This is a genomic window from Terriglobus saanensis SP1PR4 (assembly GCF_000179915.2).
GTDB classification, from domain to species: Bacteria; Acidobacteriota; Terriglobia; order Terriglobales; family Acidobacteriaceae; genus Terriglobus; species Terriglobus saanensis.
In genome coordinates, this window is the sequence record NC_014963.1 from 2,528,769 (window position 1) to 2,990,141 (window position 461,373).

337 protein-coding genes, 3 tRNA genes, 5 pseudogenes and 1 riboswitch (2 of these 346 running past the window's edge) are annotated in these 461,373 nt (G+C 55.7%); of the genes and pseudogenes, 159 read left to right on the forward strand and 186 right to left on the reverse strand.

The genetic code is table 11. The annotated features are described in order from the left end of the window. The 5 genes from ACIPR4_RS10470 to ACIPR4_RS10490 form a co-directional block, all read right to left on the reverse strand. On the reverse strand, positions 1 to 3,720 hold the 5' portion of the coding sequence (locus ACIPR4_RS10470) for a malectin domain-containing carbohydrate-binding protein (protein WP_013568637.1). Its footprint begins 2,088 nt before the window's first position; 3,720 of the gene's 5,808 nt are visible here — the first part of the coding sequence; its start codon is at positions 3,718 to 3,720; the stop codon falls past the left edge of the window. Between the two features lie 423 nt (positions 3,721 to 4,143). Beyond that, complete coding sequence (locus tag ACIPR4_RS10475) at positions 4,144 to 4,617, reverse strand: hypothetical protein (RefSeq protein WP_187290283.1); 474 nt, start codon at positions 4,615 to 4,617, stop codon at positions 4,144 to 4,146. 242 nt (positions 4,618 to 4,859) lie between these two features. Further along, positions 4,860 to 6,374 carry a hypothetical protein gene (locus ACIPR4_RS10480; protein ID WP_013568639.1) on the reverse strand — a complete coding sequence of 505 codons (1,515 nt, stop codon included), beginning with the start codon at positions 6,372 to 6,374 and terminating at the stop codon, positions 4,860 to 4,862. Continuing rightward, positions 6,371 to 7,912, reverse strand: a complete 1,542-nt coding sequence (locus ACIPR4_RS10485; protein WP_342612440.1) for an ATP-binding protein — start codon at positions 7,910 to 7,912, stop codon at positions 6,371 to 6,373. The genes ACIPR4_RS10480 and ACIPR4_RS10485 overlap by 4 nt, the downstream gene beginning before the upstream one ends. A gap of 269 nt (positions 7,913 to 8,181) precedes the next feature. Then, the gene (locus ACIPR4_RS10490) at positions 8,182 to 8,889 is read right to left on the reverse strand and encodes a response regulator transcription factor (protein ID WP_013568641.1); all 708 of its coding nucleotides are present in this window, start codon (positions 8,887 to 8,889) and stop codon (positions 8,182 to 8,184) included. A 651-nt stretch (positions 8,890 to 9,540) separates the two neighbouring features. On the opposite strand from ACIPR4_RS10490, the gene ACIPR4_RS10495 reads away from it, so the two are divergent. Together ACIPR4_RS10495 and ACIPR4_RS10500 are read left to right on the forward strand one after the other, a co-directional pair. Next, positions 9,541 to 14,970 (forward strand): Ig-like domain repeat protein, encoded by a 5,430-nt coding sequence (locus ACIPR4_RS10495; RefSeq protein ID WP_041586038.1) that lies wholly within the window; start codon positions 9,541 to 9,543, stop codon positions 14,968 to 14,970. Between the two features lie 23 nt (positions 14,971 to 14,993). Further along, the gene (locus ACIPR4_RS10500) at positions 14,994 to 15,545 is read left to right on the forward strand and encodes an outer membrane beta-barrel protein (protein WP_013568643.1); all 552 of its coding nucleotides are present in this window, start codon (positions 14,994 to 14,996) and stop codon (positions 15,543 to 15,545) included. 13 nt (positions 15,546 to 15,558) lie between these two features. Here ACIPR4_RS10500 and ACIPR4_RS10505 read toward each other — a convergent pair whose 3' ends face one another. Next, positions 15,559 to 17,190 (reverse strand): oleate hydratase, encoded by a 1,632-nt coding sequence (locus ACIPR4_RS10505; RefSeq protein ID WP_013568644.1) that lies wholly within the window; start codon positions 17,188 to 17,190, stop codon positions 15,559 to 15,561. 231 nt (positions 17,191 to 17,421) lie between these two features. Between ACIPR4_RS10505 and ACIPR4_RS10510 the strand changes: the two genes are divergently transcribed. The 4 genes from ACIPR4_RS10510 (at position 17,422) to ACIPR4_RS10525 (ending at position 21,711) form a co-directional block, all read left to right on the forward strand. Further along, a complete protein-coding gene (locus tag ACIPR4_RS10510) occupies positions 17,422 to 17,853 on the forward strand; it encodes a MarR family winged helix-turn-helix transcriptional regulator (RefSeq protein ID WP_013568645.1) in 432 nt (143 codons plus the stop codon). 31 nt (positions 17,854 to 17,884) lie between these two features. After that, on the forward strand, positions 17,885 to 19,126 hold the full coding sequence (gene fabF, locus ACIPR4_RS10515; RefSeq protein ID WP_013568646.1) for a beta-ketoacyl-ACP synthase II: 1,242 nt from the start codon (positions 17,885 to 17,887) through the stop codon (positions 19,124 to 19,126). Positions 19,127 to 19,301: 175 nt separating this feature from the next. Then, a complete protein-coding gene (locus ACIPR4_RS10520) occupies positions 19,302 to 20,657 on the forward strand; it encodes a Gfo/Idh/MocA family protein (RefSeq protein WP_013568647.1) in 1,356 nt (451 codons plus the stop codon). Then, entirely contained in the window at positions 20,650 to 21,711 is a 1,062-nt protein-coding gene (locus ACIPR4_RS10525; RefSeq protein WP_013568648.1) for a DUF6807 domain-containing protein, read from the forward strand. Before ACIPR4_RS10520 ends, ACIPR4_RS10525 begins: the two co-directional genes overlap by 8 nt. Before the next feature lie 58 nt (positions 21,712 to 21,769). Here ACIPR4_RS10525 and ACIPR4_RS10530 read toward each other — a convergent pair whose 3' ends face one another. The 3 genes from ACIPR4_RS10530 to ACIPR4_RS10540 form a co-directional block, all read right to left on the reverse strand. Next, positions 21,770 to 25,135: a TonB-dependent receptor gene (locus tag ACIPR4_RS10530; protein ID WP_245536304.1), complete on the reverse strand. Its 3,366-nt coding sequence runs from the start codon at positions 25,133 to 25,135 to the stop codon at positions 21,770 to 21,772. Positions 25,136 to 25,459: 324 nt separating this feature from the next. Further along, positions 25,460 to 27,184: a carboxypeptidase-like regulatory domain-containing protein gene (locus tag ACIPR4_RS10535; protein WP_187290158.1), complete on the reverse strand. Its 1,725-nt coding sequence runs from the start codon at positions 27,182 to 27,184 to the stop codon at positions 25,460 to 25,462. A gap of 188 nt (positions 27,185 to 27,372) precedes the next feature. Continuing rightward, a complete protein-coding gene (locus ACIPR4_RS10540) occupies positions 27,373 to 29,103 on the reverse strand; it encodes a GWxTD domain-containing protein (protein WP_013568651.1) in 1,731 nt (576 codons plus the stop codon). A 272-nt stretch (positions 29,104 to 29,375) separates the two neighbouring features. On the opposite strand from ACIPR4_RS10540, the gene ACIPR4_RS10545 reads away from it, so the two are divergent. From ACIPR4_RS10545 to ACIPR4_RS10555, 3 genes are read left to right on the forward strand one after another with little or no spacing between them, the layout of a single operon-like run. Next, positions 29,376 to 30,773 (forward strand): efflux RND transporter periplasmic adaptor subunit, encoded by a 1,398-nt coding sequence (locus ACIPR4_RS10545; protein WP_013568652.1) that lies wholly within the window; start codon positions 29,376 to 29,378, stop codon positions 30,771 to 30,773. Between the two features lie 54 nt (positions 30,774 to 30,827). Continuing rightward, a complete protein-coding gene (locus tag ACIPR4_RS10550; protein ID WP_013568653.1) occupies positions 30,828 to 31,589 on the forward strand; it encodes an ABC transporter ATP-binding protein in 762 nt (253 codons plus the stop codon). A 52-nt stretch (positions 31,590 to 31,641) separates the two neighbouring features. Further along, complete coding sequence (locus tag ACIPR4_RS10555; protein ID WP_013568654.1) at positions 31,642 to 32,445, forward strand: ZIP family metal transporter; 804 nt, start codon at positions 31,642 to 31,644, stop codon at positions 32,443 to 32,445. Positions 32,446 to 32,500: 55 nt separating this feature from the next. Here the strand turns inward: ACIPR4_RS10555 and ACIPR4_RS10560 are convergent, their stop codons facing one another. The 5 genes from ACIPR4_RS10560 to ACIPR4_RS10580 are packed head-to-tail and all read right to left on the reverse strand — an operon-like array spanning position 32,501 to position 36,666. Further along, positions 32,501 to 32,893 (reverse strand): Fur family transcriptional regulator, encoded by a 393-nt coding sequence (locus tag ACIPR4_RS10560; protein WP_013568655.1) that lies wholly within the window; start codon positions 32,891 to 32,893, stop codon positions 32,501 to 32,503. Between the two features lie 29 nt (positions 32,894 to 32,922). Next, positions 32,923 to 33,378, reverse strand: a complete 456-nt coding sequence (locus tag ACIPR4_RS10565; protein ID WP_013568656.1) for an Lrp/AsnC family transcriptional regulator — start codon at positions 33,376 to 33,378, stop codon at positions 32,923 to 32,925. A gap of 2 nt (positions 33,379 to 33,380) precedes the next feature. Then, positions 33,381 to 34,226 carry a fumarylacetoacetate hydrolase family protein gene (locus ACIPR4_RS10570; RefSeq protein ID WP_013568657.1) on the reverse strand — a complete coding sequence of 282 codons (846 nt, stop codon included), beginning with the start codon at positions 34,224 to 34,226 and terminating at the stop codon, positions 33,381 to 33,383. After that, a complete protein-coding gene (locus ACIPR4_RS10575; protein ID WP_013568658.1) occupies positions 34,223 to 35,527 on the reverse strand; it encodes an L-fuconate dehydratase in 1,305 nt (434 codons plus the stop codon). The genes ACIPR4_RS10570 and ACIPR4_RS10575 overlap by 4 nt, the downstream gene beginning before the upstream one ends. A gap of 8 nt (positions 35,528 to 35,535) precedes the next feature. After that, a complete protein-coding gene (locus ACIPR4_RS10580; RefSeq protein ID WP_013568659.1) occupies positions 35,536 to 36,666 on the reverse strand; it encodes an SIS domain-containing protein in 1,131 nt (376 codons plus the stop codon). Positions 36,667 to 36,806: 140 nt separating this feature from the next. On the opposite strand from ACIPR4_RS10580, the gene ACIPR4_RS21615 reads away from it, so the two are divergent. Then, positions 36,807 to 37,658 carry a hypothetical protein gene (locus ACIPR4_RS21615; RefSeq protein ID WP_013568660.1) on the forward strand — a complete coding sequence of 284 codons (852 nt, stop codon included), beginning with the start codon at positions 36,807 to 36,809 and terminating at the stop codon, positions 37,656 to 37,658. A 61-nt stretch (positions 37,659 to 37,719) separates the two neighbouring features. Here the strand turns inward: ACIPR4_RS21615 and ACIPR4_RS10590 are convergent, their stop codons facing one another. From ACIPR4_RS10590 to ACIPR4_RS10610, 5 genes are all read right to left on the reverse strand, one after another. Further along, positions 37,720 to 38,769 carry an aminopeptidase gene (locus ACIPR4_RS10590; protein WP_013568661.1) on the reverse strand — a complete coding sequence of 350 codons (1,050 nt, stop codon included), beginning with the start codon at positions 38,767 to 38,769 and terminating at the stop codon, positions 37,720 to 37,722. A 100-nt stretch (positions 38,770 to 38,869) separates the two neighbouring features. Beyond that, entirely contained in the window at positions 38,870 to 40,132 is a 1,263-nt protein-coding gene (locus ACIPR4_RS10595) for a pyridoxal phosphate-dependent aminotransferase (RefSeq protein WP_013568662.1), read from the reverse strand. Positions 40,133 to 40,813: 681 nt separating this feature from the next. Continuing rightward, positions 40,814 to 43,966 (reverse strand): efflux RND transporter permease subunit, encoded by a 3,153-nt coding sequence (locus ACIPR4_RS10600; RefSeq protein WP_013568663.1) that lies wholly within the window; start codon positions 43,964 to 43,966, stop codon positions 40,814 to 40,816. Beyond that, positions 43,967 to 45,136 carry an efflux RND transporter periplasmic adaptor subunit gene (locus ACIPR4_RS10605; protein ID WP_013568664.1) on the reverse strand — a complete coding sequence of 390 codons (1,170 nt, stop codon included), beginning with the start codon at positions 45,134 to 45,136 and terminating at the stop codon, positions 43,967 to 43,969. Next, positions 45,136 to 46,422: a TolC family protein gene (locus ACIPR4_RS10610; RefSeq protein WP_245536305.1), complete on the reverse strand. Its 1,287-nt coding sequence runs from the start codon at positions 46,420 to 46,422 to the stop codon at positions 45,136 to 45,138. The genes ACIPR4_RS10605 and ACIPR4_RS10610 overlap by 1 nt, the downstream gene beginning before the upstream one ends. 290 nt (positions 46,423 to 46,712) lie before the next feature. Here ACIPR4_RS10610 and ACIPR4_RS10615 point away from each other — a divergent pair, with 290 nt between their 5' ends. From ACIPR4_RS10615 to ACIPR4_RS10640, 6 genes are all read left to right on the forward strand, one after another. After that, positions 46,713 to 47,876 carry a two-component system sensor histidine kinase NtrB gene (locus ACIPR4_RS10615; protein WP_013568666.1) on the forward strand — a complete coding sequence of 388 codons (1,164 nt, stop codon included), beginning with the start codon at positions 46,713 to 46,715 and terminating at the stop codon, positions 47,874 to 47,876. Further along, positions 47,873 to 49,279 carry a sigma-54-dependent transcriptional regulator gene (locus ACIPR4_RS10620; protein ID WP_013568667.1) on the forward strand — a complete coding sequence of 469 codons (1,407 nt, stop codon included), beginning with the start codon at positions 47,873 to 47,875 and terminating at the stop codon, positions 49,277 to 49,279. Before ACIPR4_RS10615 ends, ACIPR4_RS10620 begins: the two co-directional genes overlap by 4 nt. 54 nt (positions 49,280 to 49,333) lie before the next feature. After that, the gene (locus ACIPR4_RS10625) at positions 49,334 to 49,921 is read left to right on the forward strand and encodes a histidine phosphatase family protein (RefSeq protein WP_013568668.1); all 588 of its coding nucleotides are present in this window, start codon (positions 49,334 to 49,336) and stop codon (positions 49,919 to 49,921) included. A 169-nt stretch (positions 49,922 to 50,090) separates the two neighbouring features. Then, positions 50,091 to 51,305 (forward strand): hypothetical protein, encoded by a 1,215-nt coding sequence (locus ACIPR4_RS10630; protein WP_013568669.1) that lies wholly within the window; start codon positions 50,091 to 50,093, stop codon positions 51,303 to 51,305. Beyond that, positions 51,302 to 52,795 (forward strand): hypothetical protein, encoded by a 1,494-nt coding sequence (locus ACIPR4_RS10635; protein WP_013568670.1) that lies wholly within the window; start codon positions 51,302 to 51,304, stop codon positions 52,793 to 52,795. Before ACIPR4_RS10630 ends, ACIPR4_RS10635 begins: the two co-directional genes overlap by 4 nt. 51 nt (positions 52,796 to 52,846) lie before the next feature. After that, complete coding sequence (locus ACIPR4_RS10640; protein WP_013568671.1) at positions 52,847 to 53,455, forward strand: DUF1643 domain-containing protein; 609 nt, start codon at positions 52,847 to 52,849, stop codon at positions 53,453 to 53,455. A 46-nt stretch (positions 53,456 to 53,501) separates the two neighbouring features. Here the strand turns inward: ACIPR4_RS10640 and ACIPR4_RS10645 are convergent, their stop codons facing one another. Together ACIPR4_RS10645 and htpG are read right to left on the reverse strand one after the other, a co-directional pair. Next, a complete protein-coding gene (locus ACIPR4_RS10645) occupies positions 53,502 to 54,557 on the reverse strand; it encodes a class I SAM-dependent methyltransferase (protein WP_013568672.1) in 1,056 nt (351 codons plus the stop codon). 316 nt (positions 54,558 to 54,873) lie between these two features. Beyond that, the gene (gene htpG, locus ACIPR4_RS10650) at positions 54,874 to 56,745 is read right to left on the reverse strand and encodes a molecular chaperone HtpG (protein ID WP_013568673.1); all 1,872 of its coding nucleotides are present in this window, start codon (positions 56,743 to 56,745) and stop codon (positions 54,874 to 54,876) included. 68 nt (positions 56,746 to 56,813) lie between these two features. On the opposite strand from htpG, the gene hrpB reads away from it, so the two are divergent. Next, positions 56,814 to 59,174: an ATP-dependent helicase HrpB gene (hrpB, locus tag ACIPR4_RS10655; protein ID WP_245536306.1), complete on the forward strand. Its 2,361-nt coding sequence runs from the start codon at positions 56,814 to 56,816 to the stop codon at positions 59,172 to 59,174. Positions 59,175 to 59,246: 72 nt separating this feature from the next. Continuing rightward, a complete protein-coding gene (locus ACIPR4_RS10660) occupies positions 59,247 to 59,570 on the forward strand; it encodes a hypothetical protein (protein ID WP_013568675.1) in 324 nt (107 codons plus the stop codon). A 154-nt stretch (positions 59,571 to 59,724) separates the two neighbouring features. On the opposite strand, the gene ACIPR4_RS10665 is transcribed toward ACIPR4_RS10660, so the two are convergent. From ACIPR4_RS10665 to ACIPR4_RS10675, 3 genes are read right to left on the reverse strand one after another with little or no spacing between them, the layout of a single operon-like run. Beyond that, positions 59,725 to 60,138: a hypothetical protein gene (locus ACIPR4_RS10665; protein WP_187290159.1), complete on the reverse strand. Its 414-nt coding sequence runs from the start codon at positions 60,136 to 60,138 to the stop codon at positions 59,725 to 59,727. Between the two features lie 17 nt (positions 60,139 to 60,155). Further along, on the reverse strand, positions 60,156 to 61,280 hold the full coding sequence (locus ACIPR4_RS10670; RefSeq protein WP_013568677.1) for an ATP-grasp domain-containing protein: 1,125 nt from the start codon (positions 61,278 to 61,280) through the stop codon (positions 60,156 to 60,158). Between the two features lie 56 nt (positions 61,281 to 61,336). Continuing rightward, positions 61,337 to 62,050, reverse strand: coding sequence for an esterase family protein (locus tag ACIPR4_RS10675; RefSeq protein ID WP_013568678.1), 714 nt, complete (start codon positions 62,048 to 62,050; stop codon positions 61,337 to 61,339). Between the two features lie 66 nt (positions 62,051 to 62,116). Here ACIPR4_RS10675 and ACIPR4_RS10680 point away from each other — a divergent pair, with 66 nt between their 5' ends. The 4 genes from ACIPR4_RS10680 to rimM all read left to right on the forward strand — a co-directional run bounded on the left by ACIPR4_RS10680 (position 62,117) and on the right by rimM (position 64,569). Then, entirely contained in the window at positions 62,117 to 62,974 is an 858-nt protein-coding gene (locus ACIPR4_RS10680) for an alpha/beta hydrolase (RefSeq protein WP_013568679.1), read from the forward strand. 186 nt (positions 62,975 to 63,160) lie between these two features. Beyond that, positions 63,161 to 63,421 carry a 30S ribosomal protein S16 gene (gene rpsP, locus ACIPR4_RS10685; protein WP_013568680.1) on the forward strand — a complete coding sequence of 87 codons (261 nt, stop codon included), beginning with the start codon at positions 63,161 to 63,163 and terminating at the stop codon, positions 63,419 to 63,421. 253 nt (positions 63,422 to 63,674) lie between these two features. Then, complete coding sequence (locus ACIPR4_RS10690) at positions 63,675 to 63,941, forward strand: KH domain-containing protein (protein WP_013568681.1); 267 nt, start codon at positions 63,675 to 63,677, stop codon at positions 63,939 to 63,941. A gap of 61 nt (positions 63,942 to 64,002) precedes the next feature. Then, positions 64,003 to 64,569 (forward strand): ribosome maturation factor RimM, encoded by a 567-nt coding sequence (rimM, locus tag ACIPR4_RS10695; protein ID WP_013568682.1) that lies wholly within the window; start codon positions 64,003 to 64,005, stop codon positions 64,567 to 64,569. 4 nt (positions 64,570 to 64,573) lie between these two features. On the opposite strand, the gene ACIPR4_RS10700 is transcribed toward rimM, so the two are convergent. Continuing rightward, positions 64,574 to 65,425, reverse strand: a complete 852-nt coding sequence (locus tag ACIPR4_RS10700) for a hypothetical protein (RefSeq protein WP_013568683.1) — start codon at positions 65,423 to 65,425, stop codon at positions 64,574 to 64,576. A 123-nt stretch (positions 65,426 to 65,548) separates the two neighbouring features. On the opposite strand from ACIPR4_RS10700, the gene trmD reads away from it, so the two are divergent. The 3 genes from trmD to rplS all read left to right on the forward strand — a co-directional run bounded on the left by trmD (position 65,549) and on the right by rplS (position 67,822). After that, positions 65,549 to 66,355, forward strand: a complete 807-nt coding sequence (gene trmD, locus ACIPR4_RS10705) for a tRNA (guanosine(37)-N1)-methyltransferase TrmD (RefSeq protein WP_013568684.1) — start codon at positions 65,549 to 65,551, stop codon at positions 66,353 to 66,355. A gap of 77 nt (positions 66,356 to 66,432) precedes the next feature. Next, a complete protein-coding gene (locus tag ACIPR4_RS10710) occupies positions 66,433 to 67,380 on the forward strand; it encodes an NADP-dependent oxidoreductase (protein WP_013568685.1) in 948 nt (315 codons plus the stop codon). A gap of 85 nt (positions 67,381 to 67,465) precedes the next feature. After that, complete coding sequence (rplS, locus tag ACIPR4_RS10715; protein WP_013568686.1) at positions 67,466 to 67,822, forward strand: 50S ribosomal protein L19; 357 nt, start codon at positions 67,466 to 67,468, stop codon at positions 67,820 to 67,822. A 67-nt stretch (positions 67,823 to 67,889) separates the two neighbouring features. On the opposite strand, the gene ACIPR4_RS10720 is transcribed toward rplS, so the two are convergent. Beyond that, the gene (locus ACIPR4_RS10720) at positions 67,890 to 68,918 is read right to left on the reverse strand and encodes a hypothetical protein (RefSeq protein WP_013568687.1); all 1,029 of its coding nucleotides are present in this window, start codon (positions 68,916 to 68,918) and stop codon (positions 67,890 to 67,892) included. Positions 68,919 to 69,060: 142 nt separating this feature from the next. Here ACIPR4_RS10720 and ACIPR4_RS10725 point away from each other — a divergent pair, with 142 nt between their 5' ends. Both ACIPR4_RS10725 and ACIPR4_RS10730 read left to right on the forward strand, forming a co-directional pair. Then, positions 69,061 to 69,807: a ribonuclease HII gene (locus ACIPR4_RS10725; protein WP_013568688.1), complete on the forward strand. Its 747-nt coding sequence runs from the start codon at positions 69,061 to 69,063 to the stop codon at positions 69,805 to 69,807. Then, complete coding sequence (locus ACIPR4_RS10730) at positions 69,804 to 70,535, forward strand: PIG-L deacetylase family protein (protein WP_144312393.1); 732 nt, start codon at positions 69,804 to 69,806, stop codon at positions 70,533 to 70,535. The genes ACIPR4_RS10725 and ACIPR4_RS10730 overlap by 4 nt, the downstream gene beginning before the upstream one ends. Here the strand turns inward: ACIPR4_RS10730 and ACIPR4_RS10735 are convergent. Beyond that, positions 70,532 to 72,625, reverse strand: coding sequence for a DUF5054 domain-containing protein (locus ACIPR4_RS10735; RefSeq protein ID WP_013568690.1), 2,094 nt, complete (start codon positions 72,623 to 72,625; stop codon positions 70,532 to 70,534). The two genes, ACIPR4_RS10730 and ACIPR4_RS10735, sit on opposite strands and share 4 nt — an antisense overlap. Positions 72,626 to 72,835: 210 nt before the next feature. On the opposite strand from ACIPR4_RS10735, the gene ACIPR4_RS10740 reads away from it, so the two are divergent. From ACIPR4_RS10740 to ACIPR4_RS10750, 3 genes are all read left to right on the forward strand, one after another. Continuing rightward, the gene (locus ACIPR4_RS10740) at positions 72,836 to 73,696 is read left to right on the forward strand and encodes an IclR family transcriptional regulator domain-containing protein (protein WP_013568691.1); all 861 of its coding nucleotides are present in this window, start codon (positions 72,836 to 72,838) and stop codon (positions 73,694 to 73,696) included. 143 nt (positions 73,697 to 73,839) lie between these two features. After that, positions 73,840 to 74,922: a hypothetical protein gene (locus ACIPR4_RS10745; RefSeq protein WP_013568692.1), complete on the forward strand. Its 1,083-nt coding sequence runs from the start codon at positions 73,840 to 73,842 to the stop codon at positions 74,920 to 74,922. A 12-nt stretch (positions 74,923 to 74,934) separates the two neighbouring features. Further along, positions 74,935 to 76,434, forward strand: coding sequence for an MBOAT family O-acyltransferase (locus ACIPR4_RS10750; protein WP_013568693.1), 1,500 nt, complete (start codon positions 74,935 to 74,937; stop codon positions 76,432 to 76,434). Positions 76,435 to 76,443: 9 nt separating this feature from the next. Here the strand turns inward: ACIPR4_RS10750 and ACIPR4_RS10755 are convergent, their stop codons facing one another. Then, complete coding sequence (locus ACIPR4_RS10755) at positions 76,444 to 77,415, reverse strand: type I phosphomannose isomerase catalytic subunit (protein ID WP_013568694.1); 972 nt, start codon at positions 77,413 to 77,415, stop codon at positions 76,444 to 76,446. A gap of 201 nt (positions 77,416 to 77,616) precedes the next feature. On the opposite strand from ACIPR4_RS10755, the gene ACIPR4_RS10760 reads away from it, so the two are divergent. The 6 genes from ACIPR4_RS10760 (at position 77,617) to ACIPR4_RS10785 (ending at position 85,198) form a co-directional block, all read left to right on the forward strand. Further along, positions 77,617 to 78,609 (forward strand): acyl-CoA desaturase, encoded by a 993-nt coding sequence (locus ACIPR4_RS10760; protein WP_049780841.1) that lies wholly within the window; start codon positions 77,617 to 77,619, stop codon positions 78,607 to 78,609. Between the two features lie 99 nt (positions 78,610 to 78,708). Continuing rightward, complete coding sequence (locus ACIPR4_RS10765; protein WP_013568696.1) at positions 78,709 to 79,632, forward strand: sensor histidine kinase; 924 nt, start codon at positions 78,709 to 78,711, stop codon at positions 79,630 to 79,632. Beyond that, positions 79,629 to 80,378 carry a response regulator transcription factor gene (locus ACIPR4_RS10770; RefSeq protein ID WP_013568697.1) on the forward strand — a complete coding sequence of 250 codons (750 nt, stop codon included), beginning with the start codon at positions 79,629 to 79,631 and terminating at the stop codon, positions 80,376 to 80,378. Before ACIPR4_RS10765 ends, ACIPR4_RS10770 begins: the two co-directional genes overlap by 4 nt. A gap of 63 nt (positions 80,379 to 80,441) precedes the next feature. Next, positions 80,442 to 82,790, forward strand: coding sequence for an LPS export ABC transporter permease LptF (gene lptF, locus ACIPR4_RS10775; protein WP_013568698.1), 2,349 nt, complete (start codon positions 80,442 to 80,444; stop codon positions 82,788 to 82,790). Positions 82,791 to 82,820: 30 nt separating this feature from the next. Next, entirely contained in the window at positions 82,821 to 83,441 is a 621-nt protein-coding gene (locus ACIPR4_RS10780; protein WP_013568699.1) for an FKBP-type peptidyl-prolyl cis-trans isomerase, read from the forward strand. 8 nt (positions 83,442 to 83,449) lie between these two features. Next, positions 83,450 to 85,198 (forward strand): ABC transporter ATP-binding protein, encoded by a 1,749-nt coding sequence (locus ACIPR4_RS10785; RefSeq protein ID WP_013568700.1) that lies wholly within the window; start codon positions 83,450 to 83,452, stop codon positions 85,196 to 85,198. Here ACIPR4_RS10785 and ACIPR4_RS10790 read toward each other — a convergent pair. From ACIPR4_RS10790 to ACIPR4_RS10800, 3 genes are all read right to left on the reverse strand, one after another. Beyond that, entirely contained in the window at positions 85,195 to 86,169 is a 975-nt protein-coding gene (locus tag ACIPR4_RS10790) for a VTT domain-containing protein (RefSeq protein ID WP_013568701.1), read from the reverse strand. The genes ACIPR4_RS10785 and ACIPR4_RS10790 overlap by 4 nt on opposite strands. Before the next feature lie 101 nt (positions 86,170 to 86,270). Then, positions 86,271 to 87,530, reverse strand: a complete 1,260-nt coding sequence (locus tag ACIPR4_RS10795; protein WP_013568702.1) for an HlyD family secretion protein — start codon at positions 87,528 to 87,530, stop codon at positions 86,271 to 86,273. Between the two features lie 2 nt (positions 87,531 to 87,532). After that, complete coding sequence (locus ACIPR4_RS10800; RefSeq protein ID WP_013568703.1) at positions 87,533 to 88,975, reverse strand: TolC family protein; 1,443 nt, start codon at positions 88,973 to 88,975, stop codon at positions 87,533 to 87,535. Positions 88,976 to 89,206: 231 nt separating this feature from the next. On the opposite strand from ACIPR4_RS10800, the gene ACIPR4_RS10805 reads away from it, so the two are divergent. From ACIPR4_RS10805 to ACIPR4_RS10830, 6 genes are all read left to right on the forward strand, one after another. Further along, complete coding sequence (locus ACIPR4_RS10805; protein WP_013568704.1) at positions 89,207 to 90,298, forward strand: Gfo/Idh/MocA family oxidoreductase; 1,092 nt, start codon at positions 89,207 to 89,209, stop codon at positions 90,296 to 90,298. Next, on the forward strand, positions 90,292 to 91,407 hold the full coding sequence (locus ACIPR4_RS10810) for a Gfo/Idh/MocA family oxidoreductase (protein ID WP_013568705.1): 1,116 nt from the start codon (positions 90,292 to 90,294) through the stop codon (positions 91,405 to 91,407). The genes ACIPR4_RS10805 and ACIPR4_RS10810 overlap by 7 nt, the downstream gene beginning before the upstream one ends. Further along, complete coding sequence (gene argJ, locus ACIPR4_RS10815) at positions 91,408 to 92,631, forward strand: bifunctional glutamate N-acetyltransferase/amino-acid acetyltransferase ArgJ (protein ID WP_013568706.1); 1,224 nt, start codon at positions 91,408 to 91,410, stop codon at positions 92,629 to 92,631. It begins immediately after the preceding gene. A gap of 107 nt (positions 92,632 to 92,738) precedes the next feature. Further along, positions 92,739 to 95,411 carry a pyruvate dehydrogenase (acetyl-transferring), homodimeric type gene (gene aceE / locus ACIPR4_RS10820; RefSeq protein WP_013568707.1) on the forward strand — a complete coding sequence of 891 codons (2,673 nt, stop codon included), beginning with the start codon at positions 92,739 to 92,741 and terminating at the stop codon, positions 95,409 to 95,411. A gap of 71 nt (positions 95,412 to 95,482) precedes the next feature. Continuing rightward, positions 95,483 to 96,301, forward strand: a complete 819-nt coding sequence (locus ACIPR4_RS10825) for a thiamine pyrophosphate-dependent enzyme (protein WP_013568708.1) — start codon at positions 95,483 to 95,485, stop codon at positions 96,299 to 96,301. A 71-nt stretch (positions 96,302 to 96,372) separates the two neighbouring features. Then, a complete protein-coding gene (locus ACIPR4_RS10830) occupies positions 96,373 to 98,193 on the forward strand; it encodes a capsule assembly Wzi family protein (protein ID WP_013568709.1) in 1,821 nt (606 codons plus the stop codon). Here the strand turns inward: ACIPR4_RS10830 and ACIPR4_RS10835 are convergent. Together ACIPR4_RS10835 and ACIPR4_RS10840 are read right to left on the reverse strand one after the other, a co-directional pair. Beyond that, positions 98,190 to 99,128 carry a UDP-glucuronic acid decarboxylase family protein gene (locus ACIPR4_RS10835; RefSeq protein WP_013568710.1) on the reverse strand — a complete coding sequence of 313 codons (939 nt, stop codon included), beginning with the start codon at positions 99,126 to 99,128 and terminating at the stop codon, positions 98,190 to 98,192. The two genes, ACIPR4_RS10830 and ACIPR4_RS10835, sit on opposite strands and share 4 nt — an antisense overlap. 43 nt (positions 99,129 to 99,171) lie before the next feature. After that, positions 99,172 to 100,596 carry a UDP-glucose dehydrogenase family protein gene (locus ACIPR4_RS10840; RefSeq protein ID WP_013568711.1) on the reverse strand — a complete coding sequence of 475 codons (1,425 nt, stop codon included), beginning with the start codon at positions 100,594 to 100,596 and terminating at the stop codon, positions 99,172 to 99,174. Between the two features lie 858 nt (positions 100,597 to 101,454). Between ACIPR4_RS10840 and ACIPR4_RS10845 the strand changes: the two genes are divergently transcribed. Further along, complete coding sequence (locus tag ACIPR4_RS10845; protein ID WP_013568712.1) at positions 101,455 to 102,606, forward strand: glycosyltransferase; 1,152 nt, start codon at positions 101,455 to 101,457, stop codon at positions 102,604 to 102,606. Between the two features lie 28 nt (positions 102,607 to 102,634). Then, a complete protein-coding gene (locus tag ACIPR4_RS10850; RefSeq protein ID WP_013568713.1) occupies positions 102,635 to 103,267 on the forward strand; it encodes an LbetaH domain-containing protein in 633 nt (210 codons plus the stop codon). A 109-nt stretch (positions 103,268 to 103,376) separates the two neighbouring features. Here ACIPR4_RS10850 and ACIPR4_RS10855 read toward each other — a convergent pair whose 3' ends face one another. Next, entirely contained in the window at positions 103,377 to 103,757 is a 381-nt protein-coding gene (locus tag ACIPR4_RS10855; RefSeq protein ID WP_013568714.1) for a response regulator, read from the reverse strand. Positions 103,758 to 103,935: 178 nt separating this feature from the next. On the opposite strand from ACIPR4_RS10855, the gene ACIPR4_RS10860 reads away from it, so the two are divergent. Together ACIPR4_RS10860 and ACIPR4_RS10865 are read left to right on the forward strand one after the other, a co-directional pair. Next, entirely contained in the window at positions 103,936 to 105,279 is a 1,344-nt protein-coding gene (locus ACIPR4_RS10860; RefSeq protein WP_013568715.1) for an ABC transporter ATP-binding protein, read from the forward strand. Continuing rightward, a complete protein-coding gene (locus ACIPR4_RS10865) occupies positions 105,276 to 107,045 on the forward strand; it encodes an ABC transporter permease (protein ID WP_013568716.1) in 1,770 nt (589 codons plus the stop codon). Before ACIPR4_RS10860 ends, ACIPR4_RS10865 begins: the two co-directional genes overlap by 4 nt. 11 nt (positions 107,046 to 107,056) lie before the next feature. Here ACIPR4_RS10865 and ACIPR4_RS10870 read toward each other — a convergent pair whose 3' ends face one another. Next, a complete protein-coding gene (locus ACIPR4_RS10870) occupies positions 107,057 to 107,545 on the reverse strand; it encodes an AI-2E family transporter (RefSeq protein ID WP_013568717.1) in 489 nt (162 codons plus the stop codon). A gap of 78 nt (positions 107,546 to 107,623) precedes the next feature. On the opposite strand from ACIPR4_RS10870, the gene ACIPR4_RS10875 reads away from it, so the two are divergent. Then, positions 107,624 to 108,955: an alpha-amylase domain-containing protein gene (locus ACIPR4_RS10875; RefSeq protein ID WP_013568718.1), complete on the forward strand. Its 1,332-nt coding sequence runs from the start codon at positions 107,624 to 107,626 to the stop codon at positions 108,953 to 108,955. Between the two features lie 139 nt (positions 108,956 to 109,094). On the opposite strand, the gene ACIPR4_RS21620 is transcribed toward ACIPR4_RS10875, so the two are convergent. From ACIPR4_RS21620 to ACIPR4_RS22935, 6 genes are all read right to left on the reverse strand, one after another. Then, a complete protein-coding gene (locus ACIPR4_RS21620; RefSeq protein ID WP_013568719.1) occupies positions 109,095 to 110,321 on the reverse strand; it encodes a sensor domain-containing diguanylate cyclase in 1,227 nt (408 codons plus the stop codon). A gap of 12 nt (positions 110,322 to 110,333) precedes the next feature. Next, positions 110,334 to 110,576 (reverse strand): hypothetical protein, encoded by a 243-nt coding sequence (locus ACIPR4_RS10885; protein ID WP_013568720.1) that lies wholly within the window; start codon positions 110,574 to 110,576, stop codon positions 110,334 to 110,336. Positions 110,577 to 110,772: 196 nt separating this feature from the next. Further along, positions 110,773 to 113,418 (reverse strand): ABC transporter permease, encoded by a 2,646-nt coding sequence (locus ACIPR4_RS10890; protein WP_013568721.1) that lies wholly within the window; start codon positions 113,416 to 113,418, stop codon positions 110,773 to 110,775. Positions 113,419 to 113,436: 18 nt separating this feature from the next. Continuing rightward, a complete protein-coding gene (locus tag ACIPR4_RS10895) occupies positions 113,437 to 116,280 on the reverse strand; it encodes an ABC transporter permease (RefSeq protein WP_013568722.1) in 2,844 nt (947 codons plus the stop codon). A gap of 8 nt (positions 116,281 to 116,288) precedes the next feature. Continuing rightward, positions 116,289 to 116,618, reverse strand: a complete 330-nt coding sequence (locus ACIPR4_RS10900) for a PadR family transcriptional regulator (RefSeq protein WP_222829221.1) — start codon at positions 116,616 to 116,618, stop codon at positions 116,289 to 116,291. A 244-nt stretch (positions 116,619 to 116,862) separates the two neighbouring features. Then, the gene (locus ACIPR4_RS22935; protein WP_245536307.1) at positions 116,863 to 117,462 is read right to left on the reverse strand and encodes a hypothetical protein; all 600 of its coding nucleotides are present in this window, start codon (positions 117,460 to 117,462) and stop codon (positions 116,863 to 116,865) included. A gap of 138 nt (positions 117,463 to 117,600) precedes the next feature. Here ACIPR4_RS22935 and purQ point away from each other — a divergent pair, with 138 nt between their 5' ends. Further along, complete coding sequence (purQ, locus tag ACIPR4_RS10910) at positions 117,601 to 118,296, forward strand: phosphoribosylformylglycinamidine synthase subunit PurQ (protein WP_013568725.1); 696 nt, start codon at positions 117,601 to 117,603, stop codon at positions 118,294 to 118,296. 5 nt (positions 118,297 to 118,301) lie between these two features. Beyond that, the gene (locus ACIPR4_RS10915; protein WP_013568726.1) at positions 118,302 to 119,102 is read left to right on the forward strand and encodes a tyrosine-protein phosphatase; all 801 of its coding nucleotides are present in this window, start codon (positions 118,302 to 118,304) and stop codon (positions 119,100 to 119,102) included. Here the strand turns inward: ACIPR4_RS10915 and ACIPR4_RS10920 are convergent. Then, on the reverse strand, positions 119,099 to 119,833 hold the full coding sequence (locus ACIPR4_RS10920) for an SDR family NAD(P)-dependent oxidoreductase (protein ID WP_013568727.1): 735 nt from the start codon (positions 119,831 to 119,833) through the stop codon (positions 119,099 to 119,101). The genes ACIPR4_RS10915 and ACIPR4_RS10920 overlap by 4 nt on opposite strands. 5 nt (positions 119,834 to 119,838) lie before the next feature. Next, positions 119,839 to 120,345, reverse strand: coding sequence for a carboxypeptidase-like regulatory domain-containing protein (locus ACIPR4_RS10925; RefSeq protein ID WP_187290160.1), 507 nt, complete (start codon positions 120,343 to 120,345; stop codon positions 119,839 to 119,841). A 236-nt stretch (positions 120,346 to 120,581) separates the two neighbouring features. Here ACIPR4_RS10925 and ACIPR4_RS10930 point away from each other — a divergent pair, with 236 nt between their 5' ends. The 6 genes from ACIPR4_RS10930 to ACIPR4_RS10955 all read left to right on the forward strand — a co-directional run bounded on the left by ACIPR4_RS10930 (position 120,582) and on the right by ACIPR4_RS10955 (position 125,682). Continuing rightward, positions 120,582 to 120,878 (forward strand): co-chaperone GroES, encoded by a 297-nt coding sequence (locus ACIPR4_RS10930; protein ID WP_013568729.1) that lies wholly within the window; start codon positions 120,582 to 120,584, stop codon positions 120,876 to 120,878. Between the two features lie 60 nt (positions 120,879 to 120,938). Continuing rightward, the gene (groL, locus tag ACIPR4_RS10935) at positions 120,939 to 122,612 is read left to right on the forward strand and encodes a chaperonin GroEL (protein WP_013568730.1); all 1,674 of its coding nucleotides are present in this window, start codon (positions 120,939 to 120,941) and stop codon (positions 122,610 to 122,612) included. Between the two features lie 111 nt (positions 122,613 to 122,723). After that, entirely contained in the window at positions 122,724 to 123,971 is a 1,248-nt protein-coding gene (locus tag ACIPR4_RS10940) for a ComEC/Rec2 family competence protein (protein WP_013568731.1), read from the forward strand. Positions 123,972 to 124,078: 107 nt separating this feature from the next. Further along, positions 124,079 to 124,615 carry a DinB family protein gene (locus ACIPR4_RS10945; RefSeq protein ID WP_013568732.1) on the forward strand — a complete coding sequence of 179 codons (537 nt, stop codon included), beginning with the start codon at positions 124,079 to 124,081 and terminating at the stop codon, positions 124,613 to 124,615. A 262-nt stretch (positions 124,616 to 124,877) separates the two neighbouring features. Next, positions 124,878 to 125,387, forward strand: coding sequence for a DUF4142 domain-containing protein (locus ACIPR4_RS10950; RefSeq protein WP_041586044.1), 510 nt, complete (start codon positions 124,878 to 124,880; stop codon positions 125,385 to 125,387). Between the two features lie 94 nt (positions 125,388 to 125,481). Beyond that, positions 125,482 to 125,682 (forward strand): hypothetical protein, encoded by a 201-nt coding sequence (locus ACIPR4_RS10955; RefSeq protein WP_013568734.1) that lies wholly within the window; start codon positions 125,482 to 125,484, stop codon positions 125,680 to 125,682. A 3-nt stretch (positions 125,683 to 125,685) separates the two neighbouring features. Here ACIPR4_RS10955 and ACIPR4_RS10960 read toward each other — a convergent pair whose 3' ends face one another. The 5 genes from ACIPR4_RS10960 to hemW all read right to left on the reverse strand — a co-directional run bounded on the left by ACIPR4_RS10960 (position 125,686) and on the right by hemW (position 132,220). Then, positions 125,686 to 126,603 (reverse strand): hypothetical protein, encoded by a 918-nt coding sequence (locus ACIPR4_RS10960; RefSeq protein WP_013568735.1) that lies wholly within the window; start codon positions 126,601 to 126,603, stop codon positions 125,686 to 125,688. A 48-nt stretch (positions 126,604 to 126,651) separates the two neighbouring features. Further along, complete coding sequence (locus ACIPR4_RS10965) at positions 126,652 to 127,116, reverse strand: low affinity iron permease family protein (protein ID WP_013568736.1); 465 nt, start codon at positions 127,114 to 127,116, stop codon at positions 126,652 to 126,654. Positions 127,117 to 127,245: 129 nt separating this feature from the next. Then, positions 127,246 to 129,714 (reverse strand): TonB-dependent receptor, encoded by a 2,469-nt coding sequence (locus ACIPR4_RS10970; protein ID WP_013568737.1) that lies wholly within the window; start codon positions 129,712 to 129,714, stop codon positions 127,246 to 127,248. A gap of 37 nt (positions 129,715 to 129,751) precedes the next feature. Continuing rightward, positions 129,752 to 129,975, reverse strand: a riboswitch (cobalamin riboswitch). Positions 129,976 to 130,037: 62 nt separating this feature from the next. Continuing rightward, a complete protein-coding gene (locus tag ACIPR4_RS10975) occupies positions 130,038 to 131,063 on the reverse strand; it encodes a threonine aldolase family protein (RefSeq protein ID WP_041586045.1) in 1,026 nt (341 codons plus the stop codon). Between the two features lie 5 nt (positions 131,064 to 131,068). Further along, entirely contained in the window at positions 131,069 to 132,220 is a 1,152-nt protein-coding gene (hemW, locus tag ACIPR4_RS10980) for a radical SAM family heme chaperone HemW (protein WP_013568739.1), read from the reverse strand. A 37-nt stretch (positions 132,221 to 132,257) separates the two neighbouring features. Between hemW and ACIPR4_RS10985 the strand changes: the two genes are divergently transcribed. The 5 genes from ACIPR4_RS10985 to ACIPR4_RS11005 all read left to right on the forward strand — a co-directional run bounded on the left by ACIPR4_RS10985 (position 132,258) and on the right by ACIPR4_RS11005 (position 139,533). Next, a complete protein-coding gene (locus ACIPR4_RS10985) occupies positions 132,258 to 134,228 on the forward strand; it encodes an ABC transporter ATP-binding protein (protein WP_013568740.1) in 1,971 nt (656 codons plus the stop codon). A 123-nt stretch (positions 134,229 to 134,351) separates the two neighbouring features. Continuing rightward, positions 134,352 to 134,975, forward strand: coding sequence for a DUF47 domain-containing protein (locus tag ACIPR4_RS10990; RefSeq protein ID WP_041586046.1), 624 nt, complete (start codon positions 134,352 to 134,354; stop codon positions 134,973 to 134,975). Between the two features lie 15 nt (positions 134,976 to 134,990). After that, positions 134,991 to 136,058: an inorganic phosphate transporter gene (locus ACIPR4_RS10995; protein WP_013568742.1), complete on the forward strand. Its 1,068-nt coding sequence runs from the start codon at positions 134,991 to 134,993 to the stop codon at positions 136,056 to 136,058. Between the two features lie 62 nt (positions 136,059 to 136,120). Beyond that, positions 136,121 to 137,302 (forward strand): lipid-A-disaccharide synthase, encoded by a 1,182-nt coding sequence (lpxB, locus tag ACIPR4_RS11000; RefSeq protein WP_245536519.1) that lies wholly within the window; start codon positions 136,121 to 136,123, stop codon positions 137,300 to 137,302. 98 nt (positions 137,303 to 137,400) lie between these two features. Beyond that, positions 137,401 to 139,533 carry a M1 family aminopeptidase gene (locus ACIPR4_RS11005; RefSeq protein ID WP_013568744.1) on the forward strand — a complete coding sequence of 711 codons (2,133 nt, stop codon included), beginning with the start codon at positions 137,401 to 137,403 and terminating at the stop codon, positions 139,531 to 139,533. Between the two features lie 15 nt (positions 139,534 to 139,548). Here the strand turns inward: ACIPR4_RS11005 and ACIPR4_RS11010 are convergent, their stop codons facing one another. The 7 genes from ACIPR4_RS11010 to ACIPR4_RS11040 form a co-directional block, all read right to left on the reverse strand. Next, positions 139,549 to 140,043, reverse strand: a complete 495-nt coding sequence (locus tag ACIPR4_RS11010) for a 3-hydroxyacyl-CoA dehydrogenase NAD-binding domain-containing protein (protein ID WP_013568745.1) — start codon at positions 140,041 to 140,043, stop codon at positions 139,549 to 139,551. Positions 140,044 to 140,049: 6 nt separating this feature from the next. Further along, positions 140,050 to 140,232: a hypothetical protein gene (locus tag ACIPR4_RS11015; RefSeq protein WP_013568746.1), complete on the reverse strand. Its 183-nt coding sequence runs from the start codon at positions 140,230 to 140,232 to the stop codon at positions 140,050 to 140,052. Between the two features lie 40 nt (positions 140,233 to 140,272). Beyond that, on the reverse strand, positions 140,273 to 141,868 hold the full coding sequence (malQ, locus tag ACIPR4_RS11020) for a 4-alpha-glucanotransferase (protein WP_013568747.1): 1,596 nt from the start codon (positions 141,866 to 141,868) through the stop codon (positions 140,273 to 140,275). Positions 141,869 to 141,986: 118 nt separating this feature from the next. Further along, positions 141,987 to 143,972, reverse strand: coding sequence for a peptidylprolyl isomerase (locus ACIPR4_RS11025; protein ID WP_013568749.1), 1,986 nt, complete (start codon positions 143,970 to 143,972; stop codon positions 141,987 to 141,989). A gap of 193 nt (positions 143,973 to 144,165) precedes the next feature. Beyond that, complete coding sequence (locus ACIPR4_RS11030; RefSeq protein ID WP_041586047.1) at positions 144,166 to 145,551, reverse strand: BON domain-containing protein; 1,386 nt, start codon at positions 145,549 to 145,551, stop codon at positions 144,166 to 144,168. A 398-nt stretch (positions 145,552 to 145,949) separates the two neighbouring features. Beyond that, positions 145,950 to 146,026, reverse strand: a tRNA-Met gene (locus ACIPR4_RS11035). 144 nt (positions 146,027 to 146,170) lie between these two features. Next, entirely contained in the window at positions 146,171 to 149,968 is a 3,798-nt protein-coding gene (locus ACIPR4_RS11040) for an alpha-amylase family glycosyl hydrolase (RefSeq protein WP_013568751.1), read from the reverse strand. 540 nt (positions 149,969 to 150,508) lie between these two features. Here ACIPR4_RS11040 and ACIPR4_RS11045 point away from each other — a divergent pair. The 3 genes from ACIPR4_RS11045 (at position 150,509) to ACIPR4_RS11055 (ending at position 155,203) form a co-directional block, all read left to right on the forward strand. After that, a complete protein-coding gene (locus ACIPR4_RS11045) occupies positions 150,509 to 151,687 on the forward strand; it encodes a PepSY-associated TM helix domain-containing protein (RefSeq protein WP_013568752.1) in 1,179 nt (392 codons plus the stop codon). 87 nt (positions 151,688 to 151,774) lie between these two features. After that, complete coding sequence (locus ACIPR4_RS11050) at positions 151,775 to 154,162, forward strand: TonB-dependent receptor (protein WP_013568753.1); 2,388 nt, start codon at positions 151,775 to 151,777, stop codon at positions 154,160 to 154,162. 12 nt (positions 154,163 to 154,174) lie between these two features. Continuing rightward, the gene (locus tag ACIPR4_RS11055) at positions 154,175 to 155,203 is read left to right on the forward strand and encodes a PstS family phosphate ABC transporter substrate-binding protein (RefSeq protein WP_013568754.1); all 1,029 of its coding nucleotides are present in this window, start codon (positions 154,175 to 154,177) and stop codon (positions 155,201 to 155,203) included. A gap of 60 nt (positions 155,204 to 155,263) precedes the next feature. Here the strand turns inward: ACIPR4_RS11055 and ACIPR4_RS11060 are convergent, their stop codons facing one another. Next, positions 155,264 to 156,901, reverse strand: coding sequence for a rhamnogalacturonidase (locus ACIPR4_RS11060; protein ID WP_013568755.1), 1,638 nt, complete (start codon positions 156,899 to 156,901; stop codon positions 155,264 to 155,266). Positions 156,902 to 157,119: 218 nt separating this feature from the next. On the opposite strand from ACIPR4_RS11060, the gene ACIPR4_RS11065 reads away from it, so the two are divergent. Both ACIPR4_RS11065 and ACIPR4_RS11070 read left to right on the forward strand, forming a co-directional pair. Further along, on the forward strand, positions 157,120 to 157,836 hold the full coding sequence (locus ACIPR4_RS11065) for a winged helix-turn-helix domain-containing protein (RefSeq protein WP_013568756.1): 717 nt from the start codon (positions 157,120 to 157,122) through the stop codon (positions 157,834 to 157,836). A 37-nt stretch (positions 157,837 to 157,873) separates the two neighbouring features. Further along, complete coding sequence (locus ACIPR4_RS11070) at positions 157,874 to 159,220, forward strand: ATP-binding protein (RefSeq protein ID WP_013568757.1); 1,347 nt, start codon at positions 157,874 to 157,876, stop codon at positions 159,218 to 159,220. A gap of 18 nt (positions 159,221 to 159,238) precedes the next feature. Here ACIPR4_RS11070 and ACIPR4_RS11075 read toward each other — a convergent pair whose 3' ends face one another. After that, positions 159,239 to 160,705 (reverse strand): sensor histidine kinase, encoded by a 1,467-nt coding sequence (locus ACIPR4_RS11075; protein ID WP_013568758.1) that lies wholly within the window; start codon positions 160,703 to 160,705, stop codon positions 159,239 to 159,241. Continuing rightward, complete coding sequence (locus tag ACIPR4_RS11080; protein ID WP_013568759.1) at positions 160,702 to 161,376, reverse strand: response regulator transcription factor; 675 nt, start codon at positions 161,374 to 161,376, stop codon at positions 160,702 to 160,704. Before ACIPR4_RS11080 ends, ACIPR4_RS11075 begins: the two co-directional genes overlap by 4 nt. A gap of 167 nt (positions 161,377 to 161,543) precedes the next feature. On the opposite strand from ACIPR4_RS11080, the gene ACIPR4_RS11085 reads away from it, so the two are divergent. The 5 genes from ACIPR4_RS11085 to ACIPR4_RS11105 all read left to right on the forward strand — a co-directional run bounded on the left by ACIPR4_RS11085 (position 161,544) and on the right by ACIPR4_RS11105 (position 168,401). Next, a complete protein-coding gene (locus tag ACIPR4_RS11085) occupies positions 161,544 to 162,602 on the forward strand; it encodes a YncE family protein (RefSeq protein WP_013568760.1) in 1,059 nt (352 codons plus the stop codon). A gap of 61 nt (positions 162,603 to 162,663) precedes the next feature. Beyond that, the gene (locus ACIPR4_RS11090) at positions 162,664 to 163,167 is read left to right on the forward strand and encodes a hypothetical protein (RefSeq protein WP_013568761.1); all 504 of its coding nucleotides are present in this window, start codon (positions 162,664 to 162,666) and stop codon (positions 163,165 to 163,167) included. 27 nt (positions 163,168 to 163,194) lie between these two features. Then, positions 163,195 to 166,164, forward strand: a complete 2,970-nt coding sequence (locus ACIPR4_RS11095; protein WP_013568762.1) for a TonB-dependent receptor — start codon at positions 163,195 to 163,197, stop codon at positions 166,162 to 166,164. 94 nt (positions 166,165 to 166,258) lie between these two features. After that, positions 166,259 to 167,263 (forward strand): hypothetical protein, encoded by a 1,005-nt coding sequence (locus tag ACIPR4_RS11100; protein WP_013568763.1) that lies wholly within the window; start codon positions 166,259 to 166,261, stop codon positions 167,261 to 167,263. A gap of 103 nt (positions 167,264 to 167,366) precedes the next feature. Continuing rightward, entirely contained in the window at positions 167,367 to 168,401 is a 1,035-nt protein-coding gene (locus ACIPR4_RS11105; protein WP_013568764.1) for a metallophosphoesterase, read from the forward strand. A gap of 67 nt (positions 168,402 to 168,468) precedes the next feature. Here ACIPR4_RS11105 and ACIPR4_RS11110 read toward each other — a convergent pair whose 3' ends face one another. The 4 genes from ACIPR4_RS11110 to ACIPR4_RS11125 all read right to left on the reverse strand — a co-directional run bounded on the left by ACIPR4_RS11110 (position 168,469) and on the right by ACIPR4_RS11125 (position 176,062). Continuing rightward, complete coding sequence (locus tag ACIPR4_RS11110; protein ID WP_013568765.1) at positions 168,469 to 170,121, reverse strand: alkaline phosphatase family protein; 1,653 nt, start codon at positions 170,119 to 170,121, stop codon at positions 168,469 to 168,471. A 246-nt stretch (positions 170,122 to 170,367) separates the two neighbouring features. After that, a complete protein-coding gene (locus tag ACIPR4_RS11115) occupies positions 170,368 to 174,171 on the reverse strand; it encodes a glycosyl hydrolase (RefSeq protein WP_013568766.1) in 3,804 nt (1,267 codons plus the stop codon). A gap of 14 nt (positions 174,172 to 174,185) precedes the next feature. Then, positions 174,186 to 175,043 (reverse strand): hypothetical protein, encoded by an 858-nt coding sequence (locus ACIPR4_RS11120; protein ID WP_144312397.1) that lies wholly within the window; start codon positions 175,041 to 175,043, stop codon positions 174,186 to 174,188. A gap of 98 nt (positions 175,044 to 175,141) precedes the next feature. Further along, the gene (locus ACIPR4_RS11125; RefSeq protein WP_013568768.1) at positions 175,142 to 176,062 is read right to left on the reverse strand and encodes a phytanoyl-CoA dioxygenase family protein; all 921 of its coding nucleotides are present in this window, start codon (positions 176,060 to 176,062) and stop codon (positions 175,142 to 175,144) included. Positions 176,063 to 176,184: 122 nt separating this feature from the next. On the opposite strand from ACIPR4_RS11125, the gene ACIPR4_RS11130 reads away from it, so the two are divergent. Further along, complete coding sequence (locus tag ACIPR4_RS11130; RefSeq protein ID WP_013568769.1) at positions 176,185 to 177,048, forward strand: helix-turn-helix domain-containing protein; 864 nt, start codon at positions 176,185 to 176,187, stop codon at positions 177,046 to 177,048. Between the two features lie 107 nt (positions 177,049 to 177,155). On the opposite strand, the gene ACIPR4_RS11135 is transcribed toward ACIPR4_RS11130, so the two are convergent. Beyond that, positions 177,156 to 180,539 carry a TonB-dependent receptor gene (locus tag ACIPR4_RS11135; protein WP_013568770.1) on the reverse strand — a complete coding sequence of 1,128 codons (3,384 nt, stop codon included), beginning with the start codon at positions 180,537 to 180,539 and terminating at the stop codon, positions 177,156 to 177,158. A gap of 714 nt (positions 180,540 to 181,253) precedes the next feature. On the opposite strand from ACIPR4_RS11135, the gene ACIPR4_RS11140 reads away from it, so the two are divergent. The 3 genes from ACIPR4_RS11140 (at position 181,254) to ACIPR4_RS11150 (ending at position 186,360) form a co-directional block, all read left to right on the forward strand. Continuing rightward, positions 181,254 to 184,661 (forward strand): glycosyl hydrolase, encoded by a 3,408-nt coding sequence (locus ACIPR4_RS11140; protein WP_013568771.1) that lies wholly within the window; start codon positions 181,254 to 181,256, stop codon positions 184,659 to 184,661. 85 nt (positions 184,662 to 184,746) lie between these two features. Further along, entirely contained in the window at positions 184,747 to 185,703 is a 957-nt protein-coding gene (locus ACIPR4_RS11145) for an amidohydrolase family protein (protein ID WP_013568772.1), read from the forward strand. 219 nt (positions 185,704 to 185,922) lie between these two features. After that, positions 185,923 to 186,360, forward strand: coding sequence for a hypothetical protein (locus ACIPR4_RS11150; RefSeq protein ID WP_013568773.1), 438 nt, complete (start codon positions 185,923 to 185,925; stop codon positions 186,358 to 186,360). Between the two features lie 6 nt (positions 186,361 to 186,366). On the opposite strand, the gene ACIPR4_RS11155 is transcribed toward ACIPR4_RS11150, so the two are convergent. The 3 genes from ACIPR4_RS11155 to ACIPR4_RS11165 are packed head-to-tail and all read right to left on the reverse strand — an operon-like array spanning position 186,367 to position 187,708. Further along, a complete protein-coding gene (locus ACIPR4_RS11155; RefSeq protein WP_013568774.1) occupies positions 186,367 to 186,624 on the reverse strand; it encodes an anti-sigma factor family protein in 258 nt (85 codons plus the stop codon). Next, a complete protein-coding gene (locus ACIPR4_RS11160) occupies positions 186,615 to 187,226 on the reverse strand; it encodes a sigma-70 family RNA polymerase sigma factor (protein WP_245536309.1) in 612 nt (203 codons plus the stop codon). Before ACIPR4_RS11160 ends, ACIPR4_RS11155 begins: the two co-directional genes overlap by 10 nt. 11 nt (positions 187,227 to 187,237) lie before the next feature. Continuing rightward, positions 187,238 to 187,708, reverse strand: a complete 471-nt coding sequence (locus ACIPR4_RS11165) for a DoxX family protein (protein ID WP_013568776.1) — start codon at positions 187,706 to 187,708, stop codon at positions 187,238 to 187,240. 175 nt (positions 187,709 to 187,883) lie between these two features. On the opposite strand from ACIPR4_RS11165, the gene ACIPR4_RS11170 reads away from it, so the two are divergent. From ACIPR4_RS11170 to ACIPR4_RS11200, 7 genes are all read left to right on the forward strand, one after another. Continuing rightward, positions 187,884 to 188,660, forward strand: a complete 777-nt coding sequence (locus ACIPR4_RS11170; protein WP_144312398.1) for a DUF1223 domain-containing protein — start codon at positions 187,884 to 187,886, stop codon at positions 188,658 to 188,660. Positions 188,661 to 188,704: 44 nt separating this feature from the next. After that, positions 188,705 to 189,667 (forward strand): hypothetical protein, encoded by a 963-nt coding sequence (locus tag ACIPR4_RS11175; protein WP_013568778.1) that lies wholly within the window; start codon positions 188,705 to 188,707, stop codon positions 189,665 to 189,667. A 244-nt stretch (positions 189,668 to 189,911) separates the two neighbouring features. Next, positions 189,912 to 190,193, forward strand: coding sequence for a hypothetical protein (locus ACIPR4_RS11180; RefSeq protein WP_041586049.1), 282 nt, complete (start codon positions 189,912 to 189,914; stop codon positions 190,191 to 190,193). Positions 190,194 to 190,270: 77 nt separating this feature from the next. Next, on the forward strand, positions 190,271 to 191,152 hold the full coding sequence (bufB, locus tag ACIPR4_RS11185) for an MNIO family bufferin maturase (RefSeq protein ID WP_013568780.1): 882 nt from the start codon (positions 190,271 to 190,273) through the stop codon (positions 191,150 to 191,152). Further along, positions 191,149 to 192,048 carry an HvfC/BufC N-terminal domain-containing protein gene (locus ACIPR4_RS11190; RefSeq protein ID WP_013568781.1) on the forward strand — a complete coding sequence of 300 codons (900 nt, stop codon included), beginning with the start codon at positions 191,149 to 191,151 and terminating at the stop codon, positions 192,046 to 192,048. Before bufB ends, ACIPR4_RS11190 begins: the two co-directional genes overlap by 4 nt. A gap of 84 nt (positions 192,049 to 192,132) precedes the next feature. Next, on the forward strand, positions 192,133 to 194,388 hold the full coding sequence (locus ACIPR4_RS11195; RefSeq protein WP_013568782.1) for a WD40/YVTN/BNR-like repeat-containing protein: 2,256 nt from the start codon (positions 192,133 to 192,135) through the stop codon (positions 194,386 to 194,388). A gap of 103 nt (positions 194,389 to 194,491) precedes the next feature. Next, a complete protein-coding gene (locus ACIPR4_RS11200) occupies positions 194,492 to 195,913 on the forward strand; it encodes a DUF4832 domain-containing protein (protein ID WP_013568783.1) in 1,422 nt (473 codons plus the stop codon). Positions 195,914 to 195,932: 19 nt separating this feature from the next. Here ACIPR4_RS11200 and ACIPR4_RS11205 read toward each other — a convergent pair whose 3' ends face one another. Further along, entirely contained in the window at positions 195,933 to 199,580 is a 3,648-nt protein-coding gene (locus ACIPR4_RS11205; RefSeq protein WP_013568784.1) for a TonB-dependent receptor, read from the reverse strand. 1,242 nt (positions 199,581 to 200,822) lie between these two features. On the opposite strand from ACIPR4_RS11205, the gene ACIPR4_RS11215 reads away from it, so the two are divergent. Next, entirely contained in the window at positions 200,823 to 202,418 is a 1,596-nt protein-coding gene (locus ACIPR4_RS11215; RefSeq protein ID WP_144312399.1) for a VWA domain-containing protein, read from the forward strand. A gap of 17 nt (positions 202,419 to 202,435) precedes the next feature. On the opposite strand, the gene ACIPR4_RS11220 is transcribed toward ACIPR4_RS11215, so the two are convergent. The 6 genes from ACIPR4_RS11220 to ACIPR4_RS11245 all read right to left on the reverse strand — a co-directional run bounded on the left by ACIPR4_RS11220 (position 202,436) and on the right by ACIPR4_RS11245 (position 215,960). Next, a complete protein-coding gene (locus ACIPR4_RS11220; protein ID WP_013568787.1) occupies positions 202,436 to 204,475 on the reverse strand; it encodes a S9 family peptidase in 2,040 nt (679 codons plus the stop codon). 37 nt (positions 204,476 to 204,512) lie between these two features. Next, on the reverse strand, positions 204,513 to 207,410 hold the full coding sequence (locus ACIPR4_RS11225) for a TonB-dependent receptor (RefSeq protein WP_041586050.1): 2,898 nt from the start codon (positions 207,408 to 207,410) through the stop codon (positions 204,513 to 204,515). A 217-nt stretch (positions 207,411 to 207,627) separates the two neighbouring features. After that, positions 207,628 to 210,285, reverse strand: coding sequence for a M14 family metallopeptidase (locus tag ACIPR4_RS11230; RefSeq protein ID WP_013568789.1), 2,658 nt, complete (start codon positions 210,283 to 210,285; stop codon positions 207,628 to 207,630). Positions 210,286 to 210,716: 431 nt separating this feature from the next. Then, the gene (gene rbsK / locus ACIPR4_RS11235; RefSeq protein ID WP_013568790.1) at positions 210,717 to 211,637 is read right to left on the reverse strand and encodes a ribokinase; all 921 of its coding nucleotides are present in this window, start codon (positions 211,635 to 211,637) and stop codon (positions 210,717 to 210,719) included. Positions 211,638 to 211,668: 31 nt separating this feature from the next. Next, positions 211,669 to 212,661, reverse strand: coding sequence for a membrane protein (locus tag ACIPR4_RS11240; protein ID WP_013568791.1), 993 nt, complete (start codon positions 212,659 to 212,661; stop codon positions 211,669 to 211,671). Positions 212,662 to 212,768: 107 nt separating this feature from the next. Further along, positions 212,769 to 215,960, reverse strand: coding sequence for a TonB-dependent receptor (locus tag ACIPR4_RS11245; RefSeq protein WP_041586051.1), 3,192 nt, complete (start codon positions 215,958 to 215,960; stop codon positions 212,769 to 212,771). A gap of 420 nt (positions 215,961 to 216,380) precedes the next feature. Between ACIPR4_RS11245 and ACIPR4_RS11250 the strand changes: the two genes are divergently transcribed. The 4 genes from ACIPR4_RS11250 to ACIPR4_RS11265 all read left to right on the forward strand — a co-directional run bounded on the left by ACIPR4_RS11250 (position 216,381) and on the right by ACIPR4_RS11265 (position 222,707). Beyond that, the gene (locus ACIPR4_RS11250) at positions 216,381 to 218,552 is read left to right on the forward strand and encodes a formylglycine-generating enzyme family protein (protein WP_013568793.1); all 2,172 of its coding nucleotides are present in this window, start codon (positions 216,381 to 216,383) and stop codon (positions 218,550 to 218,552) included. 9 nt (positions 218,553 to 218,561) lie between these two features. After that, positions 218,562 to 219,587, forward strand: a complete 1,026-nt coding sequence (locus ACIPR4_RS11255; protein WP_144312400.1) for a LacI family DNA-binding transcriptional regulator — start codon at positions 218,562 to 218,564, stop codon at positions 219,585 to 219,587. Positions 219,588 to 219,661: 74 nt separating this feature from the next. Next, positions 219,662 to 220,006 carry a PadR family transcriptional regulator gene (locus tag ACIPR4_RS11260; RefSeq protein WP_013568795.1) on the forward strand — a complete coding sequence of 115 codons (345 nt, stop codon included), beginning with the start codon at positions 219,662 to 219,664 and terminating at the stop codon, positions 220,004 to 220,006. A 10-nt stretch (positions 220,007 to 220,016) separates the two neighbouring features. Further along, positions 220,017 to 222,707: an ABC transporter permease gene (locus ACIPR4_RS11265; RefSeq protein ID WP_013568796.1), complete on the forward strand. Its 2,691-nt coding sequence runs from the start codon at positions 220,017 to 220,019 to the stop codon at positions 222,705 to 222,707. 755 nt (positions 222,708 to 223,462) lie between these two features. Here the strand turns inward: ACIPR4_RS11265 and ACIPR4_RS11275 are convergent. The 3 genes and pseudogenes from ACIPR4_RS11275 to ACIPR4_RS23500 form a co-directional block, all read right to left on the reverse strand. After that, a complete protein-coding gene (locus ACIPR4_RS11275; protein WP_013568798.1) occupies positions 223,463 to 224,158 on the reverse strand; it encodes a response regulator transcription factor in 696 nt (231 codons plus the stop codon). Continuing rightward, the gene (locus ACIPR4_RS11280; RefSeq protein WP_245536310.1) at positions 224,155 to 225,255 is read right to left on the reverse strand and encodes a sensor histidine kinase; all 1,101 of its coding nucleotides are present in this window, start codon (positions 225,253 to 225,255) and stop codon (positions 224,155 to 224,157) included. Before ACIPR4_RS11280 ends, ACIPR4_RS11275 begins: the two co-directional genes overlap by 4 nt. A gap of 3 nt (positions 225,256 to 225,258) precedes the next feature. Next, positions 225,259 to 225,594: pseudogene (locus tag ACIPR4_RS23500) on the reverse strand (DUF4118 domain-containing protein); the annotation flags it as partial. Between the two features lie 126 nt (positions 225,595 to 225,720). Between ACIPR4_RS23500 and ACIPR4_RS11285 the strand changes: the two are divergent. After that, on the forward strand, positions 225,721 to 229,224 hold the full coding sequence (locus tag ACIPR4_RS11285) for an outer membrane beta-barrel protein (protein WP_013568800.1): 3,504 nt from the start codon (positions 225,721 to 225,723) through the stop codon (positions 229,222 to 229,224). A 96-nt stretch (positions 229,225 to 229,320) separates the two neighbouring features. Here ACIPR4_RS11285 and ACIPR4_RS11290 read toward each other — a convergent pair whose 3' ends face one another. The 5 genes from ACIPR4_RS11290 to ACIPR4_RS11310 all read right to left on the reverse strand — a co-directional run bounded on the left by ACIPR4_RS11290 (position 229,321) and on the right by ACIPR4_RS11310 (position 241,521). Continuing rightward, positions 229,321 to 230,916, reverse strand: a complete 1,596-nt coding sequence (locus ACIPR4_RS11290) for a WD40 repeat domain-containing protein (protein ID WP_187290161.1) — start codon at positions 230,914 to 230,916, stop codon at positions 229,321 to 229,323. Between the two features lie 293 nt (positions 230,917 to 231,209). Further along, positions 231,210 to 236,198 carry a malectin domain-containing carbohydrate-binding protein gene (locus ACIPR4_RS11295; RefSeq protein ID WP_187290162.1) on the reverse strand — a complete coding sequence of 1,663 codons (4,989 nt, stop codon included), beginning with the start codon at positions 236,196 to 236,198 and terminating at the stop codon, positions 231,210 to 231,212. A gap of 1,449 nt (positions 236,199 to 237,647) precedes the next feature. Beyond that, positions 237,648 to 238,598, reverse strand: a complete 951-nt coding sequence (locus ACIPR4_RS11300) for a PLP-dependent cysteine synthase family protein (protein ID WP_013568804.1) — start codon at positions 238,596 to 238,598, stop codon at positions 237,648 to 237,650. A gap of 15 nt (positions 238,599 to 238,613) precedes the next feature. After that, entirely contained in the window at positions 238,614 to 239,324 is a 711-nt protein-coding gene (locus ACIPR4_RS11305; RefSeq protein WP_013568805.1) for an alpha/beta fold hydrolase, read from the reverse strand. Between the two features lie 79 nt (positions 239,325 to 239,403). Next, entirely contained in the window at positions 239,404 to 241,521 is a 2,118-nt protein-coding gene (locus ACIPR4_RS11310; RefSeq protein ID WP_013568806.1) for a M13 family metallopeptidase, read from the reverse strand. Positions 241,522 to 242,538: 1,017 nt separating this feature from the next. On the opposite strand from ACIPR4_RS11310, the gene ACIPR4_RS21625 reads away from it, so the two are divergent. The 4 genes from ACIPR4_RS21625 (at position 242,539) to ACIPR4_RS11335 (ending at position 246,268) form a co-directional block, all read left to right on the forward strand. Then, positions 242,539 to 243,426 carry an AraC family transcriptional regulator gene (locus tag ACIPR4_RS21625; RefSeq protein ID WP_013568807.1) on the forward strand — a complete coding sequence of 296 codons (888 nt, stop codon included), beginning with the start codon at positions 242,539 to 242,541 and terminating at the stop codon, positions 243,424 to 243,426. Between the two features lie 681 nt (positions 243,427 to 244,107). After that, entirely contained in the window at positions 244,108 to 244,389 is a 282-nt protein-coding gene (locus ACIPR4_RS23505; RefSeq protein ID WP_425358319.1) for a helix-turn-helix domain-containing protein, read from the forward strand. Positions 244,390 to 244,546: 157 nt separating this feature from the next. Further along, a complete protein-coding gene (locus tag ACIPR4_RS11330; RefSeq protein WP_013568809.1) occupies positions 244,547 to 245,467 on the forward strand; it encodes an alpha/beta fold hydrolase in 921 nt (306 codons plus the stop codon). 201 nt (positions 245,468 to 245,668) lie between these two features. After that, complete coding sequence (locus ACIPR4_RS11335) at positions 245,669 to 246,268, forward strand: hypothetical protein (protein ID WP_013568810.1); 600 nt, start codon at positions 245,669 to 245,671, stop codon at positions 246,266 to 246,268. A gap of 164 nt (positions 246,269 to 246,432) precedes the next feature. On the opposite strand, the gene ACIPR4_RS11340 is transcribed toward ACIPR4_RS11335, so the two are convergent. After that, positions 246,433 to 247,755 (reverse strand): glycosyltransferase, encoded by a 1,323-nt coding sequence (locus ACIPR4_RS11340; RefSeq protein WP_013568811.1) that lies wholly within the window; start codon positions 247,753 to 247,755, stop codon positions 246,433 to 246,435. 1,110 nt (positions 247,756 to 248,865) lie between these two features. Then, positions 248,866 to 249,528, reverse strand: a complete 663-nt coding sequence (locus tag ACIPR4_RS11350) for a DUF6629 family protein (protein ID WP_013568813.1) — start codon at positions 249,526 to 249,528, stop codon at positions 248,866 to 248,868. Positions 249,529 to 249,571: 43 nt separating this feature from the next. Here ACIPR4_RS11350 and ACIPR4_RS23315 point away from each other — a divergent pair, with 43 nt between their 5' ends. Then, on the forward strand, positions 249,572 to 249,751 hold the full coding sequence (locus ACIPR4_RS23315) for a sigma 54-interacting transcriptional regulator (protein ID WP_041586054.1): 180 nt from the start codon (positions 249,572 to 249,574) through the stop codon (positions 249,749 to 249,751). Between the two features lie 325 nt (positions 249,752 to 250,076). Here the strand turns inward: ACIPR4_RS23315 and ACIPR4_RS22510 are convergent, their stop codons facing one another. The 3 genes from ACIPR4_RS22510 to ACIPR4_RS11370 form a co-directional block, all read right to left on the reverse strand. Then, positions 250,077 to 250,796, reverse strand: coding sequence for a DUF6294 family protein (locus ACIPR4_RS22510; RefSeq protein ID WP_144312404.1), 720 nt, complete (start codon positions 250,794 to 250,796; stop codon positions 250,077 to 250,079). Positions 250,797 to 251,131: 335 nt separating this feature from the next. After that, complete coding sequence (locus ACIPR4_RS11365; RefSeq protein WP_083811916.1) at positions 251,132 to 251,491, reverse strand: chromate transporter; 360 nt, start codon at positions 251,489 to 251,491, stop codon at positions 251,132 to 251,134. Further along, positions 251,488 to 253,809, reverse strand: coding sequence for an NHL repeat-containing protein (locus ACIPR4_RS11370; RefSeq protein ID WP_013568815.1), 2,322 nt, complete (start codon positions 253,807 to 253,809; stop codon positions 251,488 to 251,490). Before ACIPR4_RS11370 ends, ACIPR4_RS11365 begins: the two co-directional genes overlap by 4 nt. Before the next feature lie 1,212 nt (positions 253,810 to 255,021). Here ACIPR4_RS11370 and ACIPR4_RS11385 point away from each other — a divergent pair. The 4 genes from ACIPR4_RS11385 (at position 255,022) to ACIPR4_RS11400 (ending at position 261,796) form a co-directional block, all read left to right on the forward strand. After that, a complete protein-coding gene (locus ACIPR4_RS11385; protein WP_013568816.1) occupies positions 255,022 to 255,693 on the forward strand; it encodes a TetR/AcrR family transcriptional regulator in 672 nt (223 codons plus the stop codon). 108 nt (positions 255,694 to 255,801) lie between these two features. Next, positions 255,802 to 258,996 carry an efflux RND transporter permease subunit gene (locus ACIPR4_RS11390; protein ID WP_013568817.1) on the forward strand — a complete coding sequence of 1,065 codons (3,195 nt, stop codon included), beginning with the start codon at positions 255,802 to 255,804 and terminating at the stop codon, positions 258,994 to 258,996. A gap of 185 nt (positions 258,997 to 259,181) precedes the next feature. Continuing rightward, complete coding sequence (locus tag ACIPR4_RS11395) at positions 259,182 to 260,360, forward strand: efflux RND transporter periplasmic adaptor subunit (RefSeq protein ID WP_245536311.1); 1,179 nt, start codon at positions 259,182 to 259,184, stop codon at positions 260,358 to 260,360. Beyond that, positions 260,357 to 261,796, forward strand: a complete 1,440-nt coding sequence (locus ACIPR4_RS11400; RefSeq protein ID WP_013568819.1) for an efflux transporter outer membrane subunit — start codon at positions 260,357 to 260,359, stop codon at positions 261,794 to 261,796. Before ACIPR4_RS11395 ends, ACIPR4_RS11400 begins: the two co-directional genes overlap by 4 nt. 584 nt (positions 261,797 to 262,380) lie before the next feature. Here the strand turns inward: ACIPR4_RS11400 and ACIPR4_RS11405 are convergent. Further along, positions 262,381 to 263,061 (reverse strand): TetR/AcrR family transcriptional regulator, encoded by a 681-nt coding sequence (locus tag ACIPR4_RS11405; protein WP_222829222.1) that lies wholly within the window; start codon positions 263,059 to 263,061, stop codon positions 262,381 to 262,383. A 48-nt stretch (positions 263,062 to 263,109) separates the two neighbouring features. Here ACIPR4_RS11405 and ACIPR4_RS11410 point away from each other — a divergent pair, with 48 nt between their 5' ends. The 3 genes from ACIPR4_RS11410 (at position 263,110) to ACIPR4_RS11420 (ending at position 265,034) form a co-directional block, all read left to right on the forward strand. Then, complete coding sequence (locus ACIPR4_RS11410) at positions 263,110 to 263,862, forward strand: SDR family NAD(P)-dependent oxidoreductase (RefSeq protein ID WP_013568821.1); 753 nt, start codon at positions 263,110 to 263,112, stop codon at positions 263,860 to 263,862. Further along, positions 263,840 to 264,559: an NADPH-dependent F420 reductase gene (locus ACIPR4_RS11415; protein WP_144312656.1), complete on the forward strand. Its 720-nt coding sequence runs from the start codon at positions 263,840 to 263,842 to the stop codon at positions 264,557 to 264,559. Before ACIPR4_RS11410 ends, ACIPR4_RS11415 begins: the two co-directional genes overlap by 23 nt. Before the next feature lie 73 nt (positions 264,560 to 264,632). Further along, positions 264,633 to 265,034, forward strand: a complete 402-nt coding sequence (locus ACIPR4_RS11420; protein WP_013568823.1) for a nuclear transport factor 2 family protein — start codon at positions 264,633 to 264,635, stop codon at positions 265,032 to 265,034. A 33-nt stretch (positions 265,035 to 265,067) separates the two neighbouring features. On the opposite strand, the gene ACIPR4_RS11425 is transcribed toward ACIPR4_RS11420, so the two are convergent. Next, on the reverse strand, positions 265,068 to 266,045 hold the full coding sequence (locus tag ACIPR4_RS11425) for an AraC family transcriptional regulator (RefSeq protein ID WP_013568824.1): 978 nt from the start codon (positions 266,043 to 266,045) through the stop codon (positions 265,068 to 265,070). 286 nt (positions 266,046 to 266,331) lie between these two features. Between ACIPR4_RS11425 and ACIPR4_RS11435 the strand changes: the two genes are divergently transcribed. Beyond that, positions 266,332 to 267,066, forward strand: coding sequence for an SDR family NAD(P)-dependent oxidoreductase (locus ACIPR4_RS11435; protein WP_013568825.1), 735 nt, complete (start codon positions 266,332 to 266,334; stop codon positions 267,064 to 267,066). Positions 267,067 to 267,222: 156 nt separating this feature from the next. Further along, the gene (locus ACIPR4_RS11440; RefSeq protein WP_049780856.1) at positions 267,223 to 267,489 is read left to right on the forward strand and encodes an NAD(P)-binding domain-containing protein; all 267 of its coding nucleotides are present in this window, start codon (positions 267,223 to 267,225) and stop codon (positions 267,487 to 267,489) included. A gap of 492 nt (positions 267,490 to 267,981) precedes the next feature. Here ACIPR4_RS11440 and ACIPR4_RS21630 read toward each other — a convergent pair whose 3' ends face one another. The 5 genes from ACIPR4_RS21630 to ACIPR4_RS11465 all read right to left on the reverse strand — a co-directional run bounded on the left by ACIPR4_RS21630 (position 267,982) and on the right by ACIPR4_RS11465 (position 274,472). Next, positions 267,982 to 269,511, reverse strand: coding sequence for a glycoside hydrolase family 32 protein (locus ACIPR4_RS21630; RefSeq protein WP_013568826.1), 1,530 nt, complete (start codon positions 269,509 to 269,511; stop codon positions 267,982 to 267,984). Continuing rightward, a complete protein-coding gene (locus ACIPR4_RS11450) occupies positions 269,508 to 270,545 on the reverse strand; it encodes a carbohydrate kinase family protein (RefSeq protein WP_187290163.1) in 1,038 nt (345 codons plus the stop codon). Before ACIPR4_RS11450 ends, ACIPR4_RS21630 begins: the two co-directional genes overlap by 4 nt. 60 nt (positions 270,546 to 270,605) lie before the next feature. Next, positions 270,606 to 271,901 (reverse strand): SGNH/GDSL hydrolase family protein, encoded by a 1,296-nt coding sequence (locus tag ACIPR4_RS11455; protein ID WP_013568828.1) that lies wholly within the window; start codon positions 271,899 to 271,901, stop codon positions 270,606 to 270,608. Positions 271,902 to 271,915: 14 nt separating this feature from the next. Then, entirely contained in the window at positions 271,916 to 273,013 is a 1,098-nt protein-coding gene (locus tag ACIPR4_RS11460; protein ID WP_013568829.1) for an alpha/beta hydrolase, read from the reverse strand. Positions 273,014 to 273,086: 73 nt separating this feature from the next. After that, positions 273,087 to 274,472 (reverse strand): neutral/alkaline non-lysosomal ceramidase N-terminal domain-containing protein, encoded by a 1,386-nt coding sequence (locus ACIPR4_RS11465; RefSeq protein WP_013568830.1) that lies wholly within the window; start codon positions 274,470 to 274,472, stop codon positions 273,087 to 273,089. Between the two features lie 597 nt (positions 274,473 to 275,069). Between ACIPR4_RS11465 and ACIPR4_RS11470 the strand changes: the two genes are divergently transcribed. Further along, positions 275,070 to 276,353: an SGNH/GDSL hydrolase family protein gene (locus ACIPR4_RS11470; protein ID WP_013568831.1), complete on the forward strand. Its 1,284-nt coding sequence runs from the start codon at positions 275,070 to 275,072 to the stop codon at positions 276,351 to 276,353. A gap of 18 nt (positions 276,354 to 276,371) precedes the next feature. Here ACIPR4_RS11470 and ACIPR4_RS11475 read toward each other — a convergent pair whose 3' ends face one another. From ACIPR4_RS11475 to ACIPR4_RS11490, 4 genes are all read right to left on the reverse strand, one after another. After that, positions 276,372 to 277,229, reverse strand: a complete 858-nt coding sequence (locus tag ACIPR4_RS11475) for a sugar phosphate isomerase/epimerase family protein (RefSeq protein WP_013568832.1) — start codon at positions 277,227 to 277,229, stop codon at positions 276,372 to 276,374. 216 nt (positions 277,230 to 277,445) lie between these two features. Further along, positions 277,446 to 278,528, reverse strand: coding sequence for an alpha/beta hydrolase (locus ACIPR4_RS11480; protein WP_041586682.1), 1,083 nt, complete (start codon positions 278,526 to 278,528; stop codon positions 277,446 to 277,448). 120 nt (positions 278,529 to 278,648) lie between these two features. After that, on the reverse strand, positions 278,649 to 282,215 hold the full coding sequence (locus tag ACIPR4_RS11485; RefSeq protein WP_013568834.1) for a TonB-dependent receptor: 3,567 nt from the start codon (positions 282,213 to 282,215) through the stop codon (positions 278,649 to 278,651). Positions 282,216 to 282,618: 403 nt separating this feature from the next. Then, positions 282,619 to 283,716 carry a GntR family transcriptional regulator gene (locus tag ACIPR4_RS11490; RefSeq protein ID WP_013568835.1) on the reverse strand — a complete coding sequence of 366 codons (1,098 nt, stop codon included), beginning with the start codon at positions 283,714 to 283,716 and terminating at the stop codon, positions 282,619 to 282,621. Between the two features lie 240 nt (positions 283,717 to 283,956). On the opposite strand from ACIPR4_RS11490, the gene ACIPR4_RS23320 reads away from it, so the two are divergent. From ACIPR4_RS23320 to ACIPR4_RS23510, 3 genes are all read left to right on the forward strand, one after another. Further along, positions 283,957 to 284,088: a hypothetical protein gene (locus ACIPR4_RS23320; RefSeq protein WP_013568836.1), complete on the forward strand. Its 132-nt coding sequence runs from the start codon at positions 283,957 to 283,959 to the stop codon at positions 284,086 to 284,088. Next, positions 284,085 to 284,297 (forward strand): helix-turn-helix domain-containing protein, encoded by a 213-nt coding sequence (locus tag ACIPR4_RS11500; RefSeq protein WP_013568837.1) that lies wholly within the window; start codon positions 284,085 to 284,087, stop codon positions 284,295 to 284,297. The genes ACIPR4_RS23320 and ACIPR4_RS11500 overlap by 4 nt, the downstream gene beginning before the upstream one ends. A gap of 550 nt (positions 284,298 to 284,847) precedes the next feature. After that, a complete protein-coding gene (locus ACIPR4_RS23510; protein ID WP_144312409.1) occupies positions 284,848 to 284,964 on the forward strand; it encodes a DUF1016 N-terminal domain-containing protein in 117 nt (38 codons plus the stop codon). A 249-nt stretch (positions 284,965 to 285,213) separates the two neighbouring features. Here the strand turns inward: ACIPR4_RS23510 and ACIPR4_RS23515 are convergent, their stop codons facing one another. Together ACIPR4_RS23515 and ACIPR4_RS11510 are read right to left on the reverse strand one after the other, a co-directional pair. Continuing rightward, positions 285,214 to 285,996 carry a copper chaperone gene (locus tag ACIPR4_RS23515; RefSeq protein ID WP_013568838.1) on the reverse strand — a complete coding sequence of 261 codons (783 nt, stop codon included), beginning with the start codon at positions 285,994 to 285,996 and terminating at the stop codon, positions 285,214 to 285,216. 3 nt (positions 285,997 to 285,999) lie between these two features. Then, positions 286,000 to 287,622 (reverse strand): tyrosinase family protein, encoded by a 1,623-nt coding sequence (locus ACIPR4_RS11510; protein WP_013568839.1) that lies wholly within the window; start codon positions 287,620 to 287,622, stop codon positions 286,000 to 286,002. A gap of 516 nt (positions 287,623 to 288,138) precedes the next feature. Here ACIPR4_RS11510 and ACIPR4_RS11515 point away from each other — a divergent pair. Continuing rightward, a complete protein-coding gene (locus ACIPR4_RS11515; RefSeq protein WP_013568840.1) occupies positions 288,139 to 288,921 on the forward strand; it encodes a sulfite exporter TauE/SafE family protein in 783 nt (260 codons plus the stop codon). Positions 288,922 to 289,014: 93 nt separating this feature from the next. On the opposite strand, the gene ACIPR4_RS11520 is transcribed toward ACIPR4_RS11515, so the two are convergent. Further along, positions 289,015 to 289,365: a DMT family protein gene (locus ACIPR4_RS11520; protein WP_013568841.1), complete on the reverse strand. Its 351-nt coding sequence runs from the start codon at positions 289,363 to 289,365 to the stop codon at positions 289,015 to 289,017. Between the two features lie 565 nt (positions 289,366 to 289,930). Between ACIPR4_RS11520 and ACIPR4_RS11525 the strand changes: the two genes are divergently transcribed. The 9 genes from ACIPR4_RS11525 to ACIPR4_RS11560 all read left to right on the forward strand — a co-directional run bounded on the left by ACIPR4_RS11525 (position 289,931) and on the right by ACIPR4_RS11560 (position 298,868). Next, positions 289,931 to 290,236: a cupredoxin domain-containing protein gene (locus ACIPR4_RS11525; RefSeq protein ID WP_013568842.1), complete on the forward strand. Its 306-nt coding sequence runs from the start codon at positions 289,931 to 289,933 to the stop codon at positions 290,234 to 290,236. Positions 290,237 to 290,274: 38 nt separating this feature from the next. Then, the gene (locus tag ACIPR4_RS11530; protein ID WP_013568843.1) at positions 290,275 to 292,860 is read left to right on the forward strand and encodes a multicopper oxidase domain-containing protein; all 2,586 of its coding nucleotides are present in this window, start codon (positions 290,275 to 290,277) and stop codon (positions 292,858 to 292,860) included. 139 nt (positions 292,861 to 292,999) lie between these two features. After that, positions 293,000 to 293,779 carry a class I SAM-dependent methyltransferase gene (locus tag ACIPR4_RS11535; RefSeq protein WP_013568844.1) on the forward strand — a complete coding sequence of 260 codons (780 nt, stop codon included), beginning with the start codon at positions 293,000 to 293,002 and terminating at the stop codon, positions 293,777 to 293,779. A gap of 12 nt (positions 293,780 to 293,791) precedes the next feature. Continuing rightward, positions 293,792 to 294,643: an amino acid kinase family protein gene (locus tag ACIPR4_RS11540; protein ID WP_013568845.1), complete on the forward strand. Its 852-nt coding sequence runs from the start codon at positions 293,792 to 293,794 to the stop codon at positions 294,641 to 294,643. 31 nt (positions 294,644 to 294,674) lie between these two features. Further along, a complete protein-coding gene (locus tag ACIPR4_RS11545) occupies positions 294,675 to 295,448 on the forward strand; it encodes an amino acid kinase family protein (RefSeq protein WP_187290165.1) in 774 nt (257 codons plus the stop codon). Positions 295,449 to 295,668: 220 nt separating this feature from the next. Beyond that, the gene (locus ACIPR4_RS22730; protein WP_187290166.1) at positions 295,669 to 295,842 is read left to right on the forward strand and encodes a hypothetical protein; all 174 of its coding nucleotides are present in this window, start codon (positions 295,669 to 295,671) and stop codon (positions 295,840 to 295,842) included. A 14-nt stretch (positions 295,843 to 295,856) separates the two neighbouring features. Continuing rightward, on the forward strand, positions 295,857 to 296,321 hold the full coding sequence (locus ACIPR4_RS11550; RefSeq protein ID WP_013568847.1) for a (2Fe-2S)-binding protein: 465 nt from the start codon (positions 295,857 to 295,859) through the stop codon (positions 296,319 to 296,321). A gap of 139 nt (positions 296,322 to 296,460) precedes the next feature. Next, on the forward strand, positions 296,461 to 298,533 hold the full coding sequence (locus ACIPR4_RS11555; protein WP_049780863.1) for a xanthine dehydrogenase family protein molybdopterin-binding subunit: 2,073 nt from the start codon (positions 296,461 to 296,463) through the stop codon (positions 298,531 to 298,533). Further along, entirely contained in the window at positions 298,530 to 298,868 is a 339-nt protein-coding gene (locus ACIPR4_RS11560) for a c-type cytochrome (RefSeq protein ID WP_013568849.1), read from the forward strand. Before ACIPR4_RS11555 ends, ACIPR4_RS11560 begins: the two co-directional genes overlap by 4 nt. A 267-nt stretch (positions 298,869 to 299,135) precedes the next feature. Here the strand turns inward: ACIPR4_RS11560 and ACIPR4_RS23085 are convergent, their stop codons facing one another. After that, entirely contained in the window at positions 299,136 to 299,288 is a 153-nt protein-coding gene (locus ACIPR4_RS23085) for a low molecular weight phosphatase family protein (protein ID WP_245536312.1), read from the reverse strand. A 1,287-nt stretch (positions 299,289 to 300,575) separates the two neighbouring features. Between ACIPR4_RS23085 and ACIPR4_RS23090 the strand changes: the two are divergent. The 3 genes and pseudogenes from ACIPR4_RS23090 to ACIPR4_RS11580 all read left to right on the forward strand — a co-directional run. After that, positions 300,576 to 301,598 (forward strand): annotated as a pseudogene (locus ACIPR4_RS23090) (Ig-like domain-containing domain); the annotation flags it as partial. Then, entirely contained in the window at positions 301,599 to 303,422 is a 1,824-nt protein-coding gene (locus ACIPR4_RS11575; RefSeq protein ID WP_245536522.1) for an Ig-like domain-containing protein, read from the forward strand. Positions 303,423 to 303,517: 95 nt separating this feature from the next. After that, a complete protein-coding gene (locus ACIPR4_RS11580; protein WP_013568852.1) occupies positions 303,518 to 305,134 on the forward strand; it encodes an outer membrane protein in 1,617 nt (538 codons plus the stop codon). A 356-nt stretch (positions 305,135 to 305,490) separates the two neighbouring features. Here the strand turns inward: ACIPR4_RS11580 and ACIPR4_RS11585 are convergent. After that, positions 305,491 to 305,964: pseudogene (locus tag ACIPR4_RS11585) on the reverse strand (outer membrane beta-barrel protein); the annotation flags it as partial. A 499-nt stretch (positions 305,965 to 306,463) separates the two neighbouring features. After that, positions 306,464 to 311,926, reverse strand: a complete 5,463-nt coding sequence (locus ACIPR4_RS22145; RefSeq protein ID WP_013568853.1) for an Ig-like domain-containing protein — start codon at positions 311,924 to 311,926, stop codon at positions 306,464 to 306,466. Between the two features lie 103 nt (positions 311,927 to 312,029). Between ACIPR4_RS22145 and ACIPR4_RS22520 the strand changes: the two genes are divergently transcribed. The 4 genes from ACIPR4_RS22520 (at position 312,030) to ACIPR4_RS11615 (ending at position 323,673) form a co-directional block, all read left to right on the forward strand. Beyond that, positions 312,030 to 312,383 (forward strand): hypothetical protein, encoded by a 354-nt coding sequence (locus ACIPR4_RS22520; RefSeq protein ID WP_013568854.1) that lies wholly within the window; start codon positions 312,030 to 312,032, stop codon positions 312,381 to 312,383. 1,299 nt (positions 312,384 to 313,682) lie between these two features. Further along, positions 313,683 to 315,917, forward strand: a complete 2,235-nt coding sequence (locus tag ACIPR4_RS11605; RefSeq protein ID WP_245536313.1) for a winged helix-turn-helix domain-containing protein — start codon at positions 313,683 to 313,685, stop codon at positions 315,915 to 315,917. Positions 315,918 to 316,473: 556 nt separating this feature from the next. Further along, positions 316,474 to 319,995, forward strand: a complete 3,522-nt coding sequence (locus ACIPR4_RS11610; protein WP_245536314.1) for a beta strand repeat-containing protein — start codon at positions 316,474 to 316,476, stop codon at positions 319,993 to 319,995. An 87-nt stretch (positions 319,996 to 320,082) separates the two neighbouring features. Then, positions 320,083 to 323,673: an Ig-like domain repeat protein gene (locus tag ACIPR4_RS11615; RefSeq protein ID WP_013568858.1), complete on the forward strand. Its 3,591-nt coding sequence runs from the start codon at positions 320,083 to 320,085 to the stop codon at positions 323,671 to 323,673. 145 nt (positions 323,674 to 323,818) lie between these two features. On the opposite strand, the pseudogene tnpC reads toward ACIPR4_RS11615, so the two are convergent. From tnpC to ACIPR4_RS23105, 3 genes and pseudogenes are all read right to left on the reverse strand, one after another. Next, positions 323,819 to 324,453: pseudogene (gene tnpC / locus ACIPR4_RS23095) on the reverse strand (IS66 family transposase); the annotation flags it as partial. An 85-nt stretch (positions 324,454 to 324,538) separates the two neighbouring features. Further along, entirely contained in the window at positions 324,539 to 324,883 is a 345-nt protein-coding gene (locus ACIPR4_RS23100; protein WP_049780868.1) for a transposase, read from the reverse strand. Between the two features lie 208 nt (positions 324,884 to 325,091). Next, a complete protein-coding gene (locus ACIPR4_RS23105; RefSeq protein WP_245536315.1) occupies positions 325,092 to 326,117 on the reverse strand; it encodes an ISL3 family transposase in 1,026 nt (341 codons plus the stop codon). A 337-nt stretch (positions 326,118 to 326,454) separates the two neighbouring features. Between ACIPR4_RS23105 and ACIPR4_RS11630 the strand changes: the two genes are divergently transcribed. From ACIPR4_RS11630 to ACIPR4_RS23115, 7 genes and pseudogenes are all read left to right on the forward strand, one after another. Continuing rightward, positions 326,455 to 326,832 carry a DUF418 domain-containing protein gene (locus ACIPR4_RS11630; protein ID WP_041586062.1) on the forward strand — a complete coding sequence of 126 codons (378 nt, stop codon included), beginning with the start codon at positions 326,455 to 326,457 and terminating at the stop codon, positions 326,830 to 326,832. 74 nt (positions 326,833 to 326,906) lie between these two features. Further along, positions 326,907 to 327,680 carry a tyrosine-type recombinase/integrase gene (locus ACIPR4_RS11635; RefSeq protein WP_049780872.1) on the forward strand — a complete coding sequence of 258 codons (774 nt, stop codon included), beginning with the start codon at positions 326,907 to 326,909 and terminating at the stop codon, positions 327,678 to 327,680. A 514-nt stretch (positions 327,681 to 328,194) separates the two neighbouring features. Continuing rightward, the gene (locus ACIPR4_RS11640; RefSeq protein WP_013568860.1) at positions 328,195 to 328,509 is read left to right on the forward strand and encodes a helix-turn-helix domain-containing protein; all 315 of its coding nucleotides are present in this window, start codon (positions 328,195 to 328,197) and stop codon (positions 328,507 to 328,509) included. Then, positions 328,490 to 329,737: a type II toxin-antitoxin system HipA family toxin gene (locus ACIPR4_RS11645; protein WP_013568861.1), complete on the forward strand. Its 1,248-nt coding sequence runs from the start codon at positions 328,490 to 328,492 to the stop codon at positions 329,735 to 329,737. The genes ACIPR4_RS11640 and ACIPR4_RS11645 overlap by 20 nt, the downstream gene beginning before the upstream one ends. 267 nt (positions 329,738 to 330,004) lie before the next feature. Further along, positions 330,005 to 330,271: pseudogene (locus ACIPR4_RS23110) on the forward strand (hypothetical protein); the annotation flags it as partial. Between the two features lie 61 nt (positions 330,272 to 330,332). Beyond that, a complete protein-coding gene (locus ACIPR4_RS11650; protein WP_245536551.1) occupies positions 330,333 to 331,316 on the forward strand; it encodes a ParB/RepB/Spo0J family partition protein in 984 nt (327 codons plus the stop codon). 40 nt (positions 331,317 to 331,356) lie between these two features. Then, a complete protein-coding gene (locus ACIPR4_RS23115; protein WP_245536316.1) occupies positions 331,357 to 331,581 on the forward strand; it encodes a hypothetical protein in 225 nt (74 codons plus the stop codon). A 904-nt stretch (positions 331,582 to 332,485) separates the two neighbouring features. Here ACIPR4_RS23115 and ACIPR4_RS11655 read toward each other — a convergent pair. Then, positions 332,486 to 333,073, reverse strand: a complete 588-nt coding sequence (locus ACIPR4_RS11655; protein ID WP_013568862.1) for a TetR/AcrR family transcriptional regulator — start codon at positions 333,071 to 333,073, stop codon at positions 332,486 to 332,488. A gap of 118 nt (positions 333,074 to 333,191) precedes the next feature. Between ACIPR4_RS11655 and ACIPR4_RS11660 the strand changes: the two genes are divergently transcribed. From ACIPR4_RS11660 to trxB, 3 genes are all read left to right on the forward strand, one after another. Further along, positions 333,192 to 333,857, forward strand: coding sequence for a peroxiredoxin-like family protein (locus ACIPR4_RS11660; protein WP_013568863.1), 666 nt, complete (start codon positions 333,192 to 333,194; stop codon positions 333,855 to 333,857). Between the two features lie 149 nt (positions 333,858 to 334,006). Beyond that, positions 334,007 to 335,239: an MFS transporter gene (locus ACIPR4_RS11665; protein WP_013568864.1), complete on the forward strand. Its 1,233-nt coding sequence runs from the start codon at positions 334,007 to 334,009 to the stop codon at positions 335,237 to 335,239. A 107-nt stretch (positions 335,240 to 335,346) separates the two neighbouring features. Beyond that, positions 335,347 to 336,315 (forward strand): thioredoxin-disulfide reductase, encoded by a 969-nt coding sequence (gene trxB / locus ACIPR4_RS11670; protein WP_013568865.1) that lies wholly within the window; start codon positions 335,347 to 335,349, stop codon positions 336,313 to 336,315. Here trxB and ACIPR4_RS11675 read toward each other — a convergent pair whose 3' ends face one another. The 7 genes from ACIPR4_RS11675 to ACIPR4_RS11700 form a co-directional block, all read right to left on the reverse strand. Beyond that, positions 336,316 to 336,912 (reverse strand): hypothetical protein, encoded by a 597-nt coding sequence (locus ACIPR4_RS11675; protein ID WP_013568866.1) that lies wholly within the window; start codon positions 336,910 to 336,912, stop codon positions 336,316 to 336,318. A gap of 57 nt (positions 336,913 to 336,969) precedes the next feature. Next, positions 336,970 to 337,383 (reverse strand): DoxX family protein, encoded by a 414-nt coding sequence (locus tag ACIPR4_RS11680; protein ID WP_013568867.1) that lies wholly within the window; start codon positions 337,381 to 337,383, stop codon positions 336,970 to 336,972. Between the two features lie 70 nt (positions 337,384 to 337,453). Further along, positions 337,454 to 338,314: an MBL fold metallo-hydrolase gene (locus ACIPR4_RS11685; protein ID WP_083811920.1), complete on the reverse strand. Its 861-nt coding sequence runs from the start codon at positions 338,312 to 338,314 to the stop codon at positions 337,454 to 337,456. Next, on the reverse strand, positions 338,229 to 338,441 hold the full coding sequence (locus tag ACIPR4_RS22735; RefSeq protein WP_187290167.1) for a hypothetical protein: 213 nt from the start codon (positions 338,439 to 338,441) through the stop codon (positions 338,229 to 338,231). The genes ACIPR4_RS11685 and ACIPR4_RS22735 overlap by 86 nt, the downstream gene beginning before the upstream one ends. A gap of 123 nt (positions 338,442 to 338,564) precedes the next feature. Next, positions 338,565 to 339,305, reverse strand: coding sequence for a hypothetical protein (locus tag ACIPR4_RS11695; protein WP_013568868.1), 741 nt, complete (start codon positions 339,303 to 339,305; stop codon positions 338,565 to 338,567). A gap of 11 nt (positions 339,306 to 339,316) precedes the next feature. After that, positions 339,317 to 339,481, reverse strand: a complete 165-nt coding sequence (locus ACIPR4_RS22740) for a hypothetical protein (protein WP_013568869.1) — start codon at positions 339,479 to 339,481, stop codon at positions 339,317 to 339,319. A gap of 691 nt (positions 339,482 to 340,172) precedes the next feature. Beyond that, complete coding sequence (locus tag ACIPR4_RS11700) at positions 340,173 to 341,111, reverse strand: LysR family transcriptional regulator (RefSeq protein ID WP_013568871.1); 939 nt, start codon at positions 341,109 to 341,111, stop codon at positions 340,173 to 340,175. A 270-nt stretch (positions 341,112 to 341,381) separates the two neighbouring features. Between ACIPR4_RS11700 and ACIPR4_RS23520 the strand changes: the two genes are divergently transcribed. Further along, positions 341,382 to 341,600 carry a helix-turn-helix domain-containing protein gene (locus ACIPR4_RS23520; protein ID WP_144312410.1) on the forward strand — a complete coding sequence of 73 codons (219 nt, stop codon included), beginning with the start codon at positions 341,382 to 341,384 and terminating at the stop codon, positions 341,598 to 341,600. A gap of 34 nt (positions 341,601 to 341,634) precedes the next feature. Further along, positions 341,635 to 342,894: a tyrosine-type recombinase/integrase gene (locus tag ACIPR4_RS11705; protein WP_013568872.1), complete on the forward strand. Its 1,260-nt coding sequence runs from the start codon at positions 341,635 to 341,637 to the stop codon at positions 342,892 to 342,894. A gap of 22 nt (positions 342,895 to 342,916) precedes the next feature. On the opposite strand, the gene ACIPR4_RS11710 is transcribed toward ACIPR4_RS11705, so the two are convergent. Both ACIPR4_RS11710 and ACIPR4_RS21655 read right to left on the reverse strand, forming a co-directional pair. Further along, positions 342,917 to 342,993: transfer RNA gene (locus tag ACIPR4_RS11710), tRNA-Asp, on the reverse strand. Positions 342,994 to 343,318: 325 nt separating this feature from the next. After that, the gene (locus ACIPR4_RS21655) at positions 343,319 to 343,597 is read right to left on the reverse strand and encodes a helix-turn-helix domain-containing protein (protein ID WP_281046748.1); all 279 of its coding nucleotides are present in this window, start codon (positions 343,595 to 343,597) and stop codon (positions 343,319 to 343,321) included. A gap of 298 nt (positions 343,598 to 343,895) precedes the next feature. On the opposite strand from ACIPR4_RS21655, the gene ACIPR4_RS11720 reads away from it, so the two are divergent. After that, the gene (locus tag ACIPR4_RS11720; RefSeq protein WP_041586065.1) at positions 343,896 to 344,165 is read left to right on the forward strand and encodes a hypothetical protein; all 270 of its coding nucleotides are present in this window, start codon (positions 343,896 to 343,898) and stop codon (positions 344,163 to 344,165) included. 72 nt (positions 344,166 to 344,237) lie between these two features. Here the strand turns inward: ACIPR4_RS11720 and ACIPR4_RS11725 are convergent, their stop codons facing one another. From ACIPR4_RS11725 to ACIPR4_RS11735, 3 genes are all read right to left on the reverse strand, one after another. Further along, a complete protein-coding gene (locus tag ACIPR4_RS11725; RefSeq protein WP_013568875.1) occupies positions 344,238 to 344,492 on the reverse strand; it encodes a LysR family transcriptional regulator in 255 nt (84 codons plus the stop codon). 151 nt (positions 344,493 to 344,643) lie between these two features. Then, the gene (locus ACIPR4_RS11730) at positions 344,644 to 345,429 is read right to left on the reverse strand and encodes a glucose 1-dehydrogenase (protein ID WP_013568876.1); all 786 of its coding nucleotides are present in this window, start codon (positions 345,427 to 345,429) and stop codon (positions 344,644 to 344,646) included. A 57-nt stretch (positions 345,430 to 345,486) separates the two neighbouring features. Next, positions 345,487 to 346,485, reverse strand: a complete 999-nt coding sequence (locus tag ACIPR4_RS11735; protein ID WP_425358320.1) for a quinone oxidoreductase family protein — start codon at positions 346,483 to 346,485, stop codon at positions 345,487 to 345,489. Positions 346,486 to 346,640: 155 nt separating this feature from the next. On the opposite strand from ACIPR4_RS11735, the gene ACIPR4_RS11740 reads away from it, so the two are divergent. Then, positions 346,641 to 347,321: a dihydrofolate reductase family protein gene (locus ACIPR4_RS11740; RefSeq protein ID WP_013568878.1), complete on the forward strand. Its 681-nt coding sequence runs from the start codon at positions 346,641 to 346,643 to the stop codon at positions 347,319 to 347,321. A gap of 143 nt (positions 347,322 to 347,464) precedes the next feature. After that, positions 347,465 to 348,388, forward strand: a complete 924-nt coding sequence (locus ACIPR4_RS11745) for an AraC family transcriptional regulator (RefSeq protein ID WP_013568879.1) — start codon at positions 347,465 to 347,467, stop codon at positions 348,386 to 348,388. A 66-nt stretch (positions 348,389 to 348,454) separates the two neighbouring features. Here ACIPR4_RS11745 and ACIPR4_RS11750 read toward each other — a convergent pair whose 3' ends face one another. The 8 genes from ACIPR4_RS11750 to ACIPR4_RS11785 form a co-directional block, all read right to left on the reverse strand. Next, a complete protein-coding gene (locus ACIPR4_RS11750; protein ID WP_013568880.1) occupies positions 348,455 to 349,909 on the reverse strand; it encodes an efflux transporter outer membrane subunit in 1,455 nt (484 codons plus the stop codon). 16 nt (positions 349,910 to 349,925) lie between these two features. After that, positions 349,926 to 351,185, reverse strand: a complete 1,260-nt coding sequence (locus tag ACIPR4_RS11755) for an efflux RND transporter periplasmic adaptor subunit (protein WP_013568881.1) — start codon at positions 351,183 to 351,185, stop codon at positions 349,926 to 349,928. Continuing rightward, positions 351,182 to 354,349 (reverse strand): efflux RND transporter permease subunit, encoded by a 3,168-nt coding sequence (locus ACIPR4_RS11760; protein ID WP_013568882.1) that lies wholly within the window; start codon positions 354,347 to 354,349, stop codon positions 351,182 to 351,184. The genes ACIPR4_RS11755 and ACIPR4_RS11760 overlap by 4 nt, the downstream gene beginning before the upstream one ends. A 298-nt stretch (positions 354,350 to 354,647) precedes the next feature. Then, a complete protein-coding gene (locus ACIPR4_RS11765) occupies positions 354,648 to 355,640 on the reverse strand; it encodes an aldo/keto reductase (protein ID WP_013568883.1) in 993 nt (330 codons plus the stop codon). A gap of 212 nt (positions 355,641 to 355,852) precedes the next feature. Beyond that, positions 355,853 to 356,353: a (R)-mandelonitrile lyase gene (locus ACIPR4_RS11770; protein WP_041586696.1), complete on the reverse strand. Its 501-nt coding sequence runs from the start codon at positions 356,351 to 356,353 to the stop codon at positions 355,853 to 355,855. Positions 356,354 to 356,388: 35 nt separating this feature from the next. Further along, a complete protein-coding gene (locus tag ACIPR4_RS11775; protein ID WP_013568885.1) occupies positions 356,389 to 357,588 on the reverse strand; it encodes an NAD(P)-dependent alcohol dehydrogenase in 1,200 nt (399 codons plus the stop codon). A 29-nt stretch (positions 357,589 to 357,617) separates the two neighbouring features. Continuing rightward, positions 357,618 to 358,502, reverse strand: a complete 885-nt coding sequence (locus ACIPR4_RS11780) for a carboxymuconolactone decarboxylase family protein (RefSeq protein WP_013568886.1) — start codon at positions 358,500 to 358,502, stop codon at positions 357,618 to 357,620. A gap of 13 nt (positions 358,503 to 358,515) precedes the next feature. Further along, a complete protein-coding gene (locus tag ACIPR4_RS11785) occupies positions 358,516 to 359,283 on the reverse strand; it encodes a glucose 1-dehydrogenase (RefSeq protein WP_013568887.1) in 768 nt (255 codons plus the stop codon). Between the two features lie 195 nt (positions 359,284 to 359,478). Here ACIPR4_RS11785 and ACIPR4_RS11790 point away from each other — a divergent pair, with 195 nt between their 5' ends. Beyond that, the gene (locus ACIPR4_RS11790; protein WP_245536318.1) at positions 359,479 to 360,420 is read left to right on the forward strand and encodes an AraC family transcriptional regulator; all 942 of its coding nucleotides are present in this window, start codon (positions 359,479 to 359,481) and stop codon (positions 360,418 to 360,420) included. A gap of 517 nt (positions 360,421 to 360,937) precedes the next feature. Here ACIPR4_RS11790 and ACIPR4_RS11795 read toward each other — a convergent pair. The 3 genes from ACIPR4_RS11795 to ACIPR4_RS11805 form a co-directional block, all read right to left on the reverse strand. Next, positions 360,938 to 362,527 (reverse strand): ParB/RepB/Spo0J family partition protein, encoded by a 1,590-nt coding sequence (locus ACIPR4_RS11795; protein ID WP_013568889.1) that lies wholly within the window; start codon positions 362,525 to 362,527, stop codon positions 360,938 to 360,940. A gap of 88 nt (positions 362,528 to 362,615) precedes the next feature. Next, positions 362,616 to 363,032 (reverse strand): DUF6908 domain-containing protein, encoded by a 417-nt coding sequence (locus ACIPR4_RS11800; RefSeq protein WP_013568890.1) that lies wholly within the window; start codon positions 363,030 to 363,032, stop codon positions 362,616 to 362,618. Next, positions 363,032 to 363,925, reverse strand: a complete 894-nt coding sequence (locus ACIPR4_RS11805) for an ArdC family protein (RefSeq protein WP_013568891.1) — start codon at positions 363,923 to 363,925, stop codon at positions 363,032 to 363,034. Before ACIPR4_RS11805 ends, ACIPR4_RS11800 begins: the two co-directional genes overlap by 1 nt. Before the next feature lie 507 nt (positions 363,926 to 364,432). On the opposite strand from ACIPR4_RS11805, the gene ACIPR4_RS11815 reads away from it, so the two are divergent. Continuing rightward, a complete protein-coding gene (locus tag ACIPR4_RS11815) occupies positions 364,433 to 367,402 on the forward strand; it encodes a TrlF family AAA-like ATPase (RefSeq protein WP_013568892.1) in 2,970 nt (989 codons plus the stop codon). A 54-nt stretch (positions 367,403 to 367,456) separates the two neighbouring features. On the opposite strand, the gene ACIPR4_RS11820 is transcribed toward ACIPR4_RS11815, so the two are convergent. The 13 genes from ACIPR4_RS11820 to ACIPR4_RS11880 form a co-directional block, all read right to left on the reverse strand. Beyond that, on the reverse strand, positions 367,457 to 368,317 hold the full coding sequence (locus tag ACIPR4_RS11820) for a nucleoside triphosphate pyrophosphohydrolase family protein (RefSeq protein WP_187290168.1): 861 nt from the start codon (positions 368,315 to 368,317) through the stop codon (positions 367,457 to 367,459). A gap of 19 nt (positions 368,318 to 368,336) precedes the next feature. Then, a complete protein-coding gene (locus tag ACIPR4_RS11825; RefSeq protein ID WP_013568894.1) occupies positions 368,337 to 369,071 on the reverse strand; it encodes a thymidylate synthase family protein in 735 nt (244 codons plus the stop codon). Next, entirely contained in the window at positions 369,064 to 369,903 is an 840-nt protein-coding gene (locus tag ACIPR4_RS11830) for an ImmA/IrrE family metallo-endopeptidase (RefSeq protein WP_013568895.1), read from the reverse strand. The genes ACIPR4_RS11825 and ACIPR4_RS11830 overlap by 8 nt, the downstream gene beginning before the upstream one ends. 6 nt (positions 369,904 to 369,909) lie before the next feature. Further along, positions 369,910 to 370,233: a helix-turn-helix domain-containing protein gene (locus ACIPR4_RS11835; RefSeq protein ID WP_013568896.1), complete on the reverse strand. Its 324-nt coding sequence runs from the start codon at positions 370,231 to 370,233 to the stop codon at positions 369,910 to 369,912. Beyond that, positions 370,226 to 370,528 (reverse strand): phosphopantetheine-binding protein, encoded by a 303-nt coding sequence (locus tag ACIPR4_RS11840; RefSeq protein ID WP_013568897.1) that lies wholly within the window; start codon positions 370,526 to 370,528, stop codon positions 370,226 to 370,228. The genes ACIPR4_RS11835 and ACIPR4_RS11840 overlap by 8 nt, the downstream gene beginning before the upstream one ends. 95 nt (positions 370,529 to 370,623) lie before the next feature. After that, on the reverse strand, positions 370,624 to 371,184 hold the full coding sequence (locus tag ACIPR4_RS11845; RefSeq protein WP_013568898.1) for a DUF1643 domain-containing protein: 561 nt from the start codon (positions 371,182 to 371,184) through the stop codon (positions 370,624 to 370,626). A 112-nt stretch (positions 371,185 to 371,296) separates the two neighbouring features. Beyond that, positions 371,297 to 374,083, reverse strand: coding sequence for a MobF family relaxase (mobF, locus tag ACIPR4_RS11850; protein WP_013568899.1), 2,787 nt, complete (start codon positions 374,081 to 374,083; stop codon positions 371,297 to 371,299). A gap of 9 nt (positions 374,084 to 374,092) precedes the next feature. Next, complete coding sequence (locus ACIPR4_RS11855; protein WP_013568900.1) at positions 374,093 to 376,087, reverse strand: type IV secretion system DNA-binding domain-containing protein; 1,995 nt, start codon at positions 376,085 to 376,087, stop codon at positions 374,093 to 374,095. Positions 376,088 to 376,091: 4 nt separating this feature from the next. Further along, complete coding sequence (locus ACIPR4_RS22745) at positions 376,092 to 376,469, reverse strand: hypothetical protein (protein WP_013568901.1); 378 nt, start codon at positions 376,467 to 376,469, stop codon at positions 376,092 to 376,094. Positions 376,470 to 376,668: 199 nt separating this feature from the next. Then, positions 376,669 to 376,995 carry a hypothetical protein gene (locus ACIPR4_RS11865; RefSeq protein ID WP_013568902.1) on the reverse strand — a complete coding sequence of 109 codons (327 nt, stop codon included), beginning with the start codon at positions 376,993 to 376,995 and terminating at the stop codon, positions 376,669 to 376,671. A gap of 23 nt (positions 376,996 to 377,018) precedes the next feature. Beyond that, complete coding sequence (locus ACIPR4_RS11870) at positions 377,019 to 377,969, reverse strand: RepB family DNA primase (protein WP_013568903.1); 951 nt, start codon at positions 377,967 to 377,969, stop codon at positions 377,019 to 377,021. 88 nt (positions 377,970 to 378,057) lie between these two features. After that, positions 378,058 to 378,429 (reverse strand): single-stranded DNA-binding protein, encoded by a 372-nt coding sequence (locus ACIPR4_RS11875; RefSeq protein WP_013568904.1) that lies wholly within the window; start codon positions 378,427 to 378,429, stop codon positions 378,058 to 378,060. 454 nt (positions 378,430 to 378,883) lie between these two features. Further along, positions 378,884 to 379,864, reverse strand: coding sequence for a TadA family conjugal transfer-associated ATPase (locus ACIPR4_RS11880; RefSeq protein ID WP_013568905.1), 981 nt, complete (start codon positions 379,862 to 379,864; stop codon positions 378,884 to 378,886). Between the two features lie 83 nt (positions 379,865 to 379,947). Here ACIPR4_RS11880 and ACIPR4_RS11885 point away from each other — a divergent pair, with 83 nt between their 5' ends. Together ACIPR4_RS11885 and ACIPR4_RS11890 are read left to right on the forward strand one after the other, a co-directional pair. Beyond that, complete coding sequence (locus tag ACIPR4_RS11885; protein ID WP_013568906.1) at positions 379,948 to 380,298, forward strand: type II toxin-antitoxin system RelE/ParE family toxin; 351 nt, start codon at positions 379,948 to 379,950, stop codon at positions 380,296 to 380,298. Positions 380,299 to 380,340: 42 nt separating this feature from the next. Then, positions 380,341 to 380,655 carry a helix-turn-helix domain-containing protein gene (locus ACIPR4_RS11890; RefSeq protein WP_013568907.1) on the forward strand — a complete coding sequence of 105 codons (315 nt, stop codon included), beginning with the start codon at positions 380,341 to 380,343 and terminating at the stop codon, positions 380,653 to 380,655. A 116-nt stretch (positions 380,656 to 380,771) separates the two neighbouring features. Here ACIPR4_RS11890 and ACIPR4_RS11895 read toward each other — a convergent pair whose 3' ends face one another. From ACIPR4_RS11895 to ACIPR4_RS11955, 11 genes are all read right to left on the reverse strand, one after another. After that, on the reverse strand, positions 380,772 to 381,557 hold the full coding sequence (locus tag ACIPR4_RS11895) for a VirB8/TrbF family protein (protein WP_013568908.1): 786 nt from the start codon (positions 381,555 to 381,557) through the stop codon (positions 380,772 to 380,774). Positions 381,558 to 381,722: 165 nt separating this feature from the next. Then, positions 381,723 to 382,640: a type IV secretion system protein gene (locus ACIPR4_RS11905; protein WP_013568910.1), complete on the reverse strand. Its 918-nt coding sequence runs from the start codon at positions 382,638 to 382,640 to the stop codon at positions 381,723 to 381,725. A 24-nt stretch (positions 382,641 to 382,664) separates the two neighbouring features. Further along, positions 382,665 to 382,934 carry a hypothetical protein gene (locus ACIPR4_RS11910; protein WP_013568911.1) on the reverse strand — a complete coding sequence of 90 codons (270 nt, stop codon included), beginning with the start codon at positions 382,932 to 382,934 and terminating at the stop codon, positions 382,665 to 382,667. 12 nt (positions 382,935 to 382,946) lie between these two features. Continuing rightward, positions 382,947 to 383,735, reverse strand: coding sequence for a hypothetical protein (locus ACIPR4_RS11915; RefSeq protein ID WP_013568912.1), 789 nt, complete (start codon positions 383,733 to 383,735; stop codon positions 382,947 to 382,949). Positions 383,736 to 383,971: 236 nt separating this feature from the next. Next, complete coding sequence (locus ACIPR4_RS11925) at positions 383,972 to 384,205, reverse strand: hypothetical protein (protein ID WP_013568914.1); 234 nt, start codon at positions 384,203 to 384,205, stop codon at positions 383,972 to 383,974. Between the two features lie 14 nt (positions 384,206 to 384,219). Beyond that, positions 384,220 to 385,476: a TrbI/VirB10 family protein gene (locus ACIPR4_RS11930; RefSeq protein ID WP_013568915.1), complete on the reverse strand. Its 1,257-nt coding sequence runs from the start codon at positions 385,474 to 385,476 to the stop codon at positions 384,220 to 384,222. Between the two features lie 2 nt (positions 385,477 to 385,478). After that, entirely contained in the window at positions 385,479 to 386,321 is an 843-nt protein-coding gene (locus ACIPR4_RS11935) for a TrbG/VirB9 family P-type conjugative transfer protein (protein ID WP_013568916.1), read from the reverse strand. An 18-nt stretch (positions 386,322 to 386,339) separates the two neighbouring features. Beyond that, entirely contained in the window at positions 386,340 to 388,709 is a 2,370-nt protein-coding gene (locus ACIPR4_RS11940; protein WP_013568917.1) for a VirB4 family type IV secretion system protein, read from the reverse strand. After that, a complete protein-coding gene (locus ACIPR4_RS11945) occupies positions 388,690 to 388,953 on the reverse strand; it encodes a VirB3 family type IV secretion system protein (protein WP_013568918.1) in 264 nt (87 codons plus the stop codon). Before ACIPR4_RS11945 ends, ACIPR4_RS11940 begins: the two co-directional genes overlap by 20 nt. Before the next feature lie 12 nt (positions 388,954 to 388,965). After that, positions 388,966 to 389,367 (reverse strand): hypothetical protein, encoded by a 402-nt coding sequence (locus ACIPR4_RS11950; protein ID WP_013568919.1) that lies wholly within the window; start codon positions 389,365 to 389,367, stop codon positions 388,966 to 388,968. Positions 389,368 to 389,480: 113 nt separating this feature from the next. Continuing rightward, a complete protein-coding gene (locus ACIPR4_RS11955) occupies positions 389,481 to 390,497 on the reverse strand; it encodes a LysR family transcriptional regulator (RefSeq protein WP_013568920.1) in 1,017 nt (338 codons plus the stop codon). A 230-nt stretch (positions 390,498 to 390,727) separates the two neighbouring features. On the opposite strand from ACIPR4_RS11955, the gene ACIPR4_RS11960 reads away from it, so the two are divergent. After that, positions 390,728 to 390,994, forward strand: a complete 267-nt coding sequence (locus ACIPR4_RS11960) for a helix-turn-helix domain-containing protein (protein ID WP_013568921.1) — start codon at positions 390,728 to 390,730, stop codon at positions 390,992 to 390,994. Between the two features lie 168 nt (positions 390,995 to 391,162). Here the strand turns inward: ACIPR4_RS11960 and ACIPR4_RS23395 are convergent, their stop codons facing one another. After that, positions 391,163 to 392,422 (reverse strand): tyrosine-type recombinase/integrase, encoded by a 1,260-nt coding sequence (locus ACIPR4_RS23395; protein ID WP_013568922.1) that lies wholly within the window; start codon positions 392,420 to 392,422, stop codon positions 391,163 to 391,165. 470 nt (positions 392,423 to 392,892) lie between these two features. On the opposite strand from ACIPR4_RS23395, the gene ACIPR4_RS11970 reads away from it, so the two are divergent. Continuing rightward, positions 392,893 to 393,771, forward strand: coding sequence for an acyl-CoA desaturase (locus ACIPR4_RS11970; RefSeq protein WP_013568923.1), 879 nt, complete (start codon positions 392,893 to 392,895; stop codon positions 393,769 to 393,771). A gap of 36 nt (positions 393,772 to 393,807) precedes the next feature. Here ACIPR4_RS11970 and ACIPR4_RS11975 read toward each other — a convergent pair whose 3' ends face one another. Both ACIPR4_RS11975 and ACIPR4_RS11980 read right to left on the reverse strand, forming a co-directional pair. Next, complete coding sequence (locus ACIPR4_RS11975; protein ID WP_144312412.1) at positions 393,808 to 394,767, reverse strand: ATP-binding protein; 960 nt, start codon at positions 394,765 to 394,767, stop codon at positions 393,808 to 393,810. 386 nt (positions 394,768 to 395,153) lie between these two features. Further along, complete coding sequence (locus ACIPR4_RS11980) at positions 395,154 to 395,885, reverse strand: response regulator transcription factor (RefSeq protein WP_013568925.1); 732 nt, start codon at positions 395,883 to 395,885, stop codon at positions 395,154 to 395,156. Between ACIPR4_RS11980 and ACIPR4_RS22750 the strand changes: the two genes are divergently transcribed. Continuing rightward, positions 395,820 to 397,208, forward strand: a complete 1,389-nt coding sequence (locus ACIPR4_RS22750; protein WP_187290308.1) for a hypothetical protein — start codon at positions 395,820 to 395,822, stop codon at positions 397,206 to 397,208. The genes ACIPR4_RS11980 and ACIPR4_RS22750 overlap by 66 nt on opposite strands. 56 nt (positions 397,209 to 397,264) lie before the next feature. Here the strand turns inward: ACIPR4_RS22750 and ACIPR4_RS11990 are convergent, their stop codons facing one another. Continuing rightward, the gene (locus ACIPR4_RS11990; RefSeq protein ID WP_144312413.1) at positions 397,265 to 397,525 is read right to left on the reverse strand and encodes a hypothetical protein; all 261 of its coding nucleotides are present in this window, start codon (positions 397,523 to 397,525) and stop codon (positions 397,265 to 397,267) included. A 218-nt stretch (positions 397,526 to 397,743) separates the two neighbouring features. After that, entirely contained in the window at positions 397,744 to 399,009 is a 1,266-nt protein-coding gene (locus tag ACIPR4_RS11995; RefSeq protein ID WP_013568928.1) for a hypothetical protein, read from the reverse strand. 238 nt (positions 399,010 to 399,247) lie between these two features. On the opposite strand from ACIPR4_RS11995, the gene ACIPR4_RS12000 reads away from it, so the two are divergent. After that, positions 399,248 to 400,708: an NCS1 family nucleobase:cation symporter-1 gene (locus tag ACIPR4_RS12000; protein WP_013568929.1), complete on the forward strand. Its 1,461-nt coding sequence runs from the start codon at positions 399,248 to 399,250 to the stop codon at positions 400,706 to 400,708. Between the two features lie 5 nt (positions 400,709 to 400,713). On the opposite strand, the gene ACIPR4_RS12005 is transcribed toward ACIPR4_RS12000, so the two are convergent. From ACIPR4_RS12005 to ACIPR4_RS12030, 6 genes are all read right to left on the reverse strand, one after another. After that, on the reverse strand, positions 400,714 to 401,742 hold the full coding sequence (locus ACIPR4_RS12005) for a LacI family DNA-binding transcriptional regulator (protein ID WP_013568930.1): 1,029 nt from the start codon (positions 401,740 to 401,742) through the stop codon (positions 400,714 to 400,716). Between the two features lie 124 nt (positions 401,743 to 401,866). Then, entirely contained in the window at positions 401,867 to 403,222 is a 1,356-nt protein-coding gene (locus ACIPR4_RS12010; protein ID WP_013568931.1) for a diguanylate cyclase domain-containing protein, read from the reverse strand. Between the two features lie 106 nt (positions 403,223 to 403,328). Beyond that, entirely contained in the window at positions 403,329 to 404,267 is a 939-nt protein-coding gene (locus ACIPR4_RS12015) for an RraA family protein (RefSeq protein ID WP_013568932.1), read from the reverse strand. A gap of 40 nt (positions 404,268 to 404,307) precedes the next feature. Next, entirely contained in the window at positions 404,308 to 405,249 is a 942-nt protein-coding gene (locus ACIPR4_RS12020) for an alpha/beta hydrolase (RefSeq protein WP_013568933.1), read from the reverse strand. Between the two features lie 29 nt (positions 405,250 to 405,278). Then, positions 405,279 to 406,913, reverse strand: a complete 1,635-nt coding sequence (locus ACIPR4_RS12025) for a DUF5597 domain-containing protein (RefSeq protein ID WP_013568934.1) — start codon at positions 406,911 to 406,913, stop codon at positions 405,279 to 405,281. Positions 406,914 to 406,966: 53 nt separating this feature from the next. Next, entirely contained in the window at positions 406,967 to 408,349 is a 1,383-nt protein-coding gene (locus ACIPR4_RS12030) for a hypothetical protein (RefSeq protein ID WP_013568935.1), read from the reverse strand. Between the two features lie 213 nt (positions 408,350 to 408,562). Here ACIPR4_RS12030 and ACIPR4_RS12035 point away from each other — a divergent pair, with 213 nt between their 5' ends. Together ACIPR4_RS12035 and ACIPR4_RS12040 are read left to right on the forward strand one after the other, a co-directional pair. After that, positions 408,563 to 410,941, forward strand: a complete 2,379-nt coding sequence (locus ACIPR4_RS12035; RefSeq protein ID WP_013568936.1) for a glycoside hydrolase family 31 protein — start codon at positions 408,563 to 408,565, stop codon at positions 410,939 to 410,941. A gap of 167 nt (positions 410,942 to 411,108) precedes the next feature. Beyond that, positions 411,109 to 414,732, forward strand: coding sequence for an outer membrane beta-barrel protein (locus tag ACIPR4_RS12040; protein ID WP_013568937.1), 3,624 nt, complete (start codon positions 411,109 to 411,111; stop codon positions 414,730 to 414,732). A 67-nt stretch (positions 414,733 to 414,799) separates the two neighbouring features. Here the strand turns inward: ACIPR4_RS12040 and ACIPR4_RS12045 are convergent, their stop codons facing one another. Further along, complete coding sequence (locus tag ACIPR4_RS12045; protein WP_013568938.1) at positions 414,800 to 415,561, reverse strand: bestrophin-like domain; 762 nt, start codon at positions 415,559 to 415,561, stop codon at positions 414,800 to 414,802. 200 nt (positions 415,562 to 415,761) lie between these two features. On the opposite strand from ACIPR4_RS12045, the gene ACIPR4_RS12050 reads away from it, so the two are divergent. Together ACIPR4_RS12050 and ACIPR4_RS21665 are read left to right on the forward strand one after the other, a co-directional pair. Beyond that, a complete protein-coding gene (locus ACIPR4_RS12050) occupies positions 415,762 to 417,147 on the forward strand; it encodes an O-antigen ligase family protein (RefSeq protein WP_013568939.1) in 1,386 nt (461 codons plus the stop codon). Positions 417,148 to 417,443: 296 nt separating this feature from the next. Then, positions 417,444 to 423,455 (forward strand): Ig-like domain-containing protein, encoded by a 6,012-nt coding sequence (locus ACIPR4_RS21665; RefSeq protein ID WP_013568940.1) that lies wholly within the window; start codon positions 417,444 to 417,446, stop codon positions 423,453 to 423,455. Between the two features lie 59 nt (positions 423,456 to 423,514). Here ACIPR4_RS21665 and rocD read toward each other — a convergent pair whose 3' ends face one another. After that, positions 423,515 to 424,720 (reverse strand): ornithine--oxo-acid transaminase, encoded by a 1,206-nt coding sequence (gene rocD / locus ACIPR4_RS12065; RefSeq protein ID WP_013568941.1) that lies wholly within the window; start codon positions 424,718 to 424,720, stop codon positions 423,515 to 423,517. Positions 424,721 to 424,989: 269 nt separating this feature from the next. Between rocD and ACIPR4_RS12070 the strand changes: the two genes are divergently transcribed. Further along, positions 424,990 to 427,404, forward strand: coding sequence for a FlgD immunoglobulin-like domain containing protein (locus ACIPR4_RS12070; RefSeq protein WP_013568942.1), 2,415 nt, complete (start codon positions 424,990 to 424,992; stop codon positions 427,402 to 427,404). Here the strand turns inward: ACIPR4_RS12070 and ACIPR4_RS12075 are convergent. Further along, positions 427,396 to 429,963 carry a hypothetical protein gene (locus tag ACIPR4_RS12075; protein ID WP_144312415.1) on the reverse strand — a complete coding sequence of 856 codons (2,568 nt, stop codon included), beginning with the start codon at positions 429,961 to 429,963 and terminating at the stop codon, positions 427,396 to 427,398. The two genes, ACIPR4_RS12070 and ACIPR4_RS12075, sit on opposite strands and share 9 nt — an antisense overlap. 589 nt (positions 429,964 to 430,552) lie before the next feature. Between ACIPR4_RS12075 and ACIPR4_RS12080 the strand changes: the two genes are divergently transcribed. Continuing rightward, positions 430,553 to 431,644 carry a glycosyltransferase family 2 protein gene (locus ACIPR4_RS12080; protein WP_222829225.1) on the forward strand — a complete coding sequence of 364 codons (1,092 nt, stop codon included), beginning with the start codon at positions 430,553 to 430,555 and terminating at the stop codon, positions 431,642 to 431,644. 27 nt (positions 431,645 to 431,671) lie between these two features. On the opposite strand, the gene ACIPR4_RS12085 is transcribed toward ACIPR4_RS12080, so the two are convergent. The 3 genes from ACIPR4_RS12085 to ACIPR4_RS12095 form a co-directional block, all read right to left on the reverse strand. Then, on the reverse strand, positions 431,672 to 432,745 hold the full coding sequence (locus ACIPR4_RS12085) for an acyltransferase family protein (RefSeq protein WP_013568945.1): 1,074 nt from the start codon (positions 432,743 to 432,745) through the stop codon (positions 431,672 to 431,674). A gap of 224 nt (positions 432,746 to 432,969) precedes the next feature. Beyond that, positions 432,970 to 433,854 (reverse strand): glycosyltransferase family 2 protein, encoded by an 885-nt coding sequence (locus ACIPR4_RS12090; RefSeq protein ID WP_342612193.1) that lies wholly within the window; start codon positions 433,852 to 433,854, stop codon positions 432,970 to 432,972. Positions 433,855 to 433,878: 24 nt separating this feature from the next. Next, a complete protein-coding gene (locus ACIPR4_RS12095; RefSeq protein WP_013568947.1) occupies positions 433,879 to 434,859 on the reverse strand; it encodes a glycosyltransferase family 4 protein in 981 nt (326 codons plus the stop codon). A gap of 188 nt (positions 434,860 to 435,047) precedes the next feature. Between ACIPR4_RS12095 and ACIPR4_RS12100 the strand changes: the two genes are divergently transcribed. Genes ACIPR4_RS12100 through ACIPR4_RS12110 form a run of 3 tightly spaced genes read left to right on the forward strand, consistent with a single transcriptional unit; the run spans position 435,048 to position 437,738 of the window. Beyond that, on the forward strand, positions 435,048 to 436,136 hold the full coding sequence (locus tag ACIPR4_RS12100) for a glycosyltransferase (protein ID WP_013568948.1): 1,089 nt from the start codon (positions 435,048 to 435,050) through the stop codon (positions 436,134 to 436,136). A gap of 42 nt (positions 436,137 to 436,178) precedes the next feature. After that, positions 436,179 to 437,066 (forward strand): glycosyltransferase family 2 protein, encoded by an 888-nt coding sequence (locus ACIPR4_RS12105; RefSeq protein ID WP_013568949.1) that lies wholly within the window; start codon positions 436,179 to 436,181, stop codon positions 437,064 to 437,066. A 6-nt stretch (positions 437,067 to 437,072) separates the two neighbouring features. Then, positions 437,073 to 437,738: a cupin domain-containing protein gene (locus ACIPR4_RS12110; RefSeq protein WP_144312416.1), complete on the forward strand. Its 666-nt coding sequence runs from the start codon at positions 437,073 to 437,075 to the stop codon at positions 437,736 to 437,738. A 44-nt stretch (positions 437,739 to 437,782) separates the two neighbouring features. On the opposite strand, the gene ACIPR4_RS12115 is transcribed toward ACIPR4_RS12110, so the two are convergent. The 5 genes from ACIPR4_RS12115 to ACIPR4_RS12135 all read right to left on the reverse strand — a co-directional run bounded on the left by ACIPR4_RS12115 (position 437,783) and on the right by ACIPR4_RS12135 (position 444,573). Further along, positions 437,783 to 438,880: an acyltransferase family protein gene (locus ACIPR4_RS12115; RefSeq protein ID WP_013568951.1), complete on the reverse strand. Its 1,098-nt coding sequence runs from the start codon at positions 438,878 to 438,880 to the stop codon at positions 437,783 to 437,785. Further along, the gene (locus ACIPR4_RS12120) at positions 438,873 to 440,219 is read right to left on the reverse strand and encodes a hypothetical protein (protein ID WP_013568952.1); all 1,347 of its coding nucleotides are present in this window, start codon (positions 440,217 to 440,219) and stop codon (positions 438,873 to 438,875) included. The genes ACIPR4_RS12115 and ACIPR4_RS12120 overlap by 8 nt, the downstream gene beginning before the upstream one ends. Positions 440,220 to 440,280: 61 nt before the next feature. Then, positions 440,281 to 441,294: a polysaccharide biosynthesis/export family protein gene (locus ACIPR4_RS12125; protein ID WP_013568953.1), complete on the reverse strand. Its 1,014-nt coding sequence runs from the start codon at positions 441,292 to 441,294 to the stop codon at positions 440,281 to 440,283. Beyond that, a complete protein-coding gene (locus ACIPR4_RS12130; protein WP_013568954.1) occupies positions 441,287 to 443,485 on the reverse strand; it encodes a GumC family protein in 2,199 nt (732 codons plus the stop codon). Before ACIPR4_RS12130 ends, ACIPR4_RS12125 begins: the two co-directional genes overlap by 8 nt. A 104-nt stretch (positions 443,486 to 443,589) precedes the next feature. Further along, the gene (locus ACIPR4_RS12135; protein WP_187290170.1) at positions 443,590 to 444,573 is read right to left on the reverse strand and encodes a glycosyltransferase family 4 protein; all 984 of its coding nucleotides are present in this window, start codon (positions 444,571 to 444,573) and stop codon (positions 443,590 to 443,592) included. Between the two features lie 617 nt (positions 444,574 to 445,190). Between ACIPR4_RS12135 and ACIPR4_RS12140 the strand changes: the two genes are divergently transcribed. Together ACIPR4_RS12140 and ACIPR4_RS12145 are read left to right on the forward strand one after the other, a co-directional pair. Then, the gene (locus ACIPR4_RS12140; protein ID WP_013568956.1) at positions 445,191 to 446,345 is read left to right on the forward strand and encodes a glycosyltransferase family 4 protein; all 1,155 of its coding nucleotides are present in this window, start codon (positions 445,191 to 445,193) and stop codon (positions 446,343 to 446,345) included. A gap of 66 nt (positions 446,346 to 446,411) precedes the next feature. Further along, positions 446,412 to 447,548 (forward strand): acyltransferase family protein, encoded by a 1,137-nt coding sequence (locus ACIPR4_RS12145; protein WP_013568957.1) that lies wholly within the window; start codon positions 446,412 to 446,414, stop codon positions 447,546 to 447,548. A gap of 154 nt (positions 447,549 to 447,702) precedes the next feature. Here ACIPR4_RS12145 and ACIPR4_RS12150 read toward each other — a convergent pair whose 3' ends face one another. The 3 genes from ACIPR4_RS12150 to ACIPR4_RS12160 all read right to left on the reverse strand — a co-directional run bounded on the left by ACIPR4_RS12150 (position 447,703) and on the right by ACIPR4_RS12160 (position 450,654). Further along, positions 447,703 to 449,253 carry an FAD-binding oxidoreductase gene (locus ACIPR4_RS12150; protein WP_041586074.1) on the reverse strand — a complete coding sequence of 517 codons (1,551 nt, stop codon included), beginning with the start codon at positions 449,251 to 449,253 and terminating at the stop codon, positions 447,703 to 447,705. 63 nt (positions 449,254 to 449,316) lie between these two features. Then, the gene (locus ACIPR4_RS12155) at positions 449,317 to 450,507 is read right to left on the reverse strand and encodes a trans-sulfuration enzyme family protein (protein WP_013568959.1); all 1,191 of its coding nucleotides are present in this window, start codon (positions 450,505 to 450,507) and stop codon (positions 449,317 to 449,319) included. 70 nt (positions 450,508 to 450,577) lie between these two features. Further along, positions 450,578 to 450,654: transfer RNA gene (locus ACIPR4_RS12160), tRNA-Val, on the reverse strand. Between the two features lie 28 nt (positions 450,655 to 450,682). Between ACIPR4_RS12160 and ACIPR4_RS12165 the strand changes: the two genes are divergently transcribed. Then, positions 450,683 to 451,528, forward strand: coding sequence for a ChbG/HpnK family deacetylase (locus ACIPR4_RS12165; RefSeq protein ID WP_013568960.1), 846 nt, complete (start codon positions 450,683 to 450,685; stop codon positions 451,526 to 451,528). A gap of 160 nt (positions 451,529 to 451,688) precedes the next feature. On the opposite strand, the gene ACIPR4_RS12170 is transcribed toward ACIPR4_RS12165, so the two are convergent. Beyond that, the gene (locus ACIPR4_RS12170; protein ID WP_013568961.1) at positions 451,689 to 453,014 is read right to left on the reverse strand and encodes a sensor histidine kinase; all 1,326 of its coding nucleotides are present in this window, start codon (positions 453,012 to 453,014) and stop codon (positions 451,689 to 451,691) included. A 58-nt stretch (positions 453,015 to 453,072) separates the two neighbouring features. Between ACIPR4_RS12170 and ribA the strand changes: the two genes are divergently transcribed. Further along, positions 453,073 to 453,720 (forward strand): GTP cyclohydrolase II, encoded by a 648-nt coding sequence (ribA, locus tag ACIPR4_RS12175; protein ID WP_013568962.1) that lies wholly within the window; start codon positions 453,073 to 453,075, stop codon positions 453,718 to 453,720. A 27-nt stretch (positions 453,721 to 453,747) separates the two neighbouring features. Here the strand turns inward: ribA and ACIPR4_RS12180 are convergent, their stop codons facing one another. Beyond that, a complete protein-coding gene (locus tag ACIPR4_RS12180) occupies positions 453,748 to 454,299 on the reverse strand; it encodes a cupin domain-containing protein (RefSeq protein WP_013568963.1) in 552 nt (183 codons plus the stop codon). A 192-nt stretch (positions 454,300 to 454,491) separates the two neighbouring features. Further along, entirely contained in the window at positions 454,492 to 455,241 is a 750-nt protein-coding gene (locus tag ACIPR4_RS12185) for an OmpA family protein (RefSeq protein ID WP_013568964.1), read from the reverse strand. Positions 455,242 to 455,458: 217 nt separating this feature from the next. Between ACIPR4_RS12185 and uvrC the strand changes: the two genes are divergently transcribed. Next, entirely contained in the window at positions 455,459 to 457,456 is a 1,998-nt protein-coding gene (uvrC, locus tag ACIPR4_RS12190) for an excinuclease ABC subunit UvrC (RefSeq protein ID WP_013568965.1), read from the forward strand. A 7-nt stretch (positions 457,457 to 457,463) separates the two neighbouring features. On the opposite strand, the gene ACIPR4_RS12195 is transcribed toward uvrC, so the two are convergent. From ACIPR4_RS12195 to ypfJ, 4 genes are all read right to left on the reverse strand, one after another. After that, positions 457,464 to 457,892: a type II toxin-antitoxin system VapC family toxin gene (locus tag ACIPR4_RS12195; protein ID WP_013568966.1), complete on the reverse strand. Its 429-nt coding sequence runs from the start codon at positions 457,890 to 457,892 to the stop codon at positions 457,464 to 457,466. Beyond that, positions 457,889 to 458,338 (reverse strand): hypothetical protein, encoded by a 450-nt coding sequence (locus tag ACIPR4_RS12200; RefSeq protein ID WP_013568967.1) that lies wholly within the window; start codon positions 458,336 to 458,338, stop codon positions 457,889 to 457,891. Before ACIPR4_RS12200 ends, ACIPR4_RS12195 begins: the two co-directional genes overlap by 4 nt. A gap of 214 nt (positions 458,339 to 458,552) precedes the next feature. Further along, positions 458,553 to 460,595: a TonB-dependent receptor gene (locus tag ACIPR4_RS21670; RefSeq protein WP_013568968.1), complete on the reverse strand. Its 2,043-nt coding sequence runs from the start codon at positions 460,593 to 460,595 to the stop codon at positions 458,553 to 458,555. Positions 460,596 to 460,606: 11 nt separating this feature from the next. Next, positions 460,607 to 461,373, reverse strand: the 3' portion of a protein-coding gene (ypfJ, locus tag ACIPR4_RS12215; RefSeq protein ID WP_041586714.1) for a KPN_02809 family neutral zinc metallopeptidase. It continues 124 nt past the right edge of the window; 767 of the gene's 891 nt are visible here — the last part of the coding sequence; the start codon falls outside the window, past its right edge; the stop codon is at positions 460,607 to 460,609.

A 461,373-nucleotide genomic window follows, 5' to 3' on the forward strand; every position in this document is an offset into this window, starting at 1 on the left:
CTCATCGATGGAATAGCCGAAGGCCGTGTTGCGTACAGTGCCTGTCATGCGAACGAAGCGACCGATGGCTGGGGCGGTCTGCGGGTGGGAGATGACGTCTCCTCCGCCAGTAGGGTTATTAGTAATGGTCGCGAATGGCAGCCAGTTCGCCGGTGTGGCCGTCTGGTCATTGCTGTACTCGAGGACATAGTTTTTGGCCGACGCGTTCTGCCAATCGATATCGACAGAGTCGATCTGGGCCGATGCGCCGAGGTCGATGTAAAGCCACTCAGGATCCACTTTCTGGGTGCTCTCCCATCGGCTGTTGTCGTTCGCAATGCCGTCCACGGCGTTCGCAGGAACATTGCCTGCGTTCGTGCTGAGGGCAACCGTTGTCTTGAAGAGAGCCAGGTTGACGTCAGTCTGTACATTGAGACTCTTGCCCAACTGTCCCTGGATGATTGCCAAATCCTGAGCATTGATGAGGCCATCGCAGTTGACATCCATCACTGCGTTGGTCTGCGTCACGGGAATGCCGCTGACCTGAGACGTGACAGCGTTGAGATCGGTTTGATCGACTCTTCGATCTCCTGAAACATCGCCCTGGAGCACGTTGAAGGGAATATCGGCAGTACCGGGAATGGTGACGGCAACACCGGTCTCTTTGCCGGGCACATCATTCACAGCGTAGAAGTTTGCGAGATGGAGGTTGAGGGCCTGGACGTTTTGTACTCCGGTCAAAGCCACGGTTGCGACCGTCTGCGTCGAGTCGTAGGTCACAGAGCTGACCTGCCCCACTGCAGTTTGAGTTGCGCCCTGCTGCACACCGAGCGTGGCGGTGATACCAGTAACTGGCACGGGGAAATGCAGAGCAACGGTATAACTACCCGGAACCGATCCGACGCGCGACTCAACTTGCGCTGCGCTGCCGGGATACAAGGTAACACCAAAGGTGCCAGCTGTTCCCTGTGCTTGCAAAGAGGCGGCCTCCAATACAGGAGGCGCCAGGAGGCTGGTTACGGTAGCTGGAGGAAGTGCAATGTTGTAGAGGCGAGCGTCGTCGATCTCGCCCTGAAAGCCGGACACAACATTGTTGATGGTCTCTTCGCCCATGATGAGAGTACCCGGGCTGTCCGCTTCTTGAGCTGCGGCCGTCTGTGACTGCTGCACACCATTGACATAGATAAAACGCTTTGCCTGCAATGCATCCTGCACCAAAGCAAGATTGGTCCAGACACCGAGGGTTACGGGAGGTCCGACCAGATCTCCGTTCGCTCCACGGAAGACCCACCGATTCGCAGCATTGACCAAGAGCCCATATGGGAAAGAGGTACCAGCAGACTTGATGAGAACAGGCTGCTCCGCACCGGTAAGATTGTCTACTTTGACCCAGGCCGAAAGCGTGAAGCTCTGGCTGGCGGTAAATTGAAGAGCCGGGCTGTCCGCAACGATTAGTTCGTCCGTCGACTGCGTCCCATGGAAGGCCCACGCTCCACCGATATAACCCTCCGGGGAAAAGAGAGCTTCATCGCGGGCCGGTATTGTGGCTGTGTGTCCGTTGCCCGTGACGTCTACGACGCTGGTCGCGTTTGGCCCATCGTCCATAGGCCAATAAGCCACCAGACCGGAGGGCTGGAAGAGTGGGAAGGTCGTTCCCGAAGCCACATTCGTGCTGAGAGAATTGCCGTTGCTGTTGGTAGAAACCACCTTGTAGAAGAACGTTGTTCCCGCAGCAAGACCTGTGTCCGTAAAACTCGTCGAGTTCGAGGCAGAAGTCCCAACCGTCGAAAAATTAGCAGTCGAAGAAGTCGCCCGCATAATAGTGAACCCTGCGAACGCTGTCCCCGAGGGAACGTTGTTGGTCCAGGAGAGAGTGATCTGACTGGAAGAGATTCCCTGTGCGGTGAGATTCGTGGGCGCCGCAGGAGTTCCTGGAGCCGCAGGAAAGAGACCGTAAGCAAAGAGGTAGCCTTGATTCGTGGTGCCGTTGAAGCAAGTGAGATAAGCTTTCCCGTTGGTCACCGTCGGGGTTGTGAACTTTGCGGTCGTGCAACCGGAGTTCGCCACACCAGGAACGTTCGTACGAGAGGAAAAGATGTGATTGCTGAGATTGGTCGCGTCATACGCTTCGAGAGAGGACTTAACCGCCCAGACGATTCCATTGGTCGTTCCGTTGGATGAGATGAAGACCGTAGCGCCTTTATTGGCGAAGGTATCGTTTGTGCCTGTGGTCTGGGGAGGATCCGAAAACTTTACGACGCTATTGATTTCATCGAGTTGGAGTGTTCGCCGCTCTACGGGATTGCCGCCTGGAGCATAGTAGATGCTCCCATTGAAAAAGGCCGGTGTATTAAAGATGGAATTAGTATTTGGTTCGACGATCTCCTGAATGGCACTGCCGTCATTTGCGTTAATACCGCCCAGGTTATCGCGATCCAGCAGATAGAGCGTACCCGCCTTGCCACCGCCCACCATCAAGTGAGTATGGTTTCCAGGTTGATCCGGCAGAAGCAACAAGCCGCCACCTCCTAGGTCTCGATCACCGCCGGGGAGACCCGTCATCCCAAAGCCGTCATTGAGCAACTGCCAGTCATGAGGGGTGAAATAGTCCATAGTGTCCTGCTGGGATATCTGGATGGGACCGGAAAGGCTGACCGGGAGCTTAAGAACACTTTCGCCCCAATCGGCTGTCGGGCCGTTTTGATCCCAGGCACCGTTACCGGTTATGAAATATAAATTGCCTGCATCGTCGATCGCTGGCGAAGCGCCACCTTGCCAAATTCCTGCCTCCCCGGCGGCATGATCAGTCTTATTGGGTGGTTGCGTCGGATCTCCATTCACGGTTCCACTATTCGGAGTTGCGATAAAAGTCTTCACAAGCTTCAAGGTGCTGGCGTCAAAAGCCAGAATTTCGCCGTAATACGGCTGGGTATCGCTATGCGACGCATAGGTTAGATAAAGAATGCCCTGAGAGAGAACCATCGCTGAGCGGAGATGTTCGTGGAGTGCCGAAAAGGGAATTTTCCCCGTTGGAGCCGTAACAGGATCGAGATCGTTTTGCTTCTGAAACGGCGTTCCATCGAAAGAGATCGTCGTCGAATCCAGAACAACCGGACTGCCGGGCTTGTCCAGGCCAGTCTTCACATCGAGCGCGTGAAGAAATTGCTTGTAGGGAGTTGGGGTAAACGCAGGATTTTTGACCTTGGCCACAACGTAAATAGTTCCGGACACGGGGTCAATCACAGGGGTCGTCGTAATACCAAGCTCTATTAGAATATCGCTCGAGCTTACATCGGTCTGGGGAACGGTTGTTGCACCAGCAGGGGTAAGATTCGCCTTCCACAAGGGAGAAGAGTTCGTCCCGTTGGGATTCGCCCCTTGGAGATCCGCGTCCGCATCGAAAGCATAGATGGAGTTATGCTCAGTGGCAACATAGACCACATTGTGAGATTTTGCATCGCTGAAACTGCCGGGCAGTTTGGCTAACGTGGCCGCGCTCAAGAAAAGCGGCTGGCCATAGGTTTGTCCGTCTAGTACCTGCGTAAAGAGAAGACCGAAGTTTCCGGTGGTCCCTACGTTTGCGGGAGTGAGGATTGTTTCGCTTGCGTTATTGCCGGTATGCTGCGGGTTTACCTGCCATGTAGTGATGTCCGGACCGGCGGTCTGCGCCATCAGGGCAGACGCCAGCACAAAGGTAGCGACGAAGGCTACAAAAAATCCGGGAATCGATTGGGGTCTCATGAGTTCTCCAAAGCCAAGCATTGAGGGTTGGACAACAGACAGCTCAAGCGCGCCGGCGGAGAAATCCGCTGGAAGCTGAGAGCAGGAGGGTGCAAAGGAAAGATACGGGGCCCTTTTCTTAGTTCTGCTTCGACACACTTTTACTATTGAGAAGAGAGTTGCAAAGTAAAAACACCAAGGCGCCTTTTTTATTCCGCTTCGAAATACTTTTTTTTATATTTATTTAAGGGAAGGCATGCGAACTCCACATCCGTGCGCTCGCGCTATGCCACGGACAAGTGCAGACAGCGATGCAGCAAGGTCGCCGCGCGGAGGGATGGGATCTCCACTGAAGTTGAAACGTTTCCTGGCTCATTCAAGAACTCACAGAGTGATTTCCAACTCAGCCCAGGGAAAGAAAATAATCAAGAATCAGCGGGATCCCTAGTAAACCGGCTTACTCTCCGGCTCGTAGGGACGGCCAAATTTATTTAGATGATGCTGCTCTTTTTGTGCTCCTAAACGAATCTCCCCAAGGTCGGTCGATTCGTTTGTGATGCGAACTCGGCGCGTCAGGTCGTTCAATGCACTCTGCTGTCCGCCTTCCACCCAAACGTGGAGTTCATATTCTCCGCTTGGAACAGAGCCTATCTGAAAGTTTCCGAACGCATCCGCAACGCTGTAAAATGGTGTCGCCAACGAGAGCACAACGGCACTCATTTCTGGGTGGATGTTGCAGAAAATATAGGAAACTCCCTCGCGCGAGAAGAGCACAGTACGCATGGAACCGGCTTCATATAACCCCAGATCAAAGCGCTTCCCATCGAAGAGGGAGAAGACGTTGTGAAAGAAAGGATCTGCATTGGGAAAAGATACATTGCTTCCCACGGGCACCACAAGCAAGTGAGGGGAAAACATCTTGTTCTTCTGCAGCAGACTATATTTTCCAGGCGCAAGCAAAAAAACGGTATCGGGACGAGTTGGCTTCAGCCAAAGGACCGACGGTGGGAAATTCTTCGACTTCGTGGCTATCTGGTCCTTATTTACAAGTACGAGCCGTGCCCGGACCGTCGCCGCTTGAAGCGTTCCAGACCAGCAGACCAGTGGAAGAATTCCCCTTATCAGCCACACTCCGGAGATTCGCCTGGTCTTTACGCACATCAAAATTTGTACCCCACTCCGATACCGATGACGTCGCTGGACTGCGGAAACTGGCTCGCATAACTGGTCCGTAGCTTACGGTATTCAATGGAGAAGAGCAGATAACTGCTTGGACCGTAGATCACATTTCCGAAGATCGAACGATTTTTCGCCAGCCCAGCATAACCGGATGCGGCTGTCGCACTGGCGGCGGCTTCGCGTACGGCCTCCGCGAAGGGATTGTCTATTCCGAAACCTGCATTGAACTGCAACCTCTCGTTAACTTTCCCCTTCAACTGAACCCAGCCACCTACATCATCCAGCGCATGCGCGCTTTGCACTCCTCCAACACTTTGGTAGTAGTAATAATCGACATATCCACCACCACCCAGTCCACCCAGCGCCTGACCCCGATAAGCATTCCCCGTCGCTTCGAAATGCCGACCGATCGGCAAACGCAGATCCACCGTCCCCGCCCACGCATCAAAGCGAGAGCTATTATTGGTCATATGCGGGCTGAAATAGCCACCGATTCCGATCTCAGGCCCAACGCCACGCTCGCCCGAGGCATAGGCTATGCGTGCCTCTGTACCGGGCCAGCGGCTTCTTTCAGCACGCGACACATTGACTGTCGGAGTTGTACCAGGGAGTAAAGGATCTGCTGGTTCGATCAGTGCCGCCTGAACGTCGATTCGCTTGCTGTCACCCAGACCGATTCGATGGGTCAGTCCAATCTGCGGTACCCACATCCATAAATCACCGCTCCAGGCCAGATTGGGCTGGGAGGCCGCCACCAGCGAAGTCGGGATATTCGGGGCGATTAAGGCACGATCCAGTGCGACAAACGCCTCCGTATTCTGCCACTTCAATCCGGCGTGCGCTGTTCTAAGCCGTAAAAGGCCCGTGGCCGCGTAGCTTGCCTGTGAACCACTATTGCCGAAGAAGTCCACACGCAAATCCGCATAACTTGTGGCACCGTAAAGGCGAGGTCCGCGGGCATCAAATCCAAGAATCGTCTGCCTCAGCGATAATCCGGTGGTTCCACTGCCGCCAAGCGCATAGGTTGGGTTGGCTGGCACATCGACCCCGCGTGTATTGATGTAACTATTAAAGAGCAGAAGGCCAGTGATCTTGAGCGGATACTTAGAAGCAGTCTCCACCTTGGATTGCTCATGCGTAGCAATCTGCGATTCGTCGATCGCCTGTCGCTCATTGATCTCTTCGATAGAAGTCGAGGATCCACCAACGTCCGGACGCTTCGTTGCAACGGTAGGTACCGTCGTCGTCGTGGCTCCGCTCTCTTTAGCCATCTGCTCGCGAAGCAATTCCAACTGGGTCTGCAAGTCTTGCAGTTGAGTCTTGTAGGCCTCCATCTGGGCCTGTACCTGCGATACCGCAGTGCTGAGCCGCTGCACCTTTTCCTGCGTGGTCTCGGAGGGTGCAGCCTGTGTGGAAGTCTGCTGCCCATGAGAAGAACGAGCGGACAAAACCATCAACGCAAGTGCTGGAAAGAGTCGGTTGCTGATCCTCTTCATAAAACCACCGCAGAGGGAGGATGAGAGACGGGCACTATCTTGATCTCATCGGGCAAGGAACGCAAGACGGTAAGCCGAAATACCGTTGCGCCTGCCTCGCTGCTTACCAGCTCTACCTCTCCACCATGTTCGCGAGCTACGCTGCTCGCAAGCGTCAGTCCCAGGCCGGTTCCTTTTTGCTTTCCCTGGCTCACAAACGGATCGAAGAGGCTTTCGCGAATCCCCTCCGCAACGCCGGAACCCGTGTCCGTGATGCTTACACTCACGGTCGATTCGTCTGAGCTCACCCGAACGCTCACTTCTCGCAGACCTTCACTTTCGCGCGCGGACTGGCAGGCATTGAGCAATAAGTTATAAACCGCACGCTCCACCTGCCTGGCATCCAGCGCAGCCGCCGTATCTCCCTCTGTTTCTTCAATACGAATCAGAACGAGGTCCGCATCTGGATGCGTTCGAACCCGCGCAACCGTCCGCTCCACAAGAGCATTCATGGGAGTAGTCACGCGCTGTAAAGCGGCACCTGTACTGCCAAAGATCAAGAGCGAATCCAACATGTCCGTCGTCCCGTATACGGCCATTCTGATCTCTTCAAAGAGTTCCAGACGTTCGTCGAGAGAAACATCTGGGGAGGCGAGAAACTCGGCGTTGGCATAGACCGCGGCCAGATAATGTCTCAGATCGTGCGAAACCGAGCTAGCCATGCGTCCAATCGTTGCCAGACGTTCAGATTCTAGCAGTGCCCTGTTTTTTTTCTGAATCTCGTCACGCATTTCTGCAAAGACGCGGCTCAGATAGCGCACTTCCTGCGTGCCACCTGCTGGAAGATCATAGCTCAGATTTCCTTCCCCAAATGCCTTAACACCCGCAGCTAAAGATTCCAGGGGGCGCGTCACCATACTGGCAAGGAACAACATCAGAGAAACACCGGGAATGATCGCCAACAGGCCTGCGAGCAAGATGAGTCGATTAATCTCCTGCTCTGCGTTCTCGGCTTGGTTAAACGATTTCATGACGACAAGTCGAAGTGGAACGCTCCCGCTATCGATCAGATCCGTTCCAATGGTCAGATAGCGCTCACGCCCCATTGCCATATTCAACTCGCCGTCCACCTGGAGGGAGGCCAGATGGCGCTCAAGTTCGCTCTGTTGCTCTTTGGAGAGAGTACTCACCGCGATCATGTTCCTCGTGAGGAACATCGCCTCCGCTCCCGCACCACGACCAACGTCCAGCAGAAAGTGGTGATCTACCGCATATCCACTGATGACATAACCCAGGATGGTCCCGCTTCCCTCGCTTCCAAAATAGATCGGGCGCTCCGAGTACTCGTAGAGTTTTCCATCGCTGAAAAGATAGTGTGCGGAATGATCCGCAAGAATAGTCTGCAGATCACGTTTCAAATCGTCGGTATCCTGCGTTCCCAGAGCGTCCGCCGTGATCACGCGACCTTCTGAATCGGCAAGCGCAAAGAGATCGTTGCCGCTCGTCTTCCAAAAGTCTATGGCGCCATCCGCGATCGTGCGTTGATCATGCGTGGTCATCAGAGCTTTCAAAGTTGGCAGGAGAGACAGAAGTGTATTTTCACGTTCCAACGCGAAGCGTCGGCGTGCTGTCATTCCTTGGAAGGCCTCAAGAGAGTGTCTCAAGTCTGCTTCCAGCGTATTTTGCACACGCTGGCGCAACTTGAAACGGACCACGTACAAACTGGACACCATCGTGCCCGCAATAATCAGGGACAACGAAGTTAACAGTAGGACGCGTGTCCGTATCCCCGGGCCGTGCTTTTCAACGGACACAGTATCCTTTCTCATCAGGGAACGAACTTATACCCCGCACCGTAGACCGTTCGCAGATAGCGTGGCTCCGCAGACTCTGGCTCCAGCTTCTGTCTCAACTTCAGGATCTGGTTATCGACCGTTCGCGTGGTGGGGTAGGAGTTATAGCCCCAAACCTCGTTCAACAGGACGTCCCTGCTCAAAACCCTCTCTGCATGCTCCACAAAGTACTTCAGCAACTTGAACTCGTGGGCTGTCAGCGTAATGGAAACCCCTCCCCGGCGCGCTGTCATCTTGGAGAAATCGATCTCGCAATCTCCGAAGCTATAAGTAGTGATCGCGGACGTTTTTTGCCGACGTCGCATAGCAGCCTGCACACGTGCCATCAGCTCCCTCGGGCTGAACGGCTTCGTCACGTAGTCATCCGCTCCCAACTCCAACAGAAGAACCTTGTCCGCAACGTCGGTGATGGCGCTCACGACAATCACTGGCATATCTTCCTGCTCGGACTTGATCGTCTTGCAGACGTCGCGACCAAAGATATTGGGCAGGACCAGATCCAGAACGACTGCGGAGTATCTCCCTGCGCGAAACGCATCCAGACCGGATTGACCATCGCCACAGACTGTGACGTGATAACCCTGCTCACGAAAAACGCGTTGGAGAATTTTCTGCATGCGCGGATCGTCTTCAACGACAAGAATCTGCGTACGGGAATCTGTTTGTAACTCCGTTACATCCATGTCAATTATCAAGCTCCTGCAGATAAAAGTGTCTGCATATCATTCTCTCCTTTAGAGAAGCGACCACAAAGGCAAGCGAGCTGAAATGACAATTTGGTGACAATCGTCAGGCAAATGTCACCGAATTCCCTTACGGAATCTCTCTCCAATCGTTGAATCAAAAAAATATTTCTTCCTACAAGCTCAAAATTAGGGAATATTTTGCCGACTGCGGGTACGTCATTCCTAATCGTCTGCGTTTGCCTTCAGGCCATGATCACAGACAAAGTCCTCTACCGCAAGATCTCGTAGTCTAGCCGTATTGTTTGTCCGTGACATGAAGAGCTCCCATTTGTGTGCTGCATCGTGCACATTTGTCTCCAGATCGAGTTACCCGGAAGCAAAGCCATGAGCGATGTCGGACGACGAATCGAAAGACTTCATCAGATGGTTGATAAACCGATCTGCACTCTTAAGTGCAGAAGTAATGCTATGTCCTCATTTGGTTGCCTCAAAAGTGTTCCCTGAAAGTTGTAATGCTCTTCACAAAAGTTCCCCCCAGGGGAACGAGGGGGGATTCTTTTCCAACCTTAAGTAATCGATTATGACCAAAGAAATAACTTCCGGGGTGTCGCAGTGCTTGGTCTGAAAAATCGGTTTAATCTTTCCTCTTTGTATCGGTTTTCGCCCTTTGGCCATAAGTTTCAGCGGCTTGCACTCTTCGCTTTGGCTGGCGCACTAAGCGCGACCGGATATGGACAGACCGTAACTGACTTTGGCGCAGCCATTCCAGTTTCCACGGGAACCACCACGCTGACCGTTCAGGTTCCCTTTCAGACGGGCGGGCAGGCTTCATCCATTCGAGTCGTTACAGCGGGTCTCGCAGACAAAGACTTCACAACAAGTGACGAGGGAACTTGCGCTACGGGAACCTTCCTTGCGGGACAGAGTTGCTCCATCTCAGTCACCTTCTCTCCCAAGGCTCCCGGCGAACGCGTTGGCGCGGTCGTTCTTATGAACGGCGGTACGGTTCTCGGAACCCAGTTGCTGCACGGAAGCGGCAAAGGTTCGGTTGGAGTTTTTCTTCCTGGCACTGTTTCAACGGTGGCCGGTAACTCCAGTTTTAACTATGCTGGCGACGGCGGCGACGCGCGCTCGTCTCCTATCTTCATTCCAAGTGGCGTAGTTGTCGATCCCGCCGGAAACATATATCTCAGCGATACCAACAACAACCGCGTCCGCAGGGTGGACGCGGTAACCCATGTCATCACCACAGTCGCTGGAGATGGCACCACTGGAGTGACCGGAGACGGTGGCCCGGCAGTGAGCGCCCCGGTGAATTACCCCACCGCCCTCGTACTGAACGGAGCAGGCGATCTCTATATCGCAGACACAAGGAATAATGCGATCCGCAAATTGACCCTGGCCACGGGTATTCTCAGCACCATTGCCGGTCGGCTGGGCGTCCCAGGATCTTCGGGTGATGGAGGCTCCGCCACCTTGGCTACGTTGAACGCTCCCGGTGGACTTGCGATGGATGCAGCTGGCTTTCTTTACATTGCGGACACTGGTAATGACACGATTCGCAGGATAGACCCTTCGACCGGCATGATTACTCTTTTTGCTGGCATACCGACGGTTGCCGACTTCGCGGGCGATGGTGGTCCCGCCTCGGCAGGTCGATTCAATAACCCCCTGGGTCTCGCCATCGACTCCGGTGGCAGTCTCTATATTGCAGACCAGGCGAATCATCGCATCCGCATGATAACCGCAGGCGGCAGCCTGTCCACAGTAGCCGGTACAGGGGTGCCCAGGTACAATGGCGATGGTGGCCTGGCAGTCGCGGCACAACTCCAGCAGCCAGCAGCCGTCGCAGTGGACGTAGCAAGAAACCTTTATATCGCCGACTCCAACAACCACCTCGTACGCAAAGTGAGCTCGACCACCGGTCTGATCTCGAGCATCGTCGGCATCCCCGGGGCCGCAGCCTACAGTGGGGACAACGGACCGGCGAACGTGGCCAAGATCAATGGACCATATGCCCTTGCACTCGATTCTGCGGGCGATCTCTACTTTGCCGACCTTCTCAATAACCGCATCCGGAAAGTCAGCAATTCCTATGCGACGCTGCAATATACTCCCATCCGTGTTGGACGCACTTCGGCACCTCAAAGCCAAACCTTTGAGAATGATGGAAATGACTCGCTCATCTTCACCGCGATTGCTCCGGATGCTGACTCTGCAACAGACCCGGGCACAACCTCCTGCGCGATCGTTACTCCGCTCGACAAGAATGACACCTGCGTCGTGGGGGCCGAATTCAAGCCCCAGACCGTTGGCGCCGTCGTAACCGCAGAGATTCAGCTCCAATCGAACGCTTCAAACTCCCCTGGGATCATTCACCTTTCAGGTGAGGCGGACGCTCTTGAACCTACGACGGTCGCCCTCCAGACGAGCGGCTCTCCTTCGGCCTTGGGTGCCGCTATCACCTTTACAGCGACTGTCAAGATTACGAGTGGTGTAGGTACGTCTCCTGTGGGAACCGTAACTTTCCTGGATGGCACTACACAGATCGGCACCGGAACTTTAAACGGTACCGGAGTCACGACCTTCACCACCTCAGCGCTCGCCCTCGGAAGCCACGACATTACGGCCCACTACGGTGGCGATACCCAGAACGCGCCGAGCACCTCGGCTGTTCTCACCCAGATAGTCAAGCAAGGACCCAGCGTCGTTCTTACCGCGAGTCCGAATCCTTCGCTGGTAGGAGACAGCGTCCTGTTTTCAGCAAAGGTCACGACCTCCACCATCCAGCCTTCAGGACTCGTCGCCTTCAAGGATGGCGCCACATCCATCGGCAGTGGAAGCCTGAATGGAAGTGGTGTTGCTACCTTTGCGACGACAGCCCTCGTGGCCGGATCGCACTCGATTACTGCGTCCTATGTCGGCGATGCGAATACTCTCTCCGGAACTTCCGTCGCCGTCACGCAAGTGGTCAATAAATGGACGACAACGACGACGCTCACTTCATCCGCAACGCCTTCAGATATAGGAACGCCGGTGACCTTCACCATTACGGTGACGCCGACCAGCACCACAACCCCCACCGGTTCCGTGACGCTGCAAGACGGGGCGGCCACAATAGCCACCCAGCCTCTTGTAAACGGAGTTGCAACATTCACCACCAGCACGCTCACGGTGGGCTCCCATCTCCTGGTCGCCCGCTTTCCCGGAGACGCAACGAACGACGTCAGTGGTTCAAGCACGTTCACTCAGGTGGTTCGTCAGATTGCGACCGGCACCGCTCTGACCTCGTCTCCTAATCCCTCCGCAGGCGGCGCGACCGTTCGATTCACGGCCACGGTGACTGCGGCGACCAACGCCATTGCTGGCGCGATCAACGGCACAGTAACGTTCAAGGAGGGCCCAACAGTCCTCGGAACCGGCACTCTCTCGACGGGCGGCATCGTTACACTGGACGTCAGCACCCTCACCGTAGGCACACATCAGGTGATTGCGACGTATTCGGGAAACACGAATTACGCGACCAGCAGTTCTTCTACCTTGAACCAAGTGGTTCAACTTGCAACGACCACCGTTGCCTTGACTTCCAGCGTGAATCCGTCGATCGCTGGGAGCAGCATTACGCTCACGGCGGTTGCTTCGGGAACGGGTGGTATTCCTACCGGAGCGATTACCTTCTTCGATGGAACTCTTAATCTCGGCACGATCAACCTCAATGCTTCGGGCCAGGCAAACCTTACCCTCTCGAACCTCTCCACAGGCTCACATTCCATTACCGCCTCTTACGCTGGGGATACGAAGGACAACCCCAGTATTTCGTCTCCCCTTATCCAGGTTGTCAAGCAGGCCACCACTGCGCTCACGTTGACCACCAGCGGAAGCCCCGCCTTCCTCGGCACTCAGGTCACCTTCATCGCTACATTGAGCAGTAATGGAACCATTCCCGCCGGCCAGATCGTGCTCACGGAAGGTGCAACCGTTCTCGGAACAACCACCATGAGCGCAACCGGCGTCGCACGCTTCATGCTGAATACGCTGACTGCGGGATCGCACAACCTAGTGGCTTCATACGCAGGGGACGTCGATCACACCGCGAGCAACTCGGCAGTTCTGATCCAGGTCATGCAGGCTGCCACCTCCTCCGCTGCAATCTCCTCCAGCCAGAACCCGTCTACCTTTGGTGATTCGATCTCCTTTACTGCGATCATTAGCGGCACAGGAACACAGACCACAGGCAATGCCGTCTTCCTCGATGGTGGCGCAACGATAGCAACTGTTCCACTCAATGGATCTGGTATCGCGGTCTTCACCACCTCGACGCTCGCCATCGGTTCGCACACGATCTCGGTCAACTACGCAGGCGATGCGACGCATTCGGGAGCAGCGCCCGCGTCCTTGATTCAACATGTCCTCCAGGCAACGAGCACTGCGGTTGTTTCCAGTCAGAATCCGGCTCTTGTGGGAGCAACGGTACGCTTCACCGCAACGGTGACCGGCGTGAGCGGAACGGTGCCGACGGGGACAGTAACGTTCACAGATGGTGCAACGACTCTTGGCAGCGCAGCTCTGAATGCTGCGGGTATCACCGTCCTGGATGTCTCTACCCTGGGTGCCGGGACGCATCTCATCGCGGCGACTTATTCTGGCGACGCGAATGACAAGGTCAGCACCTCTCCCGCACTTTCGCAGGCCATCAACACCGCCGACACCACCGTAACCATCAGTTCGAGCGCGAATCCATCCGTCGTCGGCACACCCGTAACCTTCACCGCTCTGATCGTAAGTACCGGTAAGTCTGCGAACGGCCCCGTAAGCTTCCTCGACGGCTCGACTGTTCTCGGCAACGTGACCGCCGTGAATGGAAAAGCTACCTTCACAACGAGCGCGCTTATCGCCGGTCAGCACGCCATCATCGCCCGCTACGGCGGAGATAGCGGAACCCAGGTAAGCACCTCCAACGTGTTGCTGCAGGTCGAACAACAGACCACCACCGCCTCGCTCAGTTCCGATACAAACCCGGCACTTACCCTGCAGGCCATCACTCTGACTGCCACCGTGGCTGGCGGAGCGAATGCTACCGGTGTCATCACCTTCAGAGACGGTACGGCGATCATCGGCAGTGTTGCACTGAATAACGCAGGAACTGCATCTCTCGTCCTTCCCTCTTTGAGCGCGGGCACACACAGTCTCTCCGCGAGCTACGGTGGAGACAACTACAACCTGCCCTCAACAACGAATGGCGTCTCTGAAGTCGTGCAGCTGCGCTCCACGACGATTTCCACGACCGCATCGTCCAGTAGTTATCTCGCAGGCCAGCAGGTAACGCTCGTCGGTGTTGTCCACTGGACCGGACCTGTTACACCAACCGGCACGGTCACCTTTACCTCTGGCGGCGCAACGCTTGGCACAGTGCAGGTTTCGACCGCTGGAGCAGCAACGCTGATCTTCTTCCCTCAGAATGGTTCCTACAACATTGTGGCGACCTACAACGGTGATTCGGTCTACTCACCCTCCACCGCGGCGTCCTACACGATCACCGCTGGCGCTTCTACTACCTTCAGCATCACGGCGAATCCTACAACGATCTCTGTTACGAGCGGAGATCACGTTGGAGTCGACGTCACGATTGTGGCTTCGAAGAGCTTTACGGACACACTCGCTTTCGGTTGCCTGGACATGCCGCTCGATGCGACCTGCACCTTCGACAAAACCAGCATGGATGTCACAGGCGGAGGGACAAATACGATTCACCTCGTATTTGACACCGGCAACCCACTCGGTGCCGGGGCAACGGCGAAGTTGACTCAAAGACACGTATCGCGTGTCGCGGAAGCCGGTATGCTTCTTCCCTTCGCTGCACTTCTGGGGTTCCTTCTCTTCACTTCGCGCAGACGTCGTAGCTTACCGGCTCTTCTCTCTCTCGCCGTTCTCATCCTCGCAGGACTTGGTGTAACGGGATGCGCCAACAAACTGCAGATGAGCACCACACCCGCAGGAACATATACGGTTCGTATCATGGCCTCAGGTCTCCATACCACTGCCAGCCAGATCGCCGATCTGTCCGTAACGGTGCGCTAAACGTGCAAGATCAAGGAACAAACTTGAAGACCCTTCTCTGCAATCTCTTACTTCTACTCTGCGGAAGCCGCCTGTTCGCTCAGGCGGCTCCCGCAGGCGTAGGACCCGGCACTTCTGTCAGCATCGGTGGAGGCGTCGCCCTGTACAAGCTGCAGTATGGCGAACGATGGCTCGGGGGAGCCCAGGGATGGGTAGATGCAAACCCCTATTGGTGGCTTGGCGTTGAAGGTGAGGCCCGTTGGCTGCGCTATCACCAGGACGAAAATACGCACGCGACAACGTATTTGATTGGTCCCCGCGTATCGCTTCGCCCCGGCAATCTTGAGCCGTACGTCAAGCTTCTCGCGGGCGCTGGACAGTTCAACTTCCCTTTCAACTACGCGAAGGGTACCTATCTGGTCGTCGCCGGCGGCGCTGGTGTTGACCTGCACCTCGGCGACCGGTGGAAAGTTCGGGCCATCGACATCGAATACCAGACTTGGCCGCAGTTTACCTTTGGCACGATGAAATCCTACGGCGCATCGGTCGGCATCAGCTACAACATCCTGGGACGTACGACAAAGCTCAGTCGCTAGAGATTTCGCTCGCTCAATCGAGATCGTGCAGCCCTTTGATGGCCTTATATAAAACGCGTGGATCGTATTGCCCCTTGTAGACCGCGGGCGGTTTGCGGTCGATATCAAGAAGACCGTACGCGGCACTCGCAGCGCTGCGTACGGAATACTCCACCGTAAACACTACGTCGTCAGGTTGTTCGCAAAACTGACCGGTAAAGGCAAGGTTCTTCCATCCCTTGGGAAGCACCTCGGGTCGGTCACCCTTTTCGCGCCGCAGGAACTGGCTGGTTATGAAGGGCATCATGCAAGGAATGGTCCTCGAATTCGCAAGAATACTCTTCTGCTGTTCTTCTGAAATGTGCAGGTGACCGAGGATCTCGGTAAAGATCTCCGCCCCCGAACAATCCTGCATAGGCTTAGGAACGAAGTTGCCGGGCTTATCGACATAGAGACCATAACCCCAGAAGACCTGTACATCTTCTGGCTGACCGATGAAGTGGGGTTGTGCAGGAATCACGATCGAGCAGAGCCAGTTGGAATCTGCGAAGGTAACAAGTCCGCCTTCGCCGGGGACATTTCCTGTCATGCTGCGAACCAATTCTAAAAAATCTGGGTCGTAGAGCGTCGTCGTAATCGAGATCCACTTTGATTCGTCAATGTGATCGGTAAATACTGCAGGCTTGCCGAACTCAGGTCTGCTGGCCGCAATCTTCTCCCACAGAGTCCAAGACCCTCCGTCTTTCTTGCTTTTCACTACGGCCGCTGTGCCATTTGATCCCAAGGCTGAAGCCTCCGTCATCGATCCAAGCGTGACGATAACGAGGTCGTGCGAACGTACCTCGACGGTCTCCAGCTTACCTTCCGCTGTATAAATAATTTTCTCCACGAAGCCTTCTGCATCGATGTCTTTACGCAGCACCAGTTCCTCGACTTTCGATTTCAGAAGAAACTTCACATTCCGCTCAATCAGAAACCGTTCCAACGGCCGCACTAAAGAATCGTACTGATTGAAGACTGTTCGCATGATCCCGTGTAGCTGGTTGAAGCCCTGGACCATGTGTGTGAAGCGCACGAGGTAGCGCTTGAACTCTACCGCGCTGTGCCAGGGCTGGAAAGCGAAGGTCGTACACCACATCAGCCAGAAGTTGGTTTGGAGGAACTCTTCGCCCATCTGGTCGGCAATGCTGGTCCTTCCAAGCAGCCCCTCGGGCTCTGCAATAAGCCACTCGATCTTCAGAATGTTCTTTTCGCTCAGACCGAACTCGGGAGCGTTGATGGGCTGTCCATCCCGCACCAGACGCGCATGGGAGTGAGTCTTGATGACCTCGTTCCACTCGAAGATCTCCTGCGTCACCGTCTTGCTACGATCCAGTGTCGGCACGGCGGAAAATAGATCATAGGTGCAAAGGTACTTCGACTCCATCATGCGCCCGCCCCGAAGAACGTATCCTTCCTCCGGCGATCCTGCACCATCGAGGCTTCCGCCGAGCCGATCGAGTTCTTCATAAATCGTGATGTTCTTGCCCAGCACACCTCCGTCGCGAATTAAGAAAGCTGCGGCAGCCAGCGATGCGATGCCACCGCCCACAAGATAGACTTTCGTGTCGGAACGATCTGTGTTGCGCGCGCGCTCCCGCTTCTGTATATCGTTCATCTCGGACATGCGGTGCCCTCCCTGGTGTACTTTCAATCTCACAAATGATGGCATCTTACAGCGAAAAGCAAATTCAACGTATAGCGTTAACTATACGTTCAAGCATGAACATATGGCTTCAGACGCGCTTGTGCCTGAATAGAGGACCAACCACCATCATCTCGACTGGCTAGACTTGAAGCTTTCCGTGTAATTACACTGATATAAGACTATCGATCTGCCTTGGAGTCAGTAACTACGATGAAGCCCAACCCCGGTGATCCTGGTTGTACCTGCTACCGCTTACGGCAGTCTGCACGTATCGTGTCCAGGACCTATGACACGTTTCTTGCGCCTTGCGGCATCAGCATCGGTCAGTTTGGATTGCTTATCACGCTTTCTGCCATGAAGGGAGAGTCCATCTCGTCGTTGGCAGAGGTTTTGCAGATGGATCGGACCACCCTGACGCGCAACCTAATTCCGTTGCAAAAACTTGGATATATCTCCGTGGAACAAGCATCAGACAAACGGGCACGATCACTCAGCCTGACAGTAACCGGACAAAAAACCTTGACTGTAGCCAGGCCGAAGTGGAAGGCTGCTCAGCGCAGTCTAGAAAAAAAAGTTGGAAAAGCAGAGGTCAATCTGCTCAACGTGACACTAGAAAATACGCTTCTTCACTTACAGAAGTGACTGATGTGCGCTCGCAGGAAAGGAACACTGTATGAAAGAACAGCGTCGTGTTGTTGTAACCGGAGTCGGACTCGTCAGTCCGGTGGGCATTGGCACAGAAGAAACCTGGAGCGCCCTACTTCGTGGTGAATCGGGTGTCGCTCCTATCCAGCTCTTTGACGCGTCACGTTTCAGCTGCCGCTTTGCTGGCGAAGTAAAGGACTTCTCACCGGAGAAGTATATCGACCGCAAAGACATCAAGAAGATGGGCCGTTTTATCCAGTTTGCTATGGCTGCGGCAGAGTTCGCCATGAAGCAATCGGGTCTGCAGGTGACGGAAGAAAACGCTGAGCGCGTAGGCGTCTATGTTGGAAGCGGGATTGGCGCCTTTGAGGTGATCGAGCGAGAGCATTCCAAGCTCCTCGCCGGTGGACCCGATCGCGTCTCGCCGTTCTTCATCAACGCAACAATCGCCAATCTGGCCTCTGGACAGATATCTATTAAGTACGGCGCTGCCGGCCCGAACCTTACGTGCTCCACAGCCTGTACAACAGGCGCACACGGTATAGGAGAAGCCTGGCACATCATCCGTCGCGGGGATGCGGACGTGATGATCTGCGGAGGCAGTGAGGCCGCCGTTACTCCCCTCTCCGTTGCAGGCTTCGCCGCAATGCGTGCGCTTTCCACGTGCAACGAAAGTCCTCAGACTGCATCGCGTCCCTGGGACACGCAGCGTGACGGCTTTGTTGTCGGCGAAGGTGCTGGAGTGTTGGTTCTTGAGGAGTTGAGCCATGCACAGGCCAGAGGAGCTACCATCCTTGCGGAGCTTGTAGGTTATGCTGCGAACTCAGATGCCTTTCACACCAACGCGCCGCCGGAAGACGGCCGCGGTGTAAGACGCGTCATGCAACTCGCCCTGGCAAGCGCTGGGCTTGAACCTTCTGCGATTGGATACCTCAACGCCCATGCCACATCCACGCCTCTCGGAGACCGCGCAGAGGCCCAGGCCATCGCCGATACCTTCGGAGAACACGCAAAGACGCTCTTGGTCAGTTCGACGAAATCTATGACCGGCCATCTCCTCGGAGGCGCTGGTAGTCTGGAAGCCGGGATCACAGTGCTAGCACTCCGTGATCAGATGGCTCCTCCGACAACGAATCTGGAAGAACTGGACGAGCGTTGCCAACTGAACCTGGTGCGCGACAAAGGTATGCCCGTACCCATGCAATTCGCCATGACAAACTCCTTCGGCTTTGGTGGAACGAACGCCTCACTGATCTTCCGAAAGTGGTAATGCAGATAGCTCTCAGCAAAAGATCGAGAAGCAAAGGTAGCGCAAACCTTATTTTGCGCATGCCAATCGCTGCGTCGCGAGCGTAGGATTTCGGAGCGCAACTTTCAATCGAACAAGACAACGTGAACTCGTTCGAGGAGAATTGCTCAGCCCAAAATCTACCTCGGAGAAGCATATGGAACATCACGGCACCAATCGTAGAGACTTCCTCAAGCTTGGAAGCGCAGCAACGGCTGTCACTGCCATCTCGTGGAATGCAAGTAGCTATGCCGCTATTCCTGGAGCGAATGACCGCGTTCGAGTGGGAATCGTCGGTTGTGGAGACAGGATGAAGCAGGCCCTGATTCCCTCCTTCCAGCAACACGCCAAAGACAAAAACTTCGAGTTTGCGGCGGTCTCCGATATCTGGAATCGCCGCCGCGACGAAGGTGTTGCTTACGTGCAAAAAATCTGCGGAAACACCATCGCCACCGCCCGCAATAACGAAGAGCTCTACGACCGCAAAGATATCGATGCCGTCCTGATCGCCACCGCCGACTTTCAGCACGCGCAGCATGGGGTACAAGCCGTACGTGCTGGGCGGGACGCTTACTGTGAAAAGCCTCTCGCCGATACCATCGAAGACGCACACGCGATTCGAGAGGCCGTAAAGCAGACGGGCAAGGTCTTTCAAGTAGGCACACAGCGTCGCAGCACCCCCAGTTATCAGAAGGCATACGAATACATCCGTTCAGGCCAGTTCGGCGACATCAATATGGTGGAAATGACCTGGAATGTGAACCAGCCCGGACGCTGGCGTCGCCCCGATGTAGTTCCCTTATTGAAGGAGCAGGACACGGACTGGAAACGCTACCTTCTCAACAAGCCCTACCAGGCCTTCGATGCACGCAAGTATCTTGAGTTCCGTCTCTTCTCGCCTTTCTCCTCCGGCATTCCGGACCAGTGGCTAGTCCACCAGATTGATACTGTTCATTGGTTCAGTGGATATCCTCATCCTCGCAGCGTCGTGGCCAACGGAGGCATCTACCAGTGGCATGACGGTCGCACAAACTGGGACACACTAACTGCGGTCTTCGACTACGGCCCTCTGGACGATCTGACGAAAGGCTTCCAGGTGGTCTACTCTTCGCGTCAGACGAACTCCGCCGGTGGCATCAAGGAGCTCTACTACTCCAATGCCGGCATGTTGGATATGGACAAGCAACGCGTCAGTCCCGAAGGCGGCCTTACGGCCAGATCTGCTGCGGAGATGAAGATGCAGCCCAACCAACTCAAGAGCTTTGCTCTGAGCGAAAATGTCGCCGCAGCAGAGACCTCTGCGAACACCGGGGCCGATCCTATGACCTCCGCCAACATGCTCAATTGGATGGAGTGCGTTCGCTCTCGCAAAACACCAAACGCCAGCATCGACGCGGGCTACAGCCACTCACTTGCTCTCTGCATGACGGTCGCTGCCATGAAGACCGGACAGCGCGTCACCTTCGACGACAAGACACAGCAACTCGTCATTGGAGGGAAAAAAGGTGCATAGAAAAGTGCATAGATGGATCGTCTTTACCCTTCTTACCTTAGGCCCAGTCTCGCTCTTTGCCGCTGACAAGAAAGCTTCGTTGGGTGTCCAGGTGACGCCCAATGAAGCGCAACGGCGCGTGGATGTCACGATCGACGGCAAGCCCTTCACTTCCTATGTATGGCCAACCTCGCTCAAGAAGCCAGTACTTTACCCGCTCATCGCGGAGGGTGACATTGAAGTAACCCGCGGCTATCCACTCGCTCCGCGCGAGGGCGAACGCCAGGACCATCCCCACCACGCAGGCATGTGGTTCAACTACGGCAACGTGAACGGATTTGATTTCTGGAACAACTCCAACGCGATTCCAGCAGAAAATCGCACGAAGATGGGTACTATCGAACAGAAACAGATCGTCTCCACAAAGAGCGGAAGCGACCGTGGCGATCTCATCGTCGAAAGCACATGGATTACAGGCAAGGGTGAATCCATTCTGCAACAGACGACACACTACATCTTCATGCGGCATGGCGATGCACGCATGATCGACGAAACCGTCACCTTGCACGCTCTGAACAAGGCAGTCTTTCACGATGACAAGGAGGGTCTCCTTGGTATACGCGTCGCTCGCTGGCTCGAGTCCGCTGACGAGAAGGGCGGCATTTTCACCGACGCCAACGGAAAACAGACGAAGGTGGAAGGCTATACCGGCGCTGGCGCTACAGGCGTTTACACAACGAGCGAAGGAAAGACCGGAGACGCAGCCTGGGCAACGCGTGGCCGTTGGTGCATGCTCGTCGGACACAACGCTACTGGCCAGAACATCACCGTGGCCATTCTCGACCATCCTTCAAATCCTAACGCTCCTACCTTCTGGCACGCGCGCGGTTACGGTCTCTTCGCAGCGAATCCACTGGGGCGGCATATCTTCGATCCCAAAGCTGCTCCGCTTGATTTCACGATTGAGAAGGGCCAGTCGGCCGTCTACCGCCACCGTGTACTTCTTCTTACCCACGCCGCAACCGCCACAGAGATGAACAAATCAGCCGATAACTTCGCACAAATTCAGAAGTAACTTGAGCAAGAAACGGCCCACTTATCCGGTGGGCCGTTTTTGTTTGGAAGACTGGAGCTTAGAACGTAAACTTCGCAGCAATCTGGAAGATGCGCGGGTCCTGTGCCGAGGTCGCGTAGCCGAAGGTGCTGGAGTTCAGTGCCGTGGTGTAACCGTTGAAGTTCGGATGATTGAGTACATTGAAGGCCTCAATTCGAATGTTCAGGCCCAGTTGTTCGTGGATCGGGAAGCGACGACTGATTGCCATATCGACGTCGTAGTAATTAGGCTGCCGAAGCGCGTTGCGTCCCAGGTTGCCGAAGGTTCCAGCAGCGTTCTGAGCGAAGGCCGTCTTGTTGAGATAGAAGCGGTTTCCATTGGTAGCACTCTGCGTTACCTTCGTTCCGGTATAGATGGCGCTCCCACTGATCAGGTTTGGACGATCGAGGCCGATGCCGTTCAGGGAGTTATCCACGCCGGAGGTGAGGTTCAACACCGCGCCGCTGAGGATACGAACCAGTGGAGCGATCTGCCAGTCGTTGACTAACGCCCCGGTGATCCCATGGAGACTCTTGAAATGACTGCTCGCCACCAAAGTTGTGTTGAAGATATGGCGCACGTCATAGCCGCAGTTAGCACGATCCAGACGAGGGTTTGATGGATTTTCGAAGACCGGTGCAGCGATGTCTCCCGGCGCATCTCCTACGCTGATGCAATGCGACCAGGTGTAATTCGCCAGAAAACTGAAGTCATGCGACATGCGATGCTGCACCGCCGCGATGATGCCGTGATAGCTCGAGTTATTGCCATCGCTAATCTGGGTCATCGTCGCACTGTAGAACTGGCCTTGCACTGAGTTTGCTAGGGAGAGCGGAGTCCGAAGGTTGGTGTTCGCTGTAGAAGAGCAAGCTCCGCCAATCGCAGGGAATCCGTTGACGCCTGGCGTGCCAACCATAGCTCCGCACGACCCAGCTCCGGTGTAAGTGCCAGGAATGTAGACCGCGGCATTCGGCCCCTGTCCTAACCACAGGTGGGAATTTTTATTGCCCAAGTAATTGATGGACATGTTCCATCCCATGCCTAAATCCTGTTGTACGCTCGCAGTCCATTGGTTGACCGCAGGTGTCTGGATATGGCGAGGAATCAAGACGTACAAGGTATTGGTAGGAAACACAGCCGAAGCATTCGGAGGAAATGTTCCTGGGAAGGGATCTCCACCTGGATATCCCGTCCAAGGACTGGAGAGCGGGATCTGTCCATTGAGATCGATCTCATTGGTATAAGGGGGATTCGAGGTCAAACGCTGCGAGGCGTACAGCGGCGGGCTGTCATACATGATGGCCCCGCCAAACCGGAAGACCGTCTTGCCTGAACCGAAGGGATCATAAGTCAGGCCTACGCGCGGTGACAGGTTGGACAGACGGTTGTCGGTAAACGATTTTGGAACGCCCGGATCTCCGTAGAACGTCGATCCCGCTGGCGCAAGAGGATAGACGGAACTGTGGAGATTGGCATCGAAGGCCGCACGGCTGAACGAACTGCCACGACCGAACTTGTCCGTCTGGTAAAGGTTAGGTTCCCACCGCAGACCGATGTTCATCGTCAGATGCGGAGTCGCATGGTAGGTGTCCTGCGCATAGATGCTGAAGATGGTCTGCCGGAAAGTGGTCTGCTGCGCACGGCTCTGACTAAATGCGTTCATTTGTCCCGTCAGAAAATCGATCATCGGCTCGCCTACATTTTTGTTTTTTGCTCCACTTAGTTGGCCACCGAAGTTGTAATTGCCGTTGTAGAGATAGCCGGTCTGCGTGTTGTCGCCCGTGCGAATAATCTCACCACCGAAGGCTAACTGGTGCTTTCCGCGAACATAGTCGACGTCATCCGCAAAAGCCTCGGTATTTACGTTGAAATACCCTGGTGCGCAAGTGCCGCAGCCTACGGCAAAGTTATTAGCCACCGTAAGACGTAGATCCACGGACGTGTAGACAAAGAGATTTGCGCCGAGGGTCGTTGCGTTAATTCCGCCAGCCGTAGGTCCACGCGTGTCGCGACGGCGGGTATAGGTGCCATGGAACGTATTCACCAGACGCGGGCTGAGAATGTAGGTATCGCCTAGGGTAAAGGCCTGGCCCCGCTCATCATTCCCTGCTGTGGTGGTCAAGAGAAGATTGGTCGGTGAATAGTAGTTGGGCTGCTGGTACTGTGCGATGAAGTAACGCCCAAAGAGAGAGTGCTTGTCGTTGAACGTGTAGTCGATACGGCCGATGTATTGATCTTCCGAGCTATTCGCAGGAAGAGCGACGTTGATACGGCCAAATTTATCTGCTTGACCTATCGGAAGATATTTAATGAGGTTGAGAGCAACCTGGTTAAAACTACTTTGCGGAACTTTTCTTGTAGCGGAAATATCAGCTCCCGTAACTGGATCGACCAGGATAGGTGCGGGTGTAGGCTGTCCCTGCGCATTCGTCCCAGCAACACCCCAGTTGGCAACAAGCGGACAATTTCCTCCTTGCTGGTTAAAATCTCCTGTTAGCTCCGCAGCACTAGGAATGCAGGAACTGGTGGCGTTGCCCACCTGCCGGTTCCTCGTGCCTTGATATCCCACGAAGAAGAACATCTTGTCCGTCAGAATCTTGCCTCCAAGAGTCCCACCGAACTGGTTCCTCTTCAGCGTGTCCTTAGCTGTCGAAAAGAAGTTATTTGAATTGATGATGTTATTGCGTAGGAACTCAAACACCGTTCCGTGCCATCTGTTCGTTCCGGAGTTCGTCACTACGTTGACCAGTGCCCCCGGATGCAGTCCATTGCGTGCGGGCAGCGAATTCGACTCCACAGAAAACTCTCGCAGCGCATCGGGAAACGGATAGGGCAGGTTCACATTGGTGAAGCTGTCCACATGATTGCCGCCATCAAGAACGTAGTTGTTGTAGTTGCCCTGTCCACCGGCGACTGCAATGACCGTCGAGCTGAAATAGTTTTTGCTTCCGATGATATCGCCCGTTGGCGCGGTCACTGCACCACCAGAGATGAGGATGAGTTGTGTCGCCTGGCGACCGTTCAGGGGAAGCTCGGTGATACGCGCCTGATCTATAACCTGCTTGAACGAACTCGTCTCTGTCTCCAGAGCAACGCCCTGCGCCTGTACATCCACGTGATCCGACGATTTGCCTACGGTCAGCGCAGCGTTTACCTGCAGATTGTTCCCTACCTCCAGAACACCCCTCTGCGTGTAACCCTGAAATCCAGTAGCCGCCACCGACAAACTATAGGGGCCTACCGGCACATTCGGCAGACTGAAAATTCCTGAACTATCGCTTACCGTGCTTCTCGAGGTGCCCGTCTCTGTAAGTGTCAAAGTAATGGCAGCGTTGCCAATTACAGCGCCAGTAGGGTCAGAAATCGTACCTTGGACGCTTGCCGTGCCCGCAGTTTGCGCGAACAAAGGCGCACACATCCCTACACAAAGGAGCACTAGCGTCAGCGCTCCAAACCATCTCGATCTTATTAGCGCACAGGCCAAAAGGTTATTCATTCGTCCCTTTCGCGGTAATTGCAAGCCTGATCGATCTTCCGCTCGCAACCGTCCGCCATCATGTTTGATTTCGGACGGGACTATAACCCCGACTGGAGACGTCCGTCAACGAGGAATTATTTCTCTTTTGGTAAGGGCAACGTTGCCTGAACAGGCATATCTCGACCGTACAAATCACGCGAGAGATCGCACAAAGGCAATATGTGGGGGATCGGGAAACACCCACCGAATCAGTTAGAAGGTAAAGGAGAGTCCTGCCTGTAAAACCTTCGGCGCCTGGGCAAAGTAGAGGGTACGCCCGTCACTCGACACGAAGGGGCGGTACCCCTGTGCCAGAAGGTTTGTTACATCCACAACAGCTTCGAATCCATGCGGAAGCATCCCGTTGATGTGGAGAGGCTGCCTGAGATGTAAACCAAAATAGGCTGCGTCACCATAGGAATGGTAAGCGTCCACGGCCGTCAGGGTAGACTCCGGTTGCCAACGATAGGCCGCGCGAAACCGCGTTCCTGTGCGCAACAACCGACCGTTTAAAGACACCGTGGCAGCATACGTTTTCATCGCTCGTAGAGAACCAAGCACGCCCTGCACACTGGCATCTGTGCTTCCATCCGCGATCAGAGCGCTTCCCGTTTCGTACTGGCCCGTTAGCGAGATGGCTTTGGTCAACTCTTCTTTCAAAAGGACCCGATACCCCGAACTCTCATATTCCCCGCTGAGAGCACGGAAGCTCTGCGTTGTAGGATCGGCCACAACACCGCCAGCGGCGATCTCGGTACTGGTTAGGACGCCGGTGCCTGCAATCGGGGCCGCGTCGATCTTGTCGCGATAGATCGCTATCTCCATCACACTGCGTCCGGCACGTCCGGACAATCCTAGCGTCTGGTGTTCCCCACGCTGCGTGCGAAGATGCCCATTCATCGCCACCGCTACGGGCATTTCGACCTCGACACGATCCAGATCATCGAGGCTCTGGAGTTCGCCGCTGGTCGCATAGCCGTAAGTCAAAATGACATGCTCGGCGGGCTTCACAGAGACGCGCACAAAGGGGAGCATCGACACCGCATTGCCTGCCATGTTAACCTCGCGGAGCATCGACCCTGCGTCGATCATGACGGTGTCACCCAATTCCACGCGCTGTGCGGACCGAATCGTGGCCGCCTGCATTCCATTGGAACTGCCGCGTCCCACCAACTCCGGGTGCAAATGGTAGGTCAGCAGCGTCCGTTGGTATCCACTCCAGACAGTTCCCCGCTCAAAGCCGACGACCACATCCGCTGAGGGGGCTACAGGATACGGCGTCCGTGCACCAGAGAGGTCGGCTCGAAGAATACTTCCAACGCCATCCGGGTGAACCCGTTCCATCGTCAGGGATTGATGCACTCCGCCGTGAGCAAAGCCGCTGTCATCGCTGATTAAGGCAAGGCGATTCTCCGACATCGTCTTGTGGCTGAGTTCTGTGGCGCTAGAGGAATATTCGACCGAGCTTACCGCGCCCGTACCATCATCCACCCATCGCAGGATCGGTCGGCTGGCCGAAGACCGCAGGGTCCACATCCAATCGTCACCGGATTCTTCCGGTTCACGACGCTGAGCCGGGAGCCATTGCGAGGGCGTAAATAAAGTCGCCAGCGTGAGATCTACCACCGCACGCGATCCACTCACAAGCTTCAGATTGTCTCGCTGCGCAGGAAGATAGAGCGCCTGTGTTGCCCGCACAAGGTAGCTTCCCGCAGGCAGATTCACCAGGCGATAACGCCCCTTCATATCGGTTACGGCGGTTCCCACCAACCGAGCGTTGGGTGCCAGTACCTGTACCAACGCACCAATCTGGGGAACGCCTGTTGCATCGCGGACCCATCCGCTCACGCTCGCCGAAGTACCCGCCCTATTCCACGTCTGCCCGGTCACAGGCGACACCGCCGCCAGACCAAACAAAACTGCGGCCAGAGGGACCACAAAACCTCGAGTTCGAACGAGTCGCAACACCGGAAGATATCACTCCATACTTGCCAATTGAACGCGTCGTACAAGGCGCTCTAGTACAGTCACGCTTGGCCAATTAAGTGTCTTCAGGCTGTTCTCTCTGAAGAAGGCCGGCCGTCGCATCCATATCCCGCGACCGTACCTGAAATCATACTTCCTGTTTACTCCACCGTGAAGGGAGCCGACTCCGCAATCTGCTGCTTAGAGACGCCATCGTTCACCTTAATGGTGACCTGATAGTTTCCAGGCTGCAGACTTGCCAACGGCATGCTCTTCTCCAGGGTTACCTGATCGGAATTCGGGCTCAGCTTTTGGCTCGTCTCCGAAGTCGTCAAGATCGTCTTGTTTGTGGCCAGGTCCTTAACTTCGTACTCGATCTGAGCGTCATTCTTTTTGCTCTTTTCATCGATTCCAAGGTTATACACCTGCATCCAGAAACTCAGATCCTGATTTCTCTTGAAATTTACCGGAGTCTTAGGTCCTGCAGAGACGCGGGGACGAATCCAGGTGTTTCCAATGACAAAATTGCCCGAACCGATCTCCTTGGTAGGAACGCGGTGCATGGAATCGGACAAGATCAAGGACGAAGCCGCCAGCTTGTCGTCATCGTACTTCGGCACACTGATACTGCGCTTCCAGGTACCAATATGATCCGGATTATTGACATCCTTAATGACGATGTCCACCTTATACAGACCTGGACGAAGAGGGAGCGACTTCCAGTAGACCGACTGCCGGTTTTGTGCCGCAGCTAGAAGTTCGGACGGCTCACTGATCTGCACCGTATCTTCAAACGTCTGGATAGCGCGATGGTTCAGATTCGATACGCGTCCAAGAATGTTGACCGTTCCCGTCGCTACGCCGTCTTTGTTATTGAACGTGATGTCGCGATTCCGGAGCTGCAAGGTCAGTGGCACCAGGATCGTCTCGTTCGTCACCTTCACATAGTCCGTGCGCACATCGAAGAGGAACGGAGGTCCCTTCAGAATCTGGGCCGATCCGATGTACTGCTCCAGGTCCTTGAACTTGATCGGAGGGGGAGCCATGATCTTCGCCATCAGCGAAAGACGGTCGAACTGCTTCGCCTGCTGTTGTGACTGCATGGGTCCCTTGCCAAGCTGCTCCAGGCCGCCGCCGGAAAAACGGTCCGTTTTGGATGACTGCCCCATCTCTTCCGCCTGCGTCAGACCCGCACCCGGAACGTGCTTCAGAGCGTCCTTCTCAGAGCGATCAATCGTCAGATGGTAGTCGCCGCACATGCAGCCGTCGACAAACTCAAGATCGATGTTGTCGCCGATGCCTTCGAGATAACGGTAGTGCCACGTCTCGAACGGGAAGGTCGACGTGCTACCGCCGCCCTCTTCCATCGGACGCTCGTATTGACCACCGCTGGGGTGCGATTCGATGTTGTCCGGCTTGCCATACGCAATATAGATATGGCCGCGATCAGTCTTCCAACCGGGCTTACCCGCCGCGAAATGCTCATTGGCATAGGCGATGCGCTGATAGTGCTGCTCTTTAAACTCATTGTCCGGAGAGTCGGGATTCGGGTTCCGGCGTAGCCAGAAATTTTCGATGAACGCATCGCGCTCTTCATCGTTGGCAAGATGTTTGAACGCCTGTGCTTCTTCGTCGGTGATGATCCACAGGACATCTTCGTTGAGCCACTTTTTGTATGGCCCTTCCTTGATTTCCGCCCTAAGCTCTTTCTGCTGATGGAACTTCTCGCGATCGGAAAGACGGCGCTTCGTCGGATCGGGCTTCTCCGCAACGGACGGCGTCTTCGTCACGGACGAATCGCCCACCGGCGCTTCCTGCGCAACGGCACCCGCTGTCAATACAACACTACCCAGAAATAATCCGCCCCACACCAATGCCTTGAATCTGCTCATCGCGCTCCAGTACCCCAAAACTACAACTTTCGCTTATACGAAATATTCTAGGCTTCCACAGACAACCCTACAAGTTGGACGGACGACCGGCCCAAGAGATATCCCCTCGGCAAAAATCCCTGTGCTTCGGCGCAACGCTGCTATCATTCTTCTCGTCTCCGAACGCGCCATTTTGTCTGCCACGGAACCACCTCCGCGCTCTGTGCGTAAGTGTGTCCGTTAGTACTTCAAATGCACTCTCGGACGTTTTACGAAAAGAGAAAACCGCACCTATGAGCAAACGGAAAATTCTGATCCTTGTCGCAATTGTGGTCGTCCTTGCTGCGGTTATCGTCGGCAGCGTCATGCACAGCCGCTCAAACGTTACGAAGGTCACGACCACCAAGATCTCGCGTCAGGATCTCGTTTCTGTGGTCAGCGGAACAGGCCAGATCAAGCCCAAGACCTACGTGAATGTAGGTGCTACCGCCTTTGGAAGGATCACGCATCTCTATGTAAAAGAAGGAGATCACGTGGCTGCCGGGCAGGTTCTCGCTACGCTGGAAAGCGTCCAACCTCAGGCTACCGTTGCCGCGCAGAACGCGACGATCTCTTCCCAGAAGACCGACGTCAACTCGTACCTCGCCGCCGAAAAAACCGCAGAAGCCAACGTCACCCAGGCGGTCGCCGACCTTCAACAGAAGCGTTTCGACATCGAGCGTTACGAGAAGCTCTACGACCAGAAGCTTGTCTCGAAGCAGGACTACGATTCGCGCAAGGCGGCCTATGACGTCTCCGCTGCCACCCTGCAGCAGCGTCAGGCCGCCGTGGCGCAGTCCAAGGCGCAGACCGCCTCCGCCCTCGGCCATGTCGACCAGGCTGTCGCCTCCCAGCGCGCCAACTTCGACGCCCTCGACAAAACCATCTCCCGTGCGCCGTTTAACGGCCTTGTCACCAACGTTCCCGTCCGCGAGGGCGAAACCATGGTGACCGGCATCCAGAATGCGCAGGGTTCTACCCTTATGACCCTCGCAGACATGTCCGTCATCACCGCAGAGGTCAAGGTCGACGAGACGGACGTCGTCAACGTCAAGCTCAACCAGCAGGTTGAAGTAACCGTCGATGCCCTCCCCGGCAAGTCCTTCAAGGGACACGTCACGGAGGTAGGCGACCAGGCGCTCCTGCGCACGACGGGTATCGCCACTTCACAATCCACCACTGGTACGGAAGAAGCCAAGGATTTCAAAGTAGTCGTTACTTTGGACGAAGACGCACCCGCCCTCCGTCCTGGTCTCTCCGCTACAGCCAAGATCACCACGGCCCGCGTTCCAAACGCTCTCACACTCCCCATCCAGGCCCTTGTGCAACGCGACCAGGCCCTGGAGGATACTTATATGAAGAACAGCGGGAAGCTTCCCTCTTCCAACGGCCCATCCGCCGCAAAAGGAAAATCCAAGACCATACAGGGAGTCTACGTCCTGACGGCTCAGAAGAACGATCTGCGAGTCCACTTCGTCCCCGTCACCACGGGTATCACTGGTGCAACCGAGATCGAAGTTACCAGCGGCCTCAACTCGGGTGATGAAGTAATCACCGGCCGTTTCAAGATTCTTCGCACCTTGCACAGTGGAACGCGAGTCAAACGAGATAATAGTATCGAATCCGCGACAGCTGCCGAATCAGAATCCTAGCCTGCGGGAACATCTCCCGCTTGCATCACGTACCACTTTGCAATGAGACCGCCCATGACCGATGAAACCACACGTATTGAATCCCTGAAGTCCAACTGTGTGGAGCCTGGTGAAGTCATTGCCACCACCAACCTCTGGAAGACTTATGTCATGGGCGACCAGGAGGTTCATGCCCTTCGCGGCGTGAACCTCCGCATCAAGCACAACGAATACGTCGCCATCATGGGCCCTTCCGGTTCCGGTAAGTCCACGCTGATGAATCTCATCGGCTGCCTCGACTCGCCCACCAGAGGCACCTATTGCCTCAACGGCTTCGACGTCTCCAAACTCTCCGATGATGAGCTTGCTCGTATCCGCAACAAGGAGATCGGCTTCGTCTTCCAGACCTTTAACCTGCTCGCCCGCGCCTCTGCGCTGCACAATGTTGAGCTACCCTTGATCTACAACGGCACCTCTGCCACCGCTCGTATCGAGCGCGCCAAGGAAGTCCTCACCTCAGTTGGTCTTGGCTCCCGTATGGATCATAAGCCGAACGAGATGTCCGGCGGTCAGCGCCAGCGCGTCGCTATCGCCCGTGCTCTGGTCAACTCTCCTTCGATCATCCTTGCCGATGAACCCACAGGAAACCTCGATTCCAAAACTGGCGATGAGATCATGGCTCTCTTTGACGAACTCCACGCGCGTGGAAACACCATCATTCTCGTCACGCATGAGCCGGACATCGCCGAATACGCCCACCGCATCGTTACCATCCGTGACGGCGTGATCGCGAACGACCATCTCAGCTCTCGCATCCGCACGCCTGAGACGGTTTAGGGCGGGACCTCTTTTTTGAGAATCGTGTCGCAATATGATATAAAGACAGGTCATGCAAATTCTGGCCCTCAGTACATTTCCCAAGGCCATTCTTGCCACAACGCTGGTTCAGGTGATCGCGCTCGGTGCCGTATGGGCGCTCAAAGGGCGTGACTTTCTTCTGAGGAAGTACCTCGGAAGTCTTGTCTCGCTTGCGGTAGGTGTCCTACTAGCGACCGCACTGCTCCACCTCCTGCCGGAGGCCATTGCTCAGTTGGGAAACACGCCAATGCTTTGGTTTGTCCTCACGGCCACACTGCTTGGCCTCTTCGCAACGGAGCGTGTCTTTTCCGCGCTGACCGGAGGGGCTGCCGAACCTGCGGGCGCAAATACTTTGACCACACGCGAGCATCATCATGGGCACCACACCTCGCGTCCCATCAATCTCGTCTTTGGTGGGATGCTGCACAGCTTTGTCGATGGGGTCAGCGTCGCTGCGGCGTTCACCGTGAATACGCGGGTAGGTCTTGTCACCGCACTGGCGATCACGTTGCACGAGGTGCCGCACCGCCTCGGCGATTTCGCGCTCTTCGTGCATCTGCATGTCTCGACGCGGCGCGCGATGCAGTTGGCTGTTCTTGTCGGTTTGCCCTCGTTGCTGGGTGTGGCGCTTGTCACCGTCATCGGCGCAGGCGCGTCGGGAGCCACGGCCTGGCTTCTTCCCATCAGCGCAGGCAGCTTTCTCTACATTGCGATGGCCAATCTTATGCCGGAGCTGCAGCATGAATGCAAACTACGCCGTGTCTTTACGCAGATATTCTGTGTTCTGGCGGGAGCAGCACTGGTTCTGCTGATCGCTCGCCTACCGGGGGCGTAGCAAAACCGATGGTTTAGATTTTCAAGTCAAATATATGAAAATAAAAGGTATTCATTCAGCTACAAGATTCGCAGCTTCCAAAGAGGAAGAACTCATGTCCCGTCACATGAAAGCCTTTTGGGACATTGCGCGAGATCTGGACCGTGCAGCCTTCCAGTTCGAAGACCTTGCCGCAAACAGTACAGCGGAAATGGTGATGGTGCTCTTTTCCAGCCACTTCATAGCGCGTTGCAGCGCCGGGCATCTCCACCGCTGTCAGCCAGCCGTCTTCCATCAGTGAAGCGATATTGCGGTAGATCGTGGCGAGACTCACGCCGTCCACGTGAGCCTTCGCGAGGGCTAAGGCCTCTTCCGGCGACAACGGGCGATCCGCAGCCATGAAGGCACCTCGAATCGCGTCTTTTTGTTTGGTATTCCGTGTCTGCGTCGTCAACGATCTGAGCCCCACCCATGATTGTAAAACGTACGGACCGATTCTTAGCGAAGGACTGGCGCCACGGGAATAACCGGATTCCACTCAATTGCGCTAGCCAGGACCAGGGAAGTCTGCGTGGCCACATAGGGAGCGAGCGCGTCGATCACCTTTTCCAGGTGGGCGATGTCCCGCACCGCAACCTGCACGATGTAGCTCTCCGCGCCGGTCACGCGGTGCGCCTCACGCACCTCCGGCACCCGCCGAACCACGGTGGCAAACTTCTCCAGCTTGTCGCCTGCAATGGTTACCTTGATAAAGGCACGCATGGGCAGACCGACGTTCTCCGGTGCCACCTGGGCGTGGTAGCCGCGAATCACCTCGGCGTCTTCCATTTTGCGCACGCGCTCGATGACGGACGGCGTGGAAAGACCCACACGTCGGCCCAATTCGGCGTAGGGAGTGCGCGCGTCCTTTTGCAGATGCTCCAGGAGCGCGCAGTCGATACGGTCGAGTTCCATTGCTATTCCGCCACAGTTTTGTTACGGAGAGAACCGATCTTCTCCACCGTCACAACCATCTCTTCTTCCGGCTTCAACCAGCGCTGCGGTGTGCGGCCCAGACCGACGCCTGGAGGCGTACCCGTGCTGATGATATCTCCGGCCAGAAGCGGCGTAATGCTGGAGATATACTCGATTAACTGCGGCACACGAAAGATCAGCAGGCTGGTATTGGAATCCTGTAGCCGCTCTCCGCTCACGTCGCATGTGATGTCCAAATCATGCGCATCGCCCACTTCATCCTTCGAAACGATGCACGGACCAATGGGCGTGAAGGTCGGAAAACTCTTCCCCATGCTCCACTGCGTTGTCGCGAGTTGAACATCGCGTGCGCTGACATCGTTGCAGATGGTGTAGCCGAAGATATACTCGTCCGCATCTGCGGCGGAGATGCGATAGCCAGCCTTGCCGATCACAACGGCCATCTCGGCCTCGTAGTCTACCTGTGTGCTGCTCTTCGGAAGGATCACATCGACGTCCGGGCCTACAACAGTCTCAGATAACTTTAAGAAAACAGTCGGCACGGCCTGCACATCAAACTTGCTCTCGATCGCATGCACCTGATAGTTCAGACCAATGGCAAAGACACGCGGCGGCTTTGGGATTGGAGCAAGCAGCTTCAGCGAAGCCAATGGTGTGCGCTTCGCGTTCTTGTCCGCGATCAGCTTTTCTGCGGCGGCGATTCCCTTCTGCCCTGCCTCCAGAAACTCCAGAACGGTGGCGTAACCTTCGAGCGCGATGACCTCTTCGCCGATCTGCAAACCTGCAACCGCAGCGCCCTTGTCCCCTACGTACGTAACCAGCTTCATTGCTCTTCCTTCCAAACTTCCCCATCGGGGAAACTGTACTTCGTAATCGTGGACGGGAAGACCGCAATCGAATATCCCGGATTTTCAGGGGCCAAGTAGTGCCCGCGCCGTATCCTTACCGGATCGACGAAATGTTCATGGAGATGGTCGACAAACTCGATGACGCGGTCTTTCATCGTAGTCGAGACACAAAGGTAATCGAACATCGAGAGATGCTGAACGTACTCGCAAAGTCCCACACCGCCGGCGTGGGGGCAGACTCGAACGCCAAACTTCGCGGCGAGCAAAATGATGGCGAGATTTTCGTTCACCCCCGCGACCCGGCAGCTATCGATCTGGCAGACGTCGATCGCCTCCGCCTGCATCAACTGCTTGAACATCACGCGATTCTGGCAGTGCTCTCCAGTGGCGATGGGTACCGGTGCAGCCTCGCGGCGAATGCGCGCATGCCCGAGGATGTCGTCGGGGTTGGTCGGCTCTTCCATCCACCACGGTTGCAATTCGGCAAGCTGCTTTGTGCGCTCAATGGCCTCCAGCACGCCCCACTTTTGGTTCGCGTCGACCATTAGTTTGTTGGTCCAGCCGATCTCTTCGCGTACAAGACGCCCGCGTCGCAGATCGTCAACAGCATCGCCGCCGACTTTTAGTTTGAAGTGTGTCCAGCCGTCAGCGAGCGCTTCGCGACAGAGCCGCCGCACCTTCTCATCTGAGAAACCGAACCAGCCGACGGAGGTGGTATACGCCGGATAGCCGTGCTCCAGCAGTTGCTCCATGCGCTCGGCTTTGCCCTCGCGACCGCGTTGCAGGATCGCCAGCGCCTCGTCATAGGTCAACGCATCGTCGATGTAGCGGAACTCCACAGCCTTGAGCAGTTGCTCCGGTTCCATCTCGGCAAGGAGACGCCAGAGTGGTTTGCCTTCAACCTTGGCATACAGGTCCCAGACTGCATTGATCAGAGCGCCCGTCGCCAGATGGATGACGCCCTTCTCCGGGCCGAGCCAGCGGAACTGGCTTTCGTCCGTCAACTCGCGTGAGAACTTGGCAAAGTTCTCCGTGATGGAATCGAGCGTACGTCCCACAGCAAACTTCGAAAGATACTCGAGCGCCTGCACTACGAGATCTGTTCCGCGTCCCAGAGTGAATGTAAGGCCGTGACCTTCAACCTCGGAGTTCGTTTCCAGAATGCAGTAAGCCGCCGAATAGTCTGGGTCTTTATTGACCGCGTCAGAGCCAATGCTCTCGCGGGAAGTCGGAAAACGAAGGTCCACCACGCGGACCCTTTCAATCACAATCGACTGCATGGATCTCCTTAGTCCGCTAGTACGGCTTTGGTCAGGTTGCGCGGACGATCGACGTCCACACCGTTGCGCACGGCGATGAAGTAAGCCAGCAACTGGAACGGAATCACCTCAATAATCGGCAAGAGGTATTCGTTGGCTGGCCGAACTTCGATGGCATGCGTAACCAAGCCGCGAACACGCACGTCGCCCGCGTTGATGACCGCCAGTACCGTTGCTCCCTGTGCCTTCATATCCGCCAGAAGCTGAACCGTTTTCTCGTAGCGCAGAACGCTCTCCGCATCGTCTGCGTCATAGGTCGCAAGGACGATGAGCGGAACTTCTGGAGAGACCAGCGCATTGGGCCCATGCTTCAATTCGCCAGCGGGATAGCCCTCGGCATGCAGATACGAGCTCTCCTTGAGCTTGAGCGCGCCCTCGCGAGCAATGGCGTAGTGGATGCCTCGCCCAAGGAAGAGAAAGGTCTTAGCGCCCGCGTAGAAAGGAGCGAGCGCCTCGATCTGCTTCTCCCACTCTGTAAGCTGAGCCGCGACTGCCTGCGGCAGCTCGCGCACCAGGGCAAGCCTGCGAGTCACTTCCGCCGCATCCAGCGCCTTGCGCTCCTGCGCGGCGTAGAGTGCCAGCAGATGCAGGACCAGTAGCTGGGCAGTGAAGCTTTTGGTTGCGGGAATCGCCTTCTCCACCCCAGCCTCAGTTGGTAAACTCGCATCGGCCTCGCGCGCCATGGTCGATCCTGCCACATTGGTCACGGCAGAGGTACGGTGGCCGCGTTTTTTTGCCTCGCGCAGGGCAGCCAACGTATCCGCCGTTTCGCCCGACTGCGAGATAACAATCACCGCAGGATCACGCTTGGTGTTTGTGGACCGTAGGCAGTATTCACTGGCAAACTCTACGTCAACGGCCAGGCGTGCCAGATCCTCCATGACGATTTCGGCGGTCAAACCGGCGTGGCGGCTGGAACCGCTGGCGGCGATGACGACATCGTTGTGATCGCGAAGGGCAATCTGCGCCTCGGCAAACCGCTTCGCGCGAAACGTCGTTCCGTCCGTGTAGTAGTCCAGCGTGCGTTCCAGAGCAGAGGGCTGCTCCCAGATCTCACGCAGCATTGCATGAGGAAAACTACGTTCGGCGTTCGCGTCCATCTTTACCACCTCAAAATATTTTTGTTTCCAAGGAATTGATTTTACCGTGCGAGCATCACAAGATAAGGGCACGCACCTTCGCGGACAGATTTTCTGCGCGGAATGACGATCCGAAGCACGAACCAGGAGAGCTTATTAACATGCGATTCCATTTGAGAGCAGCAGTCTTTTCCCTTTGCCTGGCGTCCGCGCTGGCAGTCACGGGATGCAAGAAGAACCCGCCCGTCGCCGTCCCCGCAGGCAGCACCGTCTCCACGGTGCCCGCAGGAACCCCCGTCATCAATCCCGACGGAACCACAACCAACGCTCCCGTAGGCGGACAGCAGGTACTCCTCTATCCCGACGGCACGGCTCACGCCATGGCGCCCGGTACTCCTGTACCGACTCCCGCCCCGGCACCGGCACCCGCCATGCAGGCAATGACGCCAGCTCCTACCGATGGCGCGCCCGCTCCCGTGACTGCAATGACTTCCTCCAATTCAGCACCTGCTCCCACCGGCGTCACGGTTCCTAACCACACCCGTGTGGCTGTCCGCGTCACCGAGACTCTCTCGGGCAAGACTTCTGCGGTAGGACAGGGCTTCACCGGCGTTCTTGCAGGTCCTATCGTGGTACACGGCGTGACCGCCTTCCGTAGCGGCACGAACGTGCGTGGTGAAGTCGTCTCCGCACGCGGACAGGGCCACTTCAAGGGTGAAGGCGTCATTGGCATTCAGCTCACCAACATCGGTGGCTATCGTGTCAGCAGCACCGAATATACGTCCATTGTCAAGGGCAAGGGCAAGCGGACAGCAGGTTTCATCGGCGGCGGAGCGGGTGTTGGTGCTCTGATCGGTGGTCTGGCTGGCGGAGGTAAAGGTGCTCTGATCGGTGGCTTGGCTGGTGCGGGCGGTGGTACGGCGGCCGGAGCCATGACTGGCAATAAGGACGCCGTTATTCCCTCAGAAACCGTCGTTCGGTTCACGTTGACGGATTCCATCAGCGTTCACTAACTGATCCAAAAGAAGGGGCGGAGACGATAGGCATCGTCTCCGCCCTTTCTTCTTGTTTTCTTTAGATGACAAAGACGCCATCGCGCATAATCTGCTTTTCCCCGTCCGCATTCCCCAGCCAGATATTGAAGCCGAGACCCACCACGTCGATATGTGTGGACGACTTCCAGGGTGCGCCGGTGTGCGCTCCATAGGGATCTCCAAAGGCGATATGGATTCCGGGGAACTTCTCGTCCTGCAAAATGTTTCCGATCACCCTCTCTACGCCGATGTTGGTTCCAATCGCAAACTCGCCAACGCGATCTGAGTTCACATCCGTATGGGTATAGGCCCAGAACGCGGCTTCCAACTCCTTGTTATCGCATGCAATGCGCTTGATGCGGTTCCCCTCAATCCAGATGGTCAACGGAGTGGCGCGCAGAATTCCAAAGCGTGCGCAAAGATAATCCCCCACCACACCATCTACCACGAAGACACCGTTCACTTCTTCGGGAGCAGTAAAACACTCTCCGCCGGGCAGGTTTCCCCACTTCTCCGTGCTGATGATGCCTGAGGTCTTGAACCACTTATAGTCCGGCGAAAGCTGCGCATGGATGTCGGTCCCGGCGGCGGTCGTGGCGCGCACGTAGGTCGCCTGGCGCACGAGGTCAAGCACACGCTGGCTCAACTCGTCCACTAAATTGAAGTCGGCACGCATGCCCTGCACCATGATCTCGGGCGTGATGTTGACCATGTGCGCGTGACGCATTCGGCGACGATTGACGACGTCGGTCATCTGCATGCGGCTGCGCAATTCGTTGGGCTGGACCTCGACGGCAAAGATACTCACATCGGAGGTTTCCATATCTTCGAGGACGATTGCGGGCATCTCCTTCAGAGGCCGTTGGGCTTCCTCCTCCAGGATGAAGCCGTTCCATCGACAACCAGAATTCTGCAGTTCAGCGGCGAGGGAGGCCGCGATCTCCAGGCATTTCTCGTCTGCAATCAGCGTGACCTTTTCTGAAGGCTGAACCCGCAGACAGGTTTGAACGGCGTTCGTGGCGCCAGCGGCAAACTCCATGGGGAACGGTACGCCAAGCAGGCGAGGTAGAGCCTCAATAAGGTTCGACATAAAGTTAAGGATAATCCAAACGTTTGCGGGAAGGACGACAGAAGCCAAAAGGCCCCGGCGAAAGTAATCGCCGGGGCCCTTTGCGAAGTACTTTAGAGCCTTATACGTAGTGACGATCGATTTCGGACGGGATGTAGAGTTCCGCCTTCAACTGGGCGTTTACTGTGGTAGAGGGCTTGTCCATGCACTTGACGAAAGCAGTCTGGAACTTCAGCATCTCGTCCTTGGTGCCGACGGTAACGCGAACGTAGGTCGGCATGATGGGCCACGAACGGCCGATCGCCACTTTCTCCGTCAGCATCTGCTTCGTGAAGTCGCTACCGGGACGCTTTACGTCCACCATGAACATGTTCGCCTGCGATCCAGGGATCGTCTTGTATCCGTGCTTGTCCAGGAACTCCATGCTCATGTCCAGGTTGTCGCGGTTCAGCTTGCGACGCAGGGGTACGAGGTCGGCATCCTTCAGGCTGGCTACGGCCATCGCCGCGGACATCATCGAAGCACTGGCCACGTTCTGAATGTGGAGGTAGGGCGAGACGGTGTTGAACTTCGCGAGGAGATCAGGACGTGCAATCGCAAAACCTGCGCGAATGCCAGCCATACCGTAGATCTTCGAGAAGGTTCGCATCACGATGACATCCTTATCGGCGGCAACCTGATCGATGACCGACTCGTGCGTCGAGAAGTGATGGTAGGCCTCATCCACAATGACGACCGAACCAGCCGGCTTGTTCTGAATGAGCCAAAGAATGTCTTCCTTCGGCGTCATGGTGCCGGTAGGGTTATTCGGATTCACGATGTAGAAAGCGCCCGCGTTCGGGTTGGCAGCAAGCATCGCCTTCACGTCGTGCGCATAGGTGGCAGTGAGAGGAACCATCTTCAGCGGAGCCTTCATGGTCTTGGCAGCGCGAGGTCCCTGCTCATAGGAAGGATCGGCGCAGACGAGGCCCTTGTCCGGACCGATGTTCGACATCAACGCCATATCCAGAGGTCCACCCGAACCCGGATAGAACTCAACGTAGCCTGGCTTCAGGCCGAACTGCTCGCTCAGAGTCTTGACGACATCCTGGCCAACCCCAACACGGTCATAACGTCCGCCCATCGGGGCGATCTTCATCATGTATTCCATCGCGGAATGCGCAGGTCCGAGAGGATTTTCGTTGGTCGAAATGATCACGGCATCGGGCGGAAGCTGGGGGCGCTCCATACGTTTGGTGCGCGGTGTGAAGGGGCTGGGCTCAGCGGCTTGGGCACGCAGTTCCGGGGTAAGACCCGAGATTGCGGCAGCGGCGGCGGCTCCTGCGCCAAAGAGGCGCACGAAGTTGCGGCGTGAAACTGAAGGGTTACAAGATCCGGTGCTCATAGTGACTCCTCTAAAAAGCGGTTTGGGAAAACAGATACACGACTGCTTGCGACAAGGCCTTTACGGATGCACAGCTGCGAACTCTTCGCTTCACTGCCAAGACTTGAACAAAACTTAAGGGTAAAGATGTGAAAGTGTTGTGTTCACTCTATTACCAAAATTCACTGAAATATCAGTAGCCCCTAACTTTATTTTTAGAGGCCAGCTCTAGTTTCCTGCACCATGTAGTCGACGATTGCCTCAGATCACCGGTTTCTGCCAAACCTTCAGTTGCCGGTCTGCGCCTCACCCTGTTTGCAAAATGTCCCGGATCGTATCCATATCCCTTTCAAGTCCTAGTTCCTGCAGACTGCTGCGTCGTTGAAAGCGAAGCCCTTGAGTCTCGACGGAATAGCTGGAGAAGCTGTCCGGTACTAAGCCAGAATGTGTGGAAGAAAGTACCGCGGCGAATTCACGATCCGAATTGCGGCCTCTCAAACTTCAATACCAACATGCACATGAGACCAAAGATAGGTTTGCCCGCACCACCTGCTGCAGGTCTTCGACGACAAGGGCCTAGCACTCGTCCGGGTAAATCTCTTACGTCCGCCAGACGAATCATGTTCCGCCGCAGGTCGTAGAGGTGTCTCGTCACGGGATCAATGGTCTGAGACTCCTCTTCGATATCAAGCAGGAGAAGGGTTATACCAGGATCTCGGCAGACTCCTCTGTCTCTTCGACATAGCTTCCTTCAAAGAAGGCGTAGACGACTGGCAGCAAGAGAAGAGTCAGCGCTGTGGAGCTGACCAGGCCGCCGATGACAACGATGGCCAGCGGGCGTTGAATTTCAGAGCCCGGACCGGTAGCGAAGAGAAATGGAACGAGGCCAAGAGCGGCCACCGTTGCGGTCATCATGACCGGCCGGAAGCGCATGCGCGTTCCTTCGCGAACGGCGTCTTCTGGCGAATGACCTTCCTGCCGCAGCTTGCGGATGTAAGAGACGAGCACCACACCGTTGAGCACTGCCATTCCCCAGAGAGCGATGAAGCCCACAGACGCTGGCACGGAAAGATATTCACCTGAGATAAAAAGGCCGAGGATGCCGCCAATGGAGGCGAGCGGAAGCACCGTGATGATGAGCGCGGCGAATCGTACGGATTTGAAGAGCACGAAGAGCAGAAAAAAGATCGCCGCGATGGTGATGGGGACAATGATCATCAAGTGATGCAAAGCGCGTTCCATGTTGTGGAACTGCCCACCCCACTCGATGAAATAGCCAGAGGGAAGTTTGACCTGTTGATCTACTTTTCCTTGCAGTTCTTTGACATAGCCGCCGAGATCGCGGTTCTGCACGTTGACGCCCACCACAATACGGCGCTTGCCCATGCTGCGATTGATGAGCGCCGGGCCTTCGACGACCTTGATCGTGGCGAGATCCTTCAGCGAGATACGCGGGCCAGACGGAGCGCTGATTTGTAGTTCGCGGATATCTTCGACGCTATCGCGCAGGCTCTGCGGCAAACGCACCACAGCAGCAAAGCGGCGTTCCCCTTCGTAGATGTCCGTTGCGGATTTTCCTGCGATGGCCATTTCGATCACGTCATTCACATCCGCGGCGTTCAGACCGTAGCGGGCGATTGCGCTGCGGTCGATGTCAATGGTTAGGTATTGCTGTCCTCCGACGCGGTCCACGCGAGTGTCCTGTGTGCCCTGGATGCCCGTGGCGACTTTAGCAATCTCGCTTGCTTTGGCTACGAGTACGTCGAGGTCATCTCCATAGAGCATGACGGCAACGTCGGCACGAACACCAGAGACCATCTCATCGACGCGATCGCTGATGGGCTGTGACATGACCAGATTAATGCCCGGAAGCGATGTCAGTCGGGTACGAATCTGCTCTGCGATTCCGTCCTGCGTCATGCCGCGTGGCCGTTCGTCAAAGGGCGTCAATGAAGCGAGTACATCGGCTTCGTTGGGACCAGCGGGATCTGCTGGCGATTCGCCACGTCCTACGCGTGAGACGACACTCTGCACGCCGGGCACCTGCAGCATAAGCCGCTGCATCTCGCGCTCCATTTTGAGCGACTCTTCTAGTGAGATGTTCGGCACACGATCTGCATTGGGAGAAAGTGTGCCTTCCTGCATCTCCGGAATAAACGACGTTCCGAGGAAAGGAAAGATCAGAAGTGCACCGACGAAGAGCGCTACGACGGTCAGCACGGTCGTCTTGCGATGATGGAGTGCCCATCCCAGCAGACGACTATAAGGTTTGCGCAATGTTCTTACGAGCCATGTATCGTCTTCCGAACCGCCCTTCAAGAGATACGAAGACAGTACGGGCGAGAGTGTAAGTGAGAGCACCAGCGAAATCGCAATCGCAATGGCGATGGTGTACGCGAGAGGCGCGAACATCTTGCCCTCCATACCTTCGAGCGTCATGAGCGGAAGGAAGACCAGGATGATGATGGTGACGCCTACGACTGTTGGCGTGGCGACTTCCTGTACCGCATTGAGGACGACCTGGAGTTTGCTCCATCTACCCAGATCGCCGTGTCCTGCGTGCCTTGCATGACTGAGTTTGCCGAAGACGTTTTCGACCACGACGACGGATCCATCCACCATGAGGCCAATCGCGATGGCGAGACCTCCAAGAGACATGAGGTTTGCGGACAGACCAATCTGATTCATTACGAGGAAGGTCAGCAGAGGAGTCAGGAGAAGATTCGCGCTGACGATCAGGCTCGAACGCAGGTCTCCAAGGAAGAGAAACAGAATTACTACGACGAGGACAACACCTTCGCCGAGAACTTCAGTGACGGTGTGGATCGCGGCATCTACGAGTTGTGAACGGTCGTAATACGGCACAATCTGGAGGCCGTCGGGGATCATGTGCTTGCTGTTGATCTGGGCTACGCGCTCCTTCACGCGGCCTACGATCTCCTTGGCGTTGCCACCGCTCGTCATGAGGACAACGCCGCCCACGGCTTCTGTCGCGCCGTTCTTGATCATTGCGCCCGCACGCACTTCAGTTCCAATGCGGACGTCGGCAACGTCGCGCATGTAGACCGGCGTACCACCACTCTCTTTCAGGACGATGTTGCGCAGATCATCCAGACCGCGCACAAGGCCTACGCTGCGGATCAGATACTGTTCTGCGTGCTGCGGCAGGACCCCTCCCCCCGCGTTGGCATTGTTGCGGGAAAGTGCCTGGCGTACATCGTTGATGGTGAGGTTGTAGTAATGCAGCTTCTGCGGATCGACGAGGGTCTCGTACTGCTTCACAAATCCGCCGGTGGAGTTGATCTCCGCAACACCCGAGATGGAGCGCAACAGAGGACGGACGACCCAGTCCTGCAAGGTACGCCGCTCGATTAACTCTTCGCGCGAAAGAGCGCGCTTCGTTTCGGCTTCACCGGGCAATTCGAGAGTGTATTGGTAGACCTCGCCCAAGGCGTTTGTGATGGGACCGAGTACGGGTGTAACGCCTTCCGGCATGCGCTCGCGCAATTCGGCGAGGCGCTCGCTGACCATCTGGCGTTCGCGGTAGAGATCGCTCTCGTCCGTGAAGACCAGTGTTATGAGCGAGAGCCCTGGCTTGTTCAGAGAGCGCATGTCCGTCATACCCGGCAGGCCGGTCATCGCGATCTCAATGGGGATAGTGACAAATCGTTCTACTTCTTCCGGAGACTTCCCTGCTGCTTCCGTTGCGATCTGCACCTGCACATTGGCGACATCGGGAAATGCATCGACCGAGAGCTGCTTTGCAGCGTTTACGCCAAAACCTGCAAGCACTACAGCTATGACCACAAGGATCAGGCGTTGCCGCAGCGCGACCGCCACGATGGACTGCAGCATCTACTGGCCTCCCTTGATCGCGTTCTGCTTTCGCTGATTATTGAGGTGGAAGGCTCCATCCGTCACGATGCGCTCGTCGGCACGAACGCCGCCAAGCACAACGCGTCGATCATCTTGCTCCTCCCCCAACTGCACCTCACGCAGCAAATACTTCTGCGGCGCAATCTGTACAAAGACGTGATCACGATTGTCTTCGCGGACCGTGGCTGTGTTCGGTATGGTCAACTTTCTGTCCGCATGACCGGTGAAGATCATGCTGGCGAGTTCATCCGGCTTCAGACGTCCTTCCGTGTTCTTCATTTCCATACGGACCGCCACTGTTCGAGTGGCTGGATCGACAATGGGTGAAACGAAGGACAGACGTCCTGTGATTTCTTCCTGCGGCAGGGCAGGAATTTTTACGGTCACTTCCATGCCCTTGCGGAGCGTGCCTGCATCTTCCTCAGGCACGTTCGCTACGATCCAGACGCTGGAGAGATCCGCGATGGTGAACGCAGGGTCGGATGGTTGCACCACTTGTCCGATGGTAATCTCGCGCTTCAATACCGTTCCACCTTTTGGCGTGACGATGGGATAGTCCGCGCTCAGCTTACGGTTGGTCTCCAACTGATGAATCTGATTCTCCGTCATGCCCAGGCCGCGTAACTGGGTGCGATAGGAGGAGACCTCTGTACTGGCCTGCAACTGTTCCGCACGCCGTCGTTCCAGCTCTGCGCGTCCGATGACGTCCGCTTCCACAAGCTGCTCCGCACGCTTGACGGATGCTGCTGCAAGTCCTTGTTGCGAGCCTGATTTGATCAGAGCTACCTGCGCATCGGAGAGGTCCGTGCTGTGCAGCATCGCCAGCGCCGTTCCGGCTTTTACATTCTGCCCTTCAAAGACCAGCAGTCGCAGGATGCGGCCGGAGACGGGTGACCCCACGCGCGCAATGCGGCTGGCATCTGTCTCCACGTGCGCGGCCACCTGCATCAGGCCCGTCACGTTGCGCATCTCGGGCGAACCGAACTTCAGGTTTCCAGCGAGCGCAGGAGGAATGGTGACTTCATTGGGACCTACGTTCTGAGCAACGGCGGATTCTTCCGGCTTCGCCTTGCATCCCTGCGCCACAAGAAGCGGCAGTACAAAAAGTATGACAGCGCATGCGCGTAAAACTTGATTTCGTATCGTCATTAGGGCCTCGTTCCGGGCGCAACCGCACCAAGTTCTTCCAGATCCACCAGTGCAGACTGGCGCGCATATTGCGCGGCCAGCAGGTCACCGCGCACGCTTTGCAAAACGCGTTGCGCGTCCAGTACTTCCACGATGCCGCGCTCGCCGAAGCGGTACGCCGCCTTGGCGCCTTCTACCGCACTCTCCGCTGCGCGCAGTTCGCCACTCTCCAACGAGGTCGCCTGCTGATCTGCGAGTTGGTACTGCTCATACGCACGCTCGAGCGCAGAGATCAGCTCCAGTCGTCGCTGTGCCAACAGAGCATTGGAGCGTGAGACGGCCGCCTGCGCTTCTCCAATCTGGCCACGTCGACGATCCCAGAGCGGAATCGGTACGGTGACACCGGCCCGCCAGAAACGCAGATCCGGCTGATTTTCATATTCGGCAAAGGCCGTCGGTTGCGGAATGCGCAGGGCCTTTTCCCGGTCGAGCGATGCCTTCGAGGTCTGGATGTCAGCCTGCGACTGTCTTACCGCCGGGTGCATCTGCAGAACCGTCTCGCGCACCTGCGCAACGGGAACCAGAGTGATGCGTGGTTCCAGTTCGCCCTGCGGACTCAGCTGCGCATCCGCCGGTGCGGCGATTGCGACGCGCAGGAGTGCGATCGCATTGGCATATTCCAGCTGCGCGCTGCGCACGGCGAAGCCCGCACGGGCCAGTTCGGCCTCTGCACGCGTCAGTTCGAGACGCCCTTTTTCACCGACTCGAACTTCGAGTTCCACACGTCTTCGTAGGTCTTCGACCAGTTGCAGATTCTCCTGCGCATGTCCTATTTCCTCACGCCGTCGCAGCGCAGCGTAAAACGCATGCTTGACGTCCGCCACGACAGAAAGCGTCACACCCTGCTGGGCGAATTTGCTGCTGGAGATTCCGCCCACAGCAACGCGCTGACGCGCCGCACGCTCCGAAGGAACCTCGATGGCCTGATAAGCAGCGTAGTGCTGGAGTAGGCCGGGGACGCCGGGCGTTGAAATGGGTCGCGCATACTGGCGACCTTGAAACACTTCGAGGCTTGGATTGGTATAGGCACGAGCAGTCTTTGCCGCAGCAGCCGAGCGGTCTGCATTGGCTGCGGCCTCTTGCAGGCGCGGGTTTCCGCGTTCCGCCATGGCAATGGCATCGACCAACGACAAAGGGATGGACGACTCAGAAACAGGAGCCACGGGCAAAGAAGCTACCGTGGTCTGCGCAAGCGCAGGCTGAACCGACAGGATTAAAGAGAAGAAGGCAAATTTACAAAGCGTCACGTAAGGTCTAAGGCAATCAGCAAGCCAAAAGACATAAGCAGGAAACACGCACTTCTAGCGGCTTTCTATGAGAGTCGATACACGGCAGCTGTCCCATATGGAGCAGCGGTGTTCTGAATGGTTCACTCGATTGGGAGTGTCTGAAGAAAATTGCGCCGATTTCTGTGCGTTGCACTTGGCGTTCAAATTGCTTCCTCCCCTACAGGATGTCTTTCAGCCCCATCGTCGATTCACCGCCTCCCTTTCGTGTTGGAGAGACTGCTCCTTGGCCTCCGTGGGATGATGAAGACATGCCACTTCTCTCGGTGGGCCTACAATCCGCATTCCGCTCCGAGCGAGTTTCGCCCCTGCTCTCCCGGCGTCTCAAGATTGCGACGGTGGTCCTGCTCGTCATCACGCTCGCGTTTTTTACCTGGGTGACGCCACCGCATGCAGAAGTCCTGCATAACATCCTGCATCACCTCAACATCCTGCCCTTCATGCTCGCCGGCCTGTTCTTTGGCTGGCGCGGCGCGTTGAAGACAATCCTTCTTGCTCTTGCACTGCAAGCACCCTCCATTCACCGCCACTGGCATCGAGCCCCTTTGGATGCGCAGGACCAGATCGTGGAACTGAGCACCTTTGGCGCGGCTGGCATCATCGCCGGAGCGCTCGCGGACCGCGAACGGATGCAGCGCAAGAAAGTCGAAGCGACGAAGCGTGAACTGGAGAATGTGTACACCGAACTGCACCAGAACATCGAGCGCCTGAAGAAAACGGAGCGCCTCACCGCCGCGGGCCAACTCTCCGCCTCGCTCGCTCACGAAATTCGCAATCCTCTCGCGAGTATCAGCGGTGCCGCCGGAATTCTTACCCGTGGCCAGGCCTCTCCTGAGAGCCAGGCGGAGTGCCTCGACATCCTAACCAAGGAGTCGCAGCGGCTCAACAAACTTCTGACCAACTTCCTCACCTTTGCACGACCTCGTCTGCCGCGCTTCCAGGCTACTTTGCCCAGTGAGATGATTTACTCCGTCGCCGCTCTGGCGCAGCATGTTGCGGGTGAAAAGGGAGTGGCGCTCGAAGTGGAGACGTCATCCGACGCGCGAGAGATCGATTGCGATCCGGAGCAGATCAAGCAGCTGCTCTTGAATCTTCTACTCAATGCCATCCAGGCTACGCCGAACGAGGGCACTGTCTTGATCCGCACGCACTTTATCGTCAAAGCACTTCAGGTTGAAGTTTGTGACGAAGGCAGTGGGATTGCGCCAGAGGAGCGTGACCGCATCTTCGAGCCCTTCTTTACGACGAAAGAGAACGGCACTGGCCTGGGTCTTGCGATTGCCGCGAACATCGCTTCACAACATGGCGGAACGCTTACTTGTCGTGCCAACATTGGCGGCGGCGCGATCTTCCGCATGGAACTTCCATGCAGCGAAGCAAAACCTCTCCCGAAACAAAACCTGGTGCAGGCATGAAGCAAAAGCACATCCTCGTCGTAGATGACGACAGCAGCCTGCGGCGTGTGATGAAGATGCAGCTGGAAGAGGCAGGCTACGAAGTCTCACTTGCCTCCGATGGTGAAGAAGCCTGGATCAAGCTGCAGGAGACGGAGCCTTACCTCGTCATTACGGACCTCCGCATGCCGACCACAGGGCTTGAGCTTCTACGCTGTATTACGAAGGAAGGCCTGCAGACCACAGTGATTGTGATCACAGCGTTCGGGACTGTAGAGACAGCCGTGGAAGCCATGAAGCTGGGTGCATACGACTACGTTACGAAGCCTGTGGACTTCGATGCCCTTCTGGTGGTCGTACATCGGGCCATGGAGAGGCAGAACCTGCTGGAAGAAGTGCGCAACCTGCGTTCCGCGCTCGATGCGCGTTATGGCTTCGAAGGCATCGTTGGTCAATCCAAGAGCTTTCTCCGCGTCCTCGATCAGGCGGCCCGCGTCTCGCAGCGAGACACTACGGTGCTGATTGAAGGAGAGACGGGGACGGGCAAAGAGTTGGTCGCACGCGCCATCCATCACAACAGTCAGCGACGAAATCGTCCTTTCATCGCGATCAACTGCGGTGCCATTCCACATGAACTCGTGGAGTCGGAACTCTTCGGCTATACACGCGGCGCTTTCACAGGAGCGGTGGCCCACAAACAGGGCCGCTTCGAAGCGGCAGATGGGGGCACCGTTTTCCTTGATGAAGTCGGCGAGCTGCCGCTTGAGGCACAGGTAAAACTACTGCGTGTACTTCAAGGCGGTGAAGTTCCTAAAATTGGTGCGAATACGCCGATAAAGGTCGACGTACGCGTGATCACGGCAACCCATCGCAACCTTGCAGCGATGGTGGAGGACGGCACGTTTCGCGAGGATCTTTATTACCGCCTGGCCGTGGTGCCGCTGCGGATACCGCCGCTTCGCGAACGCAGGGAGGACATTCCCGGCCTCATTGAAGCATTGTTCCTGCGAGCGAAGAAGCTGCATCATCTGGAGCAGGTAACGCTTTCATCGGGCGTCCGCCGCCGCATGACGGCCTATAGCTGGCCCGGCAATGTGCGGCAGATGGAAAACGTCATTGAGCGCTTGCTCGTCCTCTCCGCATCCGATCTCATCACCGAAGAAGATCTGCCGGAAGAGTTGACGAGTGCTTCTGCAAACAACGTGAGCACGGCAGATTTTTGGCGCGATCTGCCGGAGCAAGGCATCAGTCTTGAAGCAGTGGAACGCAACCTGATCTGCCGAGCGCTGGAGCGCTGCGGGGGAAACCAGACCCATGCCGCGCGTTTCCTCGACATAAGCCGTCGCACGCTCATCTATCGCATGGAGAAGCACGGCCTCGCTTCCGCAGAAGCGACGACGGCAGACAATCCTTCCCAGGGATAAGGCTGGTACGGTCTAAACTAAAGGCGTTCTGGCGGAAAAATCGAGGAGAGCAGCATGAAAGTTTTGAGCGAAATCTGGCTGGTACGGCATGGAGAGACAGAATGGAGCCTCTCCGGAGCACACACCAGCAGAACCGACATCCCTCTTACCGAGCAAGGGAAAGAGAGAGCCGTGACACTCAAGCCGTACCTGGCACGACAGGATTTTTCGCTCGTCCTGACGAGCCCACGGCAGCGCGCTCAGGAGACCTGCAAGCTCGCGGGGATGGGCGATCAGGCAGAGGTCGATGCCAATCTCGCCGAGTGGGATTACGGGATCTACGAAGGACGCACGACGCCTGAGATTCGCAAAGAACATCCCGGATGGTCTGTTTGGAACGACCCGATTCCTGAAGGCGAGAGCCTTCCTCAGGTGGCTGCGCGCGCCGAAAAAGTGATTTCAAAAGCGAAGGCGGCGGGCGGAAAGGTGTTGATCTTCTCGCACGCGCACTTCCTGCGTATCCTCACGGCGTGCTGGATGGAATTGCCCCCGTCGAACGGAAAATCGCTGGCGCTAACGACTGGTTCCCTCAGCATTCTTGGCTACGAACGAGAAACGCCCGTTCTTCGCCTCTGGAATCGGTCCTTCGAGACTTCACTCTAAATTTGTTGAATTTGGAAAGGAGATCTGGTAACGAAACTATTTTTTTGATATTTCTTATCCGACCGAGGAATAAACCTGATGATTCAGGTTTATGTCAGCACCATGAGGTGTTGGTCACGCTAGGATAGATGCCCTCCTCAAAATTTCTTTCGAGCGAAGGAAGGGTTCATTGGCTACTCATATCGGTGTGCAGGCGATAAGTTCTTTAGACACTTACCCAACAAGTACAGAGTCCAGCCAACAAATTGCGTCCACCACACGGATGCCCTGGTACCTCTGGTGCATTGCCTTGGCAGCCACCTGCAATACGGTAGGCATCCCCTGGGACATCTCCTGGCACCGCACCATTGGTCGGGATAGTTTCTGGAACCCTGCGCATGTAACGATCTATCTTTCCGCCGTTTTTGCGATCTTAGCGTGCTCCTATCTCATTCTTCCGACGACCTTTCGCAGGAACTCTCCATTCCGTCCCTTCTCTGTTCGCGTACTTGGCCTCCGCGGCCCACTCGGTGCTTTTGTCGCGGCCTGGGGCGGCATTGCTATGCTGACCTCTGCTCCCTTCGATGACTGGTGGCACAATGCCTACGGTCTCGATGTAAGACTCGTCAGCCCGCCGCACACGCTCCTGTTCTTTGGTCTGCGAGGGATCAGCATCGGTTCGATCCTTCTGGTTGCGACCTACGTGAATCGCGCCGCGTCGCATGGAGATGAAGCTGCCTACCGTGCGGGGCAGCGGATGCTGCTCTATCTCGGCACTCTTCTCGTGATCGATATCTCGATCTTCCTTATCGATTTCGATTCGTTTATCAAGTGGCACTCGCGGAGTCCTTACACGACGATCGCTCTTACGATCTTTCCCGTACTCGCGATGATGGCGGGAAGTTTACGGCATCGTTGGACGGCAACGATTCTGACCGGCGGGTATATGCTCTTCAACATCGCCGAGATTCTCTTCCTTCCACTTTTTCCAGCCCAGCCGAGGCTGGGCCCGGTCTACAATCCCGTGACCCATATGATTCCTATGGAGTTTCCGATCCTGCTGATCGTCGTGGGAGTAGCGATTGACCTTGTGCGGCAACGCTTTGCAGGATGGCCCTCGCTCACCGACACGTTCATCGCCAGCACGCTTTCGATTGCATCTCTGGCGGCAGTCAGTTGGCCTTTTGCGAACTTCCTCATGAGTCCCGCCGCACGCAACCGTTTCTTCGGAACGATGTATCAGTCTTACTTTGCTCGGCCTGAACGCATTCTCCACCCGCGTTTTGATCTGCCCGAGCACGGCCTGCAGTTTTTCGTGAGTCTCTTGATTGCGGTTTTGTTCGGCACGGCCACTTTATGGATAGGGGCCCGCCTCGGTCGCTGGGTCCAAGGGCTTCAAAGATGAGCACGCGCAACCTTCCCACTTGCCTTCTCTTACTTCTCCTCACACTCTGCACTCTTCCCGCGTACGCCCACGTCGGCAGCAAAGATATCTTTGAAGAAGTCTCGAAAGGCCCCTACAAACTCTACGTCACGATTCGTACGCCTACAGTGATTCCAGGGGTGGCCACCGTGGAGATACGATCCAGTGGCACTCTTCCAGACAGGATCGAGGCTACGGCGACGCCCATGACTGGTCCCGCCGCAGAACACCCTCCTGCGCCAGATATTCTGCAGTCGTCAAAGGAGGATCCCCATTTTTACACGGGCACTCTCTGGATCATGGCGTCCGGCTCATGGGAGGTCCGATTTTCGATCCACGGCGCATCCGGTAGTCAAACGGTGGCGATCCCGGTTCCAGCTTCCGCGCTCTCTACTCTGGCGATGAAACGCGGCGTCGCCGTCTCGCTTGTTCTCCTGGGAACCTTTCTCGTCCTGGGCATGGCAGGCATCTTCGGCGCCGCTGTCCGCGAAAGCAGCCTGGTGCCGGATGCGACACCCAGTCCTGCCGGACGGCGGAAGGCGCTTCTGGTCACTGTCGTCACTTTCGCGGTGATCTGCGCGCTCTTATGGAAGGCCAACAAGTGGTGGAATGTCGAAGCCGCTCTGGCTTCGATGAAGATCTACCGTCCTCTCTCGATGACGCCCGAGCTGCGGGGCGATTCGCTAAGCCTCATCCTCGGCAACCCCGGCGCAGAGCAGAAGGAACAAACGCAGCAGCGCTCGAACCATGACTTCATCCCTGACCATGGCAAAATGATGCATCTGTATGTCATCCGTCAGCCCGACTTGGACGTTGCTTTTCATCTTCATCCCACACTCCACGGCTCTGAGTTCGATCTCGATCTGCCGCAGATGCCGCCCGGTCACTACTCCTTGTATGGCGATGTGGTGCATGCCAATGGCTTTCCGGAAACTCTGGTAAGTTCGATCGACATCCCCACAACGCAACACGGCGTTGCGCTTGCTGCAGACGATGCTGGAGGATCCCCTGCCCCCTTGAGCGCAGGCATGCTTGGGCCACGATATCCCCTGCCCGACGGTTACACCATGGTGTGGTCCCAGCCCGCATCCCTCACGGCGAACACCGGGTACTCTCTGCACTTCCGCCTGCTCGATCCGTCGGGCGCAGACGTCAAGGATATGCAGCCCTATCTTGGTATGGCGGGACACGCTGCTTTCGTCAAGACGGACGGCACCGTCTTTGCGCACGTCCATCCCGAGGGCTCAGCCGCCATGGCCGCCATGATGCTTGCCAATAACGGTGGCAGCAACTCGGAGATGCCCGAGGGTCAAAGCATGTCGGAAATGCCGGGCATGTCTACAGGGCCTGCAGTGACCAATGCCGTAGAGTTTCCCTACGGCTTCCCCAGTGCCGGTCGATACCGCATCTTTGTGCAGATGAAGCACGGCAACACTGTGGAGACAGGCGCCTTCGACGCGATGGTCCATTAGGATTCGCTGCCTCATTTGAGACATGCCGCCGAGTAAGATCATAGAAACAAGATGATGAACGCTCTGCGCAAACCCATAGAAGTCTCTGCGAAAAGTAAGGTCACCCCTCCGCACGACCCGGGCGGTAAATCAAAACCACGATGGCCGGCGGATTCGAACATCAGTGCGCACTTCTCTCCCTGCAAGCGCTATCGCTATACGCTCACAGAGATTTGGGATTCGCAGCTTTCACCCATTATGTGGCTGCTGATGAATCCCTCCGTGGCCAGTGTCGAACACGCAGATCCAACGCTCATTCGGACCGGGCGGTACGCTCGCCTTTGGGGATACGGCGGCCAGTTGGTCGGGAATGTCCACGCCTACCGCACGACCGACAAGCACAAGCTTCTTGATGTGGATGACCCGGAAGGCCCGGAGAATGTTAATGCCCTTGTTCACATGGCAAAGCAAGCGGGAAGGGTGATCCTTGCCTATGGGCAGCCGCCGAAGGTGCTCCGTCCCAGATCGGCCGAAGTAGTTCAACTGCTGCGAGAGACAGGCGCTACGCTTCACCATCTGCGTCTCTCGAAAGATGGCTCGCCGTCTCATCCACTTTATCTCCCTGCAACGCTGGGTCCCACTCCCCCTCTACCAAAGACAAGTGTTCTTGCGGCCGGTTGAGAGGCTCATGATTTGAGCCTCTCAACGCCTGCTTCAGTTCAGTAGATTACGGGCGCGCCTCATAGACCAGATTGAAGGGTGTTTCTGTGGCGCGGCGAAAGCGTGTAAACCCGCCCTGCATGACTGCTTCGCGAATGCGCTTCTCACCTGCCTGCGCTCCGAGGCACATTGCGCCATCCTGCGAACGCGAAGCTGGCGTGCAGATGAACGAAGACGCCGAGTAGAAGATGCGTCCGACGGGATTGAGATTTTCTTCGAGCCGATCGTTCGCGAACGGCTCAACCACCATCCAGGTCCCATCTGGCCCCAGGCTTTTCAGAACATGGCTAGACGCACCGATCGGATTGCCCATGTCATGCAGGCAATCAAAAAATGTGACCAAGTCATAATTCTTGCCGGGATAGGCCGTGGAACTCGCTACCTCAAAGTGCACGCGATCGGCAACACCCGCGCGGGCTGCAGCGTCGTTCGCGTAGCGGATCGACGGTTCGTGATAGTCGAAGCCAGCGAACGTCGCATTGGGATAGGCCTGCGCCATGATGATGGTGGAAGCTCCGTGTCCACAGCCAACATCGGCGACCTGGGCGCCAGCTTTGAGCTTGTGCTCCACTCCTTCAAGAGACGGAATCCAGCTTTTGACCAGATTAGCCGCGTAACCTGGGCGGAAGAAGCGCTCGGTGCCACGGAACAACGCCGCATCGTGCTGATGCCAGCCAAACCCCTCTCCGGTCTGAAAGACCGCGATCATCTTTGGGATGGCGCTAAAGTGCGCAGTCGCAAATTCAAATGCACCTGGAATAAACGCTGGTCCGTCTTCTACGGTAAGAGCGAACGCCTGTTCTTCAGTGAGGCTGAAGTTGTCCGTTGCGGGATCGTACTGTACATATCCACTCGCAGCTTGTGCGGAGAGCCATTCGCGCACATACCGCGCATCTGTTCCCGTCTTCTTCGCTAATCCATCGGCTGAAAGTGGTCCATCGGTCAACGCCTTATACAGACCGAGTTTATCGCCGACCACCACGGTTGCGGCGTGCATCACAGCACCGAAATCATGGACGAAGTTGCCCATGAACGCTTCTAATTTGACTTGGTCGATTGCCATGAAATCTCCTTGGCTGGGGAGTTTCTTCGATTGCAGATCGCACAAGAATTTTCCAAAGGAAGAGGGAGAGTAAACAAAACCTCTCGACACTTCCTATCGGTCTACCTCAAAGTGATTCCCAGCTCATAGAAAACAACACCGAAGGCGGAAGATTATTCGCAAAGCACCGGAAGTGGCAAGATTAATGTGCCATTTAAACCCGTCTGGCGATCCATTGCCTGCTGCCATTCCACGGTTGTCCTTGCAACCTCGTTCCCACGATCATGCTGTGAGAACGAGGTTGTCTAGAGTTAGCCACCCCAGAATTCAGCAGACTTTAGATCGACAGGCTCAAAATGCGATTGAGACGCTGCACGAAGATGGCGGGGTCTTGCAGCGGCACGCCTTCCATAAGGAGCGCCTGGTCAAAGAGCATCCATGCGGCATCTTCGGTGACGGCGCCATCGGAGTGCGCAAGCAGCTTCTTCACGATCTCGTGATCGGGGTTGATCTCGAGCGTAGGTTTGGTGGCGGGGAACTCCTTCTGTCCCATCGCACGCATCATCTGCTGCATCTGCATGGAGGGCTCCTCTTCGTCGGAGACGATGCAGGAAGGGCTATCTGCAAGCCGCACAGAGACCCGAACATCCTTGACACGGTCTCCCAGGGTGGTTTTCAGTTTGTCGAGTAAAGGCTTCAGTGCTTCGACATTCGTTGTCTCTGCCTCGGCATCGTCCTTCAAATCTTCACTCGTCGAAGCCTTGTTGACCGCCTTAATATCGAGGTCGCCGTACTTGTCGACCCCGGAGAAGACGATCTCATCGATCTCATCATCGAGAATCAGGACCTCGAAATCCTTCTTCCTGTAGATCTCCAGAAGAGGCGATTTGCTCAACAGAGATTCAGCGCCGCCCGTGATGTAGTAGATGGCCTTCTGGCCCTCCTTCATGCGTGACTTCACTTCGGCGAGACTCGTAAGACCATCTGCCTTGGTGGACTTAAAGCGCACCAGGTCTAGGAGCGTTTCGCGATTGGCGTAGTCGCCATACAGACCTTCTTTGAGGGGACGGTTGTACTCCTTGATAAAGGCCAGATACTTCTCAGGATCGTTTGCTGCGATGCTCTTCAGTTCGGAAAGAATCTTTTTGACGCTTGCAGTGCGAATACTCGTAAGGACACGATTTTGTTGCAGAATCTCCCGGCTGACGTTGAGCGGAAGGTCTTCGCTGTCGATAATGCCACGCACGAAGCGCAGGTATTGCGGCAGCAGCTCTTTGGCGTCGTCCATGATGAAGACACGCTTGACGTACAGCTTGACGCCTACCTTGTACTCCGCCTGATAGAGGTCCAGAGGGGCCTTTGAAGGAATGTAAAACAGCGTGGTGTAGTCGAGGGTCCCTTCCGCCCTGGTGTGAAACCAGAAGAGCGGATCCTGCGAATCACCGGAGATGGATTTGTACAGTTCCTTGTAATCCTCTTCCGTGAGTTCATTCTTGGGGCGACGCCAGAGAGCGCTGGCCACGTTGACCTGCTCGGTCGTGCGCGTCTTTTCCGACTTCTTCTCTGGTTCGTTCCATGAACTCTTGTCGTAAGTGAGGAAGATTGGGAAGGCAATGTGGTTGGAGTACTTCTTCACCACCTCCTGCAAGCGCCAGCTGTTCGCGTACTGTTTGCCCTCTTCATTGAAGTGAAGAAGGATCGTGGTTCCGGCTACGGCACGCTCCGCAGGCTCAATCTCAAAGCCAGTCTTGCCATCGCTTACCCAGCGCCACGCCTGCTCTTCGCCTGCCTTGCGGGAGACGACCTCGATCTTATCGGCAACCATGAAGGCGCTATAGAAGCCGACGCCAAACTGGCCGATAAGATTCGAATCCTTCTTCGCATCTCCGGAGAGCTGCGCAAGGAAATTCTTCGTCCCGGAACGGGCGATGGTACCCAGATGAGAGACCAGGTCCTCTTCGTTCATGCCGATGCCTGTGTCGGAGATCGTAAGGGTGCCGTTCTCTTCATCGAGTTCCAGGTCAATCCGCGGGTTGAAAAGAAGCGCTTTATAGACGTCATCTGTCAGCGTGAGATGGCGCAGCTTATCGAGCGCATCGGAAGAGTTCGAGATCAATTCGCGCAGGAAGATCTCAGGGTGCGAATAGAGAGAGTGGATGATCAGTTGGAGCAGTTGACTGACTTCGGTCTGGAATTCACGTTTCGACATAACCCATTATAAAAACAGAATGGGGCGCCGCGTTGACTGCGACGAAGTGCCGTGTTCCGATTGTCCTAGTGAGTCGAAAGCCCATTCTTCCGGTGGATGCGATTCTGCCGGAGATTTCTGCCTCCTTGCAGCGGACGCCCAACCTTGTCCTCGAAGCTCCCCCGGGAGCCGGAAAGACCACCCGCGTTCCACCGGCCCTCCTCGATCTCGTCTCCGGCGAAGTCCTCGTGCTCGAACCCAGACGGATCGCCGCTCGTCTGGCGGCACGAAGAGTTGCATGGGAACTAGGTGAAGAAGTTGGCGGCTTAGTCGGCTACCAGGTGCGTTTTGAAGAAAAGATCGGGCCGCGCACACGTCTGCGGTTTATGACGGAAGGCATTCTGACGCGGCGGCTCCTGAGCGATCCCACGCTGAAGGGGGTGGATGCGGTCGTTCTCGACGAATTTCACGAACGCCACCTGGATAGCGATCTGGCGCTGGCGCTTTTGAAGCATCTCCAGCGTGCACGACCGGAAATTCGCATCGTCGTAATGTCAGCTACGCTCGATGCGGCGCCGATTGCTCGATACCTGGGAGACTGCCCTGTTCTTCGGTCCGAAGGAAGGCTCTTTGCACTGTCAATCAGAAATATGCCGTACTCGTCCGATTCCCTTTCGATTCAGGTAAGACGCGCGCTCGAATTGCTGAACAAAGAGCACCACACCGGCAACATTCTCGCCTTCCTGCCTGGATCCGCCGAGATCCGGCGGACCATGCGCGAATGCGAAGGCGTTGTGCGCCAGACCGGTTTACTCGTCCTTCCGCTGCATGGAGACCTGTCGCCTGCAGAGCAGGATCGCGCGGTGTTGCCTACGACTGAAAGAAAGCTGATCGTAGCCACGAACGTTGCGGAAAGCTCCGTCACTGTTGAAGGTGTGACGGCCGTCATCGACAGCGGTCTGGCTCGCTTCGCGATGTACTCCCCTTGGACCGGCATGCCTACGCTGCAGATCGGGCGCGTCAGCAAAGCCTCCGCAACACAAAGAGCCGGACGAGCCGGACGCACCGGTCCCGGTCAGGTCCTCCGGCTTTATCCCGAAGAAGACTATTTTCTGCGACCCGAACACGACGCCCCCGAGATTGCGCGCGCCGATCTTTCGCAGCTCTTGCTCAACCTCCGCGCCATGAAGATCGCCCATATCGGCGACCTCGATTGGCTGGATGCGCCACCTGCGGATGCGGTGCAGAGTGCTGAACTCCTACTCGATCGAATCGGTGCGACAGGCGGTGTGGAGCAACGCATGGTGCGATATCCCCTGCCTCCTCGCCTGGCGCGCATCCTCGTGGAAGCTTTGAACCGCGGCGTTGGAGAAGATGGATGCCGTGCCGCGGCGTTGCTTGGCCTGGGAGAACGCAGCACCAAGAACGATCTGCTGGAAACAATGGACCTGCCACAGGAGCATCGCGCCCGGCAGCATACGGAACAGCTCCTCAGGATGGCGCGCCCCCCGAAACAAATTGGCGAAGATGACGAGGCGCTTCTGCTCAGCGTTCTGTCTGGCTTTCCGGATCGCGTCGCCCGTCGGCGGACGGGCAATCAGATTATGCTTTCCACGGGGGTCTCCGCCGAGGTGGCGGGCGAGCGTCCGCACTCTGAGTTCATGGTCGCGCTCGACGCGGAGAATCGCAAAGAGAACCCTCTGCCACTCGTCCGAATGACGGCGCGGATCGAGCCGGAGTGGCTACTTGACCTCTTCCCCGATCGCGTCGAAGAGAGGTCAAGCGTGGTCTGGAATCGAACAGGAGAGCGCGTCGAAAGAGTCAGCGCCCTGCTTTACGACAAGCTTGTGATTCAGGAGTCCCGAGGCGCTGCCTCCGAGATCGAAGCTGCCAACTTGCTCGCAGAAAAGGCGCTGGAGGTTGGGATCGATCGTTTCGTAGAGAAAGAGATTCTGGAGTCTTTCCTCTCGCGGCTGGCCTTCGCAGGAATCGCATCACCGGATATTCCGCAGGCGCTGCGTGAGCTCTGCCTGGGTCTTCAGAGTTTTGGCGAACTTAGAGAAGCGGCAAAAAATCTCATGCCCCTTCTTCAGCAGAAGTTAGACGGCAGACTTCTCGACGAGATCGCTCCTCTGAGCATTCGTCTCAAGACAGGAAAACCGACGAAGGTGCATTATGAACAGGGAAAATCGCCCTGGATCTCGTCGCGTCTCCAGGATTTTTTCGGCATGCGGGACACCCCGCGGATCGGGCCGGACCAAACACCACTTGTCGTCCATCTGCTGGCGCCAAACAATCGAGCGGTGCAAACAACCGCGGATCTTGCGGGTTTTTGGGAACGCCTTTATCCCAAAGTACGACGGGAATTAATGCAACGCTATCCAAAGCATGCATGGCCGGAGAGTCCCGGGCCGAAGAAAGATAAAATTCGGACGAACGTAGAATTATAAGCAGTTTGATCGGGAATAGACGTACGCCCCCAGGTGTTATGTATGCGGTTGCATAACCGAGGAGCCGTTTCCATGAACACCGACACCAAACCCAAAATCCATCTGGTTCAGGCAAGGCCATCTGAGCCATTACGCGGCAGAAAGTCTCTCGAGCCAACAGGACGGAACAAAGCACTCGAGTTGGTACTGAGCGCAGCCAGCACCGGGACACTGCTCTTCCTGGCTTTAACCTTTCTGACGCTTCTGTTTTCACTGCTTCCTCATAGCGTGTTCAGCGCGACGATCCAGCAGGAGCAGCGCTTCGCGACGAGAGTCATCGAACGTAACCGCACCTCCAATGCTCACTTCGGCTATGTGGAAGTTCCAATCAGGACCGAGAGGTCGAGAAATAATTAGGGCGATCAGGCGTGTGAAGTGCAGCTCAATCGGAGATGATCCGCTAAATGCCATAGCCGCTCCTGCGCGGTTGGATATTCCCTCGGCGCATGGAATGCTAATAAGATCCGACGCCTCAGGCACTTTTATTTAGAGATTCAGAACAGCGATAGACCTACTTATTGACCCCGTCATACCACCGCCGTCCACGGACAAATAAAACCAACTCCCCGGATCGTCGACGAACCAACGGAGCGCCACACCCGTTCTCCGCAGAGATCCCAATATCCATCATTGTCCGCAAGCTATACGCCAAGGGAGGCGTCACCGGCTTGCGGCAATCGATGGACTCCAGTGGAACAACAAAGATGCGGACCGCCGGAGACAACGGAGGCGGAAGGACCGCGACTCCGTTGTCATCCGTACGCAGCACGATCGGACGTCCGTCCATCTCGTCGTACCAGAGGTTTACATCTTCGTGCACCACCGCACTTCCATTGCGCCCATCCACAACACGAAGCACGAGAGGCTTCGGTGCGTCCTGCGCCAATGCGATGCACGCCGTCAAAGAAAAAGAGACGACTGCCATGCAAATCGTGCGAAGCATTACGACCCCGACCGCGGAGGTGTTGGCTTCGCAACTCGTGTTGGAGCTTTTTTACCGGGCACCCTTGCGGCACTCTTCTTCCCTGTTGTCTTTGCAGCCACCGTCTTTGTAGCGGCCTTCACGGCTGCCTTGGCAACCGCCTTCTTGGCTGGCGGCTTTGGAACCGGTGTAACGGTTACAGACAGAGCACTCTGCCCACTCAGAAAAGCCGACCATCGCATCTCTGGCAGCGCACGCCCGGGAGTTTGGGCTTTTTCTATCGCAAGCTTCGCCACGGCATTCACGATCCAGTCAAAGCTTTCGCGGCCGATCGAATGCAGATCAGCATCCGGAGCGGGGTTCATGAAGTCGATCGCATACGGCACACCGTCCTGCACAGCAAACTCCACCGTGTTCAGGTCATACCCTAACGCCTGGCAGAGCGTGAGCGCGTCACGTTCAATGCGCACAAGGAGTTCAGGATCGTATGTGTGCAGCTCCATGACGTATCGTTCCGCCTCTGGACGCTTCGGATCGTAAGGCATGATCCTGACTTCCCTCTGCCCCACGACATAACAGCGGAAGTACTCCTTGAAGTTCACCTCTGCCTGCAATGTCATGCAGAGATCGCGCGATCGGTCATAAGCCGCAAAGAACTCTTCGCGGTTATGAACATGCGAAACATCGCGCCAGCCGCCACCGTTGTGCGGTTTTAGAAACGCTGGGAATCCGACGTACTCAAAGCTCTTCTCCCAGTCGTAGGGATAAGCCACATTGCGGAAGCTGCGGTCATTCGTATCCGGCGGCATCACTTTGCTGGGCAGGATCACCGTGCGGGGGACGGCAACACCCAGCTTCGTCGCCAAAGCGTAGTTGAAGAACTTGTCGTCCGCGCTCCACCAGAAAGGATTATTGATAATCTGCGTCCCGCTAAGGGCCGCATTCTTGAGATAGGAACGGTAGAACGGAATGTCATGCGAGATGCGATCGACGATTACGTCATACCCACTCGGCTCTGCCATCTTCACGACATCGATCGTTACAAACTCTGCGGAGATCCCGTCGTATCCGAAGGAGTTGATCTTCTCCACGAGAGCTCCGGGAAAGGTGTTCTCCATACCAAACATCACGCCAATCTTCTTCATTGATTCTCCCAATTGCGAGGGACCGCACGAAGCACCACACTTGGCGCGGTCAGTTTCTAAAGATAGGCCGCGAGCATCTTCTGCCACCACGGCCAGTCATGGCCAGCACCGTCCTGCCACACATCCAGTTGCACGGGAATCCCTTTTCGTCTCAGAAGGGCCGCGAATTTTTCATTCTCGTCCCAACACATATCCTGTACACCCGTCGCCAGAATGTAGCTGTTGTGCCTGTACTTATCGAGATACCACGGGTCGCTCATGTTCGGCAGAAAGTGCGTCGGCAGATTCAGATAACAATCTTCGTCATAGTACCCACGCAAAAACCGGCCAATGTCGAACGCTCCCCCCATGCTCAACATCGCCGTAAAGGTCTCCGGATGCCTCAACGCAATGTTCGCCGCGTGATACCCGCCAAAGCTGCATCCCGCTGCAGCAAGATGAGGACTGAGGTTCTTCGACCGGATGACCGGCAGCACTTCGTCGAGAATGTACCGCTCAAATTGAAGTTGGCGTGCGATACGCCAGCGGCCAGGAACGTCTTCCGGCGCATACCAGCTCTCGCTGTCTACAGAGTCCACGCAAAAGAGCTGCGCCTGTCCGCGCTTGATCTGAGCGGAGACCGCATGCACCATCCCCCGGTCTTCAAACTCATAAAAACGCCCGCAGGAGGTAGGAAAGACCACGACCGGAACTCCGGCGTGCCCGAAGACCAGCATCTCCATCTCCCGGTCCAGCGCACCGGATTTCCACTTATGATATTCCCGGTTCATCGTGGCTTCACCTCCGGAGCTGACCTTTGCGGTCTGGTACGCTTGGATGCAATCCTACCGCAGAGGATGAACGCGAATCCGATTTTGACCCAGCCACGCGAACTCGATCTCACGCAAAGAAACGACCTGGACCATAATTCGCGTTATCGCATCCATCATGACTGGTCTTCGCCCTACCTGGAACATGCGCGCGACGTAACCGTTTATCTCCCAGAGATCTACGATGCCGAACCTGAGCGCAGCTTCCCCGTTCTCTACATGCACGATGGGCAAAATCTCTTCGACGGCCGCCTTTCCTACGTACCGGGATCTACCTGGCGCGCGGGAGCGACCCTTGATACCTGTATTGCCGAAGGTCTCGTGGAGCCGCTGATTCTAGTGGGCATCGCGAACGCCGGAAGCGCCCGCATGTCCGAGTACACCCCCGTCCCGGATCCGAAACTCGGCGGCGGTGGTGGTCCGCTTTATGCCAAAGCCATCGTCGAAGACCTGATTCCGTGGATGGGCAGTGAGTACCGCCTCGCAAACGAGCGGGAAGAAACCGGTATTGCGGGATCGTCCCTGGGAGGCCTGATCTCACTCTGGATGGGATTCGAATATCCCGAGATCTTCGGCAAGGTCGGCGCTCTGTCACCCTCTCTCTGGTGGAACGGTCGCAGCCTGCTCTCCGACGCAGGCAAGCTGGCCCTGACCTCCAGGCCAAGGATATGGCTCGACATGGGTCTTGAGGAGGGCGCGTTGCATCTTCGAAATACCGATCTGCTGGCGCGGACGCTGACCCAAAGGGGCTGGGTTTCGGGTAGAGACCTTCACTATCAGCGGGTCTGGCAGGGAACCCATAGCGAAGCCTCCTGGGCGAGCCGGTTTGCAGAGGTCCTTAGTTTCCTTCATCCCGCCCCCAAACCCTCTAGAAATAGCCGCTAAAGCTGGCAGTTTCGGTAGAACTTGGGTGGAAAATAGCCCTTTTTGTTGCACTTTGACCGGATTTGGGCGATACTTGAACGGTTAGGGATGAGATGTAGTTTGTGCCGCGCCAGAACAGCCGGTGTGTGCTTCCTCTCCCCAAATTTACCCAAGATTTCGATTTCGAGAGGAACTGACCCTGTGTTAATGATTCGCCTCGCGCGCTTTGGAGCCCGCAAGCAGCCCTACTACCGCATTGTTGTGATCGAGAAGGATCGCGCCCGCAACGGACGCTCCATCGAAGTGGTTGGAACCTACAATCCCCGCACCGAGCCCGCCACCGTCGGTCTGAAGCACGACCGCATCGAGTACTGGGTCGCTAACGGCGCACAGCTCTCCGATATCGTCGCGAAGCTCGTGAAAGCAACACCGAAAACGGAAGCGGTAACTGAAACCGCCGCAGCCTAAGCTCTTCTGTAAATCTTTAAGGTCACCCTAAAAAGGTTACCAAGCCACGCGGTCGATACCCTCTTGGGTTACTTCGGTCGCGTGGTTTTCCGTTTAACCTGCCTCTCTTTTGGTTTCTTTTCGGATAGACTTCTGCTTAGGTTCATGCATTTCCGCGCTAAAAAAGAACAAAATGGCCGGAGACTTGTGCCCATGATCGATTCTCTTTCTCCCAGAGGTAAATCTTTTGACTGCCGAATCAACACAGGAAAATATGGGCTCAGTATCCGGTCTTCAGGCGCTCATCACCGAAATCGCACGCGCACTGGTCGATAAGGCGGATGCGGTAGAAGTGCGCGCCATCGAAGAAAACGGAAGCGTCGTTTTCAGGCTTTCCGTAGCTCCGGAAGACATCGGTAAAGTCATCGGTAAACAAGGACGAACCGCGCGCTCTTTGCGCACCATCCTTGGAGCCGCCAGCATGAAGTCCCACTCCAGAGTGACGCTGGATATTGTGGAGGACTCCTCTTCCGCCTCGTAGCGACAAAGGAGTTTGTCCCTTTGCGAGACAGCAACGGCCCTACTCCTTTAACCTTACGGCTATGAGCGAAGAGCAGAACTGGATTGTGATCGCGCACCTTCTCCGTCCCCAGGGACGCAAGGGAGAAGTGCTTGCAGAACTGTTGACCGATTTCCCGGACCGGTTTACCGAACGACGGTCTGTCTTCCTTCTCAAGGAAGGGTCCTCGCCCAGGGCCGCCACCGTGGTGGACCACTGGATGCCCATGGGAAAGAATGCGGGACGCGTCGTGCTTCATTTTGAAGGATCGAACTCCATCGATGATGCAGAGAAGCTGGCTGGATTTGAAGTAGGAATTCCCGAGGCCGACCGTGTCCCTCTCGAAGAGGGCGACTTTTACGTAAGCGATCTGGTCGGTTGCGAAATTATTGAACAAGAACACGTCATTGGCATCGTGCGCGACGTTCACTTCCCCGCGGATGCCAACGGGGTACGCCATCCGGAGGCTGTTCCCATTCTGGTGGTAGAGCGCCCCGATGGAGACGAACTTCTGATCCCCCTGGCCAAAGCTTTTCTCACGAAGCCCGACGTCGCAAACAAGCGGATCGAGATGACTTTGCCCGACGGACTATTGGAAATCAACGGCTAGACATTTAACGCGAAGGAATGCCCATACCTCCGAATCGATAGGCGAAGCCGATGGAGACAACGGGAATGATGGGAACCTTGTCGAGGTTGTCCTGCCAGGTAGCACGTTCCTGGTTAATGTTGGTCTGTGCATCGGCTTCTGTCTCCAGATTGCCGCAGATATTGTGTTCATCGCAGGCATAACCGCTGAAGTTGAGAACGAACTTCGGCTTTCCGGTAAAGACCGCACCAAATTCGAGCGGGATTGCGAAGCGCGAGGAGTGAAGCAGATTGCTCCAACCCATCGTCAACATGGGAGAGAAGTTGCTTCCGAAGTGAAAGCTGGCGTCGCCCGTAATTGGTGCGGTTACGCTGCTGGTGTAGGTGTCGTTGCCCAGGTCAATCTTCTGTCCTGGAGCGATGAAAGCACGTGCGCTCGCGTGGATGCCGTTGTAGACCATGACGCCGGGACTAATACGAAAGCGTCCGCCAAAGGGAGATACATCGACCTGAAACGTAGCCGACGTTTCATCAAGCCGTGCCGTAAAAGGGACATCATTCGAGGTGAAGTTGCCGCTGAATGCGATGCCATGCGCCCCTGCCCTTATCCCGACGTAGCGTCCGATGGGGGTAGAGATCTCAAGCCCGGCACCAAGCGTGCCAGCAGTCAGGGCAATGGCGCTATGAGGAGCGTTGACCATAGGGCGCGTCGGCTGGATCGTCGCGCTGTAAACACTCGAGGAGCCGGAGGAACTTTCGGTCTCAGGAGTGGAAGAACTTGAAGTGTTGGCTAACGATCTAGCAGGCGCGGTCTGAGCCGCCGCCGCAGCTGAGATTCCCAGAACAATCAGAGAACAAATGAGAAAACGATGCTTCACGTGGTCGTCCCCTATCGCTTACATCTCTGAAGGTAAGGAGAAGTCCGTTACCGAGGAATACCACGTTCGCGCCACGGGACTGACCCTCCTCGATTCTGGGCCTATGATCTGCGACCATAGGCCATGCTTCGTTTTGACATGATTACGATCTTCCCGAGCTTCTTCGACTCAATACATGCGGTCGGCGTTGTGGGGCGAGGCTTGTCGGCGGGCGTTGCAGAGGTGCAGAGCCACGACCTCAGACAGTGGACCAGCGACCGCCACCGCACCGTAGATGACCGCCCCTTCGGTGGTGGTGAAGGCATGGTGATGAAGCCTGAACCAATCTTTGCAGCAGTGGAGTCGCTGGGCGTTGCGGAGAAGTCTGTTCGCGATCCCGCCAAAGAGACCGTCATCCTTCTTTCGGCGCAGGGAACGCCGTTCACGCAAGAGGTAGCGCGGGAGCTCGCCACCTTGGAGCGCATTGTCTTCATCTGCGGTCGCTATGAGGGAGTCGACGAGCGCGTTTCGCAGATGCTGTGCGATCGGGAGCTCTCGATCGGCGACTATGTTTTAAGTGGGGGAGAACTGGGTGCTGCCGTGATTCTCGATGCCGTCGTGCGGCTGCTCCCAGGTGTGCTCGGGAATTCAGATTCGGCGCGATTTGAGAGCTTTGGTCGTGAAGACCATGCTCTTCCGCTCGCCAATGCAGATGCTCCCAAGGCTGTTCACGGAAGTGGAGGCCTGCTCGACTATCCGCACTACACACGGCCCGTCGAATTTCGCGGAAACACGGTGCCTGAGGTGCTTGCCGGCGGAGATCACGCGGCCATCCGGCGCTGGAGGCGTCAACAGGCCCTTCTGAAGACGAAGCAAAACCGGCCTGAGCTTCTGGAAAAAGCAGAACTGGGCGCGGAAGATCTTCGTCTGCTGCACGACGATTCTGAGTAAAATTTCTGCTGGCTTCAGCTAGACTGCATCCCATATTCCCTTCCGGGCTCATCTGAAACTGGAGTCACAAGTTCGTCATGAAAGCAATGCAGGTCAACAGCCCAGCCTCTGATCCAACGCTCTTCCCTGTTGAAGTGCCTCAACCCATCCCCGGTGACGGTGAAGTTCTGATTCGCGTTTACGCTGCGGGTGTGACACCGACGGAGCTTCTCTGGTATCCAACGTCGCACACACGCACCGGAGAACCACGGGTCGGTGCCATACCGGGACATGAATTTTCTGGCGCAATTTCCGCTTTTGGGAAGGACGTTCAAGCGTTCCACGTGGAACAACCAGTCTTTGGCATGAACGACTGGTTCTCCGAGGGAGCGACAGCGGAATTCTGCCTTACCCGGCCGGAGAACATCACGGCAAAACCGGCAAGTCTCACACATGAATCCGCGGCGACCGTTCCTATCGGAGCCCTGACGGCGTGGCAGGGATTGTTTGAGCGTGCCAAACTGCAACCGGGAGAGCGAGTTCTGGTTCAGGGCGGAGCAGGAGCCGTAGGTCTGTTCGTGGTTCAGCTTGCACATCTTCACGGTGCTTACGTGATTGCGACGGCGTCTCAGCACAGCATCGAATTCCTACAGCAGCTCGGCGCAGACGAGGTCTTCGACTATCAAGGTGCGCCGTTCGAAGACAAACTGGAGAAGGTCGATGTCGTCTTCGACTGCGTCGGTGGAGAGACCCTCGAACGGTCCTGGGGCGTCCTCAAACCCAGCGGACGCCTGGTCACGATTGCCGCCCAGAGCGAGGGGAGAGAGGACCAACGCGTCAAAGATGCTTTCTTTATCGTTGAGCCCAATAGCAAGCAGTTAGCCATGATCGCAGAGTGGATTGAGGAGAAGAAACTCGAGACCTTCGTCGGCGCGATCGTGCCACTAAAGCTGGCCTCAGACGCCTATCGCGGCGCGATCAAGAGCAACGGCGGTCATGGAAAGATCGTCGTTTCCGTTATCCCGGTGAGTGGCACCACAAACTGAACCAGAAATGATGCAGGTTCTGATGCGCTACCAGTCTTTTTTGTGTAAACTAGGAATTCGAGTTCACGAAGGAAAAGTGCGTCTTATGTCGATTCATCCGATCATGCAGAAACTTGCTGCCAAGTTGCAGCGTACCGATCTTCCCGATTTCAAAGCAGGCGATACGATTCGCGTGCAGGTGAAGATCAAGGAAGGCGAGAAGGAGCGCTTGCAGGCGTTTGAGGGGATGGTCATTGCCCTCTCTCACGGACCCCAGGCCAGCTTCACCGTTCGCAAGATGAGCTTCGGCCAGGGTGTCGAGCGCATCTTCCCATTCAATTCCAAAGTGGTCGACAAGATTGAGAAGGTTCGGTCGTACGAAGTACGACGCTCCAAGCTCTTCTACCTCCGTGGTCTGCGCGGCAAAGCCGCCCGTCTGCGCGAAGTTGCTCGCTCGGTTTAGTCCCCTTCTCTCTCCACAAAATAAAAACGCCAGCGCAAGCCGGCGTTTTCGCGTTCACCTCCAGGATCTATTTTGGTGAGGGCACAAGTGCCGCCGGCTGGACGGGCGTTGGTACAGCGTCAGAGGCCGACATTGGACAAGCGGGGGGCGTCATCATCACATCGTTGATCTTGACGGGGATCGTATGCTGACCGGAAAGCACCTTCTGGCACGGAAGCACGATCTGTTTTGCTTCAAGTCCCGGCGGCAGAGCGGGAGCCTTCGCAGCAAGCTTCTGCTGTTGCTCTGACATGGGCCGAGCCCCAGGCCAGTTGTAGGGGGCGTGCGCGATTGAGCCGTAACCAAGCGTAGGATATTTTGCTGGATACACATAAGCTGGATCCGAAGCTACCCAAACTGATTGCGACTTCTTGTCCACCAGTGGCTTCTCACTGGCAATCTGGATCGTATGGCCATCGGACGTGGTGACAGTAAGCGTACTGCCGCTCAGCGCATTCTTTTCTTCAACGGAACCGGGGAAGATCTGGTTGGAGATGATGACCGTTCCCAGGCCGGGCGTCGAAACATAGAGATACTTCATCTCCGTGATGTCGTAGTTCAGGCGGGCTTTGCCCGTCCATCCATCCACGGTAAGCGTCCCGTTTTCAATCTTCATCCCCACCTTCTTACGGTTGAGAATGGCCTTCCGCTTCTTGATGCAGGCCTTGTCCTTCTTGGAGCATGGCTGGAGTTTGATGGGATTGCCATCGGCGTCGAGCGTCGGAGCGACAATATCCTCCCCTTGCAGCTTCAGGTATGTCTTGTCGGCCTCGGCATCCTTCCGGTCTCTTTCGGCCTGCTTTTCCTTTTTGCGACGTTCCTTCTCTTCTGATTTGGTCAGGAGCTTGAGCGCAGGCTTTACCGGTGTCTCTTCCGTGGCTGGGAGTGGATTAGCCTGGGTGGGAGCAGTAGGATCGGGCGTGGCAGCAGGAGCTGCAGTCGTGCTTGCTGGGAATTCGGGGATCGCGGCCTTTGGAGGAGCTGCCTCCTGGGCGATCAGCAGCGTGGAAGCAGTGAAGATCGAAATTGCAACCAGACGATAGAGCGGTATAGGCATAAACGTTCTCCAGAGACCGCAAAACGAACTTAGTGAGGGACGACTCAGGATAAGGGACGCAGCGGTTATAAACTGTTGGGAAGTGACAAAGTTACGCAAAAAGGTAACGTTCCGGATTCCCGCGCAGCCAACGGCAACGTCTATGCCGAAGGCAAAGCAGCTCTACGGCGACGGAACGACCAAGAGTCAGATGCTGCGCACGCTTGTCTGCAGCGACGCTCCTGAACAGGCGTTACGGCATCTTGGCTATCTGGTCATTGCAGGCGTGGATGAGGTAGGGCGAGGCGCTCTCTGTGGGCCGGTTGTAGCTGCCGCCGTGATTCTGCCCGAGGAGATGGGCTGGCTGGCGACGAAGGGTCTCCGCGACTCCAAGCAGCTTACGCGTGAGCAGCGGGAAGAGCTTGATGCGGAGATTCGATCCGTTGCCCTGGCCGCAAGTATTGCGGCCGTCGACGCCGAGACCATCGACCGTGTGAACATCTACCAGGCTTCGCGCATGGCGATGCAGATGGCGGTAGACGCGCTGACCGTTCGGCCCGACCATCTGCTGATCGATGCCATGCGGATCAGCGATCCCTGCGCGCAGACAAGGCTGATCTATGGTGATTCGCTGAGTCTGTCGATCGCCGCCGCAAGCGTCGTGGCCAAGGTGTATCGCGATGCCATGATGCGCAAATTTGCCGAGGAGCATCCCCAATATGGGATGGAGTCTCATAAGGGATATGGCACGCCGGAGCATCGCAGAGCGTTGAAAGAGCACGGCCCCACTCCCCTGCATCGCAGAAGCTTTGCGCCCGTGGCCGAGGTGGATCCAGAGGCGGCGCTGGAGATGCGCATGGCCACAAGTGAAATCCTATCTGAAGAAATCTACGAGGAAAACGAACTTTGAGTAAGCGATTGATGTGCGTCATTGCCCATCCGGACGATGAGTGTTTTGCATTTGGCGGTGCGCTGGCCCTGGCCGCCCGTGAAGGCGTTGAAATCTACGTGGTCTGCCTTACGGATGGACAAGCCGCGACCAATCGCGGTACCGCCACCACCTCAGAAGAGCTTGGAAAGATCCGCCGTGTGGAGTTTGCAGCAAGCTGCGATGTATTGGGTGTTACGAAGCATGAACTGCTGGATTATCAGGATGGACAGCTTGAGTTTGCTTCCTTCTCGGAAACCGCGGGCAAGCTGGTCCAGAGGATCCGCTCATGGAAGCCGCAGGTCGTCCTAACGTTTGGCCTGGACGGCGCGATCAACACGCATGCGGACCACACCATGGTTTCGTGCTTTACCAGCGCGGCCTTCCACTGGTCGGCCCGGTCGAAACGATACGTTGGCGACGAAGAACCGTTTGCACCGCAGAAGCTCTATCACCAGAGCACGAGCTTTATTTTGCCCGATCGCGATCCGCTGATGCCCGCGCCCTGGACGCTGAGCCTCGATATTCGCGAGGTGCAGGACGTCAAGGTCAAAGCCTTTCATCAGCACGTTTCCCAGCTTCCCGTCTTCGACAAGGTGAAGCCGTTCTGGGACGAGCATGGTGGCGAAGAGTACTACCTTCTTGCCGCTGCCGCGCGACCACAGGTGGCCGCGCGCGAACAGAGCATGTTCGATCACGTCATTCTCTAAGCGCTGAGGTTGAAGCGGAAGACCCAGTCTCCGCCGCACCACTGCGGATAGTTGGTACCCCACGCGTTGTTGTACAGGTTCACGTGGAAGCCCGCGTTCATCGGCGGCAGATCTTTGGAGAAATTGAGCGGCGATCTCTTGCCAACCGCGATGAGTGGAGCATCCAGTGTGCTCAGGTTGAAGGTGCCATCCGCACCGTCGTAGCGAATGCCTGTGGTCACCGCATGCATGGCGCGGTTACCGCCACGGATCACTTCATCCGGCTTCACGGTCTGATTTACCTTGTCCATGCTCCATCCCTGCGCGCCCGCTGGAACGATAGGGTTGAAGCTGAACCACATCGCCTCAGGCATGCGATTGGCCTGCTTGCTGAGGCTCGTGAGCGTGATCTGGATCGTCGGTTCGGCATCGGGCAGGAGAAGTTCCAGGAAGAGCTGTCGGGGTGGGGCGATGTTTTCGAGCAGAACCGTTCCGGCGGCGATGGTGGGCTGCTGCGGAATGACCAGCTCCGCCAAAATGCGACGCGCGGTGGGAAGCTTGTTCGTCCACAGGCCACGAAGGCGCGGGTGCCACTCGGCGGTCTGTGCTCCAAAGTGGTCGATGTTGGGTTTGCCGAAGTCCTTGTAAGCCCAGTCTGCAGTGGAGTGGATATAGAGCGCAATGAAGTCTGTGAACTCCTGCAAAGAGAGGGTCTGATAGGTGAAGACCGCAAGGGGATGCGCGGGCGAGGCCCACTCTTTCTGCGACCCGCGGTTCTGCAGACGCGTGATGGCTCCGGTCGCATCGAAGGTGAGCAGGAAGTTAGGACACTCGATGACTTCGCCGATGCGCACCGGATGCATACCGTCGGAAGACGGCTCGATGGGATCAAGCTTCTGCAAAGAAGCCGTGACCTGGGCCTGGAGCACGGACGGTAAAGTGCTGATGGCTTCAGTGAGATCGTCGCGCTTCTCTTTCCAACTTGTCTCCATGCGCGCGTAACCGGCAAGCCCTTGTTGGTCCGCCGCAACGATCGCCGTGGGACGGTAGTGGTCGTTATCGAGGTAGCTCTTGGTATCCGTGCCCCAGGTATGCTCGACCGCGAGCAGGAAGCGACGCAGGAAGCGGCGATCGGTCGCATCACCGATGGTGAACCGGCCATCCTGGATCCACTGCTGGCGAAGCCGCGCCAGAGCGCGATACTCTGCGAGCTTCGGTGGGTCGCTGGCGATGCCGTGGATCCACGTATCCCCAATCTCCTGCTTGACGACAGGCAGGTTGCTTTTGAACGGCGCGACGGCGTTGGCCACATCGGTGAGGGACGTGGCTTTGATCTCCGCGTTCGGAAACTGCTTCCGAAGATCAGCGTAGATCGCAGCGATCTCCTCGGGCGTATGCGGACCGCTGTTGTCATTCCGGACCTGCATGGAGTACGCGAGTGTAGATCCAGGGACGAGGATGGTGCCGCCGTAGTCCATGCGGTGATAGGCGAGGACGATCTGCGCGCCGGTTGGGTCCTGCCAGAGCGAAAGGTCTGCAATATCGGGAGGCGTACTGGCGGCGTTCACGCCGATATCCAGGAAGGTCACGCCGTGCGCAGCCAAGGGAGAGATCAGGCCGCGCGAGTGGCCGGGAACATCCGTCATCTTGGAGCCAGTCGTCTTTGTTCCGAAGCGGCGGTCTAGTTCTTCGGAAAAGCTCAGGCCACCTTCGATAAGCGTGCGATCCATCGTCTCCGTCTCCCAGGAAAATGGAAGGGCATGCCATGCGAGGTCGCGGCTTGCGATGGCTGCTTCCACCGCCTTCCGCTGCGCAGGAGAGGAGCGTTCAAGATACTCATAGAGCAGCCAGGAGCCTGTCGTCCAGGTGTAAGGATCTTTCCCTTGTTCGCGCTGAGCCGCGCCCAGAGCAATGGCCTGGGGAAAATAAACCTCAAAATATTTCCGCATGACATTGGCCTGCGTATCGCTAAAGCCTACGTCGAGGTGGCATTTGAAGACGACTAAAACTTGCTTGATCTCAGAGGAAGCAGGCGTCTGCGCGAAGAAGTTGCGGGCTGGGAGTGTGGCGGCAGAAAGGGCAGCGGTGCGCAGGAGTTCGCGGCGGTTCATGGGGTGATAGTCCTTGATTGTTCAGGTGAATAGCAAGCGTTCATTGCAACAAAAAGCCCACGCCGGGGAAATCGGTGTGGGCTTTCTTATTGAGTGTCATATCGAGTCTGATTCTAGCAAGGCCCCATACGCCTCCATTTGCGTACAGACCTCTCGTGCGTTTATCGTTATAGAAGTCCGACTATCGCACGAAGCCGGACAGGAGCAACGATGCCAACGGAAACGAAGCCTGCCGAAACCGCCACGCCTTTGTCCACTGCGACCGTTGATCCGGCAAAACGGATCACACCGGCCCAGTCTCTAGAGCAATACACGGGCGATCCGAACTTCATGACCTCTCTTGCACGCGGCCTCGCTGTCATCCAGGCCTTCTCGCAGCAGACCCGCCAGATGACCATCTCTCAATTGAGTGTCAAAACGGGTCTTTCGCGGGCGGCCGTTCGCCGCTGCCTCTATACCCTAACGAAGCTCGGCTTCGCGGGCGCGGAAGATGGGCAACGCTACTCTCTGCGGCCGAAGATGCTGACCCTGAGCCATACCTATACTTCGAGCAACAATCTTTCGAGTGCGGCGCAGCCTATCCTTGAGCGCATGAGCGCGCAGCTGCGCGAAAGCTTTTCCGTGGCTACGCTGGATGGTGACGACATCGTCTACATCGCCAGAACGACCGTGAATCGCATGATGAGCGTCGATCTGCACATTGGTTCGCGTCTTCCAGCGTACTGCACCTCCATGGGACGGGTGCTGATGGCCTTTCAGGCCCCCGAAGATGTGGAGCGGTATCTCTCGCGCGTGATCCTGACGCCGCTGACTCCCCGGACGGTCAGCTCCACAGAAAAGCTACGGATGCTCCTGCGTAATGTGCGGCGGAACGGATACGCTGTCTGCGACCAGGAGTTCGAGGTCGGACTTCGATCGCTCGCCGTGCCGGTTTTTTCACCTGCTGGAAAGGTTGTTGCCACGGTGAACCTGAGTGGTAACGCTCCACGCATGCCTGTAATGGACATGCAGACCCGTTACCTACCCTATCTGCGCGCGGCAGCCAATGAGTTAAGCGTCTTTTTGCGTTAGTTCCAGGCGCCTGTGTCACCCGTTGCACAAGATCGTCGTCTTAGAAGGTGCACCATGGACAGATGTTGCACAAAATATAGGGCGACTTTCGTCTGAGTTTTAGGTTTAGACTCAGGCATTGCCCGCACCTTGAACGGATGATGATGGCAACTGACGCGGTAGGGCACCTTGAACTATCTCAGCAACTGAGAGAAAAGCTCGAATCAGACAATCAAGCGGCACAGACAGGTCGGCGGGCGCTTCGTTATAGCGCTCTCGTGGTCCTTCTCCCGTTGCTGGCCATACCAACGTTTATAGGTCTCGGACGATCTGACTTCTTTCTGCACCACGGTGCGAGCGTCTGGGTTCAATCCAATGATGCGATCTTTCAGATGCGCGGACGCAACTGTGAGGTTCTAGTTTTTGGTGACTCTACAGCGATGACTGGAATCGACCCCGCGCTGGTGGAAAAAGATACCGGCTATAAGACCTGCAACATTGCCGTCACCAATGCCGTCCTGAGCGTCACGGACAACATGACTCTCGATCACTATCTGGCCCAGAACGCCCGTCCGAAGGTGCTCATCGTGCAGTTGAGCCCGGACAGCTTCCAACGCGAAAACCGGCAGTGGGAGCGGTCGATCTATGCCGAAGGCATGTTGGAACTGATGCGGCACGGCAACCCTGCTGAGGTTCGCCATATGTTTCTTTCGCATCCACGCGAAGCCGTGGCATTCGCAGGCTATGCTGCCGGATTTACTGCTTACTATGGATTGAAAAAAGCCTTCTATGGCGCGACCCAGATGCGTCCAGAGGAAGATCGGGTCACGGTTCGGAACGGATTCTTCACGCCGCCCACTCCCGCGCGAACCCAGTGCGAATCCACCCATGCCGCCCGCGCCACAGTCGTCAGCGACTTTCCACGCAATCTCGCAGAGGAGTATCGCTCGAACTATGCGCGGCATTCCGGTACGGTTCTCGTCGACGTGGCACCCATTCCAGCATGCGATGAAGATCTGCTTCGATACGAAGCCGAATTGGATGGCGTAACGAACAACAAACTTACACCGCTTCCGATCGGTTACTTCAACGATGGTCGTCATTACACGGCCAGTGGCAGCGAAGTCGTATCGAGACTTGTCTCTGACGAAGTCAATGCCGCAACCGGCCAGAGCTTTGAAGAGGCTCAGCTACGGCATGGAGCGCACTCGTACGCCGCAGTACAGCGATCTCCGCTGCCTCGATAGGCAGCGACTGCCATGCTCTTTAACTCTTACGGATTTCTTTTCGTCTTCCTTCCCGTTACGCTCCTCGGGTTCCATCTTCTGGGGCGCTTTGGACGGCGGCCCGTCATTCTATGGCTGACGCTCATGTCGGTCGTCTTCTATAGCGCCTGGAACAGAGTTTTTGTTCTGTTTCTTTTGGGTTCCATAGCAACCAACTTTGCGCTGTCGCGCTGGATAGCAGATGCGCCGGAGAATAGCCACAGGCGTAAAGCACTGCTCTGGTGCAGCGTAGGCGCAAACTTACTTGCGCTCTTTTACTTCAAGTACCTCTTCACGCTTCTGACCCACCTTGCCGGGCATCACTGGATCGGTAAGCCCCATCCCATTCTTCTCCCGCTGGGCATCTCCTTCTTCACCTTTACCCAGATCAGCTATCTCATCGATCTGGCGCAGGGGCAGGCGGAAGAGAAAGACTTTCTCAGCTACCTTTTGTTCGTAACATTCTTCCCGCATCTCATTGCGGGCCCCATCCTTCATCACAAAGAGATGATGCCGCAGTTCGCAGAGGGACGCCGCTTTCAGGTCACAGCGGAGAACTTCTCGCTTGGCTTCACCTGGTTCGTGTTCGGACTGGCAAAAAAAGTTTTGATCGCGGACCATCTCGCGGCGAAATCAGACTTTACTTTTTCCCATGCCGGAGCGCTGGGGCTTTTACCCGCGTGGACAGGCCTGGTGGTCTACTCCATGCAGTTATACTTCGATTTCTCGGGGTACTCGGATATGGCCATCGGTTTGGCTCGTATGTTTGGCATCGAGTTTCCGATGAACTTCAACTCGCCGTGGAAGGCAACCAGCGTCACGGAGTACTGGCAGCGCTGGCACATAACGCTGACGCGCTACATCACGCTCTATCTCTATAACCCGCTGCTTCTTGGAGTGCAGCGACGACGCATGGATGCGGGCAAGAAGGTCTCGCGAAAGTCGCTGGCGACCCTTGGGGGATTCACCGCGATGGTGGCCTATCCGACCATGCTGACAATGCTCCTGACGGGAATGTGGCATGGCGCTGGACTTCAATTTCTTCTCTTCGGCGTGCTGCATGGTATCTATCTGACGGCAGCCCAAGCATGGCGACACTTCCGCCCCAACGCCAACGTGAGCACGAAGTGGCCCGTGCTGGGCATGCGCGTCGGAGTCTATCTGCAGGTGGCGTTTGCCTTGGTCTTCTTCCGTTCAGCGTCCCTGGGAAAAGCGTTCGCGATGATTGCCGATATGGCAGGACGGCATGGCCTTGGTCAGCTGGATACCGAGATCCCCGTGTTGCTCGCATTCGCCCTCTTTCCTGTCGTCTGGTATCTGCCCAATACCCAGGAGATTTTGGGACAGCAGGCAACGACCGAAGTGGGGCTTCCTCTGCTCGAACGGATACGATGGCGGCCGAACATGCCATGGGCATGCGCTACGGCCGCCGTCTTCTTTGCTGTCCTCGTCCTGATGAACGAAGTTTCGACCTTCCTCTACTTCCAGTTCTAAAGACTCGCTCTACGGCATGGACCGAACGCACGCAAAGCCTTTTGCTCCAGCGGAGAGAGTGTACTTCGTAATCGAAGCGGGGATGACAGTCGCGGTTCCGAGAAGAAGCTCCACCTCACTGCCATCCGAGGCCTTGAGAGTCGCACTACCTTCAAGCGCAACGATGCAATGCGGCTTTCCCGCTGCGTCTGCGAGATCCAGTGTGCCGTTGGCGGGAAGGTCGAAGCGGTCGACGGTGAAGTAATGCTGCTGGATAAGGCGGGTCCCACGAACATCGGGCGCAGCGTTCAGAGACAGTGCCTCCGGTTTCACAGGACCGGCAGCGGTCTTTGCCTTAGCTATAGCAATTCCCTGTTCCAGATGCAGCTCGCGCGGGCGACCATAGTCATACATGCGATAGGTAATATCAGAGGTCTGTTGCGTTTCAAGCAGCGTGAGTCCAGGCCCAATGGCGTGCACTGTTCCTGCATCGACGAAGATCATGTCGCCAACATGCAGCACGATCTGGTTGAGAAGCTCTTCCATGCTGTTGTCTGCTACCGAAGCGCGCACCTGGTCCGGCGTCACACCGGGCTTCAGACCACAGGCGACGGCCGCTCCTGGCTCTGCCGCGAGGGTGTACCAGCACTCCGTTTTGCCTCGTCGCTGGCCCATGGCCTGCGCCTGCTCGTCGTTGGGATGCACCTGCACCGACAGCTTATCGTCCGGGAAGAGCAGCTTGAGCAGAAGCGGAAACTCGCCTTCGCCCTCCCATGCTCCAAGTAACGGTACGGCATGCATCTTCGCAATTTCAGCGAGTGTTATGCCAGAGAGTTCACCTGTCTCTACTACCGCCTGCGGCCCGGTAAGCCAGGATTCGCCGATAGGCTCCGCTCCTTGTTCTTTGGGATCGAGCGTGTACCAGGGCTTGAGATCACGACGTCCCCATGGGCGTGGGCTGAAGGTCGGGCGAAGGCGAAAGGGGGCGAGAGCATTTGTCATAGTTATGTAAGCCTTGGTCGAGAGCAGATGAAATAGAACGTTTTCATGGGATATTTCCAGCTTTTGCGAGCGTTTCGCTTTATGAAACACGATCGTAATTGCGCTTACAAAAGTGTTACACAAGCAAGGGCATAAAGGCTGTTACGTTGACCATACGAGCTTGAGTAACGGCTCTACATGAAGCTGAGGTTTGAAGACATTATGTCCCCAGTTGTAACAGAAGTTCCAGACGTGAATGCAGTGATCGTACCGACAAGCGGCGTGTCTGCCGCGGCAGCTACCCGCGAAAAGGTCAAGCAGGACCTTCGCATGGGCCGCGACCATCAGCAAGGCCGTATCAATTGGATCACCTCCATCGCAATGGGTGCTTTCCACGTAGGCGCGCTCGCCGCGCTTCTCCCCGTGTTCTGGTCCTGGAAGAACGTCGCCGCAGGCGTCATCATGTATTTCCTCGCAATCAACGTCGGCATCGGCATGACGTACCACCGGCTTCTCACGCATCGAGGCTATCGCGTTCCCCGCTGGCTGGAGATCTTCCAGACTGCCTGCGGCACGCTCGCCCTCGAAGGCGGACCGATCTTCTGGGTGGCCACGCATCGCGTGCATCACCAGTACAGCGACCACGATGGCGATCCCCACACGCCGCATGACGGCACCTGGTGGGCGCATGCCGGCTGGATCCTCTCAGGCCGCGCGCTTCACTCTGAGACAGCATTGCTTGGACGCTACGCTCCCGACCTTACCCGCGACCGCGCTCACGTTTGGCTGAGCAAGTGGCATTGGCTACCTCTCACGCTCGCTGGCTTCGCGCAGATGGGCATCGGCGCAGCGCTCGCATCTCCCGGCCATCGCATCATGGGCGCTCTCGGCATGGTGCTCTGGGGGACCTTCCTCCGTGTCTCGCTTGGCCTGCACGCCACCTGGCTAGTAAACTCCGCAACTCACCTCTTCGGTTCGCGCCGCTTCGAGACCAAGGATGACTCCCGCAATAGCTGGTGGGTTGCCCTGCTGACCGGCGGCGAAGGCTGGCACAACAATCACCACGCGCATCCGGTATCGGTCCGTCACGGCCTGACCTGGTATGAATTCGATCCGAACTACTACGGCATCTGGCTGTTGCAGAAGGTCGGTCTGGCCAAGAAGGTCCAGGTTGCCGTATATGACCGCAATAACCCCAAGCCCGCAGGCGTCTAACCTGTCCGCAAGACAGAACCCAAGCCCCGGTGGATACTATCTATCACTGGGGCTTTTCTGCGTTTGCGCGCAGTGGGGCACGGCGAGGATGCATTGAGCATGAACAGTACACGGCGGCGGGGAGCCATTGCATTCTTTCTTACACTGGGCGTCTGCCTGGTGGCCACGGCCGTGGTGCTTCAGTTTGGATGGATCATCGTCAACGGGAAGCGCTTCCCAGTGCTGCTTGTCCTGGGCATCGTCCTTTTCATCCTGATGATCGCGGGCATGATCATCAACACAATCTTTCTCGTTCGTGAGATCCGGCGGAACGAGCGGCAGGACAGCTTTCTGAACTCCGTCACTCACGAGCTGAAGACGCCCATTGCCTCCATCCAGCTCTCACTAGAGACGCTGCAGCAGCGACCGATGTCTGAAGACCAGCGCCAGGGCTTCTACGGCATGATGATGGAAGATAATGCGCGTCTACTCGCTACCGTAGAGCAAATTTTGCGCGCCGGCGATGCCAGTCATCGCAAGTCGGCACGGCATCGACTCCCGGTCGACCTGCGCGCTCTTACCCTTGAGTGCCTGAACGACATAGCCCGCAGACACCAGCTCAGGCCAGAAGCGGTCCGGATGGAAGATCGAGCGCAAGGTGCAGCCGTTATCGTTGCGGGAGATGTGGAAGACCTTCGCTCTGCCCTGATGAACGTCCTGGAAAATGCTGTGAAATATTCGCCCGTAGGCGTCCGTATCATCGCCGAACTGGATCTTGCGCGCGACGGTCGTGTTTCGCTGAAGATCAACGATAGTGGAGTGGGCATCCCGGCCGCGATGCTGAAGCGTGTCTTTCACCGCTTCTATCGCGTCACGGGACGCGACTCAGTCAACGTAAAAGGAACAGGATTGGGGCTCTTTATCGTGCGGAGCGTAATGCGACAGCATGGCGGCGACGCAACGGCGCAGAGCTTTGGTCCCGGCAAAGGGACGACGATTAGCCTCTGGCTACCGTCGACCGGCCAGCATGGAGAAAAAGCTTGAGCGAAAAGACACTCATTGTTCTGGTGGAGGACGAAGATCATCTGGCGAAGGGACTCATCTTCAATCTGGAGGCCGAGGGCTTTCGTGTGCACCATGAAGCCGATGGAAGCAGCGCTCTGAACTATCTTCTGGACACGCCCGAAAAGATCGGCGCAGTCCTGCTCGACGTCATGCTGCCGGGCCTGGACGGGTTTGAGATCGTGCGCGCCCTCAGGGATGCCCAGAACTACGTGCCGGTCCTGATGCTGACCGCGCGGAGCCGTCCGGAAGATGTTCTCGAAGGCTTCTCCGCCGGTGCCGACGATTACCTGAACAAGCCATTTCAACTCGCCATTCTGATGGCAAGACTCACCGGGCTTTTGCGCCGCATGCGTTGGCAACAGGCAGTGACCAACGCCCCCGACGAAGAGATTCAGGACATTTACACCTTTGGCACCGGCAAGGTGATTCGTTTCGACGCGTTGGAGCTTGAAGTGAACGGCAAGGTGACCCGGCTGACCCTTATGGAAGCGGAGCTGATGCGTTATCTCGTGGAACGCGAGGGCAAGATCGTCTCCCGTAAAGAGATCCTCGAAGAGGTCTGGCGTGTACGCGAGGATACGGACACGCGGGCGATCGACAACTTTATCGTCCGCCTGCGGCGCTATCTGGAAGACGACCCGGCCCGGCCGACGCATCTGCTCACGGCGCGCGGTGTGGGATACAGATTTGTTGGCAACGCGGATTCCGTGCCTGTCCAGCAGTAGACTGGAAGAGATGGGTGAACTGGCAGGATCCGACATAACAACAGAGCATCTGGCGGGAGCACCGTGCGGATACTGACGCGATATATCCTACGCGAAGTCGTCTCGCACGCCATGCTGGGTGGAGCGCTGTTTACTTTCGTGCTCTTCATGCAGCGCGACCTCGGCCACATTCTGGAACTCGCCGTGCGCGGTTCTGCGACCCCAAATGACGTCGGCCGCATCCTTCTCTATTCGCTTCCAGCCACTCTGACCTTCACCATTCCGATGACGGTTCTCGTGGGAATCCTTCTGGGGCTCGGTCGCCTTTCTGCGGACAGTGAAGTGACGGCCATGCGCGCCAGCGGATTCGGTGTGATGCAGTTCGTGCGCGTCGTCTCGATGTCAACGGTCGTTGCGCTTCTTGTCGGCCTGGTGAACTCGCTCTACATCGCTCCCAAAAGCACGGCGTCTCTCCTCCGTCTGGAAAACGATCTGAAGTCTTCGCAGGCTTCCTTCGAGGTGCAGCCTCGCGTCTTCTATGAAGACTTCAAAAATTACGTGCTCTATGTACAGGACACGCAGCCTTCACAGGGCGCCACGATCTGGAAGCATGTCTTTCTTGCCGACCTGACGCAGCCCGCAACGCCCTACATCACCACCGCGAACCAGGCCGTCGTGGCTGTTGGAAAACAACAAACGCTTCGCCTGCACTTCATGGATGGATCGACGCACCAGATCTCGCCGACCGATCCGAACCAGTACAACATCTCCACCTTCGCCGAAAACGATGTCCCCATGCAGGCGGGCCAGCAGGAAGATATCAAGCTGACGCGGAGCGATGCGCCCATGGCCGCCATGACCGCAGGACAGCTGTGGCAGGCGCAGCCCGGGCCGCAAAGACGGGCCGCGATGATCGAGTTGAACCGTCGCCTGAGCTATCCCATCGCCTGCGTGGTACTGATGCTCGTTGGTGTTCCGTTGGGGCTCTCCTCACGCCGTGGTGGCAAAAGCACAGGATTCGTTCTCACCATCGTCCTGGTGTTCCTCTACTACTTCCTCTCCTCGGTAGGCGTGGCGCTGGCAAAGCAAGGCAAGCTGCATCCTGTCATCGGGGTCTGGGCCGCCAATGTTCTGTTTGGCTTTGCAGGCGTTCTTCTTCTGCGCCAGATGACGATTGGAACCGTGGCCCTGGGACGCATCGCAAGTGTAGGCGTCTGGCTGCAGAGGGTGACGGCGAGCTTCCTGCGGAGCAGAAAAAAGGGAGAAGGCATCAAGCACGCGCTCGAAGGCGCTGCGCACAGAGGACGCAGGCTGTTGCATAGCCGCTTCCCTCTGCTTCTGGATGACTACGTGATGCGCGAGTTTCTTACCAGCCTGGCGCTAGTGCTCTCGTCTTTCCTTGTCCTGAGCGTGGTCTTCAGCTTCTTCGAACTCATTGGCGATATCATTCGCAACCGCACCCCTCTCGTGACCGTGGGCGGATACCTGCTGAACCTCATTCCCTACATGATTTACAGCCTGACGCCACTCTGCGCCTTGATCGCCGTGCTGGTGACGGTGGGCGGCCTGAACCGATCGAGCGAACTTACCGCCATGAAAGCGAGCGGCATGAGCCTCTACCGCATCGTCGCTCCGATCTTCGTTCTGGCAGCGGTGCTTGCGGTGGGACTCTTCGCCTTTGACGACTTATACCTGCCGCAGGCGAATCGCAGGCAGGAGGCCCTGCGCAGCGAGATCAAGGGAAAGCCCGCGCAGACCTTTCTCCGGCCCGACCGTAAATGGATCAGCGGACAGGAAGCCAATGGCTCGCCGACGCGGATCTTTTACTACCAGTTTTTCGACTCCGACAAAGACGTCTTCGCCAATCTGACGGTCTTCGAGTTTCAACCCGGCAGCTTCCTTCTGCAGCGTCGTATCTTTGCCACCAGCGCACGATGGAACCCACAGGTGCAACAGTGGGAGATGGAAAACGGATGGCAGCGCACCTTCAATCACGAGAGCATTGCCACCTACCAGCCCTTTGCAACCAGTACCTTTCCGGAGATCCATGAGCTTCCGGCCTACTTCAAGAAAGAGAGCCGTCCCTCGCAGGAGATGAGCTACGGCGATCTGAGCGCGTATATTCACGACCTGAAACAGAGCGGTTTTGACACCATGCGGCTCCGTGTTCAGTTGAATCACAAGATCGCCTATCCGCTGATGACGCTGGTGATGGCTATTTTCGCCGTGCCCTTCGCCATGATGATGGGCAAACGGGGCTCGCTGGCCGGATACGCCACCGCAATTGGCATGGCGATCGCGTACCAACTCATCGCGAGTGTCTTTGAATCCATGGGCAATGTGAACGCCCTTCCACCGATGCTCGCGGCGTGGAGCGTTGACCTTCTGTTTGCTCTTGGCGGAACGTATCTGCTGCTGCGAACCCCCACCTAATCGCAATACAATAGAGGCAGGAGAGACATTTTGCGCAATCTGAGTGTGATGTTCGTGATGGCAACCTGCATCACTTCCGCGTCCTTTCAAGGACAAACGACAAGTACGCCTGCAACGACCAAGCCAGCAAAAAGCAAAACAACTACGACGAAGACCGGAACCGCTGCCTCCCGTGCGCGCGCCCGCACACACACTACGGTACCGGCGCCGCCGCCGGTAGAAGGATTGGCTGCTGTGGGAGAAATGCCCGCTGTTACAGGTGTACCTCAGACTGCATATGCCCTGAAGTACGTGGAGATCACCATCGGCACCGGAGAACTCGCCCTGCCACACAAGTACTACACCGTTCACTACACCGGTTGGACGACCGATGGGAAGAAGTTCGACTCCTCCCACGATCATCCTGGTGGCGAGCCTTTTGTCTTTGCTGCAGGGGCGAAGCGCGTCATCACCGGTTGGGATACGGGCTTTGAAGGCATGCATGTTGGAGGAAAGCGGCGTCTGCTGGTTCCCTATCAACTGGCCTACGGCGAGTTTGGTCATCCTCCTGTGATCCCTGCAAAAGCGCAGCTGATCTTTGACATCGAATTTCTCGGTCAATCCGATACTCCCTCGGATCAGACCGCACCCCCTGCACCGGCACAGAAGTAGGACTATCGATGCTTGACCGTCTCAAACCGCTGCGTCCTTACCTCAAGCGCTATCGTGCGTCGCTGGCTTGGGGCGGTCTTTCCGTCGTGCTCTACAATTGCTCCAAGATCGTGATGCCGCTGCTGATTGGCCGCGCGATCGACCATATCTCGCGGCATGTGGGCGAACGGGATGTCGCACACGATGCGGTGTGGCTTCTCGTTGTGGCCGTCGCCGCAGCCATCTTCCTTTACCTGACACGGTGGATCATCATCGGCGCTTCGCGCGAGATCGAGTTCGATCTGCGCAACGACCTCTTCGCAAATCTCGAACGCCAACCGCCCGCTTTTTATCATGAACACCGTACGGGCGACATCATGGCCCGCACGACGAACGACTTGAATGCCGTCCGTCAGCTTCTTGGCCCGGCCATCATGTACTCGGCGAACACCGTGGTCTTCACACTCGCTGCGCTGCCGTTCATGATCCGCATGAGCCCGAGGCTCACGATCTTTGCGTTCCTTCCACTTCCCGCGGCGTCGCTGCTCGTGCAGACCATGGGACGTCGCATCCATCGGCGCTTCGAACGCATCCAGGCGATGTTTTCCGACATCTCGGCGCAGGCGCAGGAAAACTTTTCCGGTGCACGGCTCGTTCGCGCCTTCGCTCAGGAAGAAGCCGAGGTCGCCCGCTTCGAGACCGCGAACCAGGAGTACATCCGTCGCTCGCTCATGCTCGTGCGCCTGATGGCGATGCTCTGGCCCACGCTGGAGTTCGTCCTCGGCATCTCGTTGGTGGCGACGCTCTTCTTCGGCGGCCGCGAGGTCGTACAGCATCGCCTGTCCGTAGGCCAATTCACGGCTTACATGGTCTACATGGTGCAGCTTATCTGGCCTATGATCGCCCTCGGATGGGTAGTCAATCTCTTTCAGCGCGGAACCGCATCCGTAGAACGCATTGACCAACTCCTACGGCAGAAGCCCGCCATCTGGGATGAGCCAGCAGTAGAGAACACAGTCCTGCCGGAGATACGGGGCGACATCGAGTTCCGTGGCCTGACCTTCCGTTATGGTGCCGCCGAGATCCTGCGCGATATCGACCTCACGATTCCGGCGGGAACCAGTCTCGCCATCGTTGGGCCTACCGGCTCGGGCAAATCGACGCTCGTAAATCTTGTCCCCCGTCTTCTGGATGCCGAAGCAGGCATGGTCTTGATCGATGGACGCCCCATTCGCGAGTGGTCTCTGGCGCAGTTGCGCGAAGGCATCGGGTTTGTGCCGCAGGAGACGTTTCTCTTCTCCACCAGCATTCGCGACAACATCTCCTTTGGCGTGCGCGAAGCAACACCGGCCCAGGTACGAGAGGCCGCCGTCTCCGCACACATCGCCACAGAGATCGAGGAATTCCCTGCTGGCTTCGATACGCTGGTTGGAGAACGCGGCATCACCCTTTCGGGCGGCCAAAAGCAGCGCACCTCTATCGCCCGCGCACTTCTGCGCAATCCGCGGATTTTGATTCTGGATGATGCCTTGGCCAGCGTGGACACTTACACGGAAGAACGCATCCTTCTGGCTCTGCGCGAACAGATGAAGGGGCGTACCACAATCTTCATCTCGCACCGCGTCTCCACGGCGCAGAGCGCGGACCGCATCGCTGTTCTGGTGGATGGTCGCATCGTGGAAACCGGAACGCACGAAGAGCTGCTCTCCGCGGGAGGATACTACCGTGGGCTTTATCAGAAGCAGCAGTTGGAAGAAGAGATCGCCGTCGTAGCTTAGGCGATACGCGGAAGAACCGGCTCAGTGTAGTCCATGAGCGGATATCCCGCATCGCGCCAGCCTTCGAATCCGCCCTTCAGCGGACGCACACGGTGAATCCCCAGCTTGTGCAGGCGTAGAGCCAACGCCGCCGAGGTCTCCTCCGATGGGCAAGTGCAGTACAGCACAATGTCGCGATCACGCGGCAAAAGCGCGGCCTGTTTCTCCAACTCCTTCGGTCCGATTCGATAGGCGCCCGGTAAGACACGCGGATCGGGCAGATAGTCGAGCGGGTGGCGGAGATCGACGATGACCGGCGGTTCGCCGCCAAGATTTTCCGCAGTCTCGATCATGGACTTCAGCTCATCCGGCCCAAGGCGCAACTCACGCACAGAGAGCAGAAACGACCTCTGGCGGTAGAGCCGGTAGCCGATGATGCTGAGCAGCAAAACAGCGAAGATGACCACGCCATAACGGCCGAGGGCATGAAAGAGCATCGTGCTGCGCTCCGCGAGGCGTCCAAAGAAGCTGCCACCGAAGACAAAAGCTCCGCCCCATAGCGTGGAACCTATCAAGTCCAGCGCAAGAAAACGTGCAAAGGGCATGCCCGCCTGTCCGGCGATGGGCGGTGCGAGAGCAGAAAGTCCGGGAACGAATTTTGCAAAAACCAGCGTAATTGCGCCGCGACGCTCGAAGTAGCCCTCCGTCTTTTTCACGCAGGCGGAAGCTTCCAGCGAAAGACGGCAGACGAGCCGCACGACGCGGCCTCCGTAACGGACACCCGCAAAATACCAGAGCGAATCTGCGATGGCGCAGGCCGCCAGGACCGCGAGCATCACTGGAAACGCGTGGATCTTGTGCGTTGCCGAGAGGGTTCCCGCCGTCAGCAGCATGGGAGCAGAAGGGATGGGGAGGCCCAGCTGCTCGATCAGCACCCAAAGAAACACGATGCCGTAGGCATAGTGGACAAAGAATTGGAGTGCGATTGGCATATATCTGTAGATGATAGCGATTCTTGATCGGGTGCGAAAATCTTTCGGACAAGCAAAAACGCCCGGCTCCGCAAAAGCGGAGCCGGGCGTCAAGCGGTTAATTACTTGATTGCGACGTCGGGATCCACAGAGAACCCTGGGCGCAACAGGTGATCGTTGTTCTGGTTCGGCTCAAGATCGATCCGGACCGGAATACGCTGGACCACCTTCACATAGTTTCCCGTCGCATTTTCCGGGGGAAAGAGCGAAAGACGCGATCCGGTAGCGCCACCGATCTGGGTGACATGGCCTTCGTACTTGCGACCGCCGAGTGCATCCACCTTGATCTCAACCTTCTGGCCGGGCTTCATTTTCTGAAGCTGTGTTTCCTTGAAGTTGGCCGTAATCCAGAGATTGTCGAGCGGGATGATCGTCAGCATGTTCTGCCCTATGCTGATGTTTTGTCCCACGGCGACATTCTTTTTGTTGATGACGCCTGCCGTCGGAGCAGTGATGTGGGTATAGCTGAGGTTCAGGCGGGCCTGATCGACCTTTGCCTGGGCCTGTTGTATGTCAGCCGTTGCGCCCTGTGCCTTCGCCTGCTGCACAGCTACCTGCTTCGGTCCGTTGATATTGGCCTGCGAAGCCTGCGAGCGAGCCTGAGCCAGCTTCGACTGCATCTGACGCACATTCTCCTGCTGCGCGATCACATTCGACTGCGCCTCAAGCAATGCTGCCTGGGTTCCAGCAGCGGTCGCGACAGCCTGGTCGAACTGCTGTTTGGAGATGACGTCCTTCTCGACGAGTGGCGTGTAACGCTCTACGTCCAGCGCAGCCTTGGTGGCATTCGCCTGGGCCTGCGCAACGCGCGCCTGGGCTGCAGCTACCTGCTTCAGGGCCTGTGCAACCCCTGCCTGAGCGGAAGCGACGTCGGATCCTGTTGTGGCCGACTCCGTCTGTGTCTGGGTCGCTGTGATCGGCACGTTTGAGCTTGCCTGCACATAGCTTGCCTTCGCATTCGCCAACTCGGCCTCGGCCTGCTCCAAAGCCACCTGATAGTCGCGGGGGTCGATTTCGGCGATCACATCGCCAGCTTTGACCTCCTGGTTATCCGTGACGTTGACCTTGATGACCTGCCCGCCCACACGTGCGGAAACGGCATAGAGATCGCCGTCCACCTGGGCATCGTCCGTGTTCTCCGTAAAGGTCGACCTCCAGTAAAAGAAGAGGGCGATAAGGACGAGCAACAAAACCACGCCGAAGATGATGAACTTGCGGCGCGCCTTCTTCTCGGGCGTCTCAGGAGGTGGCGGCGGCGCACTGTTTCCGGCCTGTTTATCGTCGGTTGCCGGTTGTTGATTCTGCTGATCGGGCTCTGCCACGGTCATTTTCCTCCCAGATAGGTCTTGTAGCTGCTGTCGGCGATGCCCAACGCACGCGCGAGTGAAAGCTTCGCGATGTTGTGTTGGTACAGCGCGCTAATATATTGGTCGTTTGCCTGCGAAGTCTGAGCCTGTGCCTGCGACACGGCCAGGTTGTCCGAAACGCCCGAGCGGAAGCGGTCCTGCGACTCCAGCAACGCCTCATTCGCAAGGTCGACATTGGACTTCGTCGCCTCGACGAGTTTCGCAGCGGCTTCGATATCCAGGATGGCGTCGCGCACGTCCGCATTCACCTGCTGCGCACGATCGGAAAGCCGTGATTTTGCCTGCTCCTGCGCGGCTTCGGCCACAAGAATATCGCCGCGCGTCTTGGCGATCTGCAGAATGGGCGCGGTAATCTCGCCAGTCGCCGTGTAGGTGCCGTGTGAGTGGCCCACAGTAGCACCGATATCGCCAAAATCACCAGAGAAGTGTGCCTCGGGAAGCTGCTCTGCCCACGCCGCAGTCTTCTGCGAGTTCGCCGACTTCACCTGTTCCGCCGATGCCTTCAGATCTTTACGAGCAGCCAGAGCCTGAGTGTAAGCCGTATTCGGATCCACATGATCCAGAGCTACGTAAGGAACCAGATCCGTCGTACGAAACTCCTGATCGAGCGGCAAACCAATCACGCGAGCCAAAGCCAGTTTGTCTTTCGACAGATTGTTCTGTGCGGAGATCAACTGCTGCTGCTGGTTCTGATAATCCACCTGGGCGCGAAGCACATCGAGCTTTGGACTTGTGCCCGCGTTATGCGCCGCAGTCGCCTGATCCAGAGAGACCTTGGAGCTATTCAACTCGCCCTGCACTGCCTCGATGCGCGACACATCCGCGATGCAGAGGAGATAAGCATTACCCACCGTCAGGACCACTAGACTGCGCGCATCCTCGGCGGTCAGCTTTGCTGCCTGAAAGTTGTGTTTCGAAGCAACGTAACGTTCGATCGAAGGAACGTTGACTAGCGATTGTGAAAGCGATGCGCGAAAATCGAAGACCTGGAACGGGCCAACGATGGGATTGAAACCAGGAAAATTAAGGCCATACGCCGCAAGATTGATCTGCTGCACGGTATAACTTGCGGTTCCTGTCACTGTAGGCAGAAGGGACTGGAGGCTCTGCAACCGTTGACCAGCCGCCGTTTTCTCCGCAGTGCCCTGCAGGATAAGGCCGAGATTCGTTCGCAGGCCGCGTGCCATGGCGTCATCCAGCGACAGGTCGAGGACTGTCCCGGTGGACTTCCCCTCAATGAGAGACCCGCGATAATCGCCCTGGCCAGCCTGCTGAGGCGTAGTGGACGAAGACTGCGTATTTACTGTGGAAAGAGTCTGTTGAGCAGCTGCAACGGTCGCAGGTCCGGTCGCCTCATTGGACGACGTTCCCTTCGATCCGCCCAGTTGGGCCACAGCCATGGATGTTCCCAAACATGCCAATCCAACCAGAGTCAGCCTTCGCAAGCCAATGGTTTCTACTTTTCCCTTAGTGTTCAATCGTAGTCCCGCCACCCTGTCGTTTGTTATGAGATGCAGAGATGTTGTGTCCGCGATGCAGAATATTTTCACAATCGTCTCATAGCGATGCCTCGGTCTGCATAGTGTTCGACCGTAGAATCAAAGAGATAAAAGTTCTTGTGGAGAAACCAAGTGAGTCAAGACATCAAAGTTGGAGTCGCCGGTTTTGGTCTGGCAGGCAGAGTTTTTCATGCGCCGTTCGTTTCAGCCGTGCCGGGGCTGGAGCTCTCCGTCCTCTTTCAACGTTCGGGAGATACAGCGCAGGCTGCTTATCCCTCAACCCGGATCGTCCGTTCGCTCGAAGATCTGCTCGCTAGCGACATTGGCCTCGTGGTCGTAGCCACCCCGAATGCAACCCACTTTGAATTTGCCAAAGCCGCGCTTCAGGCAGGTAAGCATGTGGTTGTGGACAAACCGGTCACTGCCACCAGCGACGAAGCTGCCGAGTTGACGGCTCTCGCTCTTTCCAAGGAACTCGTCTTCGCCCCCTTCCACAATCGCCGCTGGGATGGCGACTTCCTTACAGTGAAAAAGCTCATCGCCGAAGGCACTTTGGGCCGGGTTTCCAGTTTTGAGTCTCACTTCGACCGATTTCGTCCCGTGCAGCGCCAAGGCACATGGAAAGAACAGGCAGGAGACATGCATAGCCTGCTGATGGATCTTGGCCCTCACCTCATCGATCAGGCCCTCGCTCTCTTTGGCAAACCCGACTCCGTATGGGGCTCCTCGCGTTCGGACCGTGATGTGACGGCAATCCAGGACGCCTTCGATATCTCCCTGCGATATACCGTAGAGAGTAAGCCTCTAACGGTCTGGCTACGCTCCACCATGCTGGCTGCTGATCCTTCGCCCCGCTTGCTTGTCCACGGAACAAAAGGCAGCTTCAAGAAGCTCGGTGTAGATCCACAGGAGCCCGCGATTGTTGCGGGAGCGAAGGTTCCTCCCATGGAAGACCCGAGCTGGCTGCAGGAGGCAGAAAGCGCGTGGGGCACACTCACCCTCGCACCGAATCCAGCGGAACCGGCGAAGCTTGAGCGTACACAGGTGAAAACAGAACGTGGAGACTATCGGGGCTTCTACGCCAACGTTCGCGACGCCGTTCTGGGCGCGGCTTCTCTGGCGGTTACGGGTCAGGACGCTGTACGTGCCCTGCGCATCATCGAGATGGTGTTGGAAAGCAGCCGCACAGGGGCAAGCATCAAGCCAGAGGCGGCCACATGGTAAAGCCGGTCCAAGGTGAGATTAAGGTTGGCGTCGTCGGATATGGTCTCGCGGGACGCGTCTTCCATACGCCCTTCGTTTCGGCGGTTCCTGGGCTCGTTCTGAGCGGAATCGTCCAACGCTCCGGCGATTCGGCGGCCCGCGCCTGGCCTGACGCCACAATCTTTCGCGGCTTTGAGGACCTTCTCGCGAGCGACGTCGATCTGATCGTCATCGCAACTCCCAACGCAACCCATGCGCCCATGGCAATGCAGGCCCTTCGACGCGGCAAGCACGTCGTCGTAGACAAGCCGATGGCGGGAACATGGAGCGATGCCCTGGCCATGGAGAAGCTCGCTAAAGAGCTTGGCCTGCTCCTCGCGCCCTTCCACTGCTCGCGCTGGCACGGGGATTTCGTCACGCTGCAATCCCTGATCGAAGCACGCACCCTCGGTCGCCTGGTCACGGTCGAAGCCAAGATGGACCGCTTTCGTCCCATCCTTCGCCAGGGTACGTGGAAGGAAGAAGAGAGCGAAGAAAACGGAATTCTCCTCGACCTGGGACCACACATGGTGGATCAGATGATCGCTCTGCTTGGAAGACCCGTCTCTGTCACCGCAGACGTACGGAGAGACCGCGCGGGGTCGAAGATCGCCGACGCCTTCGATCTGGGTCTGGAGTTTGAACGCGAGGGCGCACCAGTCCACGTACGACTGCAGGCCACGCTGATCGGTGCGGCTCCGGGACCGCGTTTTGTCGCGCACGGAACCCACGGCAGCTTTGTAAAAAACGGGATCGACCAGCAGCAAAATCTCGTCGACAGCGGCGGCCGTGTTCCCAGGCTCGATGAAGCGACCGAGTGGTGGCGCGAGGAAGAACAGTTCTGGGGAGAACTCACCACCGCCGCGGATCCTGCCGTTCCCGCAGCGCTCGAAAAACGCCGCGTTCCCACGATTCCCAGCGATTATCGCGGCTATTACGCCAACATACGCGATGTGCTCCGCGGAGAAGCAGAACTGGCCGTCACACCACAAGACGGCGCTCGCACGATTCGTCTGCTGGAACTTGCCATGCAGAGCAGCGCCACACGCACAACCGTCGCCGTGAGCGACACCGATTGGGAGAAGGAATAGATGGCTTCAGTACGCAAAGAGCTGCCGAAGGGATTTCGCTGGGCGGCAGTCAAGGCAGGCATTAAAGCAAGTGGACGGCCCGATCTCGCCGTCGCGGTCGCAGATACAGCAGCTACAGCGGCCGTAATGTTTACGAAAAATCAGGTCGTCGCCGCGCCCATCATCGTAGGCAGAGAGTTCATGACCGCGACCGGTGGCCGCGTGCGCGCCGTAGTGGTCAACGCGGGCAACGCAAACTGTGCGACGGGAAAAGCCGGTCTTGATGCAGCCTACGCCACCTGCAAAAGCGCAGCCGAGATCTTCGAATGTCCGCAAAACGAAGTCTTCCCTTCTTCCACCGGCATCATCGGCGTTCCTCTGCCCGTAGAAAAGCTTCTTGCGGGCTTGCCGATTGCTGCCGCAGGTCTGGGCTCACGCCCTGCGGACGCGGAGGCTTTCGCGAAAGCCATCATGACCACCGACACGAAGCTCAAGGTCTCGCAGGGCTGCGTAGAGGACGGCGCAAACAGCGTCCATATCTTTGGCACCTGCAAGGGCGCAGGCATGATTGGCCCGCAGCTCGGTCCGCCGCACGCGACCATGCTCGTCTATCTCTTCACCGATCTAGCCATCGGCGCGGAAGATCTCCGCGGTCTGCTGGGACCTGCCGTCGAAAGCAGCTTTAACTCCATCTCGGTCGATGGCGATACCTCCACCAACGACACCGTTCTTCTTTTAGCAAGCGGAGCAAGCAGTGTGAACTGGGACGCAGCAAGCACCGCCGTCCGGTCTTCTTTCACCAAGGAATTGCAGCGGGTCTGCGATGAACTTGCACACGCCGTCATCGACGATGGCGAAGGCGCCACGCACGTCGTCACCCTCGACATCACCAGCGCCCGCTCCAACACGGAAGCCAAGACAATTGCAAAGTCCATCGCGCACTCGCCCCTCTGCAAAACAGCGTGGTCCAGCGCCGATCCTAACTGGGGTCGCCTCCTGGCCGCAGCAGGTTACAGTGGTGTTGAATTCGATTTAGAAAAAGTTCGGATCACCATTGAGGGCCTTCCTGTCTTCGAAAACGGTGTGAGAGCAGAGGCCTTTGACGAGGCCGCCACCCACGCCGTCATGCGGGAGCGGGAATACACCATTTCCATCGATATGGGACAGGGTGACGGGAGCTGTCGCTTTTTAACCTGCGATTTAACCGTGGAATATGTCCACATCAACGCGGACTACTCCACCTAAAGTGGTTTCGCTTATGACCAGTGCCGGTCGCACTTATAATAAATTTCGAGTCTGTGTGCGCCGGCGGGTGAGCTGGCAGTCTGCCGCAGATGACAGGATTGCTTCTCATGGCCACGAAGACCACCGTCCCGGTAGTAAACGACAAGCAAGCTGAGATCGCCGAGTGGATTGAAGCCTTCGACGAGATGATCGTGGCCGAAGGCCCGCAGCAGGGCGAAGACCTGATGGAAGCCCTGCGTGCCCGCGCTCGCGAAGCCGGTCTCTCCGCACAGAACGACGTCACCACGCCCTACAAAAATACCATCCCTAAGCACGATGAAGTGCCCTATCCCGGAGACCGTGACCTTGAGCGTCGCATCGAGGCCCTCCTTCGCTGGAATGCCATGGCGATGGTCCACGGCCAGAACAAGAAAGACGCCGGTATTGGCGGCCATATCTCCACCTACTCCTCTTTGGCGACCCTTCTCGAAGTTGGCTTCAACCACTTCTTCCGTGCCAAGTACGGCGAACAGCCCGGCGACTTCGTTTACTTCCAGGGCCATGCTTCTCCCGGCGTCTACGCCCGCGCCTTTCTTGAAGGCCGCCTGAGCGAACAACATCTCGCAAACTTCCGCCACGAACTCCGCGACACTCCCGGCCTCTCCTCTTATCCGCATCCATGGCTGATGCCGGACTTCTGGCGCTTTCCTACCGTCTCTATGGGAATCGGACCTCTGAACGCGATCTACCAGGCACGCTTCATGCGCTACCTTGAGAACCGCAGCATCATCGAGAGGACCGACCGCAAAGTCTGGGCCTTTGTCGGTGACGGCGAGACGGACGAAGTAGATACTCTTGGCGCAATCGGCCTTGCCACACGTGAGAAGCTCGACAACCTGATCTTCGTCGTCAACTGCAATCTGCAGCGCCTCGACGGCCCTGTCCGCGGCAACAAACGCATTATCGATGAACTCGAAGGTGTCTTCCGCGGCGCGGGATGGAACGTCATCAAGGTTATCTGGGGTTCGGACTGGGATGCTCTCTTCGAGCGCGACCACACCGGCCTTCTACTCAAGCGTATGGAAGAGTGCGTCGACGGCGACTTCCAGGCGTACAAAGCCAAGGGCGGCGCGTATCTCCGCCAGCACTTCTTCGGCAAGTACCCTGAACTGCTTACCCTGGTCGAAGACAAGACCGACGAAGAGCTCTCGCGCCTGCATCGCGGTGGCCATGACTCGTTGAAGATCTACAACGCCTACAAGCGTGCCGTAGAGCATAAGGGCGGCCCAACGGTCATCCTTGCCAAGACGGTCAAGGGCTACGGCCTCGGAACCACGGAAGCCCGCAACGCTTCGCATCAGGAGAAAAAGCTCACCGATGAGGGCGTCGTCGCCTTCGTAAAGCGCTTCGACATTCCTGTCCCCGAAGAACAGGCAAAGAACGGAAAGCCATGGAAGCCTGCGGACGATGCTCCGGAGATCCAGTACCTGCAGGCACGCCGCGCTGAACTTGGCGGCTATCTGCCTCAGCGCACGGTCAAGCCCTTCGACTTCACAGCGCCCACACTCGAATTCTTCAAGGAGTGGATGGCCGGTTCCAAGGGCCGCGAAGTCTCCACCACCATGGGCTTCGTCGCCATGCTGCGTAACCTGCTCAAGGATCCGAAGATCGGCAAGTTGATTGTCCCCATCGTTCCCGACGAGGGTCGTACCTTCGGCCTCGAATCCGTTATCAAGCAGGTCGGTATCTACGCCTCAGAAGGCCAGAAGTACATTCCGCATGACTCCGACATGCTCCTCAGCTATCGCGAGGAGAAAGATGGTCAGGTTCTCGAAGAAGGCATTACGGAAGCCGGTTCGATGGCCAGTTTCACCGCTGCTGGAACGGGATACGCGAACTACAACGTCCCTACGATTCCCTTCTACATGTACTACTCCATGTTCGGCTTCCAACGCATCGGAGACATGGTCTGGGCCTTCGCGGACTCACGCGGCAAGGGCTTCCTGATGGGCGGTACTGCCGGTCGTACCACGATGCTGGGAGAAGGCCTTCAACATCAGGACGGCCACTCGCACGTTCTCGCTTCCACAGTGCCCACCTGCCTCAGCTACGACCCGGCGTATGTCTATGAACTCGTCGTCGTCGTGCAGGACGGCCTTCGCCGCATGTACCAGGAGAACGAGCAGGTCTTCTACTACATCACCATGTACAACGAGGACTACGTCATGCCCGAGGCTCCGGCGAACCTCGACACAGCAGGCATCCTTCGCGGCATCTACAAGTTCAAGCCTGCAGCCAAAGGCGCAGGCACGGTGCAGCTCTTCGGCTCCGGTCCTATCCTCAACGAAGTCGTCAAAGCACAAGCCATTCTCTCCGAGAAGTACAACATCGAGGCCGATGTGTGGAGCGTCACCAGCTACACCGAGCTCCGTCGCAACGCGCTGGAGACGGAGCGCTGGAACCGCCTGCATCCCGCGCAGCCGGAGAAGAAGTCCACCGTCGTCGAAGCTCTTGGCAACGCGCAGGGCCCAATCATCGCCGCCAGCGATTACATGAAGGTCATGCCGGACTCGCTCGCTCCCTGGCTTGGCGGTCGTCTGGTTGCTCTCGGAACGGACGGCTTTGGACGCTCAGACAATCGCGAAAACCTGCGCCGTCACTTCGAGGTGGATGCCAACGCGATCGTCGCCGCAACGCTATCGCGCCTTGTGCGTGAAGGCAAGGTCAAGGCCAAGGTCGCAGAGAAGGCCTTTGCCGACCTCGGCATCCAGACAGAGCTTGGCGATCCAGCAAAGCGGTAATAAGGTAATTTCGGGCGCTGGCGGCACTGCCGTCAGCGCCCTTTGTTTGAAGTCTTGAGGGGTGATCTGTCGTGGCCGAAAAGGTATTCAAACCATTAATCAGCAATGAGAAGCTGTGGCACATCTATGAAGCCATGCTGCGTGTGCGCCTCTTTGAGGATCGCTTTGCTGCACACAGCCGCACACCTAAACGGAATCGCCGGGAAGAAGCGATGCTCGCGGCGCTGCTCGATGGTCTGGGAAAACGCGACGTACTGATCGCACGCAAAGAAAATCTGGGCGCTGCACTTCTGCGTGGCCAGTCGATTCCCTCCGTGCTCGGACAGGCGCTCTCCGACGACCGCAACGCAACGCGCCCGATCTTCGCTCCGGCCACCGATTCCAATATCTTTACCGGCTCCGTCGCCGAGATGGGCACCTTCGCCGCAGGCGTTGCAATGGGCCTGCAGATCCAGAAGGGAGCCAACCCTCTGCGCAGTGTGACGCTCGTTCTGCTGGGGGAGGTCAAGGACGGATTAAAGCTCGATGCGGCGCTCCGTGTTGCGGCCCAATCCAGCCTTCCTTTGATCCTCGTCTGCCGTACGAACAATGCGCAAAAGCTGACACTTACGAGCAAGGAACTCCATAGCGTTCCGCATATGCCCGTCGACGGTCAGGATGCGGTCGCCATGTGCCGCGTTGCACAGGAGGCCCTGGGCCGCACCCGTGCAGGTATTGGCAGCGTACTTGTGGAATGCCGCTTCTTCTCGCATCAACAGGACCCGATCGAAGCAATGAAGGACCGACTGCAGGCCAAGAAAATCTTCAACCAGCGTCGCCATGACCTTCTCATTGAGCGCTTTTCTGCCACACTGGAAGACAGCTTCGGCACGCTCGGTTCAAAGCGATAAAGACTGCGATAAAACGGTAGACTGGAGAGCGTCCCTTCAGGCAGTTGCAGAGTGTGGGCGTGAGGTGAGTTTTGCGGAAGTTTCTGTTGCTGGCTACGTTTCTGTTTTTATTCTCTTCCGCCTTCAGCGTAGCCGAAGAAATACGTCCTGAAGCCACTGCCGTCCCCGCTTCCGCTGTTGCAGCAGTTGATTCCCCAGGGACGCCGCAGACATCGTCGCGCCCCATCCCGCAACAGAGCGAGGTCATCGGCTCGCGCGATGCCTATGGCGAGATCACCTATGCCGATGGCAAGCTCGGCTCCACGTATATTCCCATCGATAGCTGGATCTATCCGGCCCTACTCCGTCTGCACGCGATGGGATACCTCGATACAGCCTTCATCAACATGCGTCCCTGGACGCGACGCAGCGCTCTGCACATGCTGCAGCGGAGCGAAATCGACATCAATGGCGACGGAAACGAACAGGCGATGGATATCCTTGCCACCACGCTGCGCGCTCTTCAAGGCGAGATCCCTGAGAAAGGCAAGCCGCGGGGCTACGTCTACGGTATAGAGAACGGATACGCGCGCGCCATGGTCAATGGCGGCACGGTGTTGCGCGACAGCTATCACGTCGGCCAAAGCTACATCAATGACTATGGTCGGCCCTACGGCGAAGGGTTCAACACCTACAACGGCGTTTCAACTCTGGCCGAATTCGGTCGCTTCTCCCTCCACGTGCGCGGTGAATATCAGCACGCCGCCTCCGCCGGAGGGTATACGCTCGCAGAGAATCAGGCCCTCGTTGCGCCCGATTTCTATACCTTTAACGATCAGCTCCTGACGGTTCCGGGCCTCCATGTCGGCACGCGGGATTACTTCCGCCTCATCGACGCTTCGCTTTCCTTCCATATTCTGGGGCACGAGATCTCCGGCGGTAAAACAGACAACTGGCTCAGTCCGGCACGCGGCGGCTCTATGGCCCTGTCCAACAATGCGGAGAGCATGTATGCCCTCCGTATTAATCGAGTCGAACCGCTCCATATCCCGCTGCTTTCGCGTCTGATCGGTCCGCTCCGTTATGACATCTCGGTTGGGAGCCTCAAAGGACACCAGTTTCCCAACAGCCCATGGATGCATACGGAAAAGTTCTCGTTCGCTCCCACCAGCAATTTTCAGTTCGGTTTGACCCGCAGCGTAATCTGGGGCGGAAAGGGCCATGAACCCATTACCTTTCACACCTTCCTAAAAAGCTTCTTCAGTTTCGACGACGTTACGCCTGCGCAAAAAGCCACCGCAGAAGACCCAGGCGCTCGCTACAGCTTCTTCGACTTCTCCTGGCGACTCCCTTTCTTGACCCACTGGGCGACACTCTACGCGGACACAATGGCGCATGACGATGTAACACCGCCCAGCGCGCCGCGCCGCGCCGCCTACCGCACCGGAGTCTATCTCTCGCACTTGCCGAAGCTCCCGAAGATGGACCTTCGCGTGGAAGCGGTCTCGACCGATCCAAATACCTCGCGCAGCGTGCAAGGCCGCTTCAACTACTTCGAGATTATTCAGCTTGAGGGGTATACCAATAAGGGCTTCATCATGGGCGACTGGATCGGCCGCGAGGCCAAGGGAGGTCAGCTATGGCTGACATACCATCTTTCCCCGAATGAATCGATTGAGTTCGAGTACCGAAACAAGAAGAATCCTAAGGACTTCATCCAGCTCGGCACGACTCAGAATACCTTCTCGGTCACGGCCATCAAGCGTTTCTATCGAGATTTAGAGGTGACCGCCGCAGTCTCCTATGAGCCATGGAAGGCGCCCTTCGTTGCAGACGGAGAACAGCATCTCACCACGGGAAATATTCAGGTGAAATGGTATCCCCGCCTGCACTCAGGCGCTCAGCTTCCCTAAAGTTCAATCTGCTGGAAGTATGGAATGGTCAGGCCAAGCCCCTCGCGGAGGGCGACCTTTGGCTTCCATCCAAAGAGACGTCCAGCCTTGGAGATATCGGGCTGGCGCTGCTTGGGATCGTCCTCAGGAAGAGGCGCGAAACCAATCTTCGACTTCGAACCTGTTAGCTCCTTCACAATCTCAGCAGCGGACAGGATCGTGAACTCGTCAGGATTGCCGATGTTTACTGGCGTAGCCTCTGAGGTTTCGGCCAGCGCGAGAATGCCCGCAATCAGATCGGAGACGTAGCAGAAAGATCGCGTCTGCGAACCATCTCCGTAGATGGTCAGATCTTCACCCGCCAAGGCCTGCATGATCAGGTTCGAGATCACGCGGCCATCCTTCGGATCGAGTCTCGGCCCATAGGTATTGAATATGCGCACCAGGTGGGTATTCACCTTGTAATAACGGTGATACGCCATCACCATGGCTTCGGAGAACCGCTTGGCTTCGTCGTAAACCGAACGCGGTCCAATCGGGTTGACGTTACCCCAATACTCTTCCGTCTGGGGATGCTCCTTCGGATCGCCGTAGCACTCCGAAGTCGAGGCGTGGAGATAGCCAGCCTGGTAACGGCGAGCTATCTGGAGCGTCTGCTCCGTGCCCACCGATCCCACGCGAAGTGTCTCCACTCCCAGTTTCATATATCCCGGGGGGCTCGCAGGCGATGCCATGTTGAAGACGAAATCCACCGCGCCATAGTCGAACGGCTCGCAGATATCGTGCTCTTCAAACGAAAACATCGACTCTTTCGACAGGTGGGCTATGTTCTTCAGCCTACCTGTCGAAAGATTGTCTACTGCGATAACACGAGATCCACGCTGCAGAAGAGCGTCGCATAAATGAGATCCCAGAAAACCAGCTCCGCCTGTTACAAGTACAGTCTTCCAATGCATTCTCTGCGCCCCTGAATATTCGTTCGTAAATCGTTTGAGGCTTTTAGACAGTTTGCAATTTTTGCACTGAAGCCTTTGGGGTACGCACTGGACGAGCAACAGAACGGCCTACGCTGAAGTAAGAGAATCCGTGCTTCGTCACCTTCGAGGGCTTATAGAGATTGCGGCCGTCGATCAGAATCGGGAACTGCAGAAGCAATCTCATCCGATCCAGGTCCAGGTCGGCAAACTCTTTCCAATCCGTGAGGATCAGTAGAGCGTCCGCGCCTTCCGCAGCGTCATAGGCGTCCGAAGCATAACGGAGCTTGTCCGAAGCCGGAAGAATTTCCTTCGTGCGATCGATTGCCGCTGGATCATAGGCCGTAATGCTGCAACCCTCGGCAAGAAACAGACGAATCAGATCAATCGCTGGAGACTCGCGAATGTCATCCGTGTCGCCTTTGAAGGACAGACCGAGAACAGCCAGTTTCTTCCCACGCAAAGTCCAAAGCGCAGAACGAACCTTTTCGAAAAAGCGTTTCTGCTGTCCGCGGTTGATCTTCTCCACTTCGCTGAGCAGGCCGAAGTCCAGACCGAACTGCTCGGCTACCGAACGAAACGCGGCAACGTCCTTAGGGAAGCACGATCCGCCATATCCGATGCCAGGACTCAGGAATCGATTGCCGATGCGCTCATCCAGACCCATACCCTGTGCCACCTGGACCACATCTGCTTCTGCCGCCTCACAGAGGTTTGCAACCGCATTGATGAACGAAATTTTCAGCGCCAGAAACGCATTGGAAGCATGCTTGATGATCTCGGCGCTTTTGGTCGAAGTGTGGAGAAGCGGGGGAAGGTTCTCGGCATTGAAGCGGCCTGGAAGCGCGTCCGCACGCTTGTAGTAATCGCCTTTGGTGAGGGGCGCATAGATCGCGTCTAGCAACTCGGCCGCGCGCTCATGATCGGAACCGACAACAATGCGGTCTGGGTGAAGAAAGTCGGAAATTGCCGTGCCTTCACGCAGGAACTCGGGGTTGGAGACGACGTCGAAGGTATCGTGCTCCACGCCATGACGCTCCATGGTCCGTCGGATCCACTCGTTCGTGTACACAGGAACGGTGCTCTTCTCAACCAGCACCTTGTATCCATTGATCGAACGTGCGACCTCGGAAGCAACGGCTTCGATGTACGAGAGATCCGCGTGGCCCGTATCGCTCTGCGGTGTACCTACTGCGATAAAAATTACTTCGCTGGCCTGCACCGCCGCGGCGAGATCCGTCGTGAAGCTGATCTTATGGCCGTTGTGCTTTGCGAGCAGCTCGGGGAGATGCTCTTCATGAATAATGGAGATGCCGTTGCTCAGAGCTTCTGTCTTCCGAGAGTCATTATCGATGCAGATAACTTCGTGTCCGATCTCGGCAAAACAAACCGCGGCTACGAGACCTACGTAACCGGAGCCAACCACTGCAATCTTTACGCTACGCGCCATGTATTCACTTCCTCCTCGGGACTTGCAAATGATGTCCGTCAATAGAATTGTAGCCGAGTCAAAAGCCATTGATTGCGACAATGAGCGCTAACGGCCTACATTTCCTCGTAGTATACTTCCGCTCGCCTACGCAAAATAAAATCGCGTTTACATGGAATAAAACACTTGCAGCGGCCTCTGCAAAGATCAGTGCACTCACGGCAATACAGCAGTCATCCCGAGCGATAAGCAGAAGAAAAAATAGATATCGGACAGGCCGCGTGGTGACAAAGGTTTTTTCTTCACGGCCGTATCGCTCACGCTTTGCGTTTGTATCTTCCTCTCGCTCGTCCCAGAACGTGTCGACAAAACGCTGCGTACAGTCACAGAAATTATGTGCACCACTACACTAAGTTGCTTTGGAATAATTCCGAAGATACAACTGGGTTGGCCTAATACTCATCTCAGGCCCTCGCAAGGTACGCCCTCAGTTCTCTGGCACTTCCCCACTTCGCTCCATGCCGTTATCAAAAATCATCCAGATCATCAGCGCAACCTTCCTCCGCAGGCGAGACCACAATCGCATGCAACTTGGTTTCCGCCTTGCGGAGAACAAGTCTTCTCCTTTGTTCCGATGCTCTCATTATGGTCTTTGTGCTCACCACAATCCCGACGCGCAGCAGTAAAGATCACTCCTAAGTAACGCTCCGCAGCACTTCTCTGAAAGGGCATGCGCTTGCGCGGGATATCCTATCCCAACGACTGCCATAACGTGTCGGCTTCACCGCCAGGCTGTCACCCGAACTTGGGACCTTGCAGAGGAGATTGCGGTTTGCTTACACAGAAGACTTCCAGAACCACCGGGCCAGGGACCGAAGAATGAGGATTCTCCACATCATCGCCACGCTGGATCCTGCAGCGGGTGGCCCTGTGCAATCCGTTCGCACCCTGATGAGCTATACCTCGATCGGCTATATCGGAGAAGTCGTCACGTTCGATCGTCCTGATTCCCCCTTTCTCAAAGATCTGAAGTTCCCGGTGCATCCTCTTGGCGCGGAGGGAGCGACGTATGGCTATACCCCGAAGCTCATTCCCTGGCTCAAAGCCAACCAGCGGCGCTTTGATGGAATCGTTGTCAATGGTCTGTGGCAGTTCTGTGGCTTGGGTGCCAGGCTCTCTGCCAAAGGCATAAAGCCTTATCTCGTTTTCAGTCACGGCATGCTCGACCCATACTTCAAAAAGACCTTCCCACTCAAGCATTTCAAGAAGGCCATTTACTGGTACCTCGCGGAATATTGGGTACTTAAGGGCGCATACCGCGTCCTGTTTACCACCGCTCAGGAGGAGAAGCTGGCCCGGCAGAGCTTTGCGCTCAACGACTGGACTTCGCAGGTGGTTCCCTATGGTTCAGGCGGACCTCCCTGCACAGCGGAAGAATGCCTCCCCAGCTTCTTTGAACAAATGCCTGCCATGCAGGGCAAACGCTTCCTGGTCTATCTCGGTCGCATTCATCGAAAGAAGGGTGTCGATCTTCTCGTCGAAGCCTTTGCGCGGAAGGCGCATCTCGATCCCGCTCTGGAACTTGTGATCGGCGGCCCCGATCAGCAGGGATGGGCGACAGATCTACAAAAGATAGCTGAAACAGCGGGTGTCTCCGATCGTATCCATTGGCCCGGCATGCTGGAGGGCCGCTCTAAATGGGGCGCACTTTATGCAGCTGAAGCCTTCATTCTTCCCTCACATCAGGAAAACTTCGGCATAGCCGTTGCCGAGGCCCTCTCCTGCAGTCTTCCAGTTCTGGTCTCAGATCAGGTCAACATCGCGCCCGAAGTCGTCTCAGATGGCATCGGCTTGATGGAGCCGGACACGCTCGAAGGCACCGAAGACCTCATTGAGCGTTGGATCAAGGTCTCTCCGGAAGAGCGTAAGGGGATGCGGACACGCGCCCTGCAGTCCTTTCATACACGGTACGATTCGCAGGAAACTGCCAAGACCGTCATAGCCCTTTTTGAACAAGCGCAGCAACGCTAGACCAAGACTCCACCGAAGGGACAGATTGATGGCGAAGACCCCGCAATATCATGCAGCAAACCATATCGACACGGCCTCTGATGCTGACCCTTACCTCAGTCCGGCGTTCACACTGCAGAATCGCATCGGTCGTGTCCTGTGGGCCGCGTGCTGGCTTCTGCTTTATCGGCCTTCTCCCCGGCCTCTGCACGCATGGCGCAGCCTTCTGCTTCGGATCTTTGGAGCCACCATGGGTCCGAACTGCCACTTCTATCCCGGTTCGCGCGTCTGGGCGCCCTGGAATCTCATCTGCGCCGATCAGGTGACCGCTGCCAACGGCGCTGAGATCTACAACCCCGTCCCCATGCACTTCGGGTCACACGCCATCCTCTCTCAGGATGCGTACCTTTGCGGTGCGACGCACGACTATGATGATCCCGCCTTCCCGCTGATCGCCTTCTCCATGACCGTCGGAGCCTACGCCTGGATCTGCGCGCGTGCCTCCGTAGGCCCCGGTGTCCAGGTAGGAGAAGGTGCCGTACTTGGGTTGGGAGCCGTCGCCACGCGCAGCTTAGATCCCTGGACCATATATGGCGGTTCGCCCGCCGCGCGGATCAAGCAGCGCGTTCAGACTCATCCCAGCGAAACCTCCAGCAACATCGCCGACGCACCGGAGGCGTAAGTACTTCTTCACACTGTGGAAAGACCACCAAAATCTTCGTGCTTACGGCACGAAGATTCGCGCCGGAGCTAAAGAGCTTCCGGCGCGATTCAGATTTCCTAAAAAGCTATTAGCTGCGAAGTTTGGCGAGCAAATCGGTCGGATGTACCGGCTTGGCCAGGATCTCGAACTCGTGGCCCTGCGCGCGCGCCTTCTCCAGAAGGTCAGCGGTTGCGGCCTGTCCGGAAAACAGAAGGATCTTGCACTTCGGGAGACGGTTGCGAATCTCGATCGCCGCTTCAATCCCTGTCATACCCGTCATGATGACGTCGGAGATGAGCATATTTGGCTGAAATGATTCAACCGTTTCAATGGCGCTTTCGCCTGAGTACACGGCCCGCGCGTCAAAACCGGCCTGGTTCAAAATGATCGCGAGTGTATTCGCAATTACCTGTTCGTCATCGGCGACCAGGACTCGCGGTTTGGAGGAATTCGTTTCGATATCTGACATATTTCTTTGACCCACTCCAACTATATATGACAAAGCAGTTTACAGTCTCTGGACAACCGGTCTCTGCGGACCCTTGGGAGATGATACGCTGGGCGCAGTCTATCAGTAACCGGGCCCACTTTTGGATTCTGCCTTAGTCTCTTCAGGCATCACCACACGTTAAAGAAACATCGACCTTATGAAGCCAGCGATCATTCGAGCCGAGCGCGTGGAAAAGTACTACGCGCAGCCCAGCGAGAACCGAATTCAGGTAATTTCGCCCACCGATCTGTCCATTGCAGAAGGCGAAATCGTCGCGCTTCTCGGCCCATCCGGCTCGGGCAAATCTACTCTTCTGCGCATGCTCACCGGTCTTTCGGTTCCCTCCGCAGGAAAGGTCTTCTGGCACGAAAAGCCCATCGCTGAGACAGAGATCAATGTCTCCATCGTGTTTCAGAACTTTGCTCTCTTTCCCTGGCTCACTGTTCTTGAGAACGTGGAAGCTCCGCTGAAGGCACGTGGCCTGGATCCGATCGAACGTCGCCGACGCTCCAAGCACATGCTCGACGCCGTCGGTCTCGATGGATTTCAAGCTGCATATCCAAAGGAACTTTCCGGTGGCATGCGCCAGCGTGTGGGCTTTGCCCGCGCCCTGGTCGTAGAGCCGGAAGTACTCTTCATGGACGAACCCTTCTCCGCTCTTGACGTGCTCACTGCGGAGAATCTGCGCTCGGAGCTTCTCGAACTCTGGCACAAGAAGACGATCCCCACGAAGTCCATCTTCCTCGTCACGCACAACATCGAAGAGGCCGTGCAGCTCGCAGACCGCATCATCGTCCTTGGCCGCAATCCTGGTCATGTCCGCACAGACTTCCGAGTCAATCTGCAGCATCCTCGCGATCGCAAGGCCCACGCCTTCCTCGACCTGGTCGATTACATCTACAAGGTACTCACACAGCCTGAGACGCAGCCGCCCGCCCTTCCGCGCACAGCCGACGGCAAACGCGTGCGCGATCAGCGCCTTATGAGCTACCAGATGTTGCCGCACGCACGTCCCGGCGGCATCGCTGGTTTGCTGGAACTTCTGCTCGACCATAATGGCAAGGACGACATCTATCGTCTCGCCGACGATCTGGCCTTCGAGATCGACGATCTGCTGCCGATTGTCGACGCCGCGTCTCTCCTCGGCTTCCTCACCGTCAACGAAGGCGACGCAGCCCTTACCCCGATCGGCATTGAATACGCCAACGCCGAAATCCTTCGTCAGAAAGACATCTTCCGCGAAGTCGCCGTCGAAAACGTACTTCTCCTTCGTCAGATTGTCCGCGCGATCGACGCCAAGAGCGACCATACTGTTCCCGAGGAGTTCTTCCACGACATGCTCGATGAGCAGTTCAGCGAAGAGGAGACCCAACGCCAGCTCGAAACCGCCATCAATTGGGGTCGCTTCGCTGAGCTCTTCGACTTCGACGCCTCACGTCGCCGCTTTACCCATCCCGAAGCCCTGCAGATGCCGCCGGATGAAGATGAGGTCGTTGCATGATTCAGCTGCCGGGTAACTTCAGCTACATGCGCACGCGCGAAACGCTTGCACGCGCTCATGTGCTGCGACGCACCTGGCCCGTCATGCTGGATCTGCTCGTCGCCGCCATCGGACTCGCCTGCTTTTACGGTGTCGTGCGTATCGCCACGATGTGGATGGCCCACGCCCAGCCAGACGTCATCATCTCTCTGGCTCCAAGCGCTCTTCCTCGCTATGCCTTTTTCTCCATGGTGCGGATGGCGCTCGCCTACTTCCTTTCGCTGGCCTTCGCCATCGGATACGGCTACGTAGCCGCGTATAGTCGCCGTTTGGAAGCCTTGATGATTGCGGGGCTTGATATTCTGCAGTCCATCCCCGTCCTCAGTTTTCTTCCTGGTGTCATGCTTGCCATGGTGGCGCTCTTTCCTTCGCGCCAGATCGGCGTCGAGCTCGGTGCGATCATCCTCATCTTCACCGGGCAGGCGTGGAATATCGCCTTCAGCTTTTATGCCTCCCTCAAGAGCATTCCCAAGGAGCTGGACGAAGCCGCGACGCTCTACGGCTTTTCGCGCTGGCAGCGCCTGTGGCAGCTCGAACTTCCCTATGCTGCCATAGGCCTTATCTGGAACTCGATGGTCTCCGTCGCCGGTGGATGGTTCTTTCTGATGGCCTGCGAGATGTTTGTCCTCGGCCCGCGTGACTTCCGTCTTCCCGGACTCGGGAGCTACCTGCAAACCGCGGCCAGCCGCGGCAACTTCCCCGCCATGCTCTGGGGTATCGCAACGATGATCGGCATCGTGGTGCTTACCGATCAACTCGTTTGGCGGCCACTGATCGCATGGAGCGACCGCTTCAAGTTCGAACAGGTGGAGAGCAAATCCCACGTGCGCTCTCCCCTTCTGCACGCGCTGCAGCACTCGACCGCGTTTCGCTCCGTCAGCAAAAAAATCATTCGCCCACTCAACGAAAAGATCTACCGTCACTTCGCCGCGACGCGCACCACGCACATCGAATACGACGCCGTGAAGCGAGGCGCACCCTCCCGTGTTCTTCGTGCCATCGTCTTCATAGCCTTGCTCTGCGGCGTAGGCTACAGCGCGGTACATGCCATTGACCTGCTGCGTTCCGTCGAGTTGCAGCAGTTCCTCACCATACTGCGCGGAGCAGCAGCGACTTTCCTTCGTGTCAATATTGCGCTTGTACTGGCTTCTCTTTGGACTATCCCCGTCGGTGTCGCCATCGGCTTCAATCCGCGACTCGCACGCATCGCACAACCCGTCGCACAGATCGCCGCCTCCGTTCCGGCCACAGCGCTCTTTCCTATCCTTCTTCTTGCCCTCGTCCGCTTTCGGGGAGGCATGGGTCTCGCGGCGATCCTGCTGATGTTGCTAGGAACACAGTGGTACATCCTCTTCAACGTGATCGCAGGGGCGATGGCCATTCCCACAGACCTTCTGGAAGTCGCCACCCTCTTCCGCTTCAGCCGCATCCAGAAATGGAAGACTGTCATCCTACCCGGCATCTTCCCTTACCTGATCACAGGCCTTCTGACCGCATCAGGCGGTGCATGGAATGCGAGCATCGTCGCGGAGTACTTCCGCCTCCATGACCAGACGCTGAAGACCTTCGGTCTGGGAGAGCAGATCTCCTCCGCTACCGACAGCGGCCAATTTCAGCTTCTCCTGCTCGCCACCATCGTCATGGCGCTCATGGTCGTTACCATGAACCGCCTTGTCTGGCGACCGCTCTTCCGTCTCTCAGAGACTAAGTACAAACTCAGCGCTTAGCTTTCGTCGCCCTAAGATTTGGGCTTGCGAAACGCATAGACCACAGCCAATACCGGCGGAGCCAACAGCGCCCCCCACGGCGGCAACAAAATTCCACCCACAATCGGTCCCAACAACGCGGCCCACCACGGCACACGCGTCGTCCGCTTCAGAAGCATCGGTTGAATCACAAGCCCATCTACAATCACGATGAACGCATACAGCCCAAGCACCCACCAGAGCTTGTCGAAGTCGGTATCGCTTGAGGCAAAGGCCGCAGAAATCGCTGGTCCGCACACCGAAAGCGAAGTTCCAATCCCCGGGACGAACTGGCAGAACGCGGCAATCATCGCCCACATCGGCGCCAGCGGTACATGAATCAGCAACAACCCGACCAGCCACATCGCACCAACGATCAGCGCGTCCAGCGTCGTCGCTCTCCACCAACCCAGCAGTGCAGCTCCTGCGCGCCGTGCGGGATGAACCTCTCCGCTGGATCCGATCAAATGGTCCTCCTGCATCGTCGCCTCCCAATAAAACGCCTACCCCATGAGATGCATCACACGTGAGGTACCGAAACTTCAAAGGATACAGAAACCATGGCAGTGATGATGCAGGCGTTCTACTGGGATGCTCCCCAAAAGGAAAACAAGCGCGGCGAGTGGTGGAATTACCTCAACTCCAAAATCCCCGAACTGTCAGCCGCAGGCATCGACACCATGTGGCTTCCCCCGATCTCTAAAGCCGCCAGTCCCGACTCCCCTGGATACGATCCCTACGATTACTTCGACCTCGGCGACTTCGACCAGAAGGGCGCGATCAAGACCCTTTATGGCAACTCAGCCGAACTAAAACAGCTCCTTGCCAGCATGCGTGAAAAGCATATCGGCGCGATTGCCGACATGGTCATCAACCACAACTCCGGTGCGGATGAAGAAGAGGTCAATCCTCTCGATGGACAGAAGCGTTGGACCAAGTTCAATCCCAAGAGTGGCCGTTTCCCTCGTGACTGGAACTGTTTCCACCCGTCCCGCTACGAAGAAGCCATCATCGAAGGCGAAGAGTTTGCCGGGTTTCCTCACCTCTGCCACCGCAATCCATCGGTCTACAAACACATGTTTGATTACGCCCGCATGATCATCGAAGAACTTGGCTTTGACGGCTTCCGCTTCGACTTCGTGAAGGGCTTCGGCGCATGGATGATCGGCATTCTCGCCAAGTATAAGTACGAACGTAACGGCGAGGAGGTTCGTCCCTTTGTTGTCGGCGAATATTGGTCCGGCCCCGAAGACATCGACAACTGGCTCGAACGTGTACGCGCCGTCACCGAGGGCCAAATCGCCGCCTTTGACTTTCCCCTTCGTTACAAGCTGAAGGACATGTGTGATACCCCCAACTACGATCTCCGCAACCTCACAGACGATGGTTCCGTCGTCTCCAAGCGCCCGTTCAATGCCGTAACCTTTGTCGAAAACCACGACATGGGTGGCAATGAGATCGTGAATGACAAGATTCTGGCGTACTCTTTCATTCTCGTGAACGAGGGCTACCCCTGCATCTTCTGGTACGACTATTACAATCTCGAACTTGCCCGCCCGCTTACACCCAACGGCATCGACGCGCTCATTGACGCCCACCATCGCTACGCCGGTGGAGAAGCCTGCATCCTCCACGCAGATCCAGATCTCTACATCATGCAGCGCGGCGGCACAGAAGGTCAGCCCGGCCTCATCTACGTTCTGAACAACCTCGGCGACCAGTGGTCAGGTACGTCGATCAAAACCAAGTGGCATAACCAGAAGTTCAAGCCGCTCGCTTGGTCTGGCCACGACGAAGCGCATCCTGACGAACGCACCACCAACGAAAACGGAGAGGCTGAGTTCCCTGCTCCACCGCGTGGCTACTGCATCTACGTCCCCATCTTCGAATAGCAAATACTTCTCTGGTACCCCATTCTTTCGCAGCTTCATCGCGAAAGAATGGGGCACGTAGGGCGCACAAACATGATCACTGTAGAAACCCAAAGCTTTGTCATAGCGTAGCGAAGGGAGATCTGGTTCTCGCTACCCCTCACTTCCCCACCTCAGCCAACACCGGCTCTGCCAGCTCCACCCTATTGCGGCCATTCTCCTTGGCCCGATAAAGCGCCCGGTCCGATGCCTCGATCAGCATCTTTGAAAACAACCCCGGCCCAGGCACCATCGCGGCACAGCCGATCGAAACGGTCACCTTTCGTTTCAAAAGGCTGCCCTCCTGTTCATACAAGGCTTCCACTCCGGCGCGGATAGCTTCCGCGATCACCGCCGCGCTCGCCAAAGTATTAATCGGTAAAAGAAAGATGAACTCTTCGCCTCCGTATCGGGCAAGCACGTCGGTGGAACGGCGCTTCATCGGAAGCGTGACCTCCGCGATGGCGGTCAGGCAATCATCCCCAGCGAGATGGCCAAAGGAATCGTTGTATAACTTGAAATCGTCAGTATCGATCATCAGCATGGCAACGGAACTGCCCATACGATAGGCACGCGCCCACTCCACCTCGAGAAATTCTTCAAATCGTCTTCGATTGGTCAACCCTGTCAACGGATCGGTCGTAGCGAGATACTCCATCTGTTCGTAGGCCGCCTTCAGCTTGTCCTGAAAGCTTTTGCGCTCAAGCTGAATGACGGAGATGGAAAAGATGGCAAGCATGCTCAGTGTCAGAAACGACTGCAGAAGAATGATGCGTGAAGACAGGACAGCTCCTCCTCCAAGAACGAAGGGACCATGGCCAGACATAGTAGCGACTGTGGCAATCACTGAGATGACGTTGACTGCGATCACCGCGGCGCTAAAGCCGAGACGCAAAGTCACCAGGAGCGTGACCGATGCCAGGACAAACGACAGGGCGAAGGACGATTGATCAAAAACCGCAATCGCGATCACCGCCACAAGGACCAAAAGCAGGATCGTTCTAGAAAGGGTGCGCAGCCTCGCGACGGAACGAAGTTGGATCGAGCAAAGAACCAACACTAGCGGTGTGAATAAGGCATACCCGAGCATGTCAGCAATCCCACGGCGCTCCATGACCGTCCAAAAGCTAAATCCCTGAAGTAGAAAGTGGCGATACGCTCCCAGGATCGAACCGGAGACCAGAGGCGCCAGGAATAGAGAAAATATTACGAAACGGGAGACCAGATGCGGCTTCTGCAACCAGTCATCCAGCTTTTCGAAACGCGGCAACGTCCACGCACCCAGAAGTGGTCCTACCGCGTTCGCGGTCATATTCGCGAAATCTGTCAGCAGAGGGTAGCCATGCACCAGCTGCCCAATTCAGGAACCAAACAGGACTCCGACGATGATCCGTGGCCATTTCGAGCGACCCGTCTGCAAGAGTACAGCGAGTGCGAAGCCATTCGTCGGCCACCACACGGCCTGACCTCCATTGAAGAAACCGAAATGCCGTATCAGCTCTTCCAGAAGGGCCACGAAACAGACGATTCCCAGAAACTCTCCGGTAATCCGGAGAGCCTTTCTGGAGGTGACCTGCCCGAAACTCAATTGTTGATAGCCCAAGGTCTTCCTCAGTTCTCATACGTCAGGCAGGCAGTAGGATGCTGTATCCAACTTCTGCTCAGAACCGAGAGTCTGACAGTATCAATAAAAGGGCGTACCTCACAATAGCTTGTGAGGGTAAGATGGCCTTCGCTATAGCCAGATCGTGCGAGAGATCTTCACCGTAATCCAAAGGGTATTTGGTACGGCGAACAAGTTACTCAGCGCGGAGTGCTTCTACCGGGTTTACGGAGGCAGCGCGCCGTGCTGGCAAATAGCTTGCCACCATGGCGGAAACTCCGAGCGCAACCGCTACCGCAAGCAGCGTCGCAACATCCCACGCCTGCACACCGAACAACAGCTTTCGCATCAATCTCGCCACAGCAATGGAAGACGCCAGGCCACCCGCGATCCCAATGACAGTCAGCATGCCCGCTTCGCCCAGGATCATTCGATAGACAGACCCGCGCGGCGCGCCTAGGGCAATGCGCACACCGATCTCCCGCGTCCTCTGACTTACGGAATACGCAATCACTCCGTACAGCCCCACCACTCCCATCAGCAGAGCGAGCGAGGCAAACGCTCCCACCATCCACGCTGATGACCGGTGTAGGTAGGCCGTTTGAGAATCTCCGATACGCTGGGACATCGTGGTTCCATTGATCACGGCAAGGTTTGGGTCAATCTCACGAATGGCCGCCACCATCTCCGGAAGCAACGCGCTGGGATCCTGCGCCGTCCTCGCCACCAAGCTGAAGTCTGTGTCTGGTTCCTGTTTGAACGGAATGTAGATCGCCGGGCGGATCTCCTGCTCCAGCGTTCCCTCGCGAATGTCGTCCACTACACCGACGATCTTCCTCATCGACTTCGGAGCGAGGTCCGTATTCCCGATCATCTTGTCGATGGGGTCTTCACCGGGAAAGAACTGCTTCGCCAGCGTCTGGTTGATCACCATCACCTGCGGCTTTGACGCATCATCTGTCTCCGTGAAAAATCGTCCACGCATCAGCCTCGCCTGGATCGTCTTGAAGTACTCCGTCGTCACTCCTCTCTCCGGGGCATCATTGTGCTCTCCATGAAACGGATGGCCTAGCACACGAAACCAGGTTGTATTGCAGTTGCAGCTCACTGGCAGAAGATTGGTATGGCCCACTGAGATCACACCCGGCAGTCTCGCAATTCTCCCCACCACACGATCGGACAATGTAATCATCTGCTCGTCTTTTCCATAATTCGCATTGGGAGCCGCAACCGAAAGTGTTGCGAGGTGGTCAGGCTGAAAGTTCATCTCCACATGCAAAAGCCTGTAAAAACTCTTGCTGAGCAGCCCAGCCCCTACTAACAGCACCACAGCAATGGCCAGTTCTACAGCGACAAGATTCGATCCAAACCGCTTCCACATTGTGCCCGCTGCGCCGCGTCCGCCTTCGCCAAGGTCTCCTCGCAAATCACTCAAAGACAACCGTATCAATGGTGTCACCGAAAAAATCGTCGCTGCGATGACCGCAATCAGCGCGGCAAACATCAGTACATGCGGGCCGATGCCCGCTCCTTGCAGGTAAGGCATTCCGCCTAGCATCTCGGCAGGAATTAGCTTCAACAGCAATCTTGAAAGGCCGTAGGCGCTCACCACACCGAGCGTCATCGACGCCGTCACAAGCACCAATCCCTCCGTAACGAATTGCCGCACCAGCCTCCCCGGGGAGGCACCCAGCGCTCCACGAACGGCCATCTCTCGCCTGCGATTTTCCGCTCGTACCAGCAGCAAGCTCGCAACATTCACGCACGCGATCAGCAGCAGCAGCCCCGCTCCACCCAGCAGCACCAGCAGGATGGGGCGCACATCTCCCACGATCGCGTCGCTCAATGCGATCACCGCCGCGCCTTGCCCGAGGTTGGAGTCTGGATACTGCCGCTCCAGCTGCCCCGCAATCGTCTGCATCTCCGCCAGCGCCGTCGCTACGGAAACACCCTCTTTCAATCGGCCCGCAGCAAACAGGTTGTGGCACGATCTCCGTTTCTCACATCCCGTGGGATGATGCAGCGGAGTCCAGAAACTCGCATTGCCACGCGGAGCAAAGTGAAACTCCCGCGGCAGTACACCGATCACGCTATAGGCCGTATCATCCAGCGTTACCGTCTGACCCAGGACCTCGCGCCTCCCGCCGAATCTCCTCTGCCACGTGTCATAACTCAGCAATACCGTGCGCGAAGCAGCGGGTGTGTCATCAGCCTCCGTAAAGTCACGCCCTAACGCGGGACTTACTCCAAGCGTGTGGAAGAACCCACTGGCCACGCGCGCGCCTTGCATCGATTCCACTCCCGTCGAACTCTTCCATAAATAACGACTGTAGGCCCAGGCATCCAGCGCGCTGAAGACCTTGTTCTGTTTTTTGAAATCCAGATAATCCGGATAAGAAATATTGCACAACGGACAAAAGCTCGCCTTCTCATACACAGCTACGAGTCGCGAAGAGTCTTTGTAAGGCAATGGCTTCATCAGGGCTGCATCCACGAACGAGAAGATCGTTACGCTCGCCGCCACGCCCAGCGTCAGCACCCCTATCGCCGTACACGCAAATCCGGGGCTCCGCCGCAACTGCCGCAGGGCGAAACGAAGATCGTGCAGCACACTTTCCATACGGAACCCCATCACCTCGTGGCTCTGTTCCCTCAATCGTGTTTCGTTCCCAAAAACCCGTTTCGCGGCATAGTGCGCTTCTCCGGAACCCGCACCATGCCCAACCAGATCTTCCTCTGCCATCTCGCGATGGAACGCCATCTCTTCTTCCAGGTCACGATGAAACTTGTCGCGACGTACGAAGACCAAAACCTTCTTGAAGAACTGCGAGATCTTTCCCATCACTTCCTCCATACGTCTTTACTCAAACCGAAGAGCCACCATCGGATCGACCTTGCTTGCGCGACGCGCTGGCAACCAGGCCGCAAACAACGTCATTCCGCCCACTACGGCAATCGCAACCGCAAACGTCGCTCGATCCACCGGCCCTACACCGAAGAGTTGTTGTCTCACAAACGAGCTTGCAGCGAAGGCCAGTGGCATTCCCAGACAGACACCCAGCGCAAGCAGAAGCAGAGCTTCGCGCAGAATCATCCACCGCACCACCGGCGTCTGCGCGCCCAGCGCCAGACGAATCCCGATCTCGTTCGTCCTCCGCACAACGTTGTAGCTCATCACGCCATACAACCCGATCGCGGCGAGCAACAGCGCAAGCAACGAAAACACTCCGGTCAACGTCGAGATCAATTCATCATGCGTAATCAATCCGGAGATCTGCCCCTCCATCGTCGTCACCCTGAGCAGAGGCAGGTTCGGATCCACCGCCGACACAGCGGCGCGAAGGTCCGCAATCGTCTTCGCAGGATCACCTGTCGTCCGGACCAAAAGCGTGTTGGCAAATCGATTCTGGTTCGGCTCCGGGGGTGTATCCGCCCGAGCACCAGGATCAGCCGGGATAGTTGGCTCGATCTGCTCCAGAGGGATATATGTCATGCGGATCGCATCCACAGTGCGTGGGTGTCTGGATCGTGTATCTCGTACCACTCCGACGATCTGCCACGGCCCTTTCTCCGAACCCATATCGATCCCGAGCGATCGGCCTATCGCATCGCCCTTAGGGAAAAATCGCTTGGCAAGCGCCTCGTTCACTACCGCGACTTTCATACTCGTGGCGGAGTCTTCTGATGTAATGCCGCGTCCAGCCACTACTGCGATTCCAGCCGTCTCAAAGTATCTTCCAGACACCCGATTCAAAACTGAACCCATATTCTCCTTCGGCGCTGGAGAATAGCCGGAAATCGTAATGGAAGAACTCCACTCGCTCCGGCTGATCGGAGGCGTTGCAGCAAGCGCAGCGGACCGCACACCCGGAAGCGCACTCACACGCTCCAGCAACCGCTGATGCAGAGCCGACGTTTGACTCGGCTGATACCCGGCAAGCTTGGCATTGAAATCAGCCACAAGCAGATGGTCTCGCTCAAATCCATAATCCTGGTGTTGCAGATTCCTCAAAGTGCGTAGAAATAAGCCAGCGCCCACCAGCAGCACGAGAGACAACATCACCTGCACAGTCACCAGTACCCTGGGCCACAGACGCGCGGAACGTCCTTCGCTTCCCTGCGCCGTTCGTGTATTGCTGTTCAGCGCGCTACTCGTGCCACCGCGTGCCGACGCAAGTGCTGGCGCAAGTCCAAAGAGCAGAGCCGTCACAATCGAAACGGCAAACGTAAAGAACAGCACCGGAGCATCCGGAACAGGACTCAGCACCAGCGTCGTCTCACCTCGCCCGACAAACGCAATCAAAGACCGCGTGATGGCAAAGGCGAGACCAATGCCCAAAGCTCCTCCAGCGAATGAGAGCAGAAGCGTCTCAATCAGGCTCTGCCGCACAATGCGCCCACGGCTGGACCCCAGGGCAAGTCGCGTGGCGATCTCGCGCTGTCGGGCTGCGCCACGCGCCAACAAGAAGTTGGCTAGATTCGCGCACGCGATTAACAACACCAGCCCAACCACAGCCATCAGGATCTGAAGCGACTGACCATACTCGCTGCGAACGGAAGAGACACCGTGCATTGCGGTCAGCAACGGGACCGATTCGTGATTGATCTCCTGCTCCCGTTCCGTAGTCAGCTTCGTCCCTTCACTCGTCCGCACTGCCGCGTGGATCTGCTGGTCCAGCCACAGTTGGCTTTGTGCAAGCGCACCTTTATCCCTTGCAGCTTGCGCACTCAACCGTCCGAACACATGCAAAAAGTAGAGACCAGACTGTAGCGTCAGCAAAGAAGGTTCCCGCAAAACCACGGGTTGCATCGTGACCGGAATCCAGAAGGCCGTCGGTTCCAGCTCCAACTTGATTCCTTGAAACGACTTCGGCATCACACCGATCACGGTCAGCGGAGTTCCATTCACGCGAAGTGACTTACCGATTACGTCCGTATCTCCAGAGAGCGAATCCTCCCAGAAGTGATAACTCAAAACGACCACCGCCCCACTTCCAGAAGTGGCTGCATCCGCAGACGTAATCGTGCGGCCCAGTAGTGGTCGCGCTCCGATTACATTGAAGTAATTCCCTGAGACGAGGTTTGTCGGGACCAGAAGCGCGGAAGAGTTTTCATCTAAGTGTCCATTCGCGCTCGACGGCCTCTGCACACTTACCTTGTCGGTGAAGCTTCTGAAAGAAGCGATCCCCTGAAAAGGTCCCGGATTCACTTCCAACTGCCGCGCGAAATACCACGGAAACAATCCAAACTGGCCTAGATCGATCCCACCCGCTACGCCCCCGTTCTCCGCATTGCCAAAGCTAACCAGCTGTTGCGGGTCGCGCACTGGAAGCCTCTGTAGGAGCAACTGATCGATCAGAGAAAAGATCGCTGTGTTCGCTCCAATCCCCAGCGCAAGTGAGATTACGGCTACAGCTGTGAACCCTGGACTCTTCGCAAGGGCACGAAGTCCGAAACGAACATCACGCAGAACGCTCTCCAGGCGAAATCCCATCACTTCATGGCTCTGCTCACGAAGCCGTGTCTCATTCCCAAAGCTTCGCTTCGCCGCATATCGCGCCTGACTTGGCGGAACACCACGGCCCACCATCTCTTCTTCCGCCAACTCGCGATGGAACGCCATCTCTTCTTCCAGCTCTCTGTGGAAGCGTTCACGCCCGATGAGAGTCCTTATCTTTTTGAAGAATCGCGAAAGTAGAGCCATCTCGCCTCCTAAGCGTCCTGCAACACTCGGCCAATCGCTGCGATCATCTGTTGAAATTGGGAAAGCTCAACGCCAAGCTGCTTCGCCCCCGTCGGCGTAAGCGTGTAGTAGCGTGCACGACGATTCGTCTCCGTCATCTTCCACTCAGCCTTCACCCATCCCTGCAGCAAAAGACGCTGCAGTGCGGGATAAAGCGATCCCTCTTCCACAGTCAGCACATCGTCGGTAATCCGCTTGATCGACAGCGCAATGCCGTAGCCGTGCATCGGCTCGCGGCTCAGCGTTTTGAGAATGAGCAGATGCAATGTTCCCGGCAATAATTCTTGTTTCTTCGCCATGCCCGCAACCATAGATAAACTATGGGTAGGATGTCAATGGAAAAGATGGGACGGCTTTGCCCCATTCTTTCGCGGCTTTTTGCGAAAGGGTGAGGTCGCGCGGAGCGCACAACCAATCTCAGAAGACTTCCAAATACATCTTCCGAAACACCGCGAACACGCTCCACAAACAAAACGGGACGAACTCATCTGAGTTCGTCCCGTTCCGTTATTCCTTCCATATAGAGCTGGAATTCAGCCCACGTTAGCGATGTCCTCCACCGCCGCCGTGCGATTGCCCACCACCGCCACCACCGTGAGATTGGCCGCCGCCTCCTCCACCGTGTTGCTGTCCTCCACCGCCGCCGCCATGGAACTGACCACCACCGCCGCCCTGAGGACGTCCGCCGCCACCGCCACCATGAAAGGCCTGAGCATTACCCCGGCCACCCTGCGAACCACCGAAGCCACCACGAGCAGCATGGCCGACGCCGTCCCGCATCTGGTTTCCACGGAATCCGTGAATGTCACCACCATGGTAATAACCCGCTGCTCCGCGACCAGGAAATCCGCCGCGATATCCAAAGCGCGGATCATAGCTGCGGTTCACATGGCCATAGAAGCCACGCGGTCCGCGAAACCAGGGGCCCGCTCCGAAAAAGATCCCATTGTTGAACCATTCCGGGCCATAGTAGCCATAGGGAGAGCATTGATAGGGCGCATAGTCGTAATACCCGTAAGGGCAAGCCGGCGCGATTCCACCACCACCAAGATTGATGCCCACGGAAACTTGCGCCTCACTCTTTGGCGCAGTCAGCAATGCCAGCATCACACCGGCAAAAAGTGTCAGAAGTACTTTGCTCAATCCACGATTCCACTTCATTTCACGTACCTCACAGTTGAGTAAGAGGTACATGAGGCGTTTTAGGTCGCCTGCGCCACGCCATAAAGACACATCGGTTTGAAAAGTAATCGATTTCTGTTGATCTGCTAACCTTAAGGTATGAAGTTTGGCGTATTAGTCTTCCCCGGTTCCAATTGCGATCACGACACCTTCAATGTCATCGAGAGTCTCCTTGAGCAGCCCGTGACCTTTCTCTGGCATGCCTCCGAAGATCTCCAGAATGTGGACGCTATCCTCGTCCCCGGGGGTTTCGCCTACGGCGACTACCTCCGCACCGGCGCACTTGCACGCTTTGCACCCATCATGGGCTCCGTAAAAAAATTCGCGGATGCTGGCGGCCCCGTCCTTGGTATCTGCAATGGCTTCCAGATTCTTTGCGAAAGCGGTCTGCTCCCCGGCGCTCTCATGCGCAACGCGGGGCAGCACTACATCTGCAAACAGGTCCACCTGCGCACTGAGACCAACAATTCCCTCTTTACGCATCCACTGAAAGAACACGAAGTGCTGCAGATGCCAATCGGTCACATGGAGGGCAACTACTTCTGTGACGAGGCCACGCTCGCTCAGCTCAAGAGTCAGGACCGCATCGCCTTCCGTTACAGCACACCCGCAGGTGAAATCATCGCACCAGCAAATCCGAATGGATCGCTCGAAAACATTGCAGGCATTCTCTCCGAAGGCCGCAACGTGCTTGGCATGATGCCCCATCCCGATCGCTCCAGCGAGTCGATCCTTGGCTCCGCCGACGGTCTTAAACTCTTCCAGGCGCTGCTCTCTTCCAGCGTTCTCCGGTAGGTTCAATGGTCGATATTCACCATCATCTACTGCCTGGGGTCGATGACGGACCAGTCGACATCGAACTCTCCGTCGCCATGGTGGAGATGGCAGTAGAAGATGGTGTCACCCACATCGTCGCCACCCCTCACGCGAACAATGCCTACGAATACCATCGTCCCTCGCACGAACTTCTGCTTCAGCAGGTTCGCGAAGCTCTACCAGATCGCGTGCGAGAAAAAATCACGCTTGGCCTCGGCTCCGACTTTCATCTCCTCTTTGAAAACATCGAAGAGGCCAAGGCAGACCCGGCAAAGTTTTCCATCAACGGCAAGGGTTACCTCATGCTCGAACTGCCGGATCACGGGATTCCTCGCAACCTTGAAGAGGTCCTCTACAGCCTCCGTGTTGCCGGACTGACTCCCGTGCTCACACACCCGGAGCGCAACGCGACGCTGCAAAGCAGCCTGGAGCCACTGAAGAGCTGGCTGCAGGGCGGTCTGCTTCTGCAGGTCACGGCAAACTCCGTCACAGGCGACTTCGGCAAAGTCGCGCATCGTATCTCTAATCTTCTGCTGGATAACAATTGGGTTCATTTCGTCGCCAGCGATGCACACAGCGTCGGACGTCGTAATCCGCGTCTCAGCCCCGCCTACGCCACCGTTGCAAAGCGCCGGGGAGAAGAGACTGCCCGCCGTCTCTTCCTCGAGAATCCGCTCGCCGCATTCGAAGGCCAGCCTCTAGGTGAACAGCCGGAGGCCCTGCATCTTCATGAAGACCTCGAGCCAAAATCCTGGTGGAGGCGGATCTTCGGCAGCGACTCTTAGAGCCCTAAACCACCGTCCACTGCCAGCAACTGCCCCGTGATGAAGTGCGGCCCCGTGGCAAAAAACAGCAACGCTTCCACCACATCCTCTGCCGTACCGTTCCTCTGCATCGGCGTCTTGTCTGCGAAACGCTGATAGGCGGGATCTGGAGCATCGCCCTTCACAATCATCCCCGGAGCGATGCAGTTCACACTGATCTCCGGAGCCCACGCCTTCGCCATCGTCTGGCTCAACATGTGGAGCGCCGCCTTGCTAGTGCAGTAATGCGCATGCGTCGCCCACGGATGAATCCCTCCAAGGGAGCCGATATTCACGATGCGCCCGTGCGAAGCCTTCAGGTATGGATAAGCTGCTTTCGCAACCAGGAACGGAGCACGTGTATTGGTCTCGAAGACCGCATCCCACTGCTCTGTCGTGATCTCTTCCAGAGCCGAGGTCTCGAACATCCCGGCGTTATTTACGAGCAGGTCGAGCCCACCCAGATCGGTCGCGATCTCCTCCACCGCAGCGGAGACTGCCTCAGGATCGCGCAGATCGCAACGCACCCCAACATTCACCGCACCCGCATCGGCAAGCTCGGCCAGCGTGCGGTCTGCGTCTTCAGGAGAGCTTCGATACGTGATGCCTACCGAGTAACCCGCATACGCCAGGGCCACCGCGAACGTGCGCCCCAGACCCCGAGCGCCTCCCGTGACCAGGGCGCGCTTCCCTGCAAACGATTCCAGGGCCATGCGTCCTACTGCTTCGGCGCAGGAGGCGTCGCGCTGTCGTCTGCAGACTTGCTCGGAAGCTGAATCACCGGATCGGTCGGTGCCAGAACCTTGGGAGCCGTCGCATTGGGATGCTTTACAGGCTCCTGAACGCCCGCAGCGCGATTTTCTCCGCTTCCGTCTGTCTCGTAGGTCGAAACCTGCGCCTTGGGACGCAGCATACGGACGGTCACGTTACGCGTCGTCGATGCCACGTCAAACTGTCCGCCATGCGTAGAAAATCCGGTCGCGATGACCTGAATCCCCACCACCGAACCCGTCGGGATGATGTCGATGGAAGCCTTGCCATCCGGCCCGGTCTTCAGCTCCATGCTGCCGATTTCGCGCCCATCTTTGGACGGACGCAGGATCACCGCAGCATTCGGAATCGGCTTTCCGGAGGCATCGCGCAACACTGTAACTTCAATATGAGAGGTCTCCGGCGGCGCCTTGTACTTTCTTCCACGGTTCTTCGTATCGTCCTGCGAAGACATGGCCAACGTGAAAAAAACGAGCGAAAGTGACGCAAAAAAAACCCTGAATCTGTGCGAAAGCATGTCAAAAGTCTACTCTTTCAGACCCCTCAGGCGCTAGACGACAAACCTGAGCCAAATTCACTCAGATTTCACCTGGGAGCCTTGACACGCTTCCGGCTGTGGTCTAACTTAGCAATCGGAAGGCAGGAGTGCTAACTCTCGCCCCAAACGATCTACCAAGGAGAACCAAAGCAATGGCATCCACATTTACACCGCTGCACGACCGCATCCTGGTCCGTCGCGTCGAAGAGGGCGAGACGCTGCGTGGCGGCATCATCATCCCCGACTCCGCTAAAGAGAAGCCCCAGCAGGGCACTGTAATCTCCGTCGGCAAGGGCAAGTCCAACGACGAAGGCAAGACCTTCCCCCTCGATGTCAAGGCGGGCGATACCATCCTCTTCGGCAAATACTCCGGCACCGAGATCAAGCTTGACGGCGAAGAACTCCTCATCATGCGCGAGGAAGAAGTCCTCGGAATCCTCAAGGCTTAATTTCGCCACCTGCACCACATTCAGATTTCGCTCTCACGATAGAGCAATGGAGATAGCATCATGGCAAAAACTATTCTGCACGGCGAAGACTCTCGCCAGGCAATTCTGCGCGGCGTCAACAAGCTCGCCGACGCCGTAAAGGTGACTCTCGGACCCAAGGGCCGCAACGTCGTCATCGAGAAGAAGTTCGGTTCTCCGACGATCACCAAGGACGGCGTAACTGTCGCCAAGGAAGTAGAACTCGCGGATCCTCTCGAAAACATGGGCGCACAGATGGTCAAGGAAGTCGCTTCCAAGACCTCTGACGTTGCTGGCGACGGTACCACCACCGCCACCGTACTCGCACAGGCCATCTTCCGCGAGGGCGTGAAGACCGTTGCAGCGGGTGCAAACCCAATGCAGCTCAAGCGCGGCATCGACAAGGCTGTAGAAGCCATCATCGGCAAGCGCGATGAGAACGGCATCGTCACCGGCGGCGCTCTCTCCAAGTTCTCCAAGCCCGTCTCCGGCGATATGATCGCCCAGGTCGGAACCATCTCGGCAAACTCGGACGCGCAGATCGGCACCATCATCGCGGAAGCGATGAAGAAGGTCGGCAAGGACGGCGTCATCACCGTGGAAGAAGCAAAGACCATGGAGACGCAGCTCGACGTCGTCGAAGGCATGCAGTTCGATCGCGGCTACCTCTCGCCCTACTTCGTCACCGATGCAGAGCGTATGGAAGCAGCCCTCGAAGATCCCTACATCCTCATTTACGAGAAGAAGATCTCGTCCATGAAGGACCTGCTTCCCTTGCTCGAGCAGATCGCTCGCACCGGCAAGCCCCTCGTGATCATTGCTGAAGATGTCGATGGCGAAGCTCTCGCCACCCTCGTCGTCAACAAGCTGCGCGGCACGCTGAACGTAGCGGCAGTCAAGGCTCCTGGCTTTGGCGACCGTCGCAAGGCAATGCTCGGCGATATCGCGATTCTCACCGGCGGCAAGGCCATCACCGAAGACCTCGGTATCAAGCTGGAGTCCGTCAAGATCGAGGACCTCGGCACCGCCAAGCGCGTCACCATCGACAAGGACAACACCACCATCATCGACGGTGCTGGTAAGGACTCCGAAATCGAAGGCCGCGTGCGCGAAATCCGTTCGCAGGTTGAGAAGACCTCGTCCGACTACGATCGTGAGAAGCTCCAGGAGCGTCTCGCCAAGCTCGTCGGCGGCGTTGCCGTCATCAAGGTCGGTGCAGCTACCGAAACCGAGATGAAGGAAAAGAAGGCTCGCGTCGAAGATGCCATGCACGCAACCCGTGCGGCTGTTGAAGAAGGTATCGTACCCGGAGGAGGCGTAGCCCTTATCCGCGCTGCTGCCGACGTCGACGCTCTCATCAAGACCCTCGAAGGCGACGAGAAGATCGGCGCCAGCATCATCCGCCGCGCTATCGAAGAGCCCCTTCGCATGATCGTGCACAACGCCGGAGAAGAAGGCGCTGTCGTGATCGGCAAGATCCTCGAGAGCAAGGACACGAACTTCGGCTACAACGCCGGCAGCGGCAAGTACGAAGACCTCGTAGCGGCCGGTGTCATCGATCCGACGAAGGTAACGCGCACTGCTCTGCAGAACGCGGCTTCCATCGCAGGCCTGATGCTCACCACCGAAGCCATGATCTCCGAGATCCCGGAGAAGGCCCCTGCAGGCGGCGGCGGTCACCAGCATGGTGGCGGCGGCATGGACGGCATGTACTAACTCCTCCGCGGAGGGCGATACGCGCTTCGCGCAAAGGCAACAACTGAAAGCCCCGGAGAAATCCGGGGCTTTCCTGGTTTATGAATCCGCAAACGAGTGGTAAAAGTGCACATGATCTCCAGACGCCGCTTTATCGCCACATCCCTGGTCTCCTCAATCGCTGTCACCAGCAAGCAACACCTCTTGTTCGGACAGTCGACCTTGGCAACACCTCTGCCCCGCTGGACGCCGGGCGTTTTGGAAATCCATCACATCGCTACCCAGCGGGGAAACTCTGCACTCTTTATCCTGCCGGACGGCTCCACCATGATGGTGGATGCAGGCGCTATCTATGGAGAAACTCCTTATCTCAGTGAAACGCGTCCATCCTCCGCGCACCGTCCGGGAGAGTGGCTTGGCCGATATGCGAAGCGCCGACTGGACGCAGCGGGACTGAAAGGAATCGACACCTTTCTTGCAACCCATCTCCACGGAGATCACATCGGGTACCTTTCTCCTCAGTGCCCTCCCTCCAGTCAAGGAACTCACCACCTCACCGGCGTCAGCGATGTGGCTGCAATCCTACCCATTGCCCGGTATGTGGATCGTGCCTTGCCTGACTTCTCTTATCCAATTCCGGCGGAGCAAGATTTCCAAAAGAACTACCGCGCCTTTCTGAACTCCGAAGTACAAGCCGGAAGAAAAGTCGAGCGTTTCCGGGTGGGTGCGAACGACCAATTTAGCCTGCTGGATCCTGGAAAGCATCCCGATTTCGAAGTGCGAAATCTGGCAGCGAACGGTGAAGTCTGGACGGGAAAAGGTGAAGCAACGCAAAAGCTCTTCCCCGAACTTACACGATTGAAAACAGAAGAATTCCCGTCAGAGAACGCATGCTCGTGCGCCATACGAATGCGCTATGGCAAGTTCAGCTACTACACTGGAGGCGACCTGACTTCGGAGACAAACTTCGGACGCGATCCCTGGCGGGATGTCGAATCTCCTGCGGCAGAAGTCTGTGGACCTGTAAGCGTAGCGGTCGCCAATCACCATGGATATTTCAATGCGAATGGTGAAAGATTTGTCCATGCGCTTCAACCGAAAGTCTTTGTCATTGAGAGTTGGGATTCGGCACATCCGACGGTAAATGTTCTGAACAATCTCTTTTCCAAAACGCTCTATCCAGGCAAACGGGATGTCTTCGCGACGACGGTGAAGGCTGAGAATCGGATCGCAAATAAACGGACGGACAATCTCGCTTCACGAGAAGGTCACATCGTTCTCCGCGTGGAACCGGGTGGCCTCAACTTCACGGTTCATATACTTGCGAATACCGACGAGAGCGATACGGTAACCGCGTCGTTCCGCCCGTATATCTCGTAATTCTGAATCGGGTACCCAATGCGCAGCTTCATCGCCCATGCTTGGGTCTCGACCAAATGGATTTAAGTACAGAGCTATACTCTATTTCCTACGGAGACACATAAAGCATGCCCCAAAATCTCCACCAAACCATCGCTCTTTTAACCAACACCCCCGCCGCCCTATCCACCCTCCTCCACGACCTCCCCGAAGCGTGGACCCACCGCAACGAGGGCGAAGGCACATGGACGGTAGCCGAAGTCATCGGCCATCTCGTCCACGGCGAGCAGACCGACTGGCTCGCCCGCGCGAAGATCATCCTCGAACACGGGGAGAGCCTTCCCTTCCCAGCCTTCAACCGTGCGGCACACCTCAACGCCCCTCAGAAATCATTGGACGATCTCCTTGAAGAATTTGCAGACCTCCGCGCAGCGAACCTTGCCGAACTTCGCTCCTGGGATCTGCAACCCGAAGACCTCGAACGCCGCGGAACCCATCCCGCCTTTGGCTCGGTCACACTCTCCCAGCTTCTCGCCACATGGGTCACCCATGACATGACTCATCTTCACCAGATCTCCAGAACCCTTGCCTACCAACACCGTGATGCCGTTGGGCCATGGAGCGCCTACCTCGGTGTTCTCAAGTGCAGCCCCACTGATCGCTGAGCCATCGATAGGTGCCCATATGAGTAGCTTCATCGTGCATGTGGGTATTGGCGCAAAGCGACCCCTCTTAGACTTCCGTTCCATCCCAATCCCAGACGGGACGAGCATCCCTCCCGCACATCAAAAAGCGCGATGTACGGGGCACCCGGATTTCACCGTTGCACTCCAGACAGCTATATCGCGAAATGGCGTTGCAACTCTCGTCTTCTCCTCCGCCTCCAACCACACGAAACAGAAACACATGCGCCACTTGGAGGACGACATGAAGACGATCAACAAACTGATGTGTTGCGCAGCAATCGCTGGCACCGTTGCCTTGGTTCCCACCAAAGCTTTTGCCGCTACCGAAGATGACAAGAAGTTTTTGGCCATGGCTGCTCAGTCGGACAAGAACGAGATCACGCTCAGCGAACTCGCAGAACAAAAGGCCACTAATCCTGCTGTCAAAACCTTCGCCCAGCACATGGTGATGGAGCACACCAAGATGTCTGAGAGCATGGCGCCCTTCGCGACCTCCTGGGGATTGAATCCTCCCGTGGAAGCGGACTCCGACCACCAGAAGGAGCTTAACAAGCTGAGTAAGCTCTCCGGCAACGACTTCGACAAGGAATACATGGACCAGATGGTTTCGGATCATTCCAAGGCTCTCAGCGCCTTCACCAGCGAAGCCAAGGACACGAAAGACGTCAAATTTCGCACTGCGGTTTTGAAAGGTAAGACGATCGTGGCTGCGCACAAGAATATGGCCTACGACTTGAAGAAGAAGCTCTAACGCAACGGTCTTTTGCAGCAAGAGAACGGGGCAGCTTGACGCTGCCCCGTTCATATTTCACCAGATGAAATCCTATCCGCTACCATAGACAGGTATGCCTTTTCCGATCAAAGTTTGCGCCGTCTGCTCCGAAGAGTTTGAACTGAAGCCCGATAAGCCCGGTTTCGCCAACCGCTGCCCCGAGTGCAGCGCCCCGGAAGCCCCGGAGGCCGCCGCCAAAGACAAGGTGGACAAGGAAGCAAACCAGGCCCGCCGCGAGGCGATGCGCAATCTTCTCTACCGCAAAGACAGTTAGCCACTACTGCGCTGCGTTCCCTGCACGGATCGCCTTGGGAGCGCTGACCTTGGTTCCGTGGACCTTCGCAGTGACCTTCAGGTCCAGAAGCCGCTTGTTTGCAGGAGCGTCAAAGCTGATCAGGAAGCTCTCTCCCAGATCGGCCATGAACTTGTCGAGCATGGGCCGGATCGAGGGCGGATTGATCGTTCCCTGTCCCAGCAACTCGCCGCCTGTGCTCGTGACGACATCGCTGAGATAGTTCTGTCCGCTGAACGAGCCGAGACCCAAACCGCCGAAGTCGCGGTTATTCCACGGAATGGCATAGACGGTCAGGCCGTGCTCCTGCGCATCATGGATGGCGGTGTCGACATAGGGGCTGTTCTGGTTCATCGGGCTCACAGAACCGTTATAGGGATCAATGCCGTTGGTGATCATCACCACGACGCGCGGCGCTCCAGTGTTCGTGGGCCAGCTTTTTGCCAGGTCGGAGAGGCAGAAGTACGGACTGCCGCTAATGCCGGCCTGTCCAAAGGGAAGGCGAATCGCCTTGACCGCCTCCTCGTGCTCCACGGAAAAACCGTGCGAGAAGATAACGCGTCCGTTCTGCATGTAGCCGACGCCGATCGCTACATTGGGTGGAAGCGACAGAACAAATCTTTGAACTTCGCTCAGATTGTTCGCGAAGTTCCCGCGCAGACCATCGTCGATCAGGAGCGCGATCTCTACGTGCCCATTTGCACCCAGAACGGGCCGCACACGCGTTACGGGAACGCCATGCCCGTTTACCTTGATCTGAAGGTCGTCTTTACTGACGGGGCTACTTCCACCCACCACACGAACAATGGCCTGCGTGGGCTGCAGACCTTCTTCCTGCGCAACGGCACTTGCCGCACACAAAAGAGAAATACCAAATCCAAGAGTACGCAGTATACGAACCATGAAAAAACCTCTATCTCATTAGACGCTTCCCACGGTCTATCGAATCTACTACTTGGCGGTTCGAGAGATTTTCTCTTCTACGTCCTCATCCACCTCGTCGACCGCCTTGTTTCCAAGCCGCTTCATAGCCTGGGAACGTACCTGCTCGTAGCGATTGGTCAGATCGTCCAGTTCGCTGTCCGAAAGGTGCTCGATATTGATCATCTGGTTCTTCGCCGCGTCGATCGAGCAGATCAACTCATCCAGCTTTAGGTTCATGGCGCGCGCGTCGCGGTTCTGCGTGTTCTGGATCAGGAACACCATCAGGAACGTCACAATAGTCGTTCCGGTATTGATGATGAGCTGCCACGTATCGGAGTAATGGTAGACAGGTCCAGTCGCGGCCCATAAGACGATGACACCAATCGCGCCAGCAAACGCCCATCTGGATCCCAGGTACGTTGCCGTGACTGCGGCAAAGTGGCCGAAGTGGTCTGTATTGCCCTTCAATGCTTCTTTGCGCTTCGGTTCCATGGTTTCCCTCGGGGACAAAAGATGAGACGCCCCCTGCAGTCTCGCAGTTGTGTCTGCGGCGTATGCACTCCTGCAGGCACAAAACAGCCCGGCAAAATGCCAGGCTGTTGTCGTCAGAGAATGCTCATCCTATCCACCGCCGAGCCTGACCTTCAGGCCTGTGCGGAAGTTGAACGGCAGGGAGGGATAACCGATCGGGCCCATATGCTGCTGTCCCAGCAGGTTATTCATCTGCGTAAACACGGAGAACTTCGACGTGATCTGGTAGGTCACATTAGCGTCGATGTTCTGATAGCCGAAGTCCAGATTGCGGTTCGGAAGCAGCAGCGTATTGCCTCCGTTGAAGTCGGAGAAAGACAGGAACGTCGAATCATCCGACCGCGAAGAAAACGCGCTTTTGACCGCGGCAGTGAACTTGGTCGCGGTGTACTGCACCACAAAGTATCCCGTCTGCGGCGCACGTCGAAAGGGCCTCTGCCCAACGAGCGGCGAACTGCTGCCGATGGCGATCCCGGGATAGTTTGGGTTGGTTGTCGGAAATCCACCAAGCTCCGCTGTTACGTCGCTGGAAAAGCTTTTCTGCACGTTCGAGTCGAGGTAGGTGTAACCGCCGCGTGCAAAAAAGTGCCGACTGGCGCGCCATTCCAGCTCCGTCTCGATACCCTGCGCGCTGAAGTCGAGCGAGTTGAGATAAGCGCCAAAGTAATTGGCAACGCCAGAAGGTACAGAGATACCGAAGTACTGCTGGATATCCGAAGAGCCCACAAATTCAATCTGTCTGCCGAACTCGTTATGAAAGTAGTTGAACTTCAACATCAACTTACTTCCATAGATGCTCTGGTCCACTCCTCCCTCGTAGGTGCGGAGCCGTTGCGCACCGATGGGACTGACGCCCGGAATGGTAAGGCCAGCCTGCTGAAGTAGTACATACAATGAGGAGAGTTGCGTGGAGAGGTTTGGCTCCTGCACACCCTTCGAGAAGTTGAAACGCAGCTTCGTTCCATGGAACCATCCAGACCCCGGACGTACAGGGTAGCCAGCAAGACCGAAGCGCGGCGTCGCTTCTGTGCCGTAGAGGTAGTTCTTCTGGATCGCTCCGCCCAGAGTGAAAAACACACGGTTCAAAACATCGCCCTGTAACTGCACGTTGTAGTCGTAGTTACGGCGGCGTGCACTCTGGTCCAGGAAATTGGCGGGATTGTGATACGTCCCACGCTCGTCCTCGTAGCGGAAGCTTCCGTAAGCCGAAAGATGTGGAGTGAAGTGATAATCCGTCTGGTACTGCATCCCGTCGCGATTGTTCGCTGAATCTGATGGCTGGGGATACGTCCCGCCAAAAGCAATCGCCGCACGTCCCGTTCCGCTTGTTCCGTTGGCGCCACGAATCGTTACGGTGTTGCCGTAATACGTATCTCCAAAAGCGCCACTAACAGCCTCACCCACCGGGAAAAAGTTTGTAGCCTGTTCATCTTTGCGCGATCCAAAATATCGCAGCACATTGTGCCAGTTGCCGCGATAGATGTTGTCGATCGTTCCGCCAAAGAAGGTCTGCTCGTCGGCCTGTTTCCCCGCCGCCACGATCCCTGCAAAATCAAACGCTCCGGGGAGACCCGATGCGGATACACCGCGCCGCACTGTGCCGCGAAGCTGTGTGGAACCATTCAGGCTGTATCCAAGATTCGCCGCAGCAGTCGTCACGTGAAAGCGATCCATCGGCAGAGCGTTCGAGCTGTCGAAGCGCGAAAACGCCGTGTAGTAATCGATCTTGCGATACGCCCCACTCAACTCGGCTTCATTGCGATAGGTATGAAAGTTGCCCGCGTCTCCTGTGTAGTTCAACACTGGCGCCGGAGTGACACCGTGCGGGATATTGAAGCTCACAACGGACGAGATCGCGTCCGATCCGTAGAGAACACTGTCCGGTCCTCGGTGGATCTCCAGGCCGTTCACTGCGGTCGAAGACAGGATGCCGAAATCGAACCGTCCACCCACATCATCCGCCGGTATGCCATCAACCATCACCTTGTTGCCGTCGGACGTTCCACCGCGTACAAAGAGCGAGGTCTGACCGCCATTCTGGCCTGTTTGGACGACGCTCACCCCAGGCTGCAACCGCAGCTCGTTCACCACGCCTTCGCGCGTTGCCAGGTCCGCAGACGAGATCAGATTTACGCTCGCGCTGGATTGCTCCATCGGCGTAGGCAAACCTGTCGCAGTGACGGTTACCTGCTCCTCAACCGCACGGAAGCCCAGCGTCAGGTGGTTGGTGACGACATCCAGATCGCCTCCGTAGAAAGGCTGCGCCACATTGGTGGCATATCCTGCGGCACCGGTCAGCAGGACAAACCGTCCCGAACCCGCGCTGCGAATCTCATAACTGCCGTCCTCGTTAGAGGTCCCTGAAGCAACTACCAAGTGTCCCTGTAGCAACTGGATCTTCGCCAACCCTATCGGTCGTCCCAGCGGATCGCGCACGTCGCCGCGCACTACGACAGCATTAAGGCTGGACGTGAAAAGAATTGCTGCAAAACCGCCCAACGCGCACGTTCGAACTTGCGTACGGATACCGGCAAAAATCTGGCCTGAATCATAGAACATATCTGCTCCTCCACTCCCCCTCGGGAGTGTGGCTGGTGTCAGCAGTGGAATCGGTCTCCTGACTTACGCGCCCGGCTGCAACGATATCTGGACCGCTTCCCTTCCCGCGGCCCTGAGCCACAGTGCGAAGCTTCCTCGATTGCGAAAACCGTTCCGGCCCATGGGACCATGGTGCGCTTACAGTTGCGGGGCAGTGGCGGATTCTCACCGCGCTTCCCAATGCATTCCTCTGCAGTAACAAATGAAAAAGCACGTAGTGATCCTCACTGCGCGGAAGTACGTCTACCAATGCAAACGATAGCCTATTGTAAGCCGACAGCCTGCTAGTCAAGCAGCTCCATCATCACCTTGGCCGCATACACGCAGTCCGCCCGCGAAACATCATAGTGAGTGACCAGCCTGACGGAGTCGGCCCCGATAGCACTCGCGAGCACGCCGCGCTCCTTCATCCCTGCCACCAGCTCCGCCGCTTTACCGGTTTTAATGGTGATGAAGACAATGTTCGTCTGCACATCCTCAAGACCCACCTTGCAATGCGGATGATGCGCAATCGTCTCTGCCAGCAGACGTGCATGGGCATGATCCTCGCTCAGACGAGTGGGCATCTCTTCCAAAGCGATCAACCCTGCCGCTGCGAGGATGCCCGTCTGGCGCATGCCACCGCCCAGCGCCTTGCGCACAACCCGCGCGCGATCCGTCAGCTCACGCGACCCCACCAGCATCGATCCCACAGGAGCTCCGAGTCCCTTGGAGAGACAGAACATCACGGTATCGAAGCCCTTGGTCAAAACCGCAACGTCTTCGCCCAACGCAGCCGCCGCGTTAAAGACACGCGCGCCGTCGAGATGCGTCTTCAGGCCCGCCTTCTGCGCGCCGTACCAAACCTCTTCCATCACCGCCAGCGGCGTCACCGTACCGCCCGCCATGTTGTGCGTGTTCTCCAGCCAGATCAGCGAGGTCTGTGCTTTGTAATAAATCTTCGGCGAGATCTTCGGCGCGATGTCACCCCACGTCAGAATGCCGCGCTCCGCAGGTACCGCGCGCAACTGGCAACCTGAAAATGCAGCCGCCGTTCCCATCTCCCAATCCAGAACATGCGCGCGAGCCTCGCAGATCGTTTCAGTTCCAGGCTGCGTATGCAGACGCATAGCGATCTGGTTTCCCATCGATCCGGTGGGCACAAAGATTGCAGCTTCGCGGCCAAAGACCTCTGCCGCCCGCGCTTCCAAACGGTTCACCGTCGGGTCTTCTCCGTAGACGTCGTCCCCAACTTCGGCTGAAGCCATCGCCGCACGCATCTTCTCTGTCGGCTTCGTCACCGTATCGCTCCGCAGGTCAATCACTCGCATCTCCTTCAAGCCGGCACCGCCAAAAGTTCACCAAAGACGCTGGAACTCACCACGCGTCCACGCGCAGTCAGCCCAAAACGCCCGTTTGCAGACCACATCAGCCCACCCTGCACCATCTCATCCACCGCACCATGCACATCCGCAAGGAGCGCAGCCTCGACACCCTCGTTCAAACGCAGCCCGAGAAAGACCTTCTCTTCAAAAGCCTCAGCATCTTCAACACGTTCCACGGACACAGGATCCGCCTCACTGAGATACGCGTCCAGTTCATCGCCATTCGAAAAACGGGCCGCTCTGCCCTGCTCATCCGGCAACATAGAATGCGCATCCAGGCCAAAACCCAGATAAGGAGCGCGCTCCCAGTACTTCCGGTTGTGTCTCGACTGGTGGTCTTCGCGGGCAAAGTTTGAGATCTCGTACTGTGCCAGTCCGCCCTCAGCCAGCACATCGCAGGCTTCGAGATACATTTCCGCCACCGCGCCGTCGTCGGGAACCATACCCGCGCCATAACGCACACCCGGCCCGATCAGTTCACGCCCCAGGCGAGAGTCTTCATCGACCTCCAGCATGTAGACGCTCACATGATGCGCGCCCGTGGCGACAGCCCTTCGCAGCGATTCGCGCCAGCTTTCGCACGTCTGGTGCGGCAGACCGCAGATCAGGTCGAACCCGACATCCAGACCCAGCGACCTCAGCCGGGCAATCTCGTTCTCGCACTGAATCCCGGTATGCAGCCGACCTACTGCTGCCGACTCCCGATCCACAAAACTCTGTACGCCCAGCGAAACGCGAGAAACTCCCAGCCGCATCGCCGCCTGCAAACTTGTCTCGGCGATCTGTCCGGGGGCGCACTCCATCGTTATCTCGGCATTTGTGACGACATCAAACTCGCCGCGCAATGCTGCAAATATCTCCTCGAATTTGTCCACACCAAGAAGGCTTGGCGTTCCGCCGCCGAAGTAAACGGAATCCACAGTCTGCGGGACGACTACGCCTCGTTCCGCAGCGATCTGCCGTGCGGAGCGGATCTCTGCACACAGCCGGGCGACGTATCCGTCCATCCGTTCCGGCGCAAACGCGTCCGAGGCAAAGTTGCAGAAACTGCACTTTGCCTTGCAAAACGGCACTGAAAGATACACACCGAGCGAATCCCGCACCCTCCTATTCTCCCACGCATCTAAAATCAACTGATACATGCCAGAAAAGCCGCAGGATACAAAAAAGAAGAAGAAAGTCGCCACGCCGGAGGATGACGTCCTCGGTAAGGCCTACGACGGTCGCCTCATGCGCCGCCTGCTTACCTACCTGCGTCCTTATAAGGCAGCGACTGCTCTTTCCGCTGTCGCTATTCTGCTCAAAGCCTGCTCCGACGTAATGGGCCCCTTTCTCATTAAAGTCGCTGTGGACAACTACATGTCCGCGCAGCGCCCGGCAAATCCATCTTGGCTGGCCCGCCATCTTTCCACGACGCCGCTCACCGGCGTGGCCGAGTGCGCCGCCCTTTTCCTCGGCTCCCTCTCTCTCTCTTACGGTCTGGAGTTTGTGCAAACCTACCTGATGCAGTGGACCGGCCAGCGCATTATGTTCGACCTGCGCAAGCAGATCTTCCGTCATCTGCAGCGCATGGATGTCGCCTTCTTCGACCACAATCCCGTAGGCCGCCTCGTTACCCGCGTCACATCCGATGTGGACGCGCTTAACGAGATGTTCACCTCTGGCGTACTCGCCATCTTTGAAGATGTCTTCGTCCTGCTCTTCATTGTGATCATCATGCTGAAGATGAGCTGGCCTCTCGCGATCCTCACGCTCTCGGTCCTGCCGCTCATCATGTACGCCACGCGCCTCTTCCGCATCTCGGTGCGCGAAAGCTACCGCCGCATCCGCACAGCCATCGCACAGATCAACTCCTTCACGCAGGAGCATGTCTCCGGCATGTCTGTCGTGCAACTCTTCAATCGCGAGCAGCGTGCCTATAACGACTTCAAGGACATTAACGCCGCCCACCGCGATGCCTTCGTCGACCAGGTGCAGGCCTACTCTCTCTATTACCCGGCGGTCGAACTTCTCAGCTCCATCGCGATTGCGCTCGTCGTCTGGCGCGGTGGACATGCCATCTTCCACGAGACCCAGATCCTCGGCGGCACCGTTACCCTCGGCGTACTGATCGCCTTCATGCAGTATGCGCAGCGCTTCTTCCGTCCCATTCAGGACCTCAGCGAAAAGTACAACATCCTGCAAGCAGCGATGGCTGCTTCAGAGCGGGTCTTCAAGCTCATCGATACGCCCGCGCAGATTACGTCTCCCGCTCTTCCCGTTGCAGGCGACCTCTCCGGCAGTATTGAGTTCCGCAACGTCTGGTTTACCTATCAGAGGCTGGATGAAGCCACAGCCGCTCGCCTCGCATCCGCAACGGAATCCGAACTCGCGCACGAGCACGGCATTGAGTGGATTCTCCGCAATGTCTCCTTCACCGTGGCTCCCGACCAGACGGCAGCCATCGTAGGCCACACCGGCGCGGGTAAAACCACGATTACCGGGCTCATGATGCGCTTCTACGATATCCAGCACGGCAGCATCCTCATCGACGGCGTAGACGTTCGTCAGCAGGACCTCAATAAGCTGCGCAAGCGCTTTGGCGTGGTTCTGCAGGACTCGACCCTTTTTACCGGCACGGTCGCCGACAACATCCGCCTCGGCACCACCTCCATTACCGACGAAGAGGTGGAGCACGCAGCGGACGAGGTCAACATCGGCGACTTCATCCGCACGCTTCCCTTGCAGTTCGCCGAACCAATGCACGAACGCGGCGCAACCCTCTCCACCGGCCAAAAGCAGCTCATCAGCTTTGCCCGCGCACTTGCGCACCGGCCCGCCGTGCTCATTCTCGACGAAGCCACCTCTTCGGTCGACACCGAGACCGAGCTTCGCGTCCGTCTGGCGCTGGACCGCATGATTACCGGCCGCACGTCCATCGTCATCGCGCATCGCCTCTCTACCATCCAACGTGCGGACACGATCCTCGTCATGCACAAGGGCCAGCTCCGCGAGTCCGGCACCCACAACCAGCTTCTTGCCGCACGCGGCCTCTACTGGAAGCTGTATCAACTGCAGTACCAGGAGCAGGAAGCCGAACCAACCGAGCCGATAACCGCGCAAATCGCGTAAGAATTACTTTTCTGTAACTTATTTACTGCATTGGTTGATTTCGACACGTAAATCCGCAACGGGGTACGCTATCCTTGCACCGGAAGCAGAGATATCTGTAATACCGAAAGAGAGATATTCCTCGTGTTCAACCGCATGCCGAAGGACAAAAGCTTCTTCGACGATTTCGAACAATTGGGTCAGTGCCTTACCAGCGTTACTGCTTCTCTTTCCTCCTGCATGGACCAGTGGCCCGGAATGAATGGCTGCGTGCAAAGCATGGAAGAGAACCGCCACATCGCGCACCAGGTCCAGCGCGTCTGCCTTCTGCATCTCGACACGGCGTTCATTACGCCCTTCGATCGCGAAGACATTCTGCAGCTCGCCACCGAGCTTTACAAGACCATCGCTGCCGTTGCGACTGCTGGGCGTCGGCTGGAGCTGTACAAACTGGAAGATATGCATCCTTCCCTGCGTTGGCACGTCTCTGCGCTCGATAGTATGGCCCGCGAGATCTCGGCGACCATCAATCTCCTGCGTTCCGCCCCCAAGCTTTCCGCCCTTCGTGCCAACCTGGACGAGATCGGTCGTCTCGAAGAGACAGCGCGGCAGCATCGTGACCAGTTTCTGACCGAGGTGTACATCGACCAGGCAGATCCGATCGCCGTGATGCAGAAGCGTGAAGTTCACGATCTCATGATGGATGGCATCGACCGTTGTGACCGTCTCGGCCGCACCGTGGAACGCATTCTCCTGAAAAACGACTAGGACAAACGAGCAATCATGCACGCCGCGCCTTTAGCCCTCGTCGTCATTACAGTGGTCATCGCCCTCGGCTTTGACTTTCTCAACGGTGTCCATGATGCCGCCAACTCCATTGCAACGATCGTCACCACACGTGTGCTCACGCCCACGAAGGCCGTGATCTGGGCAGCGAGCTTCAACTTCATCGCCGCCTTCCTCTTCGGCACCGGTGTGGCGCATACGATCAGTTCCACCATCATCGATCCCCGCATCATGAACCTCTATATTGTGCTGGGTGGCCTGCTGGGTGCGATCACGTGGAACCTCATCACTTGGTATCTTGCCCTTCCCACCTCCAGCTCGCATGCGATTATCTCTGCGCTTGCCGGAGCGGCCATCGCCAAAGCCGGCTGGCACGCCATCCTGATCAAGGGATGGATCCCGATCCTCGCGTTCCTGCTCCTTTCGCCGCTCATTGGCATGGTGCTTGGCTACATCCTCATGCATATCGTGGCGTGGAGCAGCTTCCGGATGCACCGGGACAAGGCATCCAAACTCTTCCGCCGCCTGCAGCTCGTCTCTGCGGGCGCCTATTCTCTGGGACACGGGACGAACGACGCGCAGAAGACCATGGGCATTATCGTGGCCCTGCTGGTATCCACCGGCTACGGCAACTACGCCCTCGGTCATACCCGTCTCTTTGGCCGCACGCATGAGATCTCCATCTGGATCATCCTCTCCTGCCACGCCTGCATCGCCGCCGGAACGATGATCGGCGGATGGAAGATCGTGCGCACGATGGGATCGCGCATCACGCCACATCTCCGCCCCATCGATGGCTTCGCCTCGGAACTCTCCGCTGCGGTCACCATTGCCCTGGCCACCTTTGCGAAGGTGCCGATTTCCACGACGCACGCCATCGGCGGAGCCATCTCCGGCGTCGGCGCGACGCGCGGTCTGCATGCCGTCCGCTGGATCTGGGCCCGCCGCATCATCTACGGTTGGATTCTCACTTTCCCGGGCGCAGGCCTTGTAGGCGCTTTCTTCTACGCAGTCGTTCACTTGGGCATCGAACGCTTCATTGGTGGCGGCGCACCGATACACTAGAGTTAGCCTTCGTTCAGACGACCAGCTAAACTACGCACATCGCTACGAAGCCCAAACCGACGATCTTCCTCTCCGCAGGCGAAGCCTCCGGAGACCACTACGGCGCTCAACTCATCACCGCGCTCAAGGACGCTCTCCCCGAGGCCGGCTACACAGGCCTCGGCGGCACGGAGATGGAGCAGACGGGTCAGCAGCGCACCATACGGGCGGAAGATGTTGCCGTCATGGGCATCACCGAGATCCTCCGCCACATCCCCCACATCTATCGCTCGTACCGCCGCCTTGTCGCCGAGATCAAAATCAACAAGCCAGACGTAGCCGTCCTCATCGACTTCCCCGACGTCAACTTCCGTCTCGCCAAACACCTTCATCGCGCTGGCGTTCCGGTCCTCTGGTTTGTCTCCCCACAACTGTGGGCCTGGAAACGCTCCCGCCTGAGGTGGGTTCAGCAGCGGGTCTCTAAAATGTTCGTAATCTTCCCTTTTGAGCAGGAGTTCTATCGCAATCGAGGCGTCGATGCGACCTTCACAGGCCATCCTTTGGCGGATCTGCCGCTGCCCACGGTTACGCGGGAAGAATATGCGGAACGGAACAGTCTCGATCCAGCAAAGCAGTGGGTGGCGCTTCTCCCCGGATCCCGCTGGAAAGAAGTTCGGGCAAACCTTCCGGCGATGGTCGAAGCGGCTCAGCAGTATCCGCCGAATGTCGAATTCATTCTCCCCATCGCGGCCACCCTTCAACGATCCGAGTTTGCCGCATACCTTGAATCACTCAGGACACCTCAAGGTAAAACAAGCTTCACCCTGGTTCATGATGCCCGAGCCGCCTTGCACCATGCCCGCGCTTCGGTTGTGGCCTCAGGAACAGCGACGGTCCAGGCCGCACTCATCGGCAATCCATTCCTCGTCGTCTACCGCGTCAGCGATCTTACCTTCCGGGTAGCCAAGCGCCTCATCCGATATCCTGCTGAGATCCCGGCCCCAAAAGACCAGTACGGCAATCTTCCCATCGCGATGCCAAACCTCATCGCCGGCAAACGCATTGTCCCTGAACTCCTTCAGAATCATTCTGATGCTATCGAAATCAAAAAAATACTTAATCTATTACTTGAAGATTCCCCGGAACGCGCAGCGCAGATAGCTGACCTTGCTTCTCTCCGCAAATTAATGAAACCTGCCAACAACACCACGGCCATTGGTCAACTCAAAGACGCCGTCCTCCAGGCGCTCGGAATCCGCTCATGAATCGCCTCGAAGCCACCCCAACTTCCTCACCCGCAACGCCGTCTTCTGCGTCTAACTCACTGAGACAGATACAGCTCCCGCCAGAGGACCGCATCCGTATGTCACGTCACCGCCTTTTGAAGACCAGTATCGCCGTTGTCGCTCTAATCTTTTGCAGCTTTGCCGGACGCGCCGCTCCTCCGTCACGCCCGCTGCTCCAAGTCACGGCGTACACGATCAACGCGGATATCGACCCCGCCGTGGCTCGCCTGACCGCAACGGTTCAGGTCACCTTCACTGCGCTCGAAGACGTCTCCACCGCAACCTTCGAACTGAACAACGGCCTCAGGGTCACCAAAATCACCGACGCAACTGGCGCGACTCTGCAATCCGATCGCAACCCCACGACATCCACGATCAACGTAGCGATGACCGCTCCCATTGCCAAGGGCACCAGCACGACGCTCAGTTTTGAATACACCGGCACCCTCAACGGCGCGGACACCTCTCCCGTTGAAGGCATTAAACTCGCTGCCATCGCCGATCCCATTACCATGCTGCTTTACCCCGGCCGGTGGTTTCCGGTCTCTGGGCTCTATACCCAGCGTTTCACTGCGGAGATGCACATCCGTGTCCCCAAGGGCGAAACAGTCATCGCAAGCGGAGCGACGAATCATCCTGCCGCACCGGCATCGACTGTTCCCACCCTCCACGCGACAGCGCACATGACTCCTCGCCGCGCAGGCGGAGGAGTAGGCACCCGCACTACTGCCAAACCGACGACAACGGCTAAAGCGGACACTCCTCCAGCAGCTCCGGCTGCTGCGCCTACTTCTTCGGCAAACATGGAGGAGTTCGATTTCTCCTGGCAGAAGCCCGGGTTCCCCGGCACCGTGATTGCGGGCAAATTCCTTCCTGCCATCCGCTCCTCGGGCGCGCGCAACGTCAGCATCTATGTGACTGAAAAACATAAGACCGGCGCCGCCGAGTACGCCGCCATTGCTGCACGTCAGCAGGAGTTCTTCACAACAACCTTCGGTGAACCGCAGTCCTCCACGCTCAACATCGTGGAGATGCCTGAGGATGCCGTCGCCGCCTCCTGGGCCCCGGAGATCGCCGCCATTGCGGGTAATCGCATCGGCAACGCCAATAGCTCTCGGCTTCTTTCCAACACCATTGCCCACCAGTGGTGGGGCAGCGAAGTCTCTCCCTACACACTCAACGATGCCTGGATCACAAACGGCATGAGCCGTTATGCCGAACTGATGTTTCTCGAAGACGCCAGCGGAAAGACCGCCTTTCAGAATGCAGTGACGGACGTCTCCGCCGGTGCACTCGCTTACGATACTGCACCCCTCGCTACCCTTGGTCGCGTCGATCCCTACTCGCCCCAGTTCCAATCCGAGACTCTCGAGAAGGGAGCCATGGTCTTCCATATGCTTCGCTACCAGATGGGTGATGAGAAGTTCCCCGTCTTCCTTCGTGGCCTGCTCTCGCAGTTTGCTGGAAAGGGCGTCCGCTCCTCCGACGTGGAAACGGTGGCCGCAGCGCAGTCCGGTCTCAACCTCACACCCTTCTTTGCGCAGTGGATCGATGGGACGGGCGCTCCTGCCTTTACGAGCAAGTTCACCGTCTATCGTCTGGGTGGCAACAAGGGTTTCCGCACCATCGGAGCGATCTCGCAGGACCTCGATCTCTTCCGTATGCCCGTCGATCTTAGGATCGAAACCGAAGGCAAGACGGAGAATAAGCGGATCGATGTCTCCGGGACTGACTCGCACTACACCATCGAGACCTTTGGACGTCCCCGGCGGATTGTGATCGATCCGGAACATTGGGTGCTCAAATCCACCCCCGACTTGGCCGTCCGTGTTGCCGTGCTCAAGGGTCAGCAGTTGGTCGCGCAGGGTGACCTGATCGGCGCGCTCGCCGAGTATCAGCATGCGCTTGATGCCAACAAGAACTCATCGCTCGCGACCTATCGCATCGCCGAGGTCTTCTTCACGCAGCGCAACTACCAGTCCGCCGCCAACAGCTATCGCGACTCGCTTCGCGGCGATAACGATCCCAAGTGGACGGAAGTCTGGAGCCATATTGGTCTGGGCCGCGTCTTCGATCTCACCGGCCAGCGCGACCGCGCGGTCAATGAGTACCGGCTTGCGGTACAGACAAACGACAACACGCAGGGCGCGATCAACGAGGCCCGCGCTCTTCTGCAGAAGCCCTACACGCGCGAACGCAGTCCCGACTAGGATTGCGCAGCAAAACTACATCACAACGACACGGTCATCCAGGGAAATAGCTGCCCACCCGAGTGCAGCAAACAGACCCGCCACTTCATCCACTGAGGTCTCAGCCGTGCGCACCCCACGCACCAGCGAAACCTCACCCTCGCCCAGACGCACGCCGACGCACTTCTCCGCACGGTAGGTGCAAGCAGCGAGATCGCTCACGCTGAGCGCGGTCGTCTGCACCATCACAAAGGTCTTTGGGGGGGCCATGCGGTCGATCATGCAGACCAGTTCCAGCTTGCTCTCCAGTTCATCCGGAACGAAGTCGATGGCAAAGTCCGCCTCACGCACGGCGTCTTCTACCGTCGTAGCAAACTCCAGCACTCCATCCTGTCCGGAGAAATCCACGGAGGCGTCGCGTAACTTGGAAGGCATAACGTCTTCCAGAATCACGCGGTATCCGGCGCGCGCGCAGGCCATGGCAAACGCGCGCCCCTTCAATCCCGCACCGATCACTGCAACGGTTTGCATCGCAGCTTACTTCTTTTCGAGAGAGGCCACCACGGAGGCGTAGCTCGGCTCGCTGGTACGGATATGCTCCGCCACGCGTGCGCGCTCTTCCTCAGTCAGTGTGGGAAGGACTGCCATAATTCTGCGCAGCGTTCCAGACATATCATCCACAAAGTTCATCGTACGGATCGCTTCACCAGACAGCGGCATGTGCAGAGTCTCCTAATCGTTTCGTTCCAGAACCAGTGTACTAGCTGTGCTGCTCTTCGACCGCCTGCTCCACCGGAGCCTGGCTCTCCAGGGCTTCCACCACATGCGGCTCCACTAGAACCTCCTCGGGCTCTACATAGCCATCGCGGTCCGTGATTTCTGTAATCGCCAGCAGTTTTTGTGCAAGGTCGGGATGTAGAGCCTCAGGAACATAGCGCCACGACCAGTTCCCTGCAGGATTTGCAGGGGTGTTCATTCGTCCGTCACTTCCAAGATGCAGGAGGTCCTGCAGAGGCAAAATGCAAAGCGCGGCCACGCTGCGTTCCGCAGCGCGGATCATTGCCCAGACCACATCGTTCGGATGCTGCAGAGGTCCGAGATACTCCACTACGTTGGCGCGGTCCGCCTCATTCAACTGCTCATACCACCAGCCCAGCGTTGTATTGTTGTCGTGCGTTCCCGTATAGACGACCATGTTCGGAACAAATCTGTGAGGCAGATGCAGGTGCGCGCCGCGATCGGAGAATCCGAACTGCAGGACGCGCATGCCGGGCATACCAAACTCTTCGCGAAGTTCATCCACCTGCGCCGTGATCAGGCCGAGGTCTTCTGCAACAAACGGAAGTTCGCCGAGTTCCTTCTTCAGCTGCTTGAACAGCTTCTGTCCGGGAGCCTCAACCCACTTTCCATCGATGGCTGTCTCCGCAGCCGCATCGATCTCCCAATACGCTTCAAATCCGCGGAAGTGATCGAGCCGGAGCACGTCGTAAAGCTCCATCTGCCGACGAACACGGCCCACCCACCAGGTGAACTTCGTCTTTTCCAGCAGCTTCCAGTCATAGAGTGGATTGCCCCAGCGCTGTCCCGTCACCGAGAAGTAGTCCGGAGGAACGCCGCTAACGACCGTCGGCTTGAACTCTTTGTCGAGCCGGAAAACTTCTTTATTCGTCCACACATCGGCAGAGTCGTAGTTCACAAAGATGGCCATGTCGCCCATCACGGCGATATCCCGAGAGGTGCAAAAAGTCTTCAGGGCGCACCACTGCTCGGTGAACAGAAACTGCACCGCTCGTTCTATATCCAACTCCTGGCATCGCTCATCATCGAACTTCGCAAGGGCCTTGGGGTCACGTGCGGCGAACTCAGGAGCCCAATCACACCAGCAGGCATAATCATGCATCCGACGCAGAACAACATAACGGACATAGTCCGTCAGCCACGCAGCATGAGCGTCGCAGAAACGAGCGAATTTATCCTGCAGGATAGTGTTATCGCATTCCAGGAACCGCTTGGCGGCACGCTCGATGAGGGGCTGCTTCTCGCGTCCCGCACGGTCGAAGTCGGTCGGATCGCCATGCCCGGCGAGTCCTTCGATCTCTCCCTGGTACAGCCATCCGTCCCGCACCAGCCGCTCCAGCGAGATGAGCAGAGGATTTCCTGCAAAGGCGCTGATCGCAGCATAGGGAGAGTTGCCATACCCCGTGGGATTCAGCGGTAATACCTGCCATAGCCTCTGTTTCGCGGAGGCGAGGAACTCGACAAATTCATACGCCGCAGGCCCCATGTCGCCGATGCCACCATACGAAGGCAGCGAAGTCACATGGAGCAACACACCCGATTTACGTTCCGTGATCATTTACTTCATCTGATGCGGAATCTTTGTATGCGGCAACTAATTTCTCCACCGGACGAAACTGCATGCAAAACAAAGAGCCGGGCATAAGCGCCCGGCTCCTTCTGTCCAGCGAGTTTCGTTACAGGCCGAGTGGGTTGGCCGCCTGGTTCGCCTTGCTCTTCGGAGACAAATGGATGCCACCCTTGGCCTTGTACTGGTCCATCAGCGTTCCCATGTAAAGTGCGAAGACCTCGTTCCGCTTGCTCTCCAACAGATCATTTTTGGTCTTGTCGAAGTTCTTTGCGATGTCTTCCGTCGTAGGCTCTTGTTTGTCTACGACCTGAAGGACAGCGCCGCTTCGGCTGGCGTCGATGGGTGCGGAGACCGCACCCTTTGCAAGTGTGAATGCGACACTCGCGCCGCCGCTCATCGCACCGAGCTCAGGTACGTTGCCGTCGCGACCAACGAGGTCAGAGGTCTTCACGGGGATGTTCATCTCCACAGCGGCCTTCTTCAGATCGTTGAGCTGCTTGGCGCGCTCAGAAAGCTTGGTGAGCTTCGCCTGCATCATCGTGGGAACCTGCTCGGCGGCGTAATCGTCCGCAACGTGGCTCTTCCACAGGTCAAACGTGGGAGCATGTGCGGGCTGAATATCCACCACCTGGAAGATCGCCATACCCTCGCCCGTCGCAACGGCCTTGGGAGCATCGCCCTTCTTTGCGGCGAACGCGGCCTGCAATAGCTGCGAGCTGTCGGCTACGCCATTGACTACGCCATCCTGCGCGATATAGTCCGTCGTCTGTGCAGTCAAATGATGCGCCGCAGCAGCCTTATCCAAACCCTGTTTCGCAGCCTCGTTGGAAAGGGCCGTCACAAAGCTCTGCTCTGCCGCTGCAGCCTTCTGCTGTTCCAGCATGGGACGGATCTGGCTTGCGACTTCAGTCAACGGCTTCACATGCGCATCCTGCCGCTCTGTGGCCTGGATGATGTGATATCCGAACTGGGTCTTTACCAAGTCAGAGGTCTGTCCAGCCTTAAGCGCCATGGCTGCGGTCTGGAAGGCGGGGACCATCTGTCCGTTCGACTTTACCCAGCCAAGCTCGCCGCCAGTACCCTTCGATCCAGGATCATCGGAGTTTGCCTTAGCCAAGTCGGCGAAGTTACCGCCAGCACGGATCTTCGTGAGGAGATCCTGTGCCTTGGTCTTCGCAGCTGCGTCGACCTTGGCATCCGCACCCGGAGGAACCGAGATCAGGATGTGACGAACCCTCACCTGCTCTTCGACTTTGTATTGGTCCGCGTGCTGGCTGTAGTAGCTCTGTACCTCGGCATCTGATACCTGAGGCTTACCACCCGGAAGGCTATCTGCGGCCACGGCAACATAGGTTACCTTGCGGGCTTCAGCAACAGCCTTCGCATAGCGCGCCTTGTTGTCGTTGAAGTACTTCTGGAGCTCGCTGTCCGTCGACGTGACATTCTTCTTCACGTCTTCCGGGCTGATCATCGCGTAGTCGAACTTCACCTTGGTGCCGGAGAGGAGGTACGCGCTGCGCACTGCGTTGTCATTCACGTTCACACCGGCGGTGACAAACTGCCGCAAACGGCGACGTTCCATGTCTTCCTTAATCTCTTTTTCAAAGTCAGCCGTCGTCGGCACGCCAGCGGCGTTCTGCACGAACTGCTTGTACTGGTCCTGTCCGATGAACTTGCCGCCCGGGAAGAGAATTTGGCCAAGTTGCCCCTGGTGCAGCTCCGCGCTGACGTCCTCATCGCTAACCAGCAGGCCCAGACGCGACGCTTCCTGATCTTCAATAGCCCACGCGATCTTCATCTGCTGCGCCTGGCGCTCCAGAAGGGGAAGATAAAAAGCGGGATAGCCGCTGCGTTGCTGCAGGCTCTGAGCCAGCCGCGAAACTTCCTGCGTCGTGATCTGTTCCGTATCGCCAAAGATCCGGCCCATCAAGCCAGGCTCATGAACGGACGCGTACACACCGTCCCCGTTGTTCGTTACGCCCTCATAAAGACCGGGAACAAGGTACACAATCATGGAGAGAATGGCGGCGCCGATAATGACGGCAAACAGAACTTTGACGGCGCGATTGTCCTTTTGCAGCAAGCGAATCATAAATGTGCTCGGAGACCTTCATAAGACAGCCCTTGGTTTTGCTTCGCGCCACACTCCACCGCAAAAACGGCAGATGGGCATCTGGCAGGACAGGCTTCAAGTATAAATCACCCACGCAAGGAGTTTTCCGCCCAAAACGGAAGGGGCTGCGGCAAATGCCGCAGCCCCTTCCCGCTATAGGAAAAACAACGACCTAGTAGCGCCGACCATAGTAGCCACGATAGTAGGGTCTCCGGTAATACCCACCGTAGTAGGGGTAGCCTATCCCGATGCCGATCCCAACTGCCGGATAGCCATAAGGATATCCACCGTAGGGTCCCGCATAGCCATAGGCTGGACCAGGCCCGCGCGGATAGTCTGTCGCTGGTCCTGCATACCCACCCAGGCGCTGCATCTCCCCTTCGCTCACCGTGACCACCTGAGAGGGGGCCGTCAACCGGAAGTTGACGATCGCTTCTCCTGGAATGACTGCCTGTCCACCACCTGCAATCGCCGAGGTTCCCAGACCAGCAACGCCACCGATGGCTGCGCCCGCTCCAGCACCGGCCCCGCCGCCCACAGCGCCACCGATCAGAGCTCCAAAGATCGCTCCAAATGCCGTGCTGCCAACCGTCTGGCCCGTCTTGTCGCGGCCGTCGATCGTCCACGGCTCACTCTGGAGCGGATAGGTCTTGCCTGCGAGCTGCACAGTCTGCAGTTGCAGCGTGATGGAACCCTTACCCTTGAGAGCACCCGCCTGCTGTACGTCCAGAACAGTTCCCTGCACTGTGGCGCCCCGCGGTAGGGCAATCTCATTGCCCGCAACCACATCGTTTGCGATGAACCCATCGAATCCGGTTCCCGCCTGCACGTGGTCACTCGTCAACCAGCGATTCAGACGAACATTGACCATCGTGCCGGCCGGAATCTGGACGCTGACGCCGCCAGGGCGTCCACCCTGCTGCGGTTGTCCGTATCCTTGCTGCAGCTGTCCATATGCCTGTTGCTGTTGCGGATAGCCCTGCGGCTGTCCATAACCCTGCGGAACCTGGCCTTGGGGATCCTGGCCGTTTTGCTGCTGCTGCGCCATCTGTCGCTCATAATCCCGGCGATAGAGACGACGCGGCTGAGTTGGATCCTGCTGCTGTTGGGGATAGCCCTGCTGATTTTGCCCGTCCAGCGCTGCCTGCCCATCCTGCTCCATCTGAGCGGTCTGGTTCGGTGCATTCTGGTTCATCGGAGCGTTCTGATCCATGCCCTGCTGCTGGTCCTGCCCGGGCTGCTGTCCCTGAGGCGGTTGCTGCTGTGCCGCAACGACAGCATCTTGCCCAACCTGCAACTGGTCGATCACCTTCTTCACACCGTCTGTGTGCGACACCACCTTCTCCGCCAAATCACGCGAGGAGTTGTCCGCTACTGCTCCCGTCAGAGTGACGGTTCCAAAGACGGTCGAGGTCGTAATCGCCTGGTTGGAGAGCTTTCCTTCCCCAGCCAGAGCGCGCAACACATTGGCCTGCACCTGCGCATCGCTCACAGCAACTTTTTGAGCAATTGCGTTATCCGAAGACAGAATTGCTCCAGCCAGAACGGCAGGCATCATAAGAGCTCTCAACCAATTCGAATTCATCTCGAAGTCCCTCTTCCACGGCGGCTCCCAAAGAGTCTGCCCACTCTTTAGGACGCAATTTCCAGAGAATAGTTCCGCTCGCTTCGCAATCCAAATGCGCCAAACCAAAACGGCCGTCGGATGATCGGTTCTCCCAACCAGGAAAACGAGAATTTCTACTTTCAAAGAGGCAACTCTGGCACACATCGTCCGGAAAATGCATCACCGATGCATACAGGTCGGAAATGGCCGCAATTGCGGGAAAAATCACCGCAAACCGTAACACCGAACCGGACCATGTAAGTTATAAAAAGAATTCGCAAGTTGCCATAAGCTATTGAATGGCGAATATTGCTAGAGGTGGGAAAGAACTTTGGGGAAACTATGTTCTTTGGTTGCGGGGGTAGGATTTGAACCTACGACCTTTGGGTTATGAGCCCAACGAGCTACCGGGCTGCTCCACCCCGCACTCTTAGATTACTAACACTTAGCCCATAGGTCAACCCTAAGAAGTTCACTTATCAGAGCGGACCCAAGGAATTCGGCCTAATCCATGATTAGGCCGATGTTATGGGTCTACGGTTTATCTAAGTACTTTCTTTGCTTTTTCGGGCTATGGTTTTGGATCCTCTCCGGATAAAGGTTTTTTCGGCGTCGTTCCCGGCTTCGCTAACTTTCTGGCTACGCTCTTCTTCGGGGCAGGCTTCGGATCGAGCAGTTGAGCCTCAAGCGACGATGCTTTCGACAGAGGCGACTGAGAGCCGGGAAGTTTCTTGACTACAACTTTCTTCGCTACAGCCTTCTTTTTTCCCGCTTCGGGCTTTGCGGAAGCCTTGGCAGGCGTTTTCTTCGCGGCGATTGAAGGTATTTTCGCGGCCTTCTTCGTCTCGGTTACAGGCTTCGCCGTCAACAACTTGACCATTGCGTCGTAGCGATAACCCGTTGCCTGTGCAGCCGCAAGAACTTCCGCAACCGGCACTGGCTTAGCTATGGTTCCTGTCGGTTGCACCTGGGCTACCAAGGTCAGCCACTGCAATAACTGCTGCAACGCCTCGTAATTCACGTAGCGGACACCCTCGTGCTCGTTCACTGCGGCCAACCACTGCACATCACCCTCGGCCCAGAATGCAGTGGAGCGCAGGTCAGGATTCGAGAGCGCAAGATGTACGCGGGCCACCATGCGCCAAGCGTCTTCGCTTTGCATACCGATCTCCGAGAAGATTTCCGCCAGCGACGGGCGCAGTTGCAGTCGGTCGACGACACTGCCTTGCCGCTCTGGCAAGCTGCGCAGAAGCACCACAGAAAGCAGCGGTGACCACATCGTTTCGAGAGGCGGATGCGCGGACAGAATGGGAGCAGCCTTTGCAGCCGCCATCGCCTTGACGACCAGAAGAGCGAGCGCGGAAGCAGCGGACACATAAGCGTCCGACGTTACGACCGAATCCTGCCCTTCCAGCTCAGACCAGCGATCGAACACCGCTCTTGCACGAGATCCCCATACCTGGACGGCGTCCGCCTCCGAGGCTGAGCTCTCCTCTTCCGGAGCCAGTAAGTGAATCGAGTCCCAGGCAACTGCCTGGCGAATCGCACTGTTCAACGGCTGCAACCGGAGCCGTGCCAACGCTTCGTCGAGGCTGTGGACGCCCGCACCATTGAGTCCGTCGCAGAGCCGGTCCCACGGCTGCTCAGCCGTGGCCCGCAGTTCGCGCCAGTGCAGCAGCACAGCGTACTGGTAACCACGCAGATTGAGCGTGAGTCCGTGGTCCCTCAAGGAGTCCGAACGCCGCAAGTATTCCAGCCCCGTCGCTGTGTCTCGATAGGCGAGGAAGAAACCATCGCCCTCCGGCAGGGCCAGCGCGTCCTTCAAAGACCGCTGCCACAGGTCGCCGGTCCACTTGTTCATCGAAGCTACCGACACGTGGACATTGCCGCGTGTACTGCTATAGCCATTGTTGTAGAGGATCAGTGCGCGTTCTCGTCCCAGGCGATTGGTGTAGGCGAAGACGTTTTCATCCACCGCACCGTGCTCGGTCCAGAAGTCGAAGAAGACGAAGTTCTCGCTCTCCGCAAACAGTGCGCGGTTCTTCAGAAGCGGCGCAATCTCTTTCTTGTGGCGGGCCACGAGATCGTCGTTCGGCCACTCATCCATCTTGGCCTGCTTGTACTCCATGCCGTACTTTTCGGTGTAGCCTTCGATCTGCCCGTGCCCGAACATCGGCAGACCGGGGATCGTGGCCATCATGGTCGCCACGCCGAAGTACTTATCGCCAGAGCCGAACTGATCGATCGCCGTGCGCTCATCGGGGTTGGACATGAAGTTGACGTAGCGCTTCATAATGTCCGGATCGAACTCAATCGTCTTCTTCAGATAGCTGCGATAGGCCGCGTTGTCCTCATCGCGCAGCATCACCATGAACGCAGAGTTGTATACGCGATGCATCCCCAGCGTGCGAACGAAGTAGCCCTCCAGAAGCCAAAACGCCTCTGCAAGCAGCAGCGTTCCCGGTACCTCCGCCTGGACACGATCCACCACTTCGCGCCAGAACTCATTCGGCATAATACGGTCGAACTCTTCCTGCGTCATCGCATCTTCCGCACGCGACGGGATCGATCCGCCAACGCCGGGCAGAGGAAACCAAAGCCGCTGTACATGCCGCTTGGCCAGCACCATGGCTGCATCGAAACGGATGATTGGGAAGCGCCGCGCAACGTCCAGAATTACTTGGATCACATGCTCTCGCACGGCCGCCTGCGAATAGTCGAGCTGCGCCGTATCGTTCCATGCGAAGGTAGTGCCATCGTTGCCGTGATAGACGAACTCCGTGCGTCCATTGCCGTCGCGATAACGCATGCGATAGACCACTGCCGCATCGGTACGGTCGTAGTAGTGGTCTTCAATCTTGATCTCGACACGCGGGTCCGCCGAAACATCCGGCCCCTCGAAGCTGTATACAGGATAAGGGCTCTCGTTACGGCGTAGAAACCACTCCGGATGCTCGATGACCCAGGTCGAATCAAGCCCCATGTGATTGGGCACCATATCGCTTGCGAGCCGCAGACCAACACTCTGCGCAGCAGCATGCAGGCGCGCATAAGATGCCTCCCCGCCCAGATCCTCGGCAATTCGATAGTCCATCAGCGAGTAAGCCGATGCGACCGCGTCGTCCTGCCCAAATAGCCGCTTGATCGTCTGCGATGCCTTGCTGCGTTCCCATAGACCAATCAGCCAAAGGCCCGTCATACCGCGGTCGCGCAGCAGCTGCAACTCTTCCAACGGAATCTGGTCCAGCCGATAGATATGGCGTCCGTATTTCTTGGAAAGCTGCTCCAGCCAGACATACGTGCTCTTCGCCATCAACACCACGGTGGGCATCCATGCATCATCGGAAGAGAAGGCTTCATATTCATTCAGTGGAGCCTGGTAGTCGTGCGCGTACTGCCCGTCCACAAGTCCGCCCTGGCGGGTCCGGAGCCGCTTCCGACGTACTATCGTTCCGTCATCACGGACGGTCTCTTCCCAGTACTCTTCATAGCCGATGTACTCGTTGCCCGCGAAGCCTTCTTTGCCACCGAACTCCACCGGCTTGTGCTGCCGCACATTCCGATCTGGCGGATTGAATTGCATCCAGATCGCGATCTCTTCTCCGCGCAAAACGTCCACGGCAAGCAGTGTGCGCTTGAGCACACTACCAAGGTTCGGTCCCAGCAAACTAATCCACTTTTCACGGATGAAATCGAGCTGGCCGCTCAGCGAATCGGGCGAAGCCTCCATCGGCGCACGGAGCGCCTTCAGCAGCGTCTTCGTTTCCGGGCTGAACTCGATACGGGTTTCAAAGTAGGCATCGATGTCCGCGGCGAACTTGTGGTATACCGGTACCCCAGTCTGCAGGCTGTTGTCGTCAAATAGCGCTTTGAACGGCCTGAACGCAGGATTCTGATTCGCCAGCCAGAGCAACAAAAGCTCTTCAAGTGCAGCCTCGCGGTTGGGTACACCGTCGGTGGACGACGCGAGCCATTCCTTCTCTGTGATTTTGCCGGTATAAATCGCTACGTTCGGAAAGCTTTCCGTGAACGAGAGCAGAAGTGCGTCCAGTTCTTTCGTAGAAGTACGTTCTCCGAACCACTTGAGGGCATCCGCAAGAACGCCAGGATCCTGCTCTTTGCGATAGCGCTCAATGATGACGTGGCACAACTCATCGATCAACCCCATAGCAAAGAGTTGTCCGGCGTGCACGACAGCGGATGGACTCTGTCCCGCGGTCGCGTCACTTACGGCACGCGCCTCGTTCATCTGCTGAGCCAGGCGGCGACTCGCCGACACATTGCCAAAGATTACGTTGCCCGTATACGAGAAAAGCAGGTCACTGAGTTCGTACTTATCCCGCAAAGAGCGCGCAATATGAAATTCCATGTTCCTAGACACCCCGCAAATGTGGGCAACAGATTGCCCGCTCGTCTCTACTCTAAAGGCTCCCGCCCTTTCCGAGGGCTTTATGGAAAACACTGCGAAAAAACCACATTGCGGCACGTTTTGCCGGTTTCACTGTCTGCATCTATGCCTCGTAAAGATGCATCAAAGAATTTTCTTGATGCCATGTGATACGACCCGTTTAAAAGTTCCAGCAGATATCCAGGCCATTTCGAATCGGTGGACGCTCCCGTTTAGGCATCAGTCAGAAAGTCGGTATCGTTCCAAGAGCTGATTATCGAACCGATTATGCTTGGCGTCCTTGAACTCGGACTAATTATGTCGTAGTTTAGGTAGGGAAGAAGGCCCCCTCCGATTGTCTTTTTGGCGAAGCACCGAAGGAGGCCCGAGATCGACAACCCATCAAGGCTGACGACCCTATCACTATAGAGTAGAGGGACAGTTTTGGCTGAACGGAAGCTAAAAAGTGCGTAAGACTGCGACTCAACAAACTCCACACCGCTGCCCTGAATCGGGGAGCAAATGACCCCGAGGCGTCTTTTATTCTGGTGCCATCTCACGGTAGGCATCGTCGTGAGCCTGGTCATCGGCTTTCTAGCTGTAACCGGCTGCCTGATGGCATTTCAGCAGCAGATCATTTCTTTTTCAGAGCGCAAGATACATGCTGCCGAGCGACGCGAAGCGGGAAGCCCCTGTCTCGACCCTTCTCAGATACTCACCACAGCGGCGACCCAACAGGCCGCCGATCCTATCTCCTGGACCTCCTTTGCGAATCGGACGAAGGCGACTGAGATCGCGTTCCCTGCAGGTAAGCTTCTTCTCGTAGACCCATGTGACGGCCATGTCCTCAGCGCAAACTCGGGGAAGCTTCGCAACTTCTTCCTGCAAGTGCGTGACCTACATCGCTATGTAGCCTGGGGTGGCGTGCGGCACGAGAATCTACGCGCGGTCAAGAACGCGGTCAATCTCGGCTTTTTCTTCCTTCTCCTCAGTGGGCTCATCCTCTGGTTCCCACGGAAGCTGACGTGGCGTCACGCCAAGGTTGGATTCGTTCCGCGTTGGACCGGAGTGGGACGAGCGTCTGAATGGAGCCTTCACACGGTCGTTGGGTTCTGGCTTTCTCTTCCGCTGGCGTGCATTGTGCTGAGTGGTGCCGTGATGGGATATGCCTGGGCCAACGCCCTGCTTTATCGCGTCGCAGGAGATCCTCCACCGGCGGTCAGGGCTGAGCGTGAGACCAACGCTGGGGCACTCCCCATAGCGCGCTACGGACAACTCGATGTCTTGATTGCAAGGGCGATGCAGCAGGACCCGAAGTGGAATAACCTTTTGCTCCGGATTCCGTCGCAAAAAGGGAAAGACATCACCATTGCGATGGACGAAGGGGATGGTCGCGATCCTCGTACCAAGTCACAACTTGTTCTAAACCGAAAGACAGCGGACGTTGTTCGCTGGGATCGCTTTCAGGACAATCCGCGTGGACGTCAGTGGCGTCTCTATGCTCGCTTTATTCACACCGGTGAACTCTTCGGCCTGATCGGACAGATACTCGCTTTCGTGAGTGCCCTGGGCGCACTGCTATTGGTGTACACCGGTCTCTCTCTTTCACTGAGACGCTTCTTTTCGTGGCGAACTCGGCGCGAACGTACAAACCACAAAGCCGTGCGGAACCAGGTTCAGGAACTCATCACCTCAAAGTAACTTCACGTCCATCCTCCGGAGTCTTTTGGCGAAGCGCCGGAAACATGGCAGAGATCGATACCGTCTCGAACGGGTCAAGGAGACGACATGGCAGCACCGCGAACGTGCGCTTTCTATCTGTATGGTTTGATTTTGTTGGCTCTATCTTCGGTGTCGCAGGCACAACAAGTCGCAGGCCCTTCTGTGGAGAGCGTCTGCAGTGGCGAGAAGATCACGGTCGATCTCAGCATCGCCGATGCACAGAGCGCGAGCATCCCCGGCGCGCAAGTCACCCTCACATGCGGTGAGACCTCGGTATCCGGTACTACCGATGGAAGTGGCACTGCACACTTCAACGTTCCTTCCGGAAGCTATGTGCTGCGTACGCAGGCATCCGGTTTTGACGTGAAAGAGACGAAGGTGCAGATCGCTGCTTCGGCTGGGTCGGAGCACTTCGATGTGACGATGAATGTGCAGGGGCATAAAGAAGACGTCACCGTCTCTGCGACGAACGGCAGCCTGGTCTCTGCAACTGACATCGGAACGCGCACCGAGACTGCTTTGCGTGACGTTCCGCAGTCGCTCCAGATCGTCTCCCGACAGGTGCTCGACCAGCAGCAGGCACGCAGCATGAATGACGTGTTGAGAAATGTCGCCGGCGTAACGATTCCATGGACGTCGGGCGGACGCTACGAGAGCATCACAATCCGTGGCTTCACGACGATGAACCAGTTCAAGGATGGTTTCCGCAATGACCCCAGTTCTAACCGCGCTCCGATTGAGTTGAGCAATGTGGAACGTGTGGAAGTACTTAAAGGTCCCTCTTCGATGGTCTTTGGACGCCTTGATCCTTCCGGCGTGGTGAACGTCGTGACGCGCGCGCCTACGTCCAACCGGACCTTCAACGCGAACTACCAGGGCGGCAGCTTCGGTTATCGTCAACTGAATCTCGATTGGACCGGGCCACTCAATCAGTCAAAGAGCGTGCTCTATCGCTTGACGCTCTCGGGCCTCGATACCAAGAGCTTCCGGAACTACGCCTTTACGCAGAAGCTCTTTGTCGCACCGGCCGTCACCTGGATCCTCAACCCAACGCTCACGGTGCGCTTCTATAGCGAGTTTCTTATCCAGAACTCCGTCAACGATCAGGGTCTCGTAGCGGTCGGCACGCGTCCTGCCAACATTCCTATCAATAGGTATCTCGGCGATCCCAAGCTGATCGCTCCGGATCGTCAGGGCAAGGTAGGCGTCAGTGTCGACAAGGCAATCGGGAGTCATTGGGTCCTTCGCAGCTATGAGCGCAGTTCTGTCGGCATCTCCATCTACAACTCGCGAACGGCACAATCGCTGGCAGCCGACAACCGGACACTTACGCTAAACGATTCGTACTCCGAGCAAAATTTCCAGACGCATTACTGGATCAACGAAGCCGTAGGCCGTGTAAAGACAGGTCCTATCAACCATACGATCCTCGGTGGCTTTCAGCTGGATCGCGAAATCAATCCAAACAATGCGAAGGCGGGCGTCGCAACTCCCAAGATCGATATCTACACTCCCAACTATGCCGCCCTTCCGGTTCGCGTTCTCGCGACGAGTTTATCCAACAATGCGGATGGTTCTTATGGCGGCTTCTACGCGCAGGACCAGATCGAACTATTACGAAATCTGAAGCTGACGCTGGGCACACGATACGACATCGCAAAGAACATTACCGATACGTATTCCAGTGCAAGAGGCACCTTTGTACCGCACGTCTCCGGACGCAATACGGCATGGTCTCCCCGAACCGGACTGGTCTATCAGCCGCGAGAGAATATCTCTCTGTATGCGACCTACGCCAAGTCTTTCTTGCCGCAGATTGGCACAGACTTCTTCAGCACACCTTTTGCACCGACGCGGGGAGAATTGAAGGAAACGGGCATCCGGTTCTCTTCCCCCTCGCAGCGATATGTCGCTACAGTCGCTGCCTTCAACATCAAGCAGACGAATGTACTGACGACCGATCCGGCGCACACCAGCTACTCCGTCACCGTTGGACAACAGCGCAGCAAAGGCATTGAGACGGACACGACCTTCCAGCTGACACCCGAATGGAACATCATCGCAGGCTATGCCTATGACATTCCCCAGGTCACCAAAGACAACACTTACGCCGTGGGTGCCTTTCTTGCCGGCGCTCCGCGACATGCTGGGAACTTCTGGACGCACTACACCCTGTCCCACGGTGATCTGAAGGGACTGGGAGTCGGCGCGGGAATCTTTGGTTCTGGAAAGCGGTACGGCGATCTTGCCAACACGTATCTCACCCCCGGATACGCACGCGTCGATATGAACGCTTCCTACGCACGCACGGTTCGCGATACGAGCAGACTTTCCATCAACTTCAACGTGCAGAACATGGGCGATCGCCGCTACTTCGAAGGCGGCAGCACGCGCCTTCGCGTCGCTCCGGGAGCGCCACGCACGTACATCGGCTCCATCACCTGGACACGGTAACTAAGGAGAGATATGTTTTATAAGTTTTCCGCAGCATTTGCCCTCGTCTGCACAAGCGTCTTCGCACAAGCCCAGAGCGGCGTCCCAGCCTATCAACCCTCTCCTGTTACGGTTCCGGACTCGGCCAGTTATCTCACGCGCGACGGCAAGGTGCAGATCGTCGGCAATGATGGTTGGGAAGAGATGATGACGAAGTTCGATGAATTCTTCCTCAAGACGCATCCTGGATTTAAGCGCCAGTTTCACACCGTGATGAAAGGCAGTTCTGTTGCGATTCCGGCGCTGCAGACGGGCGTGTCGGCGCTTTCGCCGATGGCTCGCGCGATGTGGGAAGACGATCGCTTTTCGTTTCATCGCCTTCACGGTTACGACCCTCTGGACATTCATATCGGCTATGCCGCCTTTGGACCACGCGCCGGGAAGAAGAGTCCTCCGTGGATCTATATCAATGCGAAAAATCCCCTCGCCGGATTGACCGTCGAGCAGATTCGGCAAATCTTCACCGATGGAGCGAAGGGCGGGACGATTACCCGCTGGTCTCAACTGGGAGTCAAAGGACCATGGGCAAACCGCACTATTCACGTCTATGGCCTGGACCAGGGCAGCGGCGGCACGCTGGCGTTTCGCGCGCAGTTTTTGGAAGACCGGACATTCACTCGTAGCTATGAGGCGCTTCCCAAGGCAGCCGATCTCGGACAGGCCATCGCGGACGATCCCTACGGCATCGCGCTGCTCGGCTTTTTCGACGCTACCGCAAACCCGAATATTAAGCCGCTCCCAGTCTCAGAAGGTCGTGATGCGGCCTTCCTTTTGCCCACCTACGAGAATGTTGCTGCAGAGCGGACACCATTTCCCGCATACCTTCACATCTACGTGAATCGCGAACCCGGAAAGCCGATGGATCCTTTTGTGAAGGAATACGTGAAAATGCTGCTCTCGGAGCAGGGGCAGGCGATCATTGCGACGCAAAAAGATACGGACGAGGGATATGTCCCCCTTAAACCTGACAAGATCGCTGACGAATTGAGGAAGCTGGACTGATTCTTAACGTCGATCTATTGTTGCGGAACGCTACATACAGATTCCAAAAGAGATGCAGCACTACAAGGAACGGCTATCGGCGGACATCAGGGTCGTATCTGCGGCGGCTCGACTGGAGACTACGCGGAAGTCGGAGACTTGTTCCAGTTGAAACGCCGGTTGCCCCTTCGGCGACGTGACCGCAAGGAAATCGGCCCGGTCGACATGGTCGAGGAAGAAGACAGGGCGAGGATCGTTCGCGAAGGGTTCGACGTCTACGTGGCTCATCTCGAGATGCTTTGTATGTCGGATGTAAAAGCCCTGCGCTGGCATGGCGCCGAACATTCCCGGTTCCGGGTAGTTGTTTTCGAGCTCCGGCGGGCGGATCGCGAGGCTTTCCGTCGATGCGCCTCCAACATGCTGCACGTACATATTTGAGATCTTGATGTCTTCGATCTGGTAACCCGGGATGCCGGAGAGGATCGAACTCAAGCGCGAGGCAGTGTTATAGCTGACGAGATTGTTTACTAACACGCGGCGTAGCGTGCCCACCTTGGTCGTTTCCTTCGGTCCGCGCAAACGCGCTCCAAGACGGAAGAACAGAGGACAGGTGGTCACATCGCGCATCGTGATGTTCGAGATGCTAATGTCTTCCAACAGTGCGCCATCGACGGTTTCGAGCGCTAATCCCTGGCAGCATTCAAAAACGCAGTTCGAGATCGTGATATTGCGGAACCCGCCGTTCGACTCGGTTCCACACTTGATGCGACCGGTGTAATTGGAGCTCACATCGGAGTTGCCATCGGAAAACTTTTTGAATGTTCCATCCAGGACGGTACCCAACTGGTAGGTCCCCGTGACATAGCAGTTGGTGATCGTCACGTTTTCGGTGGGTCGAGCGTACCCGAGAGCGAAACTCGATTTCGGACAGATGCCGTCGTCCCAGGGTGAGTTGACGACACAGTTCGACACGCGCACGTTACGGCAGCAGTCGATGTCCATTCCGTCGCGGTCGGTGTCGATGGTCAGGTTGTCGATGGTGAGATTGTCCACGCCGGTCAGTAGCAGACCGAAGTGTCCACCCTTCAGAATGGAAAAATCTCTCAGGATGACGTTGCGGCAGTTCTTTAGCGCAATGGCCTTGTTCCCTACACCGGCCTGTTCGGCGACAAATCGATAGCCGAGCGTATGCCGGCCCCGGCCATGGGATAAGCCGCGACCCCAGATTAACCCCGATCCTACAATGGAACAATTCTCCAGCTCTTCGCCCCAGATGAGCGAGTTATGCCAGTGGTTGTGGCCGAAGTCCTGATACGCGTCCCACGCTGTTTTCGCTTCCGCTGCATCGTAGCTTCCGCCGTGATATCCAGTCGACTGCTCAGGAAGAGGCGAGTCAGCGGCAAGAATCACCGCACCGGCATGGAGTTGGAGTTGAATATGGCTGCGCAAACGAATCGAGAAGCTCAGGTACACTCCGGCCGGGAAGGCGACCGTGCCTCCACCCACCGCAGACGCAGCTTCAATCGCTCGATTAATGGCCGGGGTATCGACGGTTTTGCCGTCGCCGATTGCGCCATAGGCGCGAACATCGAACACACCCGCAACGGACCGATCTTGCGGTAGCGACTGCCCAAACGCTTCCGGCGCAGACGCTGCGACCACGGAGGCGAGGCCGAAGCTGGAAAACTTTATGGCAGAGCGGCGACTCAGATCCGACATGATGGTATCCCTTCAATTCACGATCAGTGTACGGTCCCTGTTCTCTATAAGAATTTTCTGCACTTCATGTCACCTCTCCGGTTCCGAGAGACGCATCTGGACGTGACCGGGCACCGAGGATACTCTGGAGACGACACAATAGAAGATTTAGTTCACAAGGAAGCTCGCGAGCTTGGACATAAGCTAGCCTTGAACTGTACCGCACCACAGGAGTTCCAGTGATTCAGACGGTGTTTGTTCTTGAAGACGATTTAGATATCAGCAGGCTAGTGCAACATCATTTGGAAGGTGCGGGTTTTCAGGTACGAAGCTACCTGACATTTGGTTCCATCGTTGAAGACGCAGAAAAGTCACGGCCCGCCCTCTTTCTCTTGGATGTAATGGTGCCCGGCGGCGATGGTATGGAGCTATGCCGTCGTCTGCAACGGAATCCGCTCCTCAGCGGTGTTCCCATCATTTTTCTCACCGCCAGAGCGACCGAAAGCGACCGCGTGCTTGGGCTCGATCTGGGTGCAGACGACTACATTACCAAACCGTTCGGAACACGGGAACTGGTGGCGCGGGTCAAAGCGGTCTTGCGCCGGTTCGAGCAGACGGAAGATGCTGCTCCTTCTTCCACTCTCACAATTGATCACCTGGAAATCGATAGCGCGGCCATGCAACTGCGCGTCAATCGGGTGCTTGTGCCGATGACGGCGACAGAGTTTCGGCTGTTGGACTACCTGGCGCGGCATCCTGGCCGACTGTTCAGTCGGGACTTTCTTTTGGAGGCGGTCTGGGGCGAGGCCAGATTTGTTACACAACGCAGCGTTGATGTCTACGTGAGAAGGATTCGGGAAAAGATTGAGTTAGATCCTGAAACGCCGCGCTATCTCAAGACAATGCGCGGAGCCGGATACCGTTTCGACATTCCTCGCAAAAAAACGGACGATTGAGGTTGGAGATGAAACACCAAAGCCTGGCAGGCCGCAGATGAAGCGGAGCCTCTTTATCGCATTGTGGGCGTCAGCAATTCTTGCCTTCGCCGTCGATGGGCTGTCGTGGGTCATATTTCCGGAGTGGTGGGTCAGGATTCTGGTGGCCCTTATGGCCGCAGGGGGAATGGCCTGGTGGTGTACCCGCGTTGTAAGGCGCACTCTGGACACCTTGCAGGACATAGCCTTGTCCAAAGTTCCCGAATCGTCCGAGATGCATCCCGCTTTTCGCGTGTTCGAACCTCTCGCTGAAACCATCACCCGCTTGTCTTCTGAAGCGGCAGAAAGGTTAGAGGAAGGGATTCAGATCCGGCTGAAGATGGAATCTGTCTTCGATGCAATGAAAGACCCTATCGTTGCGATCGACTCCTTTGAACGCATTCTTTGGACCAACCATCGGATGCGCCGGCTGATGGCGCGATCCTTGAGCAGCCTGAAGATTGGGCGTGCCCTGGTAGAAACGATTCGCGATCCGGAGGCACTTGCCTGTGTGCGCCGCGCAATGGAAACCGGAAACCCTGCCAAAGCAACGAAAGTGCTGTTATTGCCTGGGAAGACTTTTACCGTCAACGCGATGCCTATGATGGACGGTGGGGTAGTGGTGGTGTTGCGCGATCTGACGCGAATCGAACAGGTCGAACGCACGCAGAGGGAGTTCGTCGCCAATGTGTCTCACGAACTACGAACGCCACTGACCTCTATCGCCGGTTACGTAGAAACGCTCCTTGAGGATCCTCGTTTAGGGGTACCCAATAAAGGCTCAGCCAGAGATTTTCTCGGATCCATTGCCCGCAATGCAGCACGTATGACCCGTTTGACAGAAGATCTTCTCGCGCTGGCCCGCATTGAGTCGAAAGAACACCAGGTGAAGCCAGCTCCGGTGGACACCAATACGCTGATCCACGATGCGCTGGATGCGACTTCCGGTTTCATTCGAGAGAAAGAAGCGGTTATGGATTTCGGAACGTTGACCTCTGAGATGATTTACGCCGATGCTGGCGCCATTGTACAGGTGCTCAGTAACCTGATTGAGAATGCCGTCAATTACGGGTCGAGTGCGAACGGCGCGCGCATTGTGATTGCTGTGGATGCGTCCAGAGATACTCCAGGCATGATGCAGTTCAGCATTACAGACAACGGACCGGGAATCGCTTCCGAACACCTTGAACGCGTCTTCGAGCGCTTCTACCGCGTGGATCAGGCTCGCGCTATCGGCACGCATGGGACCGGGTTGGGCCTGGCGATTGCAAGAAACATTGTGGAACAACACGGCGGAACGATCTGGGTAGAAAGCAGACTTGGAAAAGGTAGTCGCTTCAGCTTCACTTTGCCACTGGCAAGCTAGGAGATGCGGCAATCAAACTTATGAGAGTGAACCGACGGTAGAGCCTTCCAGACGTATTCCATCCACAAGCTTTGCGAAGGGGACCGGAGGCTCGTCGAGGACATCGAAAGACAGAGAAAAAGTGCTTCCGCGACCGAGGTTTGAAGAGACGGTGATCTCCGCATGGTGTGCCTGCAGGATCCATTTTGCAATCGCAAGTCCTAAGCCACTGCCGCCCTGGTCGCGGTTGCGCGAAGTATCCGCTCGATAAAAACGGTCAAAGATATACGGCAGTTCCTCTTCTGGAATGCCGATGCCAGTATCTCGAACCTCCAGACACAAACGTTGCGCGACCCGCCCCAGCGACACCGTAACGACTCCGCCTTCCGGCGTGTATTTGAGAGCATTGTCCAACAAGATATTTACGAGTCGACGAAGCAGAGACAGATCGCCATAGATGCTCGCGGTCTGGTCAAGTTCTATTTCCAGATGTTGTCGTTTCATTTCGGCGCGTGCTCGAACATGATCGCAGCTCTCTGCCACCAGAGCGGCGAAGTCGATCGCTTCCCTTTCCACCCTTTGTTCTGCCATATCAGAGCGAGAGGCTGCCAGTAAGTCGTCCAGCAATGCCGCCGTCGACTGGCATTCCAGCATGATCGTTTCCAGAGAGGTGCGGTATTGCTCTTTCGTACGTTCATGACGCAAAGCCAATTGACTTGTGGTTAACATCACAGTGATCGTAGTCCGGAGATCGTGGGAGACGTCGCCAGTGAATTGAGTCAGTCTTTTCACGGCCCCTTCAAGCCGTTCCAAAATCTGATTCCATGTCTCCGCGAAACGCTGCAACTCGTCCCCCGTATCCGGGACAGGAAGGCGATGGCTCAGATCGCGAATGCTGATGAGGTGCGCGGACCGCGTGATGCGGTCCACTGGCTCCAGGGCGCGGTGGCTCAACATGAAACCACCAGCGACCGAGACGACGAGCATAAGCGGGAGAAAGATAAGATAGGACGTCTCAACCATGTTGAGAATGTCGTAGTGCTCATCGATCATCCCCGCCATGGTGATTCGATACAATTGCCCGCGGATGCTGACCACCTGCTGCAGTGCTCGGAAGCGATGTTGCCCCATCGGCAACACCTTAAAGCAGGGATGAACGCATGCATCGCTACTCCACGCGATGGCTGCGGTACCTGCGGTTACCGGAAAGATTGTCTTGCCCGCAAGGTCGGAGACCTCAAGAATATCCGTATCCGGACTAGCCAGCATAAAGTGGTGGAGCTGGTCCGCAAGCTGAACATGAGGATCAAGGACTGGTTCGTCTTGCACGAAGCGCAAGAGGCGCAATTCGCGGCGTTCCATCGTCCGCTCCCTGGAACTGGCGAGCGCATGCAGTAGATAGAAGTAAGAAAATGTGCCGAGCGCCGTCATAGAGACCATGCTGAGAAGCACATACCAGAGGCAGAGCCTGACGCGCAGCGAACGAAGATTGAGAAGCTCTTTCATGATGCGGCGCTGAGCGCGTATCCCTGCGCGCGCACGGTGCGGATCATGCTGGGCTGGCCGTCCACATTGATCTTCGAACGGAGACTGTGGATGTAGAAGTCGACGCTATTGTCGCTCACTTCGGCATCATATCCCCAGCCTACTTCGATCAACTCATTCCGTGAGATTACCTGTTGCGGTCTACGCATCAGGAGTTCCAGCAGAACAAATTCCTTGCGGGTCAACGGAATCTCCAGATCCCCCCGGAGAAGGAGTTTCTGACTTCGATCGAGGATGAGATCGCCCACGCGCAGCTGATCCAGAAGCGGCACCTGACCGCGGCGGCCCATCGCGCGGACACGCGCCAAAAGAATCTCAAGCTGGAACGGCTTGGTGAGATAGTCGTCTGCCCCCAGATCGAGGCCTCGAACGATATCGGCCATGCCGTCCCTGGCCGTGAGAATCAGGATAGGCATTGCATATCGAGCGTGACGCGCCTGCTTGAGAATGCTGAAGCCGTCGCGGCCGGGCAGCATAATGTCCAGCACGACCATGTCGAAGTATTGGCTTTGGATCAGTTCAAGACCATCGTCGCCGCGATGGGAGACAAAGACGCTGTGACCATCTTCGGAGAGTCCCTGCTGGAGCAGGTTCGCGATACGTCGATCGTCTTCGATGATCAAAAGTTTCATTTCTCTCTCATGATCGAAGGCTTATGTGAATGGACGAAGAATGGTCTGTGAACAAACAGTTACAGGGCAGGATTCCTCATGTTGCTCTAAGGAATGGAGGCTTGAATCGAGTCAATCCCACACGGAACCACCGTGAATCCGATGTAACCGAGAGAACTGAGGAAAGAATGCAATCCAAGATGAAGTACATGCTGCGAACGGTACAGATGGCGCTCACGGCAACATCCCTGGCACTCAGCGCCACGGCCGCCTTCGGCCAGCAGGCGCCGGTCACCCTGGTACAAAACGTCACCATTCCAGAGATTGCTGGAGACTTTGACTTTCTGACCATCGATCTGAAGCGTGGACACCTCTTCGCCGCCGCCGAGGAAAACCACACCATCGAGATGTTCGATGCGAGCACCGGCAAGCATCTTCAAAGCATTCCAGGAGTGAAGACGCCCCATGCGCTCGCCTATGTTGCTGAGCGCGACGAGTTGTTCATCGCCGATGGAGGCGACTCTTCCTGCATCATCCTTTCCGGCACGGACTTTCACCAGATCGATCGTATTGCGCTAATCGATGGCTCGAAGACAGGCAAGACGGACTCGCCTGATGCGGGCTTCTACGACGTGAAGCGGAAGAGCTTCTTTGTCGGCAACGGCGGCAAGTCGGCGAACCTACCCTACTCCGAGATCACTGAGATCTCGGTTGATACGCATAAGATCGTCAACCGCATTCGTGTGGAAGCGAACAATGTAGAAGCCATGATGGCCGACGATGCGCATGGCCGTCTGTATGCCAATCTACGCGACCAGAAGAAAATTGCCGTGATCGACCTAAAGACAATGCAGGTCGTGGATACATGGACGACTCCGGACCTGAACCTGAATACCGCGCTTTCTTTCGATGCTGTGACGCAGCGCCTCTTCATCGTTGGACGTAAGCCTGGACTTTTCTATGCGTTCGACACAGCGACCGGTAAGGTTGTCGATCAGCAGCCGGTTGCCAACATCTCGGATGGCATGGCCTGGGATCCGCAGAGCAAGAGCATCTTCATTATGGCCTCGCAGGCACTGACCGTGTTGCATCAGGACAGCAAAGACCACTACACGAAGCTGGCGCAGATTCCAACCAATGGCGGCAAGACAGGCCTCTACGTGCCGGAGCTCAAGCAGCTCTATGTGATCCACCCCAAGACCTCGATCGACGACGCTGGTCTTTTGGTCTATCGCGTCAATCGTTAGCCCACGCTTACGCAAAGCTCCATCCATCCACGACTCACTCACGCAGGAACAAGGAGATACCATGCTTTCGATCAATCGCTTCAAGTTGTTTTCAGCAGTCCTCGTCTATGTCTTCGTCCCGGCAGTATCGCATGCTCAGACCACATTGCCTGCAGGCTTCATTCATGTGGATGCACCAACGGCACAGCGGCTGGTCCTTGCCGAAAAGAACCAGCATCCTGAGATCGTAAAGATCGGTCTTCACGCGGTCCCGCCAGATGCGACTGCGAATGCCATCATTGCCTGCGACATTGCCAGCAAGATCGGGAAGAAGTCTTCGGATAATGACATGCAGAATCTGGCGCTGGGCAAAGCGCTTTCCAAACGGATCGAGAAGGACAAGATTTTCGACCTCATGTTGCCCATCACGGATGCGCACGGTGGCGATCTGCAGGGTGGCTTCGTCGTGATGGAAGTACCTTTCGACAAGGCCGCGAACGAGGAAGAAGCCCTCAAGATTGGGATCGCCATTCGTGACGAACTGCAGAACAAGATCCACAGTAAAGCCGCTCTTTACAAGCGCTAAATAACCGTTTGAACCAAGGACAATGACATGAAAAAGCTATTGCTATTGCTTCTGCTTGCGTCCATGCCGCTGTTCGGGCAGACGGATCGCGCCACCATCACGGGAACGGTCACCGACACCACTGGAGGCCGCGTCCCCTCTGTCGAAATCACCCTCGTCTCCAAGGCAACGGGCATCTCACGGCTTGCAAAGACCAACAGCGAGGGAGTTTTCACCATCAGCTCCCTCGCTGTTGGTACGTATAAGGCTACCTTCCGCGCTGACAATTTCGCCACTCAAGAAGTCGAAGAGATCCGGCTCGATGTAGGACAGACCTATACCCTGCCGGTCAAGCTGGGTGTCACCAAGGTAGAAACTGCGATCGATGTCAGCGCAGGAGTCACGGGGCTCGATCAATCGTCAGCGGAGATCGGCGGGGTTGTGCACGGTTCGCAGGCGCAGGACCTTCCGCTGAATGGGCGCAATTACGTCAGCCTGGTAGCGCTTGTACCGGGCGCCATCGACTCCGGCACCGGCACACAGGACCAGGTGCGCTTCGCTGGACTCTCGGCGGAAGACAATAGCTGGCATCTCGATGGCATCGACAATTCGGGCATCAACCACCAGTACCAGAAGGTTGCAATTCGTCTCCAGCCTTCCACCGAAGCGATCGCCGAATTCCGTGCCAACAGTGCTGTTTACAGCGCCGATCAGGGCGGCACGCCGGGCGGACAGATCGAACTTGTCTCACGCAGTGGTTCGAATGGATTCCATGCTTCGGCGTGGGAGTTCCTGCGCAACACCTACTTCGATGCGACTCCCTGGGGCACGGTCGGTACTTTTCCGACACTTCATCTGAACAACTTTGGAGCCAACCTCGGCGGCCCCGTTCTCAAAGACAAGCTCTTCTTCTTCGTCAACTGGGAGTCTCTTCGCCAGGTGCAGAACCTGTCTCTCACCGGCACAGTCCCAAGCGCGAGCTTCCGTGCAGCTGTGCTGGCCAAATCGCCTGCGCTGGCGCCGATTTTGAATGCGTACCCCGTAGGCACAGTTACCATTGCAGGCAATGCGAACGCGGTCAGCTGGTATGGCAGTGGACCCTCCACAGATCGCGAAGACTCCGGACTGGCACGTGTCGATTACCACGTCAACAACCGCACGGATGCTTTTGTTCGCTACAGCACGGACCACTACGCAGTTCAGACACCGGCGGATCTCACCGGACAGGGCTTCACAACCCTGACCACACCCAACATCGTGATTGGAGCTCAGACCGCTTTTAGCTCTACCTTCATGAATAACGTCAGGTTCGGCTTCAATCGCGCCGAGTTCACGCAGGGCGAAACCAACACGCTGCCTTACTCTGTCGTCGTCACGGGTGCGTTCACTAAACTCGATGATGCTACTGGATCGGTGCGCTATGACAACTCCTTCACCTTCGTCGACGATGCGACACTTGTCAGAGGACGTAGCACCATCAAGGCTGGTGTGACGGTACGTCGCATTCAGGAAAACAAATCCTCGCCCAGCGTACCGGACGAGATCTACACCTTTGCCAGCACAACCAACTTTCAGAACAACCTGATGGATTCAGATTCTTACGCCGGCACCGTTCCCCTGACCGGACAGCGCATGACGGAGTCCTTTGGTTATATTCAGGATCAGTTCCAGCTCTCTCCACAACTGACGATCAATGCCGGCATGCGCTATGAATACTTCGGTGTGGATCATGAGGTGCAGGGACGCGGCATCATCGTCGATCCGCTGAACTGCTCTGCCGTTGTATGCCCGGCCGGATCAGAGTGGTATCACCCCAACCTGCTCGACTTTTCTCCACGTCTCAGCGTTGCCTATTCGCCTGCAGCTCTCAGAGGTAAGTCGGTGCTGCGGGCAGGCTATGGCATCTACTATGGCGATGGTCAGTTTGGAAATCTAGGTACCCCCGTCGGGAACCTTGCCACCAAATACTCCATCACACAGCAGCAGGCGCCGGGCCTGAGCTTTCCTGTAACGCCTTATCTGGGCGCGGCGGCCAATAGCTTTGCTCCCTCAGGCTCACCCATCAACCGCAAAGACACAGCGGTCGAAGAATGGACGCTTTCGTTCCAGAGTGAGGTCGCTAAGCAGACGGTTGCTCAGATTGCCTACTTCGGAACGCATGCCTCGCACGTCTTCTCCGATGTCACTCTCAACGGTATCGACCCGACAACCGGAAAGCGTCCATTCGCCGGTTATTCCACGATCGACTATCGCGGTTCCTCCAACGATGCCAACACGCAGGCCTTCCAGGCTGGACTGCGTCGCGACTTCGCCAGCGGCCTGCTGATCTCGGCCAACTACGAACTCTCGCACTCACTGGATAACGGTGGCATCGGCGGCGGCGAAGCCGATATCCCGCAGGACTACAACTGTCACCGCTGCGAGTATTCGTCCAGCGATCAGGACATGCGGCATTACTTCAGTGCGAGCACAATCTGGAAGCTGCCGGTCGGACGCGGTCATACCTTCCTGGGCAACGCCTCGCATCTGGAGGAGTTTTTCCTGGGCGGCTGGCAGGCAAGCGGCATCGGCACCGCACGCAGCGGATTACCGATCAATGTCACCATTAGCCGCAGTACCAGCGCGCTTCCTGACCAACTCAACAAAAACCAGCGACCGAACCTCGTGCCTGGCGTATCTGTTTACGCTGCACATAAGACACCGACGAGCTGGCTTAACCCTGCCGCATTTTCTGCTCCGCTGGCTGGTGTCCACGGCAATGCTGGCCGCAACATCGCCCGTGCTCCAGGCCTCTGGCAGTTTGATACTTCGTTACAAAAACGTTTTCCAGTCACCGAACGGGTTGGCGTCAGCTTTCGCGCCGAAGCGTTCAATCTCTTCAACGTCGCGCACTACGGAACGCCAGCGAGTGTCTTTGCCGGCAGTAACTTCGGCGTGGTTACTACTCCCTTCAGCACGAATGCGGTTGGGACCGGCACACCACGAGAGCTGCAGTTCATGCTCCGTGCCGACTTCTAGCCCTTCATACAACGCTCAAGACCGAGGACGGTGAAGACTATACGCTTCACCGTCCTTTCCATATTCCCGGAACAAAGTACGAAGGAGAGAAGACATGATGTCCAGGTTCTTTACAGCAACCACACTGCTGATCTGCACTTCCGCAATCCTCTTAGCCGCCCCGAAGACGACAGTTACCCCTGGTGCAAGGACCGTCGTCCTAGCGCATAACGCCTATCCCGACCATGGCAAGTATGCCGATCGCATCGACCGCGCCATCGCTTCAGGTACGCCGGTCATGATTGAAGAAGATCTGGCCTGGATCAACGGACACTCGTACATCGTCCACGGTGCGAAAAATGCGTCGCCCGATGATCCAACCCTTGAGACGTACTTCTTCCCGAAAATCAAGCCTGTCATGGAACAGGCTCTACGGGATGGGAACAAGGGGAACTGGCCGATCGTAACTTTGTATCTCGATATCAAGAACGATCCGCCTGAGCATCTCCAATACATCAACCACCTGCTGGACCAATACAACGCATGGCTTACCACTGCACCTAAGACCGGCGATCCTGGCCAGCAATCCCCGTTGAAATTTGGTCCCATGATGATCCTGGTAGAAGACAAGCAAAACGACATTAAGCAAAGGTTCTTCTATGATGACGTGCCTGCGGGCGGGAGCATTCGGGTCTTTGGCTCCTATACCAAGCCGGTCGAGAATCCGGCTCATCTTCCCAAGCTCGACTTCATCAACAGCCTCGTCGCTGTCCCCATGAGTCAAATCACGACGCAAAAAGCAGACAACTATCACCGCTGGTGGGGCGTCGATTGGGCCTACGTTGAAAAGGGAGGCGAAGAACACCATGGCGTCTGGGGCAAGGAGCAGGTAGCTCGTCTGAACGAGATTGTCCGCTACGGTCACGGTCTAGGCTACCTGATGGGCTTTTACTGTCTCGATGATTTCACTGCAGCAGAGAACCAGGGCTGGGAGGACGAGTATAACTTCGGCTCCATTTCAGATGTCGTGCCCCGTTGGACTGCCGCCATTCATGCCCATGCGGACATTCTCTCCACAGACCAATACGAAGTCCTTGCGAAGCAGATCCGCGCTCGCTAATCGCTCTTGCCCGACATGGACCTTTCTCTGCAGCCGTCGCCTGAGGAGAAAGGTCTCTTTCTATTCCGAATGGCTCTTCCATCCAACCATGAAAGGCTTCCACATGGCTCCTGATCCGCTTGCACCCGGAACTCTCAATCGCCGCCGTTTTCTGCGCCAAAGCTTCGCCTTCAGCGCGGCTGCTCTTACTTCTTCTTCTCTTTTAGCCCTGCCGTCTCGGCATCCCGCAAAGCAAGACGCGGCCCATCTCCTCATGCTTGGTGATTGGGGAAGAGAGACCAAGGATCGCGCCCAGCACGTTGTGGCGCAGGGCATGATCGATTACACCCAGCAACATGCCCTGTCCCCAGAAGCTCTGCTCATGCTCGGAGATAACTGGTACGACGAACTGCCGGGGGGCGTCACCTCTCCGCGATGGCAGAGCGGCTTCGAGCAGATGTACCCTCAGTCAGTATTCAACTGCCCCGCGTATGCCATCCCCGGCAATCACGACTATCAACGCATGCCCGAAAGCAAGGTCACCGCGGAACTCGCCTACGCCCGCCAACCCCATACCCGTTGGACGATGCCCTCGCTCTGGTACCGCTTCGGCTTTCCGAATAAGAGCCCGCTCATTACCTTCATCGCTCTGGATAGTAATGTCTTTCACGAAAACGGTAAGCCTGAGAAGAACGACTATAACTTCACCCTGACACCAGAGCAACAGGCAGAACAACTCTTATGGTTAAAAGCAGAGCTCGAGAAGCCTTTAACCACGCCTTTTTGGGTCATGATGGCGCATCATCCCGTTTTCTCGAACGGCCCTCATGGCGATCACAAGGTACTGATCCGCGACTGGGATCCGTTGCTACGCGAGCACAACGTTCATCTCTATCTTGCTGGGCACGACCACGATCTACAGCACCTCGAGTTCGAGGGACATCCGACCTCCTTCTTTCTTTCGGGCGGTGGGGGTGCCGATTTATACAATCTTCGCGGCGAAGAAGCTGCACGTGGACCGTATGCGCAGAAGGTCCACGGCTTCAGCCACCTAGAAGTTACCTCGAAGCTAATGACATTGCGTCATTTGAATGCCGATGGCTCAGTCCTTCACACCTTTACCAAAACACCCGAAGGCAAAGTCTCCATCCACTCTTGAATCTGTGCGTAGAGGCGAATGGTTTCAACAAGAGGGAAGGGCCGCGGCCCTTCCCTCTTGTTGAAACCTACTGCAATCTTGCTTGCTGTTTGGATCGATGACTGGACGAGATAGAACGATGCTGTTGCTTGAGGAAAGAATCTACAACCTCGTTCAGGATGTGGCCCACGCTGCCACTGGGTGTTTCCACCTCAAGAACGGCCGCAAGCGTTGGAGCTACATCGCTGATGCCGACGCGTTCGGTATAAGTACCCGCATGAACTCCACCACCCCAAAAAATAAGCGGAACGTGGCTGTCATAGTCATAGGGTGAGCCATGTGAAGTGCCAGACTTGCCGAAGAGGTAGTATGGCTTGATGATAACGATCACATCGGGCCCGCGCTCCGGGAAGAACGACCGAGCGACATAGTCGTCGATTCTGGATTGCATGGCGTCGCGCGGTAACAATTGCGTCCGTGTGTAAGTGCGCGCGACAAATGGCATCTTCATCGCGGCCGTGGCGGCCTCATCTTCTACGGCGCTATGCTTCAGCTTCTTCTTTTCAATCAAGTCATCGTTGAGATAGAAACCGGACTCCTGCGTTCCAATCATCCACTTGCCTACACCGAACTTTTCTTCGAGCGCGGCTTCCACCTTTGCAAGATAATCGGCCTTGTCCAGGCGACCGCCCGGCATCTTGCGCTGCTGGTTTACCTCGGGCACAGGAGCTACGCCGTGGTCTGCCGTAAGCACCACGAGGAGGTTCTCGCGTCCTCCAGCCTGCTTGATCGCAGCCGCAAGTAGTTTTCCAATTACGAGATCCGTGCGTACCGACATATCTTCAACTTCGGGAGCGTCGGGCCCAACCGCATGGCCAAGATGGTCGTTAGCCGAAAAGCTCACCGTGAGCACATCGGTTCCGTCCTGCTGTCCCAGATGCTCATTGTGCATCACGCGCTCAGCAAACTCTTCCAGCATGTCGTTTGCGTAGGGCGTCTCTTCCCACTGCGACAGATATGCTTTGCCCGGCTCGCTTGGCAAGGTCATTAGGGGCTTACCTGATTTCTCCTGGCCAAGTGCATACCAGGACGAGCCCAGGTGCTGGAAAGCTGGCTTTCCAGCATTGAACTCTCGCACCCATGTTGGCAGCTGTTGCTGGTACCAGGTGCTGCTGATCACCACACCTGATTCGTTATCGAACCAGTAGGCAGCGTCGGCCATGCGTCCAGAAGGAAGAATGGCGGCACGATCTTTCATGGAGATACCGATCACTTTGGACTTACCGCTATGAGACATCTTGATTTCATCGCCGAGAGTACTCACGATCAGGTTATGCGGCGAGGAGCCCACTTTCTGCCCGTCAACGCCGATAAGAGTGGTTGCTGCATCCTCAACCGAAGTAATGGTCTTACCCAGCTTTCGGTCGTACCATTCATTGCCAATGATGCCGCTGGTCGCGGGTACCGACCCCGTGAGGAAAGTAGCGTGTCCGGTCGCGGTCACCGTTGGAAAGTGATCCTGATGCGCGTCGATGAAGACCGCTCCTTCAGAGAGCATCGTTGCCAGACCGCTGGTGTACCGTCCGCGAAAACGAGTAGTGTAATCGTAGCGAAACTGGTCGACAGCGATAGCGAGGATCAATTTTGGTTTGTGAACAGGCGCCGCTGTTGGAGGTGCCGCGAATGTTGAAACATGGGGGAGCAGCGTGGCGAATAGAAGTACGACGTTCGGTCTTTTCATGTCACGATCTCCTGCTCACCTGCTTGACCTCGGTTCTTAATGAGGTGTAGCCCCTGGAGCCTTTCGGCAGAGGTTACTCGTCAAACGGTGGCCTGGATCGATTAAAGACGTCCCGCCTTAGAAACATCTGAGAAGGTTGTGCAAGTCACGAAACATTAACATTCACCACTTCTCTCGCTGGATCGACAGGTAGCGCTTCGCATTGACTTTAAACCTCGCCCGAACGATGAAACCCCCTTTTCTTTTTCAGGAAGTCAGATGGAGCTCACGGTCCGCAAAAGGGACAAGCCGGGCAGGACCATGCCATCCACTTATGTCGATGTTATCGAGGTGCCTGCGTGATGCCCCCACCGCACGTGCATTTCCTTCAGTATTTGCGACCTTCACCTTGAATTGATTCACTCCCGCACGCGCACGGCGAGATAGATTGAAGACAAAGGGCGCCCAGGATCTTGACCCCAAGTATTCTCCGTTCAGCCACGCCTCCGCAACGACACCCACTTCTCCGCAATCCAGAAGGAGTCCTTCTTTCAGAAGATCGGCCGAGATTTGCACGTTCTTCTCGTAGGTCATCTCCCCAGAAAAGTTACGTAGACCGGGCCGCATCCAAGAGCCCAAGGGGATTTCGCTCGCAACAGTAGTAAATGTGAAGGGGACGTCGAGAATCTCCCTCGAATCGATGCGCAGTGTTACCTGTTTTGCTTCTGCCGAGAGAGGAATCTTTTGCGTTGCCTCCGCGGACTTCCCATCGATATAGGCCTGATAAGATTGTTTAAATGGTGGCAGGTTGAGAGCTGATACAAGAGGTGGAACCTCAAATCGCAACCACAAGTAGCTCTCCGATAACCATTTCGACTCTGGTTGATAGGTTCGGGTTGAGCATCGTTGCCCTGGGATCACCCGGCCTTCTTCCGTTTCGACGCGGCAAAAGAAGCGGCCACCCACCTCGTTTGCGGGATTGTGCAAGAGCTTTACGAGGATGCTGTTCCAACCTTCTTTCAAGTCAACGTCCACCTTTGCTGCGAATGCGTCGTCGAGCGAGTTGTAGAGCGGACGCAGCCAGCGCGAATAAACCTGATGGCCATTGACGAAGACCGCACGTGGAGAACCAGTGGCGAGCAAAAGTCGGCACTTCGTTGTTTGCGGCAGATAGACAAAGGTCTGAGCATAGAACGTGCCATCGAGTGGGGAGATGCCAAGTGGAGCAGCGTAGTCGACGATGTAACTGTCGTTGCCATTGGGACCGCCTGTGAGCTTGATCAACCCGATCTCGCCGAACCCTGAAACTTGCTCGACACTGTAACGTTCTGCATGTGCCTGAAGCCACTTCAAGCGCACCCCATGATCTCCGATATAGCTTTTGTCAAAGTCAATTTCGTGTTCTGGAGGATAGCTTTGATCCAGAGCAAGATCGTCCGGATTAGGAAAAGGGCCAATTACATTCCACGACTGCAGTGAGTAACGCATAGGCGATAGCCAAAGTTCACGCCAGTCAAGTTCTACTCTTGTCTTTGCATACCACGCCGCATCGCTTCCCAAGTTGTTCGGGTCTTCGACAGACAAAGCATATGGAGCTTCGATTACAGGCGCGCCAACCGTGACTTCCCACGAACCCTCAATTGCCTGGAAAGCAGTGGAAGGTGAAGGCAAGGATCCATGGTAGCGTTTTTCATCTTTAGTAAGTGCCAGTCTTCCACCCGTCGCAGGAAGAAGGGATGTTACGCGCACAGTAACACCACTCGAATCCTCCTTCACGATATGGAAGTCATCCAGGTTAGTCGTTTCCAGCCGAAGTGTCTGGGACGCGCCTGCTAAATCAAACACAATGTATGCCGCATCCCAGGCATCGAGCTTAAGACGAATGATGGTGCCGTCAGGAGTGGACTCATAAAATAGCGGCACACGGAGACCGGTCTCTGCGTCCCAACGTTCTGGTCGGCCATGCGCGGGAAGTTTGAGCAGATTGACACGCGGCATCGGAGAATCATTGACCAGCCAAAAAAACTCAGAGCCATCCTTCTTCTTGCGTAGTGTAAAAAGGCTTTCGACAGGGCCATCCACAATCAAGGCATCGGGACGCACATGGTGCTTAAGGAAATCGAGAAGATCGGTTTCGGATCCGTCTACCACGTAAGCGCGTCCTGAAGTTTGAGGCTTTGGCTGAAGTCCTCCACTGAGTGTGTCGAATCGTGACTTCCAAAGGTCGAGAAGAGCGGGATCGTTCCTGCCGGATTCGACCGAGATGTAGGGCAGATATCCAAGCGCAAACACTATGCCGCCAGCGTCGATGAACCTGGCGATCTGTTGCGCTGTGGAACGGCGAATCGTCGACATAGGTGGCAGCACAATGACCTTGAAGTGAGAGTCTGCGATCGTAAGGCTTGCGCCGTCGATCTTGCCTTTGACGAGATATTCGTCATCCGCAACCTGATAAGCCAGCCGTTCCCGCGATAACAGCAGCTTTAGTTCGGCATACCGATCATTCGTCTCCCTGGCGTCGGTGCTCCAGTTTGCATCGTGAAGTATGTAACTGAATTTATCGCTTTTGAAGGAGGTAGACGATTGTCCCCACACCGAGACCTGGGGATACAGCAGCACGATCTCAGCAAGTTCGTGACTATTGCGATTCATGAAGCTGACACGCCGCATCTGGTCGGCATACGACTTGAACCAGCGGAGATAGGGTTCGCTACGGAACCAGTCGGGCGGGTAGTTTGTCTTTGCAAGATCGTAGTCGAACGCGTGTGGAATAAACTCGCTCACATTCCAGGCAGCCAAGCCATTTGAGACTCGGCGCATGCGTTCGGGACTCAGATACGATCCCTCGCCTTGAACCCCCTGGTTCTCACAAACGACGCGCTTGCGCTCAAAGTCTGCGACCGACGCATTTTCTTTGAGCCAGATGGACTGCCTTCCCCACTCGTCGAGCGTGTCACAACCAGGGTTCGTCATGGAGCGAAGGATACGGAAGAAGTCACCCTGATAAGCCGGGCCGAAGAACAGCGACTCCTCCCAGACATGACCGGTGTGCTCAAGTTTGTGCTGTTCGCACCAGTCTGTTATTTGCTGCCAGAAGTTTGAGCTATAAAGTTCACTCACTGTATCCAGCAGGTCGCATCGAACCTTCTCCGTCTGCAAACCGATGTCGTAAGTAAGCGCAGGAAGTAGCGGAACAAGTTCATAACCAACTTTTGCTTTGAAACTCTCGAATAGCCTGGGCGTCCATGGGAGGCGCCCTCCATAGGTGCCTTCATGATCCGCAAATGTAACTGGCAAAGCTTTACCGAAGTGCTTTCCGTGCCGTTTGTAAAATTCTTCGTAATAAATCTTGATGTACTCCGCGACAGCTTCACGGCTCATAATGTCCACGCTGCCGTGATCCGGGCCGATCGTATCTTCAAGCACATAACTAAAGACGATCCAGTCACCTTCAGGAACTTCCCATGTGAGCTCTTTGGCATCTGTCTTAATCTCGATTACTTTCAGGGTAGCTGCATCAAGCTGCCCTGGTCCGAACGACTTTGCAATGACAATATGAGCAGTATTTTGTGCAAGAGTCAGATGTGCGGTTTGTGGGCCACGCAAGGTAGTCTCAACCTGCCGAAGCCGTTTCATATGGAACGCCGGGTTTGCCTGAACCACGCGGCTCTTTTGCGGCCCGGGCAGCCAATAGTCGCGAGCCTCACCACTTGGCCATTCAAACTCATTGACCATGCAGAGCGAAAAGCCTAGTTCTTGCGCAGCATCCAGGGCTTCTCCTACAACCTTCCACCAAGTCTCAGAGAGATAGGGTGTTTCCAGACCATCACGGTTATGGGCGTAAGCTCCGTAGACACCGTGATCGATCATCTGCTTCATCTGACGCCGGAGCTCACCGACTTCGAGCGCTCCATTCCAGAACCAGAATGGGCGAATGCTGAACTGACGGTCGGGATCGAGGAATGCGGAATAGAGAGCATCGTTCGACGACGGTGATGATGTGGGTGTTATCTGTAGCGCCCAGCCTCGCGATGTTAGCAGACCTCCTATGCCCATAGCGGACAAACCCAAGAAATCTCTCCGTCTCAGCTTTTGCACGATGTATTCCCTTTCTGATTTATCTTGTGTTCGTTGTCCACCACTTTGTCCGTGATAGAGCAAGTAGGTGTCGAAAATCTATCGCCACCCTTCAGTGACGAACAGGCATCCTTGAAGCAATCCTGCGCAATCGCGACGAGTAATTGTGCTTCCTGCCAGCGATCTGTCTCCTCTTGAAGCTCGCCTGCATCGTCGTGAAACTGACGCGCATAATTGTAAGTTGGACCAAGCAGTTCGGGACAGAACCAAAGCTCCATGTCTGCCTCATGCGAAGATAGAAGAAGGTGCCGCATGACCTGTGTCCATGCACGGCGAAAAATAGACAGCCCAACCTCCGATACTTCGGCAAGCGGAACTTGCATACAGCAACGATCGCCGATTCGCCCGTGAAGAAACAAAGTCTGTTCAAAGATGGGTTTAAGAAAAGAAAGCCGGGCGCTAAGATCGCCATACAACATTTCCTGGCCGGTGTACCAATGTGAGAGATCGAGATTGAAACGCAGTTGCGGAAAGCGACGTGAGAGTTGCACGGTCCGCCACGCATCCTGCGTTATGGAAGCACGATGCGTTTCGAGCATGAGCGGTATCTGATGGTCAACGGCAGCTTTACAGATTGCAGCAGCATAGACATCCATCTCTGTGTCAGATTCCATCCCGAAGCCCGCAATGCACGTCACTGCCACAGCATCTCGCGCTTTCCATGACGCCGCGAGTTCGTCCGCATCTGCAGGCTGCACAAGCAGACCCGACCCGAGCAATGCAAGACCAAATTTTGAACATAGGCCCGGATGGCCTCCCTGCAATCCTTCGTAACCTGCCTGTGCGATCTCGCGATGAAGCTGCACGTCACTTCCTTGAGGTCCGGTGGAAAAGGCAGGAAGATCGGAGACGTTTCCGTAGGTCATGCCGATCCGCAACCTTCTTTGCTTAGTAGAGGCTCCGCTCAACAGATGCGACCTCGCTTCCCTGCACTGCCATGTCCCGGAGGATTTTCGCCAACCCACCGCTCGTCGATCGGCTCGCTGGCAAGTTGATACCTGGAATCTGACGAAAGGCGAAGATGATTCGAGCGATTATCCATGCCGCCGTGAACAAGGTCGACCGAAAAGATCACAACGTCCCCCGCCTCATACTCCGAGACAAGCCAGCGTCCGCCAAGTTGTCTCCGAATTTCAGTAGGACTCTCTGACAGCCAGCCGTTGTAGCCGTTTGCCATTCGAGCTCCATCGCTTGGATCGTTTTCGCAGTAGCTATCTACATCTTTAGCTCCGTAGCTCTTCTGTAGCTCTTGATTCTTGTGACTGTTTTCAAGCACCATGAGGCCACCGGCCTCAAAGTCAACCTTACCGAGCGGCACCCATGCCGTATAGAGTTTCCGCGTTCCCCTGCCCATAAAGACAACGTCGCAATGACTCGGCGTGCCACGGCCAGGAGAGATGCAACGCAGCCAGGTGAAATCGAAGTGGCGCGTCGGGCCACCCAGGAAGTGGCGAAAGAAGCTCATCAACTCTCCCTCTTCGGCGTAAAGCAGCTTCTGCAATGGCCGGTTGTTTTTTTGGGCCAATTCGGGTTGGAAGAATAGAGACGTCCCAGGCTTCTGGATACCGTCCATGAGAGGCGCATCGGGATCAAGCTGTCCTTGATCTGCAAGTTGTTCGAGTGTGTCTCTGCGTGCCGCGAGAACCTGATCTCGATTTAGAAGGCCGCGAAGAAGGAGATAGCCATCCTCGGCCATCCGCTGCCGCAGCAAGTCTGCGTTTCCAAGAAGCTCGTTCGCTTCGCGAAGGTAGCCTAGCCTGTTGGCTGACGAGTCGAGCCGTTCCCCACAAGAATAGATGTCAAGAGCGGTCTCTGCGACTAACATAGGTTTTCCTCACCGTCGCAGCCCCTGCAAGAAGGCTCCGACTTAGTTCCCATACGGTAGTCTCTTGCCGCAAGATGTAACCATTCAGTCCTCAGCCGTTCTTATATAATTTTCGCTCACAGATGATGTCACAGTTCAGCAAGTATTTCGCGATCAGCGCCCGTGATAAGACATGGGGTCTCTACGTAACTGGAGTAGGACACGCAGAGCTTGCCTCGGATTCCGAATACCCACCTTCCATTCATCCCGATGCGTATCTCTTTCAGTGGGAGCGTGGCCGCGTTCTGGATGAATGCGTACTCTTGCATATCAAAAAGGGTGGTGGTGTATTCAGCAGCAACGAAACAGGAGAGATAAAACTGCGCATGGGCGATGTGCTCGTGATCGCCCCCCGCCAGTGGCATCGCTATCGGCCTGACCCAGCTACGGGGTGGGAAGAGTTCTGGGTAACTTTCGAGGGCCCGCTTGCAGACTCCTGGCGTTCAGAGGGTTTCTTCGACAAGAACAAGCCTGTGATTGCAACGAATTTACATTTCGATCTTGAAGAGACTTTCGAGCGAATGATCCATGTCGCGAAGCGCGAGCTGCATGCTCCTTATTTGATGGCAGGTCTTTGCCACAGTATCGTGGGCGCTGCTCTTTCGTTATCAAGCAGACTGGCCATGGACCCAAGCGAACGTCAACTTCTAGCCGCAGCAGAGTACCTGCGAAATCATTCGACGGTAGTCGATCTCGAGTGGCTTGCACGACAGAGCCGGATGAGCCCGAGCACGTTCCGCCGCCGCTTTCATGATTATTTCGATTGCAGCCCAAGCACCTACCTCGCGGTTCAGAGGATCGGAGCAGCAAAGCGCTATCTGGCTGAAACGGACTTGCCGCTGAAGAGAATTGCCGATCTGCTGGGATACTCTACCGAGTTTTATTTCATGCGTGTATTCAAGCAACACACTGGACTAACACCTTCTACATGGAGGCGTAGAGCTTGAAGAAAAGCGTTGAGAGTAGCCAATCGCTCCGCGAGTATTCGGCACATCACGAAAAGAGCGCCGTCAGGGTATTTCCTGGCGGCGCTTCGAGTTTGCGGTACAGGTGGTTAGAACGATATGCGAGCCGAGAGCTCGAGCTCTCTTGGATCGAGCGCAGAGGTGACCCTTCCATACGTTGCTGAACCGACGCTGGTATCGACATTGCTGAAGTTTGGATGGTTAAGAAAATTGAAGGCTTCTGCTCTGAATTGGACATTCACTCTATCGTGGATAGGAAAGGTCTTATAGGTCGCGACATTGAAGGAGATCTCGCGCGGGCCGCGGATGCTGGCAGGACTTGCATTGCCATAAAAGCCGAACTCAGGTGCCGCGAAGGCAGTCGTATCGAACCACTCCGCCTTGGTCTTGAGCAGCCTGATAGGAGCAACCTGGTTCGGCCGGATCGCCAATCCGTTGGTGCCTGTAGAGATGCCGGGGGTCAACGCAAAACCGCTTTCAATCACTCCAAGGGTGGCAAGACTCCAGCCACCCAGGATCTGACGCTCCAGTAAGTTACCGCTGTGCTTAAAGACTTGGAAGTCATAGATACCGGAGATCGAGAGGACGTGAGGACGATTGAAGTTGGTCGGAGCGTATTCAGCCGCGAGGTTGCGCCAGTCCTGGATGCCTTGCCCTCCGTTTGTTCCGATGCTTCCACCGCCGGTATTACTGGTGTGTCCGAACTGGGCGAGCGATTTGCTGTACGAATAAGCCCCCGTGGCCTGCACGGAGTTCTTGCGATATACAAAACCAGTCTGTAGAGCGTTGTAGTTGCCGGAACCGATTCCGGCCTCTGCATAAATGTTCTGGTACCCCTTGTACGGTCGCGTGAAGTTTGGGCTGCTGGTATTGGTATTGATGCAGGGATCGAAGTTGTAAGAGCTCGCTGGAGCCTGTCCTGTAATGCAGCCAGCAGATTGGGTAGGAGCCGCGACCGCAAGCGGCTGGTTGAGGTCGTAACTAACCGTCTCCTGGTGGCGGAAGAGAGAGCCTGCGTAAGCGACACTAAGTACGGCGCTGGGAACGATCTGACGCTCTACCGTAGCGCTGAAGCTTTGCACCTGAGCTGGAGTGAACTTCGGTCCAACAGCGTCCAGTGTTTGCGGCGACGCACCGGATGCAAGACCTGAAGCAGGGTTTTCCAGAGTACCGCTCAGGATATTTGCACTCTGATTGAATGGTGGATTTTGGCCGAAGGCTCCGTAGATGGCCTCAACGGCAAGCCGTGAATAGCCAATACCATAACCTGCGCGAAGTGAGGTTTTGCCATCGCCAGTGAGATCGTAGGCGAACCCGACCCTAGGTGCAAAATTAGTGTACTTGGGGGTAAAGAAACCGCTTGGAACACCGTTCACACCAGCCTGTACAAGGCCCGTAGAGAGATTGGCGGCGGTACCCGTTGCGGTGAGAGGAACTCCGTTGGGGTTCGTAACAAATCCTCCGCCCGCCGTTACAACAGGCGCTACGGTTGGATCGTATGCCGATGGAAAGAATGAGGAAACCTGATTGCCTGAACTGGTGTTCGGCGAGAAGTACACCCAGCGAAGACCAGCATTCACGGTGAGGCGACGTGTGGCGCGCCAATCATCCTGCGCATAAGCCTCCCCTTGGCGGTAATGAAAGGAGCCGCTGCGCTGGCCGCTATCTTGATGATATGTTGCGGGAAGCCCGAGAAGATAGTCCGCGACAGGATCACCTGTACGCGTTCCGTTGAAGGTGAACTGTCCTCCCGGATAGGTGAAAACATTTTGGTTCTTGACTCCTGCAATGTATAAAGCTCCGAACTGAAAGACGTGTGAGCCTTTTGTCCAACTAAGGTCGTCCTGAAGAATTCCCTCTCCATCCGATGCATGGATAGGAGGGGTGCCTGCTCCAAAGCCTGTATAACCACCACTGAAATTTATCTGTGGAGCTTTATTGAGAACGTTTGCGGTCGGAAAGGCTTGATTGATTGTAACTCCCGCTGGGGTCAGGAAGCCGGTCGTGTTAATGCGGGGTTTGTCATAGGTTTCGGCTATGGTTGCGGTATTTATCACGCTGGGAGTGATGGTGGAGCTGAGTCGAATCATCATATTCAAACCGGTGGTGTAGTACGTAGTCGGAGTCACAGGAAAGATACCGGTTCCGAAGGAGTTATAGGGAATGCCATTTTTAACCTGTTCGTAAGAGCATCGCCCCGTCAACACTTCGTTCCCGGTGACATAGTGGTCGACCCGGTAGTTATAACTGTCCTGCGACAAGGTCTGTGGCTCTTGATTGATATAGTTCAAGGAGCTGCCCGGGTTGTTTGGGAGCGATGCCAGCGAGTTGAGGAGCGCGATTGCTGTGGGATCGATGCAAGCCGGGTTTAATGTGCCATTGACGATACAGTTGTTCGCGCCTCGTGTGGCAAGCTGCCCCTGCGCAAGATTATCCTTGAAGGCCAGATTCGTGTCTGAGAGTGTTCCAGCGCGTTGCGCCTGGGTGAAGACAAGTCCCTGCGCGGTCGAACCATTCACAATACGACGCCACTCGTTTGAGGCGAAGAAGAAGGTTTTACGCTTGCGATTCGCGTTATAAAGATGCGGAATAAATATCGGCCCCCCGAAAGAGTATCCGAAGATATTCTGGCGTAGCTTCGTCTTCTGCGTTCCGAAATAGTTATTCGCATCAAGACCATCGTTTCGGAAGTAATCCCATGCGCTGCCATGGAAGGTATCCGAGCCTGACTTCGTCTGCACGATCACCTGTCCAGAGCCTGCCAGACCATAGCGAGCGCTGTAGTTATCCTTGAGGATGCGGAACTCGTCGATGGAGTCTACGATCGGGAGAATGTTGATATTGCCGAGATTGCCCGTATTCATGTTGTAAACGCCATCCAGCGTGTATACGGAGTACTCAATGGAAGCGCCGTTGACGATGAGCGTTGTTCCTCCGGTAAGGCCGCCTGCCGACTGTTGGTTGTTGCCAGCGGTGCTCGATACGCCTGGGATCAACTGGCCCATAGACTGAAAGTTGCGTCCGTTGAGCATGAGATTTTCGACTTGCTTCGAGGTGATGGTTCCTCCGGAACCGGAGTCTTGTGTCTCGACAGCGAGCGCGTCCGCTGTGACGTTGATGGTTTCCCCTACGCTGCCTACTTTGAGCGACAGACTCGTCTCGCGTGTCTGGCCAGGATCGACTTGTACATGCTGCACAAAAACCGTATTGAAGCCTTGCACCGATGCCCTAACGGTATACAGCCCCGGAGTAAGAGCGTCTACAGAGTAGAAACCCGAGGTAGCAGTTGTAATCGACTTCGTAACATTTGTAGCCTCGCTTGTTACCTCGACGGTTACTCCTGCAACAGCAGCACCGGTCATGTCTAGGATCGTTCCACGGATTGAGCCTGAGTTTCCCTGCCCCAATGCAGCGGCCACAAAAAAGACGAAAGAAAATAAGCTGACGATCCGTACATGCTGTGAACGTTTCATTTTTTAGCTACCCCGTTTGGATTCCGCCATACAAATGCAGGTAGAGACTCTTGATGTACCCGTAAAAGAAGGCCTCGACTCAGCACGAAACACTAGTCCCCAAAGACGAGAAGCCGCCATTCAGTTTGCGGTCGTTCTTATATACTTTTCGCTCACAGATGCCCCGAGCCATACCTGTATACAGCAGATGAAGGCGCAGACCTTTAGAAGAAGCATGTTGCTCATACCGCTTAAACAGGGGCCAAACCTTCATTCACATAAGCAATTCCATCTTCGAAGTATGGGCTTCTCCACCACCGTTTTCGGCGGAGTTCATACTAGAAATAATTTCCGGAAGAAACATTATGTCTCCTGACGGGCATTGTCAATACAAGTGATGAACAGAGAAATACGTAAAGAGCCTGCGCCTTGTGTTCGGCTGAATTCGCGGAAGATTCAATAGAGGGAATATTTTCCTTTCGCATTTCGCTTCATGTAGGATGGGTGCGCTTTCAGGCATGCGCTCCATTGTGAGGCGAAGATGGGTTCCAACTGCTTATTAGCGTTACGCATCGAAGGGTCACTTGTTACATGCAGCATGACCGGATCAACTCTGGTAGCCGCATATGGCAACGATTTCAGGGGCGGCTGATAGACATAACACTCTCCAAAGCACCCCCTGCGAATTTGCGCAACCGCGGTACATCATTTTTCTCAAACAAGGAGCCGAACAACATGCACGCACATGCTCTTAAAGAGACACCCGGAAGGTTCTCGCAGTCGCGCATTGCCACCATCCTCTGCATCTGTTTTGTTATCTCTCAGGGCGCGACGGCGCAATCCGACAAAGACACCGTGGCGAAGGGGTTTGAAACTCCTCCGTCTTCTGCACAGCCTCGCGTCTGGTGGCACTGGATGAACGGCAACATTAGCAAGGAAGGGATCAAGCTGGATCTTGAGTGGATGCATCGCTCTGGCATTGCTGGCTTCCAGAACTTCGATGCTGCTTTGGAGACGCCGCAAGTCGTCGACAAGCGCCTGGTTTACATGACGCCTGAGTGGAAGGATGCGTTCAAATACGCAACCACCCTCGCAGACAGCCTGGGCATGGAAGAGGCCATTGCTGGCTCCCCTGGATGGAGCGAGACTGGCGGCCCCTGGGTGCCTCCATCCGAAGGGATGAAGAAGTACGTCTGGTCCGAGACGTCCGTTGAAGGCGGCAGGCCCTTCAACGGCAAACTCGCTCATCCGCCATCGAACACAGGGGCTTTTCAAAACATCGGAGTCCGCGATGTTATGGACGCTGGCATTGCCCCACCACAGTTCTACGCAGACTCCGCGGTGATCGCATACCGCAGACCGAAGGGTGATGTTTCTCTCGATTCTCTTCACGCGAAGATGACCGCCAGTTCGGGCTCTCCTGATCTAAACCTTCTCAGCGATGGCGATCTTTCCAAGATGATGAAGCTTCCCATTCCGGAGGCCGGCGACGCCTGGGTTCAGTGGGAGTTCCCCACCGCGCAACGTGTTCGCTCTCTGACCATCGTTGCAGCGAACATACCCGAGATCGTCGGAGCCCTGACTGGCATTGGTGATCCGAAGAAGTCGGTTCAAGTGAGCAACGATGGCACAGCCTTCCGCGAGATCGCAATCGTTCCCGACCATGGCGCTCCAGAGCATACCATCACGCTGCCTGACGTGAATGCCCGGTTCATTCGCGTCGTCTTCGAGCGAGGTGCTTCGCCTCATATGCCTTCCTGGGCTGAGGGCATCGATCCCGCATCGCTAGGCTTCAAAGTTCCGCCGAAACCGACGGGCTATGAGGTCGCGGAACTATCACTGCATGTGGGCGCTCGCGTGAACCGCTTCGAAGAGAAGGCTGCGTTCACCACAATGGATGACATCTATGGATTCGCAACACCCACTGTCGACAAAGACGACAGCATCTCAAAGGCCGACGTGATCGACCTTACCGGCAAGATGCAGCCGGACGGCACTCTGGACTGGACGCCACCGGTTGGCGACTGGGTCGTCCTGCGCTTTGGGTACTCCCTGCTGGGCATCACAAATCATCCCGCGACGAAGGAGGCCACCGGACTCGAAGTCGATAAGCTAAACCACGCTTATGTGAAGAAGTACATGAATGGATACCTAGACAGTTATAAGGAGACTGTCGGCGCGGATTGGATGGGCAAGCGCGGCATTCGCTACGTCATCACCGACAGCTGGGAGGCAGGTTCCCAGAACTGGACCGACAACATGATCGACCAGTTCAAGAAACGTCGCGGCTACGACCCGCTCCCCTGGATGCCGGTGCTCACAGGCCATGTTGTCGAAAGCGCTCCCGCCAGCGATCAGTTTCTATGGGACTTCCGCAAAACCATCGCCGACCTGATTGCAGATGAGCACTATGGGCAAGTACAGGCCTCTCTCAAAGCGAGGAACATAGGCCACTATGGAGAGTCTCATGAATCCGGACGCGCCTTCGTCGCCGATGGCATGGAGGTCAAGAAGCTCGATGATATTCCAATGGCCGCCATGTGGACCCAGACACCAGGCGTAAACCATGAGCAGTTTGCCTTCAACGCAGACGATCGCGAGTCCGCTTCGGTCGCACACATCTACGGCCAGAACCTTGTGGCGGCAGAGTCCATGACAGCCGGTGCGGCGCCGTGGGCATGGTCGCCTTCCACGCTGAAACCCACAGCCGATCAGGAGTTTCTAAATGGCATCAACCGCTTCGTCATCCATGAGTCCGCGCATCAACCGCTGATCGGTAAAGCTCCTGGTCTCACGCTCGGGCCCTTCGGACAGTGGTTCAATCGCAACGAAACATGGGCCGAGCAGGCACGTCCATGGATCGACTACCTGGCTCGCACCAGCTACCTCCTACAGCAAGGACACTTCGGAGCCGACGTCGTTTACTTCTATGGCGAGGATTCAAACCTCACCGCTATCTTCAAAGACAAAGCCCCGAACATTCCCGCTGGCTATGGCTTCGATTACATCAACGCCGATGGCCTGATCCACGAGTTGAAAGCCTCGAACGGCCGAATCACCACTGCAAGCGGAATGAGCTATCGCGTACTTGGTCTCGATCCGTACAGCAAACAGATGTCCCTGCCAGTCCTGCGTGCTATTCACAAACTTGTGGAAGAAGGCGCAACGCTCGCAGGTCCCGGGCCCGAGAAAGATCCCAGCCTCGCCGACGACCATGCAGAGTTCGCCAGGCTCAGCCGCGATCTCTTTGGTGATGGCACAGGCATCCACAAAGTGGGCAAGGGTATCGTCTATGCGGGTCAGAGCCTTGACGATGTCTTCCATGCTCTCAACCTCAAACCTGACTTCGACTACACCAAACCGGGAGCCGACACGCGCCTCCTCTTCGTCCACCGCAGGCTGGCAGATGGAGACGTGTACTTCGTAGACAATCGCAGCGATCACCCCGCAAGTGTCGATGCAAGTTTTCGCGTGGCTGGCAAAGTGCCTCAGCTCTGGCATGCCGAAACCGGCAAGTCCGAACCCGTCTCATACGCTATCGCCGACGGACACACGACCGTTCCCCTGAAACTCGAGCCCTGGGGAACAGTTTTTGTGGTCTTCCGTGAGAAATCGAAAGCTATGTCGTACACCGTTCCTGCTACTCACGAGACAGAGCTGGCCATCCTCGATGGGCATTGGGATCTGAGTTTCCAACCGGACCGTGGTGCTCCCGCGACAGCCTCCTTCGAGAGCCTTATCTCATGGCCTGATAGCTCCGACGCTGGAATCAAGTACTTCTCGGGGACGGGCACATACAGCAAAACCATCAACGCCTCCGCGGACTGGTTAAGGAAGAACACCCAAATTTGGCTCGACCTGGGCGACGTCAAAAATATCGCTGAGGTCACTCTCAACGGCAAATCGCTTGGTCAAGTCTGGCATGCTCCTTACCGAGTCAACCTTACAAGCGCTCTCAAGCCCGGAAAAAATGAGCTCTCGGTCAAGGTCACCAACGCATGGGTCAACCGGCTCATCGGCGACCAACAGTCAGACGCAAAGGTAAAGTACACCTTCGCCGACGTGAAGCCCTACAAGGCCAACTCGCCGCTATTGCCGTCCGGTCTGCTCGGTCCCGTAAAAATCTATGGGGTGTCTCATTAAATAGCGAATAGTCCGGCAAGCATCGAGGCTTACTCTTCTTGTTCGCCGGACCTCGTTCTCTCAATCATTCAGAGGCATCCAAAAGATGGATCGCAGAACACTCCTCAAGTCCGGTCTGTATATGGCTGGCGCTCTGACTACCGGAGATGCCTTCGCGTCACAACGCATCCCTGTCATCGACACACACGTCCATCTCTTCGATCCTAACCGCCCTGGCGGGGTTCCGTGGCCCGAACCCTCCGACCTTGTCCTTTACAAACCTGCCCTGCCCGACCGCTACGAGCGGCTCGCTCACAACTTCGGTGTCGTCGGCGCTATCGCTATCGAGGCCAGCCCTCTGTCCAGCGATAACGACTGGCTGCTCACCATCGCGAAAAAGTATCCCCTGATCGTCGGCATCATCGGAGACCTCATCCCTGGCTCATCTGAGTTCGCAGGCGAGCTTGAGCGCCTGCATAAGGATCCCCTCTACCTCGGCCTTCGCTACGGCAATCTCTGGGGACGCAATCTCGTTGAAGATGTACATCGTGCCGGTTTTCTGGACGGATTGAAGCTCCTCTCACAGGCCCATCTCGTCTTCGAGAGCGCCAATCTCAACCCCGCCCTGATCCGCACGATCGCAACCATCGCCGAGCGCATCCCCGATCTCACCATCGTCCTCGATCACCTTCCCCACGCCGACCAACCCAAAGCTCCAGCCGAGATCATCGAATACAGGCACTCCCTCCGGACCTTGGGCGGCGCTCCCCGAGTCTTTATCAAACTCTCAGAGATTCCTCTCGAAAAAAACGGCAAGGTATCGACTGACGTCAGCTCCTATCGGGGAAACCTGGATGAGCTATGGAATATCTTCGGCGAGGATAAGACCCTCTTCGGCAGCGATTGGCCCAATAGCGACCATATACTGCCATATATCGAGACGGTCAGCATCTTGAAACAATACGCTGCAAACAAGAGCCGCACAGCCCAGGAAAAACTCTTCTGGAAGAACTCGATCCTTGCCTATAGATGGCACCCGCGCCTTCCAAACCAGCCGAGCTAGTTAAATAACTGGTGCTAGTCAGCCTTGCAGTCACGACAGGAAAAAGCTGCTGGTTGAATGATTCGCAATGGCCTTTCCATTTTTATGAAGTAAATCAAATCGCAAGCCACAAATGTCAAAAGGCTACGAATCGGAAGAATTAGCAACTCTTTACCGGTTGGTGATATTTGGTACAAGCAGAGCTATTACCATGGCGTAGGTATGAGGTGAGAGAACCCCATGAATTTGACTAATGTGAAGCAACAAGACGAGTACAGACCCACCGTTCGCAAGTCGTGGCTGGTTGGCATGGCGAGTCTGGCGTTTATTCTGCTCCAAAGCGCATGCACGGCGGTCATGGCAATCAGCGGCGTCCGTGTCCTGATCGGACTTAGCGCACTGGCAGCGGCTGCGGGATTAAACCGCCCTTCCAGCGGCTTCCATGCGGACAAGATTCGCATTCCTATGATGGTGATTGCAGTAGCAGGTTCCATCCTGAACCTCTACGTCATCTGGCGCATACGCTCGCTGCGCGCACGGCCCGCATCGCAGTGGAGAGTGGAACCGGTCACTCCGGCAAAACGCAGGGCAGAAAACTGGCAGATCGCTCTTGCAGTCGTCACACTTCTTCTAGTCGTGGTCGAGGAAGCGACTCATCTTATCGTTCATAATGCCTGACGCATTCTAAGCAGGCCTTAGTGGCGGATCTTTCGTAAACTCTTGCTCCAGGCGCGAGTGAAGACGCTCGCTGAAACCAAGAGGCAACTCGAACACGCGGTCGTCCGCCGTGAGCACGAGAATGTTGCGCGTAGAATCCAAGATCGCTGAACAGATCTCACAGTGCTCCAGGTGGCGTTGCACCGTGTCGCGCGTGGCAGCGTCCAGCGTTCTATCCAGATATTCAGAGATGTAATTCCATACATGTTTGCACTCTATGACCATTGGAACCACCTCCTCTTTGGATTCAGTCGCTTTAGTTGTGGCGCGAGACTCTTTTGCAACATTAGTCGCGCGCGATGCAATCGAACTTTGATCGCTCCGATGCTTACCTGCAGTATTTCGGCAGCTTCGACGATGCTCAACTCTTCCACATCGCGCAGCACAAAGACTTCACGATAAATTTCAGGAAGCGAAGTAACAGCCTCCTGGAGCAGTAGCTTGATCTCCTGTCGCTCAAGCGCTTCGGACGGAATTTCTCGCCAATCCCGCAGCAGCGCCGGAGATACATGCCCTGGCTCATCCGGGTCTTCGTTGAGCGACTCTATCCTCACGGCACTTTTCCGCCGCAACCGGCTTCGCGCCTCATTCAGCACGATGCTTACGAGCCATGTCCCGAATTTTGACTCGCCGCGAAAGCTGGCAAGGTTGTGGAAAGCCTTCAAAAAAGCTTCCTGCGCAGCATCCTCGGCGTCCGCCTCATTGCGCAGAAACGAGAATGCCATCGCATACACACTACGTTCGTAGGGCCGGATCAGTTCATGAAACAGTCGTGCATCGCCCGCGAGAATCGCTGCGATCATTTGCTGTTCATCGCGCTGTTCCATTTCAGACATCTCTACGCAACCTTGCCCTTGACGTACTTTTTCTCCAGGAGATAGTCGACTGAGAAGATCCCCGCCCCAAAAATCATCACCATCAATGAAGCGAAGAGAAACGTATAGGGATCAGCGACATAAAACTTGCCAGGATCGGAGAAGATCGAGGTCAACGCTTCATGATCCGCCGTCCAGTAGGCTACCAGCATATTGCCAGCTAGAAGTAGCCCGACGAATCGTGTAGCCAATCCAAGAACCAACAGAATCCCTCCCAAAAACTCCAGCCCAGATACAAAATGAGCACTCAAGGCGGGTAATGGAATATTCAAACTTGCGAAGAAATCAGTAATCTTCGCCAGACCATGCAGTTTGCCCCAGCCGTTTGTCATAAACTGCCAACCCCAGTAGAGCCGCACAGCCAACAGCATCGGCGATTGCAAGTGCGAGGTTGCCGCAGTAAAGCGCGTGTACCAGTTGATTAAATGTTTCATCGTTCCTCATTTCTCGCGGGACTGAAACGTCGCGCATTTCCTCGAGTGACACCTGAATTAGAGCCTTCGATCTCCTGAAGGTTACAACCTCAAATTCTTGTAACCCCTAGCCCCCAACACAGTCCTATTCTCAGCTCATCTGAGGGAGCCAATGATGTACAAACGAAAGAGAAATATGTTAGTTGGGTTGGCAGCAATTTTCACGGGAACGATTCTGCTCCTCTCTCCCTCATCAAAATCGGTCGCTTTTCAGACCGAGCGTGCCGCGAAACCCAAAGCCATACTTGTTGAACTTTTCACTTCCGAGGGTTGCTCCAGCTGCCCGCCTGCAGACGCTCTCCTGCGCGAGATCAATGGCAGCTCTACCCGCAATGGCCAGTTAATTGTCGGCATCAGTGAGCACGTCACCTACTGGAACCAGCTCGGCTGGGCCGATCCCTATTCAGCCCCCACCTACACCGACCGCCAGAATGCCTACGCCAATCGCTTTCACCTTGACAGCGTCTACACCCCCCAGATGGTTGTTAACGGCACCGACCAATTTGTTGGAAGTGACCATGCCAGCCTGCAGCGAGCCCTTCAGCATCAGCAGGACAAGCCCGAAACCGTCGCCATCCAGATTCTCTCCGCCAATATCGATGGCCGTGTGCTCGCGCTTCGCTTCTCCGCCAAGCCAGGCGACTCCCGCAAAGCCGTCGACCTCTTCGCCGTCATAGCCGACGATGCCGACCGAACCAGCGTCTACCGCGGCGAAAACACCGGTCGCATCCTTTCTCACGTCTTCGTAGCCCGCATCTTCATCCGTATCGCCAAACTAAAGCCGACACCCGGCCAAACCATTCAGCTTCCACTTCCAGGATCCTTCGTTGCGTCGCAACCACACCACCTCATTCTCTTTGCGCAGGCTACTGACAGCGGTGATGTTCTTGGAGTAGACACAAGGCCTTTTTAGCTGCAACCCTTGCCGCAGCCATCTGCCGAGAGGAAGTGCTGACGATGGAATGCAATCTCCGCCAAACTCTCTGCGTCCTCACGCTGTTTGTCGCATCTGCGTTCAGCGCCGGACCAAATACCCACTATGAGCCGCACATCGCGTTCACCCAAACCTTCGGCATCGATACCTCTACGCTGCAAGTTGATTTCGCTGACGGCCCACTTGACCTCCCCCGTACCGCCATCACTGAACGCATCCAATGGGCTGCTCACGCTGTGGCCCTTTACTACGGACATTTCCCTGTTCCCAGGGCCCGCATCCTTATCCTCCCCGTCGCCAACGGCGACCGCGTTTTGCAAGGCACGACCTGGGGCGCTCGAGATGGCTTCCCAGCCTTTCTCCGCCTTCGCATCGGGCAGTCCATCACGCGCGAAGGATTGACCACCGACTGGATCATTACCCATGAACTCGTCCACACCGCCCTGCCTTCGCTGCCGGACGATCAGCATTGGCTTGAAGAAGGCCTCGCCAGCTACGTCGAACCAATCGCCCGCGTTCAGGCAGGCGAGATGTCCCCGGAAAGTATCTGGGCCGACATGCTCCGAGGCATGATCCATGGCGAACCTGAGCAAGGCGATCGCGGCCTCAACAACACCCACACATGGGGACGCACCTACTGGGGTGGAGCGCTCTTCTGCCTCGTCGCCGACATCGAAATCCATCGTCAGACCCACAACCGTCTTGGTCTGCAAGACGCTCTCCGCGCCATCGTTCGTTCGGGCGGCACAATCGACAAAGAGTGGCCTACCGCCCGCGTTCTCAAGACAGGAGACACAGCGACCGGCACCCACGTCCTTGAGCAAATGTACGCTCGCTGGTCAAGCGCTCCAGTACCTGTCGACCTGCCAAAGCTCTGGCGACAACTCGGCGTACGTAGTGCGAACGGCATCATCAGCTTCGACTCCTCCGCTCCGGACGCCGCCATCCGTACGGCCATTACCCAGCCCAGGACCGCTACGCCATAGCTATATGGTGAATAGCGATAAACACCGGTTGGACAAATTTATTCCCCAGAAAATTAATTTAAATTCTTCTGTAACCTATTCCAATTTTGCCGCTCAAAGGTGCAGTATGGGAAACGCTTCGTCCAGTGAATCTAGATTCAGATGGCTTGTGCGTTCGTTTCACTGTACGGAGAATGAGCAATCAAACTTCAACCCTAACGGCCTGCGCGCCTGCGCGGCCCTAACCATAGAAAGGTTCATCCTCATGAACAATTCAACAAAGTCTTTCGCTTTGGCCGCGGCATTCGCAGGTCTTCTTGGTGGCACCGCGGTCCGCATGAATGCTCAGCCAACCAACAACGCCCCAACGACCGCCACCGCTGGCGTCATGATCGCTCAGGACAAACAGGATGTACCCAAACACTCCTGTAAGGGCAAGAACGATTGCAAGGGTCAGGGCGGTGGCGACAAGAAGCATGCCGGCAAGAACTCCTGCAAGGGTCAGGGTGCTTGCGCAACGGACGGATCCAAGCCAAAGGCCTCGTAATCTCGCGGTAGCATGGAGGCCTGGCACTTTCAGGCCTCCATGTCTATCTCTGCACAACGTAACCCTCGGAGCCAGCTATGCCAGCAAATCGTTTTAACGGATTCACAGACTACGGGGTAGGCATCGGTTTGCGCGTTCCGCACTACGAGCACATCTTCACAGAAAAACCGGTTGTCGATTGGTTTGAGATCATCTCCGAAAACTATATGGTGGACGGCGGCCGACCGCTCCATGTTCTCGACCAGATCCTCGATCAGTACCGGGTCGTCCAACACGGCGTCTCCATGTATTTTGGTTCCGCGCAGCCGCTTGATCGAGAACACCTCAAGCGTCTTAAGACACTCACCAAACGTACCAAGACCCCTTGGCTCTCCGACCATCTTTGCTGGGGCTCGGTCGACGGCACCTACACACATGACCTCCTGCCGCTTCCCTATACATTCGAGGCAGCACGCATCACCGCGCAGCGCATTCGCGAAGTCCAGGACTTCCTCGAGATCCCCATTGCAGTAGAAAACGTCAGTAGCTATGCAGAGTTCCACGAATCTGAAATGACGGAATGGGAGTTTCTCAACGAAGTCGTCCATGCAGCAGACTGCGGAATCCTCCTGGACGTCAACAACATCTACGTCTCCTCCCAGAACCATAACTTTGATCCCATGGTCTACGTCGACGCCGTTCCAGCCGACCGCGTTGCTCAGGTCCACATCGCAGGCCATTCCAAGTTTGAGAAGTATACCCTCGATACGCACGATCACCCAGTCCTTGATCCGGTCTGGAAGATGTACGCCCGCGCCATTGAACGCGTCGGCGTTACCGCCACTCTCCTGGAATGGGATGACAACATTCCGACCTTCGATGAGGTCCACAACGAAGCCCTCAAGGCCAACCGCTACCTTAATGCCACACCTACCAGCACCGCGTTGCCGAAAGCCATCACGCAAGAGGCCCGTGTATGACGCTCCTTGAACTCCAGCGCCAGATGGCGAACGACGTCCGCCGACCTCTCACGCCAGACTTTGAGATGCAGCAACAAACGGAAGACGGTCGCTCCATGGAAGACATCGCCTCCGGCTATATCAAGCCGAACGACCGTCTCACTTCCTTCGACCGCCTCGAAATCTATAACCGTCAGTATTGGTTCCGCGTCATCTCTGCCGTTTCCGAGGACTTCCCCGCTCTCGCCGCCGTCCTTGGCTCCAAACGTTTTGACGCCCTTGTTCTCGCCTATCTCAAAGAGAATCCCAGCACCTCGTTCACGCTCCGCAACCTCGGCGCACGACTTCCTGTATGGCTAAACGGTCATCCTGAATTCTCTCCTAAAGCAAAGCATGCCCTCATCCTCGACGTCGCCGGACTTGAATGGGCTTATGTCGAATCGTTCGACCGTGCCAGGATCAGATCCCTGACGCTCGAAGACCTGGCTGGCCTTGACGGCGACTCCAAACTTTCGCTGCAGCCGCACCTGCAACTCCTTGCTCTCAACTATCCCGTCGACGAACTCGTGCTCGCCGTGCGCAAGCAGACCCCTGAGTACGACATGATGAGCAACGCCGTATCGGAACTCACCGTCCATACCCGCCCTAAGCTTCCCAGCATGAGACGTGCTCGCGTCTTCCTTGCAGTGCATCGGTTTGATAATTCCGTTTACTACCGCCGCATCGACCATGAAGCCTACCTTCTCTTCGTCTCCTTGCAGCAGCGTCGTACCCTGGGTGAATCTCTCGAAGTTTCCTTTGCAGCAAGCAAACTGACTCCCCAACAGCAAGCCGCGAAGATCCAACAATACTTTGCCCACGCGGCAGAACTCGGCTGGTTTTGCGACCTCCCCGTAGACGTGATTGGCGTGCAATAGTTACGTCGGTTTCCGTCCTTGACAAGTGCAACGGAAAGATGGAGAGTGCAACTTACTGGTATCGAAAGATAAGGAAGAATCGAGATGAGCCGATTGCGCCGTGTGCTGGCCCTCTTCCTCGTGGTTTCGGCCTTCGCGCTCTCGCAAAGGCCAGGTGATTTTCACGTGGTTGGACCAGGTGGCGGCGGAGCCATGTTTCATCCTTTGATCAGTCCGCACGATCCTTCCACTGTAGTTGTGGCCTGCGACATGAGCGGCTCCTACATCACGCATGATGGTGGCGCATCCTGGCGGATGTTTAATCTGCGGGGCCCGGTACACTTCTTCCTCTTCGATCCGAAGCTTCCCAAGGTCATCTACGCTCAGAACAATGCACTGTGGCGTAGCCGGGATGACGGCGAGACATGGAAGCTCATCTCTCCCACCCCAAGGACTATCAAGGACATCTCGATGGCATCGGATCACGCCGATGAGAGCATCCTGCCGAGTGCTACTCCATCTGAACCTATCTCAGCGCTTGCAATCGACCCAACTGATTCCAACCACCTGTATGCTTCGGCAGGATCGACACGGCCCGCACTTTTTACCTCCAGAGATGCTGGCACTCACTGGACCTTTGCTGCTCCCCTGCCCGAAGCTGCCAGCAAAATCGGGATCGCTCCTGAGAGTGCAGATACTCTGTTGATCGTTGGACAACATTTTGTCGTAACAAGGCGAGGCAATTTTACCCAGCAGTTTCCCACGCCCTCATCGCTCCTCGACTCCTCTGCTGCACCCACCGGATCAGGTTCCTGGATCATCTATGCCGCAACCAAGAACGGTATCTTTATTTCGACGGACCGTGGCGCCTCATGGACATCCTCATCTCTTCCCGGCGTAGGCGCGAACGTCCGCGCAATTGCAACCAGCTTTCGACATCCGCAGACCGCATATGCCTCTTATAGCGGCCTGCATATGGACGGCGTTCTTTGGCACCGGGCCGCATGGCACGGAGTCGCCCGTACTCAGGATGCAGGGCACACGTGGGAGCTCCTATGGAAGGAGTCAACGACACAGGCAGCAAATGTTCAGGATGCGTGGATCACAGACCGATTTGGCACAGGATGGGGAGAAAACCCGCTCAACCTCACGGTTGCAGACCAGAATCCCGGTCTCGTTTATGCCACCGACTTCGGTCGCACGCTCATCTCCACGGATGCTGGCAAGCAGTGGCAAGCAGCTTATTCGCACCGTACGCCAGGCGGAGATTGGGCGAGCACCGGGCTCGATGTCACCACGGCCTACGGCATTCACTTCGACCCATTCGATCATCATCGACAATTCATTACCTACACCGATATATCTCTCTTTCGCAGTGAAACGGCAGGAAAGTCGTGGACAAGCTCCAGCGCCGGAATCCCCGAGAAGTGGATCAACACCGCATACTGGATGGTCTTCGATCCTCAGGTGAAAGGCCGGGCGTGGACCGTGAACAGCGGCACTCACGACCTCCCCCGCCCCAAGATGTGGCGACACACTTCCAGCGACACGTTTCAAGGCGGAGTGTGCCGCAGCGACGATGGAGGACGCACATGGACTCCCTCCGGCAAAGGTATGGCCGACACAGCGCCGACGGACATTGTGATCGATCCTTTCAGCCCTGCCAACGCTCGTACCTTATATGTGGCGGCGTTCGGACGAGGTGTCTACAAGAGCATCGATGATGGCCGAAGCTGGTCGCTGAAGAACTCAGGGATCCGGCAGCCTTCGCCGTTTGCATGGAGACTTACACTCGCCCCCGACCACTCGCTCTATCTCGTCGTTGCACGACGTTCGGAGGACGGCAGCATTGGGAATGGCGGCGATGGTGCGCTTTACCGTTCCACCGACGGCGCGGAGACCTGGCACTCTGTTTCGCTTCCAAAGGGAGTCAACGGACCGAATGGATTGGAGGCAGACCCATCCCATCCCGCGCGTCTGTTTCTGGCCGCCTGGGCGCGATCCGTGGGGGCACACGGTAAGGGCGGCGGCGTCTTCCGCTCTGAAGATTCCGGCCAGCATTGGACCAGCGCTCTGAGCCGCGACCAGCACATCTACTCCGTAACGATCGACCCACGTCTTCCCGGTACCGTCTACGCGGCGGGTTTCGAATCTTCGGCATGGGTCTCACGTGATGGGGGCACACACTGGAGCCGCATCTCCGGCTACAACTTCAAGTGGGGACACCGCGTCATTCTTGACCCCGACGACTCTCAGCAGGTCTACATCAGCACCTTTGGCGGAGGCGTTTGGCACGGTACGGTCACCACTACACCCGCAGTTCTTGACATTGCTACACCAGAGATGGAACCCCTTCGGTGAAGAATATCTGCGGAGTTTCACCGTGCCAAAATCCGTCTTCTCTCTCATCACCTACTTATTTCCCCGCCAGTTACCATGTTCTGCAAAGAAGAAGAGGTAATGCATGAAGTCCACTCTTTGTCTGGCGCTCTTAATAAGCGCAGTTGCTCTCGGCTCCGCCACCGCGCAAAAGAAGACAACGGTTGTGCGACCGAGAGAGATCTCGGATGTACTCTTCAATCCGGGCATGGGCATCACCACCTTCCAGCGCTTTAACGGCCAGGAGCCCAACCCACCCTTGAAATGGTCGGAGATGGGTCCAGTGACCAAATTGCCGCCCGCAAAGACGAAGCCCGATTTTCCAGACACCACCATCTCCTACTGCAGATGGTACTGGGACACGATCGAGCCCGAGCATGGGAAGTTTCGCTGGGACATCATCGATCTCGCACTTTCGGAGGCGCGAGCTCACGGACAACGTCTTGCTATCCGCTTGATGCCCTATGACGAGGACGGTCTTGCTCCGTTGCCAAAGTGGTACCGTGAGTCAGGGGCCAAGCGCGCGAACAAGACGGACGACAAAGATGGCAAGACCTGGCAGCCGGACTTCAACGATTCGCTTTACCTCAAGTACTGGGGTGAGTTGGTCGCGGAAGCAGGCAAACGTTACAACGGCAATCCGGCGTTGGATACTGTAGACATCTCTTCCGTCGGATACTGGGGAGAAGGTTGGAGTCCATACATGGCTTCCCTCTCAAGCCAGAAAGCACTGATCGATATCTGGATCGACGCATTCCCAGATACGTTATTGCTGATGAACTTCGATGAGCCGCAAGCGCTGGCCTACGGAACCCAAAAAGGTGCAGGCTGGAGGCTCGACTGCCTCGGCGACATGAGGCTTTCGTCTCAATCCCCCGACTTCCAGCCTGAGATGCTCGACGTCTATCCACAGCAGATCGTTCGCACGGGCATTCAGGAGGTCTGGCGTCATCGCCCGATCTCGCTGGAGACCTGTTGGACACCATCAGGTTGGAAGGCGGAAGGCTTCGATGTGTCTTATATCCTGGATCAGGCGCTTCGCTGGCACATCACCTCGCTGAACGTGAAGTCCTCACCCATCCCTTCGGCATGGAAGACCCAGTTCGATGCATTCCAAAAGAAGATGGGGTATCGATTCGTCCTTCGCCGTCTGGAATATCCCACCGCAGTCAATGCAGGATCAATGATGCCCGTGCACATGTGGTGGCTCAACGCAGGGGTCGCACCGATTTACCGTGATTACAAGCTCGCACTGCATCTGCAATCCAGCGCGGGGAACGCCATCCTTCAAGTCCCCGCTACACTGACGGAATGGCTTCCAGGTGATGCGGTCGTCGATCAATCGCTCTATATCCCTGAGGATCTCCCGCCCGGGACCTACAAAGTCCGCGTTGGCATTCTGGATCCACAATCCGGCAAACCCGCCATCCGGCTTGGAATAGAAGGAAGGCAGGAGGACGGATGGTATGACCTGGGTACCGTGGTGGTTATAGGCAACGCGAATTGATAAGTGAAAGAACCCAGCCTCAAAATGTAATGCGGCCTCGTAAACGAATCGAACGGCGACTGTCCACGCCTTCCTGCGTCACACTCTGATACTTCAGCCCAAAGTCGGGATTGGAGTTGTACTCCGTCGTCAGCGGCAAGATAGCTCCCGTCGCCGGGTCCAGATGAACGGTGAAAGTGCCAACGTTCGAGAAATCATCCCTGGTAGTGTTATCCGGAGAAAGCAAAGGATGGTTGAAGACGTTATCCGCGTCGGCACCGATCTGCAGCACAACCCTCTCGGTAAGGTGGAATGATTTATGAAGACCGAGGTTGACTCCCCACGTTCCGGGCCCGGTCAAAGAGTTACGAATCGCGTTGGTCGGATCGCTGAAGAGTGTAGACCCAGTGGGGGGTAGAGCAAAAGCGGCGGCGTTCCACTGGAGATTCCTTCCTGTAACAGCCTTTACGTCTCCTATGATCCTTGCGCGAAATCCACCGCTGAAGTCGCCCACCGCGTCGATGGCCCCGGATGCGATGTTTCCCGGAAACACCGGATCGCAGTCGTTGCAAAGGTAGAACGGCGTAAATCCCGTGCCCGTCTTCGCAAACATATTGAAGGAAGTCTGCCAACCGCCGATCAAAGCATCTGCAAATCGAGATATTTGACCACCATACCGCAGTCCACGACCAACCGGTAGATCGATGACACCATAAGCGACAACGCGGTGGTGGGAGACGTACGAATCCGTGCCGTAGTCGCTTCCCGGATCGAGTTGGTTATAGGCATCCCCACCCAGACTGTCATTATCCGTATCCAGACCTGTCGATTTCTGATCCAGATAAGTGTAGGCAATGCTGAGCGTGAGGCCCTTCGCCTGCCGCTGCACTTGTGCCTGAAAGGAAGTGGTAAGGCCGTGTCCGTTGTTTCCAAACTGTGTCACGAAATCGCCGAGGGCAGGAAAGCGAATACGTGCTAAATCCGCAGGCGAAGATGCGCAGTCGCCGAGATTCGCAGGATCACAGATCGTAACGCCGTCGCCGGTAGTCACGCCATACAGGTTATCGCTCGGAGCGATCATATTCAGATCACGGCCTGTCGTCTCGCCAGTGATGTAGGCACCGATATACGAGAAGCGGATCGACGACTGAAAGCGCAGCTGTTGTTCAAAGGTTGCATTCCATTGCTGCAGCCGAGGATTTTTGAGATCGACCGGAACGCAGTTTGCGGTGGGTGTGTTGCCAAAACCCGATGCGATACCGCCCGCATTCGGTGAGGTCGCGACTGTTTCGCCCGGCGTTGGCCACCCTTGGAGCGGCGGACTTCCTGCAACAGAACGCTTCGAGTACGTCTGGTTGAAAGTGTTGGTCGCCAGAGGATCACGAATGATGTGCGCTGTGGATGTGGGCGTGAAGAAACCATATCCACCACGCAGCACTGAACTGTTCGTCAGGCGAAACGCCGCGCCGATGCGCGGATTGAGATCCGTTCTGTCTGTCCGAATAAGGCTGCGGCCAACGCCAAGACCGGATTGATCCGCAAATACATAGCCGAAGTTAGTTACGGCGGGATCGATGTACTCCAATGTCTTCGTAGACGGCATGATGTAGGCACCATTCAAACCAGTTACTGGATTTTTCAGGTCCGGACTAAAGTTGACCATCAGATCATTCGTCTCGGTGAAGGGCGAAAACAGGTCGTATCGCAAACCGAGATTCACAGTTAAACGACTACTGATACGAAAATCGTCCTGTACAAAATATCCCGACTCCCAGTTATAGACATCCATAGCCGGTCGCCCTTTGGGGGTGAAGCTTGCGGAATCGGGTGGATTTCCAAGGAGAAGATCGCCCAGGCCGGTGGTCCCGCTGCCTGTGTAGCTGATGAGGCCGCGTGGGTTCCCCCTCCCCGAGGTAAAGCCGTCGAGGGCCGCGTTGCGGACGACATCGGCACCGAGACGGATCGTATGACGACCCAGAGACCAGGTGAGCGTATCGCCGAACGTGATGAGATTTTGACTCAGGGGACGATTAGTATTACGCCCGCCAGTTCCTACTCCGGCAAAGTTGCTCACGTTGATCGCTGCCTGCCCATTGGTATCCAGTTCGCCCGCGCCAACAACACTGCCATAGGAAGTGATGTCATCTGCGGAAAAACCGATGCTCTGCAGGTAGCCTCGCAAGGTCGTGTTGCTGTGGGTGAACAGGTACTGTCGATTGAAGCCACCACGCGCTTCATTCACGATGTGATCGTTGAAGACGTGGGTGTAAGACAGGGAAACCGTGTTATTCAGTCGATCCGTCTTGCTGAGACCGAGCCCTGTGATAGGTGCCGCTACTTCGACAAGAGCATCGTTCTCGGATCCTCCGTGGTAGACGCCGTAAAGGCGATTCTTATCCGAAAAATCATGATCGATGCGCAGATCGCCAAGATTTTGCCCTGAAGCACCGGGGACAGAAGTCTGGTAACCCACCACACGGCCAAGTGAATCCATCGGCGCTGAAAGGCCGACAGGAGGGTAATAGATGCTAAACAGCTTTTGGACGACTGGATTGAGAAGCCGGCTTGGAATGCGTATGAATTGCGTGCCCAAACCGCCCACAGTGTCCGTCGCAATCTCCGCCGCCGAAAGAGAAGTCCCGGCCGGCACATGAGGCTTTGAAGCGTTGGCTACCCCCGAAAAATCTCCCGCGATCAAGGCTGGATGAGGCAATGTATTGATTCGACCAGTGGAGGAAGGAATAACGGTCCAGTTATGCTCGTATGCTGCAAAGAAAAATGTCTTCTTCATACGCGGAATGGGACCACCTACGGAGCCACCCGCGTCGGTAATATTGAAATAAGGATTGGGATAATGCGCCTGAAAAGCGGACGGAGCGAACGATACTGCGGCAGATTTATCTGCGCTCGTCCAGGCGGCAAGTGCGGAGTTTTTGTTGTTGTAGAAAAGTGAACCATGTATGGCCGAGCCGCCACGCTTCGTAGTAATGCGAACGTTAGCGACGCCCGCGTATTCCGCACTGAAGCCGTTGGAGAGGACATTGAAGTCACCTACGGACTCAAGAGATGGCTTGCTCTGCGTCTGCTTACCGAAGACGCCGCCATTCGCACGTTGACCATCCACGGAGAAAGCCGCCCCATAGCTCTGGGCCCCGAGGAATTTGAAGTCACCGGAAACTCCGCTCTGAGTAACGTTCGGATTGATATACATGAACGAATAGATATCGCGCGAGTCGCGCGGCAACTCGATGATGGCAGTCGGCGTGAGGTTTTGACTCAGTGTCGAATCTTCAGTGTTGATGGTGGGGGCCTCCGAGGTTACCTGAACAGAGGCATCCGCTGCGGGACGCAGAGTTACGTCTGCATTGGCAGCATCCGATCCGGTCAACACTACATTTTCCACAACAGATGTGCCGAAACCAGGTGCCGCCGCGCTGACCCGATAGGTTCCGGAACGCAGTGCCGCCGCTCCAAAGTCTCCGTGGGCATCGCTTTTCAGCGAGCGTGTGATCTGGGTAGACAGATCCGTGACGTCCACGCGCGCATTCGCAATGCGCGCGCCACTCGAATCAGTGACGGTTCCACGGATCGTACCAAGATCGGTTCCCTGAGCACGTAGATGAGCGGAAGACAAGCCAGACCCGAGAATGAGAGCCGAGAGAAATGGAAAAAATCGACGTAGGATCATGAGACCCCTCACTGGCTGATTGGCGGAGAGGCGAAACCAAAACAGACCGAGAGACAAACGAACAAGGTCGGACCGCACCTGTCTTTCCTAACTAGCCGCGAACACAGCCATTCAGGCTCATATCGCCTCGTTAGACACGCGTAATTTCCTATACCTGCCTCGCAAATAGTATGCACCTCACTTATCTGAAAGATCGGAATCAATGTTCATGGGATGAACTTCCCGGCAGGGATCATGAGAGACAAGTTTCTTCGCTTGAACTTACTCGAAAGTATGTCTGCACAAATCTCCTCAGTACTTTTCTCACCAAGGCTGCACAATAACAGTAAGCCAACGATAAATACCTTCTAATAGGTAAGCTGGAGAGGTCGATGCTGGACACTAAGAATATTCGCTTTGCGAACTTAAACGCGGCGCGCACGATCTCGGCAACACGACGCGACTTCCTTCGAGGGGCCATCGGAGCCTTGTCGGCAATGTCGATAACGCGCGCAGCGATGAGTGCGCGTATAGGTACGGCTTTGCCGCCAGCGCAAAAGACAATTTTGGTAACCTTTGGGGGTGGAACGCGCGACGCAGAGACCTTTGCAGAGGAGGGCCAGGAGAACATTCCGAATCTCCTTCGCACATTGCTGCCGCAGGGTACATTCTTCACACGGGTTGTGAACGCCGGGATTCTTGGCCACTATGTGGCAACTGCGAGCGTTGTGACTGGGAGTTACGAGCGATTCGACAACTTTGTGGCGCCGCCGCCGCCGAACCCGACGCTGTTTGAGGCTTACCGCAAAGGGTTACGGCGACCGGTGACGGATGCTTGGGTAATTGCGCCAAGCAATGGATTTCAGAGGATAGGAAGCAGTAGTCACGCGGCATTCGGACCAGGATTCGAGAGTTCGACCACATATCGAACAACGACAAATCGCCCCCGGCCTTCGATCGAAGACAGATCAGCTTCACTTCAACATGGTTTGGGAGTAGCGTCCTTTTGCCATTAAGAACCTCCACAGCTGCTCCTTCTTAACGGGACCCAGAACTTAACGGGACCCAGAAGCGCAGAAAAAATTACCGAATATACCGAAGAAGCATTCTTTGCCGTAGATCTTTTGTGATTATTTGTCTTAGGCTCTCAACATGTATGAGTTCGCGGCATTGTCTGCGGAGGCCGTGGGCTGCCTTCGCGTCGTTCCTCGGAGCAGTCTTACCCGCGCGAACAAAATCCTTAAGTCTTCCGCACGAGGTGCAATGAAACTCTCCCCCGCTATGCTTGCTCTTCTTGCCACAAGCTTTGGCCTTTCGGCCCAACAGCCTGTCCCTCCGGTAAGTACACCTTCTTCGGCCACTCCCGCTATAACTCCGGCGCAATTGCGCCCTCCCGCTCAGGGCACAACTCTGCAACCAGACGCATCCGGGCTCTATACGATCCGGCGCTATGCTTCTCTGGTCGTGCTCGATGTAGTCGTACAGGACGCCAAGGGCAACATCGTCACGGACCTGAAGCGAAATGACTTCCATGTCACCGAGGCCAAGGAAGATCAGACCATCCTCAACTTCGAGGAGACAGGTTCGCACCTTCCCGATGTCTCTGCTGCGGCCATCAATTCGACGCAGGATCTGGATAAGACCGCTCCGCGAGCGCCGGTGAATATCATTCTGCTCGACGAGTTCAATACGCGCTTTGAGGACATGGCCTTCGCGCGGTACTCGCTCAAGAAATTTCTGGAGAAGCAGCCGGACAAGCTGACCACGCCGACGATGCTTCTTTCTGTGAGCTTGGAAAAATTCACCGTACTCCACGACTACACGCAGAACAAGCAGGATCTGATCGACTCGCTCGACCATCATTTCGTGGCATATCCATGGCAGACGCACCAGTTCGCGTGGATTGCTGAGCGCTACGGTACGGCCTTCAGCACGTTGATGCGTGTGGCCGAGGCGACGCAGGGTCACCCCGGTCACAAAAACATGATTTGGATCGGCCGCGGGTTTCCGCCGTTCAATTTTCAAAACGTGCCGATTGATGCGCAGAACCGCGTGAACTCCTTGGTGCAGCAGTGTGTGAACATGTTGCGAGATGCGCGGATCACGCTGTATACAATCGACCCTGCTGGCCTGCAGGTGAACAACACCTACGGTTCAGCCGCTGAGTTCAACGATCCCTTCGGTGGCAACTACCAGTTTGCAAAGCTGGCGACCGCGACAGGCGGTAAGGCTCTCTACGGACGCAACGACGTGGACGCGGAGATCGGCACAACAGTGCGTGACGGCGCAAGCTTCTACACATTGACCTATCGGCCTGGAAACACTTCCCTGGATCCGCAGAAGTTTCGCAAGATCAGGATCACACTGGACCGCCCGGGGCTGGTGGCGACTACACGGGAGGGTTACTACCTGCAGGGTGGGCCCGCTCCGGTAAATCCACAGAACCCGTCCCGACGTCTGGCCTTCGACCTGATCTCAGCAGCCGATAGCACCATGGTCTACGACGCCGTACCGATCAGCGTGTTGCCTTCGCCGACCGATCCCGACAGCTTTACCGTGCGCATCGATGCGAAAGGTCTCGTATGGACCTTTGCAACCGACATAGAGAAGCGTCACGCCGACCTGGTGATGATGGTCACGACCTTCGACAAAAAGGGCAAGGAGCTTAAGCGCTCGGCGCATTCGATGAAAATTACCGCGCCAGACGGGGTTCCTCCTACCGGTCGAATTGAGATCGGAACGCAGCTTCCGGCGAAGATCGAGCATGACACGAAGGCGGTGCGGGTGCGATTCGTGGTTCGCGTGAGCCAGACCGGCCGTATAGGAACGGCTGACCTGACTCTGCCGGGCAAGCCTTAGGCCAAATTCACTAAAATTCATTTTTCGCTGTGTGCGTTTGCTTGTTTATCGCCTGAAGGAAACGTAACCTCATCCGTCGATGTCGTCGTCGTTCCAAACCTGGGGTTCAGGTAATGTTCGAGAAAGGCTAACTCTTTCTGCCATGCATCCAGCCGATGCGCTGGCTGAGAAAATCCATGCATCTCACCGGGATAGGTAAAGTAGAAGTAGGTCTTGTGGTGTCCGGCGAGGGCCTTGGCAAACTCTGCCGATTCCGCAGGTGGAACCTGTGGATCATTCTCTCCATGCAGAATCAACAAGGGAGTCTTGATTTTATCGATGGAGAGCAGTACGTTGGCACGGCGATAGACTTCGGGCTTCTCTGTAGGGCTGCCTCCCATCTTCATCTGCCAGCGAATCGACGATGAGGGATTAGTACGGTAGACGAAGAGTTCACGGTCGACTACTCCATACATCTCGATTGCTGCGGCAAAGAGTTCGGGATAACGAGAAACAGCATAGGCGACCATTGTTCCACCGTGGCTACCGCCAGCGATGGCGACACGCGCTGGATCGACGAGACCACGATCGATCAGGTAGTGAACGCCAGCTGCAACGTCATCCACTTCGCCGCCATTTGAGTCTTCTACGTTGAGATTGCGGAAGACTTCGCCGTAACCTGTGCTTCCACGGTAGTTCGGTTCGAGAACAGCATAGCCTGCCTGGGAGAGATACTGTGCCCATTCGTCAAGCCGGAAGACGTCCTGCCCTTCCGGGCCACCGTGGATCAGCAGAACTGCAGGCAGCTTCGTTCCAGGCTTCGTTTGGCGAGGCGTATACAGAAGACCGACGATTTCCTTGCCGTCCTTGCTCTTCCACGTTACGCGTTCCGGAATCTGTGTGGCAGCGGAGAAGTTCTTTGGCGTTGTATGCGTCAGGTACTTCGGGGCCGATTGCGAACCAATCTGTTGCACGAGCAGGTCCGATGTTTCCTGCGGCGACTGATGGTGAAAATAAATACTGCTGCTATCGGGAGACCACTGCGGCTGAGAGCTGATTCCAGGGACGTCGAACTTCACGACTTGCTGAGCATCGCCGCCATTCGCTGGAATGGTCCACAGATTCGTTGCTTCAAGCAGGCCGCGGTTCGAGAGGAAGGCAAGACTCTTTCCGTCGGGAGAGTACGCGGGATCTTCGTCTTCGAATTTTCCATCGGTAATCTGTTTAGGCTGGCCGCCCGCAGCAGGGATGAGATAAATGTGGTTCCAGCCGGAGTTTTGCAGCACGGTAGCGAGAGTCTTACCGTCCGGAGACCAGATAGCACCGCGAATAGACCATCCGCCTCCGCGATCGACAGGAGCGGTGTAGAGCACAGTGGGTTCGCCAGCTGGCAGGCCAGAATGCGCGTCAAGTTTAAGCACGTTGAGACGACCGCTGAAGTATTCCTTTTTGCGAGAGACGTAGACGATGGAGCTGCCGTCGGGAGACCAACGGCCATCTCCAGCCTCATCATGCGGACCGGTGAGGAAACTCGTGGTTGCACCGTCGGCGCTGACAACGAGCAAACTGTTTATGCCACGACGACCGCTCTGGAAGAGTATCCAGTGCGCATCCGGCGACCAACGCGGACTGCGATCAGCCGCCTGGCGAGGATCGCCACCGCCAGCAGGCGAGTTCGTGAGACGCCGCGGCGAACCGCCCGACGTAGAGACGACCCAGATGCTGCCCTGACTGGCGAAGGCGATTTGCTTACTGTCCGGCGACCAGGCCAAGCCGGATTTGCCACCAAGCGAACTGGTCAACGGAATTGGCCAGCCGCCTTCCGCTGGCAGGAGAACGATCTGGCCTGAACGTGTCAGGGCCACAGTCTTGCCGTCGGGTGAGAGAGCGGATTCACCGATGGGTTCAGGCGAGAGCAAGTCTTGCAGGGTTAAGTGTTCACTATCTTGCGCATGCATGGTGGTCATCGCATCCGTTGATAGAAACAAAAGTGCAAGGGCAAGAACGCGAATGCTTCGATTCAACGTGTACATGAAATCTTCCTTGAGATCAGAGATCGGAGGCTGTTCGCTCTGCATGAGCAGGGATCTCCCTTCATGCAGAGATAGGTGTGGATTAGAAGTGATAGCGCAGGCTGATCTGCGCCGAGCGCGGCTGTTGAATGTTCTGTAGTGAACCGAACGTGGCAGAGGAAGCATTATTGCCATTTACAAACTGCTGTCCGGACCCATTATTCGTAACGTTATAAAGATTAAAATCGGCTTCCACTTTCTGACTGTCCGTAATTCTGAACTCACGGCCTGCCAGAACATTCCACTGGATAAGCCAGGGGCACCAGATCTGTCCAACACCGCGGTTCGTATACTTGAACCGGTACGGTGTCGCCAGCGGATTCGAGACTGTACGACCATTAATGGTGAGTGTCGATGGACCGTACTGATTTACATAAGGAGTGCCAAGGGCTGTCAATGTTGTAATGACAGGTCCACCTGGTGTACCTGACTGCGCCGTCACAGTACTTGATAGTCGAACTCCCCACGGGGCACGGTAGGTCAAACCGGTGCGCGATTGATTGCGCTGCCACATGCGGTTGCGTGTATCGCCGGTCCAGTCGTTGGTCACATTGCCGCGGACGGAACCGAGTCCGGCATTGTTTGCGAACTTTGTCGGCTCAATAATTGCACTAGGATCGTTGGGCTGCCATGTGCCGCCAAAGTGATCGGGAGAATAAGTATAGGTGCTGAAGAGCTGTAGCTTCTTTGTCTGCTTGCTCACAGTGACCTCGACTCCCTGGTAGACGAACCAGTTCCATTTGTTATTTGTGACGTAGTACGTATTGTTGAGCGCGGGATTGACGAGACCGCTCCAGACTGTCCCGCTCGCGGTCGTAGTGTAGACCTGGTTTGTATCGATCTGGACAGGACGATCTCTGTACTCTCTATCAATGTAGCTCGCGTCAATGACGACCCCACCCGGCAACTGCGTCCTGTAACCAATCAGCCACTCGCGCACGTAACCTTGATGGCGGTTCGGATCGAAGGTTTTTCCGAGTGAACTCGAGGTGCTGGCTGGCGTGACGATTGTGTCGTAGACTGTTCCGTTCGAGTTGTAGTAGGTATCCGTTGTAGCTACCGTGCTTGTTGCGGCGGTCCCCAAGTAGCTGGCATTGGTGATGTCCGTGATCTTAGTCCAGCTCGCACGAACTACGTTCTTCTGATTCTTTGTAAGAACATAGGCGACTCCTACACGCGGAGCGTAATTCCAGGAGTGCTGGGTTGTGACCTTGAACTGCTCATCGCGTCCGGATATCCAGTCAGGACGAAGCCCTGCCGTGATCGAGAGCCGCGCGATGGGATGCCAACGGTCCTGAATGTACCATGCGTAGTCATTGGCGCCAATGTAGCTGCTGAGGAAACTCGTCGTACCGCCAACCGACTGTGTGTGGAAGATTGTGTAGCCCTGCGTAGGATCGTTGGGATTGTTGAGAGCGGCATCCTGCTGAATAATGCCGCCGTTATTGGCATAGTAGGTCGTGACTTTACTTAGCTCATGCGGTTCCAAATAAAAGCCTGCACCGAGTTCATGGGTCCCCCACGCCTTGGGAACATAGTAGGTGACGTCGCCTGTCAGAGTCGGCTTGTCGGCCGGATTCACCGACACCGAAGATAGATTATTCAGCGTGGCGAGCGAAGCGCCCTGACCCGTATATTTTCCACCTCCGGAGGTATAAGTGAGATAGATATCCTCCTGGGGCTTGCTGCCTACACCGCCGATGGCGCCGAGGCTGCTGTTCACACTCTTATTGTTGTAAGAAACGAGGAAACGAGTCGTCAGACGTGACGTCCATTGCGAGATGAGACGAAGCCCGTAGGCACCCCCACCGTATTGGCTGTGAGCGATGTTTGCGGTGTACCACTGATAGTTCGCATCCTGCTTGCGGCTATCGTACTGAACAAGCGCAGTCAGCCTGTGCCGAGTGCCGAGTTGCACTGAACTGTTGCCGAGGAACACAAATCCACGAGACTCATTTGGGAACGTACCGAAGCTGGAAGAGATCTCTCGGAGATACGCGTCCTGCGCAGCTGTCTGACTGATCCCGTCGTTGCGATGAATGTACCGTCCAGAAGCAAAGAACCACGCGCGCTGCTTGACGATGGGACCGCCAAATGAGAAGTCGGGCTGTTCCGAAGCAGAAGCGGCTGCATTGCCGCCGGCTACGTTGTTTCCATTGAATGACGCCGGGCCTATGAGATAGAGAAGAGAGCCATGATACTGGTCCGCACCGACAGGGCTCGCCAGATTGATGACCATGCCCATCGCGGCTGGCGACGAAGCATCGTTGCCGCCTGTCTTGATCTGGATGTCGCCGAGAGATTCGTTGGCGATGCTGATGGTATTGGATGGCCAGTTCTGCACGAAGCTCCCGATGTCCATGCCATCGACGAGTGTGGCATGGTTTTCGTTCTCGGAGCCGCGGAGAAAATAAGTCTGGCCGCCTTGCGCGTCGCTCGAAGCACTGACGATGCCCGGTGTAATCTGCAGGGAGTCCGACCAGTCGTGACGGCCCGTGACCGGGATGTTGCGCAACAGTTCTCCACTAAGATTGACCGCCTGCTCAGCGCTTTGCGTATCTATCAAAGGCGCATCACCCGAGACTTCAACGGACTGCTGCTCGGAGCCGACTTTCAAAGGAACGTCGACCGCAACATTCAAACCCGCGCGGACGATCAAGCCCAGACGGATGAACTTCTCGAAGCCCGGAGCCTCGGCTTCGACCGTGTAATCCGTGCCCTGCGGCAGATCGGTCAGGCGGTAATTACCCTCCTGGTCGCTGACAGCTTTGAATGTTCCACCAACGGCTGGGCTATGCGCCGTAATGCTAACCCCGGCGAGCACCGCACCCGAACCGTCGATGACACGACCATGGATTGTGCCATCGGCGGATGTTTGTGCACAAAGTGGCGTTGCAGTTCCCGAGACAACGAGCAGAAGAAGCGAGAGAGCTATGAACATGATGCTTCGCACAAGCGAAGGGGTGAGTTGGCATTTTGCTAAATCAACTTGCTGTCGGGCAAACATAGAACTCTCCGGATTTTTCGTAAAGCGTGAAATACAGAAACAGACGCACGCATGCGAGCCTTTGACGGCGCCAATGACAGCGTGCTTTTCAAATTGTGCGTAGGTGCTTAGTGTTGGCTACAACAGCGAAAGTGCAGTTGACGGAACGTCACTAGTCACCTCCTTTGCGACCTGCGACTTCTGCAAGCGAGACACTCTTCGAACTGGAGTAGAGCAAGGAGTTGAAGAGGAACTTGTAAGTGACCTCAGACTGCGCGCGGTACTGTGGACGAAATCCGAAGAGCACGATACGGCCTTTGCCAACAGGCTCTTCCGCAATGGCTGCGGTGCCCTTGAGATATTTTCCGCCGAGGACCCAGCCACTGAGTAGTGGGTTGTCGCGCGTGTATGTGGCTACAGGGCGTGCGTCATTCGTAAGATTGAAACTAGGGCTGAGCTCGAAGAAGACTGGCACCGTTGGCGTAGAGCCGAAGGCGATCGGGTTGGAAGGGTCGACGGTTACTTCAAGAATAGAGCCCGGGATATAGAAGTCTTTGTTCGTAATGCCTTCAAGAGCATTAGTGACCGCACCGGGATTTTTTGTAGCATAGACCTGTGATGCGCGGTTCAATGTCACAATGGTGCCGCCCGCTTCGGCAAATGCTTTAAGACCGGCTATGCCTGCTTCGCCAAGCCCGCCACGGAACTCCGGAGGTATCTGCGGACCGCGCTCGGTCTCAGACGTCGCGGTACTTTGTAGGTTGCCGTTGCGCCTTGCTGCTCGCGCCGCTTGAGGCTCAGGGGCAGCGCCTTCTCCGCCGCCAAACCGACCAGTAGTGATAGCTCTGGGGGCGTTATCGGGAAGCACGATGACATCGAAGCGCTTATCGAGATCTCCCTTGCGGATGTCGGCGTCGACGACACGGGTGTAGGGGATGTTGTTCTGATCGAAGATCCAACGGGTCCAGCCTTCATCCATGGATGCAACCCAGCTCTGATAAAGCGCAATGCGCGGCAGCCTAACCGATAAGGCAGTGCCTGTAGGCGCGCTGGTTGCAGGACGGATCTTTATAGGAAACTTTTCAGCGAGTGCGGCCAAACGCTCATCGAGTCCTTTTTGACGAGGAATGTAGATGGTCCCTGGGCTTGTGCCTGGGCCGGTAAGGCGATAGGCACGCACGCCATCCTTGAGCAAGACGAAAAGCGCGTAGAGGCTACTGTTTGTCTCATCGTCGATGAGATAGCCCTTTGCGTTCGCTGTTTTTTCAAAGCGGCCGGGTGTAACCGTAGCCACCTCGACTTTGCGCGATGGAACGGAGAACTCTTTCTCGACGGGGGTTGCAGTTACGCCGAATAAGAGCGGCAGTGTCTGTGCGGTCACGTCGTACGGACGCTGGAGTGGGCCACCGGGGTATTCGGGAATATTGGGATACTTCTGAATCTCGAGGACGGTCTTGGCAAAGGCCCCATATGGTTGGGCAAGGTGAACGATATAGCTGCCGCTGGTGTAGTGCTTTCCATCCACGTCGAAGTCGGCAGTTGCTTGCTCGACTTCGTTATCGGCGATGCGAAGCGTGTTGATGAGGCGCGTGGTTGTGGCGGAATCGGTTTGCTCCGCAGGGATGATGTAGGCATAGGGGCCGGACTTGGAATGAACGGCGTGTTCGCCGATCTTGTAGTAGTTGCTGAGATAGCGCTCGCGATAAGTCGCGGCGTTGCTGGCGATCGAGAAGAAAGCGTCTATCTGGTATGCGACGATGTCGCCAAGTGTCCAGTGCCCGCCCTTCCAAGGGTCCGGGAAGTTCCAGGCCGCGACCTTTGCGTCATAGCCGATACCGCGGTCAAGTCGCTCGAAGGGGATATCGATCGGCGACGCGATGTTTACGCTCGCGGACTCGGTGAGCACTCGCAAGCCGTTATGCAGAGCGATGTAGTCGCGCAGCGGCGACCAGAAGTCGTAGACGCCATGAACTAGGACACCCTGCTTACCGGTGGCGGCAATGTCCAACGCTGTATTAGTTCCGAGAGCGTTCATGGAAGAGACGAGCAACGGGTCGACGTTTGGATCTATGGGATCGACCCACGGCGGTAAATAGATGCGCGGACCGTTCGAGCCCATCTGGTGGATATCGTAAAGAATCTGCGGATGCCAGGGATTAATGACCTTTTCAACGGCTAACCGCGTTTCGATCTGCGTGAAAGAACTCCAGTCGCGGTTGTCGTCGTGGCCCGTATAGTGCGCCCACAATACAACAGGGTTCGTTCCTTCATAGGGCGTACCGAGGTACTTCTTATACCAGTCGACCACTAGTTGCTGCCCATCGGGGTTGAGGGACGGAACAAGCACAATGATGACGTTGTTAAGGATCGACTGAATCTCCAGCGTGTTTCCGGTGGCGAGCCGGTAGGCGAACTCGGTTGCGCTTTGCGAGCTGGCAATCTCGGTAGAGTGGATGTTGCATGTAACCACTAGCACCGTCTTGCCCTGCGTGATGAGCTCCTTTGCCTGCTCCTCCGTCGTGATGCGGGGGTCGGCGAGTCGAGCCTGAATCTGCTTGTACTTGTCAAGATGGGCGATGTTATCCGCCGAGGAGATGGTAACTGCGATGAAGGGGCGACCCTCGGTAGTCTTGCCTATCTCCTCGGAGCGAATCCGGTCGGACTCTGTGCTGAGCTTCTTGAAGTATGCAGTCAGCTCCTTCCAGTCCGCGAGTTTGCGGTCTGTACCTGGCTTGAATCCAAAAGCAGCTTCCGGAGAAGTGACGGTTTGCTGGGCCGCGCTAGACCCTAAGCCGATCAGAAGAATAAGAAGGGATACAGCTCGTTTCATAAACTCCTCAAACACAATCAATCAGTTGGAAAACGGATCGACAGCTCTCTTCTTCCACAACACACAATAGGGTGCGGCATAAGATGAGCCCGAGCAATCAGTCTGAATAATGAGAAATTAGTCTTGGGGGGATGACACTAGGAGCGAACGGGCATGAAGCAACAACAGAGCGCGAGGCAATGGCGACGGTCTGCGAAATGGATGGTGTTCCTCATGCGTAGCCTCATAATACACAAGGAATAACCTAAGTGAATAAATCGCCTGCAAAAAATTGCGCCCCGTGAACCAGACGGCTCCGGACAAGTCGCGAGACTTGAAGCCGAATCCGCCCTATGTGTCCAAGGGCAGGCACATGAATCGGCTTTGCGCAGTTCGATCTAAATAGAGAAGGCGCCAAAGCGCTTCTTATCCCGCCTAACTCGACCTACGTTTTATCCCACCAGCATTCTGTTGACATCTGCGAGCTTAGGCATTGAAGGCTGTGCTCCTGTCTTTGAAACTGAAACTGCAGCTACTGCATTCGCGAATCGTGCCGCTTCGATCGGTTCCATGCCGTCACTTAGACCATAGGCAAAACCACCATTAAAGGCGTCCCCTGCGGCCGTGGTATCCACCACCTCGACAGGAAATGCTGGGAGGTACGTCGTTTCCATCGCCTCTCCAGCTAGAAAAACGCCTCTAGATCCCATTTTCAAGATGACGTTCCGAACGCCGGTATCTAAAAGGTGTTGTGCGGCAACTGCTGGCTCAAAATTTGGATTCCCACGTAATCCCTGAAGCAGAATCTGTGTCTCACTCTCATTCGGTGTAAGCCAAGTCACGTTGCGCAACAGTGTCGGCGGCAATTCGCGCGCTGGAGCAGGATCGAGCATGAACGGAACGCCAAACTCCCTGGCCAATTCGGCGAGTCGTTCCACCGTAGGGAGCGGTATCTCCAGTTGCGACAGGATGAGAGAAGCGCTCCGAAGCTCATCAAGGTAGAGATCCAGATCGGCTGGTTGCAGTGAATCATTCGCACCAGGAATGACCACGATCGAGTTGTCCCCAGCAGGGGTGACCATGACTACAGCGGAGCCAGAGGGACCAGGTACGCTCTCAACACAGTGCCTTGAAACACCGGCAGAGCTCAACTCATCGAGAAGTTGCGTTGCAAAGAGATCTTCTCCAACACGGCCTATCATCACCACATTGCCACCAAGCCTGGCGGCGCCGACAGCCTGATTCGCTCCTTTACCGCCAGGATATGTGGCAAAACTTTGTCCCGTGATGGTCTCTCCCGAAACAGGCATCCGCGGCACGAAGGCCACGAGATCGAGATTGATACTGCCAACGACAACAATTTTCTTCTTCATGCAGCCGATTCTCCATGTGCTCTATCTAGAGCTAGCGGGGGATGAGAGGAGCAACGGCAATTGCGCCGAGTCCCGTTAGAAAGAAGAAAAACATCCAGGGAATAAGTCGCTTTGAAGTGGCAGGAGCCGAGGCAAACTCTTTCCAGATCACAACACCCCAAAAGGCAGAGATCATCGTTGCGCCCTGTCCGATAGCGTAAGAAACGGCTGGTCCAACGGCACCCGCGCGTGCTGCTACAAAGCTGGCCACTGCGCCGGTGCACCATACCAAACCGCCAACCATTCCCCAGAAGTGCCACGACTTGCACGCAACTCGATATTCGGAAAATGCAACAGCACTCTCCCCTGTGAGCGAGTGCTTCATGAGCCACGCATTGAGTGGCAGAGAACAGAGAGCAACACCGACGGCGAAAACAAATGCGACCGCATAGGGCCCAAGAGAGCCTGTCCCGATGCTCGAGCGTGCCACGAAGGGATAGAAGCTTCCCATCAATACGCCACTCACCACACTCAAAACCACGCCTCGCTTACTAATTGCCTTGCCCGCTTCACGCCTTTTATAGGCGAGAGCATCCAGCACAATTGCAACCGCAACCAAAGCAACTCCGCCAAAGATCAGAAGCGGATTGCTTGTAGGTTGAATGAGGTAATTCAACACAACACCCACAATGAGTGCGAGGCCGATACCAACCGGAAACGCGACGGCCATTCCTGCGATGTCAATGGCGGCTACTAAGAGGAGGTTCGCGATGTTGAAAATCACTCCACCTAGAATTGCGAACAGAACGTGAGAATGGTCGGCTGAGCGCAGGTTCTGCAGGAACGACGCCGGCCCACCGTATATGCTGCCGAGTGTGAAGCCCCAGACAAGGCTACCGAGTACGATGCCAATCACGTAATCCCAATAGAAAAGCGAGAACGCATAGCCCATGGTGAGCTTGCGCGTATTTGCCCAGGATCCCCAGCACAGCATGCTGGCAATCATGAGCAGTAGAGCGATCCAATACGCTTCTGGTTGATACAACAGACACCTCTTGGCATGAATACATACTTGCACTTGAACGAAAAGATAGTGGATGCGCAATCCTCCAAGAGAGGCCACCGCATCAGGCAGCCTCTCCTCGAAGATTGTCAGAATCGGATGTGTCCTACAAGCTGAATCTGACGTGGCATATACTGGCCTGTTGACTGGCCAAAGGTTGAGTTTGTGAGATCTCCGGTAGGCTGTGAGAGATTGACTCGATTGAAGGCATTCAGGAACTCTCCACGCAACTCCAATTTACCTGCGTCCCCCAGGAACCTGAGGTTAAAGGCACGCTGTATGGCCACGTTCACACTTACGAAACCCGGTCCGTTATACACATTGCGCCCGAGGTTCCCTTCCCGACCAGCCGCGGGCTTGCCGAAGTCGGATGCTTTGAATACGCCCTTCAGGAAAGCCGATCGATCTGCATTGAGGGACCGGCCGAAAGTTGGGGCATTCGGCACGTCATATCCGTAGCCGTCCGCGTTATAGTCGCCGCCACTTGCATAGGTTGCAGACGTATAGACGTTGAACGGTCTGCCAGATTGCAGAATCACAATCGGAGAGAGAGTGAAGCCGCTCGTTACCGTGTGAAGCAATCCATTGCCCGCACTTGGAATGTTCCACACGGCGTCTGCGGAAAGCCGATGACGCGTGTCGTAATCGGATCGGGCATACTGCCGCTCTGGATGCTGGGCATCGAAGATGGCTTGGCCTCCGCCCACTCCATTGTCGTTGCTGCTGGTGTAGTCAAGGGATTTTCCGTACGTATAGGTCGTATGCATCGTCCATCCCCGCGAGAAGCTTCGCGAAACGCCAAATGCACCAAGGTTAGAGTTTGCAATTCCTGCGTTGTTTCCATACGTCACAGCATTGAAGCTGGTGTTGAGTCGCGTCGAGCTACCTGCATGCGCAATGTAGTCTCCTGCATATCGATTTACATCAGTTTGCAGGTAGAGATCGGTACTCGACGTGCCAAGATAATCGGCTTCAAAGACAAAGCCTTTGATCGCACGCTGCACGCCAAGTGCCCAACTATGCACCAGCGGAGGACGCAGGTTCGGATCGATACCACCGACAGCAGTGCGCGTTCCTACCAGGCCGCCATGGGCGTCGGCGGTATAGCTGATTCCGGGTGGCGGAGCGAAGCCCTGCGCGCCTGAGTTGCTTGTGCCATAAGAGAAGTTTGCGAGCGTGACCCCGGCATTAAAGATGCTCAGAGCCGGATTTGCATACCCAGGAGGGTTAGTGCGCATGTTATTCACATAGGCATACTCGCCCACTTTATTGCTGAAAAGACCATAGCCACCATGGGCAGAGGTCTTTCCATCTCCGAAGACGTCCCATGCGAATCCGATCCTGGGTGCGAATCGGTATTGTGCATTGATCGTTGCTGCGCCGCTAGCGTTACGCGTCTGCATGCTTCCGTTCGCGATCTGGTCGGCGACGGTAGCTCCGGCTCCAGGCGTAAAGAAGGCGACGTTGTTCCTTCCATTCTGCACGGTCGACAAACGACCAAAATAGTCCATGCGCACTCCCAGATTCAGAGTGAAACGAGAGGTGATCTTCCAGTCTTCTTGAACGTAGGGCGCAAGATAAAGCATCATCACACGTTGGTAAAGGTTATGCGCCGTCGTATGTGTCGCCAGATCGACAACGGGGCCACCTTGATAAAAAGGATGATCCGCCGCAAAATCCAGAACATTCAGAAAATAGAAGAAGGGTCGAACAAGTCCATTGGTAAAGTCATCCAGATCCTGCTGCCGGTCCACATCGATGCCAAAGTGCAGGCTATGCTTTCCGCGCGTGTAGGAGATGTTGTCCTGGTAGATAAAGTTGTTCTGTGTCCAGCTTGATGGGCCCCACTGTGAAAAGGTGTCCGTAATGCCGCCAATGTAATAAATGTTTGGAAGCGATGGGATCTTATCTGGTTGATTTCCTGTGTTGCGGGTAAGGCTGACACCGATTTCATTCACAAGCCGCGATGAGAATGTGTGCAGGTAATCGAACTTCGCATAGAGAGTCGCATTGGGATTGATGTAGGAATAAACGGGACGGCCATCCGCGGACTCTCCTTCCGTTGTATTGCGAAACATGCTGAAGAAGACCTTGTCATTGCCCTGGCGCATGTTGTGGTCGAGTCGAAGATGACCCTGAAAGCCATTGCTGATCGGAGAAACATTGATCGTCGCAGTGCCCATAGCAACAAGATCGTTCGGGATCGCCGGTGCCGCGTAGCTGCTTCCATAGGCGGTCTTTACCTGGCCAACGGTGAGGAAGTTCGAGGTTGGCGCATTCTTAGGAGGCGCTTTACTCAAAAACTGCGCACCGAGTGTCGTAGGAAAATTAGTAGTCACGTAATTAGTGAACGCTGGCGTCTCTACGTTCACAATGCGCGTGCTGCCTAAAATCGAACGAAGCCAAAAGAGCGATCCAAAGAAGAACGTCTTGTCCTTCCAGACAGGTCCGCCAACCGTGCCACCGAAATCATTTCGATTGTACTTCGGAACGTCTTTCTGAAATTCAGTTCGAGAGGTCAGCGTCTTGTCCGTGTGGAACTCTGAAATCATGCCGTGAAAGCGGTTCGTTCCAGGCTTGGTAAAAAGCTCGATGAGCGCGCCACTCTGGCGCCCCTTCTCCGCAGAGAAGGTAGAAGCCGTCACCTTCATCTCCTGGATTGTCTCGGGTTCTGGAGTGATGTTGACTACGCCATCCCGCGAATTGCCATTCACAACCGTACCATCCACCTGGTATTCGTTCGTTTCCTGGCGCTGTCCGGCCGCATTGATCTGGAAACCAGATTCCGCGCTGAAGCTATTCGTACCAACCGAGCCCGCGGCAGATATATTTCCGGAGGCGTCTCCAAGTCCCGTTACGCCGGGCGCCAGTGTGGCGACAGAAGCATAAACGTTCTGCCCCACCATGGCCGACTCTTTCATCGTCTCGGTTTCAAGCGTGCGGCCGATGTTGCCCTTTGTTGTCTCGACCATTTCAGCCTGTGCAGTCACATCGACCGTCATGCTCTGCTCGCCGATCGCCAGTTTCGGATAGATCGTACGTACGTCGTGGCCTTCAATGGAAACGTCTTTCTGCTGCCAGGTTTTGAAGCCGCTTGCGTGAACCTCCGCACGATACTTGCCGGGGCCGAGTTGGAGGATGTGGACGTAGCCTTGTCCATCGGCAGTTGCCCTTTGGGCGACTTGCGTTCCCTGGTTGACGAAGATCAACTCCGCTCCTGGAACAGCCGCACCCGTGGAATCGACGACAGTGGCTTCCACGCCACTGGCGAACTGTGCCAAAGCCCTGGAAGGAAAGCACGTGCTTAAGATGACCAAAAGGGAGAGCAGGTAGAACCTAATTCTGTTTATGTTGGACACTGAAAACCTCCCCAATAAAGGGAACTGAGATGTCAGCCGACCTAAGGCTTGGCTGTTTGAATCGTTTCAATTTACGAGCGCGGCCATAGTAGAAATTCTCTTTCTCGCTTGTCAAGATAAAAAATGAGAAATTGATTTCTCGGGTAAAAAGAACTCCTTTTGCAGATCGGAAGACTGCTATACATGCTTTATTTATTGGATATTCATCCATCCTCTGGTTCTAAAAAAGAGTAACGAACGTCATTGCGGGCGCCCTAAATGCAGACCGATATCTCAGAGTGCTGCTTGCGTCCTCTCTCTGAAAGCTTTTATATTGGCTCCCTAATCCAATCGAGGTGTGCAATGGGATTTCGCTGTCTTCTTCAACTCGTGGCGCTTGCCTCAGCCTCCGTTTCCGTGTCGGCATTCGCGCAGGACGCCAATGTCCAGATGCAGGGTGAGCAGATCGCCGGGCCAACATGCGCGGGCCTTCCCCAATGGTTTATGCACTCTGCACCTCGGCCCTGTACTACGGAAGAAGTGCGCACGTGGATCAAGGACGTTCGTCACTGGCGCATAGAACGAAAGATCCGTGTCGGCATGGACGACACCGAGTACAAGCGCCCCGACCTGCTGTGGACACAGTCCAGCTTTGTGCAGCCGCAGATGATGGTGCACGATCGCTTTTTCTACGATCCAAAGACCCGTCATTACTCGGTAGACCGTTACCTCGAAGATGCGAATGCGCGCTATGGAGGCATCGATAGCGTTCTGGTGTGGCCGACGTATCCAAACATCGGCGTCGATGATCGCAACCAGTACGATCTCGTTCGCGATATGCCCGGCGGGTTGGAAGGCGTCAAGAGTTTTGTGGATGCCTTTCACCAGAAGGGCGTGCGCGTTCTCTTTCCGACCATGTTGTGGGACCAGGGAACGCACGTTGAGGGAACAGCCGATGCGGAAGCTCTTTCCAAGGAACTGGTGTCAGTCGGGGCTGATGGTATCAACGGAGACACCCTGCAGGGCGTGCCGCGTTCGTTTCGCGATGCCTCCGATTCACTTCATCATCCACTCGCACTCGAACCGGAGCTTGGCCCAGGTTCGGATGAGATGTTGAACTACAACAACATGACCTGGGGTTACTGGAAGTACGAATTTGTGCCGTCAGTCAGCCGGTACAAATGGCTCGAACCTCGTCATTTGGTGCATATCTCGAACCGCTGGGCACACAATCATGTGGACGATCTGCAATCCGCTTTCTTCAACGGAACTGGCTTCGAATCGTGGGAAAACGTCTGGGGCATCTGGAACCAGATGACGCCGCGCGACGCAGAGGCCTTGCGTCGCATCTCCATCATCGAGCACGCCTACAGCAAGCTACTCGTATCGCAGGATTGGGAACCGCACACGCCGACACAGCAGTACGGAGTCTTTGCCAGCAAATGGCCGAGCGACACTGCAACGTTATGGACCATCGTCAATCGGAACATGTATCCCGTAGGCGGATCAGAACTGACGCTTCCCTTCCGTGAAAACACGCGTTACTACGATCTTTGGAACGGCGTGGAGTTAACGCCGCAGAAGAACGGCGAAAAGATAACACTGGCCTTCTCCATCGAAGCGAATGGCTATGGTGTAATTCTGGCGACCAGCGAACATGCAGAGGATCTGACATCGCTCTTGAAAAAGATGCAGACGCTCAGTCGCAAACCTTTGAGCTCCTACTCCGATCAATGGACGACCCTCCCCCAGCAGATGATTGCGATTGCAAAAACCAAAACGGTCTCACAAAAGCCTGACAGAATGTCGCACATTCCAGCGACCGACTTTCTCTTCCGCGTCAACGGCATCGAGATTGAAGGAACCAACGACGAAGGAGTGGACGTGCAATATGCAGGCGAAACTTCAGCACGGCGCTACCACGAGAACCAGGTTAAAATCGCTTCTTTCTGGATCGATACCTATCCCGTCACCAATGCTGAGTTCAAAAAATTCGTCGACGCAACAAAGTATCGCCCCGCAGACGACCACAATTTTCTCAAGGACTGGACACACAACTCCTTCCCTCCAGGGTGGGAGAACAAGCCGGTCACCTGGGTTTCGATCGAAGATGCACGCGCTTATGCCAGCTGGGCTGGCAAACGCCTTCCACATGAGTGGGAATGGCAGTATGCAGCGCAGGGGAACGACGGAAGAACGTATCCCTGGGGGAATGATTGGATCCGCGACAATATGCCTGCAACAGATAACGGTCGCACGTTGCTGCCCCCAAGCGATGTGGGCGCCCATCCACAGGCAGCGAGCCCATTCGGAGTGCAAGACCTCATTGGGAATGTATGGCAGTGGACCGACGAGTACGTAGACACACACACACGCGCGGCCATTTTGCGAGGCGGAAGCCACTATCAGCCGCAGGGTTCCCGGTGGTATTTCCCGCAGGCGTATAAGCTGTCAGAACACGGCAAATATCTGCTGATGGCGCCGAGCTTGGACAGGTCTGGCACGATTGGCTTCCGCTGTGTGCTGGATGAATAAGACGCACGCATGAAACCTCAAAATAAGAAAAATCCGCCACTCGAACGAGCAACGATGCATGACATCGCCTCACGGGCAGACGTCTCGCTCGGTACGGTTTCGCATGTCATCAATGGGACCGCACCGGTGCGCGATGTCCTCAAGAAGCGTGTACTGCAGGCAATCGACGATCTTGGTTATCAGCCCAATCACCTCTCCCGAGGCCTGCGTCGCAACCAAACCAACCTGATCGGCATGATCATCCCGGACATTATGAATCCGTTCTTTCCTTCGGTAGTTCGGGGGGTCGAAGACATGGCATACAAGGCGTCATATCGCCTTTTGCTATGCAACGCCGACAACGACGTTCAGAAGGAGACGGCCTATCTGAATGATCTCCGATCGTTTCTCCCCGCGGGCATTATCCTCATTCCTTCGCTCGATCATAAGATCGCTTCCCAGGGAGCAGGGCCGCCGGTTGTATGTATGGATCGCGTGCCCAAAGGATGGAAGGGCGACAGCGTAACCGTAGCCAACGAGGCAGGCGGTCACGCGGCAGCGGAACACTTGATAGAGATGGGGCACAAGATCATCGGTATTGTGCGTGGCCCATCGAATGTTGTTACGGCCGAAGAGCGCGTGACCGGATTCGTGAAAGCGATGAAGGCAGCCAGGCTTTCGATTTCGCCTGAATACATTCAGGAAGGCCAGTTTGATCGCGAGAGCGGATACACCTGCACGCTCCGTCTTTTGAATATGCTGCCTCGCCCCACAGCCATCTTCACTGCAAGCGATCTAATGGCGACCGGGGCGCTCGCGGCGATCAAGGCAAGCAAACTGAAGTGTCCCGACGATATTTCAATTGTAAGTTTCGACGGCCTGGCCTTCACCGAACTCACCGAACCAGCATTGACAAGCATCTTCCAGCCCAGCTACCAGCTTGGTTATACGGCCGCTCGTCTCCTGCTGGACAGAATCAATGGCGAGGACTTCCCTCCTCAGAACGTGATGCTTGATACAGAACTTAAGATCAGAGACTCTGTTCGGCGAATTTAGAAATTGCTCAGACTATCGAGAGCCACCGGAATACCTATTGCCAAAATAGGTATTCCGGCCATACACTCTCCAGCATGGCTAAGAATTCCGAACATCGCGATCTCTTCCCCGGCGCTCTGGAGATGATGATTCTCCAATCCCTTCGGCTGAAGCCCATGCATGGCTATGCGCTGGTGAAACACATCAAGCAGGTCTCCGACGATCTGCTTCAAATAGAAGAGGGCTCACTCTATCCGGCGTTGCAGCGGATGTTAAAGGCTGGCTGGCTGGAAGCTGAGGCGGGAACCTCGGCCAAGGGCAGACCAACGAGGATCTATAAGCTCACGACCGCAGGCATGCGCCATCTCGAAAAAGAAGTGGTCAGTTTCGAGAGAATGTTTGCAGGCTTTAGCCGTGTGCTCGCCGCAGCCAAAGCATAGGAGATAGAGCATGTCACGATTCCGTCGCTTCTTTAGCAGAGATCGCCGCTATGACGACCTCTCTGTCTCCATTCAGGAACACCTCGACGAGCGTATCGAGGAACTGATAGAGGAGGGCATGTCGCGCGAAAAGGCTGAACGAACGGCACGTCGCGATTTCGGCAATGTGACAATCCTCCAGGAGCGGAGCCGTGAAGTCTGGCAGTGGCAAAGACTCGAATCGTTGCTAGTGGACCTGAAGCATGTGTGCCGTCGGCTAGGGCGATCGCCGGGCTTCGCGATCACGGTGGTGCTCACGCTGGCCATTGGCATCGGAGCGAATACGGCGATCTTCAGCGTACTCAACAGCGTGCTGATACGGCCGTTGCCCTATCCGGAGCCGGAACAGCTGGTTTCGCTTCATCTCAACGCGCCGGGTGCGCCCGGTCTCGCTGAGTTTCGCAATGAGCTGCGCCTGTCGCCGTCGATGTATCTCACCTTCGCTGGCCAGAACCGTGCCTTTCAGTCAATGGGAGTGTGGGGGCCAGGAACGGCAAGCATCACCGGCATCGCCCAACCAGAGCAGGTCAACACAGCGCTTCTTTCGAGCGGCATTCTTGAAACGCTGCATGTCCCGGCACTCATCGGGCAATGGCTTACGGCCGCCGATCAGGACTCCCATGGCCTGGGACGTGTGATGTTGAGTTATGGCTATTGGCAGCGCCGCTTCAGCGGTGACCCCGCCGTTGTAGGACGCACCATCAGCGTCAATTCTCAGCCGCGTGTGATCGCCGGGGTGATGCCGCGCGGATTCAAGGTCGTCAATTACGACTTCGACCTCCTGGTTCCGCTGGCCCTCGATCCGGTCAAAGAGCAGTTGGCTGGCTTTGCATATCGCGGCATCGCGCGGCTTCGGCCTGGAGTTGCCATCCCGCAGGCAAATGCCGATCTGGCGCGCCTGCTCAACGTATGGATGGACTCGTGGTCCAACGGTCCGGGCACCAACTCCCACTTCTATCTGACCTGGAGAATCACCCCCGCGCTAGAGCCGCTGAAGGAGACTGTGGTGGGCAGCATCCACACGGTTCTCTGGGTGATTATGGGAACAATCGGCGTTGTCATGCTGATCGCCTGCACCAACGTGGCCAACCTGCTATTGGTTCGAGCGGATGCGCGCCAGCAAGAACTTGCAGTCCGCTCAGCGCTTGGCGCAGGACGATGGAGGATTGCGCGTGAGCTCTTGCTGGAGAGCGTGACGCTGGGTCTGTTGGGAGGAGCCGCCGGTGTGGCCGTAGCCTATGGCGGACTCCACCTGTTGTCGGCGATCGGGCCGATGGAACTCCCGCGCTTGAGCGAGATCTCGCTCGACGGTCGCTCCATTACCTTCACACTCATCCTCTCCGTACTCTCCGGTCTCTTCTTCGGTGCCATCCCGGTACTGCGCTATGCCCCTTCGCAGCAGCGCCCGACCTTGCTTGGAGCGATGCGGACGTCGAGCGGAAACCGTGAGAGCCAACGCGGCCGCAACCTACTCGTGATGGCGCAAGTTGCCATGGCGCTCGTGCTGCTCATCAGCGCAGTCCTGATGATCCGCACCTTCCGGGCGATGCGCAATGTCGATCCCGGTTTCTCCAATCCTGCGTCCCTTCAGGTCATGCGCCTCTCCATTCCGGAGACGCTGGTCAGCGATGCCACAACAACCGTGCACCTGCAGAACAATATCCTCGACAAACTGGCTGCGATCCCGGGCGTCTCTTCTGCCGGCTTCGCAGCTTCTGTTCCCATGAGCGGAGCCGAACCGAGCTGGGATCAGATTCTCATCGAAGGGAAAGACTACTCAGCCGAAAATCCCCCGATGCGCCTTTACAACTACGTCTCGCCCGGCTACTTCCACACCGCTGGCACACGTCTCGTAGCCGGGCGCGACTTTACGTGGGCGGAGGTCTACAACGTGAGGCCGATCGGAATCCTATCCGAGAGCCTTGCCCACGAGCTTTGGGGATCGCCGGGTATAGCCATCGGTAAACGGTTTCGAGAGTTCCCAGGCATGCCCTGGCATGAAGTAGTGGGCGTGGTGCAGGATGTACGTGAAAACGGCGTGGATCAGGTCTCGCCCGCAACGGTCTACTGGCCTTCGTTGCTGGGTGATTCCCCCGCTCCGGAGAAGCTGGGAGCCTGGCGCAGGGTCTACTTCGCGATACGCAGCGATCGCGCCGGGACGCAGACCTTTATTAACGAGATGCAACAGGCCGTCTCGTCAGTAAATGCGAATCTGCCGGTCGCAGCCATCAGCACCATGCAGGATATCTATAGCGAATCCATGGCGCGCACTTCGTTCACACTCGTTATGCTTGCGATGGCCGGTGCGATGGCGCTCGCTCTTGGCATCCTTGGCATCTACGGGGTGATCTCGTATGCCGTCTCGCAGCGAACGCGAGAGATTGGCATACGCATCGCGCTGGGCGCGAAGAAGGGTGAACTGGTTTGGATGTTCGTTCGCTCAGCCCTGACGCTTACCGGAGTGGGTACGATCATTGGCCTCGCGGCCGCGGCCGCACTCATGCGCCTGATGCAAACGCTCTTCTTTGGTGTCAGTCCCTTCGATCCCATCACCTTCATGGCTGTACCGGTTGCTCTGATTGCTGCAGCGGCGCTGGCAAGCTATCTGCCAGCGCGCCGTTCTGCTGCTGTCGATCCCGTGGAAGCGCTTCGCGCCGAATGAATCATTTCGAAGGCGATGCAGGCTAGTTGAGCTAGGTCGGGCCTGTCGGCTACATCAGACGGAGGCGTAAGTTCGGTGAGTATCGCGTCGACCACCCGCTACAAAGCGACCCGAAAGCTGGGTGGCGCTACGGGAGCCCGCCTTTGTGAAAGTCAAAGTCCAAAGCGAACACTGCTTGCAGTGAGGTTGTGAGAAGACAAGGCAAAAAGATAAGCGGGATTCGTGCGTGAAGGATCATCATCGTTTCTAATTGCTCGGATTAACACGATAAACAAGTAGAGCGGCAATATCTACGTCGGTTTTGGGGTGGATCACGAAGAACCGATGAAGCTGGAGGAGATAGAACGATGTCTTGCCCCCGTTCGTTGGAATGTTGGCGAGCAGCTTGTAGATGTTCGGATCTTACTGATGGAAGATCGAGATTCCTTGGGTTCCGCTGCCGTAGACTCGCTTCATGACGGGATCATGTCGTCATTTATATTTACAAGCTTCTATGACAGATCGTGTTTAAAGAAACCAAAAAGCGTTGCCAAGATGGCGACTGCGGCGAACAGGAACAGAATCGAGAGTACCAATTTTGACCATGGATTTTCCTTCTCCTGGACCTCACTGCTTCCTTCCGTATGCTTCGTGAACATCAAAAAAAGACGCCTGCCCCGTCCGGATTTAATCGTGTTCAGCATGAGACCCCAGTTGTTCTTCACTCTTTGCAACTCCAATGCTGCACCGGCAGACATAAGGAATGCATAAAGACGCTACAAAAGATCTTGGAATCGATAGCCGATATAGTTTTCCGTAAGTAGATACCTTGGATTGGAAGGGTCATCCTCAATCTTTCTCCGAAGTTGGCTGATATACGTGCGAAGATATTCGCGCTCATTTCCGTATTCATCCCCCCATACCTCGGACAGAAGTTTGTGATGTGTGATTGGCGTTCCCGCGTGCCGCATCAGAACATGCGTCAGTTCGAACTCTTTGGGCGTTAGATGAAGCTCAGCGCCATTCTTTGTTAGGCGACGCGCCAAAGGATCGATTTTCAACTCCCCAATCTCAATCGGGCCAAGTTCGCTTCCTTCGGGCTGGCGCACCCGTCTCACGCCAGCCCGCATGCGCGCGGCCAATTCAGGAAGTCCGAAGGGCTTGGTAACATAATCATCCGCACCGGCATCCAAAGCAGCAATCTTATCCTCGTCCCGGTTACGCACAGTGAGTACGATGATGGACAAACAGGGATGTGCGGCACGAATTTTCTCGCACGCAGACATGCCGCCCATACCTGGCATATTGAGATCCAGTAACACCACCTCGAATTTATGATTTCGAAGTTCCACCAGAGCGGTCTCTCCGTTTGGTGCCTCCATGATTTCAAAGCCCAGCGCGCTCAAAGTTGCTGACAGTGTGTGTCGCAGCGCAACATCATCTTCAACAATCAAAACCGTTCCGTGACTCATCTCCGAACTCCCTCGAGTGGAATGGAAACGTGAAACGTAGTTCCCTTTTCAGGGTCACTTTCGATCCAAATCCGTCCGTTATGGGCTTCCACTGCTCGCCTCGCGACCGAAAGGCCGATGCCAGTGCCTGGTGCACCGTGTTCGACTGAGGGGCTTCGGAAATATCGCTCAAACACAAGTTCTCTCTCTTCCGCAGGGATGTAGGAACCCTCGTTGTGAATCGCAATTTCTATCTCTTCCAAGAACACCCTCACGGACATCAGCACCTTTGAACCACCCAGACTGTATTTCAACGCGTTCTCTAACAACTGGACGAGCGCCATCCGCACTAGATCCTGATCCATGTCGCACTCGATCCTGCTCTCTGGAAAGCAGGGGACGATGCGACTGATATCGAACTCGATCCGCAACTCTTCCACGGCTGATTCAAAAATGTCACGGAGACTAGTCTTATGCTTCTGAACGAAGAGCTCGCGAGACTCCAGCTTCGAAGTGCGCAGCAACTTATCAGTCAGTGTCGCAAGGTAAGAGGCTTGATTTTCGATGACTTCGGCCAACTCTATTTGCAACGGGGACAGGTTTCCCAATTCCTTTAATCCCGAACTGGAAACCAGAATGGTAGTCAGAGGCGTTTTGACTGCATGGGCAAGACCGTCGAGCACCGCGGTCCTTAGCTGTTCTGAGACCATCTGCGAAGCTGCCGTCACTTCTGCCTTGAGAGCCCTGATTCTTTCCAAATGAGTTGCAAGCAGAGTCGCAACCGTATCCGCCATGAGCAGTTCCAGCTCACCGTGAAAATAGATCGTACCAACGGTACGCACCCCGAAACGAAGAAGACGTATTCGTTGGTCTTTTGATGGCAGATTGAAATCCTTCATAGCTCGGAAGGAAGCCTGTAAAGAATCGAATGAGTCGGATGCATCTCCGGAGTAGCTAAACGATCTCTCGCGATCGTCCCAAATCCCCACACCGTAAAGCCGAAGTTTCTCCTGTATCAAAGCGCAAAACTGCTCGCCCCCCGAGCTATTCCAATCGATGAGCAACGTACTTCGTGAGATCTCATAGAGCGCGCGTTGCTGCTGTTCCGCTTCTTTCAACCGCTCGGAATGATTCCGAATGCGATTTGACAGATGACTTACGAGCAGCGAAACTCCCGCAAACGATGCCAGCGAAAAAACATCCTGCGGAGAAGCTACACGCAGATTGAATCGCGGTTCAGTGAAGAGGAAATCGAGACCGAGGGTTGCGCAAATCGCAACCGGAATAGAAGCCCGAAAGCCGCCTCTCCACGCCACGATCAAAGTAAGAAAAATGTAGAGCGGTACGGAAGCTGCCGCACCACGTTCGTAGCGAAACGTCAGTGCGCCCAGAGCCAGGATGCCGACACATCCGCCGCATCCCCAGAGAAACGGCCGGATTCGAAAAGCTCTCTTCATTTGTCCTGCATCGAGACTAGGCAGAAAGCCATAAGAAAGTTGTAAAGATCACAGATCTTTATGCCTTCCTGATTGGTAACGAGATGGAATGAGTATGGCCGGCACGCACCGGCAGGAGATAGAAACATGATGCACAGCACTTTTGGAGGATTCTTCGACCACACCACGGATCTCACGGAACGGGAAAAATTGGCGTTGCGTTTGAGACAACGAGTTCATGAAAAATTAGGCCACAACGAAATGCTATCCACGAAGAGACCGATTGCGGCACGAGAGATCTTGATGCTGGCTGCGCTGCTGCTCCTCTTTTCTGGCATGTGCTTCGGACAATCTACTTTCGGCACCATACGTGGCACGGTGCAGGATACAAGCAATTCCATGATCCCGGAAGCCACCGTTACGTTGCATTCCGTTGCTGAGAATACAGAGCGGGTCACGACAACAGACGGCAGCGGCGAATTCAACTTTGAGAATGTCAAGCCTGGATCTTATCGTGTGACCGTACATCATAATGGGTTCAATGATTCGGCTCTACTCGCGATATCGCTTGCCGCTCGGCAGGAGCTGCGCATTCCTTTCAAGATGGCGATTGCATCGCAGGACACCGTTGTTGACGTCCAAGCCGACGCGGGCGGTGTCAATACCGAAAACGCGATCATCTCGGACGAGAAGGACAACATCCAGATCACGCAGCTTCCGCTAAATAACCGCGCCACCACAACGAGCCCACTAGGCGCTCTCGCGCTGTCTTCCAATGTGCAGCAGGATAGCCAAGGCAACATGACTGTCGGCGGTGCGAGTTCTTCGATGGTTAACTTTTCGGTCGATGGTATCTCGACCGCGAACGTCCGTCAGAACGGCCCGCTCCAGGATGCTTATCCTTCTCAGGAAGGTATCTCCGCGGTCAAAGTGACGGCCTTCAATAACAGTGCTGAGTTCTCTCAGGTGGGTGACGTCACGTTCGTGACAAAGAGCGGCTCAAATGCCGTGCACGGAAGCCTTTTTGAATATCTGCAGAACGATTCCCTGGATGCTTCGCCCTACGGCTTCAACGGCAAAGCGCCAAAGAAGTTCAACACCTTTGGCGGATCGCTTGGTGGGCCACTTCAGATCCCGCACCTCTATAACGGTCATAACCGTACGTTCTTCTTCTTTACCTATGAAGGCAATCGTCGTCACACAGCAACCGCACAACAATTTCTCGTTCCCACCGCTGCAGAACGCAATGGCGATCTCTCTGATATGCAGACTTGCGACAGTAACAACAGCTGCGTTGCCGGTCCAGTCATCGCTCCTGGTTCCATCAGTCCGACGGCAATCGCACTGTTGAAGTACTACCCTTTGCCGAACGTCGCGGGACAGTCCAACTTCAACTACGAAAACTTTCAGAGCACGCCGGCGTCAACAGACGGCGCAGACATCCGTATGGATCAAACGATCAATCCAAGACAGTCGGTCTATGCACGTTTCAGCCGAAAGAACATTACTTCCAACTTTGCCAACGCACTCCTGCCGAACGACGTCGATAGCGTCCACAACCGAAGCTTCCTGCTGTCCCACACCTACACCATTACGCCGCGGCTTCTGAACGAGTTTCGCTTCGGTTTCACAAATGTCATTACCAATGTGAACTTCGCGATTCGAGGGGCCGACGCTCTCCAGCAACTCGGTTTACAGGGAGTCGATATCAGCCAGCATCCTGAGAGCCATGCCTTCCCTACGTTCAACTTTAGCAACGGGACGGGCTTTACACCCATCGGACGAGATAAAACCGGTGCGACGCAGTCGAAGACACTCCAGTTCACCGACAACGTTACCTACACCTTCGGAAAACATACCCTCAAAGGTGGGCTCGATGCCCGCCGCGTTCGCTACTTTGACATTGAAACATTCGTGGCATCGGATGACTTCGGTCAGTTCACCTTTCAACCCACGTTCACAGGAAACTCCTTCGGAGACTTACTGATCGGGGCACCGACAACCTTGTTCTTTGCCGTCTCAAGCCCGGATGTGGCTGGTACGGCTTGGCAGTACAGCCTGTTTGCTCAGGACGAATTTCAGGTCAACTCCCGGCTGACCTTAAGTTACGGTCTCCGCTGGACGGTGCTTCCGGCATTCAAAGGGGACGGTGGCAACTTCGCAAACTTCGATCAAAATACGAACTCCATCGTTGTGCCCGATCAGCTGTCCTCGTATTTGACGCAGAACAATCTGGTGAGCTCGAACCTGGCTTTCCAGCAATCATTCAACGCCTGCAATCTGAACCATACTGGCCTTCCCTGCACGAAGTACTTGACCGCAAGCCAGGACAGACTGCCTCAGAGTCTGCGCTCTACCTACTATGGCAATGTGCAACCCCGCTTTTCCTTGGCTTACCGCCCCTTTAACGACACAAAAACTGCGGTGCGTGCGGGCTTCGGAATTTTCACGATGACGAATCTCGGTCCGCTCTCGTTCAACAACAGCGGTAATCCTACTTCCAACCTGCACACTTATTCTAATTCTTCCGTGACGGACGCAAGTGGCACACATCCTCTCATCCAGTTTCCCAACACCGCGCCTGTCAGCACTGGCATCCAGTATGGTGGCGGAGGTCTGGATCAGGGGGTTGATCCAAACTATCGTGATCCGCAGGCGAATCAGTGGAACCTGACTGTCGAAAGACAGCTTTCAAAGACCGATACACTCCGCATGAGCTACGCCGGGATGCATACCTACCGTCTCAGCATCACGGAAGATCTGAACCAGATACCAGCGAGCACAACTCCTTTTCAAACAACGGCCGCGAGTCCCTATGTAGATCCTCGTTCTCCATATCCCAACTGGTTCGAAATTTTCAGCACCTTCAATGCGGGTAAGCAGAATTATCATGCCCTTGAAGCAGAGATAACGCACGCCATGTCGCGCGGCCTCTATTTCAATGCCAGCTATACCCTCGCCAAAAACCTCGCCAACAATCAGGGTGACACTCCTACCGGATTTGCGGGGGAAGTAAACTACGGTCTCCCCATAACGGATCGCTTCAATCCTGGACGAAATTATGGCAACGTGGAAGGCACCCGACGCCATCGCGCCCTCTTTACGGGCGCTTACCAACTTCCCTTCGGTCCCGGACGAAGCCATATTACAAACGGATGGATGAGTCAGGTTATCGGTGGATGGGAAGTCAATACGGTCACGCTTCTGGAGACAGGACCTTGGCTTACTCCCAGCATCAGTTCAAGCAGCGATCAGTCCAACACAAACGTTACGAATCGTGGAGCGACATTGCGACCGGATGTTGTCTCAAAGAACTTCTACCAAGGACAATCTCGTTCACACTTTTTCGATGCATCAGCCTTTTCTGCAACACCTGTCGGAGCGGGACGATTCGGTAACGCGGGTGTAGGCATCTTGCAGGGTCCAGGGACTGCTGCTGTCAGCCTCGGTATGGCAAAGGTCTTCGATCTCCATGAACGTGCCAAACTGAGGTTCGAGTCGAGCTTCACGAATGTACTCAACCACACGAACTTCGCTCCTCCTGCTACACAGATCGACAACCCTGCCACGTTTGGTGTGCTGAGCGCTCCTCAAACAGCCGAGAATGCCGGGAACAGAACCGGACAAGTAGCACTGCGCATCGATTTCTAAACTAAGCCGGAACAATGAAGGCGGGGCCAAAAGCCCCGCTCTTTCATTGACAGTGTAGAGCCATAAACGGAACCCAATAGATAGGATGATCGGCTTTCACCGAACAGCCTCTCTTTTCGTCTGCTGCTGAGGTATCCCGGAGGAAAGAGCCTTTTGTGCAGCGTCGATCTTTAGCGCCCATGCCGGATGCTCGAAAGTAATCTGTCGCGCGTAGATTAGGGATTCCTTCGTATTCAAAGCGATAAGCTGATCGACGTATTGCTGCAGTGAGAGTTTGCTCCAAGGCGATACTGTACGCTGATCCGGTGTGGAGAAATACCACTTACCGAATCGTGTCCACGGATCGTCCCTTTGTGACGCAAGCAAATCGTCGCGCATTTTTTCTATCTTGGAAAGATCGGGTGTGGCGGACTGAGAAAAGCGCGAACGGCTGGCTGTAAACTCAGCTAAATCGGCAAGCCACACCGGCGCGGGATCGCTCGGAGGCATGTCTAGAATTTCGGCCGTATTGCCGTCGGTGACCAGCAACGAGGAATCCGTGGGGCTAAACTCGGCTCCATTCTTATTGCTGTTGTAGTGAATGGGTAACATTGTGGCTTCCCCCGTTACGGCACTCCATATCCGCATCGACTGGTCTCGTCCACGAGTAAAAACGAGCGACGCATCACCACTGAAGCCGCCGTCTATAAGCGGCGCATTGTGTTGTAGTAAAGGTGTAAGAGCGCTGCCCGTGCGCGCATCCCACACGCGAGCTGTGTGATCGTGCGAGATGGTCAAAATATGTGTGGCATCCGGGCTGAACTCTGCGTCGCTAATGGGACCAGTCTGCGTGAAGTCTCTTCCCTGCTGCGCACCAGTATTGGCATCCCAGATCTTCGCAGTGTGATCTCCCGAACTGGTCAGCACAAACCGACTGTCGGGGCTAAATGTCGCGCTGAAGATTGCATTACCATGCACCATACGATGCAGGCGTTTGCCGGTCATTGGATCCAGAAGCTCGGCAAAGTCATCATCCGTTCCAATCAGCGCGTGCTTTCCGTCATTGCTCAAAGCAACAACATTTACGTCGTCGTGATATGTGAGCTTCGGCGAGAGAACTTCGCCAGTCACAGCATCCAACAGATAGACTTCTCCCCCCGCGCTGCCTAACACTCGCTTGCCATCCGGGCTGAGCGCAATATGTGAGAGAGGCTTCACCGTGTGGAATGGAAGATGCAGGGGCTGACCGCTGCTTGCACCCCATAGATGAACCGTCCCATCGTTCAAGCTGGCAACAACACGATGCCCGTCGGCACTCCACGCAACGGCAACGACCTCATTATCGTGATGCATCAGCCCAGCCGTTTGCTCGCCTGTATGCGCATCCCAGACGCTCAACGTATTGTCATCAAGTACGGTCAGGATCCGAGCGCCATCTGCGCTGAATTTGGCTCCAATGAAGTTCGCAGTGACACAACACAGTCTGATGTGGATGTTCTGACGTTGCTCGGCGATGAGTTGAAACGCGAGGGATGCCGCGGGATTACCCTCACGCTGCGCACGAAGACTTGCCGCAGCCTCCCTAAGTGCCTCGTGTTTGATTCCATCTGTTGCAAACCTAAGGGCCAGCAGATAATGGATGTATGCGGCCTGTGACTGACCTGGGCCGTCGGCGGAAGAGGCCGCTTTAGCCGCAGTCGAAGTGAGGGGCATGAAGGTGCCTCTCGCATGTTCTTGAGGCATCGCTTGAGACACGGCAACCCCGAAGGCAATGAGGCATGCGGTCGCGATGAGAGTACGGCGGTGTGGTCTCTCGTGGGAGGCTGACAGAAAGTTTTTTTTCATGAATGTCCTTGAATCTTCTTATAGACGGCTTAGCTTGAGTGGCGCTATGCGCGCACCCTTCAAGGTGATGCATGACCTCGAAGAAAATGCAGAGAACGTCCGCAAGCATCGCGGGCGTTCTCTGCAGAAGCTATCGGCTGGAGCAGCGCTCCAGCCAGAGGTTAGCGATAGAGTTCAAGTGCGGAGATCTTCGGCTGATCCGCAATCGCCCCCGAAAGGGTGACTGTAATGTTGCCGTTCGGATCCGGTTGAACGGTGAACTCCTCCACTATGGCAGTCCCCGGAGCTCCGGCGGCTGCGATGATATCGAAGTTCGGCAAGACTGTATCGCCGTTCACGATGACATTGAAGACGCGTTGACCGGGCTGCTTCCAGTAAAACTCGTTGAAATGAAGGCGCAGCTTATAGTTCGTTCCAACAAGGAGGTTCGGAAGCGTGTAGGTAATAGTTCCTCCAGCCCGCTCCTGTTGATAGACCTGTTCCGGAGCAGGATTGACCACTGCGGACAGATCCGGGTTACCGGCACCAGTGGCAGTTCCGCCGCCAGCGAAAAATGCGTCCGCCTGAAAAGGTACGATCGGCGTGACACTTCCAGCGGCAATTCGGTAAACAGGCGCACCAGTCAGGGACGATCCAGGGGTGGCGCTTACTTCACTCGAAGCAAACGATGCTACCGTGGCGTTGGCGTTTTGAACCGTATAAAAGAACGGCTGTCCGTTTGGCAGATTCGCGTCGATAAACGATGTGCCAGTAAGTCCGGAAGCGATCGGAGTCGTTGCCTCCGATCCCGCTGCATTGCCCCGGAAGACACTGTACGTTCCGCTCGCAGCTGAAGCCCAGGTAAGTGCAACCCGACCGACACCAGCCGCGGCATGCAGAGACGTCGGCGCATTCGGTCGTGGCATCATGCTTCCATCGCCGATGACCTCAATGCCGCTCACCAGTGCATTGTCTTTTACAGTCTGATACTGCACCGTAATCTGGCCGTTCTGTGCTGTCGCGGGCAGGTCCAGGGTCGTCGCAATATCCTTGCCACCGGCCGTTGCAAAGATATCGTAATTAGACTGCGCAACCTGGTCGTTGATGAGGATATTGAAGAGACGTGCGCCTGGTGCGTTCCAGTACGTCTCTGCAAAGTGTGAGCGGATGATGTAGGGACTGCCGGTTTTCAGTCCAGTGAATGTGTACGTTGAGGTACCAAAGCGGTTGCTCTGGTAGACAGCGGCGGGGGCTGCATTTTTCACCCCCGTCGTCGTGATGGTGTCATTGGTCTGGGAAGTGTTTCCTCCCGAGAAGGAGCTATCTGCGAAAAAAACACCCGCTGAGACTGCGCTGCCCGAATCAACTTGATAGACCAGCGAAGTCGAGGGAGCCTGCGTCGCAGTGTTGAGCAATTCCAGACCACTGACCAGTGCGTTGTCTTTCACAGTTTGGAAGGTAATCGCGACCTGACCATTCTGCGCTGTTACGGGATAATCAACAGAGATAGCAACATCTTTACCGCCTGCTGCCGCGACAATGTCGAAGTTGGATTGGACAGTCTGCCCGTTCACAAGGATGTCGAACAAACGTGAACCTGGATCGGTCCAGAACGTCTCCGCGAAGTGAAGCCGCAGAATGTAAGACGTACCCGAAGTGAGATTCGGAATGGTATAGGTGAAAGTGCCGAACCGGTTGGTTTGGTAAACCTCCATGGGTGCAAGGTTTTGCCCCCTTGAAGTATCGATTGGCACTCCAACGTTCCCCGTTGTGTTGCCACCGCTGACGAACTCGTCCGCAACAAAGGTACCCACGGCTGTCGTGCTGCCAGAATCAATCTGTATAACCGCGCTAACGGCTGTCTGGTTGTTACCTGGCAGAACTGCCTGTGCCTCATTTGAGAAAGAGGATGGTCCTGCGCCGTTCACAGCCTCCACTTTGTAGAAGTAGGTCGTACCGGGGATCACGTTGTTATCCGTGAATTGAGTACCGGTCAGGTTCTGCATCAGTTGGAATTCATTGCCCGAAGAAGTGCCTCGGAACAAGGTATAGGAGATAGCGTTGTTGCTTGGACTCCAGCTCAGACCGACGCTTGATGTACCCACGGTTGCGGTGAGGTTCGCGGGCGCTGCAGGGGGAGTTTGGCCGCCCGGAGTCTGACCCAAAAGCAGGCTCACGTCAGCACTGTTAAGCAAACCGTCACCATTGATATCGAACGCGGCGTTGGTCGGCAGAACTGAAGCGTTAGTGATGCTGGCATTTTCCAATGAAACGTCATTGTTGTCGACGACACCATCACCATTCACGTCACCCGCAAGCACCTGGAACGTAATGTCTGCGGTTCCCGGAACAACAGATTTTTGATCGGCCGCCAAAATTCCCGACAGATGCAGATTCAATTGCTGGCTATTGGCAACGCCGGTCAACGGAATTGAAACACTCGTCTGGGTGGAATCATAAATGGGTGTGCCTACGACTCCTTGAGCCTGTGCGCCACCATTCTTCTGTGTCAGTGTGGGGGAAATTCCTGTCACTGCCTTCGCAAAGTGCGCAACCACGGTGTAACTTCCTGCGGTTTTGCTGATGCGAGCCTCGCTCACAGGGGCCTTGATCGGAAACAAGGTTGTACCAAGTTGATCGGTAGTGTCCGGCGAAGGCATAGAACTGGCATCCAGCAGTGTTACTGGAAGCAGGTCTGCGATCTCCGACGCGGAGAGTGCGCGGTTATATAGCCTCGTTTCGTCGATCACACCCTGGAAGCCAAACTGTACGTGATCGCTTCCTGAAGGCAGATCTTCTTCGCCCCACTCCAGCGCTCCTGGTCCATTCGCATCCTGTGCCACACCGTTGGCCACGGCTTGGCCGTTCACGTAGAGCGTACGCGTATTGGCCGTTCCGTCCTGCACCATAGCTACATGCGCCCATACCCCCTTTGTCGCTGCTACAGTGCCAGCAACATCGCCTGCTGGTCCGCGCATCACAAATTGGTTATTTCCATTGAAAAGTAAGCCGTATACGTTGCCATTGTTTGCCGATTTAAGAACGATCGGCTGCTCCACTCCGGTGATAGCGTCCAATCGAACCCAGGTCGCTAACGTGAAGCTCTGGGATGCGGTGAAATCCAGATCAGAGCTGTCCGGAACCGTGATGTTGTCAGCAATCGTGGTGCCATGGAAGGCCACGCCATCGTTGATGTAGCCGTCTGAGGTAAACAACGACTCTCCTCCGTTAGGCAGAGAACCGCTATGGCCGTTACCACTTGCATCGCTAACGGTGTTCCCCGTGCCATCTTCCATGGGCCAGAATCCCACCAGACCGGGCTGCGTGTAACTTGGAAACGTTGTGGCCGAAGCAGTATTACTCGGAGAGGAGTCCGCGCTATTGAACGCTGACACCTGGTAGAAGTATTGCGTGTTCGGCGAGAGGGTCGAGTCGGCAAATGTTGTGCCCTGAGCAGATACGTTCAACACCGTAAATGGTCCATTGGCACTGGTCGCGCGCGACACATGGAAACCCGCCAACGAGGGATCGTTGGCGGCATTGTTCGTCCAACTCAGGTTGATTGCTGTAGAAGATACAGCCGTTGCGGAGAGGGCAGTCGGCGCTGCAGGTGGTACCGCCGCCGCCGCTTTCAGACCGGCCACGAAGAGGAAGCCCTGGCTCGTACCGGAGAAGCAGGTGTAATAGGCATGTCCGTTCGCTACGGCCAAACTATTGTTGAATTTGGTGGTTTGGCATCGTCCAGAACCGTCCGGAGCAGAGATATCTCCGTTGAAGCCGGTGGAAATAAGTTGCAGAGTATTTGCATCATAGGCTTTCAGATTTCCGTCAATGGCCCATGCGATGCCATTCAAGGTACCGTTCGAAGTAATAAACGGTGACGCGCCCTTATTGTTGATGTTACCGCCTGTTCCGAGCGTGGGTGCTGTTTCCAGCTTCGTCACGTTATCTACCGCGTCAAAGACCAGCTTGAGCCTCTCCATCGGATGTCCGCCGGAGGCGTAGTACACGGCCCCGTTGAAGTAACTTGGCGTAAGTGTGAGCTGTGGAAAGTCTGGCTCAGGAACCAATTGAATGGGCTGCTTGCTATTGGGATCATCAATCGATACACCGCCAAGAATATCCCGGTCGATCAGGTACCAGGTACCTTCTTTGCCACCGAACAGCATCATGTGCGGATGCTCACCCTGCTGCGTAGGCAACAATAGAGGCCCGCCCGCGCCGAGGTCCGAATCGCCATTGATGGAATGACCATTCACTGTACCGCCCTGGTTCAGGAGCGCCCAGTTGAACGGGGTGAAAAAAGAGTTTGTATCCGTAATCGCCAGTTGGAATTGCTGTTGGCCATCCATCGCTGCCGGCAACTTGAGCGCGCTCTCGCCCCAATCCACCAATCCAGTGCTGGGATCCTGATCAAATTGACCATTTCCTGTCACGAAGACGATGTTCTGGTTCTCGTCCAGGGCTACCGAAGCTCCTCCTTGCCAAATGCCTCCCGTCCCACTGCCGTTTGGAGTCGTCACAAAACTATGGATGAGCTTAAGCGTAGAGCTATCGAATCCGAGCACCAAACCGTAATAGCGCATTTCGTCGCTATGCGAAGCATAGGCCAGGTAGACGATGTGGTTCTTCGAATCGAAGGCCATGGCGGCCCGCAAGTGCTCATGCAAAGGTGAAAACGGGATCTGACCTATAGGCGCAGTGACTGGATCCTGATCGCTGTCATGCGTACCCGTATTCGCAGTTCCCTGAAACGTCAGATTTGCGTCGAGTACGAACGGCGTAACCTTGTCCAGCCCGGTCTTTAGATCGAGGGCGTGAAGTTCCTGCCGATAGAGGTTGTTCAGCGACTGTCCTGGAAACTTGAGCAGCGAAACCACGTAGAGCGTGCCAGATACGGGATCAATCACCGGAGTCGTACTGATGCCAAATTCAGGGGTGATATCGTTTCCATTGGCATCTGTAGATGGTACCGACGTGGGTGTACCTAATTGGGAATTGGGTACCAAAAAACTGGTATGCCACAGAGGTGCGGAATCGTTCGGACCGATATTCTGAGCGTCGCCATCAAAGGCGTACACGCTGTCATGCTGCGTGACCACATAGACAACATTGTGCGACTTGCCATCTCGAAAAGTTCCAGGCAATTTATTTAAGGTTGCGGCGCTCATAAAAAGTGGAGCACCATATACCTGTCCATCCAATTTCTGAGCGAACAAAGGTGCGAATTTTGTCGCGTCTCCAACGAGGGCCGGGGTCAGGATTGTTTCCTGGGAATTCAGACCCGTATGTTGTGGATCGACCTTCCACATCGTAACGTCCTGCGCAAGTGCAGGTACCGCAAGCAGGCAAGATAGAAGAATAGAAAACCTGAAATTGCCAAACTGAACTTTCAAGAGAAGCTTCCTTTCGTTTGGTGAAGTGGAGTCAAGTGTTTAAGCTGCAGTTTTTCGCAGCTTCGGAGCGTCGATCTGAACCTCAGATAACGGAGTACCTGGATAGAAAAAACATAATTCCTGTCATCTGACAGCAGCTTCCGCCTCTTCTGCGATATATAAAATTCCCGAAGCCGTCAGCTCGGCACTCACCAGGAGAGATCTTTCGAGTGCAGGTAGACACTACACTCCCCAAGGATGTGACTCTGAAATTCATCTGTTGCCTCTGTAACAGTGAAGACTGTTACTCAGCTAGATTTATTCCCTACAGACGAAGATCTTTATAAAAAACGTATGAATACCGAAATGGGAGGAGCTCGACGGCCGTTCATTTGAATATTTGGAGATCGGCCGGGTAATCTGTCGTCCTGACGCCAGTCGCAGCCACCCAAGCTTGACCCAAAACGGGAAGACAGCCTCCGAACGCGGCTTCCCTTGGGAGTTCCGGCTTTTGCCCTGTTTGCTGACAGCAGCGTGCTGATCCTATCTAACGGAGCAAACACGCGCAGGTAGGCCCATATCACGCCAGGGCTCCCACTGAGCGCTACCAAAATTCTGGGCAGTCAGTCACACGTTGCCGTTCAATCCTTCGAGCCTGTTTTAGGTAGGTTTACGCCGCCGCCTACAGATAAACTCCATTTCTGAGAATTTCTTCAGGATGGTCGAATTTTGACGGAGGCAATAGTCCTGGGAGATGTGAACAAGAGGCTCGCATGGTGTGGACTCGGGTCTCTAACCTTCGAGGCTCGGCCATCGTTTCGCATTCGAGTGCCCGCTTCAAGCCAGGATGGTAACTTTGTGTCCAGCTGACTCCAATGCGCAACGGATGCCTCATCGCACCAGTCGAGGAGGTATGGCATCACAGCTTTATGTGACCCGGTTGTTATGTATTGCCGCATACTTTCAACGCTGTCCCAAGCCGTGAGGGTCCAGAAGGTCAAGCGCCGGTCAGAAAGTAACGCGCCTTTCTGAAACCCGGGAGACCGTTTTATTTGTCTTACGGTCAGAAACAGATGAAAAAGGAAGCTCGGAAGCAACCGAACAGATCGAAGTCTCAGACGAGTAAGGCTAACAAATATCATTTCTCTCTCTTATACCGAGGCTTTCGCACAGAAAATGGAGGGGTTTTCAGGTATCGAAGAAGCCAATTCCGTGCTAGGGACCACCGAGTAGGAGTGCGTTCTGTCAGTCGTAGAAGAGATCGCCAGCAAGATATTTTAGTCCACTATCTGCCGCGACGGTGACGACAGTATCTTGCGCGCTCATCTTTGCCGCCAATCTTGCGGCAGCAACGACGTTCAAGCCTGTCGAAATACCGGCAAAGACACCTTCTTGTCGTGCCAGTAGTCGCGCCATCTGCCTCGCTTCTTTCTCCTCGATTTCGATGACCTCATCGTAGTTCTCGCGAGTGAGAAGCGCAGGCACATATCCCACACCTATGCCTTCCACGCGGTGATTCCCTTTGAGGCTTCGACTTAGCATAGGAGATGAGGCAGGCTCGAGCGCAACGATATGGATCCTCGGATTCTGCGCTTTAAGCACCCGCGAAACACCCATTAGCATGCCAGCTGTTCCAACTGCCGCAGCGAACACATCAATCCTCGATGTCTGTAGAAGCAACTCTCGCCCTAGCTGCTCATATCCAGTAAACGCATCGGTGTTGTGGAATTGGTCGACAAAGAAGGTGCCGGGTTCAGCCGCGAGCCTCTGAGTTTCCTCTTCCATCCGCGTGAACAACCCAGGCGTAATGAGCCCCTCGTCGCTGGGCACGAGGTGAAGATCCCCTCCAAATGCGCGAATAGTCTGGAGTTTTTCCTTTGCAAATGCATCGGAAGAGACGGCAATGAACTTGTAACCCTTCACAGCACATACCATAGCGAGCGACGAACCGGTGCTGCCACCGGTGTACTCGAGCACTCTCATACCGGGCCCGAGAGTGCCTTTTCGCTCTGCTCCCTCAATCACGGAAAGCGCCATGCGATCTTTATAAGAAGCGGTCGGATTCTGGTACTCAAGCTTCAGGAACAACTTTGCCCCAGTCGGCGGCACGATCTTCCGAAGTTGTATGAGTTGGGTATTCCCAACGGCAGATAGTGCAGAGACGCGTTGGCCGTTCAAATTAGGGATGACACTCATGGACAACCTCAATTATCACGCCGATTCGAGCAACGTTTTCACTGTCAGCTCGGGATCGGTGAGCATACACAGGTGATTGACCGGAAGGTAGACAACCCGAACGCGGGGATCTTGCCCAATTCTTTCTGCCGCCTCTTGAAATGGAGTGTAACCATTTTTTTCGCATCGTATGTAGCTTGTCGGTTTAGGGGCAGACTTGGAAGCAAGTTGAACTTTCTCAAAGAACGTGCGCCACGGCTGAGGCGCAATCCTTGGGGACACGAATTCAAGAAGAATTGGTGCAGAGACTTCGAAGTATTCCGGCGGAAGAGGTTGAATTGGAGAGTTCTCTGTCCTTGCCGTTTCCAGTGAGTCGCGAATCTCTTCAGGGACATAGTCAACAACTGACTTCCCATTCTCTGGAACGAACGCATCTAGATAGATAATCGATCTGATTCGTTCCCCACATCGTGCGACGACACTCTGGAGAATCATTCCCCCGTAGCTCCATCCCACGAGAGTTAATCCACGAAGATCTTCCATCTCAATGTGATTGACGACATCTTCAATATGCGTTGAAAGGTTTACCGCATCATTGGCCAAATGTTTTCGCTCTCCAAGTCCCGTGAATGTCGGAGAGCTGACGCAATGTCCCTGAGCTCTTAGCAATGGCGCAACATCGCGCCAAACCCAGCCTCCGTACCAGGCACCCGGTACCAAAACAAATATGTATTTCTCATTGGCCATGATATTACCCCTATTTTTTAGCGCATATTAGATTGCTTTCCGCAGTGCGCAGTTTGCTGCCTCGTCTGATCGAATAGCTCTACCAGACCCGGCAGCTATTGACGGGCGCCATGGGCGATCCCTTCTTGCATGCGAAGGCATCTGCAAAGCCCGGTTGGTTGACAATTGTCCCATTCACCCGGTATTGATCCGGCGTGTGGGCGTTCGTAAGTAAATGCTGACGAGCATCTTCCGGTCTCGCGTTCTCGCACCAGTCCTGGGCAAATCCGAGATAGAAGCGTTGTTTTGGCGTGTATCCGTCTTTTTTGATTTGCAGATCCAGACCGCTTAGCTTCGCCCGGTCCAAAAAGGCCAAATACGTGATCACCAAACCACTGTTGTCCGCCGTATTCTCACCCAATGTCAATTTTCCGTTCACTTTGAGATCGTCCACAACGGTGAAAGCGCTGTATTCTTTGACCAGGCAGTCGGTACGCTCTTCGAACTGCTTCTCATCCGCTGGTGTCCACCAATTGCTCAGGTTTCCCTTGCCATCAAATTTCCGACCTTTATCGTCAAATCCGTGCGAGAGGTCATGTCCGAACGCAGCGCCGATATGTCCATAGTTCACCGCGTCGTCCTGCTTTGGATCAAAGAAGGGCGGCAGTAAAACCCCTGCGGGGAACCCCACATCATTCAAGGTCGCTTCGTAGTATGCATTCACCGTTGGAGGCGTCATCCACCACTCGTCTCGATTGACGGGCTTACCGATCTTGCCTAGCTTTCGGTCATTCTCAAATGCAGCCGCCCGCTCCAAGTTGCCGAGCGCATCGTCCGCCACCACGACCAACGAGCTATAGTCGCGCCACTTCTCCGGGTATCCCACCTTATTCACAACCAGGTGAAGCTTCTCTTTCGCACGCGCTTTTGTGACCGTGCTCATCCATTCCAGGGTGTCGATATCGCGGTCCATTGCGCTCTCCACATCCAGAATCATTTGCAGCGCTTTGGCTTTGCTGTCAGCAGAGAAATATTGCTCAACAAATGCTTTACCCAGTGCTTCGCCAATTCCCTTGTCGACAGCGCTAGTGCACAGCTTCGACCTCGGCTCTTTCTCCTGTACACCCAAAATCTGACGAGAATAGAAGGCAAAGTTTTCATCATCGAATGCCTTTGGCAACTGTGTCGCAAAGGCATGCAAGAGGTGATATCGCATGTACGCCTTCAACACCTGGATATCGGTGTCGCGCACAACGGCCACAAGCGCCGGGATAAAGTTGGGCGTTTTATTGTTGATCTCAGTGATCGTTGGCGAGTGGATCGCCTGTTTGAGTTGTCCAAAGTTCATCCCCGCCAGCTTGCTTTCAAAAACAGCGATCGGCTGCAGGTGGTAGACATTCTCCGGTTCGCGCATCTCGGCCACACTCAGGCTAGCCTTTGCCAATGCAGTCTCCATGGCCATGATGCCGCTGGCATCCTTCGCTGCCCGCTCCGGAGAACTACCTCCTAGGATTAACATCCTTCCGACATGCGCTACATACTGTCTGCGCAGTTCCACATCTTTAGCTCCAGTGCGCAGGTAATAGTCCTTTTCTGGCATGCCCAGACCGCCTTGTGCGATGACCGCGATCTGTCTTTCTGCATGCTTGCTATCCTGGTCCTCGCCATAGACAAAAAACACATCTACGCCAACCCTCTGCAGACTACCGACCACCGTCATCAAGTCGCGCTTGCTCCTCAGACGATCAATCTGCGTCATTAGAGGCTCCAAGGGAGTCAGCCCCTTCTTGGCAATAGTGTTCTCGTCCATGCATGCGCGATAGTAATCCCCGATCTTCTGCTCATCCGCGCTTCGGCCTGGACCACCTGACGCTGCTTTCTCCAGGATCTTCCGGAGCGCCTGATTATTTGCGTCTCGGAGGATGGTAAATGTGCTGACGGTCCGATCGTCTGGCGGAATCGGGTGATTGGCCGCATATCTTCCACATGCAAATTTATAAAAATCACTACATGGATCCACAGTGTTGTCGATCGAGCTCAAATCCAACGACGGGGTTGGCTTATACACCTTCGACCCCAGATCGGTCGGTCCCATAATTTGCTGAGCCTTTAATACCGTCGGAGCTGCCAGCGACAGCCCTGCCATCAACGCGATCCATGCTGGTACGGTTCGTGGTCTGGCGGAAAATCCTGCCCTGTACATCGACTGCAACTGCATTCTGCCTCCTGGCACTCTCTCTCTGAATATTGCGTCCAGACGCGCAAACGGCTTCAATCGCTATGCGTGAAACCCGAAAACATCCACCGCATAAAACACTAGGCTCGTCAGGCTACTACCAGCCAGATAAACCTAATTTTCAGCGATCCATTACGTCCAAGTTGATTTCATTTTTAGCAGAAGGCTGAGTTCCTTTCTGATAGCAAAACGTGGTTTTAGCAGCAAACGTCGCTTTATGAAAGAGACTTTGGAAACGAGTCACCCCTCATTAGCAGATTGATGAATATCAATACATCCTCTTGACCTGTCCCTTTTGAAGCGATTCAAACCCGCCTCATGAGGAGATATCTCTCTCATGGAGATGGGAGGCAAAGGACTTGCTCGGAACTTTAGGGGCGGTCTAACAAAATCCCGCGTTTATCGAGAATAATAGACGGAGATTTGGCCCCCACTTTGCAGAAGCAATCTCAACTGACTTGCCCCTATTGCTTAATCTTGACGGGGCTTATGTCCTCTATGACACGAGTGTGACAATTCCGCCTCCTCATTGAGCAATAATGTGCGAAGTCATTTCCGACAGACAATTAAGCAGGAGAGACTTGTAAGCGTGATCCAGAGGTCCACCGTGAGAGATTTAGACAGAGTCGTCCTCTGTGCCGAGGAGCGCAAACGTGACCTGTCTGGATATCAGGGGCTCCAGGTAAAGGAGGCTGATTGTCCGTTGGTCCTGCTTGGCCTTCATATCGAGTCGCGCACGAGCACCGTGGCGAAGGCTTGGCGGAGCGGCGGGTCTCTTCCGGGAAGCACCGAACATATGTTGGGTGAGTCCTACCGGAATGCCAAGACAGACTGCCTGAACCTTGATCGGCACAAGCGAGCAAAGGTATACACGACAAGCCGCCGCTCTGTCATCACTGCTTACGCATCTACTCGCTTCCATACACGTTCAACTGGGACAAACAGATCACTTCTTGCCAGCCTTGACAAACACTGTCATCTCGAGTTGACAGCTTGAAAATGGTCGGTTCCATATCGGATTCAGAGAGCAAGACGTTCGATTCCTTCTTGCTAGGGCCGTCGGTGCGAACGCTATGGAATTGTGAGTTCCCAGAGAAGGGTTTCTCTATCGGAAAGTACAGTACTGTCGCCGGGGAGCAACAGCAGGCGATTACAGAACAACATAGACTCGCGATCTGGCGTGGTACGGGCGCGGTCGAGTTTCGGAATGCGCTTGGTGAATACATCCCACAGATGAAGCGTCACGGACCAATGAATTTCTTTCCGGCGGGCATCGTTCCGGCCATGCGCCGCAAACGACAAAGTGATTTCATCTTGTTCACGCTAGAACCGTGGTTTGTGAAAAACGTAAGCGAACAAATGGAACAAAGGCCCACCGAAGATCTGCAACTGAATGAGGGCTTTCGTCACCAGCCACTCCATCAATTGACAACACTCCTCTCGATCGAAGCGGCTCAAGGAGGAATGCATGGAAGCCCGTATACCGACCACCTCATGCAGGCGCTCACCATGGAACTCCTTCTTCTGGTGGCAACAGAGCGGAAGCCAACTCGCTTTGAAAAATCAGGTCTCTCTCAGCCCATTCTGCGACGGGTTGTCGAACGCATGCAGGATCTCAGTGCTGACCTGGATCTGAAAACCCTGGCCTCAGAGATTGGATACAGCCAAAGCCACTTTCTGCGCATATTCCAAGCGGCTACGGGCCAAACGCCCTACCAGTACTTGCTAGATCTACGCTTAGCGCGTGCCCAGGATCTGATCCGAAGCCGGCGTGTGTCAATGATCGATATCGCTTCGACATGTGGCTTTTCAAGCCATTCTCATATGTCCAGAATTTTTCGCCAGATCAAGGGGTTCACTCCGAGCGAATACCGTCGCAATTTATAAGCGAGACCGTATTGATATAGGGCAGTTAACAACCTTCACAGCAAAGCGAGACAGTTATAGGTCCGGGCAAAAAATATGAAATTTGTCGGTGTGGAAGAGAGTAAAGAGTTTCGCGCATTCTTACGAGGCCCCTCTCGGATAGGAATTTCGAGCAGCAAGCTTAACTGGAAGGGTGTTGTGGTCGAGGAACACAGCGCGGAATCGGGCGAACGTTCCGCGGCGATCGCGGATCGCCACATTCTCGGACTAGTATGCGGGCGGCCTTGGACTGGTGAGCATCCGGACGGCCGGGGTGGCTTTATCTCTAACCCAAATCTCCCTGGCATGATCACTTTTATTAAAGACGGAAGCACCGTTCCGGCGATTTCGACACGGGACGTTTGTGAACACGTACTATGTTCCCTGGAATCGAGCTTTCTGAATAGCGTGCTCGATGAACTCGAGAAAAGACCCGCCGAGGAGCTTCACTCTCGATTGGGCTTCTACGACCCGCCGGCGCGCCAAATCATTCGATTGCTCATAGCCGAAGCGGGAATGGGGGGGCCGCTCGGACGGCTTTACGCCGACCATTTGGGCCACGCTCTTGCTACGCGCCTGCTGCTCATGGGAGCGCCAGAGAGGCGCCCACGCAGGAGCCCGTCACCGCTTCCGCGTCACCTTTTGCAGCGGACCTTGGAACAAATGAGTGACCTACACGCGGAGCTGGATCTTAAGACGCTGGCAGCCGAAAGTGGATATAGCCGTGGGCAATTTCTACGCATGTTCAATGCGGCGATGGGTTGCACACCACACCAACACATCCTGCAGGTCCGGGTAATGCGCGCTCAGGAACTCATGAGGCAGAAAGCTTTTCCGCTTTCAGATGTAGCCGCCGCCTGCGGTTTTTCAAGCCACGCCCATATGTCCAGAGTATTTCATCAGGTGTTAGGTGTGACTCCGAGCACATATCGAAGAAGTATCTAGGTTACTGGTGATGACTCCCGATAGCCTCCTGCCCGGGCGACGCATAACAAGCTTAATAACTCAACTTCCGGCAAGAAGAGCAGTTTTATATCAGCACCCACCGAGGAGCTGCATGCAAAGTGGTATCCGCTGGCACTTTTCATTCATGTGAGGAAGTATGTACAGATATTTACTGTTGACACTGGGATTCTTTCCTGGGATCAAAGCAGCACAGCCGCAAGAGATTAAGCATGGTATCGTCCACACTGCTGACGTCGATTTATCGTACGAGATTTATGGACTGCCTAGCCCTGCATCGCCGCTCATCGTCATCCATGGCGGACCGGGAATCCCGCACGACTATTTTCTACTCACGAATGCTTGGAGCACACTTGCTCAGAGACGCCAAATCGTCTTTTACGATCAACGAGGTGTCGGAGCATCGAAGCTACTTCGCGCCGACGCGTCACAAGACATGGATGCTCAAGCCTCTGATCTTGATGCACTTCGGGCGGGACTTGGGTTTAGTAAATTTACTCCCGTAGGACACTCTTGGGGCGGCGTGGTGGCGATGGGTTACGCTTCACGCCATCCCGAACACGTAAAGAACATCATCCTTGTCGATTCAGGATCTCCGAGCATCTCCGATACTCCCGTCCTTTTCAGCAAAGTATTTCCAGATCTGAGCGATAAAGATAACAAGCAGATGAACGTTGGGGAAGCTGAATTTGGACCTCTCTTCCGCTACTTAAGCATGCTTTTCTACGACCCCGAGCATCGCGATACCTTTATCGCCAGCATGAAGGGCGCTCACTTATCCACCGAAGTCAATGAGGCAGCAGGTGCTGCAACGAAACGCTTGGATCTTACCGGCGTTCTCTCTAAATTTTCTTTTCCCGCATTGGTGATCCACGGCAGGTTCGACATGAATGTCGCCTTACTCTCAAGCTGGAAGATATATAAAACAATCCCACATGCACAGTTTTCTGTTTTCGAAAAAAGTGGACATATGCCCTTCTATGAAGAGCCTAGCAAGTTCGTCCAGGTGTTGAACCAATTCCTTTTCGAACATGAGCAGGAGGACCAGACGGAGAGATAGATCTCAGAGGGAATATATTGACGCTACTTTATCTCGCCATCGTCGCTCTGTAGCCTCCGTAACTGCTTGCACACGATTCCATCAAGGAATAGACCCGCCAATTGGAACTTCTATAATCCCAACGGGAAGGCTGCAGCGACAGCAGCACCGAATGTTTCTAAAGCCGAAAGTCATTAATGAAAGAAGGATGGCCAAAACACTATGCACTCTAAATTCTTACTCGCTTGCTTCATTCTGTTCACCGGCATATTTCAATCCTCTGGGCAGGAAAAATCTTCGGACAGTAAGTTACTTGCACCTCCTGGATGGAGGTCGGAGAGATTTAGTCTTCCTCCTGCCTTTGCAAAGAGTATCCCCTTTGCGGGAAAGGAAGATATTAGGTTCTCTCCCAACTGGGCAAAGAAGAACACAGAAGGATACTGGACCTACTGCTTTTTATGGGCGATCGATGACAGTCCTTCTTTTGCCGCCAAAGATATCGGTATCTATTTGAAGGACTACTTCACAGGCCTTATCAAGGCCAACCTTGCTGCATCTAAAACTGATGTCTCCAAAGCTATTCCAGTTGAGATATCCCTGAGAGAAGCAGAGGAAAAGAATACTGCGGACAAGGTCTACGAAGGAGATATCAGGATGCTCGACTATAAGGAACAAGCTCCCATTACTTTACATCTGCGTATCTTTGTCAGAGACCAAAAGAAAGTCAATTCCGGCCTGATCGTTTTCGTTGAAGCGTCTCCCCAACCTTATAACGACAAGGTTTGGAGATACTTTGATTCGATCTACAAGAGCATCAACTAGGAATGCGCCACTATACTGAAGACGCAAATTGTGGAACGACGCAGCAAAACTTCCGTGAAGCTCAGCAATATTCGTTCAAATCGCTGTGGTTGCCAGTTAGCCTTAGATTTTAATGCAAGAGCACACGAAGTGAAAGATCGCGAACAACGTTGGATTCGTCGTAATTAGCAAAACCGAATTGGGCGCCCTGAATTCCTTGATGAGATGCGAAGCGCGGAATCTGCAGTTATGACCCTCGCTATGAGTCGCTCAATAAATTCCGCCGCCTCCAGCGCCTTATTCTCCTTTGTGATCAGAACGCCCATCTTCTGTGCGTTGCGTTTGTATTCTGGGTTTGAGAGCAACTGGTCTATTAGCCTCCTTAGCTTGGGTACGGTAAGTTCAAGTAGCGGTACGAAGAGTCCTGTTTCGCTGTGGGCGATCCGAGCCGCCACTCCAGGCTGGTCATTTGTCACGGGAATAGCCACCAGTGGAACTCCATGCGCTAACGATTCCAACGTTGTATTCAATCCAGCATGGGTTATGCACAAATGAGCCCGCTTGAGGAGTTCAAGTTGAGGGGCATACCGCACCATTACGGCATTAGGTGGAAGAGGCGCTATTTTTCCGAGATCGATTTCAGGTCCCACGGACAAAACCAACTGGAATCCGGGACGAGCTCCAACTGCTTCCACAATAGTACTGAAAACAGATTCGAGACCATTTTGCAGAGTTCCCATGGAGGCGTAGATAAGAGGCTCTCCCGTCAAAAGGTGCCAAGGAAAGTTAGATTCAATTCGTCCTTCGGCATGTTGTAGTGGGCCTATATGATGGAACTGGCGAGGCATCCCAACGGATGGAAAATCAAATGCAGCCGGGATCTGCGTAATCCAAGCCAGTTCGGAGAGCGTTGCAAATAGATTTGACCAGTCGATATCCGCTCCAATCTCCCGCGAATAAGACCTTGCGACTGATATAACTGGCTCATAAGCTTGCATAAAGCCCTGCAATCCGGCCTTGTTGCGTGCCAGTCCCTGCTCTGAAGGATCATGAGGCCAATCGAACACGCAAAGCGGAGTGCTTCCAGAATAGTCGAGGTGAATGGCACTCGACACATGGATATAGGGAATTCCCATGTGTCGCGGCACTAGACCTAAGCCTGTCTTCAATTCGTCCAAGACAATTGCATCGAAGTTGGCGCTTTTGAGGACGCCAGGCAAATGGCGAAAGGAAGCTGCTAAATCATCAGCTATCAGCCGGATGGAAAACTCTAACGCCTCTTGCCCTTGCAGTCTACCCAACTGCCTGAAAATCTCTCGCGTCGAACCAAGTGGATATTCCCCTTCGCAAAATGGGAGGAAAGGGATACCTGCAGCCCGGGCAAATGGCTCTCCATCCAGCGTGCCAATAAAGCACACGTCGTGTCCACGTTCCTTGAGCTGTTGTGCTAATGCGATCATCGTCTGCATGTGACCATGATTGCTGTATGTCAAAAAAGCGATTTTCATTTGCAACCCTCTAAAACAAATCGTTGAAACTCTATAAGCACAGAATGGTCTACCCCAAGGACTTCCTCGTCTGTATCGCGGCAACCCATGACCCAGCCAACTCCACCTTCATCGGGATAAGGCTGTATCTAGGAACAGCTCACCCGTGCCTCACAAATTCAAAAGGTCTCGATACAGATTCTTCACTGAGACTTGAGATGCTGCTGGCAGGAAAGTGCTTTTATGTGCGTAAACTGCTACAAGCTGTTCGGTACCCGGTGCAGGGTGTCGCTTATCTAAAATTAAGCGTGGGTCTAGCTCACTTTGGTGAACTGGATATGTCGTTTTTCATTTACCTGTAGAAGAATTGCGCATGCATTTTTCATGGCAAAACCGCCGGTGAAGCCGGCCGGGGATACTGCGAGCGAGTCGACTGGCAGATTGCAAGCCAACGCGAGGGCGCGCTGAAGATGCCGCCGAGGTTACGGTAGACCTCCGGCTCAGTTCCGCCATGGTGTATGGGCTGCTGGCCGTATATCGTCGAAATCCATCGATCAGTTCCCTTCTACCCAATCGGGGCGACCGTGTCTCGGGAACAAGGCTGCTCAGCGCAGAGGTCGAGACCGTCATCCAAACGTTGATCTCCGGTACTACTTGAAGAGACAGCAGCCGCGTGTTACAGATCTCCACCGGCAGATGATTCTAGAATGCCGAAGGGCCAAACTTGCACCCCCTTCGTACAAAGCAGGGAGCAAAAGTGGACCGGACGTATGGGTGTTCCGCTGGTTGAAGGCTCCCGAACGAAAGACTGGCAGGCTATCCGATGGCTCTGCAGGGCGCTCGCGCCACCGACCTCGCCGGAGCTTAAGGAGCGAAATAGCTACAGTCTAGTAATGCGTCTTTCGCAGTTGCATGGGATACGAGCAGTTCGCGAATCCTGTTGTACCCATTAAAGGCAATCTAATGAATAAGCTTCCGCATCGCGAAGGGGCTCTGCCTAGAGCGATGGAAGGAGTCACAATGAGGTTCCACAGTGAAGGTGGCTTTGTCACCCCAACAAGAGCCCGGAGATGAGGGTGAAGTGACTGACCCTCGTTGCGCTTCTCAAGGACTATTCGAGCGCGATGCTGATCAAATAGTCTCGATATATTTGAACGGTCGGTTTCCCGCGCTTTTCCAGAAGTAGACGAGAATGATCACGCTGGCCAGCGCGGCGTATCCACACCAGACCGATGTGCCTGCGTATCGTTTTACGGCGATGACTACCAGCAGGATGATTAAATTTTCCACTCCAAAAGCCACCATTATCAAAACCCTAGAGAAGAACAGCGACCCGCAGGTTGCGATAATGTAGAGCACCGCAACCCAAGTCATGTTGGTTGCGTCGTTTACATAGACGATACTGTTACGCTCCACCGAGACTCTTAGCGGATACGCCGTTAGCCCCCAGAGCATGTAAAGCGTCAGCAGACCTCCGAGCACGACAAATGGCATCATCACCCGTCGTCGAGCTCGCGTCTGCTCAAATAGCATGACACTCAGTGGCATCAGGAACGGCAACAGGCCCTGGGCATATAGCACAAAAGCCGCCCCCATATTATGGGCCACCTTCGCCGACAGCACTCCGTCAAGTCCCAGCCATACGAAACCTTCGATGAACTGATGCAATGCAAAAAGAGTGGGCAGCGATGCAAACAGCAGTTCGCGCCTGTGCTTGACCTTTGTCAGCGTCACGATTCCCACGGCCCCAAGCACACCGCTGCCGACAAAGTTTGCCGTCGCCGAAAAACACATATTGGTTCACCTGTCAGCAGTAGACCAGATATGCACCGAGGCAATGGCACAAAAACGCGGGAAGTCTGAAGCCGCCGACGGAGGCACGATCTTCCTCGATGCGATCGGCCAATTACCACTGGCACTCGAACCCAAAGTCCCGCGTCCTGTAAGAACGCACCTTCGAGCGGATCGGCATACGGCTTCGCTTCATGTCGATGTCACGTTGCCCACAACCCTTTAACCCGACCAACACAGTTTGTGGATTGTCGTAAGGCAGCAATTGTAAAGAAGCTTCAGGATGCTGGCGGAATCGTTGCCATGGCAGGCGATGGTGTTAACGATGCTCCCGCTCTGGTGCAAGCTCATGTTGGGATTGCGACGGGGCCTGGGACTGACGTCGCGAACCGCTTAGCTTTGAGCGAAGACGCCAACAGTGGCAACAGACAACAGCGCAAGGATAGAGGCAAACCGAAGCAATCTCATACTCACCTCACGACTAAGGATCGTGGATCTTAGGCACTTGGAATAATGGCTAATGCGGATCTCGTTACATAGCAGTAGTTGCTTCAGCATTGGGAAGTTTGTGTAACCTTTGCAATCCTCTTGAACAAAGACTTGTCGAAGTTTTCTTGAAAATTCCATTTGTAGCGAGGAACAGTCCCCCCGTTGCCGTCACCCATACGTGGACTGTCGTGAGTAGCGCTATTGAAAAGCGGGACGCCATCGGAGTCAAAGAAGTGGAACGTGGCGTGCCAGATATCACCAGACGAAGTGTGGTTTGTGTAGGTGACACCTTCATAGTCGATCTCGCCGGTATTCTTGATTGTGATCACCCCCGACTGAAGGACACAGTCTCCAGCCCGAATCGGCTTCCCATTATTGGTATCGTCACCCCAATGAAATTGCCATGCCGGCACAAAACCAGGAAATGGGTCAGTCCCAATTCCCTGAGCGTCGCAGGATTCTATCGTAGGAGTTCTGTCGCCGCCACCGTGGCTCAAGCCTAAAGACCGATCCGAATAACAGGAAGCCTTTCTGGCACAGAACAACTGACCAGCAGGACTTCCAGCCGAGCCGCAAGCACTGTTCAACGCGTTTGAATAAGTCAGACAAGCAGAAGCAACGCCAGCCTTGCACTGATTGAGATCTGTCGGATTTGGAGTGGCCGTCGCCGTTACAGGTGCTTGCGGCGTTGGTTTCGGCTGACACTGCACGCTGAATGGGAGAAGAAGGCTAATCAAAGCTACGGAATATAGCCAGGAGCGCTTGTTGCTCAGGAAGGACATCCGAATTCTCCCTTTCGATCTCGAAGAATGTGCCCGGCTCGAAAGTTCAAATCTCGCATCCGTCAGGAGCCGAAAGTCCGAAACGTCAGAAGTATATCGAAGCCGCGAAAATTGAACAATCATAATTCGCAGAAGCAATATAGACATCCACCAACGCGCAACGAAGGCGTCCTCTTCCATCGTGCAATCGGCGATCTCCTATCCGATGCTTAGCATAACCTCAGCCGGCTCACTTGGCGTCAAATCGCCAATGCACTCATCGAGCCAAGGACTACTTCGGGTAAACAGACTTTGCCGTTTTGACGCACCGAAACTTCGCTCACGGACGGAGAGTGCTATTGAAAGCTAAAGTACCATCGAGCTATTCCAAAGAGCAGGCTCACGACAATCGTCGTCCCGGAATTCATCTTGAATACACGGAGCAAGACGAACGAGATTACGGTCCACTCTAACGCCAGCGAGTCAAGCTCCCAAAGACCGACTCGGCCTTGCGGAAAGAGTATTCCGGGGGCCAGAAAGATGGTGAGATCCAGCATCGCCGCCACGACCAACGCGGTAATGAGATTCAAAGCCATTGCGATTGCCGGCTTCTCATGGGTCTTCTCCACAAATGGTGCGCCAGCAAAAACAAACAGAAAACAGGGTAGAAACGTGTAGAACGTAGTCAGATAACTAACGAGGACCCGAGGAGTTATTGCAACGCCGCCTGCTGGTGTGTGCTTACACCCGTTCCGGTTAGATGGATGGCATTCAAGACAAAAGCATCGCCGTCGTTCTGGTCTAGAATTTGCACCTCAAAAGGTCCGTAGCGACCTGCCGCGGAGGGCGAAAAACTCAGGTTTATTTCGGTCAGAGCTGTAGCGAAGATAGTGTCGTTGGGAGTGAAGTTAGGATCTGGGGTGCCGTAGAAAGTCGCGCTTCCCGCCGGGCCTCTTGTACCGGCGTTCGCTCCAACGGACACGGCGCTTAACGTGATGGAGCGGCTGCCACCTACCGCGACCTTGCCGAAGTCATAGTTGAAAACGTCCTGGAAGAGCAATGTGATGGGAGACACGGTGAATTGCCCGCCCGGAATTGCAGCGTCTTCTCCGCTGATCGCGCCGCCCTCCGCGCAGTGCAGATTGATCGGACTGGTGAGGGCAAACCCGATATACTTTTCCAGCTTATTGCCCGGAACTACTGCGAGCGTCCCGCGTTCCGCATCTGCAAAGAAGAGAGCGCCGCAAGGATAGACGGCAAGGCCAGTCGGCTTTTTCGTATCGGTCGGAACCAGACTGTGCGCGCCTGCAGCAGAGAACTTCAAGATGGCCCCATGGGTGGCATTGGGGCTCGTGGCATAGCCAGCATAGACGTTGTAGAACAGGTCGACAGCAATCGAGAGCGGCGCAGCATAGCCGCCATTGGTGGCGGGAGTAGCGAACACAACTTCGCTGCCGTCGGGAGCTACCCTGACAATGTTGTCTCCGTCCAGCACGAAGAGATTGCCCAGGCCATCCATTGCCGAGCCGTTCGGATAGGCGATGTCCGTGGCAATGCGCGAAGACGAGCCATCCGCAGCCACGCGCAGAACCCCCGTGACGCCCTGTTGCGTTACATAGAGATTCCCCTTTCCGTCCACATCCGCTCCGCGGACGTTCAAGAGGCCAGATACGATCTGCTGTCCGTCGCGCGTGATGACGCCCGTCTCACGATCGAGAGCGAACGTTCCACAGGAGCAGCGCGAGAGTACTGTCGGTACGACGGCCGGTGTGGTTGAATTTGCTGTCACGGGCTGAAAGTTCGGGTGCGCCTTCAGATTGGGTGCCGGCAGGTAATAGGCCTCATATCCTCCGTCTATGGCAGTCGCGACCAGAGGGATGCTGAGCGTTGTTACGTTGTTCAGATCCGTAATGTTGACGATGCCCGTGGTGGACCCCGAAGTTCGAGGGTCGGGGAAGAAGTAGAAGTAGAGCTGAGATTGGTCGACCAGTGGACCACTGCCGGAGGACAGATCTCCCTCCAGGAACTGCCCACCTGTCGGTTCATCCGAGATAACCCAGTGCACGTTGGGTGTACGGCCGAAGTTGAGCGTTATTTCAGTTTCAGGGAATACGGATCCGGATCCGTCCCTTGAATATTGGGAGTCGAAGTTCACGGCGCCGAGCTGGATCTTAATCAGGTTTGGGCCATTGACGTAGTAAAGATTTCCGATGGCGTCCTCAGCCATGGGCACAGTGGGTATGCTGGCGGTGACAAGGGCTTGCTTGTATCCACTGGTTGAGCTGATCACGATCTTTCCATGCCCGGCGACGTTGGCTTCAGTAAGTATGTCGCCCTGCGGGTCCACGAAGATGCCTTCAAGAGGTGCGCCTGCCAGATTCGGAAGGAAATTCTTCAGTGGACCGGAAAACTTACCGATCCCGCCGCTATAGCTGTAGGTGTAGAGTTCCGTCGAATACCCCCCGCTTTGCGCACTGACGATGTATAAGTGTCCGTTCGTGTCGGCTCCCGGCCCCATGCCCAGCAGGCTTGCGCCGGGAAGGGTGCTGATTGGCACAGGGCTCCCGTTCACAGGGATTTCGACGAGCTGATCTCCGCTGAGCAGGAACAGATTGCTTCCATTGTCCAGTGCAAGCGCATGCACTTTGGTCACCGACGCCAATACGCTCGTCGTGCGGGTAGGCAATGCGGCTATCTTGAGAACGCGGCCCGTTCCGGTATCCGCAACAAACACGTCACCGAGGAAATCGACCGTGATGATTGGCTGGCTCAGGCCGGTGGCGATCGTCGTACTCGTTCCGGATGGCGCGACTTCGATCACGCGACCGGCGACAACATCGGCATAATAATGGTTTCCAACGGCATCGACGCCTAGGCTGCCGATATTCCCCATGGGAACGGGTGCTTTGCCGACAGTTACAGGGTTTGTTCCAAGAAAGACCGGACCAGCCGGGTGCGCGATAGCCGGTGCCATGAGAAGACTCGTGAGAAGGAGAAACAATCCGGACTGAAGCCCGGGCTTTGGTGAGAGCATGACAGCCTCCTTGCGTTGTGTAACGTCCTCTTTTGATCAGCCCCGTCGTCAGAGTTCAGGCTGTGAGGCCAGGGCTAGACCTTGCTGAAGGAATGCAAACTCAATGCAAGGTCGCCGGACAGCCGACGGCATAATAACGCTGTTCTGTTTCCCTTGTCGTTAATTGCGAGGTAGATTTCCAGAGACGGATGTAACTCCTTCAGCGTCAAGGTGACTCGCTACATCCAGGTGCCCGTCGACGTGCAGTGATGCTCTCATTGCACAGACAAGGTCCGGTTCCGAGAAAAGTCGATTCGCCACCGCGCCATTCTCCATCTTGTCGCGGATCGTCGGATCGTCTGGCTGCTCCTCTTCGTCGACTTGGGGCGCGGGGGACAGCATCGGAAGTTGGGATATTCGCTCATGTCCCACTGCGTCTGCACAGGTCACCGACAACCTCAAGGGGAGCTTTAGCACCGCCCGGGCGTAAGCGACGGTACTCTGCTACGAAGAGCCGTAATGTCGACTACGTCTCGTGGCCATCTGATAACCGCTATGAAGCGGCGCTTTGTCCTTTAGACATCATAGTCACTCCCTCATTACCTTTCTGCTTGTGCTAGACGATGATCCCCCGACTCTCCACCAATTGTTCATAACACCAGCTTTACGCACCCATATGGCCCGGGCCTCGTTTCCCATCCCCGGAGCGAGGCGTGAAAGCCTGCTCCAACAGATCGGCCGCTTTATCCAGCCCTCTGGTCTCGACAATGCTCTTCTTCATTTGGGTCGCATTTTGCCGGTACTCCGGATTGCCAAGCACTTCCCAAATAGCGGCTGAGAGCCGCTCGGTGGACAACTGTTCTATTGGCAAAACGGCCCCGTCTTGGTGTAGGCAATTCGTGCGGTGTTTCCGGGTTTTCGGCGCCGCCAGATTGCGAGCTTTTCCCGCAGGGGGTAGCTTCATTTATCCAACCCTAGCAAGAAAGTATTGGAGTCTCAAGCTGATTTGATCTTGGCTCGAAGCGAACTCATCACAATTGAGTGCGTTCAAGTGATTTCCCCTCGGCGTAAACTTGCAAGCGCTGGATTTCGTCACATAATCAGTTGTACGGAGTCTGCATTTAAGAATCACAAATCTTTTCATCGTCAGAAACAGGCAATGCAGAGCATGCCATATACGCAGCCTGTCGGCAAAGCTGGATCGATTCGATCCGCCGCTTGAAGGAGTTGGACTTGAAAAAAAGATCGGGATCTTTGCCTGTACAGGAGAATAAGTCTCGCGGACGACAGAGAAGTCTTGAGGCAGAAGCATCCATCCTCAAAGCGACGCTCTACTTGTTGGAACGTAAATCGCTACGGGAAATTACGACGGATGCGATTGCACGTAGTGCTGGCGTCAGCAAGGCGACGATCTATAAGTGGTGGCCCAATAAAAGTTTAGTTGCCCTGGATGCCTATCTCGGCAGCATGGCAGAACGCGTCGTCATGCCTGATACGGGCTCCGCATTCAAGGATTTTACCCTTCAGTTACAGTCGGTTATGTCTTTTTACAAGTCGCCTTCTGGCCGGCTCTTCTGCCAGTTTATTGCGGAAGGCCAAAGCGATCCCGCATTTCTCACTTTATTTCGAGAACGTTTCCTTTATGCACGACGAGACGCTGTGCGTGTGATGTGGCAAAGAGGCGTAATGCGTGGAGAGATTCGAAAAGAGGTCGATTCCGAAATTGCTCTTGACCTCATATACGGCCCAATGATCTTTCGTTTGTTGGCAGGTCACGGATCTTTGAACCAGCATGATTCGGACGCCATGGTGGAGGCCGTATTCGGGGGCATTCAGGTGTCTGCAAATAATAAATATAAGACATCTAAAAACTTGTCGAATAGAACCATCGCGAAAAATACCTGATATATCGTTGAGTCCCTTCCACGGTGAGGTTCGTCTATTTACTGAACGGATAGTCTAGTATCTCGTTCGGCTCGGTATCTAGAGCTCTCCCGCATTAAAGGAGCCTCGATGTGGATTGTCCGTTTAGCGCTTAGGCGACCTTATACTTTCGTCGTCTTCTCGCTATTGCTCTTTATTGTTGGCCCCGTGGCGATGCTGCGCACGCCGGTCGATATTTTCCCGAATATCAACATCCCCGTGGTCTCGGTTGTCTGGAGTTACGCGGGACTTTCGCCGGGGGAGTTGAGCGATCGCATCGTTCTGCCGTTTGAGCGCAATCTAACCACAACGGTAAATGATATTGAGCACACTGAGTCGCAGACGTTGACCGGGGTCTCGGTTACAAAGATCTTCTTTCGTCCTTCAGTGAATATCTCGCAGGCCGTGGCGCAAGTGACGGCAATTGCTCAAACCCAGCTGCGACAGTATCCGCCGGGCACAACACCTCCCCTAGTGATTCAGTACAGCGCGTCCAGTGTTCCGGTTTTGCAGCTCGGGCTTTCGGGTGCAGGTCTCAGCGAACAGCAGTTGTACGACTTCGGAACGAATTTCATTAGGACCCAGCTTGCAACGGTCCAGGGCGCCTCTATGCCTTTCCCCTATGGAGGAAAGCAGAGACAGGTCCAGGTCGACATCAACACTGCGAAACTTCAAGCGTATGGACTTTCTCCTTCAGATGTTGTGAACGCGGTAAACGCACAGAACATCATCTTGCCAGCGGGAGATGTGAAGATAGGGTCGACCGATTACCAGGTAGAGACTAACAGTGCCCCCAACTCCATTGCGGCTCTGAATGCTCTTCCAATCAAGACGGTCAACGGTGCCACGATCTATATACGTGATGTCGGCAATGTACGAGATGGCTTTCCACCACAGACCAACGTGGTGCGTGTGGATGGACAACGTGCAGCTTTAATGACCGTTCAGAAAACCGGCGACTCTTCTACGCTGGACATCATTGCGAATGTGCGGGCGCAGTTGCCAGCCATTGCCGCGCAGTTGCCAGCCGCTCTCAAGATCAAGCCGATTTCAGATCAATCTGTATTTGTAAGGGCCGCCATTAGCGGTGTGGTCCGCGAGGCTCTAATTGCTGCTTGTTTGACTGCGGCGATGATTCTCATATTCCTTGGGAGTTGGAGATCGACCGTTATCATCGCGGTTTCGATTCCGCTTTCGGTCATTTGTTCGCTGCTGATGCTGTCAGCGCTGGGCGAAACGATCAACATCATGACGCTGGGCGGTCTTGCGTTGGCAGTGGGTATTCTCGTCGACGACGCCACGGTAGAGATCGAAAATATCAATCGAAATCTGGAAGAAGGTAAAGAAGTAGAGCAAGCGATTCTGGACGGAGCGGCACAGATCGCGGTTCCTGCCTTTGTGTCGACAATCTCGATCTGCATCGTGTTCGTACCAATGTTCTTTCTCGGTGGTGTAGCGCGGTATCTGTTTGTACCCCTGGCAGAAGCTGTTGTCTTCGCGATGCTTGCGTCCTACTTTCTCTCACGCACAATCGTGCCCACGATGGCGAAATACCTTCTAAAAGGGCATGAACATGATCGCGCGGAGTCAGTCGGAAAGAGTCGCAATCCCTTTATCCGATTTCAGATCATGTTTGAGCATAGCTTCGAGAAGCTGAGGAACTGGTACCACGGTGTACTGAGCCTGTGCCTTGAGTACCGTCTCACCTTTCTTTTCGCGATCGCGGCCTTCTGGGTCGGATCCATTGTGTTGCTCTATCCATGGCTTGGTCAGGATTTCTTCCCGTCGGTGGACGGCGGACAGTTCAAGCTACATGTGAGAGCACATACCGGGACGCGGATTGAAGATACTGCTCGCCTTTGCGATCAGATCGAAGACACGATCCGCAAGACCATCCCTGCCGATGAGCTTGGTACGGTTATCGATAACATTGGAATCCCGTACTCCGGACTGAATCTGTCGTATTCAAACTCGGCCACTGTGGGAACGGGAGACGCGGATATTCTGGTCACGCTCGCAGAAAAACATCGGCCAACAGGTGAGTACACGCATACTCTGCGGAACAGGCTGACGCAACAGTTTCCGGGGACGGTATTCTATTACCTTCCAACGGACATGGTGAGCCAAATTCTTAACTTTGGCTTGCCTGCACAGATCGATCTTCAAGTCGTCGGACAACAGCTCACACAGAATCGGGCTCTTGCCAAAGAGATGATGCAGAAGATCAGCAGGATTCCGGGCACAACCGACTTGCGAATCCAGCAACCGTTCAACCTGCCCAAGTGGACCGTCAATGTAGACAGGACACGGGCGCAACAGGTCGGATATAGCCAAAGGGATGTCGCCACAGATGTGTTGATCGGTCTAAGCGGAAGCTTTCAGACGCAGCCGACGTTCTATCTGAATCCGCAGAATCATGTCAGCTATAACATTGCTGTGCAGACGCCGCAATACGATGTACAGAGCCTTTCCCAACTCGAGAACTTCCCTATTGCGACCAATGGATCGAACCAGCAACCCCAGATTTTACGCAATCTGGCATCCATTGAACGCGGGATGGAACAAGGTACAGTCAGTCACTACAACGCCCGATCGGTGATCGATATTTATGGTTCAGTGGAGGGCACTGACCTGGCAACCGTGGCAACACGGATTGATGCGTTGGTGAAGGACACCAACGCACATCTGCCGCGAGGCACAGAGATCATCGTGCGCGGTCAGATACAAACGATGCGCACATCGTTTGTCGGACTTATCGTTGGCCTACTCTTTTCCATTGTTCTGGTCTATGCCTTGATCGTAGTGAACTTCCAGAGCTGGCTTGATCCGTTCATCATCATTACGGCTCTGCCGGGTGCTCTGGCCGGTATCGTGTGGCTGCTTTTCCTCACCGGGACGCATATCAGCGTCCCTGCACTCACGGGCGCCATTATGTGTGTGGGTGTTGCTACGGCTAATTCCATCCTTGTGGTGAGTTTCGCAAAAGAGCAGATGGAGCTTGGATTAAATTCCCTGGACGCAGCGCTCTCGGCGGGCTATACGCGTTTTCGCCCGGTCATTATGACGGCACTCGCGATGATGATCGGAATGGTGCCCATGGCGCTCGGTCTCGGAGATGGAGGTGAGCAAAACGCACCGCTGGGACGCGCCGTGATCGGTGGCTTGCTGCTGGCGACTTTTGGCACCCTGACGTTCGTACCGGTCTTCTTTTCCTTCATGCACCGCAACGATCCAGGCATTACTTCACCGTCCACAGACGAACAGCTCCCAGAGGCAAACGCATGAGCGATCAACGAAGACCGGAAGATATGGAAACTGGCGCAAATGAGCGGCAAGAGGAACGAGCGATGAGCGTCGAAAGACAAAGAACGCAACAAGCACACGCGAAGCCTGAAGGAGGATCGAGGTATAGCGAGGTGCACAGCTATGAGCAGTTACGAGAAGAGAGGCCGAGGACTTCCCGCAGAGGCTTGGGCGTACTCGTGCTTCTTGTGTTGATCGCGGCGGTTGGCCTTGGCGCGCTCGGCGTATTGAAACGGAAACATTCAGCCTCGAATTTGAAGACGTATACCGATGCAATGGCTGCGCCGACAGTGGAGTTGCAGCAACCAGTGATGCAATCGACCGCCCAGGAGATCGTGCTTCCTGGCAATATGCAGGCCTACACGTTAGCGCCGATCTACGCGCGAACGACCGGCTATGTAAAAGCCTGGTATCACGACATCGGCAGTCGTGTAAGTAAGGGAGAGCTTCTAGCTGTGATCGAAACGCCAGAGCTTGACCAACAGCTAATGCAGGCCCGGGCTGACTTGGCTACTGCACAAAGCAATGCCGCGCTGGCGAAGACAACCTCAGACCGCTTTGGAGATCTGATCGGGAAAAATGCAGTTTCGCAGCAGGACACGGACAATGCGAAGAGCCAGTATGATGCCCGCGTCACGCAGGTAAACTCGGCCGAAGCGAATGTGAAACGTCTCGAGGAACTGCAATCCTTCGAAAAGATTACAGCTCCCTTCGATGGTGTGGTCACGGCCCGAAATATCGACACTGGGCAGCTCATCTCGAGCACTGGAAGTACAACCACTGCCGGCGCTGGAACGATCACCGGAAACAAAGAGATCTTCGATATTTCGGCAAACCAGGTGTTGCGCGTTTTTGTAAACGTACCCCAGATCAATTCACCCGATGCAAAGAGCGGCGTCATCGCAACATTGACGCTACCTCAATACCCCGGCCGTAGCTTCCCAGGACGACTCGTGCGAACCTCCGATGCGGTAGACCCGGCGAGCAGAACACTGCTTGCTGAAGTGGATGTTGAAAATAAGACGGGAGAACTGCTCCCAGGAAGCTACACCGAAGTTCACCTGCATGTATCGCATGCGGCTCCAGCGCTGATCGTTCCCGCCAATGCGCTTCTTCTGGAGCAGGACGGTATGCGGATTGCCACAGTCGACGCGAATCATCATGTGCACCTGGTTCGAGTCACTCCAGGTCGCGACTTTGGTACGACCGTCGAGGTATTGAGTGGATTGCAGCCCGGACAAGCAATCGTGGGCAATCCTTCAGATTCGCTTTCGGAGGGCGAAGAGGTTCGCGTGGTGAATCCAAACGCGTCCAAGCCTCCAATGATGGCGGAGAACAAACGATGAGTGCCCGGGGTATATCGAGCATGGCTGCGCTGTTAGGGTTGCTGGTAATCGCCGGATGCAAGGTCGGCCCAAACTATAAGGCTCCCGCCATGCCGGCCCCTCCTGCGTATTCCGATAACGGGCACAACGGAAACTGGACAGAAGCAGAGCCTGCGGACGGTGCCGATCGTGGCTCATGGTGGGCTATCTACAAAGATGAAAAGCTGAATTCCCTCGAACAACAGTGCGCCACCGCCAACCAGAATATTGCTGCGGCATTGCATGCTTATGAACAAGCGCACGACCTGGTTCGAGAGAACAAGGCTTCCCTTTATCCAACCGTGTCCCTGAGTGGTTTCGCGAGTCGAAACCGAATCTCAAATACACGTCCCCTGCTACCGGCAAATGCTCAGCATGATTATTGGGATTTTTTGATTCCTCTCAATATCTCATGGGAGCCGGATCTCTGGGGCCGCATTCGGAGACAGATTGAGTCAAGTGCAGCGAATGCACAGGCAAGCGCAGCCAATCTTGCAAGTACGCGGCTCAGCCTTCAAGGAATGCTGGCGGTCACCTATCTGCAGATACGAGGGATTGATCTACAGTCGCAGTTATTGCGGTCGACGATCGATGCTTTTTCTGAGTCATTGAAGCTAACACAGGATCGGCTGACGGGTGGCCTCGCGTCCGAAAGCGATGTCGAGCAGGCAAAGGCGCAGCTTGAAGAAGCGCGTGCGCAGTTGATCGACCTCGGCGTACAACGCGCACAATTTGAAGATGCGATCGCCGTGCTGGTAGGCATACCAGCCACCGGCTTTCATATTGCGGAGCTGCCGCTTGTTGGCGATCCTCCGAGTATCCCTACAGGGCTTCCCTCCGAACTACTGCAACGTCGGCCGGACATTGCAACTTCGGAACGCCTGATCTCATCGTCGAACGCGCTCATCGGCGTAGCAAAATCTGCCTACTATCCCAGTGTCGTACTGGGCGCTAACGGTGGCATTGAAAGCTCGCAGGTCAGCGATGTATTCAACGCCGGTAGCGCCTTATGGAGCGCTGGTCCAAGCGTGAATGAAGTGCTTATCGACGGAGGTCGTCGAAGAGCCCAGGTAGATTTTGCGATCGCTCAACGCGAACAAGCAGCCGCGCTCTACAGACAGCAGGTCCTCTCTGCATTCCGCGATGTAGAAGATCAACTTGCAGCACTCCGCGTATTGGCAGACGAGGCCACTGTACAAGATCGAGCGGTGGCAGCGGCGAAGAGAAGCACGGACCTCTCCATGATGCGGTATAAGCGAGGCCTCGCTCAGTATCTTGAAGTGCTAACGAACCAAACGATTGAGCTGAATGATGAGCGTGCTGCGGCAGCATTGACCGCTCGGAGAATCGTTGCAAGCGCACAGTTGCAAATCGCGCTGGGAGGCGGATGGGATAGTGCCCTCCTGCCTAAGAACTAGGGCCTGTCATGAACTTTGCACCGGAGTAGATTCTTTTGCAGCCTGTTTGATATTGAGAACGCTATAGATCCCGCAGAAAGGATGCCCTCGAGCAACGGCATGGTGAAAGGGCACATTCACCGACTGTATCCACCGTTTGGAGCAAAACCTGTTCGTGTTGGCCGGCGCGCTTCATTTTGGGGCAGCAGTCCCTTATAAAGAATGGCCCTGAAGGTTCGGGGACGTTGCTACAGGGAGCGGGGAGGCGCGGAAGAGTACAAGTTGCCCATTGCTGGTGTGATCCACGTATTGCCGTCCAGCACTGTACGGAGGTATGGTGTTATTTCTTACGCAGATGGTCTGTATCGCTGAATATCCTGTGTCATAGACGTCGTAGTTCAGAGTTGAAGACGCCGATCCCAAGGCCTGACCACTCCTGGAATCATCCTTGGGCTGGCGCTGGCTTTAAGCCTGGGCCGTTTTGTACAAACCCTGCTCTATGGTGCGCATCCAGCCGACCCGCTCATCCTTGCCAGCGTCAGTCTGTTCATGTTTATCGTGTCCCTGCTTGCCTCGTATGCGCCAGCGCGGCGATAAAGCCGGCTTCACAAGGTTAAGCCGGAGTCCGTCGCCAAGGTTATCTCGAGCGATCCGCTAGTCAGGATGGCATTCGCGATGATGTGAAAGAGATGATCGGCCCGCGGCGCAAATGAGGGTTGGTCGACCGCCCAGCCAAGCGCAGCCATCAAGGCGAACAGATCGTCCCCATTCATATCAGCGTGCGCCGTTCCTTCGGCCTGAGCGCGGAGCAGTAGTCGCGCGCTTGCTGAGTGGATCGCTGCGCATGAAGCATAAAGAGCGGAGTCCGGGTTCGTGTGGGCGGCCGCCATCAGGGTGACAACGCCCTTATAGCTTTGGGTGAATTCCACCCATTCGCGAAACCAGGACAAGAGCGCTTCGTCAGGTGAATTCGCCGTTTCAAGTTCGCCTGCCTTCTGCGTCAGTGCGTCCAGATTGGTGCAAAGCAACGCTTCGTATAGGGCTTCTCGCGTCGGGAAGTGACGAAGCAGCGTGGCTAATCCGACGCCGGCGCGACGGGCGATATCGCGCATGGACGCATTGACACCGTGCTCGGCGATGACGTCGCGCGCCACTGCAAGTACGTGGCTGTAATTCTTTCTGGCATCAGCTCTCATGGACTCCTTGACAAATGGATCACCGATCCACATACTGAAGATAAGCAAATGGATCGCTGCTCCAGATGCTTCCTGAATGATACAGCTCATGCATGCATTCAGGAAACACAAGAAGAACAGCGATCAAGGGAAGTCATTATGGGAAAGCTTGAAGGTAAGGTTGCGGTAATCACAGGCGGAAGCAGCGGGATTGGCTTGGCCACGGCCAAGCGCTTCGTAGAACAAGGCGCCCACGTAGTGATCACTGGGCGACGTGAGAAGGAGCTGAAGGAAGCAGTCACCCTCATCGGGAAAAACGTTACAACGGTTACAGGCGACGTTTCGCGCCTGGAAGATCTGGACCGCCTCTATGCCATTGTGAAAGAGAAGCACGGTCACATCGACATACTCTTTGCGAACGCGGGCGCGGGTACGATCGCACCGCTCGCGACGGCGACAGAGCAGCATTTCGACCAGACCTTCGACGTGAACGTAAAGGGAATGTTCTTCACGGTGCAGAAGGCCCTTCCCCTCTTCAAAGACGGCGGCTCGATTATCCTCAACTCTTCTGTCTCAAACGTGAAGGGTCTCGCAGGCTTTACCGCCTACGCCGCGAGCAAGGCGGCTGTGCGCAACTTCGCGCGCGGTTGGACGATGGAGCTGAAGGACCGCAACATCCGCGTGAATTGCATGAGCCCGGGAGCAATCGAAACCCCGGCCCTAGCGACGACGACGGGCCTCACCGCTGAACAGGCTGAGCAAGCAGTCGCCCAGTTCACCTCGCAGATTCCAATGGGTCGCAGAGGCAAGCCCGAGGAAATCGCCGCCGCTGTGGTGTTTCTCGCTTCCGATGAAAGCTCCTATATCACCGGCGCGGATCTCGCTGTCGATGGAGGCATGGCGCAGGTCTAATCTCGGCGCGGTTCCGGGGCTGGCACTCCATCTCCGCCAGTCCTGGGATCACGCTTCTCAAACCTTTAGTTTAAACCCCAGATCGGAGAACAGAATGAGCTATGCAATCGTAGGTTTCGGAAAGATCGGTCAGGCTCTCGCTCACGCCTTCGCTCGTAAAAACATAAACGTGACCGTTGCAAGCCGCAGGTCGCCCGAAGAATTGGCACCACAGGCCCGGGAGATTGGGCACACCGTCGTCGCCAAGTCGCTGCAGGACGCGCTTCAGGCCGACACGATCATCCTGGCGATACCGTTCGGGGAGCATCGCGAGATGGCGAAAGCCCTGCCAAGTTGGAACGGCAAGACCATCATCGATGCGATGAACTCGTTTCCAACCCCACCGGAGGAGTTGGACGGTCTCACTTCCTCCGCCTTCGTGGCGAAGTCGTTTACCGGCGCCAACTTGGTGAAGGGCTTCAATCACCTGGGTGCGGCCAAACTGGCTACCGACCCGATCGTAGAGGGTGGGCATCGCGTCGTCTTTCTTTCGAGCGACGGCGAAGACGCATTCGCTCCCGTGGTGGATCTGGCGAAACAACTCGGCTTCGCTCCCGTCAAGCTGGGAAAGCTCAACGAGGGCGGCGCGTTGGTGAGCGCACGCGGCCAGGTCTGGGGTCCGCTTATCTTCCAGGATCTGTTCAAGAAGCAGCCGTAATCAATTGGTCACGCGAGCTATTTCCAAGACGTTCGATCAGATCGGACGCCTGATGTAGAAAGGGGAGATTCCGATGAGTCTCGAGAAGAATGTCCAGATTGTGAAAGATTTTCTTGCGGCCCTTGAGGGCCGCGATAAAGACGCTTTGCTGGCATTAGCTGACGAAGATATCGAGTGGATCATTCCGGGCAAGAACTGGCCGCTTGCCGGCACGCACCGGGGGCATGCTGGACTGGAGAATCTACTTCAACAAGCTAACGACACCGTGGAAACTTCATTTCCAGAGCCGCCCGAGTTCATAGCACAGGGAGACCGGGTCCTTGTAGTCGGCTTGGCGACGGGAAGAATCAAAGCCACGAACAAGAAGTGGGAAGACCATTGGGTCTTCGACATCTTCGTTCAAAATGGCAAATTGACGAAGGTCCGAGAGTACGTCGACACCCAAGCACTGGCGCGGGCTTCCGAGACCTCATGAACCTGCCGCCTATGATCAGAGTCCTTCCGCGATTCATGCATGACCGTTGTCTTCAAAACCACGTCTGAGGTATTCCCCAGGGTTGGCTCCGACAACTCGCTTGAACGCCTTACTGAATGCAGCGTCGGACTCATAACCGACCGACCGAGCAACATCGATGAGCTTTTTGTCGCGCTGTTCGAGTAACTGCATCGCCTTCTGCATCCGCCACTCGGTTACGTATTCCAGCGGTGTTTGTCCGAGTAGCTCTTTGAAACGTGCTGCGAATGCGGAGCGAGACATGCCCGCCGCTTCGGCCAGGGATTCGACCGTCCAAGGCGTATTCACTCTGCCGTGAATGGCACTTAGGGCAGTGCCCATTTGCGGATCGAAAACAGCACGAAGCCATCCTTTGTTGCGTTCCGGTCTCGACGCGATATGCGCCCGGAGTACATGGATAAACAGAATCTCGGCTAGCCGAGTCGCGACGACTTCAGATCCCGGTGCCTGGTCTGCCATTTCTGATGCCAGCGCCTGCATTGTCATGTGAAGAGCAAGCGTGCGTGCCTGATCGGCCTTCATCAGAATGAAGCTCGGCAATAACTTCGTAACCGGCTTCAGGCTGGCGCGATCGAAACTGAAGGCCCCACAGACGATCGTCGTTAGTGCGCCACCCCCACCATGATGAATGACATGGTTGTCAGCTTTGACCCCCATCTCGCGGAAACTCAAGCTCGGCCGTGTTCGCGGACTGTCGCGCAAAACAATCGAAGTCCCCTTAGCCAGTAAAAAGCAATCGCCACCGGTGAGCGGAATCGGGTCTGGAATCCCTTCGACGCTCAGCCAACAGTTGCCGCGCGACAGCATGGCGAAGTGCACCAAATCGGTGGGAGTCATCTTCTTGTCGGCAGGTGTGACATTTTCTTCGGTCTGCTGTTCCTGTTTTATTCCCCACGGGGCTGTGGCTTCCAGCCTGTGCAGACCGACTGCGGTTACGTGCATCGTTCTGAAGATGTCTGTTATCGGGTCCAACTTAGACTCCATCTGCTTTGAAAGCCATCGTGTTCTGTGAGAACTGCATGAAACTGCACAGCTTTGCTAGTCGGACAAGCGCGGCATCATGGAGCGGAAGCGTCACAACTTCTACACTGCTTTTCATCGAGCCGCGCAGCTCAACTAAAAGATGCAAGACAGCTCGGTTCTGCCCTCTTTTTTGGACGAACAGACAAAATATCTGGACTCCCGAGCAGTTCTCGTCCACCGCCAAAGCACTCTACTCAAGTGTACCGAACGCTAGACATCAATCAAAGGAGTACTTATGGGAAAGCTTGAAGGTAAGGTTGCAGTCATTACGGGTGGATCCGACGGCATGGCGTTGGCGAGCGCCAAACTGTTTGTTGAAGAGGGTGCCTACGTTTTCATCACGGGCCGGAAGCAAGAGACGCTCGATAAGGCCGTGAAGGCAATCGGTCGGAATGTAACCGGCGTACAAGGTGACGCGGCCAATCTCGACGACCTCGACCGCCTCTTCGAGACGGTCAAGCGGGAGAAGGGCAAGATCGACGTTCTGTTCGTGAGCGCTGGCATCGGCGAGCCTGTCCCGCTGGGCCAGATCACCGAGGAGCACTTCGATAAGACCTTCGACCTGAACGTGCGCGGGACCCTCTTCACGGTGCAGAAAGCGTTGCCGCTATTCAACGATGGTGGATCAATCTTCATGACCGGGTCCAATGCTGCGGCGAAAGGTTTCCCTGGTTTTGGAGTGTATGCGGCGAGCAAGTTAGCACTGCGCTCCTTTGCGCGCACTTGGCTCAACGAACTCAAGGAGAGAAAGATCAGGGTGAACCTGCTGGTTCCCGGTGCTATTGCCACAACGATGCAGGAAGCAGTTCTTACCCCGGAAGCGAAGGTGTATTTCGAATCCCTAATCCCGCGGGGAAAGATGGGACAACCTGAGGAAGTCGCGACGGTCGCGCTGTTCCTTGCTTCGAACGACTCCAGCTTCGTGAACGGACAGGAGCTGTTCGTCGACGGCGGCATGACGGCCATCTAACGTCTGCACACCTCGGCTAGTGGCTGGCCTTCCGGCCGCCCGCAAAGTGGTTTACCGCGGGACGTTTACGGAAGGTCACCACCGAACGGAACTTAAGTTCACGGCGGTTGAAGGCCGTGGAGTCAATAGCAACATCACATGTATCGGAGAAACATCATGAGCTACGCGATTGTAGGATTCGGGAAGATAGGCCAGGCCCTCGCCCACGCCTTCGCCCGTAACAACATCGACGTGACCGTCGCGAGCCGCCGCCCGCCTGAGGAGTTGGACGGCCTCCCGTCCTCCGCCTTCGTCGAGAAGGCGTTCACTGGCGCCAAGCTCGTGAAAGGTTTTAATCACCTGATTGCGGCCACCCTGGCTACCAATCCGGTCGTCGAGGGCGGACATCGAGTTGTCTTTCGAATGCGTTTCCTTCCGTATTGAAGTTGTGAACCGCGGCGCGTTTCTTGCGCCATATCTCGACGCCGTGCTGACGCACGCTCGAAGCCTTGAAGGAGTAGTCCCTATGAAGATTGTTTCGACGATTGCGTGTATTTGCTTGGCATGTTGTTCACGGTCTTTGGCTTGAACGGATTCTTAAATTTCATTCACCAGCCGCCACCCACAAATCCGTTAGCCATTCAGTTCTTCGTGGCCATCAGCGCATCACACTTCGTTGAATGATTGATTGCCAGCGATCACGGGGGAGCAAGAAGAACCCGTGTTCCCCGTCTCCTTGGGACACCGATGTATCAGACTCGGCCTATCGGATATGCATAACGAAGAAGAATGTTCGCCTGACTCGGGAATCTTCAGTCAGACGAACACGAGCAGTAGCGCCCTAGTAGCTGAGCTTCAAGGCAAATTGAAAGGCACGAGGATCAGAGCCAGGGAGTGTGTCGCTGATAGTCCCATAACCCACAGAGGTCGAGTGATTTAGGTGAGAGCGGTATCGGTCGAAAGTCGGTCATCTGAAATCGGCGAGATCTTCCAACCGTTCAAAGTGTGAACTGCGCCGCTTACTTGAATTGTAATGTCGGGAGCGGTGACGCTCGGATAGTAGAACCGTTTGGTATATCCAACGCGCTCGCTGAGGATCACCTCTATGACGGAGCCGTCGACGAAACCATGCAGGCTCGGGGTATCCGAAGGCTGGAGAACAATGCTTTTTCCTTCCACTAACCAAGCGTGCCGTTTGGAAGAATATTCCATCTCAACCAATGCGACAGATCCGGACATTACGGAAAGCCTCATATCCGTGTCTCGTTTCCCGGTGCACAAGAATTCACCCGTTGCATCAGCGAGGACGACCGAAAGACTTGGTTCTGTTTGCTTCCTTGGGATCGATTCGTCTCGCAGATTTATTGCATCTGGCAGCACTTCCATTCGAAGCGTGCCATCACGATCAAGGCTCAGCACCCGCGGCAAACTCATCATGCCCGACCAACCAGCTTCGATCATCTCTGCCTGTGAGCGGCGTTCGGGAATCCATCCCCATAAGATGCGACGCCCGTGGGCATCAAGCTGCGTCTTCGGCGCATAGAAAGCATCGAGATCGAGTAATCCGCTCTTCTTTGGCTCGAACCTCATGGTTGTCTGGTTAAGCACGCCAGATTGCCAAATGACTTTGCCCATTGAGGAGTAGATCAAAACGTGTCCCCCGTCCAGAGGAAAGAAGTCTGGGCATTCCCACATCTCTCCATCTCCAACCGGATTTCGTGTGTAGGCACCATTCCACACACCACTGACGAGCGGATGAAGATATTTCCAGTTCAGCAGGTCCTTCGATCGATAGAGCAGAACGCAGCCGCCGACCTTCTCCATCCCGGAACCTACCATCAGGAAATAGTCATCTCCCTGTTTCCAGATCGACGGATCCCGAAATCCAGTAATAGCCAGCCCATCCGGTGGGTGCGGTATCACCGGCTTCGACACTTTGGTCCACTGCATCAACATCGGATCTTCGGACCATGCGAGACATTGCGACTCACGCAGCCCCTCGTTCCGAACCGTCTCGTGGTCTTTGTCTTTGACCACACCTGTATAGATTGCGCATACCCGTGGTTTCCCCTCATGATCGGCAAGAATCGCCGATCCGGAGAAGCACCCCGCAGCGTCCGCGCCTCCCGGAGTCATCGTGAAGGCCACAGGATAGTTCTTCCAATGGAGCATATCGTCCGAGATTGCGTGGTTCCAGCTCATATTGCCCCAGATTGCTGCTTCCGGGTTGTACTGAAAGAAGATGTGGTACTTCCCAGCAAAGTAGATTGGGCCGTTTGGGTCATTCATCCAGTTATGCGTCGGCAATAGATGAAATTGAGGCCGACGTGGATCCTTGGAGAGTCGGGAAGCTGTCGGGAACTCCGGCGGAGCGCCGGACACAAGGGCGGCCAGAGGACTTGCAGCCGGTAGACATGCAATGGTAACGGTCCTAAGAAACTCGCGGCGAGTGACATTGGTTTTCATATTTCGATCTCTCGGTTATCTTGATCGGATCTCGGGCCCAAATCCTTCGGAGTCACGAGCGTTCTCGCTGTCCCGGGCGCATGTCCCAAGATTTGTTGGAGATATGCAGGGTCAAGCCGTGGAGTTGCTCCAACCTGTGTCGTAACCCAAGATGCGAACCGATTCGCCGCCTCGCTAACCTCTCCGAGCGCACAACCACGAACGAAGTAATGGGCCAAACACGCGGTAAAGGCGTCACCAGCTCCTACGGTGTCCACAACATCTACAGCGAAGCCACCATGTTCCACCGCTTCCCTTTCGGAGACCAACAGACTTCCATGGGCGCCGCGGGTGATGCAGACCAGTCGCAATGCGAACCGCCGCAGCAGGCGTCTTGCCAATACGACTTCGTCGGCCTCATGAAACGCAAAGAGCGATGAAACCCGCAAAAGCTCTTCGTTGGTAAGTTTCGCAATATCTGCGTGGTGAAAAGACCTTTCCAGGGTTTCTACACTGAAGAACGATTGACGCAGATTTACATCGTAGATCTGGAGTGTTGTTTCCCTCGTCTCGCTGAGGAATTGGTCGATCGTAGTCGAGGAAATCGGCGACCGTTGGGCGAGGGTCCCAAAGCAAATGACATCAGCCTGTTCTGCCAGTTCTTTCCATATGAGGGACTGTTCAAGAAAGTCCCACGCAACTGCCTCCTTGATCGTAAATGTCGGCAAACCTTCCAGATCGAGTGAGACTCTTGCGCTTCCGGTTTCATGAGCGTCATCGTGCTGGATATAACTGGTCGTCAAGCCAAGCTTCGCCAGGACCTCGCACGCTTCACGTCCAAAGGCGTCCCTGCCAACGCGACTCGCCACGACACCACGATCACCAAGCACGCTTGCCATATATGCAAAATTCGCAGGGGCGCCACCCATTACTCGACCTGACGGCAAGAGGTCCCACAGCAGTTCTCCCAAACCGACCATTAGGACTGGCTTACTCATGAAAAACCCTCGGAGTGAAATCCGTTGGAAACGGGCCTGCACCAGCCAATCGACCATGGCACGTGCTGTCTTCAAGAACTATCGGAAAGTGTTGACGTTGCAGCGTCATATTCCTCTCTACTTCTTTGAAGTCTTGGCAACAGGCACTTGATGCGGCTCTGTCCGCAGTGCTTCGATGTCGATCGCAGCGGCCATAGCCCTGTAGCCTGCGGCGCTTGGGTGAAGATAGTCGCCGGATTGATATTCTTCGCGGAATCGAGATGGATGCCTCGGGTCACGAACTGCCGCATCGAAATCCATGACGTCATCAAACGCCCCACTTGAGCGGATCCATTGATTCACCTCCTGCCGCACAGTCTCCCCATCCTGACTGAAATAGCCCGCCCCTTCATAAGGCGTCAGGGTTGCGCCGAAGACCCGGATTCCATGTTGGTGGGCGCGATCGATCAGCTGACGCAGCCCAACAATGAGATCTTTCGAGGTCACGGTCTCGCCGGCGAAGGGAGACGTTTGTAGTGGTGCGCCATTCTTGGGCGCGGGCGGCTTCATGTGCGGCCACCCGATATCATTGATGCCTTCGAGAACAATCATGCTCGTGATACTAGGCTGTGCAAGTACATCCCGGTCGAAACGCGCCAGCGCACTCACTCCCGCGCCGTCATGAAGAATGCGATTTCCTCCAATCCCCTCGTTGAGAACGGCGATACCTGACAGACGTTTGGCAAGTTGATCGGGCCAATCTTCATATTGACCCTGCTTGGCTCCAACTCCGTCCGTAATCGAATCGCCAAACGTCACAACTGCCGCAAACGAGCTGGCAGCCGGGACTTCAACAGAAGCCAACCAGTACCAGGCCGTTGTAACGGAAGCATTTTGTATTTCGGCGCTGCCAGTGAAGTCACCCGGGCCTGAGACGTAAGTCTCATGCTGTGCCCAGAAATGGGTAGTAGTTGCCGACATCGGATGGGGAAGAAAGATCGTGATTGCGAGCTCCGTGAATGGAGAAATCTTCAAATCGACGGGGTCGGTCAGTATGGGTGCCCCCGGTGGAACCTTGACCGATGCCGATCCGCCAAACGTCAAGACACGATCCGTCGCAGGAATGATCGCCGAACCGTGTTCCACAACAGCGATATGTGCTGCTCCGATCTCCAGGACAGACGCTCCATATGCATTCGAAAACCGGATGCGTACACGCCCGCTCCCGATTGCTGGCCGCACGATCATTCTGATCGTTTGATTGTCGAAAACTGGAGTAGGTGGGAGCCCGGGAAAGGCCAACGGTTCATGAACCGCCGTGCTCCAGGCACTCACCCAATCCTCCTGTATCTTCTTCTCCGCAGCCCATACGTTGATCCCGAGGAGTCCAACGGTAGAAACAAGAATGACCAGTCTTAATATAGGTGTCCGCATATTCCTCTCTAACGTCACTTCGAAAGATGCGAATCGAAGAATCGAGCGATCACATCGTATACTTCCCTCGACTCGGGAAGACTCGAGTTGTACCAGAACGCATGGGGCAATCCATCCCACACATGTAGCTCGGTCTCGATTCCCTGCCGCACAAGAGCGTTGTCCGCTTCAAGTACTGATGAAAATTCAAATCCTCGAGTGCTCGTTACAAAGAGCGTCGGCGGAAACCTAGCCAGGAGCAGAGTTGAGTTCAGTGGATAGACAAGAGGATCTTTGGAATTCGCGTTACTCAGATAGGCGAGAGTAGGCCGCGGCCCGCCTGTTTTGTTAGCCGATGCCCCAGGCGTCGACATCCCATTCAAAGGGCCCGCGAGTCGTGGAGCGTCGCCGACAAACATCTCACCCAGTCCGGCACATAGAACGCCTACAGCGGCTGGATTGGGTAAATGGTGCGCATGAAACCAAGCAATCGACATCCCCGTCAGCATGCCACCAGCGGAGCAGCCGTAGAGGCCAATATGCTGCGGCGAGTATTCCTTGAGAATTTCAGCGTAAACAGCAGCAACATCCTCGCTAGCGGCAGGAAACTTAAATTCAGGGCCCATCCGATAGTTGATCGTAACAACCTTGATCTTTTCAATTGCTGCGATCGGAACAGACTCCACGAGGCCGGCAGTTCGCGCCCCTGTAATGAATCCGCCGCCATGGACATTCAGCAGCACCTTGTCTTTGTTCTTAGGTGCTATTCCATCGCTCGGCGTAACTATATCTGTGTAGACACCTGCAACGGTCTTGTGTTCAATGTCGACCTGATACCTCGAACGTATCGGCTGCAGAAATCCGTTCATGATTTTGTCTTGGAAGGCGCGCAGTGCCTTGATGTCGGATTCGCTCGGTCCTTCAGAGAAGGGCTTATCCACGAGCAGATGGAGCATGTAAGCGTGAGCCTCCGGACTCAACGAACTGGAGATAGGGACCGGAAGGTCGTTAATAACCACGGTTCCATCGGGTCGAACGCTGCCCGCAGTGCTCTGCGCCGGCGCGAAGATGCTGGCTGCCGCCACGAGCGATACGTAGACACCCACACCTAAAGCTCGACTCAACTTTCCCATGGAAAGCATCCTTTCAGCAGCTCTTTGGTACACGTTCTGTTGCGGCGAAGCACCCGAAATCGCAATCGAGCGATCAATATTCAATCCTCGGCATCATCTGGATGATGCCATCCACTATCGCAGTCTCCGCGCATCCAGCCTTCAGCCGTGATGAGAGCACTTCAAAGGTGTAGTGCCCATACGAAGCGTCGTCGGGGATATATCCGGAAGGAGCCATTCCATTTGTGAGAGTTGCCATCATTGTCTTTGTATAAGGGGACTCTGCCTTCAATCGCTGCGCTATCGTGTTGTAGACCTCCGCGTCGACGGTGCCGATCGCAATGTCATCGATCATCAAAAGGCCGAGCTTGATATCGATTGGAGGCCCGTCCTTATAGGTCCCCTCGATCCCGCCGCGGCCCTCGCCCGTTCGCTCCCGTCCCGGGCACTTTACAGTCTGTATCTTGCCCAGCAATCGGCCATCGGCGTGAGACCGCTTCGACTCGCGCATCACCCGAAGCACCTCCTCCCCGAGCATCTGGCCCATCGAACCAATCATTTGCTTCTGCTCGTCCATCAGACGCTGTACCTCTGGGTCGTTTCGGTCCAGGCCTTGTCCACCGGGAGGCATCGAGTTGCTGATATCTATTCCGCGTTTTGCAAATTCTTTAATCCGAATCGCCCTCAGATCATATGTCTGCTGGAAATAGATAGGGTTCTGATCGCCGGACGCTCCCTCAGACCACAGAGCCACGACCTTATCGCCAAAATGGCCCTCAAGGTAGCGAGATGTTGCTCCAGGTATGTCACCGCTGACCATGTCGAGTGTGCCGGTAATGACTGCGTGGACGGCATAGTTGTAGTAGACGGCAATCGGCTGCCCATCCAACGTCTCGAATTTGATGACTGCAACGGTTTTATCCGAAATTCCTCCGTAATTAGCGCCCTCCCACCAACCGTGCGTAGCCCGATCAATGATGTCGCGTTGAACATTGATGAACGACAGGCCTGTGCCAAAGCTGATTTGCGCCGGCTGTAGCTTCTCTTTCGCCACCTTCACCGATTCGACAATTTGATCTTCAAAGACGGCTAAAGACCTGTTGTTCTCTTCGACTCCGGGTCTTGCAAATCCCAGTGGCACGCTATGGCTGTGGGTTGCGGTGATCAAAACACTCACTGCCGAGATTCCCAGATTCTTCTGGATGCGGTCACTGACGTTCTTCCAGAGTCCATTCGGCACCGCCCCGGCGTCGAGGCTAACGAGTGCCACGCTGGTACGGCCGTTATCAATCACGATTGCCCGCGAATAGACGTGGTCCAGAACTCCCAAATAATCCTTGGGAAGGCGGTCCGGAGTAGGAGTCGTGTCGACTTTTGCAGCTCCCACTCTGAAAGGCCCAGTGCCCGTGCTCTGAGCGCGCGCGTGCAGATCGGCGGTCAGTAGTAACGCAGTAATCGCGATGATGATACGGAGCCGCATTCTTTCCTCCAACGACCAAGTTATGAAGTACTGCGGGGCACCGGCTTATAGAGTCTGTTGCCGAGGCTCGATTCGCTGAGTCACAGCGTTCCAGCCCGGGCCTTTCCATGCTTTTGATCTGCAACGAACGATCGCTATGCACCTTAATCGATCTCGGGAAGAATAGTAAAGCTTAATCGACCATATTCTTCTATAAGTTGTCTAGCCAACGCGATTGAAGACGGAAAACGCGAAGGCTTCCGGACGATCACTTTCGAAGCACTTGCGGATCCAGCCTCATTGAAACGATGACAACATCATTGCATCGCGATAGGCTCCCCGCCTGTTGCAATAGCCCTGCATTTAGAGATCAAATGTAACGCTATACCCGGAATTTCCTCTTGAATCGCCGACCACTGTCGGAAGAAGATGCGAAACTTGTACCAGCGGCGCAGCCACCGCAATCAAGTTGAGCAATTGTCTATACAACAATTTTGACTCATCGATTGACGGACAGTGTAATTGGGCATAACAATCAACGAGTCGCGAACCTAGTCGAAGTCCGCGTGCGTACGCCGTCTACGATCATTCCCGCTTTGGATAGGAAGAGAGACTCTCATGCTGAGACCAGCAGGTGCGGCAATTGTTACTGTCATTTTGTGGCTTGCCGGCAGCACTCTTTCGAGCTCCGCGGAACCAAAGGCGAACGGGCATTGGGTGAGTGTCTGGGGAGCTTCCCAATATGCTCCATTCAAATTCATTCCCGCCGCCGCGGAAGCCCCCATCGCAGGAACCCTCCGAATGGTGGTTCGACCGTCGATTGGAGGAGAAAGGCTACGCATCCGCCTCTCCAACACGTATGGTGCGTCCGCTTTGTACATTGGAGCTGTGCATGTTGCACTAACCGATACGGGATCGAAGATCGTGCCCGGTACAGACCGCGTCGTAACATTCGGCGGCAGTTCGGAGATCCGCATCCCAGCCGCCTCTCCGGCGATCAGCGATTCCATCGATCTGCCTGTGAAAGCTCTCTCCGAAGTTTCCATCAGCCTCTACCTGCCCTCCAGCGTCGATATCTCGACCTGGCATCGAGGCCCTCAACACGACTCGTATCTTGCGGGTCCCGGAAATATGACCTCGAGCCTCGAGCTTCCGAAGGCGGAGATCAAACCCGCGTGGTTCTTTCTTTCGGCGCTAGAAATGTGGGAGCCCATGACGACGACGACCACGGTTGCCTTCGGCGACTCCATCACGGAAGGTTCAAACAACCTCCCGGCGCAATACGCCGACTATCCAGACCAACTCGCAAGGCGTTTGGTTGAGGCAAACGGGGGTAGGGCGACCGCATTGATCAATGAAGGCATCGGTGGCAACCGCATCTTGCACGATGATGCCGGCGCCAGTGCCCTCTCCCGTTTCGACCAGGATGTGCTCTCCAATCCCGGGATCGCCAATCTGATTGTTCTCGAGGGAATCAACGACATTGGCTTTCCGCGAGTCAGGATGGCAGAGTTGAAGATCCCAAACGCAAACCTCCGAGAGAATATCTTCGCCTCTCAAAAGGTCTCGGCAGATGAGATCGTTCAGGGGCTGCAACAGATAGCGGTGCGGGCACACGACCACGGCATCCGCGTCTTTTGCGGAACCCTCATGCCTTTCGAGGGAACTAATTCGTACGATGTAGAAGGGGAGGCAATACGAGTGAAGGTAAACTCCTGGATTCGCGCATCGAAAGTCTTCGAGGGAGTTCTGGACTTTGATGTGCTGGTTCGAGATCCGGACCGACCCACCAAGTTGCGGCTCGCTTTCGACTCCGGTGATCACATCCATCCAAACCCAGCCGGTTATAAAGCGATGGCGGACTTGATCAACCTATCCGAGCTGGCGGCGGCAAAGCATTGACCTGCCGGGTCAAGCCCTTTAGCCGAGGGCGTGATTCTTCGGTGCGATTCCCTTCAAGAACTGGACACTCTCTGAGACAAAGGCCTCGGGCGACACATTTGGATATGCCCACAGATATCCTGGGGCACTCTTTTCCTGCAGGCTGTACCCGAAGCCTTCAATCATTACGAATCCGTCGAATTGGAGCTCTTCAAGCGTGTTGACGATCTCGACAAAGGGAACGTGCCCGCGACCTAACGGTCCACGATCATTCTCGCTCGCATGGATGTGCTTTAAATGGCTACCCAGACTACGAATTGCCTCGGCTATACTACGTTCTTCAATATTTGCGTGGAACGTATCGATCGTGACGCCGATTCGAGGATTGCCGATCAGCTCACAGAGGCGACTCGCCTCTTCGGCCGTCCGCAAGAAGAATGTCTCCGAACGGTTCACCGGCTCGATCGATAGCGTCAGGTCATAGGCATTTAAATCATCGCCCAAAGTCTGAAATACTTCCGTGGCCCATAACCATTCATCTTTGGTCGGTCGATGCTCTGGCAGGTAGCCAATAGGAGCGAACAGCGGACCGCCCAGGAGCTTGGCCCCCATAGCAGCAGTTGCTCCGATGCATTTTTTTAGATGCTGGATAGCGCTGAGTCTTACTTCTCGCTCTGGACTGATTGGGTTATATTGCTTCGGGAGAATAGCGCAGACCGTAGGCATCAAACCGTTTCGTTCACAGGCGCCTCGAATACTATCAACCTGCAATACACCTGGATCGAACATGGGAACTTCTACGCCCTGGAGACCCAGATTCCTTATCATCGGCAGCAGTTCAAGGTGCGAGGCACCAAAAGCCGAGGTCCATGCAAACGCGCTGATGCCAACCTTCATTTGACTCCTCCCGATCGAACGCTAGTCACAGCAGCGATGAGCCAGAATACTAAATCATGCGTGTTAGAGTCCGCGTCGTCAGCACCTACCGCGCCACAACCTTCACCACGATTGTCGGAGGTTCCAAGGTTTCTTCTTACGAGACCGTGGACGGCATGACGGCTACCTGAGACGAATAGTTCCAGAACAGTATCAACACTTTCATGTTCAACTGAGCTATTTCGTCCCAAGGTTGCGGTCGAAGAAGCTGATCATTACGTTGAAGGCTTCCTGCGACTCAGGCACATCCGCGTTATAAAAGAACCCGTGAAACAGCCCGTCCCACACATGAAGCTCCGTCTTGACACCCCTCTTTGTCAGCTCTGTATCCGTGTGAATCGTTCCACTCATCGCAAAGTCCCTGGTGCCTGTAATCAGCAAAGTCGGCGGAAACTTCGCCACGATCTCGGGTGAATTCAGTGGTGAGACGAGGCGATCGTTTATATCCGTCCCGCTGAAATACCCAAGTTGTGATTGGCCGGGAGGGCGTGTGGGAGGCATTTGCCCCTCTCCGAAGGGAAAGGCTATATATGTCGCATCTCCGCCAAACGCGCCTGCGGAGGCACAGTAAATGCCAACGGCTCCGGGCGTGGGCAGTCCATGCGTTTGAAACCACGCCAGAGACATGGCAGTTAACATGCCACCCGCTGAGCATCCGTAGATGCCGATATTCCGCGGCTTGTAAACCTTCAGTAACTCACGGTAGACGCTCGCCACATCTTCGCTGGCGGCAGGAAACTTATTATCCGGACCCTCGCGGTAATCGACTGTGACCACTTTGATCTTCATGAGCCCGGAGAGCGGTATCGACTCGAGTTCCGCACAGCCGGGCCAACAACCGGAGAATCCGCCGCCGTGCAGGTTAATCAAGACCCTTGCTCTATTCTTGTCGGATATACTGGACCGCGGCGTGTAGGTATAAGTATGAACACCCCCCACAGAAGTTTCCTTGCGTTCGACTGCAAAGAGCTTCGCATCTCGCTCCAGGTACGACTTCATGAAACGAGGCACACCCTGATCCTGCTTCAGAAGCTCAGGATTCTGCATATCTCTCAAATGTTCCGCAATATAGGCTTTGGCTTTAGGGCTCAAAAAGCTGGAAGGCGGCACAGTGTAACTGGGAATCTGCACCGCGCCGTCGGGGGCAACGATAACATTTGAGGCCGACGAAGGAGCGGCTTGTGCGGACAGTTTTGTAGAGACTGTAAACAAGGTGCAAGGAAGGATGATGGCAAGAGCCAGTGCTGTTCGAAGAGTCATCAGAATTCTCATCATTCTCTGTCGAAGATCCCACTGTTTGAGGACCTCCGCGGTGTAGTAGTGCGGCGCACCTGGATTTATGGTGCGCCGCATGGGTGGCGTTGCGCTTGCTGGATGGCCTTAGTAGTTGAATCGCAAAGCAAGCTGAACCGTGCGGGGGATGCTGCTTTGATGGTTCACTACACCGAAGGTGGGCCCCAGCCCTGTACCGGGCGCAGCGAATTGAGGATGATTGAATAAATCGAATATTTCAGCGCTAAACTTCAGCTTGGCCTGCTCCGTTATGTTGAAGTATTTATTGGCCGAAAAATCGAAGTTCACCACTCCGGCAGCCCTAATTCCTGTATCGACTCTGGATTCATTTCCATACGAGAAAGGGCCAGGCTCCGAGAAACAGCTTGTGTTGAACCACTGTAAAGCCCTGACCGAGCGGTTGCCCGATACGCTCTTGTTACATCCTGGAGTGTAGTTTGGCCGAATGATGCCGCTACCCACTCCGAAGCCCGGAGTGCCGCCTCCAAAGTTTTGTGCCAACGTATTTGGGGTCGCCGTAAGTGCAACTGGAACGCCACTCCTGAGAGTTGTAATTCCGTTGACACGCCAACCGCCGATGACGGCGTTCGTCACTGGATTGATGTGCGAGAGGAAGATCTGATTATGCCCAAAGGGCAGATCAAGCCCATAGTTCGCCACAAAGTTGTGTCTGGTGTCCTGCTGGCTCACCGACTTCTCAGCTCGAAGGTTGTACAGATCCTGAACGAGTCCTGTACCTCCTTGACCGTCGAGGAAAGAGCTTGTGTTATCTGTATCGCTGATCAGCTTCGCCCACGTGTATGCAACCTGAACTATGCCAGCATGGCTAAAACGCTTGGTGAAATATGTCTGGAGTGCATGGTAATTAGAAGAGGCAATGCGAGCACTTTGCTGCAAAACGCCGAGTGGATATTGAGGATAGGGCATCAAAAGTCTGCCCTTGAGAATAGTGGGACCGCCGGCCACGGATCCCGCAGGCAAGATCCCGTAGAATGGGTTCGCGACCGGGGTCAGAAGATCATTCCCCATAGATAGATACTGGTCAGGAATCTGATTAAGTTGCAGGCCGGAACCTGTGTAAGGCGACGCAATAATCAGATGCGTTCCTTTGGATCCAGCATAAGCAAGACTTGCCGTGGTGCTGCTTCCTATTGAGCGCTCGATTGCCAGATTCCATTGTTGCGAATAGCCAAGCGGCTGGTCAGGGACGCGCGCCCATACACCGCTTCCAAGGAGGTTATCCACGCCTTGTTGGGAATGGCCAAGGGCCGGCGAGATCCCATTAGGAAATGGATTCGCTACGGTGGCGCCGATTGCCTCGTTCACCGTATTCACGTTGTTTGTCGCTGACCGGGTGAGCGAACTTAGCTGAGGACCAGTTTGATCCATAACTGCCGGGAAGAAGGAAATGCCGTAGCCCGCCCGGATCACACTCTTCATGTCAAAGCGATAGGCTAATCCGACACGCGGGGAAAATGTCTTCCAGTGGAGTGACTCTTCCCTTCGAGAAGGATAGAGCGGCGAAGCCACCAATGCGGCTACCCCCTTGAGTGGCACAGAAGAGCCAAGCGGATTGGTATAAGAACTGATGCCGCCGATGCTCAGAGACGCATTAGGCAGAAAAACCGCGTCGATGTTGTGTTCTTCCGAAAATGCACCCGGTTGTTCCCAGCGAAGACCGGCAGTGACTGTCAATTTAGGCGTCGCCTGATAGGTATCCTCCACGAACAGGCCGTAATTGTGGAGGAACGCGTAGGTGGGAGTTGTTACTGTCACACTCGTCTGCGAAGGAATGCCAAGTAGAAATGAGGCGAGAGCATTGCCCGTTCCGGGTATATTCGCGTTGGCGGTGAAGCCAGGGATCGCGGTCAAATTGACTCCTCCGCTGCCCGCGTATGCTTCCCATAGGACCTGTCTCCAATTGCCTCCGGACTTAATGCTGTGCCTGCCAACAATCTTGGTGAAGCTTCCGTTGATCGCCCAGATGTTATTGTTCCAGTGCAACTGTGAAAGGTTTGGCCCTACGCTATACCCCTGGATTGCGAGCGCAGGAAGAGAGTAATTGCTGAGCCCGGAAACTCCTGGGATCGCCCCCCAATTACTGTTGATAGACGACATGTTGAAGCCATTGCTCAGCGGGTCTTGGAAGTTATAGTTCTCCAGATAGGAGAGGCGCACTTCCGCGATCGATGTGGGAGAAAACACATGGTTGTCTCCCAGAACTGCTTCCTGAGTGAAGTTGCCTGTAGGCCCCGCTCCCGTCTTATTGCCGAAAGGGTCGACGGACACATTATGCGGGTTCCAGAACGTGTAGCGTGTGAAGATCGTATCCTTGCCCAGGTTGGCGTCGACGCGCGCGTTGTACTGCGTTTGAACTCCCACCGCGGGTACTGACACGAACGTATTGTTGACGTAGGGGGTCTGCTTCACCATCGATTGATTCGGCGTCTCAAGCTGAAGAATCTTCAGAGCTGCGGGATCGATCCTGCCAGCGATGCTATTGCCCGGGAATGGTTTTCCGGTTGTCGGATCGTAGATAACCTGCGGGTCTGCAGAAAAATCTCCGTTCAACTCCGCCGTCGTCGGCATAACGTAACTGGCCGGGGTGGCGGAACTCAAGGATTCGTGTTCCCAGCTAAAGAAAAAGAAGAGCTTATTCCTCAACACGGGCCCGCCCAGGTTGGCGCCGTACTGATTTTGATGGAGCGGCACCTTGCCGAGACCCGCGTTGTTAGAGAACCAGTCGTTTGCATTAAGCGCCGTATTGCGGAAATACTCGTACGCGGTTCCATGAAATTGATTCGTACCACTTTTAGTGGAGATCTGAACTACGCCACCCCCGTATCCACCAAATTCCGCACTAACGTTATTGGTCGAAACCCGGAACTCCTGGACTACATCTTGTGTTGGGACCAGTGTGTTGACATTGTTTTCTGCGATATTAGATCCAACGCCATCGATGAAGAAAAGGCTTTGCCCGCTGAATGCGCCGCCGATCTGATAGTTTCCGTATGAGATCGCCTGGGTATTTGCGCTCACCTGACCGGTTCCGCCGTTCGCCACAGTGCTGCCTGAAGTCCCGCCGCCCGGCACCACCCCCGGTACAAAATCGAGAAGGTTGTTCACATTACGACCGTTCAGTGGAGCCTCCAAGACCTGTCGACCCTCGATCACGCCGCCCAACGATGCGTTATCGGTCTGGAGGCCAGTTGTGGTACCCGTTACAGTGATGGACTCGGTCACCTCTCCCGCCTGCAAAGCCAAATCGGCGCGAGTTATTCCGCCGATCTGGACTTCCACCTGATCGTTCGTTGAAGCTTTAAATCCCGCGTGCGACACGGTCACGCTGTAAGGGCCCGGATTGAGGTTGATGAACGTGTATGTGCCCGCAGAACTGGTCACCGCTTTCTGCCCTGCGTTCGTTCCCTTGTTTGTCAATTGGACCTGCGCCCCTGCAACGAGTGCGCCTCCAGAATCCGTTACGGTCCCGACGACGCTCCCGTAGCTCGTTTGCGCGTTCACAAAATTTGGATTCACGACGCCAAAGATCGCAAAGAGCGCAATCCAAATGCAGTTCCATACGGATTTATTCCAAGCACACTTCCCTGGTTTTACCGTCATCTGACTCTCCGGCGAACAAACAATCTCATACATACAGCCTCCTGGAAGTTTTCACTCGTGGCTCGTGCTCTTACGATTCCGACGCGTCTTGATTTCTCAGCATTTGGTCAGAGATAGTGAGAGCCGATTGGAAATCGCAGAGCGTCAAACTTGCTTTCAATTCCCGAAGGCAACTTTTATGCGTCTTGAGGAATAGTTGTCAACACATAATGCAGGGCATTCAATAAAAGTGACCTATACAACTTTGCCGACACAAAGATATTCGAGACCGAACGCTCTCCGGGGAGAATGCCCTCGGAAAACTTGCACTTCAATTTTTATGTTTGATTGAAGCGGCGTCAGATCGCGGAGTCATGAACTGCTGCACGAGCGCAATGGTCGCCTGACTGAGAGCGGTTCTATGTCGCGCTCGTCTGTCTGCACGCGGCGGTTCGTTTTACTGCTCCCTGGATTTGGCTCCGCAGGATTGTCGAACGACCATCTGGCATCCGAGCAGAACATCCCTCGCAGGAAGATCGGGGTTACCGATTCGATCGAGCATCACCGCGAGAGCGATTCTGCCGATATCCCTGCAGGGTTGGCGCTGTGTGGTGAGCGGTACAGGAAGGAGACCCGCATACTTCACATCGTCGACCCCAACAATCCTTATATCTTCAGGGATTCGTTCTCCAATCGACAGGAGAGTCTGCATCAGCAAGCCTGCGGTAAAGTCATTGGCGCAGAGAAATGCATCGGGGCTGTCCTTCTTCAAAATAGCTTTTACGAATTTCTGGTCCGACGCGTCCCCAAGGTTCACCGAATCGCGAATTGGAGTTGGTGCAAGAGCCTGAATTGCTTCCCTAAATCCAGCGATGCGAGCATCCACGGTAGGTGCCGAATTCGGCCTCGCGATGAACGCAATGCGCTTTGCGCCAGCCGCAATCAGATGTTCCGTGGCCTGGTATGCCGTTCGCCGATTATCGATTCCGACAAGGTCGTATCTGCTTCGACGTGGATACGTCTCAAGACATCGGTCGAGAAGCACGATTGGGATCCGAGCCTCGTCCAGCGCTTCCGCAATTCTGTGATTTGCACGAAACCGTCCAGTCGAGAACTCCACCGGAGCAAAGAATACACCTGAAACTTTTTGAGAAATGAAGTGCTGGCAAAGCTGCTCTGCCACTTTTTCTTTCTCGTTCTCTTTGGACGTGGAGTTCCCCCAGAGCAGCGAATGCCGAACGGCGTCTTGAGACTCCATCATCCCCTTGCAGATCACCTCAAAGATCTCCGTCTGTCCGAGTTCAGGAATCAGCAAACCAAAGACATGGCTCTTTGAGTTGGAAGTTTGGGCAACGAATGTTCCCGAGCCGACGCGGCGCACGACGAGCCCCATCGTTTGCAATTCATGCATCGCTCTGAAAACGGTCATTCTCGAGGCCCCATACCGCCTGACCAGTTCGGTCTCGCTGGGTAATCTTTGTCCGGGAGTGTAACGGCCCGATTGGAGGTCCTCTTGAATCTTTTCCAGGATCTCTCTGTATTTGTGAGTCGCCATCGGCTTATCTCCAATGCCCGAGCATATGGGCTCTCAAGCCAGCCCCTTGGTCAATAGCTCGAAAGTAATCCTATATATTACCCTAGCCACCTGTATAGGGTAATCTTGCCCTGTGCCAGCGTCGATCAACAACCCTATCGCGCTGACAGTTTCGGCGGTTAGCGCAGCTTCCCTGAAGCTCTCCAGGCCCGCTTTCGATTGATCGACGCCGGCATGAGAATGCAACTAGGACGAGCCCTCATGGCACGGAAGATTTCACCCGTGAGCGGATACATGCGTCCTGTGGATGTCCGCGACTTGATGCCGCAACCCGCATCACCGGTGGCACTCCTCATCCCAAGCGGCTATCTCCGTGAGGAGGTGGCAGCATGAGCCCTCTTGGAGAGACGCCAGCAAAGTTTCTGACAGCAGAGGAGGCCGCCGTTCATCTCGGTTGCCTCAACAGCCGAACGGTGAGCCGCTGGGCCAGGGAGGGATACTTACCCGCCTATGCGCTGGGCGAGGGCAAGAGGAGGCTCTGGAGGTTCCTGTTGACTGACTTGGATGCTTGGATGAGAGCACGACGGACGGTGACAGCATGACGCTGATAGATCCCGGCGTTGGGCTGGAAAAGACTACACTGCAGGCAGCCACCGGTGCCCCGACCAGAGGACTCATCCAATGATCGAAAGCCACCTTTCCAAAAAGGAAGCCTTCTCCTCACGAAGAACAAAACCATGGAATTCTCGGCGGCGAACCCCGCCTGAATCGTGTGCTTGCCCTTATGCAGAGCCGCCGCTAACTAGTTATGACTTATCGCGCGTCGGTTAATGGTCTTGCAGATCGGAGTCGACCCATTACAACCCTTCGGTTAACAGGGCACGTGTAGCGTTCGGAGCACGTTTGTTTTCTTTAGGATAAGTCGGAGTCGAAAGGCGTTTTTGGAGCCCTTTCGGCACGCAATTTGACGGAGTTTCGAACGGAGATAACCCTTCGGAAATTGCCCGAATGCTCTTCCCCCAACCGTTCTCTGGAAACCTGGTCGTGGACAGAACGAACCCTTGAGATCTCACTTCGATCGGGCCGCATGCGCCACTTCCCCGCTCTTGCACCACCGTGCGACGCCAGCCGGCAAGTTGGCTGTCGAAATACATGCGCCGATTTGCCGGCGAATGGCCGGACGAATCAATTGTGCAGCAGCTTGCCGCACAATTGCCGTGGGGCCACCACATGGTCCTTCTCGACCGGATTAAAGACCACCAGACTTGAGAAGCTGCAACCTGAGATGAGTGAATTGCAACCGGACCGGCGCTCAGAAGATTCAAACTCACGGAAGCTTTCGGGCAAGCCGGTTCGAAGAAGATAGTGGTCTCTGCCATGCAAACTGACATCTTAGGGGAGAGATGCTTCAACTCAGACAAGTTTTTCACCATCAACCTGACTTCTTGCTCATCCGTAGCGAACCCAGTGAGATGTAAAACTTTCGAGATGGGGACTGCATGGCTGGCTGATGCTTAGTTACTGAGGCTGACTAGAGGTTGCTTCATTCAGACGAAGGTGAATACGGGTCTTTACCGTTACAATTCGTGCTGCCTTGCCCACTCCTCGTACACGCCACGACGGGAGTGTCGGTTGTTCCAAGCGCTCGCAGAATAGCAAGATGCCAATCGCAGCCATAGCGATCAAGTGTCCATGCGGCAGCAGCATCGGACATAACATCCACGCCCAACACGAGCCGATGCACCAAATTGCATGGGTTACACCATACCGCAACGCATCCATATCTGCTGCAAGTCCGAACGTGTCGAGCCTGCTGTAACGATGACACCCGTTCAGACAACATTGCTTCACCGGCGAGAATTGCCATATGAGGGCGATGGCCAAAATGATGCCAATCGGAAGATAGGATCTCGCTCTCAGGGTTGTTATCACCGCCGCCATGGTAAGCATCCAACACCCCAACACCAGCCAGGTGATCGTATAAGCAACTACGAAAAGGCCCACGCTGCGCACCCGACGACACTTAAGACTTCGCAGACGTATGTGGCAGATAGGGGCAATCAACATCGGAGACATCATCGCAACGAACATCACAACCCAGCCCACAATGAGCTTTTGGCCTGGGAATGACGCCATGAATAAGTGGGCGGGCATGGTCCTCAACATGGATGAATGTTGGCCAGTATGTTGATGGGGAACGAGTGCGTCTCCGCCTGGGCCAAGCAGACAGATCCAGGCGGCCACACTGATCATCCCTACCATAGTTGCAACCCGTGCGAATTCACGCGCCTCGTAGGTCATAGGTCAGAGTCCCTTTCGGAAGATGCTGACTTTCCCAATCGTGATCTGGTCCTCATCTGCGATGGTCTTATTGGGCACAATCGTGACGCCCAGAGAATCGCTATCAAGAGCGCTCCCTAAGTGAAGCTTGTCCACCACTTTGGATATGTCTAAAGCAAAATTGAGGCCCTCACCACCGTGATCTCCCAACTCGAAGCTGGCGTCGGTAATGCCAAACAACCCCACGCTTCCTGCTAAAAGTTCAGGATGTTCCGCTGGCTTGGCATTTGGTGGCAAGTTGATGAAGACATTCAGGATTTGTGTGTCTCGCGTACCACGGACATTTTCTAAATTGAGAATGACCCTGTCCGGTGGAGACGAGACCGCGGCCTTTTCGAGGCTCGCTGTCAACTGACGGCGAACCTCAGGCTGGAGCCTCACAAGAGTATGCGCTCCTTCCCCCTCGACTCTCAATGGAGATAAGCTCGCGCCCACCAATTCAATGTTCTTGCCTTCCGGAACAGATGCGCTCATCTTGGATCCCTCGACTTTAATGGCCGCCCCCAGATTCACCAGTCTTTCCGCGATCACATTGACGGCTCCGCCGGGTCTGGTTAGGTCATCATAGGTATAGTCCAATTGGTTGAAATTCCCCATGTCTCGCGGGGTATAAATCCATTTGCCAATGCCCGGCCAAGGCATGACAAATTCTTGGTTCCCTCCCGCAGCGGGGCCGTTGAGCCATGTGGGGTCTGTCGGGTTTGGATTCCCGAGAGTGACGTTCCAACTCGCCCACAAACGATCGATATTGGCGTGATGCAGGTAGAAGATCGGATCAAGTCCCGCCAGAGCAGGCACACTCATGAGACCGGGAACGCTACCATCGGGAGAAGTGCCTCCGACATACACATGGACAAGATCGTGCGGATTTGCCTCCAGGTCGCCGTGTGTGCCTGAGGAATGATTAAATCCCGTTTGCGGTCCTCCAAACTCTGGCACCCGGTTATCGCCCGCGAAGATGGGTTGATTCATGGAATCTAGAGTCACGGGACCGTAGAAAAGGTCGGTCGGAATCGGCGGGTGATTTTGAATCCCAGCTTCTGTCGCAACCCAGATATTCGCTTGGTCGGCACTATTCATCGGGCCATATCGAGCAATGGGTAAGAGCGGGTTCGGGCTCCCGTTCGGCAGCGTGGGCGCCGTGAAGGCAGGTGGAATATCGTACTCCTGAGCGGGTCCAAAATAGTTCCAATAAGGCAGAGCCCACGTGGAGGGCCCACCGAGCGTTTTTATCTCCTCTCTTATCTGTGCTTCGAGCGCCAGCAGATAACCACGGTGCCATGGCAGGAAATACCAGCTTCCGTGCTGGCATTGATTCCAAAATGTTATATAGGTGGCTTTGGCCGGAAGAGGCACAATTGGAACGGCAGGCGCCCCGGGTATCTCGCTCCATGGAAAGGCTCGTGGATTCTTCAAGCTCTCCGGCGTTACATATTCGCCATGGATGGCCGCAAAAAACCACCAACTCGCGGTGTTGTCCAAGGACCGGGCCATCATTGCCTGGACTCCGATTGCGTACCAGTAAAGATCTTTGTTGTCGAAGGTTCCGCCATTCTTCCAGGCGTTACTGCGCGTAAAATCGGCCATTTTGCTCCTCCTAATTCTTCGCGGTTTGGTCTGTGTTACGACTCGGATGGCGCAGTCGGCGCGGGCTTTACCAGAGGTCGGGCAGTCCAGCAGCTATGGTCTGCGCCCGTCAACCGGTGGCTCAGAAAATACTGCGCAAGCACCTGCAAAGCAGGCTTCATCTAACAGAAGTTCGACCGATATACAGCTTCAAAGTTCGTCCAGCATTGGACCAGCAAGGGATGGGTACGGGGCCATCAAGCAAAGCAAGAAGCATGTCTTACTTCCCAGTGAAGGTCAGCAAAATACGAAATGAGAACGTCGCAAATATAGGCCCCTCCCTGTCGCGAATGCAAATTGTTTTTGCGAGCTAGCCACGATGCGGTTTCACACTCACGCACAAGACGAGGGTTAGCGCCTAAAGAACTCAGAACACGTACCAATCCGCCCAACTTGGTCGGGTCCAGAGCAGTAAAATGCGATAGGCCCACCGAACTTGACCGTGCTGAACAGGGCGAAACCTTGAGCAGCCTTCAGTTGATCTACCTCATCGCGATTTTTTTTGCGACCAGCGCCATCAGTGTGGTGACAGGAAGCACCTCCCTGATCACTGTTCCGGCAATGCTTCAGTTTCATATCGAGCCCCGAACCGCTCTGGCCACCAATATGTTTGCGCTTACTTTTCTAAGCATCGGGGCTTCGCTGCCGCTCAGTAGAGCGAAATCCGTCGATCACCAACCTATCGGTGTGCTGATGCTTTTGACGTTTGTTGGCTCAGTGATCGGAGCCATTCTTCTGCTGTTTGTTCCCGTCACCTCCCTCTCTGTGATTGTTCCCAGCGCAATGATCGGCGTGGCGCTTTTTTCCGCTTTCTATCGAAAGGCCGGCAGCGACAAGGTGGTGATTCACTCTGCCAGCAGGAAAACAATCGGCTATCTCCCCACCTTCATTCTGGGGATGTATGGGGGATTTTTCAGCGGCGGTTATGTGACGATCTTGACGGCAGTGTTCGTGACGGCGTTCGGCACCTCATTCCGAGAGGCAATTGCCACGACCAAACTGCTGAACATCTGTTCGTCGGCGATTGCAACGGCAATCTGCATGTGGCGCGGTCTCATTGATTACAGACTTGGCATCGTTCTCGGGATAACGATGTTCTTCGGAGCTACATTGGGCGCAAGATTTGTGGTGCGTCTTGCCGAGAAATGGCTGCGGAGAATCTTTCTCGGGGCTGTTTGGATACTTGGCGTAAAGGCGCTGATTTTCGATCTCCCCGGCAAACTTCATGGCCATGGCGAACCGGTGAGCACCGAACACTAGATCGCCGCGACCCGCTCTTTTGCTGGAACAGCTTGATTGACCCTAGCAAAGTAGAGTCGCGATACGGCAAGGCCACAGAATCGGAAGGATCCCTTATCCCATGGAGGGTCGGTACATGATGAGGACCATTGCAACCGCAAGAAGTACAAAGCCGAAAAGCTGAATTGCTCCCAGACGCTCCCCGAGTAAATAGTGGGAGATGAGCGCTACGCAAATAACGCCACCCGCTAAGTGAAACGAGGCCATCTGCGCGCCGCTGTAAGTGCCATAACCAAATCGCGTCGCACCCACATTGAGCACGTACTCCGGCAGCACGAGCAGCCAACTGGCACCCAACGCCATCCAGAATCCGATACTGTTTCGAAATCGTAAGTGACCAAGCCACGCCGTCGCCATCAAGGTGCTCGATGCCAACATTAAAATCGGTACGAAGATTCTCTTCACCTGATCACTTCCTCCTTACAGACGGTCTTGCCGTTTATGGAACCGTAACACGGCTTCTGACGGCCCAATAAGCTTGTGGCGTGTCAGTTCTCGGACCGTGAGCCTCGAAGGCGATGACACTCGGCAATCTGCGCAGTTTGAAGTTCGTTCCCAAAAGGGGACGGATCCGGCGATGGCGCTCCCGCCGATCGAGAATCCGTTGAGTGAATTGAAAACTCAGGTCAACGTCTCATCAATATCATCCCCACTGTTGCTCATAGGCCATGTGCTGATTCGCCATATTTGAAAAAGACTTATTCGATCTTGACTTACAAACCGAAAATCTGTAAACAGTTGCGAAGCATATAAGTAGCATTATCAGGCACACGAAAAGCATTCAGGTTAGACCTTCGCTACTTTGTTCTATTTCTTCCCACCCGGCCCACATCGATTCGATACACTTCGCCCGTTTGACGAGGATTGAGGTGCGCAATGATGACCATGGTCGCTCTGTCGAGCGCCGGTGGAAGACGCGCGCATCGTGAGTGCTTCGTCCGTTCTTCGCACTTCGATAGGAGGCACTCAGATGCCCTTCAATTGGACCATTGACATCGATTCCAATAAGCCGCAGCCACCGCTCGTCAAGTTTCATCCGAATCCTCTGACCCAGGTAGCGCCCGGCGATCAAGTCGTCTGGGCAAACAACGACGGTGTCCCGCATTGGCCCGGCCTCCTGAATTCCGACGGTTCCATTAACGAGACATACTTTATGCCTAATCAGATTGCGCCACAGTCGACGTCGGACGCGTTTTCGCCCGCGGCGGACGGGACATTGCAATACGCATGCTCTCTTCATCCGGGAGAAAAAGGAACGATCCAAGTGCAGGGATAAGACGATATTCAGGCAGGACCGCCGAGAAAGGATGACGTATGACTGGCCTCCGCTTTGTAACAGCGCAATGGAATCGATGGCCGCAGTGCAATGGGGCGGAGGTGACACCCTCTCCCAGGTCTCGCGGCATCCGCACGGTCGGTTTCGTGTGGTTTCTCTTGCTGGTCATTGTCCCTCTGGCTTACGCCCAGAATCCACAAATCGTGCCGTGCCCAACACCCGGCTCTCAGAACCTGCTTCCCATACCAGAAGTCGCGAGAACATCCGACGGCGTGTTGCGCGCGACCATTAAAAATGTCGATGGTCTGCGGACTGGGTGGGGAGCCGTTGGCGTTCCTGGCCAGTCAACAACGGACGCTCGCTGTGCAAGCCAATATATGCGCTACTACGTCGGCGAAGACACGAAGCATCCCCAACCCTGGCCTACAACCCCCGATCCTCTTCCCGGCCCCACGTTGCGCGCACGCGTGGGCGACCTGGTGGAAATCACATTCCAGAACGTGGTCAACTCCCAGCATTTTGCGAACACTCTCGATCGGGGCGAAGAGGGCTTAGGAAACACAGACGGCTGCGACGTAGTCACTGCGAACACGAATCGCCCCGATTGGATTGCGAGTAAACCTTATAGGTCGGGTGCGACCATCAAGCCTCTCAGCAACAATGCTGCGGGCTATGTTTACACCTCTACCAAAGCCGGAACCAGCGGTGCTACGGCCCCGATCTTTCCCCAAACACCAGGACAGACCGTGACGGACGGCACGGTCATCTGGACCAATCAGAACGCCCCAATCTATCCCACGGGTGGCGACTATATGCCCGATTGCCTGCATGGATCGAGCACCTCCAATCTCCATTTTCACGGCACACATACAACGCCCAGCACCACCGGAGACAACGTGTTGTTGTTCGTTCACCCAGCTCTGCGTGGCGCTAAGGGTCTCGAACCCAGTGATGCGGAAGTAAAGACCAACTTCGCGAAGATCTTCGGCGCATGCGAGAAGGATGGTTCCCCGGCAAAGTGGGAGCAAATCCCGCTTGAGTGGCGAAAGATTCAAGAAACTCTCTTGAAGAAATACGATGCTACCGCCCCGTATAAGGGACAACCGGGAAAACTGCCTCACATGATGCAGCTATGGCCTCCGAACGCGGAAGAACTTGCACAGGGACTCTGGCCGCAATTCAATATCGGTGCTTTTCCGTACTGTTTCCGACTGCCTATCTACAACCAGTCCCCATCCCCGGGCGCTCCTCCGACCCTTATGGGGCAAGCGCCGGGGACTCAGTGGTACCACGCGCACAAACACGGCTCCACCGCATTGAACGTGGCGAACGGGATGACCGGCGCGTTCATCATTGAAGGTCAGTACGATGACGACCTGCAAAAGTTTTACGGCGGCAAGTTGCATCAGGAGGTTTTGGTTTTGCAGCAACTTTCGTCGACGCCGTTCCCGGTGCTCAACGCCTCATACAGCGGAGGACCAGGGGCAGCCAGGCCACCGATCTCAGTGAACGGGAGGCGGCAACCGATCATAACGATGCAGCCCGGCGAAGTGCAGATGTGGCGCATTGTGAACGGCGATTTCCGCGACTCCGTACAGTTGGTGAGTTTCACCGCGCAAGGGTCGACACAGCCCTGCAACCAGTCGGGCGCTTCGGCGGTCATGACGCCATGCGTAAGCTGGCGACAAATCGCGCAGGATGGTGTGCAGTTCAACTTTGCAAACTACCAGAAACAAGGATCGCCCTATAACCCGTTGAATCTGTCGCCGGCCAATCGCGCCGATCTTCTAGTCAAGGCGCCCACGCAGCCCGGTACTTATATTCTTCAAGCCTCTGCGAATACTGGTTTTCCCCTACAGACCTGCGGTTCGTCGGCCCCAGCCGGATGCCAGGCGGCTCCGGATGCGGCTTACCCCTTCCCGTTGCTTACCGTAAACGTCACGGGCAATCCAATCACTCCCGCAATGGATTTCATCCAGAACCAGAGTGATTTTCCGCAACTTCCTACGTTCCTGAAAGACATTCCTGAGAACACGATCTTCACGAAGCGGACCCTGGTATTCGGCGCGGGGAATACGACTATCGATGGACAACGATTCGACCCCAACAAGGTGAACCAAGCGATGCTGCTCAACACGGCAGAAGAGTGGACGGTCATGAATCAGGCCAACGACAAGGCTCATCCGTTCCACATCCACATCAATCCCTTCCAGATCACCGAAGTTTTCGAACCCAACAGCCAAGCGGCAACCACGAAGGGGAATCCATGCTATGTGGACCCGAACGACCCATCGACCTTCAAGCCATGCCCGTCACAACAGCCCCAGGCTCCGTTCGTGTGGTGGGATACCTTCGGCATACCCACGGGCGCGCAGTTTGACATCACCACCCAATGCTCGAATTCAAATGACGTGAATACCTGTCCACAAAAGCTTCAACCCTATGCGGCCTGCGCGCAGGGGACCTGCACGGAGACAATTCCTGGCTGGTTCAGGATGCGTTCCCGCTTTGTCGACTTCACAGGTCAGTACGTGATCCATTGCCACATCCTCATTCATGAGGATCGAGGCATGATGCAACTGGTTGAGGTCGTGACTGACAAGACCCTGTACACGCACCATTGAGCGACATAAGGACGAGTTTCTTCTTGCCGAGCTTCATCTCCATGCTCGCGCGAAGCGGGCACTGTACCTGTTCTGAACAACGCTGTAGACAAATTGTAGGAGCGTTTGTAAGTCACTTCCAAGTTCAGATAAGGAACGGATGCCCGATCAAACGATGAGCTCCACTTTCGACTCCGCAGCGTCTACCTTCGAGCATCAACGTTCGCTTCCCAGGGAGGTGCCGGAAGCGATTCGTGCGGCCATATGGTCCATCACCGGCCTCTCTGGGCCAGCCCGGGTGCTCGACATCGGTGCCGGAACAGGACGAATCGGAAGAGCATTTGTCGCCGCAGGCGATTCCTACTTCGGCGTGGATACTTCCCTCGCAATGCTGCAGGAGTTTTCCATAGACGCCGTGAATTGCACTCTCACTCAGGCTGATGGAAACCATCTACCCTTCTCCGATCGCTCTTTTGACGTCGTGTTGTTGATGCAAGTCCTCAGTGGCGTGGACGACTGGACAGGGATACTCGACGAAGCCCGGCGCGTCGTGCGCGTGGGTGGGTGCGTGGTGGTCGGCCGTTCCTCCAATCCGGAGTGGGGAGTCGATACGCAGCTTAAGAAACAACTCAAACACATTCTGGAAGACATCCATCTTGCTCCTTTCCCCACGGAGCAGTCGCGACGACAGGCAATGGCCTTGTTGGAGTCTTTGGCCGCGCGGCATACCCATGCCGTGGCCGCCTCTTGGCACGTTCTCGCTACGCCGAATGCGTTTTTGCTGCGACATCGCACAGGCGCCCGGTTCGTCGCCCTTCCCCCCAATATCCAGAAACAGGCGCTTGAAAAGCTGGGCGCGTGGGCCGAGTCCACCTTTGGCTCTCTTGACGCCGAATTCGCCGAAACACGCAGCTTTGAAATAGATGTTTATGAGTTCTGAGGATGAGCATTGATGACAAACCAAACACAAAACGGTAACTCGTCCCTACACAAGCCCGGCAAACAACTCTTTGATTCGCTTTCTGATGCGCATTTGGCAAAAGTCTCGGAGCATTCATCTGACTTCACCATCCTGCCTTGGGTCAATGTGGTTAAGATTGGAGGCCAAAGCATTATGGATCGCGGTCGAGCGGCCGTATATCCGCTGGTCAGCGAGATTGTGGCGAACCTAAGCAAATACAAGATGATCCTTGGAACCGGAGCCGGTACCCGCGCGCGTCACATCTATAGCGTCGCGATTGATCTTGGCCTGCCCACTGGAGTCCTGACCGTTCTCGCGACCGCCGTTGCCTGGCAGAATGCGCAGATGCTGCACTACCTGCTTGCCCAGTATGGAATACCCTTCGTTGAGCCAGAAGGCTTCAGCACGCTGCCGCATTATCTGATGGAGCGGAATGCCGTCGTCTGCCAAGGCATGCCTCCGTACAAGCTATGGGAGCCGAATCCGGCCACAGGCCGCATTCCGCCGCAACGCACCGATACCGGATGCTTCCTCACCGCCGAAGTCTTCGCGGCACGGAAGATGATTTACGTGAAAGACGAGGACGGCCTTTATACAGCCGATCCAAAGAAAGACCGCTCTGCCAAATATATTTCACGAATCTCGGTCGAAGAGTTGCTCGCTCTTGACCTCGACGATCTGATTGTGGAGCGTGCCGTTCTTGAGTTCCTTGCCCGGTCGCGCAACATCCACGAGATTCAGTTCGTGAACGGGCTGATACCTGGCCAACTGACCGCCGCACTGAATGGCGAACCCGTAGGAACCATCATCTACAAGAATGGACATTCGAATGACCATGCATAGTTCTGGTGCTCTCCATGTGAAATCTAAATTGATGCGGGAATCCCTCGTCGATAAGCACGTCATCAGCGGCACCGACGGCCATGTATTTTCTATCCTCCCGGATGTGAATGTGATTCAGATCGGTGGACGTTCGATCATGGACCGTGGCCGGTCCGCATTGATGCCCCTCTTGGAAGAAATTGTCGCCAATCAACCCCAACATCGAATGATCATCGGAGTTGGGGCCGGTATTCGTTCTCGTCACATCTTTTCCATCGGACTGGATCTGGGACTGCCCACAGGCGCGCTGGCGACGTTGAGCGCGAAAGACGCGGCGCAAAATGCCTACATGGTTTCGTGCCTGCTGGCCCAATACGGGTTCGTGTATCTTGAGGCGCCGTTCGTCGTTCAACTCCTTCCAGCAATGCTCGCTGCCGCACGTGGTGCGGTCTTCAATGGAATCCCACCCTATGCCCTGTGGGAGCACCCTCCAGCCGTTGGCAAACTACCGCCGCACGGAAGCGATGCTGGATCCTATCTGGTGGGCGAAGTGTACGGAGCACGCAGCGTTATCTTCGTCAAAGATGTGGACGGTCTCTATGCGGATGACCCAGTGGCGAACGGCAAAGCTGAATTCATTCCGGACATCCGTGCACAAGAACTCATCGATAGAAATCTGGCTACGCTTCCCGTTGAGACGTCGGTACTGGACCTTCTACTGAAAGCCAAACTCATGAAGCAAATCCGGATCGTGAATGGCTTGAAGCCCGGCAACCTCACGCTTGCCCTCGCGGGAGAATCGGTCGGTTCGGTTATCCGACAATGATTCAGAAGCATTCAATTATTTGGAGAAATTTTGCCCCTTGGTGAAGTTGCCACCGTGTGCATCCAGAGAGACGGCGCTGCGTTATTTCTTAGCCGGCGGCATGGGGTGAGGTTGGCGTCATCGCACCCATATCACAAGCTTCCTGCCGACCATCCGGCCGAACTCGGCTGATCTCCAGCCACCACATAGGAGAATCAGCAATTTTGATTCTCCACGCAGCATGGCACAGCATATTGGGGCACAGGGCTCGTTGGATCACCTCCGCAAGAACCTCGACCTTACAAACGGCAGTTCTGTATCGTTTATTCGCCGCGCTATCCCGATGCTTCGCCGCTTCTTCCGCGCGATTGGCTGCAAACCGCTGGCAAATCCTCTATCAGTGCGTGAGGCTTAGGCCAGGAGTCGCCGATGGCTCACTTTACTCTCGAGATCAACCATCAACAACATACCGTAGATGCCGATCCGGAGATGCCATTACTCTGGGCGCTCCGTGACCTGCTCAATCTGACGGGAACAAAGTACGGTTGCGGCATCGGACTTTGCGGAGCCTGTACTGTCCACATCGACGGTGCCGCAACCCGATCCTGCCAGACTGCCGTCGCTACATTGGCGGGCAAGCAGATCATCACCATCGAAGGTCTCGGATCAAATGGCCTGCATCGGGTCCAAGAAGCGTGGATAGCTGAACAAGTTCCTCAATGTGGCTACTGCCAGCCCGGTCAGATTATGTCTGCGGCGGCATTACTCTCCGAGAATCCTCGCCCCAACGATTCCGACATCAATGACGCAATGGCTGGCAATCTTTGCCGTTGCGCCACTTACTTCCGCATTCGCAACGCCATCCATCGCGCCGCGGAGGAAACTTACGCATGAGCACGAAACCCACCTCCGTGCCAACGAAGACAGGTGGGGCGATTTCCCGCCGCACCTTCCTTACAACCTCTGCTGCGGCAGAGGAGCCCTGGTCATAGGACTCACGCTTCGCGGTCGGTTTCATCATCCTTCTTCCGAAGTGTCGAAAGATCCTTTTAACGCCTGGATCCGCATTCATCCCGACGGACAGATCCAACTCGTTTTGAACAAATCCGAGATGGGCCAGGGAGTCTTTACGGCGTTGCCCATGATCCTTGCCGAAGAGGCCGAGATCGATTTCTCGCGGATCACCGTCATTCAGGCAGACGATGCTGATGGTACCGGAGGGAGCGGTTCCGTCGCTGGTGGTTACAAGCCTCTCCGTCAGGCCGGAGCACAAGTTCGCGAGGTCATGATTGCCGCGGCTGCACGCCGGTGGGCCGTCCCCACAGCCCAATGCCGCGCTCGGAATAGTCAGATTATTGACACATCTTCAGGACGCACACTCTCTTACGCTGCCCTCGTCAAAGAGGCTCGTCGCCTTCCACTGCCTGATGCGAAGACAGTCCCGCTGAAAGATCCAAAAGATTTCTCGCTTCTCGGTCGTTCGGTCCGTCACCTCGACATCCCCCACAAGGTGAAGGGAGCAGCGCGGTTCGGCCTCGATGTTCGCCTGCCCGGAATGGTATACGCTGTCGTAGCTCAGTGCCCGTACTTTCGTGGCGAACTTGTAAGTTACGATGCCGCCAAGGCCAAAGCGATCCCCGGTGTTCTCGAAGTCTTCGATATCCCCACTGACCTGCAATCAGCAAACAAAAACACGCGAGAAGTTGCTGTAGTGGCGACCAACACTTGGGCCGCCATCCAGGGCCGCAACGCGTTGGCGACCGAATGGAAGTCGGGTCAGTATCATGACGAATCTACTGAAACCCTCACCACGCAGTTGCGAGCCGCACTTGACGCTCCGGAATACTGGAACTCGACCAATACCGAGCTCAATCCCGATATCGTCCCTGCCGCCAAACGTCTTGAAGCCATTTACGAGTTCCCTTTCCTTGCTCACGTCACCATGGAACCGATGAACATCACGGTCAGCCTCGAAGGAGGCCGTTGCGAAATATGGTCTCCGACACAGGCAGGAGAAGGTACCCGGGAGACTGCCGCTAAACTCCTCGGTATCGATAAAAAGAATGTCACCGTCCATGTAACCTTCATGGGTGGGGGTTTCGGTCGCCGCTTCGGCGCACCTTTCGATCACCAGGCCATCCATATCGCTCGGAGTGTCCGACGCCCCGTCCAGCTTATCTGGACCCGAGAAGACGACTTCACGCATGATCGCTACCGTCCTGCAGGCATGCATCGTCTCCGCGCTGGCATCGATCAAGAAGGAACTCTGGTTTCGTGGACGGATCGTCTAGTCGACACCACTATCATCGGCCAAGGCGACCCCAAACAAGCTCAGCTCTTTGAACTCGGCGGAGCCCTCGATCAACCTTATCCGGCGCAACATTTTCGAATATCCTATGTGCCCATCGATAGCGGCGCCACTCGCGGGGCGTGGCGCGGCGTCGAAATATCCTTCAATGTCTTTGCTGTCGAAAGTTTCATCGATGAACTTGCTCACCTCGCAGGACAAGATCCCTGTCTCTATCGCCGCCGTCTATTTGAGAACACCGCCGCTCAGACCCGCACTCCGAGATCGAACTTCGATGGGGCGCTCGCCGATCCCAAGCGCATGATAGAAATGCTCGACCTGACAGCAGAGAAGGCCGCCTGGGGTAAGCCGCTCGGTGTCCATCGTGGGAGAGGTATATCCTGTTTCTTCTCGAAGACCACCTATCTCGCTCAGGTTACGGAAGTCACGGTCAAGAAGGGCAACATAAGCGTTGACCGCGTTGTCACGGTGGTCGATCCGGGTACGGTCATTAACATGAATGGCATCCGTGCACAAATTGAGGGTGCCATCCTCATGGGCCTGAGCGCCACTCTCAAGGAACGCATCACCGTCAAAGACGGCATGATTCAGCAACAGAACTTCAATAGTTATGACCTGCTGAGAATGCCTGATACACCGCACCTCGAGACCCACCTCGTCGAAGGAGGCCGTCTTCCCGGAGGGATCGGTGAACCGCCGCTTGCCCTTATCGCTCCCAGCGTTGGAAATGCGATCTTCGCCGCGACTGGAAAACGCCTGCGTAAATTGCCCCTGCAACTTGACGAGGTATCTTCATGAAAGAGATCTCGCTCTCTTTGCTAGATGCATTCTTGGCCTCACTTCTCTTTCTCGCTATTTCGGTTCCGCAGGCGGTGGTCTCCCAAGAGTCCGCGCCGCCGACTGTTACCAACGGCAAGCGCGTGTTCAACCGATCCTGTTCTGCCTGCCATGACACGAGCGGCGTAACCGCGAAGTCTGGTCCCGAACTCAAGAACTACTATCGCCGCCAACCTCGTCCAGCCGATGCCACGGTGCGCGCGATCATTCAGCAAGGAAAAGGCAAGATGCCCGCCTTCAACACTCTCAGCAAGGCGCAGACCGGCGATCTGGTGGCCTACCTCAAAACACTTTAGCGCTCCTGGCTATTTCAGCGAATGTCCAAGTCGTAGAACAAGAGCAAAGTTCGTGGAGCGGACTTACCTAACGCCCCAGGTTCTCAACGTCGATCAAGGTTTGTACCCTGTCCCTTACCTCGTCACGAATCGACTTTACCTCTTCTACGGGCAGTCCCTTTGAATCACGCAGTGGCCAGTCGTCCCGTCGCAAGCCGGGCACGTAGGGGCATTTGTCTCCGCAACCCATGGTAATGAGCAACGAAGCACCCTCCGCGCGTTCCTGTGTCAGCTTCTGAGGTTTCGCTCCACCCAGATCGATGCCACCTCCTGCATCACAGTCAGGACTTCCGGATGCACACGCAAGCCGGGTTCTGTTCCGGCGGAGATACCCTCCGCATTCGCCGGGTCGGCGAGACGGTTGAAGAATGCCGCCGCCATTGGGAGCGACCAGCATTGTGAACGCAGGCGAAGATTATCTTCTTCATATTGTTTCCTTCGAGATCCGTTCCATCCGAACAGCTCGGATCAGCAACCTTAGTACTTTCTTGATAGAGGCTTGATGGCATAGACCTTCACACTCGCGGCAGCGGCGTTCACGTCATACTGCGAGAGAAGGGCGGTACGGTCGCCGTGCAGCGAAGTCTCATCAGGCGTTGGGACACAGCAAGGGGATTCGACGATCTGTAGCGGATTCGCCGATGGTGATGAACTGGAATGCGCTGCTGTCCTGCATGCTGCCCTCCTTTGGCGTGATGTTGCGGTAAAGGTTTTGGAGCGAACACGCTTCCCTGTCCGCTCCGATAGGAGGGAATCTGGGCTATCTGTGTATGTGCTTGTGCGGGTCGAAGGCTTCCGCGAAGCCCTGCAAGCGAAGGTTGTTGTCCCATGTCGCAGCTAAGCGCTGGTGCTGCAGATGCAACTCGACAAAACTAATAAGCTAGGCCCGATAGGTATCGCGACCATAATGACCGACGGCGATACCCACCGTTTTAGCACTTCACTTTTCATAAATACGCATCTTGTAAGACCGCGATATCTTCACTGTCTCATCAGTAAAACGATCAATCAATGAAAGAGCTAAGATTCTTGGGCCTACTTACCCCGTTGATCTAAAGGGAGATTCGGTTACCGTAACTCACCGGATAGGTATAGTCCTGGCCGTTTACTAGAGATACAGATTCACTAACGCCGCTTAGCCCTGTCACCCATAGTTCCGGAGCTAGAATAGTTTTTGGTTTCAAGGCATAGGTCTCTATAAGCAAGGTAACTGAGAGGAACGACACCTGAAGCAGCTTCGGCTAGTTCTAACGGGTGGACCGGCATTCTGGCTAATGCTCATTTTTATTTGATGTATTTTTCTTACTGTGCATTGAGGGAACAATCTTGCCATTAGCGTCGAAAGACACATAAGAACGAATTCGGATTTTGCTTTCTTAATAACCGACCGATAGTTGTAGGAGGTTAGCGATAGTTGTAGGCGCGCTGCTGCGAGTACAGCGAAAGACTTGAATCTAGAGGATATTACATAATGTCGGTGAAAAAATTACACCGTATCTTACACGTGTAGGCATTAATGTCCCCTAAAACGGAGATATGTTGCTCAGACTTCGCCAGTGTGGGAAGAATACATTTAGAATTCATTACCTACGTTAATTCTTGTAACCGTACAAAAGAGCACACGCGGTATCGAAGGTAATACGCACGGGTTTGATCATGAGGTACTAAATGCGCACTCGCAGGCTTGGATTTGTAGCTTCCCTTACGGCTTTGGTTTTTGTGTTTTTGGGTGGATGTGGTAAAGAGAAGGCGGCGACTGTCTCGCCTTCTGTAACTTCGACTGTGCCGGTCGCAGGAGCGACCGGCGTTCCGGTGAACCAGGTTATCTCGGCTACGTTCAATGAGTCGATGAACCCATCTACCATTACCGGAACAACGTTTCTTGTGACGGGACCCGGGGCGACCGCGGTTGCCGGCACCGTGTCTTAGACCGCTGCGGGATCCGTGGCCTCCTTCGCTCCAGCAGCAAATCTTGCATTCAATACGACTTACACGGCGACAATCACAACCGCGGTGACAGATATGATTGGCGTTCAGCCGTCGGCAAACTACACCTGGAGCTTTACAACGGCTACGCAGCCGACGGTGGTCGCAACCGTGCCCGCAAATGGCGCGACAGGTGTGCCGATCAATCAAGTTCTCGCGGCGACGTTCAGCAAGGTGCTGAATCCGGCGACAGTCAATGCCACCACTTTCCTTCTGAATGGACCAAATGGGACCACTGTAGCTGGAACTGTTGCGTATAACGCGACGGGTTCGGTGGCTTCATTCATCCCGAGTGCGGCATTGACGTACAACACGATTTATACGGCCACGCTTACGACCGGTGTCACTGATTCAACCGGCGATCCGTTGGCTGGGAACTATACCTGGAGCTTCACGACCGCAGTGCAGCAGCCTGTGGTTCTTTCGACCGTGCCGCTCAATGGCGCCACGGGGGTGGCGCTCAACCAGGTGCTGAGCGTGACGTTCAGCCATACGATGAATTGCGCGACGCTTACATCGCCGGCAACCAGCTTTGTGGTCACCGGTCCTGGCACGACAGCGGTCGCGGGCACGGTTACTTGCTCAGGCACAGGAGCCGCCTTCACTCCGTCCGCCGACCTTGTCGTCAACACCGTGTATACGGCCACGATCACGACCGGAGCCCAGTCTCAAGGGGGCGCTCCGTTAGCCACCAACTACGCATGGATGTTTAGAACGCTTCCGGCGCCAACGCCGCCAACGATCATTTCGACAGTTCCTGCGAATCTGGCAGTGAATGTGCCGATCAACCAGGCTCTCAGCGCCACCTTCAGTGTGGCCATGACACCTGCCACGATCAACGCGACTACCTTCACGCTCACTGGACCGGGAGCCACTCCCGTGACGGGAGCAGTCGCCTACGTCGCCGCGGGTTCCACTGCGACTTTCACCCCGTCGGCAAGCCTTGTGCCGAACACGCTGTATACGGCTACGATCACCGCCGGGGCACAGAATCTGGCCGACACTCCGTTAGCCCAGAACTATGTCTGGACTTTCACTACCGGAGCAACGGTCGTTGTACCACCTACCGTAATTTCGACCAATCCCTTGGCCGGAGCTACGAACGTGCCGGCCAATCAAGCGGTCAGCGCCACGTTCAGCGTTCCGATGAATCCATCCACGATCAACTCGACAACCTTTATGCTGACGGGGCCGGATACCACGCCCGTCGCCGGTTTGGTTGCTTACGCGGCCATTGGAAATACGCTGACGTTCAACCCGACAGCGAATCTTTTGCCCAACACTCTGTATACGGCGACGATCACGACCGGAGCGCAAAATCTCGCGGGCACCGGCTTGGCTAGTAACTATGTCTGGACCTTCACCACCGGTGCGCCGATCGTTGTCCCGCCGGAGATTGTTTCGACGTTACCCGTAAATGGTGCCATTAACATTCCACTGACACAGGTTGTAAGCGCAACCTTCACTAAGGCAATGAATCCGCTGACGATCACCGACGCCACCTTCCAGCTTACGCAGGGTGGAGATGCGGTGGCCGCCACATTGACATATGACGCAATCACGTTCACAGCCACTCTCACACCCACGGTCGCATTACTCCCCAGTACCAGCTACATTGCAACGGTAACTTCCGGAGCAACGGATCTTGCAGGAAATCCTCTGGGGACCACAGGAGCGGCGAATCCTTGGACATTTACGACTGCTGCGGCCATTGTGCCGCCGCCGATCGTTCTTGGTCCGACCATCTCGCTCTTTGGAGGGTTTGGTGGTGGCGCCGGAATCACGAATCAGGGACTCCTATCGGCCATCAATAACGGAAATATCGGAACCACAGGTGCGTCGTCGCTCATCACCGGATTTCACGACGATAGCGTTGTGACTCTTACTGGTGTCAATGCGTGCACCTATACGGAGTCTCCGTTGAACGTAGCACTTGTGGGAGCGACGGCGACGACACCGGGAACGGGGCTCACCACGATCTTTACAGCCCCTGGCTCCAGCCAGCCCACGACGGCTTGCCCGAATGAGGGAACCGCCACTACCTTCGCCACCGCGACCCAGGCCGCGCTGGAAGCCCAGGCAGCCTACAACACACTGCAGGGTCTTCCTCCAGGGATCACGCTGTCGAATACCGAGCTTGGCAATCGTACCCTGGCTCCTGGCACTTACACCTCCGCAACCTTCTACAACATCACGCAAGGTCCGCTGACTCTCGACGCTCAAGGCGATGCCAATGCGTACTGGATCTTCCAGATGGGATCGTCTCTCCAGGTGGGCACGCCTACGGAATCCCAAAGCGTTGTTCTGATCAACGGTGCCCAGGCAAGCCATGTCTTCTGGGCGGTAGGTGGTCTTCCTGGCGCGGTCATCAACTACGGAGGAGGCGGAACGATGGTAGGAACCGTCATTTCGTCACCGGGAATCACGATTTCAAGTCCCGGAGTTGCCGCCATAACGACCATCAACGGCAGAGTGATCGCTTTGAACGCGTCGATCACAATGGTCAACACGGTTATCAACGTCCAGTAAGCTGCACCGCAGCCGCCTTCGAAAGAGGGTGATTGCGGGCCACGCAAGGGAAGACGTTTGAGGCTGAACGGGACCATGAGATTCAGGAGAATGAGATGAAAGTATTTGCGGGGATGTTCGCTACGCTGGCCGTTGCTGTAGCTGTAGTACCGATGTGGTTGCTTCCTAAAGCGGCTCCTGCCCAGACCGCAGTGGTGGCGCCTGCGTCGCGGGCGGAACACCATGACACGCCCAAGGTCGAGGTATTTCTGGGATATTCGCGGTTTGGGACCGTGTCGAATAATACGGTTACGGGCAATCGTATGGTCGGCCTCAATGGCGGGAGCGCTTCGGTTGCGTTCAACTTCAACCGCTATCTTGGGATCGTGGGTGACTTTGGCGGCTATGACGACAGCCAGTTGCAGCTCACGGGCACGGGAGTCAATCAGCCACTCGTCGTGAACTCCAGCGGGACGGCTTACACCTATGTCTTCGGCCCTCGGCTCTCGTTTCGCAACCAGAGCCGTTTCACGCCCTTCGCTCAGGTGCTCGCGGGAGGCGTTCATGCGTCTGCTGTGACTGTGAACGGTTGTGCCGGAGCGGGTTGTGCTGTCCTGCCCGTGCAGAACTCCTTCGCCTTCACCGGCGGCGGCGGTCTGGATATTCGCCTGACCCACCGCATTTCGATCCGCGCAGTGCAGGCGGAGTACATGCTCACGAGGTTCGAGGGCGTTGTCAATGGCATCTCTACCGGATCGAGCGCAAGCCAGAACGATCTGCGGCTCTCTTCAGGCTTGCTGTTTGCTTTCGGCGGTAAACAGCTATCGCCTCCCGTGCAGCTCGCCTGCAGTGTACAGCCGGGGACCTTGTTCTCCGGCGATCCTGTCACGGCTACTGCGACTGCAACGAATTTGAACTCGAAGCGCAAGGTCGTTTATAGCTGGACAACGAGCGGCGGTGTCGTGAGTAGCACGGATTCCACGGCGACCATCAGCACAACACATTTGGCGTCCGGCAGCTACACGGTTTCCGGCCATGTTTCGCAGGGTGATCATGTGAACCAGAAAGCCGGATGCACGGCTGCATTTACGGTGCAGCCGTTCGATCCTCCCACAGTGACCTGCTCTGCGAGTCCCTCGAACGTGATGCCTGGAGATAGCGCTGCGATTACGGCGCAGGCGACGAGCCCGCAGAACCGGCCACTCAGTTATTCCTACACCGCGACCGCGGGAGTCATCAGCGGAACCACCTCAACTGCCAACCTAAGCACAAGCGGTACGGCACCGGGCACGATTACGGTGACCTGCAACGTCGTTGACGATCTGGGCAAGACGGCTACCGCGACTACTAGCGTGAGCATCAACACGCTGCCGGTTGCTGCGGCTCCTCAGACCCGTGAGCTCTGTGCGATCTCGTTTGAGCGTGACCGAAAGCGCCCTGTGCGCGTGGATAACGAAGCAAAAGCCTGCCTGGACAATATCGCCCTGGAGTTACAGCGTGAGTCGGCTGGAAAGTTGGTCATCGTTGGGAACTATGGAAATGGCGAAACCCCAAAAATGGCTGCCGCACGAGCCATCAACGAGCGCCGCTATCTGACTCAGGAGAAAGGTATAGATGCAGGGCGGATTGAGTCACGCGTCGGCTCCGCAAGCGGACGGACGACAACGAACACCTTTGTTCCGGCTGGGGTGATCTACAACCAGGGTGACAGCACGGCCATCCCCCAACCCTGAGAAAAGGTTTACAAGCAGACGGGGGTGCTTTTCGGGAGTACCCGTCGAAGCTGTAGATACGACCAATCTTCGACGAATCGAACGGCAGAGACTGGAGACGGGTAAGACTGAAGTATACGGTTCAAACTAAGCTACGCGCCTGTAACAGTCCCGAGGATAGATACGAATTTAGCCAGAGAACTGCGAAGTAGATTCGAACTGCGTCCGCAGCGTTTGATTCTACAGGTGAAGGAATTTTCTACAGGTCAAGGAATAAAACCGCAACGCCAAGCCAATTTTCTACAAGTAAATGAAAAACGACACCCGACGATGCGGCCCTGCCATTCCTGAAGTTCATCGCAGCACCACACGCAATGCTAAAAATCGCGACAACGTATGGGTTTAGCGGCGAAAAAATCCGGCACCTTGAGGATGCCGGACTTTTGAACTTGACTCGACTTAAAGATGTACTTGGCAGAGAGCTGGAGTTGACGCGGCACCGAACGCATACTCGTGATCTGTCCGAAGTTGGACGCGCCGAGAGTGTTGTTCGGGTTGCTGATGCTGATCATGTTTAGAACGTTCGCGGCATCGACACAGACATTGAGAGACTGCTCGCGGAACGTATGAAAATCCTTGAACACAGAGGCATCCATCTGGTTGTAACCTGGAGCACGCTCTGTTCCGAGTGCAGCGCTTCCGTAGGTAAACTGCGCCGGTACGCCATAGGCGCAAGTGCCGTTGTCCACACTAGAGCTGCAGAGTGCTGTGGACGGATCGGTACCGAACCAGTGGTCCGTCGACTGATTCACGATCCGCAGCTTGCGATACTGGTTGGGGCGGTTGGCGTTGTTATTGGTGTCGCTTTTCTAATTATTTGGCGAACTTTTGTTCTAATTATGTGGCACACTCGTGGGTGTGGACGCACTCTCTGCCATCCCGCAGGCATCGCGTGAACTTGCTCTGCAACGTTTTGAGTTGCTCCGACCACACCTGGAAGAAAGAGCGCCCACTGTGAGTGGTCGCTTCAGAGCGTCAATTCCTACCGCGCCGCCTTCAGGCGGACACAAGCGTACCGCAGTGGTGGGCTGGCTGCTTTAGCTCGTAAGGGTCGAGCCGACGAGGGAGAGAGAAGACTAGCCTCGTCGCAGTTAATCGAGGCCATCGAAGGGCTTGCGCTTGAGCAGCCACCGCTCCCGATCAGTTCCATACACCGGCAAGCGGGCGCCATGGCCGAAATTCTCCAAAGAGCGCAAGCCCTGTGCTTCTTCGTAGGGTGAATGTCGACAAGCTCTGAGCTTTCTACGAGTTGCCCCGGCATAACGTCTGAATCCACGATTCGCATCACGCCTAGGGCGCAGGGACATTGATTACAGTGTTGACGAGTGTGAGCGGGCCGTCCAGGACCAGGAGCCTGCCGTTGATGGTGGTTACTGCAACCACACCGGCAGTAGAAACGGAAGTGTTCGCCTGGGAAATGACTGTCCCTTGCAGCGTTCCGCCGCCAACAGTTCCGTTGATCGTTGCTGCGGTGCCAACCTGCCAAAAGACGTTTTTTGCCTGCGCTCCATTCGTGAGGACTACGTTTCGGGGGACAGATGGCGTGCCGACATCCAAGGTCGTTTCCATCTGGAAAACCCAGAAGGCATTGGGGTCACCTTGCGCATCCAGCGTGAGATCGCCCACACTGATGGCGAAGGTTCCCAGGGTGGATTTGTAGATACCCGGTGCCAGAACGCGGTTGCCAAGTTCTCCCGGAGCCCCGCCTCCGCAACCTGAACAAATAGATACATCCAGGCCATTCGGAAAGGCGACAAGAGCGTTGTATGCACTGAGCGCATCCGTAGAGGCCTGTACAGCAATCGCCGCAGTCGCAGCGGTTCCTTCGTTCGGACATCCGACGGTCGGTGAAGGCGGCGCTGTATCGATAGTCCCGTTCACCAATCCCATGTTGAGCGTGGTTTCCGTATAGATGCAATTCGCGGTGTTGTCGTGAAGACCTGTAATCAATACGGAGGAACCCGTCGTTCCGATATTGCCATTGATCACCGTCAGAAGTCCCTGATTGGTGATCCCGGAGGCTCCTCCGAAACCACCGAACAGTGTGACAGTACCGAGATTGACCGGTGGCGGAACGACAATGGAGCTTGTCGCAAAGTTCCATGGATTTGGAATGGACCCACCCGCAAGGGCATTTCCAGCTAAGTCTTTTGCGCCCGCTGTTACCGTCGCGAGGTAGGAAGTCCCCGCTACAAGCGGGTCGGATGGGGTGAAGGTAGCAATGAAGTTCACCGAGTCGTAGGCGACTGTCCCAGTAACGGCGTCACCGCCTGCGGTGGCCAGCGTAAATGTTGCGGTCGTGAGGGTCAGCGGATCCATTGCCTCGCTGAAGGTGGCACTGATGGTCTGCGTGAGTGGAACCGCAGTGGCGCCGCTCACAGGATTGGTCAGCGTAATGGTTGGCGAAGTTGTATCAGGTATCGCCCCGGTCGTGAACGTCCAGACATAGCTGGTGGCCAGCGAGTTGCCTGCCAGATCGGTGGCGTTCGTTGTGATCGTTGCGGTGAACAAGGTTGCAGGCGCAAGACTTGCCGTCGGGGTGAAGGTGGCGGTATTTCCAATTGCTGCGTATGTCACGGCACCGGCGACTGGAATGATTCCAGGTCCCGTTACCGTGAAGCTTGACGATGTGATCGTCGTCGGATCCATCGCTTCACTGAAGGTTGCAGCAATGGCTGTGTTGAAGGCAACTCCGGTTGCGCCGTTGAGCGGAACGGTGGAGATCACGGACGGTTTCGTCGTGTCCCCTGCTGCGACGGTTGTGAAGGTCCAGACGTAGTTACTGGCAAGTCCTACGCCAAGTAGGTCTTGTGCGCCCGTGGTAATGGTTGCCACATAGGTGGTGTTGGGTGTGAGGTCGACAGCGGGTGAGAAGGTGGCGATGGAGCCTGTGGCAAGATAGGTTACCGCGCCAGCAACGGCCACTCCGCCCGGTGCTGTGAGAGTAAAGGTCGTTCCGTTGATGGTGCCGGAGTTCATGGCTTCGCTGAAGGTGGCGAGGATCTTCTGATTGGTCGGAACACTGGCCGCATTGTTGGCTGGTGTGGTGGAGATTACCGTGGGCGGTGTTGGCGCGGGCACCGTTCTGAAGGTCCACACATAGTTCGCGGCCAGTCCAATTCCTGTCGTGTCCTGTGCGCCGGTTGTGATTGTTGCCACATAGGTAGTGTTGGGAAGTAGAGCGGCAGAAGGGGTAAATGTTGCGGTGTTGTTGCCTGCGACATAAGCCACCGCGCCTGGGACTACGGTGCCCAACGATGAGTTCACTGTGAACGTCGTCCCATTCAGCGTCGCTGGGTTCATGGCCTTGTCGAAAACGGCACTCAACGTTTGATTGAGCAGGACTCCCGTAGCTCCATTGAGCGGAACCGTAGAGACAACAGTGGGTGGCGTAGGCGGCGGGACCGTTGTGAAGGTCCATACATAATCATTTGCAAGCGGTGTCCCTGAGGCACTCTGTGCCCCCATCGTAATAGTGGCGACATAGGTGGTGTTGGTGGCCAGGGTGGTAGAAGGTACAAAGTTGGCCACCCCTCCGGAGTAGGTCACAGTGCCACCAACCGCTACGCCACCCGGCCCGGCAAGCTTGAAGGTAGCGGAATTGATAGTCGAAGCGTTCATCGTCACGCTAAAGATTGCGCTCAGAGTTGTTCCTACGGCAATTCCACTGGCTCCATTGGTAGGATTTGTTCCCGCCACTACAGGAGGTCCGGGAGCTGCGACGGTTGTGAAGGTCCAGACGTAGTTACTGGCGAGTCCTACGCCAAGTAGGTCCTGTGCGCCCGTAGTAATGGTTGCCACATAGGTGGTGTTGGGAGTGAGATCGGCAATAGGTGAGAAGGTGGCGATGGAGCCTGTGGCAAGATAGGTTACCGCGCCAGCAACGGCCACTCCACCCGGTGCTGTGAGAGTAAAGGTTGTTCCGTTAATGGTGCCGGAGTTCATGGCTTCGCTGAAGGTGGCACTGATCACCTGATTGGTCGGAACACTGGCCGCATTATTCGCCGGTGTAGTGGAGATCACCGTTGGCGGTGTTGGCGCGGGCACCGTTCTGAAGGTCCACACGTAGTTCGCGGCCAGTCCTATCCCTGTCGTGTCCTGTGCGCCGGTTGTGATTGTTGCCACATAGGTAGTGTTGGGAAGTAGAGCGGCAGAAGGAGTAAACGTTGCGGTGTTATTGCCTGCGACATAAGCCACCGTGCCCGTGACTACGGTGCCCAGCGATGAGTTCACTGTGAACGTCGTCCCATTCAGCGTCGCTGGATTCATGGCCCGATTGAAGGTAGCGGCAATCTGCTGGTTGAGCGGCACGTTCGCAGCATTGGTGACAGGGTTAGTCGCAATCACACTGGGAGGAGCTGCGGTGGGAACTGTTGTGAAGGTCCATACATAATCATTTGCTAACGGTGTTCCTGAGGCACTCTGTGCCCCCATCGTAATAGTGGCGACATAGGTGGTATTGGTAGCCAGGGGCGCAGAAGGTACAAAGTTGGCCACTCCTCCGGCGTAGGTCACGGTACCAGCCACCGTCGCGCCACCCGGCCCTGCAAGCTTGAAGGTAGCGGAATTGATAGTCGAAGCGTTCATCGCCATGCTGAAACTCGTGGAGACGGCCTGGTTCAGCGGAACAGACGTAGCTCCGTTCACCGGATTGGTCGATATAACGGTAGGAGGAACAGTGACAACACTTGTGGTAAAAGTCCAGGGATTTGATACTTCCCCCGCCGCAAGCGGATTGCCTGCCAGATCCGTGGCGCCAGCTGTGACAAGGACGCTGTAAGAGGTGCCGGAGGCGAGAGATGCGACGGGATGCAGGTTGGCGATGAAATTGACCGCATCGTAGGATATGGTGGCAGCCACCGGATTCCCGCCTATTGGAATCAGCTGGAAAGTTGTTGTACTTAACGACAGTGGGTTCATCGCTTCGCTGAACGTGGCACTGATCACCTGGTTCAACGGAACATCCATCGCACCGTCATTTGGAACTGTGACAGTAACAGTCGGCGGAGTGGTATCCGGAGCGGCGCTGGTGCTGAAGGTCCACACATAGTTAGTCAGTAAGGCGTTGCCTGCAAGATCTTTTGCATTCGTCGTGATGGTGGCCGTAAAGAGAGTATTCGCTGCAAGGCCAGCCGTGGGCGTGAAGGTGGCCGAGTTGCTGATCGCCGCATAGCTTACCAAGCCTGAAACCGGAATATTTCCAGGAGCCGTCAGTGTGAAGGTAGCGGAGTTGATGGTTGTGGGGTCCATGGCTTCACTGAAGTTAGCCGTAAGCGCCTGGTTGAAAGGCACATCTGTCGCACCATTCAGAGGGATCGTAGATATGACCGTAGGCGGGGTGATATCTGGGGCCACGCCCGTGGTAAAGGCCCAGGCATAGTTACTGGCCAGACCAATCCCCGTAGCATTTTGAGAGCCCGTTGTGATCGTTGCCACGTACGTGGTAATTGGCAAGAGAGCAACCGTCGGCGAAAAGGTCACAATCGAACCTGCAGCCACATAGGTGACTGTGCCTGCGACGGGGATTCCGCCAGGCGCGGTTATTGTGAACGTCGTTCCATTCAGCGTTGCTGGGTTCATGGCCTGGTTGAAGGTAGCGGCAATCTGCTGGTTGAATGGCACGTTCGCGGCATTGGTGACAGGGTTCGTGGCAATCACACCAGGAGGGGCTGCGGTGGGAACCGTTGTGAAGGTCCATACATAATCATTTGTTAGAGGTATCCCTGAGGCACTCTGTGCCCCTGTCGTAATGGTGGCGACATAGGTGGTGTCGGTGGCCAGGGGTGCAGAAGGTACAAAGTTGGCCACCCCTCCGGAGTAGGTCACGGTGCCAGCCACAGCCGCGCCCCCCGGCCCGGCAAGCTTGAAGGTAGTTGAATTCATAGTCGAAGCGTTCATCGCCATGCTGAAACTCGTGGAGACGGCCTGGTTCTGCGGAACAGACGTCGCACTGTTGATCGGATTGGTCGATACAACGGCGGGAGCAACAATGAGCGGTCTTACCGTGGTAAGGCCCCACGTATAGTTTGCGGCGAGACTCGTTCCATTGATGTTCTGCACGCCCGTGGTGATTGTTGCAAGGTAAGTCGTCGCAGCGGTAAGTGTAACGGCCGGCACAAAGGTGAGAAGATTTCCCGTGGATGCGTAAGAGACCGTCCCAGGAATTAAAAGACCGCTCGAATCTCTGAGTTGGAACGTCGTCGAATTGATCGACGCAGGAGACATCGCGGTACTAAAGGTAGCGGTCACGGTCTGATTAAGAGCAACATCCGTCGCTCCGTTCAATGGTGTGGTCGCGATAACGGTGGGTGGAATGGGCGTTCCCGAGGCCGAAAGCGTTGTGAAGCTCCATACATAATCTGCCGCGAGCGAGTTCGCAGGATTTGCTTGGTCTGTCGCTCCTGTCGTAATGGTGGCTATGTAGGTGGTGCTGTATGCAAGAGCTGTGGAGGGCGAAAACGATGCAATGGAACCGGTGGCGTTGTAGGTCACGCTTCCAGGAATGGATGTGCCTCCAGGACCGGCCAGCTTAAACGTTGTTGCCGTGATGGTCGCGGAGTTCATCGGCTTACTGAACATTGCTGAAATGGCCCGAGTAGGTGAGACGCCTACTGCAGCGGCTACGGGGTCCGTGGAATTTACCACTGGATGCGCGATATCTGGTATCGTTGCAGCTTCTTGTCCGCAGCCAGTCACCAACAGAACTAATGCACAGAAGAGCGACAACCAAACAATCTTCGTACACTTGCGCATTCTTCACATCCATCTGTAACAAACCAGATATTCGTGCCGGCAGAGACCATGAATACCGTTTGGGGTACAAAGGGACGGTAACAGTGTTGTCGCGGAACATACTGTGCGATATTGCTCACTCTTTCGAGAGGATCCAAGCGCTGCCGGTAAACTGCTGACCCTCCTGCATTTCGTGGCTGCCAATAGAATTCCGCTCATTGTTGCGGTCTCGCTGTCTACGGTGTGTTTACTCGTTCACTTTCTGGCGCTCGAGCACAGTTGGTTACAGGTGGCGCGGTATGATCTGCCTACGATATTTCTCTACGCTCGCTTCTCCTGGTGGATTCATTCCTTTATCAAGTCGCGCCGTCATCTGGAACATATGTTGAAGCATCATGGAGAAGAACTCAAGGTCGCGGTAAAAGCCAGTACGAGTGAACTTTTCCACGAAATCCAAGTAAAAAGAAAGCGTCTTTAAGGAATCGTTATGCGTCTGCACTTGCACGCAAGCATACGATTGCACGGTTCTGGGCCAGAGTTTTCCGGAAACGCCCGTTGTCGAACGTTGGTAGGGTCTGGCTCCGCTTTGTGCGAATTCGCAACTCCGACGCTGAGTACCAAGAGGAGAAGGCTTCGCCATGTATCGACCTGCCGACTACGATGAAATTATCGAGCGCGTGGAACACATGCTCACCCTTCTGCGTCTGATGCTGGGGTTTTACTGGAGCCAATCCAGGATCTCGCGTGGGCGTTGATGCGACGGGTTGCGGGCAGCTCTCTACGAGCGCTTCACTTCTTGCAAACCTCGCAATTCAAGGTACCGCCAGGATTGAACACCCCTGTCGACTCCCCACACTGGCTCAGGTCGGGCCCGATTGCCTTGCGCCGAAGCCTTCTGGCGGTGATCGCCAGCTTGATCCTGCCCGCCTCAATTTGCCGCACACTCAGTTCAGAAACGGGGAGAGGTTTGCCGTTCTGGACTAAGCTGCGCGCCTGTCACAGTCCCGAGGACAGGAACGAATTTAGCCAGAGATCTGCGAAGTGGAGCCGGTCTGCCGCCGCAGCGTTTGAGTTCTACAGGTAAAGGAATTTTTCTACAGGTAAAGGAATAAAACCACGACGCCAAGCCCCTTCTCTACAGGTAAAGGAAAAACGACAACCAACGCAGGGCTTCACTGGAGCGGCAGCTTCGCCGCGCATAGCGTGCCACCATTCCAGGCAACGGCTCTGTGAAGATGCGCCGTGGACATCGCTCGTTCTCACAGAAGAACTTGCGCGCCTCAAGCAGTATTTTTACTGGCAGACCCTTTCCAGGGCAGGTCTGCGACCGTCCGCCGGTACCGGCTATGCACCCTGGCGGAACGGCGGTTGCAGCCCAGGCATAGAGAGGAAGGCTGGCAGGCACGGAGTTCTATCTGCACCGTTCCCGCCTTCTGGCTAAGACAGATCAGCTTCGCTTCCGCACTGTTCGGGATCAACGTGCCTCGGTTCATCCATACAGATCTACACCTGCGGATCCTCCTTCACCAAAAGTGAATCAGAACCAAAAAATGTCGTAAGCTTTTCAAAGGAAGTAGATGAAATGATGTGCATGAGTGAAACCCCCGTAACCCGAACGGTAGAGAATGTTGCCTACTACAATTGATTCATGACTCGTTCGACGGCGCCTCTTTCTAGCCGTGAGATCTATCTTTTTGACATCTTTGAGGTGTCGGTCAGGCTCCGCACACTGCGGCAAGACGGAGAACGTCGCAAAATCCAAGAGCTCCCTTTTCAGATGTTGCTGATTCTGTTAGAGCAGCCTGGAAAAATCGTAACCAAAGATGAACTCGGACGAAGACTATGGGGAAGTGACGCGCTGATCGAGGTCGACGATAGCCTCTATGTCGTCGCAGGCAAGTTGCGAGAAGCGTTGGGTGACAGAGCGGTCAACCCGCGATTTTTCAAAAACATCCAAGGCCGGGGATATCAGTTTATCGGAGACGTAACATCGTCTTTCGAGCCGTATGCAATTGGAAATGCTGTCGTTGAGGGCTCCGATAACGCGGGCGATGTCCTGGGGGCTTCGAGTGATGTCCCCAGTCTTTCTCGCGCGAGACGCTTCGCTTTTTGGTCTGGCCTCACCTTCGTGGGTTTGATCGTCTTTTGTGCCGCGATGTATAAATATGTCAATCGATCTCTTGTCAGCGACCAGGACCGCGTTGTCGTCGGCTCGTTTATCAACAGCACCGGAAATCCTGATTTGGATGGGACTCTTTCCTCCGCAGTGCAGCTAAAACTGCAGGAGTCCCCATATCTGAGCCTCGTTTCGGACCAAAAGTTTCGGGCGAAGCTTAAGGCCGTGAAGCAAATGACTTTTGAGGCAGAATTGCAGACCTGTTCTTCGCTGGACGCGCAAGTTCTTCTAAAGGGCCGTATTCTCCCCAAGACGCAGGGATATCAGATTTCACTCTCCGCATGGCGGTGCGGTACCGGAGGTTTGTTGACGACGCAGGAGGCTGATGCTACCACACAGGCTTCGATTTTGTCCGCGGTTGATCTAGCCACCGAGCGAATGCGACGTCGGCTTGGCGAACCAGAAGCAAGCTTGCAAAAATTCAATGTGCCACTCATGCAGGCGACTACTGCTTCTCTAGCGGCGTTGAAGGCTTTTACCTTGGGCGAGGAAACCCGCTTTGATCCTAACGGCGGCGCAATTGCCAGCTACAGACTAGCGATAGATCTGGACCCGCAGTTTGCACTTGCGTACGCACGCTTGGGCACGGCTTACTACAACACGAGTCATTATGCTCTCGGTATGCAGTACAACAAAAAAGCTTTCGATTTGCGCGGCCGAGCTACGGACCGCGAAAGGCTTTACATCATCACGCATTACTACGAGTTTGCGACCGGTGAGACGCTGCTAGCCATTGAGGATTATGAGCGTTGGCGCACCATTTATCCGCGTGATGCCGTTCCATTGAACAACCTGGCGAATATTTATCTGACAATGGGCCAACCTGAGAAAGCCTTACCGTTTGCTCTACGAGTCATCCAACTGGATCCAACAAACGAGGCTCTCTACGGAAATCTGGCTTTTGCCTACCTCGGCCTTGGCGAATATGCGAAGGTTGACGGACTCTGCAAGGATCCGGTTCACACACTTAGGGCGCCAATATATTTCAGGAGGGTTTGTTTTCGCGCCGCCGCCGCGGAGGATGACGATGCTGGCATGCAACGAATTTTGGAGTCTGTTCGCGGAAACCCTCAGGAGAATCTGGTCGTCGACGACTACGCCTGGGTTGCCATGTCTCGCGGGCAAGTTGCCAAGGCGCGTGAGCTTTTTTTTCACGCCAGGCAGAACGCAATCGAGCAGGGAGCTCTCGATTACTCAACCTCTATCCAACTGGATAAGGTCAGTATCGAAGCCGATTTTGGTTACCTGGCCTACGCTGCCGCTGACTTAAAGGTAATCACTACCCTCGAGACCGAAGATCCTGCTGAGCAAGCCTCAGCCGCCCGCGCCGCAGCCAAGACGGGCAATTTAGTTCGAGCCGAGTATCTTGCGAAAGCTGCAAACGCGCGCGCACCACTCAACACGATTGTGAATGCTGCTCTGCTTGCGGCGGCTCGTTCTGAAATTCATGCACAGAAGCGGCAATATGCTGCGGCAATCCAGTCTCTTGAGCAGACGCGGCCCTACGATTTCTGTGTAGCGATGGATCTGTCGCCGGGGTACTATCGAGGTTTGGCTTATATCCAGGCCAAGAAATTCGAGCAGGCTGCAGCAGAGTTTCAGCGCGTCATAGAACATCGAGCACAGGCTGATTTTCCCATTTACGTCATCCTTTCTGAGTTGGAACTCGCCCATACGCAAGAACTGCTCGGAAACCGCAAAGCGGCTGAAAAGGGGTTCCAAGCTTTAAAGCATCTATGGGAGAACGCAGATTCAGGCTTCCTTCCACTCTCCAAGCTGCACGCGTACGAGAATCTCCATAAGACTACGTCACTGGTTGGAAGCTCCTCCCGTTGAAATCTGAAGCTCTATCGACTAAGTCGCGGATAGGCGCTTGCTCACGCTGTCCTCCTGAAAAGCAATCTAGGTTCCTATCGCACCGGACAGTTTGAGCCAACTCTGCCGGAGGGAAGCGCGTCCGGTTTTGAGCCGTTTCGCGAGGACCGACTCTTGCTCAGCGGCCGATGCGAAAGGGAGCCCAGTCGATTGCTCAATCCGTATCCTCCTCATTTTTTTTGACATTGGTGCGGTTTGGATTGGTTTGGAACTGTTTTGTTGACCCCGCCTTGTGAGTATGTTCTTACTCAATCACAAGATTCAACCAATGTTCATGCTGACCTCGCAAGGAGATTCAATGACGACGAAGACTTCTGTTGTGTGCTGGCTAACCGTTTTGGCGCTTGGAATCTCGATGGCTCCAAGTTCGAGTCACGCCCAAAACGTCCTTAGCTCTGCCCTGTCGCCATCCAGCAACCAGCCCGCGGGAAAACCGGGGGAAACTCGTCCAGCAGGTCTTCCGAAACGTGAGTCTGCCAATAGGGCGCCGCAGGCGAGGTCGCCCTTCGACCTTATAATGGCTCCTGAGCTTGATGAGCTGAAGAAGCGGGCCGCCGCCGCATCGGGCGGTAAACCATCGCGAACCCAAATTCACCCGGACGCGAGCGGCGTTGGCGGCAGCAATGTGAACTTTCCCGGCTTCATCAGCGCACCTTATGTGAACGCGGTCGATGGCGACCCAAACATCGGGTACAGCTCCGTGAGCGGCGATTTCAATGGTGATGGAAAGATGGACGTCGCGACCGTCAAAGTCGACGGTGTCATCGACGTCATCCTCAACCCCGGCACCTTCGCCAACATCGCTTCAGTAACTCCGGTTATCTCCAACGACAACGGTAATACCGCTCTTCTTTTCGTGGAGAATGTGATTGCTGCGGACATGAACAATGATGGCTTCACCGACCTGATCGGCCAGGATTTCAACAACAATGCCATCGTCATCTGGCTCAGCAATGGGGACGGTACCTTCGCCGCTCCGGCGTCCTACCCGGTGAAATTCGCTTCTGGTGCAGCCTGGTATGGTTCCTCCGGTAGCAGCATCATGGTCGGCGACTTCAACGGCGATGGCGCTCTCGATATCGTCACGCTGAATATCGTTTCGTCGTTCAGTCCCACCATCGAAACGTCGTTTTCTGAGATCACATACGTCAACAACAGTAATGGACGCCTGACGGCTCTCCCCGAGGAAGTCACCACCTTCCCCGATTACTATTCTTCTGCCTTAAACTTTTCCTCCGTCTTCACTACTGATGGCATCAAGGCCTCCGGCATCGCCTTCGTCCTCACAGACAACGCTTTCAATGCCAGCTTCAACGGCGGCAGCGTCGTTGGCACTATGTTGAGCAATGGCGATGGCACATTCAAGGCACCTGTAGCGCCCACCAAGATCTTGATCCCTAACGCCGATATCTTTGTAGCCAACGTCTCCTTCCTTTCGGCCAACCTGACCAGCGAGGGCACGCCGAAGCTCCCGCCCCCCGGCACGGTCGGCAGTGGATTCGCCACAACTGACTTCGTCTTCATGGAGGCCGACGGCGCGGTATGGGACGTCCCCTTCACCTCCGGCAACCCGATTACTGCGCACGTGCTCGTGGGTTATCCGAACTTTGCCTTCAGCGGAATCGACGTTCCGCCGGTCGCTCCGCCGCCGGCCTTGCCTACGCTGCTCAGCACAGCTATGCAGAGCACCATGACACTGAACGTTGCCGACATGACCGGCGATGGTCTCTCAGATCTGGTCGTGTACAGCACAGGTTCCATCGCTGTTTTCCCCAATGCTGGTGCAGGCGTGTTCACAGCTGAGCCTGCGCAAATCATTGCCGGCACGCCACAGTTTTTCCAGCCCGCGCCCGCAAACTATGATGGCAGCGCCTACAACTCGCTGGTAAGCGCCGATAGCGGTATCGGCCAGTACACCTATTACCAAAACCTTGGTGCCGCTGCCGGGGTTCAGAGCGGCCAGTTTCTGGCGTCGCCCATGGTCACCGGAACCAACACCGCAGCCAACGCGGAAACATACGGAACGAACATACGCGTGGATGCCGCGGTCGATGTCGATGGCGATGGAGTTCCGGAGTTGATCGCGCAGACGACCACCAATGGCAGCACGACAGACGTCGTTATCGGTTACAGAAACGGTGCTGGCGCCGCCAATCAGTCCAGCAACTACACCTTCACGACGATTGCTTCAGCAGGAAGCATCGGCTCAGCCACCGGTACGAATCTCAGCTATGTCCAGCCAGTCACAATCTCTAATGCGACCACCACAACTATTCTTCTCGCCACCGGAAGCGGTTTCGCGGACTCTCTCGCGACTGTAACCGCAGGCCACGATGGAAAGTTTGGGCCAGTCACCCAGTTGAACCTCGGAACCACCACCTGCTTTCAGCTCAACTATGCAGACGTTGGCGATACCAACGGCGATGGCATTCCAGACATCGTCGCCGCTTGCGGTGGACAGAACGGCTCAGGATCCGGCTTTTATACTCTCCTCGGCAATGGTGACGGCACTTTCAAGACGGCCACATTCATACCTCTTGGCTACAGCCTCTACATGGTCAAGCTCATCAACTTTACTGGAGGCAAGGGCAAGCTTGATATCGCAGCGATCGACCATACCTCGCTTTTCACAGGCAATGTATATGTCATTCCCAATGTTGGCGACGATAGCGGCAACTTCGCGATCGCGAACCAGGCCATCATCCTCGCCAACTACGAAGTTGTTGACATCGTAGCGGGCGATTACAACGTTGACGGCAAGCAGGATTTGACTCTGCTTACCGCAGGTCAATGGAGCACAGCCCTCAGCACGATTCTCCCTAACACCGCGGGCGTTCTTCTTCTTCCTGGTAACGGCGACTACTCCTTCGGCAAAGTCACCATCGCTGATGGTGGTCACTGGCCGATTTGGGGCAGCTACGCAGACTTCAACAGCGATGGAGCTCCGGACCTCGCCTTTGTGCAAACCAACAATCAGTACATTGAGTCCGCTTCACCTTCAGCGGTGCAGATACTGCCCAACCTAGGCGGAGGTAACTTCGGTCCGGCAGTCACCGTGCCAGACTCCTATGTAGCAGGAGCTGCTCTGGACCCTGGCTTCTATGACGAAAATGCCTTCACCCTCGTGGGCAAATTCACCAACAGCGGCGGAATCGACCTCATCGTCTCCACCTTCGATGGCACCGGCATCTTTGTCAATCGGGGCGTTACCAGCATGGCGCTCACTTCAAACTCGCCGACGCCAGCTCAGGGAACCGCTGTCACACTGATTGCAACCCTCGGCCAAATAGTGAGTGCGGGTGTGACTGAGACAGGGTTGGTTTCTTTTGCCGTCAATGGCACTCCAGCAGGAACCGCACAGATTGCGAACGGGGTGGCTACGCTGACGACAACCGCACTTCCTGCGGGTAGCGATCTCATTACAGCCGCCTTTGCGGGGGACGCAAACCACAACCAGTCGAATGCCTCCGTCACTCTTGTCGTCGGCACCGTAGCTCCAGCGTTCGCCATCACAGCGACTCCGGCGACTTTGACGCTCCCACGCGGCGCAACGGGAACTGTCATGTTGTCGATCGCGGCGAACTCGACCTTTAGTGGCACCGTGCAACTTGCCTGCACGGGTACTCCCGCAGAAACCTCTTGCATCGCAGGTTCAACAAGCATGACCTTAAGCGCCGGACAGTCTGCAGGCGTTACGATCGTGATCGCAACCACGCCTCCCAACAATACGTATCAGGCCAGAAACGCTAAACCGCTATCGCCCTGGGGAACTACGCTGGGCGGAGTCAGCCTTGCAGGTATGCTGCTGTTGCTCTGGCCGAAACGTCGCCGTCTTCCCACTTTGTTTGCTGCAATCGTTCTTGTAGCGCTAGGACTTGGAGCTGCAGGTATGAGTGGTTGCTCGAGCGGCGGCACCACAACGACCACGACAGCTAATCAGTACCCCGGCACCACGGCAGGCACGTACACGCTCACCGTCACGGTGACGTCCGGCGGCCTTACACAGACCCAGCCGATCGCGCTTACCGTCACTCAGTAATCAACATTCACCAGTTGGGAGTCTGGATACAACATCCAGACTCCTGTTCCACCGTTATCCGAAGAATCACCTTGGAGATGAGCGAGCATGAAATATTTCCCCGCATCCTTGTACAAATATTTTCTTCTGCTCTCTCTGACAGGATTACCGGCAATCACGATGATCGCTCAGGTTCCGCTTCAAGCTGCGAAGGCAGCTCCGCTCATTACGCGGGCCATTGACGATACCAGCCTCATCACGTTGCTTGGTAATGTTCACCCACTTGCGACCTCGGCGGCGGATCAGGGAGCTGCTTTGGATTCGCTGCAGCTCGGACGTACCATTCTTGTTTTGAAGAGCAGCCCTGCACGGCGTGTCGCACTCGATAAGTTTACGGACGACCAGCAAAATCCAAAGTCACCGAACTATCACAAGTGGTTAACACCCGCTCAATATGGCGAACAATTCGGCGTGGCGGCCGAAGACATTCAGAAAATTAATGACTGGCTCACCGGGCACGGTTTTCAACTTGAGGAAGCCGTGGCGGGACGAAATTTAGTGATCTTCTCCGGTACACACGCTCAATTGAAATCTGCTTTCCATACAACGCTTCATACCTATAACCTGTGGGGGAAGTCGTACTTTGCCAATGCAAACGACCCACAAATTCCAACGGCACTTGCTGATATTGTTGTCGGCTTCACGTCCCTGAACAACTTCCCGCGCAGTCCACTTCACACCAAGCCGCAGCTTGTGAAGCGTGACTCTGGCGCATGGGTCAAAGCCTCTCCTAGATCACAGCCTGAGTTCACCACCACCGACGCCGGCACTCTCTATCATCTGCTTGCGCCTTACGATCTCGCCGCTATCTATAACATCACATCCCTCTGGAATGCAGGTATTGATGGCACTGGCCAAACCATCGCCATCGTCAGCGACTCCAACATTAACCCAGCCGATATCGATTACTTTCGCGCAACGTTCGGCCTCCCTGCCAAAAAGCTTAACATTATTGTCTACGGTAGCGACCCGGGTATGAATGAGAATGAGAACGAAGCTGATCTGGATGTGCAATGGTCCGGCGCAGTTGCGAAAAATGCGACGATTGATCTCGTGGTGTCAGCAGATGGTACTGCTACAAACGGTGTCGACGGTGCAGCGGTTTACATTATCAACAACAACCTAGCGACGATTCTCAATGTCAGTTACGGCTTGTGTGAAGCCTCTATGGGAACGGCTGGCAATCAGCACTACAACACTCTCTGGGAACAAGCGGCGGCGCAAGGAATCACCGTTCTTGTTGCCACGGGCGATTCAGGATCGGCTACTTGCGATCCGAATTCGCAATACGCGCACGGAGGCCTCGCTGTCAGCGGCTTTGCTTCTACGCCTTACAACGTGGCGGTGGGCGGAACCGACTTTCACTCCACCTTCGACAACCCGACCGCGTACTGGAACGCAAACAATGATCCCACCACCCTCGCTTCCTCCAAAGGCTATCTCCCTGAATCCGCCTGGAATAATAGCTGCGGCAACCCTGATGTTCTCGCCGCACTGCAGGCAAACGGCGACACTACGGATACAACCGCGGAGTCGCTCTGTAACGATGTGAACTTCAACTCCTTCCTCACAACCGAAGGGGGCTCAGGCGGTGTAAGCAACTGCGCTGTTACCGGCTCAAATGCCAGCGTCCCTTGCATCAGCGGCTATCCCAAGCCGTCTTGGCAAAGCGGTGTCCCGGGAATCCCAAATGACGGCGCACGTGATTTGCCCGATATATCGCTCATGGCTGGCAACGGTCTTTGGGGAAGCTTCTACGTTTACTGCCAGTCCGACATTACGCCCAATGGCGTATGCGACGTCAACAACGCGCTCGAAGGAGCAGGTGGAACATCCTTCGCAGCTCCTATTTTCTCCGGCATGATGGCGCTTCTGCAGCAGAAGACCGCGTCAAAGCAGGGCAACGTGAACTACGTCTTGTATAAGCTTGCCACGGCACAATACACGGGAAGCAACGCAACTGCCTGCAACTCGGCCACCGTTGCTGCCGGAAATCCCTGCATGTTCTACGACGTTACCGAAAGCGGCAATGCCGTTGATTGCGTCAACGGTTTTCCCAACTGCACGCCGACTGTATCCTCCGATCTATTCGGCGTGCTGCCCGGGTATAGCACCACCACGGGATACGATCTTGTCACTGGTCTCGGCACCATCAATGCGTACAACCTCGTCCAGGGTTGGAGCACTGCTACCGCAACATTTCTTCCCAGCACAATCACCATCTCCTCCGCCGGCATCACCACCGCGACCTACGGCGCGACATCAACCATCGCCGTCAATGTTGTCGTCGCTCCAGTCGCGCCAGCAACCGGCGTTCCTAGCGGCGATGTTGGCATCACCAGCAACAGCAATACCATCAGCAACGACTCAGTGACCGAGCTCACACTCACCGCGGCTAAGGGGAGGACCACCGCCGTCGGCTTGCCCGTAGGCACCTATGAGTTGTTCGCTCACTACGCCGGCGATGCCACATTCTCTCCCAGCACATCGAGCGCCGGAGTATCAGTCACCGTTTCAAAAGCCGCTACGAATGCATCACTCTCGGCTACGCGGACATCCGTACTCCTGGGCCAGAACGTCTCCTTCTCCGTTGAAGTGACTGGCGTCATCAATGGCCTCAATCCGACGGGTACCGTCACGTTCACAAACACCACGACGGGCGCCCTTCTCAGCTCCCAAACCATTACTGCGAGCGCTTCCTCTGCGACAGGGACGATTTCAACTGCTCTCGTAACGGTACCAGCGTCGCAACTTCAGTCAGGCGCCAATACGATCACTGCAAACTACGAGGGAGACTCAAATTACCTGGGTATAGCTCCCAGTCCGGTTGTAGTGATCTTGGCATCGGCCATTACCACCAGGCTGAGCGCGTCGACGCTGACAATTGCACCCAATCAAGCAGGAAGCGTGATAGTCACAGTGACGCCGGCCGCTTCTGTTGTGCTCACACCAAGCACTCTCGTTTTCTCCTGTCCCGTGCAGTTGCCAGATGGGCTGAGGTGCTCCTTCAGCACTCCAATTGCAGGGGATGGCGGAGTCATTTTTTCAACACTGACGATTCAAACTTCAGCACCTCTCATTGTTCGCTCAGGGTCGGGGAGTGCTAGTGTGACTCACCATGGTTGGATGGCTGTTGCCGTTACGGGAAGCCTTGCCGGATTGATGATGCTCTTCAGGCCACGTCGTCGCAAGCTCCCCTTCTTATTCCTGATCCTGACATTAGTATCCCTATCGTCTAACGTTGGTTGCAGTGGAAAGGCACCCGTTTCGGGGCCTGCGCTCATCAACACCACAACAACACTGTCCCTTTCATCAGCGGCCCCGACTCTTGGTAGTCCTGTGACACTTACAGCACAGGTCTCTCCAAGTGCTGGCCCCTCAGGAAGTGTTATGTTTTCTTCTGCTAGCGCAGCGCTGGGAACCTCACCGGTAGCTTCAGGTGTGGCCAGTCTTACCACCAGTTCGCTAGCAATCGGTTCGCAGACTCTGTCAGCGACTTACAGTGGAGATTCTGCTTATCTCGGTTCCGCCTCTGCGGCCAGTACCCTAGACGTTGCGTTCTCCAGCGGCATTCTTGTCACGGCAGCGGACAGTGCAGGCGACACAAGCAGTGCAGGCTTGACCCTGGTGGTTCGCTAAGCGTTAGTGGTCTGCCCGACCTTTTGAACCAGATTGTTTGTTAGTGTAGAGGCATTCTGAAGGGCGTAAGCGTTTGATCTTCCCCTGGCGGATGCAGGTTCAGAGTTGCAGGCTAAGTTTCCACTTATTTTAGGTGGACACTTATTTAGGTGTCAGTGGTTATCTTGTTGCTGCGGACGGTCGGGATGTTCCAGGGCAGGAGCTCTGCGATGCGGTTGCCGGGTGGTCAGCGATATTGGTGAAGACGTATCTGAGATAGTGCTCCGGGTTAATCCCGTGAGCTTTGCTGTGCCGAGCAGCGAGTAGATCGCGGCGGCGCGTTCTCCTCCTGAGTTGGATCCTGCGAAGAGATAGTTCTTGCGTCCAAGTGCGACGACACGCAACGCGCGTTCGGCGGCTTTGTTGTCGATCTCGACGGTGCCGTCTTAGAGATAGCGTGTGAGTGCGGTCCAACGCGTGAGCGCGTAGCGGATCGCTCCGGCCATATCGCTCTTGGAGGAGAGGGTCTGAAGTGTCTGATCGAGCCAGACTCGCAGAGCTTCCATCACGGGTATGGCAAGTGCTTGTCTGGCTGCGAGCCGGATCTCCGGCGGGCTGCCGCGCATCTGCTTTTCGATGGCATAGAGCAAGCCGATGCGCCGGATGGCCTCTGACGCAGTAGCCGACGCGGTAGCGGCGAAGATGTCGTGGAACTTGCGCCGCGTATGCGCCAACATGCGGCTTCGACGATCCTTCCTCCTTCATAGAGTGATGAAATCCCGCATAGGCATCGGCCTGGAGTGTCGTTTATCACAATAAATGGGTTCTGGCGCACATTTGGTGAAGCGGGTATGCGAGTTTGCGTTCGTGTTTTCTGCCTGCGATTTCAGACCGGGTTGAGAACGCGCAGCCTGAGTAGATCGAAGCCGGCGCGTCCATACATTTGTCGCTTGAGCAGCTTCAGCCAGTGGATGTGACCTTCGACCATGCCGTTGCTCCAGGGCATTCTGAGTGCGGCATCGACAGCATTCTGGTCTCGTGTCAGTCTTTTTGCGAAGGAAGCAAGCGGCGAGTCCTGTGCTTCCTGAAGCCACCGTGGCCAGACGGTTGCATCGCGTGCACGGATCATCTCGAAGAACTGTCTTGCTGTTTGTGCGATGGCTGCGATCTGCGGCGACGCGTTGTAGAGCGCCTGCAGATATCTGTGTTTGGAGAGATTGGCTCTAAGCATTAACCAGGCGACGTGTTGCGGGGAGATGGGAAATGCCCTGCTTGCGCCCCGCGAGACGCTTACTTCTCCGCTGGATCCGAAGCGCCTTCGAAGCCAGCGCCAGACGCTGCAACCCCTGCCTGAAAAGCCGAGTTGCTTGATCTCGCGCCAGAGCTGGGTGGCGTTCCTGCAGCCATCGCGGTAGCGCTTCTCGAGATGCTCGCCGAACTCATCGACCGTGTTCGGAAGCCTGCGTTCCTTGCGTTCCGGGAAGACGCCCGCAGGCCATCCATCGCTGCACGGTGCGTAACGGGATCCCTATATGCCGCGCAGCTTGAGAATGGTTCATCCCGCCATCGACCAGCCGTTTCATGGCTTCATAGCGTTCCAGGCGTCGTGCCCGGTTCTGTTCTTTTCGCTTGTGCGCTTCTGTGGCTGGTTGCTCAACCGCTAAGTGCGGAACTGTTTGCGGCTCCAGAAGATCGCGAACCTCTCTCATCAAAGGACGATGGCGCTCAAGGGATCGGGTTAGAGTCTCGAAGAGATTATTCAGCAGGTGCCAGCGGTCCGCCACCTGTGTCGCCGCAGGCGCTCCTCTCGCGATGGCTGCGCCGAAGCTTCCGGCACGGTCACGGCTCACAACTTCTACGCTCGGGTGTTGACGCAGCCACGCTGCGACTGTCTCTGTGCTCCGGTTCGGCAGCAGATCAATCACTCGTCCCTGCTCCAGATCGCAGAGAATGGTTCCGTACCTATGCCCCTTCTTCCATGCCCACTCGTCGATGCCGAGCACTCGCGGTGCAGAGGATGCAGAGGGATGCGCCTGTCTGCGGAGCTCTCGAAGCAGCGTCGATCCGCTTGCAAGCAAACCCAGTTTACGGGCCAGCCGCGCGCCTGCTCGTCCACCGAGCGCGAGCGTAACCCAACGGAGTGCTTCACACGAGCGAAGACTTCGCCGAGCATAGCGTGCCACCGTTCCAGGCAACGGCTCTGTGAAGATGTGGCGTGGACATCGCTCGTCCCTACAGGAGAACTTCCGCGTCTGGAGCAGAATCTTTACGGGAAGTCCCTCCCAGGGTAGGTCTGCGACCGTCCGCCGATATCGGCTATGCACCCTGGCGGAACGGCGGTTGCAGCCCGGGCAAAGAGAGGAAGGCTGGCAGGCACGGAGTTCTATCTGGACCGTTCCCGCCTTCTGGCGAAGACAGATCAGCTTCACTTCAGAGTGGTTCGGAATCAAAGTCCCTCGGTTCATCCATACAGATCTACACCTGCCGGGGCACCTTCACCAAAAGTGCGCCAGAACCCACTTAATTTGAAAAGCGACAATGCGGCCACCACCGGTAGTTGCCCCCTAGAGATCGCTCTACCACCATAGAAACGTGACTCCGCGTTTCCCCTCACCTGATTACAGAATTTAAGGTCGGGCTCAATAGATACTTTGCTACCTGGGAGAACAACGTATCTGGAGGTCCTCATGGAATAAGGATGCGGCACTGGTGTTTAATCCGCCGAACCCAGTTCTGCAGATCGGAGTCAAAGGTGTCGAAAGCTGCACTGATTACCCTACTACCGCTCAGGAAGATGCAACAATGTCAGGCGCGATGGTTTCTCCCGTAGAGAAGAGTGAACGACTTTCAAGCATCGATATTTTGCGCGGCGTGGCCCTGCTCGGCATTTTGGTGGCCAATATCGACACTTTCGGGAATCCGGAGCCGGTGCACGACATTCCGATTGGAACGCCGATCGACAATTTTGCCGGTCCGCATGCACACTTGAATCTGGCGCTCTTGTTCGTGAAGTGGATGTTCTTTGAGGGGAAGATGCGAGGCCTCTTTTCGATGCTCTTCGGGGCGGGGCTGCCGGTGATCGCAATGGCAGAAAAGCGTTCTCTACGCGAGCTGCTTATGAATACAACCTGCAGAACTGGATTCTTCCTCGTTGGGGAGATCACACGCTCGACCAGGTAAAGTCCATTGCCGTCGAAGAATGGCTGGATGGAATCAAGCGGGCCAACGGTACACGAGCCAAGATTCGGAACCTTATGAGCGCGATTTTTACTCACGCAATGCGATACGAGTGGACGGATCGAAATCCGATCAAACTGGTTCGCCAAAGCGCGAAGCGTGAACGCGTTCCCGATGTGCTGGAATTCCACGAACTCCAACTTCTGCTGAGTAAGCTCGAACCAAGGGAGCGCACTCTAGATCTCCTGGACGCCGGTACGGGACTACGCGTGAGCGAACTTCTCGCGCTTCGGTGGCGGGATGTGGACTTTACCAATCTTGAACTCAGTGTGACTCGCTCCATCTGGCATGACTTTACCAATCTTGAACTCAGTGTGACTCGCTCCATCTGGCATCAGGTAGTCGGAGATTGCAAGACGGAGGCCTCTGCCAAGCCGGTTCCCCTCGACATCTACATGGCGGAGGATCTGCAACGCTGGCGTCGCCGGAGTGCTTATCCAATGGAGGACGATTTTGTCTTCGCCAGTGAAACTATGAGGGGAAAACAGCCGTACTGGCCGGACAACTTAATGAAGCGTCACATTCGTCCGGTCGCCAAGGCGAACGGCATCCACAAAAACATCGGTTGGCATACTTTCCGGCACTCCTTCGGCACGCTGCTGAAGGCCAACGGAGAGGACGTCAAAACCGTTCTGGAGCTCTTGCGGCACGCCAACAGCAGAATCACGCTAGACGTTTATACGCAGGCAACGAGCTCGCACAAGCGGGCAGCGCAGAGCAAGGTTGTAAGGATGATGGTTCCCAATCTGGGTGAAAGGAAGGTTGAACCACACCCTCAAAAAGCAGGATAGGCTGCTTATCGCACCCATATCAAACCCACGACCTCTACCTTTTTGATGTCACTTGGGTGCCATAGATTCCGTAAGTCTTTTGGAATGTATGGCGGGGACGACGGGGCTCGAACCCGCGACCTCTGCCGTGACAGTGAGCCTAAAACCCGTAACTTATAGAAACGCCGGGCAATGGGTGGCTCCAATAGGCCCTAAAAGGTACACCGAGGAACCGTTATTGTGTCCATGTTGTGCCCTCAAATTTCCCCTAAAAACGCTCCTAAACCCTTCAAAATCGACCTGAGACCTCTGCCGTCCTGCGGCATTATTCGCGTTTTCCGCCCCTCTCCTCTGCCTGATATCGGCAGAGGCTCCGCAAAATGGAAAGCGAATAAAAGGCGAACACTCCCTCCTAAAAAGCGAGGAGAGTACGAAATGGGCACAATTGCGCCCTCGTTTTGGCATGTTTTGGCAAAGCGTGGGCACAAGGGCGCAAACATATCTTTAGAGATATAATTCTCCATGGGTATACCTCATGGCATATATTCAGGGACAAGTTCGAATAGCACGGGAATCGAAGCGCCTCACCCAGGCCGATCTCGGTTCGCGCATCGGTCAGCCCCAAAGCGCCGTTTCCCGTATTGAGCGCGGCGGCGACCTCCGGGTCTCCACTCTGCTGGAGATGGCCCGCGTTCTGGAAATGGAACCCATGCTGATCCCGAAGCATCTGGTTCCAGCCGTGCAGGCTCTTGTCGGACACGCCACAGGGGGCCGGAGCCAGGTTCTAGCCTCAGAGGCAAATATTCCCTTGGTAGGCGGAGTGCCGGAAGATGCCGAAGACAGCGAATAATACGAATCGGCCTTCGGTACTGGAAGTGCGCCTTGGAGAAACCCTGGTGGGCACACTCACAAACCTGCCGAACGACCAGAACCTCTTCGTCTTCGATTCGGCGTATGTCTCCGATGAGAACCGTCCTGTCCTGAGTCTGAGCTTTTACGATGCCTACCGCAATCCGATCACGAATGTTCGCCCCGTGACGCGCAGGTTGCCGCCGTTCTTCTCCAATCTTCTCCCCGAAGGGGCGTTACGGCAGTTCATTGCCGAGCACGGCGAAGTCAACGCACAGCGAGAATTCTTCCTGCTCTGGCTGTTGGGAAACGATCTTCCTGGCGCTGTGACGGTGCGCGATGCGGAGGGCCGCACCCTGCCCCCGTCAGAAAAGAATCCCGGAGTGACCCGCGCGCGCGCAGGCCGGGATGTACTGCGATTCTCCTTGGCGGGCGTGCAGTTGAAACTCTCCGCCATCGGAAACCCCGACCGCCAGCTTTCCATCCCCGCCTCCAGCATGGGCGGCCATTGGATTGTCAAACTGCCGTCGCCCGCGTATCCGGGGCTACCGGAGAACGAGTTTTCCATGATGGAGTTTGCGCGTGCAATAGGGATTCAGGTGCCCGAAATCGGGTTGATTCCACTGGACGAGATTCCCGGCATTCCGGAGCCCTGGCAGCAGTTCAAAGGAAACGCGTATTACATCCGGCGATTTGATCGTGGTTCTCATGGCAAACGCATCCATATCGAGGACTTCAATCAGCTCTATGGCCAGTTCTCGGAAGCCAAATACAAGAACTACAGCTATACGAATATGGCTAACGATCTATGGCGGTTGACCGATGAGACACAGTTCGCCGAGTTTATCCGTCGGCTGATCTTTAACGTGGCCATCGGCAACAACGATATGCACCTGAAGAACTGGTCCCTTATCTATCCGGACGGACATATGCCACTGCTAGCACCCGCCTATGATTTCGTATCGACCGTGCGCTACATCGCGGATGATCGGCTGGCGCTCTCGATTGCCAAGGAAAAATCTCCAACTGAATTAAACCTGGAGTTGTTGGAGCGCTTTGCTCGAAAAGCCCAGGTGCCGAGCAAATTGGTGCTCGATATCGCCAGAGAAACTGCGGACACGGTGATGAGTCTCTGGCCTGCGATCCAGAAGGAACTACCGCTCGACCGGGCTACGCGCCATCAGATCACAGAGCATATGAAGTCCATTCCAATTCTCCGAGCCAGATAGACGCCCCCGAGTGCCCTCGTTAAGGAGCATTCCAAGCATCGTCTATTACGTTTTGGAATAGCCAAACACCCTTTTGTTATTGGACACCGCGAACTGAGCACCCTTACGTTTGCGCCATGCTGACACAGAGTCAGCGGAGGTGCAAAGATGCTCAGAATCCGCCACGCAATCCGGTTGGGAAAGCCTCTCAATCGGTCGTCCAATCGCTCCGCCAAACGGTGGGCAATACCCCTCTCAAAGCAATCCCTCCGCCACGCTCTTCATGTGATGGGACCGACGCTTACTGCACTCGTGTTTGCGGGTGTCGGAAGCGGCGTCGCTCACGCTCAGGGAACGATGGACTTCTCTGGCGCTCAAACGCTGATGACAACCTTCAAAACTTTCGCAATGTACGCTGGGGCCGTTATCTGCCTTGGAGGGCTCATTTTTGCGGGAATTCGCATGATGAGTGGACGGTTCCAGGACGCGATTCCAGGGCTTTTCGGCGCGCTTTTCGGCGCTGGAGTGCTCGGTTGGGGAGCCGGATGGATAGGACCTCCAGCGCCGCGACGTTCACCCGATAGAAGAGGCCAACGGCTTCCGTGCTCTTCTCAACTTGGAAGACCCGAAGTACAGCATCGAACAGATTGCCGCAAAGACGGGCAAGAGTCCGGTGTATGTGGCCTCTCGTCTCAAACTGACCGAGCTAACGCAGAACGTCGTAGATGCGTTTTACCGCGAGGAGATCGGCGTCGGTCATGCGCTCTTGCTGGCGAAGCTCCAGCCCGGCCAGCAGGAACAGGCGCTTGCCGCTTGCTTCAAGGAAGATTGGAGCGCGGGTGGACAGAAGGCCAAACGCATCTTGCTCCCCGTTCGCAGTCTGCATTTCTGGATTGAGTCGAACATTCTTCTCATCCTGAAACTCGCGCCGTTCGACAAGCGGGACGGGCAGCTTGTACCAGCAGCCGGGAGTTGCGTTGACTGCCCCATGCGGACAGGGCATAACAAACTCCTGTTTTCCGACCTCGGCAAGTTGGATGCTTGCACTTCGCCCAACTGCTATCAGGCCAAGGTAGATGGACACGTCGCCAAGACCATCGCGGCCAAGCCCAAGCTCGTGCAAATCAGCACGGCCTATGGACAGCAGAAGGAGGGTAGCGCGACTTTGCCGCGTAACAAGTACGTTGAAGTCCGTCCCGACAAGCCCACCAGCAAAGAAGAGGCGACCCGGCCGGAGTTCAAGACGTGCAAGTTCACCACCGAAGCCATCATCTCAGAGGGCATCGACAAGGGCGAACTGCGTAAGGTATGCACGGAGCAAACCTGCCCAGTGCATCACCCCAAGCCGCGTTCGCAGAAAGTCGCGGATGACCCGAAAGCGAAGGCACAGGAGGAGCGGCAGCGTAGGGAGGCTGCGATTGCCAACACTACCGGCATCCGAACCCTCGCCGCCATCGCCGAAGCCGTTCCGGTGGTTGATGAAACGCGACTTACTCTTCGTCGCCGAACGGCTGGCATCCTTGCTGGACGAAAACCGTCTGTCCATCGTTGCCCGCAGGTACGGCATCAAGAAGGCCAAAGACACCGACTCTCTCGGTAAGCTCTTTGCGGCCTATCTCCGTCGTGCCGAAGAAAGCGTCTTGGGCAGTGTCTTGGTTGAAGCCACCATCCTCTACATGAGCACCCGGCATAACCCGGCTCAGGTGCTTCACGAGGCCGCTACCGTGTACAAGGTGAACACCGATGCCATCGCTCTCAAGGTCAAGCAGGAGTTCACGGCGAAGGAGAAGGCCAGGGCAGAAAAGAAGCCGCCCGTCGAAGCCACACTTGCCAAGAAAGGAGGCTCCGCGAAGAAGGCCGCATAACCCTGTCTGCATGAAAAGTCCCGGATTCGTCCGGGGCTTTTCTTTTTCGGGCGCCGGGAGGACCCGCTTCGGTTTCTCCCGGACTCTCATCCCGTTTGCTTCCGGCCCCCGCTCGCCGGCTGCGAGGCAGGAAGACGTTCCCCCTTCCGTCAGGTAAGGAAGTGGCATTGCTGCCACTCCCTCCCCTTAGAACCGGACGTGATAGTTTCCCATCATCCGGCTCAAGCCGTTGGTAAGCCCCGCGCAAGCGGGGCCGGGGTAACAACGCACAGGGATCAGCGACGTGCGCGGGCCTTCTTGAGTCTCTCGCGAGACTCGAAGTATCCTTTACCCGCTGCCTCGACAGCTTGCCTTGCGGCACAGCTTGCCCCCGAGAGGGCGAAGCATCGGGCTTACCTTGTTCCGTTTGAACGACACGAATGACTTAGTCCCTGCCTGTACACCGGCGGCCTTTCTGTCCGTGTGCTCCAAGTGCAGATGGAAGCAACCGGCCGCATGCCTTTTGGCTGGAGCCTGACAGCGCCTTTGGCTCTGTGGGGATGACGGTGCCTACGGCAGTTCACATGTGTTGGACATATCATTCAGCCTGCCCCTCTCACCGCTTCGACGCTTGCAGTGCGGAAAAACGCCTCACGGAGTTCTTCCTATCCAAAGGAAAGAGAGTGGTTGTCTCGACAGCTATTCGACCCAGCCGTTACCAGCCACGCCGATGTCGATAGGCTACTGCGGACGGAACCGCAGGTTCAGTTCACTCCTTTCGTGTTGAACAATCATTCAAACGACTTCAAGTCGCACTGCACCTTCCCCCTTTACGGCCTGCGGCGCTTTGAATACTGCAGACGCCTATCTCGCTAGCTCTAGATGCCAGCGCGCTCACCAGTTTTCATCTCTGTTCAAATGCGCTTTAGAGTCCGAGTCCGGTGAGAAAGACATCGATCTGCCGCTCGAAGCGAGTTCTCTCATAAGACACCAGGGCCATCCGCCAGAGGCCCTGCATGTAAGTGCTGACGACGGGCACAACAAGCTCAGGCTCGAAGCCCTCTGCGAGAAGTCCATCCCGCTTATCGGCGCTCATCCGAGCGATCATCGCGTTCTGGAGCGTGGAGATTCGCCCTTCGATGTACTGTCGCAGTTCAGCCTCATCAAGTACTTCGTGCGTCAGGCTTCCAGCCATCATGCAAATGACCGAAGGTGTATCGGGATTGTCGAGAGATTCCAAGATGTCCTTGAACAGCGCGCGTACGCCCAGCGCAGCCGTGGGTGCCTCTAGAAATTCCTTGGAACGCTTCCGATCAACAGTCTCGTTGTAATGCTTCAGGCACTCCAGGTAGGCTCGCTTCTTGCTTTTCAGAGTGTTGTAGAAAGAGCTTTCTCCAATACCCATTTCTTTCAGCAGATCGCGCAGCGAAGTGCCTGCATAGCCGCTCTTCCAAAAGAGGCGGGTCGCCCGTTCCAGGGTGGTGTCGTAATCGAACTCCAAAGTCCGTGCCATAAGCGACCTTTCTCATTCTGTAGCGAGTGCTGCAAATAATGCTTGACACGCGAGAGTCGTCCTCTCATTATGTATCGAGTGCTACAGATAGTCAACTCGTGGCACTCAGGAGATCAATATGGCTTACAAACAGGCGGCAGAGTCAATACAGGCAAAGGTCAAGGCTTCACTTGGAGACAAGTTCAGCATTATTTCCGGTGACATGGAGCGGGTCCGCTCGTCCGACGTGCTGGATCACGCTTTGAAAGTTGGCGATGCCGCGCCTGAGTTTACCCTACCGGATGCATTCGGCCATGAAGTCTCGCTCGAAAGTCTGCTGGCTGAAGGGCCGCTCGTCATCAGTTTCTACCGAGGCGAATGGTGCCCGTACTGCAATCTCGAACTGCGTGAACTGCAGGCGGCTCTGCCAAGGATTCAGGCACTGGGCGCGAAACTGGTCGCGATCTCGCCTGAGAAACCGGATGGCGGAATTATCGCCACCGAAAAGAACCAACTGACCTTCCCCATCCTCAGCGACTTCAAGAACAAGGTGGCGCGGCAGTTTGGCATCGTCTTTCAAGTGGGAGATGGGGTGAAGGAACTCGGCAAAAGTCGGTTCAACAACGATCTAGAACTCCGCAATGGAGAAGGGTCTTACCAGCTCCCTGTGCCCGCCACGTATGTGATCGACGCCTCTGGGATCATTCGGTTTTCCCACGTCGATGCGGATTACATGACCGGACGTGTGGAGGCGGAAACCGTGGTGGCGGCACTGGAGGCAATCGCTCAGCCCGTCGTGCAGTAAGCCCCGGGATCTCCATGCGGTAATCCGCGTCTGGATGTTACGGGCGCGGATTTTCTCCGCAGGAGGAGTGATGCTACAAACCCAACCCTTGGGAAGGGTTTCACAACCCCGGTACACCCGGACGAAACACCTGCTTAGGACGGAAAACTATGACAAGCGCGATTCAAACTCCAAACACCCCGTTCGCTCCTCCTATCGGCAAAGTTCTTGTGCCGGTTTTTCTCATCGTCTTCACAGACATCATGGGCTATGGCCTGATGATTCCTCTATTGCCTTTCTACGCAGAGCATTTTGGAGCTTCCGCCTTCACCGTTGGTATGCTCCTGTCGGTTTTCGCTCTCTGTCAGTTGCTCGCTGGACCTCCGCTGGGTCAGCTCTCAGATCGGATTGGCAGGAAACCCGTGCTGGTGATTAGCCAGATCGGCACACTTGCGGGATACATACTGCTCGCCTTATCGAACACCCTATGGCTGATCTTCCTGGCAAGGATCATCGACGGCTTGACCGCGGGGAACATCTCGGTCGCGCACGCATACGTCTCGGACAATACAGCACCCCAACAGAGAACAAAGGCATTCGGTATTGTCGGAGCTGCTTTTGGCCTGGGCATGCTCGTTGGGCCAAGTCTCGGGGGGCTTCTGGCCAGGCACAGCCTGACGACGCCGATTTGGGGAGCTTGCGTTCTTTCAGCCCTCAGCATCGTGGCGACGGCCATTCTATTGCCGAAGGGAATAAAGGCTGAGCACAAAGGGCCGTCCGAGACTTTGCTTCCCGTCAAACCAATCTTGGACTGCTTTCGCGATCCAGCGACAAGCGGGATCTTTTTTCTCTTGTCTCTCTTCTATTTTGTCTTCAACACATTCATATCCGGGTTTGCTTTGTTTTTGGCCGGGCGCGTCACCTGGGGGGGAGAGCCGATCGGACCGCAGACCGCAGGGTTTATGTTCGCTTACGCCGGTCTCCTGAATTTCTTCTTCCAGGCGATAGCTCTGGGACACCTTGTACGGTGGTTCCGGGAGCGCACCTTGGTCTTCACTGGTTTCCTGCTGATGGCCATCGGATTTGGTCTGCTCTCGCTGAGCCATACCGTTCTCGTAACACTGGTATTCCTTACCCTGAGCCATAGTGGTGCGGCGGTACTCAGGCCGACGATCACGGCGCGGCTCTCAAAACGTGTTTCACCACAGCGTCAGGGTCTGGTGATGGGTGTCAATCAATCCGTTATGTCGATTGCCTCTGTTCTCGCACCTCTCGTGGTAGGCCTTTTGATCAATCACGGCTTATACGTTGGCTGGGCTCTCTGGATGTCAGTAATCGCTGCTGCAGGAGCGTTTGGTGTGTCACGCATTTCGTCCATGAGAGATGAACCAGCGGTCAGTTAGCTAACGGCAACACAGACGAGGGCGGCGAAACTCGCCGCCCTCGTTTCCAATGTGTGCCTCGCAAATCGGCGATGGGACACAACCAGCCACAACAGATTAGGAAGATCATGTCGAACACCGTCATCACCGAAACCACCACGCGCGACACCGTCATTCTCGGCTCCGGCTGCGGCGGCCTCACCGCCGCCATCTACACCGGACGCGCCAATCTCAAGCCGCTCGTCATCGAAGGCCACGAGCCCGGCGGCCAACTCTCCATCACCACGCTGGTCGAAAACTTCCCCGGCTGGCCTGAAGGCGTGCAGGGTCCCGAACTCGTCGAAAACATGCGCAAGCAGGCCAAGAAGTTCGGTGCTGAAGTCGGGATGGGTCACCTCGTCAGCGCAGACCTCTCCAAGTCGCCGATCGTCCTCAACTTCGGCAACAAGATCGTCCACACCCGCACGCTCATCGTCGCGTCCGGCGCCAGCGCGCGCTGGCTCGGCCTGCCCAGCGAACAGGCCCTCATCGGCCACGGCGTCTCTTCCTGCGCCACCTGCGACGGCTTCTTCTTCTCCGGCAAAGAGATCTGCGTCATCGGCGGCGGAGACTCCGCCATGGAAGAAGCAATGTTCCTCACGCGCTTCGCGACCAAGGTTTACCTGATCCACCGCTCGGCACAATTCCGCGCCAGCAAGATCATGCTGGCCCGCGCCATGGCGCACCCGCAGATTGAGTTCCTCACGAGCACTGTCGTCGAAGAAGTCCTCGGCGTCGAAGAGAAAGAAGTCAAGGGCATCCGCGTCCGCCACACCGTGACCGGCGACGTGAAGGACATCCCGCTCTCCGGCTTCTTCCTCGGCATCGGCCACATTCCCAACGCGAAGTTCTTCTCCGGCCAGATGGATCTCGACGAGGACGGCTACATCAGGAGCAAGGACAACGTCTTCACCACGCACAACGGCCACGTCATCCCCGGCGTCTTCTGCGCGGGTGACGTTCAGGACCGCCGCTACCGGCAGGCCATCACCGCCGCCGGTTCAGGCTGCATGGCTGCTCTGGAAGTAGAAAAGTACCTCGAGGAGCACGGCCGCTAATCACGGTCCGAACTCCTCGACTCCGTGTGCCCCGTTCATCAAGCCGGTGCAATCGCAGCGATGGTACGTCACATCCTGGCGCAACAACTCGCCGAGTCCGTAGCGCAAGGTTGTCCCTGCAAGGTATTGCCCGTACCTGGATGCATATCGCTTCGCGTAGCCGTCTGCACCTTCGCCCCACTCAGGTATGGCACCGTGCTCAGGATGGTTTCCCGGTCCAACAAATCCGTCAGGAGGATATGGAACCTTCAACGTGCGGCTTTGGTCGACACCTGCCTGAAGCGCGGGTACGAGGAATGCTGCCGGTCCAATCAAGTCGTAAAGGAAGAGCTTCTCGCGCACCTTCATGGGGCGGTAATTCGGATTGGGCGCAGGAGACGGGACTGATGATGACTGAGATGTAGCACCAGGACGCTCGTTCTGAGATGTCGATACCGGAATGGGCGAATCGGGAAGCTCTGGATTGGCGATCTCTGCCACGGCAGATGAGGACACAGCCTGGGCCACAAGTTGCATCCTCGATCCGCCAAGGAGACAGAGGAGCACCAGAGCTGCAAGATGGAACTTGGAGCGAATCAATGCGGGGATATTCTTCATTTGAGGGAAACTTCCTTCTGAACAATCAGTTGTTTGGGCTTAGGACCAGCAGACCGCCTACAGCGCGGAGTGTTCTTCGGCGACCGGGGCAGACAGTCCCGGCTGATCGTTCAGCCAGTAGTAGGTGAAGTAAGAGATGGAAACGACCGTGATTGGAATCACGAGCCTCACCCCTTGGCCGAAACCCTGAACGGCGAAATGGCACCATGCCGCTCCGACGAAGTCGAAGACGAAACCTGCATAAGCCCATTCTTTGAGGCTTGGATATTTCGGTACCAAGAGGGTGATAGCGCCGGCTATTTTCAGAATTCCGATCAGGCTCATGATGTAAAGGGGAAAGCCTATTTCACGGAATTTCGTATCCATAATCTGCGTGTGCAGCAGATACGAGGTCCCGGTGAAAAGGAACACGCAGCAAAACAAGCCTGTGCTTGCCCAATACGTGATCTTCAAAGTCTTCAGAGTTTTCACTGGTTGCTCCTGAGCACTGTTTCTATGTGGGGGAGGATCATATGGGTCCGGTATTCCGATCGGCGGGGAGCTAACGTGTTGCCTTCGCTTCCGCGTACAGAGCCGACACAAACCGATCGGCACTATTGCCTAAGCCAGCGGGCAAGGGATCTGTCCCACCCGGAACCTTGGCGTCATATGGAGCGGTGAGCTTCGCAGCAATCACCTGTTGAAGCGAACTTCCGCTCGCCACCATCGTCTGAACCTTGGCTCGAATGTCGAGGATCATGTCGCGATAGGCTTTGACATCTGTGAGTGTGGGCAACGACCCATGCCCAGGCACGAGCTTCGTATTTGCATCAGCGGTACTCAGCAACAGATCGATGGCTTCGAGCGTTCCCTTGAATGAGGCACCGCGAGTCGCGTCGACAAACGGATAGCCGTAGTTGCGGTAAAAGTCGCCGATCATGATGACATTGGCCGTCTCGAAGCGGATCATCGTGTCGCCGTTGGTGTGGCCTGATGGAAGGGGGATGAGGTCTACCGTTTCACCATCGAGGTGAATCTTCAACGGCGAATTGCTTCCGTAGGTCACGATGGGAAGGCGCTCGGGATCTTTCCAAGAAGCAGCATCCCCAATCGCTGCCAGAACTGCCGGAGGAGGTGGCGTGATGAGAGCCTGTCTCACTTCTTCACGGGCGAAGATGAGAGCACCCATCTTTGCAAAATTGGGATTCCCGCCAGTATGGTCAGGATGATAGTGGGTGTCGATCAGAAACCGGATCGGACCGGGATTGATCTCTTTGATTGCGGCAGCAAGCTTGCCGGAAAGAGGCGCGTAGGTCGCATCGACCATCAACACTCCCTCAGGTCCCGCCAGGATACCGACGACCACCCGCTGCCTCGGGATGGCCAGCGTCTGCACCGGGCGAGCCGGTAAGGATGTAGACATTCGGCGCGAGCTGCTGGGGAATGAACTGGACTTCGGCGTAGCTAATTCCAGCTCCCTGCGCGACGGCCAGCGCAGTAATCATTACTGCAGCAAAGGCAAAGAACACGTTCCTCAAAATAGTTTTCATGCTGTATTGGCTCCTTCGATCGAGCGCTGGAGCGCAATCGATCTGGACTTGATTACAGCTCCCTTTGAAGACCTGCTTCGTAAGCTTGTGTGAAGTTAGGTAAAGCAAGAGAGCTCTCAAGGTTTACTGCTGTTGCACTTTGAAGTTCGTCACAAATACGTCCGTATTATGTGCAAAACGAAGGCCATAAGAACCGTCGAATGACTTGAGCCTCTTGGGTCCAGTCAGTGTGGCTTTGTCGTATGTGCCGACCGCAGTTCCATTGATCGAACAAGTGATTTTGTCGTCCTTGACCGAGAGTGCGATGTCTTGCGTTACAGGCTGGCCTTTGTCGGAAGCTTTATGGATGGCTTGATTTTTCTCTCCAAAGAGACCGTTTAGTCGGAACGGTGCTGGCCCAAACCCACGCGCTATGAATCTCCCATCTCCATACGCGCCACAGTAGAACGCGGTCTGGGATGAAGTCCCCATATCGTTCCCGCCGATGAAGACCCCGTAAGGATGGGGATGAGAATTGAGATTCATGAACCTGGGTTCATTGAAGGTCGCTGTCACCGTGTAATTTCCTGTGACGATCGAACCAGTCTTCCAGTAACTAACAGCTGGCCCAGTCGTGATGTGAAATGCACCGGTTTCCTCTGCAAGCCTTGCATCGGAAATTGACATGCCAGCTTTCTGCTCAGCGGCATCGACCTTCCCGCTCCAGCCGGAGATCTTGATTCCACCATCCGTAACCGCGCGTGAACCCTCCGCGGGTGGGCTTCCCGGCAAACCTACGAGACGCTTGCGTATGGATGTGCAGCCCGTAAAAAGAGCGATGACCATCATCGAGACAACGACCGGTTGGAACCTAATCTTGCGCATTGCTACCTCTCTCAACGTCGGTAGATACGGTACGCAAGTCGAAACAGCCGCGACCGATAGCTGGCGAAAAGTGAGTCGACGCCAACGCCCGGCACTCCACGTTCCCGAAATAATTTCGCTGCGCTTGTCAGAATCAACTCTCGGTTCTCGGCGGCTTTCTTCTTGGAAATCTTCATTACGGACCTCATCCTTTTTGGTATCGGTCGCTACTATTATGCAATGATAGCTTGCGCCATGATTAGTTTGCTACCGCAGTCTTTACAAAACTTTACAAACGCTTACAAGTCGCCGATTGCCAAGCTCTTACAACAAATGAACCGCGCAGTAGCTGCTACGCGGGCCAGGACCGTCGATTCCGAACTCGGATCGATCCTGCGTTTCAAACGCGACTCGAAGCGTACCGAGTCCGAGATCGTGTGGACTACGTGTAAGCCTGAATCCTTCCACAGCTCAGAGGCTGAACGTGTGCCAGCGTGTCGTGAGGGCAGAACGGAGGGATGAATCTGCGAGCTGTCTTAACCCAGATCGGATTACCGATGAAGAGGAATTGAGAGTGACCGAGTCCGTTCCAATCGAGCTAAAAGAGCAGCCATCATCCTCGCGGAAGAGTTGGACTATGCGAGAGCAGCGGAACGACTAAATGGACTAGAACGAGGATTGACAGGAGTGACTATGGGCGATTCAAAGGTTAGTACTGGCGAACTCATTCATGTCCACGTCTGCATTCATTGCGGGTCAATATTCAGACGGGAGGCCTTCGAAGGGAGAGCTCTTACGTCCGGTTTGTTTACTTGTCCAAAGTGCGGCGACGAAGGGCCGCTTAACGTCGAGATTAGAAATACTGACGAACTCTCGGCCTAGCAGATTTCACGATGCAGTAAGCGGTAGCCGAGGTTGCGACTTGAGCCCAAGACTGTCTATCTTTCGTGACGTGGCTCTCACAAACTCTTTCACTAGACGTGATTTTGTATCAGAGCGAACTGCGAGATTGGTCACCAGTCGCAGCTGCGGTTCCGACAACGGTCTCATTGTGATGCCGTCTCGAGAGATACGCCAAGCCGCACTTCGCGGCAGAAACGCTAACGCTTGGTGTTCCAAAATTAGCTCAGATACTTCTTCAGGACTCATTACGTGGAAGATGTCCTTCGGCCGCACGTTCTTGCCTGAACCAACGAGTAGGATCATGTCGTACAGGTAGGCGTTCGCATAGCGACTGAGCAAAATCCAGTTCCGCCCTTGCATCTGTTCCAGCACAATCTCTCGATACTGTCTAAGCGGGTCGTCCATTGCCATCGCGATGTAAAACGGATTGTCCGCGATACGGAGCAGGCTCAGCTTTGGCGTCTCGGGAATCCCGGTTGTCATAGCGGCATCAAGATCGCCTGATATCACCTGGCGCGCGAGTTCGTTTGAATAGTTGCTCCATTGTTTGACCCTCATACCTGGAAATAGAGGCAGGCGGATTGACAACAGTGCGGAAACAAGAAAAGGTTCGGTATACGCTGACTTTCCAAGATTGAAGATCTCATCAGCACCATTGAAGACGGCGGTCGCTGCTGTCACAGCTCGTTCCGTATGCATGACCGCCTCGCGTGCCTCTTCGACAAAGGCGCGCCCTGCATCGGTCAATGTGACGGTCTGGTGATTTCGGTCGAAGAGTCGGAATCCTAACTGGCTCTCTAACTCGTAAATCTGCTTGCTCAGGGTGGACTGACCAATATGCAGCCGGTCGGCGGCACGTGAAAAGTTGAGGTCTTTCGCAACTGCGATGGCAGCTTGCAATAAGCGAATTTCCGGAAGGGCCATGACCATCCTCCAAACTCAGCAATGGGAGACGGCGTGCAGACTGACAGCAGTCAATCGTCAATTTCAACCTAAATTTTAGTCCTTTCCTCTTTGCTTCGCTATCGCCCTTCCGCGCTCGTTATTCCTGCATGGAATAACGCTATCCCTGAATTTCATTGGACGTAAAGCTACATTTGTCACGATCATTGGCTCAATTCAGAGGTCAACCGGGAAGCCCACGGGCTCGTTAGGTATCGGAGTGGACTTCGACGCACGGTTTGGAGTATCCCCATGGCACAGACGCACTACCTTCTTGATGCACACGAAGCTGCACAAATCCTTCGGATGGACAGGCGAACGCTGGTTCGCTGGGCACGTCTCGGTCAAGTCCCGGCCCATCCAATGGGAGAGGGCAAGCGAAAGCTCTGGCGTTTTGTAAACATGAGTTGTTGCAGTGGGTGGAAGCTCGCGCAATCAGCTCGGAACGGCGACCACCAACGAGTACCATAGAGACAGCCATCAACGCTCATGCTAGGAGAACAGCATGAGCCGCTTTCAACAAGGAAGTCTCTTGAAACAAAAGCGCAAAAGCGGACCGGACGTATGGGTGTTTCGCTGGTATGACGAGACCAGTGGGAAGCGCACGTACAAGAAACGCAACCTCGGCACAGTGAAGGATCTTCCTTCACGCCGGGATGCGGAGCAGGCCGTGGCCGACTTTCGCGCAAACATCAACGTCGAGGTCAGGGTTCCGATTACGGTCTCTGAACTCATAGCCCACTACCGCAAACACGAGTTGACTGAGGACAAGAAAGCATTCGCCACGATTGCATCGACCTCGATCTATCTGACCAATCACATCGCTCCGAAGTGGGGTGAGAAGTGGTTATCGGATGTCCGAACCGTGGAAGTTGAAGAGTGGCTGCACTCTCTGCCATACGCTCCAGCGACAAAAAGCAAAATCCGGAACATCATGTCCGCAGTGTTCAACCATGCCATCCGGTATGAGTGGACGCATCGCAACCCCATCACCAAGGTCCGGGCCTCGTCAAAGCGCCTGCGCGAACCGGATGTTCTGACACCTGGCGAATTTTCGGCCCTGGTGGAAGAACTGCCGCTGCGTGTAAAAGCGATGGTGATCCTGGCTGGTAGTACGGGGTTGCGGAGGTCGGAACTGGTTGCCCTGACATGGCGAGATGTCGATCCGCTGCTGATGCAGATCAACGTCCTTCGTTCATGTGTGCGGGGTCGCTTCGGAGATACGAAAACCGAGGCTAGCCGCAAACCCGTTCCACTGCACACGTCGGTCATTGAGTGCCTCGATGTCTGGAGGAAGGAATCCCGCTACAACGGCGAGGACGATTTTCTCTTTCCATCGGTTCGAAATGAGGGAAGAACTCCGGTCACTCCTGACATGATTCTGAAGAAGATCATTCGCCCCGCACTCGTCCGGGCGAAGATCACTGGGAAACGAATCGGATGGCATAGCTTCCGTCACTCTCTGGCGACGAACCTAAGAGCGGCTGGAGCGGACCTGAAGACAGCCCAGGAGCTCCTGCGTCACGCGAACTCGCGGATCACCCTCGATATCTACACGCGGGCGATCTCTGCGAACAAACGTGAGGCTAACAACAAAGTCATGGAGATGGTGATTGAGGCCAGCAAGACCAGGCTTTCAGCACCCTCGCCAGCACCCTCGCGACGGGAGCCTCACCTATTAGAAGGCAGAAAAAAAGGTGCCGGAGACTCTCAGCACCCTTCAGCACCCTCGCGGGCTACTACTGATCTTGTCACTGTGCCATAAACCTTTTATTTTCTTTGGTTTATGGCGGGGACGACGGGACTCGAACCCGCGACCTCTGCCGTGACAGGGCAGCGCTCTAACCAACTGAGCTACGTCCCCACGAGTCTTTTCAGACACTTGGAATATGTCACATAGAATCAGAGAGTTCGCAGCTTTCGCTATTTTCGCTCTGTTCTACCAGTTCGTTGCTGTGGACTCAATTTTGGGCTTCTATAGACACCAAACAGACACCAAGAAGACACCAAAACCACCACTGCAACTACAAAATTAAGTCTACCAGATGAATGCCGTTTTTGGTGTCGATGTCGCCCTCTCACCGGAGGAAAATTGCCTCCTGAGAGTCACTGCGCCTTACCGCGACCGAAGGGTGCCGCTTCCCACATTCATTCCGATTGCCCGCTTTGCAGGTTGGCGAGCAGCGCTTTCAGCCCTTCCCTGCGGGCAACTCAAAGCCGGAGAGTTGTTCCACCTGGCGCAGAAATACGGAAGGCTTCATTTGAAGTGAACCGCAGATGTCGAAGATGCTCCGCAGAGAGGGGTTGGTCTTCCCCAACTCGATGAGACTGATGAAGGCCCTCTCATAGCCGGATTTAGCGGCAAGAGCCTCCTGGCTCATCTTCTGCCGTAACCGATGCTTCCGCAGCAATTGACCGAATGCTACGGACGGATCAAGTTTCGTTTTGTGAACTACAGAAGACGCCACAACTCACTGTGGCACCGCAAGTATATTACGCGCTGCTTATAATACTTGCGGAGTGGGCCGGGGCTCTCCCCAGATGGTCCCTCACGCTCGTGCGCACGGTATCGAGGTCGTGCCTATTGGTGGATCAAACGCGAAGGATGAGGCAAGGAATGAGTAGCTATTCTGAGACGGTGATACTAATCTGCATGTGGTTTCCCCGGAACATTTCGAGCCAATCTCGGCAAATAGAATGTCGGGAGGGAAAACGTGGAATTGGGGCAGCACCCTTGAAGGGAGGGTCCGCTGAATGCAGGTGAGGATGATTATCTTTCCCGGCGAAGACGGTCTCGATGTCGTGATTTGGGGAAAATGGCGCCAGGGATCAATGCGTGCCCGTCATTTTGACAACCGGACTTCCATGCTGGCTACCCTGGAAAACCTCCGGTTGCTCAGCCCCCAAGAATCTCGCGATCTGGAGAGTTTCGTCTTCACAGACTACTGCCCGATCTACTCTGCTGAAATTGATGAAGAGGTTCTTGCGGCCCACGGGTTTCGTTCGGCTGAGAATCTGGGGGGAACTCCTGACTGATCCCTCATACGTTCAAGAGCGTAAATCACCTAACGACGCATTTTGAATTGGTCCGCTAGTGATCCGGAACGATCACGATCTGAACGGGCCGTGTAGCACACTAACCTTACGACAGGCACTCAAAAAAAAACGCCCTTCGTCCGTCACCTCGATGTGATCTTGGTTAGGACGAAATATGTGGAAGCACAACTGTGTCTCCAACTCCGCGATCTGTATTTTCAATTCGGAGGGCGTAACATTTAGCCGTTGCGCTGCGCCGGCATAGCTTAATTCGTCGGCGAGCATGATCGCAGCCCACTTCAATTTGACGTCGATAAATTCAGACACACTCAACCTCCTCGTCCGAAAACTCTGGACCGGATAAATCCGAACCTGTGCCTTCGCACCCCATCAGTCCTCAGCATTGGCTGTTGCGAATCAACTCCGTAGTCGAGCGTGAAGCATGTGCTGGCAATTGGTCGCTAAACTGCTCGATCGCTTACTTCACGCTAAGGCCAACAGTTTGCCCACCATCAACTACCATTGCGTGTCCGGTGGCGAACCCACCCTCAGCCGAGCAAAGCCATAGAACGGCAGAAGCGATTTCCTCGGGCTTGCCCAGACGTCCAATCGGCTCTTGAGCGATCATGCTGGCGTAGCCGTCTGGAGCGCCTGATGCCACGCGCTGAATCATTGGTGTGTCGATAATTCCTGGGCAGATAGCATTGACCCGAATGTTGGACTTGGCGTAGTCCAGAGCTGCGCACTTCGTCAGTCCGATGACACCAAACTTCGTAGCGGCGTAGGCTGCCTGACCATTGATGCCAATCACGCCAGCGCTGGAGGACGTGTTGACAATGGCTCCACCGCCACGCTTGAGCATGACGGGCACGACGTACTTCAAGCATAGGAAGACGCCACGTAGATTGATCGCAACGATGCGGTCCCAGTCTTCCTCCGAGACATCCGCGATGGCTCCGTAGGGTTGCTCGATGCCTGCGTTGTTGAACGCAAGATCCACTCCGCCGAAGGTCGCAACGGCCTTTGCGACGGCAGCCTGCACATCGTCGGACTTGCTGACATCACACGTCACGGCCAGTGACGCGCCGCCAGCTTCTTCGATGAGGCGCGCTGTTTTCTGCACTCCCTCTTCAGCGATGTCCACGACCACTACGCTTGCGCCTTCCCGAGCAAAGGCGAGGGCGGTCGCCTGTCCGATGCCACTGGTAGCACCGGTCACGAAAGCTACTTTACCTGCAAAACGTTGCGCACTATTGGAATTCATTCCGTTGTCCTTTGTTTTGATTTGTTGATGGTTAAACATGTTTGAACAGCCGCCCAACTATGTCAGAAGGACGGTCGCTCCATTGGTCTCTCGCGCTTCCAACCTGCGATGCGCCTCCGCGGCCTCGGCTAGCGGCAACTGGGTCGGAGGCGGAATCTTCACCGCGCCACTTGCGATCACATCGAAAAGCTCCTGGCTCATCGAGAGAACATCCTTCCGATCAGCCAAATACATCGTCAGTCCCGGCCATGTCGCGAAGAGCGAGCCCTTCTCAAGCAAGAGCATGATGTCGAACGGCGGGATGGTCCCAGATGAGAATCCATAGCTGACGAAGTAACCGAAGGGCCGAAGGCAATCGAGGGAATGGGGAAATGTTGCTTTGCCTACGCCGTCGTAGACGACATGGCACCCCTTTCCATCGGTGATCTCCTTCACGCGGACTGCAAAGTCCTCCCGGTGATATTCGATAACGTGGTCACAGCCGTTCTTGCGGGCCATTGCTGCCTTTTCCGTTGACCCAACGGTTCCGATGACGGTTGCACCCAGATGTTTGGCCCATTGGGTCAGGATCGTGCCCACGCCACCGGCTGCTGCCTGAACAAGCACTATGTGTCCGGGTTCCACCCGAAAGGTGCGGCGCAAGAGATATTGGGCCGTCAGACCCTTCAACATTGATGCAGCCGCCGTCTCGTACTTAATTGCGTCAGGCAAATGCACGAGGAAGTGTGCAGGCGCCACGGTCTGCTCTGCATACGCACCCAGCGTTTCGACGAAAGCCACCCGATCCCCGGGCGCAAAATCATGCACCCCCGGCCCGACAGCGAGCACCTCCCCCGCAGCCTCCTTGCCAGGGATAAAGGGCATGGCCGGCGGCGCGAATGCACCGCTACGGAGGTATGTGTCTACGAAATTGACACCGATCGCGTGATTACGCACGAGAACCTCGCCGGAACCGGGCCGGGGCACAGGAACCTCTTCAAGCTTGAGAACTTCTGGACCGCCGTGACTATGGATGCGGACCGCTTTTATCGATGATGATTTTTCTCTCACACCCACATGGATGTGCCGGATGCGGCGGCGGAAGCGATTTCCCTCAAGATCGGCAGGATTGTGCAAAGAGTCGGCAGGATCGGGTAAACTCCGCCCGGTTGGGCTAAGTAGTCTTGTAGAAGGCGGCAACGCCTGCAATTTTTGGGTCCAGACTGGAAAACATGAGACCACGCATCATCTGCCACATGATCGCAACGATTGACGGGAAGATCGACGGAGCCTCATTAAAGGCGATTACAAAGGGTACCGAATACGAAGAGACCGGGTCCCGGCTCGGCGGAGACGCGTGGGTTTGCGGCAGAGTTACCATGCAACAACACTTCGCCGAAGAAGGGACTTTCGCGTCGAAGGATGGCTTTCCGGCAGGGCCGCAGCCCGTCCATGTAGCTCGTCGGGCGGACAGCTACGCGATAGCGATTGACACACAAGGGTCTTTGCTTTGGGATAGCGGGGATCTTGATGGCGAGCACCTGATCTCCGTCGTCTCGGAGCAAGCTCAAACGGAATATCTCGCTTATCTGCGTGATCGGCAGATCTCGTACATCGTGGCCGGACAGTCTGCTGTCGATTTGGAGAAAGCTGTCGATGCTCTTGCGGACAACTTCGAGATCAAGACACTTCTGCTGGAGGGCGGCGGTCACATCAATGGGGCTTTCCTCGAAGCGAAACTCTTGGACGAAGTAAGCCTTCTGCTCGCACCGGGGATCGACGGGCGGCACGACGTGCCGTCCGTATTCGACGGTCTGAAGGGATCGGAAGGTCACCTCGCAACCTCCTTGAAGCTCAATTCCGTAGAAAAGCTTGGCGACGGAGTGCTTTGGCTCAGATACGACGTGTCCTAAGACAATCGATACCTATTCGTATCAGGATCAATTGTCGCCATGGGAACCATCCTCTTCATTTGCCCCAAAAGAGGCAGAGACAGAGAATCTTGAACACATAGGAAGCGAGGCGTTAGGCTGAACGCGAAAACGAGGACACGACCATGAGAGATGACGTAGATGCTTTACGAAGTGAATTGGCAGATCGAATAGCGTCTCACGCTCGGGTGAAGGGAGACCACGAAACGCCGGTTCCCGGGCTGCTCCTTACGCGACTCACTGACGAGACAGCGTGCTATCGTGCCACATGCCAGCCAAGTCTTACCCTTTTTAGCCAAGGCCAAAAGAGAATCGAACTCGGCGGCGTTGAATATTTGTGCGACCGGTCCTCGTTCTTCTTGTCCTCCATCTATGTGCCGATTCAGAGTCAAGTAACGGAGGCATCGGATGCTAAACCCCTCCTGACAATGAAGATATTTCTCGACATGGAGAGCGTTCGCGAGATGCTCAACAGTGGAGACTTCCTCCCGTTGAAGCCCGCAAAACACAATCGTGGATTGGCTGTCGGAGAATCCACTGCCGGTTTGCTGTCTGCCTGCATCCGACTCATTGATTTGCTTGATTCTCCGCAAGACATCCCTTATCTCCATCCGCTGATCCAGCGCGAGATTGTGTATCGCATTCTGCGAACGCCACAGGCCCAGAGCCTCCGAGCCGTGGTCACCAACGGAGATCTAAGCAACAGAACAGCCCACGTGATGGCCTGGCTGCGAGCCAACTACGCGAAACCACTCAGGATGGAAGAGTTGGCGGAAATCGCTCGAATGGGAGTGTCTACGCTTCATCATCAGTTTCGCGCGCTCACCTCCATGAGCCCCCTGCAATACCAGAAGCAACTCAGGCTGCAGACGGCTAGGGAAAGAATGATGATGGATGGCATGGATGCAAACACAGCGGCTTACGAAGTTGGTTATGAGAGTGTCAGCCAATTCAGCCGTGAGTACAGTCGCCATTTCGGCCTTCCCCCGATCCGCGATGTAAAGACGATGCGAAGCCGCAATCCTGCAGACCTCGCTACTCAGGGCTGACCCCGGGCGTTGTGAATACACGTCGCCCTGACACACGAAGTAGTTGCCGCATTCGGCCTCACTTTCCTATTGCCAGCCCCCGCCAAGTGCAGCGTAAAGTTGAACGAGTGAGTTTGCTTCCTGCTGCTGGGACTGTGCAAGAAGCAGTTGCGCGGAATACAAGTCGGTGTCTGTCGTGAGAACTTCGAGATAGCTGGTATTCCCACCGGCATACCGAAGCCGAGCAAGCCGCACGGCATCTGCAGCGGATTTTACCTGTTCAAACTGTTCCTGCCGACGCTCGCGGGTCTCCCGATAAGACACAAGAGAATTCGAAACATCCTGTAAAGCATTCAGGATCGACTTGCGGTATGTGAAGAGCATTTCCTGTTGCTGGGCCTGGGATAGATGATAGTTATTCCGAATACGTCCGGCATCAAAGATGGGTTCGCTGATGGAACCTGCCGCATACCAGTAGGCGTTTGACCCATTGAGGATGGCATTCAGTTGGTTGCTGCCGAATCCGCCCATGCCGGTCAGCGAGACCTGCGGGAAGTACTGCGCGCGGGCCACACCGATGCGGGCGTTGGCAGCTGCTAGTCGCGCCTCTGCCTGTTGAATATCAGGTCGCCTCACTAGAAGCTGCGAAGGGACACCCACCGGAATCTCCAGCGGATGCGGTTGTTGGTCAATCGGCAACCCACGGCCGATCGGGCCGGGATTGTGCCCGAGGAGAGTACTGAGGGCGTTCTCCTCGACGGCGATCTGACGCCGCAGTTCAGGGAGATTGGCCTGTGCCGCATGCAGGAGTTCCTCGGCCTGGCGAACATCTGCAAGTGACCCGGCCCCATGCTGGTTGAGCGCTTGAGTCAGCTTGAGAGAGTCTGTCCGCGCCTTGATGGTGTTCTGCGTGATTTCTAATTCGGCATCGAGGCTGCGCAGTTGAAAGTACGCATCGGCAACACTCTGCACCAGAGTCGTTCTGGTGGCACGCTGGCCCCATTCACTTGCAAGAAGGTCGGCCCGCGCGGCTTCGCTCTGCCGACGATACATACCCCAGAAGTCGAGGTTCCACGCCGTCGATGCGCTGGGGCCGCCACCTCGGTAGAGAGAAGTGGCAGGTGTCCCGTCGCTGTTATTGCCAGCGAGTGACTGGGGAATCTGCAACGCGCTGTAGCCTACACTACCGCTGACCGACGGAAACTGCTGCGGGCGAGTCATGCCCAGTTGAGCCTGCGCTTCGAGGACGCGCTGCGCGGCGATGTGCAGATCGAGATTGTCGGTGAGCGCCTGCTGGATGAGCTTCTGCAGAATGGGGTCCTGAAAGATCGTCGCCCATTGGTGGTCTCCCAGGGAGGCAGGGTCATTGGACGCAGCAGCAATATCGGGGGCCTGTGCTTGGCGGTAATTCGCCGGCATATCGACGACCGGCCTCTTGTAGTTCGGACCGACTTTGCAACCGGCGATCCCAATTGCCGTAACTAGAAACAGCGCGGTGCCTGGTTTGCGGGCGGTCCACTTTATTCTTCGTGTTCGAGACATTCCGAGCCTTTCTTCCTTATTGCGCCTGGACTTGTACGTTCTGGCCGTCACTCAGAAGGTCGCTGGGATTGGACACAAGGACATCCGAGGCACTGATACCGCTCAGAACTTCAACCTTCGTGCCCATATCGCGGCCAATCACCACAGGCTGCATGTGAACCTTCCGATCGCTCTCAACCGTCACGACGTGCATTCCTGCCTGATCGATCACGAGAGAGCTCGTGGGGATGATCAAAGAACGACGTTGCCCGGAGAGCGCGAACTTCACCTGCGCGTACATCCCCGGCAGAAGTGACCCGTCCTTGTTGTCTACCTGAACCTCGGTGAGCATCGTACGGGCCGCGCTATTGAGAGCGCTGGCATTGCGGGCAACCGTGCCGAGGTACTCGCGGCCGAGCCGTTCCTGTATGGTCACAACCGTCTTGTCCCCGTCCTTAATGTTGACTACCTCCGACTGGGGCACATCCACCTGAATCCGAAGCGTGTTGCCCTGTGCGATGGAAAAGAGTGGCCTTCCTGCGCCGGAATTGCCGGTCGTGACGAGGTCCCCGCGTTCGACATTGCGGGCGGTGATGACTCCATCGAAGGGCGCAACCACTCGCTCAAAGCTCTGCATCTGTTGAAGCCGCCCAACATTGGCCCGGTTCGCGGTCACGTTCGCCTGCGCTGCAGTGATGTTCGCCTCCGCCGCTGCCGTGTCAGCCATGCGCGCATCGTAAGCCTGAACAGCTTCATCGACGATTTGCTGGGAGATAGCGTGCTCCTGGCCCAACGGGATGTCGCGATCTCTCGTAAGGCGAGCAAGTTCCGCGTTCGCTTTCGCCTGTTGCAAGGCCGCATTGGCTTGCTTCAGAGATGCTTCCGACTGAGCCAGCATAGCCCGTGCCTGGAGCAGCTGTTGGTCCACTTCGGGTGACGCGATGATGGCGAGCACCTCGCCAGCCTTTACCTTGGTGCCGATGTCGACGTTGCGACGGTCGATATAGCCTTCCGTGCGGGCATAGATCGAAGCGGAGTAGAGCGCCTCTACGTTCCCCGGCAACGTGAGCTCGGAAGTGGGACTCCCCGCCACAGGACGGATAACCGAGACGATCGGGTGCGTTGCCGGAGCTTCCAACGTTGCCGCGAGGGCTTCTCGATAGCTCGCAATCTTGGGAAGTATTCCTATCGCTAGGAGAACAAGAACGACAACACACCCGACGATGGCAAAACGACCACGTTTCTGCGTTCGATTGCGTGTTTCTTCTAAACCATGCTGTTGCTGCGTGTCGATCATGCGACCTCCTGCTTCGAAGTATTTCCGTGGATAAGGGTGAACATCAGAGGAACGAAGAAAAGCGTTGCAAAAGTTGCCATGCCAAGACCGCCGATGACGGCACGGGCAAGTGGTGCGTTCTGCTCGCCACCTTCCCCGATGCCGAGCGCCATCGGAAGCATGCCAATGATCATCGCGAATGCCGTCATAATGATGGGCCGCAGTCGCGTGTAACCAGCTGTTACGGCTGCGCGAAACGGTGTTTCTCCCTGGTCACGCAGCTGATTGGCGAAGGTCACGAGCAGGATCGAGTTCGCGGTTGCGACCCCAATCGACATGATCGCGCCCATCAACGATGGAACACTGAATGTTGTCTGGGTGAGGAACAACGCCCAGACGATGCCGCAGAATGCCCCTGGAAGTGCGCAGATGATGATGAAGGGATCGATCCAGCTCTGGTAATTCACCACCATCAGGAGATAAACGAGCAGAGCGGCAAATGCTAACCCCAGCCCAAGCCTGCCAAATGCTTCGTTCATACTCTCCACCTGCCCGCGAACAGCGATGACTGTTCCAGCGGGAAGATGCGCACTCTCCTCTTTCACGATGCGGTTGATATTGGCTGCCACCGAACCCAGATCGCGATCCTCAACATTGGCGAAGACATCGAACACCGGAGCGGTGTTGTGATGGTTAATGTTGACCGGCATAACCGCAGGAGTGAGAGTGGACATGTTACTGAGAAGCTCGGTGCGATCTGCCACCGTGTGAATCGGAATCGGGGTGTTCTCAAGAGCATTGATCGAATTGATTTGATACTGCGGTGTCTGCGCTGCCACCGTATAGGTGATGCCCATCTTGGGATCGAGCCAGAAGTTCGGCTGCACGGCAGAGCTGGAACTGAGCGAGATGTAGATGCTGTTGGCTACATCCTGGGCTGTTAGTCCAAACTGTCCGGCACGGACGCGGTCGATAGCGAGGTGGAGATCCGGTCCGTTTACCACCTGATGAATATGGACGTCGACCGCGCCCGGCACACCGGATAGCTTCTCCCGTAGTCGGCGGGCGACTTGGTAGTTTGCCGGATCGTAGCCCTGAACCTGAATATCGACCGGCGCAGGTAGTCCAAAGTCAAGGATTTGAGTGACCATGTCCGCGGGCTGAAAGAAGAAGGTAGCGTCCGGAAACTTCTTTGGCAGCTGGGAACGGAGACGCTTGATATAACTCTCCGTGGGGTGGTGTTTCTCGTTGAGCGCGATCAGAATTTCACCATCGGCGCTGCCGATACTCGATCCATCTCCAAAGGCGTAGTTGAAAGAATCCGGCGCGATTCCGATGTTATCCATCACCAACTCGACTTCATTGCCGGGGATGGTCTTGCGAATCTCCTCCTCGACCCTACTGATATAGACCTTGCTTGATTCGATCCGGGTCCCCGGTCGCACGCGGACGTGCAATTTGATTTGGCCGGCATCGACCTTGGGAAAGAAATCGCGTCCCACAAATGGGAGAAGGACAAATGCGGAAAGCATCACGCCAACCGAGGCAAGGAGCGCTTGCCTACGATGCTGGAGAAAAGCCTCCAGCGCCGCAGTATAACGGTCCTGGAACAGGCCATATAGATGGTTGAATTTCTCGTTGATCCTCCGAAAAAGGCTGGGCGCTTTCTGGTTCGGTTCCTCATGGACGTTGTGCCCCTCAAACTCGTGTTCGGCGCCCAGCAGATAATGGACGAGTACAGGAACCAATGTGCGGGAAAGGAGATACGATGCCATCATCGCGAACACCACAGCGAGCGCCATCGGCGTAAACAGGTATTTAGCGGGGCCTGTAAGAAAAACGACCGAGACGAACACGATGCAGATCGTGAGTGTCGAGACGAAGGTCGGCGTTGCGATTTCCGATGCACCGATCAGCACCGCTTCGCGCAGGGGTTGCCCCTCCATGTGGCGGTGGATGTTTTCTATGGTGACCGTGGCATCGTCAACGAGAATGCCGATGGCAAGTGCGAGACCGCCAAGGGTCATGGTGTTCATCGTCTCGCCAAGCGCGCTGAGCACAATGATCGAACTGAGAATGGATAGAGGGATCGAAATGGCAATAATCACGGTGCTTCGCCAACTCCCAAGGAACAGGAGAATCATGAGCGCCGTGAGAGAGGCCGCGATCGCGCCCTCGCGCAGAACGCCAAAGATGGAGGCTTTGACAAAAATAGACTGATCAAACAGCGCCCTGATTTGAAGGCCCTTGGGGGCGATCGCCCTCGATGCAGGAAGGACATCGTCCTTGATCTTCTTCACGATATCAAGGGTGGAAACCGCACCTACTTTCATAATGGTGAGCAGAACAGCGGGCTTTCCGTTCGCTCGCGCGACGTTCTGTTGAACGGACCACCCATCGCGAACGTTGGCGACATCTCGCATGTAGACCATCGAACCGTTGACCTGGCGCACTGGCACATCATTGAGCGTCAAAGCGTCCAACGGACTCGAATTCGTGCTGACCGTGTACTCCGTCTCACCAACCTTGGCCGTGCCCGATGGTATCGTCAGATTCTGGGCATTGATCGCGTTGGTCACATCGACTGGCGTCAATCCCTTGGCCTGTAGAGCATTCTGGTCCAGATCAACCATGATCTGTCGGGCCACACCGCCGTACGGCGCAGGCAACAGGGTTCCGGGAACCTTTGAAATCTGCTGGCGGACACGGAACAAGCCGAAGTCGTACAGTTCGGATTCGGACAAGGAATCACTGGACAGCGATAGCTGAATGATGGGCACGCTGTCCGCGCTGAACCGGAGAATCCACGGCGGGTTCACGCTCGGGGGCATGCGGAACCGAATGGAGTTGACAGCTGCTCCAATCTGAGAGATCGCCGCATCGATACGAACCTGTGGCTGAAACGACACCTTGATGACAGAAGCGCCAATGGTGGTCTGTGAATCCACGGCCTTAATATCATTCACGTTTGCGAGAACAAACTCACTGAAGGTAGTGATCCGCTGCTCCATCTCCTTGGGCGGTAGACCGGAATAGGTCCAGATGATAGTCACCTGGGGAATATCTATATTGGGGAAGATGTCTGTCGGAGTGTGCACAAGCGCGGAGATGCCAAGGACGACAATCAGGATGGATGTGACGATGAATGTGTATGGGCGATCGAGAGCTAGGCGTACAATCCACATGCGGTATCTCCAGCGATGAAATCTGAGGCGGCTATTTCGATTTCTGCCGAAATAGTGTGATTGAAATTCTGTTGCGATACATCTTTCAAACATGAAAAAACAGCAATGCGGAAGTTGCCGAGATTGGCAAGGCATTAGGAGACCAGAACCGTCTATCGGTCTACATACAAATCTCCGGGCACAAAGAGCTGTTTTGCGGAGAGATTCTTGCGAAGCACGAGATCAGTTCTAGATCCATCTCTCAATCCTTCTTCTATGGTGTAGGGGCAGGCGCGTGCCATAAGTACGCGTCGTGCCGTTATCTGTCGACAAGCTGCTGGTAAACAAGCGCGTATCGGTCACCCTGGAGCTTCACTTTCGAGGAAGCCTCGTCCAGCTCCTGCACTTCGTCGGGGGAGAGCGCCACATTGACAGCGCCAAGGTTCTCTTCTAATCGTTCAAGCCTTGTTGTTCCGGGAATCGGAACGATCCAAAGCTTCTTGGCAAGAAGCCAGGCGAGCGCGATCTGAGCGGGAGGCACCTGCTTTCGCGATGCGAAGGAGGTGACCACCTCCACGAGGGCGTAGTTGGCCTTCATATTCTCGGGGCTAAACTTCGGAAGAGTGCCGCGAAAGTCTGTCTTATCGAACTTTGTTTCAGCAGACAGTTTGCCTGTAAGGAAGCCCTTGCCTAGCGGACTGAATGGGACGAAGCCGATGCCAAGCTGCTCCAGCGTAGGTAGGATGGTCTCTTCAGGCTCGCGGAAGAAAAGAGAGTATTCACTTTGAAGTGCGGTCACTGGCTGTACAGCATGGGCGCGCCGTATGGTCTTGGCCGAAGCCTCGGACAATCCAAAGTTCTTGACCTTTCCCTCCCGGATCAGATCTTTAACGGTTCCGGCAACGTCCTCGATGGGCACGTTCGGATCGACGCGATGTTGATAGAAGAGATCGATGCAGTCAATCTTGAGTCGCTTTAGAGAGTTTTCGGCAACCTCTCGGATGTGCCCCGGTCGGCTATTCACCGAGGTCCACTTGCCGTCCTTTGGATTGACGGCAAAACCGAACTTCGTTGCGATCACCACATCCTCACGGAAAGGTCCGAGCGCCTCGCCAACCAGCTCTTCGTTAAGAAAAGGACCGTAGACCTCGGCGGTATCGAAGAACGTCACGCCGTGCTCCACGGCGGCGTGGATGAGCTGGATCATCTCAGCCTTATCCTTCGGAGGACCATAGGCATGGCTCATGCCCATGCAGCCCAAGCCTATCTCCGAAACCTCGAGACCGCTGAATCCAAGTTTGCGTTTGTTCACCGTCGCTCTCCTTCCGCCGCATGGACGGCTGAGTTAAGCCTAACGAGACGGAGTGTCAGCACGCTTACCTGATCCTGCCGATTATTTGCCTGATGCAGTCTGGTCTCTCACTTTGCGGCAAGCAAGCCTTAAGCTGTGTGGGAGGGCTCTGAATCCTGTCTTTTGTCCACTTGCCCATGCTCGAATCCTTTCCATCTTGCCGAGGAGCACGGCTACTTGCCACCGTTGTATTGCTGATCGGTCACCGGCTCAAGCCAGTCGACAGCGTCTCCGTCCAAGTTGTCTTGGATGGCAATGTGAGACATCGAGGAATCCGGCGCTGCCCCGTGCCAGTGCTTCACGTGGGCCGGAATGATTACAACGTCTCCCACGTGGACTACTTGTATCGGCCCACCTTCCATCTGCACCCGGCCAGTGCCAGCCGTGATGATAAGCACCTGCCCAAGCGGATGAGTGTGCCACGCGCTTCGGGCACCCGGCGCGAAGGTGACAATTCCACCGGAAACTCGGGATGGTGCGCTGACGGGAAAAAGTTGTTCGACCTTTGCATTGCCAGTAAAGAACTTGGGCGAACCCGCGACGACAGGCCGAACACCGGCATGGCTGATTGAAAGTCCTGGCGCGACATTTGGAGCGGCAGTGGCGGTGGTGGTTTGCGCCTGTGCTCCTGAAAGCAGGAGAAGCGAAAGTAACGCAAGAGGGAGAGTCCGCATAGAGTCCTTAACCTTGAGGAGTAAAGCGAAGGCCACTAAGCCTTCGCTCCCATATCGATCACAAAGCGATACCGAACATCCTTGTTCACCACCCTGTCGAACGCCTTATTGATTTCCGAGGGCTCGATCATCTCGATATCTGCTGTGATGTTGCGTGCGGTGCAAAAGTCGATCACTTCCTGAGTTTCCGCAATGCCGCCAATGATCGACCCGGCGATGGATCTCCTCCCCAAAGCAAGCTTTAGGCCATTGATGTTCTCTAGCGGAGCCATGGCGCCTACATTCACCAACGTGCCGTCTAGCTTGAGCAGCTCCGTGAATGGTTCCATGTGGTAAGCTTCCGGAACCGTCGAAATGAGGAGATCGAATTGGCTGGCGAGTTGCTTCATCGCATTCGCGTCAGTCGAGAGGACCGCTTCGGACGCCCCAAGGCGTTTCGCATCGGCGAGCTTACCGGGCGAGGTAGTGAACACCGTAACGTGCGCGTTGTGTGCCGCCGCAAGCTTGACCGCTACGTGACCGAGGCCACCTAACCCGATGATGCCGACTCTCTGTCCCCGACCCAGTTTCCAATACTGCATGGGCGAGAACGTCGTAACTCCAGCGCACAGCAACGGAGCCGTCGCCGCTAAATTGACACCTGGCGGAATGCGAATCACGAAATGCTCCGTGACCACGATCTTGTCCGAATATCCACCTTGGGTGAAGCCTGCCTTGGAGGTTGGGTCGGGCGTGTCGTAAGTGAAGGTCGCCCCCTTCTGGCAATACTGCTCCAGATCCTCCTCGCAGTGTTCACAGGTACGGCAGGAGTTGACCATGCAGCCCACGCCACCAATATCGCCAACCTTGAACTTCGTCACCTGCGACCCAATCGCCCGCACGCGACCGATGATTTCGTGACCCGGTACGCATGGGTAATTGGCAGGACCCCACTCACCTCGAACCGTATGGATATCCGAATGGCAGACACCACAGTACTGGATGTCTAGGAGCACATCGTTTGAGCCAAGGGGTCGACGTTCGATCTGAACCGCCTTGAGTGGTTCGGTCGAACTGCTAGCGCCGTATGCCTTTGCCTCATAAGGACCGGCGCCCGCGCGAGCTTCTGCCACGGCTGCGGTGTTCGATGTCAGAAAAGAGGCAGCTACTACCCCAGCTCCTGCTTTCAATACGCTTCTGCGATCCTGTCCCATTTCGTCCTCCAAGCCTGCTTGCTTCTCATTCGTCTTAGGCATAAGTCTTCGTCCCTCTGAGTCGGCAGCACCTACTTCTGCCGCTTCTCGAACACGTCCTTGACCACAGGCAACGCCGAGAAGGCGCAGGGCCAACCTGCGTAGAAAGCAATCTGGGTCAAAACCTCAGAAGCCTGTTCCTGAGTGAGGCCGTTATCCATTGCGCGGCCCAGGTGATACGTGATCTGTGCTGTTTGCCCATTCGCGATCAACGCGCTTACCGTCACGAGACTGCGGTCACGCGGTGCGAGAGCGGGACGTAGCCAAAGATCGCGGAACAGAAGATCAGTTGTTTTCTGCACCAATCCCGGCGAGACTGCGCCGAAGTTGTTGCTCACCTGCGCGGCTCTCTGCTTCTCGGCCTCTTCGTTTAACTGCAGCAGCTTGTCCTTCGCGGGCGGAAGTTGGTCCACCCCGATACCGCGCCGGTGGAAGATGTCCTTTGCGATTGCGACAGCTGACATCGCATTCGCCCATCCCGCGTAGAAGGCCAGATGCGTGATGATTTCCGATAGCTCACCTGGCTTGACTCCGTTGTCGAGGGCAAGCGCAAAGTGGTACGGCATCTCGATCAATTGAATGCGAGCTATCAGTGCGGCGACGGTGACCACGCTTCGGTCGCGCGGCGTGAGTTCTGGCCGCTTCCAGACGCCATCTAATAGCGGACCCGCAGTGTATTGCGCCAGAGCCGGCGAAACTGCCCATACGTCGTCAGCGTTCAGCGTCCCCGCAACTGCCCCGTGTTTTTTGTTCTCAGACATTTTTACTTCCTTGGCCCCGAGGGGCTCGGTATGCCACAGTGCAATGATGCTCACCGCGATACCAGACTTGATCAGGGAGCGCCGATCAATATTGATTGGCGCTCCGTTGACGGGTTCGGCCCGAGTTACCGCTTCGTGAAAAGTGAACTGCCCCATCAACTTTTCCTCTTTAGCGCATCACATAGCCGCCATCGACGGAGATCGACTGGCCGGTAACATAGCTGGCAGCATCGCTGCAAAGCCACAGAACGGCATCCGCGATCTCTTCGGGGCGTCCCATGCGCTTCATGGGCACAAACGTCTCGAGCATCTTGTTCAGCTCCTCGCCTTGGCCTTCCGCGATCATCTTGTCCGACATGGGCGTCTGGATCATGCCTGGGCAGACGTCATTCACGCGGATACCGCGCGTCGCATATTCAAGGGCAGCGCTCTTGGTGAATCCGATCACACCGTGCTTGGCGGCGTGGTACGTTCCGCGCTGATTGCCTCCGATCAGGCCTCCGAGCGAAGAGCAATTCACGATTGCACCGCTGCCTTGTGTACGCATTTGTTGCAGCTCGAACTTCATGCAGCTCCATACGCCGCGGAGGTTAATGCCCATCACACGGTCGTAGTCGTCTCGGGGCGAATCGGCGGTCTCGGCGAGGACATTCTGTATACCTGCGTTGTTGTAAGCAACGTCCAAACGACCAAACGTCGCGACGGTATGCTTCACCATGGCTTCAACTTCTTCATCGTTGGAGACGTCGCAACGAACGGCCAATGTCTTAAATCCCTGGTCAGCCAGTTCCTTCGTGGCAACCTGCACTTCTTTCTCGTTCCAATCCGCCAAGGTGACTGCAGCTCCGGCTCGCGCGAATGCTTTCGCTGTTGCAAGTCCTAGCCCTGACGCCGCGCCCGTGACGAGTGCTACCTTACCTTCAAATGAAATGTTCATAATGATCCCTCTCGATTGTGATCGTGCAAAGTTCCGACAACGTGCGCCGCACTCTCGGTCACTTTCAACATTAGAGAGAAGTCAGAATACTTGCTTACCCGATCCTGCCGATTGTTTGCCTGATTCTCTATGGACTCGAACTTTGTGACAAAACAAATTAGGCTGAATGTGGAAGGGATTTCGATGCAAGCAGGGGTGAAAAACGTTGTACCTATCGACTCCGCAGTGCTCACTGCGAGGCGGGCCCTCGCGCGTCGTATCGCCGGGGTTACGGGCCACGCCGGGGAGCACACGACGGCCATCCCCGGAGTAGTGCTCTATCACCGGGACGAGCCGACCCCCTGCTATCGAGCCTCATACGAGCCGAGCCTGAGCATCTTCGTGCAGGGGCAAAAGCACATCATCCTTGGTGAGACCGAATACGTGTGCGATTCGTCCTCGTTCCTTTTGTCATCGATCGACGTGCCCGCTCAGAGTCAGATCGTAGAGGCCACTGAGAAATCGCCTTTGCTGGTCATGTTCATGCGTTTCGACATGCCTATGGTTCGAGAAGTTCTCAGCCGTGATCTTCCGGAACTCAAGAGCGATACGCATCGGCAGGGTCTGGCCGTCGGTGAAACGACCCTGGGATTACTCAGTGCGTGCGATAGGCTCCTCGACCTTCTGGAGACACCGGAAGACATACCTTTCCTCGGACCACTGCTACAACGCGAAATCATCTACAGGCTCTTGAAGACGCCGCAAGCAGGTCGCCTGCGAGCTATCGCGACAAGCGGCGATCTGACACAACGAACCGCCCGAGCAATCTCTTGGTTGCGTGCTAATTTCACCAAGCCGCTTCATGTAGAAGAACTGGCTGACACAGCACGCATGGGCGTCTCGACGCTTCATCATCAGTTCCGCGCGCTAACCTCAATGAGCCCTCTGCAATATCAAAAGATGCTTCGGCTTCAGACTGCGAGAGAACGCATGTTGATGGACGGTCTGGATGCGACGACAGCTGCGTACGAGGTCGGGTATGAAAGCATTAGCCAATTCAGCCGAGAGTACCGCCGTTGCTTCGGACTGCCTCCGATCCGCGATATACGCGCCTTGAAATCGAGTGGGAGGGTAACGGATGCGGGGAGCGCGTTATGACCTTCGTCGCGAGATGCTATTGCCGCGCGTCTCTGACGCAGGCGCAGCAGAGGGAAGATGCAGAGAGAGTGTGAGGCTGCTACCCAGTTCGATCATGCGCTGGTGGTATCGGAAGATCCTCGTGTTGCCACTGAAGAGCTTCGCTTTTGCTTTCTTAACAGGAAGCTGGTTGTTTTTCTGGAAAGCAATTTGCTCAGTTGACCTTCAAATCCCAAGAAGCGCTCATCTCGTCAAGAATGATCCTGGATTGATGCGAAATAGCAAATGCGCTCACCGACGTGAAGATTGCTTCCGAGAAGCCGACATTCGGGTAGACGAGCGCCGCAGGCAATAGAGGGAAAGAATGCAAGGAGGAGGAACTTGACTCCTTGCCGCGCAGCCGGCGGGCGAAAGGCCGGAAGGAAGCTGGAAATGGGTGCAGGGAGAAACCAGCCAGGTGTCTCCCTGCCGCCGTTTTGCGGCGTACACAACGCAAGCGAAGGGCGGCGGTTCGCCGCCGCCCTTGTGACTGCCGCAGCTAAGCAGCTTTCTTCGCGACCTTGGCGGCTGGTTGCGCTGCCTTCTTCGCTTTCTCTTTCGCCGCGAACTCCTGCTTAACCTTGAGAGCGATGGCGTTGGTATCCACCTTGTACACGGTTGCGGCTTCGTGAAGCACCTGAGCGGGGTTATGCCGAGTGCTCATGTTGAGGATGGTGGTTTCGACCAAGATACTGCCCAACACGCTCTCCTCAGCGCGACGGAGATAGGCGGCAAATAGCTTCCCGAGAGAGTCGGTGTGTTTGGCCTTCTTGATGCCGTACCTTCGGGCGACGATGGACAGGCGGTTTTCGTCCAGCAAAGAAGCAAGCCGCTCGGCAACGAAGAGCAAGTCACGTTTCATCAACCGCACCGGAACGGCTTCCGCGATGGCGGCAAGGGTACGGATGCCAGTGGTGTTGGCAATCGCAACCTCCCTACGCTGCCGCTCCTCCTGCGCCTTCGCCTTGGGGTCATCCGCGACCTTTTGCGAACGTGCCTTGGGGTGATGCACCGGGCAGGTTGGCTCCGTGCATACCTTGCGAATCTCGCCCTTGTCGATGCCTTCGGACACGATAGCTTCGGTGGTGTACGTGCACGTCTTGAACTCCGGTCGGGTCGCCTCTTCTTTGCTGGTGGGCTTATCGGGACGGACTTCGACGTACTTGTTGCGCGGCAAGGTTGCGCTGCCTTCCTTCTGCTGTCCATAGGCTGTGCTGATTTGCACGAGCTCGGGCTTAGCCGCAAGGGACTTGGCAACATGAGCATCGACCTTCCCCTGATAGCAAGTGGGGTCGGTGCAAGCGTCCTGCTTGCCCATATCCAGAAACAGGAGCTTGTTGTGTCCTGTTCGCTTGGGGCAGTCGAGGCAACTGCCCGCCGCTGGCACAAGTTGCGCATCGCGTTTGTCGAACGGCGCAAGTTTGAGGATAAGCAGAATATTCGTCTCAATCCAGAAATGCAGACTGCGAACGGGGAGCAAGATGCGTTTGGCCTTCCGTCCACCCGCGCTCCAATCCTCTTTGAAGCAAGCGGCGAGTGCCTGTTCCTGCTGCGCGGGTTGGAGCTTCGCCAGCAAGAGCGCATGGCCGACGCCGATCTCGTCGCGGTAGAACGCATCCACGACGTTCTGCGTTAGCTCGGTCAACTTGAGCCGAGTCGCCACATACACCGGACTCTTGCCCGTCTTAGCGGCAAGCTGCTCGATGCTGTACTTTGGCTCTTCCAAGTTGAGGAGCGCACGGAAGCCCTGCGCCTCTTCCAGCGGGTGAACATCGCGACGCTGAAGGTTTTCCACCAACTGCGCCTCCAATGCTTCGGCGTCGGTGAGATGCTTGATGCGGACGGGGATGGTGGCAACTTCGGCCATCCGCGCGGCGCGGTAACGCCGTGCACCGAAGACGATCTCAAAGCCCTGTTCGGTGAGAGGCCGCACGAGCAAGGGCGAGAGAACGCCCTGGATGCGGATGCTCTCGGCAAGCTCTTTCAGGGCATCGTCCTCGAAGGTGCGGCGCGGGTTGGTGGTGGATTCGGTAAGCATGGCGAGGGGAAGGTCGCGGTACTCGGAGGCGTTGACGATAGCGGTGTTCATGGTGATGGCTCCTTTTGAGCGGTTGCGCTGCATGGGGGTTGTGGAGCGGTCGCGCTGCCTTGTGTCCGCTCCGTGGAGGGAGAACGGTTTAGGCGCGTGGGGTCTGTTGCTTTGCAAAGGCTTCCGCGAAGCCCTGCAAGCGCAGGTTGTTGTCCCACTGCTTGGCGAATCGCTCGTGCTGATCGTGCAAGCTGGTGAGGTACACGTAGTGGTCGCGGACGATGGTGCGGCTCCACTGCTCCACCCCGAGGTAGTCATTGCGGTAATAGAAAGGGTTCAGGTGCGCCCCTCCCGCAAGGCCAAGCTCGAAACACATCTCCGGGTCGCGCATGAGGTCGCCGTTCCGTTCGCCGTAGTGACAGACAGAGAGGACGGGAAGCCCACACGGGCCGGATTCGTCAGTCGCCTCGATCACCAACGCCATATAGGGCGGGTTCTCGATCTTGAGGGATAAGCCGTGGTGCCACCCTCCGGCCTGTTTGAGGATTGCGAGGATGGTTTTCATTACGCCACCCGTGCCAGTTCTGCATCGGGCATCGTCTCTTCGACTACGGACGATTCCAACGCGGCAAGGATGACAGCGGAGGTCTGCTGGATGACTTCAAGCGATTCGGCCAGTAACGATGCGTTGCCGTGGTACAGGTGGATATAGTCAGCGGATGCGCTGCCCGTCTCCAGCCCTACGGCTTTGCCGATGACAAACGCGATAGCTTCCGCCTCCGTCTCACGTACCGTCTTGGTGGTTGCCGTGCGCCGTTCGGCCTTGTGCAACATCTCATGTGCGAGCTCGTGAACAAGCGTCGAAAACTCCTCGGCCTTCGACTGTCCGGGGAGGATGGCGATGCGTCCGCCGTAGCTCATGCCAAGCGCGGGCGCGATGCGCTCGGTAAAGACAAGCTCGATGCCCTGACGCTTGATGAAGGAAACAAGGCGGTCGCGGTTCTCCCCTACATCGCCGCTAATCTCGCGCATGGCCGGAAGCTTTGCACCTTCGGTCTGCGTGACATCGAAGACATACGCCGAACGAAAGCCAACCAATACAGGCACATTCTGTTTGGTGATGTCCTTCTCGGCCTCTTCCTTCTTCTTGCGCTGGATGCCGACGATGGGGGCAAGGATGCGGATGCCTTTCTCGCCCTTCTTCACGGAGCGGCCTAGCTCCTTCCACTTCCAGAACCCGGCTACTCTGGTCGCGTCGGGCTTCTGCCGTGCAATCTCCAGAATGTTTCCAAGGCTGTAGTTATGAAATCGGCTCATCGCGTTCAGATAAGCCGTGAGTGCATCGCTGTGTCCCGCCTCTAGCTGCTCGATGAGGCTTTGGACGTTGGCGGCGATTACTTCTTTCGCCGTCTTGGGCTGCTGCTGGTCGGTGTTGTTGGTGGTGGCTGTGCTGCTCATGGTGTTGTCTCCTTTGCGGTTGCTTTTGCTTTTCATGCCATGCGTGGCATGTACCTACATGCCGAACGCCTCCTGGCGAAGGCGGGGCGGCAAGGCGCAAGGGGAGGGGTATCTCCCATCCGGAGCAAAGCGGAGGACGAGCGAAGCGAAGGTCTGCACAAGCGCAGCGCGGAAGACTGTTGGGAAACCCCTTGCGCCGCGCCAGGGCAGCGCCCTCAGCGAAGGTTTGGTTGCCTTATCCGTGCGCATTAGCGCACATGAATTTCAGGGTCGCGTTGCGGCAGGAACAGGCCGCTGTGGTGGGTGGCGGAAGACGCGTGCGGCTGGAGACAGGCGAGGAGCGTAGCTCCTCCCTCAAGCTGCGTTTATGAACAAACAAGACTGGAGAGAGTCGTTGAATCTTGTTGTTCGGGAATCCGAATGAGGGAGACTACACTGTTTCACTACGCATTAATTCTTCTGGAAAGACCTTCGGATCGGCTTACGCGAAGGGAGCGATTGCAAACGATGATTGATCGCGGTTCAGAGTGGAGACGTTGGGAGCCTCATATCCATGCTCCCGGCACTGTGTTGAACAATCAGTTTGGCGGCTCCGATCCATGGGAGACCTACCTTCAAACGCTCGAAGCTCTCACGCCCAAGATCGAAGCGATTGGCGTAACTGACTACTACATCACGGAAACTTACGAAGAGGTTGTTCGACACCATCGACTGGGACGCCTTCCAAATGTTCAGCTCATTTTTCCAAACGTGGAGATGCGTCTCGACGTAGCAGCCCGGACTGGATTCGTAAATGTGCATTTAGTGGTGAGCCCCGAAGATCCGAATCACCTGACGGAACTGCGACGCATCCTAAGCCGGCTACAGTTCAACGCGCATGGAGACCGCTACGACTGTACGCGGGAGGAACTGATTCGACTGGGACGACGGGCCGATCCGTCGATTGCGGATGACAGCGCCGCGCTTCGTCATGGCGCCACGCAGTTCAAGGTCAATTTCGCGCGGCTGAAAGATATTCTAGGAGAGAGCGACTGGGCGAAGCACAACATCGTCGTTGCGGTCGCAGGCGGAGCCGATGACGGCACGTCTGGCGTCCGGCAAGCTGCGGACGCAACGATCCGTCAGGAGATCGAACGGTTCGCCCATGTGATCTTTTCGAGCAGTGCCGCACAGCGGGAGTTCTGGCTTGGCCTACGGATAAAAACTGTAGAAGAGTTACGTAAGGACTACAACGGATGTAAGCCGTGTCTACATGGCAGTGATGCACATGATGCGACCTTGGTCGGGCAACCTATGCTGGATCGGTTCTCGTGGATCAAGGGAGCGCTCACCTTCGATGCACTGAGACAGGCTTGCATTGACCCAGATGGTAGAGCCTATGTCGGAAGCGCTCCCCCGCTCCATGCACTCCCGTCGCAAGTGGTTTCTGAAGTAACACTCACGGATGCTCCATGGGCAACTACGCCGACGATACCGTTGAATCCCGGTCTGGTCGCGATCATCGGTGCTCGTGGGTCTGGAAAAACAGCTCTTGCAGACATGATTGCGGCTGGCTGCGATGCAATCACTGGATGGAGCGGAGACGCGAATGTAAGTCCATCTTTTCTAGTACGCGCTCGTCCGCTCTTGGATCAAGCAAAAGTGAGGCTGACGTGGGGTGGAGGCGACACAGTTTCGCGCTGTCTGGATGGTAGCGATGCGAACGGGCCGTTCTCGTATCCACGAGCGCGTTATCTTTCGCAACAGTTTGTTGAGGAGCTGTGTTCTTCGCAAGGTGCTTCGGAAGGGCTGATTCAGGAAGTCGAACGAGTTATCTTCGAGGCACACCGCGAGGACCAGCGTGACGGGGCAACGGATTTCCAAGAGCTACTTCAAAGTCGGACGATGCGCTTTCAGCAGGCGCAGCGTCGCGAAGTGGAAGCGATAGCCGCCATCTCCGACCGAATTGCCGTTGAACTGGAAAAGGAAAGTGTAGTCGCTGGGCTGGTGCTACAAACGGGACAGAAACGCGAGTTGATTAAAAACTATACCGCTGACCTTGCGAAACTGATCGTCAAAGGATCGGAAGCACAGGCCAACCGGCATGCACAATTGAACCAGGTTGCGCAGGGGCTAACGACGAAAATCCAGAACTTTCAGAACCAACGTCGCATCTTCCTTACGCTCCAGGATGAAGTAACCAACATGCGGTCGGCGAAGTCCCCCGAGATGTTGCGGCAAGTCCAGGCCCGGTATCCCACCAGTGGCCTGAGTGCGCCGCAGTGGGACGACTTTCTTCTTATCTATAAGGGAGATGTCGATAAGGCACTGGCCGGATACATTACTTGGGCAGAGCAAGAGGTAGCCAAATTACAGGGCGTCCTGCCACCGCCCGGTGACCCGAATGCGCCCTTGATTGCTGATACCGACGACTTATCGACGGTGCAGTTAGCGCGGCTTAAAGCCGAAATGACTCGGCTGGAGGCGATCATCGGGGCTGATGTGGCAGTGCGACAGCAATACACCGCCTTGTCGGGTCGTATCTCTCAGGAAACCACCTTGCTGAAGACCTTGGAAGAGAAGTTGACGGATGCTCAAGCTGCGGCGGGACGCCGGAAGACGCTACAAACGGAGCGTGAAGCCTCGTATGGCCAAGTCATCGGAGCGATCATCAGTGAACAGGCAGAGTTGACGACCTTGTATGCGCCGCTGCTGACCCGTTTGCGGAGTTCGTCAGGAACACTGCGCAAGCTCGGCTTCGCGGTCACCCGTCTCGTGGATGCGGGCGCCTGGGGTGAATTTGCCGAAGAAAAGCTCATTGACCGTCGGAAGAGCGGACCGTTCAGCGGGCGTGGGTCGCTCATCAAGCTCGCCGATGCAGAGTTGAAGCCAGCTTGGGAAAGAGGGGATGCCTCCCAGATTCAAGCGGCAATGAACACCTTTGTTACGAAGTATTGGAAGGACTTTCTCGCGCATGCCCCCTATGCGCCAGCGCAAAAGATTGAGTATCGCGCGTGGCTCAAGCAGTTTGCGCATTGGCTGTATAGCACAGACCACATCAGTGTTCGCTACGAGATCGAGTACGACAGAGTAGATATCCGCAAACTATCTCCAGGAACGCGGGGCATTGTCTTGTTGTTGCTATATCTGGCCCTGGATGAGGGGGACGACAGACCCCTTATCATCGACCAACCAGAGGAAAATCTCGATCCCAAGTCCGTCTTCGATGAGTTGGTCGGCTTGTTTGTTGAGGCCAAGAGGAAGCGCCAAGTCATCATCGTCACACACAATGCGAACCTTGTGGTCAACACCGATGCGGATCAAATCATCATTGCCGATGCAGGTCCACATCCGGCGGGTGGATTACCTCCGATCACCTATATCGCTGGGGGCTTGGAAGATGGAGCAATTCGTAAGTCGGTCTGTGACATCCTCGAAGGCGGCGAGATGGCATTCCGGGAGCGGGCCCGGCGTCTTCGGGTGCGCCTTGAACGCTAGTTAATTGGGTTCGGCTTGGTATCTCGCAACGGACGAAGATCCGCTAAGGTGCGTCTATCGGTCCGGTGTAATCTGCAGTTCGGTTACAGAGAACTCCACACTACGGGTATCTCTGTCGAAGCGAACCCAGCCGCCACCGTGTGTTTGTACTTTGCGCCAGATTTCGAACGTCTTCAGTATCGTCTGTTCCCACTCGTAAAGGGAACGCTTTCCTACTTCAAACGATGACGTGAGTTCGTGACATAGATCGAGTAACTGCCAATCGAGTACCTTGATCTCATCCAGATAGGTGTGACGAGTTGCATACGCGAACACAAGTGCCACTAAGGCTTCGTCGATGACGATGGCACGTCCGCCGTCCTCGACCTCGTCAGTCTCTTTGTCGCTCTTCCGCTTACGTTTCAGCAGCGCTCGCACAACGGGTGACCAACCTAAGAGGGCGACGCAGGTCATATGGAAGATGTCGTGGAAGCGATACCCGTCGGGGACATAGGAATTGTCGTTAAGCTTCGCACCGAGTCTCTCACCGTTGATCAACACTTCAACCTTCGAGATATCATCCTCCACCGAGGCTACGAACTGGGCAGTGAACTTGCGCGGAAGCTGTTCGTTCGGAGGAAAATGCTCATCGAAATCGACCCAGTCATCCTCGCCTGTTGGCAGCCAGCGTGATGTGGTCTTCTCAATATTTTGCACAGCTATTTCATGAAGCGAGAGCCCTTCGAGACTCGCAATAGCGGTGAGATACCACAAGATGTCTCCGAGCTCTTCCTTTACCCTGTCCTGGAATCCGGTGAAGCGATCACCATCGCGAAGCCGCTTCTTGTATAGGGTATGGATGGAGCCTGTTTCGCCAGCCAACCCGTAGAGCGCGACTGTGAGTGGGTTGTGTGATCCGAGCCTGTTTGTATCCATAGCTCGCTTCTGGTAGTCCTCAAAGCGCATCGATGTCTCCCTTGAACGGCAGGATCAAGTTCGGTTTGTCCAGCTTTGCAACAAGTGCAACACAAGTGAGCGCGGTCAGCTCAAGCCCCATTTCTCTGGCCATAAATTGGCCAAGATTGAGCAGACCCAGGTAATTACCGTAGGCCCGCGCCCAAAGATAGTGCATGGGATAGAGCGCCGAGATGCGCAGACCATTGTCACCTTCAGGCAGGAAGGCGACCTGCTGCATACACGGAAAACCTTGAAACGGCGTTGCATTCAGATCGACTGACGGTGCCAGGATGGCACACTGGAGCGCGGACCTCCTTTTGGTGCCTCCGCGATATGCAGAGATTACGAAATCCAGTTGATTGAAAGCTCCGTTCCCTGGATGAGGGTATGCAATGAGGCGCTGAAAATAAGTTCCCCGCCGGTTCTGTTGGATCGCATTAATCCGCGGCCAGACTCGCAAGTATCGCTCGAAGAACTTGTGACGAGGCTCATCGGGTTTTATGAGCGACGAGGGGAAGATGGTATTCGCCACGGTCGCCACCGAAAAATTCCCGTTGCTCTCCAACGCTTCGTCGAGCTTGCTCCGGATTGGCCCGTCCTCAACAGGTACTCCGCCCGCGAGGTTCTCCAGATTGACGACAAGGGTCGAGACTTCCTTGCGTGGACTCGCATTCGCGAGCGCGATGGCACGAAGCCACGCTCGCGACAGGGATTGTTCAGTAATCTCAGGCATCAATCGGTTCCTCAAGATATCGATATTGATACATCCCAACATAGTCGGTCTTTGCGATGTTGAGATTGACGGTGGCGCTCCCGAAGACGGTTGCGGATATCTGGCCGACGCTGGTCGCAATGGCGCACCCGTCACCTATGTCGAAATGATCCAAGGATGGAGACACGAGACCTGTCACCACATCCCCAACTTGAAGATGCACATTCGCCCCGTTCCACCAGCCGGCTAGAGGCCATAGTTCTTTGCGACCGGTCCACGATACGGACGGAACCTGTCTCCGCTTGATCTGCTGGGGACTCTTCAAGGTGAGTTGATGAAGCTGAGCGCTGTCGATGAGTCCAAGTGTCCAACGCGTATGCTGGATCAGGGTCGTATAGCCGACACCTAGCCATGAGGCCACGGCATAGTATTGTTCCGGATTGGCATCAGCCGGTGTCATGCCCAAACTCCGAAACCCGCTCAGGACGGCCCGCTTCGGCATGAGCAGGTGGCGCGCGAACGTGTCGGCCATCGTCTCTTCCGTCGAATTACTCTCCATGTCCTCGATCTTCTCGTCGAGATGCGCTCCGTGGCCGAGCAGAAAGTGTCCGAGTTCGTGAGCTGCCGTGAAGTGCTGGTGACCAGAAGGCCGAAGGGCCGAGATATTAATCGAGCCGAGAAGGCCGTCGTTCAAGTACAGACCGTCGAGAGTGGAGATATTGGTGAAGCGAAGCGCCAAGCCGTACTTGGAGATCAGCTCATACACATCGCACGGTGAATCCAGAGAAAATCCGAAGCGCTGTCGTGCTGACAACGCACGACGGGCCACCTCGGTCTTGAGCTTCGTGAGCATATTGGTTTACTCGCGTCGGAAAGAATCTATGACTCGCATTACGGTTTCAAGGTCTTTAGCTTTGAGCGATTCCAGGTTTCTTGCTGCCATTTTCAATTGTTCGTTCGACTGCACGGGCTCTCCTAGAAGCCATGCGGTGGACACGTGGTACAGAGAAGCGAAGTTCTTGAGCTCACCGGCAGAGACTTTGCGACCCTCGGTTTCGATCTCGGAAATTGCCGGGCGATGAAGCCCTAGCAGCTTGGCAGCCTGCGCTTGTGAAAGCCCTGCATCCTCCCGCGCTTGCCGGAGCCTCTGGCCGAGCCCTGGAAGATCGGTATTTTCAGGCATGTTGTTTTCCTCCCTTCTGGAGTGTTGCCCATATCGCTGATGCGGTTTCCTGAATCGAGCGGAACTTCTTGGGTTTTACGTCGACGTAGAAGATGTCATCCTCAACATGAATTCCGGTCTCCTCTTCCAGTTCTGTGAGGATTTCGAGTGCCGACAGACTATCGAAGCCCTTAATGTCTTTGAACGGGACAGTCTTCGATTCCACAACTTCTGCTGGCGTTTCAGGATTACCTTCCTTGATGAGTTTGATCAGAAGAGCTTCGATATCCGCCGTCGAATTGATCGCGATTTGCATTGTCCGAAAATCCTTCCGTGATGTAGGAAAATCGTACCATCGAGGATGCAAAGAGTCAAACGGTATTTCGCCGTTCCGTGCAGTAGGTTCGTTTTCTAAATCACGAAGGGCTCTGCTTCGCCGTTGATGTACAAAGGATGCCTTGGGGAGCCATCAGCATTGAGCTTCAGGGCATGAAGTTTATGCCCATTGCCTCGCAACAGTGCGCATACGTCGAGGCCCCTCTGCCGCAGGGCTCGGTGGGGCTGGCCATAGGCAATAATGATTCTGCTCACGCGATAAGCCGTGGCCAAGATATGCCTATCGTTTTCAGGCCCGACAGGATCAGGCGCGGCTAGAAGGTCGCGCGGATCGGTTGCTCGATAAGCGAAGGTGTTCGTCACATAAAGGCTGCCACCACCCCATTTTCGAGCGAAGGCTTGGCATCGTGCCACCGTAGGGTCATCGACAGAGGTGTCTGCCGTAGAGGGATTCATCATCAGGAACATGAACGCGGGAAGATGAATATTCCAAGTGCGTCGCAAGACGTAGCGGTATTGCTTTTGGTCGCCGCCGAATAAGGCCGCTCCTCTGACACCGAGGGCGAGCGAACGACGGACTTTGCCGCCTGGATCGTGCTGCACTGTGCGTTCCTCGAAGAATGTACGTTGTGGCATCGTTTCTCGATTTGATCCTTTAGTTTACGGGAAATTCTAGCCATCCGGGATCTCGGTCGACTCGGCAGAAGTGTCGCTCTTGATACCCTGAATAGCCCAGAACAGACTTAGGTCAGATTGCCAAACCAAGCCCAGGACCGGAATTGTTCGTGATGATCTTTCCTTGCTCTTTAAGAGCGCTCGGAACAGGAGGTTGTGCGCGTAGGACGTCCAGTGCCGAGGTCTTCGACGCATCGTGGCTCAAAGTCCGCGCGAGATTAACAGCATCGTTGGTGTAGATATGCGCATTGTGCGAGGCGCGAGAGACAGATACATATGCAAACCTGCTGTTTATCAATTCGGGATGAACGCCAGTATCCATGTTCACCAGCACGCGTTCTGAAGTGAGGCCCTGTGAGCTATGCGAAGTCACGGCGTAGCCATGATCGAAGTGCCGCATCTCGTTCGCATCGAAGCGCACAACTCTGTCTTTCGTGCCATCCATCCGGACGTTGAACTTTCGGTCGTCTCCGATGCTCTGGATGGTGCCGAGATCTCGATTGGCAACCTGCAAGTCCCTTTGAGGAGCCGTGAATTGGATTTTGTCTCCAATAGAAAATTCACGCTCGATCTGGCGGTAAGCGGCGATGCCACGCAACCGTGCCGGGTCGTAGCTCACTTGTTGGCCGTCTTCTTTCCGCACGGTAACAAGGTTTTCAGCCGGATTCGTCGTGACGACCTGGGCATAGCTTTTGGCCTCGATGCCATGCTCTTTGCTGCCGCGAACGTAATGGAGAACGTCCCCGGGCTGATAGCGTGCAGCCCACTCGCGGTCGGCTCCGGTCATATCGTTGCGCGGTATAAGCACGCGCATGGAATGGTCTTTGCCGTCCACGACGCCAAGGGTCTGCAACTTCTGCCGCACCGCCTGGTTGATGGCGCGGCGCGAGGCGTTGTCGGGTGAGACGATAAGTGTGTTTTCAGGATGCGAGGCATACTCTTTCGCGATGGCCGCGACACGTTGCTCCGGGTCAACGATTTCGGTAATGCGTCCCTGCTGCGAAAGCATCTCGACACCGAGAGCGGTTTCATTGTTGGACAGATGCTCGACGGCTTTCAGCAGTCCAGCGTCCTTCTGGCGCATGATCTGGTCAAGCTGCGCGGTTCTCATGCCCGCCTCTTGCAACTGCTCGAAGGGCTTGCCCGCATCGACACCCTGATGCTGGCGCGTGTCGCCAATCAGCAGAACCTTATCCTGCGGAGCAATCTTATTCAGGAAGTCGCGCATCTGTTGCGTCGATGCCAGAGAGGATTCATCAACCATATAAAGGTGCTTATTTGCGGGATCGCTGGCGGCCTGCAGACCGCCGCCCGCGAGGAAACGCTGCAAGGTGTCAGCCCTAAGACCAGCGTCACGGAGCTGCTTCGCAGCACGCGATGTCGGTGCAAAACCTTCGACGGCGTAGCCATTCTGCTCGGCTCCTTCGCGTATGATCGCCAAAACTGAGGTCTTACCCGATCCGGCCCGCCCCTGTAGTCCTTGCACCCGGTCATACGATGTAAGAACTTCCTCGACAACTCTCTTTTGAGCGGGATTGAAATGAGGGCGCGAGTCCACGAGCGGGACTGCGCTCTCAATCGCCATGATCTGCGGCGCTCGGCTCCGTCCGTCCTGAACCTTCTGAACGATTTCATTTTCAGCCTTGATGGTCGCCGCGGTGGTGAACCTGCGCCCGGCATCATGCGCGTTTGCGAGAACTGCTTTGAACTCGCCGGAGGCAACACGCGCCTCGAAGCTGGCGCGGACCTCCGGATAGGTCATCTCGCCCATGCCTCGACGCAACGCATCCACGTAGAGAGCACGTTCGTCTACGACGGCCTCACGCTCGAACCCTTTATCGCGGGCGAAGGTGACAGCCTCCCGTACTTGCTGGTGCCTTTCGTTTGGAAGGCGCTCTTGTGTCTGTTCCATCCGCCGCTGCCGCGCCTCGGCCACAACCCTGTCCGCCTGGTTGCCGAACTCGTCGGCAATCTGTTTATGCGCGGCCAGGACTTCATCGGGAGACAGGATGACCTTCTTATCGCGGGTGTTGTGTGCCGCGATCTGCGCGGCCTCCGGGCCGGTGAAACCACTGCGGCTTAGCGCCTCTTCGATCTGCTGGCGGCGTGGGCTGGATGCCTCAAGGTAGTCCGCTGTGTAGCCCCTTATGTCTGGTGCGCCGCTCTTGCCCGCTTCGATTTCATAACCGAGATCGCGCAACTTGTACGTGAGGTGGGATTGATAGACGGCAGTAGCGAACTGCTGGCTTTCAAACAGAGAATGCGGCTGCAAGGCTCGCATATTGCCGCTGTCGCGTTCTGTCATATTGAACACGACGACATGGGTGTGGAGCTGAGGAGCAGCGTAGCCATCTACCGGGCGGGCGGTGTCATGCTCGAACTTTGCGGCCGCAAGCTTTCCGGTCGTCTCGGCAGGATTGTTGCCGCCGATGCGGGCCTGCGTATACCGCTCCAACTCATTCAAAGCCACGTTTACGGCTTCACGGTGTGCTTCGCGCACGCGGTCATCGCCCCCGACAAGCGCGGTAAGAGAGATGGACTTCGGGGCGGAAAAGGTAGCGTCCCATCCGGCACGGTGCTCGACGGGAGATACCACTTTCCCATCCGCGTTCTTGTATTCATGAACGACGTGATGCGAAACCAACTGCTTGCCGGTCTCCGGGTGCTGGCCTTCGGATAGACGGGTAAACTCCGCTGCGCCTACGGGTCCCGACAAACCAAATTCATCGGCCAGCTTTCCATGCCATTCACCCTGTATGGTGTCGCCTTGCTTCCAGTAGTTCTGCTCGGCGGCGGTGAACTCCTTGGCGTGGTAGGTCTGTGCCTGGCTGGCGGAGAGTGGCTTCGAGATATTCAGCATGGCGTCACCTCAACCGTGCGTAATCACATTCTGTTCTTCGTGCTCAGCCGGGACAGCGGAAATCTCCGGCTCGATCGCTTCCGAGGCAACAGGCTCGATGGGTGCCGGAGCGGATGCTTCTGGTTCCTGTTTCAATTCCGTGAGCGGCCTGTGACTTCGCACGGTTTTCGGGTCGTAAGGCAGCTTGTCGTCCTTGCGCTCGCGTAGCTCGAAAGGCTTGGCAATCTCGGGCATATCGAAGTACGGGAATGAAAAGAAGGTCACGTAGTTCTGATATTTCATGAAGGCATGAAGATCCGGCAGGCCGGAAATTTCCGACTCCAACACAAGCGGCTCAACCTGCCGCTCGATGGTGAAGTTATGACCGGCTCGTGTGCCGTCGAAGTGCGTCTCGCGTAGACGCTCGATCTCGACCTTGCCGATGAATTTCGACACCCATTCGCCTGCATTCGGTTCTTTCGTCGTCAGCCAGACACTGGTCGCAGGCTGCGACAGCATCACCTCGGCCAGATGCCCATACAGGTACTCCAACTGAGCTTTGCCCTGGAAGCCAAGCACGACCGGGTTCTGGCCCTTTCTGCCTTCGGTGATCGCGGTATGAAGCTGGGGCAACTTCTGCAAGCTGGCCAGCTCGTCGATCACAAACCAGACACGCTTCTGGTCTTTGGTCGGCTCATTCAACAGCCGTAAAACAAGCCAGTCAATCCACAGACTTTGCAATGGTCGGAGAGCTTCGCGCTCGGCTGGAAGCGAGGTAATAAAAACCCAACCCTGCCGCTTCTCGGCCCACTCGGTTGCCGTCCATGCGCCATTGCCTTCCTCTCTCTTTGGAAGCAAACGTAAGCTGTCCGCCACGAGACCGAGAGAGCCGAGAACACCCGCACGCTGTTGATGGGCTCGCGGGTCGATCAGGTGGGCATGTTCTGTACCCTGGAGCCTGCGGTCTATCTCATCGGGATTCGACATCCACTGCACCAGCTCGTCCGGCGTCGGCCCATAGGCCATCAGGAAGGCAAAGATTTTCTGCGGCGACTCTATAAAGAATTCGCCCTTCCGATCCTGCGGCGGCTGGAAGAGAGATGCGGCGAGGGCCTTTGCTTCAGAGCGGCTGCGCAGCTCCTCGGCTGGCCCCCAATAGGGGCAGCGTTTGTCCAGAGGATTCAGGATCACGTCACCCCGCGATGGATCGTAGAACCGCTTCACGAACTCGCGTGCCGGGTCATACACGATGGCCGAATCGTCCCGCCCACGGACCTGACGGAGCACCTGAAATAGCATCGCGGACTTGCCCGCGCCGGTGTCCCCGATGATCTGCATGTGCTGTGCTTCGGCCTTTGCAGGAATCCGAATCATCTCTTTCATGCCATCGCTTTTGAAGCCAATGCCCGTACCCTTGACGGTCCGATTGAACTCCTGCGGCGTGAGCCGTTCCGGACCTTTCAGTCGCCGCCCGTACTTCAATTCTTTTTGCCGCTTCACGTCCATCGTGACGGCGAACGGCAGGAGTACCAGAAAGAGGCCCGCGCCACAAAGTAGCGGAGCTTTCAAGAGGGTGGACAGGTCGTTACCTTTATAGATAGACACCTTGAGGTAGTCGCACAACCGGGCGTCCACGTAGCTTCGTACCGGGCCGCGAAAGAGCAAGTCGTCACCATGCTGGAGCGCAACCGAAGAAAGGGCCAGAGGGATGATTCGGCCTTCAAGCTCCACGGTCTTGCCACGCACTACATCATCATTAATGGCTGGGCTCGGCTTGATGCCACGTCCGGCCAGAAAGAGCATCCGGTATTGGCTGCGGTGCGTGCGGCTAAATGATCCGAAGATGGAAGTACGAACATAAACCGGCGTGTAGAACCGCTGCAAGGGCGTACCAATCAACCGCAGGCGGCCATACACAGACAGAAGCGTTAGAACGATGGCGGCGAAGATCGCGCCATAGGTATAGATGGGCCGGTTCTGTGGCCAGATGATTGTTTCTTTGCGTCCCCACGTAGTCTTTGCCATTGCCTTATCTCCTTCCTTCGGCCAGGAGTTTTCCGGCCATTTCGTGTTTCAAATTGCTGATCTGGTCGAGCAGTTTGTCGAAGGCTTCGACCGGCATGCTCTGTCCTGCGGCGAGCGGTCGCAGAACATTCACGAGCAGAAGACGGACACCCAAAACCTCAGTCAGCGTGTGATCGTTGACGCCGCTCTCGTTCTCTGTTCGGCCCAACTCAGCTAGAATGAGGTCGCGGATAAACTCGCCGGGCGTTTTCCCAATCTCCCGGCAATGCTTATCGAGCGCCGCAAGCTCCTCTGTGTTGAGCTTTGTTCCAGCAGTCTTGAGGCGATAGCCAGCGCGCTTGACGGCTTTCTCTGCGAGTTTCGTTTCATCTAGTAGGATCATCGAAAGTTCCTCGGAAGGTCAGAGCGCCCGAAGCGCCCCAAGGCGCTTCGAAGCGCTCTGCGCGTCGTAAGTCTTTTGTTTGCCGTCGTAGTACCAGAGCGCCTTATAGCGCTCCAGCACGAACCTGTAAGGGGTGGAGTGTCAAGATACTCCCGGTGCGTAGCACCGCTTTGGTACTGCCAGGGATGTTGATGGAGGATCATGCCTTTGATCCCGCCACAACTGCCGGTGTTTGGGTTGTCGAAGATGCAGCAGAAACCGACTTCTTTATGGATGGTTCAGCAGCATCATTGGCAGTGGCGCGACGAACACGAAGCGTCGGCGTAATCCGCTGTGCTTCCGGCGACTTCAGGAACTCCTGAAAGTCGCGGTCTTTAGAGAACACATAAGCGAGCGCCTGCTCCACGACATCATCGGCTGATGCACGGATGAAAGCGGCATACTGATCGACCTGAGTAGCGGTCGTATCAGTAAGCCGAATGGAGGCACTAAGACGACGGGTTTGGGTGACTTCTAGCAGTGGCATTGCATTCTCCTTCGGGTGTGAAATCAGGCGGACTTGTTATGGGCAATCATGCGTTGTGCCGTGACTGCAATCTCCCGCGCACGAGCGAAGCAAAGCGCGGCGGGAAGCTCGGAGCGACGGCGGGATTCGAGCATCGTAATCACGTCCTCAATGCCGACGCCTTCGATGAGCCAAAGCCGAGCCGAAGCAACATCGACGGTGCGCTGGGCGTAGTACAGAGGGTTGGGTTTATCGGAGCGCCGCGAAGCCAACTCCCGTGTCAGCTTCACGGCATCTTTGCCGTTGGCAAGCTCATGGGAAACCCACGCCCAATCGCTCTCCGAATTGCTGTGCTTTCCGAGTGACCTGTGCGAAGGAATTTCCTGAGCGAAAAGCATGGCATCGACAGCGCCCGTATCAATCTCGAAGTCATTGGGAGTCCAGATGGAATCGTCGGGATATTCGACCGTGACTCGGTACGCTGGATAGTACTTCCGATTCAGGAAACCGGGGATGCGGAGAACACGGTTGCAATCCGTGCAAGCCGGATCGCCGCCGAAGGCAATGGCGAGCAGCTTGAGAGTCTGTTCCTGCTGGGAGAAGTGGAAGTCTTCGACCCTCCAAAGCACCTGATATTTCCCGGGCGACGTGGAGAGAACCGAGGTGGGCGGCGGCACCATATCCGATGTACGGAGCACAGCGAGTCGGGCATCCCCGTCCGTGTCAATGTCGAGGTACAGATGCCGGACGGAAGCGATGCACTCTTTGGTCCGCTTCCGGCTACCGGGGCGCAAAGGATTGGCAGCAACATAGATATTGTTGCGACCATGCTGGTTCTCATAAGAGAGCCACGCCATATACCGGGTCTCCAAAACCCGCTCCAACCGCACGACTCGTTGCATGGGAGCAGCGGCGTCCTGCCTGCGTAGCAGGATCGCGATGGTCTCTTCCGGGGCGAAACAACGTCTGAGGAAGCTGACGGCAATTTGACTCATCGTGGCACCCCCTTGCGAGCGTGATCGTGCGAGGCTTTAGCAGAAGAGAAGCCCGGCTTTCACCGGGCTTCTGCATGAAGAAAATGGCCTATGCGGCCACGTCCTCTTCAGTGATCTCATCGAACTCTTCCTCGGCGGCAACCCGCTCTGCGCGGTCGAGCTTGAGGATGGAAGTCACCCGGATCGTGTCGGTCTGCACGCCCTTGTATTCCGAGTGCTGAATCTTGCCCTCGATTTGGATGTGAGCGCCCTTCTTGAGCTTGCCTGCGAACTCGGCCAGCTTGCCGAAGACGATGAGGTTATGCCACTCGGTGCGCTCGTTGTACTTGCCGGTCTCTTTGTCCTTATAGGACTCCTTGGTTGCAAGGGAAAGCGTGGTGAACGGTTTGTTGTTTTTGCCGGTGCGAACGACTGCATCGCCGCCGAGGAAGCCCATGAGGATTGCTTTGTTCAGGTACATGATTGTGTCTCCGTTTTGAAATTCCCGATCTGCTCGGGTCACACCTGGCGGAGCCTAGCGAGTGGGTCCGACTCCCAAGGCCGAAGTTCTGCATTTACGGAGGGTCCGTCGAAGACGGAAACCGTAACCGAAGGCGGCGCAAGCCGAAGCAGAAGAACGAGCCTGCCGCCGGGCGTCGGTAAGACCCCGAAGCCGTGACCGTGCAGAAAGCGGGATACCTATGGGAGACACCCGCCTGAACAATCCTCTTCACTCGCTTTCTGGTGATGCTATGCACTGGCAAGAGCGGTTCACTCATTCTCACCAAGAGCTGCGCAAAGAGCCGCAAGTCCCCCCGAAAACCGAACGTCTTCAGGCTGCTCGTGCCATACGCGGGCGCATACCTTCCAATTGAACGATTCAGCTCCGGGTTGTGGGCGTGAAGTACCATAACGATTCCGGTTCCATCCGCGTCTCATGCTGCCGCTGCCGCAGAGGAAGCGCGGTAGATGTCCTCTGTCTCGAAGGACTGGTCTACATGGCTGTACCCCTTCACGGCAATAAGCTCGCGTACCCTGCGTCGACCCGCATGATCGCGCTCGCAGTACAGTACAAAGTCGATGGCCTCGGCCGTCTCCGAACGAATGAAAGAGTGGTTGAGATTGGCCCGCGCACTCAGGGCCAAATCGGACAGCCGATTGAGGGCATCCCATGCGGACTTTGCATGGATGGTCGAAAGCGTTCCGCCATGCCCTGTATTCATGGCTTGCAACAGGTCGTAGCCGCATTCGTCGCGTATCTCGCCCATGATGATGCGGTCGGGACGATGGCGCAGAGCGGCGGCGACAAGCTGGCTCGGAGTCACCGCAACCTGGCCGGGGATGGCCTCGACTGCTTCCCACCGAACCGCGTTCGGATGCGTTATCTTTAGCTCGGCTGGCTGCTCGATCACAATGAGCCGTTCCCGCAATGGCACATGGTCCAGCAGGGCTTTCATCAAAGTTGTCTTCCCACTGCCAGTTCCGCCGCTGATAATGCCGTTCTTCCGCTCTCCAATGAACCCCACGACCGCATCCCGAATCTCCTCTGGCAAACTTCCCGATGCAATCAACTCCTCCGACGTAAACCAGCGATTGAATTTGCGCACGGTTAACGTAGGGCCATTGATGGAAGATGGCGAGCCGACGACGGCGACGCGGGAGCCGTCCGGCAGGCGGGTATTCAGGATGGGATTCTGGCTGGTGAGGTCTTGCCCAAGCAGGCGGGCAACCCGCTCAATTGCAGCCTGTAAGCGGTCGTTCGTATACGGCGTGGAGAGCGCAATATGCTCGACCACACCGTCACGATCCGCGTAGACGCCGGTTGTCCCATTAATCATCAAATCCGAGATTGATGGGTCAAGCAGAAGCGCCCGCAACTCTTCGGGAAAGAACGGCAATATCAGCTCGAAGCTCACCGAACCACCACCCAATCCTTGCTTGCTGCCGCAACGGAGGATATGAGCTTGACGTTATATGAGCCACACCTCATAATATCTTCATGGCTTACGAGGTTCGCGCAACGCCTGAGTTTCGGGAATGGATGCTGACCCTCACTCTGGAAGAACGAGAATCGTTCGATACAGCCGTAAATCTTCTTAGGGAAAAAGGCCCAGTTCTTGCACGGCCCTACGTCGATACCGTCAAGGGATCGGCCTTTCCTAATATGAAGGAGCTGCGCACCGCGCACGACAAGCATCTGGCGCTTCGCGCATTCTTTGCCTTCGATCCGAAACGTTCCGCCATCCTGCTCATCGGTGGCGACAAGCATGGGCGGCGCGGCTTTTACGAGAAGTTGATTCGCAAAGCTGATGAACTCTACCGCGAACACCTGCACACGCTGAAGAAGTAAACGGAAACCTGCCTCTGCATCCGGCACACGAGAAAGGACACTATGGCAAACAAGACCCTCTCCTACGACAGCATCGCCAACGAGCTGATGACTCCGGCCAGCCGTGCCCGCGCAAAAAAGCGCGCCAACGCCATCCTCAAACGCATGACGCTCGATGAACTGCGCAAGGACCGTAAGATGACTCAGGGAAAACTCGCGGTCGCTATGAAGATGGAGCAAAGCGAAGTTTCCCGCCTCGAAAAGCGGGCCGAAGTCAAACTCGGAACACTGCGTAACTATGTCAGCGCTCTTGGCGGATACATCGAAATTCGCGCCGTCTTCCCAGATAAAAACGTTGAAATCGCGCTCGCCGAATAGCGCAGCCTTGAAAGGCTGCCTCAAGACACATCCACCCACGTAAGCGCAGGCCACCAGCCTCCGCTGGCAGGCCCGCGCGAGGGATGTTCGACGCACCTCGATTGACGCCTGAAGTCTCACCGCGCCGCTCCGTTTGCCGTGGCTGCGGCGGCTCCGGGAGCAGTTGGGTCAACGGAGACACGGTTCTCGTGGAACTCTGTAATGGTCAATCCCAGTGGATTGATGAACTCATATTGTGGGTAGACTTTGGCCTGGTCACTCACCTGTTTGGGATTCAGGTAGTACGTCAGACTGAGCATCCAATGCTCCGTCCTCGGCTCCCGCGAGTGACTCGGGGAGTAGAGCTTGTCCAAACTCAGTAGGGCCGTACCGCGTGCCATGACAGCGCCCTGCACGGTCTCCTGCGACATGGATGTGATGGTGACGTTCTTCACCTCCACGTCGCTCTGCTCGATCTGCCCGCCAACGACCTGTGAGACAAGGCGGTTCTGGTTGTCTTCGGTCATTAACTGGGAGGCAAGATTGCCGGACAGAAAGTAGTAGTTGAGCGGATATTTTTTGGCGATGGTGTCGCGGCTGACGCTATATCGGTAGTTCGCCCAATCCATCAGATATGTCCGAACTTCGCCCTCACGCGGGCTGTAATTCAGGTCGCTGTATTGGATGGCCTGCGCACGGTACATCTCGTCGATGCGAACGTACCGGTTCACTACGGGGCGATGGGCAAGTGACCAGCTCGACCACATCGCCCCACAAAGCAGAACGGTTTCGCAGGCGAGGATGAGACGGTAGGCTTTGCGTTCGGCATAGTGTGAGGCATAGACCTCGTTGCCGATCTGATCCGTAAGCAGGACTTGCCCCGGCGTCAAGGATGTATCAATGGGGACTGTGGGTGTGGACATGGGGAGAATGGCTCCTTTGCTCTACTGCCTGAAAGATCATGTAGGTGTAGATAGCTCCGGCGACAACAGAACCGACGAGGATAAGGACAATCGCCAATCTGACGATTCGCAGGCGCAATATGCGACGGATGAACATGACTTGTAGTGCGAAGTCGAACATGGGCCTTATCCTCCTCCTGACATTCCTAGCGATGCAGCCGTGCCAGCAACTTTCGTGATGCTTTCAGCCATTCCCGCCGCACCACCGAAGATGGCTTGAGTCATGCTCGGAATGAAGAGCATGTTCACAATGAACGCGACAAACACCATGATGCACGGGATCAGGTTCGCAAGCCACATCTCCATCGAATAATTTCCATTGAAGGTCTGTTGGATAAAGGCGTTCATAAAGCCGCCCCACACGAAGATGAACGCAGCGGCAACGGCGCGGATCATCGCAAAGCTAATGAGTACGTCGAGGAAGTGAAAGAACTTTGCTCGAAATGTCTTGGTCATCAGCAAAGGGATGAAGATAGGACCGAATAGCGCGGTAACGCCATAAAGGATGAAAGCGCTGCAATTAATCACGAACAGGATCGCCGACGCGATGCCGAGAAGCCCTTGCACGACGAAGTAGCAAAGGATCTGAACTGGAGCCATAAGCGACGGCATCGCGGTATTGTCGCCAGCGGTTTTCAAAAGCTGGAGGAGATTGTCCAGGGAGTTTTGATCGAAGGCGGCAACCATAGCCTGAGCGATGTAGCTGAAGAAGTGATTGATGCCGAAGCTCGCGCCGGGGAACGGATTAACCCAATAGTTTTCCAGTAGGCAGCAGATGATGAGCCGAAGAAGGAAGTTGACCAAATCACCTGCATGGACAGGCTGGGCATGAAAACGAAAGGTCATGCTGGTGGTATTCCAGTTGATGACCAGACTGATAAGCGTAAAGAGAGAGATGCAAGCCAGCTCCGTGAGTCCAAGCTGCGTCAACGCCCCACCGTTCTGGGTGGTGAGGTTGGTCAGATTGTTGGTGAACTGGTACAGCCAATCGACGCCCGAACTTGCGCTTGGAAGCGCCAGCGCTAATAGAGCCACGGAAACCATATCGCTACTCTCCCTCGGTTACGGTTAGGGGATGTACTTCTGCCAGGTCTTACCTTCATGAGCGGCGGCGGAGTTATGTTTCTTCTTGTCTGCCTCTACGCGCTGCCGAAACGCTTCATCCTCCGCCTTACGTTGCTCGGCTTCCTTCTGTTGTTGCTGAAGAATGGCCTCAGCTTTGGTGGCGGCAGCGGCGGCTTTCGCCGCCTCATGCCGCTGGTATGTCAGTACGCCTCCGATAGTCGTCAGAGCTGCAAGAATGGCGAGGAGGATTTTGGTGTTGATCGCTTTCAACATCGTGTTCTCCAGTTATGGAAGGTAAGTCTTCCAGGTGTTCGATTCGTTGGCCGCACTGGTGTCATTGGCGGAACGCTGCTGCTGGACGAAGACGGCAGTATTCATGTCTTCGACGGCTGCGTTGCGACGTTCCATATTGGCGACTGTCATCTGCGAGGCGAGGCAGGCATGAAGCGTGCCTTGCGACTGCATCTCGCTCAACCTCTGCGCCTCGGATGCGTTGAGAAGATTGAGCTGCTGTACTTCGCTGTTGGTGCTGTCGCCGCCATCGAATTGCTGTGAGAGCAACGAGCTGTTCGCCGTGGCATTTTCGCTGCGGGCTGCACGATACTGACCCACAGCGGTAAGGCACTCCGGGGAAACAGAATCGGCGGTCTCGATCATGGCGAGCTGTGACATTCGCGCATTGCCGAGAGATTGACCGGCAAGATACGAAGGCGCACTGCCGTTCATCGTCACCGTCGCCGTCTTCCAAGCAGTCGTTGAGGCAGACGGTGAATTGGAATTGAGCGCAATGCTCATGCCCGCCGTTTCACCGAACATATTGGCGACGTTTACATTTTCAAGAGCGTGTAGCGTCGTCTGCCACTGTTGTTTGACCGAGAAATGCGTGATGTTGTTCTTCAGCATGTTGTACTGCGTCTGAAGCGTGGTGAGCTGCGACACGAGGCTTGCGTAGCTGGTGGGATCAAAGACAATATCTCCGATACCGAAGATAGCGAAGCTCGGCGTTGCGGTGAGAAGCAATGCGGCGCCAGCTCCAAGGAGCCATTTGCGGCGGTTAGTCAGTGTGACTTTCATAACGCCTCCTGCGATTGGGTTGAATTACATGCACTGAGGGCAAGTCGGGTCGAACCTGTCCAAGGGAAATGTGTGGATGTGTATCGCGTTCGTAATCACCTCGGTGGACTGGAGGTAGGCCCACGCGAGCGCGTTCCGGCCGGTCTCTGTCCCAAGAAGTACCAGGACAAGCGCAGCGGCGGCGGTGATTCCCAAGGTTCGGCAAATATGATGGAAAGTAACAATCTGCATGGCTTTCATTCCTCCTCTCCTAGCTGGCGGGCAACCTGGGGAATCATGGTTACCCATTCCGCGCCGCTGCGTTCGATCGCCTCGGGAATGGTGTATCCGATCTCTGCGAGCCAATCGACACGATTCAGTACAAGAGCAACGGCTACTTTCTCGCCCGTGGACTGCACGGCCCATGCGTCATGTCCGCCGCGCTTTGCTTCTTGCGATTTGCGGGACAGATGTTCATAACGGTCATTCATCTCAATGGCACCTCTTACAGCGTGGGATCGACCCGATGCTCTGCATAAGCGGGAATCGACAGGTCCGTGCCGATGTACACACGGGCGCGGGAACCTTCCTTGAGCGTGATGATCGGAAGCCGATTCAGGAAGTGATTTAAGACCTGCTCGCCTTCAGTAGCGGACTGCTCAGAGATGCCATTCCGAATTTGAGTGGACGGTTGCAGCACACTACCATTGTTCCCGATCTGCGCGAGCCCGCCCAAGCCGCCGATGGCAGCAGCGGCGGCGAACGCCTGCAAGTAGCCGTGGTCTACTTTGGTCGCAAGGCCGGTTGTGCCGATTTGATCGAGGCCGATGTACTTGGCGAACTCAAGTGAGAAGCCGTCTGGGCAAATGGCGCGATGGAAGGTCACGAACATCTTGCGTTGTTGGGCATTGCCTACGCTCTGCACTTCACCAAGTAAGCGCGTTCCTTGTGGCAAGAGAAGCTGTTGGTGATCGTGGGAGTAAAGGTCGGTGGTCAGTGAAACCATGATCGGCCCGCTGAAACCGCCGTCAATGTGATTGGTGACAACGCCCTCAAGCACCGTGCCCTCGAAGATGCGATAAAGACGCCCATCGTAGGTATCGAAGTCATACCTCGCCATCGCATTGCCTTTACTGTCCGTCTTGGCTTCTACGCTGGCAGTCTTCACAGGGGCCGCGCCGCCGGCTGCGGTAGCAGCGGGCTCTGACGCGGCACTTGCGGGAGTTGCGGGGCTGTTACGCTCAAAGTCAATTGCCAGCGTGTCGCTGTTGATCGCGTCCTGCTGCTGCTTTTCCTTGGCAAGCTGCTTCTGCTTGGCCTCGGCCTGCGCCTGTGACACGTTGGAGGTGCGTTGTGGAGCGTTGGGGCTATCGCCATAGATCGCCGATCGTTGCGCGGTGGTCATCGGTGGCGCGCCTGCGGCCTCCGGACCGGGAGCACCCTCCGTCTGCTGGAGTTGCTGGAGGGCGGCATTCAGCTCCTGTTGATGCTGGCGATCTTGCGCGTCGCGCTGTGCTTGCAACTGCTGCTGCGACTGGAAATTGTTCACCTGTTGCGCATTCGGAGCTGCCGGGCGCATGGGCATCGCGCTGGTTGGAGCATTCTTTTTGTTGCCGCTCAACAAGCTGGAGAGATTGGCGATGCCAATAAGTCCGATGATGACAACCAGGGCAATGACCACCGGCATACTCTTCCGCAGCGGTGGCTTGGACTCCGGCTGCTCGGGAACGGTCGCAGGGACGTTCTGATTCGGCTCGGGCACGGCTACCTCGCTTCCTGGGTGCGATGGAACTCGACCTTCTGCTTGCCGATGGCGAGATAACCGTTGTCCAGTTCCTTTGGGACGGTATAGAGGCCATTTGCGAAATCAAAGTTGATGAGGGAAGGTTTTTTGTCCTTTACCTCGTAGAGAGCGGGGGTCTCCTGAAACTGACCTCGCAGATACGTGAACTTGTCATCACGCCATATCGCCTGCAGTCCAAGCCCTTTGCCCTTGGACTTGTCCCATGTGTAGTCAAAGTGCAAGGAGCCGGGATACTGACTCCGGTAGGATTCCTCTTTTGTCTGCTCAGCCTTTAGGGTCGCGGCCTCAGCCGCTTTTGCCGCTGCTGCTTCCTGCTTCACTTTGTCCAACTCGGCGACTGGAACGAAAACGGGCATTTCAACAAGCCTGTCTTTTGCCGCTTTGTCGCCGGGCGTGATGAAGATTTTGGAATCGAAGTGAAGATCTTCATCGCCGGAAATTTCACGTAGTTGGAGCGTGTATTCATTTCCGTGGTCAGAGACGATATGCACATCCGTCGTGCTGTTCGCCAACTTCGGCTTGATGCTGATGAAGCGGCTGGCTACGTGCCCGCCGTCAAACACCCAATCCACCGTGTCACCGGCAAAGACATTGGCGACCTTCTCTTCTGCGGGCAGAAGGATCAACGTCGATTGCAGCAACCCGACGCGAACCACAGGCGGCGTGTCGGCCTCCGACACGGTGATGGTGCGCGGCGCATTTGGCTGAAGGTGCTTTGGCTCGGGTGTCGTGGGACTAGAGGCAGAGGCGACGGTGGTTAAGGCAAGCCCACAGGCGACGAAGATGAGGATGGGTGGTTTCATTGTCTCTGGTCCTTTCGGTTATGCAGACTCACCCTGGGCGAACCGCGTGATGCCCTCGGTGAGTCCGTACTTTGCAATTAGCTTCGACCGGCGCACCCGGTCTTTGGGTTTGGTAGAGAACGTGGCATAGCTACGCCCGTCGAGGTTCATGCGAACAACCTTGGTGAGTCCATCGCGGCGCATGTAGAGTGCTTCGCGATCCTGCAAGCTCTCAAAGAGAGCGAGCTGCTGTTCGGTCATCTTGAACAGTTCTGCATACCGCTTCCGGTTGAACGTTGCATCCTTCAGGAAGAGAAACGATGTACAGGAATTCACGATGGAGTCGGCGTTTTCACCAAGGTCTTCGGCAGACTGGCCGATCATCGTGACGCCGCCAAGGTTCTTACGGACGGTCTTGATGGAAGCGAGAGCGCCTTCGAGCAACTGGCGATTCTTCATCGAAGAGAAAATCTCCTCGATCAAAATGTGCTTGGGCACGCCGAGGTTGGCGGGATCATAGAGCACGCCATTGATGCGATTGAGCAGCCAGACCATCAACGGTTCAATCAGGTCGGCGTATTGCTTGTTATTGACGCCCTGGAAGTCGAAGCACTGGAGACGCGATAGCGAGAGGCTGTCGTCTATGTTGTCGAAGATGGCGCTGTAAACGCCTCTTCCAACCCATTTTGACAAGTAACGGTCCAGCTTCTTAGGCAGGAAGAGATTCGATAGACGCCTGTTTTCCGGATCGAGCAGGTAGATGTCCTGCACGGCCTTGTGGATCACATCGTCGTCTTCCGGCTCCAGCTCCGCGCCACCGTTGGTTAGTAGGAGTTTGATGAAGCTGTACAGAAACTTGATGTTGCTTTCGGTCGGCTCAAGGGAGAACAAGGCGACGCGAGGACCATCTTTGCCGATGCGATCAACGCGCCCGCCGTACAGCTCCACGACGCTCTCATAGCTGCCGCCAATGTCGAAGATGTAAGTGAATCCGCCGTATTTTTGTTCGAGCGCAACGGTCGCGTTGCCGATCATGCTTTTCCCGCTGCCGGTTGGCCCGATGATGAGCATGACGCGCACACCATCCACGTACACATCCTGAAAGAACGGTGTCCTAGTCCGGGTTTCAAAGACATTCAGGTACTCGAAATCCAGGTCTTCGGAGTGGGGGTGGCCGATGTGTGGCGCGAAGACAGAAGAGAGTCGCGCATGGTGCTCTTCGGAGAGCCACATCGGGAAGACGTTGAATTTTCCATTACCGGGGAACATGGCGTAGAACGCAGAGAGATTGCCAAGCGTCTCTTCGATCACCTGCGCCCGCGCATCGACGAAGATCCGATGCACAGCGGGCGCAGTGTTCCGCAGCTGCTCCGCGCTGTTGGCGGCGAGCAGCAAGCGAAGCGAGTATTCGCCTTGTGCCTTCTTATCCAGTTCGCGGATGACAAGGCTCAAGTCATCGACGTTGCTGTTGGCGGCTTTTGCACCTGCACCCGTGTCCAGTGAGCCAGCGTCACGTCCGCTCATCACGCGGATTAACACGCCGACCTTGAAAAAAGAGATGAACTTCTCCTGCGCGTCGATCTCGCTGCGGGCCGCTGTGGTGGACTTGGGCCGCCATGTCGAGCACAACACACTATCGCAATCGAGGGTCAGCAGACCGGAGAAAAGGCACGGCCTGGATGCCTCCGGTGTGGTTTTCAGAGAGAGCATCTGGACGTACCGTTTTCCCACGCGCAAGTGATCGTCATGCCATGTGACGGGATTGCTGACGATCTGCCGGTCCACCCCCGCGTCCTCGCGGAGCTGCGAGTCTAAGGCCCACTCTTCTAGGTTGAAGAGATAGGAGAAGACTTGAAATGTATCGTTCTTGTCGAGCCGCCGTAGCCCTAGCAGGCCGCCGAGATGACCTTCAAGGATCGTTGCTGTCTTCTGAAGCTCCAGGAGCATCCGCGATGTGTCGGTGGCATTCTCTTGGGGCTTGCGCTCAAACGCCTTCAGTGTCGATGGCTCCATCGCAAGGCACCAATGGAGATCAATGCGCCGAAAGCCTGCCGTCTTCTCTAGGAAGGCCAGCCGGTCATCCACGAAAACCTGTGTGACGGAGTTGCTGTATGTCTTCTGGCGCGGCAACTCAAAGCCGGACATGACGCGGGTGTACTGATACAGGCACGAGCCTTCGGGAAGCCCGCGCAATGCGCCTTCAATCGACCGCATCCGAGCGTCAAGCTCCTGGTCGGTCAAACCCTCTTCATCAATGCCATCGAGCGAAAAGAGACAGCCATAGCCTCCGCCCTTGAGAGCAAAGACATTCGGCCCGATGAAGCGTGCAATCGGAACGATGCTGCACGCGGCTCCGGCCTTTGCGAACCACGGAGTATGTTTAATTTGCTCAGTATTTGCGCGGGTCATAGTAGGACTTCTGGCTGAGGCTCAGGCCCCATAGTTGGAACATCTTTGGGTGTTTACGAACGATGAGCCACGCGGCGATAGCGAGCGTGGGGAAAGCCATCATCGCCAAGAATCGAAACCCAACGAGGAAAACCGTTACGCAGACGAAGACGATCGCCATCCATGCTGTGAGGTCGAGACCAAGTTTGGCTCTCGGTCTGTTCATGGCCTGATTGATTGGTAGCGGTTCTCCACGCTTGGTCATGGCTGGCTGCCCTCACATGTTCTGTCCGGTGAGAGAACCGATCCAGCCCGCGCCCCATCCCAGGACTCCGGCACCAAACAGAGCACCGAAGAGACCAGGAATAGCGTCTTGAAATCGTCCACTCATCATGCGGATTCCCGCAAAGATGAGCCCGCCAAAACAGATGACGGCACCAGCGTATACCGCAAAAGTTTTGAAGGTTGTCATCAGAGTGGTTGCGCCAGAGAAGTCCATCGTTCCTTGGGCGTGCGCAACACTCGCAGCGCCTGCCAGAGAGAGCGCAACAAACGTTGGCCCCATCACCTGCGCTGCACGAATAAGTTTTCGAGAAATGAGTTGCGCTCGCCGCCTGCTAGGCGAGCAATGGGAGTGGGCTGTGTTGCGGGGACTTACGACACTGCATTGGGAAGACATCGGCACCTCCATCGACTGGTCTCAGTCGGGAATATGCCAGAGCTTAGTGTCGATAATTTCTACTTGTCCAATACTTGTTTGACATAGGGCCATCTCTTTCTGAGATGGGGCTACTATTTGCGCTTATCCCCGACCGTAAAGAGGTCTATTTGATCGTCGTTTTTCTCAGCCGAGGTCTTCCGTCCGTGTGACCGGACACGACCCGACGCGAGCGGCTTCTTCTCATGGATTTCGGCCGATTGCCAGAAGCGGTTCGTCAGCTCCTCGACGAACAAGAATAGCGCTGGGTTCTCATTGTCTGCGCGCAACACAAGCGCAGTGTCGATGGTCCAATCCACTCCTACAACTGGCCTCGTTACCAGCCCATTCATTAGCGTGCGTCCGGCACGCATGAGCGAATAGCAGTGACCTTCTTTAACCATCCATTGAATGTGCTCGATGTTGTGCGTTGGCTCACAGGGACGGGTCGTAATTCCGACAGCGGTGAACATCTCCAGAAGGCGGCTATAGGCAGCGGGATGATGCTTTTGATAGGCAAAGATACTGATCTTATTGTTGAGAGACGATGGAGTTACTGCCTCATACTCCGCCAGAGGATCGGTGTTCCTCATGCAGACCAGCAGAGGTTCGCGCTCCAGAACGTGTAGCTCCAGGTCATCTCCGGCAATCGGCAGAGTGACGATTGCCGCGTCTAGCTTATTCGTCCGAATCCGGTCTATGACCTGATCGGTGTCGCCGCTTTCGGGCATCATCTCGCAGTCCGGCAGCACCTCTTTGTAGACCGCTGAAACGGAGTGCAGCAGTCCCTTTTGAACGAAGGGGGAGAATCCCAATCGCAACGGCTGAAGGGTTGCCGCGTGGATGGCTTGCAACGTCTGAATGAGACGCTGTCTTGTCTTCAGGCTCGACTTCGCATAGCGCAGCATCGTCCGACCTTCGGCTGTCAGCGCATAGCCGTGCTCACGGTCAAAGAGTTGGACATTCAGAACGTCTTCAAGCGCCCGAATCTGTGTGCTGACGGCAGACTGAGCAACATGAAGGCGTACGGCTGCGGCGGTGAAAGTACCTGCTTCCACGACGGCTACAAAATATTTGAGAAGGCGGAATTCGAGATGATCGTCGATGCTCATGCGGACCCTCCGTTGCTCGTCGGTGCGGACTACCGCTTACCGGCTATGAGCGAAGAAGGTACGCAAAGATGCCGGGATAAAATTGTCAATCATTCCGAACCAAAACGTCAACTATCGCTTTGACGCATGCCCCATAAGCAAAACAGATTGCCCTATCTTTTAGAAGTATTGGACAGCAAGGCGCAGAGATAAGAACGTAATGGGGAAAGGCCGACTTCTGGAGGCCCGGCGTGAACCTTATCGAAAAACTGGAAGCCCGAAGTGGTGCCATGAAGGTTGCGGAACTCTGCGAGTTGCTTGGCGTGGACGACAAACACATCTATCGCATGGCTGCTCGTGGCTCGTTGCCGAGTTTCCATGTTGGCGGAGCAATACGCTTCGATCCGCAGGAGGTCGCCAAGTGGCTTCGGCTGAAGTACGGGCCGGACGAGACTACTGGCAGAAAACGGCCAGAGCGCATTGGCCCTTCTCGTGGCGTTGGTCAACGCATTGCATAGTTTCACCATTCGTTTGTTGCGAAACGTAGATGGCCTTGTTGACTATTAGTAGATATACAAACATCAGGTAAATGTCTATCTATAAATAGACATCAAATAGACATCGAGCGATCAGGAGTCAAAGAAAAGCCTCCGAGACGGAGGCTTTTCTTCGTATAGCCGCGTCGCTCACGCCACCAGCGTCGCCAACTCACCACTGTTGACCTTGTGCGCGGCATCCTTCGACCGGATGCCTTTGAGGTAAACCATCGTGGAGTTGATGTCGCGGTGGCCTAGCCAGCTCTGCACAGTGCGGATGTCCACGCCATCGCGGAGATGGTTGGTTGCGAAGGTATGCCGGAACTTGTGCAGGAAGAAGTTCATGCAATACGGCCCTTCCTCACACTTGTTGCCATGCTCTGTCACGCATCGACCACAGTTCAACCCCGCACGCTCCGCGACGCGCTTCACCACCATATCCATTTCGCTATCGGGATTGCTTCTGGTGTTGCCGAAGATGAGATCGTGAGGCCGGGCATTCTTGCGCTCCTTCCTCTTCTTCAATCGCTCCACCAGAACATGAGGCAGGGGCACAACGCGCTCCTCCCAGTTCTTCGGTGTAAAGTCCCATTCCTTTTTCGCCGTGACGCGCACAAGATCGTGGTTGGAGTCGAGATCAAGGTATTCGACGTAGCGAATCTCTTGGTCGCGGAAGCCGGAGCCAAGAATGAACTTGAGCATGTCTGCTTCGTCTTCGGTCGCAACCTTAAACATCGCCGTCAGCTCCTCCGGCTCGTAGATCGGGCGGATGGTATCGACGTAGCTGGGCCAGTCGCCCTTTTCCAGCAGCTTCTCGCGGCCATGACGCTTGAAGAGCTGGAGCACCGTCACGACCTTGTCGTAGACGGTACGCGCTCCCAATCCCTGCTCGTAGCAGTACGTCATAAAGTCGATGGCGTCTTGCCGCGTCGCATCCTCGGCGTACTTTCTTTTGTACGAAGCCCGCAGGAGAACGTCGAGGGTGTAGCGGTAGGTAAGAAAGGTCCGCTTCTTCCGCTGCATCTTGACGTACTTCAGATAGTTGTCAATGGCGTCTCCGATAGGCGTCTTTGCCTCGGCAACAGGGGAGGGCTCCGGCGAGGCGATCAATCCTGCCCGGATGGCGCGAAGCTCGACCGACTTGTGGCGGGCGCACTCGATGGCATCTTCGCGCGTCGTCGCCTCGCGGAGTCGGCGTCCCGATACCCACCACTCGATGTAGTAGGAGCCTTCGATGTGTACTTCGACCTGGCCGTTGACGCGCACCTTGTCCTTGAGCCGTCCATTGGCTTCAGTGACGACGGGAGCAAAACGCCAGGCGTTATCGACTTTAATTTTCTTGATGAGGTTAACGCGATCCGCATATTCGGGAGCGTTGCGATGGGGGTTGCGGGGCATCAGAGCAGGCATTGGAATCTCCTCCTCGTAAGGCCATTAGCCTATCAGAGCAGACACCAAAACAGACACCAAGAAGGTAAGTACTTTATTTTCTTAGTGACTGTTAGAAGGCAGCGCTCTAACCAACTGAGCTACGTCCCCAAGATTTTCAAAACTCATCATCTATGTCACATAAAATCAAGCGTTTCGCAGATTTTGACGACTTCACTTGGTTCTATCTTATCGCGGTATTGAGTTCAACTTCGGTTCGATCTGGACACCGAGGGACCAACCCAACGACATTATTGAGTTTAGCAGAAGAAGGAGGCTTGCTGTCCACATCCGGTCTGAAGGATTTTGTTTCCGCCAAATTTTGTAGATCTACTCTATCGGTAGAACACATTCGATGATTCGATCAAAACCCGGCTGCCTTACAGAACTATTACGCGTTCCAACAATCCACGCAGGCGCCAATTCTCGTCGAACAGAACGAGGCCAATTACATGCTGCACAATCTTGGGCACGACCGTACGTTTAAGCAGCCTGTGGTCTGGGTCACTACATTTTTCATCGTCGCATTCCATATCGGCGCCGTCGCTGCCCTGTTCTTCTTTACCTGGAAAGCTTTCGCGGTCTCCATGTTTCTCTGGTGGATTGCGGGAGGCGTAGGAGTCGGCATGGGGTACCACCGTCTTCTCACGCATCGCGGCTATAAAACACCGAAGTGGATGGAGTATCTCCTCACCGTGTGTGGCACGCTAGCTTTGGAAGGCGGACCCATTTTCTGGGTAGCCATTCATCGCATGCATCATCAGAACACCGATAAGCCAGGAGATCCGCACTCTCCACAAGATGGCGGACTTTGGGCGCACATTGGTTGGCTACTCACGGGCCAGACGATGCACAATGATTCGGCCGAATTGTCGCCCTTCGTTCCCGAGCTTCGCAAGGACAGATTTCATGTCTGGATTAGCCGTTGGCATTGGGTGCCGATGACAATTCTCGGTGGGGTCCTTCTTGCCGTTGGAGGCTGGCCATTTCTTCTATGGGGTATTTTCTTCCGCACTGTTCTGGGACTTCACTCGACCTGGCTCGTGAACTCGGCCACCCACATGTGGGGATCGCGTCGTTATCCGACCAGCGATACCTCTCGCAATAGCTTCTGGGTAGCTTTGCTGACGTTCGGAGAAGGATGGCACAACAATCACCATGCTCATCCGCAGTCCTCTCGTCATGGTCTTGCGTGGTACGAGTTCGATCCCAACTGGTATGGCATCTCAGCGCTGCGCTTCCTCGGACTTGCCTGGGAAGTGAAGGCCAGAAAAATTGAGCGCGTGACAGCCGTTGTTCTTGAACCCGTGGCGGCCATCGCTAAGGTTTAGCGCTTGTCCGGCTGGCCTCACAGTCATGTCATGTGCTTAGGATGGATGGAGCGGAAGTTCAATGACAACGGTGAGACCTGTACCGAGGACAGACAGCGCCTTCACCGTTCCTCCATTGGACAGTACTGCCTGTCGTGTGATGGCAAGACCCAGGCCTGAGCCGTTCAACGCGGGATCTGTTCCTGAGGGAGACAGAGTCACGAACGGTTCAAAGATGGACTCTTCCGTTCCAAGAGGAATACCAGGACCATCGTCTTGAATATGGATAACGCCGGCCGAACCATCGGGCTTCGGGTAACAATCGATCTGAACTTCTCCGTTGGCTCGCGCAAAGCGCAGACCGTTACGCAAGACGTTATCGAGCGCACGGAGCAAGAGGTCTGGATAGCCGGCGACATGGAAGGAGTCGGCCCGGAGCGAGATCACCGACTTTCCGATCTGCTTTGCTTCAAACTCCGCATTGTCTTTCGCCTCCTCCACTAGAGCTAAAACGTCGAAGACCGCGGGGTTTCGGTCCAGCTCATTACCGCTTTCCAGGCGAGCGAGGAGCAGCAACTCCTGCACAAGGCCGTTGAGCCGGTTGGCTTCCTGCTCAATACGATTGAGCTCTGGGACAAGCGAGACCCCGGCCTTACGTTTTGCGAGGGCAAGAGCGATGTTCAGCCGCGTAAGTGGAGACCCGAGTTCGTGCGATGCATGGGCGAGAAAAGATCTTTGGCGCGTCACCAGAATCTCAATGCGGGACGCCATCTGATTGAAGCCCCGTCCCAGATCTCCCAGTTCATCTCTACGCTTTGCTAAGCGCCCCGCCACTCGCACTTTGAGATCGCCTGAGCCGAATTGATCGGCAACCTCACTCAGTCGCGTAATCGGTCGAACAAAGTATGCAGCGAGCAGAAACGAAATCAGACCCGAAAGAAAAATGGGACGAGACAATCGGCGAAAAGACCATATCGCAAAGCGGCCGTGCCGCAGTGGCACAGTAGCCAGGAACATGGAAGAATTCGCGGCGGCAGGATTGGATCGCAACGCAATCACTGTCCGATCCGGAAGTCCGAGGAACGCCGTTTCGTTTCGCCCCTGAGCCTTCTGTACAAGTGCTATCTCTTCCCTGGTGAGCGCTCTCCCCTGGACATCCGTAGCCGGAGCAGGCCCTGCAGGAAGGAGTCTTCCTTCAAAGCAATCAGAAGCTGGCTTCTGAACTTTCGTTCCGTGCGCATGTTCTTCCGCAGCTTTTTTAGCGCATTCTTCCAGCTTCGAAAAAGGTAGTGACCTCAGATTCTCTATGGCATTTGGTAGCGTGACCGACGGCACGAAGTAGACCAAGGCCACACCGGTGAAGATCACCAACCAGAATGTCGCCAGGATACGAAAAAAGATTCTCAAGATAGTGCCGATCCGCCATCACAAAGCACATAACTATATCCAACGTTGCGGATGCTCTTGATGCGTTCCTTGCCCTCGGCATGCTCGCCGAGCTTCTTCCTAAGATTGTTGACCAGGTTATCGATGCTTCGGTCCAGACTGCCCGGTTCTCGACCGAAGATTCGTGGAATCAGTTCTTCGCGCGGCATAGGCTCTCCCGGCTGACTGAGCAACAACTTCAGAAGATGGAACTCCGCACCCGTGAGTTCCAGGACGATTCCCTTTCGCTTAACGGATCTCGCGACCTCATCTATTTCTAAGTCACCCACCACATACTTCGAGCACATCTCTTTGGGGGAAGACCTCCGAAGAATGGTTTTGATGCGTGCGACCAGTTCTTCAGGTTGGAACGGCTTGGCGAGATAGTCGTCTGCTCCGCCATCCAATCCGCGGACGCGGTCCATGGCGGCCCCACGTGTTGTGAGCATGAGAACCGGAACCGTCGAAAATTGTCGCAAACGTTGAAGTACATCAAATCCATCGATACCCGGCAGCATGACATCGAGAATGATCATCTGGAAAGAATGCTGCTTCGCGACGCGAATACCTTCTTCGCCGGATAGGGCGGAGAAGATCGAGAACCCTGCCTCGGCGCAGTACTCTGCGATCAGAGACGCAAGAGATTGATCATCATCAATGAGAAGAAGCGGGGAAAGCGGCGCGGAATTTGTGGAGTTGAGTCCTGTCACCCTTCTATTTTCGCTCTTTCAGACGCAACAAGGTTGTCGAGAACTGTCGAGGTCTGTATTTCTCTGTTGCTGATGGATGTATTGCCTCCCAAAAGTCCAGCTCCGCTGCGAAGAATGAAGCAAAAGAGCAGGTCTTCCCCGCTCTCAACATTTCTCTACAAATCAAAACGCATCGACAACCTCGCTGCGCCGTCTGATGGACAGCACACCTTCTTTGCGAAATATGCTTTTTCGACGGTATTACTCCTGGCCTCGAAGTCATTCGCCATTCGATCGACTGACGAGAGAATGCGATCGCCTAATCCGGAACATTGGTTTGGCCACATCCCAACATGCACTGCGGCACGAAAGGATAACGTTTTGCCAGAAAAACGATCTCTGAAAATTTACACAGCCATACTCGCATGTCTCCTGGTTGCAGGATATGCAATGGCACAAGATCTACCGTCCGCTTCTTCAAGCGATAACGGAATAGCGAACGCGATTCACATGGTCGGCCTGCCCGATGTGAAGCCAGGTATCAAGGGCGTCCTAAAGATGACGCCGGAAGCTTTAGAATTTACAACAGCCGAGGTACACGCCCTCATCGCTTATAACCGAATCACATCTGTCTCGATGGGAGAAGAGCGCACCACCGGTTGGGGAACCACAGGTAAAGTAGTTCGTAAGATTCCGATCTATGGCGTCGGATCGATGGCTGGCCTTGCCTCACAGAAGAAAGTGGACCTGCTCACCATCGAGTTCCGTGATCCTCATGCGGCTTATCACGGCGCGGTCTTTATGTTACCCACAAAGACCGCAGCGGAGCTCCAACAGAAGATCTCCCTTCTACTGAAATCATCGACGCCTTTTCCTGCTCCCTCGTGTACCGATGGTCCCAAGACAGAGAACTCGATTCGAGTGGTTCCCATCGGAGTCGACGGAACGCCCCTGCCTGACGAGTACCGCGTGATGATGTACGAGCACCTCTTCAGTGTGTTGAAAGTGTCCAATCCCAATCAAACCTATTTCAGAGAGGGTGACATAGCAGCTGGCGCTGGTTGCACTACACTTACGCTTCACATTGCGGTCATCGGCTTCAACAAGGGAAACCAGACGCTGCGCACTTCGACTGGCCCCTTGGGTCATTTTGTCGGAACAACCTCCGTTACCTTCAACGTCAAACTGGACGATGCCAATGGCAAAACCCTTCTGAACAATAAAGTGAAGAAAAGTATCCGTGGCGATTCAGACAGTCTCAGCGTGACGAAAGATATCGCGAAGAATCTTTCCAAGCGAATCAACAAGGCGATGGAGAAAAGCAACGCCGAGACTAAGTCCTAAACTTTTGTAATGAGTTCCAGCCCGATGGATTCCAATCCATCGGGCTTATTCGCGACTTAATGCGAGACGGATCTGCCACGGTGAGGAAAACGGAGCACCAGCGCGGTGCAAGCAAGAGTGAGACCTAAGATCAGCGGCTCATACGCCGGAAACATGATGCTGATCATTGGTCCCCGAGTCATCAGGAGATCTTCCAGGCGTCTTACACAGCCTTCAAAGAAAGCCGCTGCGTCCGGAAGAGTAACGCCGTCCAGGCCGTGAAAATCATAGAAGGCAGTGGCTTCTCCAAGCTGTGCGAGTTCTAGTGATCGAATCATGATGATGCAGAGGAACAGCATAGCTCCAAGCTCCTACAGCTATAGACGCTATGTTGCTTGAGCAGATGCGTGACTCGACATTTCTCAACAGAGAATGAGAGCCTCGTTCAAATCCAACTCTCTCATGCGGCGTTGCATATTCTGCCTGCAACGCCGTAGGCGTAGACTGTTGAGATCGCTTCTCCACTACGGGATGACAAAATTACGGTAATGATTTTTTACCAGGTATGGATGTCCTGGATCGAAGGGGCGCCGGTTTTGCCTTCGATGACATTGGTCTTCAGGACCACTTCAATGTTCTGATTGCCGAGATTTTTTCCGACGCGATCCGAGAGCATATGGAGATACTGGGGTGTCGTAACAAACTGCGTCGCCGCTTCCGTGCCGTTGCGTCCGAGTCCTCCGAGAACGAGCACGATGCTTCCCGTGGTCGGATCCCGGAAGCGAGCGACGAGCGCATAGTCATCTCCGCTGGAGTAAGGCAGAGACGCATCGCGTGCCCAGCGAACACTCGGTCTCTGGCTGTCCACAATGGAAGCCTTACTCTCCGGAGCAAAGTGGAAGCGTAAAGGAGCTACCAGCCTCAGAGACCAGTCGTTGTTGTACGCCCCCACCATAATGACGGAGCGATCGCGAAGGTCCGTGAGAGGAGTTGAAGCCGAGGCCTGCAGGGCATACTTGGCCCCGCCATGCTCCAGAAGTGCGCTGAGACGAGCGAGGGAAAAGACAACCGGCATGGAGATGAACGGATATTCCACGCCTTTGCCCGCAGTCATAACGCCGGAGTAGTTGTTAGGCGAGAACACGGACCCCCCGGAGCAGATCAGGACTCCAGCCGGATCGTGCACCAGAGGAGACCAGAATTGAGTGAGGACGCGATCCTGCGATGTGGCCCGATAGCGCATAACTGCGGCAATCGACAGGATCACAGAAAGGACGATCAGGGAGAGGGCAGCGATCTTCCAGGAAGGCCTGCCCGGCGCCGGCTGGACATGTGGGACGGGATGAGAGGTTGACTCCAGCCACGAGGCACTTGCGAAGGTGGCGGCTTCGGCAGGCGGCATGACTACCGTCTCGATGGCGGAGGAATCGGCGTGCTCGTCTTCCGGGACCACGCGCATGAACTCCGGCACATAGGAACCTGCGGGAAGAGAGATCTGCAGGACCGATTCCGGATGGTCCTCGTGGTAATACATAGCGAGACGCTTGCGGACCTCGCCCGCAGTGTAGCGGACGACCGTATCGGTACTGGTATCGTAATCCGCTGGGCGCTGAAAGACCTCCATGCCGAGGGTGCGCTCTTTAAGCTGATCCGACTTCCCTGCAAGTCGGCTTTCCACGACATACCGGAGAAGGGCCGGATACCGTTTGCTGTTGCTGAAGTGCGAACTGGCAAGAATGGTCTGAAGCTCAGCAAGAACGGTGTTTCGATCCGCTTCCGACCTGGGTTTCCATATCTCCAAATTGATTCTCTGCGTACTCATGATCGTGGATGTGATGATACTCGTGTTAAACCGGGGTTTGTCACAAGGTTGAACTTCCGGGGAAATCTGAAGAAATTGTTCCAAACGTGCCAGCAAGGCGCAAGGCAATAAAGAATTTAGCTTCATACTCTGTCATGGACGGACATCCTCGTCAACGCTCTTTCGGGCTGTACGGAAGGGGACACTGCCAAGACAACCTGAAGACAAGTTTCCGGCAACAGTTCGGTATTCTCTTCCAATGAAGTTACCCCGGAGGCCTGTCCTCACCACGGCACGGGAGAGAGCCAGCTCGATCCTTGATTCACACCCGAGCCTCTATAATCCCGACCTTGCACCAACCACGCCTTCCGCAAGGACCTGGAGCACGTACAACTACGTGGCGCTGTGGTTTTCTATGTCGATGGAGGTCACAACCTTCATGCTCGCGTCTTCGCTGATTGCGGGCGGCATGAACTGGAAGCAGGCAGTTTTTACAATTCTACTGGGGAACCTCATCGTCCTGATTCCAATGGTGCTGAACGCGCATGCGGGAGCGAAGTACGGCATTCCCTTCCCTGTTTTTGTTCGATCCAGTTTCGGAACGCGAGGCGCGAATATCCCTGCGATGCTGCGCGCGCTGGTAGCGTGTGGGTGGTTTGGGATCCAGTCCTGGATTGGCGGCCAATCCATTGCGGCGATCATCAACGTGATCTGGCCCAGTACGCTGGCGAACCCTTCGCTGATCTGGATCTGCTTCTTCGGCTTCTGGCTGTTGAACATGCTGGTGATCTGGCGCGGGCTTGAGTCGATTCGTTTTCTGCAGGGCTACTCCGCTCCCTTCCTGCTGGTGATGTCGCTGGTCCTGCTGATGTTCATGACGCACAAGGCTGGCGGTTTTGGCCCGATACTGCATGCGCCCAGCCGCTTCTCTTCCAACGCTGCATTTCTGCACTTCTTCTTCATCGCGTTGACCGGCATGGTAGGAAACTGGGCTACACTGTCGCTGAACATCCCCGACTTCACGCGGTTCGCCAAATCGCAGGACTCGCAGATCTTCGGACAGGCCTTCGGTCTGCCGGTAGCGATGACTCTATATAGCTTTATCGGGATTGGGTGTACGTCCGCCTCAACCGTGGTCTTTGGCGAGCCGATCTGGAATCCGATTACGATGCTGGGCCGCTTCCATCAACCGGTGCTGGCGTTCGTTGCGCTGATCAGCATTTTGATTGCAACGCTGAACGTAAATATCGGCGCGAATGTGGTCGGGGCTTCCAATGATTTTTCGAACCTTGCGCCCCGTCTCATCAGCTTTCGCATGGGCGGATTGATCACCGGTGTCCTCGGTCTGGCAATGCAGCCTTGGAAGTTGATGGCAAGCCATACGAACTACATCGGTTGGCTGGTGGGCTACTCCGGACTGCTCGGGCCTGTTGCCGGCATCATGGTCGCAGACTATTTCTTTATACGCAAGACCAACCTGGACCTTCAGTCTCTCTATCATCGCCACGGACCGTATGAGTATACGCAGGGCTTCAATCCACGAGCTGTTATTGCTCTGGTTGTGGGAGTATTCGCTGCTCTGATCGGTCTGGCCATTCCAGCGTTACGCCCACTCTTTGATTACGCCTGGTTTGTCGGTTTCTTTTTATCCAGCCTTCTTTATGTGTTTCTGATGCGGATGGGTGAGGCTCGCCTTATAAAAAAAATCCCAGCGGTCTAAGGAATCTAAGCCGTATCGCCGGGATGAAGCTGAGATGCAAGCAGCACGCGTTGTCGCTTCTGTTCCGGCTTCTCAATCGAATCGATTAATATCTCGGCCGCCACTTCTCCCATCTCGAACGTTGGAATGTGGAAAGCGGTGGGTCTAGGTCGGAGCAAGGACATTAATCCGGCGTTCCCACGACCGAGCACCGCGACATCCTCCGGAATCTTCTTTCCCCGTATCTCGACATAGTCGTACAGATGCATGAGCAATTGATCGTCCGCACAGAAGATTGCCGTGGGCGCGGTCCGCTTGTTGGCGAACCATCGGTCGAGAATAGTGAAAGCTGTGACCTCGTCATACTCCGAACAGCCGATGCGCTCTGTCGGCAGTTCCAACCCATGCGCGGTCATAGCACGACGGATACCTTGAAGCAGATGAATATGCGTCGGCAGCTTTCCTGAACCGCTAAGGAAAGCAATGCGCCGATGCTTCCCCTGTACAAGGTAGTTCACCGCAGCTTCGCCGATGGCTGGATCGTCGACACCGACATAGTTCACCGGCGCGTGGCCATAGTAGGAGTTGATCATGGCAAACTTGATCTTCGCAGCATCGAGTTCCTGGATCGTCTCAGCAATGTTGCGCACCGAACAGAAGCGGGTATTGACGAAAATCAACCCATCCGTGAAGCGGCTCTCCAAAATCTGATCGCGAGTCGAGCGTCCTGGCTTTCCCGACGGGGAGTACAGAAGCAGGTTGTACCCGCGACGCATTAAGGTAGTTTGAATCCCGCTAAGCATCTGGGCAATAAAGTGGTTGAAGAAGATCGGGTCCCGTAATGGAACCATCAATCCCAACAACCGTGTCCGTCGCTCCGCCAGAGCCTTCGCTAATTCATTGGGGACGTAGTTGAGTTCCTCTGCGATCTTTCGGATCTCGTTGCGCTTGGCCTCACTGACCCGCTTCGTGTCCCGGTTATTGAGTGCGATCGATACCGCGGCGATTGAAACTCCAGCGCGTTTCGCGATATCAGCAAGTTTTGGTGCCGCCATGCAGAACAAACCTCTTGGGGACGTACTCTCACCACCTCAGACGTCCCTGGAGATTCGAAAGTTCCTTATGCTGTCGTCTTTTCCATATTGGTACAGACAGAATTTGGTTCCGCAGCAAACGCAACTATGAAGAAGGTGGCTTCCCTTCGATAAGAAAATATCCATTTCGTCCAGCTTCTTTCGCCTGATAGAGCGCGCGATCCGCCTGTTCGAGAAGCAGAACCTGATCCAACGGAAAGCCGCGAGACCAGCAAGCCACACCGACGCTGACCGTCACGACTCCGCCCGGATTCGCTTCGTGAGGGATACCCAGATCGGCTACGGCTTGCAGAATATTGCGTGCGATCACTTCAGCCCCGGCGGGGTCGGTCATCGGCACTAGAACGACAAACTCTTCTCCTCCAAAACGCGCCACGAGATCGCTATCACGGCGGAGAAGCTGCTTGAGCGTCTCCGCAATCTTCTTAAGGCACGCGTCCCCTGGCAAGTGGCCATAGAGATCGTTGTACTGCTTGAAGTAATCCACATCCACCAGCATCACGGCGAGAGCGCTGGAAGAACGCGTCTGGCGAAGCGCCTCGAGATGAAAAGTTCGATTGAAAGAACGGCGGTTCGCTATCCCTGTGAGTTCATCCAGGGAGGCTTCCTCGGCTAACTGGAGATAATGAGAGGCAAGAAGCTCTTCCCGTTCCTTCTGCTCCGTAATGTCACGGACGGTAGCCACGTAGCCCGCAGTCCGCTGAGAACCAGGATCCACGTACCCTGTCACGATCGCCTCCACCCAGCAATAGCCGCCGTCCTTTTGCAGGGCACGATAGCGAAAGACTTGTGAGAGCTCTCCATTCTTCAGGCCCTCAATTACACGCATTGCCCGTGGATGATCGTCCACATGGACCATCTCCAGTCCCCTTAGGGCAAGGTACTCTGCGGGGGAAAAGCCTGTAACCTTTTGTACGGCCGGGGAGACAAAGCGACGAGACTCATCGAACGGGGCGAGCAGGATCATCTCCGGCGAGCGGTCGAGCAGCAAGTGATAGATCGCCTGATTTTCACGCGCTCGTTGCGCAGCCAACTGGATCAGGACTTCGTCGCGCTTGCGTTCGCTGATATCTACAAAAGTGGCGAGGGCCCAACCCGTTTCGGGAAGGATCACGCCACTATTCAGAATCGTTTTTAGCGTGCCATCTTTACAGAGGATTCGGATCTCTATGGGGTCAATGTTCGCTTCAAGCGCGCCAGGCAAAACAAAGGATGCGCCCCATTTCTCTTCTACTAGCGCCCGATCTTCTAAAAACGGATAAGTCTTCTCAATCCACTCGGAAATATTGGCGAAGTCTCCGACCTCATAGCCAAAGGTCTCGGTGAACTTCCGGTTCATGAAGATAATTTTCTGGTCGGCGAGTGTCGCCCATGAGATCGCAACAGGCATCGCGCTCAAAGCCATTTCAAGCGCACGGCCATCCTGCCTGGCCTTCTGCATGAGCACTCCAGCACCACTCGGGTGAGTACTGCCATACTACGCGCCAAGGGAGCAACCAAGCCGGATTCTCATCCCTCCACTGTAAGGAAGTGTTTATAAGGCCAACTCAGCGTTTTTTGGGTTCCTTTTTCTCTTCCAGAAGCGCGTTAAACTCCGCGCGGGGCATCTTGAGCTTTTCAGGATGCGCGTCGATCCAGGCGGCAAGTGCGTCATACTTCCGTGGTGTCCAGCCGCCTTCGAACTCTCCACCGTTCTTTCCGGATTTGTTGAGTTCGAAGTTGAAGGCATCCTCCAGGCTGGTAAACTCCGCGGACGAAATCGCCTGCTCCGCGAGAATCGCTGGAATGAAGACAACACCATCTGTCTTTGCGAGGACGAGATCTCCTGGAAGCACGATGGCGCGGCCGATACGAATCGGCGCATTGATCGATGTGAGGATCATATCGGCCCAGGCTGAGGGATCGTATCCACGATAAAGACCGTTGAAGTTTTCAATCTCGCGGTTCTCCTCTGCATCGCGAATGCCGGCATCGAAGACGAAACCCGTATGCGTATGCGCGGCAATCCCGCTGCCCAGATTCGAGCCGATCAATGTACCTTCGACAATCTTGCCGAAGCCATCGGCGACATAAACATCGCCAAGCTGAAGTTCCGCGATGGGCCAGCTGTTGTTGTAGCTGGAGCGATGCTCTGCCTTGCCTTCGGCAGCGATGGCTTTGGCCATGTCCGGTCGCAGCGGCATGTACTGGGCGGTGAGGGCGCGACCGGCGAAGGCCTTCTCCGGATGGAGAGCCTTCCATCCACTCTCGAACTGGCTCCGATAGCCCTCGCCTTGCAGGAAGTCCCAGACATCCTCGATCGAGACATCGAGAGCACGCTTGAGCAGATCGTCGGGAATCTTCGGACGCCCATCCGGAAATCGCTCTCCCTTCCAGTCGGCGGTGTAGAACGTCATCTGCTCCCTGGTCATTTTGACCTGCGAGACAGCGGGGATGACGCTCGTCACGATGCAGAGAAGCAGGCCAGCCCAAATAGTCTTCTTCATAAAATTCTCCGTGATCTCCCTGTGCAGGCGCCGGCTCAGGTTATCTTGCCAGAGTCTGGATGGGTTCGCGTCTCCGGATGCCTTCGCCGACCGGCCCTGTGTGGCCGAGCTTTCCGTTGAGCCAGAGTGTCATCTGTGACTCCCAATCTGGCACGTCGGGAACTTTGTACCAACCGCCGGTTGCATGCATGCCGTTCGGAATACGAATAATCTGACTGCTGACGCCCTCTTTTTTCAGGGCTGCGTCCAGATTGGTGGCTTCGGAGTAAGGAATGTACTCATCCTTATCTCCGAGGATCTGAAGGAACGGCGGAGCATTCTTCGAAACATACGTAATGGGCGACGCTTCTTTGAGAGCCGTTTCTTCGCCCTTCGCCTGAATAAGAAGATCAAGTAGGGCATGAGTGTTTGGGTTAAGGGGCACGGTAGCGAAGCTGCTCTGCGCAAAGAGAGTGACGACCGCCTGCACCTTGGCACTCTCGCGATCAACAGGATCCAGCGCGGAAGAATTCCCCGGTGCGTTGAGCAGACCAACCATGTTGCTGAGGAACCCTCCGGCAGAACCTCCAACAAGAGCGATTTTGCCGGGATCTGCATCCCAACGCTTCGCGTTGTGACGAATATAGCGGACGGCCCGCTCGACATCTTCCACCATATCGGGATAGGGATACTTCGGTGCCAGCCGATAGTTTATGGAGAAGACAACGTAGCCTGCAGGCGCCAGAAAGTCCGCGCAGTACGCCTCGCTGCCGTTTTTACTAGTGCCCCCAACGTAGCCTCCGCCATGAATGATGATGGCAATCGGATGCGGTCCTGCTCCCTTTGGAGCGTAATAATCCATCGTGAGAACCTGTCCTCCAGCGGCGCCATAGGGGATATCGTCTTCCGTTGGAGTTCGCTTTTCCTCGGCGATCGCATAAGAGGCAGCGAGAAGAAGGAGCACTCCAAAGTGGATGAACGAAAAATGACGTGAAGCCTTCATGATGCAGCTCCTTGCTCTGAAAATTGTTTTTAGTAAGCGGCCAGACGAACACGAAGCAGCTGCGGAACGTCGGTAAAGTTTAGACCATAGTCGGTCTGATCGCCGTTCCAAAGACGTGTTCGCTGCCACTCGCCGTGAACATAGGAGCCCTCTTCGACTGTGATCCACATGCGCTGTTTTGCAGCTGCGTTTGTGAGCGCAGAAAAATCGATGCGGCAATGTGCCCCAGTCACCAGAAACTCATCCGGACCAAGTTCCACCAGCAGCGCCTCACCCTGCAGCTTTGGATTGCCTGGAGCCGGTTTATCCGACCAGAAGGTTGGCAAGCCAAAGGACACCGTCGCCTTCCAGTGAGGAACCACACTCTTGAGAGTAGAGAACAGAACATCCTCCGCATGCTTCTCAGGCGCCTCCGCGACCCCGCGTACCTGGTCGTTGCGTATCCACGCGGCGAGTTCCCTCGTGATGGACGCGACCGCAGTGTAATTAAGAACATAGGGCTGGAGTGCTTCGTCGTCAATGCGTGCCGCGCCCAGCGGATAGTTAACGTAGCCCGTCGCGTCCATACCGAAGGGCGACCAGCCGAACGCACCCTTGCCCAGTGCCGCGAAAAAGTAATGCGCATATACGGCGCTGTTCCCTGTTTCCGGAATAAAGAAGGCGTTCCAGGGCAGAGCATACTGCTGCAGCACTGCCATGTACTTGTCATACTCGGGCAGATAGATGTCTGGTGCAAGACCGTCCAAAGCCGGCGCAACGGCATGCCAGAGAGGCAGAACATCGAAAGTCGGACCGCCACTTTCAAAAGAAAGCGGACCTCCCGGATGGATCGGGTCGCGCAGCGCTGCATTTACATACATCGGCAAAGGGTAGATAGCCTTACCAGCCATAGCGATCTGCTGAATGTGCCGCGCGATGGCCCAGGCGGAGAAGAACTCATCCGCATCCGTGCCAAAGACTTCACTCCAATTGCCGTGAGCCTGCGCCTTCCCCATCGCTTCAAGGACGTTGCGTGGAACAGGTTGCGAAAAGATGCGGTTCGCAGCGGGCGAATGGTCTCGCATGGCTCCCCATAGGCCTGCTTCGTTTTCAACCTGCACCATCAGCACGGTGTGCTCTGTGTCCGAGGTCTTCAGGTGCTGCATTAAAGCGATGAAGGCCTTGCGGTCGGACGTCAGGGTCGCCTCGGCAAAGGGCGAGAGGGAAAAGAGAGCCGTGCCATCCTCTTTGCGTGCCAGAGGAAACCGCGTTCCATCGCGCTTGACCCACTCCGGCGTATAGCCGGGGCTGCCGTTCTTCCAAGTACCGAACCAGAGCAGGACAAGATGTTTTTGGTGAATGCGCGCCTGCGTCAGCAGCATATCGACCGGCGCAAAGTCGAAGGTTCCCTCTTTCGGCTCGAAGGTTTCCCAGTAGATAGGTGCCTCCACTGTGTTAACGCCGAGTTTGTCCATCGTGGACCAGACCGCTGGCATCGTCGCAGGCCAGGCGGAAGAGTTGTTCATCTGCGCGCCGAGCATGAGGAAAGGCGCGCCATCCACGATGAGCGCCGGATGAGCACCGCTGCGGTCGATGCGAGGTAGGCTATCCGAAGCTCCGGTTTGGGCTGGCGACGAAAGAGAAAAGAAAAGCGCGAGCGCTGGAAGCACAAAACAAAATTTCAAGAGGTTGGCCTGTTCGCAAACGTTCCTGGCAGACCAGCGGATCGTGCGCCAGCCTACCAGGTATGTGTAGCGATGATAGACGTGGAGACCGGCTTGAAGTCGATGATCTTAATGCGAAGTACGATCTGGAAGTTATGCCGTTGCCAGTCCTTGCCCAGATTGGCCCCCAGTTGCTGCAGACTTTCCGGCTTGCAGACAAAATTGGTCGCTGCCAGAGTTCCGTATTGGCCCATACCGGCTACGCTCACCAGAGGTTCATCCTCTTCATGACGCAGAACCCGCGTCACGATAGCGTAGTCTTCGGTATCGTGCGAGTCGCTGGAGGCGTGCAGCACCCACGCCTTTCCCGGCTGATTTCGATCCTCGATCCGGTTACGCGAGGCCAGCACAAAGCGGAAGTTGCGTGTTAACTCACGGGTCATCGGATTGTTGAAGCCACCGATCAGGACCGTGGGATTATTGCGCACCTCGGCGAAGGAGATGTCGTTGGGAAAGCGTTCCTGAAAGGTCTTGGTGAAGTGCGCAAGCATGGACACGGTCTCAGCCACCGAGGCGACATCCCCAAGTGCGACGAAGCTGTCACCAGCGGGATAGAGGCCGGTAGAGGCGAAGCTTTGTCCCGGATCAAACTTCGGGAAAAACTCCATCCCTGAATTTTCAATGTGATTCTGCCTGCTGTACTCGTCCGCCTTGTCGTCGGAGACGCGATAGACGGCATTGCTTCCGATGGAGATCAACACCGGTTTGGAGCTGTCCAACACCGGAGTCCAGAAGGTACGCAACATGCGGTCAGCGCGACCGCGATACCAGTTGACTCCGGTGAATGTGCCTGCGATCAGCAGCACAAGGACAACAATCCACGGCCAACGGCTTCCTCCCCGAAAGGAAGGATCCGGGGAAGCCGCAGGAATCAAGGGCAGAGGAAGAACAGGAGCACCGGTCAACGGTTCGGAGATCTCCAACGACGCTTGTCCGACTTCTGTCGATGACTCCGGTGAAGGAACCACAGCAGGGTCCTCGAGCGAAACGAAATGCGGATGCGATTCCACCCCGGCATCCTCTGTCTTCCAGGTGAAGACTGCTCGATACGACCCTGACGGTACATCGATGCGCACCTCCGGCACCGTGTGGATCGACTGATAGTAGAGGGCAAGCCGCTTCCGAAGATCTGCAGCGCGGATGCGCACCACCGGATCTTCGCCGGGCTCATAGTCCGGCTTGCGACCGAAGACTTCTTTGCCGATCACACGCTCACGCAACAGCGCATCTTCTCCGGTCAGGGTGTGGTTGACGATGTATTGCAACAAATGCTGACACTGCAGGGTCGTCCGCAGCGGAGGACTAGCCATGAGTTCATGGAGTGCCGCATGGACGCGCTTTCGATCACCCGCAGAGAAAACATGAATCTCTTCGCCGTGAATATCGCCCGCGTTCATGAGATCTCTAGCCACAACAAGGTATGTTACCCCTCGGATAAAGCGCGGTCAATCAAGTAAATCAGCCACTTAGGAGGGGTTCTCCCGGTTGACCACTGTAACGCACCTTGTAAGTCGTTTCATACGACGCGTCTAGTGCGTAAGTCCTGGGAACAACCTTGCAATAGGTAGCGAAGACCAGCACAGGACAGGAAAGAAACAGTGGAGGCAGGCTTGCGAGTTCGAAAGATTGCATGCGGAGCGGTTCGGGACGCATTGGTTGGTTTTGGCTTTCTGGCGCTTTGCGCCTCAATCCCTGCTCAGCAGGTACTTCAACGGGACGTAGCGACAGTTTCCGTGGAGCCCTATGCTCCGAACATCGTTCGCGTCAGCCTAAGCCTTCGGCACGACGATGCTGTGGCCGCGCCCGGATTTGGAATTCGGGCGAAGGCATCCGAGGCTGACTGGAGCAAGAGTTCCGGTCCGGACGGAGACGGGATGCATTCCTCCGTACTGAGCGTCCGTGTTGCACCTCAAGGTCCGAAACACCCTCCTACGGGAACTCAAGGGGACATTGCCCGCTTCTTTAATGGAACCGTACCGTGGGTAGGTCTTAAGATCGCGACTGCCGACGGGAAGTCGCTGGTGGATCTACAGAACTGGAGTATGGCGGAGCCTAACTATAAGGATGGCACTGCAGCCCTGAACTACGATCGCCGCCCGACCGATCCCCCGTTCTACACGGTGAGCGCCAGTTTCTCCGCTGCCAACGACGAGCACGACTACGGCATGGGGCAGAACCAGGAAGGCGAACTCGACCACCGCGGCCATGTACTGCACTGCGCACACGACTATAACGCTCCCAGCGGACAGAGCGTCTGTGTTCCGTTTCTGGTGACCAATAAAGGATATGGCTTGATTTGGGACAATCCGTCGAGGACGACGGCTTCCTTCGGCTTCAATGGGGAGAATACCTTCTCCAGCGAAGTCGGACAGCGGGTCAGCTTTTTCGTGATCGCGGGCGACTACGACGCAATCTATCGCGGCTATCGCCTGCTGACCGGCGATACCCCTATTCCTCCGAAGTCCGCCTTCGGTTACATCCAGAGCAAGCAGCGCTACACCTCGCAGGCCGAGCTGCTGGGAGTGGCGCATGGCTATCGCGAACGGCATCTGCCCATCGACGATCTAGTCATCGACTGGTTCCACTACACCAAGATGGGACAGATGGACATGGATCCGGCGAAGTGGCCGGACCCGACAGGCATGAATCGCGAACTGCATGATCTGCACTTCCACACCATGATCAGCGTATGGCCGCGCTTTGTTCCGGATAGCCGCTACTACCCCACAGTCTTAAAGAACGGCTGGTTTATGCATCTTGCTGATGGCACCCCCACCAACGGGCTACCGTATGACCGGGCGGGCGCCGATATCGACACCACGAACCCCGAAGCGGCCAAGTGGTACTGGAATGTAGTGAAGGAAAATTATGTGACGAAGGGCTTTGACGCCTTCTGGGCCGACGAGACCGAACCCGATCTCCCTCCCAACGGCAGCTACTTTCACATAGGCCCCGGCACGCAGTTCTACAACGTCTATCCACTCTTCCATACGAGTGCGTTCTACGACGGAATGCGGCGCGATACGAAGCAGCGCGCGCTCCTCCTGGCGCGGGACAGTTATCTCGGCGCGCAGCACAACGGCGCCATCTTCTGGTCGAGCGATATCTCTCCCACCTGGGACGTGCTGAAGCGGCAGGTGCCGACGGGTTTGAATTTTGTCGCGAGCGGTATGCCCTACTGGTCCACCGATATCGGTGGATGGCAGTACCTGCCCGGCACGCACAAGCCTGTGCATCCGCCTCTTTTAGATCCAAGCGATGCGCGTGACAACGTCGGTGGCTACGACGACTATCCGGAACTCTATACACGTTGGTTTCAGTACGGTGCGTTTCAACCAAACTTCCGTTCGCACGGATCGCGTCCGCAGAACGAGGTATGGACCTATGGCAAGCAAGCCGAGCCGATTCTGGAGAAATACCTGCGGCTGCGCTACCAGTTGATGCCCTACATCTACTCGCTCGGCTACGAGGCCAATCAAACCGGTGCGCCCTTCATGCGCGGTCTGTTTCTGGACTTTGGAAACGATCCGCAGACAGCAACCATCGGCGACGAGTATATGTTCGGTCCTGCACTGCTTGTCGCCCCGGTGACCGAGCAGGGCGCGATCACGCGCAAGGTATACCTCCCGGCGGGCAACGATTGGTACAACTTCTGGACCGATGAACGGCTGCAGGGTGGTCAATGGATTACGGCCTCCGCGCCCATCGATATCATTCCGCTCTTCGTTCGTGCGGGTTCGATCCTGCCTCTCGGTTCGGTCGTGGAAAGCACACAGGACAAGCAGACCATCGCCAGGGTTCGCGTGTATCCCGGCGCAGAGGGCAGATTCACGCTCTACGACGACGACGGAACGACGTATGCCTATGAGCATGGCGCGTCCAGGCTAACGGAACTTCACTGGGACGATGCCGCGGGCAAGCTGACACAGAGCGGCGCAAAGGCCTGGAGCGGGCCGGATCAGAGCATCGTGGAGGTCGTCGGTCGATGATCCAGCACCTCAAATTTGGAGCGAAGACGGTCACGGGCTTCGGACCACTTCCACCCTAACCAGCAGTTTGTCCGAAACATTCTCAACCTACGACTTGGAGCTCCGGCGGTCTGATGACCAGAGCCAAAACCCAAAGATAAGCAGCACTTGATGAAGGAGGCAGTTTCATGAAACTCAGAAAAAGGTTTTCGCTCTTGCAGTACGTTCTTCCACTCCTGGCATGGCTTGTACTGGTGTGCGGAGTTTCCCCAAGGGTCTTCGCCCAGACGACCGCGAGCCTCTCCGGCAACGTACAGGACGCCAGCGGCGCTATCGTTCCAAATGCTCATGTCATTCTCACCAATGTTGCCAGCAAGGACAAGCGCGAGTTGGAAACGAATACCAGTGGGTATTTCACCTTCGCCGGTATCATTCCGGGAACGTATGTCGTCGATATTTCCGCGCCCGGCTTTCGCAGCCTGCGCCAAGCAGATGTCGTGGTGAACCCCGGCGACGTACGCAACCTGCCGAATCTTGCACTAGCTGTGGGTACCTCGAACGAGAGCGTAACGGTACAGAGCAGTGCGAGCGAGATTGCTCCAGAGGATTCGGGCGAACGCTCTGCCCTGCTGACCACGCAAGACATTGACCGTCTGCCCATCCAAAGCCGGAATATGTCTGAGCTATTGAAGATTCTTCCCGGTGTGACTACGACCGCGAGCGGCACGGGAAATGGTCCCGGCTTTGACTTCAGCGATACGGGATCTTCTGGCTCCGCAGTGGGCGTCGGACTCAATACCAACGGAGCACCTTACCGAGGCGGCACGGCCTATCTGCTGGATGGCGCGAGCATTATCGATCCGGGCTGCGCCTGCTATTCCATTGCAACAGTGAACCCGGATATGACGCAGGAGGTCAAAGTGCAGACCTCTAACTTCGGCGCTGATGCGCCACAGGGTCCTGTAGTGATCAACATCATCAGCCGCTCCGGCACCTCGGACTATCATGGACAAGCCTATTTCTATGCACGCAACGGCATTCTGAACGCGAACACCTGGCAGGATAAACACAGCACGACACCCACGGCTCGGCCTGAGGCTTCGTACTACTATCCGGGCGGCAGCATTGGCGGACCCATCCTCATTCCACATACCGGTTTCAATCGCAGCCGCAAGCTCATCTTCTGGGCCGGATTTGAATCATTCCGACAAAATCTTCCAGCATCGGCTCCTCTAACCTCTTACGTACCCACGGCCGCGATGCGCGCCGGTAACTTCAGCCTCGCCGATCCGGCCAATGCCGCTCTCTGTGCAAATAGCTCCAGCACCGGGAATGATTTCTGCCAGAATCTCTCTGGATTCGCTCCGGACGGAACGGCCCTCGCTGGTACGCAGATCCCTACGCAATATATGGATGCCGGAGCTCTCGCACTCCTCAAGCTCTTCCCTGCGGCCAACGTCGATCCAGCAACCAACGCTTCCGGCTACAACTACTTTCTTCAACCAAATAACACGCATAATGGTTACATCTACCGCGGTCGCGTGGACTACAACATCAACGACCGCAACAAGGTTTTCGTCAGCTACCAGTACGGCAGCGACTCTGAGACCACCGTTGCGCACATCTACTACAACCCAGGCAATGCCGTGGCTTATCCAGGCGGCCCTTTGATCAGCCCCGTCCACTCACACGTTTTGAGCGGCAGCTATATTCACGTCTTCTCATCTGCAGCGACGAACGAATTACGTATCTCTGCGGGCTGGCTGGACAATCCTTACTCTGCTGCAAATTTACAGGCGATTTCCAACGCCACTATCGGTTATCCGTATGGAACTGTTTACAGCACGGCCTCGCTATTAGCTCCTTCGATCAACTCGCCCGGAGCACGCACCTTGCCGGATATCTCTCAGCCGGATTTGTTCCAGCAGGGAGGCACGTTCAACTCAATCAAGAAGTCGCCATCTGTGTCTGATGACTTCACTTTCGTCTACAAGACCCATACGTTCAAGATGGGTGGATTCTGGAGCCGAGGTGCGAATAAGCAAGGAACCTACGGCTATACGAACGGCTCTCTTTCTTATGCCAGCGGTGTGAAGCAAGATCAGATCACCGGATTACAAATAGGTACGGCGAACCCTCTCGCTAACTTCCTGATGGGAATTACCAGTGGATTTTCTCAGAACAACACGAACCCCATCGATGACATGTACTACACCACGGCCGCTGGCTATATCCTGGATAACTGGAAGATCAAGCCGCGTCTGACCCTCAATCTCGGCCTGCGCCTGGAACATCTCGGTCGCTGGCAGGATGCTTCCGGCACCGGCCTGGCTGTCTGGGAACCGCAACGCTATGCTGCCGACGTGTCGGCTGGCAAGATTTATCCAGGCGTCTACTGGCATGCTACCGATAGCACCCTCCCCATCGGTGGGTCACCTGTCCAAACTATCTTTCTTGAGCCTCGCCTCGGTCTCGCCTATGACGTCCGCGGCAATGGATCGACCGTAGTACGCGGCGGCTGGTCAGCCTATCGCTGGAACGATCAGTACAACGACTATGCCGGCCCGTTGCAGACTGCACTCGGCGTCAAGACCTTCAATTCAAATAGCGGCCAAGCAATTACCCTCAAGGAGATCGGCGCACTCGGCGCGAACGCCGCTAGCCTTGGCGCACTTCCTTCGAGCGTCTATGCAACAGACCAGAACGACGATGAGGTTGGCGTCACCTACGCCTACAACATGACAGTTTCGCAACGTATTCCTCATGCGATGTTGCTGGAAGTCGCTTATGTGGGGAATCGGACACAAAACATTCTTCTCGGCGGTCAGAGCAATGGCTCCGGCGTGGGTGGGGCAAATCTCGTCAACCAGAACAAGATCCCGCTGGGCGGTCTCTTCAGGCCGGATCCGATTACAGGTGCGCCTGCCCCTGCTGATCCAGAAACCGCACCGGTCGACTACTATCCCTATTCCAAGGGGTACGGATCGAACGCAATCTCGGTGAACTCTCATCAAGGCTATGCCAACTACAACGGATTGCAGTTCAGCCTTATTCGGCAAAGAGGCCACGCCACCTTCAACGCGAACTACACCTACTCAAAATCATTGGGCATCGTAAGCAGCACACTCGATGCGTTCAACGTCGCCAATAACTATGGCGTTCTCAACATCGATCGCCCTCACGTCGTCAACACCTCGTATGCCTTTGACCTGGGATCGCCCATCCACGGCAATCGCTTCGCCGGTGGGGCCGTGAACGGCTGGACACTTTCGGGCACCACCACGTGGCAGGCAGGCGGAAATCTACAGGCCAACACAAGTCAGAATCTCGGTCTTACGATCAACTACAACACGACCGATAGTCAGGGCAAAGTCACAACAAAAACGATCGGGGCCGCTACCTATTACGGGACCACGGCGAACAGCGTTCTACCAATTCTTACCTGCGATCCAAAGGCAAACCTGAAGACGTATCAGCACGTCAATTTGGATTGCTTTTCTGCTCCGCAGATTGGTCAAGTGGGTATTCGGCAGGCTCCTTATCTCAGCACACCGTCGTTCTTCGATTCAGACCTTGGCATTTACAAGACCTTCCACATCAAGGAGAGCCAGGCGATCGAGCTTCGCGGAACGGCATTCAACTTTCTCAATCATCCGTTACCCGGCTTCAGCACGAGCGACCTGGTGACCTTAAAACTGGTGACAAACGATAAAACAAACTTCACCTCACAAGTTCCAAACGCAAACCGCGGCATCACGGACGCTAAATACACCCAACGTACCGTCCTTCTGGCCGTGAAATATAAGTTCTAAATGGCAGCAAAACAAGAAAAAGCGGTGGCCAATAGCCACCGCTTTTCTTGTTCGCATTGAAATCTTTTCAATGCCCACTGTTCATCGTCGCGAGGGCGGAGCGGAACGGTTGGTCGCGCACCGACACTCCTCCCTCGAATGGTCGATCAATGTCGGCGATGGCCGTCAGCGTAACCAGAATCATCAGAGTCAAGGTCAGAACATGGAAGTAGTGAACCACGGTCTTGTCGTTCCCGAGAAGGCACGAGGACAGGAGGACAATGATCGCTCCGGCAATGAGCACGGCCCAGAGTATGGCTGGCAGGTGACTTTCATACTGCTCTTGTCGTCGATACCTCTGGTGCTGCAGCTCCTGCACCGCAGAGCCGATGCGATCGGACGAAGCTTCCCGCACGGAAGCAAACTCCGAGGAGGGCAGGAACTTCCACATCTTCTCCAAAATAACTTCGCCCCCATCCGGTTGACGGTGCATGGTCATGGCGGGCCATTCCTCCTGGATCATCGCCACGGCATACTGGCGGGTCAGGTCCTGAATTGCCTCGCGCGGCGCATCGGGCAAGCTATCACCGGCATGAAAAATCTGTAAGACGGCGACAGCCTCGTCATTGACGTCCATGGATGCAGCTCGAAAGGCGGTCCACACATTCGAGAGCATAAATCCGAGGATGACCGCATACGTCGTGCCGAGAACGCCGAGCTGCCAGCCCATGACGTCGTTCAGCCCCTTGCGCTCGCCGGGTGACCACAACCGATTCAGCAACCATGAGAGAAGCAGGGCTACAAGAAGACCGAGCAGCACGACAGAGACACTCTGAAGATAAGAAAGCATGGTCTAAAAGGGGCTCCTGCCTGCAGATTTATCAGACCTCTGAGGATACTCACATCGCTGCATTGCCGCCTAATAGAATCCCCGGGAAGTCCTCAGCCGTCCTGGATTTGCCCCTCTGACCGCGCGCAATCAAGCACGCTCTATAATGAATTACACGGGTTTCAGCGCTTGATGAGGGAGACTTTTACCACCGACGCCCTATGCGCTTTTTCCTGACCCTCCTTTTTATCTTCACGGCCTTCATGAGTCCTCCAGTTGTCTTTGGACCTCTGGCCCCGTATCACATCGAAATCATCATCGCCGCGCTCGCGTTCTTCCTGTCGATTCCCGACCTGTTGAACTCCGGGCTGCTGTTCTCTCCCAAGGTCTGGGCCCTTGTCTTTCTTGGAGTTTCCGTTGTCCTCTCCATCGCCGCCAGTGGATGGATCGGTGGTGGATTGGAGGCGCTTTACAGTTTCCTGCCACTGCCATTCACCTTTCTGATGGCCGCCCTCAACATCAAGACCAAACGACATCTGCAGATCGTGGCGATCACCATGGTGCTGGGCTGCGCATACTTCATCGCACATGGCGCTTACGATCTCCGCAATGGCGTCGATCCTAGCCCATTTCTCTATGGAGCTTCGACGCTTCGGAGGCTGCGTGGCCTTGGCGTGGTGAACGATCCAAATGACTTTGGACAGGTCATGGTGGCTTTGATCCCCTGCATGTTCTTGTTCAAGACGAAAAATTTCGTCGCCAATCTCTTTCTCGTGGGGATACCGCTCTCCGTTCTGACCGTGGGGTTATACCTTACGCATTCCCGCGGCGCCGCAGTCGCCATCATGGTGATGATCGCCGTTGCGAGCAGGAGAAAGTTTGGCAATGTACCCGCCCTTCTCCTTGCGGGATGCATCTTCGCATCCTCTCTGGCACTGGGATGGTCCGGTGGTCGCGACGTCTCCATGGAAGCCGGAAGCGATCGTATGGCCGCATGGTCTATGGGCATTGAATTTATCAAATCTCACCCCTTCGTAGGGGTTGGATTTATGCAGTTTGCTGACTTCAATGATGGGCTCACGGCCCACAATACGATCGTCGTCTGCGCCGCTGAAATCGGCATACCGGGCTTTATCTTCTGGGTGATGTTTCTGCTTTCGACTCTTCGCGAGGGTGCCACCCTGGGGCATGTCTTCGCTCGTACCAAGGCTACTTCTACATTGGAAGCCTCTACGTCATCTTCGGAAGGAGGCATCGACAAGCGACCGGAGTCTCCGTTGGCGACCACGGAGCTCCCCGCTGGCTCCGCTCACTTTCTTGCTGGACCTGGCCTTTCGGAAGCGGATCTACGCCAGACGACACGACTTCTGGTTTACGCACTAATCGGTTTTCTTTCCGCTGGCTGGTTTCTCTCCAGAGCCATGTCCATGTGGCTCTTCCTGCTGACGGGAATGCTGACCGCGACGATCCAGATGGACCCCCACAGAACCTTCATGCCAACAAAACTGTCCTTGCTCTCTCTGCTCCGCTGGTCGACTGCCACAGCATTATGCCTCCTGCTTGTGGTGTATGGCCTTCTTCGGGTTCGGGGGCTAACAGGAGGCTAAATCAAGGTATTTACGCAACTCTGAACTTGCCACTCGAAAGTAAGTATCGCGCGTTGACTTTGCTTATCTGCAAGAGCGCCCCGTCCGGGTGAAGGCGCTTGCACCGAAGTGGGAGGTACATTTTGGGCTCCGTCCTCGAACATTGAGATCGTACCCACGTTTCATATCGGGGACAAGTATCTCTCTATCGGATACAGAATCGACCTCAGCCTATTATGTTAGAAAAAAGAGAACGTCAGCGCACTGCACCGGATCGTGTTTTCCTTTCGGTACAATCAAAGAAAACGGGAAAAGATATGGATGTTCGCAGAGGTTTAGTCGCTGTAAGCATTTTAGTGTTTTCTGCTTTGATGCTGATCTACTGCTCTTTTGGCAACAAGGTCGCCTCCGCTCAAGTAGTGTTGAAAGCAAACCTGCCCACGGGCACGGGCGCCAATGGATCCAACTACAACTATCAGGTCCTGCCAGGATCTCAGCGACAAATTAGCGTCAAGCTCACGGGTGGCACGGTCAATCTTGTGAACTGGTCTGTCAGCTCCAGCACAGGCGGCGCAACGGCCGTTCTGGACAGGGGTTCGAATGCAATCGGCGTGACGAACGTAACGATCGGTCCCACCGCTGGCTCTTGCACCGTGAGCGGAACGCTCGGCGCCTACAGCGTGAATTCTCCCGCAACGGTGACAGTCCAGGCGCAGTCCGTCGATGATCCTTCCCAGGTAGCCAGCTTTCTGTTCAAGGTCTGTGCACCTACGACAACCGTCAAGATCTCCCCTGGATACCAGCAGGCATACATCGGACAGCCCGTGGAGCTACAGAGTTTTGTAATCGGCAACACGAACGAAGCTGGCACCTGGACGATCACGTCGAATCCAAAAAACGCCGGTAAGATTCTGGACAACAACAAGCGGGATACTGTCTTTTCTGCCACCGCTGTGGGACGCTATGCTCTCACCTATACCAGCGCCGCAGATCCCACGAAAACATCGACGGCCTATGTCTACGTCGCAGGGCCGCAGCCATCCTACGGCCTCGTCACAGCGAACCTTACGATGGCGGTTCCGTGCGCTACTGACCCGGCCTTTACAGGAAAGACATATGACGTAGGACCGTCACAACCTTATAAAACCATCAATGCTGTTCCGTTTACGACATGGAGTCCTGGCTCGATCGTACGCATTCACAACGAAGATACAACCGGCCGCTCTCCTACTACCTACCACGAGACCGCTCGCATCGCTGGACAAGGGACAGCCTCACAGCCGCTCATGTTCTGCGGTGTGCCCGATGGAACGGGTCAACTCCCCGTCATGGACGGCGCCAACTCTACTTCCGCAGTCGGCAACACGGGAAGCCAGGAGTACGCGATCATTAATGTATGGGGACCGAATGGATATCACGCTACCTATACCGCAGGCTCGAATGGGCCGGATTACACGATCGTTTCCGGAATTCGCATTATCAATGGAAGAAACACTTATTCCTTTACACCGGCAGGAACCACAGGCACCCAGGCCTTCAACGATTTCTGCTCTGGCATCCGCGTAAAAAATGGGCAATTTGTCACACTGATTGGCAATGATATTCAGAACGACGGAAACGGCATTTTTATCCAGAACAACTCTGCTGGGGGATTCAGCCAGGTAACACTCTTCACCACCATTCGCGGAAACCGAATTCGAGACGCTGGAATCTCCGGTGGACCGGGAATCAATAACGCTGGCAGTCACGGAATTTACACCCAGGCGTACTATCCCGTGATTGAAGCAAATCGCATTGAAAGTCTGGTTCTAAACTCAGGCGGAGATCTGATCAAAGATCGCGGTCTCGAATCCATCCATCGTTACAACTATGCTGTAACAAGTGAGGGAGGCTACCTTGTCGGCATGGAATCTGCAACCGATGCCCAACCTTACAATGCGTTCGAGCCGTGGCTTGGTGGAACGGGAGAAACAACCTGCAGTAACGCGACCTACTGCGATTACGAAAACACCATCACTGCCGATCAAGTTGCTGCTTTTTCGGAAAGCCTCGAAAAGATTTACATGTATGGCAACATCTACTCCAGCCGAGCTAACCAGTTTCTCGCAAATTTCAAGCTATCTGACTCTGGCGGTGCCGAAGGTTACGTGTGGTCGAACCAGACGGAGATGGGCGACCATCTGGGAACCACTTATTTCTATCAGAACACCGTAGATAGTCCCCCCTATGCTGTCTTTGGCACGCTTTCAGGTGCGAATAACGGGAGCGATCCTGACCAGCAGCCCCTGAAGCCGACGGTCTTCGCCGCAAACAACATCTTCTATCTCCCGAAGACGGGTAGTGTCTCCATCTTCTCTCTCACGCGAAACGCGTCGATCGTCGGCAAGTGGCAGACGAACCTTTTCAACAAGGGCACTGTCGATAACACGCTTCCAATCAACGGAAAGCCCGCGACAAACCTGACCTCCGTCTTGGGATGGCAAAACTGGAATGACAACCTGCAATATCCAGGTGCTTTGCCTATCAATGGACACAACTCAGGCATTACACCTGCTGGAACCGGGAACTTTCTGGAAACGGATAAGCAGAATCACCAACCCTACAATCCAGTGACCTACGCTCCCGTTGCTGGCGCAGGAGCAACGGGTAAAGGAACACCCATCACGGATCCTTCAGCATCTCTCTTGCCAGTCCGCTTTCAGTACATCGTGGATACAGGGGCGTTGATTCCACGTACAACACTTACCACGATCGGCGCCGTCGATACCGGCAACCAGCCTTCGCTTACTTCTATCGCCGTGCGGCCAGATACAACAAGTTTCCTAAGCCAGACTGGAACCTGCAACTACGGGCCAGCTGCTTTCGATTATCCAGGAGCATGCCTGCCCAGCAGGATGGGGGCTTTCTACACGCCCATTCCTTTGCGAGTTCTAGGCACTTTTTCAGATGGCTCCACTGTTGATGTTTCGCCCCTGGTAGCTTTCTCCAATTCGAACCTTACGTTCTACGGCAACAGTGCATTCACCATGAACGATTTTGCACCGGTGAAAGGACTGATTTCAGCCTCTCTCAATAATTTCACAATCCAGATTCCCTATGCTTTTGATGGAGCCACTGCTCCCGCTGCACCGACAGCCACAATCACCTCTGTGGTGCTCGCTCCCAGCTCACTCACCCTGACCGCAGGCGGAAACGCTCAACTCACCGCTCGCGCACTCTATAATGATGGCTCTTCGGCGGCTTGCTCGGCCAGCTCGTGGACTTCCTCCCAACCTCGAATAGCCTCCGTCTCCAATGCGGGTGTAATCACCGCAATGGGACCGGGAACGGCGTCTGTGACGGCAGCTTGTGGCAGTATCGTAAGCTCCCCCGCAACACTAACCGTCAACGCGGCCCAGCGCACGATTACGTCCGTCAACATCGTCCCAGGCACCGTCGCGCTGACAGTCGGCGGCACATCCCAACTGGTGGCTATGGCAACCTATAGCGACAGCTCCGTGGCTTCATGCGCAGTTAGCTCCTGGACTTCTATCCAACCACTGATCGCCTCTGTCTCCGGTGGCGGTACTGTCGTTGCGATCGCCAAAGGAACGGCCTCCATCACGGCAGTCTGCGGCAACGTAGGGAGTACGCCCGCGATCGTCACGGTGAGTCCGCCCAAACCAACAATCACTTCGGTCCACCTCAAACCTGGCGCCCTGACACTGACCGTCGGTGGTACATCCGGCATGTCCGCAACAGCGACGTACAGTGACTCCTCGACGGCATCGTGCTCACCCAGTTCCTGGACCTCCTCCAAGCCGCTCATCGCCTCTGTATCCGGTGGTGGAGCTGTCACTGCGATCTCCAAGGGAACGGCCTTTGTCACCGCAGTCTGCAGCGATGTAAGCAGTGTGCCAGCGACTATAACGGTCAATCCGCCCGCACCAACCATTACTTCCGTCTCCATCACTCCCGGCTCTCTCGCACTGACCGTCGGCGGCACCTCACAGCTCACGACCACAGCCACCTACAGTGACGCCTCTGTAGCATCCTGCGCGCCCAGCTCCTGGACCTCCGCTAAGCCGCTCATCGCCTTTGTATCCGGTGGGGGCACTGTCGCGGCAATCGCTAAAGGAACAGCTTCCGTCACCGCAATCTGCAGCAATGTGAGCAGTGCACCTGCCATCATTACGGTTAGCCCGCCCAAACCAACGATTACTTTAGTCACCCTCACGCCCAGTGCTCTTGTGCTAACGGTGGGCGGTACATCGCAGCTCACGGCCACGGCAACCTACAGCGATGCTTCCATGGCGGCTTGCTCACCCAGCGCCTGGACTTCTCTACAACCACTCATTGCATCGGTTTCCGGCTCAGGTGCCCTTACTGCAATCGCCAAGGGAACGGCTTCCATCACCGCGGTCTGCGGCAACATAGGGAGCGTACCCGCCATCGTGACGGTCAGCCCTCCGAAACCAACCATTACTTCCGTCAACATCGCACCGGGCGCTCTCGCACTGACAGTCGGCGGCACATCCCAACTCCTAGCTACAGCAACTTATAGCGATGCCTCGACTGCATCGTGCTCACCCAGTTGGACCTCGGCACAACCTCTCATCGCGTCTGTGTCAAGTGGCGGTGCTGTCTCCGCGATTGCCAAGGGAACAGCTTCCATCATCGCGGTCTGCGGCAATATAAGCAGTTCACCCGCCATCATCACGGTCAGCCTGCCAAAGCCAACCATCACCTCGGTCAACATCACGCCAGGCGCTCTCGCATTGACCGTCAGTGGCACATCCCAACTGGTGGCCACAGCCACCTACAGTGACACTTCCGTAGCGGCATGCTCCCACGGCACCTGGACCTCCGCTCAGCCCCTTATCTCATCCGTATCTAGTGGTGGTACGGTCACTGCAATCGCTAAGGGAACGGCCTCCATCACTGCAGCCTGCGAGAACGTAAGCAGTGCGCCCGCCATCGTCACGGTCAGTCCGCCCACACCAACCATCACCTCGGTTAACATCACGCCGGGCTCTCTTGCACTGACAATCGGCGATGTCTCACAACTGGTGGCCACAGCAACCTACAGCGATGCCTCGACGTCGTCATGCTCTCATACCACTTGGACGTCCATCCAGCCCCTCATAGCATCTGTCTCCGGTGGAGGCGCTGTCACTGCAATCGCCAAAGGAACGGCTTCCGTCACGGCGGTCTGCAGCAACGTAAGTAGCGCGCCCGCCGTCATCACGGTCAGCCCGCCCAAACCAATCATCACCTCGGTCTCGATCACACCGTCTGCCCTCACCCTGACGGTTGGCGATACTTCCCAACTCGTGGCCACGGCAACGTATAGTGATGCCACCACATCCGCATGCACGACGACCTGGAGTTCGAGCATCCCCTCCAAAGCCTCCGTTTCCGGTTCTGGTCTCATCACCGCAATTGCAAAGGGGACAACCGTTGTGTCGGTGACCTGCAATAACATAGCCAGCGCGCCCGTTGCGGTGACGGTCAGCGCAACAAAGCCAACCGTCGCCTCGGTCATGGTCACGCCAGGCTCTCTGGCACTAACGGTCGGTGATACCTCCGCGCTCATGGCCACGGAAACTTTTAGCGACTCCACCACGGCCACCTGCACAGCGACGTCGTGGAACTCAAGCACGCCGCTCATGGCCTCTATATCCACCTCCGGCTTGGTTACCGCAATCGCGAAAGGAACTGCTGTCGTAACGGCAGTCTGCGATAGCGTCGCCAGCCCACCCGTAGCGGTAACGGTCAGCCCGGCAAAGGCGACGATCACTGCCGTCCGCCTCACACCGAGTTCGGTAACTCTGAATATCGGAGCGGTTGCCCAGTTGACCGCGACGGCTACCTATAGCGACGGATCGACTGCCGTCTGCAGCACACCTACGTGGAACTCCACCGCCCCACTTCTCGCTTCCGTCTCCAGCTCTGGCTTAGTCGCAGCGATCAGTGCTGGAACGATCACCGTCTCCGCAGTCTGCGGCGGCATCACGAGTTCACCAGCCGCTCTCATCGTAAGCAGCGCAGCCCCCACAGTGACTTCCATCACGATTACGCCAGCAACGACGATGATGGAACTTGGGACGGACCTTCCTCTTGTAGCCACTGCGATCTATTCGGATACAACGACCAAGGTGTGCACTACAGTGACATGGCTGAGCAGCTCACCCGACATCGCCACAGTCTCCAATATTGGTCTGGTAAGCGCAGTTGCAGTGGGCAACACGAATCTCACCGCCACATGCCAGGGACTGACCAGTCCACCAAGCAACATTCAGGTCCAGGTCGTTCCCATCACACACTGGAACATACACCCGGCTCTCTAGCTCTCGACCACGGGTGTGTTGCTCGGCTCTGACGATGCGAGCAACACACCTGGCTTCCGCTAGAGAGCTTGCGATGATTCCTCGATCACCTCTCGGATAATCTCCGCAGCCCAGGCGATCTCTTCCTGAGTAATGGTCAAAGGAGGAGCAAGACGAATCACCTTGTCGTGTGTTTCCTTGCACAAAATGCCTCTCTCCTTAAGTGCCTCGCAGAGAGGACGCGCCGAGGCCGTCAGTTCGATGGCGATCCACAGACCGCGTCCTCGAATCGATTCGACCAGCGGGCTCTTAATGGAGGAAAGCTTTTCCAAGAAGAATGCGCCAAGTTCAGCAGACCGCTCTGTGAGATTCTCTTCCACCAGAACGCACAATGCGGCGCGCGCTACCGCACACGCGAGAGGATTGCCTCCGAAGGTGCTGCCATGATCTCCAGGGTGAAAGAGACCGAGGATCTCCTTAGAGGACAGAACGGCAGAGACTGGATAATATCCTCCCGACAATGCCTTCCCTAAAATGACCAGATCCGGTGTGATGCCATCGTGCATGTAAGCGAAGAGCTTTCCCGTCCTTCCAAGTCCTGACTGGATCTCATCGACCATCAGGAGAACATTCTTCTCTCTGCAGATCGAAGCGACCTCATTCAAATATCCCGCGGGAGGAATAATGATTCCGGCTTCTCCTTGAATTGGCTCCACAAGAAAAGCGCAGGTGTTTGGAGTAATGGCGGCGCGCAGAGCTTCAGCGTCGCCAAAAGGAATGATCTTGAAACCGGGCAGGAAGGGACCGAAGTCGTGGCGATACTGCTCTTCCGTTGAGAAGCTGACGATAGAGATCGTGCGTCCATGGAAGTTGTTGGAACAGACGATGATCTCCGCCTGGTTCTCCGGTATACCCTTGATCTGATATCCCCACTTCCGCGCGGCTTTAAGAGCGGTCTCTACCGCTTCCGTTCCGGAGTTCATAGGAAGGGCCATCTCGAAGCCGGTCAGGTCATGCAGCTCTTTGTAAAAAAGAGGCAACTGAACATTACGAAAGGCTCGCGAAGTCAGGGTGACATACTGAGCCTGTTCGATCAGAGCAGCCATAATCTTGGGATGGCAATGGCCCTGATTGACCGCCGAGTATGCAGCGAGACAGTCAAGATAGCGCTTGCCCTCCGTATCGTAAAACCAGACCCCGGACGCGCGTTCAATGACGACATCGAGTGGGCGATAGTTATTCGCGCCATACTCTTTTTCCATGGCTACATATTCTTCGATCAGCACAATTCTCTCCAAGCTTGCTTGAGAACTTAATCATACCGCCTTGTGCGACAGGATCAGCCGTCATACCGTTGCGCACGCAGCCCCCTGCGGAGACATAAGCAATAGAGAGAGCTGCTATACTCCGCGTTGTAAGCCTGTTTTCACTGCAGGAGCGTTTCGAGACCTGCGCAAAGTTCCTGGCTTCGCACAGTGGACATCGCAGCTCGCGTTGTTCTCTGGAAGCGTGAGCGCGTCGACGAAAGGGTGAAAGCTTTGCCGAAGGTTGAAAGATGAAAAGAATCTTTCTTTCTGCGCTTCTCGCCCTCTTGGTCGCTTCATCTTCGGTGGCTCAAAACATCACGAGCTTTACGTATACACTCTCGTCCAGTTCAAGAACCAGCGCAGGAGTCTTCGATTCCACGGGCGCGTTGATACGAACGATTTGGTCGAACAGTTCGCAGCCCGCTGGTACATATACGCAGAGCTGGGATGGAAAAGATGATGATGGCGTTGTGGCTCCTGCCAGCACAAGCTATACGGTGAAGGTCCTGGTGAACAACGTCACGTACACTTGGGATGGCGTGATCGGCAACACAGAGAACGCCTGGACGACGAGCACGAGCATCTGGGACCAGTTGGCCTACTCACCTCTTTCGCTACGAATGACTTTTGCGAACCACGGTATCTGGGCGGCGGCTGGCTACTCCGAAGGCACGGCAAACCTGATTTATATCAATCCCGCATCTCCCAACTCTCCAAGGCCCGCGAATAATCTTTACACCTCTCAGAACGTGGCGTTCATGGGTATCGATAACGATGGACAGTTCCTGTACCTCTCCAACGCCCAAGTGTGGACGGGGCAAAACTTCATCACAAAGTTCGACGCGATCACCGCAGCGCCTGCAACCTTCAGCTCTGGTCAGACGATTATAGGTCCGCTGGCATGGCCCAAAATCCCCATGAGCGCCATCGCACTCAATACAGTCCACGCACCGGAGGCTGTGGCAGTACAAAACGATGGCTCGATCCTTGCCGTTGCTTATCCCACAGCGAGCACAATCAACTTCTTCAACAAGGTCACGGGTGAACCCTACGGAACGGCATTGGCAATGACCTCGCCTACGTCCATGGGATTTACCAAAGCTGGACTCTGGGTGATCTCCGGCTCAACGATCTACCTTGTGGAAGATCCCGGCGGAGCCAACACCCTCACGACGCCTCTTTCGAATCTATCCAATCCCCTCTTCCTCACGACGAACAAAATAAATAACCACGTCTACGTGCTCGATGGCGGAACGGCGCAGCAGGCGAAGGAGTTCGATATCAGCCATAAACTGATACGTTCATATGGCCAATCGGGCGGTTACTCTGATTTCAACCCAACAATAACCAACACGAAACTTCTGTTGGATGCCACTGCAACCAAGGGAACACCGACACCTCTGGGCGCATGGATTGCCGTGTCGCCGACCGGTGAGTGGTGGATCTGCGATGCCGGAAACGCCGGGCGCATCCTTCACATCTCGTCCTCAAACAGCTACATCGATCAGATTCAGTTCCAACCCGAGACTTACACGGTAGGCATTGGTCAGTCCGCTCCGACACGCCTATTTCGCGGAACGATTGAATACGTCATCGACTATACCAAGCCCCTGCTTCCCGGTGATCCATCCGCGGCTTCGGGAAACGGCTCCTGGAAGATGGTACGGAACTGGTCCGTCGGTGCTGAAGGTGCGCATGGTTCACCCGCGGCGAGTTACGGCCCCCTTCCGAAGTTTGGACTTCAGAACGTAGAGTTGTTGCGCAATGGGCATTACTACGGCCATCTTATGACGCCTGAGAAGACGCTCTACGAAGTAGAGCTGCCAGCATCGGGTACAGTGCCCCTCCGGTTCATCAAAACCTTATTTTCTGCCAGAGAGGGCGATCGAACCCCTTTACAGCCAGACGGAAGTCTTACGAAAGAGACGATCACCGGTTCCCCCTCGGACAGGATCCTCACTATCGCGAAATCGAGTCTCATCGGTTTTGACAGCAGCTTCAACCCCTTGCGAACACCGTTCACGACGGTTACGGCCATTCCATATGTGACCGCAACGGCACCGAATACCAGTGGAGGTTGGGGTCAAATGCCTCCGAATCAAAATACAACCTCGGGCGTCTATCCCCTCTATCAAACGTCGCCCATGGCGAAGGCAGGTTTCCCTCACCTCGCGGGAGCGATGGCCGGACATACTTTCTTCCTCTGGAAGACGCACAGGGAGAAAGTTCTAACACTCCCGGATGGCGTGGGAAGCTTTCCGAGTTCCTCCGGATACGGCGGACACGCAGGGATTGCGGCCCAGGCTGTTGGAAATAACATCTTTGCCAGCTACGACGGCCAGTACGCGACCTGGGGAAACCAAAACTTCCACTACTGGGAGGACGGCCTGATGATCGGCCAGTTTGGGGTGCCGGAAGTCGCCAGGCCGCGTATTCCCCCTCCCCCCTTCTCAGCGCCTTTACCGCCAGGAAATGCCGGCAATATCGCGCAGACGCGCTTTGTTCCTTACGGCGGAGACGTCTATATGTACATGACGGCAGAGAGTGGATTCACCCCCGTTCAGAGATGGCACATTGCAAACCTATCTTCCATCTTCGAGTTGACCGCATCGACAACAATTGGATCTTCCGTCACATTGCACCAGGCCACGCCCTCAAAATAAAGTTTTCAGGATGACATTGCTGCCGAGAGCCGCTGTGCCGGAAAGCTCATGGATCGTATCCAAGCCGCTGATCCGCCAGCGGTGGATGCCCGGATGGAGACTCTCGTCGCTGTTATAGAGATACAAATCTGTTCCGACGTAAACCGAGGTCATCGATCCGATATTGCCTGCGGACCCGGCAAAGAATCCACCATCCTCGTCAAAGACATTCGCAGGGTGACCGAATTGACCGATCATCAGTCCATCTTCCCACCAGTGCATCCACTGGCTTGAAAATGGGCCATATTGGCCGTCATAACCCTGGAGAATGTTGTTCCCTTCTACCAGTGCGGCAATCCCATCGTGTCCTCCGTACGCTGGGCCATCCGGAAAAGAACCCTTTCCATCGGGCACCTGAATCGCGGCTCCGCGGCTTGTCTTCCACGTCCAGTCCGAAGCTCCTGTCTTCACCCCACCCAGGTGAAAATCTTGCCCGGTAAGGTCTACGGTCGCCGTGTTGTACGTAACGAAATTACCGGAGGTAGTGGCTTCCGGAAACATATACATTCCCCAACCACCATAACCAAAAGGATCATTGATCGAGGTAAGGCTGGCTGGTTGCAAGATGGAGGCGGATGCCAGGACATAGGGACTTCCCCATTGCGGAGTATTCTGTAAGTCAAAGCCGAGCAAATCTCTTCGATAGGCCGTCAGTACGTTATTGACCCCTGCCTTCGAAAAGATCCAATAACTAAGTCTGCCCTCGTTGTCTAATATCTCTTGAAAGTTTGCGCTTGAAAGAAACTGTCCGGTATGGCGAAGCGGGCCCGTCTTCGGTAGCTCCACAAGTTCGGGATTGGATACACTCGTCAAGGTTCCGACCTGACCATACGTTCTTCCGTTGGACATCGTCATCACCCTGGTAAATGGCCTGAGATTCGGCACACTGCAGACGGACCAGTTCTTCGTCAGGCTCCAATTGAAGGAGTCGGCGGAGGTATCAGGGCTTGTGCCTAAACTGCTGGGATAATCCACCTTGTACTCCAGCCAATCGGCGAAGACCCTCGTCGGATCCCCATGGTCCGCCGCAACTTGATAGAGAAACCGCGTAAACGCGATCTGGTTCAAATAAGTTCCATCGGACGAGATGAGTAGCGCACGGTCGTTTCCAAGATCACCAATCCAGAAAGATCCATCCGGTTGAAAAGCAACCCATGTTGCCGGCGCCTGATTATTTCCTGCTCCAGTGCCTACGGTGTTATCAAGATAAAGCCGATCGGCGCGCACCGAAGGATCGCAGTCGGCATATCCACCGGCTTGGCCATAGGTGGACAACAACACTCCCTGCGCGTTGAAAAGCTTCACCTGTTGGCTCGCACCACCATCTACAACAGCGATAGCTCCTGTCGGACCTACTGCAATCGCTAAAGGATTCGAGAGATTTCCAATCGACTGCACAATGACATTCGATTGACCAACGCCTGCAATCTGCACGACTTTCCCGCTGGAAATGACCCACAGGCTTCCATCCTGAGAAAAAGCCATCCGCTGCGGATCAGCCATCGGAACAGCACCCAATGAGGCGCCCGTTTGTTTATCGAAGAGGAGAATTCTGTCCTCACTTGCCGACTTCACGGCAGCTCCATCCTTGAAATAGCTCCCATGCGCTACGGCCAGAAGATTGCCATTGCGCTGTACTGCAATGCCAGTGGGCAGATGTACCCGCGCGCTTCCACTTAACCCGCTGCTGTCAAAATCCAGCACTCCCGAAAGCGGGGGACCACTTCTGGCGGGACTTCTTCCCGCTGGAAACTGATACTGACGCTTCGTTGCAGTGTCATAGGCCATGACGAATGCAAGGCTGCCTCCCCACCCATTTCCGACATTCGCAAAATAGACGCGAACGTCATCCGCAGTAGCATAGGCAAATTGAATGTCCTGTCCAATCGTCATCACGTTGCTCGGGCTCTGCGGATCGCTCAGTCCAAAAGAAGAGGTATTGGGACGTCCTTCCGAATACCCGTTCGCGGTATACGCGACACCGCCGACCAGGGCCATGTCTACAGGGAAATCGCTTTGCATATCCCAGCTCTGCAATGCAGTCGGTGCACTGGACGTATTGCCGACTAGGCCCCATTCATAGCGAACATTATTGCGGAGAAGTTTGATGGTGTAGGAGCCTGCAGGAATCGTGTCACCCAGATCGTTGGTTCCGTTCCAAAATTCGATATGGCTTCCTGCGGAGTAGGTGACATTACTCCACAGGGACTTGATCAGCTTTCCGTCCGAGCCGTAAACACCCGCGCTTGTTCGCGCACTTTCGGGAAGAGAGAAAGAGAAACTCATCATCCCGGGGTGCGTCTCCGGAGCGATCACGTTGATGGCCACAGATGATTTAACGCTTGTATTGCTGGTCAGCGCAGCGGTGATCATGACATCCGGGGTAGGCATGAGAGGAGCCGTATAGGTGCCGTCCGGTGCGATAAATCCCGCCGAAGAGGTTCCTCCAGACACACCACCCGCACTCCATTCCACAGAAGCTCCCGTCTTTCCGCCCAGGCTGGCCGAGAGTGTGATCACTCCGCCCACCGGGACCGTAGTGGAAGATGCCTCGACGGAAAGCAATGGGGCGGGGGCAGTCGTGGAAGAACTACTTCCTGTATTGGCTGTAGATGCCGGAACTGCACGCGTACCACTACCGCATCCCCAAAAGGACAAAGCGCACAGAGTCAGAACAAACATCCGCACAAATGGAGTTGTCGAACGTCGATCTTCGTAATTCAAGTCAGACAACATATCTCTCCGGTGCACAGACAAGCGTTCACTGCGTTAATCGGCCGGAGAGGTTCAAGCGTTCAGGCGTGTCCCGATTCGAGACGGAAAGGAAAACTTTCGACTACTCTCGAAACGCCTGGCCCTGATTTCTGGATGTCAGAGCTTAGGGAAGATTTTCCTTGGATTTATGTGGTCGGAAGTTTTGTTGAGGTGGCGGCAGAAGCAAGGGCGGGCCGCACGGCGACCGAAGAGCACAGCAGAAAAAGATAGCAAGCGGCTTGCGCATGAAAAAACCTCAGTTTAGGGGACGACATGAGCAATGCAGTTCAGTGGCCAAAAGAGTAAGTACACGAATTGGCACTTTTCTCGTGATGCTGCTTCGAATAGAACTTCGATGTTCCTTGGAATAAGGAAAACCTTTGACCCTTTGGGGATTTGTAGATGTGAAAAACAGCTCTGGATACCCTCGGCACAAGGCATACAGGCAACGGCGTTCGTGATCCGAGAGATGGAACATGAGAGAATCCGGTTAGCTGGAGCTCATATTCATCGGCAGGAGAAACTGATGTCCGGTAACACCGTAAGCGTCTGCATTCCGACCCGGCACCGCTCTGACTTGTTGACAGAGGCCATCTTGTCCTGCCTCGCTCAAACAAGGCTCCCCGACGCGATCCTTATCGCGGATGATTCCGAAGATAGCGTCACAGAAGAGACCGTGGCAAAGCTGCAAGAGACTACGCCGGTGCCCATCCAATATCGACGCAACTCACCTCCGCTCGGTCAGAATGAGAATACGAACTCTCTTTTCGACCGTGCCACCACCACGCATCTTATTCTTCTGCACGACGATGATTGGTTACTACCAAACGCCATCGGAGATTTGCTTAATTGCTGGATGGAATACCCTAACCTGACCGCGGCCTACGGGAAGCAATATGTCGCCTCGCATGATGGGACGATCGACGTGTCGCGATCCCATGGCCTGAATACCGCATATCATCGAACATCGGAAAGGGCTGGATTGCAGCCACGTTCCTGGGAAGTGGGTATCCTTCAACAATTTCCAAACGACTGCTACATGGTAAAAAGCGACGTGGCTCGGGCTGTTCGATGGAGGGCGGTTTCCGAGGTCGGAGATGGAGGCGATTTTGACTTCGGCCTACGGATGGGTCTGCAAAATGACGGATTCTTTTTTCTGGATACATACACCGCCAAATACCGTGAAACCGCCAGTGGATCCATCTCTGCCTCCGATTCATCGGACACGGCCTTGTCGTCCTATCGCGTTCTGCGGCAAATGAATCTGCCGGAAGGTGCTGAGAAGCTTCGGGATTTGAAAATGAAGAACCTGGCTCCCAGAGCCATGATGCAGGCCATCAAGCTGGGCAGAAAAAAAGAAGCTGCTCAGATTTACTTCTCGAAGCACCACGGACGCCGAGCATTCACCTTAGGCGGCATCCGCAGGCTACTTCTGCTTCTCTCTTGAAAGTGAAGCCTCATTGACGAGCTGCGGTTACCGTGATTCTGTGTGCGACTCTCGCTGAATCGCAGCGACAGATTTTTTTTCGCGTGTCAGGTATCGACCGAGTGCCGTAGAGGGCTCTTCGACCAGCACACAGAAAAGATGGGCTACTGGAAAAGAGAGAACTACGCCGAGAGCGAGCAAGAAATTCAGCGGCATTCTGCCGTAAAGAAGAATCACCACAGCAAACAACACCGTCCCGTGTACAAGGTAGAGGCTGTAGGAGATTCGACCCAGGTATTCAGGCAGCGGCCAATCCAGTAGACGTTCCACAGACTCGGTCTGTGCCACCAGCAAGAGTCCACAAGCCCCGAACGCGATCACAATGTCGTTTCCATAAAAGTAAGCCGCGAGGGAAAGTACGGCAATTGATCCCCAGGCCCACGAAGGCAGGCGCGTCAGGCGAGATTTCCAAGAGGGATAACCACCCGCCAGCGCAGCGCCCAAAACAAAGCATGCCGCCCAGGTCAACGTCGCCGAATGAAGTACCGCACCCGCTGCCAACAGAGCCAGGCCGAAGAAGCCCGAAGCGACCGGTCCTATACGTAAAAATGCCCAACAGAGCGGAGGGAACACGATCGACATCAAGACTTCATAGCGCAGCGACCAGAACGCTGTATTGATGTCCGGACGATTGCTCATCAGCAAACCCTGCAGCACCAATTTCCCCGTCACCGGTGTGTGCCAGGTCTGGTAAAACCAGCGAGATAAGGGAATCTTTGATCCATTCAGCTTGATAGCGAACGGCAGCGCAACAAACAATGCCGCCGCGAACGGCACCCAGATACGAAAGAGCCGGCGCACAAAATAGCGGCCGTACGGCAGGCTGCGTCCCCGCCAGTACGACAGCGAAAGGACATAGCCGCTTAAGACAAAGAACAGAACCACAGCCTGGTGCCCGGCGAAGAAAGGGACCTGCCACCAGTGCGGATCGTAAAAGTATGCGAGGTAACGAGCGTGAAATGCCACTACAACACAAGAGGCGAGTCCGCGCAGCGCATCCAGTGCAAAGACGCGTCGGCCCGTAGTGCGCTCCTGGAGATGCCGTTCTTCTTCATTCGCCATAAGAACCAAGCCCCCCTTAGACTACGTCGAAACGCCGATTCAGAACGTTTCGCACATCCATAACTCAAGCCAAGGAAAAGTGTCAGATATTGAACGAAGGAAAGAACCGCTCTTGAAATCTTTACGAATTGAAAGTTGTGAATATCTATTCGCAAAGTTTTATATCTACAACAGGAGAATAGGTAAGACTTGCAGTAAATCACGTCATCTTTGCAAAAGTACAGCTACTTTGTGGCGCTTTGCCTATCTGCTTCAAACAATTTAGCGTCAATGAGAAAGCGAAACCAGAAGGTCTGCAACACACAGAAGATAAGCCCCTCATGGCCATCAAGAAATCCACCGGTCAAAATGTAGCGATAAATGAAAAGAATCCCTGGACGAACGAACAGCGGGAGATTCTCATAACACTGCCGCAAGCGCCGCTTTACCTGGATCTTATTGCCAAACCATCGACCCTGTATCTCCGCGTTGGCACGCTTCATTCGCAACTCTTTGACTTCCGCATCCGCCCACTGGTTATGCCGTCGAGTCCATTCAGTAAGGGGCATCCTGATGTCATCGACCATCGAATGCTTCAACGTTCCAATCGGGCCAGAGCAGATAAAGTGCTGATCGTACATCCGCGCCTCGCAGCGCCCCTTTCCTGAGCGAAATAATCTCATGTGATAAGTGGGAGCGAGATTGTGTCGAAGGACTCGGCCCATGAACTTCAAATAACGGGCGACGAGAAATCCATCCATGGCAGTACTTTCAGGAATGGCCTCGATTTCACGAGCCAGATCCTCAGACACATCTTCATCGGCATCCAGATGCAACTGCCAAGTCTTGGTAATTTCGAGGTTGTCGATTGCCCAGTTCCGCTGTGCACCATAGTTCTCAAACGGATGACTCACGACGAACGCTCCGAGTTCTGTTGCCAACTGGATTGTCTCGTCCGTACTTCCGGAATCAACGAGGATAATCTCGTCTGTCAGGCTTCGAACACTACGAAGAGTCGTAGCGATTGTCTCCGCCGAATTGAAGGTCAGGATAATGACTGCGGGTCGCAAACGTCCTCCGTATCGCTCATACAGCGGGCGGCGAAGCCGCAGGTTGCGGACAGGCCGCAATCGCCTTCCCGAGTATAACCACTTCTAACACGCCGACCGTCCGGGCAGAGCGCTTTTATGGAGGCCCACATCGGTTACCGTACGGAACATCTCCAGGTATCGCTCAGCAACATACTCCGGTCGATGAATTCTCAAATGAGCAGGTCCTCTTGCGACCATCGCCTCACGCTCCTCCGTGTCGTAAAGAACGCTCTGCAATGCCAAAGCGAGGAGGTTCGAGTCGCCATTGGGCACCAGAATCCCACAGTCCCCTACAGCTTCACCTAACCCGCCATCCGAGGTAGCCACAATGGCACAGCCTGCGGCAATCCCTTCGAGCGCCACCAATCCAAAAGGCTCTGCCCAACGGGAAGGAACAACAAGCACCTTATGCCTGGCGACCTCGACAGCACGCTGCGTTGCAAGATATCCAGCGAAGGTAACCTGTTGCGCGACGCTAAGCTTCAAAGCCAAAGCTTCAAGCTTCTCGCGATCCGGCCCATTGCCAATCACCGTGAAGGAAGGCTCCAGTCCCATCTGTTTCAACTGTGCCAAAGCTTCGATGGCAAGATCACAGCCTTTGTCCGAAACCAGACGCCCCATGAAGACGATGTCTCTATCTTTCGGCATCTCCCGTAGCAGCAGGAAGCTCTCCATCTCAAATGGATTGCCTATGACCTCCGCGTGAACAGGAAGATGCTCTGCCAAAGCTCGGCTCGGTGTCACGTTGTAACAAAAGCGCAGCACGGTACGCTTCAGTAAATCCTGCCAGCCCGTTTTCCCACCTGAGCGCGTCAGCCAGGTATGGTGAGTGACGAAGATAGGCTTGAACAATAGAAAGAGAGGGAGCAGTGTCTTCAGCGAAATATTGTTTTGAAAGATCACATCAGACTGCCGCCCCAACTCAAGTAACTTGGAGACGCTTGGTTGCCGCACTACAGCAAAAGGATAGTCATGCCCACCGCCTGTTTCGGTCACCACTGTGACCTCTGCTCCCGCCTTCGCAAACTCCGTAGCGAGAAGCATGGAGACCGTTTCTATTCCTCCGATACTCGGATGAAAAACGTGGGAACAGAACAGAATCTTCAACGTTGAGTCTCCCAGGATGCCTCTGAGCGCTATTGTATAATCGCCTCTGTGATCACGCCTACTTCACTATGGATCGTGACTGTTTCGGAGAAGCAAACGCTTTTGCACACAATGGAGAAGCACTTTTGAGATTGCTTCAGATCGTGCCCAGGCTACGTCCCGCCCATGATGGAATCGGTGAAAATGCTCTTCGGCTAGCCGAGTGTTTACGAAGCGATCATGACCTGCACACTAATTTCCTGATCGGCGATCCATCCTGGAAGGGCCCGGAGGAAATCGAAGGATTCCCCGTACGATCGCTTTCCGCGCGCAGCAAAACCAATCTAAAAGCAGAGCTTGCAAGCTTTCTCGCTCCCTCTGAACCTGCTGCTGTACTTCTGCAGTTCGCTCCCTACGGTTACGAAAAGCGCGGCATTCCCTTCTGGCTCATCAGCGGCGTCAAGGAGCTTCAACGTGAGACACCATTCAAGCTGCTTACGATGTTTCACGAACTCAACGCTGGTCGAGGCACACCCTGGAGCAGCACCTTTTGGCTTTCTCATCTGCAGAAGCGGTTGATTCTCCAGATTGCGCGAGAGAGTCACGTTACCTTGACGAACGCCGCCTACCACCGGAAGTTGCTGGAACGCTGGGGCATCCGAACCGGGCCACTGCTGCCCATCTTCTCCTCTGTTGGCGAGCCGTCATTTTTAGCGCCTTGGTCAGCAAGAAAGAGACAGGTCGTGGTCTTCGGAAGAGCTTCCCATCGCAAGTTGACATACGTCGAAGGTCTGGCTGCGTTGGACAGGATATGCAAACTGATCGATGCCCACACAATCATCGATATCGGTGAACCCTTCGACCTTTCTTCCGTATCCCAATCCCTGGGAATTCCGATCACCTCCTGCGGTCGCCTCTCCGACGAAGAAGTGAGTTTACGGATGCAGCAGTCCCAGGGTTCGTTTCTTTATTACCCTGATGCACTCTTATCCAAGTCCTCGGTCTTTGGCGCCACCTGCGCCCATGGCACGATCCCGTTTGTTTCCTCACAGAACGATCCCAACTTAAGTTCGAGCGAATTCGAAAAGAATCTCGACTACATCAAGGTAAACGCCACAGGTGCATTACCAGCACTTCCAGACCTCGCAGAGATGTCTTCCATGGTCTATCAGCGCTACCAGTCAAGAAGTTCCAGTGCGAATGCGAGCCTTCTCGCAAGTCTTATCAACAACTAGATACCCTGCATCTCTCCATGCCTGCAATTCGAAGGGGGAATTTTGAAGCCATCCTTGGCTATCCTGGCGACGAACTACAACACGTGGGACCTCACGACGCGTTGTGTAAACGCCTGCTTCGAACAGGACGCAAACCACTTCGACAAGCTGTACATCTATGACGACTGCTCGCCCATTGCCTTCACGGGCACTTTTCCCGAGGGCGTTACATTGATTCGAGGCAAGAAGAACCTCGGTCTCACCAAGGCTCTGAATGTTGCCTTCTCTTCCGTCGAAGAAGAGATCGTCATTCTCTTCGACTCCGACGCATATCCGACAACGCCCTTCTGCCTGGAAGTAGCCAGGTTATTCGAGTCGAATCCTAAACTCGGTCTCGTTGCGCTGCGAACGATAGGAACGGGCGGTGGTCCCAGCGAATCCTACACAACCGAACCTAACCTTTGGAGTCTTCTCCTCGGCCAGGCACTCTACGCAAAGTTCGAATCATCTCTCGCGGACCACTCTGGAAACATCTCCGTCTTCACCTGCGCCATGGCTGTACGAAAAGCGGCCTTCGACGGGATCGGCGGCTTTGACGAAAACTTCGACTGGCTGGACCTCGATCATGATTTCAGCATGCGCATGAACCGCTCTCCCTGGAGCATAACGATCGCACAGGACGCTCGGATCTTTCACGAAGGCGGCGGAACTCCTCAGGAAACCAGACACCGCCTGCTGCGCTTCTATAAAACCCGCTGGTATCTCTTGCGAAAATTCGATCGCATCGGCGTGCCACTCGTCGCCAAATGGCTCATCTTACTTCGCCTGTCCATCGAATACGCCATGCTAAAAGTCTTTGGCAAGTTACTCATCAAAAATCAGACTCGCCTACAGGACAAACTCGAAGGAAGAAAGGCACTACTCCAGTACTGCTACGCAAACTATCGCTGAGCAGACTTGGCATCTCCCGAACCGGAAAGCCACGACGCGATGGAAGCGTTCTTATCACTAAGGTTAAAGCGCTTTTTCAGTGGTCCCATTTTCTATGGAATGAAAATGCTTTCACCGTGTCCTTTAAACATGATGCAGCGTCGTAGTTTTTTGTCACTTGCAGCTGGAGCTATCTCTGCCACAGCCTTGGGTCAGGCTTCCGCAGACACCCCTTCATCGGTCCTCCACCCAGTAGACTTAGGTCAAGACCGCTTGAACGAGACACACAGTCTTGGTATCACCAACATTGCGTTCAAAGTTCTCACGCGGGATACCAATGGCGAACTTTTCATCATCGAACATACCACTCGAAAAAAAGGCGGACCGCCGCGCCATATCCATCCGAACCAGGATGAGTGGTTTTATGTTATCGAAGGCAAGTTTCTTTTTGAAGTAGGCAAAGATCGAATCGTTCTCAGGCAAGGTGAATCAATCCTCGCTCCACGTCAAATTCCTCACGCATGGGCCTTTGACGGAGATAAAGGCGGCAAGATGCTGATCTCGTACACCCCTGCGGGTAAGATGGAGGAATTTTTCCGCGAAGTTACGAAAACCAATGCAATGCCGAAACAGGATGCTGCGCTTTTTGCAAAGTACGACCTTTTGCTGGTTGGACCGCCGCTTTCGGTCTGAACGGTACCGCGTTGAAACAGCGGGATTGGCCTGACGCGTTCCTGTCACCCTTTGACTTCAGGCGCGTGGGTGAAGCGATGACCAAGGCGGATCGCCGGGCGCTCGATGAGGTAATAGCTGGCGAGTGCACAGGCCACAGTACAAATAAGATTTAGAGGCCATCTCTCAAGAGCACCGAGTGGCTTTTCTTGATACATGCGACCCGTATAGAAAAGCATCTGCCAAAGGTAGAGACTATATGAAAGCTTACCGATATAGCGCAGCGGCGCGCTTTCAAGTATGCGGCCGAAGATTGTTGCCGGATGCAGCATGCTTCCGATCACAAGACACGGAAAAAGAAAGACTAGAGAAGTCATATACCAAAATTTGGTCGTCTGATCTCCGTTGATGATGAAACAGACAAGAACCGCCAGCACCGGCCAGAGTCGAGTGAATTTCGCGATCCAACCTTTATACTTTTCGTTCTGCAAAAGTATCGCAAAGACGGCTGGTATCAAGAGCGCATCAAGCCGCACATCGGTATGGAAGCTGATCCAATCCCATGGCCGATGACCGAGCTGGTAAGCTCGATTGGCCATCACTGCCAGTGCAAGTCCGGACAGGATGGCGATTCTCGTTCTTCCCTTCCAAAAAACCAGGACCGCAGGAAGAAGGAGATAGAAATGTTCTTCTACCGACAGTGACCAGAAATGTCCTGTAAACCACGGCTGGTGGGCGCCGGAGACATGACCCAAGAGCGAAGTATAGTTGCGGTAAAAGAACAAGGACGCCAACAACTCGCCACGATAGACAAAGATCTTACCCAACGCGCCCAGGAGCGCAATCACAAGAAGATACAAGAACGCCGGCGGCAGAATTCTGAAAGCACGGCGAATATAGAAGCTGCTAAGCGAGATACGTCCGGACTTTTTCTCTTCAGCTAAAAGGCGAGAACAGATAAGAACGCCGCTGATGGCAAAAAAGACATCGACACCCGGTTGTCCGTAGGCATAAACCCATTCGGTGTTTAAAAAGCCCCAGTAATGCGGTACATCATGATTCAGAATGACCGCGATGATTGCGATCGCCCGCCATCCGTCCAAGGTAGGAAGATAGCCGGATTTTGGTCTTGAAGGAGAAGCATTCCCTGAGACTTTAGGCATGCGCTGCTAACTCTCGATTTGGTCGGCGGCTAGCCGCGAAGACGATACCGACGCTGATAATGGTAAAACCTTGAATCGTTGCCTGATCGATGGTCATAGAGTAGGCGTCAATCACTCCCATGGGTAACAACAACCACGCTAAAGACGGTCCCGCCCGCAATGACCTGAACGATAACCAAATGAGCATCAACGCAATGCCAGCTCGGCCAATGATAAAGAGAGGACCCGCGATGGATCCGAGCTCGTTGATCTCTCGCTCTTGAGGATCCTCTCCGAAACCAAGCGCGTCTTCGTCCTCCAGAGAAGCGACCACCGTGCTGCCCCTGCCGATCCCTTTTCCGAGCATGGAAAGATCCTGGAAAGGTCTCGCGATATTGCCAAAACCTCCAACAACTCTCTCTTGTAACTTTGAGTTATCGCCTGTGCCTCCCTGAGCGGCTACCCATCTCGTAGAGAAGGTCGTCACGGAGTCCTGAAAGACGGGAACCTGCATCAAGCCAAATATTCCTCCCGCTCCTACCAGAAGCGAAATGGCTAACCGATGAATATTCAAGAAGCGCGATGACCTTCCCGCCACGATCTCCCCAATAACTCCATTAAGCACGACTAGCACCACGCTAATGAGCACACTACGACTTACACTAACGGGCGCAGCAAGAACGATACTCACCGCCGCTGCCATAAGAAGCCACTTGGGGAACAGGTCTTTCTGGAAGTATCCCCAAAGAACAAACGCCGCGGCAATCGGATAAAACTGCGCAGGTCCAGTAATAAAACTAAACGTACCTGCCGGCCGAATATGTCCCAGAGCCCCAGTAATTTGGCCTCCCTCCCCGGAACTGCCCCGGTTGATAAAGGAGCCCGGAGGCGCTTGATACTCAGCAATCATTAGCAGGGTCATCGGGATCGACATAATGAGACACCGCTTCGCCACCGTGTAGAGATCATTGAAGTCGAAAAGATCCGCGACGACGATGGCCACAGGAATGTGTAGGACGTACGATCTCCACCCGTATAAGAAGACTAAAGGACCCAGACCTGCGCCCATGATCTGAAGCAAGCCGAGCACTGTAATGGAAAACGCAAAGAGATAAAATGCCGTCCATGCTCGCTTATCTCCAAATCCCAGCTTCGCGCCCCGGATCCAGATGGCGAGGGCAAAAGGATCGCGAATCAGAAGGAAAGGAGCAGAAAGGCCCGGGACCCATTTTCTAAAAGACCCTTCAAAGATCAGGAGAAAAAGATAAATCCAAATCAGACGACGTAGCTGCTTGATCGAATGAAGACGCGCGCCTCGCCCAGGATCGGCTTCCGTGCTCAAGACGCCGCGTTGTGCCATCGTATCCTCATGCCTGCGGGAAGAAGTTATGTAAGACATCTACAGCCGATGCAAGAGCGATCTAGTGTGTGCCTTGATTTTTATAAATCACCAGTGCACTTGTGATTGTGATCGCCGCTTCCAGGCCGCGTGCAATGGCTGTCTTTGTGAGGCTGGTGGGAACGTAGAGAAGATCGTTATCCTGCATCGGCACGTCAGGTAACTTACCGTTGACGATATCGGGCAGATTAAGCTCTGTGACTACTCGACCGTTGGGGGTCTGCCTTACCAGGCGAGCATGGGACGCCTTCGATAGGGATTGGATGCCGCCCGCCCAGACGATCGCCTGCGCAACAGTGATCTTCTCGTGATTGATCGGATAGCCACCCGACTTCGCCACCTTGCCAACAATATAGATAATGCCCGCCCGAGATACCTGAACGGTATCGCCAGATCGAACCAGTGGATTTGGCTGGCCCTGGAGAGGGCGATCCCAGTGCATCGTATACGTCTCCGTGGCCTGCTGAGCACCTGCATGAACGATCGTCACAGTGTCGCCGGCAGTGACAGCAGCGCCTCCTGCTCCGGCAATTACCTCGTACAGAGTACGGTTTCCAGTGAGCGGTACAGAGCCCGGCCTCGATACTTCACCTAGTACAACAGCACTGTGATTACCAAAATCAGTGAAACTCAGAATCACCTGGGGATCTTTCATAAAATCCCCTTTGATGAGCAAATTTCGAATGAGCTCGGCCGCAGCCGAAGTAGTCAGACCGGCGATCGTAACCTTACCGACGAGCGGTAACTGAATCGTGCCATCGTTCGCCACTCGAATCGGCCCGGTGAACTCAGGTGTATCGAAGACAGTCAAAGTCAGCACATCTCCGGGAGCGATACCCAGATCGTCCTGCAAGGCCATACCACCGTGCTCTGAATAACCGAAGCCTGGTGCTGTTTGATTCGGGACTGATTGACTGGGTGCTGTCTGGGGGACGCCCAACTGGCCTAGCGCCACATCAGGACTAAGACCCAATACGACCAGGACCAACAACATCCAACCGATGACTCTTTGCTCTACGGGTCGAGGACTAAGCATTCTCTGCCTCCGCATAATACGCAGCGCCGCCGTCTTGATTTCCGTAGTAGGCATAGTATGCCTCCGAAGAAGTCTTAACATCGTTGAGAACAACGCCCGCCACTCTTCCTCGGACGGAAACAATGGTGTCGCGAACAGCTTGCAGGGATTGCTTACGCGTTGCGTCATCTCGCACCACAACCACCGTAGTGTCAGCCGTAGCCACAAGGGCCGTCGTATCACTTACCGCGAGCAAGGGCGCCGTATCCACAACGATGAAGTCGTAGGCTTTTCTCCACTCTTCAAAGAGCTCGGACATTCGAGGCGACATCAGAAGCTCTGAAGAGGAAGGCGGAAGAGGTCCGGCAGGAAGAAAATCCAATCCCGGGAAGACGGCGGCAGGATGCAAATATTCCACCAATGGCGGGCTTTGAGAAACCGCGAGAAGGTTACTGAGACCCTTCTCCGTCTTAGGCAGGCCGAGCTTGTGATGAAGACTGGGTCTTCGAAGATCGGCATCCACAAGAAGGACTTTACGATTCATCTGGGCAAGCACCGTAGCCAAATTGATCGTAATGGTGCTCTTACCTTCTTTCGTCCACGCACTGCAGATCACGATAAGCTGCGGAGGATTTCCCGCATGACTCAAAAGCAGCGCAGATCGAAGCACTCGAAAAGACTCTGCAAAATGGGATTGCGGGAATTGAAGGACTCGTGGCTCCAGTCCAAGACTATCGGCTGTGCCTGCAACTTCCTTCTTCCCAAGCTTCATATTTCGCTGAGCCGGAGAGAGATGGGGAACGATGCTGAGCAACGGGAGACCCGAGTAGCGATAAATGTCTTCGCCCGTGCGAATCGTTGCATTCGCATTCTCAATGAGAAACACCACCGCAAAAGCAACCACCAGGCCCAGAAGAGCTCCAGCTTCCATGTTCAAAGCGCGTCTAGGCTCTGAAGGGATATTGGGAGTCAGTGCCGGGTCGATCACGGAGATCGTGTCGGAGCTTAAGCCCGAAGTGATCTGCGCCTCCTGAAGTTTGCGCGTCAAGTCCTGATACAGCGCTCTCCCTGAAGCCACTTGCCCCTGCAGGATGCTGTAATGAAGAGCATCCTCGTTCATGGAAAAAATCTGCTGCTTCTGCGCTTCCGTGGCCGCCCTTAGCTTATTCTCGTTTTCCGAAGCTAACTTGTACTCGAGCTCAAGCTGATTTCTTCCGCGCCGCAACTCGGTTGTAATCGTGCGGTTTACCTCGGCCAGTTCGCTCTTGATTTGAGCAACGCGAGGATAAGAGTCTCCATACTTCGAACTAAGCGAAGCATATTGCGATTCCAGGGTTATCTTCTGTGCACGAAGCGAAGTGAGTCCAGGAAAAGTAGTCGTTGGCACGATTTGATCGGCATCGGAAACCATGCTTTCCCGGAAAGTAACCTCCTTCATGATCCGGTCCGCCTGCGCCTTAGACAAGTCGCTATTCAGCTGAGAGAGCCTATCCACGATGGCATTATGGCCTTCGCCGGTCTGAAGCAATCCGGTTCGCTCTTGGAATTCTTCAAAATTCTTCTGATCTGCATCAACCTGATGCCGAAGCGTTTCAAGTTGATCCTGAAGCCACGCCGAAGTTTCATGCGTGGTGTTATATTTTGTCTCGAAATTTCTCTGAATGTATTTGGCAGCAACTGTATTCGCAATGGTTGCTGCCAAAGCAGGATTGGTACTTTTATACCGAATCTGGACAATTTCGGTCCCGCGCTCTAACTGAACTCCAAGTCCACTCTGAAAACGTCGAATCAGTGAATATCGCTCCTGATCCGTCAGAGAGTTAAGTGGCTTCGGAGTTGCACTTGAAGTAATTCCAGAAAATACTGGATTTGCATCTAGTTTTAACTCTTCAATAACTTTCCACGCGATGGATTGACTTTCCAGAATTGAAAGTTGAGTTGCCATCTTCTGCTCCGTGGCAACGGATGCAGTCGACTGCGAATCGAGAGCAAGCACGCTCTTCGGTGTACTGAGATCGATATCGATCTTACAAAGAGCCTCGTATCTCTTGGGCAGACGCAAGGTATACAACGCTGAAGCCGCCACAAAGACCAGGAAAATCAGAAGAACCAACCACTTTCGACGCTTGAGCAACCGGTAAATTTCTGGCAAGCCTACGGCACTAAACGACGACCGTGCCGCCACTTCATCGGGGATCCCTGGATTCTTCAACGGACTCTCTCTGGCGCATAGGCATGCTCTTTTGAAATCATATCAGATGGGTTCAAGTACCTGAGTAGCAATAACTTACTGCCTGAACCCCGAAGTACGGCGCGTCACATTACTATCGGTTTATTTACTTGGGAATTTTCCGAATTTCGCATAGCTTCCAGCAATTTCCGGCGATAGCTTAGCCAGTTGGTCTGTCGAGCAACTTTCAGTGCCTCATTACTCATATATCGGAGCAACTCCCTATCTCTGGCCAACTCTTCGAGGGCCTTTTCGATCCCTTCCACGGAACGGATAGGAATAACATACCCCGTCTTGCCATGAAGAACCACATCAGTGGTCCCACTGTTCTGCGTCGTGATCACGGGCAAGCCTTGCGAGAGCGCTTCCAGAACCACAAGAGCTCGGCCCTCAAACAAGGTTGGGAAAACAAACACATCGTGATGCCGCATCAGGGCCAGCAGCTCCGTATGAGGCAGAGACGAGATCCACTTCACCTTCGACAAGCCAGCCTCAAGCGGCCTGCATGGCGCGACAGGAGACCCAACGACAGTAAGCTCTACGTGACTCCCAAGTCGCGCGACAGATTCGAAGAGGTAGGACAGCCCCTTTCGTTGCCCCAGCGAACCACAGAAGAGCACCTTCAGCGGCTCGTTCGAAGAGGAGCTCCTGGAGACACCTGCGACCTCCTCGGAATACGCCTCCGGACACCCATACGGCACGACAGTGCCTTTTCGCGCGAACTTCTGGGGAAGCGTGGATAGAACGAAATCACTCGGCACAAAGATCGCGTCAGCCATCTGCAGCTCAAGATCTTTTCGCTCCAGCTTCTCCTGACCATCTGCCAGTCCCTTCAAAGTCGCAGACCACTCCGGTTGCAACTCTCGCTCTTCCTCCAGCAGATGATGCATCGCTCGCCAATATCCGATGGGCAACTCATAGACCCGTTGAAATGCGTGAGGAGATGAGAAGGTATGGAACGCTCCATCTTCATAGGCATACACCGAAAGATCGGGGCCACTCTCTTTTGCGGCATACGAAGCAAGCCGTAAATCTAACGTCTTCCAGACATCATCGACGCTTGGGGTCACCCTTCGAAGGCTTGGAACAGACCGGCCTAACCGCGCCCCTGCAAGTCTCATCAACTCTTGCCCGGCCCTGGACTTAATCCGGTCCACTGAAATTCCTGGAAAAGAGCGACGCTTCACTTCTCTGCGAAAAGATGCTGGAAGCAGAGAGAGCATATGAAAGTGTTCCGCGCTAAGCGTAGTCACAAAGGACTGCAAAATCCTCTCTTCGGTAAACGCCCTCAATGCCTGCCGGACGTTGGCATTACCAAAAGGGTGGCCCAAAATTACTTTCTTAGTCACATTACCTCTCGAAGACTTTCTGCTGCATGAGAGACGAATTCATCGCCTCAATAGATGTCCTTGGCACTTTCTTCGAAGTGCTTTAGCCCTTCGATGCTCCGTTATACACTGCCGAACAGCAAGTCCAGTTCAAAGGAATCGCAACTCTGTCTCTACAGTACCCTTCGATGTTGCCTCTCTTCTCCCTCGCGATCCAACGATCTTTCGGTTCGAAGATCAAGACCAATCAAATCAAGAATAACCTTTGGCTGCTCGCATAAAACCACACTACAACTTAAGTAGAACTACAGACGAAATCGCCGCGTAGACAAACTAAACTCGCCATAACGAGGACACGAGTGAAAGTACTGCTCATCGGAAACTACGCCAGCGATCGTCAGGAGAGCATGCTGCGGTTTGGCAATCTGCTGCAACGCGAGCTGGAGAGTCGCGGACACGAGGTCACTCTGCTTCAACCTCCGGAGCGCTTGGGTTCCACCACTCTCCTCGGTTCTGGCATGCGCAAATGGTTTGGATATGTCGATAAGTTCCTGCTCTTCCCCAGGCAGCTCCGACGCGTCAAGCGGCAATTCGAAGTAGTACACATCTGCGACCACTCCAATGCAATGTACGTGAAGCATTTGCAGGATCGTCCGCACGTAGTCACTTGTCACGACATGCTCGCAATCAAGAGTGCGGCAGGCGAGGTCCCTGAAAACCCAACCAGCTTTTCCGGCCGCGTCTTTCAGCGACTCATTCTCTCCGGTATCAAGCAGGCGCAGAACGTGGTATGCGTTTCGGAAGCAACAAGGAACGACCTCGCTCGCATCAGCGGTCGCGCCCCCTCAAAGATCGCGGTCATCTACAACGGTCTGAACTATCCCTACACCCCAATGCCCGCCGAAGAAGCGCGCAGGCAGTTGAAGAACCTAGGATTACAAACCTCGCAGCCCTACTTCGTACATATCGGCGGCACGGTCTGGTACAAGAATAAGCTCGGCCTACTCAAGATTTATGCGAGCTTGCGGGAATATCCTGAGTTCAAGCAACATCGCCTCCTGCTTCTCGGCAAGCCTCTCTCTTCCGTGCTCGTCGACTTTGTTCGAGAGTCCGGCCTCGAGCCTTTCGTCGATAAGAAGTCCAACGTGAGCAATGAAGATCTTCGGGCCGCCTACTCTTTGTCCGAAGGCCTCATCTTCCCGTCACTGCAGGAAGGATTTGGCTGGCCTGTCCTCGAAGCCCAGGCCTCCGGCTGCTGCGTCTTTACGACCAACCGCAAGCCGATGACAGAGGTAGGAGGAGATGCTGCCGTCTACTTCGATCCCTCGGACGTACCCGGGGCAGCCCGAGCCATCAAAGACGCTCTACAGGAAAAAGCGGCTATGCAACTTCGTGGTCTTGCGAACGCGCAAAAATTCAGCACGGAGCGGATGATCGAACAGTACGTCGCAGAGTATTCGCTTGCAATCCAGCAACAGCAGACTTCCCCTTCTCTGAAAAAATTACGTTCCTGAGAACTCCGCAAAGAGGGTCCGCCACGTGCGTATAAGTTCTGACTGATTTTTCTGCGGAGGCCGTAAGTGAGCACTTATTCTTTATCCAATATCAGCACTCCGGAGCAAAAGGTGCCGCAGAAATTTTCTGAAAAGAAACCTCATATCGGCAAGCCCAACGGCTATTTGCCCACACTGGATGGCTGGAGGGCGATTGCGATCCTTCTCGTTCTGCTCTTTCATGCGAAAACGTATGTGATCGGCCCGTTCAGCACGCGCTTTATCAGTCACTTTGGACTATTTGGCGTGTACCTCTTTTTCGGAATCAGTGGCCTCCTAATCTGCACACGTCTTCTTGAAGAAGAGAGGATGACAGGATCGCTGCACCTTAAAGGCTTCTATATCCGCCGCACGCTGCGAATCATGCCAGCAGCATTCCTGTACTTAGGTGCGGTAGCGCTGCTCATGCACTCGGCGATACTTCCAGTAAGTTGGACGTCCATAGCAGCCTCTGTTTTTTTCGTACGCAATTATGTAGATCCAGGTGGAGTCGCATCTTACTCCACTGCCCATTTCTGGTCTCTTTCCGTGGAGGAGCACTTCTACTTATTTCTACCCTCCTTTCTGCTTTATGTTCGGAGATACCGTGCTGCGACTCTGTGCGTCCTCGCGGTGGCTTCGATCACCTGGGCTCTTCTTCGGCAACATGGCCTGGGCGGAGGATCTTCATCCAGCAATCCCTGGGGAACTGCTTCGATTTGTTTCTTCCTGTTGTTGCCTGCCGCTCTGGCCATTGGCCTACAGAAGACCGCAGTAAGGGCCTGGGCAGTTCGGTTCCTGCAGCCTTCGATCATCGTGCCGATATCCATCGGGGTTCTTGCACTTCTGCCAGCCAAGTCTCCGGTGATCGCTCTGCTCCCCGCCGCCATGCTCGCCGCGACAGTTCTTCATCCACAAAGCTGGATCAGCCGTGTTCTCGAATTGGGCATTTTCAGATTCGCAGGAAAGATCTCCTTTGGGCTATACCTTTGGCAGCAAGTAATCTTCAACGGTCGCTACGACCCGGAAAATGCACCCTTCGGGATAGCTCATAACTTTCCTTATAACTTCTTGCTGGTCGGTTGCCTCGCGACCGCGAGCTATTACCTCTTGGAGAAACCCTGCATGCGTCTTGGTCACAGACTGGCGAAGCCCGTCGTGCCCGGAAGACCTGAGCTCGCTTAGGTCGAAAGTTTCCCGTCACCGCACTATTTGTCATCCCGCTGCGAAGCGGAGGGATCTGCTTTTGTCTTCCTCAAAGATCCGGTTTATGCACTCTGCGCGACCCCACTCTTTCGCGATGAAGCCGCGAAAAAATGGGGCACAAGACCAGCTTTCTTCAGCCGCGAATCGACATCGCATGATGAAACACATTGTTCGGGTCGTACTTCCGCTTCACACTCTGCAGAAACGGATAAAGCTCTCCCGGACCGTAATAAAGCTGCGGCCAGAACTCGTACCGCAGCATATCGACGTCTGGATAGTTCATATAACAACCCTCATAGCGGTCGCTCCAGAACGGTGTTCCGCTGTACTTTGCACCAGCAGTAGACACCGAATAAAGTTCTGTATAAAAATCCCTCATCCATCCGATCTGCCCTGCGTCCTGCGCGGCGTCATTCCAGGTCGCAATAAACTGCAACTTCAGAATGGAACTCCGCTGCGCCGATGACGTCTCTTCCAGCATCTGCCGCTTGTTGACCGCTCCGCCAAACGAATCGGCCAACACGGTATTCCGCGAAAGATCGACTCCAGGAATCGTGCGGTTCAAATGCTTGTAGAAACAAGCCGCCTCGTCCCGGGAAAAACTCCTCTTCATATAAGTCGACTTGTATTTATGCCGCGAATCCATCGCAGGGCCACCATTGCGGCCCCCGCCGCCGCCCTGCGAATCGATCCAGGCCATCTTCTGCACCGTGTGCGTTGCTACACAAAGATTCGTCCCCGTTGCTGGTACCTCAGGATGATGCTCCGCCATTGCCGGATGCACCGTCAGTTCGCTCACCGGCTTGCATTCCTCGAAGATCGAAAGATACTCGTCGAGCACCTTCATGTCCTTCACCGTGCCATCGGGATTGGAAAACGTCACCGACATCGTCAGCCGCCCCGAACTCCGGTGCGACAGATTGAAGATCGAAAACAGCCCCCACGTCTCCGGATCGCGCCCGCGTGTCTCCCAGTAGTTGCTGAAGAGAAAAAGAATCCGCGCAAACCGCTCCTCCGTCATCCCCTCCCAGCCAAAGCTGACGCTGCCCTTCACTACCTCGGTCGGCGCCTTCGGTAAAGTGTCGAAGTGAAAGTGCGTCACGATGCCAAAGTTTCCCCCTCCTGCTCCACGACAGGCCCGCAGCAAGTCGGCATCGTTCTTCTTGTCCGCCCGGCGGATCCTCGCCTTTCCCGCGTGATCGATCGTCACCACATCCACCGCCGTCACCCAGTCCGGTGTCACGCCATGCAGACGCGAAAGCAACCCGTAGCCCGCACCCGAGATATGCCCACCCGCTCCCACAGGCCCACACGTCCCTCCGGGAATCGTCACCAGATCGCGCTTGTAAAGCTCCGGATACGCCCGTCCCAGAGTTGTTCCCGCGCCGAGTCGATATTTCGGCCCATTGGGCTCAGGGGCGGTTCCCGCGATCAGGCTCACATCAATGATGGCTCCCTGGGGATTGTTATCGACAAAATCTTCATAGCAGTGGCCACCCGCGCGCACCGTAGGCCGCAGACCCGCGTGCACAAAGCGCTCCAGCGCCTCGGCCACGTCCTCACTGCTGTCACACAGGGCAATGCGACTGGCTCGGTCATTCTCCGTTGCAGGAAAGCGAGCGTTCTGCCCGCGGCTTAAACGATCAAAACGAACATCCTCGCGCAACACAGTCTCTATGGCCATGCACGCAAAGATATCAGCAGCCATTCAGATCGTGAATAAGACCGCAGTCCTACATCCGTACTCTTATTTTTGAAAGACTTCCGTCAGTGCGCGATCAAAATCCGCAATCAGGTCTTGCGGACTCTCCAGCCCCACCGACAAACGGATCAAGCCATCCGAAATACCCAACCGCGCGCGCTCCGCCTTCGGCAGGTCACAGTGCGAAGCCGTCGCAGGATTCGTAATCAGCGACTCGACGCTCCCCAGACTCTCCGCGCACGTCGTCAGCTTCAACGCATTGATGAACGCAATCGCCTGCACCGTCGTCGCATCCAGCTCGAACGACAACATGCCGCCCGCCGCCTTCTGTTGCTTCTGCGCCAGTGCATACTGCGGAAAGCTCTTCAGCCCCGGATAGTTCACACGCACCACGCGCGGATTCCCCTCCAGCCATGCCGCCACAATGCCCGCGTTCTCTACATGCATCTTCAACCGCGTCGGCAGGGTCTTCACCCCCTGCAGCGTTAGCCAGGCGTCCATCGGGGAAGAAATCGTCCCGATCGTCTTCCTTACCAGACGCAGACGGTCCATCATCGCCACATCGTGCGACGCCAGCGATCCGCCGATCGTCGCATTGTGTCCATCGATGTACTTCGTCGTGGACAGCATCGCCAGATCCGCACCCAGGTTCAAAACGTTCTGCAACAGCGGAGTCAGAAACGTATTGTCCACCGCCAACAGCATGCCGTTCGCATGCGCAATCTCCGCCATCGCCGCAACATCCGTCAGCTTCATCGTCGGATTCGCTGGCGTCTCCACAAACATCAGCTTGCTCTCGGGTCGGATCGCGGCACGCACTGCGTCCATATCCGTCGTGTCCACATAGCTGTATCCGATACCGAAGTTCCCCAGCACCTGCTGAAACAGCCGCACCGTTCCGCCGTAGATCACCTCGGAGAGGATCACGTGGTCGCCCGCCTTCAGCAATCCCATGCACATCGTCGTAATCGCCGCCATGCCACTGCGGAAACACAACGCCTGCTCCGTTCCTTCCAGAGCGCTGATCGCCTGCTCTAGCGCATTCACCGTTGGATTGCCACCGCGCGAATACCCATATCCCGCCTTCAACACACCCACCGACTCATGCACATACGTCGCCGTCTGGTGAATCGGGAAAAGAATCGAGTTCGACTCGCGCTCGTACACGCGCCGGCTATGGATCGCCAGCGTCTCAGGTTGTAGCTTGTTTTCGGGGGACGAATCAGACTCGGACAAGAACTTCTCCTACAAACCGGTCAACGTGCCAAACCGCTTTCCCACAAAAGAGCTGGCAACAGAAAAGGTGTGGTGGGCAAGGAGGGACTCGAACCCCCGACATCCTGCTTGTAAGGCAGGCGCTCTAACCAACTGAGCTACTCGCCCACGCCTTAGAAAGTCTAACATCGCCTGTATGCCTCCGCGCCTTATCCTTAATGCAGATGACTTTGGACTCACCCTCGGCGTTAACCGTGCCGTCGCGGAACTCCACCAGGCCCACGCCCTCACCTCCGCCACTCTGATGGCCTGCGGGCCCGCTTTTGACGACGCCGTCCGCATCGCCCATGCGAACCCTACCCTCGGCGTAGGCTGTCATATCGTCCTCCTGGACGGCACCCCAACAGCGCCCGCACACGAAGTCCCCACTCTCCTCGAAGCCGGCACCAGCCAGCTCCGCAGCTCGCTTGTAGGCTTTCTCCTCGCCCTCTACACCGGCCGCATCAGCACCGTGGAGATCGAACGCGAAGCCACCGCACAGATCCGTAAGCTCCAATCGTTCGGCATCCACCCTACCCACATCGACACTCACAAACACACGCACATCTTCCCACGCGTGACCTCAGCCGTCCTCCGCGCAGCCGCGGCCTGCGGCGTCAAAGCCATCCGCAACCCCATCGAACCCTCATGGAGCGCGCGCATCGCACGCAACGCCATCCGTCGCCGCGCGGAAGTCGCTGCCCTCCGCCTCTTCGAACGCGCCTTCCTCACCCAGCCCCTAATCGCCAGCGGCGAGGTCAAAACCACCCAGGGCTGCCTCGGCGTCTCCGCCACGGGCTCACTGGACTCCGAAACCCTTGCGCATCTCCTCGAAGCCCTTCCTGCCGGAACATGGGAGCTCGTCACCCACCCCGGCTACCTCGACGAAGCCCTCCTGGCCACCCGCACGATCCTGAAATCCACCCGCGAAGTAGAACTCAACGCCCTCCTTGCCCAGATCCCACAATCCCCACCCACGAAAATCACCTTCGCAGGAGTCTGAGCCAACCCCACGTGCCCCATTCTTCGCGGCTTTATCGCGAAGGGTGGGGTCGCGCAGAGCGCACAAACCATTTATCCGGAAACGAAAACACGGGTGCCACATATCCCGCTTTTGGGACATGGGGCATGCGCAAAGCGCATCTTTCGCTTGAAGAGCGACCTCACTTCAACTCCGGAGCCCCCTCCAGCGCCGGCATCTCCAACGTAATCCGAGTCCCGCGCCCCGGACGGCTCACCACCTCCATCACCGCATCGTCCCCATAAAGAACCTCCATCCGCTCACGAACGTTCTTCATCCCAATGCCGGTGCCGCTCCGCTCCACACCACCGCCCCCAACCCGCACCTGCCGGTCGGGAGACATCCCCACCCCGTCGTCCTCCAGATCAATTAACAACTTCCCATTCTGCAAACGGCTTCGCAGGGTCACCGTGCCGCCATGAATCCGGGGCTCCAGCCCATGCTTGATGCTGTTCTCAATCAGCGGCTGCAGCAGCATGCTTGGGACGACGATATTCAGCGTCTCGGGCGCAATCTCTTTCACCACACGCAGATTCTCCCCAAATCGCACCACCTCAATCGCCAGATAGTCGTCCGTAAACTGCATCTCTTCGCTGAACGGCACAAACGCATCTCTCTGCTTCAGCAGAATCCGCAGAATATTCGCCAACTTCACCACCATCTCGCGCGCGCCATCCGGGTTCCGGCGCACCAGAGAAGCAATAGAATTCAGCGTATTGAACAAAAAATGCGGGTTGATCTGCCGCGTCAACGCATCCAGCCGCGCCTCCACCAGAAGCCGCTGCTGCTCTTCCAGCTTGCGCTCCATACGAAGCGCATTCCAGATCTTCAGCGGAACGCCCACCACTACCGGAGCACAGGCGCAGATGGCCAGTTCCACCGCCCAATTGTTTGTCCGCAGGGCGAAATATCGTCGCGGATATAGGCCGCTCAGCGCACTCAGTCCCAGATTGGTCGCCGAAATCGTGACCAGCAGAAGAATCTGCCGGTCCACGTGCGGTCGCTTCAGGTTCCGCGTCACCCAGTGATAGAGACTCAGGTCGATCATCGGAGAAAACGACCAGATCTCCTCCGCGCTCGCGAATCGATGAAACGCTCCAAAGAGCAAAGCAATCGCTATGTTCACCGGAAGGGCCAGATACTCGTGATGCAGGATCGCCGGTACGGCCAACAGAACGCCGCCAAGTAAAGCCGCCGCTGGCCCCAGGAGCACACCCAGCAAGACCGTCAATTCAAAGGAGATATCCGCCGCCAGGAAATTCGGCACAACACCCCGAATCCACACACCGAGCACCAGCGGAGCGCAAATCAGCCCCACCAGCTGCGTTCGCTGCTTCGTCGTGCGGTGCGAAGCCAGCAATAAGCGTTCAAACAGGATCGAACGCGCCAAAGAACTGGACACGGCTGCCGCCACGCCCAGTTTCACCAGCAGCGAGATCAAAATCAGTTGGGAGCTCTGCGGATGCACACCTCCACTCTAACCCCGCATCCGGCACGACTCCTCGCGCATCTATAAAATCAGGATGATGGCTTCTATACCCAGTGCGGCTCCCAGCGGGACACAGATCACAAGAATGGCGGACGCGGACTTCCCCACACGTTGGGGACAATTTCGCATCCAGGGATTCCAGCGCCCGCTGACCAAGCCAAACTCTCAGGGTCTTCTGGTCGAAGAAGCGGTCGCCCTGATCCACGGGGATATCTACTCCACAACACCCATCATTCGGATTCACTCGCAGTGCCTCACCGGCGATGTCTTCCACTCGCTCCGCTGTGACTGCCGCCTCCAGCTCGAACTCGCCCTCGCCACCATCGTCGAGGCGGGTAACGGCATCGTTCTGTATGAACTACAAGAAGGCCGCGGCATCGGTCTCATGGCCAAACTTCAGGCCTACGAACTTCAGGACCACGGCCGCGATACGGTAGAAGCCAACGTCGAGCTCGGTTTCAAACCCGACCACCGCGCCTTCGAGCTCCCGGCCGCAATCCTCCACTACCTGGACGTCCCCGCCGTGCGTCTGATGACCAATAACCCCGAAAAGGTCGAAGCCCTCCAAACCCACGGCATCGAAGTCACCGAGCGCATCTCCGCCGAAGTTCCCCCGGAGACCACCTTCGAACGCTACCTCGAAGTGAAGCGTGAAAAGATGGGCCACCTCTTGACCGCCAGGTAAGAGCAAGTAAGCCTGTGTTGCCTACCTTCAATTGGAACCTGAAACACGCGGCATCGGATAGGCTGGCATCTCTTGAGCGATCTCTTCTGGCATAAGTAAATGAATGCCATATTTTTCAAAGATCTTCATGGTGTTTTCCAGGTTGCCCGAGGCGTAAGTGACCGCGTCATCGGCTGGAATCTCCAGCTTCTCAGCCGGCGCAGCCATCTCATTTATGGCATGCATAAATCCTCCCGGCGTGATCAGTACGAGCAGTCGGGTCTCGGGAGACTTGCTCCGAACCGCGTGGGGTACACCCCTGGGCATAAACAACCCGGCGCCAGCTTCCACCTGAAAGATCTCTTTCCCGACATAGGCAGTAAGCTCCCCTTCAAGAACATAGAAGAACTCGTTTTCGCGGGAGTGAACATGTGGAGGTGGTTCGGTTCCCCTTCGCGCGTACGTGACCGTCAGATCATAGTCCCCGCCCGTCTCCTTCTCGCTCGCCAGTTGTGTGATCAAAATCCCCTTGTACCACTTGGAGTTTTCGACGGATGGCGCTCGTTTAAAAGCCTTTAGATCGGATGAATTTTCGCTCATGTTTCCTCGACCAAGAAAGTCGTCTTCCTCTTTGAGCGTGCTCGAAAGCAGGGACGCGAGGTTTTAGACACAAAGGAAACGATGTTTATTCCATCTGCTACATAGCAGAGAAGCAACTTTGATTGTGATTTCTTAACCCCGCGCAAACAAAGCGGCGACCCGAAGGTCGCCGCTCTCACATACCAACCAAAGCTAGTTCCCGTTAGCGCCCCTCTCAGGAGCGCCTTCTTCTTCCATATTCGACAACACACGAACCTGCACCCGGCGATTCTTCGCACGTCCGGCAGCCGTCTTGTTCGTGGCCACTTCTTGGTCCTTGCCGATGCCCACCATATAAAACTTGTGCGGAGGGATGTTGTACTTCGCAGCAAGGTAAGTCACTACCGCATCCGCGCGGCGCTGGCTCAACGCGTAGTTATAAGCAGCGTCGCCCACGGCATCCGTTCCGCCCGTAACCTCCAGCAGATAGTGACGCGTGGTCTGCAGGCTGCTTGCAACCGCATCCAGCTCCTTCTTGTCCGCAGCGGTCAGCACGGCCTTGTCAAACCTAAACGTCACGCTCACATCGGAGAGAGGCTTGTACTTGTCCAGACCCGCTACGGTTCCTGCCAGCGAATCCACGCGATTATAAGCATCCTTTGCATTCACGTTCGCGGCATCCGCGCTCTGGCCCGCAGCCATCGCATGCTGATCCGCAGTAGCAGCGGCGCTTTTCGCCCCAGCAATGCCTTGCTGCGCGCGAGCATCTGTGTCCTGAATATTGCGCTGATCATCACCCGTCCGCTTCTCGAGCTGGTTCGTCTGCGCCACAATCGGCGCTGTCTGCGAACGAACATAATTCTTCGTGGAGCAACCAACCGTCAGAGCCACGATACCGAGAGACAGAGCAGCTACACCAACACCATTCAACGTCTTCTTCAAAACTTCCGTTCGATTCTTCATATGCGAAAGTCTCCTTTGCCGTCCATGTAGACCGGTCTTTCCGAGGTTAAGGGGAGCAATCACCGAGCCAAACCGGCATTTACATTGAAATGTTCAACTTAGCGACAGCAGCCATCGAACTAGGTCGGAACTTTCGAACATCCGACCTAGTAGAAACTTCCCATCCTGCAAACCATCTAAACTAGATCACCCGCCTTCTTTCGGGCCCCCTCGTTTAATGGATATCAACGAAAAAATCCGGACGCTCCCCACCCAGCCAGGCGTGTACCTCTACAAAAACGCCGAGGACGAGGTCATCTACGTCGGCAAGGCGAAGAACCTGCGCTCCCGCGTTCGCTCGTACTTCCTCGAAGCCAACCAGCTCGCAAACCGCAAAACCGGCTCGCTCATGCGCGAAGCCGTCGATCTGGAATACATCCTCGTAGCCAACGAGCGCGAAGCCCTCGCCCTCGAAAACAACCTCATCAAGCAGCGCAAGCCGCGCTTCAACATTCTTCTTCGCGATGACAAGACCTACCCTTACGTCAAACTCACCGTCCGTGATCGTCACCCCAAGGTCTTCGTTACCCGCAAGCTGAAAAAAGACGGTGCCCTCTACTTTGGCCCGTACTTTCCCGGCAACCTTGCCTACCGCCTCGTAGACCTCATTCACCGCAGCTTCCTCATTCCCTCCTGCAAGGTCGATCTCTCGCGTTATCACCCGCGCCCCTGTCTGGAGTACTACATCAAGCGCTGTCTCGCTCCCTGCGTGGAAAACCTCGTCACCCCCGACACCTACCGCGACGCCATCCGCGACGTCCAGCTCTTCCTCGAAGGCAAAGAAAGCGAACTCGAAGACCGCATCACCGCGCGCATGCACGAGGCCGCCGCCAGCGAGCAGTACGAACTCGCCGCCCGCCTCCGCGACCAGATCGTCACCGTCCATCAGCTTCAGGAAAAACAGCGCATCGCCTCCACCGACGACTCCGACGCCGACGTCTTCGGCTTCCACTTCGCCAACGACATGCTCGCCGTCAACCAGTTCCACATGCGCAGTGGCAAGATCGTCGACCGCCGCGACTTCTTCTTCGAAGACCTCCCTGAAATCCTCGAAGACGACGAACCCGAAACAACAGAAACTATCGACAGCCTCTCTTTGTCATCCAGCAGCACCCCTTTGTCATCCCGTAGCGAAGCGGAGGGATCTGCTTTTCTTCCTGATCAAGCCGAAGACACCCAAACCTTCAACCCCTCCAACTTCTTCGCCGCCTTCCTCAAACAGCTCTATCTCGACCAGCCCTACGTCCCCCGCACCATCATGGTCCCGGCAGAGTTCCGCGACCGCGATCTCCTCGCGACGCTCCTCTGCGACCGCACCGGACACAAGGTAGAAATCCTCGCCCCGCAACGCGGAGAAAAGCGCTCCCTCGTCGACCTCGTCTGCCAGAACGCCAAGCAGTCCTACGACCAGCGCTTCCGCACCCTGCAACCCAGCAAGGCCGCCATCGCCGCATCGCTGCAGGATGCCCTCGGCCTCGCCGACCCGCCCAAACGCATCGAGTGCTTCGACATCTCGCACATCCAGGGCGCGGAAACCGTCGCCTCCATGGTCGTCTGGGAAGACGGCGAGATGAAGAAGTCCGACTATCGAAAGTTCAAGGTCAACAGCGTCTCAGGCGTGGACGACTTCGCCTCGATGCACGAGATCCTCACCCGCCGTTACTCCAAGCTGCAGGCAGAGAAGAAACCCTTCCCTTCGCTCATCCTCATCGACGGTGGCCTCGGTCAGCTCCATGCCGCCTACGCCGCACTGGAACAGCTAGGCATCACGCTCCAGCCGCTGGCTTCGATCGCAAAACGCGAAGAGATCATCTACGTCCACGGACAGGAAGAAGACCCCGTCGTCCTCGACCGCCGCTCGCCCGTGCTCCATCTTGTGCAGCATATCCGAGACGAATCCCACCGCTTCGCCGTGACGTATCACCGCAAGCGCCGCGAGATCCGCGACCGCGAAACCGAACTTCTGCCCATCCCCGGCGTAGGCCCTCGCACCCGCCAGCGCCTGATCGAACACTTCGGCTCCATCCGCGGCATCAAACTCGCTGGCCCCGACGCCCTCACCGCCGTCGTCAACGCCGCTACCGCCGAAAAGATCCGCGCCTACCTCAACGCCGAACGCGACGCTGCCATCGACGGCAACCCCGAACCGTCGAACCCCCTACGCATCTTGAGCTGATGTGTCACTAAAACAACGGCGTATCGAAGTCCGCGATGAAGTTGATTCCGGGAACATACACTTTCAATAACTGTCTGTCTCCGGTCAGAAACAGATCGATGCCTGCGGCTCCAGCACAGGCCAGATGAATTGAGTCAGCAATTCTCAACTTCTGTACGGCCCGCAGCTGTGCAAAAGTATCTACGGCATCTTCGCCAAATGGCAGATAGCTGAAGCCTGCATCGTTCAAGACACTTCTAATCTCTGACTTCGCGTGGGCATCACCGGCTCTATCTCCCCCGGAAAGCAATTCACCCATTGCGAGATGGCTTGTATAAAGTTGGTCGCCCCTCTCTCGCGCCTGCGCGAGAAGCTGCCAGCATCGTTTGGAATACTTTTCATTTCCTTCCAGCAGATAGATAAAAAGCATCGTGTCCCAGAAGATTCTCCGCTTCACGCCGCTTCCTCATCATCGGAACGTACCCAACGCATAAAGGCTTCAGTTCCGCCCATCCCCTGGATCTCGTTCCGTAAAAGACCTTTTAGACGTCCGGTCAAACGCTGAGCCCACTCATCACTACTTTCCACTGGAGCCGGTACCTGCTTTTTGCTGGATCCCGGCTCGGCCTTGTCCACATAATGGAAGACGACGGTGGTACTTTGCTGGGACGGTGGGCCCTCAATCGATTTGATCTCGATGTGATTCTTCGTCAAGAGCTTGAGCCCTCTTAGGGCAGAACAGACCATGGGAACACGACCACGCGGCAATCCTCGTCTCACCATTTCATCGAAGACATCTCGTACGGGGATGACGAGTTCCCCTTGACGGCGTCGGGCCCAAGGCCGCACATAAGCCTCTTCAACAAAATTCCGAATGTAGTCCGTATCGATCTGAGAGAGCATGGTTCTCCTAAAGCAATAATCACCAGAAGCATAGCATAGCATAAATAGAATCATTTTCGATTGGTGCGCAACCTCTGGAACAAACCTATCGACCGTGCCCGATTCTTTCGCGCTCTTTGCGAAAGAATCGGGTCGCGCAGAGTGCACAAACCAGATTCATCAGGAAGCAAGTGCCCATACATCGCGTACTTTGCGATGTGTTCATGCGCAAAGCCTACCGCGCCCCGTGCCATCTCAACCCGATTGTCGCCACCTGAGGCGTAGCCAGCGTCAGCGTAGGCGTCCTTCCCGCATCGATCCTCCGGTCCAGAAGATTCTGCACCGTCACCACCACATCAAACCGCGACCCAAGCGAACGCTCCGCATTCACATCCATCCGGAAAAATCCATGCAGCACATTGATATTGCTGGAGTCGTCGAAGAGCATCCCGCTTTCCCGCGCGATCACGTTCAGAACGCCCACCTTCCTTTGCGAAAGACGCATCTGTACCGTGCCCGCATTCCGCGCGACCTCCGGGATCCACTTCCCCACCAACGTCTTGTCCGGATCGAACCGCGTCACAGTAGCCAGAGCGTATTGATATCCGCCGCTCAACTGCATCCACCCCACAGGATGCGCCACAAAATCCAGACTCACGCCACGGCTCTGGATCTGTCCAAGGTTCGCCCGCTGTAACGTCTGCGCCGTCCCCGTCTGCGACAACAGCAGAGCCGTAATCGGCCGGTTCACGGACGTCCAGAAGTAGCTCCCCCGCAGCGTTCCCCAGCGCGTGTTCTGCTCCGCACCAAACTCAAATCCCGTAGCCCGCTCCGACTTCAAAGCATCGTTCGCCAGCGTCGTCTGCTGCCCGACCTGCCCTGTGCGATAAAGCTCATTCATCGTCGGTCCACGGAACGCGCGAAAGACCGTTCCCGTCAGCGCAAATCCACGCCCCACGCGTCGCACCACACCCAGCCGAGGATCGAAGACCACTTCATCCGGAGCTGCGAGCACCGTCTTGGTCGTGCCTACAAATTTCAGCGCATCGAAGGTCCGGAAATCATCCACGCGTCCGCTCAGCGCCGCCGACCAGCCACCGTGGCTCCAGAGCGCCTCGCCATATCCTCCCGCCGCCCGCTGCCGCGCAGAAAACCGAGTCACTGCACCGGCGACGCCCGCAGTGATCGGGGCCTCTACATCCGTAGCGCGCACATCGCGCGCATCGGCTCCTACGACGAAAGTAAAGTCGCGAATAGTAGAGGCCCACTGTCCTGACGCACCAAGCTCTTGTGATGGAACTCTCTGCAGTCGGTTCAAACTCTCGGAGACACGCCCGGTCGCAATCGTAGAAAAGCTCTGCCGATATCCTTGGTCCGATCCATAGCCGCGGACAAATACGCGCCCCACATGCACTGGTTGGTCCCATCCACCCTGGTAGCGCCAGAGCCGCGTCGCGTTCGTCGTAATGGGCGTGCCATTGCTGCGTGTCTCATTCAGAACATTGCCACGCAGAAAGTATCCGCGCTCCGCATCTCCGCGTCGTACTTCCACTCTTCCGCTCTCGGAGTCCACGCCCGAAGCAATATCCACCAGTCCGCGTGCCTCAGGGGCAGTCAGAATATATCCGTCCGTGCGAAAGATGCTTCCCGCCGCCAGAGCACCCCAGCGATCGCGCGCTGCACTGAAGATCCCATCGCCCGCAACAGTATTCATCGCGCCATACATGCCCTGCGCCGCCCGCCGCGTCTGCCAGCTTCGCACCGGGACAGCGTTGATCACGCCACCGATCGCGCTCGATCCATAAAGGTCCGAAGCGCCGCCGCGTACGACCTCCACGCTTTCGATGGCCAGTACCGGAATCTCGTTCCAGTGCACCCAGCCGCCAAACGGGTCGCTTAGCGGCACTTCATCACTCAGCACAAGCGTCCGGCTCGCTGCGGTCGATCCCAGACCGCGCAAGGAAATTCCCTGCGTCGTTGGATTCGCCACCCACCCGCTCGTACGACGAAACAGCTCCACTCCTGGAACCTGTCGCAGACGATCATCTAATGTGAATCCCGGAGCCTCTTCCAGCGACACTCCATTCAACAGGCGCACGCTACTTGCACTCGCGTCCAACCCGAGCGGTGTGCGGAAAGCCGTCACCGTTACCTGCTCTTTCACCGGAGCGACCACTGGCTTAGCCTGGCCGTTCGATGGCTGTTGTCCCAACACCAGAACAGGCAGACCAAGTGCTGCACCTACGACCACAACGAAAGCTTTAAAAGAAATTTGCACGTTCTACTTTCTTACTCGTCGCTACTCCCGGCAAAGGTCTTGCACGAACTGACCTGTCCGCTCTCCATTCCACGCTTAAACCAGGCGATCCGCTGTGCCGAAGTCCCATGGGTGAAGCTTTCAGGACTCACCGAACGTCCGCTCATCTTCTGGAGATGGTCATCCCCGACGGCGGCGGCTGCCTTCAACGCATCATCCACGTCAGCTTCATCCAGCTTGCCGCGTTCCTTCATGGAATGGCCCCAAATGCCCGCATAGCAGTCCGCCTGTAACTCCAGCTTCACCGACAAGGCATTCCTCTGCCCTGGGTTCGACTGCATGGCCTGGGTCACCTTTCCTTCTGTCCCGAGGATCTTCTGCACATGATGCCCCAGCTCGTGCGCTACGACGTATCCCTGGGCAAAGTCGCCCGCGTCGCCACCGATGCGCTTCAACTCGTCCCAGAAGCTCAGATCGATATAGACCTTCTCATCCTGCGGGCAATAGAAAGGCCCCGTGGAGCTCTGCGCATCACCGCAGCCGCCCTGCAACTCATCCCGATAGAGCACAAGATGAGCGTGGCGGTAGTTCTTGCCCGTCTGCTCCGGCATCACCGTTGTCCACATCTTCTGCACGTCGTCCAGCACGAAGGAAACCAGCTGCGCCTGGCGGTGTTCCGCCGCGCTCTCCTGCACGGGCTGGCCGTTATCCACTCGCTGCGACTGCTGTTGCTGTCCGCCGCCGCTCATGCCGAGGTACTGCCCGATGTAATTCCGGCCCGTCACCAGGCTCACCAACA

Bases quoted from the DNA above. Each gene is read 5' to 3' on its own strand.
- ACIPR4_RS11865 (WP_013568902.1), bottom strand. From the start codon at position 376,995: ATGCCACTGCTAGAAGTCACCCAAACCCGTCGTCTTAGTGCCTCCATT.
- ACIPR4_RS11535 (WP_013568844.1), top strand. From the start codon at position 293,000: ATGCCCGATCAAACGATGAGCTCCACTTTCGACTCCGCAGCGTCTACC.
- ACIPR4_RS10570 (WP_013568657.1), bottom strand. From the start codon at position 34,226: ATGAAGCTGGTTACGTACGTAGGGGACAAGGGCGCTGCGGTTGCAGGT.
- ACIPR4_RS10690 (WP_013568681.1), top strand. From the start codon at position 63,675: ATGGGCTCAGTATCCGGTCTTCAGGCGCTCATCACCGAAATCGCACGC.
- ACIPR4_RS12080 (WP_222829225.1), top strand. From the start codon at position 430,553: ATGTTCCTTGGAATAAGGAAAACCTTTGACCCTTTGGGGATTTGTAGA.
- ACIPR4_RS12000 (WP_013568929.1), top strand. From the start codon at position 399,248: ATGAAGTTACCCCGGAGGCCTGTCCTCACCACGGCACGGGAGAGAGCC.
- ACIPR4_RS11350 (WP_013568813.1), bottom strand. From the start codon at position 249,528: ATGTGTTTTTCGGCGACGGCAAACTTTGTCGGCAGCGGTGTGCTTGGG.
- ACIPR4_RS11255 (WP_144312400.1), top strand. From the start codon at position 218,562: ATGAAACCTCAAAATAAGAAAAATCCGCCACTCGAACGAGCAACGATG.
- ACIPR4_RS12010 (WP_013568931.1), bottom strand. From the start codon at position 403,222: ATGCAGAAGGCCAGGCAGGATGGCCGTGCGCTTGAAATGGCTTTGAGC.
- ACIPR4_RS11905 (WP_013568910.1), bottom strand. From the start codon at position 382,640: ATGGTTTCCGTGGCTCTATTAGCGCTGGCGCTTCCAAGCGCAAGTTCG.
- ACIPR4_RS11340 (WP_013568811.1), bottom strand. From the start codon at position 247,755: ATGAAAATCGCTTTTTTGACATACAGCAATCATGGTCACATGCAGACG.
- ACIPR4_RS10580 (WP_013568659.1), bottom strand. From the start codon at position 36,666: ATGGACGCGAACGCCGAACGTAGTTTTCCTCATGCAATGCTGCGTGAG.
- ACIPR4_RS11770 (WP_041586696.1), bottom strand. From the start codon at position 356,353: ATGCGGACTCTCCCTCTTGCGTTACTTTCGCTTCTCCTGCTTTCAGGA.
- ACIPR4_RS12125 (WP_013568953.1), bottom strand. From the start codon at position 441,294: ATGCTTAGTCCTCGACCCGTAGAGCAAAGAGTCATCGGTTGGATGTTG.
- ACIPR4_RS11145 (WP_013568772.1), top strand. From the start codon at position 184,747: ATGGATCGCAGAACACTCCTCAAGTCCGGTCTGTATATGGCTGGCGCT.
- ACIPR4_RS11415 (WP_144312656.1), top strand. From the start codon at position 263,840: ATGGAGGCATGGCGCAGGTCTAATCTCGGCGCGGTTCCGGGGCTGGCA.
- ACIPR4_RS10555 (WP_013568654.1), top strand. From the start codon at position 31,642: ATGCAAATTCTGGCCCTCAGTACATTTCCCAAGGCCATTCTTGCCACA.
- ACIPR4_RS11205 (WP_013568784.1), bottom strand. From the start codon at position 199,580: ATGATCCTACGTCGATTTTTTCCATTTCTCTCGGCTCTCATTCTCGGG.
- ACIPR4_RS11685 (WP_083811920.1), bottom strand. From the start codon at position 338,314: ATGTCTACATCCTTACCGGCTCGCCCGGTGCAGACGCTGGCCATCCCG.
- ACIPR4_RS10900 (WP_222829221.1), bottom strand. From the start codon at position 116,618: ATGGCGAAGAAACAAGAATTATTGCCGGGAACATTGCATCTGCTCATT.
- ACIPR4_RS11855 (WP_013568900.1), bottom strand. From the start codon at position 376,087: ATGGCAAAGACTACGTGGGGACGCAAAGAAACAATCATCTGGCCACAG.
- ACIPR4_RS11525 (WP_013568842.1), top strand. From the start codon at position 289,931: ATGCCCTTCAATTGGACCATTGACATCGATTCCAATAAGCCGCAGCCA.
- ACIPR4_RS11615 (WP_013568858.1), top strand. From the start codon at position 320,083: ATGAAATATTTCCCCGCATCCTTGTACAAATATTTTCTTCTGCTCTCT.
- ACIPR4_RS11405 (WP_222829222.1), bottom strand. From the start codon at position 263,061: ATGAGCTGTATCATTCAGGAAGCATCTGGAGCAGCGATCCATTTGCTT.
- ACIPR4_RS11490 (WP_013568835.1), bottom strand. From the start codon at position 283,716: ATGGCGACTCACAAATACAGAGAGATCCTGGAAAAGATTCAAGAGGAC.
- ACIPR4_RS22735 (WP_187290167.1), bottom strand. From the start codon at position 338,441: ATGAAAACTATTTTGAGGAACGTGTTCTTTGCCTTTGCTGCAGTAATG.
- ACIPR4_RS11295 (WP_187290162.1), bottom strand. From the start codon at position 236,198: ATGAGCGCCGCAACCTTAAATAAATTGCCTGGAACTTTTCGAGATGGC.
- ACIPR4_RS11465 (WP_013568830.1), bottom strand. From the start codon at position 274,472: ATGCGGCTCCGTATCATCATCGCGATTACTGCGTTACTACTGACCGCC.
- ACIPR4_RS10545 (WP_013568652.1), top strand. From the start codon at position 29,376: ATGAGCAAACGGAAAATTCTGATCCTTGTCGCAATTGTGGTCGTCCTT.
- ACIPR4_RS11885 (WP_013568906.1), top strand. From the start codon at position 379,948: ATGGCTTACGAGGTTCGCGCAACGCCTGAGTTTCGGGAATGGATGCTG.
- ACIPR4_RS21615 (WP_013568660.1), top strand. From the start codon at position 36,807: ATGCGATTCCATTTGAGAGCAGCAGTCTTTTCCCTTTGCCTGGCGTCC.
- rbsK (WP_013568790.1), bottom strand. From the start codon at position 211,637: ATGAAGAAGAAAATTGTTGTCGTTGGCAGTATCAATCTCGATCTCGTG.
- ACIPR4_RS10710 (WP_013568685.1), top strand. From the start codon at position 66,433: ATGAAAGCAATGCAGGTCAACAGCCCAGCCTCTGATCCAACGCTCTTC.
- ACIPR4_RS12050 (WP_013568939.1), top strand. From the start codon at position 415,762: ATGCGCTTTTTCCTGACCCTCCTTTTTATCTTCACGGCCTTCATGAGT.
- htpG (WP_013568673.1), bottom strand. From the start codon at position 56,745: ATGTCGAAACGTGAATTCCAGACCGAAGTCAGTCAACTGCTCCAACTG.
- ACIPR4_RS11910 (WP_013568911.1), bottom strand. From the start codon at position 382,934: ATGTTGAAAGCGATCAACACCAAAATCCTCCTCGCCATTCTTGCAGCT.
- ACIPR4_RS11835 (WP_013568896.1), bottom strand. From the start codon at position 370,233: ATGCCTGAAAATACCGATCTTCCAGGGCTCGGCCAGAGGCTCCGGCAA.
- ACIPR4_RS11610 (WP_245536314.1), top strand. From the start codon at position 316,474: ATGGCTCCTGAGCTTGATGAGCTGAAGAAGCGGGCCGCCGCCGCATCG.
- ACIPR4_RS11890 (WP_013568907.1), top strand. From the start codon at position 380,341: ATGGCAAACAAGACCCTCTCCTACGACAGCATCGCCAACGAGCTGATG.
- ACIPR4_RS12005 (WP_013568930.1), bottom strand. From the start codon at position 401,742: ATGGCGGCACCAAAACTTGCTGATATCGCGAAACGCGCTGGAGTTTCA.
- ACIPR4_RS11510 (WP_013568839.1), bottom strand. From the start codon at position 287,622: ATGGCCGATTTTACGCGCAGTAACGCCTGGAAGAATGGCGGAACCTTC.
- ACIPR4_RS11400 (WP_013568819.1), top strand. From the start codon at position 260,357: ATGAGTGCCCGGGGTATATCGAGCATGGCTGCGCTGTTAGGGTTGCTG.
- ACIPR4_RS11780 (WP_013568886.1), bottom strand. From the start codon at position 358,502: ATGGGGCAGTTCACTTTTCACGAAGCGGTAACTCGGGCCGAACCCGTC.
- ACIPR4_RS22740 (WP_013568869.1), bottom strand. From the start codon at position 339,481: ATGAAGATTTCCAAGAAGAAAGCCGCCGAGAACCGAGAGTTGATTCTG.
- ACIPR4_RS22745 (WP_013568901.1), bottom strand. From the start codon at position 376,469: ATGATCCTACTAGATGAAACGAAACTCGCAGAGAAAGCCGTCAAGCGC.
- ACIPR4_RS11475 (WP_013568832.1), bottom strand. From the start codon at position 277,229: ATGAAGGTTGGCATCAGCGCGTTTGCATGGACCTCGGCTTTTGGTGCC.
- argJ (WP_013568706.1), top strand. From the start codon at position 91,408: ATGGCTTCAGTACGCAAAGAGCTGCCGAAGGGATTTCGCTGGGCGGCA.
- ACIPR4_RS11025 (WP_013568749.1), bottom strand. From the start codon at position 143,972: ATGATTCGCTTGCTGCAAAAGGACAATCGCGCCGTCAAAGTTCTGTTT.
- ACIPR4_RS11545 (WP_187290165.1), top strand. From the start codon at position 294,675: ATGCGGGAATCCCTCGTCGATAAGCACGTCATCAGCGGCACCGACGGC.
- ACIPR4_RS23520 (WP_144312410.1), top strand. From the start codon at position 341,382: ATGGCACAGACGCACTACCTTCTTGATGCACACGAAGCTGCACAAATC.
- ACIPR4_RS10970 (WP_013568737.1), bottom strand. From the start codon at position 129,714: ATGTTCTATGATTCAGGCCAGATTTTTGCCGGTATCCGTACGCAAGTT.
- ACIPR4_RS11875 (WP_013568904.1), bottom strand. From the start codon at position 378,429: ATGTACCTGAACAAAGCAATCCTCATGGGCTTCCTCGGCGGCGATGCA.
- ACIPR4_RS12150 (WP_041586074.1), bottom strand. From the start codon at position 449,253: ATGGCCATAGAGACTGTGTTGCGCGAGGATGTTCGTTTTGATCGTTTA.
- ACIPR4_RS11550 (WP_013568847.1), top strand. From the start codon at position 295,857: ATGGCTCACTTTACTCTCGAGATCAACCATCAACAACATACCGTAGAT.
- ACIPR4_RS12180 (WP_013568963.1), bottom strand. From the start codon at position 454,299: ATGAGCGAAAATTCATCCGATCTAAAGGCTTTTAAACGAGCGCCATCC.
- ACIPR4_RS10520 (WP_013568647.1), top strand. From the start codon at position 19,302: ATGGAACATCACGGCACCAATCGTAGAGACTTCCTCAAGCTTGGAAGC.
- ACIPR4_RS10480 (WP_013568639.1), bottom strand. From the start codon at position 6,374: ATGAAGAGGATCAGCAACCGACTCTTTCCAGCACTTGCGTTGATGGTT.
- trmD (WP_013568684.1), top strand. From the start codon at position 65,549: ATGCTTCGTTTTGACATGATTACGATCTTCCCGAGCTTCTTCGACTCA.
- ACIPR4_RS12120 (WP_013568952.1), bottom strand. From the start codon at position 440,219: ATGGCACAACGCGGCGTCTTGAGCACGGAAGCCGATCCTGGGCGAGGC.
- ACIPR4_RS11950 (WP_013568919.1), bottom strand. From the start codon at position 389,367: ATGTCTTCCCAATGCAGTGTCGTAAGTCCCCGCAACACAGCCCACTCC.
- ACIPR4_RS10745 (WP_013568692.1), top strand. From the start codon at position 73,840: ATGGCAACTGACGCGGTAGGGCACCTTGAACTATCTCAGCAACTGAGA.
- ACIPR4_RS11645 (WP_013568861.1), top strand. From the start codon at position 328,490: ATGCCGAAGACAGCGAATAATACGAATCGGCCTTCGGTACTGGAAGTG.
- ACIPR4_RS11955 (WP_013568920.1), bottom strand. From the start codon at position 390,497: ATGAGCATCGACGATCATCTCGAATTCCGCCTTCTCAAATATTTTGTA.
- aceE (WP_013568707.1), top strand. From the start codon at position 92,739: ATGGCCACGAAGACCACCGTCCCGGTAGTAAACGACAAGCAAGCTGAG.
- ACIPR4_RS10575 (WP_013568658.1), bottom strand. From the start codon at position 35,527: ATGCAGTCGATTGTGATTGAAAGGGTCCGCGTGGTGGACCTTCGTTTT.
- ACIPR4_RS11720 (WP_041586065.1), top strand. From the start codon at position 343,896: ATGATTATCTTTCCCGGCGAAGACGGTCTCGATGTCGTGATTTGGGGA.
- ACIPR4_RS12030 (WP_013568935.1), bottom strand. From the start codon at position 408,349: ATGAACGCGGGCGATATTCACGGCGAAGAGATTCATGTTTTCTCTGCG.
- ACIPR4_RS10955 (WP_013568734.1), top strand. From the start codon at position 125,482: ATGCCTTTTCCGATCAAAGTTTGCGCCGTCTGCTCCGAAGAGTTTGAA.
- ACIPR4_RS10960 (WP_013568735.1), bottom strand. From the start codon at position 126,603: ATGGTTCGTATACTGCGTACTCTTGGATTTGGTATTTCTCTTTTGTGT.
- ACIPR4_RS10890 (WP_013568721.1), bottom strand. From the start codon at position 113,418: ATGGGAAAGATCTCGCAGTTCTTCAAGAAGGTTTTGGTCTTCGTACGT.
- ACIPR4_RS12115 (WP_013568951.1), bottom strand. From the start codon at position 438,880: ATGCCTAAAGTCTCAGGGAATGCTTCTCCTTCAAGACCAAAATCCGGC.
- ACIPR4_RS11630 (WP_041586062.1), top strand. From the start codon at position 326,455: ATGTCAGGCGCGATGGTTTCTCCCGTAGAGAAGAGTGAACGACTTTCA.
- ACIPR4_RS23505 (WP_425358319.1), top strand. From the start codon at position 244,108: ATGAGTGACCTACACGCGGAGCTGGATCTTAAGACGCTGGCAGCCGAA.
- ACIPR4_RS12015 (WP_013568932.1), bottom strand. From the start codon at position 404,267: ATGAAGAAGACTATTTGGGCTGGCCTGCTTCTCTGCATCGTGACGAGC.
- ACIPR4_RS11995 (WP_013568928.1), bottom strand. From the start codon at position 399,009: ATGAGTACGCAGAGAATCAATTTGGAGATATGGAAACCCAGGTCGGAA.
- ACIPR4_RS11080 (WP_013568759.1), bottom strand. From the start codon at position 161,376: ATGAAACTTTTGATCATCGAAGACGATCGACGTATCGCGAACCTGCTC.
- ACIPR4_RS10735 (WP_013568690.1), bottom strand. From the start codon at position 72,625: ATGAACCGCCGCGAACTCCTGCGCACCGCTGCCCTTTCTGCCGCCACA.
- ACIPR4_RS11085 (WP_013568760.1), top strand. From the start codon at position 161,544: ATGCAATCCAAGATGAAGTACATGCTGCGAACGGTACAGATGGCGCTC.
- ACIPR4_RS10930 (WP_013568729.1), top strand. From the start codon at position 120,582: ATGGCATCCACATTTACACCGCTGCACGACCGCATCCTGGTCCGTCGC.
- ACIPR4_RS11675 (WP_013568866.1), bottom strand. From the start codon at position 336,912: ATGAAGAATATCCCCGCATTGATTCGCTCCAAGTTCCATCTTGCAGCT.
- ACIPR4_RS10740 (WP_013568691.1), top strand. From the start codon at position 72,836: ATGCCAACGGAAACGAAGCCTGCCGAAACCGCCACGCCTTTGTCCACT.
- ACIPR4_RS11095 (WP_013568762.1), top strand. From the start codon at position 163,195: ATGAAAAAGCTATTGCTATTGCTTCTGCTTGCGTCCATGCCGCTGTTC.
- ACIPR4_RS11815 (WP_013568892.1), top strand. From the start codon at position 364,433: ATGATTGATCGCGGTTCAGAGTGGAGACGTTGGGAGCCTCATATCCAT.
- ACIPR4_RS11440 (WP_049780856.1), top strand. From the start codon at position 267,223: ATGAGCTACGCGATTGTAGGATTCGGGAAGATAGGCCAGGCCCTCGCC.
- ACIPR4_RS11045 (WP_013568752.1), top strand. From the start codon at position 150,509: ATGACCCCGAGGCGTCTTTTATTCTGGTGCCATCTCACGGTAGGCATC.
- ACIPR4_RS11935 (WP_013568916.1), bottom strand. From the start codon at position 386,321: ATGAAACCACCCATCCTCATCTTCGTCGCCTGTGGGCTTGCCTTAACC.
- ACIPR4_RS12070 (WP_013568942.1), top strand. From the start codon at position 424,990: ATGAAAAGAATCTTTCTTTCTGCGCTTCTCGCCCTCTTGGTCGCTTCA.
- ACIPR4_RS11070 (WP_013568757.1), top strand. From the start codon at position 157,874: ATGAAGCGGAGCCTCTTTATCGCATTGTGGGCGTCAGCAATTCTTGCC.
- ACIPR4_RS11015 (WP_013568746.1), bottom strand. From the start codon at position 140,232: ATGCCGCTGTCTGGTGAAGCGATCCGTACGATGAACTTTGTGGATGAT.
- ACIPR4_RS11055 (WP_013568754.1), top strand. From the start codon at position 154,175: ATGTTTTATAAGTTTTCCGCAGCATTTGCCCTCGTCTGCACAAGCGTC.
- ACIPR4_RS11310 (WP_013568806.1), bottom strand. From the start codon at position 241,521: ATGCAGTTGCAGTCGATGTACAGGGCAGGATTTTCCGCCAGACCACGA.
- ACIPR4_RS11970 (WP_013568923.1), top strand. From the start codon at position 392,893: ATGCTGCACAATCTTGGGCACGACCGTACGTTTAAGCAGCCTGTGGTC.
- ACIPR4_RS10475 (WP_187290283.1), bottom strand. From the start codon at position 4,617: ATGTTTTCCCCTCACTTGCTTGTGGTGCCCGTGGGAAGCAATGTATCT.
- ACIPR4_RS12085 (WP_013568945.1), bottom strand. From the start codon at position 432,745: ATGGCGAATGAAGAAGAACGGCATCTCCAGGAGCGCACTACGGGCCGA.
- ACIPR4_RS11220 (WP_013568787.1), bottom strand. From the start codon at position 204,475: ATGCAGAGCGAACAGCCTCCGATCTCTGATCTCAAGGAAGATTTCATG.
- ACIPR4_RS11040 (WP_013568751.1), bottom strand. From the start codon at position 149,968: ATGGAATTTCATATTGCGCGCTCTTTGCGGGATAAGTACGAACTCAGT.
- ACIPR4_RS11805 (WP_013568891.1), bottom strand. From the start codon at position 363,925: ATGAGCAGCACAGCCACCACCAACAACACCGACCAGCAGCAGCCCAAG.
- ACIPR4_RS11845 (WP_013568898.1), bottom strand. From the start codon at position 371,184: ATGCCACAACGTACATTCTTCGAGGAACGCACAGTGCAGCACGATCCA.
- ACIPR4_RS11990 (WP_144312413.1), bottom strand. From the start codon at position 397,525: ATGATTCGATCACTAGAACTCGCACAGCTTGGAGAAGCCACTGCCTTC.
- ACIPR4_RS11175 (WP_013568778.1), top strand. From the start codon at position 188,705: ATGGAATGCAATCTCCGCCAAACTCTCTGCGTCCTCACGCTGTTTGTC.
- ACIPR4_RS11005 (WP_013568744.1), top strand. From the start codon at position 137,401: ATGTCACGTCACCGCCTTTTGAAGACCAGTATCGCCGTTGTCGCTCTA.
- ACIPR4_RS11105 (WP_013568764.1), top strand. From the start codon at position 167,367: ATGGCTCCTGATCCGCTTGCACCCGGAACTCTCAATCGCCGCCGTTTT.
- ACIPR4_RS11150 (WP_013568773.1), top strand. From the start codon at position 185,923: ATGAATTTGACTAATGTGAAGCAACAAGACGAGTACAGACCCACCGTT.
- ACIPR4_RS23395 (WP_013568922.1), bottom strand. From the start codon at position 392,422: ATGCCTGCTCTGATGCCCCGCAACCCCCATCGCAACGCTCCCGAATAT.
- ACIPR4_RS10670 (WP_013568677.1), bottom strand. From the start codon at position 61,280: ATGAAGAAGATTGGCGTGATGTTTGGTATGGAGAACACCTTTCCCGGA.
- ACIPR4_RS10915 (WP_013568726.1), top strand. From the start codon at position 118,302: ATGGTCGATATTCACCATCATCTACTGCCTGGGGTCGATGACGGACCA.
- ACIPR4_RS10760 (WP_049780841.1), top strand. From the start codon at position 77,617: ATGTCCCCAGTTGTAACAGAAGTTCCAGACGTGAATGCAGTGATCGTA.
- ACIPR4_RS11160 (WP_245536309.1), bottom strand. From the start codon at position 187,226: ATGGAACAGCGCGATGAACAGCAAATGATCGCAGCGATTCTCGCGGGC.
- ACIPR4_RS11800 (WP_013568890.1), bottom strand. From the start codon at position 363,032: ATGAAAACCATCCTCGCAATCCTCAAACAGGCCGGAGGGTGGCACCAC.
- ACIPR4_RS10750 (WP_013568693.1), top strand. From the start codon at position 74,935: ATGCTCTTTAACTCTTACGGATTTCTTTTCGTCTTCCTTCCCGTTACG.
- uvrC (WP_013568965.1), top strand. From the start codon at position 455,459: ATGGATATCAACGAAAAAATCCGGACGCTCCCCACCCAGCCAGGCGTG.
- ACIPR4_RS10720 (WP_013568687.1), bottom strand. From the start codon at position 68,918: ATGCCTATACCGCTCTATCGTCTGGTTGCAATTTCGATCTTCACTGCT.
- ACIPR4_RS11195 (WP_013568782.1), top strand. From the start codon at position 192,133: ATGAGCCGATTGCGCCGTGTGCTGGCCCTCTTCCTCGTGGTTTCGGCC.
- ACIPR4_RS11915 (WP_013568912.1), bottom strand. From the start codon at position 383,735: ATGAAAGTCACACTGACTAACCGCCGCAAATGGCTCCTTGGAGCTGGC.
- ACIPR4_RS11760 (WP_013568882.1), bottom strand. From the start codon at position 354,349: ATGTGGATTGTACGCCTAGCTCTCGATCGCCCATACACATTCATCGTC.
- ACIPR4_RS11755 (WP_013568881.1), bottom strand. From the start codon at position 351,185: ATGATCGACACGCAGCAACAGCATGGTTTAGAAGAAACACGCAATCGA.
- ACIPR4_RS21625 (WP_013568807.1), top strand. From the start codon at position 242,539: ATGGTCGGTTCCATATCGGATTCAGAGAGCAAGACGTTCGATTCCTTC.
- ACIPR4_RS11050 (WP_013568753.1), top strand. From the start codon at position 151,775: ATGGCAGCACCGCGAACGTGCGCTTTCTATCTGTATGGTTTGATTTTG.
- ACIPR4_RS11840 (WP_013568897.1), bottom strand. From the start codon at position 370,528: ATGCAAATCGCGATCAATTCGACGGCGGATATCGAAGCTCTTCTGATC.
- ACIPR4_RS10510 (WP_013568645.1), top strand. From the start codon at position 17,422: ATGAAGCCCAACCCCGGTGATCCTGGTTGTACCTGCTACCGCTTACGG.
- ACIPR4_RS10505 (WP_013568644.1), bottom strand. From the start codon at position 17,190: ATGTCCGAGATGAACGATATACAGAAGCGGGAGCGCGCGCGCAACACA.
- ACIPR4_RS22145 (WP_013568853.1), bottom strand. From the start codon at position 311,926: ATGCGCAAGTGTACGAAGATTGTTTGGTTGTCGCTCTTCTGTGCATTA.
- ACIPR4_RS10550 (WP_013568653.1), top strand. From the start codon at position 30,828: ATGACCGATGAAACCACACGTATTGAATCCCTGAAGTCCAACTGTGTG.
- ACIPR4_RS11455 (WP_013568828.1), bottom strand. From the start codon at position 271,901: ATGCGGACACCTATATTAAGACTGGTCATTCTTGTTTCTACCGTTGGA.
- ACIPR4_RS10785 (WP_013568700.1), top strand. From the start codon at position 83,450: ATGCTTGACCGTCTCAAACCGCTGCGTCCTTACCTCAAGCGCTATCGT.
- ACIPR4_RS10625 (WP_013568668.1), top strand. From the start codon at position 49,334: ATGAAAGTTTTGAGCGAAATCTGGCTGGTACGGCATGGAGAGACAGAA.
- ACIPR4_RS10635 (WP_013568670.1), top strand. From the start codon at position 51,302: ATGAGCACGCGCAACCTTCCCACTTGCCTTCTCTTACTTCTCCTCACA.
- ACIPR4_RS12200 (WP_013568967.1), bottom strand. From the start codon at position 458,338: ATGCTCTCTCAGATCGATACGGACTACATTCGGAATTTTGTTGAAGAG.
- ACIPR4_RS11825 (WP_013568894.1), bottom strand. From the start codon at position 369,071: ATGCCTGAGATTACTGAACAATCCCTGTCGCGAGCGTGGCTTCGTGCC.
- ACIPR4_RS11060 (WP_013568755.1), bottom strand. From the start codon at position 156,901: ATGTCGGATCTGAGTCGCCGCTCTGCCATAAAGTTTTCCAGCTTCGGC.
- ACIPR4_RS10995 (WP_013568742.1), top strand. From the start codon at position 134,991: ATGCACGCCGCGCCTTTAGCCCTCGTCGTCATTACAGTGGTCATCGCC.
- ACIPR4_RS11200 (WP_013568783.1), top strand. From the start codon at position 194,492: ATGAAGTCCACTCTTTGTCTGGCGCTCTTAATAAGCGCAGTTGCTCTC.
- ACIPR4_RS12045 (WP_013568938.1), bottom strand. From the start codon at position 415,561: ATGCTTTCTTATCTTCAGAGTGTCTCTGTCGTGCTGCTCGGTCTTCTT.
- ACIPR4_RS10835 (WP_013568710.1), bottom strand. From the start codon at position 99,128: ATGCATTGGAAGACTGTACTTGTAACAGGCGGAGCTGGTTTTCTGGGA.
- ACIPR4_RS23320 (WP_013568836.1), top strand. From the start codon at position 283,957: ATGGCACGGAAGATTTCACCCGTGAGCGGATACATGCGTCCTGTGGAT.
- ACIPR4_RS10865 (WP_013568716.1), top strand. From the start codon at position 105,276: ATGATTCAGCTGCCGGGTAACTTCAGCTACATGCGCACGCGCGAAACG.
- mobF (WP_013568899.1), bottom strand. From the start codon at position 374,083: ATGCTGAATATCTCGAAGCCACTCTCCGCCAGCCAGGCACAGACCTAC.
- ACIPR4_RS11830 (WP_013568895.1), bottom strand. From the start codon at position 369,903: ATGCTCACGAAGCTCAAGACCGAGGTGGCCCGTCGTGCGTTGTCAGCA.
- ACIPR4_RS11895 (WP_013568908.1), bottom strand. From the start codon at position 381,557: ATGTCCACACCCACAGTCCCCATTGATACATCCTTGACGCCGGGGCAA.
- ACIPR4_RS11500 (WP_013568837.1), top strand. From the start codon at position 284,085: ATGAGCCCTCTTGGAGAGACGCCAGCAAAGTTTCTGACAGCAGAGGAG.
- ACIPR4_RS10615 (WP_013568666.1), top strand. From the start codon at position 46,713: ATGCCACTTCTCTCGGTGGGCCTACAATCCGCATTCCGCTCCGAGCGA.
- ACIPR4_RS10665 (WP_187290159.1), bottom strand. From the start codon at position 60,138: ATGGCAGTCGTCTCTTTTTCTTTGACGGCGTGCATCGCATTGGCGCAG.
- ACIPR4_RS11580 (WP_013568852.1), top strand. From the start codon at position 303,518: ATGAAAGTATTTGCGGGGATGTTCGCTACGCTGGCCGTTGCTGTAGCT.
- ACIPR4_RS11110 (WP_013568765.1), bottom strand. From the start codon at position 170,121: ATGAAAAGACCGAACGTCGTACTTCTATTCGCCACGCTGCTCCCCCAT.
- ACIPR4_RS10945 (WP_013568732.1), top strand. From the start codon at position 124,079: ATGCCCCAAAATCTCCACCAAACCATCGCTCTTTTAACCAACACCCCC.
- trxB (WP_013568865.1), top strand. From the start codon at position 335,347: ATGTCGAACACCGTCATCACCGAAACCACCACGCGCGACACCGTCATT.
- ACIPR4_RS11180 (WP_041586049.1), top strand. From the start codon at position 189,912: ATGAACAATTCAACAAAGTCTTTCGCTTTGGCCGCGGCATTCGCAGGT.
- ACIPR4_RS10765 (WP_013568696.1), top strand. From the start codon at position 78,709: ATGAACAGTACACGGCGGCGGGGAGCCATTGCATTCTTTCTTACACTG.
- ACIPR4_RS11450 (WP_187290163.1), bottom strand. From the start codon at position 270,545: ATGGTCGATTGGCTGGTGCAGGCCCGTTTCCAACGGATTTCACTCCGA.
- ACIPR4_RS11655 (WP_013568862.1), bottom strand. From the start codon at position 333,073: ATGGCACGGACTTTGGAGTTCGATTACGACACCACCCTGGAACGGGCG.
- ACIPR4_RS11225 (WP_041586050.1), bottom strand. From the start codon at position 207,410: ATGTTCATAGCTCTCTCGCTTCTTCTGCTCGTTGTCTCGGGAACTGCA.
- ACIPR4_RS11945 (WP_013568918.1), bottom strand. From the start codon at position 388,953: ATGACCAAGCGTGGAGAACCGCTACCAATCAATCAGGCCATGAACAGA.
- ACIPR4_RS21630 (WP_013568826.1), bottom strand. From the start codon at position 269,511: ATGAAAACCAATGTCACTCGCCGCGAGTTTCTTAGGACCGTTACCATT.
- ACIPR4_RS10485 (WP_342612440.1), bottom strand. From the start codon at position 7,912: ATGACCACGCATGATCAACGCACGATCGCGGATGGCGCCATAGACTTT.
- ACIPR4_RS10725 (WP_013568688.1), top strand. From the start codon at position 69,061: ATGCCGAAGGCAAAGCAGCTCTACGGCGACGGAACGACCAAGAGTCAG.
- ACIPR4_RS11435 (WP_013568825.1), top strand. From the start codon at position 266,332: ATGGGAAAGCTTGAAGGTAAGGTTGCAGTCATTACGGGTGGATCCGAC.
- ACIPR4_RS10645 (WP_013568672.1), bottom strand. From the start codon at position 54,557: ATGGCAATCGACCAAGTCAAATTAGAAGCGTTCATGGGCAACTTCGTC.
- ACIPR4_RS11330 (WP_013568809.1), top strand. From the start codon at position 244,547: ATGTACAGATATTTACTGTTGACACTGGGATTCTTTCCTGGGATCAAA.
- ACIPR4_RS11030 (WP_041586047.1), bottom strand. From the start codon at position 145,551: ATGATGCCTGCCGTTCTGGCTGGAGCAATTCTGTCTTCGGATAACGCA.
- ACIPR4_RS11530 (WP_013568843.1), top strand. From the start codon at position 290,275: ATGACTGGCCTCCGCTTTGTAACAGCGCAATGGAATCGATGGCCGCAG.
- ACIPR4_RS11130 (WP_013568769.1), top strand. From the start codon at position 176,185: ATGATGTCACAGTTCAGCAAGTATTTCGCGATCAGCGCCCGTGATAAG.
- ACIPR4_RS11215 (WP_144312399.1), top strand. From the start codon at position 200,823: ATGAAACTCTCCCCCGCTATGCTTGCTCTTCTTGCCACAAGCTTTGGC.
- ACIPR4_RS10800 (WP_013568703.1), bottom strand. From the start codon at position 88,975: ATGGCTGTGGCCCAACTGGGCGGATCGAAGGGAACGTCGTCCAATGAG.
- bufB (WP_013568780.1), top strand. From the start codon at position 190,271: ATGCCAGCAAATCGTTTTAACGGATTCACAGACTACGGGGTAGGCATC.
- rimM (WP_013568682.1), top strand. From the start codon at position 64,003: ATGAGCGAAGAGCAGAACTGGATTGTGATCGCGCACCTTCTCCGTCCC.
- ribA (WP_013568962.1), top strand. From the start codon at position 453,073: ATGGCTTCTATACCCAGTGCGGCTCCCAGCGGGACACAGATCACAAGA.
- ACIPR4_RS11090 (WP_013568761.1), top strand. From the start codon at position 162,664: ATGCTTTCGATCAATCGCTTCAAGTTGTTTTCAGCAGTCCTCGTCTAT.
- ACIPR4_RS11410 (WP_013568821.1), top strand. From the start codon at position 263,110: ATGGGAAAGCTTGAAGGTAAGGTTGCGGTAATCACAGGCGGAAGCAGC.
- ACIPR4_RS11285 (WP_013568800.1), top strand. From the start codon at position 225,721: ATGATGCACAGCACTTTTGGAGGATTCTTCGACCACACCACGGATCTC.
- ACIPR4_RS11135 (WP_013568770.1), bottom strand. From the start codon at position 180,539: ATGAAACGTTCACAGCATGTACGGATCGTCAGCTTATTTTCTTTCGTC.
- ACIPR4_RS11305 (WP_013568805.1), bottom strand. From the start codon at position 239,324: ATGGCCAATGAGAAATACATATTTGTTTTGGTACCGGGTGCCTGGTAC.
- ACIPR4_RS11165 (WP_013568776.1), bottom strand. From the start codon at position 187,708: ATGAAACATTTAATCAACTGGTACACGCGCTTTACTGCGGCAACCTCG.
- ACIPR4_RS11560 (WP_013568849.1), top strand. From the start codon at position 298,530: ATGAAAGAGATCTCGCTCTCTTTGCTAGATGCATTCTTGGCCTCACTT.
- ACIPR4_RS10870 (WP_013568717.1), bottom strand. From the start codon at position 107,545: ATGCAGGAGGACCATTTGATCGGATCCAGCGGAGAGGTTCATCCCGCA.
- ACIPR4_RS10985 (WP_013568740.1), top strand. From the start codon at position 132,258: ATGCCAGAAAAGCCGCAGGATACAAAAAAGAAGAAGAAAGTCGCCACG.
- ACIPR4_RS11785 (WP_013568887.1), bottom strand. From the start codon at position 359,283: ATGAACATTTCATTTGAAGGTAAGGTAGCACTCGTCACGGGCGCGGCG.
- ACIPR4_RS10975 (WP_041586045.1), bottom strand. From the start codon at position 131,063: ATGCGAGTGATTGACCTGCGGAGCGATACGGTGACGAAGCCGACAGAG.
- ACIPR4_RS10845 (WP_013568712.1), top strand. From the start codon at position 101,455: ATGAGGATTCTCCACATCATCGCCACGCTGGATCCTGCAGCGGGTGGC.
- ACIPR4_RS11485 (WP_013568834.1), bottom strand. From the start codon at position 282,215: ATGTATGAGATTGTTTGTTCGCCGGAGAGTCAGATGACGGTAAAACCA.
- ACIPR4_RS10590 (WP_013568661.1), bottom strand. From the start codon at position 38,769: ATGTCGAACCTTATTGAGGCTCTACCTCGCCTGCTTGGCGTACCGTTC.
- ACIPR4_RS22510 (WP_144312404.1), bottom strand. From the start codon at position 250,796: ATGTCCTTCCTGAGCAACAAGCGCTCCTGGCTATATTCCGTAGCTTTG.
- ACIPR4_RS12040 (WP_013568937.1), top strand. From the start codon at position 411,109: ATGAAACTCAGAAAAAGGTTTTCGCTCTTGCAGTACGTTCTTCCACTC.
- ACIPR4_RS11870 (WP_013568903.1), bottom strand. From the start codon at position 377,969: ATGAGTCAAATTGCCGTCAGCTTCCTCAGACGTTGTTTCGCCCCGGAA.
- ACIPR4_RS11300 (WP_013568804.1), bottom strand. From the start codon at position 238,598: ATGAGTGTCATCCCTAATTTGAACGGCCAACGCGTCTCTGCACTATCT.
- ACIPR4_RS11660 (WP_013568863.1), top strand. From the start codon at position 333,192: ATGGCTTACAAACAGGCGGCAGAGTCAATACAGGCAAAGGTCAAGGCT.
- ACIPR4_RS11470 (WP_013568831.1), top strand. From the start codon at position 275,070: ATGCTGAGACCAGCAGGTGCGGCAATTGTTACTGTCATTTTGTGGCTT.
- ACIPR4_RS10490 (WP_013568641.1), bottom strand. From the start codon at position 8,889: ATGGATGTAACGGAGTTACAAACAGATTCCCGTACGCAGATTCTTGTC.
- ACIPR4_RS22730 (WP_187290166.1), top strand. From the start codon at position 295,669: ATGGCACAGCATATTGGGGCACAGGGCTCGTTGGATCACCTCCGCAAG.
- ACIPR4_RS11260 (WP_013568795.1), top strand. From the start codon at position 219,662: ATGGCTAAGAATTCCGAACATCGCGATCTCTTCCCCGGCGCTCTGGAG.
- ACIPR4_RS11640 (WP_013568860.1), top strand. From the start codon at position 328,195: ATGGCATATATTCAGGGACAAGTTCGAATAGCACGGGAATCGAAGCGC.
- ACIPR4_RS11575 (WP_245536522.1), top strand. From the start codon at position 301,599: ATGTTTAGAACGCTTCCGGCGCCAACGCCGCCAACGATCATTTCGACA.
- ACIPR4_RS10680 (WP_013568679.1), top strand. From the start codon at position 62,117: ATGAACGCGAATCCGATTTTGACCCAGCCACGCGAACTCGATCTCACG.
- ACIPR4_RS11275 (WP_013568798.1), bottom strand. From the start codon at position 224,158: ATGAGTCACGGAACGGTTTTGATTGTTGAAGATGATGTTGCGCTGCGA.
- ACIPR4_RS11010 (WP_013568745.1), bottom strand. From the start codon at position 140,043: ATGCAAACCGTTGCAGTGATCGGTGCGGGATTGAAGGGGCGCGCGTTT.
- ACIPR4_RS11075 (WP_013568758.1), bottom strand. From the start codon at position 160,705: ATGAAAGAGCTTCTCAATCTTCGTTCGCTGCGCGTCAGGCTCTGCCTC.
- ACIPR4_RS10565 (WP_013568656.1), bottom strand. From the start codon at position 33,378: ATGGAACTCGACCGTATCGACTGCGCGCTCCTGGAGCATCTGCAAAAG.
- ACIPR4_RS11665 (WP_013568864.1), top strand. From the start codon at position 334,007: ATGACAAGCGCGATTCAAACTCCAAACACCCCGTTCGCTCCTCCTATC.
- groL (WP_013568730.1), top strand. From the start codon at position 120,939: ATGGCAAAAACTATTCTGCACGGCGAAGACTCTCGCCAGGCAATTCTG.
- ACIPR4_RS12185 (WP_013568964.1), bottom strand. From the start codon at position 455,241: ATGAAGAATCGAACGGAAGTTTTGAAGAAGACGTTGAATGGTGTTGGT.
- ACIPR4_RS21665 (WP_013568940.1), top strand. From the start codon at position 417,444: ATGGATGTTCGCAGAGGTTTAGTCGCTGTAAGCATTTTAGTGTTTTCT.
- ACIPR4_RS10640 (WP_013568671.1), top strand. From the start codon at position 52,847: ATGATGAACGCTCTGCGCAAACCCATAGAAGTCTCTGCGAAAAGTAAG.
- ACIPR4_RS10620 (WP_013568667.1), top strand. From the start codon at position 47,873: ATGAAGCAAAAGCACATCCTCGTCGTAGATGACGACAGCAGCCTGCGG.
- ACIPR4_RS11190 (WP_013568781.1), top strand. From the start codon at position 191,149: ATGACGCTCCTTGAACTCCAGCGCCAGATGGCGAACGACGTCCGCCGA.
- ACIPR4_RS10940 (WP_013568731.1), top strand. From the start codon at position 122,724: ATGATCTCCAGACGCCGCTTTATCGCCACATCCCTGGTCTCCTCAATC.
- ACIPR4_RS11155 (WP_013568774.1), bottom strand. From the start codon at position 186,624: ATGGTCATAGAGTGCAAACATGTATGGAATTACATCTCTGAATATCTG.
- ACIPR4_RS11700 (WP_013568871.1), bottom strand. From the start codon at position 341,111: ATGGCCCTTCCGGAAATTCGCTTATTGCAAGCTGCCATCGCAGTTGCG.
- ACIPR4_RS11695 (WP_013568868.1), bottom strand. From the start codon at position 339,305: ATGCGCAAGATTAGGTTCCAACCGGTCGTTGTCTCGATGATGGTCATC.
- ACIPR4_RS11335 (WP_013568810.1), top strand. From the start codon at position 245,669: ATGCACTCTAAATTCTTACTCGCTTGCTTCATTCTGTTCACCGGCATA.
- purQ (WP_013568725.1), top strand. From the start codon at position 117,601: ATGAAGTTTGGCGTATTAGTCTTCCCCGGTTCCAATTGCGATCACGAC.
- ACIPR4_RS11705 (WP_013568872.1), top strand. From the start codon at position 341,635: ATGAGCCGCTTTCAACAAGGAAGTCTCTTGAAACAAAAGCGCAAAAGC.
- ACIPR4_RS10600 (WP_013568663.1), bottom strand. From the start codon at position 43,966: ATGCTGCAGTCCATCGTGGCGGTCGCGCTGCGGCAACGCCTGATCCTT.
- ACIPR4_RS11250 (WP_013568793.1), top strand. From the start codon at position 216,381: ATGGGATTTCGCTGTCTTCTTCAACTCGTGGCGCTTGCCTCAGCCTCC.
- ACIPR4_RS11635 (WP_049780872.1), top strand. From the start codon at position 326,907: ATGAGCGCGATTTTTACTCACGCAATGCGATACGAGTGGACGGATCGA.
- ACIPR4_RS11775 (WP_013568885.1), bottom strand. From the start codon at position 357,588: ATGCCTAAGACGAATGAGAAGCAAGCAGGCTTGGAGGACGAAATGGGA.
- ACIPR4_RS10895 (WP_013568722.1), bottom strand. From the start codon at position 116,280: ATGGCTCTACTTTCGCGATTCTTCAAAAAGATAAGGACTCTCATCGGG.
- ACIPR4_RS10925 (WP_187290160.1), bottom strand. From the start codon at position 120,345: ATGTCTTCGCAGGACGATACGAAGAACCGTGGAAGAAAGTACAAGGCG.
- ACIPR4_RS11390 (WP_013568817.1), top strand. From the start codon at position 255,802: ATGTGGATTGTCCGTTTAGCGCTTAGGCGACCTTATACTTTCGTCGTC.
- ACIPR4_RS12020 (WP_013568933.1), bottom strand. From the start codon at position 405,249: ATGAAGGCTTCACGTCATTTTTCGTTCATCCACTTTGGAGTGCTCCTT.
- ACIPR4_RS23315 (WP_041586054.1), top strand. From the start codon at position 249,572: ATGGCACAAAAACGCGGGAAGTCTGAAGCCGCCGACGGAGGCACGATC.
- ACIPR4_RS11605 (WP_245536313.1), top strand. From the start codon at position 313,683: ATGTTGCTGATTCTGTTAGAGCAGCCTGGAAAAATCGTAACCAAAGAT.
- ACIPR4_RS11795 (WP_013568889.1), bottom strand. From the start codon at position 362,527: ATGAACACCGCTATCGTCAACGCCTCCGAGTACCGCGACCTTCCCCTC.
- ACIPR4_RS11745 (WP_013568879.1), top strand. From the start codon at position 347,465: ATGAGAGATGACGTAGATGCTTTACGAAGTGAATTGGCAGATCGAATA.
- ACIPR4_RS11100 (WP_013568763.1), top strand. From the start codon at position 166,259: ATGATGTCCAGGTTCTTTACAGCAACCACACTGCTGATCTGCACTTCC.
- ACIPR4_RS10790 (WP_013568701.1), bottom strand. From the start codon at position 86,169: ATGCCAATCGCACTCCAATTCTTTGTCCACTATGCCTACGGCATCGTG.
- ACIPR4_RS10840 (WP_013568711.1), bottom strand. From the start codon at position 100,596: ATGGCGCGTAGCGTAAAGATTGCAGTGGTTGGCTCCGGTTACGTAGGT.
- ACIPR4_RS11230 (WP_013568789.1), bottom strand. From the start codon at position 210,285: ATGAAACGAGCTGTATCCCTTCTTATTCTTCTGATCGGCTTAGGGTCT.
- ACIPR4_RS10595 (WP_013568662.1), bottom strand. From the start codon at position 40,132: ATGAGCACCGGATCTTGTAACCCTTCAGTTTCACGCCGCAACTTCGTG.
- ACIPR4_RS11420 (WP_013568823.1), top strand. From the start codon at position 264,633: ATGAGTCTCGAGAAGAATGTCCAGATTGTGAAAGATTTTCTTGCGGCC.
- malQ (WP_013568747.1), bottom strand. From the start codon at position 141,868: ATGATCACGGAACGTAAATCGGGTGTGTTGCTCCATGTGACTTCGCTG.
- ACIPR4_RS11740 (WP_013568878.1), top strand. From the start codon at position 346,641: ATGAGACCACGCATCATCTGCCACATGATCGCAACGATTGACGGGAAG.
- ACIPR4_RS10950 (WP_041586044.1), top strand. From the start codon at position 124,878: ATGAAGACGATCAACAAACTGATGTGTTGCGCAGCAATCGCTGGCACC.
- ACIPR4_RS10810 (WP_013568705.1), top strand. From the start codon at position 90,292: ATGGTAAAGCCGGTCCAAGGTGAGATTAAGGTTGGCGTCGTCGGATAT.
- ACIPR4_RS10540 (WP_013568651.1), bottom strand. From the start codon at position 29,103: ATGAGCAGATTCAAGGCATTGGTGTGGGGCGGATTATTTCTGGGTAGT.
- ACIPR4_RS11940 (WP_013568917.1), bottom strand. From the start codon at position 388,709: ATGACCCGCGCAAATACTGAGCAAATTAAACATACTCCGTGGTTCGCA.
- ACIPR4_RS11140 (WP_013568771.1), top strand. From the start codon at position 181,254: ATGCACGCACATGCTCTTAAAGAGACACCCGGAAGGTTCTCGCAGTCG.
- ACIPR4_RS11370 (WP_013568815.1), bottom strand. From the start codon at position 253,809: ATGCTCTCACCAAAGCCCGGGCTTCAGTCCGGATTGTTTCTCCTTCTC.
- ACIPR4_RS10875 (WP_013568718.1), top strand. From the start codon at position 107,624: ATGGCAGTGATGATGCAGGCGTTCTACTGGGATGCTCCCCAAAAGGAA.
- ACIPR4_RS23515 (WP_013568838.1), bottom strand. From the start codon at position 285,996: ATGACCTACGAGGCGCGTGAATTCGCACGGGTTGCAACTATGGTAGGG.
- ACIPR4_RS23105 (WP_245536315.1), bottom strand. From the start codon at position 326,117: ATGAACCGAGGGACTTTGATTCCGAACCACTCTGAAGTGAAGCTGATC.
- ACIPR4_RS23510 (WP_144312409.1), top strand. From the start codon at position 284,848: ATGCGCCGATTTGCCGGCGAATGGCCGGACGAATCAATTGTGCAGCAG.
- ACIPR4_RS10660 (WP_013568675.1), top strand. From the start codon at position 59,247: ATGAACACCGACACCAAACCCAAAATCCATCTGGTTCAGGCAAGGCCA.
- ACIPR4_RS10675 (WP_013568678.1), bottom strand. From the start codon at position 62,050: ATGAACCGGGAATATCATAAGTGGAAATCCGGTGCGCTGGACCGGGAG.
- ACIPR4_RS10605 (WP_013568664.1), bottom strand. From the start codon at position 45,136: ATGACGATACGAAATCAAGTTTTACGCGCATGCGCTGTCATACTTTTT.
- ACIPR4_RS10860 (WP_013568715.1), top strand. From the start codon at position 103,936: ATGAAGCCAGCGATCATTCGAGCCGAGCGCGTGGAAAAGTACTACGCG.
- ACIPR4_RS11540 (WP_013568845.1), top strand. From the start codon at position 293,792: ATGACAAACCAAACACAAAACGGTAACTCGTCCCTACACAAGCCCGGC.
- ACIPR4_RS10920 (WP_013568727.1), bottom strand. From the start codon at position 119,833: ATGGCCCTGGAATCGTTTGCAGGGAAGCGCGCCCTGGTCACGGGAGGC.
- ACIPR4_RS11975 (WP_144312412.1), bottom strand. From the start codon at position 394,767: ATGTTCCTGGCTACTGTGCCACTGCGGCACGGCCGCTTTGCGATATGG.
- ACIPR4_RS10850 (WP_013568713.1), top strand. From the start codon at position 102,635: ATGGCGAAGACCCCGCAATATCATGCAGCAAACCATATCGACACGGCC.
- ACIPR4_RS11265 (WP_013568796.1), top strand. From the start codon at position 220,017: ATGTCACGATTCCGTCGCTTCTTTAGCAGAGATCGCCGCTATGACGAC.
- ACIPR4_RS23085 (WP_245536312.1), bottom strand. From the start codon at position 299,288: ATGGCGGCGGCATTCTTCAACCGTCTCGCCGACCCGGCGAATGCGGAG.
- ACIPR4_RS11125 (WP_013568768.1), bottom strand. From the start codon at position 176,062: ATGTTAGTCGCAGAGACCGCTCTTGACATCTATTCTTGTGGGGAACGG.
- ACIPR4_RS11730 (WP_013568876.1), bottom strand. From the start codon at position 345,429: ATGAATTCCAATAGTGCGCAACGTTTTGCAGGTAAAGTAGCTTTCGTG.
- ACIPR4_RS11820 (WP_187290168.1), bottom strand. From the start codon at position 368,317: ATGGATACAAACAGGCTCGGATCACACAACCCACTCACAGTCGCGCTC.
- ACIPR4_RS11480 (WP_041586682.1), bottom strand. From the start codon at position 278,528: ATGACTCTTCGAACAGCACTGGCTCTTGCCATCATCCTTCCTTGCACC.
- ACIPR4_RS10965 (WP_013568736.1), bottom strand. From the start codon at position 127,116: ATGGAACCGAAGCGCAAAGAAGCATTGAAGGGCAATACAGACCACTTC.
- ACIPR4_RS10855 (WP_013568714.1), bottom strand. From the start codon at position 103,757: ATGTCAGATATCGAAACGAATTCCTCCAAACCGCGAGTCCTGGTCGCC.
- ACIPR4_RS11170 (WP_144312398.1), top strand. From the start codon at position 187,884: ATGTTAGTTGGGTTGGCAGCAATTTTCACGGGAACGATTCTGCTCCTC.
- ACIPR4_RS12095 (WP_013568947.1), bottom strand. From the start codon at position 434,859: ATGCTTCTCGCTACGGAGTTTGCGAAGGCGGGAGCAGAGGTCACAGTG.
- ACIPR4_RS11925 (WP_013568914.1), bottom strand. From the start codon at position 384,205: ATGAATGACCGTTATGAACATCTGTCCCGCAAATCGCAAGAAGCAAAG.
- rpsP (WP_013568680.1), top strand. From the start codon at position 63,161: ATGATTCGCCTCGCGCGCTTTGGAGCCCGCAAGCAGCCCTACTACCGC.
- ACIPR4_RS23100 (WP_049780868.1), bottom strand. From the start codon at position 324,883: ATGCTTAGAGCCAATCTCTCCAAACACAGATATCTGCAGGCGCTCTAC.
- rplS (WP_013568686.1), top strand. From the start codon at position 67,466: ATGTCGATTCATCCGATCATGCAGAAACTTGCTGCCAAGTTGCAGCGT.
- ACIPR4_RS12165 (WP_013568960.1), top strand. From the start codon at position 450,683: ATGCCTCCGCGCCTTATCCTTAATGCAGATGACTTTGGACTCACCCTC.
- ACIPR4_RS11290 (WP_187290161.1), bottom strand. From the start codon at position 230,916: ATGCCCCTCACTTCGACTGCGGCTAAAGCGGCCTCTTCCGCCGACGGC.
- ACIPR4_RS11460 (WP_013568829.1), bottom strand. From the start codon at position 273,013: ATGGGAAAGTTGAGTCGAGCTTTAGGTGTGGGTGTCTACGTATCGCTC.
- ACIPR4_RS11750 (WP_013568880.1), bottom strand. From the start codon at position 349,909: ATGTCTCGAACACGAAGAATAAAGTGGACCGCCCGCAAACCAGGCACC.
- ACIPR4_RS10755 (WP_013568694.1), bottom strand. From the start codon at position 77,415: ATGACAAATGCTCTCGCCCCCTTTCGCCTTCGCCCGACCTTCAGCCCA.
- fabF (WP_013568646.1), top strand. From the start codon at position 17,885: ATGAAAGAACAGCGTCGTGTTGTTGTAACCGGAGTCGGACTCGTCAGT.